Raw genomic sequence first — 453341 nt, 5'->3', positions numbered from 1 at the left:
GCAGGTCGCTCTGCACCTTGGCGGTGGAAACGCCATCCTGCGCCGAAACCATGATCGAGGAAATGGTGGTGGTGCCGCCAATGCGCCGCTGGTGGATTTTGAGCGGCATGATGATCGTGTCGTCCTGATCGTCGCCGAGGCCGGACTGGCCTTTGCGGGCGAGAACGCCAATGACGGGGCAGGAGATGTTGCTGACGCGGATCGTCTGTCCCACAGGGTTTTCCGCACCGAACAGTTCCTGACGCACGGTTTCGCCGATGATGCAGCCGATCTGACCGCCGCGATCTTCGGCGGGCTGGAAGTCACGACCCAGCGCGATCGTCCAGTCCTGGGCGATCAGGTAATCATTGGTGGTGCCGATGACGCTCGTCTGGTGGTTCTTGCCGCCGAAAATGACGGTTGCGGCGGAACTGCGGTTCTGCGGTGCGACGGCGCGTATGCCCGATATCTGGTTGCGGATCGCCTCGACATCGCGGTCATCGAAGCGCTTGGCTTCGGTGCTGGCGCGGCCGGGGCCAAACTGGCCGGGGCGCACGAACAGCATGTTGGTGCCGAGCCGTGACAGTTCCGATTTTACCTGCTCGGTCGTACCGTTGCCGATGGTGACCATGGCAATGACGGCGGCCACACCAATGACGACGCCAAGCACCGTGAGAAAGGAGCGCAACAGGTTGCGGCTGATGGCGCGCAACGCAAGACGCGATGTTTCAAAGAACATCCAATGTCTCCTTATGATCCGCGGCGCTATCGGAGGCGAGGTGGCCGTCGACAAAACGCAGCAGGCGCCCGGCATAGGCGGCGATATCCTCCTCATGGGTTACCATGACGACGGTGATGCCCTTGTCGCGATTGAGCGAGGTTATCAGTTCCATGATTTCGACGCTGGTCTTCGTATCGAGATTGCCGGTCGGCTCGTCGGCCAGAAGCAGCGCGGGGCGGGTGACGATGGCGCGGGCAATGGCCACACGCTGCTGCTGGCCGCCTGAAAGCTCCTGCGTGGTGTGATCTTCGCGACCTTTCAGTCCCACCTGTGCCAGCGCCTCCATGGCGCGCTCACGACGCTCTGAAGCTTTCATGCCCCGATAGATCAGCGGTAGTTCGACATTTTCCACCGCAGAGGTGCGGGAGAGAAGGTTGAAGCCTTGAAACACGAAACCGAGCATGTGCCGGCGCAGCAGCGTCAGATGTTCGTTATCGAAGCCGCTGGTCGGCACGCCCTGGAAGAGATATTCGCCAGCCGATGGGACGTCCAGACAGCCAATGATGTTCATCGAGGTGGATTTGCCCGATCCCGACGGTCCCATGATGGCGACGAATTCCTTCTCGCGGATCGACAGGCTGACGCCGTCGAGCGCGCGGATCGTCGCTTCGCCGCGACCATATTGCTTCACGACATCACGGAACTCGATGAGCGGCGGCTGTTGCATGCGCTTGTCCTCCGTCAGCCGGCGTTACGGGCCGTTGCGTCGGTAATTACCTGGTCATCGGCTTTTAATTTGCCAGATTTCACCACGGTATGCTGGCCGTCGGTGGAGCCAGTTTCGATTGCGACGGAAAGCGGATTGTTGTTGCGCAGCACCCAGACCGTCCTTTTACCTTGGGCGGCCTGGCCGGCATCGCGGTTTTGCGAGCGGCCCATGCGGGGCGGGCGGAACAGGCTCATCAACCCACCCGCACGCGAAGCGGATTCGCGCGGCGGTGTATAACGAAGCGCGGAATTGGGTACCAGCAGGGCGTCCTTGATCTCTTCAACGATGATATTGGCGGTTGCCGTCATCCCGGGGCGAAGCAGCAGTTCTGCATTGTCGACCGTCAATATGCCCTTGTAGGTCACCACGTTGGATACGGTTTCCGAGGCGAAGCGCACGGTCTCGATCTCGGCCGGGAAGCTGCGATCGGGATAGGCATCGACGTTGAATGTGGCCTTCTGCCCGGTTTCCACCTTGCCGACATCAGCCTCATCCACCGAGACCTGCAGCTCCATGTGGCGTAGATCGCCGGCGATGGTGAAGAGAACAGGGGCATTGAGCGAGGAGGCGACCGTGGCGCCGGGATCGACGCTGCGGGTGAGGATAACGCCATCGATGGGCGAAACGATCTTGGCCTTGCCCAGATTGACCTCGGCGAGCCGCAGATCCGCTTCCGCCGACAGCACGGTCGCCTCATTAACCTCAAGCGTTGCGGCCGCCGCATCATGGGTGAACTGCGCGGCGTCCAGATCCTGCTGGCTGGAGACGCGGTTCTGCACCAGGGATCGCAGGCGCTCCATGGATGTCTTTGCCGAGCCAAGGTCGGCGCGGGCCTTCAGCACATTGGCCTTGGCGGAAGCGAGCTTGGCGCGGGCGCTCTGCACGTCGGCTTCCAGCTTGTTGGTATCCAGCTCCGCCAGAACGTCTCCGGCCTTGACCGGGGTGTTGTAGGTGACGTTGACCTTGCGCACCGTGCCGGACAGTTCGCTCGATATATCAACCTGATCCGTCGGCTGAACCGAGCCGGTGGAGGTGACTATGACCGAGAGATCGCCCTGACGCGCTGCTTCCGTGGTGTAGCTATAAGCCACACCGCCTGCGCGTGACTGGTAATAATAACCAAGACCGCCGCCAATCAGCACAATGGCTGCTGCCACATAGAGGAACCGACGCGACTTTTTCTTGCGGCCGTTTCTGGTCGTCCCCAAAATCTCGCGCAGATCGGGCTGGCTGTTTTTGGTATCGCTGCCACTGGTATTGGCGTCATTCATTCTCGTCACCCGCAAAGTTCAAAATACTACAGAGAGTTGCCGCCGCTCTCCGGTTTGTTCGTCCGTCTGTCGCCGTTATATTCCTCTGATTGTGGGAAGTGACATAGCTTGCCCCAAGGGTGAAGTGAAAACTTGGTAATATTTATGATAGTTCTGGTCTGCTAGAGATAGGTATTCGAAAAGCCGATGCCACAGATGCGGCAGAGGTTTCAGCAGCGACATTCAGGACGATGATGAAATGAACGACAATGTGGTGAAGTTCCGCAAACCGGTGCCGCCGAAGAAGCCGCGCGAACCGCTCGGGCCAAAAGCGAAGAGGGCATTGACGATTGCGGCTGTCATATTGTTTTTCGCGGCCGCATGGGGCTATTTCACGCTGATGGGGCAGGGGTAGAGCAAAGTGCTGGCATAGGCGTTCTGCTTGGGAGCAGGATGGAAGTATGCAAGTCGGCTAAAGCGGTGGGCCTCCGCCGCTCATTCTGATCACGGGGATTGGCCAAGGCGGTTGTCGGGCGACTACCGTGTCGCCCGACAAGTTGCCCTTAGCCGACTAGCCGCAAACGGGCATTTTCGAACGGATAACCTTCATCATCAATCGCGCGACGGGAAAGCTCCTGAAAGCCGAGCGATCTATAGAAGCCCATCGCCTGCACGTTTTCAGTATAGGCTTCAAGCGAAAGCTCGCCCTTCAAATTCAGCGCGTGCGAAACGAGTTTACGCCCGATACCGAGGCCTTGATGGCACGGGGAAACAAATAAGCCGCCGATGAAAGTGTCGAGCAGGCTGATAAAGCCCGCAGCTTGGCCGTTTAATGTTGCGACCCACGTTTGGGCGCCAGGCAAATATTGTTCCTCAATAAGTGCCTTTTGCTCCATCAAACGACGCTCGCCGATAAACGGATGAGCAAGCAACGAGGCTTCGAGCCAGATGTTGGAGAGATTTACTGTGTCCGAGGCCTCGAAAGGCCGGATGATAACGTCCTCGAATTTCATGAGAACTCCGCAGAAAAGATATGCAAAAAGGTCCGGCTACCGATACTGGTGCCAGGTGAAGCCGCAAATTGCGGTCGAAATCACAAGCCTCTGCGCATAAATCTCCTCTGCTATTGGTCGGCTTTTAGGGGACAGCAAACAATTAATCAATGACCGCAATTGGCGCTTCTGCGCGATTATGGCCGTCGGCCCTAAGCGGACGGCAAAATTACGCCAGCGCGCGATTTCCATTCCGAAGCAAGAACCGCGTAAATATACTCGTCTCCCCAGACGTCTCGGAAGCGGTCGTTCTGGATCAAATGAGCTTCTCGACGCAGTCCAAGGCGCTCAACAACGCCGACCGAACCCTCATTCGCAGCGTCCAGCCGCGCGAAGATTCGATGAAATCCGATTGACGAGAAGCCTATGCTGACCATCGCGCCAACAGCCTCCGTTGCATACCCGTTCCCCGCGAATTCTGGATTGAAAATATATCCAACCTCTCCCTGCAGTCCATCAACACTAGCCAGCTTCAACAGGACTTCACCGACCAGTGCGTTGTCAGCCTTTCGCTCGACAGCCAGTCGATAGGTGTCGCCGTCCTTCTCAAATGGTGCCGCCAAAATCGTCGAGAACTGCTCTCGCAATGCATCTCCAGTTGGAGGTGCAGCGTAAAGATACCGATAAACCTCCTGCAGAGAATGGTAGGCTGAATAGCCGGGGAAATCGCCTCTTGTGAATTCGCGCAGGACAAGGCGGTCCGTCGAAAGCGGTGCGCCTAATTTTTGAAGTTGCATCAAGTACCTGATTGATTTTTGCCCCTCCGGGAACTCCGGGGCGGCCTCGTTAAACTCGGCCTCTAGGTAGGTCGTCTTCCGCCGCTTACAATGGTACACCCCGGCGCAATCCCGCCCGATCGATAACTTGCCGTGGCGGCTGCAAAAGGCGTTTGCCAACGGCATCATATCCAATACCTATCAACACGGCCAAGGGAGTGGATCGCATGAAAGGCTTTCGCGACAGTGTGTTGTTTCCGATCACCCTCTTGATCGGCGGCGTTATCGCGTTTTTTCTCTTTCTTTACGCGACTGGCCACGATCCGGACGAGCGACCTCTGACTTTGGTGGAATGGGTTATCGGCGGCGCGCTGATCGGACCGGGTTTCGGTTATCTCATGAAATGGAGAAGAGCGAAGGATCGCCGGAGCGCAAATAAGGACTGAAACCGTATCTGCGATCGAACCCAAACCAGTCATTTGTGGGGAATTCAAGAAAGCGGTGGCGACCCCTGCAGGACTCGAACCTGCGACCTACTGCTTAGAAGGCAGTTGCTCTATCCAGTTGAGCTAAGGGGCCGTCATGCCGGGCGATCGATGCTCCGGCAAAAACTTTGGTCGTCGTGTTTCAGTGCGTCCAGGGCTGGGTGCGGTTGAAACGGAAATTGTCGGTGTAGGAAACCACCTTGCGAGTCGCCTCTTTCGGCTGGATCACGCGATATTCGATGCCCTTGCGCTGGGCATAGGCTTCGGCCTGTTCCTGTGTCTCGAATGTCAGCTTGACCTGCTGTTTCATGTCGGAACTGGAGGTGTAGCCCATGATCGGATCGATCTTGCGCGGAACCTCGGCGTCGAATTCCAGAACCCAGACATTGGTCTTCGCCTTGCCGGATTGCATGGCGGTTTTTGCAGGGCGGTAAATCTTCGCAGACATGTCGAAACTGCTCCGGTTGGACAGCGGGGTGAAACCCCGGATTATTCATCACGTACCTGAATAGAATAACCAAATCGTGTCAGGAACGTAGAATTTGAAATGGACCGAGTTCAAGTGAGAGTCAAGACGATTATCCCCTTGCTGTCGGTTCATGCGCTGCCCGCTCGACCTTAGGTTTTGCTCAACTGTGTCGCGGCTGAACAAAGATGAATTTCCCTGTTGCGGACTGCGTATGAACCGTGTATTCCCCAGCCATCGCCTCGGCGGAGTGTAGCGCAGTCTGGTAGCGCATCTGGTTTGGGACCAGAGGGTCGGGAGTTCGAATCTCTCCACTCCGACCATTTTAAGGCAAAGCATCAGCTTTCCGGCGTAACCTCTTCCCATAAATTGTCATTATTCCGCTGGCGGGCCGGCCAAAGTGCTTTCCGCCGTACCGATTGTCATGACATTGCCGCGCCATGCCACTGCGCTGCCAATCCAGCTTCTCGTCCAGATGACGGGCATGATGATGTCCCGTGCGATCATGGCCGGCAGGGTATGGAGCGATATTGGCCACCCGTTGAGGGCGGTCAGGGCCAATTCGGGGCCGTATATGAGGACGAGGACGGCGAGGGCGGTCGCTAAGAGGTTCACGTCCATCATGGCCGCCGCGGTGAGTGCGAACAGAAGCGGGGGAAGTGCGCCCGTCAGGATTTCCGGCGCGAAATATTGCGGGAAGGTCACGCGCCTTAGCCGCGCCCAGCGGGCCTGGCGTGACCAGATCTCGCCGGCGTGACGCTGGCCGAGCGGTTGCTCGAAAGGGGCGGAGACAAGATGCACCCTGCGGCCAGCGTTCCGCACCAGCTTCGTCGAGGCGGCGTCTTCGGCGATTTCGGCGGCGAGGGCGCGGATACCCCCATGGTCTTCGAGAAACGGTTTGTTCCACAACATGGATTTGCCCTGCGCGAAACCCATTCCGATGGCTTCTGCCGCATATTGCCAGCGGCCCTGCGCGCCGTTGAGGAAGGCGCATTCCACATGCGCCCAGAAACCCGTCGGCCGCGAGCCCAGCGGCGGGGAGCACACGAGGCCGCTGTCTTTCCGCCAGGCCGACATCATGCGCGTCACGTAGGATTTCGGCATCAATACGTTCGAATCGGCGAGGATGACCCATTCATGCCGGGCGGCCAGCCAGCCCTTGACGCAATTGTTCAGTTTTGGATTGGCACTGATCCGGTCGTCGCCGATGAGCAATTGCGCTGAAACGGAAGGAACGGCGCTCTGGGCTTTGCGTACTTGCGCAATGACGGGGTCGAATTCATCTGCAACGCAGAAAAGCAGTTCGTAATCCGGCCAATCGAGCTCGAAGGCGCGTGACAGCGTAAGAGGGGTGAAACTTTCCACACCGCGCAGTGGCACAACGATCGAGACAGGCGGTTTTTGCCGCGCAAGGGAATTTTCCGGGTCGCGCCGCTTTAGCCGCCACCCGGCAAGGCAGATACCGAGAAGGTTGAAAGCGACGAGCAGAATTGCGCAAAGGGCAAAGACGGTTTCCATGCTGGCCAGGTCCACTCCCGAGCTTCCGGCGGTTTGTCCGCCCGGTGATTCCACGGAATTTGTCTCTGCCGATTATAACGTTTGCGTGACAGTTACATGTCACCGGCGGCAGGCGGAGTTTTCCACGCGCGACCTCGTGCCTGAAACAGTGAACGCCAAAAGAAAAGCCCTTCGCGGAGAAGGGCCAGTCATCAACGCGGATAATGAACGTCAGTGCATGTTAAGAATATGAGCGTGGCTGCTTGCGATGAGAAACGACTCCCGCGCTTTTTCGATGTCGCATCGTCCGGCGATGGCATCGAGGCAGTTTCTGCGTGCTTCTTCATATTCCGGGCCGTGTTCTTCCGGCCAGCGGTACATCAGCATGTCCAGCGCTACCAGCGGGCTGTAGATTTCCACTGCTGCGGACAAGGGCAGGTGGATCGCCACCGGCTTCATCCACGAGGCGTGGTGACACGGCTCCGTTCTGTTGATCAGCATGTCATTCTCCTCCTGTTTCACGCGCCTTCATGGCGGTTTTCACTCTCTTTTCACTCCCATGCGCGAAATGCCCGCCTCACGAAATGGTTCCCGATCACCTAAAATGTGATCGATTGGGGGGTTCCAATTTTTCAAGATGAATGGAAGATGAACAAATAGATGAACCGGAGATGAACAAAACCGCCACCAAAGGCGTTGTAATGTCCATAAGAAGGAGAACACATATGTTCAATCTGTCAGGTATTCAGGAAAGCTTCTTTGGTGACCGGATGGCAGGCGTATGCCAGGCCATTACCTCGGCACTCGCCTTCGAATCAGGTCTCGAAAAGTCGCGCATTTCCGCCACTGTCGAAAATGACGTGATCTATCTGGAAGGCACGGCTGATTCGGTCGAGGCGATCGACATCGCCATCAACCTTGCCGCTTCCATTTCCAACTGCAGGATTCTGAGTCATATAGAGCCGGTCTACTGAACATTGCGCCAGCCGGGCGAAACATCGTCCGGCTCATTCAGACGCAATAACGCGGCAACGTCACTTCCGGTTGCCAATTTGCGCGCTGCGCACAATATCGCCAGGCTTGATGCCGTAACGTTTCGCAGCGCCGCCATTCAGTTCTAGCACGAATTTCACTGGCCCGCGGGAGCTGATGATGGCTTCCGAATGTGGAACCGCGTTCTCGTGGATGTGGGTGATGCGGCCGTCACGGCCAATGAAAAGCATGTCGAGCGGAATAAGCGTGTTCCGCATCCACATGGCGACATCACGCGGTTCACCGAAATTGAACAACATGCCGTTTTCCGGTGGCATGCTCTTGCGGAACATCAGGCCCTGTTCGCGCTGGGCATTGTTCAGCGCCAGTTCCACAGAGAAATCATGGCTTTTTCCCCCGGCCGTTTCAATCTGCAGCGGTTCGGAGGTGAATGTCTGCTGTTGCTGGGCCTGGGCGGCGCTGGCCAGCGTGAAAAAAAGAAGCGCCATAACGGCGCTCTTCACTATATCGGGCAGGGCGGGCATCAATGCGACATCCCGATCGAAACCGGGTTGTCCGGGTGGATTTCCGCGGCCATCAGGCCTTTGTCGCCATCGCCATAACGCACCAGCACAACCTGCCCGGGGCGAAGTTCGGTCAGGCCGAAACGGCGCAGTGTCTCCATATGCACGAAAATATCTTCCGTTCCTTCGCCACGCGTCAGGAAACCGAAACCCTTGGTGCGGTTGAACCACTTGACGATGGCGCGCTCCAGTCCGCTGGACGGCGTCACCTGCACATGGGTGCGCACCGGCGGCAGCTGCGAGGGGTGAACGGCGGTAGACTGATCCATGGAGAGAATGCGAAATGCCTGAAAGCCACGGTCGCGCCTCTGGATGAGGGCGACAATGCGCGTGCCTTCAAGGATCGTCTGGTAACCGTCGCGGCGCAGGCAGGATACATGCAGCAGCACATCCTGTGTGCCGTTGTCGGGCACGATGAAACCGAAACCCTTGGCGACATCGAACCACTTCACGACGCCGGTGATCTCGGTCAGGTCCACGGCATCGCCCGAAAGGTCCTCGACATCGACTATCGTTTTCGATGACATCCTATCAGCCATATCCTGCCAACCCCTCGATTACGCGCCATACACCGGTCAACTGATTCCTGTGCGCCAGATTAACATCTTGGTAACGGTTTCACGCAAGCCCTAGTTTTTGATTTACGCAGCTGCTTTTATGTCGCCGTCCTTGTCCGGGGCTTGCGATCATGCGTTTAACGGCTTCGGACCCGTGTAATGGAGAGGAATAAAATGCGGTATCTGCACACGATGGTTCGCGTCAAAGACCTTGGCGAATCACTTAAATTCTATGTCGACCTGCTCGGCCTCGCCGAAATACGCCGAATCGAGAACGAAAAAGGCCGCTTCACTCTGGTGTTTCTTGCAGCTCGCGACGACGTTGCTGCGGCGAAGGAAAACAAGGCGCCGTGCCTCGAACTCACCTATAACTGGGATAGCGAAGATTATACCGGCGGCCGCAATTTCGGTCACCTCGCTTATGAGGTCGATAATATCTACGACTTCTGCGCGCATCTGCAGCAGAACGGCATCATCATCAACCGGCCACCGAGAGACGGGCATATGGCCTTCGTACGTTCACCGGATGGTATTTCTTTCGAAATTTTGCAGAAAGGCGAAAGCCTCGCACCAGCCGAACCGTGGATATCTATGCAGAATACCGGTTCCTGGTAGGGATTTTCCGGTGAGCAGCAGCGTTTTCGGGCGCTCTTGCCTTGTCCTGAGGGGATGAGGCATAGTCCGCGAATCGAAACGGCCAGTCCCGTTTTGGGGGAAGCACACGATTCCGTTCCCGTGCTGCTGTTGGAAATAAAAGATACGGAGGCCACCCATGAAAACTGTCGAGGGCGCAAAGGGACGCGTTTCTTGTCGGCGTCTCGTCATCGCGGTTTCGTTGCTGGGGCTTTCCGGATGCGTTTCGGCGGTGACCGACGAGGAGATGGCCGCCACTGCCAAAAAGCCGGAAGTTGCCGGACAGCAGAAGCAGCAGACGGCCGCAACTGCTGCACCGGCGGCCGGTGCGCAGCAGGGGCATTATGTGGATCCCGCCGTGGCGTCAGCGGCTGGCGCGACCACGGCTCCGGCGCAGCATCAGGCAGCGGGCGGTCCGGCACAGGGTTACGGCGCTGCCGCCGATATCGCCGGACGGACGACGCAGCCAACGGGAATTTCCGCTGGAACATCAAGCATCTATTCTACCGCATCCGCAGTGCCTTCCCCGGCCGCCACGGCGCCCGGCGCGGCCGCGGCGGGCGTGCCTTCCCAGAAAATCACACCTGCGCTCAGCAGCGTTTACTCCGCCCCTGTGCAGGCGGCGCAACCGCAGCCGGTATCCGCGCCTGTTGCTGTGCCGTCAGCCGTGCAGGTACCGGAGCAGCACAGCGAGAACCGCCAGCCCGCTGCCGTGCCGGTCCCACAAACCGCATCGGAACAGCTTGCTTCGGTGCAGCCCGCGACCAGTGCCGCCATGGGCGACGAGAAGCAGGAAGGCGAAGGCAAGGGCGTCACGCTTGCAGCATTTTTCGCCGGTGCAGCCAAGAAGCGCCTGCCGAAAATGATCGAAAGCGGTTCGGCAGGTGGCACGCAGGTGGCCGCACTTCCGGGAGCGGCGGACAAGACGATGGGTATTGCGCTCTCCGGTCGCTCGATGATGTCCGACGAATTCGACGACGCTCATCTCGATGAAGAGGACGATGAACCCACCGGGCTGATGAAGCTTGCCTCGCTCTCCGGCCTGACCCGCGTCGCGCCGAACGGGCTTTTCCTGCAGACAGATCGCGTTGAAGTCGGTTGTTTCAAGCCGGAGCTCATCAGCATGATCAAGGATGTGGAGCGACACTATAACAGCCCGGCCATTGTCACCTCGGGCTACCGTCCGCCAAAGGGAATAAGGCAGGGTTCAAAACATTATACCTGCGATGCGGCCGACATACAGATCAAGGGTGTCTCCAAGTGGGAACTCGCAACCTATCTGCGTTCCCTGCCGAACCGCGGGGGTGTCGGCACCTATTGCCATACCGAATCGGTCCATATGGACACCGGTGAACCGAGAGACTGGAACTGGCGCTGCCGCCGTACCGCCGCGCGGAAGTGATGCGACCATTCCTTGCCGGCTTACAGCCACGGCACTCCTGACGATGGACAGTGGAGCGTGACCGTGGACGCAACGTTCCCATTGTTGTAGGACGCGGCGGTTCATTGTTTCCCGGTTATGGTGCCTTGCGAAATGCAGCCTGTGTCCAATTTGCCCGTCTACATTTACCCGACTGAGGCGGCTGCCAGCTTATCTTCCAGCTTCTATGACAATATAGCACGTTACATCTACGCGTACCGCTAGGCGTCCGTGTTGGCGACGCTTTTATTTCCTGTATTGATGTTGGAAACGCTTTGAACACCCGGCGGGATCATTGCCTGCCGATTGAGTAAGTCCATGGAAATAAATACGAAAAATATTGTGAGGTGGTGAGAGCGCAGGGATTCGAACCCTGGACCTACTGATTAAAAGTCAGTTGCTCTACCGGCTGAGCTACGCTCTCCCGTGGCGGGCTTGGCTGCCCTTCGGAAGTGCGCGGAACATATGTAGAGCGATCCGTTCGGTCAACCCAAAAAAAGCGCTTTCGGCGATCAATCCGGTTTTTTTTGTCGCACCCCCGAAAAGGTGATTGGCGAGAGGGGGCGGCCGGGGATAAAACCGGCGTCAAGTGTGTCTGCCTGGCGGCTGAAATCGTTTTGCGGCAATGACATGCGTGAAAATGAAGCGTGAAGCGGTGGCGGCTCTCAAGAATCGCGGCGGCTTTGCGGGATGCGGAGTTTCTCTTGTCGATTGCCGATATTTCCCTGTTCAGCGCGCTTTTGGCTGGCGCTCTTTCGTTTCTGTCGCCCTGCGTTCTGCCGCTGGTGCCGCCTTATCTCTGTTATATGGCGGGTGTGTCGGTCGAGCAGTTCAGGACGGAAGACGCGGCACCACGGCCGGAGATTCGCAGGGCCGTTCTGTTTTCGGCCGTCTTTTTCACACTCGGTTTTGCCACCGTCTTCGTGGCGCTGGGCGCGGGCGCCTCGACGATAGGCACGCTTCTGCGCCAGAATCTCGACATTCTCGCCAAGATCGGCGGTTTCATCATCATCCTGATGGGCCTGAATTTCCTGGGCGTGTTCCGTATCGGCCTGTTTTCGCGCGAGGCCCGGTTTCAGGGCGCGGGCAAGCCGGCGACGCTGTCCGGAGCCTATATCATGGGACTCGCCTTCGCCTTTGGCTGGACGCCCTGCATCGGCCCGGTTCTTGGCGCGATTCTCGGCGTTGCTGCTTCACGCGACACGGTCGGCGACGGCGCAATGTTGCTTGCGGTTTATTCTCTTGGCCTTGCGGTACCGTTCTGGATCGCGGCGGCGTTTTCCGGCTCCTTCATGCGTTTCCTCGTCCGCTTCCGTCGCCATCTCGGCCTCGTGGAAAAGCTGCTCGGCGTGTTGCTGGTGCTCACCGGCCTCGCTTTCATATCCGGTTTTATCACCAATGTGGCGATCTGGTTCCAGGAGACCTTTCCGATCCTGATGCAAATCGGCTAAGCCTCCCGCTGGAGTTGCTTGCGGGGGAGACATAGTGACTGACATCGTGGGATTGCTGTTGCCGTTTTTCGGCCTCATCTTGATCGGCTACGGCGCTGCGCGCATCACGAAACAGCCGGTCGAGGCGATGGGCTGGCTGAACACCTTCATCATCTACGCGGCGCTGCCGGCGCTGTTTTTCAAGCTGGTGTCGAAAACGCCGGTGGAAGAACTGGCGCGGATGGATTTCGTTGCCGCCAGCCTCGTCTGTACCTATGGCATTTTCTTGGTTGTGTTCCTGATCGGTCGTTTTGTCCGGAAAAACAGCCTCGCGGAAACGACGATCCAAAGTTTCGCGGCAAGTTACGGCAATATCGGCTATATGGGCCCGGGCATTGCGCTTCTGGCGCTCGGCGAAAAGGCGGCGGTGCCTGTGGCGCTCATCGTCTGCCTCGAAAACGCCGCGCATTTCATTGTCGCGCCGGCGATGATGGCCGTTGCAGGCGGCGACAAGCGTTCCCCGGCGAAGCTTGCGCTGGATGTGGCTCGCAAGGTCATCACCCATCCCTTCATCGTATCCGTCATCGCCGGTTTCCTGGCCGCTTCGCTGTCATGGCAACCGCCGGAGGCGGTGCAGCGGCTGGTGGATTATCTGGCGCAATCAGCCGCACCCTGTGCGCTGTTTGCAATGGGCGTGACGCTGGCCCTTCGGCCGATGAAGCGGGTGCCGGTGGAGATCAGCTACATCGTGCCGGCAAAACTCATCCTGCATCCGCTCGCCGTTTATCTCGTGTTGTCGTCGCTCGGGCGATTCGAGCCGGTGTGGATCTATTCCGCCGTGCTGCTGGCTGCTTTGCCGACCGCGACGAATGTCTTCGTCATCGGCCAGCAATATCATGTGTGGCAGGAGCGGGCGTCGGCGACGATCCTGATTTCGACGGTGCTGTCGGTTCTCACGCTGACGGGCGTGGTTTATTTCATCCAGCCTTTTTGAAGCTGCCGAACAGCAGTGAGGGCAGGGCCTTCAGGCCCCGGCCGGGTTCGATGCCTTCGCGCATGACAATGCTTCGGAGCGTGCCGACGCCGGAAAGTACGTGCAGGCCGGCTGCGCGCGCCATCTGGATGGGCAGGAAATCCGAAAGCAGCGAGCGGTTCAGGAGATCGACGCTCAGTGTGCGGCTATAGACATCCGCCCGCCGCCTGCGGTCGAAGCTGCTGCCGGCATCGGCCGCAATGGGGCGGGCGGAAACGGCGCTCAGCAATTCCGTCAGTGAGATGATGTCGCGCAGGCTGAGGTTCAGTCCCTGTGCGCCGATGGGCGGAAAACCATGTGCCGCCTCGCCGATCAGGGCGACGCGGCCCTTGCCGAAGCGATGGGCGGTCATGGAAGAGAGCGGCCATGCCTGGACGCTATCCTCGACGGTAACGGCGCCCAGCATGGACTGCATGCGTTCCTCGACCCGAAGGCTCAGCGCTTCCAGTGGCAGGGCAGTCAGTTCTTCCGCCTGTTGCGGGGTGACGACCCAGACGAGGCTGGAGCGGTTGCCGGGAAGGGGAACCTGCGTGAAAGGGCCGGTGGGCGTGTGGAATTCCGTCGAAACATTTCCATGCTGTCGGCTGTGGCCGAAGTTCAAAACGACGGCGGTCTGCGGATAGGACCAGGATTTCACGCCGATGCCGGCTGCATCCCGGACCATTGACTTCCTGCCATCTGCCCCGATGAGGAAATCGGCAGAGAGCGTTTCGCCGTCCGCAAGCGTCACCGTCACGCGGTCGTCGCCGATATCGATCGCCTCGGCGAAGGTGTCGAGGCGGACAATATTGTGTTCCTGCTCCACCGCTTCGCTGAGAACACCGAGCAAGGCCTCGTTGGGGATGTTCCAGCCAAATGCATCCAGGCCGATTTCGGAGGAACGGAACTGCACTGTCGGCGCTCGCAACAGACGGTCGGTTCCGTCTATGATCTGCATGGTGGAAAGGCGGGCGGCCAAAGGCGCGATGCGTGACCACAGGCCGAGACGGTCCAGGAAGCGGATAGACTGGTCCATCAGCGCCGTGGTGCGCCGGTCCTTCCTGTCGGTGGAAGGTGCTACGAGCGCCACGTGGCGACCCGCCCGTGCCAGTGCGATGGCCGCGATCTGACCCGCAAGTCCTGCACCTGTTATGGCGATATCGAAGTGTCTCATGGTCCTGATCCGTTGTTATTTCCAGAGCATCATAAAGGCTTTGCATCGGCAAATCCACTTCCGGCCGGGAACATCCGGTTGTGAAGATTCATTGGGTCTGCCGCCACATTAGTCTTAGGATAAGCCGACTGAGCCGGTTGCAAAGCGTGGTGAATGGCCGCATACCGGAATAAGTAGGGCGGATGAAAAGCGGGGCGCAGACGCTGACCATGAAAATTTTCAACTACAAGCGTGTTCCCTATGCGGAAATCCGCGCCTTTTCCGTTCATATTCTAACGGCGTCCGGTTCCTTTCTTGCCTTCCTTGGCGTCGTCGCTGCTTCCGAGCACCGTTTTGTCGATATGTTCTGGTGGCTTGGTCTTGCGCTGCTGGTGGATGGGATAGACGGCCCTATCGCCCGGAAGGTCCGGGTCAAGGAAGTGCTGCCAAACTGGTCGGGCGATACGCTCGACAACATCATCGATTACGTGACCTATGTGCTTCTGCCTGCCTTCGCGCTCTATCAGAGCGGCATGATTGGAGAGCCATGGTCCTTTGTGGCGGCGGGCATGATCGTGGTGTCCAGTGCTATCTACTATGCCGATATGGGGATGAAGACCGACGAATATTTCTTCTCGGGCTTCCCCGTGGTGTGGAACATGGTGATCTTCACGCTCTTCGTGATGGATGCCAGCGCCACCACCGCCATGACAGTCGTGACTGTTTCGGTGTTCCTGACATTTCTGCCGATCAATTTCCTGCATCCCGTGCGGGTGAAGCGGCTGCGGTCCCTTAATCTTCTTGTCGTGGCCATCTGGTGCGCCCTTGGTGGTTATGCGCTGCTGATGCATTTCCAGACGCCGACATGGGCGGTGGTGGGGTTCGTGGCGAGCGGCATCTACCTGTATTGCATCGGAGGAATTTTACAGTTTTTCCCAACGCTCGGCGCGAAATGATGAAGAGGTAAAGCCGTTTATTGCTTGTGCAAATCGCATTTAAGCAGCTTCTTTTTCAGTTGTGCGCAGCAGCAAAACCGTTATCAATAAGTTCTGATCACGTATCATTGCATACTTTTTGGTGCGGGATTGGGAACAATGACCGCGACCGTCTGAAACGCCTCGAAGAAGGCATGGACGGTTGGTGAGAGAGGGAACTCGTGACTGGAACTTTGGCGCCGGAGGCCGTGCCTCTCCTGTCCGTTCGCAAGCTGACCAAGCTGTTCGGCAATTTCGCCGCCTGCAACGGTATCGATCTCGATATTGCGCCGGGTGAAATCCATGCGCTCCTGGGTGAAAACGGCGCGGGTAAATCCACGCTCGTCAAGATGCTGTTCGGCGTTCTCGCACCGACCGAGGGCGGAATCATCTGGCAGGGTGAGCCGGTTTCGGTGGGTTCGCCAAGCGAAGCCCGCAGGCTCGGCATCGGCATGGTCTTCCAGCATTTTTCGCTGTTCGAGGCGCTGACGGTTGCCGAGAACATTGCCCTGTCGCTCGATCCGAAAATTTCATTGAAGGAAATCGCCAGGGAAGCGGAGACCCTGTCGCGCGCCTATGGCCTGCCGCTCGACCCCAATGCGCATGTGGCCGATCTTTCGGTCGGCGAGCGCCAGCGCATCGAAATTGTCCGTGCTCTGCTGCAGAACCCGCGCCTTATCATTCTTGACGAGCCGACCTCGGTTCTGACGCCGCAGGAGGCCGACAAGCTTTTCGAGACGCTGGAGAAGCTGAAGGCCGAAGGCCGTTCCGTGCTTTATATCAGCCATCGTCTCGAAGAGGTTCAACGCATCTGCGACCGCGCCACGGTTCTGCGCCATGGTAAGGTGACCGGTGCCTGCGATCCGCGCCGGGAGACGCCGGCATCGCTGGCGCGCATGATGGTGGGCAGCGATGTCGCCAGTGTGTCGCGCGCGACGGGCGAAGCGCTGGGTGCGCCGCAGATCGAAGTCATGGGGCTTTCGGTCGCGCCGCGCACGCCGTTCGCCGTGGCATTGAAATCGATTTCGATGACCGTGCGCGCCGGGGAGGTGCTGGCGATCGCCGGGGTCGCGGGAAACGGGCAGGGTGAGCTGTTCGACGCGCTTTCGGGGGAATACCCGGTTTATAATAACGATGCGATCCATCTCCGCGGCAAGCCGGTCGGCCGGATCGGCATCAACGGTCGCCGGCTGATGGGGGCGGGTTTCGTACCGGAAGAGCGCCATGGCCACGCCGCCGTTCCCGGAATGAGCCTCTCCGACAATCTGTTGCTCGCGCGGGCCCGCTCCGATCGCAAGGCGTTCCTGACCGGCGGTTTCCTGCGTATTGTCAGGGGTTCGGCCATCAGGGCAGCGGCGCGGCGCATATCTGAAACCATGGATGTGCGCAAAAGCGGGGCCGATCCGCTGGCAGGGTCGCTCTCAGGCGGCAATCTGCAGAAGTTCATCGTGGGACGCGAGCTCGACCGCCAGCCGGCCGTGCTTGTCGTCAACCAGCCGACGTGGGGCGTGGATGCGGGTGCTGCAAGCCGCATCCGTCAGGCACTTGTCGATCTTGCCAAGTCGGGCTCGGCGGTCATCGTCATCAGTCAGGACCTGGATGAAATCTTTGAAGTCGCCACCAATATCGCGGTCATCTCCGACGGCAAGCTTTCCGAGGCCCATCCGGTGGAGGAAATGACGCTCGAAAAGATCGGCCTGTTGATGGGCGGCATTCACACGACACATTCGGGAGCCGCCCAGCATGCGCATTGAGCTTGAAAAACGCGCAGGGGTTTCCCGGCTTTTTACATTTCTTTCTCCGCTTCTGGCGCTGGTGCTGACCCTGCTGGTCGGTGCTGTCATGTTCGCCATGCTCGGGAAGAACCCGGCCCATGCGCTTTATGCCTTCTTCGTGGAACCATTGCTCGAAGTCTGGTCCCTGCACGAGCTGGCGATCAAGGCCGCGCCGCTGATCCTGATCGGTGTCGGCCTGTCGATCTGTTATCGCTCCAATAACTGGAACATCGGAGCGGAAGGGCAATTCACCATCGGTGCGATTACTGGCTCCATACTGCCGGTTCTTTATCCGGACTGGCATTCGCCGCTGCTTCTGCCGCTCATGCTGGTGATGGGAGCTCTCGGCGGGGCGCTCTATGCGTGTATTCCCGCTCTCCTGAAGACGAAGTTCAATACCAACGAAATCCTCGTCAGCCTGATGCTGGTCTACGTTGCACAGCTTTTCCTCGACTGGCTGACGCGCGGAATCTGGCGTGATCCGGGCGGTTATAATTTCCCGCAGACCAAGCCGTTCAACGATAGCGCCGTGTTGCCGGAGATGCTGGCATCGGGCCGGGCGCACTGGGGCTTCGTTTTCGCCATTGTCGCGGCGATCGCGCTGTGGTTCATGATGCGCTACATGCTGAAGGGCTTCGAAGTCACCGTGCTTGGCCAGTCGGCCCGGGCAGGGCGATTTGCCGGTTTCTCGTCGAGCCGCATGGTGTGGTTTTCGCTGCTGCTATCGGGCGCGCTGGCCGGTCTTGCGGGCATTTCGGAAGCCTCCGGCTCCATCGGCCACCTCCAGCCCAGCATTTCGCCGGGCTATGGTTTTACAGCCATCATCGTCGCGTTTCTCGGCCGTCTTAACCCGCTTGGCATTATCCTGTCGGGGCTGGTGCTGGCGCTGACCTATCTCGGCGGCGAGGCGGCGCAGCTTTCGATCGGTGTATCGGACAAGGTCACGCGCGTGTTCCAGGGGCTGATGCTGTTCTTCGTGCTCTCCTGCGATACGCTCATCTTCTATCGCATCAAGGTCGTTTTTGCCGGCAAGGCGCATCACAAGCAGGGAGCGGCATGATGGACATGCTTCAGGCCATTCTCCTCACCGTCATCACCGCCGCGACGCCGCTCGTCATAGCCGCCTCCGGCGAACTGGTGGTGGAGCGATCCGGTGTGCTCAATCTCGGCGTCGAAGGCATGATGATCATGGGTGCGGTCTGCGCTTTCGCGACCGCCCATATGACGGGCTCGCCCTATCTCGGCATTCTGGCCGGCATTGCTTCGGGTGCGGTTTTTTCGCTGCTGTTCGGTTTTCTGACATTGACGCTGGTCACCAATCAGGTGGCGACGGGTCTTGCGCTCACCATTCTGGGCCTCGGCGTATCCGGTATGCTGGGCGAAAGCTTCGTTGGCCTGCCAGGCGTCAAGCTGCAGCCGATCGTCTTTCCCGTTCTGTCGGACATACCCTTCATCGGCCCGCTGCTCTTCCGGCAGGATCTGATCTTCTACCTTTCCATAGGGCTGGTGGCCGGCATAGGCTGGTTCCTGTTCAAAAGCCGGGCGGGCCTGAAGATACGCGCCATCGGCGATAGTCATGCCTCGGCCCATGCGCTCGGGATCAACGTCATACGCACACGCTATCTGACTGTCATGTTCGGCGGTGCCTGTGCCGGTCTCGCTGGCGCGCAGCTTTCGCTGGTTTATACGCCGCAATGGGTGGAAAACATGTCGGCCGGGCGTGGCTGGATTGCGCTGGCACTTGTTGTCTTCGCGTCCTGGCGTCCATGGCGGGTGCTCGCCGGCGGTTATCTGTTCGGCGCCGTCACCATCGGGCAATTGCACGCGCAGGCCTTCGGCATCGGGGTGCCGTCGCAGCTTTTGTCGGCGCTACCTTACCTTGCAACTATTGTCGTGCTGGTCATCATCTCGCATAATCGCCGCACGACGTTGATCAATACACCGGCATCGCTGGGCAAGTCCTTCGTACCGGACAGGTAAAGCATTCTCACGTCTCCAAACCAACAGGGGTAAAAATGAAAAAACTGGTCATCGCACTTGCCGCTTCCATCGCGGCGCTGGGAGGCGTTGTTTCCTCCGCTGAAGCCGCCGACGCCAAGAAGGTCTGCTTCATCTATGTCGGTAGCCGCACCGATGGCGGCTGGACGCAGGCGCATGATATCGGCCGCGAAGAGCTGCAGAAGCACTTCGGCGACAAGATCGAAACGCCGTTCCTCGAAAGCGTTCCGGAAGGCCCGGATGCTGAACGCGCCATCGAGCGCATGGCCCGCTCCGGCTGCGAACTGGTGTTCACCACCTCCTTCGGCTTCATGGATGCGACCGTGAAGGTTGCCCAGAAATTCCCTAAGGTGAAGTTCGAGCACGCAACCGGCTTCAAGACGGCCGAAAACGTCGCGACCTACAATTCGCGTTTCTATGAAGGCCGTTACATTCAGGGCCAGATCGCCGCGAAAATGTCGAAAAAGGGCGTTGCCGGTTACATCGCGTCCTTCCCGATCCCGGAAGTGGTGATGGGCATCGACGCCTTCGTTCTCGGCGCGCAGTCCGTTAATCCCGAATTCAAGGTCAAGGTCGTCTGGGCCAACACCTGGTTCGACCCCGGCAAGGAAGCCGATGCCGCCAAGGCGCTGATCGACCAGGGCGTCGATATCCTGACGCAGCACACCGACACGACGGCACCGATGCAGGTTGCAGCCGAGCGCGGCATCAAGGCATTCGGCCAGGCCTCCGACATGATCAAGGCCGGTCCTGAGACGCAGCTGACCGCGATCAAGGATACCTGGGGCGCTTATTACATCAAGCGCACGCAGGCTCTTCTCGATGGCACCTGGAAGTCGGAATCGGTCTGGGACGGCCTGAAGGACGGTATCCTGACCATGGCGCCCTACACCAACATGCCTGACGACGTGAAGAAGATGGCCGAGGACACCGAAGCCAAGATCAAGTCCGGCGAACTGCACCCCTTCACCGGCCCGGTGAAGAAGCAGGACGGCTCGGAATGGCTGAAGGCTGGTGAAAAGGCTGAGGATAAGGTCCTGCTCGGCCTCAACTTCTACGTTGCCGGCGTGGACGACAAGCTGCCGCAATAATCTGCGTTGTGGGACAGGGTGTCATCCTCGGCCTTGACCCGGATGATACTCGCCATGTCTATGGATCCTCGCCTGAAGGGCGAGGATGACGTGGGAAATTGCGTTCGCAAAGATCGGGGCTGTACATCGACGCATGTGCAGCCTTGCTTATTTTCATGGGTTTTATTGCGTAGATGAAGTTTGCCTTTGCTTTTCCGGCAACTTGATGTCTTTCACTATATTCTGACTGAAGATACACGTCTGGCGCGATTTTTAAAATCGCCAACCGAACGGAAGGACATGGCACTTGCAGCGCGGAATGCTCGATGCGGCGATCGGTCTACGAAAGCTGCGGACAAATCATGCACAGGTCGTTCACAAGCTCGGTCTCGACATCGTGTCCGGCAACTTCAGGACCGGCGACATCCTGCCAGGCGATGCGGAGCTGATGGAGCGGCTTAAAGTTTCGCGCACCGTGCTGCGCGAAGCGATGAAGACGCTGACGGCCAAGGGCATGATTTCCCCCAAGGCGCGGATTGGTACGCGGGTGACGGAGCGCGAAAGCTGGAACATGTTCGACAGCGAAGTGCTGCTATGGCACTTCGAGGCCGGCGTCAGCGATGAGTTCCTGCTGCATCTCTACGACATCCGCAAAGCCTTCGAACCCTATGGCGCCGGGCTTGCCGCCATCAGGGCAAAGGATGCGGATATCGCAAAGCTTGCCGCCTATGCCAATGAGATGGGCAATACTGCTTATTCGAAAGAAAAGCGCGCGCTCGCGGACATGAATTTCCATGTCCTCATCACCGAAATGTCGGGCAACCCGTTCATGCGCACCGTTGGTTCGCTGATAAAGGCGGCTCTGGCGGGCATTTTCCGGATGAGCAATCCGGACACCGATCCCAATGAAATTTCCGATGTTTCAGCTTCGCACCTGAAGCTCGTGGAAGCCTTTCGTCTGCATGACGAGGCCGCCGCGCGTCGCGAGATGGAAAGATTGATTGAGAACGGTCGCCAGCAGGTACTGGAATTCACTGCCCGCAACTCCCGGCGATAAATCAGACGGTGGGAGCAGGATGTGATCCCGCTCCAATCACGTTTGATGAAAACCGGTGCGGAAATTTGGTGCAGATTTGCATGGTTTCTTAAGCGGGCCGCCGTTATAGCAATCCGGAATGAAATTACCGATGCGCCCGTCCGTTTTGCCGGACGGCGCAAAGTCAAACATGTGCCGCTGTATCGGCTGCCAGGCAGTCGCCGACGGGGTGTTGGAGGTCTTATGGAGCGCAGCTCTCTAGCCGTTATTCTCGCAGCGGGCGACAGCACGCGCATGAAGTCGTCGAAATCCAAGGTGCTGCATCCGGTCGCCGGCCGTCCGATGATTGCGCATGTGGTCGAGGCGGTGGCTGGATCGGGCGTGGGCACGGTGGCGCTCGTCGTCGGACGTCGCCGACAATGTTGCCACGGCAGCGAGGTTGCGGACGTGACGCCGACAATGTTGCCACGGCAGCGAGCCTGCCGGGACTTCAGGTTGAGACTTTTCTTCAGAAGGAACGCAAAGGCACCGGCCATGCCGTGCTTGCCGCACGTGCGGCAATCGAACGCGGCTTCGACGATCTCATCATCGCTTATGGCGACGTGCCGCTCATTACCTCCGCCACGCTCGACCGGGCCCGCGAGGCCATTGCTTCCGGCGCCGATGTCGCGGTGATCGGTTTTCATACCGACCGGCCCACGGGTTATGGCCGGCTGCTGGTCGAGAATGGCGAGCTGGTGGCGATCCGCGAGGAAAAGGATGCGACCGACGAAGAGCGCAGGGTGACCTGGTGCAATAGTGGTCTGATGGCGATCAATGGCCGCAATGCCCTTGATCTGCTCGACCGGATCGGCAACGGCAATGTGAAGGGCGAATATTATCTGACGGACGTGGTCGAAATCGCCCGGTCGCTCGGCCGCCGCGCCGTCGCCATCGATGCACCGGAAACAGAACTGGTCGGCTGCAACAACCGCGCCGAACTGGCCTTTATCGAAAAGCTCTGGCAGGAGCGCCGCCGCCATGAATTGATGGTCGACGGCGTATCGATGATCGCGCCTGAAACCGTCTTCCTCTCCTTCGATACGACGATCGGTCAGGACGCGCTGATCGAGCCCAATGTCGTTTTTGGTCCCGGCGTGACGGTCGAACCGGGTGCCGTGATCCATGCCTTCTCACACCTCGAAGGCGCGCATGTCGCGGAAGGTGCCACTGTTGGTCCCTATGCCCGGCTGCGACCGGGGGCCAACCTGCACGCCAACTCCAAGGTGGGTAATTTCTGCGAGGTCAAGAAGGCCGAGATCGGCGAGGGGGCCAAGGTCAATCATCTCACCTATATCGGCGACGCCTTCGTTGGCGCGGGCAGCAATATCGGTGCCGGCACCATCACCTGCAATTATGACGGTTACAACAAGGCTGAGACGCGGATCGGCGCGAACAGCTTCGTTGGTTCCAACTCGTCGCTGGTTGCTCCCGTGACGATTGGCGAGGGGGCCTACATCGCCTCCGGCAGCGTCATCACCGATGACGTGCCCGATGATGCGCTGGCTTTTGGGCGTGCGCGCCAGGAGGTGAAGCCGGGCCGCGCAACCGCGGTGCGCGAGCGGGCGAAGGCGCTGAAGGAAGCGAAGAAAAAGTCGTCTTGAAGGACGTTACGAAGCGATACCGAAAGTGACCGGCGCCATAATTGCGGATTGCACGGGAAAGATTAGAAGTTTCGGCGAAAAGATCGCCGTCTGGAGATATATATGTGCGGAATTGTCGGAATTGTCGGAACTGAGCCCGTTGCTGAACGGCTTGTCGATGCACTGAAGCGTCTCGAATATCGTGGCTACGATTCAGCCGGCGTTGCAACGATCGACAATGGCGCGATGGATCGCCGCCGTGCCGAGGGCAAGCTCTTCAATCTGGAAAAGCTGGTGTCCGAAAAGCCGCTTCCGGGCGTGGTCGGCATCGCGCATACACGCTGGGCGACTCACGGCGTGCCGAACGAAACCAACGCTCACCCGCACTTCGTCGATGGCGTGGCCGTCGTCCATAACGGCATCATCGAAAACTTCGCCGAACTGCGCGAAGAACTGACCGCCGAGGGCGCGACCTTCACCACCCAGACCGACACCGAGGTGGTGGCGCAGCTTCTGGCGAAATACACCCGCGAGGGTCTTGGTCATCGTGAGGCTATGCTGAAGATGCTGAACCGTGTCACAGGCGCCTATGCGCTGGTGGTGATGTTCAAGGACGATCCCGGTACGCTGCTTTCGGCGCGCTCCGGCCCGCCGCTTGCCGTCGGTTATGGCCGCGGAGAAATGTTCCTGGGTTCCGACGCCATTGCGCTTTCGCCCTTCACCAACGAGATCACCTATCTGGTGGATGGCGACTGCGCCATCGTGACCCGGCAGGGTGCTGAGATCATCGATTTCTCCGGCAAGCCGGTGAAGCGCGAGCGGCAGATATCGCAGGCGACGGCCTATGTCGTCGACAAGGGAAACCATCGCCACTTCATGGAAAAGGAAATCTACGAGCAGCCGGAAGTCATTTCCCATGCGCTCAGCCATTATGTGGATTTCGCCTCCAAGACCGTGAAAGAGGCCGATAAAGCCATTGATTTCGCTAAGCTTTCCGGACTTGCGATCTCCGCCTGCGGCACGGCTTATCTTTCGGGCCTGATCGGCAAATACTGGTTCGAGCGTTATGCGCGCCTGCCGGTGGAGATCGATGTGGCCTCCGAGTTCCGCTATCGTGAAATGCCACTTCAGCCAACGCAGGCGGCGCTCTTCATCTCGCAATCGGGCGAGACAGCCGATACGCTGGCATCGCTGCGCTATTGCAAGGAAAGCGATCTCAAGATCGGCGCCATCGTCAATGTGCGGGAATCGACCATTGCCCGGGAATCGGACGCCATCTTCCCGATCCTTGCCGGACCGGAAATCGGCGTCGCTTCCACCAAGGCCTTCACCTGCCAGCTTGCGGTGCTTGCTTCGCTCGCCATTGCCGCCGGCAAGGCGCGCGGCACGCTGAAGCCTGGTCAGGAAAAGGAACTTGTGCAACATCTGATCGAGATGCCGCGCATCATGAGCCAGGTGCTCAACATCATCCAGCCGCAGATAGAGGGCCTGTCGCGCGATCTGTCGCGCTTCAAGGACGTGCTTTATCTCGGCCGGGGGACCAGCTTCCCGCTGGCGCTGGAAGGCGCGCTGAAGCTCAAGGAAATTTCCTATATTCACGCCGAAGGTTATGCTGCCGGCGAGTTGAAGCACGGCCCCATCGCGCTGATCGACGAGAACATGCCCGTGATCGTGATTGCACCGCATGATCGTTTCTTCGAAAAGACCGTCTCCAACATGCAGGAGGTTGCCGCCCGCGGCGGCCGTATCATCTTCATCACGGATGAGAAGGGAGCTGCCGCTTCCAAGCTCGACACCATGGCGACGATCACGCTGCCGACCGTCGACGAACTGATCGCACCGATGGTCTTCTCGCTGCCCATTCAGCTGCTGGCCTATCACACCGCCGTTTTCATGGGTACGGATGTCGACCAGCCGCGCAACCTTGCAAAATCGGTCACGGTGGAATGATCATCCGGCCGGAGCGCCAGGGTGACGAAGAGGCGATTGCCCGCGTTACGGAAGAAGCCTTCCGTAACGTCGACCATAGCGACAAGACCGAACATCTGATCGTGGCGCGGCTGCGGGAGGCCGGTGCGATCACGGTTTCGCTCGTGGCCGAAGACAGCGAAGGGATCGTCGGCCATATCGGCTTTTCGCCCGTGACACTTTCAAGCGGCGACAGCGGCTGGTTTTGCCTTGCGCCTCTTTCGGTGACGCCGGAACGGCAGGGCGAGGGTATCGGCTCCCGGCTGGTGCGTGAAGGGCTTGGTGCGCTTGATCGGCTGAGCGCATCGGGATGTGTCGTTGCCGGCGATCCCGATTATTATGGACGCTTCGGTTTTCGCGCCGTCGAAGGCCTAAGCGCTATGGGGATTCCTGACGAATATTTCACAGTTCTTCGCTTGCATGGGGGAACGCCATCCGGCATTGTCAGTTTTCATCCGGGTTTCGATAGCGACAGCGCTTAACGCGAACGGTAAATGACCGACATTCCTCCCAAAATTTCCTTTGCGACACGGTTGCGCAACAGCTTCCTGACGGGCGTTCTGATCCTCGCACCCGTCACCATTACCATGTGGCTGGTGTGGAGCTTCCTGCAATGGGCGGATAGCTGGGTGAAGCCCTATATTCCCGCCCGTTACGATCCCGAGCAATATTTCGATGTGGCCATTCCCGGCTTCGGCCTGCTGATCGCTGTCATCGGCATCACCCTCATCGGCTTTCTCGGCAATAACCTGATCGGGAAATGGATTGTCGGCGTCGGTGAATCCATCCTCAACCGCATGCCGTTGGTGCGGCCGATCTATAAAAGCATCAAACAGCTGTTCGAATCCGTCCTGAAGGAGCACTCGAACTCCTTCAAGAAGGTTGGCCTGATCGAGTTCCCGTCGTCAGGCACATGGGCGATGGTGTTTGTGGCTTCCGAGGCAAAGGGCGAACTCGCCCATCGCTTCAACGAGATGGGCCAGCAGATGGTCGCCGTCTTCCTGCCGCCTACACCGGTGCCGACGGCGGGTTTCCTGCTGTTCGTGCCCAAGGACAAGATCGTGATGCTGGACATGACCCCAGAGGATGCGGCGAAGCTGCTGATCTCGGGTGGTCTTGTGGCGCCGGATTTCAAGCCGCCGAAGATGATCGCGCCGGTCTAATCTAGAGAACGCCCGGGATGTCCGTCTGCGAAAAGTCGTTACCGACATAAAGCAAACGGCAACCCTCTGTTTTCGCCAGCTCGTAGGCAAAGCAGTCGCCGAAATTTAGTCCGGCAGGATGAACGCCCTTGCCCCAAATGCGATAAGCTTCCGAAACGCCATGCGTCGATTTGGGGGTGACGGGCTTGATTTCGGCGCCCAGACCTTCGATCAGCATCTCTAGTTCCCGGCTGCGGTCGCGCCGCTGCGCCACGATCATGGCCTCCGCAAGCGTCCCCGCTGAAATGAGCAGAGGTTCATCAGTTTCGAGCGCTGAGGCGCAGGCATCCGCTTTGGGTTCATCGAGCAGGATCGTCATCAGAGCCGACGTATCGATAACGATCATTTCGGAAGGCCGTGCTCGTCATAGAGAAGATCCTGACTATGCGCGGCGTCCGGGCCATTATCGCCTTTGTTGGCGACAGTCGCGCGCACTTTTGCGAGCGCGGCGCTACGGGATGTTTTATCCGCCGCGACGGTGACCGGAACCAGCCGCACGGCTGCGTGGCCATGACGGGTGAGAATGACCTCATCACCGGCTTCGGCGCGGCGCACCAGTTCGGTAAGCTGACTTTTTGCATCAGTCACGGATATCTGCACGGCTAACCTCGGGCGTTAAAGTTAGCGTTATACTAGTCCATTCAATGGACCATATCAATCCTCGTCGTCCAGATCATCCACGTCTGTTCCTGTAGTCGTGGCGTGGAACACCGGCACGAAGAGCCGCATATAGACCAGCCTCACGCTCCAGCCTTCTTCCAGCGCCCGGCTCCATGCCTTTTTGCGGCCGGGCTTCTTGAACGCCTTGCCAATCGCCTTCTTCTCGCTCTTCGCAAATGTTTCGGGCTGGAGGATATTCTGCGGCGAGCAGAGCGCGTAGCCCTTGCGGAAGGCGGGTGGCGGGCGGCGCGGGTCGATCATGTTCATGGGCGTTCACTTTCAGCCGGCGTGCAGGAAACGAATCGCTTCGTCGCGGCGGTGCAGATAGAGCAGGGTGCGTAGCGCATCGCCGCGTGGACCTGTCAGTTCAGGGTCGCGCTCGATGACATAGGCGGCGTCCTTGCGGGCGATTTCCAGGAGGTCGGCATGAGCCTCGAGGCTGGCGATGCGGAAGCCAGGCGTGCCTGATTGACGCGTGCCGAGCAATTCGCCTTCGCCGCGCAGCTTCAAATCTTCCTCGGCGATCAGGAAGCCGTCCTCGCTGTCGCGCAGGATGGAGAGCCGCGCGCGGCCGTTTTCGCTGAGCGGGCCCTTGTAGAGCAGGATACAGGTGGAGGCCTCGTCGCCGCGTCCGACGCGGCCTCGCAGCTGGTGCAGCTGGGCGAGGCCGAAACGTTCGGCGTGTTCGATCACCATGATGGTGGCATCTGGCACATCGACGCCGACCTCGACTACCGTAGTTGCCACCAGCAGGCGGGTTTCGCCGTTCTTGAAGGCGAGCATGGCGGCGTCCTTCTCCGGGCCGCTCATACGCCCGTGAATGAGGCCGATGTTGGCGCCGAGCATCTGCGAGAGAACCGCGTGGCGCTCCTCCGCCGACATCAGGTCGGACTCCTCCGTCTCCTCCACCAGCGGGCAAATCCAGTAGGCTTTTTTGCCGTCCTTCAGCGCTGCGCGCAGCCGCTCAACAATATCGCCGATGCGTTCGGTTGGGATCGTCACGGTCTGGATGGGTTTGCGGCCCGCCGGTTTTTCGGTGAGCTTGGAGACATCCATGTCCCCGAAGGCGGCCAGTACCAGCGTGCGTGGAATGGGCGTGGCGGTCATGACAAGCATATGCGGCGTGATGCCCTTGGCAGTTAGGCGCAGGCGCTGATGCACGCCGAAACGGTGTTGTTCATCCACCACGGCCAGCACAAGGTTCTTATAGGTGACGCTGTCCTGGAACAGCGCATGGGTGCCGATGACGATCTGCGCTTCGCCCGAGGCCACGCGCTCCTCGATCTCGCGGCGCTCCTTGCCCTTGGTGCGGCCGGTCAGCACTTCCACCGTGAGGCCCACGGCCTGGGCGAGTTTGGAAATGGTGGCGTAATGCTGACGGGCGAGAATTTCGGTCGGCGCCATCAGCACCGCCTGTCCGCCGGCCTCCACCACCGTCGCCATGGCCATCAGCGCCACCAGCGTCTTGCCGGCCCCCACATCGCCCTGCAACAGCCGCAACATGCGGTCTTCGCCGGCCATGTCGGTCAGGATATCCTTGACGGCTGCGCTCTGGCTTGCCGTCAGCGAGAAGGGCAGTTGCGCGAGGATTTTGGCGGCGATATCGCCCTTGGCGCGGATCGGCTGGCCCGCCACCTTGCGCAGCCGCTGGCGCACCAGCGCCAGTGACAGCTGTCCGGCGAGGAATTCGTCGTAGGCGAGCCGTAGGCGCGCCGGGGCTTGCGGTTCGATATCGGCACTGTCGCGCGGGTCGTGGAGCTCGCGGAAGCTGGATGCCACGTCACCGAAGCCCTGCCGGGTCTTGAGCGTCTCATCGATCCATTCCGGGAAGACCGGCAGCTTCGAGAGCCCGCCTTCGATCGCCTTGCGCAACACCTTGGCGGAAAGGCCGGCGGTCATGGGATAGACGGCTTCCACAAGGGGCAGATTTTCCGCCTCGGAAAGCTTCACCATGAAATCCGGGTGCACCATGGAGGCTCGACCGTTGAACCAGTCCACCTTGCCGCTGACGAGAACCTCTTCATCGACGGGCAGGGCCTTTGACAGCCAGTCGCCCTTGGCGCGAAAGAAGGTCAGCGCCAGTTCGCCGGTTTCGTCATGCAGGAAGACGCGATAGGGCGCGGAGCGGTTACCCGGCGGTGGCGGCTGATGGCGGTCGACACGTCCCTGAATGGTGACAATGGCGCCGGGTGCTGCAAGCGCGATGCCGGGACGGTTGCGGCGGTCGATGACGTTGGAGGGCGCATGGAACAAAAGGTCGATAACGCGCGTATCGTCCGCATTCTCCCGTCCCAGAAGTTTTGCCAGGAGATCGGCAAGCTTCGGCCCCACGCCGGCAAGCGTGGAGACGGAGGCAAACAGCGGATCGAGAATGGCCGGGCGCATGGGCAGCAAAATCGGGGAAGGGGACGGCTTATGCAAGACTTCGCAGGTCACAAAGCCGGGTTATCACCGGCAGATTTTCGTGGCGGTGGTATTATTTCGATAAAAACCGGTTCCCAAGCGTTCGCCTCCTGTTCTATAGGAGGTCGCAGTCAACACATTGTTGATTAGTCAACCGAAAGGTGAATGCGATGACTGGACTGGTGCGCACGAGTGCCGACCTCGATCCGAGACGCCGGCGGATACTTTACCGCTGCTGGCACCGCGGCATTCGCGAGATGGACCTCGTTCTCGGGCAATTCGCGGAAGACAATATCGCGCTGCTTTCCGATGACCAGCTCGATGAGCTTGAAGTCATCATGGCGGAAGAGGATAACGACCTCGTCAAGATGGTGACGGGGGCGCTTGCAATTCCTGAAAAGTTCCAGACCCCCCTGTTCATGAAGATCGCCTCCTACCGTCCCGATTTCGATCTCGTCACCGCAGACAACGTGAAAGCCTGAAACCATGATAGCCGGATTCGATGCAAAGCTGGTGTCGTCGGCCGATACGCCGCTGACCATCGGAAACGTGCCCGCCGGCATGGAGGCGCTGCTGCTTGCCGAGATGGCGCGCGCAGGCACCTCGGTTGCCTATGTGATGTCGGATGGCCAGCGCATCGCCGATCTCGAACAAATTCTCGGCTTTGTTGCGCCCGATATTCCGGTCATGACGCTGCCGGCCTGGGACTGCCTTCCCTATGACCGCGTGTCACCAAGCGCCGACACGTCGGCGCGTCGCCTGGCCGCGCTTGCCGGTCTCATCAGCCACGCGAAGAAACCGCATCCGGCCATCGTGCTGGTCACCGTCAACGCGATGCTGCAGAAGATGGCCCCGCGCGACATCATCGAAAGCCTTGGTTTCTCTGCCAGACCCGGCAACCAGATCCGCATGGAGGATATTGCCGCGCGGCTGGAGCGCAACGGTTTCGACCGGGTTGCGACGGTGCGTGAGGTGGGCGAGTTCGCCGTGCGCGGCGGTATTCTCGATGTTTTCGTGCCGGGCACCGAGGAGCCTGTGCGGCTCGATTTCTTCGGCGATACGCTGGAGAGCATCCGTACCTTCGATCCGGCCAGCCAGCGGACCATCGGCCAGGCGCGCTCGCTCGATCTGAACCCCATGAGCGAAGTGACGCTGACGCCCGATACGATCAGCCGGTTTCGTAAGAATTACCTCTCGCTGTTCGGTGCGGCGACGCGTGACGATGCGCTTTATCAGGCCGTTTCCGAGGGCCGCCGTTATGCCGGCATGGAGCACTGGCTGCCGCTGTTTTACGAGAAGCTGGAGACCGCCTTCGATTATCTGAAGGGGTTCCGCATCGTCACCGATCACACGGCACGCGAGGCGGCCAAGGAGCGCTCCAAGCTGGTGCTCGATTATTACGAGGCGCGGCGGGCTTCCGGCGAGACGAAGGGATCGACGCAGGGTGCGCCCTACAAGCCCGTGTCTCCCGGTCAGCTTTATCTCAACGGCAAGGATTTCGATACGGCCCTTTCTGCCGTCAATGCGGTGCGTCTGACGCCCTTCAATGAGCAGGATAGCGAGGGAAGACCCGTCGCCACGCTGGACGCGCATGTCGGCCCGCGCTGGGCGCGGCAGCCAACCGAAGGCGAAAGCGAAGAGCGGGTCAATGTCTTTGCCCTGGCTGTGAAACACATAGCCGAGCGCCGCGCCAAGGGCTGGAAGGTGCTGATAACAGGCTGGTCGGAAGGCTCGCTCGACCGGTTGCTGCAGGTGCTGAACGAACACGGGCTTGAGAAGATCAAGCCGGTTACCTCGCTAAAAGAGGTGGAGAAGCTTGGCAAAGGCGAGGCGGCCTCGGCGGTGCTGAGCCTTGAAGCCGGTTTCGAAACCGGAAATCTTGCCGTTATCGGCGAGCAGGACATTCTCGGCGACCGCATGGTGCGGCGCTCCAAGCGCCGCAAACGCGGTGCGGATTTCATTTCGGAAGTGGCCGGTCTGGACGAGGGCTCGCTCGTCGTTCATGCCGAACACGGCATTGGTCGTTTTGTCGGCCTGCAGACCATCGAGGCGGCGGGCGCACCGCGCGCCTGTCTCGAACTGCACTATGCCGATGACGCCAAGCTGTTTCTGCCGGTTGAAAACATCGATCTCCTCTCGCGTTACGGCTCGGACGCGGCGGAGGCGACGCTCGACAAGCTCGGCGGCGGCGCATGGCAGATGCGCAAGGCCAAGCTCAAGAAGCGCCTGCTTGACATGGCCGATGAGCTTATCCGCATCGCAGCGGCGCGTCTCGTGCGCCATGCGCCGGAGCTTGTCGCGCCGGACGGGCTCTATGATGAGTTTGCTGCCCGTTTCCCCTATGATGAAACCGAGGACCAGCTGAACGCCATCGAGGCGGTGCGGGAGGATCTCGCGGCCGGCCGGCCGATGGACCGTCTCATCTGCGGCGACGTTGGCTTCGGCAAGACCGAAGTGGCCCTGCGCGCCGCCTTCCTTGCCGCCATGAATGGCGTGCAGGTGGCTGTCGTGGTGCCGACCACGCTGCTCGCCCGCCAGCATTTCCGGACTTTCTCGGAGCGTTTTCGCGGGTTGCCCATCCGCGTGCAGCAGGCTTCCCGTCTCGTCGGCTCCAAGGAACTGGCGCTGACCAAAAAGGAAGTTGCCGATGGCAAGACCGATATCGTCGTCGGCACGCATGCGCTGCTTGGTGCGGGCATCAGCTTTGCCAATCTCGGCCTGCTCATCATCGATGAAGAGCAGCATTTCGGCGTCAAGCACAAGGAGCGGCTGAAGGAGCTGAAAAGCGACGTGCATGTGCTGACGCTATCGGCAACGCCCATTCCGCGCACCTTGCAGCTCGCCATGACCGGGGTTCGCGAACTGTCGCTCATCACCACGCCGCCTGTCGACCGCATGGCGGTGCGCACTTTCATCTCGCCGTTTGACCCGCTCGTCATTCGTGAGACGCTGATGCGCGAGCATTACCGCGGCGGCCAGAGTTTCTACGTTTGCCCGCGGCTTGCCGATCTCGCCGATATCCATGCCTTCCTGCAATCGGATGTGCCGGAACTGAAGGTGGCGGTGGCGCATGGGCAGATGGCGGCGGGCGAGCTGGAAGACATCATGAACGCCTTCTACGACGGCAAATATGATGTGCTGCTATCGACGACCATCGTTGAATCCGGCCTTGACGTGCCGACCGCCAATACGCTGATCGTGCACCGCGCCGATATGTTCGGTCTTGCCCAGCTTTACCAGCTGCGTGGCCGTGTCGGCCGCTCCAAGGTGCGCGCCTTCGCGCTCTTCACCCTGCCGGTCAACAAGGTGCTGACCACGACTGCCGAGCGCCGGCTGAAGGTGCTGCAATCGCTCGATACGCTCGGCGCCGGTTTCCAGCTGGCGAGCCACGATCTTGATATTCGCGGTGCGGGCAATCTACTCGGGGAAGAACAGTCCGGCCATATCAAGGAAGTCGGTTTCGAGCTTTATCAGCAGATGCTGGAAGAGGCTGTCGCCGAAGTGAAGGGTGACGAGCAGGTGCAGGACAGCGGCTGGTCGCCGCAAATTTCGGTCGGCACATCCGTCATGATCCCGGAAGATTATGTTCCTGATCTGCATCTGCGCATGGGTCTTTACCGCCGGCTTGGCGAGCTCGCCGATATCAGCGAGATCGACGGTTTCGGCGCTGAAATGATCGACCGTTTCGGCCCGCTGCCAAAAGAAGTGCAGCATCTTCTCAAGATCGTCTACATTAAGTCGCTCTGCCGCATTGCCAATGTCGAGAAGCTGGATGCCGGGCCGAAGGGCGTTGTCGTTCAATTCCGCAACAAGGAATTCCCGAACCCGGCGGCGCTTGTCGGTTACATTGGCAAGCAGGGATCGATGGCGAAGATCCGTCCCGATCACAGCCTGTTCCTCAACCGCGATCTGCCGACGCCGGAAAAGCGGCTGACGGGTGCGGCGATGATCATGACGCAGCTGGCGGAGCTGGCTCGGTCGTAGATTTGAGTTTCAGAGGGTGGGCTATTTGGTACCGCAGGTGGGTGGGGTTTACCCCCCTCTGCCCTGCCGGGCATCTCCCCCTCAAGGGGGGAGATCGGCAAGATGCACTGTCACCACTCCATCCTCTAACGTCGAGATAATGCGAGACATCGCCGCAGATCGATCTCCCCCCTTGAGGGGGAGATGCCCGGCAGGGCAGAGGGGGGTAAAGCCACACCCACCTTTGGCCACTCACGAATGCCCCCACGCGGCTCAGCGAAAATTACCGCAATGTAACGAAACGGACATCTACCGGTATTCTTCGCAGGCGTAATCTCATCCTCATACCCGGTGCGGCGGATGAGTGGATGCCGCCGGGTGATGAAGGAGCAGGACGATGTGGACCAATATCAACAGGTTTGCCACCGCTGGTCTGGTTGCCTTGACAATTGCGGGCACCACAATTGCCACCACCAGTCAGGCGGAAGCGCGCGATAATTTCGGCCGCGGCCTTGCCGCCGGTATTGCCGGCACGATCATTGGCGGAGCGCTGATTGCAGGTGCAAGGCACCCGGGCTACGCTTACGGCCCCGCCTATTACGCGCCGGCTTATGGTCCGCCCGTCTATGCTGCGCCGGCTTATGGCCCGCCGGTCGTTTATGAACCCGTCTATCCCCGCTGCCATGTAGCCTGGAGGCAGAACGCCTGGGGCGACATGTATCGGGTCAGGGTTTGCGATTGATTGAACGCCGGACCGGCGGTGCCTGAAGCGCCGCCGGTTTTTTCGCTCTCTGTGGCTAGTGACTGTCTTCCGGCGTAATACCGACAGCCACGTTCTGGTCTGTCGCGGCGATGGAGGCGGGCAATGGCACCTTTCTCTGTTTCTCGCGGAGCAGTGTCAGCAGGCCGGATCCGACGATGAGGGCAATGCCGATCAACATCCAGCCGTCGATACGATCGCCAAAAATCAGATAACCGAACAGGATGGCCCAGAGCATCTGGCTATATTGCGTCGGGCCGATCATGGCGGCGGGCGCATATTGGGCGGCGTACATGACCAGAATGTTGCCAAGCGCGCCGAGCAGGCCGTATCCTGCCAGCAGCAGCCATTGTTCGCCACCCGGCATGACGAAGCTCGGCACCATGGCAACGCCGCTGATGACGAGACAGCCCAGCACGCCCGCACCATAAAGCGAAACATTCTTTTCCGATGGGCCCATGGCGCGGAAGATCACGATGCTGAGCGCGCCGCTGAAGCCGGCGATGATGGCGCCCAGATGGCCTATGCCCAGTTCACGGAATCCGGGCCGCAGGATGATGAGCACACCCAGAAAACCGATGATGACGGCCGACCAGCGGCGAATGCCCACCTGTTCCTTGAGAAACATCACCGACATGATGGTGACGAAGGACGGAAGCAGGAAGATCAGCGCGAAAGCTTCCGCCATGGAAAGATGGGTAAAGGCAGTCACGCTGCCGACAGCGCCGGTGCCGGCCGAAAAAAAGCGGATGATCCAGAGCGGCCGGTTGGTTGTTTTCACCACATCCAGCCAGCTGTCGTTGCGTTTGCGGATGAAGGGCAGGGCGACGAGGCCGAACAGGGCCCCGAAGAAGGCCGATTCTATGGGAGAAATCTGACCTTCAATGAGTTTAACGCTGGCATCGCTCCAGGCATAGGCAGCGAAGGCTGCAAAGGCGAGCAGAATGCCTTTCAGGGTCTGGTCGGACACGGAAACACCGGCAAAATGGAGTTGTTGAAAACCGCCGGTAATTTGACCGTCAGTTCATCGATCTATGCTCGTCCGCCTTGATTTTTGCAATATCCCGCAATGCAGCAATCAGGACATCGGGTGTTTGTGCACCGCTTATGGCGTATTTCTGGTCGATGATGAAAAAGGGCACGCCGGCGACACCCATCTGCTGGGCGGCGTCGATTTCAGCGACGACCGTATCCTTGTCCGCGTCCGAAGCCAGCAGCCGCTCGACGACTTTCGCATCCATGCCGGCCTTTGCGGCAACGTCGACCAGCACGGCATGATCACCGATATTGCGGCCTTCCTCGAAATTGGCCTTGAACAGGCCGGTCACGACGCGTTCCTGGACGTCGCGGCCTTCGGAATGGGCCCAGAGCGACAGGCGATGGGCATCGAGCGTGTTCGGCCCGATCTTGATCGCGTCGAAATCGTAGGTAATGCCGACTTCCCTGCCGAGCTGAACCAACGTGGCATGGGCCTGTTCCAGACGCTCCTTGCCGAGCTTTTCCTCGAGAGCGGCTTTCTGGTCGACTCCTTCCGGCGGATAGTCCGGGTTGAGGCGGTAGGGACGCCAGTTCACGTCGACGCTGATTTCATCCTGCACCTCGGCAATGGCGAGATCGAGCCGGGCCTTGCCGAGATAACACCACGGGCAGACCATGTCCGATACGACGTCAACAACGATGCGTTCCATGGCTGATGTTCCTTATATGATAGACATGACGGTGGCAGGTTATTGCGCCCGCGCGTCCCACCAGGTCTGTTTCTGATTGCCCTGTATTGGAGTGATATCCGGGCGGTCGATATATTTCCAGCGGGCGACCCATTGGGCGCCGATATAATAGAGCGGAATGATATAATGTCCGGCCACAAGCAGGCGGTCATAAGCGCGCACGGCCGCCTGGAAATCTTCCGTCGAGCGGGCCTGCAACAGCGCCTCTATCATCCGGTCTATATCGGGATTGGCAACACCTGCATAGTTGAAGCTGCCCTGCGCATCACGCGAGAGTGAGTTCCAGCGGTTCAGCTGCTCCATGCCGGGCGAAAGCGACGAGGGCAGGGAGCGGATGATCATGTCGTAATCGAAGCTGTTCGAGCGCGACTGGTATTGCCCGTCATCAACCGAGCGGATGCCCATGGCGACGCCGATCAGGTTCAGCGAACGCTGATAGGCGAGCGCGATACGCTCCTGCGCCGGGTTCTGCGTCATGATTTCGAAAGCGAGCTGGCGGCCATTGGCATCGGACATCCTGCCGTTCTTGATGCTGTAGCCAGCCTCTTTCAGCGTGTCGACGGCCATTTTGAGCACCTTGCGGTCGGCGCCCGTGCCGTCCGTGGTCGGCAGCGCATAGGTGCCGGCCAGAAGCTCCGGCGGCATGGACTTTGCCGCGTCACCGAGCAGCGCCAGTTCGCGCGCGTCGGCGGCGTTGCCATAGGCGCCGAGCGGCGAGTTCTGCCAGTAGCTCTGCGTCCGCTTGAAGGAGCCGCCGAGGATGTTTTTGTTCATCCACTCGAAATCGAAGGCATAGGTAAGGCCTTCGCGTACCTTTTCGTCAGCGAAGACGGCACGGCGGGTGTTGAAGACGAGACCGAACATGCCGGTCGGCAGGCGCGGCTGGAACACGTCCTTGACGATATCGCCGCGATGCACGGCGGGGAAATTATAGGCCTGCCCCCAGTGGGAGGTATCGGAGGTGCCATTGATGGCATCGCCTTCCGGGTAGATGTCGATATCGCCCTTCTTGAAGGCCTCGAACATGGTCGTGACCTGGAGGAAATAGGTGATGCTGATCTCGTCGTAATTGTCGAAACCGACTTTGCCGGGAATGTCCTTGCCCCAGTAGTCGGGGTTTCTCTCCCAGATGATTCGTTCACCCGGGCGCAGCGTCTTGATTCGGTAAGGGCCGGAGCCGACAACCGCACCGAGGCCCGCCTGCTCGAATTTTTCCGGATCGGTCGCGTGTTTCGGCAGGATCGGCGTTGAAGAGGCGAGGATGAGAGGCGTTTCGCGATTCGCCTTTTCGTTGAAGTTGAAGCGCACGCTGTGTTCGCCGGTCTTCTCCATCTTGGCTACGCCGTCGAGACGGCTGTTGAATGGCGGGCGGCCCTTTTCCTTCAGGAGATTGAAGGTGAAGATCACGTCATCAGGCGTTACCGGCTCGCCATCCGACCATTTCGCCTTGGGGTTGATGTTGAACTGAACGAAGCTGCGCTCGTCGTCCCACTCCACGGTTTCGGCGAGCAGCCCATAGAGGCTGAAGGGCTCGTCGCTGGAGCGAGACATCAGCGGCTCGTAAAGAAGATTGCCGAATTCCGGATCCCAAACACCACGGGCGGTGGTGCGCATTCCCTTGAGAACGAAGGGGTTCAGGCTGTCGAAGGTGCCGACCACGCCATAAGAAATGCGGCCGCCTTTCTTCACGTCCGGATTGACATAAGGAAGGTGTGAAAAATCTGCGGGAAGCGCTGGCGTGCCATGCATCGAGATGGCGTGCAGCGGTTGCGCTACCGCACTCCCGCCGGGAAGCAGGGATGATCCCAAAAGAAACAATGCGGGGATGAGGGCCGCAAGGTTGCGCATGTCACTGTCCTGTCTCAACTGTCCGTCCGATGTGCGTCAGGACCGTTTATCGTCATGATTCTGGCAGATATGTAGCACACCGACATTGCATGACCCATGCAAGCGCGGGAAATCTTGGCTCCGCTCAAGAAAAAGTTAAAGAAGTGCTGGATATCGCCGCGAACGGCATGTAACAGGGGGACCGGAAGAGACGGGTCACGCATTTGCCTCATTTAAACGACAGTTGAACGGGCAGAAGGATACCGCCATCGACGAACAGGACCTTGAGCGGTTCTGTTCTGGCAGACATTCAGGAGACGGAACTCTTATGATGCACAAGGCAAACACATTCACCCGGACGGCTCTGTCCGCTCTGGTCCTCTCTCTCGGCGCTGTGTCCGCTCCGGCCATCTCGCAGGCGCAGGATGCTGCTCCGGCTGCTCAGGGCGCTGGCGCTCCGCCGCTCGGCTGGTTCAAGACCTGCTCCAAGCAGGAAGACAACGATGTCTGCGTTGTGCAGAACGTGGTTCTCGCCCAGAACGGCCAGATGATCACGGCTGTCGGCCTCATCACCGTTGAAGGCAAGGTCAACCGCAAGCTTCTGCAGGTTTCCGTTCCGACCGCGCGTCTCATTCCTCCGGGTGTGATGATGCAGATCGATGGCGGCAAGGGTCAGAAGCTCGATTACGCCGTTTGCCTTCCCGACAAGTGCACGGCTGAAGTGCCGCTGACGGACGCCATGATCGCTTCGCTGAAGAAGGGTAGCGAGGTGGTCTTCACCTCCATCAACTTCCGCCGCGCGCCGAACCCCATCAAGATCGCGCTTTCCGGTTTCACCGGCGCTTATGACGGCCCGGCAATCACCCAGTCGCAGCTGGCCGAAAGCCAGCGCAGCCTGCAGGAAGGCATGCAGAAGAAGGCGGAAGAAGCTCGCAAGAAGCTCGAAGCTGCTCAGGACGCTGCCAAGGGCGCGCCGAAGCCCTGATTGCCGCGCAAGCTCGAAAAAACAGAAAACCGGTCTGGCGACAGACCGGTTTTTTTATGCGTGTTTGATATCCCCGGGAGGAGGGAGATGCTTGGCGGGCGTCAGTGCGCCGTGGACATTTTTGGGCGCCATTCGCCGTTCGGCGCCTTGTCAAAGATGCGGCCGATATTGGGATTTCGGAGCGGCGTCTCGTTTTCGTCGTGGACGAGGTTCTGTTCGGAAACATAGGCGACATATTCCGTCTCCTCGTTTTCGGCGAGAAGATGATAGAAGGGCTGGTCGCGTTCCGGCCTGATTTCCGCGGGAATAGCGTTCCACCATTCCTCGGTATTGGCATATTCCGGGTCCACGTCGATTACCACACCGCGGAACGGAAACACCTTGTGGCGAACGATCTCGCCAAGCGTGAATTTTGCGTTTCTTTGTTTCATGGCATGTACTTCCTTTCCCAATACTAGTTGGTATCGGAACGCGAAATATCAAGACCTGGCGCTTTGACGCTGCTCTGCCGTTCGTGTTCAGCGCCCTTTGCCGATTGGCGCGGTGGCGATGATGACGCCGCCGGTGACCAATACGATGCCGATGGCATGATAGGTCTCGAAGGATTCGCCGAGAAACACCGTCGCCATGAGGATCGAGACCGGCGGCATCATGTACAGCGTAATTCCCGCCGTGGCGGGACCGAAAACGCGTACCGTGTGGGTAAAGCAATAAAAGGCCAGAAGTGAGGCGAACAGGATGATGCCGCCGATCTTCGCCCATGCAACAGGCGTGGCAGGCAGCATGCCGCCCTGTGCGAGTTCCAGTGCTGCCGGCGGCAGAAGGACAAGCGCGCCGGAAAATGCAATCAGTCCGAAGAGACTGAAGGACACCATCTGCCGCGCCGCCGGATCGCGCAGCAGCACGGAATAGATCGCAAAGGCAATGGCCGCGGTCAAAATTGCAAAGTCGCCGATGTTGAAATTCATGTGCCGGAGAGCGGAGATATCGCCCTTGAGCACGATGGCGGCGACGCCGGCGAAGGCGATAATCATGCCCGCCACTTCAAGCTTCCGGATCGGCCGGCCCTGAAAGATGCGCTGGAACAGGATGATGAACAGCGAGGAGGTGGTGTAGATCAGCGTGCCGTTGGCGGCCGTGGTCATGGTGAGGCCCCAATAGACCACGCCGCCGCAGATGCCCATGCCGAGAATGCCGAGGACGAGCCAGAGCAGCGTCTTGTGCCGCACGAAAGCAAGGCAGTTGCGCCAGTCGGCGATCATGAAGGGCGCGATGATGAGCGTCGAGCCCATCCAGCGGATGAAGGCGGCGATGAAAGGCGAGACCTCACCGACGACGCCGCGGCCGAAAACGACGTTGCTGGCGAAAAAGAAGGGAACGGCCAGAAAGATGAGCCAATCCGTGAGGCGGGTTTGCTGCGTGGCTGGCGTGTTCGGCATTCTTCACGGTCAGGGTTGAACTTCAAAAGAAAACGGCGGCTTTCCGGGGAAAACCGCCGCGATGAATGGAGCGCCCCGGTGGAGCGCCCGCAGGGCCGATCAGGCCGAGTAGTACATGTCGAATTCGACCGGGTGAGGGGTCATTTCGAAACGCATGACTTCCTGCATCTTCAGTTCGATGAAGCTATCGATCTGGTCGTCGTCAAACACGCCGCCTGCGGTCAGGAACTTGCGGTCCTTGTCGAGGCTTTCCAGCGCTTCACGCAGCGAACCGCAGACGGTCGGGATCTTCTTCAGTTCCTTGGCAGGAAGGTCGTAAAGGTCCTTGTCCATCGGCTTGCCGGGATGGATCTTGTTCTTGATGCCGTCGAGGCCGGCCATCAGCATGGCCGCAAAACCGAGATAGGGGTTCTGGGTCGGGTCCGGGAAGCGGACTTCGACGCGCTTTGCCTTCGGGTTGGAGCCGAAGGGGATACGGCAGGAGGCGGAACGGTTGCGCGCGGAGTAGGCGAGCAGAACCGGCGCTTCATAACCCGGCACCAGACGCTTGTAGGAGTTGGTGGTGGGGTTGGTGAAAGCGTTGATCGCCTTGGCATGCTTGATGATGCCGCCGATGTAGTACAGGCAGGTTTCGGAAAGACCGGCATATTCATCGCCTGCGAAGGTCGGCTTGCCGCCCTTCCAGATCGACTGGTGAACGTGCATGCCCGAGCCGTTGTCGCCGAAGATCGGCTTCGGCATGAAGGTTGCCGTCTTGCCATAGGCATTGGCGACCTGGTGCACAACGTACTTGTAGATCTGCATCTTGTCGGCGCTGGAGACCAGCGTGTCGAACTTCACGCCCAGCTCGTGCTGTGCGGCAGCCACTTCGTGGTGATGCTTTTCAACGACGACGCCCATTTCGGCGAGAACCGTCAGCATTTCGGAGCGCATGTCCTGCAGGCTGTCGATCGGCGGAACCGGGAAATAACCGCCCTTGACGCGCGGACGGTGGCCGAGGTTGCCGGTCTCGTAGTCGGTGTCGTCATTGGACGGCAGTTCGGACGAATCGAGCTTGAAGCCAGTGTTGTAGGGGTCTGCCTTGTATTTCACGTCGTCGAAGACGAAGAATTCAGGCTCGGGACCGACGAAAACCGTGTCGCCGATACCTGATGCCTTGAGGTAGGCTTCGGCCTTCTTGGCGGTGCCGCGCGGGTCGCGGTTATAGGCTTCGCCCGAGACCGGGTCGAGAATATCGCAAAGGACGACCAGGGTGGACTGGGCGAAGAACGGGTCGACATGGGCGGTGGCCGGATCTGGCATCAGCACCATGTCGGACTCGTTGATGGCCTTCCAGCCGGCGATCGAGGAGCCGTCGAACATGACGCCATCGGCGAACATGTCTTCGTCGACGCATACCACGTCCATGGTGACGTGCTGCAGCTTGCCCTTGGGGTCGGTAAAGCGCAGGTCCACGAACTTGATGTCGTTATCCTTGATCTGCTTCAAGATATCGTTTGCGGTCGTCATTTAAACTTTTCCTTGAGTGTGATGATGACGAGGTGAAAACCCAAGCCTCCCCGGCTCGGGACTTTTTTAATTATATGGCGTCCACGCCTGTTTCACCGGTACGGATGCGGATGACTTCCTCGACATTGGAAACGAAAATCTTTCCGTCGCCGATGCGTCCGGTCTGCGCCGCATTGCGGATCGCCTCGATGACGGCTTCCGCATTCTCATCCGCCAATACGACTTCGACTTTCACTTTCGGCAAAAAGTCCACGACGTACTCTGCACCGCGGTAGAGTTCCGTGTGGCCTTTCTGACGACCAAAGCCTTTTGCTTCCGTGACCGTGATTCCCTGAAGTCCGACTTCCTGAAGGGCTTCCTTCACTTCGTCGAGCTTGAAAGGCTTAATGATCGCTTCGATCTTTTTCATGAGAAAATATCTCTCCGCTTCTCCCGTTAAAGCAGGTAACTCCCGCTCTGCCACAAGAATGCACGTATTGTGCCAGATCGGAAGCGGGCTTGAAGAAAAAACTTCGCCCCGCGGCCTTTCCCGCACAAAATGCATTCGCTTTTCGCGGTTCTACCGGCAATTCGTCACTAGAATCCGAAAAATCCATCAGCATTTCTGCGGTTTTCTTTAATATTAGAAATTTTTAAAATTCGATTATGCTGTGGTCGCGGGTTGAGCTATTGCACATATTATATGCATTTGAGTATTTTTTGGTCTCCGAATTTTGCTTATTTTTGTATCGATTGCCTTTCCTGCGTTTTGAAGGAATGATGGGGCATGACCTCCATTTCCGAGTTCCTCCTTCTCGACCCGGCTGTGATGGCGCGCATCGATGCGGCAGCCGGCCAATCCGGCATCCCGCTTTACGATTTGATGGAGCGTGCGGGGCAGGCGGTGGCTGCTTCGGCGCTTCGGCATTACCCGCAGGCGCTGCGCTTCGTCGTCCTGTGCGGCAGCGGGAATAACGGCGGTGACGGTTATGTCGCGGCGCGGGCGCTGGCGCAAAGCGGCGCTAAAGTCGAGGTCCATCACCTCGGCGATATCGGCCTTCTTAGTGGGGATGCACGCGTGGCCTTGGAGCGGAGCGGCGTGACGCCGCTGCCGCTCGATGCCTATACGCCTCTTTCCGGCGACGTGGTGATCGACGCCGTGTTCGGAGCCGGGCTGTCCCGCGATGTTCCGCCGGAGCTAGTCCGGCTGATCGAGGCGGTCATGCAGGCGAAGGTGCCGATTCTTGCCGTGGATCTGCCCTCGGGGCTTTGCGGCCGGCGTGGCGTGGCGCTTGGCGCATCGTTCAGGGCGGAGCGCACGATCACCTTCATGGCGCGCAAGCCGGGTCATCTACTGATGCCGGGGCGGGAGCTTTGCGGAGCGCTGGAGGTTTTTGATATCGGCATACCGTTGCGTATCCTCGATGCTCATAAGGGATCGGTGGCGGAAAATAATCCGTTTGTCTGGCGGGATGCCTTGCCGCGCGCCGGTAGGGAGACCCATAAATTCCGCAGGGGGCACCTGACGGTCTTCTCGGGCCCCGCCCATGCGACGGGTGCTAGCCGCATGACCGCGCTTTCAGCGCTGAAGGCGGGGGCGGGGATCGTTACTGTCGCAGCGCCGAAAGCGGCGCTCGACGTGCTGTCTGTCACATTGACGGCCGTGATGAACGTTCCGATGGACAATGCCGACGATCTACGCGTGTGGCTTGACGATGAGCGTCACGGCGCCTTCGTTCTCGGCCCGGGCTTCGGCGATCTCGAAAAGGCGCGGCACTTCGTGTCGCTGCTTGGCGACAAGTCGGTGGTGCTGGATGCCGATGCGATCACGGCCTTCAGGGATGATACGGATGTCCTGTTCGAGCGTATCACTTCCGGTGCGGGCAAATTCGTGCTGACACCGCATGAGGGCGAGTTCGCCCGGCTGTTTGCCGATCTGGCGGCCGATGGGAGGCTGAGCAAGATCGAGAAGGCGCAGGTCGCTGCGGCGCGCAGCGGCGCGGTTCTGGTCTATAAGGGTGCGGACACGGTGATCGCTTCGCCCGATGGCCGGGCGCTGGTCAATACGAACGCCCCGGCGAGCCTTGCGACGGCGGGATCGGGTGACGTTCTGGCCGGTATCATCGGCGCGCTATTGGCGCAGGGCGCACCTGCCTTCGAAGCGGCTGCAGCCGGGGTCTGGCTGCATGGCGAGGCGGGCGACAGAGCGGGCGCCGGCATGACGGCGGAGGACCTCGCCCATGCGGTTCGGCCGTTTGGGTGAATTGGTCTGATTTGCTGGCTGCTCGCTGAACCTGCGCTCTTACCACAGTTCCATCATCCGCACTTCGTCACCCCGGACTGGATACGGGCTCCAGCGCGATCAGGTCCTTGATCGCGAAATACTCTTCTCACGGCGCAGACGCGCGGTGGCTGGATGCCGGATCTAGTCCGGCATGACGGAGGACAGGTTTTTGCTCTGAGACAAGTCCTGTCGCGCTCGGGACCTTCAACTCCGCCTTCAATGGGCGGCCTTGCCTGCCTGGCTCGCCATTGCCATGCGCGAAGCACTGATCAGCAGCTTGCGCTCGGCGCGCTCCTGCTGCGGGGTGCGATTGTAGATTTCGCGATAACACTTCGAGAAATGCGACGCTGACACGAACCCGCAGGCGACGGCGACTTCCACCACCGGCATGGCCGATTGCACCAGCAGGTGACGGGCGCGGTCAAGGCGGATTTCAAGGTAATAGCGGGCGGGCGAGCGGCCCATTTCCTGGCGGAAGAGGCGTTCCACCTGCCGGCGCGACAGATCGGCGGCGTCGGCGATATCGAGCAGCGACAGCGGCTCGGCAAGATTGCCTTCCATCAATTCGATGATCGACAGAACCTTGCTGTTCTGCACGCCAAGGCGGGCGCGCAGCGGCAGGCGCTGACGGTCGTTGGGGCTGCGCACGCGGTCGGTCAATTGCTGTTCGCAGACGCGGTTGACGAGGTTCTCGCCGAAATCCTGGCCGATCAGGCTCAGCATCATGTCGAGCGAGGCCGTGCCGCCAGCGCAGGTATAGATGTTGCTGTCGACTTCGAAGAGATCTGCGTAGACTTCCACCTGCGGGAAGGCTTCGGAAAAGCCGGGCAGGTTTTCCCAGTGGATCGCGCAACGTTTGCCGTTGAGGAGGCCAGCCTGCGCAAGGATATGGGCGGCGGTACAAAGGCTGCCGATGGCGATACCACGATTATAGGCTTCGCGCAGCCAGGCGTTGACCGATTTGTTGATGTGTTGATCCACATCGATGCCCGAACAGATGATTGCCATTTCCGGGCGGTTTTCGCCGCTGACATAACGCCGCTCATCTGCAAGACAGGTATCGGCCTCAAGACAGATGCCGCTCGATGACATGACCTTCTGGCCATCGAGCGAGGCGATGCGCCATTCATAGGCCTGGTAGCCCAACATTCGGTTGGCGATGCGAAGCGTTTCAACCGCTGCGGCGAAGGGCAGCATGGTAAATTGCGGAATGAGAAAAAAGACGATTGAGCGCTTCTTCTGGGAGTTTCTGCTCATTTGCCCGTGCTCCGTTGCGAATACGCAATTCCTCCCTTGGAATTGGTCTTCTGGATGTCCTGTATGCGACATCTTTAACGAAAAATACGCCGTGGAATCGGGGCTGTCAAAAAATAGCTTTTGAAATATGCAAATTTTGCGACAAGCCTTTTTAAAGGGCGTCGCGTCGCATGTAAAACAGGCAGGCCAATTTACGCCCGGGGGCCGCCATTTACCTGCAGAGGGCGATGGCTCGCGGGCGTAAGAAAGGCTGCGAGCCATCGGCCGGCGGTCATTTGCGAATGACGCTTCTGCCGTAGTTGTCGGTTGTGGGCCATCCGATATCCTTCAATGTTTCAGGCGGGAGCGCTTCCAGCGCGCGGAGCATCCTCGCACGGCGCCATGACGCATAATGGGAGGCGATATTGCCTGACAGGCGCTGCAGCCAGCCGGCGGATGACGGGCGATGCGGGGAGCGGTTCGCCGCGGGCAGGTAATGTATCATGGTCATGTCTTCATCCTTTCCTGAACCACGATTGATGTGAGGATGGTGCGCCGTTGTTGACATTCAATCAAACGAAATGATATCCATCTATAAATCAAAATATTTGAAGGTGCGTGCCATGACCGTGACTTTCCGCCAACCGCTGCCGTTGCTGGATAACGACATATTGAGGACCTTCGTCGCCATTGCGGAAACGGGAAACTTCTCGACCGCCGCCGAAGTCGTGTTCAGAACACCATCGGCCGTTTCGATGCAGATCAAGAAGCTAGAAGAGCAGCTGAAAACGACGCTGTTCCTGCGCGATGCGCGTTCGGTGACATTGACGGCGCATGGGGAGACGCTTCTGACTTATGCGCGCCGCATGATTGCCTTGTCCAACGAGGCCGTGTCGCGTTTCGTCATGCCCGAATTGTCCGGTGTGGTGCGTCTTGGCGCACCGGAGGATATTGGCGAGCGCGGGCTGCTGCCGGGCATTCTCAAGCGTTTCGCCGAGGCTTTCCCCGGCATCATGATCGACGTCACAATCGATGCCAGCTCCAATCTCTATAAGCGGATGGACGAGCAGCGTCTTGATCTCGCCCTCGTCAACTGTGCTTCACATCCGCTGAGGGATACCGGCGAGGTGCTGATGCGCGAACGGCTCGTCTGGGCGGGTGCGAAATGCGGCACGGCCTATCTGCGCGATCCGCTGCCGATCTCGATATGGGAAGAGGGCTGCATCTGGCGTTCGGAGGCGATTCATTCGCTGGAAAAACGTGGGCGCAATTTCCGCGTGGCCTATCTCAGCGGCCACACGATGGCACAGCGTGCGGCGATTGCCGCGGATCTCGCCATCGCGCCGCTGCCACGATCTTATGTGCTGAACGACATGGTCATTCTGGGTGAGAAGGAAGGCCTGCCGGAACTCGGCTATTTCGATATCCGGCTGATTATGGGCGACAAGGCGTCGCGGCCGGTGCTCGCAGTGGCGGAAAGCATTCGCAATGCATTCGTCGAGGTCGCGAAGGCGGCATGAGGCGAAGGAACGCGTCACGGCCATCATGCGCCGTCGACGCGCCGCTTAGATCGCCACCGAACCCGTGGCTGCGGCGTGATCCGCGTTTTCGGTCCGCCAGCTGCCACGACTGACCAGCCAGTCTGATGACGCCTGCAGCCCGCCGAAGGGAAAGACATGGATCTGCCGGATCGGTCCTTGCGGATTGTCCCGCCAGTGCCGTTCGATCGGCCCGACGATGCTTTCCGGTGAATGGCCCCTGGCAAGCGTGGTCAGGGAAAGCGCGTTTTTCTTGAGATAGGCAATGGAATTGCCGACACCGCAGAGCGCGGCGTATTTCAGGAGCGTGGTGATCTTGGCCGGGCCGGAAACGCCGATATGCACCGGCAGATCGATACCGGATGCGGCAAGCCCTTCTGCCCAGGCGATGAAGCGGGCGGAATCAAAACCGAACTGGGTGACGATGCGCATGGCGGCGTCGGTTCTTTCGCCAAAATCGCGTTTCAGCCGCAGCGCGGCCGTCGCCGTTTCGTCGTTGAAATCGGGGCTGCCTTCCGGATGACCGGCAATTGCGATATGCCTGATGCCGCAACGGTCGAAAATGCCCGTGGAAAGCATGTCGATGGTAGACGTGAACGGGCCCTCTGGCTTCTCGACGCCACCGCCGACCGCCAGCACGTCGGTCACGCCGGCGTCGCCGGCAAGCCGCTTCACCTGTTCCTCGAAATCGATGCGAGAGGCGATACGGCGCGCCGCAAGGTGCGGAACGGGCTCATAACCGAGATCACGCAGATGCTTTGCGGCATCGACCAGCTTCACCTGCGAGGCGGCTCCGGTATCTGTCAGATAAACGCGCACGCCCTGCGGAAAAAGACCGGCAAGACTTGCCGGGCCAAGCACCTGCGCGGGTGAGGCCTCGATGGAGGCGGGGATGACGGAAGTGGCGGAGATATCGGGCAATGTGTGCATGATCCTTTTGATTATCATGCACCGTTTTTGAGGCCAAGTCTGTGCCTGTTGCGGCAAGACAGCCCTGCATCTGCGACGAAGCTTGAGCCGAGCGCGGTGCCGGCGGCGCTACCAGACCCGTTTCGTCAGACCGTTCCAGAGCCATGTCCAGATTGTTGGTGGAAAGCGGAGCACCGACTTTCCGGGCGAGGGCGGCTGCGGCGCAAGGCTGCCGGACAAGGCGTCTTCGATGGCATTGATGGCGATATCGACCGAGGCTGCTGTCAAGAGAAGGGGATAGGTGGCGATGGTGTCGGACGGTGAGGGTTTCAGCCGTTTTTCGTAAAGTGTGGCGCCGGTATCCACACCCTTGTCAACGAGATGCACGGTTGCGCCGAAATTGCCCCGGTCCTTTTCCACCAGCGCCCAGTATCCACCCATCTGGCCGCGATAGGCCGGGTTGATGCCGGCGTGAAAATTGATGATGGGGCAGTGCAGGTCCCTGAGCGTCGCCGGCGTCAGCAGACGGCAGGAAATGGTGAAGATGACAGCCGGTTTCAGGAGATTGGCGGCCTTGCGACATTCTTCATCGTTCAGCGAGGCGAAATGCGTGACCGGAATGGTGCCGCCCAGATCAGGCAGGAGACCATGCTCCGCAATGATCTCTTTGCTTCTTCGTACCGTGAAGCGTTTGCCGAGCCGCGATGCGACCATCGTCGCCAGCTGGCCCACTGCGACAATCCAGCCGAGGCGTCTTGCCCGGCGCTTGAGGATGGCCGATTTGCTTTCGGGCTGTTCCATGAACACATGGATGTCGGGAAATCGCGCTGCCAGCGCATTGATCATGACGTTAGGGTTCACGCCGCCCGCCGTCATCACCAGAAGCCGATTATTGATGTCAGTCATGTCACCCACTGGATTTCTCAAGCCACGATCCACGCGCAGTTTCCCTCGCGAAGCTCAAAACCATGTTAATTTTCATCGACAGGATTTTTTGAAACGCCGCTGGAACCGAATTTTGGGACTCACGTTATTGTGACGCATATCACATCGGCGCTTGCCTCGGACGGCAAGTCATAGGGGAGTAGTTTCAAATGATCACACGCATTCTTTCGACCGTTTTCGTGGCTCTGCTGACCGTCGTGACGCTCAGTTCCTGCGGCAACACCATTCGCGGCATGGGCCGGGATACGGCGAACGCCGTGGATGCGACCCAGGATGCCGGCCGTAGCGTCGACCGCGCCGCCCGTCGCTGACGACATCTCCCCTTCTGAAAGTCCGGCGTCTCCCTGAAGCCAGGGTGACGCCTTTTCTTTGACCGAATTTCCCTGCGAATGTTCCCCTGAAGAGAATCACGGGGTGGGCATGAACAGATCGATGAAAAGACTGGCGAAGCTGCTGTTGCCGTTGCTGCTGCCATTTTCGGCCGAAGCGGGCGGGCAGGTGGATTTCTGCAGAATCGTGGATCATGCGGGCGGCCGCTATACCGTCTGCAGTTTCGATCCGGCGAAAAGCACCATCCGGATTTACGACCGCGACCATGTCTCAGGACAGGGATATCGTTCTTTCGCCGATCTATCCTCCGCGCTCTGGCGTCAGCACATGTTCAGTGTCTTCGCCATGAATGGCGGCATGTATCATTCCGATTATTCCCCGGTCGGGCTGTTTATCGAAAACGGCGTGGAACGTTCGCCACTCAGCACCCGCGGTGGCTGGGGCAATTTCCATCTTCTTCCGAATGGCGTGTTTTACCTGAAGGATCACAGGGCGGGCGTGCTGGCGACCGAAGCCTATCTGGCGGCCGACCCGAAGCCCGATTTTGCCACCCAGTCCGGGCCGATGCTTGTTATCGACGGCGGACTGCATCCGCGTTTTCTGCCCGACAGCGACAGCTTGAAGCGCCGCAACGGCGTCGGAGTCTCTCGCGATGGCACGGTACATTTTGCCATTTCGGACAATACCGTGCGCTTTTACGATTTCGCCACCCTGTTCAGGGATGTGCTGGATTCACCGAATGCGCTCTATCTCGACGGCACCATTTCCAGCGTCGATATTCCCGAGATGAAGAGGCGAGATTCATTGTTCCCCATGGGGCCGATCATCGCCGTGGTCGACAGGGTGCCGGATTAGTCGAGCGGGTCAGATCGGCGCCTTGGGATAGGCTTTTTCAAGGCCGGCGGAAGCCGTCAGCCCCTTGCGGAAGGCGAGATAAGCAGGATGCTGGCTTGCCTTCGCAATTTCCGCGAAGCGGATTTGCAGACGGGCAGGGGCGTGGCCACCCAGCCATTCACCGGTGGCTTCAAGCTTCAGGCTATTAAGGAAACGGGCGCCGGCCTGCTGGTCGAGATAAAGGTTAAGGCCTGCCAGCAGGTTCTCGTCCTGCAGCGCGTTCTCCATCAGCAACGACACCCAGGCCTTATCCTCACTCGCAAGCGAGGTCAGTTTCGAAGCAACAGTTTCACGGTCGGGGAAAGAGGATGTCTGCATGTGGGACTCGCATCGTTGCTGTTTGACCATGGTCGATAAAGCAGCGGTCGCAGCCATTCAAGATGGGTTTCAGCGGAAGAATTGCGACCGCAACGTGCCCGCGTCCGCCGTTTTCAACAGGTGTTTGTATGAAACCTTTAAAAAACGGTTACACTTTAGCCTAAATTGCGGCGAGGCCAGAAATGGCACTGGTTTCAGGGTCGCGCTAACGCTTTGTTTTTTAACATACCTATGCAAGGCGCGAATGGCAGCCCGTCGAAAACGCCTTCATTTAGCCGCTTTTTGCATTTGCCTTCCGCGCCGGATTTTAATAAATGCTTCCTCCACGGGCCGGGTCTTGAAGATCGCCCGGAGAGTGAATAGCTGGAGTAATCATGGAAGAAACCGCTCAGAAATCCTGCTGGGGCGTCACGTTGCGCGCACTCGCAGGCTTTGCCGCTTTTCTCGCATTGACGTACATTTTTGGCAGCCCATAAGCATCTCTCCTGATTGACGGGTTTTGAAACGGCGCGGTTTTCCTCTGGAAACCGTGCTGTTTTCGTTTGCGGTAGGCCCATGTCGCAGCTGCAAAAGCCGGTGCCGCTCTTTTGTGGCGATAAGTTCCAGCTTTGGATATGATGTGACGGAATCCATTACGCAGGAAAAACTCAATGTTTCTTTCGGTCTTTGACGTCTTCAAGATCGGTATCGGTCCTTCCAGTTCGCATACGATGGGACCGATGACGGCGGCCAACCGCTTTCTGGCGCTGATCCTCAGCGACGAGTGGCCGCGCCCCGCCGGTGCCGCCGTTGCGCGCATGAAGGTCAGCCTGCACGGGTCTCTCGCCTTCACCGGCATTGGTCATGGCACCGGCCGGGCAGTCATTCTCGGCCTGACCGGCGAGCGGCCGGACCTTGTCGATCCCGACGCGATGGACGCCATCATAGAGGCGGTGGAGAAGGCCGGTACGGTTACGCCGCCCGGCCATCCGACCTACGAGTTCAGGACGGCCGAAGATCTCGTCTTCGACAAGAAGAACCCGCTGCCGGGCCATGCGAACGGCATGACCTTCTCCGCTTTCGATAACCAGGGCAGGCTGCTGGTCAAGCGCATCTATTATTCCGTCGGCGGTGGCTTTGTCGTCACCGACACGGAACTGGAGGCGATCAAGCAGCGCGGCAAGACCATCGATAACGGCCCGCGCGTGCCCTATCCTTTCGCCACGGCGAAGGAAATGCTGGAAATGGCCGCGCGGTCCGGCCGCACCATCGCCCAGATGAAACGGGCGAACGAGGAGACGGTTGTTTCGCGCGAAGAGCTGAATGAACGGCTGGACCAGATTTGGGATGCGATGAACGGATGTATCGAGCGCGGGCTGAAGGTGGACGGCATCATGCCCGGCGGCCTCAAGGTGCGTCGCCGTGCCCGTTCGATCTATGAAAAACTGAATGCGGAATGGCGTAGCAACCGGTTGAATCCCGTCATGGCGAATGACTGGTTGAGCGTCTATGCCATGGCCGTGAACGAAGAGAACGCTGCCGGCGGCCGTGTCGTCACCGCGCCCACCAATGGCGCTGCGGGCGTGGTGCCGGCGACAGTGCGGTATTTCCGGCATTTCCATGAGGATGCCACCGTCGACGACGTGCGGGACTTTCTCCTCACGGCGGCAGCGATTGGCGGCATCATCAAGCATAACGCGTCGATTTCCGGCGCGGAGGTGGGCTGTCAGGGGGAAGTGGGATCGGCTGCGGCCATGGCGGCGGCAGGTCTCGCGGCGGTGATGGGCGGATCGCCCGAGCAGATCGAGAATGCGGCGGAAATCGCGCTCGAACATCATCTCGGCATGACCTGCGACCCGATCGCCGGATTGGTGCAGGTGCCCTGCATCGAACGCAACGCACTGGGCGCGGTCAAGGCGGTCACGGCGGCGTCGCTGGCGCTGAAAGGCGACGGTCAGCACTTCGTGCCGCTGGATGCCTGTATCGAAACCATGCGCCAGACCGGCAACGACATGAGCGAGAAATACAAGGAAACCTCAACCGGCGGCCTTGCCGTCAACGTTGTGGAGTGTTGAGCGGGCTGGGCGCCCGGCATGTCCGGCATGCTTGACGCCCGCCGCAAAAAGGCATTGATAGAGACATGCCTCTACATCTCATCAAACTTTGCGTCGGCGCGGATTCACTCCAGGACCTGAGGGATTGGGTCGCGCAGCGCTCGCTCACCGCCATGGCTGCGGGCCTTGAGCCGCACAGCGTCCACACCACCCGCATGATCCCCAAACGGGTAGAGGAACTGCTTGAAGGCGGCTCACTCTACTGGGTCATCAAGGGGCAGGTGCAGGCCCGGCAAAAGCTGCTCGATATCCGTTCTTTCAAGGGAGACGACGGTATTTCACGCTGCGATCTCGTTCTCGGACCCGAGGTGATCGAGACCTCACCTGCGCCGAAGCGGCCGTTTCAGGGCTGGCGCTACCTGAAGGATGACGAGGCGCCGCGCGATCTCGGGGGTGGAGGAGGCGGCGAGGACATGCCTTCCGATCTCAGGCGCGAACTGGCCGAACTTGGTCTGCTCTGACGCATGATGGATGAAAATGAAAAAGCCGGCCCCTTTTGGTGGCCGGCTTTTTTATTTGGGGAGACGGGTTGGTCAGTTGATGCCGCCGACTGCATTGGTGGCGCGGCCATCCTGAATTTTCACCCAGCGACCCGGGTTGGCGGTGTCCTGACGCTTCAGATAGGTATATTCGGTTTCCGACCAGTTCATGACCTTGTTGCGCATGTTGTCGAGAACGAAGTCGCCACGGTCGGTGCGAACGGTCAGGACGGCATGGCCTTCGCCATTCGGCTGCAGAACGACAGTGATCAGCAGGTTGGAGGCGGAGAAACCCTTGTTCATCAGCATCTTGCGCTTCAACAATACGAAATCTTCGCAATCGCCGACGGTGGTAGGATAGGCCCAGCGTTCTTCGACGCCGTAGATTTCCATGTCGGTCATCGGCGTGATCGTGGTGTTGACGGTGTAGTTGACGTCAAGCATCGTCTTCCAGCGCTCTTCCGTCAGCTTCATCGGGCCATTGTCCAGCGAAGTCGGCTGGCACTCGCTCTGATAGGTCTGGCAGAATTCATAATGACCGATCGGTGGATTGGCCTTGCCGATGACGCGCATGACGGCTGCCGGCGATGCGCTGGCCTGTTGTGCGAAGGCGCCGACGATGAACGCGATCAGGATGAAAACGATACGGTTGTTGTTCATTGCTTGTCTCCCCGTGTTGAGGAGACATTCGCAGGTATTTTTTGACCCGGCGGAAATTTGCGTGGCGCAATTTGAGCTTAAATTTCAGCAAATTAGCCGATGTTTTGAACTGTATTTGAAGTGTTTTTTACACGTGTTTGAAGCAAATTTTATTAGAATTTTACGCATTCCGGCTTTAGGTTTTTGGTAGCCATTTATGCCGCTGTATCGACAGCGATTTTTCGTTCACCGGTGTTTTCACATCCATGTTCATGGCCGTAGCGGAAGCAGGCGATGTAGGGGATTTCCCGTTTTGGGATAGGTGTTCCTTGCTGGCACGCGTCGAAAAAGCGCCGAAAAAAACTTCAAAAAAACTGCTTTTTTCTCGAAAAAAGTTCGGACGGCGTGTTGCAGGCTATGTCGGTGCCCCGGTCGTGCCGCAAATTACCAAGGGGAGCGTTCCTGTCGGGACGTTGTTTGGGCGACAGGTCGAAAGCGGCAAACTGCGTCCGCGGACTTGTTTTTGAACGGGAATATCCGCGTCGCGAACACACGCCGACCGGATTTTCGGGCAGGGACGAGGAGGCGATGCTGCGGTAAAGGTGCGTTGAAAAAGCCGCCCGGTCCCGACTGCCCATCACGGTGCGATGGACCGACTGCAGCCTTGTCCGCTGCCTGACTTCACGCTTTGCGGAGGAATGGCGTCGGGCCGTGCGGGGCCTTTTTAAAGAAACTCGATCAATGCGTCGGGTGACTGGACACGATCGAATTCAACGGCGACGCCTTCCATGAAGTGACGCACGATCTTGCCGCTCATGTTTTTGCCGAGCTGGACCCGGCTTCCGAGCGGCGGCCGGTGTTCGATCTCGATTGCTGCGCCCGAGAGCGACAGGTCGATCAGGCGGCAGGCGACGAGCATGCCGTCTTCGAGAACCAGCTGCGCCCTGGCATTGCGCGGCGTCAGGCGGTCGTGGCGACGGTCTTCCGGCAGGCCCAGCAACTGACGCTTGGCGATCCATGCGAGCTGGGCGGCGAGCTTTTCGCGTTTGCGCTCGGGCGCATTAATGGCGATGAGGAAACCGGATGCCGTCAGCGACGTCACCGTGCCTTCGATCCGGCCGATATGCTGGAGATAGGCGATGACGCGATCGCCATTGCGGGCGATACCCGGGCAGGTGAATTGCGCTCTCTCGGCGGTCATCTCGGTGGCGGTGCAATCATATTCTTCGTGATCGGGCAACATGAGGCGGCCGTTGAAGGACACACGCACGGCGTCGTCGAGGCGAACTTCCTCAACCGGGCGCAGAATTTGGGCGGTGTTGACCGAACGGGACGAAAACATGGGCAGCGCAAATTGTAATGAATGATGATCGTCCGTTTCTACCCTGTGCGAGTTAACAGACTGTATTGCCTAATCTCTACAATTTTTCTAATCGACCAAATCGTTACGTTTCGTTGCCCCGCGCTCCGTGCGGCCATGGGCTTTCAGCATCGCTTCGTCGATCCTGGACGCCTCAGCATCTACCCGTTCGTAACGCGGCTGCGGCATTGGCCGAATATCCGGTCGGGACGATGTCCATACGCAGCAGCCGGCTGCTTTTCATCGACAGACAGTGTATCGGCACCATCAATGTGTGGTGCCGTGGCTGCTGTGGAAGCAGCGCGCCGAGGAGCCGCGGGGCGACACCTGCTTCCGTGCGCAGTGGCAGCAGCAGCATTTCAAACGCCAGGGGCGCGTCGCCGTAGCCGTCGTCAGCATCGATGTCGAAGACCACGGGCAATTGATGTTGCAGGATGCCGAGCGCCACGCGACAGGGAAAGGACGCGCCGGCCGCCGGCCAGAGTTCTGAAAACGGGCGGTCCCGCAATTCGCGGCCGAACAGGTCGCAAAGACGGGTGCCGGCAAGACGGAAGAAGGGTGTTTCCTCTCCTTTGTCTGTCAGGATGAAAAGGTCGCCGAGATGAGTCTTGAGCTTCGAGGGTTCAATGTCCTCGCGGCGTGGAGCGGCGCTCTTGCCGCGCAATTCATCCCAATAGGCGTATATCTCCAGTCCGGCCATGCTCTTCATAGCATCTCTCCATGTTCGTTTTTGGGACATCATGTCCGTCCGAACGTCTGTATCTGGAGGTGCAGCGATTTTCGTGCCAACTGGATTTGTTAAGGTTAACAAAGGGTTGATATTGCCTGACGGCATTTGTCGTGGCATCGGTGCGGCCCTGTCGGGGAAAGCTCCTTCAGCACGATTTTTTGGCCCCGCCCGTTCTTTTACGGTGGGCCTGCAAGCCGGACCGTTTTTGGCCTGGCGCCTTTTCCGGTTACGGTTCCGGCGTCGCGCGCTTCGAAGGCGGGACGGCTTTTTTTTCTTTCAGGCTTCCTATATTGCTCGGGAAACGCAAAATTCGACCAAGACAGGGATAAACCATGTCCTACGAGGACGGCGAACAGCCGCCGGTTTCGGAAACGCCGGAGCCGAAAGACGATGCGAACAATCCCGTCTTCAATCTGCCATCGCTGCTGGTGGGCATCCTGGTCGCGCTGATCGTTGCTTATGTCGTTCCCGCCTATCTTCTGTCGGAGGAAGGCAATGGCTGGTTCATCTTCACCTTCGGCTTCATTCCGCTGCGTTATGCGGTGCCGTTTTCCCAGCAGGGGCTGGAATGGCTGTGGACGCCGGTGACCTATTCTTTCCTGCATGGCGGTATCGAGCATATCCTCTTTAACGGATTGTGGCTGATGGCCTTCGGCGCGCCGGTTCTGCGCCGGATCGGAACAGTGCGTTTCGTGCTGTTATGGTGCATTTCCGCCGCCGTTTCGGCCTTTGGTCACGCGGTTCTGAACTGGGGGGACGTGACGGTGCTGATCGGAGCGTCCGGTGTCGTTTCGGCGCTGATGGGAGCGGCCTGCCGGTTCGCCTTTCCGGCGCGGGGCGGATATAGCGCGTCTTTCGGCCATCTGATGCCGCGGCAGAGCATTCTTGCGGCGCTCTCCAACCGTACGGTGCTGATCTTCACGCTGATGTGGCTGTTCGGCAATGTGCTGATTGCGGTCGGCGTGCCGCTGTTCGGCGATGTCGGCGGTCAGATCGCCTGGGATGCCCATGTTTTCGGGTTTCTGCTCGGCTTCCTGTTCTTCGGCCTTTTCGATCGCCCGTTACGCTAGGCCGATCACGCTCCTTGTCGGGCGTGGCGCAAATTTGCTTTCGGGCGTCCCATCCGGGATTGCATTCACGCGGGCCTCAGCGCACCATACCTCATGATTTGCAACCGCCGGGGGAGACTGCGGCACTGCGGATCGCTGCAAAGAGGAGGAAGGCATGCCAACATTCGTAAAGGATCTTCTCGACCGCAAGGGCCGGGACGTCGTGACTGTCAATCCTGAGGTCAGCATCGGTGAGGCGGCGACCACGCTGCACGCACATAAGATCGGTTCCGTCGTCGTGACCGATGGCGATGGTGTCGTTCTCGGCATCTTCACGGAACGCGATCTCGTAAAGGCCGTGGCGGGCCAGGGTGCCGCTTCTCTCCAGCAATCCGTTTCAGTGGCCATGACCAAAAATGTCATCCGCTGTCACCACGATTCCACCACCGATGAGCTGATGGAAATCATGACGGGCGGGCGCTTCAGGCATGTGCCGGTCGAAGAGAATGGCCGTCTTGCCGGCATCATCTCCATCGGCGACGTGGTGAAGGCGCGGATCGGCGAAATCGAGGCCGAAGCGGAGCATATCAAGGCTTATATTGCCGGGTGAATTAGTGTCCTCTCCCTCATTCCTGTGCTCGTCACAGGAATCTAGTCAGCCCAAGTCCTTGGGCTGATGGGAGTTCCTACCGCCACGCAGACGCGCATCAGCTGGATTCCCGTGACAGGCACAGGAATGAGGGAGCTTCTCGCCTCACCGCCGGAACGCCTGCTGCATGCGCTCCAGTTCCGGAATGCGTGCGCGCGTTTCCTGATATCCCCGGTCGATGGCTTCACTGGCGCGATGGAATTCCGACAGTCCGATATCGTTGATGCGGGGATGAAGCATCAGATCGGGCGGATCACCTGCCAGACGCGAGCGCGAAATCCTGTCCTGAATGATGTTGAAGGCCTGCACCATGACGCCCGGCAGGCCGGGGCGCGGCGCGCTGTCGTGCGGTGCGCCGCCGGGCGGTGCAGCGGCGTGCTTGACGACGGCGGAGCGGCCGAAGAGATCGTAATTGAGGTTTACCGCCACGACCAGCGCCTGCTCATAGGCCCGGCAGACCGAAACCGGCACGGGATTGACGAGGGCGCCATCGATGAGGGTGCGGCCGTTGCATTGCACGGGTTCGAAGATGCCGGGCAGCGCATAGGATGAACGCAAGGCGGTCACGAGATCACCCTGATGAATCCAGACTTCATGACCCGTGCGCAACTCCGTCGCGACGGCGATGAAGGGATGATCGAGGCTTTCGACGCGCAGCCCTTCCAGATGCTCCTGCATGCGTTTTGTGAGCCGCATTCCGCCGAAGAGCCCGCCGCCGCCGATCGTGAGATCCAGCAGGCCGGCAATGCGGCGCATCGTTAGCGAACGGGCGAATTCCTCAAGCTCATCGAGCTTGCCGGCGAGATAACATCCGCCAACCAGCGCGCCGATCGAGGTGCCGGCGATCATGCCGATCTTGACGCCCGCTTCATCGAGGGCCCGCAGGACACCGATATGGGCCCAGCCGCGGGCTGCGCCACCGCCAAGCGCGAGCGCTATCCGGTGTTTATCGACGATCTGTGTAACGGGCGGTTCATTGCCGATGACGTCGGTATTACCCGCCGCAAGGTGGTTCTGACGATTTCCCCATCCCAACATGACCGCACTCCCTGCCAGTTCTTCGGGTTCCGCCCTTGGCCCCGGAACCCGCTATATTGGTAGCAAATTGGTGCGGCCGATGGAAGGCGGCGGTTTATGTGCCTGAATAGGTCGTCGCCGGATCGAAATGGCGCGTATCGTCGGTGATTTTCGTCACCGCCTGGCCATCAGCCAGTTCGACCGTGCGGTAGAAGCAGGAGCGGCGGCCGGTGTGGCAGGTGGCGTCGTGGCCGGCGACCGAGACCTTCAGCCACACGGCGTCCTGATCGCAATCGGTGCGGAATTCCTTCACGGTCTGCAGGTTGCCCGACGTTTCGCCCTTCTTCCAGATCTTGTCGCGCGAACGGCTGTAATAGTGGGCGATGCCGGTCTCAAGCGTCAGCGACAGGGCCTGTGCATTCATATGGGCGACCATCAGCAGTTCGCCATCGCGCGCGTCGGTGACTACGGCTGTGACGAGGCCGTGGGCGTCGAATTTCGGCGAAAAGAGACCTGCGTTTTCAAGCGCTTCCTTGTCCGCGGGCGCGGACGGAAAGGGAATGGACATGGCAACCTCGGAAAATCATCTGGCGGAACGATGAGAGGGGCGGATGAAACGGACGAGTGCCCGCCACTCTGAATTTTCTTGCGCATCGGATTTTCCGAAAGCCGCATTACGGCTTTCGGGCCGGTGCTTAACGGTTCCGCACCATAGTCATGAAGCGCACCTGTTCGGCCGGGTCGTTCTTGAACGTGCCGGTAAAGGAGGTGGTGAGGGTGGTCGACCCCTGCTTGTTGACGCCGCGCATGGACATGCACATATGTTCGGCATCGATCATGACGGCCACGCCGCGCGGTTTCAGGGTTTCCTCAATCGATCTTGCGATCTGCGCGGTCATGTTTTCCTGCGTCTGCAGGCGGCGGCCGAAGATTTCGACAACGCGGGCGATCTTCGACAGGCCAAGCACGCGACCGGCCGGAAGATAGGCGACATGCGCCTTGCCGACGATCGGCACCATATGGTGTTCGCAATGGGAGAAGAACGGAATGTCGCGCACCAGCACCACATCGTCATAACCGCCGACTTCCTCGAAGGTCGTGCCGAGCACGTCCTGAACATTCAGCTCGTAACCGGCAAAGAGCTCGCGATAGGCCTTGGCGACGCGCTTCGGCGTATCCAGAAGTCCTTCGCGGGCGGGATTTTCTCCAGCCCAGCGCAAGAGAACGCGCACTGCTTCTTCCGCTTCGGCCTGGCTCGGGCGAGCTTCGGCCACGTCGGGTTTTGCGCCAGCGCCGGGGAAATTCTTCACGATCGCATCCATTCCGTCTCTCCCGATGCGGGTAAAGGCCGCACCTGAATTCGTTTTACATCGCGAACCCATGTTCGCAGTTGCTGCTATCTGGTTGTTTTATAGCATTTTGGCAAGGCCGATGCTGTTTTTTCGGTATCGGAGCCGTTAATTTGATCACGGCTTGATGTCCAGAAAGCTCGTTAGCATATAATGAGAATGAAGGGCAGGAAAGCTTCACTGCGACAAACGCTGTGTTAGAAAAATTTGACCTGTCCTGTTTTGGGCATTCTTGAGCGCGCCGGGCACCAATGATGGACGATATCTACAATAATCGCATTCTGGACTTTGCCGGGAATATCCCGCTCATCGGCGTTCTTGAGGATGCTGACGCCAGCGCCGAGAAACACTCCCGGCTGTGCGGTTCGAAGCTGAAGGTCTATCTGAAAGTCGAAGACGGTATCGTAACGGCGTTTTCGCACGAGGTTCGTGCCTGTGCGCTCGGCCAGGCCTCCGCCTCCATCATGGCACACCACATCGTCGGGGCCTCCAGCGGCGAAGTCCGGCAGGCGCGGGAAGACATGCTTGCCATGTTGAAACAGGATGGCGATGGCCCGACGGGCCGTTTCGAGGACATGCGCGTTCTGTCACCGGTCAGGGATTTCAAGGCCCGCCACGCCTCCACCATGCTGACCTTCGAAGCCGTGGTCGATGCGCTCGACCAGATCGAAGGGCGGCAGGCTCTCGACGCCGCGGGTTAGGCCATGTGCGGCGAACCGGGCTGCCGGCACCAGCAAACCGAGGTGAAATCCGGGCGATCGCGTAACTGGACGGGCAGCTTTGCCAGGACGCCAGGACGGCTTTTCGGTGTCGGCTTTATCAGGCTTTATCAATTGACGCTTTCCGGCTTCATCGGAAACTCCTGCCGCCATATCCCCACCTGTTCGGAATATGGCTACGAGGCGATTGCCCGCCACGGGCTTTGGGCCGGCGGCTGGATGACGCTGTTTCGTGTGGCGCGCTGCGGACCGGGCGGCACAAGCGGTCTGGATCCGGTGCCGGAAGTACTTGATGGAAGCAGGCGCTGGTGGATGCCGTGGCGCTACTGGAGCCGACATCGATGAATGACTATGTGGCCCTGCTGCACAGCATCGTTCTCGGCGTGGGCAAGCGACTTATCATGGCCGATCTCAGGGCCATGGCGGAAGAGCTGGGATTTACCGACTGCAGGACGCTTGTCGCGACCGGAAATCTTGTTTTTCGCGCTGAAGCGACACCTGTTCGCGAGATTGAGGACAGGCTGGAGCGCGCCTTCGAAGATCGCTTCGGCAAACATGTCGATATTCTCGTTCGTTCCGGCGGCGACTGGCTGAAGCTGGCGGCGGACAATCCCTTCGCCAAGGGCAATCCGCCGGATGTCTGCGTGCGGGTGATGCGTGAACCGCTTGGCGAAGGTATCCTTGGATTTCTCGATAAGTATCGCCGACAGGAGACGATCGCCGTGATCGGCGGTGACTTGTGGATCGATTTCAAGGGCAAACCGAGCGAGAGCAGGCTGCTGTCTGCGCTGACCACAAGAAGGCTCGGTATAGGCACGACCCGCAACGCCAACACGGTCAATGGTCTCGCGGAAATGCTTCGCTGAGCGGCCTTCACCTTTGACTGCAATGGCAAAAGCCTTTATCAGCCTGCGTGCCCGCCTGTCGCGGGCAAATCATTATTCCAACACCACCCGCATTCGTTGGCGGGACTGGACAGGAGCACTAAACGATGTCTGAAGCCGTTTCCCTTACATTTCCCGATGGTTCCGTCCGCAGCTACGCCCCCGGCACGACCGGCCGCGAGGTTGCCGAATCCATCTCCAAATCGCTCGCCAAGAAAGCCGTCGCCATAACGCTTGATGGCACCCTGCGCGATTTGTCCGACACCATCACCGATGGCAAGATCGAGATCGTCACGCGCGAAGACAAGCGTGCACTTGAGCTCATCCGCCACGATGCCGCCCACGTCATGGCCGAGGCCGTGCAGGAACTGTGGCCCGGCACGCAGGTGACGATCGGCCCTGTTATCGAGAACGGCTTCTATTACGACTTCGCCAAGAACGAGCCCTTCACGCCGGAAGATCTGCCGAAGATCGAAAAGCGCATGAAGGAAATCATTCAGCGCAACAAGCCGTTTACCCGTGAAGTCTGGTCGCGTGAAAAGGCCAAGGAAGTCTTCGCCGCCAAGGGCGAGAATTACAAGGTCGAGCTGGTCGATGCGATTCCGGAAGGTCAGGACCTGAAGATCTATTATCAGGGCGACTGGTTCGATCTTTGCCGTGGCCCGCATATGGCTTCCACCGGCCAGATCGGCACTGCCTTCAAACTGATGAAGGTGGCCGGCGCCTATTGGCGCGGCGACAGCAACAATGCAATGCTGTCACGCATCTATGGCACCGCCTGGGCGACGCAGGAGGAGCTCGATAATTACCTTCACGTTCTGGCCGAAGCCGAAAAACGCGACCACCGCCGTCTCGGCCGCGAAATGGACCTATTCCATTTCCAGGAAGAAGGTCCGGGCGTCGTGTTCTGGCACGGCAAGGGCTGGCGCATGTTCCAGACGCTGACGGCCTATATGCGCCGGCGGCTCGCCAACACCTATCAGGAAGTCAACGCGCCGCAGGTGCTCGACAAGTCGCTGTGGGAAACCTCCGGTCACTGGGGCTGGTATCAGGAAAACATGTTCGCGGTGAAATCCGCCCATGCCTTTACCCATCCCGATGACGAGGAAGCCGATCAGCGCGTCTTTGCGCTCAAGCCGATGAACTGCCCCGGTCACGTGCAGATTTTCAAGCATGGCTTGAAGTCTTACCGCGAAATGCCGGTTCGTCTTGCTGAATTCGGCAATGTGCACCGTTATGAAGCGTCCGGCGCTTTGCACGGCCTGATGCGTGTTCGTGGCTTCACGCAGGATGATGCGCATGTCTTCTGCACGGAAGAGCAGATGGCGGCGGAATGCCTGCGGATCAACGATCTGATCCTTTCCGTCTACGAAGATTTCGGCTTCAGCGAAATTGTCGTCAAGCTCTCCACGCGCCCGGAAAAGCGCGTTGGTTCCGACGATCTGTGGGATCGCGCCGAAAGCGTGATGATGGAGGTTCTGAAGACCATCGAGGAGCAGTCGGAAGGACGCATCAAGACCGGCATCCTGCCGGGTGAGGGTGCCTTCTACGGACCGAAGTTCGAATATACCCTGAAGGACGCCATCGGCCGCGAATGGCAGTGCGGCACGACGCAGGTGGACTTCAACCTGCCTGAGCGTTTCGGCGCCTTCTATATCGACCAGAACTCGGAAAAGACGCAGCCGGTGATGATCCATCGCGCCATATGCGGCTCGATGGAGCGCTTCCTAGGGATCCTGATCGAGAACTTCGCCGGTCACATGCCGCTGTGGTTCGCACCGCTCCAGGTCGTGGTCGCGACGATCACCTCTGATGCGGATGATTATGGTCGTGAGGTTGCGGAAGCGCTGCGCGAAGCGGGCATGGCGGTCGAGACCGACTTCCGCAACGAAAAGATCAACTACAAGATCCGCGAGCACTCGGTGACCAAGGTTCCTGTCATCATCGTCTGCGGCCGCAAGGAAGCGGAAGAGCGCACCGTCAACATCCGCCGTCTCGGCTCGCAGAACCAGACATCGATGTCGCTTGAGGAGGCAATCACCAGCCTCGTGGACGAAGCGACGCCGCCGGATGTGAAGCGCAAGCTTGCGGCGAAGAAGCAGGTTGCCTAATAACAGTTACGGCCCCTTCGGGGGCCGTTTTGTTTGTGGGGATGTGCGGGTGATTTCACTGCCAAAGGCGACGCATTCACCTCCGTCACCCTGGACTAGATCCGGGGTCCAGCACGATCAAGTCCTTGATCGCGAAAGACTCTCTTCACGACGACAGACGCGTCGTCGCTGGATGCCGGATCAAGTCCGGCATGACGGATGGATGTGGGTGACGCCTACTCGAAATCCCCGGACATCTCTTCCGGCGCCTGATCCTTCATCAGCACTTCCACATCCGAATCCCGGCCGGCGGTTACCTTGAAGTTGCGCTGGTAGACCTTGTCCTTGTTGCGGGCGATGGCGGTATATTCGCCTTCGGCCAGCACCATGGTCGAAAAGGCGCTGACGCTTTCATTGACAACGTCACCGCCGCCGTTCAGCACCGACCAGGCCGTATCGGCAATGGCTTCGCCGCCCGCTTCGGATACCAGCTTGAGGGTGATCTGTGCCGCCCGGTGCTGAAGGGTCGCTTCGGTAAGCTTGCCGGCTTCCACCTGGATATCGGCGCGCACGGAGGCGTTGGCGTTACCGTATTGGGAAACGACGTGATATGTGCCGGCATTGAGGCGCACGATGGTGTTCGGTTTAATGTCTTCCATAACCAGCCCGCGTTCGCCATCCGGACGGGCGTCGGAGGAATAGATAGAGAATTTCAGCTGGTTGGCGGAAATCTGCTTGTCGGACCCTGCAACGGCGTTCAGCACGAAACCACCGGCATCGAGAATCAGCACCTGTTTCTGGACGCTGCCGGAGGCAGGCACGTTGAGCTTCTTGGTGACACCTGCGCGGCCGAAAGCGACGTTGACGAAATATTCGCCCGGCACCAGATGGAATTCCGCCGAGCCGCCCTCTGAGCTTGCCAGCATCGGCAATTTACCGTCGGTGCCGGGGATGGGGCTGAATACGCGCCAGGACAGGCCTTCCTTCACCGCTTCGCCTTCGCCGGTCAGCTTGGCTTCCATGACTATGTCGCGGGCGGTGCTAGTCGGCGCGTTGGGGGCGGAGGGAGCGGTGAAAGCATTGAGTTTCGGCATTTTCGGCGTGCCGCCGAGTTGCTTGAAGTCCTTGAAGGCGTCCTGCGAAAAAGCAGCTTGCGATAACAGGCCAAGCGCGGCACATGCAATGCTCAGACGCGCCGCGATTTTGATTGCCGACATTTTCGATACCGATTGACTTCTTGATTTTCCCGGATCACTTCAAAACCAATGCCGTGGCTATTTCAAGGCCCATGTTTTTGCGATGACAGCAGAATGGAAGATTATTGATCATGACAAGTGATATCAAGCTCCTCGATTACCTCAGGGTTCGCCGTTCCACGCCGGCCCTGCAACTTGCCGAGCCGGGACCTTCGAAGGCGGAAATTGAAGATATCCTGCGGCTCGCCGTGCGCGTGCCTGACCATGGTAAGCTTGCGCCGTGGCGTTTCGTGGTTTTCCGCGGCGAGGAGCGCGTACGTCTCGGTGAAACGGCGCTTCGGATCGCACTCGAAAAGAACCCGGACCTCGACCTGCAGCAGCAGGAAGCCGAGCGCACCCGCTTCACCCGCGCACCCGTCGTCATTGCCGTCATCAGCACTGCAAAGCCGCATTTCAAGATTCCGGAGTGGGAACAGATCATGTCGGCCGGCGCGGTGTGCCTCAATCTCATCTTCGCAGTCAATGCCAGCGGTTTCGCAGCGAACTGGCTGACGGAATGGCTCGCTTTCGATCCGGCCTTTCTCGCGGAAATCGACGTCGATGCGGCGGAGAAGGTCGCCGGGTTCATTCATGTCGGTTCGACGACATTCCCGCCGGTGGAACGGCCTCGGCCGGAGCTTGCCGATGTCGTCACCTGGGTTGGGGACGTCTGATGTTCTACACCACGGACACCAACCAGCACGGCCTGCCGCATGATCCGTTCAAGGCCATCGTCGCGCCGCGCCCGATCGGCTGGATCGGCTCGAAGGGCAGGGAAGGTTCCCTCAACCTCTCGCCCTATTCCTTCTTCAACGCGATTTCGGACCGGCCGAAGCTCGTGATGTTCTCCTCCAGCGGCAGGAAGGACAGTCTGCGCAATGTCGAGGAGACCGGCGTCTTTACCGCCAATCTCGTCAGCCGCCATCTGGTAGACCGGATGAATGCGTCTTCTGCACCCGTCGCTTATGATGTCGATGAATTCGCCCTTGCCGGTCTTACCGCTGTCGATGGCCGCGTGGTGGATGCGCCTTTTGTGGGTGAGGCACTGGCGGTTCTCGAATGCCGGGTAACCCAGATTCAGCAGCTCAGGGACATTGAAGGCGAGCCAGCGGATTCCTGGATGGTCATCGGTCAGGTCATGGCGATCCACATCGACGAAACGATCATTCGCGACGGGCGCATCGACATGGGACTTGCCCGTCCAGTGGCGCGCATGGGCTATATGGATTACTGCGATGGCGGCAGCGATGTATTCCAGCTGCAGCGCCCCTCTACTGCGCCGTAAATATAGGCCTTCTTCGGGGAGGGTTAATTTTTATGGTGAACCAAACGTAAACCATTTGCGCCTAGAGTTTTATACATGGTGGCGGCGATGATGCCGCCATCCATTGTATGAATGTGTTTCGAGGCTCAGGTGATCGTACAGGCATTTCTTCGCTGGTCTGAAAAGGCTGGATCGACCGAGCGGGCGAATGCCGCCAATGCTCTCGGCCGTGCCTATCTGCATTCCGGCATGGCGCGCGAAAACCGCGATGCCGCCTATATGGCGATGACCTATCTTCTCGACGATCCTTCGCCGCGCGTGCGGCTGGCGCTTGCCGAAGCGCTTGCGGACGCCCATGATGCGCCGCGCGCCATTATCGTTTCCCTTGCCGAAGACCAGCCGGAAATCGCCTGCACGATAATCGCCCGTTCGCCGGTTCTGGCCGAGGCCGATCTGGTCGATCTGGCGGGGCGTGGTGAAAGCTTGACCCGCGCGCTCATCGCCGCCAGGCCCGGCCTGCCGCGCGGGGTCTGCGCCGCACTCGCGGAAGTTGGCGACCTGCCCGAAACCACCATCCTGCTAGAAAATGACGAAGCCTTCATCACACCGTTTTCGCTCCGGCGCATCGCCGAACGTCACGGTTGCGACGCCGATATCCGTGATCTCCTGCTCCGCCGCGAGGCCTTGCCTGCCGATGCGCGTCATCTGCTCGTGGGCCGCGTGAGCGAGGCTCTTGCGGATTCCGCGCTGGTTCATGCACTGATCACGCGCAACCGCGCCGACAGTCTTTTCCGCGAAGCGGAAGATTCCGCCACCATCCTGATCGCATCGAGCGTTTCCTCGCCGGAACTGCCGGCACTGGTGGAGCATCTGCGCCAGAGGCTGGAGCTGACGCCCGCGTTGCTCATCCATGCCGTCTGTTTCGGGCCGGCTTGAGTTCTTCACGGCGGCCATGGTCAATCTCTCCGGTCTTGATGACCGCAAGGTGCGCGCCATTCTGGCCACGGGCCGGCCGCATGCGCTGAAGGCGCTGTTCCAGTCCATTGGTCTGTCGGGCGACGTCGTTGACGTCTTCATCGAAGCGACGCTGATGTGGCGCCGTGCCGCCCGCTCGCAGCTTCCTGAGGCGGCCGCCTCCGTCTCCGCCGAACTGCTGTCGCATTTCCGTAACGTGAGCGGTTCCGAAACGCTGTTCGAACTGTTGCACGCGGTGCGCAAGCTGAGCATTGCGGAAGAACGGCAGAAGGCGAGATATTATGCGCAGGCGCTGGCGGTGGAGGCGGCGTGAGGTCGGGTTAATTTTCGGCTGATACAAATCGCATGAGTATCATAATTTTCCCGGAGGGGGCATCCTCTCATCCTCATCCCCGTGCTTGTCACAGGAATCCAGTCAGCCCAAGTCCTTGGGCTGGAAGGACTCTCTCCGCCGCGGAGACGCGCGTCGCTGGATTCCTGTGACAAGCACAGGAATGAGGGAAGATCGATTGCCCGCAATCACTTATCGAACCGTTTGGCAATCCATGAATAGCTGTTTTCGACCATCCTCACAGGCGTTCCAAGGAAGTGCTTTATGCCTTCGGTGGAAGGAAGGACGCGGCTGACGCGGCCGATCGCCTGTTTGGTGAGACTTTCCTCTTCTTTCGGCGTCACTTCCGCCGTGGCCTGCTGGGCATCGGCCGGTGCTGGAGTGCCGGACTGCGTGCCGGCCGTTTGCGGGCTCTGTTCACCCGGTGTCTGGCACACGGCCACGACCACCGGATAGGACGCGTTCGCAAAACGCTCCAGCTCCTTTTCCGACACAGCGTCGCACAGTTCGATGCTCGTCCACCGCTGTTGCGAGGTGGCGAGGTAATGGCAATCGGTGGCGCTGTCGTCGCAACCGAGAAAGGTCATGAGAACGAGGGCTGTTTTCATGGTGTGTGTTGCCTCTGTCGGGAATTATGCTCTAGAAACTCATCTATCCCGATTGCAGTGACATTACGACGAAATACGCATTTTTTTGAGAGAAGGCAGGCATCGCATTGGCCATCGAAATCAAGCTTGAGACACCCCGTCAGGACGCGGTTCTGCGCCTCATCGACCTTTCCAATTCCTATATGGCGTCGCTTTACCCCGCAGAAAGCAATCATCTGGTCGATATCGGCGCGCTTGAGAAGGATAATGTCTCTTTTTTCGTGGTGCGGCAGGGTAGCCGCGTGGTCGGCTGCGGGGCGCTGGTGGAAGCGGGCGATGGCACGGCTGAGGTCAAGCGCATGTTCGTCGATCCGGAGGCGCGGGGTCTGCGCATCGGCAAGCTGATCATGGATACGCTCATCGCGCGTGGTGAGGAGCTTGGCCTTTCTGCCATTCGTCTCGAAACCGGCATCAGCCAGCCGGAGGCGATAGGGCTTTACCGCAAGGCGGGTTTCGTGGAGATCGAGGCTTTTGCGCCCTATAAGCCTGATCCGCTCAGCCTCTTCATGGAGAAGGTGCTTTAAGTCGGCGGTAGAGGTTCGCGGCCGCTTTGCGGTGTCCAAAACGAAGGAATTCACGCGACATGAAACGCAGCGCGAGCGACGGATCGCGCCAAACACCCAACGTCATCCTCGGTGTGTCACGAGGATCTGCATCCGAGTGATTTATCTGACGTGAGGATGACGGCGATGGTGCATTTCCCGCTCTCCATCCGTTTCAGACCTGAATGAAGACTTAGAACTAACAATGATCGCAACGCGCCGAGGATCAGGTCCCGTACCGGAGAAGCGATAGTTGCGGATGCGCAACGAGGCCGAGCATGGGCGGATGCGAGGTTTGCGGATATCTGTCGTTACCGCAGCTGCGGCGTCTGGCGCAGGCTTCAATCAGAAAGCGGCCTTCCGAAACGCCGTCGTTTCCTCGCTATTGTCCTCGAGCACGGCGACCTCGTCCAAGGCGTCACCCTGCGCAGGAGGCGGTGTCGGAGCTTCGGCGGCCGCGGAAAGTTCGACCTCACGCACCCATTCGCGCCAGATCGCGACCAGAAGCGCCATCAGCACCGGGCCGATGAAGAGGCCGAGGAAACCCATGGTCTTGACGCCGCCGACGAGGCCGAAAAACGTCGGCAGGAATGGCAGCTTGATGGGCCCGCCGACGAGTTTCGGGCGGATGGTTTTGTCAACGATGAAGAGTTCCACCGAACCCCAGACAAATAGGGCCAACCCGTGGGCGGGCGAGCCGCTGGCGACCAGATAGATCGACACCAGCGTGAATGACAGAGGCGCACCGCCCGGAATGAGGGCCATGACGCCTGTCAGCACGCCGAGCGTGACGGGCGAGGGGACACCGGCGATCCAGTAGGCGATGCCGAGGATGATGCCTTCGCCGATGGCGATCAGCGTCATGCCGGTGACCGTGGAACTGATCGTGGCGGGCACGACGCGGGAAATGCGCTCCCACCGCGTCGGCAGGATGCGCTCGCCGACCAGATCGACCTGACGGGTGAAACCGGCCCCGTTACGATAGACGAAGAACAGCGCGATCAGCATGAACAGCAACGTCAGCACGAGATGGAACGCGCCATTGCCGGCGGCGAGGATCGCCCTGTAGATATTGCCGATATTGGCGCCGCTGACGAGCTGGATCACTTCACCGATGGCGCCCGGCGTGCCGATATATTTCACCCATTGTTCGCCAAGCCATGGGCCGACGGCGGGAAGGGCGGCGATCCAGTCCGGCACGGGGGCGCCGGTCTTGTTGACATGCACTGCCCAGCCGAACCATTCGCGGATTTCGCTGGCCGTGTAGGAAGCGGCGATGAAGATCGGGACGACAAGGAAGGCGAGGATGAGAATGATGGCGATGGTGGCGCCGAGCGTGGTGTTGCCGCCCACCTGCCGAAGAAGCCGTGTATAGACCGGCCAGCTGGCGAAACCGATGACAAGGGCGGCGAGAACCGGAACCAGGAAGCCGTGGAAGAAGTAGATGCCGGCCAGGGCAACGAGAACGAGCAGCCAGCGCGCAGCCGAAATGGGCGGGATCAGGGCGATCCGCGTCGGGCTGGCCGGACCAAGCCATCTCGGTTCGCCACTCTGCTTACGGCTGTCATTCTTACTCACGGCAGGCTCTTTCTCGCATTCTCCCCGAAGGGTGCATTCACTCTGTCACACCGATACATATAAGTGCAATATAATCGGATCACATTACCGTTGTGTGTTTATTGCTGAACCTATTGAACGATTTTGGTAAAAATAGAACATCGGTCTTGGCGCGCGCATTGAAATATGACAATTGAACTCCGTTTTTCTTGCGGCGTAAGGTTGCCGCGCCCGATCTCCAGGTCACGCCATGCTCCGCCGCTTCTTCGCCTATTATCGCCCCTATCGCGGTCTGTTCATTCTCGATTTTTCCTGCGCTGTCTTGTCGGGCGTACTGGAACTCGGCTTTCCGATGGCGGTGAAGGCCTTTGTCGACGTGCTGCTGCCGGGCGGTGAATGGGCGATCATCCTTGCGGCCTCTGTCGGGCTTCTGCTCATCTATGTGCTGAATACCGGGCTGATGGCGACTGTCACCTACTGGGGACACATGCTTGGGATCAATATCGAAACCGACATGCGCCGTCTGGCCTTCGATCATCTGCAAAAGCTTTCCTTCCGGTATTTCGACAACCAGAAGACCGGCCATCTGGTCGGGCGGCTGACCAAGGATCTGGAAGAGATCGGCGAGGTGGCCCACCATGGGCCCGAAGACCTGTTCATCGCCATCATGACCTTTATCGGCGCGTTCCTGCTGATGCTGTCGGTCAATGTGCCGCTGGCGCTCATCACCGCCGCCGTCGTGCCCGTCACCGCCTGGGTCACCAGCCGGTATGGCGGTCGCATGACGCAGAATTTTCGCGCGCTATACGGCCGTGTGGGGGATTTCAACGCCCGTATCGAGGAAAATGTCGGCGGCATGCGAGTGGTGCAGGCCTTTGCCAATGAGGATCACGAGAGGGCGCTGTTCGAAAAAGACAACCAGAAATACCGCCGCACCAAGCTTGACGCCTACAAGATCATGGCGGCCAGCACCTCGCTGAGCTACATGAGCATGCGGCTGACACAGATGATCGTGATGATCTGCGGCGCCTGGTTCGTTCTGAATGGCGACCTGACAGAAGGTGGCTTCGTCGGCTTCCTGCTGCTGGTCGGCGTGTTTTTCCGCCCGGTGGAAAAAATCAATTCGGTCATCGAGACCTATCCCAAGGGCATTGCCGGTTTCCGCCGGTTCACCGAGCTTCTCGACACCGCGCCCGATATTGTCGATGCGCCCGATGCGGTGGAAGCGCCGCTGCTGCGCGGCGATATCGAATACCGCCATGTGGGCTTCGGTTATGCCGAGGGCAAGCAGGTTCTCAGCAATATCGACCTGAAGATCAGCGCCGGCGAGACCGTGGCTTTCGTTGGCCCGTCGGGTGCGGGCAAGACGACGCTCTGCTCGCTGCTGCCGCGCTTTTACGATGTGACCAGCGGTGCGATCACCATTGATGGCGTGGATATCCGCAAGATGAAGCTCGCCTCGCTGCGCAACCAGATCGGCATCGTGCAGCAGGATGTCTTCCTGTTCGGCGGCACGATCCGTGAGAACATCGAATATGGACGGCTTGGCGCTTCGGATGCGGAGATCATGGATGCCGCTAGGCGCGCGCGGCTGGACGGCGTCATTGAGGCCATGCCGCTCGGGCTCGATACCGTCATTGGCGAACGTGGCGTCAAATTGTCCGGTGGGCAGAAGCAGCGTCTTGCGATTGCCCGCATGTTCCTGAAAAATCCGCCGATCCTCATTCTCGATGAGGCCACCTCGGCGCTCGACACGGAAACCGAGCGGGCCATCCAGCAATCGCTGACCGAGCTTGCCAAAGGCCGCACCACCCTCGTCATCGCCCATCGGCTGGCGACGATCCGCGATGCCTCGCGCATCGTGGTGGTCGACCAGAGCGGCATCGCCGAAACCGGCGCTCATGCCGAACTCCTGGCTGCCAAGGGCCATTACAGCCGTCTGCACGAGGCGCAGTTCAGCGGTCATCTCGCGGGCCTCAGCTGACCGGCCCGCAAGTCGCTCAGCCTTCTGCTGCCTGTTCTTCGACGATGCCGGGGTTTGCCTCCGGCTTGCCGGGATGGCTGCTGACGAGGTAACCCATGGCGACGGCGGCCGCGACGACGAAGAGCAGCAGGACGCCGCTGATCGTCATCAGCCATTCGCGGGGCTTTCTGTGCCCCATGATATAGTTCGGCCACCGGCCTGGATGGTTCACCACGTCGTTATTCCGGTGCTGTCGCATGAACTTCCCCAGATTTAAGCGTTTTGGTGAAAGATCAACGTCAGCGCTACCGCGACTGTTCCGTTTGTGCGGCGAACAGGTGATGACAAGGACGTGAGTCCGGTCATTCTGTCTTGGGAAGGCCGATCAGGCGGATTGAATGGCGATGCGGTTGCCCTCGCTATCGGAAATCTCCGCGACGAAGAGCGCATCATTCACCGCCGTTTTGGGAAATAGGAGCTCGCTTCCACCGGCAAGAGCTCTGGCAATAACATCATCCACATCAGCGACACTGAAATAGACGATCGCTCCATCTCGCGTCGGTACATAGGCCGGGCCTTCGGCAAGCGCGGCACTGGCGCCATTGCTGTTTTCGTCAAAAGGGAAATAGGCCATTCTGCTATCGTGGATCGCGACGATTTCGGCAAAGGGCACATCAAAAACCGCGCGATAGAAGCGGATCGCCCGATCAAGATCGGTCACGGGAATTTCGACATGGGCGACAATATTCATACGCTTCTCCTCAGCTGGACTGACGCACTTTCAAATTTCTGATGGCACCGATCTTTCTAGCGACGGCTGACATGGCGAGGCAATGGCGCGCGGTGTCAAGTAACCACATTGTCAATCGTCCAGCACCCGCGTGACTGGTCGCAGTGCCCGGAGAGGGCGCTAAGCACCACATGCGGCGTCAAAAGTCAGCTTGCGTCCTGCGTCTCTTTATGCGAATGATTTGCAATTGCATTAATCAGATTTCCGCTCAGAAAGCGCATAGTATGGAGAAGCCAGTCTTTGGATGGCGGCGAAACGGCGACGATCTCTCGTTGTCCGACGTTCACAGCTCTATCCGCGTCAAGCCGAATGCCGGCACGTTTCGGCGGGCCATGGCGTTTTTTGGGCCCGGCTATCTCGTTGCCGTCGGTTATATGGATCCCGGAAACTGGGCGACGTCGCTCGCCGGCGGCTCCAGGTTCGGCTATACGCTGCTAACGGTTGCGCTGGTCTCGAATATCATGGCGATCGTGCTGCAATCGCTCTGCGCCCGTCTTGCGATTGCCTCCGGCCGCGATCTCGCCCAAGCCTGCCGTGACGCTTATCCGAAACCGGTGGCCATGCTGCTGTGGCTGCTCGCCGAAATCGCCATCATCGCCACCGATATTGCCGAGGTGATCGGCACGGCCATCGGCCTCAACCTCATCTTCGGCATTCCGCTCGAAATCGGCGTTCTCATCACCGCGCTCGATGTGTTCCTGATCCTTTATCTGCAGAGGCTCGGCTTTCGCTGGGTGGAGGCGCTCGTCATCACGCTGCTTGGCGTCATTGCCGTGTGTTTCGCCATTCAGGTAGCGCTCGCCGACCCTGACTGGGGGCAGGTGATCCTTGCTTTTGCGCCGACGACCGAAATCGTCACCAATCCTGACATGCTCTATCTGGCGCTCGGTATTCTCGGCGCGACCGTCATGCCGCATAATCTCTATCTGCATTCCGGCATCGTGCAGACCCGCGAAATCGGCGAGACAATTGCCGAAAAGCGCGAGGCGCTGAAATTCGCGACCCTCGATTCCACCATCGCCCTGATGTTCGCGCTTCTCATCAACGCATCAATCCTCATTCTGGCGGCGGCGACCTTCAACAAGGCGGGGCAGACTAATGTCGCCGAACTCGGCGAGGCGCATAATCTGCTGGCGCCGCTGCTCGGCCTTGCGATTGCGCCGACGCTGTTCGGCGTGGCGCTTTTGTGCTGCGGCATCAATTCCACTGTCACGGCAACGCTTGCCGGCCAGATCGTGATGGAAGGGTTCCTCAAGATGCGGCTCGCCCCTTGGCTGCGCCGCCTCATCACCCGCGCCATCGCCATTATCCCCGCCGCCGGCGTGACCATCTTCTATGGCGATAGCGGTACGGGCGAACTGCTGATCCTGACGCAGGTGGTGCTCAGCCTGCAACTCTCCTTCGCCGTCTTCCCGCTCGTGATGTTTACCGGTGACAAGACCAAGATGGGCGAGTTGCGCTCACCGCTCTGGCTCTCAGGCTTCGCATGGCTGATCGCGGTGGTGATTGCGGCGTTGAATGTGAAGCTGCTGGTGGATTTTATCGGGTGAGGCGGGTCAGGCCGCGCCTTTACGGAGCGCGGCGGCCGTGCCCTCCGGGTCGACGGCGATGACCTTGAGATAAGCGCGGGCCGGCTGGTCCGGCTCGCTACGTCCCTGTTCCCAATCACGCAGGGTGCCGAGCGGAATATGATAACGCGCGGAAAACTCTTCCTGCGTCAGCTTCAGGGCCCGGCGAATGATCTTGATGCGCGGCATTCTGGGAGCCGCAGCAAGTTGCTCGGCAGAAAGCGGCGGATTGTCGGGGTCGGCAAGCGCATTCGCCTCCGCCTCTTCATCGGTCATGGCGTGAAGGCGGGCCCAGTCTGTTTGATCGATTTTACCAGCCATTGTCGTCGTATTCCTTGCGCTCCGCGCGTGTCGCCTTTCGTGCCGAGATGATGCGGATCACTTCGCTGCGTTCGGTATAGATCACAGTCAGAACCAATCCGTTGCCCAACCCCACTATACGTCGTCGGACTTCGCCGTAATTAGCCGAACGATCCTCGATATCCACGGCAAATGGATCCTCAAAAACCTTGCGGGCCGTTTCAAAGCTTACGCCATGTTTGGCGAGATTGGTTAAAGCCTTTCGATCATTCCACTCGAAAGATAACATTGTGGACTACGGGTTTCCAGTAGTGAAAGGGATAAAATATCAAAAGAAGAAGGGCTCTTTCATATCTGAAAGAGCCCTCAAGACTAGTAGTTTTTTGGTGGTGTCTAAGCTAACGCTCAGCTGCAACCGCTCGTCGCACCACAAGTATCGCACTTCTCGCAAGTGCCGTTCCGCACCATCGTGAAGTTCTGGCATTCCGAGCACATGTTGCCCGTATAGCCCTGTGCGATCGAGCGCATGCGGCGTTCGTTTTCGACCTTCTTGGCTTCCGTCTTGGCCGAAGCAGCGTCTGCGGCGGCCTTGTCGGAGAAGAGGGCGGTTGCCGTCTGCTGGGCTTCCTGGACGACCTCGTCGATCACTTCTTCGGCGATTTCTTCGGCCAGTTCCTTGGCGCGCTCTTCATAGTCCCGCTTGAAGGAGACGATTTCGGAGGTTGCGATGGCGACTGTCGGTTCCAGCTTGCGGGCGGCGGAGCCTGCAAAGGAGGTCACGTTGGCCGAGGCGCGGGCAGGGGCTGCCGTTGCCGATCCCTTGGGCTCGGAAGCGGTGCGTTCGCCGTCATTGCGGGACACGATGGTCGGCTTGTAACCGCGGGTCCAGCCGGTGGAAACGAGGTTGGTCTTGCCTTCCTGGATACCCTTGCCGAGCGCCGTGTTGGAGAAGTCGGACGTATCGACATGGGCGAGATCATGGCGGCCGAGATAAGAGACGGCGAGTTCGCGGAACACGTAGTCGAGGATCGACGTGGCGTTCTTGATCGCGTCGTTGCCCTGCACCATGCCGGCCGGTTCGAACTTGGTGAAGGTGAAGGCCTCCACATATTCTTCCAGCGGCACGCCATATTGCAGGCCAAGCGAAATGGCGATGGCGAAGTTGTTCATCATTGCGCGGAAGGCGGCGCCTTCCTTGTGCATGTCGATGAAGATTTCGCCGATGCGGCCATCACCGAATTCACCGGTGCGCAGATAGACCTTGTGACCGCCGACAGTTGCCTTCTGGGTGTAACCCTGACGGCGGTTCGGCAGCTTTTCACGCTCACGCGAGACACGCTCGATGACGCGCTCGACGATCTTTTCGGTGATCGTCACGGCCTGCTGTGCGGCGGGCTGCTGGATCAGTTCTTCGATCAGGTCTTCGTCGTCCTCATCTTCCACCAGCGACGCATTGAGCGGCTGGGAAAGCTTGGAACCATCGCGGTAAAGGGCGTTTGCCTTCAGCGCCAGCTTCCAGGAGAGCATGTAGGCTGCGCCGCAATCCTCAACCGTCGCATCGTTCGGCATGTTGATCGTCTTGGAGATCGCGCCCGAGATGAAGGGCTGTGCCGCCGCCATCATGCGGATATGCGATTCGACCGAGAGATAACGCTTGCCGATCTTGCCGCAGGGGTTGGCGCAATCGAAGACGGGCAGGTGCTCGTTCTTCAGGAACGGTGCGCCTTCCAGCGTCATCGCGCCGCAGACGTGAACGTTGGCCGCTTCGATGTCCTTCTTGCCGAAGCCGAGGTGCTCGAGCAGGTTGAAGCTCATGTCGGAGAGCTGCTCGTCGGAAACCTTCAGCGTTTCCTTGAGGAAGTCGGCGCCGAGCGTCCACTGGTTGAAGACGAACTTGATGTCGAAGGCGCTCTTCAGCGCGCCGTTGACGGCCTCGATCTTCTCATCGGTGAAGCCCTTGGCCTTCAGCGTCGAGGGGTTGATGCCGGGAGCCTGGTTGAGATTGCCATGGCCGACGGCATAGGCCTCGATCTCGGCGATCTGGCTTTCGGAGTAACCGAGCGACCGCAGCGCATCCGGAACGGCGCGGTTGATGATCTTGAAGTAACCGCCGCCTGCGAGCTTCTTGAACTTCACCAGCGCGAAATCGGGTTCGATACCGGTCGTGTCGCAATCCATCACGAGGCCGATCGTGCCTGTCGGCGCGATAACGGTGGTCTGGGCGTTGCGGTAGCCGTGCTTTTCGCCAAGTTCCAGCGCCTTGTCCCAGGCGGCTGTTGCGTGGGCGATCAGGTCCTGATCCGGGCAGTCGCCATGGACGAGTGCGACCGGGTTGACCGACAGGCCCTCATAACCTTCCGACTGGCCAAGGGCGGCGCGGCGGTGGTTGCGGATGACGCGCAGCATGTTTTCGCGGTTCGGCGCAAAGCCCGGGAAGGGGCCAAGCTCACCGGCCATTTCGGCCGAGGTGGCATAGGACACGCCGGTCATGATGGCGGTGAGCGCACCGGCAATGGCGCGGCCTTCGGCGCTGTCATAGGGAATGCCCGAGGACATCAGGAGGCCGCCGATATTGGCGTAACCGAGGCCAAGCGTGCGGTACTCATAGGAGAGTTCGGCGATCTGGCGCGAGGGGAACTGCGCCATCATGACGGACACTTCGAGCACGACGGTCCAGAGGCGAACGGCGTGTTCATAATCGGCGATATCGATGCGCTTCGTCGCCTGATCCTTGAACTGCAGAAGGTTCAGCGAGGCGAGGTTGCAGGCCGTGTCGTCGAGGAACATGTATTCCGAGCACGGGTTGGAGGCGCGGATCGGGCCGGCCGCCGGCGAGGTGTGCCAGTCGTTCATCGTCGTGTTGAAGTGCAGACCCGGATCGGCAGACGCCCAGGCGGCTTGGGAAATCTTTTCCCAGAGGTCGCGGGCCTTCAGCGTCTTCATGACCTTGCCGTCCTTACGGGCGGTAAGGTTCCAGTCACCGTCATTTTCGACAGCGCGCAGGAAATCGTCCTTCAGCGAGACGGAGTTGTTGGAGTTCTGGCCCGACACCGTGAGGTAGGCTTCCGAATCCCAGTCCGTGTCATAGGTCTTGAACTGGATGTCCTTGTAACCCTGCTCGGCGAACTGGATGACGCGCTTGACGTAGTTTTCCGGCACCATGTCCTTCTTGGCGGCGCGGATTTCGCGCTTCAGGGCAGGGTTCTTGGCCGGGTCGAAGCAATCGCCGTTGTCAGCTTCGCAGTTGACGCAGGCCTTCATGATCGCCTTCAGGTGCTTGGCGACGATCTTGGAACCGGTGACGAGAGCGGCAACCTTCTGCTCCTCGTTCACCTTCCAGTCGATATAGGCTTCGATATCGGGGTGGTCGGCATCAACGACGACCATCTTCGCTGCGCGGCGGGTCGTGCCGCCGGACTTGATGGCGCCGGCTGCGCGGTCACCGATCTTGAGGAAGCTCATCAGGCCTGACGATTTGCCGCCGCCGGAGAGTTTTTCGCCTTCGCCACGCAGATAGGAGAAGTTGGAGCCAGTGCCGGAGCCGTATTTGAACAGGCGCGCTTCACGCACCCACAGGTCCATGATGCCGCCTTCATTAACGAGGTCGTCCTCAACGGACTGGATGAAGCAGGCATGCGGCTGCGGATGTTCGTAAGCGGACTTAGACTTTGTCAGCTTGCCGGTGAAGGGGTCGACATAAAAGTGGCCCTGCCCGGGACCATCAATGCCATAGGCCCAGTGCAGGCCGGTGTTGAACCATTGCGGGGAGTTGGGGGCAACACGCTGGGTGGCGAGCATATAGGCAAGCTCGTCGCGGAAGGCGAGGGCATCTTCTTCGGACGAGAAATATTTGCCCTTCCAGCCCCAATAGGCCCAGGTGCCGGCCAGGCGATCGAAAACCTGGCGTGCATCGGTCTCGGAGCCGTAGCGCTCGGCTTCCGGAACATCCTTCAGCGCCTTTTCATCGGGCACGGAGCGCCAGAGGAAGGAAGGAACGTCATTTTCCTCAACCTTCTTCAGGAACTTCGGCACGCCGGCCTTGCGGAAATATTTCTGCGCCAGAACGTCGGTGGCAACCTGGCTGAACTGCGCGGGAACGTCGATGTCAGCCAGACGGAACACGATGGATCCATCCGGGTTCTTGATTTCACTGACGGCCTTGCGGAAGTCGATCTCCGCATAAGGCGATTGGCCGGGCTTCGTGAAGCGGCGTTCAATGCGCATGGTTTCTGTCCTCGTCCATTGGGCGCCCGGTGAAGGGCGCAAAAATTCGTTCCAGCCGTGCGATGCCTTCGCGCAGCCGGTTGTTGCCGATCTGATGGGATGTTCATCCTTGGATGTCATCCCTGTATCTCGTGTTTAAGATGGCTGCAAGCCTACTATATATAGTATTAACACATTCTTGCTGCCAGTCCCCGCGTAATGTTTTTGGCGGTTCCGAAGGCGCAGAAAAGCCATCGGCGAACCGCCCCCTCATGGCCGGGACGCCGTCTGGACGTGCGCGCTAAAGATGGAGAAGAACCGGCCTCGTTACTTTCCGGTTCGTTGCCGCCGCAACATATTTGTCACTTTCCTCTCGCGGCACAGATTCGTCAAGCCATAGATTGAAACCCATTTTTAACCACAAGATATTGTGTGGAGTGCCTGTGGAAAACGGGGATAGGGAAAGCTCTCAGAAAAATCAGTGACTTGGCGGAAAAATTTGAAGCTTGCGCGAGGCTGGTTTCCGCAACGGAAAGGCAAAACCCCGCATTTCCGGGGTGAGGCATAATGGCGACACTGCGGTTTTTCCGTGTTTTCCGCTGTCGGCAAAAAGGCCTTTTCACACAAAAAAGCCGCCCCGGGTGGGACGGCGAAAGAGTGTATATTGCTTGGGGAAGTCTTGCGCGGTTGGTGCATCCGCACTCCGTCACCCCGGACCAGATCCGGGGTCCATCGCGATCAAGTCCTTGATCGCGAGAGACTCACGGCGCAGACGCGCCGTGGCTGGATGCCGGATCTAGTCCGGCATGACGGAAAGAAAAAGCGCCATTCTTCAGGCACTCAGCCACGCGATCCCTTGGCGATCGGCTCCTGATAGGTGAAGCCCATGTCCCAGGGGAAATAGATCCAGGTGTCCTGGCTCACTTCGGTGACGAAAGTATCAATGGTCGGCACCCCCTTCGGTTTGGCGTAAACGCAGGCAAAATGCGCCTTCGGTAGCATTTCGCGCACTTCGAGCGCCGTCTTGCCGGTATCGGTCAGATCGTCGACGACAAGCACGCCTTCGCCGGCATCAACAGTCAGCTCGGGGGCTACGCCTTTCAAGAGGACCGTATCACCCTGGTTGACGTAGTCATGGCGGGTGGCGATGCAGACCGTATCGATCATGCGGATGTTCAGTTCGCGGGAAATGATCGCCGCCGGAACGAGGCCGCCGCGCGTGATGCAGACGATCGCCCGGAACTCTTTGTCGAGACCGGCAAGACGCCAGGCAAGCGCACGGGCGTCGCGGTGAAACTGGTCCCAGGAAACGGGAAAGGCTTTATCGGGAAGGGACATGTCGTCTACCATCTGGTCAAAATTGTCGATGGCTTTGGCTAATAGCCGCAAGACCGGCAAAAAGGCAAGCTTTGCGCTTATCCGGCGTGATTTTGGCTGAGAGAATGCCGCTTGTTTCTTCCCCCCTAGGTGGAGAAGGTGGTCCGAAGGGACGGATGAGGGGGCTGGCTCTCGGTCTATCTTTTCCCTCGCCCCCTCATCCCGCTGCCGCGGACTTCTCCCCCGGGGGGAGAAGAAACCAGTGGCGGACGCTCCTTTCGAGCGAGATGGCGGGGGCTGGCGGCGCCATTTGCGCCGCATCCATATTCAACGCGACAGCAGCGTCATCGCCGTCATGGAATCGAGCAGCGTGCGTGTAACGCCGCCGAACAGCAGTTCCCACCAGCGGGAATGGCCGTAAGCGCCCATGACCAGAAGGTCGATGCTGTTATCGGAAAGGCGATTTTCGATAGCCGCCTGCGGCGAAAGGCCGGCAATCTTTTCCTGTGAGGTCACCGTCACGTTCACGCCGTGGCGGGCGAGCGTGGCGGCCAGTTCCGTACCGGCAAAACCGGAGGACTGCGTTTCGCTTTCTGCCTGGTCGACGGAGAATATCTCGACGCTGTCCGCGGCTTTCAGAAAGGGCAGGGCGTCGAAAGTGGCGCGCGTCGCCTCGCGAGAGCCATTCCAGGCGATCAGGACGCGTTTGATCGGTTTGGCGACGGTGAGCACATGCGGGACGAGGAGAACGGGACGGCCGCTTTCATAGAGAAAGCTGTCAATATCGGTGCGGCTGTCCGACAAAGCCGAGGAACTGCTTTGGCGGGCGACGACGAGATCGGCGCAACGGGCGCTGTCGATGGCAGAGGCGGAGGCGTAACCCACCGAGGTAACGAAGCTTCGCCATTCATGCGAGATGCCGTTGGCCGATAGCGTACGCTCGAAAAGCGTGCCGACATCGGTGGTTTCCTTGTGTGCCACATCCTGCAGGGCCTGCACGGTGGCGGGATCGGGAATTTCCATCGGCGCGACGAGGGGAACGGCGGCCAGCGTTTCCATGTGCAGGCCGATGACATGCGAGGAAAACTGGTCTGCAAGGCTCACCACGAATTCGCCGAGCTTCTGTGTGTTCGAAACATTGTCGACCACTGCCAATATCGTTTTGTAACCCATTTATCTCTCCTCGGTGACATTTAATTTCTGTGGGGAGAGTGGCCGCCTTTGCAGGCCGCCACCTTGATTTTGGTCAAAGCCCGTTCGTCAAAGGCCCTTTCCCGCTCAAGCCGTTGCGTCGCCCTTGCCTGCCGCCAGTCTTTTCTCCTGTCCAATCGCTTCGATCATGGCCGCGACCGCATCCGCCGCGGCCTTCAGCACGCCTGCATCCCGGGCGCGCACCACGATTTCCGTCGAAAAGCGTTGCCCGTCATATTTCGGATAGGAACCGATGCTGGTTTCGGGATGGGCTTTCTGGATGGCCGTCAGCGGCGTGCCGATATCGCCTTCGCCATACGGTGAGCGTACGGCCTGCGACATCACCTTGGCGCCGGTGCGCAGCGTCGGCATGACGTTGTCGAGCATCGCCTGGAACACCTGCGGCACGCCGGCCATGACATAGACATTGCCGATGATGAAGCCGGGGGCGACGGAAACGGGGTTGGCGATGTGGGCAGCACCTTTCGGCATGCGCGCCATGCGCTTGCGCGCATCGGTGAATTCCATCTCACGGGCACGATACATGTCGCCCAGTATCCGCAAGGCTTCGGCATCGTGCTCGCAGGGAAGGCCAAACGCCACGGAAACCGCATCCGCGGTGATGTCGTCATGGGTAGGGCCTATGCCGCCCGAGGTGAAGACATAATCATAGCGGCTGCGTAGCGCATTCAGCGCTTCGACGATCGCGTCCTCCTCATCGGCAACGATACGCACTTCCTTGAGGTCGATGCCGGACATGGTCAGCACGTCCGCGAGGTGGCCGATATTCTTGTCCTTGGTACGGCCCGAAAGCAACTCGTCGCCAATGGCGAGCATGGCGGCGGTCACGACGGATTGAGCGGAAGAGGGATTGGACATAGGTGTACTCGTCATCTGTTTTATCAGACGTTAGCCCCGTGCCCGATGATTGCAAAGCGGTTTTGAAAAAATGTATTTCGGCAAATAGTTGACGTTTCGCTTTTCCGTTCACTTATGGTGAACAGTGCGTATGCCGATAGGCCGCTGGCGTGGAAGGAGCCTGTGAGCTAGATTTTCATCACATGCTTGTAACGGGTCGCCGCTAATGATCATCACGTTTTTGAAAAGGCTTCTGGCCGGGACGCCGGAAACGATAAACCCAAAGGAAACAAAGAAAATGACGAAAGTTCTGGTGCTCTATTACTCTTCCTACGGTCACATCGAAACGATGGCCTATGCTGTTGCCGAGGGTGCAAAATCGGCGGGCGCAGACGTCGTCGTCAAGCGCGTTCCGGAACTGGTGCCCGAAGCGGTCGCCAAGTCTTCGCATTTCAAGCTCGACCAGGCGGCGCCGATCGCCACCGTGGACGAACTGGCTGAATACGATGCCATCATCGTCGGCGCCGGCACCCGCTTCGGCACGGTCGCTTCACAGATGCGCAATTTCTGGGACCAGACGGGCGGCCTGTGGTTCGGCGGCAAGCTCGTCGGCAAGGTAGGTTCCGCCTTCACCTCTTCCGCCACCCAGCATGGCGGCCAGGAATCGACTATTCTCGGTTTTCTGCCGACCTTCCTGCACCACGGCATGGCCGTCGTCGGTCTGCCCTATGCCTTCCAGGGCCAGATGGGTGTCGATGAAATCAAGGGCGGCTCCCCTTACGGCGCCTCCACCATTACCGATGGCGACGGCTCCCGCCAGCCCTCCGAAGTCGAACTTGAAGGCGCGCGCTTCCAGGGCGCGCATGTGGCGAAAATCGCCGCCAAGCTTTCTGCCTGATCCTGAAAGTCCAGTGAAAAAGAAATGCGGCCCAAAAGGCCGCATTTTCTTTGCCGGTGGCATCATCACCAGCTTTACCGCAATGCTCTCCCGCGAAGCTCGTCCCCCGATCAGATCGGCAGGTTCACCATGAAGAGGCAGCTTGCAACCACGAAGCCGATCATCGAAATTTCAAGAAAACCGTTCAGTCCGTCACGCATTTCAATCCTCCTTGTTCGATCGAAAAGAGAACGGAAAAAGTTTAACGCGGTTCCATAACAGCAGAATGAAATTTAGGGATTCTTAACGCCTGATTTACGGCGTGTCAGCCGGTGACGACGAAAGCCACGACGAGGTGGCCGAGAAGGCCGATCGCCAGGCAGGAGAGAAGAAAGATGAACAGGGCTTTTTTCATATATCCGGACGCTTTTCTCTGTATCGATCCATCGAACCATGAACTTGACGTTAGCGCCCCTGGCGCCTCCGTCGCGACGCCTGACGGGGCCGTTACGCCTTGATGTCGAGCCCCGCTTCGATCGCGGCGGCGATGAAGGCCTTGCGCGCGTCTTCAGGCTTTTTCCTGCCGGCATCCACGGCGGCGCAGACCAGCAGCGCCTTGTCTAGCGCCTCGCCATCCTCCACCGGCCAGTCCTCGATCAGGGCCCAGGAGGCGGCCTGGGTTGTTTCGATGCTCGTATAATCACCCGGCGTTTCGAAGGCGATCAGGACGGGTTTCTGCCAGCGCGTGTTCATCGCTCATCCATGTTGGTTTCGCGCCCGGCTCTAAACGAAGCAGGCGGGATGCGCAATCCGTTTCGGAGCCGACCGGTGCGGTCAGTCGTCGCGTCCGAACAGCCATTCGCGAAGGATGCGCCGGTCAATGAGTTCCAGTGAGCGATCCGGCGCGATGCGATAGGTTTCCACCGCCCTTGTGCTGCTGTCTATGCGGAACTCATGGGTGAAGGTGCTACCGATCGGTGACTTCGTCAGCTTTGTGCGCGGCTGGCCATTATAGATGATGCTCCCGGGAATGGGCTCCACATAGGGTGCCGGACCGGCGGTCGTGCATCCCGCAAGCGCGAGCGAAAGGGCTATTGCGGCCGATGATGCGAGCGTTTTCATCCTGTCCTCCGAGGTCCATCTGCAAAAACGATATGGAGGCGCGGAGGTTCCCGGAAGCGGCGGATGCGGCAGTATTATTCCTTCCGACTACTTGCGCTTTGGGTTCTGAATGTCGCGCGCGACCCAGCGAAAGAAAAAATAGACGAGGAAGCCAAAGATGAAAAGCGGGATGAGGTTCGCAAAACCGGACATATGATTCTCGTTTCTCCCTCCCGTCACGGGGGTCTATCCGGAGAGGCTGAGACGAGGCAAGGGGTAGCACGCATGGTCGTCGGTCACATGTACGTGTGCCGACCTGCCTGCGGCAGGAGTAGGACGGAGCGAGGGAGGGGGCGGGAGAGATCCGGCGCACTGCCAGCGAAGCCGGATCTCTCCGTCTCCCGCCGGTTTCAGGGTACGGGGGACTGTCTTCACTGTGGCGGACAACCGAAAATAGACATAGAGCGAGAAATTACCTCGAATAAATTGCAGCGATCCAGAACTCGCGATGGATGCGACGCGCGAGACTATGCACAATTCCTCATCTTCACTGTCCGGGACATTAATCCGCCAGGCACGGGGGACGGCACGCCCCTTCCGGCCGGACCATCATGTCTGTGCAAAAGCGGTGTAACCTGTTGAAACGGCACGTCTGCCGTCATTCTTTCAGCCTGCTGGAGAGGCCGGAAGAGGGAACTTTTCACACGCTGCGTCATTGAAGCAGTCGGACACATGCCAATAGTGGAGGGTTAAACATGCTCGGCACCATCCTTGTCATCCTGCTCATTCTGTTCCTCATCGGCGCGCTGCCAAGCTGGGGTTATCATAATTACGGTTACGGCCCTTCGGGCGGTCTCGGACTGGTGCTGGTCATCGTGCTGATCCTGGTTCTGATGGGACGGATTTGATCGACCGTTCCTGAAAATGCACGGGTTGCCCGCAGTCGAAAACACTTCGGCTGCGGGCAATTTTTCGTCCGGAGCAGCGGGATGACGCGAAAAGCCATGTCATCTTAGTGACTTAGACAAGGTGGGCGGTTGAACTCCACGTACCCGGCTGAAAAAACACGACATTCGGAACGATCCCTCTTGCGCCCCAAATGGATTCGTTCTAAATGCCCGCCATCGCTCCATTGATGAGCGTGTGAGGCCTCGTGGCGGAGTGGTGACGCAGAGGACTGCAAATCCTTGTACCCCGGTTCAATTCCGGGCGAGGCCTCCAAAATTCTCCCACGGTGCGATGATTTTTCCTGTTCCGCGTCACGATTGGCGACGTCTCGCCGTTTGTTCCGTGAAGAAAACCACTGCCATCCTGCTTTTTACCCCACATCCGTCTTACCGCGCTTGAAAGCGCGCTCTTGGCCAATTATGAGATTATTCAAAGGCGAGGGGAGGCCCGCGCCGTTTTGAGCTTTTGGAGCCGGGACTTCCCGACCGGCATCCGTGAAATTGAGGCGATAACGACATGATGGATTTCGAAACCGCGCGCGCCAATATGGTCGACAGCCAGCTGCGTACGACCGACGTGACTTCGCATTCGGTGCTGAAGGCGTTTTTGAGTGTGCCGCGCGAGGCATTCGTGCCGACGGGTGCACGGCAGATTGCCTATGTGGATGAGGATTTGCAGATCTGTCCCGCCCGGGATGGCCGCCCGGCCCGTTATGTCATGAAGGCCTCGCCGCTCGCGAAGCTGCTGCAGCTCGCGGCCGTTTCGAGGGAGGACGTGGTCCTGGAAGTCGGCGGTGGTTCCGGTTATGCGGCCGCCATCCTGTCCCAGCTTGCCGGCTCCGTCGTTTCGCTCGAATGCGATGAAGCGCTCGCCGCACAGGCGACCGAAACGCTCGCTTCGCTTGGCTATGACAATGTCGCTGTCGTCACCGGCGATCTCGAAAAGGGTTATGCGAGCGAAGCGCCTTACGATCTGATTTTCGTGAACGGCGCTGTCGAGGAAGTGCCGGCGGCACTTACCGAACAGTTGCGTGACGGCGGGCGTCTCGTCGTCGTTGTCGGATACGGCAATGCCGCAAAGGCCACCGTCTATCGCCGCGATGGCGCCAGCACGTCGGCCGCGACCTTCTTCAATGCTTCGGTCAAGCCGCTGCCGGGTTTCGCCAAGGCGGCCGAATTCGTTTTCTGATCACCGTACCATCATTCTGTTCTTGACGCCGGGGTGGAATTTCCACCCCGGCGTTTTTGTGAAGATTGGAAATTCATCCCGTGTGCGTCTTCGAGAACATCGCGCCCACAAAGCTGTGTATCATCACGAAACTTGTCGAATCAGTGATTTAGTTCGTGGCTATGCTACCCTAAACTAAGGTGATTCGGGGTGTGCGTATTTCTGCCCCGCATGACCCCTGCAGCGGGTTGCGAAGATGCGGAGCGTCTTTCTCAGGCCTGTTGCAGAGTGTCGGCGCGGCGGTTGTTTTCGGCTGCCGCTGCCGTGATGTGCAGATTGAACAGGTGCGAAGTGCCCCTGGCATCCGAAGGGATGCGAGGCCGGGTGCTAGAGAGTGGAAACCGGGGATTGATATGGCTCAGCCAAGCGTAGCGCGTGAACCGTCCATGGAAGAGATTCTGGCGTCGATACGCCGGATCATCGAAAGCAACGAGCCAGGGCCCGCCGGCGCATTTTCCGGCCAGTTACCGCCGGTTTATGACGATGAGGACGAGGCGGCAGGCGACGCAACTTACATGACGGAGCCAGCCAGCCCGCCGGCCCGCGTCCCTCCGCCGGCAAACCAGGCCTTTGGCGCGCGGCCTGCACAGGATTTTTCACCGGCTTATGAAAAGTCCCTGGCCGAGCCCCAGGAAATCCCCGTCGAAAAGACGATGTCGCTCGCCGATGTTGCCGCGCGCGTTCGCGCTGCCGCAGACCGCAACGCCGCCATGGGGCCGCAGGCCTTCGCCTCGCAGGGCCAGCGCGCGGCGATGCAGGCTTCTCCAGCTTCCTCTTCTCCCGCCGTGCCGCAGACCGAACGGCCCGCGGCACAGCGTCCGACGGATGTACGGCCGCTGATGGTGGCGGCTGCGGCAACTGCTGCTGAACAGCAGGCGCCCGCCGCTTCCGAGGACCGGGCCGCTGCCGCTGCCATCGAAAGCGCGCCTGTACCGGAAAACCATTTTGATCATATGGCGCTGCGCGGTGCGATTGAAACCGCCGTCGCCGAGGAGGTTTTCGACATCGACGTGCAGGAACCCATTGCCGAGGCGCCGTCACTCGATCTGGTTGCGCCGCAGCCGGAAGACAAAGTGCAGGCCGGTTCCGACCTGTCGCTCAACCTCATCTCGGCCGCCGCGGGCGCGCAGATCGCGCGTTCCTTCAGTGAGCTGGCCGAGGTTTTCGACGGCGTCGAACGTCGTTCGATCGAGGACATGGCGGCCGAGATGCTGCGTCCGATGCTGCAGGAATGGCTGGAAGACAATCTGCCAACCCTGGTGGAGCGTCTCGTGCGCGAAGAAATCGAGCGCGTGGCGCGCGGCTCGCGCCGCTGATTTTACGCTGGCCGCAGGGCCGGGTGCTTCCCGCCCGCCTCGGGAGGCGTGGCATTGGCGTTAAACAGGGGCCGCCCGGCACAGGGGCGGCTTTTTTATTGAAGATGAAAGCGTTATCGGGGCATAGTCGGCCATCGGGTCGCTCACGGAGCGTCCTGAGGGTCGGTTTCTGTTGACTCTCGACTGTCCATCCTTATTTAAAAAATCCACACAAGAACTCTAAAATTCAGGTCAGGAAATGCTCGAAAAGACCTACGATTCCGCCACCGTCGAACCGAAGATCGCCAAAGCCTGGGACGAGGCTAACGCTTTTCGTGCCGGCGCCAACGCCAAGCCGGGCGCGGAAACCTTCACCATCGTCATCCCGCCGCCGAATGTGACGGGGTCCCTGCACATGGGCCATGCGCTCAACAACACGCTGCAGGATATTCTGGTCCGCTTCGAGCGCATGCGCGGCAAGGATGTGCTGTGGCAGCCGGGCATGGACCATGCCGGCATCGCCACGCAGATGGTCGTCGAGCGCAAGCTGATGGAGCAGCAGCTTCCAGGCCGTCGTGATATGGGCCGCGAGGCCTTCGTGGAGAAGGTGTGGGAATGGAAGGCCGAATCCGGCGGCCTGATCTTCAACCAGCTGAAACGTCTCGGCGCGTCCTGCGACTGGTCGCGCGAACGCTTCACCATGGATGAAGGTCTCTCCGAGGCTGTTCTCGAAGTTTTCGTCACGCTCTACAAGCAGGGCCTGATCTACAAGGACAAGCGCCTCGTCAACTGGGATCCCAAGCTGCTGACTGCGATTTCCGACATGGAAGTCGAGCAGATCGAGGTCAAGGGTAATCTCTGGCACCTGCGCTATCCGCTCGAAAAGGGCGTTACCTATCAGTACCCGACCGCATTCGACGAGGAAGGCAAGCCCACCGAGTTCGAGACCCGCGACTATATCGTTGTCGCCACGACGCGTCCGGAAACCATGCTTGGCGATACCGGTATTGCCGTGAACCCGGAAGACGAGCGGTACAAGGGCATCGTCGGCAAACACGTCATCCTGCCCATTGTCGGTCGCAGGATTCCCATCGTCGCCGATGACTACGCCGACCCGACCGCCGGCACGGGTGCGGTCAAGATCACGCCCGCGCATGATTTCAACGACTTCGAAGTCGGCAAGCGCTGTGGCCTGCGCGCCATCAATGTCATGAATATCGATGGTACCATCTCCATCAAGGAGAACGAGGATTTCCTCGAAGGCCTCGACCATCCGGCGGCGCTGCACGGCGCATGGGACCGGCTGGAAGGTCAGGACCGTTTTGCCGCCCGCAAGATCATCGTCGAAATTTTTGAGGAAGCCGGCCTGCTCGACAGGATCGAGCCGCACAAGCATGTGGTGCCGCATGGCGACCGCGGCGGCGTGCCGATCGAGCCGCGCCTGACGGACCAGTGGTGGGTCGACAACAAGACGCTGGCGCAGCCGGCGATTGCCTCGGTTCGCGAAGGCCGCACCAATTTCGTGCCGAAGAACTGGGAAAACACCTATTTCCAATGGATGGAGAACATCCAGCCCTGGTGCATCTCGCGGCAATTGTGGTGGGGACACCAGATTCCGGCATGGTACGGCCCGGACGGGCAGGTGTTCGTCGAGAAGACCGAGGAAGAGGCGCTGCAGGCGGCCATCCAGCATTACATCGCCCATGAAGGCCCGTGGAAGGCCTGGGTCGAGGAAAAGCTTGAGAACTTCGCTCCGGGCGAAATCCTGACGCGCGACGAAGATGTGCTCGACACCTGGTTCTCTTCTGCGCTCTGGCCGTTTTCGACGCTCGGCTGGCCGGAACAGACGCCGGAACTGGCGCGCTATTATCCGACAAACGTGCTTGTCACCGGCTTCGACATCATCCCCTTCTGGGTGGTGCGGATGATGCAGATGGGCCTGCATTTCATGAAGGACGACGCCGGTAACCCGGTCGAGCCGTTCAGCACGGTCTATATTCATGCGCTGGTTCGCGACAAAAACGGCCAGAAGATGTCGAAATCCAAGGGCAACGTCATCGACCCGCTGGAACTGATCGATGAATATGGTGCCGATGCGCTGCGTTTCACGCTTGCCATCATGGCGGCGCAGGGGCGCGACGTGAAACTCGATCCGGCACGTATTGCGGGTTACCGCAATTTCGGCACGAAGCTCTGGAATGCGACGCGCTTTGCCGAGATGAATGGTGTGAAGCGTGACCCGCATTTCCTGCCGGAAACCGCCTCGCTGACGATCAACCGCTGGATCCTGACCGAGCTTGCCAACACGGCCCGCGACGTGACGGCGGCACTTGAGAACTTCCGCTTCAACGATGCGTCAGGCATTCTCTACCGTTTCGTCTGGAACCAGTTCTGCGACTGGTATCTGGAACTGCTGAAGCCGGTCTTCGGCGGCGACGATGAAAAGGCCAAGTCGGAATCGCAGGCCTGCGCGGCTTATGTTCTGGATGAGATCTACAAGCTGCTGCATCCTTTCATGCCGTTCATGACGGAAGAGCTTTGGGCGCATACGGCCGGTGAGGGCAAGGAGCGCGATGATCTTCTTTGCCTTACCGACTGGCCGGAGCCGGAGTTCCGCGACGACGCCGCGGCTGCGGAAATCAACTGGCTGATCGATCTCGTGTCCGGCATTCGTTCGACGCGCGCCGAGATGAACGTGCCGCCGGGTGCCACTGCCTCGCTGGTGGTCGTTGGCGCCAATACCTCCACGGAAGCACGGCTCGATCGCCACGCCGCCGCTATCCGGCGTCTGGCGCGGGCCGATGAAATCCGTGCCGCCGACGTCGCGCCGAAGGGATCGGCCCAGATCATCGTCGGTGAGGCGACCATCTGCCTGCCGCTTGGCAATCTGGTCGATCTTGCGGCCGAAAAGGCTCGTCTCGAGAAGGCGATCGGCAAGGTGGACGCGGAAATGGAACGCATCGACAAGAAGTTGTCGAACGAGAAATTCGTGGCCAATGCCGATCCGGAAGTCGTTGCCGCCGAACGCGAGCGCAAGGCTGAGCTTGAAATTCAGCTCACAAGCCTGAGAACGGCGCTCACGCGGGTAAGCGAAGCGGGGTAACATGCCGCTTGCGGCTTTGCATGAACAAAAACGCCCCGCTAAAAACGGGGCGTTTTTGCTATGGAGCGACAGGGTCGCCGTCTATCGATTGCTGCGTTGCAACGACGAATCATGTTGCTCGCTGGAGGGCGATCATTTCTCGCCATCTCGCGCTCGAAAATCTCCCGATCAGTCAAAAAAGCCAACAAAAACGGCGTGATAAGCGGCTTTCTTCGGGAAACGCGCGTGTGTGGTTATTTGGCGACAATTCCCGTCACGCGTGGGAAATTGTTTCATTTTGTGTCGGATCGCTTCCGTTTAATTAGAAAAATAACCTAAAATGATTATGCAAGGGGATCGACATGAAATTCTTACGTAAAAAATGGAGAAGTGTCGCAGAACTGTGCCAGTGTGCGGCAGATTGTCATTTTCCGCGAAGCGCTTCACTCTTTTGATGATCACATTGCCTTGATTGGGGAGAGAGATGGCAAAAACTGCAATTTTTCGCGGCGCGGTATGTTTCGCAGTCAGCATCGCGGCGGTAACGCCTTCACTGGCCGGCGGTCTCGAGCGCGGCGGTTATAATATCGATCTGTTGTTCGATCCGTCCGATTACGTTCTCGACAGCTCCGCGACCTTCGTCGCACCGCAGCGCAAGGTAGAGAATGCGCGGGACAATCCGCTGAAAAGTGGCCCCTTGCCTGCATCATGGTCCAGGACGGCAGATGATTCCGAAAACTTCTGGTCGACCCGCATCGGGGCCAAGGCATCGATCGGCGATTTCGGCGACTGCATGTTCGACTATTCGCAGCCCTGGGGCGCGCATCTCAATCCCGGTATCTGGCAGGGATCGAGCTACAATATCGAAACCAAGGTCAAGTCGCACAATTACGCGACCACCTGCCGGGTGAAGTTCGATCTTGGCAAGGGTGACTTCTCGATTATCGGCGGCGGCTTCTATCAGGAATTGAGCGGCTATAAGTATCGTCAGGTTCTCGGGCCGGCCGTTCTGGGCCTCAATCCGGCCTGGTCCAGCTTCAGCGGCGTCGGCAAACTTGAGATGGAAGGTGACGGCTGGGGCTGGCGCGCCGGCATGGCCTACGAGATTCCCGAGATCGCGTTCCGCGCCAGCCTTGTTTATAACAGCGCTGTCGATCACGATTTGACCGGCTTCGCCGATGTTAGAGGGATCCCACAGACACCGCCGTCCATATCTCCGACGCTTGCAAAATACGGCGGCAAGCTCGTGCCGATCTATGGCTCTGTTTCCATGCCAGACAGCATCGAACTAAAAGTTCAATCCGGCATAGCGCCAGACTGGCTTGCTTTCGGTTCCGTGAAGTGGACAGACTGGAGCCAGATTCAGGTCATTCCTTTCTGCGCGGTCGGCACATCTCCCTGCGTCCCAAGTGGCGCAGACACGCTGAACACGCTTGACCTGTTCTATCGCGACGGCTGGACGATCTCCGGCGGCGTTGGTCACAAGTTCAACGAACAGTGGAGCGGAGCCGTGAGCCTGACCTGGGATCGCGGTACGTCCACGGTCATCGGCACCCAGACAGATACGTGGACGCTCGGCACGCAGATTGTCTATTCGCCCAACAAGAACATCGAGTTCAAGATTGCCGGCGCTCTCGGCCTCCTGACCTCGGGCAGCTCCTCCATCAATGGCGGACCCTGCGGCGCTGGTTTCACCTGCGGCAACGAGGCAGGCTACGATTTCGGCAACGACCTCGTGGCAGCCATCTCGACGGGTGTGAAGGTCAAGTTCTGATCTGATCCTTTCGCTGATGCTAAAATAAAGGTCCGGTTTACCAACCGGGCCTTTTTTCATGTCCGACTATGATTCCTTCTCGATAAAATTTTCTGGCCCGAAAGTTTTGTGACGATTTGGCAACACTTTTCTGCAAGCGTGGGGTCGCGTTGGAATGTGAGCATATCTGTCCATTTCCCGCCACAAACAGGGTGCTTGGCTTATGTTTAGGGCAGCGGGATCGGAAGAACATGCAGGCGTTTGATGTGGGCCCGCGGGGTTGCAGAAAGTGAAAACAGGTTTGGATTCAGGGTTTAAGCAAGTAATACGGGAATTTCATCCGGATTTCTTGTTTGGCGCTGACCGGTGGATGGCGGAACGCCGTTATATTGCCGGAAATTATGCCTATATCTGTCTAACTGGAAAATTTGGGCAATTGCCGCAGGAGACCACCGGTGGTGCGCTGGAAAGTGCTGCCGGAAAGACGCAGTGTGTTCGAAAAATCGCGACCCGGCGGGGTTCGGCTTTGCAGTATTCCGCAAGTATTGGCTATATGCCGGGAAGAGTGAGAGAAGTTCGCTGAAATGCTGAAATGTGAAGCCAACGTTTTAAAGCCGCTCCTCATGGGCATGTTGCTTGCGTCGCTCGCAATGCCTGCCGCGGCTTTTGACATCAATGCGGGCGTGACCAAGGAATCCGGCCCCTTCGACCTGTTCAAGTTCGGCTTCAAGGCCTACAAGAACGGCAACAAGGGTGAAGCTGTCGAGGCCTATCGCTACGCGGCCGAAAAGGGCCATACAGGCTCGCGCTGGGCGCTTGCCAACATGTATGCCTATGGCGATGGCGTCGCCAAGAACGACTTCGAAGCTTTCAAGATCTACAGCGAAATCGCCAATCAGGGTGTCGAACCGGGATCGGAGGATACCGGCTTTTTCGTCAATGCGCTGCTGTCTCTCGCTGATTATTACCGCCACGGCATTCCCGGAAGCCCCGTCAAAATGGACCTTTCACAGGCCCGGCAGCTTTATTTCCAGGTTGCTTCCACCTTCGGTGTGGCTGAGGCCCAGTTCCGTCTGGCAGAGATGATTCTTGCAGGCGAGGGTGGCCGCGCAGATGTGCAGCAGGCAAAGAAATGGCTCAACCAGGCCCGCAAACACGGCCATGCCGGCGCCATGTCGATTTTCGGCAACCTGATCTTCCAGGAAGGCCAGACGACGCAGGGCCTCGCCTTCATGACGGCGGCGCTGGATAAATGCACGGCGGCGGACTGCACCTGGATTCAGAACCTGCAGGAGCAGGCCTTTTCGCTGGCGGGTGAGAACGATCGCCGCGCGGCAATCGCAATGGCGCAGACCATGCGGATTGACGATCCGGATTGAAAATTGCCGCGCCAGAGCTCGGTAAAGATGGCCTGTCAGCCAGCGGGGCTGAAATCGAAGTAACCGCAGACCGGCACGTGGTCGGATGGTTTTTCCCACGCACGCACATGTTTTTCGATGCTGACCGATTCCAGCCTGTCGGCCGCTTCGGCTGACAGCATCAGATGGTCGATGCGGATGCCGTTATTTTTCGGCCATGCGCCGGCCTGATAATCCCAGAAGGAATATAGTCCTGCTTCATCCGTCGTCGCACGTGCGGCATCGGTAAAGCCAAGGTTCTCCAGCTTGCGGAAGGCTGCGCGGGTCTTCGGCAGAAACAGCGCGTCACCTTCCCACACGCGGGGGTCGTGACAATCGAACGGTTCCGGAATGACGTTGTAGTCCCCCGCGAGGATCAGCGGCTCCTCGAACGCGAGGCGATCTTCGGCAAAGCGCCGCAGCCGCTCCATCCAGGCGAGCTTGTAGGGATATTTGACCGGATCGTCAGGCGGATTGCCATTCGGCAGGTAAAGCGAGCAGACGCGGATGGCGCCGCCGTCGACGGAAAACACGCCTTCGATGAAACGCGCCTGCTCGTCGGCATCATCACCCGGCAGGCCACGATTGACCTCGTCGGGCTTGACTTTGGAAAGCAGGGCAACGCCGTTGAAGCCCTTCTGGCCGTGGGTCTCGACGTGATAACCAAGCGCCTCGATTTCCAGCCGCGGGAAACCCTCGTCGACCGACTTGATCTCCTGAAGGCAGACGATGTCGGGCGAAGAATCCTTCAGCCACTGGCAGAGGTTTTCGATGCGCGCCTTGACGCCGTTGATGTTCCAGGTGGCAATCTTCATCGGAGTTTCCCTTTTGTGAGGGTACTTTTACCCGATGCAAAAGCGATTGCCACCGTTTTTGGAAGGTGGTGGCGAGGATGTGGTGGATAGAGGGGAGGTTGGTAGAGTGAACTGGGCCGCGAAGTCAGCGTCATGTCTCTACCCCCTCATTCCTGTGCTTGTTACAGGAATCCAGCCGACGCGCGTCTGCGCGGCGGGGAGACAGGGATGAGGCAGGAGAGGGACGCGGATCACCTCAAAGCTGAGAGCATTGAGGCAGAGCCGCGGACCGTTTCACTCAGATCGAGAAGCTGGTGCCGCAACCGCAGCTAGCCACGGCATTGGGGTTCTTGATCTGGAAGGACTGGCCGAGCAGATTATCGACGAAGTCGATTTCAGAGCCTGCCATATAGACGACCGAAAGGCTGTCGATCAGCACCTTGGCATCACCGCGCGCAATCACGATGTCGTCATCGGCGGGGTCTTCGGCCAGATCGAACTTGTAAGAGAAGCCCGAGCAGCCGCCGCCTTCGACGGAGACGCGCAGCGCCCGTTTGCCGACGTCGGCGGCGACGATCTGGGCGATTCGCTTTGCCGCTGCTTCCGAAAGGGTAATGTCGCTGTTTTCCATGTCGTTCCTCCTGCCGGGGTCAAGAACCGGAGAGCAATAATCTCGTTGTCACCATTATAAACCGGTCAAATTAACGGTCTATAGCCTGTGTGAGGGCGTCTGCGCGGCGATGATGCTTTGCGCTGACCTCTGCGATAGGTATGAAGGGTGAATGAAAAGGTCAATGGCCGAGACCAAAAGGAAGTCGCGGCCATAAGAAGTCAACAGGTGGATGCATGATCATAGACCAGCGCGCATTGGGTTTCGGAAGTGGGGAGAGGGCGGTTTTCGCCTCGGATCCATGGACGACGCGCGGGCGTCTGTTTCCGGAAGAAGGAAGCCTGACGCGTTCCGAATTCCAGCGTGACCGGGACCGCATCGTCCACACGACAGCCTTTCGCCGCCTGAAGCACAAGACGCAGGTCTTCATCAGCCCCGACGGAGACCATTACCGCACGCGGCTTACCCACACCATCGAGGTGGCGCAGATCGCCCGGGCGCTCGCCCGCGCGCTGAAGCTGGACGAAGATCTGGCCGAAGGTGTTGCCTTGGTACATGATTTCGGCCACACGCCCTTTGGCCACACCGGCGAGGATGCGCTGGATGCGGTGCTGTCGCCCTATGGCGGCTTTGACCACAATGCGCAGTCACTGCGTATCGTCACCAAGCTCGAGCGCCGTTATGCCGAATATGACGGCATCAACCTGACCTGGGAAACGCTGGAAGGTCTCGTCAAGCATAACGGCCCGCTGGTGAACGCGAAGGGTGAGGGGATCAAGGGGCCGGTTCCGCTGCCCATCCTCGAATATTGCGAGTTGCAGGATCTCGAGATCGGCAGCTATGCCAGCCTTGAGGCGCAGGTGGCGGCGATTGCCGATGACATCGCCTACAATACCCACGATATCGATGACGGTCTGCGCGCCGGTTATCTCACCTTCGAGATGCTGGAGGAGGTGCCATTCCTCAGCGGCCTGATGGCGCAGGTGCGGGCGAAATATCCCGTGCTCGACAAGGAACGTTTCGCCAATGAGATCATGCGCCGCCAGATCACTCACATGGTTGAGGATGTGATCGGCGTGGCGCAGCAAAATCTTGGCCCTGCTGAAGCCGCAGCGGGCTGCCGACATCAGGGCCGCCGATTTTACCGTCGCGACGTTCTCGCCCGAGATGGCCGAGACCGACCGGCAGATCAAGAAGCTGCTGTTTGCCCATATCTATCGGCACCCGGACATCATGCGCATCCGCGCCGGCGCGACGCAGATCGTCACCGATCTTTTCCACCGATATATGGAAACGCCGGCGGAAATGCAGAGCCACTACTGGGTAGACAGCATTTCCGGCATGAGCGTGGCCGCAAAAGCCCGGCATGTGGGCGACTATCTGGCCGGCATGACCGATAGTTATGCACTGCGCGCCCACCAGCGGCTGTTTGACCACACCCCCGATTTGAGATAGGGCAGCGGGCGATCGCGAAGCCGACCGGCTAAAATACCGGACATGAACAGAAGCCCTTCGCGCAGGTTGGAACGATGAACATTTTTGCCGATTTCGATACCAGGATCAAAAACGCGCTCGAGACCCTCGACCTCGTGAAAGAGAACCGCGAAAAGGTCGATTTCAGTCGAATTACTGTCGAATCCCCGCGTGATCTCAGCCACGGCGATGTCGCAACCAATGCCGCCATGGTGCTGGCGAAACCGCTCGGCACCAATCCGCGCGCTCTGGCCGAACTCATCGTGCCGGCGCTTCAGGCGGATGGCGATGTCGATAGCGTCAATGTCGCGGGTCCCGGCTTTATCAATCTCAAGGTGTCGGTTGGTTACTGGCAGCGTCTGCTGGCAGATATGATCAACCAGGGTATCGATTTCGGCCGCTCCACCATCGGTGCGGGCCAGAAGATCAACGTCGAATATGTCTCGGCCAACCCGACCGGCCCGATGCATGTCGGCCATTGCCGTGGCGCCGTTGTCGGCGACACGCTGGCGAACCTGCTTGCATTCGCCGGTTACGGCGTCACAAAGGAATATTACATCAACGATGCCGGCTCGCAGATCGATGTGCTGGCACGTTCCGTCTTCCTGCGGTATCGCGAGGCGCTCGGCGAAGATATCGGCACCATCCCGTCCGGTCTCTATCCCGGTGACTACCTCGTTCCCGTCGGCCAGGCGCTGGCCGATGAATATGGCATCAAGCTGCGCGCCATGCCTGAAGAAAAGTGGATGCCTATCGTCAAGGACAAGGCGATCGACGCGATGATGGCGATGATCCGCGAGGATCTGGCGCTTCTCAACGTCCGGCACGACGTGTTCTTCTCGGAGCGCACGCTGCATGAGGGCAATGGCGGGCCGATCCTGTCGGCCATCAACGACCTCACCTTCAAGGGCCATGTCTACAAGGGCACGCTGCCGCCGCCGAAGGGCGAATTGCCTGATGACTGGGAAGACCGCGAACAGACGCTGTTCCGCTCCACCGAAGTGGGCGACGATATGGACCGCGCGCTGATGAAGTCGGACGGTTCCTACACCTATTTCGCCGCCGACGTCGCCTATTTCAAGAACAAGTTCGACCGTGGTTTTTCCGAGATGATCTATGTGCTCGGCGCCGACCATGGCGGTTACGTCAAGCGTCTTGAAGCCGTCGCGCGCGCCGTCTCCGAGGGCAAGTCGAAGCTGACGGTTCTTCTGTGCCAGCTCGTCAAGCTGTTCCGCGATGGTGAGCCGGTGAAGATGTCGAAGCGCTCCGGCGACTTCGTGACCCTGCGCGACGTTGTCGACGAAGTGGGTCGCGATCCGGTGCGATTCATGATGCTTTATCGGAAGAATTCCGAGCCGCTGGACTTCGATTTTGCAAAAGTGACCGAACAATCGAAGGATAATCCGGTCTTTTACGTGCAATATGCGCATGCCCGCTCAATGTCGATCTTCCGGCAGGCGCAGGAAGCGTTTCCGGGGCTTTCTCCTTCGGCTGAGGAGATGGCGGCATCTGTATCTTTGATCAGCGATATCAATGAGTTGCAGCTGGTTGCAAAACTCGCGGAATATCCGCGCCTGATCGAATCCGCGGCCCTTTCGCATGAGCCGCACCGGCTTGCTTTTTACCTCTATGATCTCGCCAGTTCCTTCCATGGACACTGGAACAAGGGTAAAGACCACCAGGAATTACGTTTTATTAACGATAAAAACCGAGAATTGAGCATTGCCAGACTTGGGCTGGTGAATGCTGTCGCGAATGTTCTGAGGTCTGGACTGACGCTTTTAGGAGCGGACGCACCTGACGAAATGCGATAACATCTCACCATTATTTGCTCACAATACGCTGGCAAGAGCTGCAATGCGTAGATGGTGGAACACGTAATGGTCGAAAAAAATGTCGCGTATAACCGGGACGCCCGGTCCGAAGGCTTCGCTGACAACGATCCTCTGGCAGAACTGGCGCGTATCGTCGGCTTCGAAGATCGTCCTTCGCATGCGGGTTCCGAAGCTGCGCCACGCGCTGCCTCACCGGTTGCCCGCCGCGAACCCGAATTTAATCTCGAGGACGAGCTGCTTCGGGAATTCGAGGTTTACGATGCGCCGCATGCCGATCCGGTCGTTCTTGATCCGGCAAACGATGTTCGTGCAGGCATCCATCCAAGCGATTTCATGCAGCGGGTCGAATCCGTTTTCGCTCGCCGCGAGCCCGAACTTGCGCCGGCAGCTGAACCGGAACCCGAGGTGACATTCGCTCCCGAAGCAGCGGAAGAGCTGCTTCCAGAGGTCAATGAGGCCTATATCCACAATTACGTCGAAACCCCCACGCAGGATATCCGGGCGGATTTCCGCGATGATGCCGGCGCGGTGGCTGAAGTTTTCGATGTGCATTCGCGCCAGGCGCGTCCTGCCGAGCCGATGGTCTACGAGCAGGCTGCCTCACAGGTGGCATGGGAGGAGCCGCAGGCCGCGGAACCCGTCCAGCCGGAATGGCACGCCATGCCGGAGCTTCCGGCAGATGTCTCCAGCAATATTGCTGCCGCCGCTTATGCTGCTACACCGGAGTCCCAGAGCCTCGATCTCGCCGATGAAGTGGAAATCGCCGTCGCCGAACAGGCGCCTGCTCCGATTTCCGTTCGTCCGCCATCGCATGGCGGCCGGTCTTCGCTGGAATTTTCGAGCCTGCGGTTGCCGCTTGCCAATTTCGGCGCCCGCCGCGATGTTTCGGCCGCCGACCCGAAGCGGGTTGAGCCGCGCTCCGAACGGCAGCCTGCCGCGGCCCGGGTAGAGCCGCAGGTCGAAGCCGCTCCCGTGCCTGCCGTCGTCCAGGCGGAAGAGACCGCGCCATCCTTCACGCCTTCGGTCGCCGAGGTCTTTACGCCTGCCGCAGAGCCTCTGACGGTTGAGGCTGCCGAGAAGCCCGCGGCGAAACATCTCTCGCCGATGGACGAGTTGATTTACGACGTCGCGAAATATTCCATTCCCGGTCGCGGTGAAGCGCCGCTCGTGCAGGCGGTCCCCGCAGCGCAGGCTGCCAAGGTTGAACCGCCCGTGGTTACTGCCGCTCCGGTGAAGGCAGCGCCGGTTGCCGATGCAGCGCCCGCAGCACCCCCGGAGGAGCTTGATTTCGCCGGCTTCAACGATGATGATTTCGAGCTTGCGCTTGACGATCTCGATCTCGATCTGGATCTGTCCGACATCGCTGAAGCGGAGGTCGCGCCAGCGCCTGCACCGCAGCCGGTCCGCCAGCAGCCGGCCGCGCCGGTGGCCGTTCAGGCACCCGCACCGCAGCCGGTGAAGGTGCAGCCCGCACCGCAGCCCCGGCCTGCGCCCGTTGTCGCACCTGTTGCTGCCGTTGCCGCCGCACCTGTTGCTGCCGCTCCGGTTCAGCCGCGCCCGGCCGCTCCCCAGCCTGTCGCGCCACAGACGCTGGAAAGCCTGCCTTTCGATCCCTCGCAGATCGGTGAGACGGAAGAGCATCCGGAAACCATCGTCGAGATGGATGTACCGGAACTGCCGGTTGGCGTTTTTGAGCCGAAGCCGGCTCCCCGCCGTCATGAGGAAGACCTCGACATCGACACCGAGCTTGCGACGCTGTTCGCTCCTGCTGTTGCCGGTGGTCTCGACCGCCACAAGCACGCGGAAAACCGCGGAGCTGCCCAGGCTCGTCCTGTTCAGGCTCCGGAAGAGGCCGACGAGTTCGAACGGGCGCTGGAAGAGGATTTCCGCCGCTCCATGCAGGAGGCTGCCGCTTCCCGTGGCAATGCGCCTCGCGAGCCCGAAAATACGTACGTCGACCATCAGGCTGCTTATCGTGATGAGGATGAACGCGGCGGTCGCCGCTGGATCATGCCGGTTGCGGCTGCCATCGGCCTGGTGCTGATCGGCGGCGGTGTTTACGCGCTGGTCTCCGGTGGTTCGTCGAGCACCGGTTCCAACGGCGCGCCGGTCATCATCTCCGCCGATAACGACCCGATGAAGGTCGTGCCGGAAAATCCGGGCGGTCGTGTCGTGCCGAACCAGGACAAGGCGGTATATGATCGCGTTGCCGGCGGCAGCGCTGCCGATCCGAAGCAGCCGGCGCTGATTTCCAGCAACGAACAGCCCGTGGACGTGGTTCAGCGGACTCTGATCCCCGAACAATTGCCGCTGGAAGGCGAAAACGACGCCGATATGGAAGCCGCTGGCACGCCGGTTGGCGAGACCGAGGATCCGCGCCTGCTTTCGCCGGAAGAAAAGGCCGCACAGAACGAAGGTTCGGCTGCGACCGGCGTTTCCCCGCGCAAGGTCCGCACTATGATCGTCAAGCCTGACGGCACGCTTGTCGCACAGGAAGTCGAGGTGCCGGCAGCCCAGCCGCCGAAGGCTGACAAGGTCGAGGAACTTGCTGCGCCGCAGACCGTCAAGCCGGGTGAGGGCGCTCCCGCCGTCATCGCCGCATCGCGGGTTCCGGTCGCGCCGGAACAGGCTCAGCCGCAGGCCAACACGCCTGCCGCCACCAAGCCGGCTGCGCAGTCCGCCGCGCCGCTTCCGGCAACACGTCCGTCCTCGCAGCCCGCAAACGTCGTGGCGACGGTGACCAATCAGGGCAATGTTCGTCCGACGACGACTGCGCCTGCTCAGCCGCAGGCCGCGCAGCAGCAGACCGCAGCCGCTACGCCGGCTGCGACCAGCACGCCGTCCGCCGGTGGCTACTATATCCAGATCGCGTCGCTGCCGAGCCAGGCGGAAGCGCAGAAGTCTTACCAGAACATGTCGGCCAAGTTCGGCTCGGTCATCGGTGGACGCGGCGTCGACATCAAGGCTGCCGAAATCGCCGGCAAGGGCACCTTCTACCGCGTCCGTATCCCGGCCGGTGACAAGAACGAAGCCGTGGCGCTGTGCGAAAAGTTCCGTTCGGCCGGTGGCAGCTGCCTGGTGGCGCGGTGATAGAGATGCGCCGGGGGTAGTACCCCGGCGCTGATTGTCTAACGACAGTGACGGAGCAGCCAACCTCCGTCATGCCGGACTTGATCCGGCATCCAGCCACGGCGCGTCTGCGCCGTGAAACGAGTCTTACGCGATCAACGACTTGATCGCGCTGGACCCCGGCTCGGAGGCCGGGGTGACGGACGGTAAACGTCGCTGCCCCGGCATTGGCCGAGGAGCAGGCAAAGTTCTTCCCATCTATTCTGTAACAGGCGTGACACCATGACCGATTGCAAAGCTATGATCCTCGGATGCAGCGGGCTTTCGCTGACTGCCGACGAGATTGCCCTTTACCGCGATGAGCAGCCCTGGGGTTTCATCCTGTTCGGGCGCAATATTGGCGAGCCGCAGCAGATCACCGATCTCGTCGCCGCCATGCGCGATGCCGTCGGGCGGGCAGATGCGCCGGTGCTGATTGATCAGGAGGGCGGACGGGTTCAGCGTATCAAGCCGCCGATCCTGCAGGCTTATCCGAATGCCCGCATTCTCGGTGAAATCTATGAGCGCGACCGGGGTGCCGGTCTGCGTGCCGCCTGGCTGATGTCGCGACTGCACGCGTTTGACCTGATGAAATTCGGCATCAATGTCGATTGCCTGCCGGTGCTCGACGTGCCGGTGGAAGGCGCCAGCAATGTCATCGGCAACCGTGCCTATGGCTATACGCCGACCATGGTGGCCGAGATGGGGCAGGCGGCGGCCGACGGGCTGAAGGCGGGTGGCATGCTGCCTGTCATGAAACATATGCCGGGTCATGGTCGCGGCATGGTGGATTCGCATCATGAACTGCCTGTGGTCGACGTGCCGCTCGATGAGCTGGATGCGCATGACTTCGTGCCCTTCCGGGCACTGAACCGCGAATTGATGGCGATGAGCGCGCATCTTGTGTTCAACGCCGTCGACCGCGAACGGCCGGCGACGACATCACCGAAGGTGATCGAGGAGATTATTCGCGGGCGGATCGGATTTGACGGCCTGCTGATGTCCGACGACAGTTCGATGAACGCGTTGAAGGGCACGCTGGGTGAAAGAGCTGCGAATATTGTTGCTGGCGGCTGCGATATAGTCTTGCATTGCAACGGCGTGATGGGTGAAATGCTCGAGGTTGTGAAAGAGGTTCCCGTTCTTTCCGGCCGGTCGCTGGAGCGGGTGCGGGCAGTTGAAGCGGGTTTCCCGACTGCGGACCCATCCGACGAAGCGGAACTGAGAGCCGAATTCAACGCCATGTGGGCCGTTTCCTGACAGTCGGGCGGCCGCTTACTCGGGATCAAGGCCGGAAGCTCCGGCGGATGGAACGATGGCCGCAGACAAATCTCGCAATTCAACGCCGATGGACAAGCTCTGGCAGGATGTGACGCCGGAGCGGCTGACGGGTGAGGCCGGACTGGTCATCGATGTCGCGGGTTTCGAAGGCCCGCTCGATCTGCTGCTGCATCTTGCCCGCACGCAGAAGGTCGATTTGTCGCGCATTTCGGTGCTGGCGCTTGCCGAGCAATATCTGCAATTCGTGGAAAGCGCGCGGCGCGTGCGCATCGAGTTGGCGGCCGATTATCTGGTCATGGCGGCGTGGCTCGCCTTCCTCAAGTCCAAGCTTCTCATTCCGCAGCAATCCAAGGATGACGGCCCCTCGGGTGAGGAAATGGCCGCAACCCTTGCCTTCCGGCTGAAGCGGCTGGAAGCGATGCGCGAGGCGGCGGAACGCCTCGTCAACCGCGCCCAGCTCGGCCGCGATGTGTTTGCCCGCGGCGCGCCGGAGCATATTCCGCACATCAACCGCTCTGCCTACGAGGCGAGCCTTTATGACCTGCTCAGCGCCTACGCCAATCTGCGGCAGAGACAGGCGATCACCCAGGTCACCATTGAAAAACGGCAGGTCTGGTCGCTGGTGGAGGCGCGGGAGCTTTTAACCGGTCTCCTCGGCGATGTCGGAGAATGGACCGCGCTCGATCAATATCTGCTGCAATATGTCCCCGATCCCGCGATGCGGGTGACGGCGATCGCCAGCGCCTTTGCCGCGTCACTGGAACTTGTGCGCGAGGGCACGCTGCAAATCCGGCAGGAGGGCGCTTTCCAGCCCATCTATATGCGCCGTGGCACGAGGGATGATCGTGCGGCGGTCGCCGAGAGGACTGACAATGACTGATAATGATGAGACAGCCGAGGCGACGATCGCGACGGATGGGGTGGGACTAGAACCCACGGTATTTTCCGAGCGCCAGTTGAAAGAGGCCGAGCGGATCGCCGAGGCTTTGGTTTTCGCCTCGGCCGAGCCGGTCTCTCCGGGTTTCATTGCGGAGCGCCTGCCGCGCGGCATGGATGTCGACGCCGTTCTTCAGCATCTGAAAGCCGCTTATGCGGGCCGGGGCGTCAATCTCGTGCAGGTGGGCGGGCAATGGGCCTTCCGCACTGCCGGCGATCTTTCTTTCGTCATCCGCGCCGAGGAAAAGGAACCGAAGAAGCTCTCTCGCGCGGCGCTGGAAGTCCTGGCGATTATCGCATATCATCAGCCGGTCACACGCGCTGAAATCGAGGAAATCCGCGGTGTTCAGACCTCGCGCGGCACGCTTGACGTCTTGATGGAGGCGGGCTGGGTCCGGTTTCGTGGCCGCCGTCGCACCCCCGGCAGGCCGGTGACGATCGGTACCACGGTTGAGTTTCTCGACCATTTCGGCCTCGAGGAGTTGCGCGACCTGCCGGGGCTCGAGGAGCTGAAGGGAGCAGGGCTGCTTTCCGGCCGCATACCTTCCAATTTCGGCGTGCCCCTGCCGATGATGAGCGACGAATTGCGTGAGGATGAAGACCCGATCACGCAACTTGATCTGGAAGAGCTGGGCCTGCTTGCGCCTGGTGGTGGCGACGGCGACGATTGAGATCGTTATCGCGCGGGCGACACGACGCAAAAACTTTATGCTCACACCCTGTTGAAGCGGCAATTTGTTGTTTGAAAAAGCCTTTCAAACGTCTTACATCGTCTGAAAGCGAAATTCAGGAGTTTCAGTTATGGGTTCTTTTAGTGTGTGGCATTGGCTCATCGTGCTGGTGATCGTTCTCGTCCTTTTCGGACGCGGCAAGATCCCGGAATTGATGGGCGATGTCGCCAAGGGCATCAAGAGCTTCAAGAAGGGCATGGCTGACGAAGACCAGACGCCGCCGCCGGCCGATGCCAACACGAAGACCGTCGACCACAAGGCTGACGAGATCAAGTAAGCGGCCCTGCCGTTTGGTTTGAGACTGACGCGCGTTAGGGTCTCGGGAGCATATTGATGTTTGATATCGGCTGGAGCGAGCTGCTGGTGATTGCGGTCGTACTGATCGTGGTTGTCGGGCCGAAAGACTTGCCGCCCATGATCCGCGCCTTTGGCAAGACCATGGCTGGCCTTCGCAAGATGGCGGGGGATTTCCGTACCCAGTTCGATGAGGCCCTCAAAGAGGCCGACATGGACGATGTGCGCCAGACCATATCGGATGTCCGCAATCTCAACCCGACCAACTCGCTGCGTGATGCGATGAACCCGCTTCGCCAGCTCGGCAACGAGATCAAGTCCGATCTTCAGAAGGCGACCACGCCGCCTGACGGCCTGTCATCCTCGCCTGCTACGTCGACCGCAGCACCGGCGACCAGTGAGCCGGTTGCACCGCTCGTCAGCATTCCCGAGCCTGAGATGAAGCTGCCGGATACCCCGCCCGTGACTGCCAGCGCCCCCGTTGCGGCACCGGTCGTACCGGCGGAAAAGCCGAAGCGTGCCCGGGCTAAATCGGTTGCGACCGTCGAGGCTGAAGCGGTTGCCGCCAAGCCGAAACGCGCCAGCCGCGCCAAAGCGGTCGCGGCGTCCGAACCCGTGGCTGTCAATTCCACGGAGACTTCAGCTGCAAAGCCGACCGTAAAAGCCGTCGCGAGAAAAGCGGCCGCCAGGAAAGTCGTGGCTGAAAAGCCTGTCGTGGCCGCCGATGCCAAGCCGGTGAAGCCGGCGAGAACCAAGGCTGCAAAGCCCAAAAAGGATGAAGCATGAGCGGGGACATCGAGGACAAGCCGCAGCCGCTTATCGAACATCTGATGGAACTGCGCACACGGCTGATTTGGTCGCTGGGTGCGTTCTTCGTTGCCTTCATCGCCTGTTTTGCCGTTGCCAAGCATCTCTTCAACCTGCTTGTCATTCCCTATAAGTGGGCGGTTCTCTGGGCTGGCCTTGATGTGACGAAGTCGTCGCTGATCTATACCGCGCCGCAGGAATTCTTCTTCACGCAGATCAAGGTCGCCATGTTTGGCGCGATGGTCATCTCCTTTCCGGTGATCGCCTCGCAGCTTTATAAATTCGTGGCACCCGGCCTCTACAAGAACGAGCGCGCCGCTTTCCTGCCCTTCCTCGTCGCATCGCCGATCCTGTTCCTCATCGGAGCGGCGCTCGTCTATTTCTTCTTCACGCCCATGGTAATGTGGTTCTTCCTCGCCATGCAGCAATTGCCGGAAGATGGCGAGGTTGCGATTTCGCTGATGCCGAAGGTGTCGGAATATCTGAGCCTCATCATGACGCTGGTGCTGTCCTTCGGTCTGGTGTTCCAGCTGCCCGTGGTTACGACGCTTCTGGCGCGCGTGGGCCTTCTGACCAGCGACTGGCTGCGTGAGAAGCGCAAGTTCGCGATTGTCATGGCCTTTGTGGTCGCCGCCGTGCTGACCCCGCCGGATCCGATGTCCCAGATCGGTCTTGCACTGCCTGCGATCATTCTCTACGAGATTTCCATCTACATGGCTCGACTCGTGGAGAGGAAGCGCGCTGCGGAATCCGCAAGCACGGAGCTGGAGGAGACCTGAGTTTTCGAAGGTCTCGCCGCTCAAGACATCTCCTCGCGCCGGGCTTCTGCCCGGCGTTTTGCTGTAAAACATCGGTGATGCAACAACGGTCTGGAACGACGATGCACGACATTAAATGGATACGTGAAAACCCCGAAGCTTTTGACGCGGCGCTCGCACGCCGTGGCGCGGAGCCTGCGGCCGCAGGTCTGATCGCGCTCGATGAAAAGCGCCGTTCCGTCATCCAGTCCCTGCAGGACATGCAGTCCCGCCGCAATGCCGCCTCCAAGGAAATCGGCGCCGCCATGGCGCAGAAGAACATGGAGCTTGCGGAAAAACTTAAAGCCGAGGTCGCCGACCTCAAGGACAAGATGCCGCGCGCCGAGGAGGAGGACCGTCAGGTCACCGCCGAGTTGAACGACGCCCTGTCGCGCCTGCCGAACATGCCCTTCGACGATGTGCCCGATGGCAAGGACGAGCATGACAATGTGGTGACCCGCGTCGTCGGCCAGAAGCCCGGCTGGAACCATGAGGCCAAGGAACATTTCGAAATCGGCGAAGCGCTTGGTTATATGGATTTCGAGCGGGCCGCCAAACTTTCGGGTTCGCGTTTCACCGTTCTCACCAGCCAGCTCGCGCGGCTGGAGCGGGCGCTCGGCCAGTTCATGATCGACCTGCACACCTCGGAACATGGCTATACCGAAGTTTCCTCGCCGCTGATGGTGCGCGACGAGGCGATGTTCGGCACCGGGCAATTGCCGAAATTCTCCGAGGATCTGTTCAAGACCACCGATGGCCGCTGGCTGATCCCGACGGCGGAGGTGACCCTGACCAACCTCGTGGCCGGCGAAATCCTCGAGCAGGAAAAGCTGCCCCTGCGTTTCACCGCACTCACACCGTCCTTCCGCTCGGAAGCGGGTTCGGCAGGCCGTGACACGCGCGGCATGCTGCGCCAGCACCAGTTCTGGAAGTGCGAGCTCGTCTCCATCACGGATGCGGAAAGCGCTGTCGCCGAGCATGAGCGCATGACGGCATGCGCCGAGGAGGTGCTGAAGCGGCTGGGCCTGCATTTCCGCACCATGACGCTCTGCACCGGTGACATGGGCTTTGGCGCGCGCAAAACCTACGATCTGGAAGTGTGGCTGCCCGGTCAGAATACCTATCGCGAAATCTCGTCCTGCTCGGTCTGCGGCGATTTCCAGGCGCGCCGCATGAATGCGCGTTATCGCGGCAAGGACGGCAAGGCGACGAAGTTCGTGCATACGCTGAACGGTTCCGGCACGGCTGTCGGCCGCTGCCTGATCGCCGTTCTCGAAAATTACCTGAACGACGATGGCTCTGTCACAATTCCTGATGTGCTGCTGCCCTATATGGGCGGTCTGACGCGGATCGAAAAGGCGGCTTGATTTCAAAGATGCCGACATGCCGGACTTGATCCGGCATCCATCCAGCCCAAGTCGTTGGGCTGAAAAGGGCTATTCCCGTGGCGCAGACACGCGTCGACTGGATCCCGGCTCAAGGCCGGGATGACGGTTCGGGGAGTGTTCTGCCTGAGCAAAATGAAGAGCGGGAGGAAAACATGCGGATTTTGCTGACAAACGACGACGGTATCCACGCCGAAGGGCTGGCCGTGCTGGAGCGTATCGCTCGCACGCTCTCCGACGACGTCTGGATCGTCGCGCCGGAGACAGACCAGAGCGGGCTTGCTCACTCCCTGACGCTGTCCGAGCCGTTGCGTCTTCGCAAGGTTTCCGACAAGCATTTCGCTCTGCGCGGCACGCCGACTGATTGCGTTATCATGGGCATTCGCGAGGTTCTGCCGGAAAAGCCAGATCTCGTACTGTCAGGTGTCAATGCCGGCGCCAACATGGCCGATGATGTGACCTATTCCGGTACGATTGCCGGGGCCATTGAAGGCACGCTGCAGGGCGTGCGGTCTTTTGCGCTCAGCCAGGCCTTCAGCCATGCCGAAGGCCGCGTCGTGCCGTGGGAGGTGGCCGAGACCTATGCGCCCGATCTCATTCGCAAGCTCATCGATGTCGATCTGCCTGACGGCACCTTCCTCAATCTCAATTTTCCCAATTGCGCGCCAAAGGATGTGCAGGGCGTGTCCGTCACGGGGCAGGGCAAGCTAGATTTCGGCCTGACGGTGGAAGAACGCCAGGATGGCCGCGGTTTTCCCTATTACTGGCTGCGTTTCGGCGAACGCATGGGCACCTTCCGCGAAGGCACCGATATCCACGCCTTAAAGCATGGCAAGATTTCCGTCACGCCGCTGAAGCTTGACCTGACGGATTACACGGTGAAGGATCGGGTTGCGCAAGCGCTTGGATTCGGAGTCGCCGATTGAAATCTGCCATGGTCGAAAAGGAAGGTTTTGCAGCTCTCGTTCTGCGCTTGCGGGGCGAGGGGATTTCCGATCTCGACCTGCTGACGGCGGTTGAGCAGACGCCACGATCCAAATTCGTGCCGCCGCAATTTGCCGCCGACGCCTATTCCAGCCGCACCATCCCGATAGACTGCGGGTCCTTCATGGAAGGGGCCGACATGGCGGTGAAAATCCTTGCCCGCCTGCAGCTGAAACCCGGCCAGCGCGTGCTGGAAATCGGTACCGGCAGCGGTTTCATGACGGCGATCATTGCCCGCCGGGTGGAGCGTGTCTTTTCGCTGGAACGGTACAAGACGCTGGTGCAGCAGGCGCAGAACTGTCTCGATGATCTTGCAATCCGCAACGTCGTCATCCGCCAGGCGGATGGCAGCAACGGCCTGGTGGGTGAGGGCACTTTTGACCGAATCGTTTCCACGGCGGCCTTCACCACCATGCCCCGTTTCTTTGCCGAGCAGATCGTTTCCGGCGGCATGATGATCGCGCCGATCATCGTTGAAGGTGATCGCTGCGTGATGACGCGCTTTTCCAAGACCGGCAGCCGCTTCGAGAAGGAAGAACTGTTCGAGGCGCCCTACCTGCCGCTCAGCACCCATATTGCGCGTCATTTGTGACAAAATGAAAATTTTGGAGACATTGTATTTTGGTCTCCTAATGTTCGGAATTTCCGCAAGCATCTGATTTTAAGAGATTTTATTGTTTCATCATGGCGCATCCTGTCTTCGTCATGGTTATCGAAGTGTCAAAAAAGCGCCAAACGGCTTAACGTTTTAACGGCGTGGTAACACTAACGCGCTTTAATCATAAACATCGACGCATGGTTTTCCCCATCTCGGGAAATGGGCCTTGCAAGAATTGAAATTTGTGCCGGATCGATCTCGATGCGGCGGGTTGGCGTCAGTGTAGATCGAGTCATGCGTATGAGACATTCGTCTAAAATCGGAAAATCAGTCGCAAAAATGTTCGCAGCGGCATTGCTGGCAAGCGTCGCAACGGGCTGTAGCTCGGATGCAACGCGGTTCAGCGGCCTCTTTTCCAGTGGACCGGATCAGATGACCACGGCGTCAATTCCTGCCCGTCAGGGCGGCGGTGCTTACGGGCAGGCCCCGGTTCCGCAGGGCGACATGAATGGCGGTTACGCCTCTGCCGCGCCACAGGGAGGTTATGCCAACCAGAACATGGCCGGCAATTCCTATCCGCAGCAATCGGGCGGTTACGGCGGCGTTCAGCCGTCCACGGCCCGCGCCTCGGCCTCGCCGGTGCAGCGTTCCGAGCTGTCCGCGCCGACAGCCGTGGCAAGCCGCGATCCGTCGACCCGCAACGAAGCCATGGCCCAGCCTTTCCCGTCCGCCCAGCCCAAGGCCGCGCCGTCTCTGGCAGCGCCCGCACGGCAGGCTGCCGCACCCGCCGCTGACAACCTGACCACCGCGACCGTTCGTTCCGACAAAAACGGCTGGCACACCGATGGCGCCGCCTCCGTGACCCTGCGTCCCGGCGAAAGCATCGCGACCCTCTCCAACCGCTACGGCGTTCCGGAAAAGGAACTGCTGCGGGTCAATGGCCTGAAGACCGCTTCCGCCGCACAGGCCGGCCAGTCGATCCTCATTCCGAAGTTCGGCCAGGTCCGCAACGCCGCCAAGGATGCCGCCGGAGATATTGCGCTCAACCGCAATGGCGACCAGCCGACACCGCTGCGTGCGCCGGATGGAAACGTGGCCGTGCTGCCGTCGCAGGCCGCCGCCCGTGACAAGGTTTCTGCTGAAGCTGGCAAACTGACGCCTCCGGGCGGCAAGCCGCTGCCGCCTTCTGGTGGCTACAAGGTTCAGCCGGGCGACAGCCTCGCCAAGATCGCCCGTGCAAACGGCGTGTCGGTGGCTGCTCTCAAGGCGGCAAACGGTCTCGGCAACGAAAGCATCCGCGTCGGCCAGACGCTCAACATGCCGGGTGCTTCGACGGATGCCATCAAGACCGCTTCCGTTCCCGCCAAGGAAGCCGCAAAGCCCGTCGAAACCGCATCCGTCAAGCCGGAGCCCTATAAGGCGCCGGCCGCCGCCGCCGCTCCGGCTGCGCCCGCAACTCCGGCCACCGCCAGTGTCAGCGATATCGAGAAAAAGGCCGACATGGCGTCGGTCGCACCGGAATCCACCGGCATCGGCAAATATCGCTGGCCGGTGCGCGGCGCGGTCATCAATAATTTCGGTGACAATGTCGAAGGCAGCCGCAACGACGGCATCAACATTTCGGTTCCCGAGGGCACGCCGATCAAGGCCGCTGAAAACGGTGTCGTCATCTATGCCGGCAATGGCCTGAAGCAGCTCGGCAACACGGTTCTTGTCCGCCATGACGACGGCAAGGTCACGGTATATGGCAACGCTGCCAATCTCGACGTGCAGCGTGGCCAGAAGGTTCAGCGCGGCCAGACCATCGCCACCTCGGGCATGACCGGCAGCGCCAAACGTCCGCAGGTTCACTTCGAAGTTCGCAAGGATGCGACGCCGGTGAACCCATCCACTTTCCTTGAATAGGTATTGCGTCTCAAGGAATGATGAAGCCGGGTGATGAGCCCGGCTTTTTCATTTTATGGGGTGATGCGTGCGGAAAAAGTTCTGGAATGGGTGCCTCGGGCTTAGTGGGCATTGGTTTCTCGCGGTTTTCTCCTCCGTCATGCCGGACCCGATCCGGCATCCAGTCGACGCGCGCCTGCGCGGCGGAATGAGTCTCCTCAGCCCAAGGACTTGGGCTGGCTGGATACCGGCTCAAGGCCGGTATGACGGATTTGGGGATGCAGCCCAAGTCAGGTCGAGCCGCTACGTGTCTAACCCCTGACAAGACCCACCGTCGTCTCGATGAAGTCGGCAATCGCGCCGGTATCGTCGAGATCAAAAACCGGAAGCGCCGTGTCCGTCACCGCGTGATCGGCGGCAATGGCGACGATATGCGGATCGAGCGGCGCCAGCGGTTCCGTTTTCGCCGCCTCAACCCGGCGCGCTTCGATTTTCGGCACCGGCTCGTATTTATAACCTTCGATCAGCACCAGGTCGCACGGCGCGAGGCGGGAGAGGATGTCTTCGAAGGAGGGCTCCGGTTCGCCGCGCAATTCATGCATGATGGCAAAGCGGGTGCCGGAAACGATGGTGACCTCGTGCGCGCCGGCCTGCCGGTGACGCCAGCTATCGGCGCCGACCTTATCGATATCGAAATCGTGATGGGCGTGCTTGATGGTGGAGACACGGTAGCCGCGCGCGGTCAGTTCGGTGACGATGCGCACGGCAAGACCAGTTTTGCCCGAGTTCTTCCAGCCGGCGATGCCGAAGACCTTTTGTGCCGTCATGCTTCCATGCTCTCCAGATAGCTGCGCGCCAGTGCAAGCTCATCCGGCGTGTTGATGTTGAAGAACGGATCGAGGCTGCCCTTTGCCGTTTCCAGCGGCGCAAATGCAACCCCAATCGTGACATGCCGGGCAAGATAAGCGCGGATGCGCCGGTTGGCATCGTTCTTCAGCCATGCCTCGAGATCATCGGCGAGAGCGACCGGCCACAACGCAAAGACCGGATGAAGCTGGCCGCTGGAGGCGGCAATGACGATTGCATTGTCCGACAGGTGTTCGCAAAGCCGCATCACAAGATCGTCAGGGAAAAACGGGCTGTCGGCGGGCGCTGTCAGAAAGTGGCTGACCGCGTCGCCGCGGTGCTGGAAATGGCGCATGCCGGCCAGAACGCCCGCGAGCGGACCGGCATGGCCGTTCAGCGTATCGGGCAGCAGCGGCAGGCCGAAACTTTCCGCCCAGCCATTGGCCGCATTGATGGTGACGTCGCAGACCTGCGGCGTGATGCGGCTGATGACACGGGACATGAGAGGCGCATCGCCCAATTGCACCATCGCCTTGTTGCTGCCCATACGCCGCGAAAGCCCGCCGGCGAGTACCAGGCCGGGTATTTCAAAAGGGGCCGTCATTCCCGCTTTTCCTGCAGCCTTACGATATAGGTGGTGAGGAGGGCGACAAGGCCGGTCGCCAGCATCACCAGAAGAAGCGGCCAGGTTCCATCCTCTTTTGAAAGAACCGAGGAGGCGAGAACCGAGAGTGCCGCGCCGCCGCCAATGGTCATGGCGCCGCCGAGACCGGAGGCTGAGCCAGCCAGATGCGGCTGGACGCTGACCATGCCGGCATTGGCGCTGGGCAGCGTCACGCCGTTGCCGACGCCGATCAGGGAGAGCGGCACAAAAAACGCATAGGCGCTTTCCGCCCCGACCGAGATCAGTGCGATGGCGGTGATGATGCCGGCAATGCCGATGACATTGCCCGACAGCATCATGCGGGTGATGCCGATTTCGCTGGCATAACGACCGGAGATGAAGTTGCCGAGCATATAACCGCTGGCCATGAAGAAGAATTGCAGGCCGAGCATGGCCGGCGAAAGCCCATAAAGCACGCTGCCGACAAAAGGTGCGCCGCCGAGAAAGGAGAAGAACATGCCCGATGAGAAGGTCGAGGTCAGGGCGTAACCCCAGAACAGCGGCGAGCGCAGAAGTTCCGGCCAGGCATGGAACTGCTGCGAGAAGCTTGCCGATCTGTTGTGGTTGGTTTCGCCGAGATCGAGCCAGGCGAGCGCCAGGATGCCGAGGCCAAGCAGACAGAGGAGGGCGAAGCTCGATTGCCAGCCCGAGATGTCATTGAGCAGGCCGCCAACCGTTGGTCCCACCATCGGCACCACGGACATGCCCATCGTCACATAGCCGATCATCGAGGCCGCCTGTTCCATGGGCACCATGTCGCGCACGATCGCGCGGGCGAGCACGAAGCCGGAAACGACGGCCGCCTGCGCCACGCGCCCGATCATGAAGACAGTGATATTGGGCGCCAGCATGCACACAAGCGTCGCAACGATCATGACGGCGATGCTGGCGAGCATGACGGGGCGGCGCCCGAAGAGGTCGGAGAGCGGGCCGATGACGAGCTGCAGGCAGGCGGTGGCGGCGAGATAACCCGAGACGGCGAATTGCATCACCGCGTAATCGGTCTCGAAATACACTGCCATCGTCGCAAGCGAGGGCAGGAACACATTCATGCACAGCGCCGCGACACCGGCGATGACGACCAGCGTGATGATGTGGGGTGGGGTGGTTCTGTCCAGAAAACGGCCGCCGTTCATGTCATTCCCCCGCCTCTTCCGTAACGGCAGCTTTCGTTACGGAAGCCGGCCGTACGGTGGTCACGGCAGTGGGGGTGGCGGCCGCGCGCTTGGCCATCTGCGAGCGCTTGCGCAGACTTTCCCGGTAGAAGGTATAAAGGCCCGAACCGATGATGATCATGGCGCCGATGATGGTGTAATTGTCGATCTTCTCGTTGAAGAAGAATATGCCGATCATGAAACCCCAGAGCAGGCCGGTATAACGGAACGGTGCGACGAAGGAAATTTCGCCCGATCTCATCGACAATATGATCGCCTGGTAGCCGACCAGCACCAGAATGGCCGAGGCGGCCAGATGCGAGACGATCGTGACGTTCATAGGCTGCCAGCCGCCGAAGGGCAGGATCAAGAGGCCGCCCACTGCCATGTTGACGAAGGCGGTGATGACGGTGATCGCAAGCGAAGGCACATCGGCGTACATTTTACGCGTCAGCAGATCACGCGCGGCGGTGACGGCCAGCGATGCGACAACCAGCAGCGCGCCCGGCGTAAAGCCTTCCGGGCCGGGCCGGATGATGACGAGCACGCCGATGAAACCGACGATGATCGCCACCCAGCGCCGCCAGCCCACAGGTTCGCGCAGGAACAACGCCGCACCCAGCGTCACCACCAGCGGCAGGGACTGCAATATGGCCGAGGCATTGGAAAATTCGATGAGGCCGAGCGCCGTCAGATAAAGAACGGCGGCGGTCACCTCGCAGAGACAGCGCAGGATGATGATGGGGCGCAAAAGGGTTTTCAGGGGCCGGAGCGCGCCGAAATGCCGGGCCGCGATATAGATCAGCACAACGGTCATGATGCCGCGGACGAACATGATCTGACCGGTGTTGATGTAGGGGGTGACGGACTTCGTCAGCGCGTCGTTGGCCGTGAAGCTTGCCATTGCGAGCGCCATGAAAAGCGCGCCGCGCGTATTGTCCGTCAATGCCATTCCCAAATATCCCAGACCATGCGCGGTTTACTCCGTCCGCCCCTCCGGGCGATCTGGAGCCGCCGTTACGGCGCAACCACGCATTCCTCCATATAAAGAGACGTGGCACGGCAGAGCGGGCAATTCAACCGTTTATATGGGTGGGTGGATGAGAAAGACGTTCAGCCGGCCTCAGCCGCCTGTCACGCTCATATGGCGGGAGACTGCGGGTCGGTTGTGGGTGCGGTCGATGATGAAATCGTGTCCTTTCGGCTTGCGCAGAAGGGCTTCATCGATGGCGCTGGAAAGATAGGCGTCGCTGTCGGAAGCGCGCAGCGCCGTGCGCAGATCGGCAGCGTCGTCCTGGCCGAGACACATATAGAGCGTGCCGGTACAGGTGAGACGGACACGATTGCAGCTTTCGCAGAAATTATGGGTCATGGGCGTGATGAAGCCCAGCCGGCCGCCGGTTTCCTTCACCGTCACGTAACGGGCCGGGCCGCCGGTCTGGTAATCGCTGTCGATGAGCGTGAAGCTCTGCTCGAGATCGCTGCGCAATTTTGAAAGCGGCAGATAACGGTCGGTGCGGTCTTCCTCGATCTCGCCCATCGGCATGGTCTCGATGACCGTCAGGTCCATGCCGCGGCCGTGGGCGAAGCGCATCAGCTCCGGCATTTCGGCATCGTTGAAGTCCTTCAGCGCAACGGCGTTGAGTTTCACCTTGATGCCTGCCGCCTGTGCGGCATCGAGCCCCTCCATCACCCGGTCGATATCCCCCCAGCGGGTGATATGGCGGAATTTATCGCTGTCGAGCGTATCGAGGGAGACATTGATGCGGCGCACGCCGCAATCGGCGAGTTCGGCTGCGAATTTCGCCAGCTGTGAGCCGTTGGTGGTCAGCGTCAATTCCTCGAGCGCACCGCTCTCGACATGCCGCCCGAGGTTCCTCACCAGGGACATGATGTTCTTGCGCACCAGCGGCTCACCGCCGGTCAGCCTCAGCTTGCGGACGCCGCGCGTTATGAAGACGGAACAGAGCCGGTCGAGTTCTTCGAGCGTCAGAAGGTCCTTCTTCGGCAGGAAGGTCATGTGTTCGGACATGCAATAGGTACAGCGAAAATCGCAGCGGTCGGTCACGGAAACGCGCAGATAGGTGATGGCGCGGCCGAAAGGGTCCACCATCGGTGCGTTGTTTTCCGTCAGGAACTGCGCTTTTCCAAGCGATCCGGGGAAACTGTTCACGTCTCCATCCTCATTGCGCGATGCGCCCCTCAAATGATGTAGTGGCTTGCCTATCCTGAGGCAAGTCCGTAATTCTGACGCATGTGATGAGCTTGCGGAAGTGAAAAATGAGTGATGCCTGGCCGACAGAGCTGCTTGTGTCGAAAGACCGGCGCGAATTGACCGTTTCCTTCGACGATGGAAGCGTTTGCCGGCTGAAGGCCGAGATGCTGCGCGTGCTTTCGCCCTCGGCCGAAGTGCAGGGCCACGGGCCGGGGCAGAAGGTCACGGTGCCGGGCAAACGCGATGTCGCCATCCGCTCCATGGTCGCGACAGGCAACTATGCGGTGCGCATCGTTTTTGACGATGGCCATGACAGTGGCATTTACACCTGGAAATACCTGAAGGAACTGGGTGAGACCGGGGACAGGCTGTTTGCGGATTATGAACGGGAGCTTGCCGAAAAAGGCTTGAGCAGGGAGCCACGGTACCGGTAGAGAAAACAGCGAGGGAGGCGCCCTCGTGAGAACTATGGCAAAGGGTTCGAAGAACTGCTGCGTTTGGCAACGTTGTTGCATTCGCGCTTCGTCACCCCGGACTTGATCCGGGGTCCAGCGCGATCAAGTCCTTGATCGCGGGAGAGTCCTTTCACGGCGCAGACGCGCCGTGGCTGGATGCCGGATCTAGTCCGGCATGACGGAGGAAATGTTCTCGCGCGTTGCCGATAATCGGACGAGGGCAAAGCTCTTGTCTCACTATTTAAACGGGGTGGCGTGTGGCTGTAGAAGCAAACGGAAATGATCTGGCCCAGGTGGTCGTATTGCTGGCGGCAGGCGTTGTCGCCGCGCCGATCTTCAAGCGCATCGGCCTCGGCTCTGTGCTGGGTTATCTCGCCGCCGGCCTGGTGATCGGGCCTTACGGTCTTGGTTTCTTTTCCGATTCGCAGGCCATTTTGCACATAGCGGAACTCGGCGTGGTGATGTTCCTGTTCATCATCGGCCTTGAAATGCAGCCGTCGCGGCTGTGGTCCATGCGGCAGGATATTTTCGGGCTCGGCGCATTGCAGGTGCTGGTCTGCATGGGCGGCCTGACGTTGATCGGGGTCGGCCTCGGCTTTCCTGTCATCATGTCCTTCGTCGCTGGCACGGGCTTCGTGCTGACGTCGACGGCGATCGTCATGCAGATGCTGCAGGAGCGCAACAGCATGTCCAGCCTGAAAGGGCAGCGCATCATCGCCATCCTGCTGTTCGAGGATCTGGCCATCGTTCCGCTGCTGGCGCTCGTCGCCTTCCTCGGTTCGGGCGGGGAAGATGTCACGGCGTCGGAGCGCTGGGTTTCCGTCGGCATTGCGCTTGCCGCCGTCGGTGCGCTCATCCTTGCCGGACGTTATCTGCTCAACCCGTTCTTCCGCCTGCTGGCGGCCTCCGGTGCGCGCGAGGTGATGACGGCTGCGGCGCTGCTGGTGGTGCTGGGTTCGGCGCTTCTGATGCAGGTCAGCGGCCTTTCCATGGCGATGGGCGCTTTCCTGGCCGGCGTGCTGCTGTCGGAATCCTCCTTCCGCCATCAGCTGGAGGCGGATATCGAGCCGTTTCGCGGCATTCTGCTCGGCCTGTTCTTCCTCGGCGTCGGCATGGCGATCGATCTTGCCGTCATTGCCTCCAACTGGCAATTGGTGCTGGTCAGTGTCGCCGGATACATGCTGCTCAAGGCCTTCCTCATCTATGGCGTGGCGCGGGCGCTCGGCACCACCAGGCGTGAAAGCCTGGAACGGGCGGTGCTGATGGCGCAGGGCGGCGAATTCGCCTTCGTGCTCTATTCTGCCGCTGTCAGCGCCGGCATTCTCGACCGGGAGGCCAATGCCATCCTGACGGCGACGATCATCATCTCCATGGTCCTGACGCCGCTGATGGTCATCCTGCACGACCGGCTGGTGCCGGCGGCGGTGCCCAATACTGACGATCTCGACGTGCCTGAAAATGTCGAGGGCAGCATTCTCCTGATCGGTTTCGGACGTTTCGGCCAGATCGTCAGCCAGCCGCTTCTGGCGCGCGGTTACACGCTGTCTTTGATCGACAAGGATGCCGACTTCGTGCGCGATGCGGCGGAATTCGGTTTCAAGGTCTATTATGGCGATGGCTCACGCGCGGAAATCCTCCATGCCGCCGGCGCCAGCACGGCGCGTGCTGTTCTCATCTGCGTCGACGACAAGGAAGCAGCCGTCCGGATCGCGGAGATCGTCAAGCATGAATTCCCGCTGGTTCCGGTTCTCGCTCGCGCCTATGACCGTGGCCACGCCATCGATCTGCTGAAGGCCGGCGTGGATTACCAGATTCGCGAGACGCTGGAATCGGCGCTGAATTTCAGCGAGGAGGTTCTGGGCGCCATGGGCGAGGAGCGGGAAGACGCCGCCCGTCTGGTGGAGGAATTCCGCGACCGCGACGAGGAGCGTTTCGCCATGGAGGTCGTCGGCGGCATTTATGCCGGCCGTTCGCTGATCCGCGGCAACGCCCAGCCAGCCGACCTCGTCGCCGCGCGCACGGCGCGTGAGCGGGCGGAGCGGGAAAAGGCGGAAGCGGCGGAAGAGTAAGGGATTGCGCCCGGCGGTGTCGCAGGGTGATTTCGAGGGATAGGAACTGACATGACGATCATTCGCACGGTCGAGGAATTAAAGGCCATCTATGACGGCACGAGCGAGGCATCCATCGCCAAGGTGACAGCCGCGCTGACGGCCGAATACAGGCTGATGATCGAAACGTCACCGTTTCTCGCTCTGGCGACGGTGGGGCCGGAGGGCATGGACTGTTCACCGCGCGGCGACAAGGGCGGTGTGGTGCGCGTGGACGATGACAAGACCGTGCTGCTGCCGGACTGGCGCGGCAATAACCGCGTGGATTCGCTTCTCAACATCGTGCGGGATCCGCGCGTGGCGCTGATGTTCCTGATCCCCGGCTCGAATACGACCATGCGCATCAATGGCCGCGCCGTGGTTTCCGTTGACCCCACGTTGTTGCAGAGCTTCGAGATGGATGGCAAACATCCGCGCACCGTTATCGTGGTCACGATCGACGAAGTCTATTTCCAGTGCGCGCGGGCGCTGATGCGGTCTGAATTGTGGAATCCCGACAATTTCGTCGACCCGTCGTCGCTCCCGACGCCGGGTCTGCTGCTCAAGGCGGCCAAGGCGGAATTCGATCAGGAGACCTATGATCGCGAATGGGCGGCGCGCGCGGCGAAGACGATGTGGTGAGGCTTCCCCCTCTCCCCCCTCATTCCTATGCTTGTCAGGAATGAGGGTGGGGACAGCGCTGTGTTTTTAATGCGCCCAAATCGGCGCAATTTGCCTCAAGTCCGATAAATCAGCCAGTTTTTGCCGGTATAGTTCTTCTGCATACCGTCCTCGTAGAAGACCGAGCGGTTCCGGCCGGTTTCCTTGGCGTGGTAGAGTGCCGTATCCGCATGGGCGTAAAGTTCGGTCGGATTGGTGGCCTGCGCGGCAGCGGCAAAACCGATCGAGATCGTTACCGTGCCGTAATCCGCGCCTGATCTCGAATTGCGGAAGGGTGTGCTCTCCAGCGACAGGCGGATGCGCTCGCACATCACCATGACTTCCTCCGGCGTATTGCCGTCGAGAATGATGGCGAATTCCTCGCCGCCGCTTCTGGCGACGAAGCCGTCCTTGCGGACATTGGCCCGAATGACCGAAGCGACGGTGGCCAGAATCTTGTCGCCGACCGGATGGCCGAACGTGTCGTTGATCCGCTTGAAGTGATCGATATCGAGCAGGACGAGCGACGTATATTGCAGGCCGATGGAGGTGTCATAAACGGTTGCCAGCCGGTCGTCGAAAGCCCGCCGGTTGGAAAGGCGGGTCAGCGAATCGGTATTGGCGATGCGCTTGTATTCATCCAGCTCCAGGCGCACCTGGTGCATTTCCTCGGCATGGCGGTTGACGTCGTTGAACGCCTTTTCGCCGTCGATGATCTTCGAGCCGGTGGCCTCGGCCAGCAACGCAATTGCGTTTCTCAGAATATTGCTGCTGGCGGCATTCTTGTCATCGATACGCTGCCGCGTCTCGCCGAGGATCCTGTTGTAGTTCTCGATGGAGGATTGTTCCCGCCGTAAGGTCCCCAGAAGGGCTTCCAGTTCGCGTCGCAGCTTTTCATGCGCATCGTCGATGAAGCGCGCGGGACCGCCATCACCGTAACGCGCGGACAGCTCGTCCAGATCGTCCTGCGTCACCCGGTTTCCCAGCGCCGCCAGATCCTTGGTCAGCGCAGGGTTCGAACCGATATAGGCTTCGTAGAAAAGGCTGTAGTTGCGCGGGATCGGCGAAACACCCATGCTCCGCATGGCGTGGGCAATCTGCCCGGCAATGTCGGGTCCCGTGGTCTTGGGCGTGGATGCCGTGTTCATCAAGAAACTCCAGTGAGTCTGCTTATAGACTATGATTATTATTATGGAGGCTGTTTTGGAAAGCTTAATTTATGGAGAACTAATTTTTATTGCAGGAAATTCTATTTTGTACGATTTTTAGCTTATTTAATTGATAATTATAAGTAATTCTCATTTTTTGGAATTTCCGGAATTTTTGACCTCTACTATCCGCCTTGGTGACAGTTTCGCATTTATTCTGTCAATCCCGATAACGCTTTGCAGCTGATTTATTTTGGCACAGCAACGCGATTCGTGGAGAGGAAAAAAGCTCAAGGGGCGGGGAATTTCCATTCGCCAAGACATGGTTTTGGGGACGCCGATATTTGTCGGCCGTCTCCAAAGGCGCAACGTTACAGTTTATCTGGCGGGCCGGAGGGGATTGAACGCGGCGCCGTTCCGGGCGATGTCAGCAGGCGGGTGTACAAATGTCTCATCCGAGTGCCGTGAAAGCGTGTTGTCGTCGTTTGGCTGCGGGTTCAGGCCCTGAGTTTGATGACCGGGCATTCGGCCCCGGCGTCAGCCTGCGGCGCATGGGGAGGGCGTATGATCAGGACGTCCGAATGGGCGAGGATGTTCATCATGGATGAATCCTGTCTGGCGTAAGGCTCCGCCACGACCACGTCGCCTTGACCACCGCTAACTAGGCGGGCGCGAAGATAATCCTGGCGGTGGTCGTTGGCCTTCAGCGCCGTCGCGGTTCTTGCGGTCGCGATGCGTTGCGGGGGCAGGTGCCGGCCAATCCGGCTGACCAAGGGTTCAAGGAAAAGCAGACCGCAAACGAGACTGGCCACGGGGTTTCCGGGCAGGCCGAGAACCTGCATGCTGCCGATGGAGCCCACCATCAGCGGTTTTCCCGGGCGCATGGCGATGCGCCAGAAATCGAGCTGCATGCCCTCCGCCTTCAATGCAGCCTGCACCAGATCGTGGTCTCCGACGGAGGCGCCGCCGAGTGTCAACAGCACATCAACCTTCGCCGCAACGGCCTCGCCGATGGCGGCGCGGATCAGCGCGTCATCATCGGGGATAATGCCGAGATCCAGTACCTCTGCACCGGCCTTGCGGGCCAGCGCGGCGACGCCGAAGGTGTTGGAGGCGATGATCTGCGCCGGCTGCGGAACGCTTCCAGGCGGCAGCAACTCGTCGCCGGTGGCAAGGATGGCGATGCGTGGCCTGCGATAGACGGTAAGCGTGGCGTGGTTCGTCGCCGCCGCCAGCGTGAGATCGGCAAAGCCGAGTTCCCTTCCAGCCTCCAGTACCGTTTCGCCTTTGGTAAAATCCTGCCCGCGCGGTCGGATATGTCGCCCGGCGGTGACATCGAAGGCCGTGCGGATTTTTCCGCCTTCCAGGACTTCGGCATCCTCCTGAATGAGGATCGTATCCGCACCCTGCGGCACGGGCGCGCCGGTGAAGATGCGCACCGCCTGTCCTTCACCCACCGTACCGGCAAAAGCATGACCGGCGGCGGCCTGGCCGATGACGGTGAGGACCGAGCCGATGGCCGGTGCATCGGCGCTGCGCAATGCATAACCGTCCATGGCTGAGGCATCGAAGGGGGGCTGGGTGAGGCTTGCGATGAGATCGACCGAGAGAACGCGGCCGTCGCATTCGGCGAGCGGCAGCGTTTCGGTGTCGGTGACCGGAACCGCTGCGTCCAGAAGGCGCGCGATGGCCTCATCCACGGGCAGCAGCGGCTTCATTCAGTTCTCCTGTCGCCCGAAATCGCTGGCTTTGAAATCACCGGATTTGCCGCCGCTCTTTTCAAGCAGGCGGATATTGATGATCTCCATCGCCTTGTCGGCGGCCTTCGCCATGTCATAGATCGTCAGGCAGGCGATGGAGACGGCGGTCAGCGCTTCCATTTCCACGCCGGTCTTGCCTGACAGTTTCACCCTGGCCTCAACGCGGAGGCCGGGCAGGGTGGCATCTTCGGTGATGTCCACCGCCACCTTGGTCAGCATCAGCGGGTGGCAGAGCGGAATGAGATTGGCGGTCTGCTTCGCGGCCATGATGCCGGCCAGCCGTGCGGTGCCGATGACATCGCCCTTCTTGGCGTTGCCATCGTGGATAAGCGCCAGCGTTTCCGGCTTCATTTTCACGAAGCCTTCGGCGACCGCAACACGCACGGTTTCCGCCTTGTCGCCAACATCGACCATATGCGCTTCACCGGCCGCGTCGATATGGGTGAGCTTCGGGGCGTCGCTCATCCGGGTTTATTCCGCTGCCAGAATGCCGGACTGGCCCGTCAGCAGCGCCTTGGTGGCCGCCGTCACATCGTCCTTGCGCATCAGGCTTTCACCGACGAGGAAGGTGCTGATGCCGCTTTTTTTCAGGCGCTGGCAATCCTCGAAGGTGAAGATGCCGCTTTCGCCCACCAGCAGCCTGTCGGAGGGTACCAGTCCCGCCAGCCTTTCGCTGGTTTCGAGGCCAACCTCGAAAGTGCGAAGATTACGATTGTTGATGCCGAAAAGCGGCGAGTCGAGCTTCAGCGCCCGTTCCGTTTCCTCTTCGTCGTGCACTTCGATCAGCACATCCATGCCAAGCGCAAAAGCCTCGTCTTCCAGCCGTTTCGCGTCGTCATCCGACAGCGAGGCCATGATGAGGAGAATGCAGTCCGCGCCCCAGGCGCGGGCTTCGTGCACCTGATAGGTGTCGAACATGAAATCCTTGCGCAGCGCGGGCAGGGCGCAGGCATTGCGGGCGGCGGTCAGGAACTCCGGAGCGCCTTGAAAGCTCGGCCTGTCTGTCAGGACAGAAAGACATGCAGCGCCGCCAGCCTCATAGGCCGCAGCCAGCGCCGGCGGATCGAAATCGGGGCGGATGAGGCCCTTGGAGGGGCTGGCCTTCTTGATTTCGGCGATAAGGCCGAACTTGCCCTCGGCCTGCTTTGTTTTCAGCGCCCTGTAAAAACCGCGGGGCGCGCTCTGGTCGGCTGCCATGGCCTTCAGATCGGCCAGTGAAACCTTCGCCTTGGCGGCGGCGATTTCTTCGAGCTTGTAAGTCTCGATCTTCTTGAGAATGTCGCTCATGATCTCGCTCTCATTCCTCGTTTGATACGGCGACCAGACGCTCCAGCGCGGCGGCGGCCTTGCCGCTGTCGAGGGCATCGCTGGCAATCGTCATGGCCTGGCCAAGCGTTTCCGCCTTGCCGGCGATGACAAGCGCTGCGGCTGCGTTGCAAAGCGATACGTCGCGATAGGCATTGCGCTTGCCTGAAAGAACCTCGCGCAGCGCCGCCGCATTGGCAATGCCGTCGCCGCCCTTGAGGTCGTCCATCCGCGCCGGCTCAACGCCGAAATCTTTCGGGGTCAGCTCGAAGGTGCGGATATTGCCGCCTTCGAGCGCCGCCACATGGGTGACGCCCGTGGTGGTGACTTCATCCATGCCATCGCCATGCACGACCCAGATGCTTTCTGAACCCAGATCACGCAGCACTTCGGCAAGCGGCACCAGCCAGCGTGACGAAAACACGCCGAGCAATTGCCGTTTTGCGCCGGCCGGGTTGGAGAGGGGGCCGAGCAGGTTGAAGATCGTGCGCGTACCGAGTTCGACGCGGCTCGGGCCAACGTGGCGCATGGCGGAATGGTGCATCTGCGCGAACATGAAGCCGAGACCCGCCTCGCTGATGCAGCGGGCGATGAGATCGGGACCGATATCGAGCTTCACGCCGAGTGCGGAAAGCGCATCTGCCGTGCCGGATTTGGAACTCAATGCCCGGTTGCCGTGCTTGGCGACCGGCAGGCCCGTGCCGGCGACGATGATCGAGGCGAGTGTCGAGATGTTGTAGGTGCCGATGCCATCGCCGCCGGTGCCGACGATATCGATGGCATTGGCGGGGGCGGAAACCGGCAACATCCGGGAACGCATGGAGGAGACTGCGCCGACGATTTCGTCGACCGTTTCACCGCGCACGCGCAGCGCCATCAGGAAACCGCCGATCTGCGACGGCGTGGCTTCGCCCGACATCAGAATGTCGAAAGCCGTGCGCGCATCCTCGCGGTTCAGGCTTTCTCCATTCGCGACCCTGGCGATCAGCGGCTTCAGTTCGGCCATCTCGTCGCCTCCCGGGTTAGAAGCCGACCATCGCCTGATCGGCGAGGGCCTGGTTGATCGTCACACCATAGTCATTCTGCAGGCGGTTGACCATCTGGTCCAGCATGTCGTCGCCGGCCGCGCGGGCAATGGCGGCAAACTGCTGGTCGTCATTGGCGAGCGCGTCCGGCGTCGCGTTGGTGTCGACAGAGGTGACCTTGAAGAGGATGCGGCTGGAACCATCGGCATCGGCCGCGGTGCCGACCACGCCTTCGGCGCCCGAGAAGACGGCGGCGATGGTCTGGCGACCGAAAATCGCATCTTCGCTGGTGCGGCGCAGGCCGGATTTCTGTTCGACTGCAAGGCTCAGCTCACCCGTGACAGCCTCCAGCGTCTCGCCCTTTTCAACGCGGGCCTTCAGCTCGTCGGCCTTGGCGGCAAGTGCGGTGCGCTGCTGCTCTGCCGTCCAGTCGGCAACGACATCGTCGCGGACTTCGGCAAGCGTGCGGTCGCGGGCAGGGATGATCTGCTCGACGTCGAACCAGATGTAACCTTCGCGGCCGAGATTGATCGGCAGGGCCTCGGTTCCGGGTTCGGTCTTGAACACGTCCTGGGCGAGCTGCGGGGAGGGCAGGCCTTCGACCGCATCGCCCTTTTCGTCGAGACCGGCTGCGTCGATGGCGGCAATGGTGACCGGTTTCAGGTTCAGCTGCTGTGCGGCGTCCGCAAGCGAAGAACCGCCGGCGCGCAGATCCTCGTAACGGTCGTGCACATTGGTGATTTCTTCCGCGGCGGCAGCGGTGGCGAGATCCTTGCGGATGTCTTCCTTTGCCTCTTCCAGCGTGCGGGTGGTTTCCGGCTTGATGCCCGTGACGCGCAGAAGTACCGGGCCGAACGAACCTTCAACCACTGGCGAAACGCCCCCATCCTTCTGGATCGCAAAAGCGGCATCGGCAATCGACTGGTCGGGGATGGTATCCTTTGTGAATTCGCCAAGCGTGACGTCGGACGGCGTCTTGCCCTGATCCTTCACCACCTGGTCATAGGTGGTGTTGCCGAGCCTGATCTGCTCGGCGGCGGCGGCGGCCATTTCCTTGTCCGGGAAGGTCAGCTGCTCGACCGTGCGGCGGCCGGCGGTGCGGAAGCTGTCCTTGTGGCTGTTATAATAATCGGCGATCTGGGCGTCCGTTACCGAGGCTGGCTCCGCGATGTCGGAAGGTTCCAGCTTCACATAGGTGAATTTGCGGAATTCCGGCGCGCGATATTTAGTCTTGTTCGTCTCGAACCAGGGGGCGAGCACGTCGTCGCCGGGGGCCTTGACCGGCGGGATGACGGCGTTTGAAAGAATGACATAATCAACGGCGCGCTGCTCGTTGCGATATTGCTTCAGGGCATCCACGAGAACCTGCGGTGCGGCAAAACCGTCCGAGACGGCTTCAACGATCTGGCTGCGCACGGCGACCTTGCTGCGTTCCTTGATGTAGTCGTCCTCGCGGAAACCGGAATTGCGCAGGCGCTCCGTAAAGAGGTTGCGGTCGAACTGGCCATTGACCGATTTAAAGGCGGGGTCTTCGGCAATGAGTTTGGCAAGACGGTCTTCCGAAAGACCGAGGTTCATCTTCGAAGCGAGTTCGTCAAGCGATGCCCCGGCTGCAAGCTGGCTGAAGACCTGGCGGTCGATGCCAAAGGCCTTGGCCTGTTCGGTCGTCAGCCTTGTGCCGAACTGGCGGCTGAGATCGGAAATCTGCCGCTGATAGGCGAGGCGGAATTCCTCCGGGCTGACCGTCTGGTCACCCACTGTCATGACGGCGTGGGAATTGGCGGTGACAAGCGATGCGGAAACGCCCCAGATGCCAAAAGAAACAACAAGCAGGAGAAGCAGCAGCTTGGCTGCCATGGTTCGAGAAGCATTTCTCAGGGAATCGAGCATCGTTATGCAAACCTCACAGGAACGTCATCGCGGTCGCCGGCTGTCCGGCCCGCAACGTATCGGCGTTCCTTAAATCAATCCATTCGGAAATTGAAGGGAATTTCCCTTGGAAAAACGGGGTTTTGAAAACGGTTGTGTGATTGGAGGCGCCGAAATGGAGGCAACGGATGGATATCAGCGGCGTCCACACCTTCATTCCTGTGCTTGTGACAGGAATCGAGCCCGCCCAAGTCCTTGGGCTGAAAAGAGTCTTTCCGTCGCACAGACGGTGTTGACTGGATTCCCGTGACAAGCACAGGAACGAGGGCGGCCATCGCAGGCCTTTCAAAACAGAACCGCCCGGAGGCTCCAGGGCGGCAGAGAACAATCATTTTTAAAAGCTGATTTATGCCAGCCTGCCGCACTCAGAAAGCGCGGTCGCGCCGGATCATCGCCTTGAACTCCTCGTCCTCGCGTCGCATCTCGGCGACGACAGAGATCATTGACATCACGAACATTACGCTGATCAGGGCAAGAAGCATCGTCAGAAATGTGAACATGATGTCGTCTCCGGAGTTTCGAGAGTTTCTCCCCGTTATCAGTAATAATTCATATACTGGTAGCGGGCGGTCAGTTGCGGATAGTCAGGTCCAAGCTTTTCAGGCTTTTGTTCATAAAGGCTAAACGTCGTTGCTACCATTGCGATAACCAGAACTGTCCAGGCGGTGCTGATGACGCTGATTTTCGCCGAAGTAGACTGTTTTTCTCTTACAAACATTTGTCTGTTCCTTTGGTTTCTTGTTAACGCACCATGTCCGATCATGTTCCGCGTCAATCATAAAAATCGATTAGCATCGCCCCGGTGAAACTTCCTTGAATGGCTCGTTCATCTGGCGTTCAGGAAACTGGCTGAGGCCGTCATTCGAGGAAAAGATACTCGGCTGCGAATGACGAGATGACCGAAACGACGATCATGAAGGCCAGCATTTTCGATTCTCCGGTTGCTTAACGGGCGAAAGGCGTTTCGGTTTCCCGATGCTGTGCATTTAAACAAAATGGCTCTGAAACCGCACTGAACGGCCCGTTCATCGGGGGTTCACGGCACGGCCGCGCTTGTGAGGGGTGGTTATAAAGTCTTGCGCCGCGTGCTTCTCCATGACAAAAGGCGGCACATATGCTGAAGCGTCGAGACGCGCCCACCATCTGAGAGCGATATGACGATTGCCTTTTATCCAGGATCCTTCGATCCGATGACCAACGGACATCTGGATGTGCTTCTCCAGGCGCTGAACGTGGCGTCAAAGGTCATTGTCGCGGTTGGCATTCATCCCGGAAAAGCGCCGATGTTCAGTTTCGAGGAACGGGCAGGGCTGATAAAGCAGGCGCTTGCGGAGCAGCTGCCGGGCGAAGCGGCGCGCATGGACGTCGTTTCCTTCGATAATCTGGTTGTCGATGCGGCCCGTCAGCATGGCGCGCGACTTCTGCTGCGCGGCCTGCGTGACGGCACCGATCTCGATTATGAAATGCAGATGGCGGGCATGAACCGCCAGATGGCGCCCGATATCCAGACCGTGTTCCTGCCCGCCGGCACCTCGTCGCGACCCATTACAGCCACATTGGTTCGGCAGATCGCCGCCATGGGCGGCAATGTCGAAGCCTTTGTGCCGAAAGCCGTGCTTGAAGCCCTTAACGCCAAGCTGAAGCGCTGACTTCAGCCTTACATTTGGAGCCAATCCGATGAAACTCGTTCGATTTGCCTTTGCCGGCGCCATGTTTGCGGGCGCGCTTGCCGCCAGCACCTTTGCGTCTGCCGCCGAACTTCTCACCGTCCAGCTGAAGGACGGCCCCGTTGTCATCGAGCTTATGCCCGACGTCGCGCCGAAGCACGTGGCGCAGATCGAGGCGCTGGCCAAGAAGGGCGCTTACGACAACGTGGCCTTCCACCGCGTCATCGACGGCTTCATGGCGCAGACCGGCGACGTGCAGTATGGCAACATGGAGAAGGGCTTCAGCGCCCAGCGCGCAGGTACTGGCGGCTCTGACCTGCCGGATATTCCGGCCGAATTCTCCAAGGTTCCGTTCACGCGCGGCGTGGTCGGCATGGCCCGTTCGCAGGATCCGAATTCCGCCAATTCGCAGTTCTTCATCATGTTTGCCGACGGTCCGTTCCTGAACGGCCAGTACACCGTGGTCGGCAAGGTCGTGTCCGGCATGGAAGCCGTGGACAAGATCAAGCGCGGGCAGGGCAGCAACGGCGAAGTTTCCAACCCCGACCGGATGATCAAGGTCACTGTCGGCAAGAAGTAAGACAGGGCAATAGAGCCCGAACAGAGGAGAATAATCATGGCCGAGATCAAGGATCCGGAAAACACCATCATCATGGAAACGACGACCGGCAAGGTCTTGATCCAGCTGCTTCCGGAAGTTGCTCCGGGCCACGTTGCCCGCATCAAGGAACTGGTATCGGAAGGTGCTTATGACGGCGTCGTTTTCCACCGCGTCATCGAAGACTTCATGGCCCAGACCGGCGACGTGAAATTCGGCAAGAAGGGTTCCGAAAGCTTCAACCCGGCCCGCGCCGGCATGGGCGGCTCCGAAAAGCCGGACCTGAAGGCAGAATTCTCCGCCATCCCGCATGTGCGCGGCACCTGCTCCATGGCCCGTTCGCAGAACCCGAACTCCGCCAACTCGCAGTTCTTCATCTGCTTCACGGATTCCCCGTGGCTCAACAAGCAGTACACCGTCTGGGGCCAGGTCATCGAGGGCATGGAAGCCATCGACAAGGTCAAGCGCGGCGAGCCGGTGAAGGACCCCGATTCGATCGTGTCCATGAAGCTCGCTTCGGCGGCTTGAAGGTAGCGTATAACGTGTTTACCCGCTCCGCAGGAAACTGCGGGGCGTTTCACATTGATGACAAGGGTGCCAACCTCTCAGCCGTCATCCTCGGTCCCCGGATCAAGCCCGAGGATGTCCCGAGGATCTAACGATCCCCAACGGCAACGTGGTTGGATCCTCGGGACAAGCCCGAGGATGACGTCTCGTTAGACGAAGCCTTGTCACTACACACCGCCCGCCCCATTGAGGGCGGGTTTTGATATTTTCGAGAGCCCTTGCAATGCGTGTAGACCTGTTCGATTTCGACCTGCCCGAGGAGAATATCGCCCTTCGCCCGGCCAACCCGCGCGACAGCGCGCGCCTGCTGGTGGTCGATCCGAATGAAAATCGCATGGAAGACCATCGCGTTTTCGACCTGCCGTCCTTCCTGCGGGCCGGCGATGCGCTTGTTTTCAACGACACCCGCGTCATTCCCGCCCAGCTTGAAGGTGTCAGGCTGCGCGAAGGCGCGCCGGAGACGGCCGTTTCGGCCACGCTGCACATGCGCGCCGATCAGTCCCGCTGGAAGGCTTTCGCGCGTCCCGGCAAGCGCATCAAGCAGGGCGACCGCATCCGTTTCGGTTATGAGCGCGACAACGCCTGCGGCCTTGCCCATCTGGAGGCCACCGTCGAGCAGAAGGGCGAGGAGGGCGAGATCACGCTGCTGTTCGACGTCTCCGGTCCCGTTCTGGACGAGGCCATTGCCTCCGTCGGCCATATTCCCCTGCCGCCCTATATCGCGGCCAAACGGCCGGAAGATGCGCAGGACCAGACCGACTACCAGACCATCTACGCCCGCGAGAAGGGCGCCGTTGCCGCGCCTACCGCCGGGCTGCATTTCACGCCTGAGCTATTTGCGGCGCTCGACAAGGCCGGTATCGAGCGGCATTTCGTGACGCTTCACGTTGGGGCAGGCACCTTCCTGCCGGTCAAGGCTGATGATACCGACGATCACAAGATGCATTTCGAAATCGGCCACGTCTCGCAGGAAACAGCCGACAGGCTGAATGCGGTCAAGGCGCGGGGCGGGCGCATTGTCTGCGTGGGCACGACGTCGCTGCGCCTGATTGAAAGCGCGGCTGCGGAGGATGGCATCATTCACCCGTGGTCCGATGCGACCGGCATTTTCATCACGCCCGGTTATCGTTTCCGCGCGGTCGATATGCTGATGACCAATTTCCACCTGCCGAAATCGACGCTGTTCATGCTGGTTTCGGCTTTCTGCGGTCTCGAAACGATGCGTGACGCATATAAGCACGCCATCGAAACCGGATACCGTTTCTATTCCTATGGCGATTCCAGCCTGTTGTTCCGGAAAAACTGATGCACGACAAATTCACCTTCACCCTGAAAGCCACGAGCGGCGGCGCGCGCCTAGGCGAAGTCGCCATGCCGCGTGGCGTCATCCGCACGCCCGCCTTCATGCCCGTCGGCACTGTCGGCACCGTCAAGGCCATGTATCTTGATCAGGTGCGCGAGCTGGGGGCGGATATCATTCTCGGCAATACCTATCACCTGATGCTGCGGCCCGGCCCCGAGCGTGTCGCCCGCCTTGGCGGCCTGCATGAGCTGATCCGCTGGCCACACCCGATCCTCACCGATAGCGGCGGTTTTCAGGTGATGTCGCTGTCCGGTCTGCGCAAGCTGGATGAGAAGGGCGTGACCTTCAAGAGCCATGTGGACGGTTCGCTGCATCACATGTCACCGGAACGCTCGATCGAAATTCAGGGACTGCTCGATTCGGACATCCAGATGCAGCTCGATGAGTGCATCGCGCTGCCGGCCGAGCGCAAGGAAATCGAGCGCGCCATGGAAATGTCGCTGCGCTGGGCCGAGCGCTGCCGCGTCGCCTTTGGCGACCAGCCCGGCAAGGCCATGTTCGGCATCGTGCAGGGCGGCGACCAGCCGGACCTGCGCATTCGCTCCGCCGAAGGGCTGAAGCAGCTCGATCTCAAGGGTTATGCGGTCGGCGGCCTTGCCGTCGGCGAGCCGCAGAATGTGATGCTGGGCATGCTCGATATTACCCTGCCGGTGCTGCCCACTGAAAAGCCGCGTTACCTGATGGGCGTCGGCACGCCTGACGATATCCTGAAATCGGTGGCGCGCGGCATCGACATGTTCGACTGCGTGATGCCGACGCGTTCCGGCCGTCATGGTCTGGCCTTCACGCGCCGCGGCAAGGTCAATATCCGCAATGCCCGCCATGCGGAGGATATGCGCCCGCTCGACGAACAGTCCAACTGCCCGGCCTCGCGCGATTACTCCCGCGCCTATCTGCATCACCTCGTACGCGCCAACGAGGCGCTGGGCGGCATGCTCCTTTCCTGGCACAATCTTGCCTATTATCAGGAGCTGATGCAGGGTATCCGCAAGTCGATCGAGGAAGGCCGTTTCGCCGATTTTTATGCGGAAACCATCGAAATGTGGGCGCGGGGCGATATAGACCCGGTTTAATGCCTCGTGACCTGTCTCCACACTCGACGTCATCCTCGGTCTCGTGCCGAGGATCTGCCGAGGTCGCTAAAGTCAACGGGTGGTAGATCCTCGGGACATCCTCGGACTTGATCCGGGAACCGGGGATGACGATGGAAAGGTATCTTTCCGACGCCCTGAAGTCTCCAGATTTACCTTCTACGGATTTTTCCTTGGCACATGCGCCTTACGTTCTTTTCCGGGATGACACGACCGGCACGGTGACAGCCTTCACCGAGCCGGAGGAAATCATCGTCGCGGATGAGCGAGAAGCGTTTTTTGCAGCGCTGAAGCGCATGGAAGAACTGCGACGTGCCGGAAAGTATTTAGCTGGCTATATGTCTTATGAGGCCGGTTTCCTGTTCGAGCCGAAGCTTGCGCCTTTTGCGGAAGAACCGCGCAACGTGCCGTTCCTGAATTTCGGGGTCTTTTCCGGCCCGCAGCCGGATGACGGCCGCTTTGCGCGGCCTGACGAAGTTCCGGGCGCGGATGCGTTTCTTGCCGATCCGGTTCCGGCATGGACACTTCCCGAGTATCGGCGGTGTTTCGAACTGTTGCACGACCATATACGCCGGGGCGACTGTTATCAGGGCAATCTGACCATGCCCGTCCATGCCCGCTGGAGCGGCGATCCGCTGACGGCATTCTGGTCATTGATCGAGCGCCAGCCGGTGAAATATGGCGCGCTGGTCGATCTCGGCGGCCCGGTCATCCTGTCACGCTCGCCGGAACTGTTTTTCTCGGTTGACGGGCAGGGGTTCATCGAAACCCATCCCATGAAGGGAACGACGCCGCGCGGAGCGGATGCGGAGGAGGACAGGGCGATCATCGCGGCGATGCTTGCGGATGAAAAGACGCTCGCCGAAAACCGGATGATCGTTGATCTCTTGCGCAACGATATTTCCCGCATCACCGAGGTCGGCAGCCTCGATGTGCCACGGCTTTTTCGATATCGAGACCTATCCGACCGTGCACCAGATGGTCAGCCATATCAGGGCGAAACTTTTGCCTGGCATGACGGTGGAAGACATTTTCGCCGCCTTGTTTCCCTGCGGATCGGTTACCGGTGCGCCCAAAATGTGGGCGATGAAAATCCTGCGCGAACTGGAAGCGACGCCCCGCGACGCCTATTGCGGCGCCATCGGCCTCATGTCTCCTGGTGGTGAAATGCGCTTTTCGGTGGCGATCCGTACGATGACACTGTTCGATGACGGTCGCGCCGTCTTTAATGTCGGCGGCGGCATCGTCTTCGATTCCGTGGCTGAGGCGGAATATGACGAGTGCCTGCTGAAATCGAAATTCGCTGTGGGGGACAGGCTGCTGCGAGGGTGATTATCGCCCGATCATCTCAAACGCCCCATTTTCCACCAGCACTTCCTTCGCCACCGCGTGGCTTAGAAAACCCCCGGGGCTGGCGCTTGCGCCATAGGCGCCTGACTGCAGGATGGCGATGAGGTCACCGGCCTGGAGCCTCGGCAATGCCGCATTGCGAGCCAGCGTATCGAGTGGCGTGCAGAGCGGGCCGACGACAGTTGCAGTCTCCGCGTGGTCGGCCTGCATCATGGCGGGCGCAACGATGGGGTAGTTGCGCTTGACGATCTGACCAAGATTGCCCGAAGCGGCCAGATGGTGGTGCATGCCGCCATCCGTCACAACGAAGGTGGTTCCGCGCGAGGTCTTCACGGAATTGACTTCGGCCGTATAGATGCCGCCCGGACCGGCGAGGAAGCGGCCGGGCTCGACGATGACATGGGCGTCGGCGATCAGCGGATGCGCTTTCAGCAGTGCCTTCAGATCGGGGACGGCGGCTTTTACCTTCGCGAGATCGAGCGGTGCTTCGCCGGCGAAGTAGGGGATGCCGAGGCCGCCGCCGAGATCGATGGTTTCAAGCGGCTTGCCGAGCATTTCCGCCATGCGGGCGGCAATTGCGATGGCATGTCGCCATTGCGAGACAAGCATGTCCGCATCGAGAATCTGCGTGCCGCCATAGATATGGATGCCGACGAGATCGATAACGCCCGCGCGCTGGAAAAGCGGCAGGATATTTTCCAGTTCTTCCTCATCGAAACCAAAAGCGGTGGCCTTGCCGCCCATGCGCATTGCGCCGGCTTGCGCATCCGGCACCGGATTGATGCGGACAGAGGCCTTGACGGGTTTGCCGATTGCCTCGATGCGGGCAATTTCCTCGGCGCTTTCCACGTGGATTTCGCCGATGCCGCCCGTGATCACTTCGTGCAATTCGGCTCTGCTTTTACCGGGCCCGGCAAAGATGATGTTTTCCGGCGCGACCCCGGCCTTTATAGCGGCGCGATATTCGCCAGCGGAAGCGATTTCCGCGCCGGCGCCTTCCTGCCGGAAGAGCGCGATGATGGCGGGCAGGGGATTGGCCTTCACCGAATAATAGATATCGGCAAAACCGGAGAGCGTCGCCTGGAGATCGCGGTAGGCGCGGCGCATCGCGCCAGCATCATAGAGAAAGCATGGGGTTCCGGTTTCGGCGACGATATCGCGCACGGCAAGCCCGCCGATCACAAGATCGTTTTCACTGATATCGAATGACGCGGCCGCAAGGGCGGGACCGTGGCTCTGGGGTTTATCCGTGGGCGCCATTGTCCGTCCGTTCGCGCACAAGCGCGCGGTAGTCCACCTTGCCATTGGCGGTGACCGGCAACCGGTCGACCAGCTCGATGGCGCGCGGGATCATGAAGGGGGCGAGCATTTCAGCGGCCTTCTTCAGTGCCGCGGAAACATCGATATTTTCATTGGCGGCAGTCGCCACGGCATGCACCTTTTCCCCCGCAAAGGGGTCCGGAAGGCCGATGACGGCGACCTGCTGGAACAAGCCTGTCGACATCAGGCTTTCTTCGACTTCGGTCGGGCTGATGCGATAACCCGAAGACTTGATCATCGCATCGTTACGGGCAACGAAGCTGAAGAACCCGTCTTCGTCTTCCACCGCCAGATCGCCGGAGTAACATACGGTTTCTCCGCCCAGTGCCGCCGGAATGAAGGGATGCGGGCGCAGGACTTTCGCCGTGTCTTCCGGCCGGTTCCAGTAGCCCAGCGAAACGGTCGGGCCTCGATGCACGAGAATGCCGGGTTCGCCGGGCTTTGCCCGCTGTCCCTCGGCGGTGACGATGAATATCTCACATTCGGGAATGGCCTTGCCGATGGAGGTCGGGCGGCGATCGATTTCATCCGGCGGCAGGAAGGTGGAGCGGAAGGCTTCGGTCAGGCCGTACATCAGGTAGATTTTCGTGTCCGGCAGCTTTTCGCGCAGCGCCTTCACAGTTTCCTGCGGCACGCGCCCGCCAGAATTGGTGATGTAACGCAGATGCGGAAGCGGCGTCCTGGCAAGCGACGGCGCCGCCCTCGTCAGGATCGCCCAGACTGTCGGCACCCCGGCAAGCCCGGTCACGGCATGGTCGCGCAGGTCGCGGACGATATCGTCACCGAGCCTAAAGGTGGAGATGATTGTTGTCGCGCCCTGTTCCACTGCCGTCAGCAGCTGGTTGAGGCCATAATCAAAGCTGAAGGGCAGTAGGGAAAGAATGCGATCCTTGCCGGTAATCTCCAGATAGGTGCGCACGATGCGCGCGCCGGCCAGGAGATTGCGATGCGACAGCATCACGCCCTTGGGTGAGCCGGTAGAACCGGATGTATAGAGGATCGCCGCGAGGTCTTCGCCGATTGCCGCCGGGCTTTTGACTGACGTCTTGCTGCCTTCGGCGATATCGTTCGCCAGTAGCACGCGGACACCGGCCAGACCTTCCAGCGCCGCGCTCAGCTCGTCGCGCATGGTCGCATTGCTGATGACAAGTTCTGCGCCGCAATCCACGATGATATGGCGTATCTGCTGCGCCTTCAGCAGCGCATTGACCGGCACGAAGACGCATCCGGCCATGCTGACGCCGAAGATCGCCCAGCATTCTTCCGTGCCTCGCGGCAGAAAAATGACGACCCGGTCGCCGCGTTGCGCCCCAGCCTGCTGCAAGGCAGCCGCGCATCGTTCCGCCGCTTCGGCAAATTGCCGGTAGCTCAGGGATGTGTCTTTATAAACGATCGCCTGCCCGTCGCTTGCCGCGCGCGCGCCCAGCAGGTGGTGCAGCAGGTAAGGAGGTGTCATCTCCTCCGTTCCCTGAGGACGAAGGCGACGAGATCGGCGGGCGTGCCAAGGTTGTCGGGGGTGAAATGTTCGTCGTCGAGAATGATGCCGAAGCCTTCACCAAGAAAGATCATCAGCTCCAGAAAGCCGAGTGAATCGATGACGCCTCCCTCGAGAAGCGGCGTGTCGGCCGAAAAAGGTGCATAGGCAGGGAAACGGTCCGAAAGATAGGAGTGAATGGTATCAGCAATCTCTATTTCGCTCGTTTTTGCTGCAAGCATGTTCATTCCCCGATCTCCCCGTATATTTTCCATGGCTCCCGCCCCGGAACCCCGTTTATCTGTAAAGGCCAGGTTTCGGTCAGGACAACCCTAGCACCACTAAAATACCTAGGGTGGCAATAACACCAACTCTGAGTATGTTTCGTTAATAAATTGTGGGTTCCATGCGCCTTTTACTTGTATCGGCGCAGATTTATGTGCAGCGAAGCCGCCCGCGTTTCGTTCACCCTCGAGTGCAGCCATCGTCATGGCAAATCTGCCGTGGCGAAGGAGATGGCGGGCGACCGCGGAAATGTGTCTTTGTACGACTGCGCGGTCCTCGCAATAGATGAGGCGCGCGGAGGGCGCCCTTTTGGTCGCCGTTTTCAGAAAGACCAGCGGGTAATGACGGCCATCCGCCTGCATGATGGCGACGATGCAGCCGAGGCGCGCGTGATCTTCAAGCATCTCACGCGTCTCGCTGGTCAGCGTACCGGGTTGAGCGGAGGCAAGCGTTATGAGGCGGGCGCTCGAGGGGCGCAACGCCTTCAACGGCAGGGGATAAAAAAGCGTGCAATCCGTCACCGTGTGAAGGCCCAGCCTCTCATTCAGCCTGCAGGCTTCGGCCGAGGGGGTGAGGTCGGTGAAGACCTCATCCTCTGAAGACGACGCCATTTGCAACATGCGCGGCGCGAACCATCTGCAAGCCGGCTCGACATACCAGCTGGACAGATTGACGACGACAGTGCCGGTATCCGGCAGGCGGCTTTTGATTGTCAGCAATACACCGGCGGTGGCGTCACCTTTCATCAGCAATTGCCCGACGGGACCGAGTTGCCGGCGTTCGTGATGTTCGGCGATCAGCGCAAGCCCGCGGGACCAGAAGGCCTCGCTCTTTTCAGGGAAACCTTTCGTCAGAAGACTGATGGCGGCGGCGCGGTTTCCGTTATCGATCGATACGATTTTCAGGGGCGCTCTCCGCTGTCTGGCGTCACTCGGCCTGAGGAAGAGATTTTTCAACCCCACCGCGCGTTATGGGATTACAACGATAGATTTACCGTCCCGTTAATCGCGCTGGCTGCAAGGCCGAAGGAGCGATCACATTTGCATGAATGGGCAGGCGCGCGTGCTGCGCGCCTGCTGACGTTGCCGGCCGATCAGTACACGACGACGCCGCGGATGCTTTCGCCCCTGTGCATCAGGTCGAAGCCCTTGTTGATGTCTTCGAGCGGCATGGTGTGGGTGATCATCGGGTCGATCTGGATCTTGCCTTCCATGTACCAGTCGACGATCTTCGGCACATCCGTGCGGCCGCGCGCGCCGCCGAATGCGGTGCCCATCCAGTTGCGGCCGGTGACGAGCTGGAACGGACGCGTGGAGATTTCCTGGCCAGCACCCGCAACGCCAATGATGACCGACTTGCCCCAGCCGCGATGGGAGGCTTCCAGCGCCTGGCGCATGACCCTGGTATTGCCGGTGCAGTCGAAGGTGTAATCCGCGCCGCCGATCAGGTCGCCGTTGCGCTTCGTCATGTTGACGAGATAGGGCACGATATCGTCGCCGACTTCCTTCGGGTTGACGAAGTGGGTCATGCCGAATTTTTCGCCCCAGGCCTTGCGGTCCGGGTTGATGTCGACACCGATGATCATGTCTGCGCCGGCAAGACGCAGGCCCTGCAGCACGTTGAGGCCGATGCCGCCGAGGCCGAAGACGATGGCCGTGGAGCCGATCTCCACCTTGGCGGTGTTGATGACAGCGCCAATGCCTGTCGTCACGCCGCAGCCGATGTAGCAGACCTTGTCGAAGGGGGCGTCCGGGTTGATCTTGGCGACGGCGATTTCCGGCAGAACCGTGTAGTTCGAGAAGGTCGAGCAGCCCATGTAGTGATGGATCTTGTCCTTGCCGATCGAGAATCGCGAGGTGCCGTCCGGCATCACGCCCTGGCCCTGCGTGGCGCGGATGGAGGTGCAGAGATTGGTCTTGCGCGAGGTGCACGAATAGCACTCGCGGCATTCCGGCGTGTAGAGCGGAATGACATGATCGCCCTTCTTGACGGAGGTAACGCCCGGTCCGACATCCACGACGATGCCGGCGCCTTCATGGCCGAGAATGGCCGGAAACAGGCCTTCCGGATCGGCGCCGGAAAGGGTGAAGTCATCGGTGTGGCAGATGCCGGTCGCCTTGACCTCGATCAGCACTTCGCCGGCCCGGGGACCTTCGAGCTGAACGGTCATGACCTCAAGCGGTTTTCCGGCCTGAATGGCAACTGCGGCGCGAACGTCCATATCTTATCTCCTGGCATTGTCTTGTGATTGAACAGGGCTGTTTTGCCCGAGCTTGGCTGGAGGGACAAGGGGCGAGCCCAAGTTTGTGTTTACGCATGTCACCGTGGATGCAAATCCTATACCGGCGTCACACGCTCATACGCTTCTATCGAAGATAGCTAATTTATTAATGAATAAACTAAGCATATGAATTTGCGTCATATTTTTTAGTTCCGATTGAGCTTTGATTTACGGTTTGCGTGTTAATTGACCCCTGTATTTTCAGTGGTCAGGCGGCGTTGCCCGAAAAGCAGCGCCGCAGGCGGCCAAAGAGCAATTTTCAATCGACCGGCGTTAGCCGGACATATTTAGCGTCGCAGAAAGCCAGGCCAGTCGCTTTTCACAGCGCGCCTTTCCCATGGTGATGAGCGACATGAGACGGTGTTTTGATGACGAGCAGGTGGATAAAAAAAGCAGCACGGGAAAGGGGAGCGTTTTTCTCGCTGCTCAAGGACCGCAAAGGCGCTTTCGCCATTATGACCGCACTGTTGCTGCCCCTCTTCGTCCTTCTGTTAGGGGTGCTTTTCGAAGGCGGCCGGGCGCTGGTCTATTACAACCAGTCAAAGCGCGTCATGGCGCTGGCCTGCGAACGATCGACCAAGCCCACGCGGACCGATACGCCTGAAGATGAGGACCGCCGGGAAGCCGTGCTTACAACCTTCGATTCGATGATCCAGTCTACAAAACAAAAGGTGATCACCCGCGATGTTGTCATTGACTGGCTGCGCACGGATATGAAGGCGGAGTTCGGCTATAATCTGCTGTTTGCCAAGATGTTCAGCCTCGACGAATTCAAGTATCGTTTGAACTACACTTGCCAGGGCATCCCGCCTTATCCCTATGATGGTGAAGTACTGGTCAATAATGATTTTGAGAAAACCTCACTCGATAAAGAGCGCGTTCTAAAAAACGGGGTCACCGCAAGGACCCCCGGCGGTTGCTGGGGGGTCTATCGCTATACCGAGATCCGCTGGGACGGCGGGACAGACCCCGGTATCGAATTGCAGGACTGGAGCAGCCCCTGCTGCCGCAAGAATCACGACTGGGATGGCTATCCGGACGGGTTTGCGCAGAAAGTTGAGAAAGACAAGGAAACCCTCAACGACAAGGCCTGCGATATCAAAGACACAGACAAGGCGGCCAACACGCGCAGGGATATGGTCGACGACTCCACTGGCAATAATGCGTCCTTGCCGACGCGCTACGTGATCGAGCTGGACAGCGACTGGGGCGCGGTGAGGCAAGGGGGGAAAAAGCCCATGAACGCCAACAGCTCCATCTTCAAAAAAGTGGAGCTTCATCCCGGCTACTATGAGATATCCGTGTGGTACAACGGCCGTAAGAGTCATTTCAAGGACCCTTCCAATCCCGGCAAGCTGATTACCGCTGAGCAGACGAACGGCATCGATGTCACCCTGCAGCAGCTTCGGCCACAATTGGGCACTGTAAAACCGGTCTTCAACATGCGGCAGGGACCGGGCATGGAAAATCCCGTCGATCAGGCCATCAAGTGGCGCTATTACCAGAAGAAATTCACGGTCGACACCTACTCCGTATACAAGCTCACCATCGCCGCATCGGGTTTCAGTGACAGCGTCGGCGGCATCATCACCGGGTTCGAACTGAGATATATCGGAAGGTACGGCGATGAGCGCCGGTAACCGCGTCGAAGCTCGACGGCCGAAAAAACGTCCAACGTCCTCTCGTTTCAATAACCGGTGGCTTGGGCATTATCGGCGTTTTGCCGATGACAGGCAGGCGGCAGCAGCGATTGAGGTCGCGATATTGATGCCGTTCTTCCTCATTCTGATCTTCGGGATATTGGAAATCGGTCTGTTGTTCCTTTATCATCTCAACCTGTCGACGGCCACGACTGCAGGCATAGAATATCTTCGTAAAGCGGCGATGCAGCGGGAGCAGGTGACTGCGGACGCGCTTCGGCGTGCGATCGCGGCCAAGTTTATCGGGGCTACGGACACGGAAACCCTGAAGATAACGCTTGTTCCTATAGCCGATGACGACATCGTCGCGACGCCGATCTCCTTCCCCATCGTCAACCGCTTTCAGGCGCCGAACAGTTCTGCCGGCCAATATATACTTGCGATCGGCTACAACTGGAATTTCGTCATGCCGACGACACATCTGCTTGTGCCCAAGTTCGGAGGCGTTCGTCAGCTGCAGAATGTGTCTCTGGCGGTCACGGCCGTACGGGTGACGGAATGATCGGCATGGGTTCACACCGCATCTTCCGGCTCTTTTCCTGCCGATCCGGCGCCGCTGCCGTCGAAATGGGACTTCTGGCGCCGGTCCTCATTCTTTTTCTGGCAGTCATTGTCGAGGTCGGGCGAGGCTGGATCAGTTATGATCGTTTTGTCACCGTGATCGATAATGCGGCCAGATGGTCGGCACGATTTCCGGAGTTCGAGACACGGGTCAGAACCGGTGTGTCCCAATTCGCGATCATCGCGGGCAACGGCATCCTCGCAACGGATAAGCTCAATCTGACTTTGCGAAGCGTTGAGCTGACCGGCGGCACGCCTAAAGAACAATTCAGGCCATATAATTTCTTTGGATCGGCCGAGGACGTGCGATGGCAAAAGGCAGTGACTGACGGTGGATTTGGCCCCAAGGAAGCGATCATCGTTGTCTCCGGGCGCTACAGCTACAAGCCGTTGTTCTCAATCCTCTTTGGAACGACGATCACCTTCGAGCATGTTGCCGCAGTCAATCCCTTCTTCTCAAGGCATTATCCCTATCAGACCGGCAAATCCGATTTTGGCAAATGGAACGTGATGTAACGACGGCGGTCATGCCAGGTTGCCATGTCTCGGCGTCAGTCAGGTCGCCGCGCCGCCTTTGGGCGTCGCGAGCCACGCTGCACAATCCTTCAACGCCCGCGCCGCGATCAGCTGACGTTTCATGATCGTCTTGTCCTTGCCGCGAAAACGCTTGACGCCTTCTGGCTTGACGATCGAGCCCGGCTCCAGTTCGGGGAAGAGGCCGAAATTGATGTTCATCGGCTGGAAGGAGCGTTTGCCCGGTTCATCATCGGAAGACAGGTGGCCGCCGGTGATGTGGTTGAGCAGCGAACCGAGCGCGGTGGTGGCCGGCGGCAGGCTCGGGGTTTCGCCCTTTTGCTCGGCGGCGGCGAAGCGGCCGGCGAGGAGGCCGACGGAGGCGCTTTCCACATAACCCTCACAACCGGTGATCTGGCCGGCGAAACGCAGGTCCGGCCGGGATTTCAGCTTCAGCGAGCGGTCAAGCAGGGTGGGGGAATCGATATAGGTGTTGCGGTGCAGGCCGCCGAGGCGCGCGAATTCCGCATTTTCGAGGCCGGGTATCATGCGGAACACATCCGCCTGAACGCCGTATTTCAGCTTCGTCTGGAAACCGACCATGTTGTAGAGCGTGCCGAGCGCATTGTCCTGGCGCAGCTGGACGACGGCATAGGCCTTGACGGTGGGGTTATGCGCGTTAGTCAGGCCCATCGGCTTCATGGGGCCATGGCGCAGCGTTTCGCGTCCGCGCTCGGCCATGATTTCGATCGGCAGGCAGCCGTCGAAATAGGGCGTGCCTTCCCATTCCTTGAAACCGACCGTGTCGCCGGCGATCAGCGCGTCGATGAAGGCGTTATATTGCTGCTCATCCAGGGGGCAGTTGATGTAGTCCTTGCCCGTGCCGCCGGGGCCGACCTTGTCGTAACGCGACTGGTACCAGCAGATATCCATGTTGATGCTGTCGCGGTGGACGATCGGGGCGATGGCGTCGAAAAAGGCGAGCGCATCCTCACCCGTCTCGGCCTGGATGGCGGCGGCAAGATCCGGCGAGGTAAGAGGCCCGGTCGCGATGATCGTGTTGCCCCACTCCTTCGGCGGCAGGCCGTTCACCTCTTCGCGGACGATCGTCACCAGTGGGTGACCCTCCAGCGTTTTCGTCACGGCCTCGGAAAATCCGTCGCGGTCAACGGCAAGCGCGCCGCCGGCCGGCACCTGGTGTTTATCGGCGCAGGCCATGATCAGCGAGCCGGCAAGCCGCATTTCCGCATGGATGACACCAACCGCATTGGCCGTCGCATCGTCGGAGCGGAAGGAGTTGGAACAGACCAGTTCCGCCAGCGTATCGCCCTTATGCGCATCGGTACCGCGCACACCGCGCATTTCATGCAGGATGACGGGAACGCCGCTCTCCGCAATCTGCCATGCGGCTTCCGAGCCGGCCAGCCCGCCGCCGACGACGTGAATGGGAGAAATGGTCTTGTCTTGCATTTCGGTGTCCATGGGCGGCCGCGGGGCCAAGGCTCCCGTCCGGCGGCCGTCATTCGAGTGAGTGTTCCGCGCGGGTCCTAAAAGGACGCGGCATTGTTTGCCGATGCACTAGCATGCATGGCGGGGGCAGCCAAATGGTTTTGGCGGATGGAGGCTAGTGGGCTACGAAGCTCCCGCCGGGATCGAGGAGCAGGCGCGCATTTTGAAGCGGGCGGATGCTGCCTGCTCCTTCTCCCCGCCGGGGAGAAGGTCGCGGCATCGGGATGAGGGGGCGAGGTTGGAGATATCAGGGGAGCTAGCCCGCTCATCCCACCCTTCGGGCCACCTTCTCCCCGGCGGGGAGAAGAAACAAGCGGCGATCTCGAACCCGATGTCTTTGGCGTAGCGCCCGTATCCGAAATGCCGGCCGGCCCTGTAAAACCGAATGGTGGCGGAAGCCAGGAGTGCATCTTCGAAAAATAGCTGCTTGCAGCGGAAACTCCAGAATCAAAAACGGCGCCAGAGGCGCCGCTTTCTTAACCTGTCGCTCAATCGTCGCGCCCTGGAGGTCGGGCAGCGGGACGATCGTTTACGCCTTAGCGGAACGAACGGGCTGCTACGTTACGGATGTCGTAACGGGTCAGGCCGATGTCGCTCAGAGCCTGGTTGGAGAGGCTGCCGAGTTCGTTGATCGTGCGGCGGTAGGAGATCCAGTTCTTTGCGATGCGGATAGGGTTCATGGTCGTTTCCTCAATCTATCTCTGTTGATTTCGTCTGCCGGCTCAGCGGTTTCTCTGTGCTCTCGGCTGTTGAGGTTTATATATAGACATGAAGCCATGTTGTGCAGTGCAGAATTTAGGCTACTGCCATGCATTTGTGCAGTATGTCGTCTAAATTTGCGGCTTTGGGTATCATATGGGCAAAATATGAGCGGAAATGCCTGCCTTTGAGGCGGCTTTGAAGGATATGGCGGCCTTAGACGGCTTTCGAAGGGGCTCTGCGGCGTGAGAGGGCAATCGGAGCAGGCTCGGACATCATCCTCGCGTACGCCCACACTCGGCATCAATGCATTTATCCGTCGGCCCAGCAGGCGGTACAGAAGAATTGCTTCGAGGTGGGGAGCCGCCCAAAACGAAAAAAGGCCAGAGGCGGAAGCCTCAGGCCTTTTTGGGTAGGTCGTCTCGCATCCGCCGCAGAGCGGCGGGGCGTCCAATTAGAAGCCGACGGCGGTCTTGGCGACGCGGCGGATGTCCTGACGGCCAATGCCGAGGTCATTCAGTTCGCGGTCGGTCATGCGGCCGAGTTCGGTTACGGTCTGACGATACTTGCGCCAGTTGGTGAGCGAGCGTGCAATGTTCATTTTCATCTTCCTCTTCGTGCTGTTCAGTCGCCGCGGCCAGTCTTGGGAGGCTTTGGTCCGGGGCTGAACTCGATCTCTGTATGACCACAAATATAATCGGTTTAATCAAAACAAAAACAGACAAAGCAAGATGCCACCTATGCATTAAACGCAATGCAATCCCGTAAAATGCCCCGATTCCGGCGATTCATGCATAATTTGTGACCAATTTGTGTGCTTTTGATGGAGTCATCCGCCTGCAGCCTTGCGGCGGTGCGTCATGCGGCGGCTGCGTGCGGCGGTACCGGCGCCATCATGTGCCCGCCGTGCCATATTATATATAATGTCAATGCGGCCGCGTGTTAGCGTGAAGCGGCCATATGATAGGGGGGTCGGTAATCGGGGAGGACGATGGCGCGCTACGCCGCTTTCGTCCCTGTATCCTGAAGGCTTGCCGGTCTTTCGTGTTCCGAAAATCCGTTTGCCGGTCGCGAAAGCGGGCCGGGCCTCCTTCTGCCCAGCCCGGCTGGCAAGAAAAGTCCGGGCGAAACGAAAGGCAGCGGAACGGCGTGCTTGACCCTTTCTGAACATTGTGACATACCGCCGCCCAACGTGCGGGTATGGCGGAATTGGTAGACGCATTGGTTTTAGGTACCAACGCTTCGGCGTGGGAGTTCGAGTCTCTCTACCCGCACCACAAGCAAGGCATGGCTGTGCCACGCTTGCGCCAGAGTGCATCCTTACAGGATGCGGGGAGCTTCGGGGTTCATTACTCCCCTTTGGTCTTTATTCTCCGGTGCAGGCGTAACGGTGTCCGGCAGGCGCTTGTGTAAGAAATAAGGGAAGCCACGGCCGGGGAACGATGTTTCCGGCGCAGTGCTCGAAAGTAAACCAACGGCTGTCTGAGCACCGCCGCCATGATGTGAAGGTTAGGAAAATGCAGGTTATCGAAACGCTCGCTGAAGGGCTGAAGCGCGAACTCAAGGTCGTTATTCCGGCTGCCGACATGAAGGCCCGCCTGGACGAGCGCCTGGTCGACGCCAAGGACAAGGTTCGCATCAACGGTTTCCGTCCCGGCAAGGTGCCGGTTGGCCACCTGAAGAAGATGTACGGCAAGTCCATCATGGCCGACCTCGTCAACGAGCTGGTTCGTGAAAAGCCGTCCGAAATCCTCTCCAGCCGCGGCGAGAAGTCTGCAACGCAGCCTGCGATCTCCATGACCGAAGACGAGCAGGAAGCTGAAAAGATCCTGTCGGCCGAATCCGACTTCGAATTCACCGTTGCCTACGAAATCATTCCGGCCATCGAACTGAAGGCCAATGACGGCATCAAGGTTACCCGCGAAGTTGTGGAAGTGACCGAAGACGAAATCAACGAGCAGATCCTCAAGATCGCCGAAAGCGCCCGCACCTACGAGACCAAGAAGGGCAAGGCCGCTGAAGGCGACCGCGTCACCATGAACTACCTCGGCAAGGTTGACGGCGTTGCCTTCGACGGCGGCGCTGCTGAAGACGCTGAACTGGTTCTCGGTTCGGGCCGCTTCATCCCTGGCTTCGAAGACCAGCTGGTTGGCGTCAAGGCCGGCGACGAAAAGACCATCACCGTGACGTTCCCGGCTGATTACCCGGCGGCGAACCTTGCCGGCAAGGAAGCCAACTTCGACATTACCGTCAAGGAAGTTGCTGCCGCCGCTCCGGTTGAAATCAACGACGAACTGGCCGAAAAGCTTGGCCAGGAATCGGCTGAAAAGCTGAAGGAAATCGTCAAGGGTCAGATCGAAAGCCAGTACGGCAACGTCACCCGCCAGAAGGTCAAGCGCCAGATCCTCGACCAGCTTGACGAGATGTACAAGTTCGACACGCCGGCTGGCCTGGTTGACGCCGAGTTCGACAACATCTGGCGCCAGATCAACACCGATCTCGCTCAGTCCGGCAAGACCTTCGCTGACGAAGACACGACCGAAGAAGAAGCCCGCGAAGAATATCGCAAGCTGGCTGAACGCCGCGTCCGTCTTGGCCTCGTTCTCTCCGAAATCGGCGAAAAGGCCGGCGTCGAAGTGACCGAAGAGGAAATGCAGCGCGCGCTGTTCCAGCAGCTGCAGCAGTTCCCGGGTCAGCAGAAGGAAATCCTCGATTTCTTCCGCAACACCCCCGGCGCTTCCGCTTCGCTGCGCGCTCCGATCTTCGAAGAAAAGGTCATCGACAAGCTGCTCACCGAAATCTCGGTAACGGACAAGACCGTTTCCAAGGAAGAGCTGCTGGCTGACGACGGCGAAGAAGCCACGGAAACCAAGAAGAAGGCGCCTGCCAAGAAAAAGGCTGCTGCCAAGGCTGACGACGCCGCTGAAGGCGAAGAAGCCGCTCCGAAGAAGAAGGCTCCGGCCAAGAAGAAGGCCGCTGAAGGCGACGCTGAATAATCTTCTTCAGCGCAAGCTGATTTGAATGGAAGGGCCGTGGCGAAAGCTGCGGCCTTTTTGTTTGGGAAGATGCGAGTGGTTCCGCCCTGAGCGACGTAGCCAGTGGCACAAATCAGCGCCACTGGCAGGTGCAGAATGCTAGAACTGGTTCCGGCTATCGCTTCTAGGATCGTTATCCACCTGGTGAGGTGCATATAGATCGCCACGCGCTTTTTGCCGCCATGGTCGCGCGGGATGTTCTCGATTGATGATGACGTCCGCCACCGCAATGGCCGGTGAACCACTGACCGGGCATTGAGCCGCCCATTGACCATCCGGCGCTGCTATTGCCGATGGGGCGCCGGGACTTTGGGTGGCAAGTGTGGAATAGCTGGCCCAGTAGGTATTGCTCGCTGCATGACCCAATATCTCGGCTGCAAACGCAGGGGCATTTGAAGCGTCTTCGCCTGCGGTAGAAAACAGCATGCAATCAACACTGAGCTTCTCATATTCCATGAATATTTCCGGGTAATGCGCCTCCATACCAAGCGCGCAACCGAAGCGGAACCCATCAACGTCGAACGTCACGGGGAGGTGTCCCGGCGAGTACATGAACGAGATTTTGGTTTTCGACAACAGACGTTCATCATAGCGGGTTATAATCGCGCCACGATCTGAGATGACGTACAGGCTGTTATATGGTCTGTGCGGCGGCGTCAGTCGATGGACGGCACCGAGAACTGTCCAGAGTTTCAGCTTGCGCGCCAGTTTTCTGGTCGCCTCCAGTTCTTTGCGCAGAGTGTCCCATTCAAAGCGTGTCCAGTCGGAAGGGCCTATTTCCCGCGGACCAGTCTCTGACATGATCCGTTTATGCGGCCAGCACGTTGCCCCTTCAGGGAAGTGTATGAGACGTGCGCCAGCAAGATGGGCATCGTTCATAAGACGGCGTATTTCCTGTCCGCAGGTTTTTAGGGCGGAGATATCACGAGGATCGTTGACCAAGGATGTCTGCGCGACCGCCACCCTTATTGAGTTGCTCATAGGAGCGTCCGGTATTCTGCGAATATGCTGGAGAGCAGCTGTATAAGATTCGCCTGTTTTGGCCGCGCGAGCTCTCACCCGACGTTTTAAATTGCTATTTTGCGTCATTGTCAGGCCTTTCACGTCTCAGACGCAGTTCCCCAGCAACCCGCCCGAAACGATCGGACCAAGACAATTGCCTGAGACACTAGTCCCTTTGCCTCCGTGGAAGACCCTGCTGGGGAAGGTCGTGGAGGTTAGGCGCAGGCCACGCGCTCTCGAATATCCGTTGGAAAACGCCGATTCGTCAAGCGGCCGGGATACCTGGCCATGTGAAGCTTCCCGATCACAATGCAGTGCAGCATGATTTTTTGCTGCATATGCTCTTGTTCATCTCCCGTTCATCTGGCACCCTGCGCAGCATGATTTGCCTGGTCGTATCAAGCGGCCGTTCGGGCATTGCGCCGCTTGAATGTGGCTTCATCGCAGCCAAACCATTGGCCTTAGCTTTTACCGTGCTTGCCGGGTTCTCCCGGTGCGCCCTTAATTTGCCAGGGGACAAGTATGTCGCTCCGAACGGGTTCTGCCCTTGTATTATTGTTCTTCACCGCAGCCGCGGCCGCCCATGCCGATGAGGCGGGGCTGATCTGGAAGCCGGTCAAGAATTCCGATCGGTCCTATACGGCGCGCATCGGCGCGAAACTGCCGGTCGATACCCCGATCCGGGCCGGGCTGGAAATGGGCATGAATGCCTCAAAGACGGGGCAGGTGGTGGATACGCCGGTGCGGCTGTGGGGTAATGTCACGCTGCTGGCCGAACAGCTGCCCGGTGTTTCGCTGGCGCGGGATGTCGGCGTCATGTTCAACGCCCTGACGGGTTCGAGCAGCCTTTCCATGACCTCGCAGCAGAAGCGAATCGTCACACCGGAGCTGGATATCGAGGCGAACCGCAATTTCACCGTGCGGTATGATGGCACGGCGCAACAATGGAACGGGCTCGATGTGTCGCAGTCGCTGCGCCTTTCCCGCTCGGAAACTGGCACCGCCTTCGTGCTGACGGGGGCGAGCCGCAACAGTTTCAACGAGTTCAGCAGCGGCGTGGCGGTGGAACAGAAACTGGGCGATCACCTGACGCTGCGCGGGACGCTGGATCAGGGTTATGCGGATCATTTCCGACCGGGGGTGAGTGCGCGGTACAGTATTCGGTGGTGAGGCTAGTCGTGACCTGTCGTCTGAGCAATGCGTGCGACCCGCATCCTCGCTCCCTACGCAGCGTCATCCGTGGGCTTGTCCCACTGCTGTCCGGTTTAATTTCCAGACCGGCTGCAGTCTCCTTGAAGTCGCTGGTGAAGGGTGAACATTCACTCAACGTCATCCTCGGCCCTGTGCCGAGGATCTAACCACCTCGAATAAAATCAATACGTTGCAGATGACAGGGACAGGCCGAGGATGATGTCGGAACAATTGGCCTGACTTTCCTTCCCATTGGACGACGCCCATTTTTCTCGACGGGTTAGCGATCCAATCCTAAGAACAGGCCCGAGCATGACGGCAGGAAAGGTTTTCAAACATTGCAGATGATCGTCTCACCTGCGACAAAGCCTCAATCCTTCTTCATCTCACCCATGCGGTTCCACGCATCGAGCCCTGCAATCTTGTAGGCCTCAGCCAGCGTCGGATAGTTGAACGTATTCTCTACGAAATATTCCACCGTGCCTTTGAGGTTCAGCACCGCCTGGCCGATATGCACCAGTTCGGTGGCGCCTTCGCCGACGATGTGGACGCCGAGCAGGCGGCGGGTTTTCAGCGAGAAGATCATCTTGAGGAGGCCGCTATCGAGACCCATGATGTGGCCGCGGGAGGTCTCGCGGAAATGGGCGATGCCGCATTCATAGGGAATGTTGCGTTCGATCACTTCTTCTTCCGTCAGGCCGCAGGTGGAAATCTCCGGCACGGCATAGATGCCGTAAGGGAAGAATTGCGGCGGTTCGCCGGCCGGTGCGCCAACGGCATGGCGGGCGGCGATGCGGCCCTGTTCCATGGACGTGGAGGCAAGGCTCGGGAAACCGATGATATCGCCGGCGGCATAGATGTTCGGTACGGACGTCTGGAAGGTTTCAGGATCGACTTTCAGGCGGCCGCGACTGTCGGCTTCCAGCCCGCAGGCCGAAAGGTTCAGCGTATCGGTGGCGCCGACACGGCCGGCGGCGAAGAGGACGGTCTCGGCCTTCAGGACGCGGCCATTGCCGAGCGAGACGAGAGCACTTGCCGCTCTCGTCGCGCTGCACCTTTTCCGCCTTCTGCCCGAAGATCAGCTTCATGTTGCGGTCGCGCAGCTGATAGGCGAAATCCTCGACGATTTCCTTGTCGATGAATTCGAGCATGGTTTCGCGCGGCTCAACCACCGTTACCTGTGTGTCGAGCGCACTGAAGATGGTGGCATATTCGATGCCGATGACGCCGGCGCCGACGACGATCATGGAGCGCGGCAGTTCCTTGATTTCGAGAATCTCGTCCGAATCGAGCACCGCTTCGCCATCGAAGGGAATATGCGGCGGCCGGTAGGGACGGGTGCCGATGGTCAGCAGAATGGAAGTGCCGGTGACATTCATGACCTCACCATCATTTTTCACCACCTTCATGGTGTTGGCGTCAACGAAGCTTGCCGTGCCGCGAATGTGCTGCACGCGGTTGCGGGCGAACTGGTGTTCCAGCACTTCCACTTCGTGATCCAGGGTGATGAGAAGGCGGCGGCGCAGGTCTTCGGCGTCGATCTCCTGCTTGACGCGGTAGGAGCGGCCGTAAAAACCGCGCTCGCGCCAGCCGGTGAGGTTAAGCGCCGTTTCGCGCAGGGTCTTGGATGGAATGGTGCCGGTGTGGACCGAAACGCCGCCGACGCGGCTGCCCTTCTCGATTACCAGAACCCTCTTTTCGAGCTTGGCGGCCTGAATGGCGGCCCGTCTACCCGCCGGACCGCTGCCGACAACAATCAGATCGAACTGGTGCATGAAAAACCCCGGAACAGAATGCATTTGGATACCGGATGTCGCATCCGGCATGGCGTCGTCGCGAAATGGTCGTGATGCCATTTTGACGATGGGGAGTGATTCCCCCGTTTGCCTTGCCTGCTAGAGTGCAATGCAACAAACGCCTGCGTCAATCTGTAGCGTAAGAATCTGACGGATTCGTAACTGGGTGGGGATTTTCGGAGGGGTGTCCGTTCGCATCTGTAGTAGGGCGCGTATGGCTTTACCCCCCTCTGCCCTGCCGGGCATCTCCCCCTCAAGGGGGGAGATCGATATGCGGCAAGGTTCCGACTATCTCAACGTCGAGGATGAAGTGGCGAAAGGGCCCCTGGCCGATCTCCCCCCTTGAGGGGGAGATGCCCGGCAGGGCAGAGGGGGGTGAAGCCCAACGCACATTGGGTCCACTTTCCCGTTCCAAAACCCCAACAGCTTCATCCCGCACGGCACTGCCGAACGGGTGATCGCTAGAGAGGTCGGGCGATTGCCCGGCTGCGCCTCGGATGGGTTTGGTGTGGGTCGGATGCGTTGCGCAGCCGGGTCTTTCACCATGCCGTATCTCGCAAGGGCCGTGCACGGCGCGTTGCGAAATGGTCCTTTCCACGAACGTTGCCAGCGTTCCACCACCAGGACCGTCCTTTGGTTTCCGCCACGTCTGGCGTCCACCCGGCAGGACTGCGACCAATATAACAGCCTGTCGCGGAGCGGGGAAAAGCGGGGGTGAATTTTTCCGGTGTCAGTCTTCCCTGCGGGTGACGTGGCGGTGAAGTGCTGCAAGGTCCTGCCGCAGCGCAGCCAGTTCGGCCAGCACTTTCACATCGATCTTTTCATGCAGTGAAAGCACTTCCAGTTCTGCCTTCAGATTCACCTCATAATCCTTGGCGGCCTCGAAGCGGTCGCGGGCGGCCTGACGATTCTGCGACATCATGATGATCGGCGCCTGAATGGCCGCCAGCATGGAGAGCAGCAGGTTGAGGAAGATGAAGGGGTAGGGATCGAAAGCGCGGGTGGTCAGTACGATGGTGTTGATGATAGCCCAGAAAATCAGGAAAAAGCAGAAGCCGAGGATGAAACTCCAGGAACCGCCGACCCTGGCGATCTTGTCTGCCAGCCTGTCGCCGAAACTGGCGCCGGCGGAAAATTCCGCATTAATATCGCTCGAAACCAGCTTTTTCTGGTGCGCCAGCTCGAGAATGCGCTGTTCCACCTCGCCGATTTCACGAGAGGAGCGCTTGAAATGAGAGACGATATAGTCGGAGATATCTGACACGGGCGTGTCTCCGGTTCTGATTGGCGGTGCGGAGCTTTCCCGAGATAAACCCGCATGATGGCGGAATTCAAACGTTTTCCGCCACCATGCGTTCAGGCGTCCCTCGCCGAAATTCATTACACCGACGGCGCGCCCTCGTGCAGCCAATTGAAGCCGGGGAAAAAGCGCTCTTTTCCATATTGCTTGCCGAACATCATGTCGAATTGCAGCAGGCGATAATTGCGCACCACGTCAGGGACCGCGTTCGGCGCGATCGACCAGTCGAGCAGGGCATCGCCACCGGCCGTCACCAGCATGTGCCGGTCGATCACGGAAAAGGCCTGCTGAACTTCACCCAGCGTGCCGGTATAGAAAGGATCGGAAAAGCCTGCGGTCTTCAGCACGTGATAGGGCAAAAGCGCCGGGCTGATGGTGCCGATATTCTTACGCACGCCCTTCTTCGAAGACCACACGACGAGCGGCGTCTCGTGCTCCTTCTTCATCACCTCAAGCGGTGCGCGGCGGCTTGCCACCATGCCCGGCATATAGCCGCTTTCCACGAAGGTCTGGCCGAGCGGCGGCAGATGATCGCCGAAGAGGACGATGATGGTCTCACGATCGCGCTTCTTTGCCCAGCGCATCAGCTTCAGCAGCGCTTCGTCCGCTTCCACCACCCCTTGAGAATAGGTGGCGAGCGCCTGCGAGGCCGAAGCCGAAAGTTCGCCCTCAATGCCGATGGTGTTTTCGGCGTAACGGTTTGTCTCATAGGGGCCATGTCCCTGCAGGGTGACGGCAAAGAGGAAGAGCGGGTTCTGCGTCCGGTCCGCCGTCTCCATGATCTCTTCCATCAGCGCGTCGTCGGAGGCAAAATTGCCGCGTTTTTCCATGGCCGGCAGCGTCTCTTCGGAGCGGAATTCCTCGAAGCCGAAATTTTTATAGACCTGCTTGCGGTTCCAGAACCATTCCTGGAACGGATGAACTGCGATGGCGGAATATCCTTCGCCGCGGAAGAAGCTGGCGAGCGAGGGCACCGGGCGGCGGATATATTGCTGGTAGGGAATGCTGCCATAGGGCAGGAAGGCGTTGGAAAAGCCGGTCAAGGCCTCGAATTCCACATTTGCCGTCATGCCGCCGAACTCGGGCGAAAACACGTTGCCGGACTGTTTGGCGCGGATGGTCGGCATGGGATCGGCCGAGAGATTCACGTTTTCAAGCCGGGTCGGATCCCACAGGGATTCGCTCATCAGCATGATGACGTCAGGGTAATCACCCTTGTTGGCGGCGAAAGATGCCGGTTCCGAGGTGAGATCGGCGATGCTGTTTCCGCCGTAACCCTCCGGCGCCGAGACATTGGCCATGGGAATATTGAAGGCGAAGGCCATCAGGAAGCCGTTGTGGCGGTAGTTTTCCTGCTGATCCCACATCATGGGGATGATGTTGAGGCGATCGCGCACCCAGGAATAATGCGAATAGTCCATCAGCGAGGCGAGGCTGGCGAGAAGCGGCAGCGCCAGCGCAAGGCCGGCGGCGCGCTCACGCCAGCGCAATACCGGCGAATGACGGTGCGCCAGCAGCCAGAGAGCCGCGAGGGAGGCAATTGCGGCGCTGAGGCCGACACCCACCAGCATCGCCGTAAAAGGCTGCGCCTTCAGCATGGTTGGCAAAAGTTCGAGAATCTGCCGCCCGAACAACAGGTCTGAGGGATAAAGCGGATCGGAAAGATAGGTCTGTTTCTGCGCTGAGATCAGCCCCACAAGTGCGCAGAGCGGCGCGACCGCTATCAGCGAAAGATAACGCCGGCCGAGGATCGAATCCAGCGCGACGAGAAGGGCGAGCACGGCGGCAATGGTTGTCATGCCCGGACGCGCGGAGGAGGTGATGAAAGTGCCGACATCCTGAAGCGAGCCGCGGACGACCCATTCCAACGCCACGACCAACACGACGGACGCGACCGTCAGGTTGGCAAGCGTGTAGGCCGTGCCAGAAAGCTTCGAAAGGCTCCTTGTCCATGCAGGCGAAAAGACAAAACCAGCCTTTTCGGAAGCCGTTGTTTTTGGCGCCGAATCTCTCAAACCCATACTCCGGTATTTCAGGCGCCAGCACCGATCCGGGGAGGTGAATCGGGTGTCGCAAAAGTGTCATGTAACTGTCACATAAGCGCGATGAACGCGACATGAACTTTATGGGATGTGCATATAAGCGCGATAACCTTCGCGTGAGGGCGGCTGTGTCGAGAAGCGCACGAATGAATGCAAGTGGGAATTGCTGCGTTGCGGAGCGATCACGGGCGCGGTATTGAAGGGTTATGAGCGACAGACACGATATAGAGAACCATCTCCGGATTGCCGTCGGGCAGTTCAATCCCACCGTTGGCGACGTGGCGGGCAATCTCGCCAAGGCGCGTGAGGCAAGGGCCGATGCGGCAACGCAGGGCGCCGATCTTCTGCTTCTCACCGAACTCTTCATTTCAGGCTATCCGCCAGAGGATCTGGTACTGAAACCTGCTTTTTTGAAAGCATGTCTGAAAGCGGTGGAAGAACTGGCGGCGGAAACCGCCGATGGCGGGCCGGGTATCGTTATCGGTTTTCCGCGACAGGGCGAGACGGGCCGGCACAATTCCGTGGCGCTTCTCGATGGCGGCAAGATCATTGCGCTGCGCGACAAGATCGACTTGCCGAATTACGGCGAGTTCGACGAAAAACGTGTTTTCGCCGAAGGCTCGATTTCCGGTCCCTATAATTTCCGTGGTGTGCGGATCGGCATTCCGATCTGCGAGGAAATCTGGAACGACATGGGTGTTTGCGAGACGCTGGCCGAAAGCGGCGCGGAAATCCTGCTGGTGCCGAACGGGTCGCCCTATTACCGCGGCAAGCTGGACGTGCGCCATCAGGTGGCACTCAGACAGGTGATTGAAAGCGGCCTGCCGCTGGTTTTCGCCAACCAGCTGGGTGGGCAGGACGAGCTGGTGTTCGATGGTGCGAGCTTCGGTTTCAACGCCGACAAGACGCTCGCCTTCCAGATGAGCCAGTTCGAAGCCACGCTTGCTGTAACCGACTGGAAACGCACAGCGGATGGCTGGCGCTGCGAAAGCGGGCCATTTTCCAAGATTCCCGAGGGTGAGGAGGCGGATTACCGCGCCTGCATGCTGGGCTTTCGCGATTACGTCAACAAGAACGGTTTCAAGAGCGTGGTTCTCGGCCTTTCCGGCGGGATCGATTCGGCGATCTGCGCCGCCCTTGCCGTCGATGCGCTGGGTGAGGAGCGGGTACGCTGCATCATGCTGCCTTACCGATATACCTCGGAAGAATCGCTGAAGGACGCCGCCGATTGCGCCAAGGCGCTCGGCTGCCGTTACGATATCGTGCCGATCGTGGAGCCGGTGGAAGGTTTCCTGTCTGCGCTGTCAGAACTTTTCGAGGGCACGGAAGAGGGCATTACCGAAGAAAACCTGCAGAGCCGCACGCGCGGCACCATCCTGATGGCCGTTTCCAACAAGTTCGGCTCAATGGTGGTGACGACGGGCAACAAGTCGGAGATGTCGGTGGGTTACGCGACGCTTTATGGCGACATGAATGGTGGTTTCAACCCCATCAAGGACCTCTACAAGATGCAGGTCTATGCCATTTCCGCCTGGCGCAACGCCCATGTGCCGCCGGGCGCGCTTGGCCCTTCCGGCGAAGTGATCCCCGCCAACATTATCGCCAAGGCTCCATCGGCCGAATTGCGCCCCAACCAGACCGACCAGGATTCGCTGCCGCCGTACCCGGTGCTGGACGATATTCTCGAGTGCCTTGTCGAGAAGGAAATGTCGGTCGAGGAAATTCTGGCCCGCGGCCATGATGTGGCGACCGTGCACCGAGTGGAGCATCTGCTTTACCTCGCCGAATATAAACGCCGGCAATCGGCGCCGGGTGTGAAGATCACCAAGAAGAACTTTGGGCGCGACCGGCGTTATCCGATCACCAACCGGTTCCGGGATCGGTAGGGCGTTTTGGAAAGGCGCGTTTAACGCCGTCCCTGCTTAATGAATTGGGCAAGCGCATTGTGAGACGGCATATTTCTTCTCCCCGCCGGGGAGAAGGTGGCCCAAAGGGTCGGATGAGGGGGCAACCCCTCCGTATATCACGAAGCTTGCTTGCCCCCTCATCCCGCTGCCGCGGACTTCTCCCCCTCGGGGAGAAGAAACAAGTGTCATGCGCTCGATCCACAGCGGAGCGTCTTGATTGGCGCGGAAAACTCCGCGCCGCTCACCTCAAATAACCTGCCCCACATCGATACGATTGCCGTCAGGGTCTTCAAACACAAAGGCCCTCAGACCATAATCCTTGTCCTGCAGCCCTTTGATGATGCGCAGCCCATGGCTTTTGCAAATCGCATGCAGCGCATCGACATCGCTCACCATCATATGCGCCACGTTGAAAGGAGCTGCCCTGTGGGCCGGCTGTAATGTCAGATGCAGCTCGGCATTGCCCTGTTTCAGGATCATGAAGCCGACAGGGTTGCCGTTTTCGAAGGTCTTTTCGAAACCGAGCACGCCGACGTAAAAGTCACGGGCCTTTTCGATATTTCTGACAGGAAGCATTGCGGCGATCCGCCCGAAGCGGATGCCGTGATCGGCGATGGTATTCATCGCGGAACCTCGGATCTGGGACAAACGGGGAGGGCCACGGACGGTGCCGGGGCGCTGGCGTTTTTTCCGGTTTGAATTTGCAGGACGGTGCCTGCCGCCCTAGGATCATAATCAAGGCGACGGTGGATGCAAACGGAATGTCTGCGTCACCAAGCGCTATGAATGAGAACACGGACCCGCCCGGGAGGCAGAATGCGCAGCTCCATCGAAATTTTCAACATCCGCACCCGGCAGATGCGGGTGGTGTGGCAGACGCCCGATCTTTTCGAAGCGCCGAACTGGTCGCCGGATGGACAATATCTGCTGTTGAACAGCGATGGGCTGCTTTATCGCCTGTCCCTTTCCGGTTACGCGTCGCCGGAGAAGGTCGATACCGGCTTTGCCACGCTCTGCAACAATGACCACGGCATTTCGCCTGACGGTTCGCTTTATGCCATTTCCGACAAGGTGGAATTCGGCAAGAGCGCCATCTATCTCCTGTCATCGGCGGGCGGCGCGCCGCGGCTAATGACAAGGAACCTTCCTTCCTACTGGCACGGCTGGTCACCGGATGGGAAAAGCTTCGCCTATTGCGGCATTCGCGATCAGATTTTCGATATCTATTCCATGGACATAGACAGCGGCGTTGAGACACGCCTTACCCATGGTGAGGGCCGCAATGACGGGCCGGATTATTCGCCTGACGGCGCGTGGATCTATTTCAATTCCAGCCGCACCGGACGGATGCAAATCTGGCGGGTGCGGGTGGATGGCTCAGCGGTGGAGCGCATCACCGACAGCTCCTATGGCGACTGGTTTCCGCACCCGTCACCAAGGGGGGACAAGGTTGTCTTCATTTCCTATGACGGCGACGTGTTCGATCATCCCCGCGATCTCGACGTGCGGGTGCGGCTGATGGATATGGATGGCGGCAATGTCGAAACGCTTTTCGAGCTGTTTGGCGGGCAGGGCACGATGAACTCTCCCAACTGGTCACCTGATGGCGACGAGTTCGCTTATGTCAGATATTTCCCGGTGGAGTGATGAAGGTAAGGTGCGGCAGGCCACATTGCCGCACCACCTGCACGGCACTTGTGTTCGCAAGCTTTTTTGCCCATAGCTTCACCCGTCAGGTGCCCGCCCTTCGGCGGGAGAATCGGGAATCCGGTGAAAAACCGGAACGTGCCCAACGCTGTGAGGCGGATGCTCTTTTTCTCATGCCACTGGAGCAATTCGGGAAGGCGAAACGGGGCGGATGAAGCTTAGTCAGAAGACCGGCCTGGCAGGATGGACCGAACCGCGCGGACGGCGGCAGGTCGCTGGAAAAGCGCGTCGTCGCTGCAAACCTCCCATGGTTTCGGCACCGGCCCGCCCCGCATTGTTAGGGATAAACGATGCCGACCGAACCGCCCGTCACCATGCCGCCCGACTCCAACCCGTTCGATCACGCGCTTTCGCCCGCCCGCCCGTTTTCCGGCGAGGAGCGTGAGGCCGTCTATCGTGCCATCGAAACCCGCCGCGATGTGCGCGACCAGTTCCTGCCGGACCCGCTGCCGGATGATCTCATCGAGCGCCTTTTGAGGGCGGCGCATTCGGCGCCCTCGGTCGGTTTCATGCAGCCGTGGAACTTCACCCTCGTCACCGATGGCGCCGTGCGCCAGGCGGCATGGGTGGCCTTCAGCCGCGCCAATGAAGAGGCGGCGGCGATGTTTGCGGGCGAGCAGCAGGCGCTTTATCGCAGCCTGAAGCTCGAAGGCATCCGCAAGGCGCCGCTCAGCATCTGCGTCACCTGCGATCCGACACGGGGTGGCAAGGTGGTGCTGGGTCGCACCCATAATGCACGCACGGATGTCTATTCCACCGTCTGCGCCATCCAGAACCTCTGGCTCGCGGCCCGCGCCGAAGGCGTCGGCGTCGGCTGGGTCAGTATTTTCCATGACAGCGATATCAGGGACATTCTGGATATCCCCGATCATATCGAGATTGTCGCCTGGCTGTGCCTAGGTCGCGTCGACACACTTTATACCGAACCGGAACTGGCGGTGAAGGGCTGGCGGCAGCGCGTGCCGCTGGAGGAGCTTGTGTTTCGTAACCGCTGGGGTGGGGTGTAGACCCGGAGGCCTGCGAACAGGGCGGGACGTTGCCGCGCATTTCTTCTCCTCGCCGGGGAAAAGGTGGCCCGAAGGGTCGGATGAGGGGGTAACGGCGGAGATTTTCGGAGAGCTTGCCCCCTCATCCCGCTGCCGCGGACTTCTCCCCGCCGGGGAGAGGAAACAAGGGGCACGCGCTCGCACCATTCCGCGTGCAGAAGAGACTTCACTGCTGTGGCTGGATACCCTTCAGCGCCGGGTTCTTCAGGTCGATCTTGCCGGTCTGGTCCGGCAGGAATTTGGGCCCGATGACGCGCACTTTTGTGTCGTTCGGGTCATAGTCGCGCTCAGGAACAGGTTGTTCCGGCGGCTTTGCGGCCTGCTGCTCGGCGGGCTTTGGGGCCTTGTCACCTTGCGGCGATGGAATGGTGGTGATGCTGGAATAGGGCTTTTCGGCTTCCGGCCGCGACGCCTGTTCCTGCTTTTGCATCTCCTCGTGATAGGCGGCCATGTTGCAGGCGCAGCCGGGCGCTTTCCTTGAGGCATTGCGATAGGCGAAGGCGGTCGGCAGGTCCTTGTAGGGTTTGCCGGTTTCAGCGGACACCATGTCTGCTGTTTCCTGATCCGTCATGGAGTGGAAATAGAGCTCCGTCTCCGTACCCGGGCACATTTTCTGGCACTGTTCGGCCTGGGCGCGGAAATCGAGTGGCGAGGCGTTGGAGGCGATTGGGAAGAATGAGCCGTCGCAGGTGCGCACGCAGAGTGTGCGAAGCCCGCCCTCCGCGGCGTTGGGGTAAGGGGAAAGGCCCGCCTGTCCCGGCTCACCGCCATTCTGCCTGAAGGCATCGGGATAACGCGTCACATCGGGTGCAGGCGATGCTTGACGGTTCATCTCCTCAGCGGGGGTGCAGCCATTGGCATCGAGGGCGGCAAGAATGCGCTGGCGCCTGGTATCGCCGTCGTCGCTCCTCGCCGCCGCCATGGCGTCGTCGCGATCGCGGATGATCGCGTCGCGTTCGGCCTCGGCATCCACCAGCGCATCGCCGATCTCGGCGCAGAGCCCGGCATTAGGATTGCCATAAACGATGACGCTGCCGGACGAGCAGCCATAGCTGCGCATGTCGTTCCTGATCTTGCGGATGACGATGTTCTGGTGGGCAAGCGCATTGGCGTAGCGCCGCACCTCGGCCGTGTTGCCGATGACACGGGGTGGTTCTCGCAACTGTTGATAAAGCGTATCGCACACCTGATCCGCAAGGGCGGCGGCAGGAGCAATGAAAACAAGGGGAAGCAGAAGGCCGATGATGCGGCTGCGCCGGGTCAATTGTGCGATCCGTTTGATGTCCCTGGCCGGTGGCAGGGGTGTTATGCTTCAGGAAATCCGTGTTTCAGGAAGATAACATAAGCTGTTGACGCATTGCGGCAACAGCATGTTCAAAACTGCGTTAACGCCGACCGCGTGTCGCTTTTCCACCTATTCGGCGGACACGAATTCGACCTTGATCCTGTCAGGGTCTTCAACGAACAGCGCGTAATAATTTTTATCGCCGTTCGCATAGGGGTATCGGTCGTCATAGAGAACCGAAACATGGTTTTGGGCGCAATGCATCTTGAGTTCGTCCACCACGCCGCGAGACGCGACCTGAAACGCGAGATGATTGAGCCCAACGCCGCAACGATGATAATCGCGTTCACGATGCTTTTTCTCCACCTGTACGAAGGTCAGGTAGGCATCCTTGTCATTTGCGATAGTAAAGCCGCTTTCCCAACGGGAGGCTACATCGTAGCCAATCTTTTGCAGAATGCTTGACCAGAACTGAAACGATTTTTCGATATCTGAAACATATATCTCAACGTGATCAAGCATATCTTTCGCTCATAAATAATAAAATAAAATATTAAATCTAAAAATCTGTATTATTTTCTATACTCGCAACTAAAAAGCCGCACGTCAATGCGCGCGGCTTTCTGGATCAATTTAGCGGGGTGTTAGACCGAAGGGTGCGAGGCCTGCACCACGGCAAAGGCCGCCATGTTGACGACGCCGCGCGAGGTGACGCTGGGCGACAGGATATGGGCGGGCAGGGCCGTGCCGAGCAGGATCGGGCCGACATGCAGGCCTTCCGTCAAGGTGCGGGTGACGCCCAGCGTGATGTTGGCCGCATCGAGGTTCGGGAAGACCAGCAGGTTTGCTTCGCCGGTCAGCACGCTGTTGGGCATGGCGCGTTTGCGCAGCGCTTCCGACAGGGCCGAGCCGCCCTGCATTTCGCCGTCCACTTCCAGTTCGGGTGCAGCCTCCTGCACGATCTTCAGCGCGCGGCGCATCTTGCGGGCGCTTTCGGAATCGCGCGAGCCGAAATTGGAATGGCTGGCGAGCGCGATTTTCGGCGTGATGCCGAAGCGGCGGATTTCCTTCGCGGCAAGAATGGCCATTTCGGCCACTTCTTCCGATGTCGGGTCGTTGTTGACGAAGGTATCGGTGAGGAACAGCGCACCCTGCTGGGTGATGAGCAGGCTGAGGCCGGCGAAGGAGCGGACGCCGTCCTGCTTGCCGATGATCTGGTTCACGTCGCGCAGATGGCGGTCGTAACGGCCTTCGAGGCCGCAGATCAGCGCATCGGCTTCGCCACGCTTGACCGACAGCGCACCGATGACAGTCGTGTTGGTGCGCACGATGGTACGTGCCGCTTCCGGGTTGATGCCGGCGCGGCCGACCAGGGCGAAATAATCATCCACATAGTCGCGGTAGCGCGGATCGTCTTCCGGGTTCACCACGGCGAAATCCGTATGCGGGCGGATGCGCAGACCGAAACGCTTGAGGCGCGTTTCGATGATCTGCGGACGGCCGATGAGGATCGGGATGCCGGTGCCTTCTTCCAAGAGCACCTGGGCGGCGCGCAGCACGCGCTCGTCTTCGCCTTCGGCAAAGATGATGCGCTTCTTTTCGGCGGCCTTTGCGGCGTTGAAGACAGGCTTCATGATGAAACCCGAGCGCCAGACGAAGCGGTTCAGCTGGTCGAGATAGGCTTCGAAATCGGTGATCGGCCGGGCGGCAACGCCGCTTGCGGCGGCAGCACGGGCAACGGCCGGGGCAATGCGCAGGATAAGGCGCGGATCGAAGGGCGAGGGGATGAGGTAGGTCGGGCCGAAGATCGGCGTTTCGCCGCTGTAAGCCTTGGCGGCCACTTCGGAAACTTCCTCACGCGCGAGTTCCGCGATGGCCTGCACAGCGGCCATCTTCATTTCCTCGTTGATCGTCGTCGCGCCGCAATCGAGCGCGCCGCGGAAGATATAGGGGAAGCAGAGCACGTTGTTGACCTGGTTCGGGAAATCCGAACGGCCGGTGCAGATCATCGCGTCCGGGCGGGCGGCACGCGCCTCTTCCGGCATGATTTCTGGCTTGGGGTTGGCAAGCGCGAGGATCAGCGGGTTCTCCGCCATGCGCTCCAGCAGTTCCGGCTTCAGAACGCCTGCCGCCGACAGGCCGAGGAAGACATCGGCGCCGTCGATCGTTTCGGCCAGCACGCGCTTGTCGGTCTTCTGGGCGTAAACTTCCTTCCACTCGTCCATCAGCGTATTGCGGCCGTCATAAACGAGGCCCTCGATGTCGTGGACCCAGATGTTTTCTTTCTTCGCGCCCATCGCAACGAGGAGGTTGAGGCAGGCAAGGGCTGCCGCACCGGCGCCCGAGGCAACGATCTTGACGCTGGACAGGGACTTTCCGGCCAGTTCCAGAGCGTTGGTGACAGCAGCGGCGACGATGATCGCGGTGCCGTGCTGGTCGTCGTGGAAGACGGGAATGTTCATCTTCTCGCGCAGCTGGCGCTCCACCTCGAAACACTCCGGCGCCTTGATGTCTTCAAGGTTGATGCCGCCGAAGGTGGGTTCCAGCGCCGCGATGGTGGAAACCATGTCGTTAATGCCGGGCGCGTCGATCTCGATATCGAACACGTCGATACCGGCGAATTTCTTGAAAAGGACGGCCTTGCCTTCCATCACAGGCTTGGAGGCGAGCGGGCCGATATTGCCGAGGCCAAGCACGGCCGTGCCGTTGGAGATGACGGCGACGAGATTGGCGCGGGCGGTGTAATCCGCCGCCATCTCGGGGTTTTCATGGATGGCGAGGCAGGGTGCGGCGACACCCGGCGAATAGGCGAGCGCCAGATCGCGCTGGTTGCCGAGCGGCTTGGTGGCCTGGATCTCCAGCTTGCCGGGGCGCGGATAGCGGTGGAAAAAGAGCGCCTGTTCTTCGATGTCGGCCTTTGCCGTGTTGGCGGGCGTGTTGTTCTTATCGTGAGAGGTCATGTCTTCCACCGTCGTATCTGGTTTTATTTCGGACCCCTGAATACAACAAACTTCCCCGTGGTACAGCCGTTATTTACGGGCGTCTCATGCAAATGCGGCCACGGCTTATTCGCGTTTTCGTGAAGCGTTTCGTCATATTCCCTGCAAAAAACGGCCGCTGTCATGTTGCTGAAACACGAGTCTGGTTCTGAGAGGGAAGAAAGCCGCAGGGACGCAACCGAACAGGGGGATGAAATCCGTGGCCGGTCAAATCGAAACCAGACAGTTCAGAACGCTTTTCATTTCGGATGTTCATCTTGGTTCCAAGGCGGCCAAGACTGACTATCTGCTGGACTTCCTCAGACATCACGAGGCCGAAACGATCATCCTCGTCGGTGACATCGTCGACGGCTGGCGCCTGCGCCGCAGCTGGTACTGGCCGCAGGGTTGCAACGACGTGGTGCAGAAGCTGCTGCGCAAGGCCCGCAAGGGAACCCGCATCGTGTATATTCCCGGCAATCACGATGAATTCCTGCGGGAGTTCCCCGGCATGCATTTCGGCGGCATCGAAGTGGCCGAACGCATGATCCATGAGGCGGCCGACGGCAGGAAATATCTCATCATCCATGGCGACGAGTTCGACGTGGTGGTGCGCAACGCCCGCCTGCTCGCCTATCTCGGCGACTGGGCCTATGACGCAGCAATCGCCATCAATATCGCCATCGCCGCCGTACGCCGCCGCATCGGCCTGCCTTACTGGTCGTTTTCGGCCTGGGCCAAGCTGCAGGTGAAACACGCCGTCAACTTCATCGGTGAATTCCAGCGTGTGGTGGCGGATGAAGCCCGGCGCAACAATGTCGACGGCGTGATCTGTGGCCATATTCACCACGCCGTCATGGAAGACATGGACGGCATACGTTACATCAACACCGGCGACTGGGTGGAAAGCTGCACGGCGATTGCCGAGAACGCCGATGGCAGCTTCGAGCTGATCACCTGGATGCAGACGAGCGAAGTGGTTGCCGAGCAGACATCGGACGAAATGGAGCCGGTGAATATTCCGGGGCTGATTGGCAAGCACGCGGCCTGATTGGAGCGTTTGACGGGCGCTGATGGTAGGCTCACCTGTAAACGAGTGTTGGTTGAAATTGTAGCATCCGCATACCGTCATCCCGGCCCTGAGCCGGGATCCAGTGCGATCAAGTCTTTGATCGCGTAAGACTTATTTCTCACGGCGCAGACGCGCCGTAGCTGGATGCCGGATCAGGTCCGGCATGACGGAGGTGAGGCTTTAGAGGCTTCTCAGTAACCTTCCGGTGACGCACCGGAGAGAGGGTGCGAATGCAGCCTCTAGGCACCAACCCAGTCCGGACCCTTAGCGAGAGCTCTACCCCCACAATTCCGGCCGCGCCGGATAAACAAGCGACCCTTCATAAACCAGCCCAGGCTCCCGATCCTCGGCCAAAAGCAGCGGGCCGTCGAGATCGGCAAAGGCCGTGCCCTGCGCGGCAAGCACGGCGGGCGCCATGCCCAGCGAGGTGCCGAGCATGCAGCCGACCATGATGGTGAAACCGAGCCTTTCGGCCTCCGCCTTCATGACAAGCGCCTCCGTCAGGCCGCCGGTCTTGTCGAGCTTGATGTTGATCGCGTCGTAGCGGTCGCGCAGGCCGTTGAGGTCCTTGGTGGAATGCACGCTTTCATCGGCGCAGATCAGCACCGGATGGTCGATACGGGAGAGAATGGCGTCCTTGCCGGCGGGCAGGGGCTGTTCGATCAGCGATATCTTCAGCTCTGCTGCAAGCCTCAGATAATATTCGATATTGTCGTCGTTCCAGCCTTCGTTGGCATCGATGATGATGCGCGCCTCGGGTGCGGCTGCGCGGACGGCCCGCAGGCGGGCTTCATCGTCGGCTGTGCCGGTCTTGATCTTCAGAAGCGGACGTCCGGCGTTCTCTGCGGTCTTTGCGGCCATGGTCTCCGGGTCTGCAAGCGAAATCGTATAGGCTGTGACGAGCGGCCCTGCCTCCTGTCCGAGGACCTGCTCGGCGACGCTCTGGCCGCTCATCTTCGCCTCGAGATCCCAAAGCGCGCAATCCACCGCATTACGGGCCGCACCCGGTTTCATCGCCTGCTGCAACTCCTGCCGCGTCAGCCCTGCGGCGATCCGCTCCGCCATCGCCTCGATATCGGCAATGACGCCTTCGATGCTTTCACCATATCGCGGATAGGGCACACATTCACCTCTGCCGGTGAAGGAACCATCGCGGATGGTGCACGTTACGACATCCGCATGCGTCCGGGTGCCGCGTGAAATGGTGAAGCTGCCAGCAACGGCGAAACGTTCTGTTGTGGCTTGAAGGTAACGGGGCATGTTTTTTCACTTCCGATTGGGCGTCAAATGACACATGACGCCAAATTTATCACGAATTGTCGGCTGCCACTGTGGCTTGCCGGAGGCCGAAACGTTATGAAACCTTTAAGAATCTCGTGACGGCTGCATTCGCTCGGAGCATTATGCAAGAACAGGACACACGGCAACAGGCGACCCCGGCCGCAATCACCGAAGACGGCACCGTCTCCGGCGGCGGCCTGCGCTATGTCATGAGCGGCTCCTGGCGCAACAGTAATCTCTCCGCCGTTTTACCTGATCTCGATAAGATCGAAAAAAGCAGACCCGCCGGCCCGGTGGAGATCGAGCTTTCCTCCGTCGAGTCCATCGATACGACCGGCGCCTGGATCATCCAGCGCCTGCGCAAGGACCTCGAGGCGAATGGTGCGACCGTCACGCTCAGCGGCAACGACCGTATCGAGCAGGTGATCGGGCAGCTGCCCGACAAGGCGGAGATGGAGGCGGAGCCGGTCGCGCGTGAGGGACTGGTGGAGCGCATCTTTTCTCCGATCGGCAAGGCCGTGGTCCAGAATGGCGCGGATTTCCTGGCGGGCATGTATATTCTGGGTTCGGCAGTGCGCGGTGCGCAGATGAAGCTCGGACGCGGGCGCGGCGTCTCGCCGGCGGCAATCGTCAACCAGATCGACCATATGGGCGTGCGCGCCGTGCCGATCATCATGCTGATGTCGTTCCTGATCGGTGCCATCATCGCCCAGCAAGGCGCGTTCCAGCTCAGATATTTCGGGGCTGAGGTCTTCGTCGTCGATCTGGTCGGCATTCTCCAGCTGCGTGAAATCGGTGTGCTGCTGACTGCGATCATGATCGCCGGCCGCTCCGGCAGCGCCATCACCGCCGAAATCGGCTCCATGAAGATGCGCGAGGAAATCGACGCGCTGAAGGTGATTGGCCTCAATCCCGTGGGCGTGCTGGTGTTCCCGCGGCTGGTGGCGCTCACCATTGCGCTGCCGCTTCTGACCATTCTCGCCAATTTTGCCGCGCTTTTTGGTGCTGCCATCGTGGCGCTGCTTTATTCCGGCATCACTTTTGAGGTGTTCCTCTCGCGTCTGCATGGCGCGGTGGAGGAATCGACCATCGCAGCGGGCATGATCAAGGCGCCGTTCATGGCGCTCATCATCGGCATCGTCGCGGCGGTGGAGGGCATGAAAGTGGGCGGCTCGGCGGAATCGCTCGGCCAGCACGTCACCTCCTCGGTGGTGAAGTCGATCTTCGTCGTCATTCTGGTGGATGGTCTTTTTGCCATCTTCTACGCAGCCATCGATTTCTAGGGAGGGCGCGTTGGAAACACTGGACCAGAAACCGCAGCAGCAGGCAAAGACCGGAAAAGACGGCCGCGAGGTGGTGCTTTCCGTCGAGGGCGTGACAGTCGGCTTTAACGGCCGGAACGTGCTGGAAGATCTCAATCTCGATGTCTATCGCGGCGAAATCCTGGGTTTCATCGGTCCCTCCGGGGCCGGAAAATCCGTGTTGATGCGCACGGTCCTGCGGCTTTTGCCACGGCAGGCGGGCACGATCAGCATTCTCGGCTCTGATTATGACAAGGCGGGCGAGGACGAGCGCATGAGGCTCGACCAGCGGCTTGGGGTGCTGTTCCAGCAGGGCGCGCTGTTTTCCGGTCTGACGGTGAAGGAAAACATCCAGCTGCCGATGCGCGAATATCTCGATCTGCCGAAGAAACTGATGGACGAGCTTGCCTATCTCAAGATCGAGATGGTGGGGCTGAAGCCCGATGCGGGCGACAAATACCCGTCCGAACTGTCAGGCGGCATGATCAAGCGTGCTGCCCTTGCCCGGGCGCTGTCGCTCGATCCCGACCTCGTCTTCCTCGATGAGCCAACATCCGGCCTCGATCCCATCGGGGCGGCGGAATTTGATATGCTGATCGCGCGGCTGCGCGATTCGCTCGGCCTGACCGTTTATATGGTGACGCACGATCTCGACAGCCTGTTCTCCGTCTGTGACCGCATTGCGGTTCTCGGCCAGAAGAAGGTGCTGGTGGAAGGGACGCTGCAGGACATGTTTGCCTGCGACGACCCGTGGGTGCAGTCCTATTTCCGCGGTAAACGGGCGCGCTCTGTCGTTCTTCCGGACGACAGGCAGGAACATCCGGTGGAGTAACGAGAAGCATGGAAACCAAGGCGAACTACACCATAGTCGGAATTTTCACGCTGATCGTGATCGCCGCTGCATTCGGCTTCGTTTACTGGATGGCGGAATTCGGCCGCGGTGGCCCGACAGCACAGCTTGTGGTGCGTATTCCGGGCTCCGCCAATGGCCTTTCGGTAGGCTCTCCGGTGCGCTTCAACGGTATTCCCGTCGGCACGGTGCGCGGGCTTGCAATCGACCGCGACGACCCGGCCTATTCCATCGCCTTTACAGAGGTACAGGCGGATGCGCCGGTTTTCCCTTCCACACGCGCCGTGCTTGAAATTCAGGGCCTGACCGGAGCGGCGTATATCGAGCTTTCCGGCGGCAACAAGGATGGCGAGCGCATTCTGCAGAAAGCCGTCGAAAGCGGTGTTCCGGCCGAGCTGACGGCCGATCTTTCCAGCGTCACCAACCTGCTTGCCACCGCCGACAAGATACTGAAGCGCGCCGATGGCGCCATCGGCGAATTGCAGGGCTTCGTGCAGGATGCGCGCGGCCCACTGACGCAGACGGTTCGCAATGCCGAAAAATTCTCCGATGCGCTGGCGGCAAACTCCGATGGCATCAAGAATTTCATTGCCAGCCTCAGCTCGCTTTCCACCACCGTACAGTCGGTCTCGGTGCGCCTCGACGGCACGCTGAGCGCCATCGAAGATCTGGTGAAGGCAGTGGATGCCGGCAAGATCGATTCCATCCTGTCCAATGTCGACAAGGTGACGAAGGATGTCGCGTCGGCTTCGAGCGATATTCAGGGCATCATGGAAACGGTGCAGAGCACGGCGCGCAATTTCGAGGCGGCAAGCACGGAAGTGCAGACGGTCGTCAAGCGCGCGGATGAGCTTCTCGCCTCCGTCGATCCCGCCAAGGTGGGCACTGTGGTTGACGACGTTTCCTCTGCGACCGCCGATGCGCGCGATGCTGTCGCGAACTTCAAGCGGATCGCCGATGACGTGGGCGCACGGCGCGCCGATATCGATCAGGCGGTTTCCGATTTCACCGAGATGGGCCGCAAGCTGAACCTGGCCTCCAGCCGCGTTGATGGGATTCTCGCCAAGGTGGACGGCATGCTCGGCACTGACGACGCCAATTCGCTGTTTGCCAAGGCGCGTGAGACGCTCACCTCCTTCAAGGCGGTGGCCGACAATCTCAATGCCCGCATCGGGCCGATCGCCGACAATCTGACCCGCTTCTCCAGTTCGGGCCTGAAAGATTTCCAGGCATTGATCGGCAGCACGCGACAGACGGTGGACAATCTCAACAATGCCATCACCAATATCGACCGCGATCCGCAACGGTTGATTTTCGGCGGCGAAACCGTGAAACAATATGACGGCAGAACAAGGCGCTAAGAGGGGTATGGGCCAATGAGACTATCGATGAACGGCCAACGCCGCGCCCTCGTTCTGGCTCCGCTGCTTGCTGCAATGATGGCGGGCTGCGCGGGCGCGCCGAAGAACGATACCTTCGATCTCTCCGTCTCGCCGGCGGCGGTGACGCAGGGGCCGTCGCTGAAAAGCCGTCAGCTGCTGATTGCCGATCCGACCGCCCTGAAGGCGCTGGACAGCGAAAACATCGTGGTGCGGCTTTCGGGCTCGGAAGTGCAATATCTCGGCAATTCGCAGTGGAGCGACCGCCTGCCGCGTATGGTGCAATCCAAGCTCGTGGAAGCGTTCGAGGATACCGGCAAACTCGGCGGCGTCGGCAGGCCGGGGCAGGGGCTGGCGATCGATTATCAGGTCGTGAGCGATATCCGTGCCTTCGAGATCGATACGGCGAAGAACCTCGCCAATATCGAAATCTCGGTGAAGCTCCTCAACGACCGCAACGGCACGGTGAAGGCGCAGGAGGTGTTCCGTTCCAGCGCCCGCGTCAGCGGCTCAGGCAACGCCAATTTCGTGAAAGCACTCGACCAGGCCTTTGCCGCCGCGACGCGCGAGATTGTGGCCTGGACGCTGAAGTCTCTCTGACGCGGGCATTGCCGCCCGTTGATTTTCTCCTATGCTGAGTGCGCCGGATTTATATTCGTCCGGTCACTCTCATGAGCTGGGATTTTGATGCGCTTTTCAGGCTTCTTATTTTCACTTTTTCTTTTTTCAGTCGTTTCCGTTCACTTCTCCGCGGCCGCTGGCTTTCGTCTCATTGACCTGCCGTCCGATGGCGACGCGCTGCCGATCAAGGTCGCGTTATGGTCGCCATGTGCAGATGTGCCTGCCGACGTCCGGGTTGGACCTTTTCTTTTGTCTGCGGCGCGCGATTGCGCGATCCCCGAGGGGACCTATCCACTCGTGGTCATATCGCACGGTTTCGGTGGTAGCGCTTTCAGTCATCGCGATACCGCGACAGCCCTGGCGGATGCGGGCTTCATCGTAGCGGCGATAAATCATGCCGGCGATAGCGCCCTCAATATGAAGCGGGCCGGGGACCTAACGGCGTTGACACAAAGGCCTGCGGATATCTCGCGTTTGCTCGATCATATGCTCGGCAACATGGACGAGGGCCGTTTCATCGATCGCGGAAGGATCGGCGTTTTCGGATTTTCGCGCGGCGGCTACACTGCATTGACGCTTGCCGGCGGCGTTCCCGATTTTGCGAAGGCTGGGCTGCCATGCCCTGACCCACGCGCGCCAATCTGCGCGCAGATACATGAGAAGAGCGCAGGCTCTGTCCCGGAGGCAAGAGACGCGCGGGTAAAAGCTATCGTTGTCGCCGATCCGCTTAACGCTTTTCCATCCCCGTCAGATGTGGCTGAGGTTCGTGTCCCCACCCAGCTCTGGAGTTCGGAGCATGGCGGCGACGGCATCGTGCCTGAGGATATGACACGATTGCGCGATTCTTTGCCGTCGCGACCGGATTTTCGGGTCGTGAAGAGGGCGGGACATTTCTCTTTTATCGCGCCATGCCCGGTAGAGATGAAAAAAGCTGCACCAGAAATCTGCACCGACGCTGCCGGCTTCGACCGCCAGGAATTTCACCGCAGCTTTAACGCCGAGATCGTCCAATTCTTCAACGCCTCGCTGCGCTGAGGTTTTGTAGACAGGGGAGAGCGCCGCCCCTCAGGCGGCGTCCTGCTGCGACTTCCATTCCGGCAGGGGGAAGACGCGGTCGTAGCTCCAGTTGAAGACAAAAGCATAGACCACGTAAAAAAGCGCGAAGGAGATATCCATCACCAGCGCGTGGGCAAGGCTGATATTCAGATACCAGGCGATGAAGGGCATCAGGACGATCAGCAGGCCGAGTTCGAACAGCACCGCGTGCCCGACCCGAATGGCGGGTGTCTTGAGCGTGGTGCCCTTCAGGCGCTGCATGGCGTGGTCGAAACCGAGATTATAGACGTAATTCCAGATGGTCGCGAGCGTGGCGCTGACGAGGCCCACGACGCCGATATCCTCCATGGGCATGCCAAACAGCAATGCGCCGAGTGGAATGACCAGCAGAAGCCCGATGATCTCGAAACTGAGGGCGTGGCGGATACGATCTTGCAGGGAGCGCATTCTATTCTCCGGTTTGTGACCGGGCCGTCCCGCATGCTGTCGCCGATGTGGCCGAGGTCGTCCTCGCGCCTGGTCATATATAGCTTTCGGGCGGATTTTTCAAGCATGGGGGACTTGGGGAGTGCTCCGCCTGCTTCGTCTCGCCGCCGCGGAAGAAAAAACAGGCGGCGACACGTTCATTCTTTCGACTGCGCCAACGAAACCGTGATCGGAACAAGAACAGTGCATTTTCGTTATCGCTTACGGAAGGAGTCGTGCAATGCAGCAGAATTCCCTCGAAGGAAGAACGATCAAGGCCGCCAACCAGGCTAAGGTTTCGACTTACACGCCAAGCCTGATTTCCCTCAAGGGAAGTTACGTGGCGATGATATTTCGCAGACCGCTTTGCAGAAATCCGCTGGATCTGCGGAAGAAATAATAAGGCATGGCCAGTTCTGGCGCACCATTCGCATATCAAAACGACGACTGCCGACGTGAAGTTTATAAGGTGTTTCTAAAGTGTGATTTTCAATCCGGTTCGTCTCCACCTAGACTGGAGATTGCCATAAAAGCGAAGGGAGAATGACATGAAATCAGTTCTCATTATCGCCGCTGTCTTTGGTTTTTCCGCCAGCACAGCGCTTGCGGAATGCGCGGGTCATGAAAAGATCAACGCTTCCGTCCCTGCCGTCGACCGCGAATTCAAAACCGCAAGCATCGTTCCGCCGACGGAACCGGCTGACAAGCCCGTCGTCATCCTGAAAAAGACCGATCGCCTTCCCGCCGCGGCGGTTGCCACGACCGGCGAGCCCGAAGCCGCAATGCAACGCATGCAATAAGACAGAACCATGATCTCTTCATTCTGAAAATCCCGTGCGCGATGTGATCCGCACGGGATTTTTCATTGTCTGGCTGCGTCGCACCGCCGTTTTGCAGCGTTTGAACGGCACCAGAAAAGCAGACAGCCTCAGCTATCGAGCTTCAGCGACAATTGCCGCGGTCCTTCGCTCTTCTTCAGCACGTAAAGCGGCCGGGTAATGATGACCTCGGTGCGTCGCTGCAATTCGCGCCGGCGTTCCAGCGCGCGCTCGCGCATGTCACGGGAACGGGCCACGACGGTGAGGGCATTTTCTATGGTTGCGTCTGCTGTGTTCATCGCTGACCTCCATAATGTTCACTATATGTTCTCATTATTGGCCGCTTGTGTCAACACTAAGGCAGGCTGTCAGCGCCATTCCGACATTGCTGGGTAAACAGGGGCGTATCACGTGGCAGCGGGCGTGGGGCCCGGCACGGCTCCGCAAGGCGCATCATGCGCCTGCGGTGGAGGCGTTTAGCCTACGCCAGCCTGGGGATCGGTGTGTGGGGATGAATATCAGAAGTACCCGGGCGCTGATCCGCCCCGGCGGCAGGATGCATTCAGGAGTGGGGGCGTTGGTCCGGCGCTGCGAGCGTCGATAACATATCGGTGAGATGTTCGCTGGCGAGCGCCACGATGGCGAGTGCGGCCTGCTGGCGGTTCCAGCCGGCATGTTCGGCTTTTTCAATGAGCCCCTGAATGGAGGGTTCCAGTGCGAACTGGCACTCGGCCTGATAGTCCATGGTGTCGATCGAAAGCGACGGGGAATTGATTGCGGCCCGCATCGTTTGGTCTCCCTGTTTTCCGTCATGTCCTTCAAACGCGAAACGCAAATTGGAACATGCACATTCAGAGGCCGGTGATACCGGATATGCCCCGCAGGGCCCGATATCACTGGCAGCGAATCCCCCAGCAGGCGGGAGTTAACGGCAAGTACCTGTCGCTGTCAACGAATGCGCGGTAGCGATGAGGCGGGGATGCGCTTTTTCAGAGGCTTCGGTTGCGGAAGGGTTTTCGTCTCCAGATCAGCAGAGCCATGACATAAAGCGCGAAAAGGACGAACCATGTGACCGGAAGCACCATGAAAAGCGCCGCGAAAGCACAGCTTCCCTCGAAACAGGAGCCGAGGAGGCCGGAATCGGCAAGGGCTGCCGATAATAAAAACGCACATACCCCGCTCCCGACCGCGCCGAGGACGAACAGCAATATGGTGATGAGTAATCTCATAATCTCGATCATAGGGATGATTGAGACAGCTTTGCGGAAGTAACGTCACCGCAACGCCGAGAATCGCGCTTTCGTCCGCTTCATCGCAAGAATTTGAAGAGGCATCCCGGGATCGTTGGGTGCCTCGACGCAGCATGACTGAAAAACCGCCCGGGGATTATGTAAATTTCCTTTCTGGGGTGCGGTTTTAATGTATATATTGATTAAGAGCGGTATATTTTGCAATATATTGCGTAATATAAATATTATTGTGATAGATTTTAGAAGGTTCATGACTATTTTTGCTTCATAATTTTGTATCTAGGTTAGGAAATATATCCGATTTTTATTTCATTGATATTTTAACTATCACTTACTGACAAGCGGCACGGGCTCACCATCCTGCGGCTGTGTCGCGAGCAAAGGATAGCAGATTTGTTCATTCTTTCATTCCCGGCTTGCCCGACCGGCAAGCTCTCGGGCCTTGTGGCCTGCGCCATCGTGCTGACAGGTTTCCTGACGCAGGCTTCCGCTCAGTCGCGCGCCTGCAACGACCCTACGCCTGTCGGCAATCTCAACGAAATGTTCGATGCCATCTTCGCCTGCTGGGTGCCGCCGGAGGACACGGAGGGACTGGTGGTGACGCTGCAGTTCATTTTGCACAAGGACGGAAGGATAAGGGACAAGGTGGTGGTGATTGCCGCGCGCCCGCAGGAGGATAGTCCAAGACGCAGGGCCTTCATCGAATCCGCCATCGAGGCGGTAAGGCGGGCGGCACCTCTTCCCTTTACCGAGCAGTTTGGAAGCCGTATCGCCGGCCGGCCGCTGGCGCCGCGTTTTGTCGGTGTAAAAGAGCCCGTGCCGACGCTGGAACTTTAGAGGAGGCCAGGCGAAAACACGCGCCGCGTCGAGCGCTGGCGTCGTGACTGCCGGCAGCAAATTTACTGCGATCGCGCGGAATGCCCGACCTAAAACGAGGCTTCCGAAGCTCACGCGATGCTTCAATCCGGCATCGCAACGTCTTGTCATTATGGAGAAATTTGGTGGGTGATGTAGGGCTCGAACCTACGACCCGCTGATTAAGAGTCAGCTGCTCTACCAACTGAGCTAATCACCCGACCGGCACCGTGTGGCGGTGTGAGGGGGCGTATAAAGGGGAAGTTTGGGCTTGTCCAGCGCGTAAATGAAATTTCTTCGATTTTTGTGACGAAAAAATTTCGGCCGCGCTGGAAAAGCCTGGAAATCCGGGGTTTTACGGATTTTTTCTTTTCGTCATCCGCGCCTGAACGCCCGCCCGATAAAGATGAGGATGCAAGCGCCGATGAAGCCGGCGATCAAATATCCCAGCCAGCCGGTCAAAACGATTCCGAAGACCGAAAGGATGGCGTTGGCGATGATGGCGCCGACGATTCCGAGAAGGATGTTCATGAAAACACCCATATTGCTTTTCATGAATTGTTCGGCGAGCCACCCCGCGACGCCACCGATGATGATGGCTGCAATCCAGCCAATGCCAGCAGATTCCATGATTTCCTCCCATGTTTGCTGCACGATCAAAGGTGATGATTCGCGCTGGGAAAAGCAAGGTAAACTCCTGAAAACCTCGCTTCATGCGGGTGGTTTTCCGCGCTGCAGGCGCTAAATAGCCTGATGCGGTGCAAGAGATGAAAGGCGTGGATGTGCGGTTGATGTTTGGCGGATGGATGAGCGGCAGGCGAGTGCTTCACAAGCGGGCGGGCCGTGGCCGGCGGAGCGGCGGACTTGCCGCCTTTCTGGTCGCGATTTTTGCGCTTTTCAGCGTCTTGAGCGTTGTGCCTGTCTCGGCGCAGGAGGCGACGACGCCAACGGCGCCGGGCGCCATCCAGCCCTCGACCATCGAGCAGGCAAAAGCCGATCTGGAAAAATGGAAATCGGATCTGGCGTTTATTTCGGGACAGGTGGAGGCAGGCGGACGCGATGACGCCCAGCTTGTCGATCTCAAGGGGCGGGCGGACGGTATCGCCGCCGATGCTGCCGCAACCAACACCAAGCTTCGCGCGCGGCTGGACCAGATCAAGACCCGGCTGGATGCACTGGGTGCCGCGCCCGGCGAAGGGCAGCCTCCGGAAGCCGACATGGTGACGGACGAGCGTAACCGGCTGACGGCGGAACGCGGCGAAGTGAATGCCATGGCCGGCGAGGTGGAGGCCACGGCCAATAATGCCGCACAAATTTCCAACAATATAACAGCCGTCCGCCGGGCGCTGTTTGCCGCAACGCTGTTCAAGCGAACGGAAGTCTCCGCCGAGACGCTCGGTGATGCCTCGTCCGCCTTCCTGACGGAACTCACCAACCTCAACAATGCGTTCAGCAGCTGGGCAGCCTATGTATGGAATTACAAGCGGCTGCCGATGTTCGGGGCGGTGACGCTGTCGATCATGGCCGCATTGCTGTTTCTGGTTGGCGGCTACCGTCTTTTCGGCAGTCGTATGGAGCGGCGCGCCTTTACGGGGGCACCATCCTATTTGAGACGGCTATCGGTGGCCTTCTGGTCCACCATGGTGCAGTCGCTGTCGCTGTTCCTGTTTCTGCTCACGTCGGCGTTTTTCCTTGATAATTTCAACGTGTTGCGGTCCGACATCGCGCCGATCCTGTTCGGCGCCATGGCGGTCACGGGCTTCGTTTATTTCGTGTCGCGGCTGAGCTATGCGATCTTTGCGCCGACGCAGCCGGAATGGCGCCTGCTGAAGGTTTCCAATCGCGGCGCACATCAGCTGTCCTCGGCCGTGCTTTTGATGGCACTGGTGAATGGTCTCGATTATCTGTTCGGCACCATCAGCGAGACGCTTTATTCGCCGCTTATCGTCACCGTCGCTAAGAGTTTCGTCGCCTCGATCATCATCGGTCTCATTCTGCTCGCCGTATCGTTCCTGAGGCCGGTGATCGGCGAGGGGCAGGATTACGAGACCGGCAACCAGCGCCTGCCGCGCTGGCTCGTCATTCTGCTGCGCATCGGCGGCCTCGTTCTCATCGGCGCGTGCCTGACGGGTTATGTCGGTCTTGCGCGCTTCCTCGCCACGCAGATCGTTGCGACAGGCGCGGTGCTGGCCACCATGTATATCGGCATTCTCTCAGGCAAGGCCATTTCCCGGCAGGGCGCCTTCGCCGAATCGCTCGTCGGCCGTTACCTTGCCCGCCGTTATGGCCTTGGACCCGTGCCGCTCGATCAGGCCGGGCTCGTGGCGGGGCTTGGCATCTATGCCGTGGCCTTGACCTTCGGTGTGCCGCTCATCCTGTTTTCCTGGGGCTTCCAGCCCGGCGATATAGAAAGCTGGGCCTATCGCCTGCTGACGGGCATCACCGTCGGCAATGCCTCGATCTCGCTGATCGGCATTTTCGGCGGCATTCTCGTCTTCGCCATCGGTTACATCATCACCCGCTGGTTCCAGAAGTGGCTGGACAGCAACGTCATGGCGCGCGGCCAGGTGGATGCCGGCGTACGCAACTCCGTCAAGACAGGCATCGGATATCTCGGCATTGCGGTTGCGGCCATTTTCGGCGTGTCTTCCGCCGGCCTCAACCTCTCCAGTCTGGCGCTGGTCGCTTCCGCCCTTTCGGTCGGTATCGGTTTCGGCTTGCAGAATATCGTGTCGAACTTCGTCTCCGGCCTCATCCTGCTGGTGGAGCGCCCCTTCAAGGTTGGCGACTGGGTGGTGACCGGCACGACCGAGGGCACGGTCAAGCGGCTTTCGGTGCGCGCCACGGAAATCGAGACCTTCCGCGGCCAATCGATCATCGTGCCTAATTCCGAATTCATCAATTCCTCCGTTGGTAACTGGACGCACCGCAACCGCATCATGCGCGCTGAAATCCCGGTCTCCGTTGCCTATGATTCCGATCCGCAGAGGGTCATGGACATTCTGCTTGAGCTGGTGCGCGCCCAGCCGCCGGTATTGCGCAATCCCGAGCCGCATGTGGAATTCCTCCGTTTCGGCGACTTTTCGCTGGATTTCGAACTGCGCTTCCATCTCGCAGACCTCTCGAATGGGCTTGCCGTGAAGAACTCCCTGAGGATCGCCATTCTCCAGCGCTTCCGCGAGGAGGGCATCGCCATCCCGTTCCCGCAACGCAACCTCAACATCCACGTGGAAGGCGACGCCAATCCGCAGATGCTGGCAGCCCTGCTTTCGGAGGAGGGCGACAAGGCGGTGGTGGCCCATACGGGGGCAGCTGCGCCAGAGAAAGAGGCACCGAAAAACGACAAGGCGACAGAGCCGAAGGAGAAACCCGGCACGAAAGCGTAGATCGCTGTTGATCGCGGACATTGAGTTCCGGCCAAGGGTGCTCGCCGCTTTTCCACTTCTCCTCGCCAGCGAGAAAGGTCGCGGCAGCGGGTTGAGGGGGCGCGCTCTGCGGAGTCCGGCAACGTTGCCCCTCATCCGATCCTTCGGGCCAGCTTCTCTCCGGCGGGAGAAGAAAAGAGCGGCAAAGCTGTGCAACGTTCGTCCGGCACGCTCCGCAATTTCTTCCCTGTCGCAGCACCCTATGGCCATGTCGCAATCAGGCGGCTGAACAACCCGCAAGCGCTTCATATTCCTCCCATCCAAAGCTGGCGGAATAAGGCAAGGCCGGCGCTTTTCAGGGGTTCTGTAAATGAAGACACATGCACGGGCGGTGGTGATCGGTGGCGGCGTCGTCGGCGTCTCGACGCTTTATCATCTGGCCAAGAAGGGCTGGAGCGACAGCGTGCTCATCGAGCGCAAGGAGCTGACCTCCGGTTCCACCTGGCACGCGGCCGGGCTTCTGCCGCTGTTCAACATGAGCTACTCGGTTGGCCAGATCCACAAATATTCCGTGAAGTTCTACGAGGAACTGCAGGAAGAGACCGGCATGAATGTCGGTTTCTCCAAGGTCTCCAACATCCGTCTCGCCCGCACCAAGGATCGCTGGGACGAATATATGTATTATGCCGGCATTGCCGAGACCATCGGCGTGCGCGTCAACATGCTGACGCCGGAGCAGGTGAAGGAGATCTGGCCGCTCTGCGAGACGGACGGCCTGCTCGGCGCCATCCAGCATCCTGATGACGGTTATATTCAGCCCGCCGATCTGACGCAGGCGCTGGCCAAGGGCGCGCGTGACCGCGGCGCGACCATCTATCGCAACACGACCGTCACCGCCATCGAGCAGCTTGAAGACGGTCACTGGAAGGTGACGACAGACAAGGGCGAGATCATCGCCGAACACATCATCTCCTGCACGGGCTCCTTTGCCCGCAAGACCGGCGAGATGGTCGGCATCAACATTCCGGTCATTCCGGTCGAGCATCAGTATATCGTCACCGAGCCGCATCCGGCCATTCAGGAACGCCGCCGCCAGGGCTTGCCGGAAATGGGCGTGCTGCGCGAATCCGACTCGGCCTGGTACATGCGTGAAGAGGCGGGCGGGCTGATCCTCGGTCCTTATGAAGTTGGCGCGCCGGTCTGTTATGTCGACGGTCCATCCGATGACAGCGAATATGAGCTGTTCCAGGAAGAACTCGATCGACTGATGCCGCATATCGAAACAGCCATGGTGCGCGTTCCGGCCTTCGGCGAAGTGGGCATCAAGAAGGTCTATAACGGCGCGATCGCCTATACGCCTGATGGCAATCCGATTGTCGGTCCTGCGCCGGGCCTGAAGAATTTCTGGCTGAACGAAGGCCACTCCTTCGGCATCACCGCCGCTGGTGGTGCTGGCTGGCAGCTGGCCGAATGGATCGTCGATGGCGAGCCGACGCTCGACCTGATGGGTGTCGATCCGCGCCGCTTCGGCCCTTACGCAACGGAAGGTTACCTCATCGCCAAGAACGAGGAAGCCTATGCCAACGTCTTCACCATGCATTACCCGGATGAAGAGCGCTCTGCCGCCCGCCCGCTGAAGACGACGCCGGTTTACGACCGTCTGAAGAAGCTCGGCGGCGTGTTCGGCTCCGTCTATGGCTGGGAGCGCGCCAACTGGTATGCGCCCGAAGGTTACGCGCTGCGTGAGGAAGACCTCGGCGTTGGCGCCGATGTCATCACCAGTCATAACCATGCACCGGCTCTGGATGATGGCCGTATCGTTGAGAAGTGGTCGTTCCGCCGCTCGAACTACTTCGAGCACGTCGGCAACGAAGTGAAGAACGTGCATCAGAATGTCGGCGTGCTCGATATGTCTGCCTTCGCGAAGATGGAGGTTTCCGGCCCCGGCGCGCGTGCCTGGCTCGACAGCATTCTCGCCAATGCGGTGCCGAAGAAGCGAGGCCGCATCGCGCTCACCCATCTTCTGACGCCGAATGGCGGCGTGAAGGCGGAGTTCACGGTCTATGAATGGGCGCCGGGCCGCTTCTACATGGTTTCGGCCGGTGGTCTCGAAGCGCATGACCATGACGTGCTGTTCCGCCTGGCGCCGACCGATGGCTCGGTCGTGCTGCAGCCTATCACCCAGAAATACGGCGTGCTGGTTCTGGCCGGTCCGAAATCGCGTGATCTCCTGAAGAAGCTGACCCGCACTAGCCTTGAGAACAAGGACTTCCCCTGGCTCACCGGCAAGCAGATTTCCGTCGGCGTTGCGACGGCGCATGCGCTGCGCGTCAACTTCGTGGGTGAACTTGGCTGGGAGTTGCATCACCCGATCGAGATGCAGAACTACATCTTCGACCGGTTAATGGAAGCCGGTGCCGAATTCGGCATCAAGCCTTTCGGTATCCGCGCCATGGTTTCCATGTCGCTCGAAAAGTCCTATCGCAATATGGGCCGCGAGCTTTCGGTGGAATACAATGCCTATGAATCGGGTCTCGACCGTTTCCTTCGTCCGGAGAAGAGCTTCATCGGCCGCGACGCACTGGTGGCCTACAAGGAGGCGGGCCTGAAGTCGGTCTTCTCGACGCTCACCGTGTCGGGCAATACGGATGTCGATGCGCGCGGTTCGGAAGCGATCTTCGATGAAAACGGCGCACTTGCAGGGCGCGCGACGAGCGGCGGTTTCGGCTGGCGTCTCGGCAAGTCGATCGCGCTCGCCATGCTCAAGCCGGAATATGCCGCAGTCGGCACCAAGCTGAAGATCCGTATTCTCGGCACCTCCTATGACGCCGAGGTGGTGGAAGAAAGCCCGTTCGATACCGACAACGCGCTTCTGCGCGCATAAGACCAAAATCCCCTCCCAAAGTCGGAATACGGCCCCTCGCGGGCCGTATTTCCGTTTAGGTAAGCATATGCTGAACTGACGTTTCAGGAAAAATGCTATTAATCATTCCGCAAAATGAGCCTGTTATCTTCCGCTGACATTCGATGGGGGTCGGGACAGAATGAATTTCCTGGGCATCACGGGCATGCAATATTCGGGCGTGCCTTTTACCAATAACCGCATTTTACTGGCGGAAGACAGCAACGTGTTTACCCAGATGGTGAGCAGGCGCGCTCAACGAGATGCTGGGCGTTACCGTGGAAGTATGCCGCTCCTTCGAGGAATTGCAGGCCTGCTACGAACATTCTTCCGAGCCGGTGACGCTCGCCATTTCCAACATCAACCTGCCGGGCGCGGAAAAGGGCGAAGCGCTGGAATATCTGATCGATCTATCGATCCCGACCATCGTTTTCACCAGCACCTTTCACGAGGCGACGCGTGAAACGCTGATCGCCAAGGACGTGGTGGATTATATTCTGAAAGACAATATCTTCGCCGTGGATATGCTGACGGAATCCGTCTGCCGCTTCCTCACCAACCACCGCCATCATGTGCTGATCGTTGACGACAGCCCGACGGCGCGGGCGCTGCTTTCGAGCCGTCTCAAGCGTTATAATTTCCGCGTCAGCCTGGCAGACAGCGGTGCGAAGGCGCTCGATATTCTAAGGGCCAATCCCGATATCGGCCTCGTCGTCACCGACTATAACATGCCCGACATTGACGGTTTCGAGCTGACGCGGCGCATCCGCACCGTGCGCGGCTCCCATGAACTGCGCATCATCGGTGTTTCCTCCTCCACCAACCGGCTGCTGTCGGCGCGTTTCCTGAAGGCTGGCGGCAATGATTTCATGCTGCGGCCCTTCATTGATGAAGAGTTCTATTGCCGCGTCAACCAGAACCTCGATACGCTGGTGCAGATACAGCTGGCGAAGTCCGGGGTGCGGCCGGCTGCGTAAGCCGGACGCTCGTCTTCAAAGCTGAGATTCAAGCGGCAGGAAACGCATGATGCCGGCGATGAGGCGGCGGCCGATAGCGGCGTCTGGCTCGCGCCGGTAGGTCTTGGTACGGCCCTGTTCCTCCGTCGTCCAGACGATGCGGTTGCTGCTGTCGATCTCCAGTTCAAAGCTCATCGTGCGGCGGATTTCCTCGGCGAATATTTCGTCCATGCAAGCGACCAGCGGCGGCGATGTGAAGACCACGCCCATCTCCGTATTGAGGGAGGCCGAGCGCGGATCGAAATTCAGCGAGCCGATATAACCTGTCATGCCGTCACGCGTGAATGCCTTGGTGTGCAGGCTCGCCTGTCCGGAACCGCGCAGGGTGAAGTTCGGCTGGTCCACCTGCGAACGCAGCTCGTGCAGGCGTACGCCGCCCGAGAGAAGCGGCTTGCGATAGCGGGCATATCCGGCGTGAACGGCGGCCACATCCGTTGCCGCCAGCGAATTGGTGAGGATGGCCAGCGATACGCCCCGTTCGGCAATATCAAGGAAAATCTCAACGCCCTGTTTGCCGGGAATGAAGTAAGGGGATGTGACGTGCAGGCTGTCGCTTGCCGCCTGCAGCAGGGGCAGCAGGCTTTCCATCAGGAAGTTGTGGCCCTTCCGCCGTTTGCCTGCCGCTTTTTCCGGAGGATCGGCAAGCACATCCACGGAATCCACCCAGTGCATGCGGTCCGACATCAGGAAATGATCTCGGTCATACTGGCTTTCAACGCGCTCCAGATAAGGTTTTGCGGCTTCGCTTTTTGGCAGGGCGTCCAGCTCGCGCCGTAATCTCGCGAGTTTGCTCGGCCTGCGCGCCAGAAGCGAGCGAACGGGGACGGAAACGGCGCTGTTCCAGTAATCATCGAAGATTTCCGTTGCGTCGGCCACGACGTCACCGAAGCCGAGAATATCGAAATCATGGAAATTCGCCCGTTCGGCCGCATCGAAATAGGCGTCGCCGATGTTTCGACCGCCAACGATCACCGCGCGGCCATCGGCAATCCAGGCCTTGTTATGCATGCGGCGATTGACACTGCGAAAGCGCAGCAGAAGTTCCATGCCGCGATGGAGCATGTTCTCCCGCGCCCGGGTGGGGTTGAACAGGCGAAGTTCGATGTTGGGATGGCTGTCGATGGCGTGGAAAATTCGGTCTGACATGGAGACGCCGAGATCATCGAGCAGCAGCCGTACCCGCACGCCGCGATCGGCCGCCGCGATGACCTCGCGCATCATCAGCCGTCCCGTCAGGTCCGCATTCCACATGTAATACATGAGATCGAGGCTACGCCCGGCCGCGCGCGCCGCTGCGACGCGTACCGCAAATGCATCGAGATTGGAATGTAGCAGGCACAGCGCATTCTTTTCGCTCCAGCCGTTCTTTATGGTCTGCCAGTGCCGATCCAGCACAGTTTCGTCCTCAGTGACGGGCAGGGCGGCGGAGCGGCGTTTGGGAATGGATTTTTCCCGCTGTTTACCGATGACGACAAACAGGCTCGGCCCGACGAGCAGCAGAAGAATGATGATGAAGACCGTAAATGCAGTCACTTGTTTTGATCGCTCCCGGCCTGGAGAGTATCAGGCGGGATGGAAACGCGCGAGGGAATAAAGCGTTCATTTCGGTTCGGCGGCAGTACGAAAAACCGGTACAGGCGCGACAACGGGCTTGCCAAACACATAAGTGCGTGCTTATGTGTATTTATGACAGAGAACGATATATTCCGGGCACTGGCCGATCCCACGCGCCGTGCCATTTTCGAAAAGCTGGCGGATGGTGCCATGAATGCCTCTGCCCTGCGCGAAGGGATCGAGATCAGTCAGCCGGCCATGTCGCAGCATCTTTCGGTTCTTCGCGGCGCCGGGCTAGTGGTTGAAAGACGGCAGGGCCGTTTCGTCAATTACGAGGTCGATCCGGAGGGGCTGACATGCATTGCTGCGTGGCTCGGCAAATATCGCGCCTACTGGCCACAGCGCATTGAGGCTCTCAAACTCCTGCTGAAGGATATGGACCAATGAACAGGGATGCAGCGGAAGCGCCGAAAAACGGCATTGAACTTGAATATGATCTGGACGAGCCGCCGCAAAAGGTCTGGCGCGCCATCAGCATTGCAGCGTTCCGTGAAAACTGGCTGCCGAACGAGGCTCTGGCGGAACCTGACGCGATCGACATCAAACCCGGCGAGGAAGTGCGCTACCGGCTGCGTGAAGACATTCCACCATTTCTGGAAAGCACCGTAACCTTCAGGATCGCGGCCAATGCCGAGGGCGGCACGAGCCTTCGCATCATTCATGAACTGCCCACAAATACCGGCCGGACGATGAAGGCCGCCGCAAACCACAACGGCCCGCCGATCAAGCTCGCCGCCTGATCCCACTCGTTTCCCGACATTTTCAAACACAGGAGTTCGCCGATGCGCGAAGTGATGCAACTCGTCCCTATGGTCGTCGAACAATCATCAAGGGGAGAAAGATCTTTCGACATTTATTCGCGCCTGCTGCGGGAAAGGATCATCTTTCTCAATGGCGAGGTCAACGATGCAGTTTCAGCGCTCGTCTGCGCGCAATTGCTGTTTCTCGAAGCGGAAAACCCGAAGAAGCCGATCCATCTTTATATCAATTCTCCGGGTGGCGTCGTGACGAGCGGCCTGGCGATGTATGATACGATGCATTACATCCGCGCCCCGGTTCACACACTCTGTATGGGCACGGCCCGTTCCATGGGATCGTTCCTGCTAATGGCAGGCGAACCGGGCGAGCGCACAGCACTTCCCAATGCCAGCATCCACATTCATCAACCGATGGGCGGTTTCCAGGGACAGGCATCGGACATGCTGATCCACGCCGAGGAGATGCAGCAGACCAAGCACCGCATGACGCGGCTTTACGCCGAACATTGCAAACAGAGTTATGAGAAATTCGAAGCGGCCATGGATAGGGATTTTTTCATGACGGCGGAGCAAGCGTTGGAATGGGGTCTGATCGACCGCGTTCTGGGCGTTCGTGAGGATATCGCGGCGTAGTGCCGGGTACTATCCGCAAGATATCAACACAAAAGGCAGCGCCAATGCGCTACCTTTCAAAGGTCTATCCGGATGATCAAATATCCAGATTATCTGCAAAAGCCGCCCGCTCCTGAATGAAGCGGAAACGGGCATCGGCCTTGGTGCCCATCAGATTGTCGACAGCCTCGCGCGTGCCCTCGAAGTCCACGTCATCGATCTCGACGCGCAGCAGGGTGCGCTTTTCGGGGTCCATGGTGGTTTCCTTGAGCTGGGCGGCCATCATTTCACCGAGGCCTTTAAAGCGGCCCACTTCGACCTTTTTGCCCTTGAAGACGGTTTCCATCAGCTCGGCGCGGTGGGCGTCGTCGCGGGCATAGGCGGATTTCGCGCCCTGACGGATGACGTAGAGCGGCGGCACTGCCAGATAGAGGTGGTTGCCGCGAATGAGTTCCGGCATTTCCTGATAGAAGAAGGTGATGAGCAACGAGGCGATATGGGCGCCGTCGACGTCGGCATCGGTCATGATGATGATGCGCTCATAACGCAGGTCTTCTTCGCGGTACTTGGTGCGGGTGCCGCAGCCGAGCGCCTGGATGAGATCGGCGATCTGCTGGTTGGCGGAAAGCTTTTCGCGGCTGGCACTGCCGACGTTGAGGATTTTACCACGCAGCGGCAGAATGGCTTGATTGGCGCGGTTGCGCGCCTGTTTGGCCGAACCGCCAGCCGAGTCACCCTCGACAATGAAAAGTTCGGCGCCTTCGGCCGTGTTCTGGGAGCAATCCGCCAGTTTGCCGGGCAGGCGCAGCTTGCGCACGGCGGTCTTGCGGTTGACTTCCTTTTCCTTGCGGCGGCGCATACGCTCTTCCGAGCGCTCGATGACCCAGTCGAGCAGCTTTGCCGCCTCGGCCGGGTTGCCGGTCAGATAATGGTCAAATGGATCGCGCAGCGCGTTTTCGACGATGCGCTGGGCTTCGACGGTGGCGAGCTTGTCCTTGGTCTGGCCGACGAATTCCGGCTCGCGGATGAAGACGGAGAGCATGCCGGCCGCCGAAATCATCACGTCATCGGTGGTGATGTCCTTGGCGCGCTTGTTCTGCGTCAGGTCGGCATAGTTCTTCAGACCCTTGGTGAGCGCGATGCGCAGGCCCGCTTCGTGCGTGCCGCCTTCGGGGGTTGGGATGGTGTTGCAATAGGAATGGATCTGCGTGTCGCCGCCATACCAGGTGACTGCCCATTCCAGCGCGCCGTGGCCGCCGGTCTTTTCGGTGCGGCCAGAAAAAATCTCGCGGGTGACGGTAAATTCCTTGCCGAGCGTGGCGGCGAGATAATCCTTCAGGCCGCCCGGGAAATGGAACACGGCCTTTTCGGGGATTTCTCCATCGGCCGGCACCATGCCGGGATCGCAGCTCCAGCGGATTTCGACGCCGCCGAAGAGATAGGCTTTGGAGCGGGCCATGCGGAAGATGCGGGCCGGTTCGAATTTCGCGTGATCGCCGAAGATTTGCGGATCGGGATGGAAACGCACGCGGGTGCCGCGGCGATTATGCACGTCGCCAAGCTCTTCCAGCGGACCGATCGGCAGGCCGCGCGAAAAACGCTGGCGGTAAAGCTTGCGGTTTCGCGCCACTTCCACTTCGAGAAGATCGGAGAGCGCATTCACCACGGAGACGCCGACGCCGTGCAGGCCGCCAGAGGTCTCGTAGGCCTTACCGTCGAACTTGCCGCCGGCATGCAGCTTGGTCATGATGACTTCGAGCGTCGATTTGCCCGGAACCTGCGGGTGGTTCTCCACGGGAATGCCGCGGCCGTTATCGGTGACCGTCAGGAAGCCTTCGGCATCGAGATGAACCTCGATGAAATTGGCGTGACCGGCGACGGCCTCGTCCATGGAGTTGTCGATGACTTCGGCGAAGAGGTGGTGCAGCGCCTTCTCGTCCGTGCCGCCGATATACATGCCGGGACGCATGCGCACCGGCTCGAGGCCCTCAAGCACGCGGATCGATGATGCGCCGTAGTCGTCACCGGCTGGAGACGCGGGCGGCGGAGGGGCAGACGACGCGACGGGGGCCGCGGCTGCAACGGCTGCGGGTTTCTGCTGCACGTTCACATTGGCAGCAGCGGTCGCCGGGGCCTTCACGGGCTTCGCCGCGTCCTCGTTCGTGTCCGTGTCGCTGTTTCGTGCCGCCGGAAGACCGGAGAAGAGATCGTTGCTGTCGTCCATCATGTCCAAAGTTCAAAAGCGTGTGTCAGAATTTCGCCATGCGAATCATTTTGCCATCAGCGTCAATATACCGCCAAACGTGGTTCCCGTCCGATTGAACCGGGGTCCGCCTAGGCAAGCGCGGCGCATCCTATGTCACGATTGTGTCAGGGTTTCGCAACAGGAGGATTGCGCTGCCGGCCTTGCGATGGCAAGTCTCGCAGCCACGAATGAACGGTTAGCCAAGGCATGTCCACAGCTCATTTCACGTTTTGTACTCTTTTCAGCCTGACTGTGGCGGCAATGCCGGTTACGGCCTTTGCGGCTGACGGGCCGCTGCGGCCTTTCAAGGACGAGTTGTTTTCCGCGCAGACGGTGCTTTCCACGGGCGATGGCGGCGCATCCGAAGTCATCGACTACAAGGAGATGCGCGACATCAACGGCCGCGACGAGGTGCCGGAGCGGCGGGTGAAGCGGCAATATGTGGATATGGCGCCGAAGAAGGTGCAGGCACTGGAAACCGTTACGTTCGCGGGCAGGGCGCTTGAGGTCGGCCGCGTCGGCCCGGCCAGCGGGCAGGCGTTCACCGTCATCTTCATCCACGGGCGCGGCGGTGACCGGCGGCTTGGCATGAACGACTATACGTTCGGCGGTAATTTCAACCGGCTGAAGAATCTGGCCGTCGCCAATGGCGGCACCTATTACGTGCCGAGTGTTCGTTCCTTCGATGAGAACGGCGTTGCCGACATTACGGCGCTGATTGCGGATGCGGCCAAAAAATCCGGCGGCAAGCCTGTCATATTGACCTGCGCCTCAATGGGCAGTTTCATCTGCTATGGCATTAGCCGCGACAAGGCAGCCGTTGCCAATCTCAAGGGAATGGCGATCCTGGGTGGCGCGGTCGATCCTGACTTTCCCAAAAGCGCTTTCGCGAAGGCGAAGAAGCCGGTCTGGTTTACCCATGGCAGCGCCGACAAGGTTTATTCGGCCGATCAGCAGGGGACGATTTTCCGCACGTTGTTGAAGGCTGGGGAGCCCGCGCGGTTCACGCGTTACGAGACTGGCAGCCACGGCACGCCGGTGCGAATGACCGACTGGCGGGCGGTTCTGAACTGGATTTTTAGCCGATAAGGGATCGCGGCGGGCTCGGTCAAGACAAATTTTGCCAGATTTGCCGCTGGTTTTAACCCTTGGGCCGCTTTTTTGTACCAATTGCTGCCCGCTGCGGTTAAAGGAATATCCGGGAAATTGCGGCAGAGCTTCTGTCGTGATCAAGGGCCGTCAGCGGCTGAGGGATAGGGCGCCGCTAGGGCTGCGCCCCGAGACAAAGGGAATGGGATACGCATGACGCCGAATGTTCGACCGCTTGTTGCCGGAAACTGGAAGATGAACGGCACGCGTGCCTCGCTCGACCAGATCAAGGCCATGGCAGAGGGTGTCAAGGGCGCGCTGTCCGAGAAGGTGGATGCGCTGATCTGCCCGCCTTCAACGCTGCTTTATGTCGCGACCGCGCTCTGTGACGACAGCCCGCTGATGATCGGCGCGCAGGATTGCCACCAGAACGCCTCCGGTGCCCATACTGGCGATATTTCCGCCGAGATGATTGCCGACTGCTTTGGCACCCACGTCATCGTTGGCCACTCCGAGCGCCGCACCGACCATGCCGAGACTGATCACCTGGTTCGCGCCAAGGCATCTGCCGCCCATGCGGCCGATCTCATCGCCATTGTCTGCATTGGCGAAACGGCCGATGAGCGCAAGGCGGGCCAGACGCTCGATATTCTGAAGCGCCAGCTTGCCGGCTCGCTGCCGGATGAGGCAACGGCGGAAAATACCGTTATCGCTTATGAACCCGTCTGGGCGATTGGCACCGGTCTTACGCCGACGGTGGACGATGTGCGCGAGGCTCATGCCTTCATGCGTGACGAGCTCGTCAAGCGCTTCCGCGATGCCGGAAAGACCATGCGCATCCTTTATGGTGGATCGGTAAAGCCGGCCAATGCGCTGGAACTGATGGGCGTTGAAAACGTCGATGGCGCGCTGATTGGTGGCGCAAGCTTGAAAGCGTCGGACTTCCTGTCCATCTATGCGGCATATGAGCGACTGACGGCCTGAATGAGGCTTTCCTGAAAGAGTATCGGGAAAGGGGCTTGGAATAAGCCTTCGCCTCATGTAAAGAGCCGCAAAACCTTCTTTATGTTGCTCCGCGCGGGGCATGGAATGGATTGTCATGCAGACCGTTTTGATTGTTATTCACCTCATGATCGTGCTGGCGCTTGTCGGCGTGGTCCTGATCCAGCGTTCCGAAGGCGGCGGCCTCGGTATCGGCGGCGGTTCGGGCTTCATGTCCGCGCGCGGAACGGCCAATGCCCTGACGCGCACCACCGCGATCCTTGCGGCGCTGTTCTTCGCAACGTCGCTCGGCCTTGGTCTTCTGACCCGTTACGAATCGCGTCCGACCGATATCCTGAACCGTATTCCGGCCACGCAGGGCCAGGGCAACGGCATTCTCGACACGCTCGGCCCGTCGACGACGCCTTCGACGCCGGCTCCGGCTGAAAATGGTGTTCCGACCAATAACGGCGCTGCTGCTCCCGCACAGACCACACCGGCTCCGGCTGCTTCCGGCACGGCCGCTCCGGCCCCGGCGCAGCCCGCCGATCCGAACGCAGTTCCGACCGGTCAATAAGCCCGGTTCTGATTTAACGCTCCGGCAGGCCAAAAGCCTGCCGGTTTTCTTTTGTTCGCATTCCGGCCAGTTGAATTGTGAATTCGTCAACAGCGAATTTGCAACAGCATGAAATTTGGGCTGGCGGAATCAGAGGTAAAAAGGTATCCGGTGAATCCCATGGCGCGATATGTATTCATCACAGGCGGCGTGGTCTCCTCTCTCGGTAAGGGCATCGCAGCTGCTGCACTCGGAGCTTTGCTGCAATCCCGTGGTTATCGGGTGCGGCTTCGCAAACTCGACCCCTATCTGAACGTCGATCCCGGCACCATGAGCCCGACACAGCACGGCGAAGTGTTCGTGACTGACGACGGTGCCGAGACGGACCTCGACCTTGGCCACTATGAGCGCTTTACCGGGCGTTCGGCCACCAAGACCGACAACATCACCACCGGTCGCATCTACAAGAACATCATCGACAAGGAACGGCGCGGCGATTATCTCGGCGCAACGGTTCAGGTCATTCCGCACGTCACCAACGAGATCAAGGATTTCGTGATCGAAGGCAATGACGATTACGACTTCGTCATCTGCGAGATCGGCGGCACGGTGGGTGACATCGAGGCGATGCCGTTCATGGAAGCGATCCGTCAGCTCGGCAACGATCTGCCGCGCGGCACGGCGATCTATCTTCACCTGACGCTGATGCCCTATATTCCGGCAGCGGGCGAGCTGAAGACCAAGCCGACCCAGCACTCCGTCAAGGAGTTGCAGGCGCTCGGTATTCACCCCGACATCCTTTTGGTGCGCGCCGACCGGGAAATCCCGGAAGCGGAACGACGCAAGCTTTCGCTGTTCTGCAACGTGCGTCCCTCCGCCGTCATCCAGGCGCTGGATGTGGCGAATATCTATGACGTTCCGATTGCCTACCACAAGGAAGGCCTCGATTCGGAAGTGCTGGCCGCTTTCGGCATCGAGCCGGCGCCTAAGCCGCGTCTGGAGCAGTGGGAAGAGGTCTGCAACCGTATCCGCACGCCGGAAGGCGAAGTGACGATTGCGATCGTCGGCAAATATACCGGCCTCAAGGACGCGTATAAGTCGCTCATCGAGGCGCTGCATCACGGCGGCTTTGCCAACCGCGTCAAGGTCAAGCTCGAGTGGATCGAGTCTGAAGTCTTCGAAAAGGAAGATCCAACGCCATACCTTGAAAAGGTCAACGGCATTCTGGTGCCGGGCGGTTTCGGCGAGCGCGGTTCGGAAGGCAAGATCATGGCGGCGCAGTTTGCGCGTGAGCGCAACGTGCCCTATTTCGGCATCTGCTTCGGCATGCAGATGGCGGTCGTGGAAGCGGCCCGTCATCTGGCCGGCATCGAAAATGCCTCTTCGACCGAATTCGGTCCGACGTCCGAGCCGGTTGTCGGCCTCATGACCGAATGGGTGAAGGGTAACGAGCTGGAGAAGCGCTCCTCCAAGGGTGATCTCGGCGGCACGATGCGCCTCGGCGCCTATAAGGCGGCGCTGAAGAAGGATACCAAGATCGCCGAGATTTATGGCTCCACGGATATTTCCGAGCGCCACCGTCACCGCTACGAGGTGAATGTGGACTACAAGGACCGGCTGGAAGAATGCGGCCTCGTCTTCTCCGGCATGTCTCCGGATGGTGTGCTGCCGGAAACGGTGGAATATCCTGATCATCCGTGGTTCATCGGCGTTCAGTATCATCCGGAATTGAAGAGCCGCCCGCTCGACCCGCATCCGCTTTTCGCCAGCTTCATCGAAGCGGCGGTGGAGCAGAGCCGGCTGGTTTGACGGTTTGAAGGATTATGAAGAGGGCCGCGAAAGCGGCCCTTTTTGTTTGCGGTATGCGCACTTTCGGCTGAGCATTCGTCGATGCGTATTGCTCTGTCATCCTCGGGCTTGACTCCCGAGGATCCATCGTTCGGCGGTTACGGATCTTCGGGTCAAGCCCGAGGATGACGGAAGAAGGGCGACCGTCCGAAGATGCACGTTGCTATCGTTCGCTAACGGCCTCACGCGAGAAAATTATGCTTCCGCAACCACACTTCGTACCAGTTTGGCCACTCTTCCGATGGGGTGCCGGCCTTGCCCATGCCAAAGCCGTGACCGCCCGACGCGATCGGATGAAATTCGACATCCACGCCAGCCCTTTCACAGGCGTCTCGCATGAGCCGGCTGTTGGCTGGATTGGAGATCCGGTCGTCATCCGCCTGTGCCAGGAAAATTGGCGGACAATCCTTGCGCACATGGCTTTCCACCGACCATTCGCGTGTGGCCTTATCTGTCGGGTGTCTGCCGACAAGCGATCTGCGGGTCGAGGTATCGTCATAGGGAGCGGCAAGCGTGATGACTGGGTAGATCAGCGCTGCGATATCCGGGCGGGCTGATTGCCCGTCAATGTCGTCGATACGATCATAAGACGTAAAAGCCGAGCGGGCGGCGGCAAGCCCCATGAGGTGGCCGCCCGCTGAAAAACCGAGCGCGCCGACCCTGTGCGGATCGATCTGCCAGTCCGAGGCGTGTGCACGCACCAGACGAAACGCGCGTTGCACATCCTGAAGCGGTGCGAGCGGCCCGGCAGCCCAACCTTCAATCGGCAGGCGGTAGCTGAGGACAAAGGTATGAATGCCTCTGGCCGCGAGCCAGCGGGCGGCGGGATTGGATTCCTTGCCCTCCTCGATGCGTTTATATCCACCGCCTCCAGCGATGATCATTGCGGACCCATTAGGCCTTTCGGGGGCAAATATCTCAAGGCCTGGTATGGTGATGTTGGTGACGGCGCCTTTTTTGCTGATATCCGTAGGGCCGTCTGGACCGCCACCACCGGGCGGGCTGCCGGGCCAAAGAGCAAGACGGCGCGGATTGTCTTTAGCAAGCAGATTTGGGATTTTCACTGATGTGGCGAGGAATGCCCCGGCAAAAAGAAGGCTGCGGCGGCAGATCATGATGTCTTCCTCCATCAGGCACTTGGATCCGGTATTCTCCCGGTAGAGCAGTTTATGAGGCCTATATAAAAACCAACAGGACAATATGGTTGCAACAAGATATTCCGGTTCGGGTCAGCGATGTCGCTGTCTCTCTGCGGCGTGTCAATCAAGCAAACAAAAACGGGCCCGAAGGCCCGTTTTAACTCCAGTGACAAATCCCGACCGGCTTACTTCGGCCCGATCATGTTCTCCGGACGCACATACTGGTCGAATTCTTCGTTGGTGAGGTATCCGCCACCAACGGCTTCTTCGCGCAGGGTCGTGCCGTTCTTGTGGGCGGTCTTGGCGATCTTGGCGCAGATATCGTAGCCGAGCTTGCCGTTCAGCGCCGTCACCAGCATGAGCGAGTTTTCGACGCCCTTCTTGATGTTGTCTTCGCGGGCCTCGATGCCGACGACGCAATTGTCGGTGAAGGAGACGGCCGCGTCGCCCAGAAGCTGGACGGACTGCAGGAAGTTATAGGCCATCATCGGGTTATAGACGTTGAGCTCGAAGTGGCCCTGCGAACCGGCGAAGGAGAGCGCTGCATTGTTGCCGAAGATGTGGGCGCAAACCTGCGTCAGTGCTTCCGACTGGGTAGGGTTGACCTTGCCCGGCATGATGGACGAGCCGGGCTCGTTTTCCGGCAGCGAGAGTTCGCCGAGACCGGCGCGGGGGCCGGAGCCGAGGAAGCGGATGTCGTTGGCGATCTTGAAGAGTGCCGCTGCTGCCGCGTTGATCGCGCCATGCGAGAAGACCATGGAATCATGCGAGGCAAGCGCTTCGAACTTGTTCGGCGCGGTGACGAAGGAAAGGCCGGTAATCTTCGAAATTTCCTCGGCTACCTTTTCGGCAAAACCAACAGGGGCATTGAGGCCCGTGCCGACGGCCGTGCCGCCCTGGGCGAGCTTGGAAAGCGCGGGCAGGGTGGTTTCGATGTTGGCGATGGCGGAGGCAACCTGCGCGGCGTAACCGGAGAATTCCTGGCCGAGCGTCAGCGGCGTTGCATCCTGCGTGTGGGTGCGGCCGATCTTGATGATCTTTTCGAACTGCTTGACCTTGGCTTCCAGCGCCTGGTGCAGGTGCCTCAGGCTCGGCAGCAGGTGGTGAACGATCTGCTCGACGCAGGCGATGTGCATCGCCGTCGGATAGGTATCGTTCGAAGACTGGCTCATATTGACGTGGTCGTTGGGATGAACCGGCTTCTTGCTGCCCATTTCGCCGCCGAGCATCTCGATTGCGCGGTTGGAAATCACCTCATTGGCGTTCATGTTGGACTGGGTGCCGGAGCCGGTCTGCCAGACGACGAGCGGGAAATGCTCGGTCAGCTTGCCGTCGATGACTTCCTGTGCGGCGGCGATGATGGCTTCACCGATCTTCGGGTCGAGGCCGGCAAGCGCCATGTTGGCACGGGCGGCGGCCTGCTTGACGATGCCGAGCGCGCGAACGACAGAGGCGGGCTGCTTTTCCCAGCCGATCTTGAAGTTGCCGAGCGAGCGCTGCGCCTGCGCGCCCCAGTAGCGATCGGCCTGAACTTCAATAGGGCCAAATGTATCGGTTTCCGTCCGTGTGGCTGTCATCAATCTTGCCTTTTTACTCGTGTTCCTCCGCCAAAACGGCGCCTTCGCCCGCCTTGCGCGGCCGATATATAGAATCATCGCGGCGGCAAAGAAAGCCGCTGCAATGCGGCGCGGGAAGATATTTCCCGTCGTTCCGCGGCGATTTGCCTGCAGCGAATGCAGCAAGGCGAAAAACCCGGCCGCGTGGCATTTTTACTACGTCATGAAAAGGCAGGGAAACCGGGCTTGTACCGGGGCGGGCGCTCAAAGCAAAGTGAATGAAATAAATAGAAATTTAACCATTCTCGCCAATTCTGGAAATTACGTTTTTACGGCTTTGGCTGTATTATGAGGTTCATTTCGGCACGATTTTGAGCTTTGGGCGTTTTCTTTTCAACAGGCCGTTGATCGGCTAGACAGGCATGAAACTAATGCCCGCCGTTTTTGCCGGTGGTGCTGGGTGCTACGAGGATCAAATTGCAAGTCACATCTGGAAAATCATCGGCAGCACTGGTGCTGGCTCTCGGTCTTTCCGTTTCCACCGCTCTTCCCGGCAGCGCCGGTGCGGTGACCCTGATGGACCTCCTGCGCGGCGGGCCCGGCAAGATCGCGCGGGATCGCGGCGAGTTGCCGCCGGCCGGCATCGTCACCTCGCCATCCGGCTCCGGATCGGGTGCCGGTCAGAGTGCTGATGCTTCCGATCCCGAGCCTTTGCCCCGCGTTTCCGGCCCACGCTATTATGATTACAAGGCGGATACAGCCCGGGCGGTGAACACCGCGAATTTCGGCGAAGGCCTTGCCAATCTCAAGTTCAGCGCCACGCCCGAGATCGCCAAGGCGCTTGAGGCTTATTACGGCGCTGGCGGCAAGACGTTGTGGGTATCCGGTGGCGAACTGACCGAGCGCGCCAACGCCGCCATCGCTTTCCTGGAGACGGTTGGCGAAAGCGGTCTCGATCCCGCCGATTACAGCATTTCCGCACCGGCCAAGGATGTGACTGCGAGTATCAGCAGCAATGTTGCCGGCACCACATCGAACGGCACACCGGTCGAGACGGCTTCGGCGCCTGTTTCCGATGCCTATCAGCGGGCGCAGATGCAGTTCGAGCTGGCGCTGTCCGCCAAGGTTCTCGCCTATGTGCAGGATACGACCCGTGGCCGCGTCGATCCGAACCGGCTGTCCGGTTACCATGATTTCAAGCGCAAGACGGTGAACCTCGCTCCCGTGCTGAAGCTTGCTGGCCTTAGCCCAGATGTGGCCGCTTATCTGCGCAGCCGCGAGCCCTCCAGCGCCGAGTATCAGGCGCTGAAGGCAGAGCTTGCCCGCCTGCGTGGCGAGGGCGATGCCGCCCATGTCGTTCGTGTTCCCGCCGATCTTGTGCTGAAGCCCGGCAACAGCAGCGCTGACATGGCGAGTGTCGTCAAGGCTATCGAACATCGGGCTTCTCCCGCCTTCAAGGCGGAACATGCCGCAACGATCTCCGCTTACCAGCAGACGCCGGATTACACGCCCGATCTCGTCGATCTGGTGAAGGCGTTCCAGAGCGAAAATGGCCTGAAGGCGGATGGCGTCATCGGTCGTGCGACCGTGCGCGCCATGGTCGGCGAAAGCAACGACGCGAAGATCGCCAAGGTGCAGGTGGCCATGGAGCAGATCCGCTGGCTGCCGGCCGATCTCGGCCAGCGTTACGTCTTCATCAACCAGCCCGCCTTCATGGCCTATTACCACAATGATGGCGTCGAACAGTTCGGCATGAAGGTCGTGGTCGGCTCCAAGGCCAACCAGACCTATTTCTTCCAGGACGAGATTCAGACCGTCGAGTTCAACCCCTATTGGGGCGGTACCGCAGTCGATCATCATCAACGAAATGCTGCCGAAGCTGCGCCGTGACCCATCATACCTCGATCGCCTGGGTTACGAAGTGCAGGTGAATGGGCGCGCCGTGTCGTCCTCCAGCGTCAACTGGTATGGCTCGACCAACGCCGTTTCCGTGCGCCAGCCGCCGAGCAGCGACAATGCGCTGGGCGACCTGAAAATCCTCTTCCCCAACGCACATGCCATCTACATGCATGACACGCCGGCCAAAAGCTTCTTCAACCGCGACATGCGGGCGCTGAGCCATGGCTGTATTCGCCTGGTCGACCCGCGCCGCATGGCGGCTGCCGTTCTTGGCACCAGCGTTGACAAGGTTGGCGAGCAGATTGCGTCAGGCAAGAACCGCGCCGTGCAGGTGCCGGAAAAGATTCCGGTTTATGTGGCCTATTTCACCGCCTGGCCGGATAAGGACGGCAAGGTCCAGTTCTTCGATGATGTCTATGATCGCGACAGCTACGTGCAGAAGGCCTTTGCGGTGACGACGAAGGCAAGGGCTGCTTCGATCTGATAGGTCGCACCTAGAAAAAGCGCCGGAAACGGCGCTTTTTTGTTCCGGCGATTGCGGTTCTGGCTACTGCTTGAAAAGTGCGAATGCGAGGTCGCCATCGTCATCGATCGTTGCAGCGAGGCTAAGCGCGTCTTCAAGCGATGATTTGCCGACTAGCAGTTCGTAAAACAACATATGGACGAAAAGTGGCGTCGCCGCACCGTCCGGGTAACCCGCCGAAGCAATGTAGGCTTTCGCGCCGCCTTCAATAAAGGCCTTCCCGAAAGCATCGTAGCCCGTGCAGCACGCCGTGCTGAAAATTACAGTGCCCGACAGGTGGACTTTTCCCAGAATTGCTTCAACAGGCAGGCTGCCCTCGCGCAATTTCAATTGGGTCACGTCGGGATTGATGTCTCCGATCACGAGGCCATTTTGATCGCCATGGCCGCTGATGATGAGATAGGGCGGCGGGTTATCAGGTTGATTCAGGCACGCCAGAATATCTTCCGGCGTTCCCGGGAGGTGCAGGCGAACCGCGGCTCCCAGGCTCTCCAATATAGCGCGCAAAAGTAGAGCTTCGCCTGTGTCGCCCACCGCGATGATGCTTACAGCCTTGCGCGGGAAAAAGAACTTTTCGTCGACCATCCCGATTTCGTCAGCACGCAGCACTCAAGCCGCAGCAGCGCCTCTTTCAATCAGCTTCGCGAACAAATCAGGTGTCAGGGCTTCGAAATCATCGATGACGACATCTGGCTCGAGCTCGGCCATCGGTATATCCGTGTAACCGAAGGTGACGCCGATGGAGGGGACGTTTGCATTCCGGGCGGCGAGGATATCGTTGATGCTGTCGCCGACCATGACCGTGCGCCTGATATCGCCGCCGGCCTTTTCGATGGTGCCGAGAATATGGCGTGCATCCGGCTTGCGGAATTCGAAAGTGTCACCGCAGGTGATGGCGGCGAAATAGTGGGTCAGGCCGAGTTTTTCGAGCAGCGGTACAGCGAGGACTGCGGTCTTGTTGGTGCAGACGGCAAGCGTTATGCCGGATTGCGAAAGCGCATCCAGCGTTTTGACGATGCCGGGGTAGGGGCGGCTTTCGCCGGGCATTTCAGCGCGATAGTGCGTGATGAAGCGTTCGTAGAGCGGATCGACGTCGGCTTCCGGCAGTTCCGTTTCGCGCAGTGCAAAGGCGCGCTTGATCATGACCCGCGCGCCCTGGCCGACGAGATGCGTCAGGTCGTCATAGGTGACGGGCGCAAGCCCGGCGGCGGCAATGGTATGGTTGAGGCTCGAGACGAGATCAGCGGCGGTATCGACCAGCGTACCGTCTAGATCGAAAATGGCGAGCGGGGAGAGCGGGCGGGATGTCACGGAAACTGCCTCTTGTAGAATGCGGGGCTGAGCTATTCATGCTTTCATTCGCGCCAAGCCTAGGCAAAGCCTCCTGTCTTTGCAACCGCATCACAACGTTCTGTTCGTTGCCTTGAAAAAGGCTTTCGTTTGGCTTTCGACCCGTGTAAACAGCACGGCGACGACAAAGCTACCGGAGTTTCAGGCACATGGATGCCCGCCAGATGAAAATCAAGGCCGCCGAGGCCGCATTGTCCCATGTACAGGATGGGATGCGGCTCGGTATCGGCACGGGTTCGACGGCCGAGGAATTCGTCCGGCTTCTGGCCGAGAAGGTCGCCGCCGGCCTCAAGGTCGAGGGCGTGCCGACATCCGAGCGCACCGCGCGTCTGTGCGTCGAGCTTGGCGTGCCGCTGAAATCTCTCGATGAATTGCCGGAACTGGATCTGACCATTGACGGTGCGGATGAGGTTGACCACGCGTTGCGGCTCGTCAAGGGCGGCGGCGGTGCACTGCTGCGCGAGAAGATCGTCGCGGCGGCATCCGCACGCGTGATCGTCATCGCCGACCAGAGCAAGGTTGTGGAGACGCTGGGCGCCTTTCCTCTGCCCATCGAGATCAATCCGTTTGGCCAGGTTGCGACCCGCATCGCCATCGAAAAGCTGGCATCGCGGTCCGGCCTGTCGGGTGAGTTGAAGCTTCGCTCTTCCGGTGACGGCGTCTTCATGACGGATGGCGGACACCTTATTCTCGACGCATCTTTTGGCCGTATTCCTGATGCAGAAGCGCTAGCACGCGAGCTGAACACGATTCCCGGTGTCGTCGAGCACGGACTTTTCATAAATTTGGCATCGCTTGCCATTATCGCTGGCCCTGAAGGCGCCCGCGTGATGCAGGCAGTATAACAGGAGCGAGATTTTCATGATCAAACTAGCGGGACTGGGCAAAGCTGCCGCTGCTTCGATCCTCATTTCCGGCATCGTGTTCGGTACTGCCGCACGCGCCCAGGAAATTTCCGAAGCGCATGTTGCTGCCGCGCGGCAGGCGATCGCCTCTCTTGGCGTTACCGACCGTTTCGACGACATTCTGCCGGGACTGGCCGAACGTCTGAAGGCAGAACTTATTCAGGCTTCGCCGAATGTTCAGGATGCGATCACCGCGACGGTTGACGCCAAGGCGCTTGAGCTTGCACCGCGCCGCGCCGATCTCGAGCGTGAGGCCGCGCTGACCTATGCACGTGCTTTTTCGGTCGAGGAACTGAACGCCATCTCCACCTTCTACAGCAGCGAAGCTGGCAAGAAGCTGTTGAAGGACGGCCCGATTGCGACCCGCGAACTGATGAAGGCTGCCGATATCTGGGCCGCCGGTATCAACCGCGATCTCAACGCTGCCAGCATGACCGAACTGCAGAAGGTCGCCGGCGCTGATCTGAAGCCGCTTCCGGCGGATCACAATGCCACGGGTGGCGCTCCGGCTGCCAAGCCATAAGGCGCTTTTCCAGGTTCAGAAATATTCAAAGCCCGGCCGCAAGACCGGGCTTTTCATTTGTGCGCCGCAGCACCTATATGTGGGCGTGAATGCACCGCTGCCCGTTTGCGGCTGATGGCGGTTTTGATCAGGGGTTTTGACTATGACAGCTTATGACTACGATCTCTTCGTCATCGGTGGCGGTTCCGGCGGCGTGCGCAGCGGCCGTGTAGCTGCCTCGCTCGGCAAGCGCGTTGCGATCGCCGAGGAATACCGCTATGGCGGCACCTGCGTCATCCGCGGCTGCGTGCCGAAGAAGCTGTTCGTCTACGCCTCGCAGTTCCCCGAGCATTTCGAGGATTCCGAAGGTTTCGGCTGGAGCGTCGGCGAGCGCAGCTTCGACTGGAAAAAGCTGATCGCGGCGAAGGACAAGGAAATCACCCGTCTCGAAGGGCTCTACCGTAAGGGTCTGGAAAACGCCAAGGCCGATATTTTCGACAGCCGGGCGGAGCTCGTGGATGCCCATACCGTCAAGCTGACGAAAACCGGAGAAACCTTCACCGCCGAGCGCATCGTCATCGCTGTCGGCGGCACGCCGAACGAACACAAGGCGCTGCCCGGCCACGAGTTGACGATTTCGTCCAACGAGGCTTTCGATCTCGAGGAGCTGCCGAAATCGATCCTGATTGCCGGCGGCGGTTATATCGCGGTGGAATTCGCCAATATCTTCCACGGGCTCGGCGTTGAAACGACATTGATCTATCGCGGCAAGGAAATCCTGTCGCGCTTCGATCAGGATATGCGCAAGGGCCTGCATGAGGCGATGGAGGCCAAGGGCATCCGCATCATTCTGGAAGACATCATCGAGGAAGTCAGCAAGGACGGCGCCGGCGGTTTCGTGGCCCGCACCAAGCAGGGCGCTTCGCTCCATGTGGGCCTGGTGATGCTGGCGCTTGGCCGCGATCCGAATACCAAGGGGCTCGGTCTCGAAAATGCCGGTGTGGAGGTGGACGCCCGCGGCGCGATCGTCGTTGACGATTATTCGCGCACGAACGTGCCCAGCATCTTCGCACTTGGCGACGTCACCGACCGGGTACAACTGACGCCGGTGGCGATCCACGAGGCGATGTGCTTCATCGAGACGGAATACAAGAACAACCCGACCAAGCCGGATCACGAGCTGATTGCGACGGCGGTATTCTCGCAGCCGGAAATCGGCACTGTCGGCCTTTCGGAAGAGGAAGCCGGCAAGAAATATCCGGAACTGGAAGTCTATCGCGCCCAGTTCCGTCCGATGAAGGCGACGCTATCTGGCCGTCAGGAGAAAACGATCATGAAGCTGATCGTCAATGCCGCTGACCGCAAGGTCGTCGGCGTGCATATCCTCGGCCATGAGGCCGGCGAGATGGCGCAGCTTCTCGGCATCACGCTGAAAGCCGGCTGCACGAAGGATGACTTCGACCGCACCATGGCCGTTCACCCAACGGCGGCAGAGGAACTGGTGACAATGTATTCGCCGAGCTATCGCGTCGTAAACGGCGAGCGGGTCTAGCTCATCTTCCGCTCCGGCTTCCAGCTCGTCTCTGCCTGATAATGGCGGCTGCCATCGAATAACGCCTCGTTGCCCTTCAGGAGAGCGACGAGGCGATCTATGGCGAGCCGCATTTCCGGGGCGTGCCGGTCGTCGTCGTTGACGATGATCCAGAGCGGATGGGACAGTTCCTCGATGATCTCGCCGTCGCGGACGAGGCCGGGGACGTTGTCACCAATAAAGCAGGGCAGGACGCCTTTTCCGGCCCCGCTCTGGATGAGGCTCGGCAAAAGGACAGGGGCATTCGTCCAGGTGTGGATCAGCGGTTCCCGATGCCGGAACACCCATTTTTCGGCCTCGGATTTCGCGACCTCGGTGCCGATCGAAATCCATTGCTCAACATTCTTGCCTGAGCTGTCGCGCGCGCGATAGGCGCAATAGGCAACGTCGACCGATTTCCGGACGGCGAAATTCCCGGCGGCTGGCCTGACGTGCCTGATCGCGATCATGCCGCGCCTATAGGTCAACTCGTCGTCATTCTCACATTGCTTGCAGCACAGGCGGAAAGCGTCCGACGGGCCGCGAATGGCCGCCGCATTGGTGGCTATGAATCCGGCAATCCAGATGTCACTCGACAGAGAAACGATCGGTAGCGAAAAAGCGTCGCTATGCCATTGAGTGATTTCCGCCGCGCTGTTGCGCATGGACCTTACCTTCTCGAACAGGACCTGGCCGTCCGGTGCGAGCCGGTATCCGTTCTGACTCCGAATAAAGAGCGTTCGCCCCATTTTGCGTTCAAGAAGCATCATCTTTCGGCCAATCGTCGGCGCACTGAGCCCGGCTTTACCCGCCGCGCCGGCGAGACCGCCCTCTGTGGCGACAATGTCGAAAAGCCTCAACTCGTCCCAGTCCACTTCTGTCACGGCATCCTCTCCACATCATGGCAGCATCTTAGCCGCATCAGGGCCTGTCTTCTCCGTTCAGATATGAAACGGGTCTTTCAGTCCTGCCTCTATGCTTGCTGCAGGGCGCAACCTAACTCGTCTCCAACAAAGGAGACAGACATGTTACCCGAAACGATGTTCCTTATGGAGAAGATTAGACACATGGAAATCCGCCGCGGAAGAGGCGGGTGTGTTTCCGAATGGGAGAACTGGCCTTGCTCGCCACTGGACCGGCTTGTGGTGTTTCTCTTGCATCTGCCCCATTCCCTGCGCCGATATCTCTGCATCAAGCCCGGAAGTCGGTGACTTCGGAGGGATGGGCAACCATCCACGGAAACTATTTAAATCGTTTGAAATCATTTTTCTCCTTCATGGCGGATCAAAACGGTCCGAAAGAGGGCGGGCGGCGCGCGGATGTCTATGCAAAGCCTGTGCTTGGAGCTATAAGCCGCTCAAATTTCCGAGGCGGTCGCGCGGCGGTTGCGCGGTCGAAAGAAGGGTAAGAACATGGCACAGAATTGGACCCCCGGCAGCTGGCGGCAGAAACCGATCCAGCAGGTTCCCGAATATCCTGATGCGGCAGCGCTTGCGGCAACGGAAGCCACGCTTGCAACCTATCCGCCGCTGGTATTTGCCGGTGAGGCCCGCCGCCTGAAGAAGCAGCTTGCCAATGTGGCGGAAGGCAACGCCTTCCTGCTGCAGGGCGGCGATTGCGCCGAGAGCTTCCTCGAGCACGGCGCGGACAATATCCGTGACTTCTTCCGTGCCTTCCTGCAGATGGCCGTGGTGCTGACCTATGGCGCACAGCTGCCAGTCGTAAAGGTGGGACGTATTGCCGGCCAGTTCGCCAAGCCGCGCTCTTCCAACGTGGAAGTGCAGGATGGCGTGACGCTGCCGTCCTACCGCGGTGACATCATCAACGGCATCGAATTCAACGAAGCCTCGCGCATTCCGAGCCCGGAGCGCCAGCTCGACGCCTATCGCCAGTCGGCGGCGACGCTGAACCTGCTGCGCGCTTTCGCAATGGGCGGTTATGCCAACCTCGAAAACGTTCACCAGTGGATGCTCGGCTTCATCAAGGACAGCCCGCAGGCCGACCGTTACCGCAAGCTGGCCGACCGAATCTCCGAAACCATGGACTTCATGAAGGCCATCGGCATCAGCGCGGACAGCAATCCGAGCCTGCGCGAGACCGACTTCTTCACCAGCCATGAGGCGTTGCTGCTTGGTTACGAAGAAGCCTTGACCCGTATCGATTCCACCTCTGGTGACTGGTACGCCACGTCGGGCCACATGATCTGGATCGGTGACCGCACGCGTCAGCTCGACCATGCGCATGTGGAATATTTCCGCGGCATCAAGAACCCGATCGGCCTGAAATGTGGTCCGTCGCTGACGCCCGACAATCTGATCGAGCTGATCGACGCGCTGAACCCGGCAAACGAGGCCGGCCGTCTGACGCTGATTTGCCGTTTCGGCCATGACAAGGTGGCGGACAGCCTGCCGAAGCTCATCCGTGCTGTCGAGAAGGAAGGCCGCAAGGTCGTCTGGTCCTGTGATCCGATGCATGGCAACACGATCACGCTCAACCACTACAAGACGCGCCCGTTCGAGCGTATCCTGTCGGAGGTCGAAAGCTTCTTCCAGATCCACCGCGCCGAAGGCACGCATCCGGGCGGCATCCATATCGAGATGACCGGCAAGGACGTGACGGAGTGCACGGGTGGCGCGCGCGCCGTGACGGCGGATTCGCTGTCCGACCGTTACCACACCCATTGCGACCCGCGCCTCAATGCCGATCAGGCACTGGAACTGGCGTTCCTGCTGTCAGAGCGCATGAAAAGCGGGCGCGACGAGAAGCGCCTGGCAATCGCCAGCGCTTGATGGAAGAGCTGAAAGTCTCTCTGCGCTTGCGCGAGGTCTGATCGTGCCGGACTGAAGATCTGGTCCGGCTTCGGGAGTGTGAGGCTCCCGCTCGCGGACGCTTCAGCCTCTGGTAATGATAAAGCCGCCGGATTTCCGGCGGCTACTTTTATCTGTGGCTATAGGCTTACTGTACCAGAGCCGGCTGCTGGCAGCGGACATCGGTAACACGAACATCGGCTTCGCCGATCTTGACGCCGAGAACCAGAAGCGTGTTGTAAAGCAGCGTATCGACCGGTGCGGTGACGAGGGACAGCGTGTTGGCGAGCGCCGTCTGGATGACGCCGAGGCCGCCAAGGTTGAGGAAGAGAATCCTGATGTCGAGATCAAGGTTCTTCAGCAGCGAGCTGACGAGCGTCGTGACGGTATCCTTCGTGGAGACGCTCTTGATCTTGCCCTGGGCAATATCCAGCTGCGTGAAGGTCAGCTTGGTCTTCGTCATGTTGGTGGCGTTGATGAGGGCGCTGCCGTTGACGGCAAGCAGGGCAGAATCCACGATTGCCGCCTTTGTCACCCGCGGGTCCCGTCCGAAATTGGCGAAGGCCGTAGTATCGACATTGCCAAGTGCAATTTCTGCAACGCCTGGAACAACTTCGACATCCACGGTTCCCTGTCCGCCGCCCGTGCAGCGAATGTCCGCAAGCCGGGCTTCCGCGTGGGCGACTTCCACATAAAGCGGGACATTGACCTTGAGGCCGGCGATTGCCTGGAGCCCATCCACCACGACATTGACCGCGAGGCGGGTCTGGGCGGTACGGACCACGGTGCCCTGGCCGCCAACGGCGAGCGAAGGCGTTTCGACCGGCGGCTGGCCGATGGCGAGTGTCACCTTGGCCGAGGCGAGGCCGAGAACATTAGCGCCGAGATCAAGCGCCAGCTGGTTGCCGCCATTACCGGCAACGGCTGCGGCATTGAGAAGGTCGAAGACGCTGGCATTGACCTTGAGATTTTCCCCGCTGCCAATGAGCTTTTCGGTGAAGGGGCCGAGATTGACGATTTCTTCTAGCTTGAGCTTGATGTTGCTCTTGCCGGCGGTTTTTTCCAATGTCTTCAGAACGGTGACGACGGCTGGCTGCAGGCCCGTCGTTTTCGTCAGCGCGTTCAGGAACTTGCCGTAGGTAATCTCAGTCTGCAGCACGTCCTTGTAGGTGCCGGCGGTGAGGCCAAGATCGATCGCGAGAGCTTCGACGACATGCAGCGCGTTGACATCGGCATCGACGAGGGCCTGATAGTCCATGAGCTTGAGCGAGACCGTGGTGCCGAGCAGACCGCCGAGCAGGCTGTTCAGGAGGCCGTCATTGAGGCTGGCAAGCCGCGATCCCACCGAGAATGCGGCGACTTTCTGAGACGAGGCGGTTCCGGCGGCCGAAATCCTTGGCGGCGTTGTAAAGGCCGAAGCGAAGAAGATCTGGCCCTTTTCGAAGATGTTTACTTTCACCGCATTGGTCGGCTGGGCGTTTTCGACGAACCGCTGTCCGACCGGGAGGCTGGCATCCGGTTCATAATGGCCTTTGACAACCTCGGCGTAGCCGTGGGTTTTGGCAAACTCATTCCGGGGATCGAAAGGCTGCAGCCCGGTTGGCGTTAGCAGCCCCTGCGCCGTCCTGACGCCGAGGTCCAGGCCGTTGAGTGCAAAATATTGCTGCACCGTCTTTTCGGCGTCGGTGACGTTGGCTGCTGCCGAAATGGCCGCGAGATCGGCGGTCTGCTGCAATTGCCGCTTCTGCAGGGTCAGATAACCGTAATCGACGCCAATCGCCAGGATGCCGATAAAAAGCGGCGCCGTCAGGCCGGCGGAGATGGCGATGTTGCCGGCGCGATCCCTCAGGAAACCGGAGAGCAGGGAATGGATGGTCCTCATGTCATGCTCCTCCGATCCGGATGGTGGAAAAACGCCGGATGACCGGCTCGGGCAGGGTGTAGCTGTAGAGGCTCCAGATCGGCAGATCACGGGCGTCATATTCGACTTTCACGGTGAACTGGTTGGCATTGGCGGGATCAGTGGCGACGTCGACCGTGAAGTGTCTTTTATCCAGGAAGGCGTAACCGAGATCGCTCTTGGCGACGAAATCCCGGGCGAGCTGCTGGCGCTCGGTGGTGTTAAGGCCGGCGACCGCCGTTCTTGCCGCGTCGGCGGCGATCTGCTGCACCGAATAGGCCGCCATCAGATAAATGCCGTAGGCAATCATGGTCAGGAGGACAAGAAAGAAGATTGGCGCGACAATGGCGAACTCGACAGCGTTCGAGCCGGACCGATCGCGAAGGAAACGCACTGCATTACGCATAAAGCACCCCCGTTCCTTAAGGCACCAAGGTTCGATGCCTTGATTTATTATTTTCGGAAATGCTAATTTATAGGTGTTAATTTTGTGTTGACGTGCGCTTATGGGTTGCAGGCCTGTGTAAACCTTCGCGTCTGCTTCAGATCAGGCGCAGGCCCTTGAAGCTGGCGTGGCCATCCTTGCCGATGATGATATGGTCGTGGACGGCGATACCGAGCGGCTTTGCCGTATCGATGATGGTCTTGGTCATCTCGATATTAGCACGCGAAGGTGTCGGGTCGCCGCTCGGGTGATTATGGATCAAAATCAAGGCTGTAGCGGATAGTTCGAGAGCGCGGCGCACCACTTCGCGGGGATAGACCGGTGTATGGTCCACGGTCCCGTGCCCCTGCACTTCGTCGGCGATGAGGACATTGCGCTTATCGAGGAACAGGATGCGGAACTGTTCGCGCGTTTCATGGGCCATGGCGGCGTGGCAATAATCGATGACCGAGGACCAGGAACTCAGAACCTGCTTGTTGCGGATTTCGCTTTTCAGCATGCGCTGGGAAACGGAGGCGACGAGTTTCAGGTCGAACGCCACGGCTTCGCCCACGCCCTTCACCTCCTGCAACAGCGGCAGAGGTGCGCCGAGTACACCGCCCAGCGTGCCGAAACGGGCAAGGAGCGCCTTGGCGATAGGCTTTGTGTCGCGCCGCGGTATCAGCCGGAACAGTAAAAGCTCCAGCAACTCATAATCGGCAAGCGCCGCGTCGCCGCTATCGCGATACCGCGCCCGCAGCCGGTCCCGGTGACCATGATAATGGGCGGCATCCGCCGGCGGCTCGATGACAGGCACCGGCTTCTTCACCGCATTTCGCGGCTCGGCGAAAAAACCGCGCTCGTCCGCCCCTTCGAAGAGATCGCCTTCGCCCGCCTGAAAGCCGGACGTCGTGGAAAGCTCGGCGGGAGGCGGGGCGGGGCGTCTTGCCATGGGCGGTCTGGCCTTATGAAGGGGTAAGCGGCGGCAGGCCCGGACGGTCGAAGCCGCCGGGCGACAGCGTGAAGATTTCGCAGCCGGTGGCCGTGACGCCAACGGCGTGTTCATATTGGGCGGACAGCGAACGGTCGCGCGTCACCGCCGTCCAGCCGTCGGAAAGCACTTTCACATGCGGTTTGCCAAGATTGATCATGGGCTCGATGGTGAAGATCATGCCTTCCCGGATTTCCGGACCTTCGTCCGGACGGCCGTAATGCAGGATGTTTGGCGTATCGTGGAACAGCCGCCCAACGCCGTGCCCGCAGAAATCGCGCACCACCGAGCAACGTTCGGCTTCCGCATAGGTCTGGATCGCCGCGCCGATCGCGCCGGTGCGCACACCGGGCTTTACAGCCGCGATACCACGCAGCAGGCATTCATAGGTCACTTCCATCAGCCGCTCGGCAGCGCGCTTGATCTGGCCGACCGGATACATGCGGCTTGAATCGCCATGCCAGCCATCGAGCACATAGGTAACATCGATGTTGACGATATCGCCTTCCCGCAGCGGCTTCTCATCGGGAATGCCGTGGCAGACCACATGGTTGATCGAAGTGCAGACGGATTTGGTATAACCACGATAATTGAGCGTTGCCGGCAGCGCGCCGTGATCGGCGCCGAATTCGAAGACGAAACGGTCAATGGCGTCCGTTGTCACACCCGGCTTGACGATTGCGGCGAGTTCATCGAGACAACGCGCCGTCAGCTGGCACGCCTTGCGCATGCCGTCGAAATCCTCAGGGGTGTAGAGGCGGATGACGCCTGTATTCTTGAGGGGGGCGGATGCGGCGTCGATATAGGTGACCATCATAGTACTTTCTGTCTCTTTACGTCCCTGTTCATAAAACAGCCGGACGCCACTCGTCCATCTTAACCGTTCCGTTGACTGAAATTTGTGCCGGGGTGACCGCGCATTTCACGGCATAGGCCTCCACGCCCCTCGCCATTGCCCGTTGGAAAGCCAGCGCATAGACCGGATCGAGATCGTCGCAGATGCGCATCCGGTCGCAATCGCCGCGCTGGATGAGATAAAGCATCACCGCCCGGTGACCGGCTTCCGCTGCATCGCCCAGTTCCTCGAGATGCTTTGCGCCGCGTTTGGTGGCGGTATCGGGGAATTCTGCAAGGCCCTTCTCGCGCATGAAATGCACGTTCTTGAGTTCCACATAGGCGTCCGGCCGACCGGGTTCGGATAGCAGGAAATCGATGCGGGAATTGCGCCCGTATTTCTGTTCTCGGCGGATTATCGAATAGCCGGCGAGTTCCGGGATACGGCCGTTCAGGATCGCCTCTTCCGCCAGCCGGTTCGGCATGCCGGTATTGATGCCGACGACGGTGCCATCGGCCTCGACCATTTCCAGCATATGACGGTATTTGCGGGTGGGGCTGTCATGTTGCGACAGCCAGATGCGGGAACCCGGCGTCGTCAGCCCACGCATGGAGCCGGTGTTGGGGCAGGACCCGGTTATCGCCGTGCCGTCTTCCAGAACTGCGTCGAAGAGGAAACGTTTGTAGCGGGAGATCAGCGTTGCGGGAACGAGCGGGGGCGTGAAGAACATGATGCCTTGAGGTAAGCTTGTGTGTTTGCAGGGTCTTTTTATCCCTCATCCCTGTGCTTGTCACAGAGAACCAGCCAGCCCAAGTCCTTGGGCTGAAGCAAGTCTTTCGCCGCGTAGACCGGCGCCTACTGGATTCCTGTGACAAGCACAGGGATGAGGGTGACGGGGAACGCCTGTGGAAGAGGCCTTTCTGCCGTGTACTGGTCATCTTTTTCACAGATATTCTACAAAAGAACATAGGTTCCCGGCGCATCGCCGAGCACCGGGCGCTTGCCGTCCTCCGGTTTCCGCGCCTTTACCTTCTCGGCGTTCTGGCTTTCGATCCAGTTCTGCCAGTGCACCCACCACGAACCCTTGTGAGGTGTGGCGGCGGCCTGCCAGGCGTCGAAGTCTCCGGCTGGTGATGGCCCCGTCCAATATTGGTACTTCTCGAGCCGCGGCGGGTTCACGACGCCGGCAATGTGGCCGGAAGCGCCGAGCACGAATTCCACCGGTCCGCCAAACAGGGCAGCACCCGTGAACACCGATTTCGCGGGCGCGATATGGTCATCGCGGGTGGCGAGATCGTAGACGGGTATGTTGATGTCGCCGAGATTGATGCGCTTGCCGGCAACGCGCATCAGACCGCGGGCGAGATTGTTCTCGAGGTAACAGTTGCGCAGATAGTACGAGTGGCTGGCGGCCGTCACCCGGGTGGAATCGGAGTTCCAGTAGAGCAGGTCGAATGGCAGGGGTTCGGTGCCGCGCAGGTAATTATCGACCACATAGGGCCAGATAAGATCGGAGGCGCGCAGCATGTTGAAGACGGTGGCCATGATCGAACCGTCAAGATAACCGACGGCCTGCATGTGTCTGTCGAGCGCGGCCAGCTGACCTTCGTCCACGAAGACCTTGAGGTCTCCGGCATGGATGAAATCGGTCTGCGCGGCGAGCAGCGTGGCGCTGCGGATGCGCTCATTGTCCTGCTGTGCATGCAGCGCCAGCGCCGAGGCCAAAAGCGTGCCGCCGACACAATAACCGACGGCGTTGATCTCCTTTTCGCCAGTCCGTTCCTCGATGGTATCAAGCGCAAAGTCGATGCCTTCGCTGATATAATCGTCCCAGCCTTTTTCGGCCAGACCGGCATCCGGGTTGATCCAGGATACCATGAAGACGCTGTGGCCCTGTTCGAGGCACCAGCCGACGAAGGATTTCTGCGGGTTGAGATCGAGAATGTAGAACTTGTTGATCCAGGGCGGCACGATCAGCAGCGGCCGTTTGAAGACCTTTTCCGTCGTCGGCTCGTAATGGATGATTTCGCAAAGCGCGCTTTTCGCAACGACCTTGCCTGGTGTGACGGCAATGTTCTGGCCAATGACGAATTTGCTGTAATCGGTCTGGCGAAGCTTCAGATGGCCGTTTCCGGCCGCGACATCCTCCGCCAGCTGCGCCATGCCCTTGACGAGATTGGCGCCGCTGGAGGCTACCGTCTCGCGGAAGACCTGCGGATTGGTGAAGACGAAATTGGCCGGAGAAAGCGCCTCTGTCACCTGCCGCATGTAAAACAGCGCCTTGGTGCGGGTGTGCTCATCCAGCCCCTCCGCCTCCGTCACCATCCGGTCTGCAAAACCGACGGTCGTCTGATAGGCCTTGAGAAGAAAATCGAAGAACGGGTTGGCCTGCCAGTCGGCATCGGCAAAACGTTTGCTTCTGCGCTGTGCGGGGCCGCTTTCGGCCGTTTTCTCCGAGGTCGAATCGGAGGCTCCGGAAAATTGCGCCACCGATTTCGACCACAGATCGTAATAGCTCGACAGCAGATGGGTCTGCGCTTCCAGTGACCGCTTCGGCTCGGCCATCCAATATTCGGCGACATCGGAGAGCGTCTTGACCAGATCGGTCACGGGATCGGCGCTCGTCTGCGGAATTTCGCCGCGTTCGCGTGGCGCCAGCCATTCACCGGCAGCCTTGCCGAGGTTTTCGAGCGCGCGTGCGATGTTGATCGCGAAGGTTTCGGGGTCGCGGATCAGGTAGGCCTCGGCGGAACTGGCGTCGAAGCCGGGCGTTTTGTCACCCTTTTTCGTGCCCCCGCCGTCAACACCTGCCATGCACCATCCTCCACCAAATTTGTGTTTGCACATTCTGCATGAAAACGAATACAAGTTCCACCAGCAAGGGGAGGCCGCAAAGGGCCGAACCGCGGTCGAATTCGATATCGGCAGATATCCTTACAGGCGGAACATGACGATGGGCAAGCACATGGGCAAATGCGGCACATGGGGAACATATTCGGAAAGCGCCGCAAGAATCGCGTTCCTCTCGCTCTCCGGCGCCATGCTCGTCACCACGCTTGCCGCCTGCAAGGCGCCCGAGCCGATTGTCGCGCCCGCCCATATGCGCCGTCCGACGGCTGAAATCGTCGGACCTCGTCCGGTCAGCGACACCGCGGTAAGCCAGAAGCGCGACACCGGGACCTATCCGACGTTCTCGCAGCCGCTGACGGCCGCTGGCACGCAGATGGGCGACGACGAAGCCTCAACCATGGAATCGAGCCTGTCTCGCCTCGGCGCGGCACGGCGCAACGGCCAGATATCGGAAGCCGAATATAAGCGCCGGGTGGCCGAGCTGCGGGCGCTGGCAGAAAATCAGAAGCCGGTTGCAACGCCTGCATCGCAGTGACGAGCTGGGCGAGTGCATGCCACTTGTTTCTTCTCCCATAGGGGAGAAGTCCGCGGCAGCGGGATGAGGGGCGAGCTCTCCGCATATCTCCGCGTTTGCCCCTTCATCCGGCCCGTCGGGCCACCTTCTCCCCGCCGGGGAGAAGAAACAAGCGGGGATGCCGAACATCCTACAGCGACAATCACGGCTGAAGGTCCTGTCGGCCCGGCAATCATAACTCCTTCTTTACCCTGCATTTGAACCTTCCGCTTACCGAAGATGTTAAGCGGATGGATGCGGTTTGCAGCTTATGGTGCAGCCATAACAAACAGGCCGCTGAAAAAGCGGCGCACAGGGTGAAATATCATGAAATGCATCGCCGCTTTGCTGGTCCTTGCCGGTTTTGCGCTCGCACCAGCTCAGGCGCGGGCGCCGCACATCAATTTCGGAACGTCCGCACTTCAGGGGCGATGATCTAGGGGGCGGCTGTCAGTCGTTGCCTGCCGCTTCACTCAGCGCATCGAGATCGGGCACGGTGATGTGACGGTTGTTCTCGATGCGGATAATGCCTTCCTTTCGCAGCTTTGTCATTTGCCGGCTAACGGTCTCGATGGTGAGACCGAGGAAATCGGCAATGTCGGCACGCGAGAGCGGCAGGTCGAAGCATGACTTGTCGTCGTTTTCCGGATCGATATGGGTGGCGATCATATAAAGGAAGCTGGCAACCTTTTCCTGCGCCGATTTGCGCCCCAGTGTCAGCATCCAGTCACGTGCCTCGTCCAGTTCCTTGAGTGACTGGCTGTGCAGCTTGCGTTCCATATCAGGCACTTCGGAGACCATGCGGTCGACGACGCGGCGCGGAAAGAGGCATATTTCCACATCGGTTGCGGCTTCCGCCGTCATCTTGCTTTCCGCCATGAACGGACGGCCAAGAAAATCCGGTGCGAATTGCAGGCCGACGATCTGCTGGCGGCCATCCGACATCATTTTCGACAGCTTTACCACGCCATTCAGGATATTGCCGTAGGAGGTGACGAGCTCGCCCTGGCCGAGAAGCTCATTGCCCGCCTCCAGCTTTTTGCGGCTGGAATGGCGGTTCAGATCGCAAAGCTGCTGCGGTGTCAGCGTGCTGCAAAGACCGCCGTGACGCGCCTCGCAGGAGCGGCAAACAACCGGCTCTTCCGAATTGTGGATGGTCTTCTGCAGCGTGTCCATAAGCCTTTTCCAATGCTGGCTTTGCGGGACGATTGCGACCCTGGATATCAAATCCGGTCTCTTTAAAGGCGTGTGCGCTGTAGCCGTCGTCCCCGCGTCTACTTTAGCAAGAACTTATGGCTCAATTTGATTGAAGTCAAAGTTGCAAACTGTCGCAGCCGCTACTGAAAGAGGGGAAATCGACATTTTCTTGATAAAAGGCAAATCGGGTGATGAATATCGACCTTCTTCACAAATATTCCGGGGCAGTCCCGCGTTACACGAGCTATCCGACCGCGCCGCATTTCCACGAGGGAATCGATAATACGACCTATCGCGGCTGGCTCGGCGCACTCGGTCACAGGAATCGCCTGTCGCTTTACGTGCATATTCCCTATTGCGACCGGCTTTGCTGGTTCTGTGCCTGCCATACCAAGCACACGCTGAAATACGAGCCGATTGCTATTTATCTTGAAGCACTTAAGCAGGAAATTGCTGCGGTCGGCGCACTTGTTTCGCCTGACGCCGTGGTGAGTGCCGTGCATTTCGGCGGCGGCTCGCCGACCATGCTTGACCCGCAGGACATGCAGGACCTGATGGACTGTCTGCGGCGTCACTTCACCTTCGGTCTTGCACCCGAGATCAGCGTCGAGATGGACCCCAACGATCTGGATGACAGCCGCTATGACGCGCTTGCCGCCATCGGCATGTCGCGGGCGAGCCTCGGGGTGCAGGATTTTGATGACAAAGTGCAAAAAACCATCAACCGCATCCAGTCTTTCGAGCAGACGAAATCCGTGGTGGACGCCGTGCGGGCGAGGGGCGTTCACTCAGTCAATTGCGACATTCTTTACGGGCTGCCGTTCCAGACATGCGAGACACTGAAAACAACGGTCGATCAGATCGTATCGCTTGACCCTGATCGCATCGCGCTTTTTGGCTATGCCCATGTTCCCTGGATGAAAAAACACCAGTCGCTGATCCCCGAACATGCGCTGCCCGATGTTACCGAACGCTACCGCCAGATGACGATGGCGGGGGAGATGCTGAGGCAGGCCGGATACAGCCAGATCGGCATCGATCATTTTGCCCGGGCGACCGACACATTATCCCAGGCCGCCCAGGCGGGTGCCCTGCGCCGCAATTTTCAGGGCTACACGACCGATAATGCCGATGCGCTGATCGGGCTTGGCGCATCATCCATCGGCCGGCTGCCGCAGGGCTATGTGCAGAACATGGTGGCAACCGGTGAATATCAGCGCATGGTGGGTGAGGGCGGTCTTGCCGCTGTGAAGGGCATTGAGTTGTCGCAGGACGATCATCTGCGCTCGCATGTGATCGAAAGGTTGATGTGCGATTTCTCTATCGATCTTTCGGACTTGCAGCACCGTTTCGGTAAGGTGAGCCATTCCGTGAGGGACCAGGCGCAGCAGTTTGCCGCAGGCGACAGGGACGGTCTGGTGCGGCTGGATGCCGATATTTTTGCCGTGACGGAGGTGGGAAGGCCGTTTGTACGTAATATTGCGGCAATCTTCGATACCTATCTCGGCAATGGGCGCGGCCGTCATTCGGTTGCTGTTTAGGCAACAGTTTTGGGGCAAATTTCAAAGTTACGTCACGAAACCATTGGCTTTTTTGTGCGACTTGCCTATGTGGTGCGTCAGAAAGAATAATTCATACGAACGACAATAAGGATTATGGGCGTGACAGCTACATTCGACAAGGTTGCCGACATTATCGCCGAAACCAGCGAAATCGACCGCGAAACCATTACGCCGGAGAGCCACACGATCGACGATCTGGGCATCGACAGCCTCGACTTTCTTGATATCGTTTTCGCGATCGACAAGGAATTCGGCATCAAGATTCCACTCGAGCAGTGGACGCAGGAAGTCAATGAAGGCAAGGTTTCCACGGAAGAATACTTCGTGCTGAAGAACCTTTGCGCCAAGATTGACGAATTGCGCGCGGCCAAGGGCTGACGTGACGGTGCCCGCTTCCGGCGGGCATTTTCTTTTGATGCCGCCTGCGGGCAAACCATGACTAACCGACCAGAGACGGGCCGGACGGATGCTGCTTGAATATTTCCAGATGATCGACAAGGTCGAGGCCGTGGACATGACGGCGCGCACGTTGAAGGCGCGGTCCGTTGTTCCCGATAAAAGCCCTGTTTTCGAAGGCCATTTCCCCGGCATGCCGCTGGTTCCGGGTGTGCTTCTGATCGAGACAATGGCGCAGGCCTCCGGCATGCTGGTTCTGGCATTTTCCGATTTCGCGTCCATGCCGTTCCTGATGTCGGTCGATGGCGCCAAGATGCGGACTTTCGTGGAGCCGGGTGCTGTTCTCGACATCGAGGCAGTGCTTGAGCATGACGGTTCGGGCTTTGCGGTTACCAAGGCAAAGATCACCTCCGATGGCAAGAAGGTCTGCGACGCGCAGCTGAAACTGCGCACCATGCCCTTCAGCGAGATCCCGCTTGGGCCTATCGTCAAGAAGCGGGCGGAAGAAGTTGGCCTGATGGCGGCGATTGCCGCCGATGCACGGAAATAAGCTTTTTCATTCGTTTCGGAGAAGACAGTTTTTCCTGTCGGCCCGGTTTTGATGCACGAAAATCGTGGGCTCGCGACGGTGGATCGGGTCTTCGCCATTGCCAATCCGCACCGCGCGCTTTATTCCGCAACGCATGAAGTGGTTGTTCGCAACCGCTGTTGGATAGCCGTGACCGTTTCGGCGGGGCCGGCTGCAAAGGATGACAGACGATGAAATCTGACAATGATGTGGTGATAACAGGGGTCGGCATCGTGACCTGTCACGGCGTTGGCAGCCAGGCGCATGTGGCGCTTCTTTCGGGAACCGCCGCGCCGGCGACGATTGTCGAGACGGAAAAATTCAAGCCATATCCGGTTCATCCCATGCCCGAGATCGACTGGTCGGCACAGATCGCCAAGCGCGGCGACCAGCGCCAGATGGAAAACTGGCAGCGTCTCGGCGTTTTTGCCGCCGGTCTTGCACTTGATGATGCCGGCTTGAAGGAAAATGCCGAAGCCTGCGCCACCATGGATATGATCGTTGCTGCCGGCGGCGGCGAGCGCGACATCAATGTCGATACGCTGATCGTTGACGAGGCTTTGAAGCGCAACGACCGCGAAAAGCTGCTGAATGAAAAGCTGACGACGGAACTGCGCCCGACGCTGTTTCTCGCCCAGCTTTCCAACCTGATGGCCGGCAATATCTCCATCGTGCACAAGGTCACCGGCTCTTCCCGGACCTTCATGGGCGAAGAAGCGGCCGGCATTTCCGCCGTCGAAACCGCGTTCCATCGCATTCGTTCGGGCGAATCGAGCCACGCCCTCGTGGGCGGCGCCTTCTCTGCCGAACGTCCAGACATGATCCTGCTGTTCGAAGCCATCGGCGCGCATGCGCAGGGCGAATGGCAGCCCCTGTGGTCGCGCGAAGGCCAGGAAGGCGGCGGCATGGTTTCCGGCTCGCTCGGAGCCTTCCTCGTGCTGGAATCACGCAAGCATGCCAGCGAGCGCGGCGCGCGCATCTATGCCCGCATCGACGCCATCGAAGGTGATCGCGGCAGCCGCGACGACGGCAAAATGGAAAAGCGCATGGAGCGTCTGCTGGCCCCGGCAACGGACAGCGCCGCGACCGTCGTCTTCTCCGGCGCCAGCGGTTATGACGGCGTTACGGCCCGTGAGAAGGATATTCTCGAAAAGACCTTGCCGAAGGCTGCCATCCGCGGTTTCGGCGGTGTCACGGGCCATGGACTTGAGGCGCAGTTTCCGCTCGGGCTCGCTCTGGCGGCGCTGACGCTTGAAAGCGGTGCCAAGGTTCCTACCTTCGACGCGAATGCGGAAAAGCCAATGGGCGAGGCGGCGACCGAGGCTGTCGTCACCACTGTTGGCCATGTCCGCGGCGAAGGTGTCGCCGTTCTGTCCCGTGACGTGTGAGGAGAAAGACCATGACCAATTTTAAGGATCATCTCGGTCGCCCGATCGTCGCCGTCACCGGCATGGGCATCATTACCTCGCTCGGTCAGGGGCTTGCCGATAACTGGGCGGCGCTGACCTCGGGTAAGTCAGGCATTCACAAAATCACCCGTTTCCCGACTGAAGGGCTTTCGACCCGGATCAGCGGCACGGTGGATTTCATCGATATTCCGGTTCCGAATTCCGTCGAACGTTCCTATGCCTTCGCGCGCGAAACCACCATCGAGGCGCTGGCGCAGGCCGGCATTTCCGGTGACTTTGACGGCCCGCTGTTTCTCGCAGCGCCGCCGATCGAACCGGAATGGAGTGCCCGTTTCGAGCTTGCCGACCGCTCTCCGCCAGCCGCCCAGCCGGGTGATGCCTATGAGCGGTTCCTGACGGCCTTCCGTCAGCGTCCCGATCCGGCATTCCAGGAAGCAGCGCTGTTTGGTGCCATCTCCGAGCGTCTGTCTGACCGTTTCGGTACGCGCGGTCTGCCGGTTACCCTGTCGACCGCCTGTGCATCCGGCGCGACCGCGATCCAGCTGGGCGTCGAGGCCATCCGACAGGGCCGCGCCGAACGGGCTTTGACGGTCGCGACCGATGGTTCTGTCAGTGCCGAGGCGTTGATCCGCTTTTCGCTACTGTCTGCCCTTTCGACCCAGAACGACCCGCCGGAAAAGGCTTCCAAGCCGTTCAGCAAGGACCGCGATGGTTTCGTGATCGCCGAAGGTGCCGCAACGCTGGTGCTGGAATCGCTCGAAGCCGCCGTCGCTCGCGGCGCCAAGGTGCTGGGCATCATCAAGGGTGCAGGGGAAAAGGCTGACAGCTTCCACCGTACACGCTCTTCGCCCGATGGCGGCCCGGCGATTGCGACGATCCGTGCGGCACTGGCCGATGCGGGCGTGGCCGAAAGCGATATCGGTTATATCAACGCCCACGGCACCTCGACGCCTGAGAACGACAAGATGGAATATGGCTCGATGCTTGCGGTCTTCGGTGAAGGCCTGAAGAACATTCCGCTGTCGTCCAACAAGTCGATGATCGGCCATACGCTGACCGCCGCAGGTGCTGTGGAAGCGGTGTTCTCGCTGCAGACCATGCTGACCGGCACGCTGCCACCAACAATCAATTATAACAATCCCGATCCGACCATCACGCTCGACGTGGTGCCGAATGTGAAGCGGGATGCCGAGGTGGGTGCGGTTCTGTCGAATTCCTTCGGGTTCGGCGGGCAGAATGCAAGCCTTGTCATGACGCGGGAACCGGCTTAACCGGTTCGTTACAACAGGGGCGTTTCCGAATGACTTGCGGAAACGCGCCCGTTTCTTTGATTTCGCATTCCAGCCGCAAAACCGTTACAGAGTTTTGCTGGAATGATTTTAGATAACGCCTTCGGGCGAAGGACTGATATATGCGCGCTCTTCAACTCGTCGACGACCGGAAGCTCGAAAAAGTGGATCTGCCCGAACCGGATGCGCCGGCGCCGGGCGAGGTAACGCTGCGCGTCAAGGCCGTGGCGCTCAACCACATCGATGTTTGGGGCTGGCGCGGCATGGCTTTCGCCAAGCGCAAGATGCCGCTCACAATCGGTGCGGAAGCCTCGGGTGTGGTGGAAGCCATCGGTCCGGGCGTATCCAACGTGCTGCCCGGCCAGCTGGTCGCGATCTATGGCGCGCGCACCTGCGGGCTGTGCAAACCCTGCCGCGAAGGCCGTGACAATCTGTGCGAACATGTCCAGGGCGTGCACGGTTTCCATCTCGACGGTTTCGCGCAGGAAAAGATCAACATTCCCGCCCGCCAGCTCGTGCCTGCGCCGCATGGCGTCGACGCCGTCGGTGCTGCTCTTGCGCCGGTGACGTTCGGCACGGTCGAGCACATGCTGTTCGACAATGCCAAGCTGGAGTCCGGCGAAACCATCCTCATTCACGCCGGCGGTTCGGGCATCGGCACGGCGGCAATCCAGCTTGCGAAGAAGATGGGGTGCACCGTCATCACGACAGTCGGTTCCGATGATAAGATCGAACGGGCGAAGGCGCTCGGGGCCGATCATGTGATCAACTATCGCACAGACCGTTTCGAAGGCGTCGTGCGCAAGCTGACGAAAAAGAAGGGCGTCGACGTCGTGTTCGAGCATGTCGGCAAGGATACCTGGGCGGGTTCGATGTTCTCGCTGAAGCGCGGCGGTCGTCTCGTCACCTGCGGTTCCACATCCGGTGTTTCCACCGACATCAACCTGATGATGCTGTTCCAGCAGCAGCTGAAACTGCTCGGCTCCTTCGGCTGCCGTATGGAGAACATGGCCAACGCCATGCAGAAGATGGCGCGTGGCATCGTGCATCCGGTCATCGACACCGAAGTGACCTTTGACGATATCGACCGGGCGCTGGAGCGCATGGAGACGCGTCAGGTGTTCGGCAAGATCGTGCTGCGGATGGACTGAGCATCTTGAAGCTGTTCCTGACACGGATCGTCCTGAAACTGGACCACTTCCGGCAGTGGCTGATTGCGACATTCGCCTTCGGCCTTCTCAACCTGCTGAAGCTCTTTCCCGCCGATGCGGGCATTCGCGCCGCTGACAGACTGGCACGTTTCGTGGGGCCGAAAACCGGCCGCCACAAGCTGATGCTCCATAATCTGGCGCGCGCCTTTCCGGAGAAGTCCGAACAAGAGCGGCTCGAGATCGCCATGGACAGCTGGGCCAATATGGGTCGGCTGGCGGCGGAATATGTCTTTCTCGACCGGCTGTTCGATTTCGATCCGGAAAAGAACGAGCCGGGACGCATCGAGGTCCAGGGCATCCCGACCTTCCTCGAGCTGCGCGACAATCCGCGGCCTTTCATCGTCTTTACCGCCCATAGCGGCAATTTCGAACTGCTGCCGGTTGCCGGCTCGGCTTTCGGTCTCGATGTGACGGTGCTGTTCCGGCCACCGAACAATCCCTTTGTGGCCGAGAAAGTGTTCAGTTTCCGCAAGGAGCGCATGGGCAATCTTGTGCCCTCGCATGCCGGCTCCTCCTTCGCGCTGGCGCGGCAGCTGGAAAAGGGCGGTGGTGTCGGTGTGCTCGTCGACCAGAAATTCGGCAAGGGACTGACGACGAAGTTCTTCGGACTTGAGGTTCGCACCAATCCGCTTCTCGCCAAGCTGGTGCGGCAGTTCAATTGCGATGTCTATCCTGCCCGTTGCGTGCGCCTGCCCGATAATCGCTACCGGCTGGAAATCGAACCAAAGGTTGAGATACCGCGCGATGACAAGGGCAATGTCGACATTCAGGCGACGGCGCAGCTTCTGAACGACAAGGTGGAGAGCTGGGTGCGCGAATATCCCGGCCAATGGCTGTGGTATCACGACCGGTGGGACGTTAAGCACCAGATTTGAGGATGCCGGCTGGCTCGTGCTTTCAGAGCAATTTTCACAAAATCAGGCGCAGGAACTGTGCTTTTCGAAATTTTTCCATAGTAGTGGAACCTCATTTTTCGTTCATGGATTATCGAAATTGAAAAAATAGCAGCGGCTGTGATATTTTGAACAACAGTCCCCGCCGTGTTTTCGTGCTTCGTTACGTCATTTTTAAGCGCGGAGACGCTATTATCAGGGATAATTGGTCTATCCTTTCGGATTAGGATCGGGATGTTTGCCCGTTCAGGGAGAGTTGGGTTGAAAGATTTGATTGAGCTGTTCTGGCTGCGTTATACGGAACTGCAATCTGCTGTTGGTAAAAACGAGGCCGACAAGATCGCAGTGCTGGAGCGTGAACTGGAGCAGCTTCTCGAGCGCGTCGTCGGACGCAAGACCGAAAGCTCCGAAGACATTCGCGAGCAGTTCCGTTTTGCTATCGATCTCCTCAACCACGAGGCGGAAGACCTTGGCTGCGTGCAGCGCAATTCCGAACTTCTGCGAACGCTCGTCGACCGTTACGTCGGCATGCCGCTCAAGGCGAAAGTGATCGGTGACGAAGATGCAGACAGCCTCGAATGGCACCACCGCCATCTGATCCTCGATGAAGATATGCTCAACGATCTCGATGAGCCTGTCGTCATCGTGTCCCCCGGTTACCGCGTGTCCTTTGCCAATGCGCTCGACGCCTTCCAGCGTAATGCGCCGGAAGGGCTCGTCGGCTGCCACATCGCCGAACTCGTCGGTGTCCACCGTTTCCAGAACGCACTCAGGGAAAAGCTCGATAATTGCTTCAAAGGCGATACGTCGAAATATACCTATGCGGAAGACCAGAACGGTCGCACAATCGTCAAGTCGCTCGAAATGTCGCCTTGTTACTCTTCCGCCTACAAGCTCGTGGGTGCCATGGTGGTCATCCGCGAAATTGCCGATCGCAGGCGCCGCGCTGCGGGTTGACCCCAAGCTCCCCCGATATCCGAAGGACGGGCTGAACGCGCCCGATCAGTCCCTCATTTCGGGAAGACGGTTTCCCAGATCGTGGCGATGGACCAGGCGGACGAGGCGTCAATCAGAAGCTTCGTCGCCATGGCCAGACACGACAGAACCAGAAGCGGGCGGATGATCTTCGCGCCGTTTTTCATGGCGAAACGCGACCCGATCTGCGCCCCGATGAATTGGCCGAACCCCATTGCCAGTCCAAGCTTCCACAAAACCGCGCCGCCCATCGCGAAGACGACGAACCCGCCGAAATTGGAGCCCAGATTGAGAAGCTTGGTATGGGCTGTCGCCTTCAGCATGCCAAAACCGGCAAGTGCCACGAAGGCGAGCATGTAAAAGGAACCGGCGCCCGGACCGAAGACGCCGTCATAAAAGCCGATCAGCGGCGCGGCGGTAAATCCGAACACCAGCGGTGTGATGCGGCGATGGCTGTCTACATCGCTGAGCTGTGGCTTGAAGGCGAAATAGATCGCTATGGCGATCAGCAGGAAGGGCATGATGGTGCGCAGAAGATCGGCAGGCACGAAGGCGGCCGTCAGCGCCCCCAGCATTCCGCCGGCCATCGCCATCAACCCCATCGGCAATTGCTCTTTCAGATTGACATGGCCACGTCTTGCGTAAGCGAGAGTAGCGGAGGCCGAACCGAACTGTGCCTGCAGCTTGTTCGTGCCAAGCGTATCGAGTGGCGGTATTCCCATGATCATCATTGCCGGAATGGTGATGAGGCCACCGCCGCCGGCAATGGAATCGATAAAGCCGGCGAAAATGGCGACGCAGAAGAGGACGAGGAAAACGTTGAGGGCGATGTCTTGCACTTGATATGTCCGGGCGGGCGGAAGGAGAGGGCTTCTTCTTTCACCGAAAGGGCCATGGCGCAATCTCTTTCTCTGCATCCCGCAACGGGCAGGGGATTGCGGTGTGGCCGCTTATCGTTATGTTTCCGTGGCGCGTCGCCGGAACGACGGATGGCGCCTGACACATGTGGATGAGGGCATTATGCATAAAGTGATATTCGATACGGACCCCGGTGTGGATGACGCCATGGCGCTTCTGTTCCTGCACCGCCACCCCGATATCGATCTGATCGGCGTCACCACCGTTTTCGGCAATGCGCCCATCGACATCACCACCCGCAATGCGCTTTTCCTCAAGCGGGAATGGCAGATGACCGCGCCGGTCGCGAAAGGGGCGGGCGTGACCTTCGATCCGGCCCGCAAGGAAGGCCACTGGCCGACCTTTATCCATGGTGAAAACGGCCTTGGCGATATCGACATTCCATCGGCCATTGACCTGCCGCTCGACCCGCGGCCCGCGCATCGCTTCATCATCGAGACGGTTAAGGCCAATCCCGGTGAAGTGACGCTTATTGCCGTTGGCCGCATGACCAATCTGGCGCTGGCTTTGCGCGAAGAACCTGATTTCGCGGCGCTGGTGAAGGAAGTCATCGTCATGGGCGGCGCCTTCGACATCAACGGCAATGTCTCGCCGGCGGCCGAGGCCAATATTCATGGCGATCCGGAAGCGGCCGATCTTGTCTTCACCGCGCCGTGGCGCGTGGTTGTTGTCGGTCTCGATGTCACGACAAAAACCGTGATGACCAGCGCCTTCATGGCTGAGATGGCAGAGGCGGGCGGCAAGCCGGTGCAGCTGCTTTCGGACCTGTCGCAATTCTACATCGATTTCTACAAGACCCGCACCGGTGACGGCATGGTGGTGCACGACAGCTGCGCCTGTGTTTATCTCGTCGCGCCGGAACTGTTTACCACCCGCAGCGGCCCGGTGCGCGTCGTCTGCGGCGGCCTTGCCGACGGCCAGACCATCCAGAAGCCGGACGGACGCGCCTTTCCGCCGGGCGACTGGGACGGGCATCCGAGCCAGCTGGTCTGCACGGATATCAAGCCGGAGCGCGTGCTTTCGGTCATCCGCGCGGCAATTGTGAAGGGCGAGCGCGGCTGAACGACAGGAATGGCCGTTCTTGAGCATGGCTTGCCTTGCATTTTCCCAGAATCTGGCGTTATGCAAGTTCCCTGATCATAGTGCGCGATCCGCCTTGCCGGAGGGCTTGAAAAGGCGGTGCCGGTAGGAAGGGCGGATCACCGCTAGGCGGCGTTGGCCCGAGAAAACCCTTGTGGGTTTTCCCGTGCTTTGCGCTACAATGAATAACGCCTGCCGGGTCGGTTCGTGTCGGCGGCGTTTAACAACAAAAACGAACCTTCGTTATGGACCGTAAGAACCGGTCCATTCCCATGAGGAAAGAGATGGAAGAGTTTCACAAGGTCCGGCGTCTGCCGCAATACGTCTTCGAACAGGTCAACCGTTTGAAAGCGAGCGCGCGAGCGGCCGGGGCCGATATCATCGATCTCGGCATGGGCAATCCCGACCTTCCGACCCCGAAGGCCATCGTCGACAAACTTTGCGAGGTCGTTCAGGACCCGCGTACCCATCGTTATTCCTCGTCCAAGGGCATTCCCGGTCTTCGCCGCGCGCAGGCGGCCTATTATGCCCGCCGCTTCGGCGTTAAGCTGAACCCCGACACGCAGGTCGTCGCCACGCTCGGCTCCAAGGAAGGTTTCGCCAACATGGCGCAGGCCATCACCGCGCCGGGTGACGTGATCCTGTGTCCGAACCCCACCTATCCGATCCATGCCTTCGGCTTCCTGATGGCGGGCGGCGTTATCCGCTCGATGAATGTCGAGCCTGACGACAGCTTCTTCGGGCCGCTGGAGCGCGCCGTGCGCCACTCCATTCCGAAGCCGCTGGCGCTGATCGTCAATTATCCTTCGAACCCGACGGCGCATGTCGCGTCGCTCGATTTCTACAAGGACGTCATCGCCTTTGCGAAGAAGCACGAGATCATCGTGCTTTCCGACCTTGCCTATTCGGAAATCTATTTCGACGAAAGCAATCCGCCGCCCTCCGTTCTCGAGGTTCCCGGTGCGATCGACGTTGCGGTGGAATTCACTTCCATGTCGAAGACGTTTTCCATGCCCGGCTGGCGCATGGGCTTTGCCGTTGGCAACGAGCGGCTGATCGCGGCGCTGACCCGCGTGAAGTCCTATCTCGATTACGGCGCCTTCACACCCATCCAGGTTGCTGCGACCCATGCACTGAACGGTGACGGCTCGGACATTGCCGAAGTGCGCAATGTCTATCGCCGCCGTCGCGATGTCATGGTCGACACCTTCGGCAAGGCGGGCTTCGAAGTACCGCCGCCGGCGGCCACCATGTTCGCCTGGGCGAAGATCCCGGAAAAATTCCGCCATCTCGGCAGCCTGGAATTCTCCAAGCTCCTGGTCGAGAAGGCCGATATTGCCGTTGCTCCCGGCATCGGCTTCGGCGAGATGGGCGATGATTACGTCCGTCTCGCGCTCGTGGAAAACGAGCATCGAATTCGTCAGGCAGCGCGCAATCTGAAGCGTTTCCTGTCGACAGCAGACGAGACGATGCACAACGTCGTTTCGCTCAACGCCCACAGATAAGGGCAAACCCAGGGCGGCCGGGTCTCGGCCGCCACCATCACCAGCAATCAGGAACATACCCATGGCAGATTCATTGAGAATCGGCATAGCGGGGCTCGGCACTGTCGGCGCTTCGCTCGTGCGCATCCTCCAGCAGAGAAGCAACGAACTTGCGATTACCTGCGGACGCGCAATTGAGATTATTGCCGTAAGCGCGCGCGATCGTTCGCGTGACCGCGGCATTGATCTCACGGGTATTACCTGGTTCGACACGCCTGAACAGATGGCGAGCGAAGCCGACATCGATGTGTTTGTCGAACTGGTCGGCGGTGCTTCCGGACAGGCCGAAAATGCGGTGCGGGCAGCGCTGTCGCGCGGTCTCCATGTGGTGACAGCCAACAAGGCGCTGCTGGCCAAGCATGGTGTCGAACTGGCGACCATTGCCGAAGACAAGGGCGCGCTTCTGAACTTCGAGGCGGCGGTCGCTGGCGGCATTCCCGTCATCAAGGCCCTGCGTGAATCGCTGACCGGCAATCACGTGACGCGCATCTACGGCATCATGAACGGCACCTGCAACTACATCCTCACAAAGATGGAGAAAGAAGGCCTGTCCTTCGAGGCCTGTCTGAAGGAAGCGCAGCGGCTGGGATATGCAGAGGCTGATCCCGCCTTCGATATCGAAGGTAACGACACCGCGCACAAGCTTTCCATTTTGACCACGCTTGCCTTCGGCAACAAGATCGCTGCCGACGACATTTATCTCGAAGGCATCACCAATATTTCGATCGAGGACATCCAGGCGGCTGCCGATCTAGGCTATCGCATCAAGCTTCTCGGCGTGGCGCAGGTCACCGAATCCGGTATCGAGCAGCGCGTCCATCCCACGATGGTGCCGCTCGATTCCGTCATCGCGCAGGTCGATGGCGTTACCAACGCCGTGGCGATCGAATCCGACATTCTCGGTGAATTGCTGATGGTCGGACCAGGCGCCGGCGGCAACGCCACGGCATCCGCCGTGCTTGGCGATATCGCCGATATCGCCAAGAGCCGTCCCGGTGCACAGCGTGTGCCGGTGCTCGGCCGTCCGGCGAAATCGCTGACGGACTATCGCCGCGCCAAGATGAAGAGCCACGAGGGCGGTTACTTCATCCGCCTGACGGTGAAGGATCAGGCCGGTGTGTTCGCCTCCATCGCCAGCCGCATGGCTGACAATAACATTTCGCTGGAATCCATCGTGCAGCGCCAGCGCGTGCACGTGGAAGGCGCGCCGCAGACAATCATCCTTGTTACGCACGCGACAATGGAAGATGCGATCCGCAAGGCGGTAAAAGCGATCAAGAACGAGAAATATCTCGTCAGCGAGCCCCAGGTCCTCCGCATCGAGCGGACCTGAAGCGCGACGCTACTGTCGTGAGATCAAAAACCGCGTTTCCATCCGGAAACGCGGTTTTTTGTTGCTTGGGGGACCGGCGCCTTCCTGCGGTCTGGCGGCCGCAAAATTTGAGGGGACGGTGCGTGAAGCGCTGGAAAGCAGGGCGATTCGGCCTTATGGTTAATCGTGTTCACCAAGCGAGGGAGGCGTGGCCGTGACATCGATCATCCTGTTCAAGGACAACAAGCGCCAGGGCGCTCCGGCGAGCCATCACAGGGCGCGGCCGCATAATGCCAATGACAATATTCGCAGCATGGAATTCGATATGGCCGAATATGAGCGTAACTGGTGTTCGCTCGCGGTATTTTCGCTGCTGCTGCTTGTCGCGGCCGTCTCGATTGTCAGCCCTTTTTTCTCGGTTTTCTCGACGTGATTTCGTCAAGGCGCGTTTTTGCTTGAAAAACGCAGCATCGCCATTTAGCCCGTTCTAACCATTAGAGCGCCTGTTGGCGCGAATGACAGGACGAATGGATGGTAATGATGGAGCCGGCCGATACCGTGGCCCGCGCATTTTTAAGCGTGGAGCGGTCGGCAACAGAACAGCGGTGGGTGTCTCGGCTGGATCAGGCCGGGCAGAACCGTGCGCTGGCCATGTCACAGGTCCACGGTATTCCGGAACTGATCGCCCGGGTGCTCGCCGGGCGCGGTGTGGGGGTGGATGATGCCCTGGCGTTCCTTGATCCCACCATTCGCTCCCTGATGCCCGACCCGCATGTGCTGACCGATTGCGAGAAGGCCGCCGAGCGGCTTGTGCGCGCCATTGAAGCGGGTGAGAAGGTGGCGATCTTCGGTGATTACGATGTCGATGGCGCTGCTTCCTCCGCGTTGATGTACCGGTTTCTTGCACATTTCGGGCTGACGCCCGAGATCTACATTCCCGACAGAATTTTCGAGGGTTACGGGCCTAACCCGGCGGCGATGCAGCAGCTGGCCGCCAATGGCGCGACGCTGATCGTGACGGTGGACTGCGGATCCACCAGCCATGAATCGCTCGAGGCGGCAAAAGAGGCAGGAACGGACGTTGTGGTCATCGACCACCATCAGGTGGGTACGGAACTGCCACCGGCGGTGGCGCTGGTCAATCCCAACCGGGAGGACGATCTGTCGGGGCAGGGGCATCTCTGTGCCGCTGGCGTGGTGTTCCTCGTGCTCGTCGCCACGCTTCGCGTTCTCAAGGACAGGCGGCACCGCCAGGCCTTCACGCTCGATCTGCTGTCATTGCTCGACATCGTTGCGCTTGCGACGGTCTGCGATGTGGTTCCCCTGAAAGGGCTGAACCGCGCCTATGTGGTGAAGGGCCTGATTGCCGCACGCCACATGAAAAACGCCGGCCTTGCCGCGCTGTTCAAGAAGGCGGGGCTGGGCGGACCTGTGACACCCTATCATTTCGGTTTCCTGATCGGGCCCCGCATCAACGCCGGGGGGCGTATTGGCGACGCTGCGCTCGGCAGCCGATTGTTGACGATCGATGATTCCTCGCAGGCCGAGGTGATTGCCGAGCGGCTGGACGAGCTGAACCGCGAGCGACAGGCGATGGAAGCGGCGATGCTGGCGGAGGCCGAAGCGGAGGCCCTGTTCGAATATGGCGACGGCTCGGGTGCCGGTGTTATCGTCACCGCGCGTGAAAACTGGCATCCCGGCATTGTCGGCTTGTTGGCCTCGCGCCTGAAGGATCGCTTCCGCCGCCCGGCTTTTGCCATTGCCTTCGATCCCTCCGGCAAGGGCACCGGCTCCGGCCGTTCGATCGCCGGCTTCGACATGGGGCGGATGGTGCGCGCTGCCGTGGAGGCCGGCCTGCTGGTCAAGGGCGGCGGTCCACGCCATGGCGGCAGGCCTGACGGTTGAGCGCGCCAATCTCGGCAAGCTCAGGACTTTTTTTGAGGAAGCCGCCGCAAAGACCGTAAACGAGCTGGTAGAGAGCAGCGTATTGAAGATTGATGGCGCCATCGGCGCTTCGGGGGCTACGTTGCAGCTTGTCGACCAGCTGGAACAGGCCGGTCCCTATGGTTCCGGTCATTCTCAGCCGATCTTTGCCGTTCCGGCGCATCGCCTGCGTGATGTGCGGCTGGTGGGCACATCCCACGTCAAGATCACGCTGGAGGCCATGGATGGCTCACGGCTGGACGGAATCGCGTTCCGCGCCGCCGAGGCGCCCCTGGGACAGATGCTCATGAATGCCCGCGGACGGAATATTCACGTCGCGGGTACTGTGGGCGCCGATCTCTGGCAGGGGCAAAGGCGGGTTCAACTGCGTGTTCTGGACGCCGCTTTCGCGCCCTGAGAGGGGCCACCAATCTATCTCGACTGTCACCGGTCAACGGTTGTCGCTGACCTATGCACTACAACAGAATATCTTTACGCGATGCGTGAAGAGTTTCGTTTATGCTGCTGATTTTAAGGAAGAAGCAAGTGGCACGCCCTAGGGGAGTCGAACCCCTCTTTTCAGAATGAAAATCTGACGTCCTAACCGATAGACGAAGGGCGCGTGCGCTTGTGGTGTGGCGCCCTTATAGTCAGGCTCCCGTTGCTCCGCAAGCGGAAAAACTGATTTTTTTCGCTTTGCGGCGAGTTTTTTTGGCAGGGCGGAACGGGCTGTGGAAAACTCGGTCGGACCGGCCCAAATCCTTGAATTACCGCTCCAATCTCGCGCGGCACGAGACGCGACGATGCGGTGCAAGTGGGCAAAGCCCAGCATCTTGGATGTTGAGTTGGCAACGCTCTGCCGAAGCTCGGGACTTCCTGATGATCTGGGAGAGGGGAAAGGCAAGCCGGGTGAATTGCGCGGCGGCATTTCGTCCGGCTTGCCTTCCATCGGGGGGACAGGCATCTAACGTGCCGACGGCAAATCGGTTCCGCAGCAATGATGAGATGCTGGAATTATTGCGATTTTATCGAATGATTTCGTCGTGTGGGAGGTAACCAGGGAAGCAAGTGGCACGCCCTAGGGGAGTCGAACCCCTCTTTTCAGAATGAAAATCTGACGTCCTAACCGATAGACGAAGGGCGCGTGCGCTTGTGGTGTGGCGCCCTTATAGTCAGGCTCCGGTTGCTCCGCAAGCGGAAAAACGCATGATTTGACAAAAAAATGACACGGGTGGCCAGAAGCCCTGAAAAACAAGGATTCTTGTTTCGTAACAAAAGGTTAAAGCGTGCTTGGTCCCGCGGTTTTGCGCTTCTAACGGAAGAGAATGATGTGGGGGAACGCGTTGGTGGGCAGTGATTCACTCAAGTGGCTCCGGGACGTGAGAAGCGCAGCGTCATGAGAAGCTCAACGATCACGCCAGATCTGGAGCTGGGTTGTCGTCATAAAGAAACGGGGCCCAAAGGCCCCGTCCGATGATGCTTGGTCTCAGTGCAGTATCTGGCTGAGGAACAGGCGGGTACGCTCGTGCTGCGGATTGTCGAAGAATTCGGCGGGCGAGTTCTGTTCGACGATCTGGCCCTGGTCCATGAAGATAACGCGGTTTGCGACCTGACGCGCAAAGCCCATTTCGTGGGTCACGCACAGCATGGTCATGCCGTCTTCTGCGAGGCTGACCATGGTATCAAGCACTTCCTTGACCATTTCCGGGTCGAGCGCCGAGGTCGGCTCATCGAAGAGCATGATCTTCGGCTTCATGCAGAGCGAGCGGGCAATCGCCACACGCTGCTGCTGACCGCCGGAGAGCTGGCCCGGATATTTATGCGCCTGCTCGGGAATCTTCACGCGCTTCAGATAGTGCATCGCCACTTCTTCGGCTTCCTTCTTGGGCATCTTGCGAACCCAGATCGGCGCCAGCGTGCAGTTTTCGAGGATCGTCAGATGCGGGAAGAGGTTGAAGTGCTGGAACACCATGCCAACTTCGCGGCGCACCTCGTCGATCTTCTTGAGGTCGTTGGTAAGCTCGATGCCATCAACGACGATGCTGCCCGACTGGTGCTCTTCCAGACGGTTGATGCAGCGGATCATGGTCGATTTGCCCGACCCGGAAGGACCGGCGATGACAATTCGCTCGCCCTTCATGACCTTCAGGTTGATATCACGCAGCACATGGAAATCGCCGTACCATTTGTTCATGCCGGTGATTTCGATTGCGACGTCCGTCGCCGAGACGGTCAGTTTTTTTGCCTGGGTTTCTGCCATTTTGAGCGTCCCTTATCGTTTATGCCCGGTGTCGAGGTGCCGTTCCATGAACAGCGAATATCGCGACATGCCGAAGCAGAATATCCAGAATACGAAGCCTGCGAAAATATAGCCAGTCATGGCGGTGACGGGCGTGGCCCAGTTCGCATCCGATTGGTTGAGTGTGACAATACCGAGCAGGTCGAACATGCCGATGATCGAGACCAGCGACGTGTCCTTGAAAAGCCCGATGAAGGTGTTGACGATGCCCGGAATGACGAGCTTCAGCGCCTGCGGCAGCACGATCAGCCTCGTCTTCTGCCAGTAATTCAGGCCGAGCGAGTCCGCACCTTCATATTGTCCCTTCGGAATGGCCTGCAGGCCGCCGCGGATCACTTCCGCCATATAGGCGGAGGAGAACAGCGACACGCCGACCAGCGCACGCAGGAACTTGTCGAAAGTCCAGCCGTCGGGCAGGAACAGCGGCAGCATGATGCTGGCGAAGAACAGGACGGTGATCAGCGGGATGCCTCTGATGACCTCGATGAAGAGAACGCAGAGCATCTTGATGACCGGCAGGTTCGAGCGTCTGCCGAGCGCCAGAAGAATGCCGAAGGGCAGCGACACCGTTATCCCGAAGAAGGACAGGATGAGCGTGACCATCAGGCCGCCCCAGAGCTGCGTTTCCACCTTTGGCAGGCCGAAGACGCCGCCGATGAGCAGGAAGAACGCAATGAAGGGCAGGATGATGAAGAGCGCCAGTGCATTGAGACGCTTGAACGGCGCCTTCGGTATGAGCATCGGGACCAACAGGATCGCGAACGTCACCATCACGAGGATGGGACGCCAGCGCTCGTCAATGGGGTAACGGCCGAAGACGAATTGTCCGAGCTTGGCCGAGACAAAGGCCCAGCAGGCGCCGGACTGTCCGTCCGGAAGCGCGCCGCCCTGTGAAGCGGTGAGACACGCAATACGGTCGCTGCCGGTCCAAACCGCGTCGATAAACAGCCACTCGATGATCGGCGGCACGATATAGACGAGGAGGGCAATAGCAAGGACGGTGAGCACCGTATCCTTGGGCGTGGCGAAGAGCTTGGTGCGCAGCCAGTGGGTTACGCCCACCGCGCTCGATGGCGCGGGGCGGGCTTCCTCAATGGTCTGGCGCACGAAGGCGTGGTTGCTGATCGTCATCGTCATCTCTCCACCAGAGCCATTTTCGCGTTGAACCAGTTCATGACGACGGCCGTGAGCAGGGACAGCGAGAGATAGATGACCAGCCAGATGGCAACGACTTCAACCGCCTGACCCGTCTGGTTCAGGATCGTACCGCCAACGGAGACGATGTCGGCAAAGCCGACGGCGACCGCAAGCGACGAGTTCTTGGTGAGGTTGAGGAACTGACTTGTCAGCGGCGGAATGATGATGCGCATGGCCTGCGGCACGACGATGAGACGTGTCGTGGTGCTGGAGCGAAGCCCAAGCGCGTCGGCAGCTTCCGTCTGCCCCTTCGCCACGGCCTTGATGCCGCCGCGAACGATCTCGGCGATGAAGGAGGCAGTGTAGAAGGACAGCGCCAGGAACAGCGACATGAATTCAGGCGCGACGACGGCGCCGCCCGAAAGGTTGAAGCGTCCGGCGATGGGGTAATCGAATGTCAGCGGCGCGCCGATTGCGAGGAACGTGGCGAGCGGCAATCCGATGACGAGCAGCGTTATCGTTATTCCGGTGCGGAATTGCTGTCCGGTTTTTTCCTGTCTGGCTTTCGCCCAGCGGTAAACAAGCACGCTGACGACGACGGCGACAAGAAAGGCCAGCGGCACGAGCCAGATTCCGTCACCCCAGAGCGGTTTCGGAAAGAAGAAGCCACGATTGTTAAGGTAGGTGCCGAGCGGCAGCTCGAGCGATTCGCGTGCCTGCGGCAGGACCGAGATAACGCCCTTGTACCAGAAGAAGATCACGAGCAGCGGCGGAATGTTGCGGAAGATTTCCACATAGGCCTGCGCGAGCTTCGAGATCAGCCAGTTGTTGGACAACCGGGCGATACCGACGATGAAGCCGATGATCGAGGCGGCGATGATGCCAAAAAACGCAACCTGGATCGTGTTGAGAATGCCGACGAGCAGCGCCCGGCCATAGGTCGCGTCGCTGGTATAAGCGATCAGCGACTGGCCGATGTCGAAGCCGGCGCGTCCGTTGAGGAACCCGAAGCCGGATGAAATGTTTGAACGTTGAAGATTGGTGATCGTATTCGTCACGATGACCCAGACGAAGGCGGCCAGGATGACGACCGTCAGGACCTGGTAAAAAATGCCGCGTATGCGTGGATCGTAGATAAGTGACGACGCGCTTTGCGCGCGCGATCGTTGCGAACTGACCGCGTTGCCTGCCATAGGCACCTTTCCCTTTTATATGCTCTTTGCGAGCTTATTTATATAATTTGAAGCGGAGGCCGGGTGTTGCCCAGCCTCCTTATGATCTAGCCGATGATGGGGCCGATCAACGGACCGGCGGTGCGTATTGCAGGCCGCCCTTGGTCCAGAGCGCGTTCTGGCCGCGCTCGATCTTCAGCGGCGAGCCGGCGCCGACGTTGCGGTCGAAGACTTCGCCGTAGTTGCCCACCAGCTTGATGATGTTGTAGGCCCAGTCATTGGTCACGCCGAGATCGGTACCGATCTTGGTGCCTTCTTCCGTGCCGAGCAGGCGCTTCACGTCCGGATTTGCGCTGTTCTTCTGCTCGTCGACGTTCTTGGAGGTGATGCCAAGTTCTTCGGCATTGACCATGGCGTAGTGAACCCAGCTGACGATGTCGAACCACTGGTCGTCACCCTGGCGAACGGCCGGACCAAGCGGCTCCTTGGAGATGACTTCAGGCAGAACGATGTTTTCTTCCGGGTTCTTCAGCTTCAGGCGGATCGCGTAAAGGCCCGACTGGTCAGTGGTGTAGACGTCGCAACGGCCGGCATCATAGGCAGAGGTCGCGTCGGCTTCCTTTTCGAAAACCACCGGGTTGTACTGCAGATTGTTGGTCTTGAAGTAGTCGGCGAGGTTGAGCTCCGTGGTCGTGCCGGTCTGTACGCAGACGGCGGCGCCGGAAAGCTCGAGAGCGGACTTCACGTTGAGGCTCTTCTTGGCGATGAAGCCCTGGCCGTCGTAGTAGTTGACGGTACGGAAGTTGAAGCCCAGCGACGTGTCGCGGCTGATCGTCCAGGTGGTGTTACGGGTCAGAACGTCGACTTCACCGGACTGGAGAGCCGGGAATCGGTCCTTGCTCGAAAGTGCGACGAACTTGGCCTTCGAAGGATCGCCGAAAACCGCTGTGGCAATACCACGGCAATAGTCCACGTCGATACCGGACCACTCGCCCTTGTCATCGGGATTGGAGAATCCCGGAATGCCGGCGCTGACGCCGCAGGTGACGAAACCCTTGCCCTTCACATCCTGAAGCGTCGCAGCCGAAGCGACCGAGGCTCCTCCCAAAACTGCTGCGCCGATGGCGGCCGACAGAATTGCCTTTTTCATTTTTCCCAACCTTTGTTTGTTATCATCACTTGGAAGAGGACCGGCATGTTTGTTCTGCCCCAGCTCCCCCTTCAGCGAGATCTTTTCGATCCGCTTTTTCTATCACAATCGCAATTGGCAGCGGGGTCAAGACGTGCGGGCAATAATTGTGCCTATAAAACGGAATTTTCCAAAGTTTGGTCGTGAAGTGTGCAAAGGGTGAAAATATAAGCATATTTTTGCGGAAATTTGCACTTGCACAGTATTTGTATACTTGTTGTATTCTGGCTGGCGATGGATCAATCCCGTCGGTTGTTGCGTCCCGGCGGGACTTGACCTTGCGGTTCGCTCTCAGCATTGTCGCACGCGTCAATGTTCCTTCGAAAGCTGATCTGAAATGACCAAGACAAATGACCTGCTTTCCGCCGCAGGTGTGAATACGCGCCTCACCCATGGCGGCAATGATCCCGCGGACTGTTTCGGTTTCGTCAATCCGCCAATCGTGCGCGGCTCGACGGTGCTTTTTCCCGACGCGGAGACGCTTTCGACCGAAAACCAGAAATATACCTATGGCACCCACGGCACGCCGACGACCGATGCGCTCTGCAATCTCGTCAATGAGCTGGAAGGGTCTGCCGGAACCATACTCGTGCCTTCGGGCCTTGCGGCCATCACGGTCCCGTTCCTTGCCTATCTCGGCGCTGGCGACCATGCGCTGATCGTCGATTCCGTTTATTTTCCGACACGTCGCTTCTGCAATATGATGCTGAAGAAGCTGGGTGTCGAAGTGGAATATTACGATCCGGCCATCGGGGAGGGCATAGAGGCTCTCATCCGGCCGAACACGAAGCTGGTGCATCTGGAAGCGCCGGGTTCCAACACCTTCGAAATTCAGGATGTCAGGCTGATCACCGATATCGCTCATCGGCATGATTGCGTTGTTACGATGGACAATACCTGGGCGACGCCGCTTTATTTCAAACCTTTGGATTTTGGCGTCGATGTTTCCATCCACGCTGCCACCAAATATCCCTCGGGCCATTCGGATGTGCTGATGGGCTTCGTCTCGGCCAATGAAAAGCACTGGAAGGCGCTTTATCAGGCCAATACCAATCTCGGGATCTGCGTCACTTCCGACGATGCCTATCAGATCCTGCGCGGCATGCGCACGATGGGAATCAGGCTGGCGCACCATCAGAAAAGCGCGCTCGACATCGCCACATGGCTGGAGAGCCGGGACGACGTCGTGCGCGTGCTGCATCCGGCGCTGCCGAGCTTTGCAGGGCATGATCTCTGGAAGCGCGATTTCAAGGGAGCAAGCGGCGTCTTCTCCTTCGTACTGAAGGCGGAAGAAGGCAGATACAAGCAGACGGCGGCCGCGTTCCTGAATGCGCTGACCTTTTTCGGGCTCGGTTACTCCTGGGGCGGCTACGAATCGCTTGCCGTTTCGGTCTCGCTTGTCGACAGGACCATCGCCAAGGGTCCCTCGGAGGGACCGGTCATCCGCCTGCAGATCGGGCTTGAGGATGTCGCCGATCTCAAGAAGGACCTCGAGGCCGGCTTTGCAGCCGCGGCCGCGGTTTGATCTCAGCCCTTGGCGCGATAGCCGTAGAGCCAGTCGAAGTCCTTCAGGAAGGCGTCGGTGGGACGCGTGGAAAACACGAAGTCCCGCGCGATACGCACCGGGCCTGTGGCGTGATAGGCAAAACGATTGAGAGAGGCCCGCTTGCGGGCCTTTTCTATGCGCGGCAGGCGCAGGGTCTCGAAGGCGGCAAGAGCCTGCGGCGCGGGAAGGGTGGCTGCAGCATCGCTGCCCACCATGGTTCCCGCGAGTTCAAACGCATCCTCGATCGCCATGGCTGCCCCCTGGGCGGCGAACGGCATCATGGCATGCGCTGCGTCGCCGATCAGCACCGTGTCCCGGCCATTGTGCCAGCGGCCGGGGCCGGCCTGATAAAGCGGCCAAAAGGTCGGGTTTTCGGACGAATCGAGCAACCGGACGATGTCAGGGCTGAAGCCGCGAAACTGTTCAAGAAGCAGGGCTTTCTGCCGCCCGCTCGATTCCGCCCGCCACGTCGCGCCGGGATCGGCGCCCAGCGCGATGGCGACGATGTTGAAACCGCCGACTTCTTTCAGCGGATAGGCGACGATATGGCCACCCGAGCCGAGATAGGCCGTGACGGCGCTTTTGTTGATGGCCGACGGCACGGCATTGGCGGCAACGGTGAAGCGCCAGGCGATATTGCCGGAGAAGGTGGCGGTGGGAGCGGCAGGAACGGCAAAGCGGGCCGCCGACCAGACACCGTCCGCGCCGACAATCAGATCATGGTCGCGGAATGTGGTTGCGGCAATCACATCGGCCGTCGCGTTTTCGATGCGTTTGCCGAGATGCAACCGGCATAGCGGATTATCTGTCACCGTCTGGAGAAGTGCGCTTTGCAGGGTGGAGCGGTGCAGCACGCCATAGGGTGCGCCCCAGCGTGTACGCGCCACCGCGCCCACAGGCAGAGAGAGCAGCGTTGCGAGCGATTTTCCGGAGGCGAGTTCGACACTGACGGGCTCGGTCCAGCGCGCCTCGATGGCAGGCAGCACGCCAAGCGTGGCGAGAATGCGGGCGGCATTGGGCGAAATCTGCAGGCCGGCGCCCACTTCCGTCAGTTCGCCGGCCTGTTCGATGATGTCGCAGTCTATACCGTGCCGGGCAAAAGAAAGGGCAGCGGTGAGACCGGCAATGCCGGCACCGATAATGGCTACGGATTTTATGGGCATGATGCGCCCCGATCAGGAAAAGTGGAGGTCAGGCAGCCTTCACGTGGAAAACGCAGCCCGGAGGATTGGTCTGCTCGGCCTTCAGCGACGGGTTATAGCGATAAAGGGTGGAGCAATAGGAACAGACCTTCTCATTGTCGTCGCCCATATCGATGAAGATATGCGGATGATCGTAAGGAACGGAAGCGCCGGTGCACATGAATTCCTTGACGCCGATCTCGATCATGCGGTGTCCGCCATCGTTCTGGAAGTGGGGAATGGTATGCCCGGCCATGTTCGTCTCCAAATGCAATATCGTTGTAGAGCCGCAATCCGTCTTCGCATGCCGGCTCGTCATTGCGGATATGTAGCCTCAAACGCATTGCATCTCCATAAAAATCGTCAGCAAAACATGTTCAACATTGCTAATTCCTGCCATATGGTCCGGCAAAAAGGATGTCCTTGATGAATCTCAACACGCCGCAGTTTTCCGATTTTTTCCATGACGGCCTTCGCCTCGCTTATTTTGACGAAGGCGATCCGGCGGGAGACCCGGTTTTGCTGATCCATGGCTTTGCATCCAGCGCCAACGTCAACTGGGTCCATCCTGGCTGGCTGAAGACGCTGGGAGATGCCGGCTACCGGGTGATCGCCATCGATAATCGCGGCCATGGCGCAAGCGACAAGCCGCATGATACGGAGGCCTATTATCCGTCCGTCATGGCCGAAGATGCGGTGGCGCTGCTCAACCATCTCGGCATCGCAGAGACGCATGTGATGGGTTACTCCATGGGTGCGCGCATTTCCGCCTTCCTGGCCATGGCGCATCCCGAGCGCGTGCGTTCTCTGGTCTTCGGCGGGCTCGGTATCGGCATGGTCGAAGGTGTGGGCGACTGGGACCCGATCGCAGAGGCGCTTCTCGCGCCTTCGCTCGATGTCGTGACCCATGAGCGCGGCCGCATGTTCCGAGCCTTTGCCGATCAGACGAAAAGCGACCGCCTGGCGCTTGCCGCCTGCATCGAGACATCGCGGGTTCTCGTCACACGCGACCAGGCGGCAAAGATAGATGCGCCGACGCTGATCGCGGTCGGAACGAAGGACGATATTGCCGGCTCCGGTGAAGAGCTCGCTGCCATCATGCCGCACGCGCGGGCGATCGACATTCCCGGCCGCGACCACATGCTGGCCGTCGGCGACCGCGTGTTCAAGGCGGCGGTGCTGGATTTCTACCGTTCGTTCTGAGTTGACGCATTTTCGAGGAAAAACGGGGCAGGCTTTCCGCGCAGAAGCGCGGCAAAGCGCAGTTCGGCAAGAAACGGTTTTTCAAGCTGCATGAAGAAAAACTGAAGCCGTGCCGCCTTTAAAGTCGTCATTCGAATCCCATTTCTAATGCACGTCTTTTTCTGTATAAAGAACGACCACTGCAAACGAGGAGACCGTTCATGGTCGCACGTACCGAGGCCCGTCAGCCTGAACAGCTGGCGATCGTCGACCCGATCTGGGGCAGCCTGCTGCATGAAGCGCGCAGCGCCGCTGCACAGGATCCACTGCTTTCAGCCTTTCTTTATTCGACGATCCTCAACCACCGGTCTCTCGAAGAATGTGTGATCTACCGTATCTGCGAACTTCTCGACCATCCGGACATACAGGCCGTGCTGTTGCGTCAGACCTTCCAGGATATGCTGGATGACTGGCCGGAATGGGGAAGCGTTCTCCGCGTCGACATCCAGGCCGTTTACGATCGCGATCCGGCCTGCACGCGCTTCATGGAACCGCTGCTTTATTTCAAGGGTTTCCAGGCCATCCAGACCCATAGGCTTGCCCACTGGCTGCTGCAGAAAGGCCGCAAGGATTTCGCACTTTATCTGCAGAGCCGGTCTTCGAGCATTTTCCAGACCGATATCAACCCCGCAGCACGCATCGGCAAGGGCATCTTCCTCGACCACGCCACCGGGCTGGTGGTCGGCGAGACGGCAGTCATCGGCGATAACGTCTCCATCCTGCATGGCGTCACTCTCGGCGGCACCGGCAAGGAAGGGGCGGACCGTCACCCGAAGATCGCCAACGGTGTGATGATCGGCGCGGGGGCGAAAATCCTCGGCAATATCGAAATCGGCAGTTGCTCGCGCATCGCCGCAGGATCTGTGGTGCTGAAGCCGGTTCCGCCGAAGACCACGGTTGCCGGAGTGCCGGCGCGGGTGGTGGGAGAAGCAGGGTGTTCTGAACCCTCGCGCCTGATGGACCAGCTCATCGGAGCCGATATCTGAGCGGCACTGTCGCGTTGACAGGTGGCCGGGTTTTTTGCCGTCGTCCGTGTGGAAGACACGGATGACCTGCCGCTTTCACTTTACTTTGGCCTTTGTCCCATGCCAAAAGCGGGCCAACGCGAACCGCACAGGAGAATAGTGGTGAAAGCCGACGAAATCAAAAAACTCGACGCCTACTTCAAGCGTACCTTCAACCCGACGATGGTGGTCAAGGCGCGTCCGCGCAAGGACGATTCCGCCGAAGTGTATCTTGGCGAAGAGTTTCTCGGCGTCGTTTACATCGATGACGAAGACGGCGACCGTTCCTACAATTTCTCGATGGCGATCCTCGACGTCGACCTGTGATCGTCACCGTTCGGTGACCCAGGGGGCCTCCATTCATCGCCCGCGGTGGTTCACGCCGCGGGCGATCTGTTTTTCCGTTGTACGATCCGCATCGTCAGGCGACTTTCCGGCCGCAATGTTACCCGCATCAGCGGTGCCGCAGTTGCCGTTGACCTGTTTTCCAGGTGAAGGCCTTGCAGAAGAACGGCCAGGATCGCGACGGCTTCCATCATCGCAAAAGCATTGCCGATGCAGATGCGGGGTCCCGCCCCGAATGGCATATAGGCATAGCGGTGGCGCGCCTTCGCCTTTTCCGGTTCGAAGCGCGACGGATCGAAGCGCTCGGGCTCGTCCCACAAGGCGGAGTGGCGGTGCACGGCATAGATGGGCACGTAAAGAACGGTGCCCGCCGGAATATCATGCCCGCCGAGCCTGAAGTCTTCAAGCGCCGTGCGTGTAATGACCGGAGCTGGCGGGTAAAGCCGCATCGCTTCCGAGAACACCTGTCGGGTGTAGGTCAGGCCGGCGATATGTTCCGCCGCGACCGGTTCACCGGCGGTGACGGTGTCGATTTCCTCGAGGATTTTTCTCTCCGTCTCCCGGTTCTTCGACAGAAGGTGAAACGTCCATGCGAGACCGAGCGCCGTCGTTTCGTGGCCGGCGGTGATGAATGTCAGGAGATTGTCGACGATTTCCGTGTCGGTCATCATGCGTCCGGTTTCAGGATCCCTGGCCTCCAGCAGCATCGAGACGAGGTCGTTCCTTTCGGATGGATTTTTCCGCCGTCCGGCAATCACCTTCGCAAGGCTTTCGCGCAGATAACCGACGGCGATCCGGGCCTTGCGCCGGCCAGGATGAGGTAGCCATTCCGGCGCCCCCCAGCATGGTGAGCGCGAAGGTCCAGCCTGTTGGTTATCGGTGATGCTCTGTTCGACCCGCGCAACATCAATTCCGTATCCACCGGACATCATCGTTTCGACGATGATGTCGAACGTGGTTCGCATCATTTCGTGGCCCACGTCGATGTCACCAATGGAAGGAGAGCGCCAGCGCGCTTCCGTGCGTCGTGCCGTCTCGATCATGACCGGAAGCAGATCCAACAGCTTTTCGTGGCGGAAAGCGCCCGCGACGGATTGCCGTTGCCATTTCCAATGGTCCCCGTCCGCGGTCAGAAGTCCCTGACCGAGGGCCGGGCCGAGGACGCGCCTCACATCTTCACCCTTGCCAAGCAGATGGGCGTTCTTGACCAGAGCCTCGTGGATCAAAACCGGGTCGGCGAGATGCACGCGCATCGTATCGCCAAGGCGAGTGAAAACCGCAGGTTCATGAAAGATTTCCGGCGGCAACGCCTTCAACGGATTGCGAATAATGGAGAGAGCGAGACGCGCGGTGGCGAGTTTCGATACGGTTTGTGTCCCGATCGCCTCGGGTGAGGGGGTGCGAAGGCCGGTGTCGGTCATCTGCGGGTCCTTTATGCGCGTTGAACAATGGCAACATGCTGTTAAGGTGTTTACCTTATACCGGTAATTTAAGGTGTACGCCTTAATTTTCAATGGTGGGGTGAAATTTCTATGATGAACGGCGCGAAACGGCCGGGGCGATCCCTGACACGTGAAAAAATTCTAGATGTTACGCTCGGTCTCTTCAACGAACGTGGCCCGGACCGTGTGACAACGGCCGAAATCGCCGGCGATGTGAAAATAAACGAGGGCAATCTCTATTATCATTTCCGCACCAAGGAATCGCTGGTCCTTGCCCTGTTCGCCCGCTTCGAAAACGATGCGCTGGCGCTCGTCGCGACTGTTGACGGAGCGGACGAGGCGGCTGCGGCGACTTATGCCGGCTTTTTGCGGCAGTGGTTCTCTCTCGTCTGGAACTACCGCTTCCTTTTTCGCGATCTTGTCGGTCTGGTGGCGTTGGCACCGGGGCTGGTGGAGCCCGTCCGAACCATAAGCGCCGCCATGCGTCTGGCGGTCGGCCACATCGTCACGCGGATGCAGAATGCGGAGCTGGTGGACATTCCCGAAGCGGAGCGCGAGGCGGTTTTGACGAATTTGTGGATCGTCTCGACCTATTGGGCGTCCTATCTTAATCTGCAGGAAGGTGTCAGCGAATTCGGGTCGCAGCAACTGGAGTGGGGGCTGCGGCAGGTATCCAGTCTGTTCAGGCCTTATCTTTCTTCCGAGGCAATGGCCGAGCTGGAGTCACTGGGAGAAGGCGAGAAATAGTGTCTCCGACAGGGGACATTTGCGCCAATGGAAAACCGCCCGTTTATAGCGGGCGGTTTCATTACACCGGTTTTCCGGTGCAGGCGTCAGGCCGCCTTGAGCAGGTCGCCATGCGGATCGAGCACGAACTTGGTGGCTGCGCCCTGATCGAAGCTCTCATAGCCCTGTACGGCATCGTCGAGCGCAATGATCCTGGCGTTGACGATGTCGGCAATCGGCAGGCGGTCGTGCAGGATCGCCTGCATGAGCTGGCGGTTATATTTCAGCACCGGTGTCTGGCCGGTGTGGAAGGATTGCGCCTTCGCCCAACCGAGGCCGAAACGCAGTGACAGGCTGCCCTGTTTGGCAGCATCATCCACCGCGCCCGGATCTTCGGTGACATAAAGGCCGGGAATGCCGATCGAGCCGGCGGCGCGGGTGATTTCCATCATCTGGTTGAGAACGATCGCCGGCTGTTCGCCGCCTGCGTGGCCGCGCGCTTCAAAGCCGACCGCGTCGATCGCGCTGTCCACCTCGTTGGTGCCGACAATCTCGGCGATCATGTCGCCCAGCCGGTCGCCCTTCGAGAGATCGACGGGTTCGAAGCCGACTTTCGCAGCGTGGGCAAGACGATCCTTGTTGAAATCGCCGATCATGACGACCGCAGCACCCCAGAATGCGGGCGGAGGCGGCAGCCGCGAGGCCTACCGGGCCGGCACCGGCGACATAAACAGTGGAGCCGACGCCGACACCGGCCTTCACTGCGCCGTGGAAGCCGGTTGGCAGAATGTCGGAGAGCATGGTGAGGTCGCGGATCTTCGACATCGCCTTGTCACGATCCGGGAATTTCAGCAGGTTGAAATCGGCATAGGGGATGGTGACATATTTCGCCTGACCACCGATCCAGCCGCCCATGTCGACGTAGCCATAAGCGCCGCCGGCGCGGGACGGGTTCACCGTGAGGCACACGCCGGTATCCTGCGACTTGCAGCAGCGGCAGCGGCCGCAGGCGACGTTGAACGGCACGGAGACGATGTCGCCAACCTGCAGCATCTCAACGTCGATGCCCTTCTCGATGACTTCGCCGGTGATTTCATGACCGAGAACGAGGCCCGGCATCGCCGTGGTGCGGCCGCGCACCATGTGCTGGTCGGAGCCGCAGATATTGGTGGAAATCACCTTGAGAATGACACCGTGCTCGATGCGGCGGCCATCCGGCGCCTCAAGCTTCGGGTCGTCGATGTCGCGGACTTCGACCTGACCCGGCCGCATGTAGACGACGCCTCTGTTCCTGCTCATATCCATCTCCTCCATGGTTGAACACCGTACCTGTCCGCTCCTCCGCGGGCAGATGACTTCATGGGTGCAGCAAACCATGAGAGGGGAGATGTGGCGTTCGGGAATACGACACGCGGTGTGGTCGTAACGACACCGCGTTTCGCCCGATGTCACGGTGGTGTTATCTGTCGAGCGGTTTCCTGAGGCGGCCGGCGGCGTCCTGAATATATTGCCAGGCGACACGGCCTGAGCGGCCGCCGCGGGTGGTTGCCCATTCCAACGCCTCGTGATGCAGTGTCTCGCGGTCGAGACCCAGATCGAAATGCGTGGCATAGCTGTCGATCATCGTCAGATAATCTTCCTGACCGCATTTGTGGAAACCGAGCCAGAGGCCGAAGCGATCGGAGAGCGACACCTTTTCCTCAACCGCTTCGGATGGGTTGATGGCAGTGGACTGCTCGTTTTCCATCATGTGACGCGGCAGAAGATGGCGACGGTTGGAGGTCGCATAAAACAGCACATTGTCAGGACGTCCCTCGATGCCGCCGTCGAGCGCTGCCTTCAGCGATTTATAGGCGGTGTCGTCATGGTCGAAGGAGAGGTCGTCGCAGAAAACGATGACGCGCTGGCCGGAGGCCTTGAGGATGTCGAGCAGGGCGGGCAGGGTGTGGATGTCCTCGCGGTGCACTTCCACCAGCTTGAGCGAAACACCGCTTGCAGCACGCACATCTTCGTGAACGGCCTTCACCAGCGATGACTTGCCCATGCCGCGCGCACCCCACAGCAGCACGTTGTTGGCGGCGAAACCTTCCGCGAAACGCAGCGTGTTTTCGTGGAGAATGTCGCGGACATGATCGACGCCGCGGATGAGTTTCAACGCGATGCGGTTGGGGCGGGCAACAGGCTGCAGGAAAGAGTTCAGCGGCGCCCAGACAAAACAATCTGCCGCATTCCAGTCGTTTACGGCGGGCGCCGGTCCCGCCAGCCGTTCGACGGCATCGGTGAGCCGGCGCAGTTCTGAAAGAAGCAGGGAGGCCGTTTCTTCTCGAATCATGGTGTTTCTTCCGCTTGTCTGATGTTCAAAAGTCTGTTTTGCGCCCGGCCTAGCATGGTGTTTGGCGCCCATAAAGGTTAAGAGGTCCGGAATCGGTACGGCGAGGGCCCTGCATCTGTTGCAATCCCGGCGTTCCCCACTATATTCCGGCGGCTTGAAAGCTGGGGCGGCATACGAGGTCGTGCCGTAATCGTTGAGGAGTTTTATATGTTCATTAGTCAAGCTTTTGCCCAGGATGCAGCGGGCGGCACGTCGGCGCTGGGTTCCGGCCTTGAAATGCTTTTCCTGTTTGCGCCGCTCATGGTGGTCTGGTATTTTTTCCTTATCCGTCCGCAGCGCGCACAGATGAAGAAGCGCCAGGAAACGCTGACCAATATTCGCCGCGGTGATCAGGTCGTTCTCGGCGGCGGCATCGTCGGCAAGGTGACCAAGGTCATCGATGACAGTGAACTCGAAGTCGAAATCGCCGAAGGCGTGAAAATCCGCGCTGCCCGTGCTTACATTGCCGAAGTGCGCGTGAAGGGCGAAGTGGTCAAGACGGAAGCCGCTTCCTGATCCTGCCGGACAACCGAATGCCCGATTGCGAATTTTGACGGGTTGCGCAGAGCGCGACCCCAACCCTGACCGAGATCGAAATGCTTCATTTTTCCCGTTGGAAAACAGTCTTCATCTGGCTGCTTGTGCTGGCAAGCGTCGTCATCGCCTCTCCCAATCTGTTTACGGACAAACAGCTGGAGGGCATGCCCGCCTGGTACAAGGACAACAAGGTAACGCTCGGTCTCGACCTTCAGGGCGGTTCCCACATCATGCTCAAGATCGAGCGTTCCGACATCGTCAAGGAACGGCTCGAAACCATCGTGGGTGATGTGCGAACGCAGCTTCGCGATGCCAACATCCGTTATTCGGGCTTGACCGGCAACGGCCAGCAGATTCAGGTCCGCATCAGCGATCCGGCGCAGCTGGAAGCCGCCAAGAACGCACTTCGCGACCTGACGCAGCCGGTATCCGCCGGTACGCTGGTCGGCGGCTCCATTACCGAAGTGACGATGAATGATGGTGGCGACAATCTGCTGCGTCTCAATCTCACGGATGAGGGCATCGATTACCGCCTGTCATCAGCCGTTTCGCAGTCCATCGAAGTCGTGCGCCGCCGCGTTGACGAAGTCGGTACGACCGAGCCGCTCATCCAGCGTCAGGGTTCCGACCGCATCATCGTGCAGGTGCCTGGTCTTCAGGATCCGCAGCGCCTGAAGTCACTTCTCAACCAGACGGCAAAGCTCTCCTTCCGCATGGTTGACACCACCATGCCGGTGCAGGAAGCCATGAACGGCCGTCCGCCAGCGACGTCCGAGGTTCTCTATTCGCAGGACGATCCGCCGGTTCCCTATCTTGTGGAGCGCCGTGCGCTCGTTTCCGGCGACAATCTCGTCGACGCGCAGGCAAGCTTCAACCAGCAGACCAATGAACCCGTCGTCACCTTCCGCTTCGACAGCCGCGGCGCGCAGCGGTTTGCGCAGGCGACGCAGCAGAATGTCGGCAAGCCTTTCGCCATCGTGCTCGATAATCAGGTCATTTCCGCGCCTGTCATCCGTGAGCCGATCATTGGCGGTTCGGGCCAGATTTCAGGTAATTTCTCGGTGCAGGGCGCGAACGACCTTGCTGTGCTGCTGCGCGCCGGTGCGCTGCCGGCGACGCTGACGGTGGTTGAAGAGCGTACCGTCGGTCCGAGCCTCGGTAACGACTCCATTACCGCCGGTCTGACGGCAAGCGCCATTGGCGCCGTGGGCGTCCTCATCTTCATGTTCGTGTTCTATGGCTTCTTCGGCCTGCTGGCGAATATCGCTCTTGTGGTCAACGTCATCATGCTGCTGGCCGTCCTCAGCGTGATCGGATCGACGCTGACACTACCGGGTATCGCCGGTATCGTCCTGACCATCGGCATGGCTGTCGATTCCAACGTTCTGATCTACGAGCGAATACGCGAAGAGGTGAAAAGCGGCAAACCACTGATCCAGTCACTGGATAATGGCTTTACCCGCGCCTTTGCGACCATCATCGACGCCAACCTGACGACGCTGATCGTGGCGAGCGTGCTGTTCTACATGGGCACGGGTCCGGTCAAGGGCTTTGCGGTTACGCTGGCCGTCGGTATCATCACGACCGTCTTCACGGCCTATACACTGACGGCGTGGATGTTCGGTTACTGGGTTCGCCGCAGCCGTCCGAAGCATCTGCCGAAGGGCGTTCGTACCGCCATGTTCGATGGTCGCGACATCCCGTTCATGCGCTACCGTCGCGTGGTGTTCATGATCACCGGCGTCATCATGCTTGCCTGCGTTGGCGGTTTCATCGCCAAGGGCCTGAACCTCGGTATCGACTTCCAGGGCGGCTCCGTCATCGAAGTCCGTGCCAAGCAGGGTGAAGCCGATCTGGCCGATATCCGCGATCGTCTGAACCAGCTCAACCTGGGTGAAATCCAGGCTCAGAATTTCGGTACGCCGCAGGATGTTCTCATCCGCATTCAGGCGCAGGAAGGCGGCGAAAATGCCGAGCAATCCGCCATCACCATGGTGCGCGGCGAGCTTGAGGACAAATACGACTTCCGCCGCGTTGAAGTTGTCGGCCCCGCCGTTTCCGGTGACCTCACCTTCACCTCCACGATCGGCATCCTGCTCGCCATGACGGCGATCATGATTTACATCTGGGTTCGCTTCGAATGGCAGTTTGCGCTCGGCGCCGTCATTTCGATGGTGCACGACGTGGTCTTCACAATCGGCCTCTTCGTGTTCCTGGGGATAGAGTTCAACCTTACCAGTATCGCGGCGATCCTGACGATTATCGGTTATTCGCTGAATGACACCGTCGTCATCTATGACCGTATCCGCGAAAACCTGAGGCGCTATAAGAAGATGCCGCTGTCGATGATTATCGACGTGTCGCTGAACCAGACGCTGTCGCGCACCATCCTCACCGGCTTGACCGTGCTTCTGGCGCTGCTCGCGCTCTACCTCTTCGGTGGCGAGGTCATCCGCTCCTTCACCTTCGCCATGCTCTTCGGTGTCGGTATCGGCGTGTTCTCGTCGCTCTACATTGCCGCTCCGGTGCTGATCGCCTTCAAGCTTCGTCCTGATAGCAAGGACGCGGAAGACGAGAAGGATGAAAAGTCCGGCAACGCCATCGGCGGCAAGCCTGCCGTCTGATGGCCGGCGGGATCGAAATACGCCCGGCCCATTTTCCCGGCCGGGCGCCCATAGATGCTTATGGCAATGGCGGCTTCCGCTTTGCCGACATGTCGCATCGAGGCTCGCTTCTGCTCCTGCCTTCGGGCATTTACGGGTGGGAGCCCGTTGATGCCAAACAACTGAGCGTCGGGCATTTCGAAAAGGTTCTTGCGGAAGCGCAGGATATCGAAGTGCTGCTGATCGGCACGGGAGATGGTATGCGGGTTCTGCCGAAGGAGCTGCGCGCGGCTTTCAAGGAGGCGGGCATTTCCATTGATCCGATGAGCACGGGTGCCGCCGTACGCACCTACAATATCATGCTTTCGGAATCGCGCGCCGTGGCTGCGGCGTTGATTGCCGTCGAAGGCTGACGTAACGCTCCGCGCGGGGAACCATGGCACCCACAGAAAATCTCGACGTCTGCCTTGCGACGCTGCGCGATACGGATCGTGACCGCTATCTCGCGTGTCTTCTGTCTCCCGCGGACAGGCGCAATGCTCTTGCAGCGCTTTATGCCTTTAACGCCGAGATTGCGCGTATTCGCGATTCCGTGCGTGAAGCGCTGCCAGGTGAGGTGCGTATGCAATGGTGGCGCGATCTGCTCGAGGGAAGTCCCCATGGGGACAGCCAGTCGCACCCCGTTGCGTCGGCGCTTCTGGAAACGATCGAGCGTTACAGGCTGCCACGATCGGTGCTTTCCAACATGATCGAGGCGCGCATCTTCGATCTCTACGACGATCCTTTCGAGGATCGCAACGCGCTTGAAGGCTATGCAGGGGAAACCGCTTCGGCGCTGATCCAGCTTGCCAGCCTCGTTCTGTCTCCGGAAGAGGCCGCGGCAAGCGCGGAAGCGGCCGGACATGCGGGTGTGGCGCAAGCCATGGCCGGCATGCTGCTGCTCATGCCACTGCACCGTCGCCGTGGTCAGGTGTATATTCCAGCCGACATGCTCTCGGCCGCCGGGCTTGACCGGGAGACGTTCCTGGAAGGCACGGACCGACAGCGGATCGGCATAGCCATCGAACTGTTCGCGGCCCATGCACTGGATCATATCGAGAAGGCAAGACGCGCTCGCATTTCGGGCAACGTCTTTGCGGCCTATCTGCCCGTCGCCATTTCCGGACCGGTCATAACGGCCGCGCGAAAGGCTGGCGCGGGCGTGTTTGAAGGCGAAGTGCAATTATCGCAGCTTCGTCGGCAATGGCTGTTGGCAAAAGCCTCTTTCCTCAAGCGCTTCTGATCGTCGCTCCTGGCGCCGATGCGGGGAGCCATACTTCGCGCAAGCCTCGTTTCCTATCAAAGCGAACCGGGTTCGCTTCGTTTCGATTCGCGACCCATGATGTTTGGTTGCTGAGGGAGCGTTCCGGATGAATATGGCGATCTGGATTATCGTTTTCGTGCTGCTTTTGGTCTTTGCCGTTTATGCCTGGCGCATGTCGCGGGCGACGGATGAGGACAACAGCCATGATGTCGGGCAGGCGATCATGGATTTCGCCCGCGCCTTTCCCAATGAGGCGATCAGAAGCCTGCACATGACGGCAGATGGAGGCGCTGCCTTCGTGCGGCTGCACGACAACAAGGCCGGTTTCATGCGCAACATGGGTTCTCATTACGTTTGCGTGATGATCGATCCCGAGCGGATCCGGGTGGAGAGCCTGGAAAGCGGAGACGGTTTCGTCGTTACCTTCTTCGACATGCCGAAATATAGCGGTTCATACCGCTTCAAATCGGCAGGAGAGGCGGCCGAAGTCTCTCTCTGGCTGCTCGGCAGTCTCGTCGAGGCGCAGGATCATCACGATGAAGGGCCGCTGCCTTCCGGCACCTGATGGCTATCGCATGGCCCGTCACTGCCCGTCGAGCGGCGGCCGATTGGCCCCCGCCTGCTGGCGTTCGCGCCAGATGATGAACAGGCCGGATGCGACGATGATGAAAATACCGAGCCATTTCGACGGCGTCGGAAAATCCGAGAACAGCGCATAACCGAGGATCGTCGCCGAGATGATCTCGAAATACTGGAACGGCGCCAGCAGCGAGAGCGGGGCCAGCCTGAAAGCCCTGACGATCAGCAGATGCATGTAGCCGGATATCGATCCTAGCAACACGAGCAGAGCCAGGGCCAATCCCGATTGCGGCAGCGAGACGGCGAAATCCTTGTCGCCGAGCGCATCGCCGGCAAGAAGGGCCGCTCCCATGAATACCGTGCCGGCAATGCCCGACATGGTCTGCATCACAAGCGGGCTGTCGGCGTCGCCGATGGCTCGGTTCAGGAAGAGATAGAGCGTGTAGAGGAATGCGCAGGCCACCGGCAGCAGCGACGTCCAGCCGAAGATTTCGAAGCTCGGCTGAATGACGATCATCGCGCCGCCGAAGCCGACCACGATCGCCGTCCACCGCTTCCAGCCGACCCTGTCGCCGAGAAACAGAGCCGACATCATCGTCAGCATGAACGGTTCTACGAAATAGATCGCGAACACATCGGCAAGCGGCATGTATTTGACTGCGGCGAAGAACATCAGGCTGGCGGAAGCGTGCAATACGCCGCGCAGGCAGTTCATCCACGGACGCTTCGCGCTGAAAAGCGCGCTGGGTGAGACCATGAGCAGCAGCGGCAGGGTGCAGACCACCTGGAAGAAGAAGCGATAGAAGGTTACCTGCGCCGGTGACATGCCGCCAACCACGGCCATGTATTTGGCTATTGCGTCCATGACGGGCAGCACGAACATGCAGGTCGCCATGATCGTCATGCCCTTGGCGACATCGCTGAAACCGGTCTGGCTGGTCATGGTTCGAATAGCGCTTTCGACCGGAAGGTCCATTGAGAGAAGGGGGCGCTAAAGGCTGCCCCCTTCGCAGGTCAGGCGGCCTTCTGGCGCGGCAGGCTCTTCATATCAATGACGAAACGATAACGCACATCGCTTTTTATCATGCGTTCATAAGCATCGTTGATCTGATCGATATCGATCATCTCGATTTCGGCGGCGATGCCTTTTTCGGCGCAGAAATCCAGCATTTCCTGGGTCTCGGGAATGCCGCCGATCATCGAGCCGGCAAAGGTCTTGCGGCCCGGAATGAGACTGAACGCCATTACCGACAGCGGCTTTTCCGGCGCACCCACCTGTACCAGCGCGCCGTCTCGCTTCAGCAGGGCAAGATAAGCGTTGATGTCATGGTCGGCGGCGACGGCATCGATGATGAGGTCGAGGCTCGAAGCGGCCTTTTTCATCTGATCCGCATCGCGCGAGACGATCACCTCATGGGCGCCGAGTTTTTTTGCGTCTTCAGCCTTGCCGGGCGACGTCGTGATCATCACCACCGTCGCGCCCATGGCATTGGCGAGCTTCACCGCCATATGACCAAGGCCACCGAGACCGACAACGCCGACCCGCTTGCCAGGGCCTGCATTCCAGTGGCGCAGCGGGGAGTAGGTGGTAATGCCCGCGCAGAGCAGGGGTGCGGCAGCGGCCGGATCGAGACCTTCGGGTATGTTGAGAACGTAACGGTCATCGACCACCACATGAGCGGAGTAACCGCCAAGCGTATGGGCGTCGCCGCCCATCGCCTTGTCAGGCGAATTATAGGTGCCGGTCATGCCGTTTTCGCAATATTGCTCCAGCCCCTCGGCGCAGCTTGCGCATTGCCGGCAGCTATCCACGATGCAGCCGACGCCGACGCGGTCACCCGTCTTGAACCTGGTGACATCCGAACCCACGCGGCCGACACGGCCGATGATTTCGTGGCCGGGAACGCAGGGGTAAAGAGAGCCCGGCCATTCGCTGCGGGCCGTGTGGATATCGGAGTGGCAGACGCCACAGAATTCGATTTCGATTTCGACATCGCGCGGGCCGGGATCGCGACGCTTGATGGTCGCAAGCTTCATCGGTGAAGAACCGTCGTCGCAGGCGTAAGCGGATGTTGTGAACATGATCGTTCCTCCTCTTGTGTTGATCGATGCATCAAACACCGGCCTGCGGCAAGGGTTGCGGCGGTCAGCCGCCAGCGCCGGTTTCGGGGACTGCCGGGCCAAAAACCTCCTCGAAGGCCTCGCGCAGCAGGACGTCGACATCACCGATCATAACCGGCAATCCAAGATCGACAAGGCTGGTGACGCCATAGGCGCTGATGCCGCAGGGAACGATGCCGGTGAAGTGCGAGAGATCGGGATCGACATTGATCGCGAGCCCGTGAAAACTCACCCATTTGCGCAGACGGATACCCAGTGCGGCAATCTTGTCTTCTGCCATGCCGCCATCCGGCAGGAGAGGTTTTTCGGGGCGCCTGACCCAGACGCCGACACGATCTTCCCGCCGCTCGCCACGCACGTTCATCTTATCAAGCGTGCGGATGATGACGTCCTCGAGTGCCGCAACATAGGCGCGGACATCCTGGCGACGGCGTTTGAGATCAAGCATGACGTAAGCGACCCGCTGGCCAGGGCCGTGATAGGTATATTCGCCGCCGCGCCCCGTGGCGAAGACCGGGAAACGATCCGGTTCGATCAGATCGGCCACATCGGCGCTGGTGCCGGCCGTATAAAGCGGCGGATGCTCCAGAAGCCAGACGAGTTCGTCTGCCTCGCCAGCTGCGATGGCGCTAACCTCGCGCTCCATTTCCTCTACCGCCTGCTCGTAAGGCACGAGGCCATCGGAGATTCGCCAGCGAACGGGCGGCGAACCGGCGGCGGGGAGCATTTTTGTCTCGATATCCGTGCGTGTAAGCATGAAAAAGTCCTTTCCACAGCCTTCTCGCAAAATGGCGTCACGGCCGCAACCCCAGCATTTCCGGGCTTCCTGCATATAGGATGGTGCAGTGCGATTTTTAATTTCAAAAAACTGTCACGACGCTCTTGTGCACCCAAAATCCTTTTGCTACATGCACCCCCGTCGGCGCAAGTCGACGCCTACCACGATGCGGTCGTGGCGGAATTGGTAGACGCGCAGCGTTGAGGTCGCTGTGGGGCAACCCGTGGAAGTTCGAGTCTTCTCGACCGCACCAAAGAAACCCGCTTCGGCGGGTTTTTTCTTTTTTAGCCAATCGGTTAGCCCTGACCCCACAAGACGCCGGGCTGCCTCTGAGCCAATTCGGCTACTGTGTTTTATCTTGCCGTCAGCATTATAAAAATTACGGGCGGCAAATCATTGACCCAACGCCGCCCGAATTGAATGGCCGGACTGAACTAGCGTCGGTAACGCTGTCCGTCCCCGACACGGTAGGGGTCCCCATCCATTACCTGATCCATTCGCCACTCGTTTCCACGATATGGGCTATGCCACGTCTGGCATCCGGCCAGAAAGACGGTTGCGGTCAGCAATCCGAAAGTAAGGGCGGCTCGCATCATCTTGAACTCCTCGAAATGTCATCCCAGCCATGTAGGCGCCCGCCCGCATGTTTGCGATACCTCGTCGGAATTTGTCGTCCGTTTTAGAACGGCGCAACAATTTGGATTGCCGGAAAATTCCGGTGGATATTGATGCACGCTTTGGTAGCTCGTCTGCTCCCCCCACAAAACGAGGGGTGGAATATGAGAGGTCTGATGTTAGCTTTTGTCAGGAAATAATATCCGGGGGTTTTCGTGCAGGGGGACAAGACGGATTCAGACAATGCGCTCGGTTATTACATGTGGAGCATTTCCGACAACAGGCTGATCATGGATGCGATTACCGCGGAATGCCATGGATTTTCCGAACCGGTTGCATCACGCGGGGTAACGATCGAGGAGATTCTGGAAAGGATCGATATTGAGATGCGCGATCGGGTGGCACAGGCCATTTTCGACAGCATCACCACGGGCGTCTTTTTCGATCAGCGTTACAAGGTCAACCTGCCTGACGGCTCTAGCCGATGGATCGCGGCAAAGGGCAGGGCGATCTTCGATCCGGAGGGCACGCCTTTTCTCGGTATAGGCAGCGTCCGGGATATCACGCTGAAAAAACCTTACCAGTTTGAACCACGCCAGTAACGACAACAAAAAAGAGGCGGCTTTCGCCGCCTTTTTTCGTCTGCGCCTTGCCGGGACATCAGAACACGGCGAGATATTTCAACAACGAAATAATGCCGATAATAATGACGATCACCTGTGCGATCTGTTTGGCGCCGCCGCCAACGGGCAGTCGCGCGATGAGCCACAAGACAAGCACAATCACCAGGAAGGTGATCAGAATGCTGACGAGCGTAGATGTAACCATATGTCCCAGCTCCCTATTGAAATTCGATATTCAACGATGGTTCACCGTTGCGTGAGTAAAAAGGCGCCAGCCAGTATTTTGTTCCATGTGATCGATTGCGCGCGATTAAATTAGGATTTTCTGAATGACCGAGAGCGTGAGGATGAAATCGAGGCCGGTCGGCGCTTCCGTCAGCGTGGGGCGGCTTGGCCGTCCTCATGTGTCGTCGGTCACCGGTGGCGCTCTGGACATCGTCACGGGGATTTCGGAGCCAGGGTTTAACCCAATCGATCTTTTATACTCCTCGCTGGCCGCGTGCCTGGCGCTCAGCGTCCGCATCGCAGCCAGCGGCTTGGGACTGCTCGATCTGTTCGAGGGTGTTCGTGTTGATGTCTCCGGCGAGAAATCGGCTGATGAACCCTATCGCATCATCCGCTTCGACATTCGGATGGAGATCGCCGGAAGCTTCAACGCGGCGGAGCGACTGGCGCTTGCGCACAGGGCGGAGGATATCTGCACCGTCAGCAACACGCTGAAGGGCGATGCGGAATTTGTGCTGTCGATTACCAGCTGACGGTTACGGCTTCCTCGACTTTTCCCATTTCTTCACCAGCCGGTCGCGTTTCAGCTTCGAAAGCCGCTTCACCCAGAAAATGCCGTCAAGCTGGTCAATCTCGTGCTGAATGCAGATGGCGTGAAATCCCTCGACGGCCTGACGGTGCTCCGTGCCGTCGATGTCCTGAAACCTCACTTCGATCTTGGATGGCCGCTCCACTTCGTCCGTGAAGCCCGGCATCGAGACGCTGCCCTCCACATGTCGCATGGTCTGCGTGGCGCGGCCGATGATTTCGGGATTGACGTAGGTAAGGACGGTCCCCGGCGTCAGTTCCAACACAAAAACACGCTGCTTCACGCCGATATGGGCGGCGGTGATGCCGACACCCGGGGCGGCGCGCATCGTGTCGATCAGGTCGCTGACAAGATCCTGCAATTGCCCGTCAAACACCGTGACCGGCTCGCAGATTTCCGACAAGCCGGGATGCGGATAGGGCAGGATAGGCCTGGTTGCCAAGGAAATGCTCCGTTCGTTTCAAATCCGGGCGGCGGCGGCGAGCGCCTTTCCCTCCGCTGTCGCTTCCAGGAAGCTGCGCTGGGTGCGGGCATGGCGTCTCGTTATCTGCACGAAGCGCGGTGACAGACCGGCGATTTCGCGCAGAACGAGGGCATGTGCAAGACCCAGCCTGTTGGCAATGCCGCGGCTGTCGGTGGCTATATTGAGGTCGACCGCAATCAGTATCGCCGCGCCGGTGGATGTGAGCAAGGGCTGCGATCGCTCTTGAACCCGTGCCACCGCGGCCATGAAGGCATCAGCGGACTGTTCCTCATTCATCAGGAGGCATCCGGGCGCAGGCGGACGGACACGAGCACGGATTTAGACGTCGGTGTAAAACTGTCTTTGCCATAGCTCGACAGCGGCACCAGCACATTCAGTTCCGGATAATAACCGCCGATGCTGCCCCGCGGAATATTGTAGGGCACCAGCCGGAAATTCTGTGCGATGCGTTCGACCCCATCGCCATATTCGCCAACGACATCGACACGCTGGCGGGAATGGGCGCCGAGCGCTTGCATATCCGCCGGGTTCATGAAGATGACGTGGCGTTCGCCATAAACGCCACGATAGCGGTCGTCCATGCCGTAGATCGTGGTGTTGTATTGATCGTGGCTGCGGAAGGTCTGCAGGACGAAAAGGTTCTCGCGCGTGAGCGCCTGCTGGTGTTCGGTCTGCTCGGGCAGGGGGCCGCTGAAAAAGATCGCCTTTTTCGCCGGTGTGTTCCATTGCCGTTCCGCAGCCCTATTGGGCAGACGGAAGCCGCGCGGCACGCGAACGCGTTCGTTGAAATTCTCGAAGCCGGGAATGACCCGCTCGATCATGTCGCGGATAAGATCGTAATCATCAGCGAGCGCTTTCCAGTTCACAGGCCCGCTGCCCAGCGTCGCTTCTGCGATGCCGGCGATGATGGCGACTTCCGAGCGCAGCTCGTCCGACGCCGGGGGATTGATGCCGCCGGAGCCGTGCACCATGCTCATGGAATCCTCGACCGTGACGATCTGCGCCCGGCCTGCCGAATTGCGGTCGATCTCGGTTCGCCCCAGGCAAGGCAGCACGAACGAGGTTTCGCCCGGCACGAGATGCGAATGATTGAGCTTGGTGGCGATGTTGACGGTGAGCTTCTGATTTTCGAATGCCTTGATAATAAGCGGGCTATCGGGCGTGGCGCGCAGGAAATTACCCCCGAGCGCAATGAAGGCTTGCGCCTTGCCCTCAAGCATGGCCGCCACAGCCTCCACCGTATTGTGGCCGGGCTTGCGCGGCATGGTAACGCCGAGTTCCTTTTCCAGCGCATCGAGAAGTGCGGGCGGTGCTTTTTCATCGATGCCGACGGTGCGGTCGCCCTGAACGTTGGAATGACCGCGCACGGGGCAAAGGCCCGCACCGGGACGACCGACATTGCCGCGCAGCAACATGAAATTGGTGATCTCGCGCACGATGACGACCGAGTGACGATGCTGAGTGACGCCCATGGCCCATGTCGCGATGACGGAGCCGGCCTTCATGTAGATGTGGGCGGCTTCTTCGATCTCCTCGCGGGTGAGGCCGGACTGGTCGAGAATGGTCTCCCAGCTCGTCGCTTCGACGGCGGCACGGTAGGCCTCGAACTCCGCTGCATGTTCGGCGATGAAGTCGTAGTCGATGATGGCGGGTTCGCCCGCCGCCCTTGCGGCGTCGTCAGCGGCGAAGACCGCCTTGCTCATGCCGCGCACCGCCGCCATGTCGCCGCCCTGGCGCGGCTGGTAATAATTGGTGGCAATCTTCGTGCTGCCGCCACTGATCATCTCGATCTTGTCCTGCGGGTCTGCAAAGCGCTCCAGCCCCTTTTCGCGAATGGGATTGAAGACGGCGATCCGGGCGCCGCGCAGGGCAGCGCGGCGCAGGTCGCCCAGCATGCGCGGATGATTGGTGCCAGGGTTTTGCCCGATCACGAAAATCGCGTCGGCCTTTTCAAAGTCCTCGAGCAGCACCGTTCCTTTGCCGACACCGATCGATGCGTTCAATCCGACACCGCTTGCCTCGTGGCACATGTTGGAGCAGTCGGGGAAATTATTGGTGCCGTAAAGCCGCACCATTAGCTGATAAAGGAAAGCCGCCTCGTTGGAAGCGCGGCCGGACGTATAGAATTCAGCCCGGTTCGGGTTGTCGAGACCGTTGAGGATGCTGCCGATTTCGGTAAAGGCCTCGTCCCACGATACGGGCAGGTATTTGTCGCTCATCCGGTCATAGCGCATGGGATGGGTGAGACGCCCCTGTTTTTCCAACTCGTAATCGGACCAGCCGCGCAGTTCGGAGACGGTGTGGCTGGCGAAGAACGCCGGCGGCACGCGGGCTTCGGTCGCTTCCCAGGATACCGCCTTGACGCCGTTTTCACAGAACTCGAAAGAGGAGCCGTGTTCCGGATCGCCCCAGGCGCAACCGGGACAGTCAAAACCATCCGGCTGATTGGTCTTCAACAGGGTGCGGACGCCCGAGATCGGTGCCCCGGATTCCAGAAGGCGCTTGCCGACGCTTTTAAGTGCGCCCCAACCGCCTGCGGCGGACGATGCCTTGCCGATGAAACCCGTCTTGCTCATGGTTTGCCACCCCGAAACTGACTTTCCGCGTCCGGTCGGCGCGGTTTGTCCTTTGTCAAAAATATCTTCAGAAGCGCCCATCCGCATCGGCTGTCAACGCCTTTGTTGTGCGTTGCGGTAAAACCAGCGTCATGGCTCTCAACCTTGGCTGCGGAACGGCGTAAAGGGTGCGGGCGTTGTCGTAAAACAAGCGGCACGGATCGGCTATTCATGCTTATAAGCCGCACTCCGCCCGATCCTGCCGGAGAGGCGAAGAGGAATGACGAATGGAATTTTCGCGACACGCGCGAAGCTTAGGTATTTGCAGCTATCCGGTTGTTGACAATATGCTTTTTAACGCCATTCTGCCTTCGAATCCGAGCATTGCGGCATTTGAATACAAGGGGACGCCTGATGACAGACCGTGACGACGACGCTGTCGCGCCCGATGAATTGAAGCCGTCGGATGCCCCGTCGGATATTTATGCCGAAGATGGCTCGGTGCGTTCCGATTTTCTGACGATGGTGGGTGCGGCAATCGCCGATCGCGACCTCTTGTTCCTGCGCAAGAATGTGGCGCGACTGCATGAATCCGAACTCGGAGACCTGCTTGAATCCATTCTCCCGGAACAGCGCCACGCGCTTGTGCGGCTGCTCGGTTCCGATTTTGATATGACGGCGCTGACCGAGGTGGATGAAGGTATCCGCCTCGATATCGTCGATCAGATGTCGAACGAGCAGATCGCTGCCGGTATCGGCGAACTCGATTCGGACGACGCCGTCTACATTCTTGAAGACCTCGACGACGAGGATCGTAAGGACATTCTCTCGCAGCTGCCCTTCACCGAGCGCGTGCGGTTGATGCGGGCGCTGGACTATCCTGAGAGCTCGGCCGGTCGGCGCATGCAGACGGAATTCGTCGCCGTGCCGCCATTCTGGACTGTCGGGCAGACTATTGATTATCTGCGAGAGGAGGAGGAACTCCCGGATTCCTTCACCCAGATTTTTGTCATCGATCCCACTTTCAAGCTGGTCGGCGCGCTCGATCTCGACAAGGTGCTGCGGGCCAAGCGCCAGGTGAAGATCGAAACGATCATGCATGAGACAAACCATTCCATTCCAGCCGAAATGGACCAGGAAGAGGCAGCGCAGCTCTTCGAGCAATACGACCTTCTGTCCGCCGCCGTGGTGGACAATAACGGCCGGCTGGTCGGCGTGCTGACCATCGATGACGTGGTCGACGTCATCCAGGAGGAGGCCGAGGAAGACCTTCTGCGTCTCGGCGGTGTGGGTGACGAAGAGTTGTCGGACTCCATCGCCAGCACGTCGCGTTCCCGCGTTCCGTGGCTCGCCGTCAATCTCATCACTGCCTTTCTGTCCGCTTCCGTCATCAGCCTGTTCGATGCGACGATCCAGCAGATCGTCGCGCTGGCGATCCTGATGCCTGCGGTTGCCGGCATGGGCGGCAACGCCGGATCGCAGACCATGACGGTATCGGTGCGCGCGCTCGCCACCAAAAGCCTCGATATCAACAATGCCGCCCGCATCATCCGGCGCGAGGCGGGGGTGGGCATTCTGAACGGCATGCTGTTCGGCTGCGCCATCGGCGTTGTCGCGGCGCTATGGTTTCAGGACATCCATATTGGGGGCATCATCGCCACGGCCATGTGTCTCAACATGCTCGCGGCGGCCCTGGCGGGAATTCTCATTCCGCTCGTCCTCGACAAGTTCGGAGCTGACCCTGCCGTCTCATCCGCCGTCTTCGTAACGGCGGTGACGGACATTGTCGGGTTTTTTGCCTTCCTGGGAATAGCGACCTGGTGGTACGGAATTTCGGGATAGGCGAGGGCTGCCATAAAATTGACTTTTACGTGAAGGTCAAATAATAATGATCCGGTTAGGAATCGGATAGGCCCGTGAACAAATATTATAGCATAACCGAACTGACCCGAGAATTCGGTGTTTCCACCCGCACACTCAGATTTTATGAGGATGAAGGGTTGATCCATCCTGAGCGGCGCGGGCGCACCAGGCTTTTCCGTGCAGCGGACCGCCGCCTCATTCAGGAAATCCTGCGCGGTCGCCGTATCGGTTTCACGATAGCCGAAATCCGCGAGATCATTCAGGTCTACAAGGAGCCGCCGGGGGAATCGGGCCAGCTTGTGCTCCTGATGAAGAAGGTCGATGAAAAGCGCGCCGATCTTCGGCAGAAGCGCAAGGATATCGAGGAGACGCTGGCGGAGCTCGACAATGTCGAAGAAGCCTGTCTGACGCGTCTTGCCGAAATCGGCGTTGGGACCTGAGCACTGCTTTTTAGTGGTATCGGATATTCCGTTGACGTAACTGTCGTGAACGGCTCCAAGACTCTCCGCTTTACTTCATATGAAACGAGCGGGTTCGGCTTGCCCCGCCGACGAGAATGTCGCGGCAGCGGGATGTGGGACATGATCTCGATTTATCACCGACGTTCGCCCCCTGATCCGACCCTTCGGGCCACCTTCTCCCCGGAAAGGGGGAGGAAAGACGGCGACCGCTGACGCTCTGGCTGCCTGCGCTACTGCGCCTCAACAGTGCACTGCTGTGCCACTTCGCTGACCTTCGTCTGCTGATCCGCGGTCAGCTTGCCTTCCATCATGATGTCAAAAAGGCTTTCCGCCTGGAGCTTCTCCAGCGTGCAGCCGCAGAAGCGCTGGCACAGCTCCAGCCCGTTCGCCTGTTCGACGCAGCTTTTTTCGCAGCTTGATTTGTATAGTTCGACCTGATCGACAGGCGGGGGTGGGGCGACGAGCGACAGGGTGTAAACAAGCCCGATTAATACTGGCTGGTGGATGAGATAGAAGGCAAGGCTGTGACGGCCGGCGCTTGCAAGAAGGTTGCGAGGTGAACTCGGGCTTCGAAAGCGGTCGAGCCAGCCGCGCGGCGTGACGAATTGCGAGACCGCAAGCCCGGCGAGGAACGGCGCAAGCCAGGGCAGCAGCGGGACATAATCATTCGAACGGGGTGGCTGGGTGGAAAAGCCGATCCAGGCCAGCCATTTTGCATTGAACAGTTCGGATTGCAGATATTGCGGCAGTATAAAAGCAATCACAGCGAAAAGCAGTGTCACGGCTGCGGGTGCCCTGAGGAACAACAGTCCCACGAGGCTTGCGGCGGCAATATTATGCAGTATGCCGAAGAAGATGAAGCTGTCCGGAAAGGCAAAATAGGTGGCGATGGTGATGAGCAGCGCCGAACCGGCCACCATGGCGAAACGCTTGCCGAAGGATGGCCAGTTCACGCCCTTTCCGTGGGCGAGAAACAGGCTGAAACCCGCAAGGAACAGAAATGACGTGGCGATGCCGCGTGCGTAAAGCTTCCAGAGGCCCGTGGTTGCCGTGCCTGGCTCGAGATAACCGAAATATTCCAGATTCCACGTGAAGTGGTAGGACGCCATGGCGATGAGGGCCAGCCCGCGGAGCGTGTCGAGGCCGCCTATGCGGCCTTTACGGCGGTTTTCGTCGGCAACTGTGTTTGTGTCCATGGTTTCCGTTTTTCAGCTTTCGGTAAGGCCGGTGTCTTGCTCGGCTTGGCCCTTGAAGTGCGGCTATTTCAAGGCCTGTTTTCTTCCATGATGGCGCGTCGCGCCTCGGAAAAGAACTGGCGGCGCAAGAGCGCGACAATGATGATGACCGTGCTGGCGATGAAGACATAGGGGCTGATGAACCAGCCGAGATAACCGATGGACAGAAAGATGGTCCGCAGGCCGTCATTGAAGTTCTTGGCGGCGATGATGTTCATCTTGATGACGTTCTCGGCCGCGCGTTCCGCCGCCTCGCGGTCGGCGCCGACGTCGTGCACCATGGGAATGGCGCCGAAGAGGATGGTGCAGTAGTTGAACAGCCGGTAGGACCAGCCGAATTTGAAGAAGGAGTAACCGAAGAGACAGGTGAGCCCGATGACCTTCAGTTCAAAAGCCGTGCGACCGGCATAATGCACGAAAGGCATGTCGCGAAACACCGACTCGACCTGCTCGGTCGCCCCCAGAAGGGCAAAACATCCGCCGATGGCGAAGATGGAGGTGGAAGCGAAAAAGGCGGTTCCGTTCTGCAGGCCGGCCATGATCTGCGTGTCGATCATCTTCAGGTCGCGCTTCAGCGAATTCATGATCCAGTCGCGACGGCGCTCGGCCATGGCCTGGTTGAGGCTGGCGCGCGAAAACAGCCTCGTTCCCGTCGTCACATGGGTGTAGGCGGCCCATAGAAGGATGAAAACGACAATCGCGATATAGTCGATGACGGTCATTACGGGCAGGCCACCTTGCTGTTTGCGAATCTTCGAAACCATATTGATTTGAAGGCCATGGCAAGGCAATGGCGGCGGCTGACGTCGCTCCCATATTCTCTTTTGGCGTTGCGGTTTCATCATTCGGTTTAACGCTAACTTTCCGGTAACCAAGTCGCTTTATCAGTCCTGTCGCGGACGACAGGTCTGCCGGTTCCGGGTTAAGGTTTTGCGTACCGGTTCCGCCTGGTTTTTCACCAACGGCAGGGACGGATTGACAGGATGGACGTTCGCACCTAGCTTTTCTTCCGGACCGGTGTTTCCGGTATCCGGAGCATCAAGACTGATATGCCCTGCATCCTGCAGGCAGGTCTTGTTTTTTCCGGCCCGGTATCAGCGGCAGTCCGGCGTGAGCAACCGGGGGACGCCTTTTCTACGAATCGTTCCCTTCATGTCCGCCTGTCACTGGCTCGCGACCCGGCGAAGATGCCGGTCCGTTTATTCTCTCCCTTCAGGTTTCCCATGACAGATAATAACCGCTCCGTTTTCATTCTTGGCGGCGCGCGCTCCGGCAAATCGCGTTTTGCGGAAGAACTTGCCATAAAGGCGGGCGGAAACCTGCATTATCTGGCCACCGGCCGGGCTTGGGATGACGAGATGCGTGACCGGATCGCCCATCATCAGGCGCGGCGTGGCGGCGAATGGACCACCCATGAAGCGCCCGTCGATATCGTCGCCATGCTGGAGCGGCTGGACCGGCCGGACAATGTCGTTCTCGTCGATTGCCTCACTTTGTGGCTTACCAATCTGATGATGGAAAATGCGGATTTCGATGCTGCCTTCGCGGCACTTGAGGCGGCGATCCTGTCGGCTCGGGCGAAGCTGATTTTCGTTTCCAATGAAGTCGGTCTCGGCATCGTGCCGGAAAATCGCATGGCGCGGGAATTCCGGGATCATGCGGGGCGGCTGCATCAGCGAATCGCCGCCATTGCCGGTGAGGTCTTTTTCGTCGCCGCCGGGTTGCCCCTGAAAATGAAGGGCTGAAGCGGCACCCGCGAAAGTGCGGTCGACATCGCCGTATCCTTGTTTATAGGCAAATTTCCCCTGCAAATGCGAGCCGCATTTTGGCGAGGCTGCGGCAGCTTTGCTTTCTTGATCTGGATCAAGGTCGCTTCCCATTCCCGGTGGCAATGCTCCAACCGACGCAAAGGCGCACGTCCGCTCTCCCAGGCGCATGCAGTGCCTTTCGTCGGTCGGCTTGCACGTTGGGGGAAACCAACAATGAACTACACACTGGAAACCGCGATCGTGGCCCTTGGGGCCTTTCTCGCGTTGCTCGGGGCGGCATTCGCCCATGACAGTCTTTTCGCCGCCCATATGTGGGTGCTGTTCTTTACGCTGCTGGTCAGCACGGTGCTTCTGTTGCGCCGTGTCTCCTTTGCGCCCGTCGATCCGGCCGCGCGGGCCCGGCGCAAGTCGGAATATTTCGACGGAGTCGTACGATACGGTGTCATCGCCACCGTCTTCTGGGGCGTCGTCGGCTTCCTGGTCGGCGTCGTGGTGGCGCTGCAGCTTGCTTTTCCGGATCTCAACATCGCACCCTATTTCAATTTCGGCCGTGTAAGGCCGCTGCACACGTCGGCGGTGATCTTCGCTTTCGGGGGAAATGCGCTGATTGCCACCTCATTCTACGTGGTGCAGAGAACCTGTCGGGCGCGCCTGTTCGGCGGCGATCTCGGCTGGTTCGTGTTCTGGGGCTACAACCTCTTCATCGTCATGGCCGCCACCGGCTATCTGCTCGGCATAACGCAGGGACGCGAATATGCGGAGCCGGAATGGTATGTCGATATCTGGCTGACGATCGTCTGGGTTGCCTATCTCATCACGTTCCTCGGCACGATCCTGACACGCAAGGAGCCACATATCTATGTGGCGAACTGGTTCTACCTGAGCTTCATCGTGACGATTGCCATGCTGCACATCGTCAACAACCTCGCCATTCCCGTCTCTTTTCTCGGCGTCAAGAGCTACTCCGCCTTTTCGGGCGTACAGGACGCGTTGACGCAATGGTGGTATGGCCATAACGCCGTCGGCTTCTTCCTGACGGCCGGCTTCCTCGGCATGATGTATTACTTCATTCCGAAGCAGGTGAACCGCCCGGTCTATTCCTACCGCCTGTCGATCATCCACTTCTGGGCGCTGATCTTCATGTATATCTGGGCAGGCCCGCACCACCTGCATTACACGGCACTTCCGGACTGGGCGCAGACGCTTGGCATGGTGTTCTCGATCATGCTGTGGATGCCATCTTGGGGCGGCATGATCAACGGCCTGATGACGCTTTCGGGCGCCTGGGACAAGATCCGTACCGATCCCATCGTGCGCATGATGGTGATGGCGGTTGCCTTCTATGGCATGGCCACCTTCGAAGGCCCGATGATGTCGATCAAGGCCGTCAACTCGCTCAGCCACTATACCGACTGGACCATCGGCCATGTGCATTCGGGCGCGCTCGGCTGGAACGGCATGATCACCTTCGGCGCGATCTATTATCTGACGCCCAAGCTGTGGGGCAGGGACCGTCTTTACAGCCTGCAACTCGTGAACTGGCACTTCTGGCTCGCCACGCTCGGCATCGTCATCTACGCCGCCGTCATGTGGGTGGCCGGCATCCAGCAGGCGCTGATGTGGCGCGAATATGATAGCCAGGGCTTCCTTGTCTATTCCTTCGCGGAATCGGTGGCAGCGCTGTTCCCCTATTATGTGATGCGTGCACTGGGCGGCCTGATGTTCCTCAGCGGCGCGCTGATCATGGCCTACAACGTCACCATGACCATCCTCGGTCATCAACGCGAGGAGGGCGCCAGCAAAGGCGCGGCTCCTTCGCTGCAGCCTGCTGAATAGGAGGGGCCGATGTCCATACTCGACAAACACGGCGTCATCGAACGTAACGCCACCCTGCTTCTGGTCGGCTCGCTGCTGGTGGTCTCGATCGGCGGTATCGTGGAAATCGCACCGCTCTTCTACCTCGAAAACACCATCGAGAAGGTGGAAGGCATGCGGCCCTACACGCCGCTGGAGCTGGCCGGGCGCAACATCTACATTCGCGAGGGATGTTATGTCTGCCACAGCCAGATGATCCGTCCGTTCCGCGACGAGGTGGAACGTTACGGGCATTACAGCCTGGCGGCGGAATCCATGTACGACCATCCTTTTCAGTGGGGTTCCAAGCGCACCGGGCCGGACCTGGCGCGCGTGGGTGACCGTTACTCGAACGAATGGCATGTGCAGCATCTGGCCGATCCACGCTCGGTGGTGCCGGAATCGATCATGCCGTCCTACGCTTTCCTCAAGACGACGGCACTCAAGGTGACGGATGTCGACATGGAACTGAAGGCAAACCGGGCGGTCGGCGTTCCCTATAGCGACGAGATGATCGAAAAGGCCAGTGCGGACATGAAGGCGCAGGCTGACCCGAATGCCGATACGAGCGAGCTTTTGGCGCGCTATCCCAAGGCCAAGGTCGGCGACTTCGATGGCGATCCGGCGAAGCTTACCGAAATGGATGCGCTGGTCGCTTATCTCCAGATGCTCGGCACGCTGGTCGATTTCTCGACCTATGACGATGCCGCCGGTTACCGGTGAGGAGGCGGAACGATGGAAACCTACACGGCCATGCGCCACTTCGCCGATAGCTGGGGCCTGCTTGCCATGACCCTGTTCTTCGCCGGCGTCGTCATCTTCACGCTTCGCCCAGGCTCGAAAAGGGCCGCGGACGATGCGGCCAGCATTCCGCTCAGGGAGGACTGAACATGTCCGAAAAACACATCGATAAAATCAGTGGCGTCGAAACCACCGGCCACGAGTGGGACGGTATTCGCGAATTGAACAACCCCATGCCTCGCTGGTGGGTGTGGACATTCTACGCCACGATTGTCTGGGCCATCGGCTACACCATCGCTTTTCCGGCATGGCCGCTGATTTCAGGTGCAACCCAGGGCGTCCTCGGCTGGAACAGCCGTGCCGAAATCGCCGCGGACCTGGCCGATGCCAGACAGTCTCAGAGCATCTATGTCGACAAGATCGCCAATTCGTCGCTTGCCGACATCCAGGCGGACCCGACGCTGATGCAATTTGCCCTTTCGGGCGGTGCTGCCGCTTTCAAGGTCAATTGCATTCAGTGTCACGGTTCTGGCGCGGAGGGCGGGCAGGGTTATCCCAACCTCAATGACGACGACTGGATGTGGGGCGGCAGCGTCGATGACATCTATACGACGGTGAAGCACGGCATCCGCTTTCAGGATGATCCAGACACACGTGCTTCGGAAATGCCGGCCTTTGGCGATATACTGCAGCCGGATGAAATTCGTCAGGTTGCCGCTTATGTGTTCAGCCTCACGGGAACGCCTTCCAACCCGGTGCTGGTGGAACCCGGAAGGCAGCTGTTTGCCGACAATTGTGCCTCTTGCCATGGGGAAGATGCCAAGGGCAACCGCGAATTCGGTGCACCCAATCTTGCCGACGCCATCTGGCTGAAATCTCATGGCGAGGAGGGGATCGTTTCGCAGATACGCTCTCCCAAGCATGGCGTCATGCCCGCCTGGGGTGAGCGCCTCGGTGACACGACGGTCAAGCAGCTTGCGATCTTCGTGCACTCGCTGGGCGGCGGCGAATAAGAGCGTCTGAGCAAAAGCAGGGGCCGCATCATGCGGCCCTCGACTGTTTCCATTCTTCTTCGATGATGCAGCTCGGCTGCGGGCAGAGAAAACCGGCGCTCGAGCCGCGAGGCGTCCTGCCGCTCAGGACGTGACCTTATCGAGCGAGCGTTCGATGCGCTTTGCCGCTTGCCAGAGGTCTTCCATCCTCTCGAGGCTTGCTTCCTCCAGCGTCTCGCCATTTTCGCCGAGCGACTTTTCGATGTGGTTGAAGCGCCTGCGAAATTTCGTGTTGGTGCCGCGCAGCGCGTTTTCCGGATCGGCCTTGACGTGACGGCCGATATTGACGAGGGCGAAGATCAGGTCGCCCAGTTCGTCTGAGACCTTTTCAGGCCTTCCTTCCTCCAGCGCTTCGCGCAGTTCGGCGATTTCTTCTTCGATCTTGTCGAGAATGGAGGCGGGGTCCGACCAGTCGAAACCGACACGCGCCGCCTGTTCCTGCAGTTTGAGCGCTTCGGTCAGCGCCGGCTGGCTGCGTTGCACTCCGCCGAGAAAGCCGGCCTTGAAGTCCTCCGTGATGCCCCGGCGCGCACGGCGCGCTGCGCGCTCGCGTTTTTCCTCGGCCTTGATCCGGTCCCACTGCAGCTTGACGCTGTCGGGCGTATCGGCCTCGGAGGCGGCAAAGACATGCGGGTGTCGGCGGATCATTTTCGAGGTGACGGCATGCACCACATCGCCGAAGGCAAACTCACCGCGCTCTTCGGCGATACGTGCATGAAAGACGACCTGCAACAGAAGATCGCCCAGTTCTTCGCAAAGATCGTCCATGTCCCTGCGCTCGATGGCGTCGGCGACTTCATAAGCCTCTTCAATCGTATAGGGCTTGATCGTCTCGAAGGTCTGGACGACATCCCACGGGCAACCGGTTTCCGGCTGGCGCAGGGCTTCCATGATCTCGATCAGGCGGGAAATGTCCTTCGAGGCTTCCATATGCTCAAACCTTCGCTTGTGTTTATGCCGGTCCGGCCGTCCAGCTCCGCGCTTAATTCAGAGGAATATCGTTGCCGCCCTTCGACGACTGATAGCTGGTGGACAGATCGTCATAGGCCGCCTTGATGCGGGCGGTCTGCGCCTTCAACGTGCTTTTCAGCGGATCCTCCTCGACTTCCACCAGATCGGTGATGAAATACGAGTTCCAGAAAGCGTTGTTGCGGCGATAGCCGCCCGGCTCCAACCCGAAGACTTCCTTCAGGATTTTCAGATCATGCGGGATAGCGAAAGCGTCGCGCGAATCCTCGTGGCTGAAGAAGGAGTAGAAATTGTCGAAACCGGCCCAGGTGATGGCGGACATGCACATGGTGCAGGGTTCGTGGGTGGAGAGGAAAATCAGGTCCTTCGTATTTGGCTTTTCGCCCAGTTCGTAAAACCGCTTCAGCGTATGCACCTCGCCGTGCCAGAGCGGATTTTCCAGCTCGTTGTTGGTTTCCGCAACCACCAGCGACAGGTCGGACTTACGCAGGATTGCCGCGCCAAAAACCTTGTTGCCAAGGCTGACACCGCGGGCTGTCAACGGCAGGATATCGTGTTCGATGACATCAAGAAGGCGGGCGGAAAGTGGCTGGCTGGTCAAGGGGGCGGTCCTTCTTGCCGCTTGTATAAAGCGGTCTTCGCATGGAAAACAGATGGCAAATTGTCTTCCCTTGTTCGGCGCGGGGGCCGGGTTTGTCAAGGGATTCGCGCTGCGCTTGGAAGCCTCCAGGCGTGCGGGAAACAGAGTCCGGTTTGTTTTCCTCCAAAACCGGGGTGTTCGAGAAATAAAAATCCAGGTGCCGGAAAGGCTTGAATTTCTGTTTCTTCAATCTTGCGCCGCGATGCGGGATATATGTCCAATGCACAACGAACATGATTTTTCCGCTGCCAGCGATCGCCTTTCAACCTTCCCCGCATTCTTCCGGGTCGAGGGCAGGCAGGTTGCCGTCTTCGGAAATGGCGATGAGGCCTTCGCAAAGGTTAGGCTTCTTGCCAATACCAATGCGCATATCATTGCCTATGCCGACGAGCCGGAGGCTGATTACGCAGTTTATCTCCACGAACACGGCATCGATCATCGGCCTCATGCTTTTGCCAGCCATCTGGTCGATGGTGCGACCCTGGTTTTTGCTGCAACTGGTGAGGCTGTTCTGGACAGGGACATCGTTGCAGCCGCGCGTTCCCGGAAAATCCCCGCCAATGCGGTGGACCAGCCGGAATTCTGCGATTTCTTCACGCCGGCGCTCGTGTCCCGGGCACCCGTCGCGGTGGCTATTGGCACCGAAGGGGCAGGGCCGGTGCTCGCGCAGATGATCCGCGCGCGCATAGACCAGATGCTGCCGCCGTCACTTGGCAAGCTGGCACATCTCGCCGTGCAGTACCGCGGTGCAGCGGAACAAACCGTACCGAAGGGCGCGTTGCGGCGCAATTTCTGGCGGCGATTTTTCTCCGGTGCAGTTGCGGATGCCGTCGCCGTCGGCGACGCCCCGGCCGCCCATCAGGCTGTCGACCGTCTTCTGCGGTCGCCCGAACGCAGCGAAGGCCGCGTATGGCTTGTCGGCGCCGGACCCGGTGCGGAAGATCTTCTGACGCTGCGCGCGCAGCGCGTGCTGATGGAAGCCGACGTCATCGTTTACGATGCGCTAGTGCCGCAGGCGATCATCGATATGGGCCGTCGCGACGCCGAGAGGCTATCGGTCGGCAAGCGAAAGGGCTGCCATAGCAAGTCGCAGGACGAGATCAACCGCCTGCTGGTGCGTCTCGGCAAGGACGGCAAGCGCGTCGTACGCCTCAAATCCGGCGATCCCCTGGTTTATGGCCGTGCGGGCGAGGAGATGGCAGCGCTGCGCGATGCTGGCATCGCTTACGAGATCGTGCCTGGCATCACGTCGGCCTTCGCCGCCGCTGCGGATTTCGAACTGCCGCTGACGCTGCGTGGTGTCGCCTCGTCGCTGATTTTCACCACCGGTCACGATCTGACAGGCGATGTTCTGCCCGACTGGGCCCGGCTTGCCGTTTCCGGTGCGACCATTGCCGTCTATATGGGCCGCAGCGTCGCTGCCTCGGTGGCCACAAGGCTTATCGAAGCGGGGCTCGGTGTGGAAACCACCGTCGCCGTTATCGAAAACGCCAGCCGCGCGGATCGCCGCCTGCTGCACGGAACATTAAACGATCTGCCCGACCTTGAACATCGCGATGAACTGACCGGTCCTGTCATGGTCATCATCGGCGATGCGGTGGCGGGCGCCAATTTCGACAGGTCCGAGGCGCTTGCGCTTGCCGGAAGGCCGGCGGACCTCAAACGGGAGTATGTAAATGGCTGACAAGGTTTTGACCGCCAACCGCCTGAGCGATGGCATTGCCGTCTGGCTCGACGCCAACGGCGAATGGACGGAAAACCTGCAGGGCGCAATCGTCGCCCGCCATGCGGAAGCGGTCGCCTCGTTCGAGGAGATCGGCAAACGGGATTTTTCCGCCAACAAGGTCGTTGACGTTAATATCGTTGACGTTGTGGAAGAGAACGGCAAGCTCTGGCCGACGCGCCTGCGCGAGCGCATTCGCGCCGCCGGCCCGACCGTGCACTATGCGACCGGCTACAAGCCGGCCGATGCAGCATTTATCGCAGTCTGAGGAAGAATATGTACCGTTACGACGAGTTCGATCACGCATTTGTTGAAGGCCGCGTGGCGCAGTTTCGCGATCAGGTTGAGCGCCGGCTATCCGGTGAGCTGGCCGAGGACGCATTCAAGCCATTGCGCCTGATGAATGGTGTCTATCTTCAGCTGCACGCCTATATGCTGCGCGTCGCCATTCCCTACGGTACACTGAATTCCAAGCAGATGCGGATGCTGGCGCATATTGCCCGTAAATACGACCGGGGTTACGGCCATTTCACCACCCGTCAGAACATCCAGTATAACTGGCCGCGCCTCTCTGACACCCCGGATATCCTCTCCGAACTGGCAAGCGTGGAAATGCACGCGCTGCAGACCTCTGGCAACTGCATTCGCAACGTCACGGCGGATCATTTCGCTGGCGCTGCGGCCGACGAGGTTGCTGATCCGCGTCCTTATGCCGAGATCCTGCGCCAATGGTCTTCCGTGCATCCGGAATTTTCGTTCCTGCCGCGCAAGTTCAAGATTGCAGTGACGGGTGCCGAACGCGATCGTGCGGCCATTCAGGTTCACGATATTGGCCTGCATCTGAAAAAGAACGACAAGGGCGAGATTGGCTTTGCCGTTTATGTCGGTGGTGGACAGGGGCGCACGCCGATGATCGCCAAGAAGATCCGCGACTTCCTGCCGGAAGAAGATCTCCTGTCCTATACCACGGCCGTGATGCGGGGTTTATAACCTGCATGGCCGTCGCGACAACAAATACAAGGCGCGCATCAAGATCCTCGTGCATGAGACGGGTGCGGAAGAACTGGCCCGTCAGGTCGAGGTCGAATTTGCGGAACTCAAGAACTCCGAATTGAAGCTGCCGGATGCCGATATCGCCGCCATCACCGCCTATTTCGCGCCGCCGGCGCTGAAGGACCGGCCGGAAGGCTGGGAAAGCCTGGCGCGCTGGAAGCGGGCCGACGAGGGCTTTGCCCGTTTTGTCGAGCAGAACGTCGCCCCGCACAAGCATCCGGACTACGGCATGGTAACGATCTCGCTGAAGCCGATCGGTGGCATTCCGGGCGACGCGACGGATGAGCAGATGGAGCTGGTCGCCGATATTGCCGCGGAATATGCCTTCGACGAAATCCGCATCAGCCATGAGCAGAACATCATCCTGCCGCATGTGGCGCTGGCTGACCTCGAGCCGGTTTATCGTGCACTTGCAGGCGCGGGTCTTGCGACCGCCAATGCCGGGCTCATCACCGATATCATTGCCTGTCCCGGGCTGGATTATTGCGCGCTTGCCAATGCGCGCTCCATTCCGGTGGCGCAGGAAATTTCCACCCGCTTCGGTTCGCCGGAGCGTCAGGCGGAAATTGGTGAGCTGAAGATCAAGATTTCCGGCTGTATCAACGCCTGCGGCCACCACCATGTCGGTCATATCGGGCTGCTGGGCGTGGAAAAGAAGGGTGCGGAACTCTACCAGATCACGCTTGGCGGATCGGGTGACGAAAACACCTCGATCGGTGAGATCATCGGTCGCGGCTTCGAACCGGAAAAGGTGACCGACGCGGTTGAGACCATCGTCGACACCTATCTCGGGCTTCGTCTTTCAAAGGAAGAAAATTTCCTTGAAGCCTATCGCCGCGTCGGGCCGCAACCGTTCAAGGATGCGCTCTACGGTTCCGCCGCCGAAGCCGCCTGAGGAGAATGTCATGACGAAAATCTGGACCCGCGACGGCTTCGTGGAGAACGATCCCTGGGTGATCGAAACGGAAGAATTAAAAGCGGTGGCTGAGCAGAAGCCCGTGCTGCCGCTTGCCGATTTTCTGGTTCGTGCGGCCGAAAGCAACGATATCGGTCTCGGGGTGCTGATTGCGCCGGCCGATGATGTGACCCGGCTGGAACCTTATCTCGACCGTATCGAGCTTGTCGCCGTGAGTTTCCCGGCCTTCAATGACGGCCGTGGTTTCAGCCACGCGTCGCTGCTGCGCAGCCGCCTCGGTTTCACAGGCGAGGTGAGGGCGATTGGCGACGTGCTGATCGATCAGGTGCCGCTCATGCTGCGTACCGGCTTCACAAGCTTTGCGGTGACGAATGGTACGGCGATCCGCCGCCTGTCCGAAAATCGCCTGCCGGAAATTCCGGTCTATTACCAGCCGACGGCCAGGCCTGCGAGCGACGGCGAGGCTTATAGCTGGCGTCGGCGTGCGTCTCTGTGACACGTTGCACGGAAATATGAGTTTCTGATACATATTTCCTACGCACATGGCAGTATTGACATTCTCATGCCTTCAAACCGGAGCAGAAATGGTATAATTGCCCGGTCGGAGAATGTCGCTCATCGAATAGAATGGACGGAACCTAAATGAACGCGCCAGCCAAGACGGAAGATTTCGCGATCAAGATACCCGATGGTGTTTATGCCGAGACGGTTTTGTCGGTGGAACATTATACGGATCATCTGTTCCGTTTCCGCATGACGCGTCCGGCCGGCTTCCGTTTTCGTTCCGGCGAATTCGCCATGATCGGCCTGATGGTCGGCGACAAGCCGATCTATCGCGCCTATTCCATCGCCAGCCCCGCCTGGGACGAGGAGTTGGAATTTTTCTCGATCAAGGTCCCGGATGGTCCGCTGACCTCCCATCTTCAGGCGATAAAGCCTGGCGATACCGTTTTGATGCGCAAGAAGCCGACAGGCACGCTGGTTCTCGATGCGCTAACGCCCGGCAGACGGCTTTACATGTTCTCCACCGGCACCGGCATTGCGCCTTTCGCGAGCCTGATCCGCGATCCCGAGACCTATGAGAAGTTCGAAGAGGTCATCCTCACCCATACCTGCCGCGATGTGGCCGAGCTGAAATACGGTTTCGATCTGGTCGAAGAAATCAAGAACCACGAGTTCCTCAGCGAGATTGTCGGCGACAAGCTAAAGCATTATGCGACGGTGACCCGCGAAGATTATCCTTTCAAGGGCCGCATCACCACGCTGATCGAAAACGGCAAGCTGTTTTCCGATCTCGGCGTACCCGCGCTCGATCCGGCCATTGACCGCGGCATGATCTGCGGTTCCTCGGCGATGCTCAAGGATACCAAGGAACTGCTTGAGAATGCCGGTCTTACCGAAGGCGCCAACAACAAGCCTGCCGAATTCGTGATCGAACGCGCTTTCGTCGGCTGACGGAACACGGTCTACGACATGTAAGGAGGCCAGATGGCCTCCTTTTCTTTGCGCCGTTACTGCCTTCCTTGAGACAGGCCATCATTATTCTGTTTAGGCGCTATCTCGTTACGATAGAGCAGGAAAAGCCCGATGGCGATTGCCGCAATGCCGCCGCCGACAAGGTGCGACAGTGAATAACCGCCCTTCGTCACCAGCCAACCTGCGACGACATTGCTGAATGACGCGCCGATGCCTTGAACCATCATGACGCTGGCAAGACCGACATTAAAGCGGCCCGTGCCCTTCAAAATTCTCTCCACCGCAACCGGCGTGACTATACCGAGCAGCCCCGCTCCGACACCGTCCAGAAACTGGACGGGGAAAATGACCCAGAAGTCCGTAAAGGCGGAAGCGAGAACGCCGCGGATCGGCAGTGCGACGAGCGCGATGATAAAGACGGTTGAGAGACCGAAACGTCGTATCAGCCAAGGGGCCATGGCGGCGACGAAAATCATTGCAAATTGCGCGACGCCGGTAATGATCGCAGTGGTGCGGAAGGGTGTCTGAAGTTCGATGGCGAAATCCTGCGCGATCAACCGGCCCATCGGCGCGTTGCCGAAGTGGAAGACGAGCAGGATGATGGCCAGAAAGATAAGTCCGCGTTCCTGCAGCAAGACCGCGATGCCGGATGGACCGGGTTCGCCCCTGTCTTCGCCAAGGCCGCGCGCCACCTTGTGGTCGATGCGTTCGGGGTCGATGGCCGCCGTCGCGACCAGAGCACCCGCAGCGGTCAGCAGCATCAGGCCGATGATGCCGTCCATGCCGAAGAAAGTGACGACGACATAAGTCGCGAAGAGCGATGCGAAATTGCCGCCGTGGTTCCAGAACTCGTTGCGCGAAATCTGATGGGAAAACAGGCGCTCGCCGACAAGGCCGAGCGTGAGGCCGGCAAGCGCCGGGCCGACCACGGCGCCGACGACGGCCGTCATGATCTGGCCGGTCCAGACGATCCAAACATCGGGAAAGATCAAGGTGATCAGCGCGCCGATGGTCACGAGGACGACGGGTATGGCAATCAGCGTCCTTTTCCACGTCGTTCCATCTACCAGGGCGCCACAAAGCGGCGTGGCGAGCAGACCCACAAGGCCGCCGACCGTGGCGATCATGCCCAGCGAGATCGAAGACCAGCCCCGTGTCGCCAGAAATGCATCCAGAAACGGCCCGAGACCGTCGCGGGCGTCGGCGAGAAAGAAATTCAGTGCAGCGAGGGCAAAAAGCGTGCGATCCGAGATGCCACCGCTATGCGGCAGGCCGCCGGAAGGAAGGCGGCCGTGTGGTGCCGCAACGCCTACAGTCGTCATGAAAATACTCCGAGAAATATGCAGGGAATCGAAAAATTGATCGAGGCTGGCGAGAAACATCTGTGCCCGCATTTGGTTGCATTGGCACGACATCAGCAGGGTTGTTCCGATATTTTTGCCCGTTGCGGGATTCGCTGGAGGAACGTTTAACGGCATTTGTGAGTTAGGCTTCGTGGAAAAACGGATAATCGCCATGAAGATCAAGGCTCTTGCAGTTTTATTTTCGGTCGGATTGCTCGCGACCCAGCCTGCTTACGCGGACGAGGGCGCTTTTCTCTCCTCGCTGAAGGGCACGTGGGCGGGAAAGGGAACCGTAATTACCCGGATCGGCACACCGCCCATTAACGTCAGCTGCACGCTGAATTCCAACGCGGGATCATCGTCACTCAACATGTCCGGCACTTGCCGCGGTCTTCTGGTGGTAAGGCGCGCGATCGCAGCCGATCTCTCGGAGAAGGGCGGGCGCTATAGCGGCGCCTATACGGGCCCTTCCGGTCGGCCGTCCGCACTATCGGGCACAAGAAAAGGAAACGCCATCAATCTGACGGTGCGATGGAACCGCGATATCAACGGCGACCGCGTTGCCGCCATGACCATCGAAAAGGTCGGTGCCAACGGCTTGCGGCTGCGCACGACCGATAAGGACGGCAGGACCGGCAAGACAGTGGTGACGAGCGACATCCAGTTGGTGCGTTGAAGAGCTTAGGCATAGCATCTCCACTTCTTCAGCTGAATTCAAGCAGCAACGGGCAATGATCCGAGACTTCGGGCTGCATAACGACGTCGAAATGATCAACTTTCACAGCCGGATTGACCAGCAGGTAGTCGGCATATCTGTTCTGCTTGGCGTAATGTGAGGTTCTGGTATCTGTGAAACCGCGGGTCGTGACGAGCTCGACAAGATTGAGTTCATTCAACACGGTAAAGGTTTCGCTGTCGGGCAGGACATTAAAATCGCCGCAAACGATGACCCGGTCGCCATCCTCCGCAATGTTCTTGACGAGGTTCACAAGTCGTTTTGCCTGCGCCAGGCGGGCGGCGGTATCGTGTTTGCCGTCGAGGTCGCGTAACCCGTGCATATGGGCAATGACAGCCGGCTGTCCGGTGGCAAAGTCGAAAACCCTGATGGCATGGCCGGTGCGTGACCGTGGATGATCGCCATATCCGTCCGCAGAAAAGGTCCCATGGACGAAGCCCTGCGCCTGGGCAACGATGGCGATGGACTTGCGAACGAATGTGGCCAGTCCCCATTGGGAAAAATATCTAGTCGTACCGTGCCAGAGATCACCCTGCGCCGCGGGGCAGAATATCGCGACATGATCCGGCAGGGCATCGGCGACATCGCGGAGGAAATTCGCTCTCTGCGGAAGCTCGATGCCGTGATCACGATAGGTCAACCAATCCTCTTGGGCAGCGGGCGTATGCACCACTTCCTGCAGGCACAAGATATCCGGGTCGGACAGGGAGATATAAGGTAAGAGTTCGTCGTGGAGCTTTCCGCCCCAACCGTTCAGGCAGATAAGGCGCATGCACACTCCATCGCTTGATTGTGTGATCCGATTTAGCATGGAAGCGATGAAGATCAATCACACCCCGTTCTTTTTCACGGTCGGGATTACGCCCACCTGAATGAGGAAGGCCCGAATTGCTTCGGGCCTTAGTCGTTCGAGCCCAGATTGGCGCTGCGGCGCTGCCTTACATTTTCGGCAGCAGCACCTTGTCTATGACATGTATGACGCCGTTGGATTGTTTAACATCAGCGATGGTGACATGGGCGACCGTGCCATTCTCATCGGTAAGTGTGATTTTTCCCATGCTTTCTTTTGCCTTGAGTACGCAGCCGCCGACCGTCTTCACGTCGTGCTCGCCCTTGTCATCCTTGATCATTTTTTCGATGGCGGATGACAGTGCATTGGCTGCAACGACGTGGCAGGTGAGAACCTTGACCAGCTTCTGCTTGTTCTCTGGCTTCAGAAGATCGTCGACCGCGCCTTTCGGAAGGGCCGCGAAAGCCTCGTCGGTGGGTGCAAAAACCGTAAACGGTCCTTTGCCCTGAAGTGTTTCCACAAGTCCGGCGGCCTTTACCGCGGCGACGAGGGTCGTGTGGTCTTTCGAGTTCACCGCATTTTCAACGATGTTCTTGTCCTCGAACATCGCCGCGCCGCCCACCTTGGGGTTCGCGGCATAGGCCGAAACCGTGCCGATGGAAAGAGCTGCAGCCAGCGTCAGGGCGCGAACGGAAAGCTTGTACATCATTATTCCTCCTTGTGACATCCAAGGCCCCGAAAGGTGGCTCTTCCAGCGGCCGCTATCGGTTATCCGTAGCGACACAAGAGACGGAAGCCGGTCTCGCAAAGTTTCAGGCGAGCCGGAAAAAAAGATAAATGGCTGATTTAAAACATGGTCCCGGCGCGCAAACGCCGAGGGTTCGTCCTGCGACGGGACGGAAAACGAAAAAGCCCGGATCGCTCCGGGCTTTCTGGCTCGAACGAAGGACAGCTTATTCGGCCGCCTCGGCATAGGCCTCCATCGGCGGGCAGGTGCAGATGAGGTTGCGGTCGCCATAGACATTGTCGATGCGGTTGACCGGCGACCAGTATTTGTCGATGCGGAATGCGCCGGGCGGGAAGCATCCCTTTTCGCGGCTATAAGGACGGTCCCAATCGCCGACGAGGTCCTCGACCGTATGGGGCGCGTTCTTGAGCGGATTGTTCGTCTTGTCCGCGCGGCCTTCCTCGATGTCGCGGGCTTCCTCGCGGATGGCCAGCATGGCATCGCAGAACCGGTCGAGTTCCGCCTTGGTCTCGGATTCCGTCGGCTCGATCATCAGCGTGCCGGCAACCGGCCAGCTCATGGTCGGCGCGTGGAAACCGCAGTCGATCAGGCGCTTGGCCACGTCATCGACAGTCACGCCGCAGCTGTCTGCCAGCGGGCGGGTGTCGATAATGCATTCATGTGCCACGCGTCCCGTTTCGGATTTGTAGAGCACGTCATAAGCACCCTTCAGCCGCTCGGCGATGTAGTTGGCGTTGAGGATCGCAACCTTGGTTGCCTGCGTCAGCCCTTCGCCGCCCATCATCAGGCAGTAGCTCCAGGAAATGGGCAGGATGGACGGCGAACCGAACGGGGCGGCAGACACCGCACCCTCGCGGCCATCGGTCGCCGGATGGCCGGGCAGGTAAGGGGCAAGATGCGCCTTGACGCCGATCGGCCCCATGCCCGGACCACCGCCACCGTGCGGAATGCAGAAGGTCTTGTGCAGGTTAAGGTGCGAAACGTCGGAGCCGATATCGCCGGGACGGGCAAGGCCCACCATGGCGTTCATGTTCGCGCCATCAAGATACACCTGACCGCCATGCTTGTGGGTGATCTCGCAGATCTCGCGAACCGTCTCCTCGAACACGCCGTGAGTGGACGGATAGGTGATCATGCAGCATGAGAGGTTTTCGGCGTACTGCTCTGCTTTCGCACGGAAATCATCAATATCGATATCACCGTTGTCCCGCACTTTCACCGGCACCACCTTCATGCCCACCATCTGCGCCGAGGCAGGATTGGTGCCATGCGCCGAGGTCGGAATGAGGCAGACATCACGGTGTGTCCCGCCATTGGCGAGGTGATAATTGCGGATGGTCAAAAGCCCAGCATACTCGCCTTGCGCACCGGAATTCGGCTGCATGGAGAAGGCGTCGTAACCTGTGACCGAGCACAGCTTTTCGGAGAGATCGTCGATCATCTCCTTGTAACCGAGTGCCTGATTGGCCGGTACGAAGGGATGGATGTCGGAAAATTCCGGCCAGGTGATCGGCAGCATCTCTGCCGTTGCATTGAGTTTCATGGTGCAGGAACCGAGCGGGATCATCGAGCGGTCGAGCGCCAGATCGCGGTCCGAAAGACGGCGGATGTAGCGCGTCATCTCGCTTTCGGCACGGTTCATGTGGAAGATCGGATGCGTCATGTACTGGCTGGTACGCAGCAGCTCCTTCGGCAGGCGATAGTCCGGCGTGAAATCCGAGACCGAGAAATTGCCGCCGAAAGCGCGCCAGACGGCTTCCAGCGTTGCCGGGCGCGTACGCTCGTCAAGGCTCATGCCGATCTTGGTGGCGCCGACCTTGCGCAGGTTCACCCCTTCCGCGACGGCCGAACGCAGGATAACGCCCTGCATATGGCCGACTTCGACGGTGATCGTGTCGAAGAAGGTCTCCGGCTCGATGGTGTAACCGAGCTTTTCCAGTCCCTTGGCCATCAGCACGGCCTTCTGGTGGGTCTGCTGGGCAATCGCCTTGATGCCCTGCGGGCCATGGAAGACGCCGTACATCGAAGCCATGACTGCCAGCAGCACCTGCGCCGTGCAGATGTTGGAGGTGGCCTTCTCACGGCGAATATGCTGCTCGCGGGTCTGCAGCGACAGGCGATAGGCGCGGTTGCCGCGCGCATCGACCGAGACGCCGACGAGACGGCCCGGCATGGAGCGCTTATGCGCATCCTTGACGGCCATGTAAGCGGCATGCGGACCGCCGTAGCCGACCGGAACGCCAAAGCGCTGCGAGGTGCCGATGGCGATGTCAGCGCCCATTTCGCCGGGAGATTTCAGCAGCGTCAGGGCCAGAAGATCGGCGGCGACGGCGGCAATCGCGCCCGTCTGATGCAGGCGGGAAATCAGGCCGGAGAAATCGCTGACATGTCCGTGCGTGCCGGGATACTGGAAGATCGCGCCAAACACGTCGACCGGATCGAGATCGGTGAAGGGGTTGCCGACAATCACCTTCCAGCCGAGCGGGGCCGCACGGGTCTCGATCAGCGCGATGGTCTGCGGATGGCAATTGGCATCCACGAAGAAGGCGGTCGCCTTGGATTTCGCGACGCGCTGGCACATGGCCATGGCTTCGGCGGCCGCAGTCGCTTCATCGAGCAGCGAGGCGTTGGCGACGTCAAGGCCGGTCAGATCGCAGACCATGGTCTGGTAGTTCAGCAGCGCCTCAAGTCGGCCCTGGCTGATTTCCGGCTGGTATGGCGTATAGGCCGTGTACCAGGCCGGGTTTTCCAGAATGTTGCGCTGGATGACCGGCGGCGTGATGGTGCCGTAATAGCCCTGACCTATCAGCGAGGTCAGGACCTGGTTCTTGTTGGCCGTCTCGCGAAGACGATCCAGCGCCTCACGTTCGGTCAAGGCCGCACCCCAGGTGAGAGGCACTTTTTGACGGATGGAGGAGGGAACGGTGGCGTCGATGAGCGCGTCGAGGCTCTTATAGCCGACGACCTTCAGCATCTCGGCCATTTCCGACGGCGACGGCCCGATGTGACGCCGGTTGGCGAAGTCATAGGGCTGATAGTCGGTGAAATGGAATTCGGTGGGCGTCGTCATTACGCGATCAGCTCCTTGTAGGCTGCCTCGTCGAGCAGCGTATCGGCATCTGCAACGTTGGAAAGCTTGAGCTTGAAGAACCAGCCGGCGCCTTGAGGATCGGAATTGACCAGCGAGGGGTCGTCGACGATGGCCTGGTTGATCTCGACCACTTCGCCATCCAGCGGACAATAGACATCGGAAGCCGCCTTGACGGATTCAACGGTTGCGGCTTCTCCATCCTTGGAGAAGGTGGCACCCACTTCCGGCAATTCGACGAAAACGAGATCGCCGAGCTGTTCAGCGGCGTGGCTGGTAATGCCAACGGTGGCGACATCGCCTTCGAACTTCAGCCATTCGTGTTCTGCAGTAAATTTCAGCATCGTGTTCTCTCCGGAGATGGGATGAAATTATCGTTTGTAGGTGGGCTTGATGAAGGGCAGGGCGGCGACGGTGACGGGCAGATATTTGCCGCGCACTTCCGCGAAGATCGCAGTGCCGGGAGCGGCGTAAGAAACAGGCACGTAACCCATGGCGACGGGGCCTTCGACCGAAGGACCGAAACCACCCGAGGTGACTTCGCCGATTTCCGTCTTGCCTTCAGCATCCGCAAAAAGCTTCGAATGGCCACGAACCGGTGCCTTGCCCTCGGGCTTCAGGCCGACGCGGCGGCGCGATGTACCGTCCTTCAGTTCACCAAGAATGCGTTCCGCGCCCGGGAAACCGCCTTCGCGATCACCGCCGGCACGGCGCGCCTTCTGGATCGCCCATTCCAGCGATGCTTCGATGGGGGAGGTCGTGGTGTCGATGTCATTACCGTAAAGGCAAAGGCCTGCTTCCAGGCGCAGGCTGTCACGCGCGCCAAGTCCGATGGCTTCGCAATCGGGATGTTCGAGCAAGGCCCTGGCGATCTCTTCTGCCTTGTCTGCCGGCACGGAAATTTCAAAGCCGTCTTCACCGGAGTAACCGGAGCGGGAGACGATGCAGGCAACATCGTGCAGCGGCACCTCCTGCACGTCCATGAATTTCATCTCGGAAACGCTCGTCCAGAGTTCGGCCAGTACCTCCTCGGCGCGGGGGCCCTGCAGCGCGATCAAGGCGCGGTCCTCGAGAAGGGTGATTTCGCAGCTGTCTGAAAGATGCGCCTTCATATGGGCGACGTCGGCATCCTTGCAGGCCGCGTTGACGACGACGAAAAGGTGATCGCCGCGATTGGTGATCATCAGATCATCAAGAATGCAGCCCTTGTCGTCGGTGAAGAAACCGTAGCGCTGGCGGCCTTCCTTGAGGCCGAGAATATCCACCGGCACCAGCTTTTCCAGTGCCTGTGCGGCATCTGAGTTGTTGCCGGACTTTGCCTTCACAATCACCTGACCCATATGGGAGACGTCAAAGAGGCCGGCTGAGGTGCGGGTTTGAAGATGCTCCTTTAAAACGCCGGCCGGATATTGCACGGGCATGTCGTAACCGGCGAATGGCACCATGCGGGCGCCAAGCGACAGGTGCAGGGAATGAAGCGGCGTGGTTTTCAGCGCGGCGGTATCGTCCAAGGACGCCTCCAGGGTTGCGCGAGCAATCGCGCGGGCTCAGGTCGTGGCGCAGATGCGCCGGTTCAAGAGCCCCCTCTGTCCTTGTCGCCTGAGATTGTTATCCCTTCGGCGAGCCGTCCTTATGAAAGGTGGCTTCTCTCCAGAGTTCCGTCGTCATCGCTGGTCCTTTTGCCTGAGAGTTTCCGGGGCGGTTGCTCCTTCGGCACCGCATTGAAGCGGTTTCTCCCAACGATGATGCGACGCTCATTATCTTCGAAGACCCGCTATTGGCAAGGACCAAATGACGCATCTGAACAGATTCTTGCTCCATCTGCGCCATCATCCCTCATCTCTCTCGCAACGACGTTTTGATATTGTCGTTCCGTCATCATTCCAACGAATGGGAATGGCGGTGGAAAGACGCCGTCATTCCGATTTTTTTGCCGGCAGACCCTTGCGTTTCGTTGAGGCAAAATCCTCAAGTTCCTTTTCCGTCATGGACTTCTCCATGCTTTTTGAAGCACCTTTTAAACTGGATTTCTTCGTTTCGCCCCTTTTGGCGGCGAGTGCTGCACCCGCAGCTTTCTGCTGGGCTTTCGATTTGGCAGGCATGTCATGTCTCCCTTAAACGATCCGTGTTGCAGGAAAATGCCGCCTTGCGGCGATTGTTCCTCATACACGTCAAGCCTGCGGCAAAATTCCCCTTTGAAATCGAAGGGAAGCGCTATATCGCATGAGATCATGGGCGCACATCGAAAAAGACGGCTGACGGGGATCGAGAAAATGCTTCGCATTTTCTGTGCAACCCTGATGCTGTCGCTCGGTTTTGCCCACAGGCCGGCGCTTGCCGCAGCCCCCGCAGTCGCGCTCGATGAGAGCTACCGGCTGCCTGATGGCACCTTTGCGGAGATCTGCCTCGGGCATGGCGGCGGGGTGAATGCCTCGCATGCCAAGGAGGGGCCCGCCCATTCGGGCGACGCGATCCTGTTTTGCGAGGCCTGCCTGCTGGCCTCGTCCATTCTTCTGCCGGTCCCCGACACGGAAAGCTGGCTGAAGACCGAATTTGCCTGGCTTGAGAACCGCCCGTCCACCGATTGGCGTTTCCATCCCGTCCCGACGATCCGCAAACCGGTCGCACGCGGCCCGCCAGCCTTGTCCGCCTGATTTTTCATCTTACAGGATCATCGCCGCCGAACCGGTGGCAAGAAACGGCTGCTTGAACCCGAAAGGCTGGCAGTCGCAGGGACAGACAAATGAAAACCACCAAGATCATCACATCGACCCTTTTTATCGCCGCGGTTTCCACCGCGCAGGCTTTTGCCCACGCCACCTTCGTTGACGGCTCGGCCGAACAGGAAAGCACTGTCGTCGCCGCTCTTCAGGTGCCGCACGGTTGCGAAGGCGGGCTTGCCACGACGGAAGTGCAGATCAAGCTGCCGGAGGGCTTCATTTCCGCCAAGCCGCAGCCGAAGGCCGGCTGGGAGCTGGAGGTCATCAAGGGCGATTACCGGAAGGCCTATAAAAATCACGGCAAGGAGATCAAAAGCGGGCCAGTCGAAATTCGCTGGAAGGGCGGCAATCTTCCGGACGAATTCTACGATACCTTTGCCGTGCAGGGGAAGGTTTCCGGCGTCGAGGTGGGGCAGGAACTACCCTTCAAGGTGACACAGCTTTGCGGCGACAAGGGCAAGGTTTCCTGGGATGAAGTGGCTGCAGCTGGTGTCGATCCCCACTCGCTGAAAAATCCGGCGCCGACCATCAAGGTCACCGCCAAAGCCCATGCGGGCGGCCACGATCACGCGGGTATGAGCATGGATATGGATGTCGTGAAGGCTGGCAATCTCGAAGTGTCTGGCGGCGCGACGAAGGCCATGTTGCCGGGCCAGCCCGTCGGTGGCGGTTATGTGACGATCAAGAATGGCGGCGATAGCGACGACAAGCTGATCGGAGTCGAATCGTCTGCCGCCGGACGCGCTGAAATCCATGAAATGGCCATGGTCAATGACGTGATGAAGATGCGCAAGCTGGATGAGGGCATCGTCATCCCCGCCGGTCAGACCGTGGAATTGAAACCCGGCGGCCTGCACATGATGTTCTTCGACGTGAAGAAGCCCTTTGCCGAAGGAGACAAAGTGCCGGTAACGCTGATCTTCGAAAAAGCCGGGAAGGTCGACGTCATACTGTCTGCGGGAGCTGCCAAGGGCGGCGGCGACCATCAACATAATTGACCAATGAAAAGCGGCTACCGGAACGCGTGACAGGTCCGGTAGCCGCAAGATTTCTCATTTGTCCGGTCTATTGTTTCGGCGCCGCGGCGGAAAACGGATGACGCTCGCTTTTGGTGATTTCCGGAAGCCGGGTGTAGATATCTAGAAACTCAACCTGACACCAAGCTGAATGCCACTCCCGCAACGACAGGGTTGAAATCTAACAAGCGACATCAGGATGTCTGTCTATCATCCTGATTCAAAAGAATATCATCTGCTTTTTGGGGGAGGTTGTTTTCCTCGTATGCCTCCACGGCCTGCTCAAGCGTCGCCTGCGGTTCCTGATGCTGGCTGGCGACGGTCAGGAAATAGAGGGTGAGGGCTGGTGGCTTGATCACAGTCATCATGCCGCGAAGCTGGAAGTCGTCGCTGTTCTCGGCCTTGCGCGCGAGTTCGTGAATGGCCTCTTCGACCTCGCTCCGGCGCGGCACGCGCTGTGACGGTTTTACAGCCTCCAGCGCATAGGCTGCCGTGTTCGCAGAAACGGAAAGAACCTGTGTCATCCAACCTCCGGCCATCGTTGCCGACCTTCAAAAACCGCAGGTTAGCATCTGCGTGTTGTTGGAAGGCTAAATCGCGGAGGCGCAATTTAATCGTATTTTAACAGCTGGCAGTGCCCGGCCAAGGGTTTCGCAGGCGGTTTACGTGGTCTAGAAATCTAAGCGGACCGTGAGGTCCGGCCGTTCCCTCCGGAGATAAATGCATGATCAATATAGTCCTCGTCGCAGCGGGCGGCGCAATCGGTTCCGTCTTCCGTTATCTGGTCGGCGTCTGGAGCGTCCGGCTGGCGGGGGTGAATTTCCCCTGGGGAACGCTTACGGTCAACGTGGTGGGTTCTTTTCTGATCGGTCTCCTGGTGGAGCTCGTGGCGCGACGTCTGAATGCCTCGATGGAAATGCGTCTTTTTCTCGTGACCGGCGTGCTCGGCGGTTTCACGACGTTTTCATCTTTTTCGCTCGATGCTGTCTCGCTTTTTGAACGCGGCGCGCTCGGCCTTTCTGCCGTTTACGTTCTTGCGAGCCTTTCGGTTTCCATCGCTGCGGTTTTCGCCGGGCTGGCCTTGGGCCGCAACTTGTTCTAAAGGCTTGATCCAAACGGCGCGCCGAAGAAACGGCTGCGCGATCAGGACAGAGAGACTGGAAAATTTATGGCAGGTATCGAGCATATCAAGGTCGAGGCCGACGAGGCCGGTATGCGCCTCGATCGCTGGTTCAAGATTCACTATCCGGGGCTTGGGTTCGGGCAGTTGCAGAAGCTGCTGCGATCCGGCCAGGTGCGTGTGGATGGCGGCCGGGTGAAGACGGACGCGCGGGTGCAGCCGGGACAGATGGTGCGCGTGCCGCCGGTCGATTCCGATATGAAGACCAAGAGCGGTCCGATCGGCTCGAAGGACCTCAAACATTCCGCCGATGGCGAGCTGTTGGCACGAATGCTGCTGCATGAAGACGACAAGGTGTTCGTTTTCAATAAGCCTGCTGGCATCGCCGTTCAGGGCGGTTCGGGGGTGACCCGGCACATTGACGGCTTGCTGGAAGCCTGGACCAACCAGAAGGGCGAAAAGCCGCGTCTCGTGCACCGGCTGGATCGTGATACGTCGGGTGTGCTGGTGGTTGCCCGTACCAGAGGTGCCGCGCAAAAACTGACCGCCGCCTTCCGCGAACGCGACACCAAGAAAACCTATTGGGCGCTCGTCAAAGGCGTGCCGCGGAAGCACCAGGACAAGATTTCCACCTGGCTGGTCAAGGAACAGACGATCGACGGAGACCGCATGCGCATCGCCAAGCATGGCGAGGAGGGCGCCGATCACGCCGTGTCCTATTACCGCGTCATCGATACCGCCGCGCAGAACCTCGCCTGGCTGGAAATGGAGCCCTATACCGGCCGCACCCATCAGCTTCGCGTGCACGCGCTGCATATGGGGCACCCGATCATCGGCGATCCCAAATATTACATCGACGATCCAAACTGGGATTTTCCCGGCGGCATCCAGAAGCGCCTGCATCTGCATGCGCGCCATATCGACATTCCGCATCCGAATGGCGGCCGGCTTCGGGTCAGCGCACCCCTGCCGCCACATATGGTACAGACCTGGAACCTGCTCGGTCTCGACGTGGCCGATGGCGATAGGGAAGACTGACGGCAGATGAAACTGGTTCTTTTCGATTGCGACGGAACGCTGGTGGACAGCGCGGGCCTGATCCATGCGGTCATGGCCGATACGTTCGCCGATTTTGGCAAGCCGCGCCCCGATATCTCCGAAACCAAGGCGATCATCGGTCTGACGCTGGATATCGCCATCGCCCGCATGCTCGGCAAGGCGCATGTGGATGACGAGGTTCAGGCGATGACCCAGCGTTATAAGGAAATCTACCATCCGATCCGTGCACGTCCGGGGATGATCGAGCCGCTTTTCGAGGGCATCGCCCCGCTGATCGACACCCTTTCAAGGCGAGATGACGTGCTGATCGGTGCGGTGACGGGCAAGGGGAGGCGCGGGCTGACCCACATTCTCGAAACCCATGGATTTGCCAGGCACTTCATTGTCTCGCGCACGGCGGATGATTGCCCTTCCAAGCCGCATCCGGCCATGGTGAGGGAATGCTGCCATGAAACCGGCATGGTTCCGGCCGATACTGTCGTTATCGGCGACGCGGTCTATGATATGCAGATGGCAAAAGCTGCGGGCGCAAAAGCGATCGGCGTCGCCTGGGGTTATGCGTCCGTCGACGAACTCTGGACGGCGGGCGCCGATGCGGTCGTCAGCCACCCGCGTGAAATCCCGGTCTATGTTCCGACCGATAATCCTTAATTATCCTTTCTACCGACCGATGAGGATGTGCCATGCGTGATCTCCTGAACGACCTTTCGGAAGGCCTGAGCCACCCCGATCCGATCTTGCGCGCGCAGATCCAGATGCAGAAACCGCTGCCCAAGCGGTTCTACAAGGATGTGACGGTCGGCGAGGCGGCGGAGGAAGGCTTCACCATCCTTCTCGACGGTAAGCCGTTGCGCACCCCCGCCAAGAAGCCGTTGGTCGTGCCGTCGAGGTCGCTCGCGGAATTGCTTCGCGATGAATGGGACGCCCAGACCGAGGTCGTCAATCCGGTTGTCATGCCGGTGTCGCGCCACGTGAACACGGCCATCGACGGCGTCGCCATTGATACGCAGGCGGTTTTCGAGGATATATTGCGGTTTTCCTCCTCCGATCTCCTCTGCTACCGCGCTGGTGAACCGGAAGCGTTGGTCGCGCGCCAGACGGACCATTGGGATCCCGTGCTCGACTGGGCGGCCAATGTACTTGGCGCGCGCTTCATTCTGGTGGAGGGCGTCATGCATCGCGACCAGCCGCGGGAGGCCATCGCCGCCTTTGCAGTGACGCTGAAAAAATACGATACATCGATCGCGCTCGCGGCACTCCATACCATGACGTCGCTGACAGGGTCTGCCATTCTGGCGCTGGCGCTGGCGGAAGGAGAGCTGAGGCTTGAGGAAGCCTGGGCGCTTGCCCATCTGGATGAAGACTGGACTGCGGAACAATGGGGTGAGGATGAGGAGGCGCTGGAGCGCCGGGCCGTCCGTCTCATCGACATGCGTGCCGCGGTCAATGTTCTGGAGTCTCTGACGAGCGCATCTTAACGCTTTTCTAACCCTGATCGACGATCATCAGGCTACCTCACGTAAGGGGAGCCACAGATCATGACAACCATGCTGAAACGCCTTGGCATCATTGTGCTGGCGTGTTTCATGCTCATGTCTTTCAGGCTTGAACCGGAAGCGACCAGTGCGGATCGGCTGCTTTACGACGTGCGCGGCGCGTTTGTTGCAGCACGACCGGATGTGGCGCCGGCGCTGATGCAGTCCATTCATGCGCAGGTTCAGAATGCGATTAAGACCACAGCACGGGGAGAGACCCGACCGCGCGTGGTGCTGACCATCCGCCTTGCATCCGTCACACGCGGTCCCTTCCTTTTCGGTGAAAAGGCCTCCGCCAAGGTCATCGTGCGGGCCGCCGCCGTGGCCACGGGCGAGGTGATCGCCGAAGCCAAATTCACCGCCACCGTCGTAAGCTTCGATGACGAGGCTTTAGAACAGGAGCTTGCTTATGGCGTTGCCGAGCGGGTGATCCGCGAATTCAGATTGAACCGGCCGGGTCCGACCACGCTGGCGACGGCGCTGTTTCCATAGATTGGACCAAAGGCGTGAGCGGGACTGCGGCAGTCATCCGCGCGCCATCGCCGGAAACCATCTTCTGCTTTGACAAAGTGCGTCTCGATATTGACATACGTCACGTATCTCAATTGACATGCGTCGTGTAGGTTACTATCTCACATACGCAACGTATGTGAATTGGGCGTCCGGAGTTCTTCTTCCGACGCCACTCAGCCAAAAAGAGAGATGCAAGATGAGCAAACGCGAGGCAATTTTTCCCGCAGACAGGCACGCGCTTTACGAACAGCACGGTTACTCCGCGGCAATTCGGTCGGGTGACCTTCTTTTCGTTTCCGGTCAGGTCGGCAGCCGTGCCGACGGAACGCCCGAACCCGACTTTGAGCGTCAGGTTCGGCTTGCTTTCGAAAATCTCGCGGCCACGCTCAAGGCCGCGGGATGCACGTTCGACGACATTGTCGACGTGACGACGTTCCATACCGACCCGCAGAACCAGTTCGGAACGATCATGGCCGTTAAGCAGGAGATTTTCAGCAAACAGCCTTATCCGAACTGGACCGCCGTCGGCGTCAACTGGCTTGCGGGCTTCGATTTCGAGATCAAGGTGATCGCCCGCATCCCGTAAGGTGCGGTCGGCCTAAAGGGGCGGCGTTCGCAGGCGCCGCCCGCTTTGTATTCGCGGCTTATCCGAGCCGTTCGGCATGCCATTTCAGATGATCGTCCATGAAGGTGGAGATGAAATAATAGGAGTGATCGTAGCGGTCGTGCAGGCGCAGCGTCAGGCCGATATCCGTGCCTCTGATTGCCTCTTCGAACAGCCATGGCCGCAGGCCCTTTTCCAGGAAACTATCGGCCTTGCCCTGATCGATCAGGAATTCGGGAAAACGCGCACCGTCCTCCACCAGTGAGCAGGCGTCGTATTGACGCCATGCCGCCCGGTCCGGTCCCAGATATTTTTCCAGCGCCGGTTCCGACCAGTCAGCGGAAGAGGGAGCCACGATCGGCGCGAAAGCGGAGCAGCTTTTGAACCGTTCGGGGTTTTTCAGGGCGATGGTCATCGCGCCGTGGCCGCCCATGGAGTGGCCGAAAATGCCCTGACGGCTCATATCGGCGCGGAAATGCTGGCCTACCAGTGCAGGCAACTCCTCCGTCACGTAGCTGTACATCCGGTAGTGCTCCGACCAAGGTTCCTCGGTCGCGTCGATGTAAAATCCCGCGCCTTTGCCCATCTGCCAGTTGGTCAGTTCATCCGGTACGTCATTGCCGCGCGGACTGGTGTCGGGGCACACGACGATAAGACCAAGTTCGGAAGCCATGCGGCGATATTCGCCCTTCTCCATGACATTGGCGTGGGTGCAGGTGAGGCCGGAGAGATACCACAGGACGGGGCATGGCTCGTGGATTGCCTTCGGCGGTACGTAAACCGCAAAGGTCATCTCGCATTTCAGGGTCTCGGATACATGGGAAAATACGCCCTGCATGCCACCAAAGGCCGTATTTTGCGAAATAATGTTCATGAAGCCATTCCTTTGAAAAAATCCCGGTTCAACCGGCAAGCGAGACTGCGGCATTGACGGCTGCCGCTACCAGAACCGTGTTGAAGAAGAAAGAGACGATGGAGTGCAGCAACGTGACCTTGCGCATGGCGGTCGTGGTCACACCCACGTCCGAGGTCTGCGCCGTCATGCCGATCACCACGGCGAAATAGAGAAAGTCGTAACCGCAGGGCTCTTTGGTCGCGGGGAAGTCCATGCCGCCGCGATGCTGGCGCTTGCCGTCGACCGTGTGCGGACGCCAGTAAAGATGCGCGTAGTGCAGGGCCGTCATGGTGTGGATGGTCAACCAGCCGAAAATCACCGAGGCGAAAGCGATGACCAGCGTCCAGACGGTTTCACCGGTATGGTTTAGCGCCTGAAAAAGGGACGCCACGGCGACGGTCACTGCCAGCAGCGTCACGGCGATGATGGCAATTGCGGGGAGATCGTCGCTGTCGGCATGGGCTTTCAGATGCTGCGCCGTCAATTTGGAAAGACGAAAGGCAACCAGCGTCAGATAGGTCAGGAAGAAAGAAACTGCCGCGATTTCTATTGCCACGGAAGGCGCGAGAGCCAATGCAATACCGAGGCCGGAAGCCCCGACAAGAACGGCGATGAAAAAAGGTTGATGGCGGCGATAGGTATTGCTGTTGGAGCTGGCCGGGGTCATGGGTTGGGCCTTTCTGCTTGCGGCATCACTTTTTGACACGGCGGCAGAAACGGTCAAGGGTCTCCAGAAAAGCGGATCGATCGCGTGGCGAAAAAGCGGCATTATAGCCCTTGCTTTCACCGGTTTCGCGCAGATGTGCACCAAGGTCTCGCATCGCCGTTGCCATGCCGATATTCGACTGGTCGAAAACGCGGCCCGTCGGACCCGTCACCAGTGCGCCTTTGGCGACACAGCGTCCGGCCAGCGGCACATCGGCGGTAACGACGATATCGTTCTCGCCGGCATGATCGGCAATCCAGTCGTCCGCCGCGTCGAAACCGGCGGAAACAATGACATTTCTGACCATGGGGTCGCGGGACGGGCGCAGACCGGAATTGGCAACAAAGGTTACCTCCAGCCCATGCCGCTCCGCGACCCTGAGGATTTCCGGCTTCACTGGACAGGCATCGGCATCGACGTAAATTTGCGGATTTTGCTGCATGGACACTCTTTTGGATCGTTCTGCCACGCTTCTAAGCGCAAATGCTGCGATTACCAAGCCCGCGATTGGTAAATTGCGGGCGAGGCAAGGGCAGGGCGTGGCGCTTGCGAAGGATCCGGAAATGAATTATGTTCCCTTTATGTTCTTTCCCAAGAGGGTTCCATGCTGGAAGAGTTCATAGTGAGGGCCAAGTCCGCCACATATGTTGGCGGGGGCAACAAATCCGCCACGCCCACTCGCACGGGATCGCATGATCTTGGCTATCGCGACGGAGACTGGCACTATATCGACAGCTATTTCGGCGGAACCGATTTCATCGGTCAAGAGGTCGTCTGGCACCGGGGGACAGCCATGTGGGCGATGAACTATCACGGCCGCATCCTACGGCCCGATATGATCGACGCCACAACGGCCGGCATGGTCATTCAACGTTCGCTTTCCACGCTCTATCGGGAAGGGCGGTTTCTGGGCGGCTTCACGCACCCGGTGGAGAATTTGGTCTATGTCGACACGAATGCAGGCGAATTCCAGTCGTTCACCGGCGTCGAGCGCATTTATCTCGGACATTTCGAGGCGTACCGGCTCGACTATCATGGCGGGATCATAAAGCCATGAAAATTGCGATGATGGGGCGATGATGTTTCGCCGCCCCATCAGGCTTCAAATTAGCCCGGCTGCTTCGTCTTGCGCAGATAGGGAAGAACCGTGTCATAGGAACCAAAACGCGCAATCGCATCCTCATTGGAGACGGCGGCGGTAATGATGACGTCTTCGCCTTGCTTCCAGTTGGCTGGCGTCGCCACCTGGTGTTTCGAGGTCAGCTGGATGGAATCGATGGCGCGGAGAATCTCCTCGAAGTTGCGGCCGGTGGTCATGGGGTAGGTGAGGACCAGCTTGATCTTCTTGTCAGGACCGATGACGAAGACCGAGCGTACGGTGGCGTTATCGGCCGGTGTGCGGCCTTCCGAGCTGTCGCCGGCGCCGGCCGGCAGCATGTCGTAAAGCTTCGCGACCTTCAGGTCCTTGTCGCCGATCAGTGGATAATCGACATTGAAGCCAGTGGCGGTGCGGATGTCGTTCTTCCATTTTTCATGGCTTTCGACGGGATCGACCGAGATACCGATGATCTTCACACCGCGCTTTTCGAATTCCGGCTGCAGGCCGCCCATGGCGCCGAGTTCGGTGGTGCAGACCGGCGTAAAATTCTTCGGATGCGAAAACAGGACCGCCCAGCCGTCGCCGATCCAGTCGTGAAAGCTTATCGGACCATGGGTGGTCTCGGCGGTGAAGTCGGGCGCTATATCGTTGATACGCAGGCTCATCTGGTGCTTTCTCCCTAATCATTTGAACTGAAAACTGATGGTGCGGCAATCCGTCTCCAGCGCAGGAGCTTAGAGTTTTTGCGTGAAATGGCCAGCCCTTTAGGGTGTGCCGACAACACGATGCGTTGTTTTCGCTCATTCCGGCGCCTATTGTGACACCACGCCGGGCGACAGAATTGCGGGGGCAATTTTGCATGGGGGAGTGATGGAGAACAGCAATGACAATCACCATTACCGCCTTTGAACGCTCGCCCGATGGCGGCAAGGGTCTTGCCCGCGACATGCGTGTCCGCTGGGCACTGGAGGAAGTGGGGCAACCGTACGAGGTTCGCCTTCTTTCCTTCAAGGCGATGCGGGAGCAAGGGCATCTTGCACTTCAGCCCTTCGGGCAGATCCCGACCTATGAGGAGGGCGATCTCGTCCTGTTCGAATCCGGTGCGATAATATTCCACATAGCCGAGCGCCACGCCGGCCTGTTGCCGCGGGAAGCGAACGCGCGGGCGCGCGCGATCATGTGGATGTTTGCGGCGCTCAGCACCGTGGAACCGCCGATAGTCGAGCATTTTGTCGCCGGTTTTGTCGAAAGGGACAAGAGCTGGCATCGTGAACGCCTGGAGATCGTCGATGGACGTATTCGCAAGCGACTTGGCGAACTGTCCCAGCGACTGGGTGAGGGCGAGTGGCTCGACGGCGCGTTCAGCGCCGGCGACCTGTTGATGATATCGGTGCTGCAACGGATAAAAAGCTCTGGCATTCTCGATGAATATGCGAAGCTTGCAGCTTATGTGCGAGAGGCGAGGCGCGTCCCGCCTACCGACGCGCATTTGCCGATCAGCTGGCGGTTTTCAAAGCCGCATCGAACTGATTGATGCGCATCGCGAGGGCCCGAACTTCAGGCCCTCGCTGTGCGCTAGCACTCCGCCGTGACAGATTTCCACAAACATGCCGGATCGAGGCCATCGCACCGCTCGATCACGATCCGCGTGCCGTTTTTCACCTGGCGTCGCCATGGATCGGAGGCGTCGCCGTGCGTGCGAATCCGGCCGCCGCGTTGAAGCCTTTGTAGAAGCGACCGCGAGAGCCCGAACTCAGACGCCAGCAGGCGGTCGAGGCGTATACCGGTCTGGAACGGAACGATGAGATCAATTTCCGCCACGGCCCAATCGGGAGGTTCATCCCGTATCTGTTTCACGATATCGAATTCGGGAAACTCGTCGACGCGCGGCGATCTGCGTCTCAACGCCTCGAGATTGAACGTTTCCAACCTTATCCATTGCGGGTCATTGTTCTGCAGCGCCTCGAGAACAGAGGGGCTGATGTCGCGAATAGTCCGCCGCTCAAAGATCGGCCGGTTCCAGCTCCTGTCGCATATCCGGCATCTGTATATGAGCCAGGCATCCAGCTTGCGGCCATTGGCATTGAGGCGGATCTTGCCGCTCGGCTGAAATGGCCTCGCTTCTCCGCATCCGCTGCAGGCAATCCAGGGCTGCGGCGCGGTTCTGGGTGTAACGGTCCACTGGACCCGAAATATATTGCACATAGTCGGTTGGTCTTCCATTCGGAAGTCCACCAAGATGGTGCAGGAGAAAACCCATGCGGGAACGGCGTGGCGGTGTTCTGGAGTGGTGAAGAGCTGAAACAGCATAGCTGCGCAGGGCACATTGTAACGATGCCAGACCGGTCTCTTGCCACCACCCGATGAACATGATCATGCGGCGACAGCCGGTGGCTATCCGCACAGGGTGAAACTGGATTGAGACCGGTATTTACTTAGGCAAAGTCTACCTCGATGCGCCAATGCTCTTCTCTAGGAGCAATAACAGATAAACGGCGGCAGATGGAGTCCCTCATAGAAAAGACGACCAAGTTCTTATCTTTGAAAGATTTATAATAAATACAATGGCTTGTCTGCTAATATTAAACTCATACAAGAATTGCATTTTACGGGGAGAGGGGAAGGTCTGGCTCAAGCCCAATCTGGACATCGACAGACAGCTGTGCGCATCGTGGATCATGTCACTGATGCAAGACCTCGAGAAAATTCTGGACACTGTCCTGCCAGTCGATCCCAGCTTTCGGCGCATCGAACCGGCGATGATAGATCGCTGCATTTATGATACCCGACGATACGCTTTGGAGGGCTCCAAAGAGGCCTTTCTGTTTTCCGCGATGCGCCTGCTTGCGCTTCCCGACAACGGACACACACGGTTGATCCCGAACGATTCCATTTCGGTGCTCCCGCTGAGGTTTGTAAGCGTTGGAACGGCGGTGCAGTTAACTGACACGGCACTGGAAACAACTGTGCCAAGAGGGGAGCTGATAGCAGTCAACGGCACACCCCTTAGCCAGATTGAAGCCGCCGCAGGGAAATTTCTGGCGGGAACGCGCCAGCGGAAACGGGTGATCGGACCGATTCTCCTCGCATGGCCATATGCATTGGCCCATCTCGGGTTTTCTTCAAAAGAGAGTAGCACTGAATATCGCCTGAAAGGCCAGAATGGGCAGATCACCGACCTGAAAGTGGAGAACCGGCTTACCGTTCCGGCATCGATGCTCTACCCGAGAAACGAGCATGGCAAGGCTGACCCGGCCTGGAAACCTCGGACATTTGTGGAGATTGAGGACCGGCAGGAGTTTGGGCTTTCAATATTATTGCCGAGTTTCTTCGACCCAAGCGAAAGTGCGCTGCCGAAAGCCATCTCCGCTGCGGCGGAGCGCGTGAGAACCTGCGGGAACAACAAACTCTTGATTGATGTTCGCGGAAACACCGGTGGCGATTTTCTTCAAACTATGCCCTTGATCGACGCCATCTCCGAAAACGCAGGCAGGCAGGTTGTTGTGCTTGTCGATAAGTTTACGTTTTCTGCAGCGATAGTATTTGTGGCCATTCTTAAACATCGTCTGGGACGTAGGCTCAAGCTCGTCGGGGAAGAAATGGGCGACGGCTTGACGTTTTTTTGCCGAGGGAGGGTTGCTCGATTTGCCGACCAGTGGAGCGGTCGTTCGATACTCATCAGCCTTTCACGACTGGGAGAACGGAACCAGCGACGAAACCACACCGGCTGAGATCGCACAGCAAATGGTTCCTGCAGGAAAACTGCATCTCGATTTGGAATGGATCGAAGGGCCTGCCGCTGAGGTTTCACAAGAAGCGTTCCATCAGCGAGTTTTAAAGGTTCTGTGTGATTAGACGAGGGGCCATTTATGCCAGCGAGCGATCTGGCTTCTCTCATCCATGCCGATATTGGGACAGGCGTGTTTCACTGAATGTGCCTTGCAGGACAACCCATAGGAACATTTGCAGGTTGACGTCATTCCCGAACCCGCCAGCACGCATACAATGTGGCAGCAGAGTTGAATTGTCGCGGATTGCGCAAAGTTAAAATGTCATCTGTCGCTCTACCGGCCGGTTAGAAATGCGACACTGACCGCCTCCTTGCTCTGACGGTCAGCCCCCGACCGGACCGGCTGGGCCGGGTTGCAAGGGTAGGGAGGGGGCGGGTGATAACGCTCCCTTTTGGCTTTAGCTTCCTTCGATCGTCACCCCAGAGGGAGACAATAGAGGAAGTAACCACGCTGCCGTATAAGGCATAGACTTGCGCGATCTTTTTGACAAACCGTGCTTTTCTATCTGAGAACTCGCACCGCCATTTAACGGTCCACGACCGCTCGGAACGTGATCTCAACGAGCTGTTGGGGAAAGGCGAGGCGCGTCACACCAATGATGTTGCTAGCCAGCTGAGGGAGTTCGGAACCGTAGACTTTTTTCCGGATTTCAGAGGCGGGGCCGAAGGCTGCATCGACGTCCAGTACGTAAAGTGTCTCTTCAACGACGTCATCGAAAGTTGCGCCGAATTGTTGTAGGAGGACGCGGGCATTCTCATAAGTTTGGCGAATCTGAGCTTCCATGGTGTCGAACGAAACTGGCTTTCCAGTGGCATCGATTTCGGCAGGTGCGACCAAATTCCCTTGGCTATCGTGGCTCAGCTGACCGGAAACATAGATCGTATCCTTAACCTTGACCGCTTGTGCGTAGCCAAATGCTTTTTCCCAGGCAACACCGTGGTTTGCAGATTCAACGCGTGGTGTGTTTGCTTTGTTCGTCATCGTTGGCTCCTTCGAGAAATGTTTAGAACCCGAAACTGAACGAGTTTGACCGTCTCGTAAATTGCAATAAATCTGACGAGTGTATTGCGTTTGACGCAATGAACGGAGCCGTCTTTGTTGACCACACGATATGGTGGGCGATGCGCTATTCCTGCGGATTGCTCGTCCGGCCACATATGATGGTCTCTCCAACAATCTTGATTACGACGTCTTATGACAGCAATGGGCCAGCTGCAGTCGTCCGCTTTTGGCCGGAAGTGGATCATTCAGCCGCATCTATTTGAGCAAGAGCCTTTTGCCGTCTCGCAATGACGTCCGGATCATTCATGAAATCCGTGCGCGGACCGGGTTTGCGGCCTCTCGGCTTGTAGCCGATCTTCTCACTGTTGGTCTTTGGCGCAGGTGCGTGGTCTCGATCTTGCTGCTCTTTGATATAGGCCAGCACTTCGCCGAGACGCTTGTTCTCGACCACAGCCGCATGGGTCACGCGCTGGTCCTTATCGAATATCTTGTAAGGCAACGAGTGACCTTTCCATCGAATATCCAGTCGACCATCAGCGTAAGCGTATGTCTCGACATACTTTCCAACTAGGCCGCGCGTGACGTCGTTCTCCTCAAGCATGATGCGTTTGCGCTCATAGGAGAATGAAAGCTGTGCGCCGACGTGTCTTTGCTCGCGTTTGCAAAGCACGTCATTCAGCCTGCTTGGCGCCAGATTGACAGGCCGATGGAGGTTGTCGGGGCGGGTAGGGGTCACCGCAAAGCGGTCATTGTATCGCTCGATGAAGGCTGGCAGAAACGCATTGCCGGTCTCCATGTCACTGATATTGGCAAGCCTCAATTCCTTGACCAGCCGATCCTGCAATGTCCTGTTCATACGCTCGACGCGTCCCTTGGCCTGGCTGGAATTGGCACAAAGGATCTCGATGTGCAGCTCCGATAGCGCGCGACCAAACTGCGTCATGCCTTGCCCGCCCTTGGCGTCTTTCTTTGCCACCCGAAAGACCGAATGCTTGTCGGAATAGAAGGCAATCGGTGCGCCATGCTCTTTGAGGTAAAGCGCCAATGCCTCGAAGTAGGTAAAGGCGCTCTCAGATCGAACAAACCGAAGCTGCATCAGCTTACCGGTAGCGTCGTCAACGAATACCAGTAGAGAGCAGGCCGGACCACGATCCTCGAACCAGCGATGCTCCGACCCGTCGATCTGCACCAACTCGCCATAGGCCTCACGCCGCAACCGCGGCTGATGAAACGTTCGCCGCTGCTTTCTCGAAAGCCATATGCCGGCATCCTGCATCCATTTGCGCAGCGTCTCACGCGAGACTGTGACGCCATGCTCTTCCTGAAGCTTCTCGGCCGCGAACGTAGGTCCGAAATCAAGGTAGCGTTCACGCACCAGCATCAAAACGTAATCACGGACGCCGCTGGCAATTTTATTGTTGGACGGTCGACCGATCGCTTTATGTCTGATCGAGCCAGCGCCGGTATGCTCAATTCGATCGACCAACCTTTGGACGTGGCGCGTGCTGATCGCCAGTACATGGGCTGCTGCAACAATGCTCATGCGGCCATCCACGACTTTGGACAGCACCTCGATTCTTTGCAGGTCGCGCTCGCTCATCGTAATCAATCCCATCCGCAATCTCCCAGATGCCAATCAGACCTGGGGAGTGTGACATTCCAACTTTGCAGAAACAGGACACTTTAACTTTGCGGTGGAGAATCTAACCGAAGTGCATCATGCCTGTTTTTGAGGGTAGGGGATCAGGTCTCTCCTTGCAAATGTTCCATGAACGCTTCGGTTGGCGTCTTGTAGCCTAGGCACTTTCTGGGTTGGTTGTTGAGTATGCGTGTGATCTGGTTCAGCATCGCTTGTGACATCTGGCTGAGGTCCGTGTTCGATGGCAAGAATCGGCGGATGCGCTTGTTAGCGTTTTCCACCGCACCTTTTTGCCAGGGCGCGCTTGGATCACAGAACCAGCTTCGTGCGCCGATCCCATCTTCCAAAGCCCGAAATGCTGCAAACTCTGTGCCGCGATCGAACGTAAAGCTCTGACGTGCGAAAGCGGGCAAGGAGGAGAAGGCACGCACGATCTTGTCCATGATCGGTCGCGAATGTCGGCTCGGGTTTTTGATTAACACCGTGTAGCGGCTCTTGCGCTCAACAAGTGACGTTACATTGGCATGCCCAAACGGACGCTCGAAGATGATGAGGTCACCCTCCCAGTGCCCAAACCGCGATCTGTTTCCAATAAAATCAGGCCTTTGCGAGATGCGATGGCTCGCCGGGAATACACCGTCGCGAGGCTTCCTTGAACCCAATGGGCGACGTTTGCGGCGCGCTTCCGGCAGGTATCTATAGAGGCCGAGTTCGTAATCTTCCTTGCTGTAGATGAACCGGTAGATCGTTTCGGCAGACACGCGAACGGGGCTTATTCTTTCCGACAGTAGACGTCCGGCGATCTGCTCTGGAGACCACCGAGCCTCCAGTTGACTGATAACTTCAGCACGAAGATCTGGATGGCGTCGTAGCTTTCGCAGACGCCGCCGACGTTCGCGAGTAATCTCATCAGCAATGGTCGGAAAGTAGCCGCTGTATTCAGGAAGTTCCTGATCGCGGAACGTGTTTCGACGGATCTCCCGATAGATCGTCGATCGGTGGCGTCCTAGCCGACGGGCCATTTCGTTGACAGCAAGTTTCTGCTCTACGAAGCGATGAAGAAGACGACGATCGGCGAGGGTCAGTTGCTGATAACATTCAGACATGCCAAAATCTCCAAGTGAAGCCATTGAAATTATTGGCATGTCGCACTTGGAAATAGAATGTACCCGGCTACATACAATGTGGCAGCAGAGTTGAATTGTCGCGGATTGCGCAAAGTTAAAATGTCATCTGTCGCTCTACCGGCCGGTTAGAAATGCGACACTGACCGCCTCCTTGCTCTGACGGTCAGCCCCCGACCGGACCGGCTGGGCCGGGTTGCAAGGGTAGGGAGGGGGCGGGTGATAACGCTCCCTTTTGGCTTTAGCTTCCTTCGATCGTCACCCCAGAGGGAGACAATAGAGGAAGTAACCACGCTGCCGTATAAGGCATAGACTTGCGCGATCTTTTTGACAAACCGTGCTTTTCTATCTGAGAACTCGCACCGCCATTTAACGGTCCACGACCGCTCGGAACGTGATCTCAACGAGCTGTTGGGGAAAGGCGAGGCGCGTCACACCAATGATGTTGCTAGCCAGCTGAGGGAGTTCGGAACCGTAGACTTTTTTCCGGATTTCAGAGGCGGGGCCGAAGGCTGCATCGACGTCCAGTACGTAAAGTGTCTCTTCAACGACGTCATCGAAAGTTGCGCCGAATTGTTGTAGGAGGACGCGGGCATTCTCATAAGTTTGGCGAATCTGAGCTTCCATGGTGTCGAACGAAACTGGCTTTCCAGTGGCATCGATTTCGGCAGGTGCGACCAAATTCCCTTGGCTATCGTGGCTCAGCTGACCGGAAACATAGATCGTATCCTTAACCTTGACCGCTTGTGCGTAGCCAAATGCTTTTTCCCAGGCAACACCGTGGTTTGCAGATTCAACGCGTGGTGTGTTTGCTTTGTTCGTCATCGTTGGCTCCTTCGAGAAATGTTTAGAACCCGAAACTGAACGAGTTTGACCGTCTCGTAAATTGCAATAAATCTGACGAGTGTATTGCGTTTGACGCAATGAACGGAGCCGTCTTTGTTGACCACACGATATGGTGGGCGATGCGCTATTCCTGCGGATTGCTCGTCCGGCCACATATGATGGTCTCTCCAACAATCTTGATTACGACGTCTTATGACAGCAATGGGCCAGCTGCAGTCGTCCGCTTTTGGCCGGAAGTGGATCATTCAGCCGCATCTATTTGAGCAAGAGCCTTTTGCCGTCTCGCAATGACGTCCGGATCATTCATGAAATCCGTGCGCGGACCGGGTTTGCGGCCTCTCGGCTTGTAGCCGATCTTCTCACTGTTGGTCTTTGGCGCAGGTGCGTGGTCTCGATCTTGCTGCTCTTTGATATAGGCCAGCACTTCGCCGAGACGCTTGTTCTCGACCACAGCCGCATGGGTCACGCGCTGGTCCTTATCGAATATCTTGTAAGGCAACGAGTGACCTTTCCATCGAATATCCAGTCGACCATCAGCGTAAGCGTATGTCTCGACATACTTTCCAACTAGGCCGCGCGTGACGTCGTTCTCCTCAAGCATGATGCGTTTGCGCTCATAGGAGAATGAAAGCTGTGCGCCGACGTGTCTTTGCTCGCGTTTGCAAAGCACGTCATTCAGCCTGCTTGGCGCCAGATTGACAGGCCGATGGAGGTTGTCGGGGCGGGTAGGGGTCACCGCAAAGCGGTCATTGTATCGCTCGATGAAGGCTGGCAGAAACGCATTGCCGGTCTCCATGTCACTGATATTGGCAAGCCTCAATTCCTTGACCAGCCGATCCTGCAATGTCCTGTTCATACGCTCGACGCGTCCCTTGGCCTGGCTGGAATTGGCACAAAGGATCTCGATGTGCAGCTCCGATAGCGCGCGACCAAACTGCGTCATGCCTTGCCCGCCCTTGGCGTCTTTCTTTGCCACCCGAAAGACCGAATGCTTGTCGGAATAGAAGGCAATCGGTGCGCCATGCTCTTTGAGGTAAAGCGCCAATGCCTCGAAGTAGGTAAAGGCGCTCTCAGATCGAACAAACCGAAGCTGCATCAGCTTACCGGTAGCGTCGTCAACGAATACCAGTAGAGAGCAGGCCGGACCACGATCCTCGAACCAGCGATGCTCCGACCCGTCGATCTGCACCAACTCGCCATAGGCCTCACGCCGCAACCGCGGCTGATGAAACGTTCGCCGCTGCTTTCTCGAAAGCCATATGCCGGCATCCTGCATCCATTTGCGCAGCGTCTCACGCGAGACTGTGACGCCATGCTCTTCCTGAAGCTTCTCGGCCGCGAACGTAGGTCCGAAATCAAGGTAGCGTTCACGCACCAGCATCAAAACGTAATCACGGACGCCGCTGGCAATTTTATTGTTGGACGGTCGACCGATCGCTTTATGTCTGATCGAGCCAGCGCCGGTATGCTCAATTCGATCGACCAACCTTTGGACGTGGCGCGTGCTGATCGCCAGTACATGGGCTGCTGCAACAATGCTCATGCGGCCATCCACGACTTTGGACAGCACCTCGATTCTTTGCAGGTCGCGCTCGCTCATCGTAATCAATCCCATCCGCAATCTCCCAGATGCCAATCAGACCTGGGGAGTGTGACATTCCAACTTTGCAGAAACAGGACACTTTAACTTTGCGGCTACATACAACAATCGCATAAGATAGATTATGGAACTTTTCGTGCTTAGTTACCGGGAAAACCGTAAGCTGTCAGATCGCAGCGCCGTCGCTGTCATAATTGAAAAGCGCCGCTTGTCGCATTGAAAGATCCATATCCAGGTCGATCATAATTCTCCTGATGCCTCTCGGCGTCGCAGATCGAGCTCTTCACTGTAGCGTCTCAGCGTGTGACTTTCGGTAAGCAGGCCAACGGGACGATTTTCGATCTTGTCGTTGACGACGACGAGTGCTTCGCTTTCCGCCGCGTCAAAGGCTGCCGCCGCTTGCCGTGCATTCATGGTCGGCAGCAATACGTCGTTCTTGTAGTGCAGATAGGTCTCGAGGCTGATCTTGCTTGGGTCGCGATCCATCGGATCGGCATAGATTTCCGGCACGAGAACGATCCCGGCATAACGCCCGTCATCGTGGGTCATGATGACCCGCTGCGTCGAACCGAGCGGGAACTTCTCCTTGAAGGCCGGAAGCCCCATGCTGACATTGGCCTTGCGGATGTCAGCGCGCATCATCTTGCCCACCGTCAGGTCGCGGATCCAGCCGATGTCATGGGCGCTGCGAATGCTCTCACCGCGCAGGTGAAAACGCCAGGTGGCGAAGGAGTAGCCGAAGGTGGTGCGCACCACCAGCGATGTGGTGATGACGGCGGCAAGCACGAGCGCCGTAATCTGGAAGTCGCCGGTCAGTTCCAGCGCCAGAAATGTCATTGTCAGCGGACCACCGATGATGGCGGCGGCAAAGGCGCTCATGCCGATCACGGCGTAGACGATCGGGGCCGTCGAGCCATAGCCGATATAGGGCGCGCAGAGTACGAAAATCTTGCCGAGCAGCGATCCCATGAACAGCGAGGCGAAAAACAGGCCGCCGCGGAAATTCGAACCTATCGAGATCGCGCTGGCCGCCGCCTTCAACAGGAACAATCCTGCAAGCCCGTAGATCGTCAGGTCGGCATCGATGTTGAGATGCAATGCTCCATGGCCGCTCGAGAGAACCTGCGGTGAAATCAACGCCAGCCCACCGACAACGATGCCACCAAGCGTAGGACGCAGCCAGCCAGGAATAGCGCTTTTGCGCGCCGTCTCCTCAATGAAGGACACCGCCTGCATGAGCACGATACCGATTGCCGCGCACACAACCCCAAGGAAAATAGCCGGCACGTAATCGGCGGGGGTCACGCGGCTGGCATCGACGATATCGATGGAAAGGCCATGGCCGCCAATCAGGCCGATAACGGTTGTCGCCACCAGCGCCGAAACGATCAGCGGGGCGAGCGTGACGACTGTATAGGTGCCGATGATGAGTTCGATGGCGTAAAATGCGCCAGTCAGAGGCGCGTTGAAGGCGGCCGCGATGGCGCCCGCGGCGCCGCAGCCAACGAGGATGCGCATGTCCCCTCGCCTCAGTTTCAGCTTGATGCCGATCTTCGATGCGACGCCGCTGGCAATCTGCGTGTAGCCCGCCTCAAGCCCGACAGATGCGCCAAAACCGTTGGAAACGATGTTCTGCACGCAGACAATGATGCTGTCCGTGAGCGACAGGCGGCCACCATGCAGCGCATTTGCCTCGATGGGGTCGACCATCGGCTTTTTGCGGGTTTTGGAGAGGATGAAGATGATCAACCCGAGCAGGACACCGCCCATGATCGGCCCCACCAGCACGATCTGTCCGGAAAGATCGCTGCTGCTCAGACGTTCGACGCCAAAGACGAGCACATGCAATGCCGTGCTCAAAGCGCCGATCAACGCCACAAGCAGGCCGGCTGCGATGCCGATGAGCACGGCAAGCGCGACGAGGCTGAGTTCGCCGCGTCGGAACATGGCGCGCAGGCGGCTGGCGCGCAGATTGTCGAAGAAGCTCGCCATACTCGGTGCACGGAAAGGCTTAGTCGACATGCTGTTCCTTTTCAGGCGGCGTCAGGCGGCTTCGAGATCGATCTCAATTTCGAAACGCATCTGATCATAAGCCGGTTCAACATGATCAGGCGTTTCCTGCATCACCGTCTCATAATCGAGCGGAATATGCATGTGGGTCAAGATCGCCCTTTTGGGTGCCAGTGTTTCGATCCACCCGAGCGCCTGTTCGAGTGATAGATGGCTGGGGTGATAGCGATATTGCAGGGCGTCGATGATGAGCACCTCAAGTCCGGCGAGTTTCGGCAGGCTTTCGGCCGGAAAATCGCTGACATCGGTGCAATAGGCCACGTCACCAATGCGGAAACCCAAAGAATGGACGTCCCCATGCTGTTGCATATGCACCCCAAAGGCGATTGGTCCTCCTGCTCCATCAATAACAACCGGCGCGTTGATATCGGCAATCAGATAAGGCCGGACAATCGGTGGATAATTGCTGCCCGCCGGCGTCTCGAGACAATAGGCAAAACCATCGCGGATGCGCGCCATGGTAATGGGATCGGCATAGATCGGAACTCGGCTTTTCTGAAGTGCGAAATAGATGCGCAGATCGTCAATGCCATGCAGATGGTCGGCATGAGCATGGGTGTAGAGAACGGCATCGATAGCCTCCACCTTCGCGGCGATCATCTGCTCGCGAAAATCAGGGCCAGTATCGATCACAACGGTCGTTTTGCCGCCATCCGGACCGATCTGTTCCACCATGAAGGCCGCACGCGTGCGCCGGTTCTTCGGATTATCGGGGTCGCAGGCGCCCCAGTCGCCGTTAATGCGCGGCACGCCGGGTGACGAGGCGCATCCGAGAACCGTGAAGCGGCGACGGTAGATTGCCACGCCTACACCCTTGTCATCTTGGAAAAGCAGCGGAAGGCGTTTTCGGTGGTGATCTCGGCCATCCGCTCGAAGGAGATGCCATGCACCTCGGCCAGAACCTCCGCGGTATTGACGACGTAGGAAGGCTCGTTGCGTTTGCCACGCCAGCGCTTCGGCGCAAGATAGGGTGCGTCCGTTTCTACAAGCAGCCGGTCAAGAGGCACGGTTGCAGCGATATCGCGAATATCCTGCGACTTTGGGAAGGTCAGAATGCCCGAGAAAGACACATATCCGCCAAGCTCGACACCCGTTTTTGCGAGCTCGGGACCAGCGGAAAAGCAGTGCAGAATGAACGGAAATGCGCCCTTCCCGCTTTCGGAGCGCAGGATGGCGGCCATGTCGTCATCGGCACTGCGGCTGTGAATGACAAGCGGCAGCTTCGTTCGTCTCGCCGCCTCGATATGGCGAAGAAGGCCGGTCTTCTGGTCTTCGGGCTTCTGCGTGTCGTAGAAGTAATCCAGACCCGCCTCTCCGATCGCTACGATCTTCTCATGACTTTCGGCAAGCTGCACCAGCTCATCGGCGGAGATATCCAGTTCCTCATCGGCATTGTTCGGATGGGTGCCGACCGAGCAAAAGACTGACGGATATTTTTCCGTGATCTTCAACAGCTCCGGCAGACGACGCACCCGGGTCGAGATCGTCACCATCTGGCTCACGCCGGAGGCATGGGCGCGAGCGATGATGTCGTCGCGCTCCGCCTCAAAATCAGGAAAATCCAGATGGCAATGGGTATCGATCAGCATCGTGGTCGCCTTCACGCTTCCGGCGCGACATAACGCGGAAAGACTGGCTTCGGAGCTTCCAGTGGTGTCCCCGGCACCAGACGACCGGCTTCGCCCAACGCCGCGAAGTCGCGCTTGTCGGCTGGCGCCGCAACGAGATCGAGCAGCTTTTCGCAGGAACCCGGCATGATGGGCTGCAGGAGAATGCCGATCTGGCGCACGACTTCCGCCGTGACGTAAAGCACGGTGCCCATCCGCTCAGGGTCGGTCTTTTTCAGCGCCCAAGGCTCCTGAGAGGCGAAATAGCGGTCGGTCTCGGAAACGACGGCAATGATGGCGGCTACCGCGCGGTGGATGAGTTGCTTGCCCATCTCCTCGCGGCAAATGGCAAGCAGACCGTCTGCAGACGCCAGCATCGCCTTGTCTTCGTCGGTGAACGGACCAGGCGTCGGGATCTTGCCGTCGCAATTCTTGACGATCATCGACAGCGAACGGCTGGCGAGATTGCCGATGCCATTGGCAAGATCGGCATTGATGCGGGTGGCAATGCCCTCTTCGCTATAGCTGCCGTCCTGGCCGAAGGAGACTTCGCGCATGAAGAAATAGCGGACCTGATCAAGGCCGAAATGGTTCACCAGATTGGCGGGATCAACGACATTGCCGAGCGACTTCGACATCTTCTCGCCCTTGTTGAGCAGGAAGCCATGTGCATAAACGCGCTTCGGCAGCGGCAGCTTTGCGCTCATCAGGAAGGCTGGCCAGTAGACGGCGTGAAAACGAATGATGTCCTTGCCGATGATATGCACGTCGGCCGGCCAATACTTCGCCCGCGGACCGTTCCTGTCTTCGAGGTAACCCGTTGCGGTGATGTAGTTGGTCAGTGCATCGACCCAGACATACATCACGTGCTTCGGATCATTGGGAACCTTGATGCCCCAGTCGAAGGTGGTGCGGGAAATCGACAGGTCCTTCAGACCGGATTTCACGAAGGAGATGATTTCGTTACGGCGTTCTGCCGGACCGATGAAGTCGGGGTTTTCTTCATAGAGCTTCAGTAGCTTGTCCTGGTACTCGGAGAGCTTGAAGAAATAGCTTTCCTCCTCCACCCATTCCACCGGCGTGCCCTGCGGGCCGTAACGGACGCCATCGGCGCGCACTTCCGTCTCGTCCTCGGCGTAATAGGCCTCGTCACGAACGGAATACCAGCCGGCATAGCTATCCTTGTAGATGTCGCCGCTCTCGGCCATCAGGTTCCAGATATTGCGCGAGGTCTCGTGATGACGTTCTTCCGTCGTGCGGATGAAATCGTCGTTCGAGGCGTTGAGCAGCTTGCCCATCTCGAGAAACTGATTGGAATTTCGCTCCGCGAGTTCTTCCGGCGAAACGCCTTCCGCACGTGCCGTCTGCTGCATCTTCTGGCCGTGTTCGTCGGTGCCCGTCAGGAAGAACACATCCATTCCGTCCAGGCGCTGAAAGCGTGCCATGGCGTCCGTTGCGATCAGTTCATAGGCATGGCCGATATGCGGCTTGCCGTTGGGATAGGAGATCGCGGTGGTGATGTAGAATGGTGTCTTGTCTGTCATGACGGTCTATCGACTTTACGCGCTGTTTTTTGGATAGACCGCTCTTAAACCATTGTTCGCAGCAGCGAAAGAAAAAGCTACCGAATTGGTACACTGATATCAATATTGCCGACTATTCGTCATCCTCGGGCTCGAGCCGAGTATCCATTAATTTCAGCGGGTTGTGGATTCCCGTGTCAATCCCGGGGGTAATGCGGCTTAGAGTGGGCCAATCCGAAAAGGCAACTTCGGTCCTTACGATTTTTCGGCATTAGACGCCCCGGATATCCTCAAGAATGGAAATTACCATCTGTTTCTTGTCGAGATTATAGGCCTGCGCCACGGTGATGCGTTCGGAGAGCGCCGAAGAAAGCCGTGCCAGCCTTTCCGCAGCCGTGATATCGCCCGTCATGGCCGCCGCGCGCGCGCGCGCCATCAGATCTTCCGTCACATGTTCCATGAAAAAACCGAGGACGATGTCGCCATCCTTCTGGGCCAGGATCTCGGCGAGCTTGTGCATCTGTTTGCGGGCGCCCGGCCCGTCGGCATTCATGACTGCGGCAAGGGCCTCGACAATATCGGAGCCGCCGTAGTTCATCAGCTTCAGCGCCTGCGCAACGCTACCCTTGGAGGCGGCAAGCAGGGCATCGCGCTTTTCCTCCGAAAGACTTATGCCGAGATGATCGAGCGCCTGCACCATGGCCGAATCCGAAAGCGGTAGCAGCCTGAGCGGCATGCAGCGTGAGCGGATTGTCGGCAGCAATTTTCCCGGTGCGTGGGAGAGCACGAGAAACATCGCCCTTTTGGGCGGCTCTTCCAGTATTTTCAGGATCGCGTTCGCGGCATTGCGGTTGAGATCGTCGGCGGGATCGATGATGACGATGCGCCAGTTGCCGGTGCCCGAGGTCTGCGAGAAAAAATGCCCTGCCCGTCGCACCTCGTCCACCGTGATGGCAGATTTCACGCGGCCGGTCTTTTCATCCACGGGCCGGGTGAGATGCAGCAGGTTATGCGAGGCGCCGGCGGTGATCTGCCGGCTGACCAGCGACTGCGGATCGGGGTCTGGCAGAAACTCCGGCGCCGACAAAGGATCGGGATGGTTCAGCACATGATTGGCGAAACGGAAAGCGAGCGTCGCCTTGCCGATGCCCTCCGGCCCTTCGATGAGAATGGCATGATGGCCTTTGCCAGAGCGATAGGACTGCGCGAGAAACGCCTCCGCCTCCTCATGGCCAAAAAGCCTCGTGTTCTGCTGCGGCGCGATTGCACCGTCGAGAACGCCCTGGACCTCACTCATGGGCCCTGCCCGCCTCGGTCCCCAGCTGTTCGAGCAAGGGCCCGACGAAGGACATGACATCCTCCGCAACTTTTTCTTCCGGCTGATCGGCATTGACGATGCGGCAGCGACGCGGCTCGGCAAGCGCGATATCGAGATAGGCTTCCCGCCGCTTCTCGTGGGTTTCGATCTCCTCTTTCTCGAAGCGATCGGGCTTCGCGCCTTCATCCGCACGCTTTCTGGCGCGGGCAAGTCCTTTTTCGGCAGCGATATCGAAAATCAGTGTCAGCTCCGGAACGACGCCATCAATCGCGATGCGCTGCAGCGTCTCGATGAAATCCGGCTCCAGATTGCCGGTCGTGCCCTGATAGACGCGGGATGAATCGAGAAACCGGTCGCAGAGCACGATCTCGCCGCGCTCCAGCGCAGGGCGAATGACCTCTTCTACGTGATCGTTGCGCGCTGCGGCGAACAGGATGGCTTCCATCCGGACGCCAAAGGGCTCCGCCGCACCCGAAAGGAGAACATGTCTTACGGCCTCCGCACCCGGCGAACCGCCGGGCTCACGCGTTACGACCACCTTGAAGCCACGATCGCGAAGCGCCTCGGCAAGCGTGCGAATCTGCGTCGATTTGCCGGCGCCTTCGCCGCCTTCGAAGCTGATGAACAATCCGGTCTTTTCGGCCAATGTCACGTCCTGCAAGGAATTCACGTCAATGTTGAAATGCCTGTTTACAGCATCGGACCGAAATGTGTGAAGCGCTTTTCAGAAAAACCGGTGCCTGAACAAAAGCATAGGAGAAATGGCGCGTGCTGAACCGCACTTCACAGCCAGAACAGCAGAAGTTCTTTCAATGCTCCTGCGGCATTCTGGGTGAGCGAACCCTTGTTCACCCGGCTCTTCGTATAGAGCGGCACTTCGCGCAATAGACGCTCGCCCGAGAATATCTTCAGCGTTCCGGCATTCGCCCCGACATCGAGCGGCGCGTTCAGCGGCCAGCGATAGACGATACGTCCGGAGAGGCGTTCCGGATTGTTGACGGGCACCAGGACGCTGACATCGTCCTTCGGAGAAAGGTCGACATAGGAGGCATCGCCGCCATACACGCTGACGGAGCCAACCACTTCATCCTTGCTGAACAGGCGGCGTTTTTCGAAGGCGGTCAGGCCCCAGTCCACCACTCTGCGCGCTTCCTCCTGCCGCGTCTTGTCGTCTGCGATGCCGGCAAGCGCCAGATAGATGCGGCGCCCTTCCCGCTCCGCCGAAACCACGGCGGCAAAACCGCTGCCTTCTGCAAAACCGAGGCCAAGACCGTCTATACCGCTTCCCGGCATCAGCAACGTGTTCTTGTTGCGCTGGAAAATCCGGTTCCATTCGAAGTCCGGCTTCGTAAACAACGAGTAGCGGTCGGGATAGGTGTCATGCAGATGTTGGGCAAGGCGCACCATGTCCTTGGCAGTCGTCTGGTTTCCGGAATCGGGAAGTCCGGTGGAATTGGCAAACGTGCTGCGGTTCATGCCAAGTTCGCCGGCCCTTGCCGTCATGCGCTTGGCAAAGGCAGCGTCCGATCCCGCCATACCTTCGGCGATGATGATGCAGCCGTCATTGGCGTTCTGCACGATGATTCCGGTCAAAAGGTCATTGATGCCAACGGAGGATTTCAGGGCGGCGAACATGGTTGACGTTCGCGATGGGGCCCCGCCCGTGCGCCAGGCATATTCCGAAACGGGATAGACCGTTTCCGACGCCAGCTGTCCTTTCGACAGCGCATCCAGCACCACCTCCACCGTCATCAGCTTGGCAAGTGATGCGGGCGGAAAGGACTGATCCTCATTTTGGGCAAGAAGCACCGTACCGGTTTCGGCATCGATCATATAGGCCTGCTCGGCCTTGGCGATGAAGGGCGCTGTCTGCGATTGCGCCGCGCCTGCGCTCAAAAATGCAAAAGCGGCCGCCGCGACGGCCGACAGATAGGAGCGATGAAAGGTCTTGCGCATGAAACCGCCCAGTGCTGTCTGCCACAACCGGCCACCCGCCATGAGAACGGTGCGGCGGTGTCCTTAATCCGTCAGCGTGACTTCGCCTGCTGACGCTTCACATGGGCGAGGATCGACTCTTCGCTCAAGCCGTCACGATTGACGAGCACGGTGTCGAACACCTTTGCGGTTTTGGATACGGCGGCGGATTCTTCGGAATAGGCCGCTGCATATTTGGAAGACGGCGTGGGCACACGCAGATAATTGCCGCCTGGAGCCGCTGGTTCCCGCAGGAAGTTACCTTCGGGGCGCTCCGCCAGGATCGGGCCGATTTCCGGCAGGATCGCGAATTGTTCGAATGCGGGCTGTACACCGTTGACGAGTGGCATGGCCTGAAGCGCCGCATTCTTCTTGGAACCGACGAGCGCGGTCTGAGCCGAGCCGGCATAATTCGGGTTCGATGTCGGCGCCGGCACGAAATTCGGCGAGGCCGAAGCAACCATCACGCCGGTCGCGATCTGCCCTTCAGGCGCCACGCCCGGCGAACGCGATCCCTTCGGAATATAGGAAGCCATCAGGTAAGGCATGTCGTGGCCATCGAGCGGCGCACGGCCCGCATATTGAACCCGTACATTTGCCGTCCCCGTCGCCTTCATGTCCAGAAGATCTGCCGTCTTGCTGGAAACGTCGATCAGACGGCCCTCGTGGAACGGACCACGGTCGTTGACACGGACGAGCACCGACGCGCCATTATCCATATTGGTGATGCGCGCGTAGCTCGGCAGCGGAAATGTCGGATGTGCGGCAGAAAGATGTTCCTTGTCGTAAACCTCGCCATTGGCCGTGAGGCGTCCATGGAAGGCGGAGCCATACCAGGAAGCAAGGCCAACCTTGTTATAGCCCGGCTCTTCTTTCGGGAAGTAACGGCGGCCCTTGACGGTATAGGCGTTACCCAGCAGCTCGCGTCCGCCACCCTTCGGGATGTTCTTTCCATCGGCAACGCGCGGGCTGGCCTTCACGCCATATTCGGATTCGGAGAAATATTCCTTGCTGCGCTTGGGCTTAGGCTTTGTCTCGGAGGTGGTGGAACACGACGCCGTTGCAGCGCAAAGCACGGAAATTGCAAGCCACTTCACGCCCGACCTGGCGCTGATGCCTGTTTTCTTGACCGTAGAATTCAAATCGTCTGCCCCACGCTGCTATTGGCTCGGAGAACCGCACCCTCACTTGCCTCGATATTGCCCCTGCCATCGAAGCACCTAACAGTCGCTTAATCTTGTGCATAACGTGGCGAAAATGCGAACGACTTTTGCAAATTCGATAAAATTGTAACGAACGTGGTTAATGATTTCTATCTTTTCAGCGCGCCCGCCACGGCGGAATCCGCCCGCCGTCAGTCCTCCCCTCGCAGCCTCGCAAGGAACAAAGCAGCGGTAACCGCGTTTTCTCCGCGCAAACAAACGAGCTTCCGCCGGTTTCGGCTGAGGGAGGAAACATGATAAATTTTATGAAAACCACAGGTCTGGCGATTGGCATCGCCCTGGTATCCTTCGCCGCACCTATGCCAGCCGGCGCTCAGGATATGGAGCTCAGAATCGGCCCGGATGGCGTCCGTCCCGTCATCCGCGACCGTGATCGGGACATGGACCGCCGGGGTCCTCCACGCATGCGTGGCTGCAGCGAACGCGAAGCCCGCGCTGCGGCCCGTGAAGCAGGCCTTCGTGATCCCAAAGTCGTGCGCGTCACTCCGGGCCGCGTTGTTGTCGAAGGCTTCACGCGCCGGGGACCGGACCGGATCACCTTCGCAAATGAACGAGGCTGTCCGGAAATCTGATCCACAACCGCTGCCTGGAACCCGCCGAAAGGCGGGTTTCTTATTCGTACGGAATTTACGCGATGCCCAAACGCTGCGGGAACACGCCTCGTCGCGACATTGCAGGAATGATGTTGCGCTTGATGGCAGATGGGGTGGGATTCGAACCCACGGTACGCTCTCACGCACGCCGGTTTTCAAGACCGGTTCCTTAAACCACTCGGACACCCATCCATGGTGGTGAGGCTTTATAGCGGTTTGAAAAAGGGCGTCAATCCCGCTCCGACAAGCATCGTCTTCCTTCTCTCACAGTGGGCGGATCATTGCCCCGGGGTCGCTGCGGGCGGCAGCAGGGAGCCGTCACCTGAAGGTATCGAAGGGACCTGCTGAGCTGTATCGAACAGCGTAAGGCTCAAAACGATTGCAACAAGCACCAACAAAAGCGCCACAAAGAGGATTCCGGATTTATCCATGCGTCTGCTCATGTCACGTTACGTTAAAGGAGAATATGTGCAATTCGAGGCAAGCAAAGAATAAAGCGAAAGCCTGTCAAGTTGTCTTACAGATCCGTCAAATTCATCGTTCAAAAATCTGCGGATTAAGTGAAATTTGTGCATTGGCGTACTGTTTGGGACGGAAGTGGCCTATCGCGTCCGCACCATTGTCTCTTATATCCCACTCATCGCTCCCGGGCATTGCCCAACTTTCCCCGAGCGATCAACCTGCCCCGCCTCTTTGCGGGGCTTTTTTCTTTTATGGTCATGACATGATGTGCGGCCGGAGGATGGGCGACCTTACGGCGGGCGTCTCGCTCAAACGCCGATGCTGGGCCCGCCATGGCCGTGCCGGCCTTCCCCCCGGAGAATGTCCTCGAAGAGGTTCAGCAGCGCCGGCGGCAAGGTATCGGACAACTCGGCGATGATTTCGTTGGCGCGGTTATAGGAATAGATCGCGCAGAGCGTGAGCACCAGCAGAACGATCCAGGGCCAGATTGGTTTGCGCCTTTGCGGCGCTCCGTTGGGCTGTTGCGGTAAAGTCATGCCGGCACCTTCCGTTCAGGCCTTGACGCGCGGCTCGCCTCCCGGCGCATAGGCGGTTTTCTGCAGGAAGCGGAATATGTTGCCGCATTGGGCGCAGCGGATCATGAAGTCGGTTGGGTCGCCCGAAGGGCGTTCTGCGCGAAATCCCCGGGGCATTTCGTCAATGCGGAAATCAACGTCCCGGCGGGTTTTGTCATCCGACTCGGACGCCTCGGCAAAACCCTGATGGCCACATTTGGAACATTCGAGTTTCCGGGAATATCTGTCACGCGCTGCCATATGCCGTCCTTTGCTTGCGCTTATCAGGTAGCAGCGGCAAAACATCATTTCAATGGCGATCGCCGCGGGTTAAAGCTTTGCCTATTATTTCCGCGCCGAAAACCCGGCGGACAGAACGAGTTTGAAAGCTCATGCATAGCGACACAGGCTTCCTTTCCTCTTCTCTCATAAGACGCGTCATCGTCATATGCGGAGCCCTTGCCGCCCTTCTCACTGCGCTCAATTTCGGCATGAAATGGTATGGCGACAGAATTATTCAGGCGGGACACACCACGTCGACCGACGAAGTGGAGATCACCATCGGCAACGACCGGCTGAAACTCGCAAAAAACACCCTTCGGAATCCGTCTGATCGTGACAGTGGTGCACATGAGCGCGCCGACCTCTACCTCACCTGGCCCGACCTTGCGGGGTATCGAGATTCGAATCGTGCCCTTTTCGACGATCCGAAAAATGCAGTCGGGCTGATTTTCGTTCAGCTGTCGCAAAGCACCATGTCGCAGGACATGTCAGGACGTTTCGAGCCGATTTATACCAGACTTATAGAAGGTGAGCCGACGCCCCTGAAGCACGGTCTGCTGCTCCATCGGCTGCGCGCTGATTCCGGTTATGGCAAGGAAGTCATATTGACCGGCCGACGCGACGGCGAAAGCGTCTATGTGGTGCGCTGCCTGCTGCCGCAGACGCCTCAGGAAACAACGGGTAGCGATTGTCAGAGAGATATCCACGTCGGCCAGGACCTGAGCCTGTTCTACCGATTCTCGGCCAACCTGCTGCCGCAATGGCAGGCGCTAGACGCAGCCGTGACGCGCTATGTCGAGAAACGCCTCGTAAAAGACGAAAACCCGTGACACGGCACGAGACAGATCGCGTGTGAAAAGTCGCATTTTATGGAAGGCGGATACCTTTCATAAACCACTTGGTAACGCCATCCCGATAAAGTTTCTACCCGGAGCATTCGGGCGGGGCGTGTCCGAGCGGAACATAAATATGCGATTGAAGAGTTCAGCAGTGTTGAAAAGTCTATCTTGGGCACATTCGCGCAAAGCGGGTACAGGGTCTTTTGTAAGGTTTGTGGCGTTGACACTTGCGGCGGCGTTCATAACCGCAACATCCGTCCAGACCGCAAAGGCCGATCCGAAATATGCGGGCATCGTCATCGATGCGAAGACCGGCAAGGTGCTTTACGGCGAGGATCCCGACGGGCTGCGTTACCCGGCTTCGCTCACAAAGATGATGACGCTTTATCTGACGTTCGAAGCCCTCAGTGCCGGACGTATCTCTCTTGATTCCAAGGTGCCGGTTTCGGCGAATGCAGCCAAGGAGCCGCCGTCCAAACTCGGTGTGCGCGCTGGCGGCAGCATTACGGTCGAGCAGGCGATCCTTGCTCTCGTTACCCGGTCGGCCAACGACATGGCGACGGCGCTCGGCGAATATCTCGGCGGCTCAGAAGACCGTTTCGCCAGAATGATGACCGCAAAGGCCCGTGCCCTGGGCATGACGCGCACGACCTACCGCAATGCCAACGGGCTGCCCAATACAGCCCAGATGACCACGGCGCGCGACCAAGCCCGCCTCGGCATCGCGCTTCGCCAGCATTTTCCGCAATATTACGGTTACTTCTCCACCCGCACCTTTAATTTCGGCAAGCAGGTAATCGGCAATCACAATCGCCTCGTCGGAACCGTGAAGGGCGTCGACGGTATCAAGACCGGTTACACGCGTGCAGCCGGCAGCAATCTTGCCACCTCCGCGCAGCTCGACGGGCGCTCCATTGTCGCCGTCGTCCTCGGCGGTCGCTCCAGCGCCGCCCGTGACGCCACCATGCGCAAACTGGTTGCAACCTATCTGCCGCAGGCGTCGCGTGGCGGCAACAGCAACCTGATTGCACAGACGCGTTCCGCCCCGGTCGAAGAGCCGGTCGCTGTGGCCGCCGCCGTTCCCTCTGTCGCCGTCGCCGCGACGGATGCCGGCCTGCCCAATGCCGGACCCGTTCCGCAGACGCGTTACGAGGAAGCGCCGGTTACCGCCTTTGCTGGATCTTCTTCCAATGCAGCCGTCAAGGCAATGGAAGCGGCTACCTGGCAGAAGGGTAAAGACCCCATCCGTCAGGCGCCCTCCGCGCCCGATCGCAAGCTGATAACCAATTCCACCAAGGTCGATAATATCGTCACGGCTTCCACCTCGGCTTCCGCAGCCTCCGCACCTTCCGTTGCGGCAAGGTCTGACGCGCCGCAGGGCGGCTGGGTCATCCAGATTGGCGCATCGCCGGACGAAAATTCCGCGCGCGGCCTGCTGCAGAGCGCCCAGGAAAAAGGTGGTGCGGCGCTTCGTTCAGCCAAGCCCTTCACAGTGGCCTACAGCAAGGATGGCTCCCAGATATACCGCGCCCGTTTCGGCGGCTTCGATGGCCAGAACGCCGCGGTGAATGCATGCAATGCATTGAAAAAGAAAGGCGTCAGCTGCTGGGCATCCCTTCAGTGAAGACGTTCCCGCAGGCGGTGCTCTCTGTTTCGAACATCGCCTGTCTCCTCGAATTGTGTAATGAGTAGCGAGGCTTTCCAAGATGGCAGTCAACGAGAATTATTCGGACATTGCGTCTGGCAACGGGCATGGCAGCCTGTCGGTTCTGCATCCCATTCATGAGGCGGCGATGCGTATCGCCGATCTTGGTCTCAACCGTTCCAAGGCAAAAACGCGTGATCTCGTGGCGTTGCTGCTCTCGCATGGCGCCCGTGCCTGGCGCGCCAACCAGCCGGAAGCCAGCATTCACCTGCACGTCGCCCGTCGGTCGGGGCGCTCACCGGTTCATATACGTATTCGCTGAGAGACCGCACGAGACGGAAACCCAAAGAAAAACCCCGCGGCGCACAGGCACCGCGGGTTTTTTGTTGATCCTGATGTGAAAAACGAGGCGGCTTACGCCTCGCTTTCCGGTGCCTCCGGCGTGGTTGGCAGATTGTCATCCGCCTCCTCGCCATTGCCATTTTCAGTCTCGTCGTCGCCTTCAGGCTCGTTGATGCGCTCCACGGAAACCACCTTCTCATCCTTCGCGGTCGAGAAGATTGTCACACCCTTGGTCGCGCGGCTGGCGATGCGGATGCCGTTGACAGGCACACGGATGAGCTGTCCGCCATCGGAAACCAGCATGATCTGGTCGCCTTCTTCCACCGGGAAGGCCGCGACAAGTTCACCGATCTCCGACGTCTTCGCGGTATCGGTGGCGCGGATGCCCTTGCCGCCGCGGCCTGAAGTGCGGAAATCGTAAGAGGATGAACGCTTGCCGAAGCCCTTCACGGAAACCGTCAGCACGAATTCTTCGCGCGCCTTCAGTTCCTGGTAGCGCTCCTCACTGAGTTCGCCCTCTTCCGTTACTTCCTCACCGACGAGCGCGATATCGTCCTCATCCACGCCTGCGGCACGCCGTTCGGCAGCCGAGCGCTTGAGGTAAGCCGCACGCTCCCACGGCTCCGCTTCCACATGGCCCACAATGGTCATGGAGATGATGCGGTCGCCTTCGGCCAGGTTGATGCCGCGCACGCCGACGGAATTGCGGCCGGCAAAGACGCGTACATCGTCCACGGGGAAGCGGATGCACTGGCCGAGCGCGGTCGTCAGCAGCACATCGTCGCGGTCCGTACAGGTTTCGACGGAGAGGATTTCATCGCCCTCCTCGTCCAGCTTCATGGCGATCTTGCCGTTGCGGTTGACCTGTACGAAATCGCCGAGCTTGTTGCGGCGAACCGTGCCGCGCGTCGTCGAGAACATCACGTCAAGCGTTTCCCAGGTCGTTTCGTCCTCGGGCAACGGCATGATGGTGGTGATGCGCTCGCCGGGTTCCAGCGGCAACATGTTGATAAGGGCCTTGCCCTTGGACTGCGGCGTGCCGATCGGCAGACGCCAGACCTTTTCCTTGTAGACGATGCCACGCGAGGAGAAGAACAGGACCGGCGTGTGGGTGTTGGCGACGAACAGACGGTTGACGAAATCCTCATCGCGCGTTGCCATGCCGGAGCGACCCTTGCCGCCGCGACGCTGTGCACGATACGTCGTCAGCGGCACGCGCTTGATGTAACCGAGATGCGAAACGGTCACGACCATGTCTTCGCGGGCGATGAGGTCTTCATCGTCCATATCGGGACCGCCCTCGACAATCTCGGAGCGACGCGGCGTACCGAATTCGTCGCGGACGGCGGAAAGCTCGTCCTTGACGATCTGCATGATGCGCAGGCGCGATGACAGGATTTCCAGATATTCGCTGATCTCAGCGCCGATCTTGTTCAGCTCGTCGCCAATTTCATCCCGGCCGAGCGCCGTAAGGCGCGCAAGACGCAATTCGAGAATGGCGCGGGCCTGTTCCTCGGAAAGGTTGTAAGTCCCGTCTTCGTTGATGCGGTGGCGCGGATCATCGATGAGGCGGATCAGGCTTTCCACATCCTGTGCAGGCCAGCGACGCGTCATCAGTTCTTCTCGGGCCGAAGCCGGATCGGGAGCATGCCGAATGACGCGGATGACCTCATCGATATTGGCGACGGAAATCGCCAGACCGACCAACACATGCGCCCGCTCGCGCGCCTTGCGCAGCAGATATTTCGTGCGACGGCTGACGACATCTTCGCGGAAGGACACGAAAGCACGCAACATGTCGAGCAGCGTCATCTGCTCGGGCTTGCCGCCGTTCAGCGCCACCATGTTGCAGCCAAACGAGGTCTGCAGCGGTGTGTAGCGGTAAAGCTGGTTCAGGATGACGTCTGCATTGGCGTCGCGCTTCAATTCGATGACGACGCGATAACCTTGGCGGTCGGATTCGTCGCGCAGGTCGGAAATGCCCTCGATGCGCTTTTCCTTGACCAGTTCAGCCATTTTTTCGATCATCGACGCCTTGTTCACCTGATAGGGAACTTCGGTGATGATGATCTGCTCGCGGTCGCCACGCATCGGCTCGATTGTCGCGCGGCCACGCATGATGACCGATCCGCGGCCCGTTTCGTAAGCCGAGCGGATGCCGGAACGGCCCATGATCAGCGCACCGGTCGGGAAATCAGGGCCCGGAATGATCTGCATCAGTTCCGGCAGCTCGATCGCCGGATTGTCGATCAGGGCGATACAGCCATCGATAACCTCTGACAGGTTATGCGGCGGGATGTTCGTGGCCATGCCGACCGCGATGCCGCCTGCCCCGTTGACCAGCAGGTTCGGGAACTTGGCCGGAATGACGACCGGCTCCTGCAAGGTGCCGTCATAGTTGTCACGGAAGTCGACCGTTTCCTTGTCGAGATCGTCAAGCAGCGAATGCGCGGCCTTATCCAGACGGCATTCGGTATAACGTTCAGCGGCCGGCGGATCACCGTCGATGGAGCCGAAGTTGCCCTGGCCGTCGATCAGCGGCAGGCGGAGCGACCAGTCCTGCGCCATACGCGCCAGCGCGTCATAGATTGCCGAGTTGCCGTGCGGATGGAATTTACCCATCACGTCCCCGGTTACGCGGGCGCATTTGACGTATTTCTTGTTCCAGTCGATGCCGAGTTCGGACATGCCGTACAGAATACGGCGATGAACCGGCTTCAGGCCGTCTCGCACATCGGGAAGCGCGCGGGACACGATAACGCTCATGGCGTAATCGAGATACGACCGCTGCATTTCCTCCATGATGGAAATCGGTTCAATGCCTGGCGGAAGCTTTCCGCCGCCGGGGGGGCTCTGGTCAGTCAAAACGGATCACATTCTCTGTTAAGAATCGGATGGATTTTTATAGCGGAAACAGCCACGTTAAGCCAATTTCCCGGCGAGTTTTGAACAGGCTTTTGCGTCATTTGCAAGACGAACGCCGCTTTTCACGATTTAGCCGCCCAAATGCGTGGCGCTCTCTTTCAAAGTGCCCGCGACTTGCGTAGGCTCCGGCCTAAAAACAAAACCAACGGGGAAAGAATGGCCAGCAGCGAAACGCTCATCAATGCGCTTACCACACTTCTGGTCACACTCGATCCGCCTGGGCTTGCGCCCGTCTTTCTGGCGCTGACTGCCGGAATGACCCGTGACCAGCGCAGCCAGGTGGCGTTGCGCGGCTCCATCATCGCTTTCGGTATCCTTGCCGTCTTTGCCCTCTTCGGCCTCGCAATCCTCAATCTGCTCGGTATTTCGCTGGGCGCCTTCCGCATCGCCGGCGGCCTTCTGCTGTTCTGGATCGCCTTTGAAATGATTTTCGAAAAGCGCCAGGAGCGCAAGGAAAAGACCTCGGAAATCGCCATTACCAAGGACCATCTCCACAATCTCGCGGTCTTCCCGCTGGCCCTGCCGTTGATTGCCGGGCCGGGTGCTATTTCCGCCACCGTTCTGCTTGCCGGCTCAATGAAGACCACGGTCGAGATGGTGGTGCTCATCCTTATCCTCGCTTTCGCGATGGCTCTCGTTTACGCGGCCTTGATCGTCTCGGAACGGATGGACCGCTTTCTCGGCAATACCGGCCGCGCCATCCTTACCCGGCTTCTCGGCGTGCTGCTGGCTGCACTGTCGGTGCAATTCGTGGTCGACGGGATCAAATCCGCATTCGCTTTCTGAGCCGTCCCTGCGCGACACCAACGCAATAAATTCCTGCCACCGCTGAAATGCCGGAAAATCCTCCCTTAAATTCAGCTGGCGCTTCGGCTAAAAGACGCGTGTCATTTCGGATTCGAAAGTTATCTCCATGCGTTCCACGCTGCGCCGCATGATTCCCGATGCCGCACCCGTCAGCAACAGGGAAAGGCTCCGCTCCGCCACAGGCGCCTTCGTCGGCATACTGCTGACTGGCATTCTCGCCAGTTTCGCTCTTCGTTTCGATCCCACGCTGCCCGCCATGATCGCGCCGATGGGGGCTTCGGCCGTCCTGTTGTTCGCCGTACCCTCCAGCCCGCTGGCGCAGCCCTGGTCGATCCTGTGCGGGAATTTCGTCTCGGCTTTTGTCGGGGTGACGGTGGCGCTGCTGGTTCCGGATCCGTTCCTCGCAAGCGCGCTCGCCATCAGCCTGGCCATCGCCGCCATGATGGCGCTGCGCTGCCTGCATCCGCCGAGCGGTGCGGTGGCACTGACGGCCGTTCTGGGCGGCCCTGCCATACATGGCCTCGGCTATGGTTTCCTGTTGTGGCCGGTCGCCGGAAATTCGCTGATCCTTCTTGCCCTGGCCGTCGCTTACAACAATGCCACCGGCCGCGCCTATCCACACGGTCTGAAGCTTGGCAAGGCCGCGCACGGGACAGCCGATCCGACACCCATCCAGAAAATCGGCTTTTCCTCCACCGATCTCGACGACGTGCTGAAGGAATATGACGAGTTCATCGATATCGACCGCGACGCGCTGGAAACCATCCTGCGGAAGACAGAGTTGCGCTCCTACCGGCGTCGCGCGCTGCATCTCGATTGCGAAAGTGTCATGTCGCGGGATGTGGTCGGCGTCGCCCCTGATGACAGCCTGCGCCACGCGCATGCCCTGATGCAAAGCCATCATTTCAAGGCGTTGCCCGTCACCAATGACAGCGCCGAAATCGTCGGCATCGTCACCCAGACAGACTTTCTGGAAAAGGCGAGCTGGAGAAACGGTCGTCCCTCGATCGGTTTCCTGCAGCGGCTTCGCCTCATCCTGTCAGGCGCAAGTGCCCCCAACGATACGGTCAAGGACATCATGACATCGCCCGTTAAAACCGTGCGGCCGGAAACACCAATCGAGGAAGCAATCATCCGCTTTGCGGAGGAAGGATTGCATTATCTGCCTGTCATCGACGCCAGGGGTAAGATGGTCGGCATCGTGTCGCAATCCGATGTCATGGTGGCGATGCTGGCCGATAAAGTCGCGGCATAGACTGCCCCGGGCGTCGAAGTGTTCTTCTCTTAAAAAAAACGGCAAAGCCCGATGTCAGCGTCTCGCCTTCAAAAGGCGCTGCCACAGTGTGCCACCGAAGAACCGCCCGAGCACGACAAAATAGGCAATGATCAGCACAAAGGCGATAAAGGCGGGCGCACCGTTGAGGGCAAAACCTCCGGGCGTCCGCCCTCCCGCTACCGTCGCGACCAGAAATCCGGCGGCGAAAAACGCCGTCCAGAAGTCGAGAAAAAAAGCGAGGATGATGCGCCAGGTGGCGGGCTGTTTTGGCTGCAGGGTTTCGTCAGTCAAGCTCACCTCCTGTCACACGTTTCTTCGTCCCCGGTTCGATCAGAACGGGATATCGTCATCCATGTCGTTGGAGAATCCGCCCGAAGGCTGGTTGCCACCACGGGAAGAACCGCCGCGCGAGGAGGACTGCTGGTCGTAACCGCCGCCATAGCTGGAGCCGCCGCCGCTGCCATAATCATTACCGCCGCCGAAGTCGCCGCCGCCGCTACGGCCGCCGCCCTCACCGCGACCATCGAGCATGGTCAGCGTGGAGTTGAAGCCCTGCAGCACGATTTCGGTGGAGTAACGGTCGTTACCGGTCTGGTCCTGCCATTTGCGGGTCTGCAACTGGCCTTCGATATAGAGCTTGGCGCCCTTCTTCACATATTGCTCGACGACCTTGCACAGGCCTTCGTTAAACACGACGACCGTGTGCCACTCGGTCTTTTCCTTGCGCTCGCCGCTGTTGCGGTCCCGCCAGGTCTCCGAGGTGGCGATGCGCAGGTTGGCAATGGGTCGGCCATCCTGCGTCCGGCGGATTTCGGGATCAGCGCCCACGTTTCCGATCAGAATTACCTTGTTTACGCTACCAGCCATCTCGTCATCCTGTCCGCCGGCCATCATGACCGGCAATTGCATTTCAAAAAATTCGGCACACAATAGCTGCCGCCGCCCGCAAAGGGCACCGCAAGCATGGAACTATCCACAAAGAATAATCTTAAGCTGTGGGGGGCAGACATTCGCGCTTGCAATTCGTTCCTTTTTTGTTCTATTGAATTGCAGATTTCGAGTCAAGCATCGTGAAAAGCTGCGACCGATAGGGAATAGACCTCGACACGTCCGGCTGCGTCACTACATAAGGACGCGCCGCCATCCAGCCTGTTATTTTTGTCCGAGCCTTGTCATGAGTGAACTGAAGACGATTTCCATCCGTGGTGCCCGTGAACACAATCTCAAGGGTATCGATCTCGATCTGCCACGCAACAAGCTGATCGTCATGACCGGGCTTTCCGGTTCAGGCAAGTCGTCGCTCGCCTTCGATACGATCTACGCCGAAGGCCAACGCCGTTATGTCGAAAGCCTCTCGGCCTATGCGCGCCAGTTCCTGGAAATGATGCAGAAGCCGGATGTCGACCAGATCGAGGGCCTGTCGCCGGCAATCTCCATCGAACAGAAGACCACCTCGCGCAACCCGCGCTCCACGGTCGGCACGGTCACCGAGATCTACGACTATATGCGCCTGCTCTTCGCGCGTGTCGGTGTCCCCTATTCGCCGGCCACGGGCCTGCCGATTGAAAGCCAGACGGTCAGCCAGATGGTCGACCGCATCCTCGCTTTCGAGGAAGGCACGCGTCTTTACATCCTCGCGCCGATCGTGCGCGGCCGCAAAGGCGAGTACAAGAAAGAACTTGCCGAGCTGATGAAGAAGGGCTTCCAGCGCGTCAAGGTGGACGGCCAGTTCTACGAGATCGCCGACGTTCCTGCTCTCGACAAGAAGTACAAACACGACATTGACGTGGTGGTTGACCGCGCCGTCGTGCGCCCGGATATGGCCGCGCGTCTTGCCGACAGCCTTGAGACCTGCCTCAAGCTCGCGGACGGCCTGGCGATCGCGGAATTCGCCGACAAACCGCTGCCCGCAGAAGAAACGGCGGCCGGTGGTTCCGCCAACAAGTCTCTCAACGAGACCCATGAGCGGGTGCTGTTTTCGGAAAAATTCGCCTGCCCCGTTTCCGGTTTCACCATTCCGGAAATCGAACCGCGTCTGTTCTCCTTCAACAACCCCTTCGGCGCCTGCCCCAGCTGCGATGGCCTTGGCTCGCAGCAGAAGGTGGATGAGAACCTGATCGTACCGGAGCCGGCCCGTACCCTGCGTGACGGGGCCATTGCTCCCTGGGCAAAATCATCGTCGCCCTATTACAACCAGACGCTGGAAGCGCTCGGCAAAGCCTTCGGATTCAAGCTTTCGAGCAAGTGGTCCGATCTTTCGAAGGAGGCGCAGCACGCCATTCTTCAGGGCACTGACGACAAGATCGAGTTCAACTACCAGGACGGTGCCCGCTCCTACAAGACGGTCAAGAATTTCGAAGGCATCGTGCCCAATCTGGAGCGGCGCTGGAAAGAGACAGACAGCGCCTGGGCGCGCGAGGAAATCGAGCGCTATATGTCGGCAGCCCCCTGCCCAGCCTGCGCCGGTTACCGCCTGAAGCCGGAAGCGCTGGCGGTCAAGATCAACAAGCTGCATATCGGTGAAGTCACCGAAATGTCGATCCGCACGGCGCGCGACTGGTTCGAGGTGCTGCCGGAAAGCCTGAACGCGAAGCAGAATGAAATTGCCGTCCGTATCCTCAAGGAAATCCGCGAACGCCTGCGATTCCTCAACGATGTAGGGCTGGACTATCTCAGCCTGTCGCGCAATTCGGGCACCCTGTCGGGCGGGGAGAGCCAGCGTATCCGTCTGGCCTCGCAGATAGGCTCTGGCCTCACCGGCGTTCTCTACGTTCTCGATGAGCCCTCAATCGGCCTGCACCAGCGCGACAATGCGCGCCTGCTGGATACGCTGAAACATCTGCGCGATATCGGCAACACCGTCATCGTGGTAGAACATGATGAGGACGCCATTCTGACGGCGGATTATGTTGTCGATATCGGCCCGGCGGCCGGTATTCACGGCGGCCAGGTGATTGCCGAAGGATCCCCGCAGGAAGTGATGGCCAATCCGAAATCGCTGACCGGCAAATATCTCTCCGGTGAACTCGGTGTTGCCGTGCCGGCTGAGCGCCGCAAACCCAAGAAGGGCCGCGAGATCAAGGTTTTTGGCGCACGCGGCAACAACCTGAAGAATGTCACGGCCGCTGTGCCGCTCGGTGTTTTCACGGCCGTAACCGGGGTTTCGGGTGGCGGCAAATCCACCTTCCTGATCGAGACGCTCTATAAATCGGCGGCGCGCAGGGTCATGGGCGCGCGTGAAATCCCGGCCGAACACGACCGCATCGATGGTTTCGAATTCATCGACAAGGTGATCGATATCGACCAGTCGCCGATCGGACGCACGCCGCGTTCCAACCCGGCCACCTATACCGGCGCCTTTACGCCGATCCGTGACTGGTTCGCCGGCCTGCCGGAAGCCAAGGCTCGTGGTTACGCGCCCGGCCGCTTCTCCTTCAACGTCAAGGGTGGCCGCTGCGAGGCCTGCCAGGGCGACGGGGTGATCAAGATCGAGATGCACTTCCTGCCTGACGTCTACGTCACCTGCGATGTCTGCCACGGCAAGCGTTATAACCGCGAGACGCTGGACGTCACCTTCAAGGGCAAATCCATCGCCGACGTGCTGGATATGACGGTTGAGGAAGGCGTCGAATTTTTCGCCGCCGTTCCCGCCGTGCGCGACAAGCTGCAATCGCTCTTCGATGTCGGCCTCGGTTACATCAAGGTCGGACAGCAGGCCAATACGCTTTCAGGCGGCGAGGCGCAGCGCGTCAAGCTCGCCAAGGAACTGTCGAAGCGCTCGACGGGCCGCACGCTCTATATTCTCGACGAGCCGACGACGGGCCTGCATTTCCACGACGTCAACAAGCTGCTCGAGATGCTGCATGCGCTGGTGGAACAGGGCAATTCCGTGGTGGTGATCGAGCATAATCTCGAAGTCATCAAGACGGCGGACTGGATCATCGATATCGGGCCTGAAGGCGGTACGGGCGGCGGCGAAGTGGTGGCCACGGGCACGCCGGAAGACATCGTCAAGGTGGAGCGTTCCTATACCGGCCACTTCCTGAAGGAGCTTCTGGAGCGCCGGCCGGCCGGAAAACGGGAGGCTGCGGAGTAAGCCGCAGCTTTCGTCGCAAAGGTTCGAAAGGCCGAAGGCCGGAGGAGGAACTAGATATGTCGACATCAGGCACGATCCGCACCGGTATCGGCGGCTGGACCTTCGAGCCCTGGGAAGGCACTTTTTATCCCGAAAAACTGCCGAAAAAACGCCAGCTGGAACACGCCAGCCGGCAGCTCACGGCAATCGAGGTGAACGGCACCTATTACAGCAGCCAGAAACCGGAGACCTTTGCGAAATGGGCATCCGAAGTGCCCGAGGATTTCGTGTTTTCCCTAAAGGCAAGCCGCTTTGTCACCAACCGCAGGGTTCTGGCCGAGGCAGGTGAGTCGATCACGAAGTTCCTGACGCAGGGGTTGACGGAACTCGGGTCCCATCTCGGTCCCATCCTCTGGCAGTTTGCGCCCACGAAAAAATTCGACGCGGAGGATTTCGGTGCATTTCTGGCGCTGCTGCCCGAAAAGCAGGACGGGCTCACTCTTCGCCATGTCGTGGAGGTGCGCAACCCGACATTTCAGGTTCCGGAATTCATCGAACTTCTTGCCAGGCACAAGGTCGCCGTCGTCTGCGCTGACCATCACGATTATCCGATGCTGCCTGACGTAACGGCCGATTTCGTTTATTGCCGCCTGCAGAAGGGCGAGGACGACATCGAGACCTGCTATCCGAAAAAAGAGATCACGCACTGGGCTGAGCGGGTAAAGACCTATGCGAGGGGAGGTGTGCCGGACGATCTGCCGCTGATCGCGCCGGATCGGAAGGTTGAGAAGACCCCGCGCGATGTTTTCGCTTTCTTCATTACCGGCGGCAAGGTCAATGCGCCTAATGGTGCGCAGGAACTGCAAAAGGCGGTCTGAGCGCTTTCAGCCCGCCATGTCTTTCGTGGTGCTGACATCGATGCTGGCGAAAGCGGCCTCGATGACCTCCGGCCCTGCCCCGGGCCTCGTGGCATCGCTGGAGAGGATTTGCCGGAAACGGCGCGCGCCGGGCATGCCCTGAAACAGTCCGACCATATGGCGGGTGACGTGGTTGAGACGTCCGCCCGCGGCGATATAATCGGCGGCATAGGCCATCATCGCGTCACGCAGCGCCATCCAGTCCGGGTGGCGGGCTTCCTCGCCATAGATTCGATGGTCGACGTCGGCAAGGATGGAGGTGTTGTGATAGGCGGCCCGGCCGAGCATCACGCCATCCATATGCTGGAGATGTCCGCTCGCCTGATCGAGATCGGCGATGCCGCCGTTGATGCCGATAAAGACGTCAGGATTTTCCCGCTTCATGCGATAGACGAGGTCATAATCGAGCGGCGGCACTTCGCGGTTTTCCTTTGGCGAAAGCCCCTGCAGCCAGGCTTTGCGCGCGTGAACCCAGACCGCGTCCGCACCCGCCGCAACAACCCTCTTCAGAAAATCAGGAAGAACCGCTTCCGGCTCCTGCTCATCCACCCCGATCCGGCATTTCACGGTAACCGGCCCACTGGCGGCAGCCTTCATTGCGGCCACACATTGCGCCACCACATCAGGCTCGCGCATCAGGCAAGCGCCGAAGGTGCCGGATTGCACCCGATCCGAGGGACAGCCAACATTCAGATTGATTTCATCATAACCGTAGTCCCCGGCGATCCGCACCGCTTCGGCAAGCTTGGCCGGATCAGACCCGCCGAGCTGCAACGCGACGGGGTGTTCCTGAGGGTGATAACCGAGCAGCCTGTCACGCTGGCCATGGATGATGGCGTCGGCAACGATCATTTCGGTGTAAAGCAGCGCACGCTTCGACAATTGCCGGTGCAGAAACCTGCACCTCGTATCGGTCCAGTCGATCATGGGGGCCACGGCGAAGATTTTTTCGCCGCTTGCAAGCGCTTGTCTGTACATGGATTAACCTCTTTGCGCCGGCTTCTACAGCAAAGGACCGTAAAAAGCCAGTTTTGCAGGCGAGGCAATTTTGAACTGGAAATCGCGCCGGAATCGCGGGACAAGAATTGCACCCTATAAGACGACAGGAAATCCACATGGCCGCTACCGTCATCCCCGCCCCGAAGCCCGTTCTCCTGCCCGTCGAAGGCACGAGCGATCTGTTCCCTGTACGGCGGGTCTATTGTGTCGGCCGCAATTATGCCGATCACGCCATTGAGATGGGCCACGACCCCTCGCGCGAGCCGCCCTTCTATTTTCAGAAGAACCCGGACAACCTGCTGCCCGCAGGACAGGATTTTCCCTATCCGTCGCTCTCATCGAATGTGCATTACGAAGTTGAGTGCGTTGTGGTGCTGAAAAGCGGCGGAGCGGATATTCCGACGTCGGAAGCGCTGAACCATGTCTGGGGTTACGCCGTCGGTATCGACATGACACGCCGCGACCTGCAGGACGGGCTGAAGAAGATGGGACGTTCCTGGGAGGGCGCGAAGGCCTTCGAATATTCCGCGCCGGTGTCCCCCATCGTCCCAGCGGACAGGATCGGGCATCCCGCAACCGGCGCGATCTGGCTCGACGTCAATGGCGAACGCAAGCAGACGGGCGATCTCGCGCAGATGATCTGGAAGGTGCCGGAAGTGATTGCAGAGCTTTCCAAGCTGTTCACCCTTGCCGCTGGCGACATCATCATGACCGGCACGCCGGCTGGCGTTGGTCCAATCGTTCGCGGTGACCGCATAGAATGCGGCGTCGAGGGTGTCGGCACACTGTCGGTGACGGTCGTCTGACGCACGAACATAAGGGAGGACATCGACATGCCGCTTTACCGCCTTGCCGACCGTGTGCCGCAAACGCCTGCAGCGGATCGCTACTGGATCGCTCCCGACGCCAATGTCATTGGCTCAGTCACGCTCGGCGAAGACGTCGGCATCTGGTTCGGTGCAACGCTGCGTGGAGACAATGAGCCGATCATCGTCGGGCGCGGCACCAATATTCAGGAAGGCGTGATGGTTCACAGCGATCCCGGCTTTGCCGCAACGATCGGCGAAATGTGCACCATTGGCCACCACGCTATCGTGCATGGCTGTACCATCGGCGATAATTCGTTGATCGGCATGGGCGCGACGATCCTGAACGGCGCAAAGATCGGCCGAAACTGCCTCGTCGGCGCCAATGCTCTGGTGACGGAGGGGAAGGAATTTCCGGATAATTCCCTGATCGTCGGCTCGCCCGCGCGCGCTATCCGCACGCTTGATGACGACGCCGTGGCGGGGATTCGTCGCTCAGCGGAAAAATACGTCGAAAACTGGAAGCGTTTCTCGCAGGATCTGGCGATCATCGAAAGGTGATCGGGAGCGGGCAACAATACCCATTCCATCCATCGTCCGTCAGGCCGAGCAGGCGGCGCAAAGACCACGGATTTCGATGGTGGTCTTTTCCGCTTTGAACTTGCTGTCCTTCACCCAGCGCTCCAGCCGGTGATCGATCTCGTGATCGTGGAATTCCGTGACCTGCCCGCAGGACTCGCAGATGGCGAAGGCGACGGTGCCATGGTGACTGGAGCAGCACTCCGCCTGGGTATGGGTGCAGGCGACGAAGGCGTTAAGGCTCTCCAGCCGGTGCACAAGGCCATATTCCACCAGTTTTTCCAGCGCCCGATAGACCTGCAGCGGCGCGCGGAAACCATCATCGCGCAACTTGTCGAGGATCATATAGGCGCTGAGCGGCTGATGCGCGTTTGAAAGGGCGTTCATGACCAGCGACTGGTTCTTGGTGAGGTTCTGCTGGGTCTGCGCATTCATGACTTGCCTCCTTCATCCGCGGAGCGGGACAAACCCGGCGCCGGCAACAGGCTTACAACGAAGAGGATCACCGCGGCAACCACGATGGATGGACCGGATGGTGTATCGTAGGTGAGCGATCCGAAGAGGCCGCCAACAACGGCAACCGCACCGATCAGCGAGGCCACCACCGCCATTACCTCCGGTGTAGCGGAGAAACGTCTGGCGGTCGCAGCCGGTATGATGAGCAGCGATGTGATGAGCATGATACCGACCACCTTCATCGCGATGGCGATCACCAGCGCCATCAGCAAGGTGAAGATCAATTTCGCCCGTTCCGGTTTCAGCCCCTCGGCTTCCGCCAGCTCCGTATTGACGGTGGAGGCAAGCAGCGATCGCCACAGGAACACCATGGAGACGATGACAACCAGTCCGCCGCCCCAGATCAGTGCAATATCGCTGCGGGTGACGGCGAGAATGTCGCCGAACAGGAACGAGACGAGATCGATGCGGACCCAGCTCATGAAGGCAACGATGACAAGGCCGATCGCCAATGCGGAGTGGGACAGGATGCCCAGCAGCGCATCGGCGGACAGCGCCTGCCGCCGTTGCAGGAAAATCAAAAGGAGCGACACGGCCGACGCGACCAGAAACACGCTGACAATGAGGTTCAGCTGCAGCAGCAGAGACAGGGCAACACCCAGAAGCGCCGAATGGGCCATGGTATCGCCAAAATAGGCCATGCGCCGCCAGACGACAAAGCAGCCAAGCGGACCGGCTGTCAATGCAACCCCAATGCCGGCGACCATGGCGCGGACGAAGAAATCGTCAAACATGGCGTTCTCCCTGCCGCTGGTTAAGGTGGGCGTCGTCGTCACGTTCATGGCCGCAGCCGCATTCTCCATGATCATCGTGGCGGTGGCCGTGGTCATGATGGTCATGCCCGTGGTCATGATGAAGATCATGCCCGTGATGGTGACCATCCTCGGGGTGGCAATGGTCCGTCACCGTGCCATCCGCATGTTGCACCCGGCCGTCCGGCAAATGGGTGTGATCATGATGGTGACTGTAGACGGCCAGCCCCTTCGCCGCCGCGCCGCCGAACAGGCGCATATATTCCGGACTCTGGCTCACCGCCTGCGGTGTGCCGCGGCAGCAGACATGGCCGTTGAGGCATATCACCGTATCGGTTTCCGCCATCACTACATGCAGATCATGCGAGATTAACAGAATTCCGCAATTATTTGAATTCCTGATATTTTTTATCAGATCATAAAGCGCGATCTCGCCGGAGAAGTCCACCCCCTGCACGGGTTCGTCAAGAACCAGAAGGTCGGGCTTGCGGGCAATGGCGCGGGCAAGAAGCGCGCGTTGGAACTCGCCACCGGACAGATGCTGCACCTCGGCATTGGCAAGATGCGCGATACCGGTCGCATTCAGAGCGGCGTCTATTTCGCGGGCAGCGAGCGGTCCTGTCAGTGTCATCAGTCGGCGCACCGAAAGCGGCATTGTCCAGTCGACCGAAAGCTTCTGCGGCACATAGCCCACTTTCAGACCAGCCTTGCGGGTAACCACCCCCTCGGTTGGTTTGACGACACCAATCGCCATTTTCGCGCTCGTGGACTTGCCTGATCCGTTCGGCCCGATCAGTGTGACGATCTCGCCCTTGCTGACGGAAAACTCCACGCCGCGCACCAGCCAGCGGCCGTTGCGCTGGACGCCGGCATTGGCAAGGGAGACCAGTATCTCGTTACCCGAATGGGCGGAATGAAGCATGGGATTGTCCGTTTGGCGATGTTGCTTACCGCTATCGCATACGTTATAGAGTTACGCAATAAATGTAATAACATAACTAACGTTCTTCAAGTGGAGTGCATTTCATGAAATCGATCCTGATCCCGCTCGCGGCCTCCATGGCAATCGCGGTCGCCGCTTCCGGCGCCACCGCTGCACCCGAGGTCGTGGTGTCGATCAAGCCCGTCCACTCCCTCGTTGCGGCCATCATGCAAGGTGTCGGGGAACCACAGCTCATCGTCGATGGCGCGGCCTCGCCGCATACCTATAATCTCCGTCCGTCGAATGCACGCAAGCTCGAAACGGCGGATGTGGTTTTCTGGGTGGGTCCCGGACTGGAAGCATTTCTGGAGAAGCCGCTGGAAGCGCTGGCCGCCAAGGCGACTGTTGTGGAACTGGAAGATGCCAAGGGGCTAGAAAAGCTGCCCTTCCGTGAAGGGGGGCCCTTTGAAGCGCATGATCATGGCGAAGAAGGCCATGAGGCGAATGACGGTCATACCGAAAAGCCGGACGCGCACGAGCATGGTCACGAGCATGACGGAGGCGGTCACGCCGGTCACGACGGTGAGAGCCACGATGCCCATGAGCATGGCACCTATGACACACATCTCTGGCTTGACCCCGCCAATGCCAAGGCCATGGCCCAGGCAATCGAAACCGCGCTGATCGCGGCCGATCCCGGCAATGCCGCGATCTATCAGTCCAACACAAAGAAGCTGATCGATGATCTCGATACACTTGACGCCGAACTGGCCAAAACGGTTCAGCCGGTGAAGGACAAGCCGTTCATTGTCTTCCACGACGCCTACCAATATTTCGAACATCGCTATGGCGTGAAGACGGCGGGGTCGATCACCGTCAGCCCCGAAACCCTGCCGGGCGCGGATCGCGTCAAACAGATGCAAGAAAAGGTTCGCCAGCTCGGCGCGACCTGCGTTTTTGCCGAACCGCAATTCGAGCCTAAGCTGGTCTCGGTCATCACCGAAGGTACGGCAGCGAAATCGGCTACGCTTGATCCGGAAGCGGCAACGCTGGAGCCAGGCCCGGAGCTTTACTTCAAGCTGATGCGCGGTATCGCCGGGTCGCTGAAGAATTGTTTGTCCTGATGGGCACCTCATCAAGCCTGGCATGGCCAATGCGCCATGCCGGCTCGTTCTTGCGTGTGCCTTAAGGCTTCGGCGCCATGGAGGACCAGACCGGGCGGCTGATGCTCTGCAGAGTTTCCGCGGGCGCGCCGTTGATGCGGGCCAAAAGGGCTTTCGCAAGCTCCCTGCCCGCCAGTTTGATATCTTCATTGACGGTATGGATCTGCGGCTTGATCCAGTTCAGGAATTCGGCGGACTGTTTCGAGACGATGTCGATGTCCTTTCCGATTTTCACGCCCGCGGCCTCGAACCCGGCCACCAGCGCGATGGTGCTACTGCCACTGATCGAAACGATGCCATCGGGACGATCATCGGACTGCATGAGCCTCTGACCGAAATCGCGGATTTTTTCCAGCGGCGTTTCGATTGTAACGGTGTCCAACGGAAATTCGGTAAGGCCGAAATCCCTGATTGCCCGATTAAACCCCTTGCGAGCGTGGTCGTGAAACGAAAAACGTGACGGCGGCACGATGACGGCGATCTTCCTGCGTCCGCATTGAGCCAATCGCTCGACCGCTTCGTAGGCATAGGCCTCATTGTCAAAATCATGAAAGGCATGGTCGATGCCCATGTCCGAACGTCCATGGGTGACGAAGGGCATCTTGCGCTCCGTCATGAAACGGACTCGCGGGTCGTTAGGTTCGATCTTCGAAATGATGACGCCATCCGCCGATCCCGTTTCGAGAATGTAGCGGATCGGCACCATGGAATCCTTGGCGTGGATATGGGGCGTTACGACCAGATGATATTGGGTCGAGGACAGAACCTCGGTGATGCCGAACACCATCTGGCTGGTAAAACCCATCAACTCTTCATCGACGCTGAGAACGAGGGCAATCACATTGGTCTTGCCGGTGCGAAGGCGCACGCCGGCGCGGTTTGGCTGATAGCCGATCTGGCGGGCAATCAGCCGCACGCGCTCCTTTGTCTCCGCGCCGATATCAGGCGCATCCTTGAGCGCGCGCGAAACGGTGGTGATGCCGAGGCCCGTCATGTAAGCGATGGTCTTTAGGGTCGGGCGCTCGCCCGTCGTCACGGGCGCTTCGCTCCCGCCGGATTTACCAGTATCGTTCATGTCATTTCGCCATGCTTGACCGAACGGTGATCATAGATAGCTTTTACGTCGTTGCAAAGGCAAAGGTCCTCAACCGGGATCCGCTTTCCGCGCGGGAGCCCCTGTTTGGGCTATAACGATGTAGCTCGAAAAAATGTCCGGTTCTTACTGCGCTTTTCTCTCGCCCGCCCGTGATGGCTGCGTAGCCAATATATGATTTAATCATAAACATTTAAAAATAATAATAAATTATTGATATAAAATAGAAAAATACAATAACATTTAGAACGATCCATCCGGCCGCAATTGATGCGCCGTTCCAGAAATTTTTCCTGACATATGTTGTACCTGAAAGACATGACGGAATGGAGGTTTTACGGTAACGTTGCCGAAGGGAGGGTATCATGAGACCGAGCAAGCGGGCGTTTAGCCACTTGCGGCGTCCATCCTCCCCAGATTCTGACACAAGCCTGCATCACAATGCCGGCTTCCTATTTGAATTCATAAATGCAGGGTCCCGTCATGATTTCTTCCTCCACGCCCGAAACCGTCATCGATCTGGCAGGGCTCTGGCGCCTGACATCAGTGGACAGAGATCATACGACCAAGCTTACCGTCCCTGGGGATATCCATACGGCACTCAAAGATGCGGGCATCATTCCAGATCCCTACCACGGAGCCAATGAAAAGGCCGTGCAATGGGTGGCCCAGCAGGACTGGGTTGTTGAGCGAACGTTCATCCTCGATGAGGCGGACGCAAGCTGGTATCTCGACATCGACTATCTCGACACCGTCGCGATTGTCTTCGTGAACGACGTTCCGGTGCTCAGCGCGGACAATTGCTTCCGTCGCTACCGCCCTGATGTTTCCCGTGCAGTGCGCCCCGGTGAAAACACCATTCGCATCCATTTTCACTCCAATATAACCGCCGGGGCGGAGCGGCAGGCGCGCCAGCCGTTTTATATACCCTATCACCCGGGGAATTCGCCTATCGCCAATGGCAATATGCTGCGCAAGCCGCAATGCCATTTCGGCTGGGACTGGAACATCGCGATTGCGCCACTCGGGCTTTACGGCAAAATCCTGCTGAAACGGCTCGATACGGCCCGGATCGAGCATGTCGTTACCTCACAGCGCCATATCGACGGCGGCGTCGAGCTGCATGTGGCCGTCACCCTCTTTGCCGAGGGACCGGCAAGCCTCCCGGTTTATCTGTCTCTCAACGATGAAAGGCTGAGGCTCGATTGCGGCGTCGGCGCAGGCGAAACCGTGGTGCGTCACGTCTTCTTCGTGGAAAATCCGGAGCTCTGGTGGCCTGCCGGCAGTGGCGAGCAGACGCTCTACACGCTGATGGTGGAGCTGCCCGATGAGACTGTGACCCGGCAGATCGGCTTCAGGACCATCGAGCTTCTGACCGATAAGGATGAGGCTGGCAGCCGCTTCGCGTTCCGCATCAACGGCCGGGAAATCTTCTGCCGCGGTGCCAACTGGATTCCCGCAGATGCGCTCCATTCGCTCACCAGCCGGGAAAAAACCGAAGACCTCCTCTGCTCCGCGGTCGAGGCTAACATGAACATGATCCGGGTCTGGGGCGGCGGATTTTACGAGGAAGACTGGTTCTACGATCTCTGCGACCGTCTTGGCCTGCTGGTGTGGCAGGACTTCATGTTCGCCTGCAATCTTTATCCCTGCAGCGAGGATTTTCTCGATAATGTCGAACATGAGGTTGATTATCAGGTGAAACGCCTCTCCTCGCATCCTTCCATCGCGCTATGGTGCGGCGATAACGAGCTGGTGGGTGCACTGACCTGGTTCGATGAGTCCCGCAACAATCGCGACCGATATCTTGTGGCTTATGACCGACTGAACCGCACCATTGAAAAGGCCCTGAAAAAGGCCGCTCCCGAAGCGCTGTGGTGGCCATCAAGCCCCGCCTCCGGTTATCTCGATTATGGCGATGCCTGGCACGCGGATGGTTCCGGCGACATGCATTACTGGTCCGTGTGGCACGAGAACAAGTCATTCGACAATTACCGTTCGGTGAAGCCGCGTTTCTGCTCGGAATTCGGTTTCCAGTCCTACACCTCCATGCCGGTCATCCGCACCTATGCGGAAGACAGGGATATGAACATCGCCTCCCCCGTCATCGAACTGCACCAGAAAAATGCTGGCGGCAACGAGCGGATCGCCGGTACGATGTTCCGCTACTTCCGCTTCCCAAAGGACTTCGAGAATTTCGTTTATCTGAGCCAGGTCCAGCAGGCATTGGCTATCCGCACGGCCGTCGATTACTGGCGCTCGCTGAAGCCGCATTGCATGGGAACGCTATACTGGCAGCTGAACGACACTTGGCCGGTCGCCTCGTGGTCAAGCCTCGATTATGGCGGCGGCTGGAAGGCGCTGCATTATGCCGCCCGCCGCTTCTTCCAGCCTGTCACGGTTTCGGCTATCCCTGCGGAGGATGGACGCCGAATAAACTTCTCCATGGTGAATGACACGGCGGAAGACGTCGAGATCGACATGAATATCGTTGCCCTGACCATGGACGGCAACCGAGTGCCGTTGAAATCCGCCAACGGCACCTGCACGACCGACAAGGCGGCTACGCTGACCGACATCGACATGAGCAGCCTGCCTGACGGCGCCATCCTTGCCTGGAGCTTCATCGCCTCCAACGGCATGACCGGCGAAGGCCACCATGTGCGCGACACCTATAAAGCGCTGGAACTTCTGCCCGCCGGTCTGACACTCACCACCAGCTCACTGAAAAACGGGCAGTTCGAAATAGATGTCACCGCAAGCGGGCTTGCGCTCTTCGTCATGCTGGAGGCAGATCAGCCCGGGCGTTATTCCGACAACCTTTTCGATCTCGCCGCCGGCGAAACGCGGCGTATCATCTTCACCCCGAAAGCGGGCGGCGGACAGCCGCACTTCCGTGTCTTCGATCTTCATGGCTGCCAGTCCCCGCATTGAAACGACGCGGAGAAAGGCATAACCATCCTGTTCGGGAAGACAGGCTTCGCGGCCTGCCCTCATCAGTTCAAATGGTTGCCGGGTTCTTCGGCAGCCGATCATCAGCAAGTGGAGGAAGACCCATGGTTTGGCAACCGGCCGAAAACCGTTACACGTCCATGAAATATAATCATTGCGGAAAGACCGGACTGAAACTGCCGGCGATCTCGCTTGGACTCTGGCATAATTTCGGCAACGATACGCCGCATCAGACGAAACAGGCCATCTGCCGCCGTGCCTTCGATCTCGGCATTACCCATTTCGATCTCGCCAACAATTATGGCCCGCCGCCCGGCAGCGCCGAGACCGCCTTCGGCGAAATCCTGAGGACGGATTTCCGGGGTTATCGTGACGAGATGATCATCTCCTCCAAGGCGGGTTACAACATGTGGCCAGGCCCTTACGGCGAATGGGGCAGCCGCAAATATCTTATCGCCTCCTGCGACCAGAGCCTGAAACGCATGGGGCTGGATTACGTCGACATCTTTTATTCTCACCGTTTCGATCCCAACACGCCGCTTGAGGAAACCTGTGGTGCGCTCGATCAGATCGTGCGTTCGGGCAAGGCGCTTTATGTCGGCATCTCTTCCTACAATTCGAAGCGCACCCGCGAGGCCGCCGCGATCCTGAAGCACCTCGGTACGCCCTGCATCATCCACCAGCCGAGCTATTCGATGATCAACCGCTGGATTGAAGAAGATGGTCTCGTTGATACGCTGGAGGAACTAGGCATTGGCTCCATCGTCTTCTCGCCGCTGGCGCAGGGCATGCTGACGACGAAATATCTCGGCGGCGTGCCTGATGGCAGCCGCGCATCGCAGAGCAAGTCGCTCAACCCGGCTTTCCTCAACGAACGTAATGTCGAGAATATCCGGGCGCTGAACGGCATCGCCGAGCGGCGTGGCCAGACACTGGCGCAGATGGCCATCGCCTGGGTGCTGCGCGGCGGTCGCATCACCTCGGCGCTGATCGGCGCCAGCCGCGTCGAGCAGGTTGAAGACTGTGTGAAAGCGCTGGACAAACCGGATTTCACGACCGAAGAACTCGCTGAAATCGACCGCTACGCCAAGGACGCTGATATCAACCTCTGGGCAAAATCTGCCCAACGCGTCTGACCGAGGAGAGACCGCCCGGTTATTCCGGGCGGTCCCACCGCGTCAAGAAACTTCAAAACAAAAGATTAACTCCTGCCTCTAAGCCTTAACAACCATTACATAATTGTAATTTTAAATTCAGTTTCCGTTCATTCGTTTGTTCGTAAGTTCTTCTCATTGAAACACGAGAGGAAACTTCCATGAAAAAGTTCGTCACCATTCTTCTGGCTGCAACCGTTCTCGCGGCCCCGATGGCTCAGGCGCAGGGCCGTCACGATGATCGCCACCGCGGCGTCACCGTCGAGCGTCATGTCACGAAAAAGGTCATCGTCAAGAAGCACCGTTGGGATCGTGGTCAGCGCCTCTCGCCAGCAGAGCGTCGTCATTTCGTCGATCGTCGCGATTATCGCCGTTACCGCCTGGCCGAACCGCGCCGCGACCAGCGCTGGGTGCGCGTCGACAACCAGTTCCTGCTCATCAACGCCGTCAGCGGCCTGATCGTCGGCCTTGCCGCCGCTCGCTAATTTCAAGCACCGGTGAAATGAAAAAGGCCCGCTTGCGCGGGCCTTTATCTTTATCCAATGGCCGATCAGAAAATATCGGCGCCGCTGCCCCACGGGCCATGCGGCTTGTCCACGCCGTCGGTGCGTTCGAAACCATGCGCGCCGAAGAAGTCGCGCTGCGCCTGGATGAGGTTGGCGCTGCCGCGGCCGCGACGATAGGCGTCGAAATAGCCGAGGGCGGAAGCCAGGGCCGAAACCGGCAGGCCCGACAGCGCAGCGTAAGAAACGACGCGGCGTAGCGGCGCATCGGTTTCCTTGACGATGGCGGAGAAAGCCGGCGTCACGATGAGGTTGGCCACATGCGGATCCTTGGTAAAGGCCGAGGTGATCTCATCGAGGAACTCCGAGCGGATGATGCACCCGGCGCGCCAGATGCGGGCAATCGTCGGCATCGGCAGGTTCCAATTGAACTCCTTCGAAGCGGCCGACATGATGGCGAAGCCCTGCGCATAGGCACCGACCTTGGCGGCCAGAAGCGCGCTTTCCAGATCGGCGATGAAGGCCTTCCTGTCGGCCGGTGCGGCTGCAAGGGCCGGAAGGCCGAAGATCTTCTCGGCAGCTTCGCGCTCATCCTTCTGCGAGGAGAGAATACGGGCAGCCACGGCCGCTTCGATGGCGGTTGCGGCGACGCCCATGTTCTGCGCCTCGATGACGGACCACTTGCCCGTGCCCTTCTGGCCGGCCTTGTCGAGGATCAGATCGACCATCGGTTTGCCGGTGATCGGATCGGCGGCGCGCAGAACCTTTTCGGTGATTTCGATCAGGTAGGAATTAAGACGGCCCTTGTTCCATTCACCGAACACATCGGCGATTTCGGCAGCGCTCATCTTCAGACCGTCACGCAGGATGCCGTAGATTTCCGCGATCATCTGCATGTCGGCATATTCGATGCCATTATGGATGGTCTTGACGAAGTGGCCAGCACCATCATTGCCGAGCCATGCCACGCACGGATCGTCATTATATTTGGCGGAGATGGAGGTGAGCACTTTCTCGACGCGCTTCCAGCTGTCCTCGGTGCCGCCAACCATGATGGACGGTCCATGACGCGCGCCCTCTTCGCCACCCGAAACGCCCATGCCGATAAAGGTGAGGCCGCTGTCCTTCAGATTGTCGAAACGGCGGATCGTGTCGCGGAAATTCGCATTGCCCGCGTCGATCATGATGTCGCCGTTCGAAAGATGCGGCTTCAGGATTTCCATCTGCTGGTCGACCGGATCGCCAGCCTTGATCATGATGATGATCGGGCGCGGAGGACGAATGGCGGCAACGAATTCCTCGATGGTTTCGCAAGGGATCAATTGTCCCTGCAACTCGCCGGCTTCAGCGTAGAATTTTCTCGTCGCTTCAGGGGTTCGGTTGAATACGGCGATCTTGTTGCCCTTTTCGGCGATGTTGAGCGCCAGGTTAGAGCCCATGACGCCGAGACCGATCAAACCGATTTCTGCCTGTTCCACGGATGTGCCTCCATCTTGCTTTTTGGTGGTCGTGTTGTGGCACTGTAATCACCAAACGGCAAGGCTGGGCGTGACTGAAACGATTAAATTTTGATGACGCAAATCAGCTTTGCATATTTGCGGCAGGTCATGGCCCATTCGAAATCGAGGATCGCGGCCGGTTATCACCATCGTCCAGCGCCCGCCAGGCGGCCCCATCCATGTCCTCATACTGGCCCGAACGCACGGACCAGAGGAAGGCAAAAAGTCCAAGTGCGCCTAATAGCAGCGCAACGGGAATGAGATAGATCAGCATGTTCATGCCAGTTGCGCCCCCTCGCCCGCAAACCCGGTCTCTGGTTCATTCCGACGACCGACGGATTCAACCGATCCGGCGAGGCGCAATGCGTTGGCGACGACGATCAGCGAGGATGTCGACATGGCGATGGCCGCGATCATCGGCGTCGCATAACCAGCAATCGCGATCGGCACGGCAATGATATTATAGCCGATGGCAAGCGCGAAGTTCTGCCGGATGAGCTTTCCGGCCTGCTGCGATGTCTCGATCGCGAAAGGCACGGCATCGAGGTCCTCCTGCATGAAAACAAAATCGGCGGCCTGCCGACCGATATCGGCCGCGGTGGCGGGCGCCATCGAAACATGTGCGGCGGCGAGCGCCGGCGCATCGTTGATACCGTCTCCCACCATCAGGACTTTGTGCCCTTCCCCGGTAAGCGAGGCGCAACGCGCCGCCTTGTCCTTCGGCGACAGGTCCGCGCTCCAGTTGGCGATCCCCAGCCGGTCGGCCATGGCGCTGACAGCTGCTGCCCGGTCACCCGAAACGATTTCCTGAGCCAAACCCCGCACCGACAGGCTGCGCAATGCCGCAGCCGCACCTGCGCGCGGATTGTCATCGAAACCGAAGCTCGCCAGAAGGCGGCCATCGAGTGACAACACCACCTCCGACCGCGCATTGCCGTTGTCGGCACCCTCATCATCCGGGCACGCGAAACGGCGGTTACCGAGCCGATAGGTTCCCACACCAGTCTTCGCCTCGACGCCCGAACCCGGGATTTCATGCACCGTCTCATACGCCGGCAAAGGGCCGCTGTAGGCGGCATGCAGAGCTTTTGAGAGGGGGTGGCGGGAATGGGCAGCAAGTCCTGCCGCAATTGCCATGGTGGCGGGCTTTACCTCGCCCGTCTCGACCAGTCGCGGCCTGCCGATGGTCAATGTGCCGGTCTTGTCGAACAGTACGGTATCGATCTCCGCCAGTCGCTCCATGGCCGACCCTTCCTTGACCATGATCCCGTGCCGGAAAAGCCTTCCCGCGGCCACCACCTGCACGACGGGAACGGCAAGGCCGAGCGCGCAGGGGCAGGTGATGATGAGAACCGCGATGGCGATCAGCATCGCCTGCTTCCAGTCGCCACCGAAGAAACCCCATCCGAGAAACGACACAAGCGCCAGAAGATGGACGACGGGCGAATAATAGCTTGCGGCCCGGTCGGCAATACGGCGGTAACGCGCTCGCCCACCTTCGGCCGCCTCCATCAGACTGATGACCTCCGACAGGAATGAATCCCTGGCCGAGGCGGTCACCCGGGCCACCAGCGAACCGGTAAGGTTCAGCGTACCCGCCTGCAGGCTGTCACCCGCCGCAACACGCCGTGGCGCGCTTTCACCATTGACGATCGACATGTCGAGATCGCTGCTGCCACTCTCGACCACCGCGTCCACCGCCACACGGTCTCCTGCCGCTATCGCAATCGACATTCCCGGCTCGATATCAGCAAGCGGGCGGTATTCGCGTGTTCCGTTCTCACCGAGGACGGTCGCGCCCCGTGGCGAAAGCCGGGCGAGCCCGGCAATCGCCGAACGAGCCTTGTCGCGCATGATATGATCGAGCGTGCGGCCGATCAGCAGGAAGAACAGCAGCGACACCGTCGCATCGAACCAGGCATGTTCACCGTGGTGGATCGTCTCCCACAGCGAAACGGCATAGGACAGCGTGATGGCCAGTGCGATCGGCACGTCCATGTTTGTGCGGCCGTGTTTCAGCGCGCTCCAGGCCGACTGATAAAAGAAACGCCCACCGTAGATCAGCGCCGGGGCGGCGATCATCGCCGAAATCCAGTGAAACATGTCGCGCGTCGCCGCATCCGCGCCGGACCAGACGGAAACGGACAACAGCATGATATTGGCCGAGGCAAAGCCGCATAGCGCAACCGCCCTGATCAGCTGCGAACGCAACGCGTCGGAAGCGTCCTGACCACTGGCGAAAAGATGCGTGCGGTATCCCGTCGCCAGAATGGTGCGGGCAAGGTCGGCGGGATCGGTCCTGACACCCTCGACCTCTTCTCTCCAGACAATCGCAATACGCTTGGACGAAAGGTTCAACCGCGCCCGCTCCACCTGCGGCAAGCGGCCGAGCGCGCTCTCCACGGTGGTGATGCAGGCGCCGCAATAAACATCCGGCACGCTGAGATCGGTCTGGCGGAGACCCTGCCCGAGATCACGGCTTGCCAGCATCAGCTCCTCTGACGACGGTGGATTGACCGGATCGGCAAGTTGCAGCGATCCTTCTGTCCCCGGTGCACAACAGCTCATTGGCGCCCCCTGACAACGGCGATCCGCGTGCCCTCGTGCACGATGATCCGGCCGTTCTTGACGGCTGTAATTTCTACGATCCACTGACCCGGCAGCATGTCATGCGGGCCGGTAAAGACCCCTTTGGCAACCGGGGTCAGCTCCATGTCGAAATTCTGGCGCTCCCCGACGGGCCGGCGAAAATGCGCGATCACCTGATCGGTATCGACCGGGCCGGTATCGGGATGAAAGACCTCGTAGCGGACCGTCCTTTCGTCCACCGCAAGTTTACCCTTGATGCCGGTCGCCGCCCTCGCCTTGGCTGCTTCCGCCTTCGCGTTGAACTGCTGGCTGGCTACATAGGTATTCGGCACGACAAGCCCGCTCCAGCTGTTGACCGCGTTCCAGGCCATCACCATGTTGACGGTGATGACGGTGCCGAAAAACAGCAGCATGACGCCCAGCATATGCCAGCCGGTAAAAGTGAAACCGGACGTGTGACGATTGTTCACGGTCATTTTGTCGCTCCCGGAGCGTTGAAAACAGCGTCATAGCGGGCCGTCTCATGGCCGCCCGTATCGCTGACGATAAACTCGAAATTTTCCGCGGCCCGAGCGACGCGCCCGCCCGGCCGGGTGACGAAGACCTTCAGCGTCGTCGCTTCATCCGGCTCCACCGTCACCTCAAGGGCACGCGCGGCCGCATCGGGCATACCGTTTATCTTCATCACTGCATCAGGAAGGCCATTGATGGTCAGGCTCATTGTGCGCGGCTGCGGCACCATGTTGAGGATGCGCACGGTGTAGCCGTTGCGGATGGATCCGTTCGATTCCAGCACATATTGCGGATTGCGGTCGTGAAGAACATTGAGAGCCAGCCGCTCGCGCGTCACCAGCGCAAACAGCATGCCAATGCCGACAGCCGCCCAGATGGCAGTATAAAGCAGTGTGCGCGGACGGAAGATAATGCGCCAGTTGAAGTGGCGCACGCGCTTGCTGAACTTGCCGTCTTCCTCACGCACGTTGGCTGGGCGGATTGCGTGCTGACCGTTGCCGGTCGCGAGCGCCATGTTGGATTGATACTCGGCAAGCGTGGCATAGGCGATCAGGCCACGCGGCTTGCCGATCTTGTCCATCACCCCGTCGCAGGCATCGATGCAGAGCGCGCAGGTGATGCATTCCAGCTGCTGCCCGTCCCTGATGTCGATGCCCATGGGACAGACCGCGACGCAAGCGTTGCAATCGACGCAATCGCCGACGCTCTCCCCCGCTGCGGCGGCCTTTTTGGCGTGCCGCGAGCGTGGCTCGCCGCGCCAGTCGTTATAGGTGACGACAAGCGAATTCTCATCCAGCATCGCCGCCTGAATGCGTGGCCAAGGGCACATGTAGGTGCAGACCTGTTCCCGCATCAACCCGCCAAAGACATAGGTCGTGGCGGTGAGGATGGCGACGGTCGAATAGGCAATCATGGGCGCCTGGCCGGTGACGAATTCCCGCGCCAGCGTCGGCGCATCGGCGAAGTAGAAAATCCAGGCGCCGCCGGTCAGGGCGCCAATCACCAGCCAGATCGCGTGCTTCAACACTCGCTTGCGGAGTTTGCCGACTGTAAGGGGCGCGGCGTCCAGCTTCATGCGTGCATTTCTGTCACCCTCGATCGCCCGTTCGACGACGAGAAACAGGTCCACCCACACTGTCTGGGGACAGGTGTAACCGCACCACGCACGTCCCACGGCGGACGTGACGAGAAACAGCCCCAACCCCGCCATGACCAGCAATCCCGCGACGAAGAAAAATTCCTGCGGCCAGATTTCGATGAAAAAGAAATAAAAGCGTCGATTGGCGATATCGATCAATACCGCCTGATCGGGCGCATAGGGGCCACGGTCCCAACGCAGGAACGGCGTGAGATAATAAATGCCGAGCGTGACGAGCATGACAAGCCATTTGAACCGCCGGAACCGACCTTCCGCGCGCTTGGGAAAAATCTTCCTGCGTGCTTCGTAAAGCGGTTTGCGCGTTTTTGCGGAATTGACGGCCTCCGCGTCCAGCCTTTCAACGGGCTGCTGCTGGCGTTCCTGTCCGGCGCGATAGATGTTCATGATAGGAGTCCGGTTTTTATCTCCTTGCTTTCTCCCATCTCTGCGGTGAAACATCCTTGACTTGCATCAAGTGACGACAAAGTGGCGCAGCAAGAGGAGCGTGCCGCAAGAGGAGGATGAAATGTCTGTCATGCAGTCGAGAATCATTCATCTGCCTATCGAGAAGCCGTGGAGTCACGTCTATGACTTCGTTTCCGATCCGAACAACATGGCTCGCTGGGCTGCCGGACTGGCAGGTGGCCTCAGGCCGGATGGCGAAGACTGGATCGCCGAAGGCGGACCACTCGGCGAGGTCAGGGTGAATTTTGCGCCAGCAAACGAATTCGGGGTCGTGGATCACGTCGTCACCTTGCCCGATGGCCTGAAGGTCTATAACGCGCTCAGGGTGACCCCGAACGGCAGTGGCGCCGAGGTCAGTTTCACGCTGCTTCGTCTTGAGGGGATGACGGACGAGGATTTCAACGGGGATGCGAGGGCTGTCACAGCCGATCTCGAAGCCTTGAAGGCGCTGCTCGAAGAGACGTGATGGAGTAAATGATGACGGAAAATGGCAACGACCGGCGAATCGACTATGTCGAATTCAACGTGAGCGATATTGAGCGCAGCAAAGCCTTTTACGGCGGCGCTTTCGGCTGGTCTTTCAAGGATTACGGTCCGCAATATTGCGAATTTTCCGACGGCCGTCTGACCGGCGGTTTTACCACCACGGCGCCGGTTTCCGCGAAGGGTGGACCGCTGGTTATTCTCTATGCGGCCGATATCGACGATGCCCAGCGGCAGGTGGTGGCGGCGGGTGGCGAGATAAGCGTCGCAATCTTCGCCTTTCCCGGCGGACGCCGGTTCCATTTTACCGATCCCGATGGATATGAACTGGCGGTCTGGTCTGCGGCGTAAGACGTTTCGGCAAACGTCAATTCTCGGCTTTGCGCGGAAGAATGACTTGGAATAAGGGGCGGCCGGGAGCGCTCAGCGTTCCCAGTCCTCCCGCTCGCGTGTGGTCGTCTTCCCGAGCTTGCGTTCCAGCTCTGCGGCCTGCGCTTCGGAAAGGCGAACATCGAGGGCAACCGAACCATCCTCGTGATCTTCCCGCCCGTCGACGATGGAATTGCTGTAGACCCAGGAAATCAGCGGCAATTGTTCAACGGACAGGACCACGGTCGTCTCCGTCAGAACACCGGAGAGGCGTTTCGAAATCTCGTCCATCAGGGCATCGACGCCCTCGCCGGTGATCGCAGAGACAGCACGAATATTGGCGCTGCCTTCGGCTCTTTGCATGATGGCGTCGTGGGCTTCCGGATCGAGGCGGTCAACCTTGTTCCAGACCTCGATGATACGGTGCTCGGCTTCCTTTTCGTCAATTCCGAGATCGCCGAGAATACGCAGCACATCCGCCGACTGCGCGGCATTGTCCGGATCGGACATATCGCGGACATGCAGGATGAGATCGGCTTCCAGCACTTCTTCCAGCGTCGCACGGAAAGCCGCGACCAGATGTGTCGGCAGATCCGAAATGAAGCCGACCGTATCGGACAGGATCACCGTGCGGCCGTGCGGCAGTTTCATGCGCCGCAATGTCGGATCGAGTGTGGCGAACAGCATGTCCTCGGCCAGAACGCCCGCACCGGTAATGCGGTTGAACAGCGTCGACTTGCCGGCATTTGTATACCCGACCAGCGCCACGATCGGATGCGGCACCTTGCGGCGCTTGGCGCGATGAAGCTGGCGGGTTCGCACCACCTGCTCCAGTTCCCGCTCGAGCTTGACGATGCGTTCCTGAAGCAGGCGCCGGTCAGCCTCGATCTGCGTTTCACCGGGGCCGCCCATGAAGCCTGCGCCACCGCGCTGGCGTTCAAGGTGGGTCCAGCTTCGAACGAGGCGACCCTTCTGATAGTTCAGATGCGCAAGATCGACCTGCAGCGTACCCTCCTTGGTGGAGGCTCGGCGCCCGAAGATTTCCAGGATCAGGCCCGTTCGGTCGATAACCTTGGCATTCCAATGCTTTTCGAGATTGCGCTGCTGTACCGGCGTCAGCGGATGGTCGACAATGACCAGGCCGGAATTGGTTTCATCCAGAAGATGACCGATTTCCTCGATCTTGCCGGTGCCGAACAATGTCGCCGGGCGTGGCTGGTTGACCGCGACGATGAGCCCCTGGGTCACCTCGAGATCGATGGCGAGCGCCAGCCCCTTCGCTTCCTCAAGCTTCGCCTCGACCGAGCGGCCAGCAGCGGCGGGCGTAGCAGCCGTGTCGCGGGTGTCGCGCTGCTTCAGGACCGGCACAAGAACCACGGCGCGCATGTCGTCGCGGTGTCTTTCCTGCTCGGGAATGATCGATTCGTTCGAGGTGTCGCGGGTCGAAATGGCAGTCCTCATCGGGAAAGGCGGTTGGAATTCGTCCGCGCCGGCGCGGACGTCAATAGGAAGCAACCGCCCAGCGGCAAATAAGTTCCCGGTGCGGTTGGTTCCATTAAGACGAGAAGGTCAGGACGCCTCGCGTGCAGCGCCTTCTTCGTTTTCGAACATCTGCATCGGCTGACCCGGCATGATGGTCGAAATAGCGTGCTTGTAGACAAGCTGTGCGTGATCGTCGCGACGCAGAAGCTCGCAGAAATTGTCGAAAGCCGTGACCACGCCCGTGAGCTTGACACCGTTGATCAGGAAGATCGTCAGCGCAATGTTCTTCTTGCGAACCGTGCTGAGGAACAGGTCCTGAAGGTTCTGCGAGCGGTCCGGACCTTCTTCGATTTCGAGTTCCAGCGGCTGTCCGGGCATGATGGTCGAGATCGCATGCTTGTAAACCAGCTGCGAATGACCGTCCCGGCGCAGCAGAACGCAGAAATTATCGAAGGACGTTATCACGCCCGTGAGCTTCACACCGTTGATCAGGAAGATCGTCAGTGAAATCTTTTTCTTGCGTACGGTGTTGAGGAAAAGATCTTGAAGGTTTTGAGAACGTTCCGCCATGGCGCCGCTTCTTTCTTTTTTGCCGGCAGGGATACCGGAAAATAATCAATCAATAATAAGCCGGCCAAATCTCGTCCCCCGTTTGGCCGACCTCAAACTCTGGTATCAAATCGTGTCTTGTTCGGCAACGGCGAAAACAGTCGAATGGGTACGAGTATTGACCCGTTTTCTGCCGTCGAAACAGTCAGAAATATTGTATCGAAACGCGGAAAAGCTGTTCCACGTCCCGCACCGCGTCGGCGGAGGCGAACAGTACGACACGGTCTTTCGCCTTGATCTTGGTGCTCCCGTCCGGCCGGATGACCACGCCATCGCGATATATCGCGCCGATACGGACGCCTTCGGGCATTTCAACGTCACGAAAGGACTGACCGACGAGCGGTGACGTTTCCAGCGCCTCCGCCTCGATCACCTCTGCCGAACCGCGCTGCACGGCATAGACGGAGCGAATACGACCCTTGCGCACATGCTGGAGAACGCGGGAGATGGTGACCGCCCTCGGATTGATATAGGCGTCAAGTCCGAGCGAGTCGGCAACCTCGTGAAAGGAGGAACTGTTCAAAAGCGCGAGGTTCGACTTGCAGCCGAGTTGCTTGGCCATGACCGCAGCCAGGATATTGGTCTGGTCGTTATTGGTAAGTGTGACGATCAGGTCCGCGTCCTGAATGTCGGCCTGCATGAGAATTTTCTGGTCCAGCGCTGAACCATGCATGACGATGGTGTGGCTGAGCTGTTCCGATGCGGCAACCGCCCTGTCGCGATCCGCTTCGATAATCTTCACCCGCGTCTTTGGCTGCAACTCCTCGATCTTGCTGGCAACGAAGTGGCCGATATTGCCCGCGCCCGCAATAACGATGCGCTGCGCCTCCTGCTCTTCGTGACCGAACAGGCTGAGCGTGCGGCGGGCGTGTTGCCGCTGGCAGATGACGTAGGCAAGGTCGCCGACCCGCAATTGTTCGGAAGAATGCGCCACCTTGAGGAAACCATCCCGGTAGACACCCACAACCGTCGCGATAAGGTCTGGAAAGAGGCTGGAGAGTTGCTGCAACGGCGTGTTGATGACCGGGCAGTCCTCCATACATTCGATGGCCAGCATGTAGACCGTGTCGTCCGCGAAACGCACCACGTCGGTCGCGCCCGGAAAGGCGATGCGCCGCAACACCATCTTGCCGACTTCAACTTCCGGCGAGATCGTCACGTCGATGGACATGTTTTCGCGGCTGAAGAGATCGGCATATTCAGGCTTAAGATAGCTCTGGTCGCGGATGCGGGCGATCTTGGTCGGCACGCTGAACAAGGCATGCGCAACCTCGCAGGCGACGATGTTGATTTCGTCATGCAGCGTCACGGCGATGATCATGTCCGCCTGGTCCGCTCCGGCCTTGGCCAGCATGTCCGGATGCGCGCCATGGCCGACGTAACCGCGGACATCAAGCGTCTCTGTGATGGCGGTTATCAAGGACGCGGCAGTATCGATGACGGATACTTCGTTGTCCTCGCGCGACAATTGTTCGGCGATGCCGTAACCCACCTGCCCTGCGCCGCAAATGATGACTCTCATGCTGTCTCTCTGACGGATAATCGGTTACGGCGACCTGGCCCTGGCCCCTTATACGCCGAGAGATTTCAGTTTGCGATGCAGTGCAGAGCGTTCCATGCCGACAAATTCCGCCGTTCGCGAAATATTGCCCCCGAATCGGTTGATCTGCGCCACCAGATAGTCTCGCTCGAACATTTCGCGAGCTTCGCGCAACGGCAGCGTCATGATGTGCTGATCGCCCTGAGCCGATATCTTCGGCAGCATGTCGCCGATATCGGACGGCAGCATGTCAGCAGAGATCGGGGCTTCACCGCCTTCGGGACGCGCCAGTATCATCAACCGCTCGATATTGTTGCGAAGCTGTCGGATGTTGCCCGGCCAGTCATGGGTCTGAAGAACGGCCATTGCGTCGTCGCCGATCTTGCGCGGGCGGATGCCAGCCTGTTCGGAAATCTGCCGCATGAACATGTCGACGAGGAAGGGAATATCCTCGCGTCGCTCGGAAAGCGCCGGTACCTTCACCGGCACGACGGCGAGACGGTGGTAGAGATCCTCGCGGAACTGGCCCTCAGCGATCAGGCTTTCGAGGTGATGAGCCGTCGACGAAATGATGCGCACATCCACCTTCACCCGCTTGCCGCCGCCCACACGCTCGAATTGCTGGTCGACAAGCACGCGGAGGATCTTGTTCTGGGTCTCGCGGGGCATCTCGCCCACTTCGTCGAGATAAAGAACGCCACGATGGGCTTCTTCCAGTGCGCCCACCTTCCGGGGCTGTCCAGGCAGGCCTTCGGTGCCGAAGAGTGCAATCTCCATGCGATCCGGCGTGATCGTCGCGGCGTTAAGGGCAACAAAGGGACCTGTCGCCCGAGACGACTTTTTGTGGATCATCCGCGCCACGAGTTCCTTGCCGGAACCTGACGGGCCGAGAATCATGATTCGGCTGTTGGTGGGCGCGACCCGGTCGATGGTCTGGCGCAGCTGCGATACCGCAAGTGACGCACCGACAAGTTCAACCGCATCCCCCGTGCGCTTCTTGAGCTCCTGAACCTCGCGCTTCAGCTTGGAGTTTTCCAGCGCGCGTTCGGCAATGAGAATCAGACGGTCCGCCTTGAACGGCTTTTCGATGAAGTCGAAGGCGCCGCGCTTGATGGCGTTGACGGCGGTTTCGATATTACCGTGACCCGAGATCATCACGACCGGAATTTCGGGATGGCGGCTCTTGATCTCATCGAGCAGCGCCAGACCGTCGAGCTTCGAACCCTGCATCCAGATGTCGAGAAAGATCAGGCGCGGCACGCGTTCCGAAATGGCGGCCAGCGCGCTGTCGCTGTCGAACGCCATACGCGTTTCATGCCCCTCATCGGAGAGAATGCCCGCCACGATTTCGCGAATGTCCGCCTCGTCATCCACGACCAGAATATCAGACGCCATATGCTGCTTCCTTGTTATTTTCGCCGCCGACCGCCTCGATATAGGGCAGCAGCACTCTGATCATGGCGCCGTGGCCATGATCGAACTCCGGCGGGGCATCATGGAGTTCCAGATACCCGCCATGCTCTTCGATGATCTTCTTGACGATGGCGAGGCCAAGGCCCGTGCCCTTATCCCTCATCGTCATATAGGGTTCGAGAATGCGGTGGCGATTTTCCACCGGCAGACCGCGGCCATTGTCAATGATGTCGGCCACAAAACGCGAGTTGGTCTCGTCGAAGGACGCGCGAACGAGGATTTTGCCCGGCCGCTTTTCGCCTTCCACCGCTTCGATGGCTTCCGTCGCATTCTTGATGAGGTTGCCAAAGGCCTGCCCCAGCATGCGGGCATCGAACATGCCCTCCAGCGGGGTGTCGCCCAGCTCCGTCGTGAACTTGGTGTCAGCGGCGCTGATTTCCCGGAGAAACGCTGCGTCCTTCAGGATCGCCCTCAGGTCCGACTTTTCCTTCGTTGGCTTCGGCATACGCGCAAAAGCGGAGAATTCATCTACCATGCGGCCGATATCGCCGACCTGCCGGACGATGGTGTCCGTACACTGGTCGAAGACGGCGCGGTCGCTTTCGTCGATCTGCTTGCCGAAACGGCGCTTGATGCGCTCGGCGGAAAGCTGGATCGGCGTCAGCGGGTTCTTGATTTCGTGCGCGATACGCCGCGCGACATCCGACCACGCCGTCGAGCGTTGCGCGATGACGAGATCGGTGATGTCGTCGAGCGTGATGACGTAGCTGTCACGGCTGTCGCGGGCGTCTTCGCGCGTTACCTGTACATTCAGCGTTCGTTCCTTGCCACGCCGCATAATGTTGATCTGCTTGCGGAAGTTGCCGCGCGACCAGCTGTTGGCCTCGTTGACGACCTGTTCGATCTCAGGCGCGATCTCGGAGAGTTGTGCGCCAATGAGCTGTTCCGACGTTTGTGCGAGGAACTCTTCGCCCGACGGATTGACGATGGTTATCCTGCGGTTTTCGTCAACGCCGATAACCGCGGCGGTCACGCCTGACAGCACGGCCTCGATGAAACGGCGGCGATCATCGATGTCGTCCTTGGCCTCGATGATCTGCTCCTGCTGGCTGCGCAGTTCCGACACCATCTTGTTGAAGGTGCGGGACAGGCGCCCGACGTCGCCATCGACAGCGCGAACTGGAACGAGGACATGCATGTTGCCGGTGGCAACGCTGTCTGCGGCGCTGATGAGAAGGCGGATCGGCCGCACGATACGGTCGGCCACCGCAATGGCCGTCCAGATTGCCGCGAGCAGCACGATCAGCGCAAAACCGAGATAGAGAATTGCGAAGGCGATCTGCAGCGGGGCGCGGCCCGCCTCCATGGCCTTGTATTCGGCGCGGTTCTCTTCCATCAACCGCATCGCGCCCATCACCTTGGGATCGACCGCACGCACCGTATAAAGGAATGTGCCGCTGATGCCTTCGAGCTTGATGATGGCGCCTACGAGGTTGGTAATACCGGGCGGGATCAGCGTCGGCTGGCCGGCGGCCGCCTTTTCGAGCGCGTCATGCGGTATCGCGGGAAGCGGCTTTTCCGTCTTGATGTCGGCCTGGGCGACGGCGTCGCCATCCTCCTGCACGAGAAACGCACCAAGAAGGCCGCGCCCTTTCGCCTGGCGGGTCATAAGATCAACGAATCCGGTGCGGTCGAGATAAAAAAGAGCGCGGTTGCGGTCGAGGTCGGTCGCCATCGACAGGGTCTGCCCCTGGAGGTAACCGGCATTCTCCATCATGTATGCCTGGGCGATATTACTTGATGAATCGACGATCGACTGGGTGCGCAGCGAAAACCAGCGATCGAGACCGACATTCAGCGTCAGGCTGGCGAAGATGGCGACGAGCACTGCGGGCGTGATCGCCACGATGGAGAAAAGGACGACAATGCGCACGTGCAGACGCGCCGCCGCCCTGCCCTTTTTGCGCGCTTTCAGCAGCCGGTTGATTTCGCGACCGATCAGGAAGATCAGGCCGATCACGAAGATCGAGTTGATGACGACGGAAGCGATGACCACATTCGATGTCGGCGCGATTGGCGTAACGCCCAGCAGAACGAAAAGCGTGATGATGGCGCACACGAGGGCCACGCCGGCGAGCACCAGCCCCGGCAGAGCGAAAGACATCCTGCGATCGGCGACCACCATGCCCGCTGCTTCGTCGGCAACGGCGTTTTCGGCGGCGGGTTTCCGCATGCACTACTCCCAATCGCTGGCCAGCCAGCGCCACAGTCATGAAGTCAGGCGAGGTTCGCACATGTGGGGCGAATCCCTGTCCTTCCTAGTGTTTTCCAAGCAACACAATGTGGCGAAAATGCAACGACAAATGCGGCCTTGTCAACATTCTCAGCTGGGGCGGGAGCTGCGATAGACGGAAACACCCAGCTCGCGGATTTTCTTGCGCAGGGTATTTCGGTTCAGACCGAGAAGATCGGCAGCCTTGATCTGGTTGCCGCGCGTGGCAGTCAACGCAGCCAGAATCAGCGGATACTCCAGTTCGCGCAGCACGCGGTCATAAAGGCCGGGCGGCGGAAGGCCATCGCCGAAGCTGGCGAAATAGTCCCGCATGTTCTCCTCGACCGCCTGCGAGATGGTGAGTGAACCGGTGCGGACCGCCATCTTGTCAAGCGGGCTGTCGGGAACATCCGATTGCAGTTCCTGCTCGATGATCTCGCGGGTGATGACTTCCTGCGGATAAAGCGCCATCAGGCGGCGGATCAGGTTTTCCAGTTCGCGCACGTTGCCCGGCCAGGCATAGGCCTTCATGACTTCAAGAGCTTCGGTCTCGAAACGCTTGCCTTCCAGGCCTTCCTTCTCGCCCGTCTGGATGAAATGGCGAACCAGATCGGGAATATCCTCGGCGCGGTCCCGCAGAGGTGGCAGGCGCAACGGCACCACGTTCAGGCGATAATAGAGGTCCTCGCGGAACAGGCCCTGATTGATCGACTGCTTCAGATCCTTGTTGGTTGCCGCGACGATACGGACATCGGTACGGATCGGCGTGCGTCCGCCGACCGTCGTATATTCACCCTGCTGCAATACGCGCAGCAGGCGCGTCTGGGCGTCCATCGGCATGTCGCCGATTTCATCGAGGAAGAGCGTGCCGCCCTCGGCCTGTTCGAAACGCCCGGTGGAGCGGTTCTGAGCGCCGGTAAAGGCACCCTTTTCATGGCCGAAGAGTTCGGATTCGATGAGATCGCGCGGGATGGCCGCCATATTGATGGCAACGAACGGACCGTTGCGGCGTTTGCCGTAATCATGCAGCGCGCGGGCCACCAGTTCCTTACCCGTACCGGATTCACCCGTGATCATCAGCGTCAGGTCGGTCTGCATCAGGCGGGCGAGAACCCGGTAGATTTCCTGCATTGCGGCGGAGCGACCGACGAGCGGCATGCCGTCCTGCATGTCGTCGTCCAGCTTCGCCGGCTTGCGCTTGGGCTCCGATAAAGCCCGGCCAATGATGGCGATCAGTTCTGTCAGGTCGAAGGGCTTGGGCAGGTAATCGTAGGCACCCTTTTCCGAGGCCTTGATGGCGGTCATGAAGGTGTTCTGAGCGCTCATGACAAGAACGGGAAGGTCCGGACGGGCTTTCTTGATGCGCGGCAGAAGGTCGAAGGCGTTTTCATCGGGCATGACGACATCGGTGACGACAAGGTCGCCCTCACCTGCCGAAACCCAGCGCCAGAGCGTTGCAGCATTGGAGGTGATGCGCACGTCATAACCGGCGCGGCTCAGCGCCTGGTTGAGCACCGTGCGGATTGCGGCATCATCATCGGCGACGAGGATCGTAGCTGTCATTGGTCATTCCCTGTCGTGTTCGGCAAAGTGCTGTCGTCGAGCGCCACTTCCGGCGAGACGGGCATCAATACGCGGAAAGTCGTGCGGTGGTTCTGGCTGTCGCATTCGACAATGCCGCCATGGGCGCCGATCAGCTTGGCGACAAGCGCCAGACCGAGGCCCGAACCATTCGTCTTGGTGGTGATGAACGGATCGAAAAGATGCGGCAAGAGATCGGCGGGTACGCCCGGGCCATTGTCATGCACGCAGAATTCCAGCGGAAGCGAGATGCGCTCCCGGCTGCCGGCAACCGATAGTCGGATCCCGGGACGATAGGCGGTCGTCAGCACGATCTCGCCATCCGACTGATTGGCCACCGCTTCGGCCGCATTCTTGACCAGGTTGAGGAAGACCTGCACCAGCTGGTCGCGGTTTGCGTAGACCGGCGGCAGCGACGGGTCGTAATTCTCCGATATCTTGATGTTACGGGCGAAACCGGCCTTGGCGATCGCCTTTACATGATCGAGAACCGAATGGATGTTGACCGGCACGCGATCCACCGGCCGCTCGTCGGAAAACACCTCCATGCGGTCGACCAGCGAAACGATGCGATCCGTCTCGTCACAGATCAGCCGGGTCAGCGCCCGGTCCTCATCCGCGACCGAGGTCTCCAGAAGCTGGGCCGCGCCGCGAATGCCCGAGAGAGGGTTCTTGATCTCATGCGCGAGCATGGAGGCAAGGCCGGTGACGGAGCGGGCAGCAGCGCGATGGGTCAGCTGCCGGTCGATCTTGTCGGCCATAGACCGTTCCTGAAAGACGACGACGACCGATCCAGGCTCGCTGACGACGGGCGCGACATAAAGATCGACCAGCTTGTCCTGGCCGAGACGCGGCGAGCTCAGATCAACGCGATATTCATTGACCGGCGCGCGGCGCTCCCGCACCTGATCGATCAGGGCAAGCAGCGGGCTGCCGAAGGGGATGAAAGTGGAAACCCTATAGCGCGCGAGGTGGGAGGCGCTGGCGCCGAAAAAGGCTTCGGCTTCCCAGTTGGCGAAGGCGATAAAACCTTCGGCATCCACCAGAATGACGGGATTCTGCACCGCGTTCAGAACCGCCATGGCGAGCGGGTTCGCATCTGCGGGGCTGTGTTTATCAGCGCTCATGCGGCCTTCCTTGCGGCATCTTCGCCCGCATTTTCGCAAAGGGCGGAACGCAGCAGGTCTGCCACCTCCCCCGTCTCGCGCGATGTCATGATTTTTGCCTTGTCAGTCGTGGCGATACCTGGCGCGAAACGGTCGAGATACCAGCCGAGATGTTTGCGGGCATGCCGGAGGCCGGCTTCCCTTCCGTAAAATTCCAGCATCATCTCATAATGTTCGACGGCGATGGCGGGGATATCCTCTCGATGCGGCGCTGCATGTCCCGCGAGCACCGCCGGCAACCACGGCTGCCCCTGCGCGCCGCGACCGACCATGACGGCGTCCGCACCCGACCGCCGCAGGATTTCGCGAGCATCTTCCGCCGTCTCGATGTCACCATTGGCGATCAGCGGCACGGAAATCACCTCACGCACGGCGCGGATGGCATCCCAATCCGCCCGCCCCTCGTAAAACTGCATGCGGGTGCGACCGTGAATGGTAATAAGGCGAACGCCTGCTGCTTCGGCGCGCCGAGCTATATCAGGTGCGTTAATGCTGTTTTCATCCCAGCCGAGCCGCATCTTCAAGGTCACCGGCACATCGACCGCTTTGACAGTCGCCTCGATCAGCGAAAGCGCGTGATCGGGATCGCGCATCAGCGCCGAGCCTGAATAACCGCCCGTCACCTTCTTGGCAGGACAGCCCATATTGATATCGATGATACCGGCGCCATTGCCAGCGGCGATCTTCGCCGCCTCGGCCATGAAATGCGCCTCGCGCCCCGCAAGCTGCACCATGTGCGGAACCATGCCTGCATTTTTCAGCCGCGCCCAGGATTCCCCGCGATTGGCGACAAGCTCCCGGCTTGCCACCATTTCTGTCACCACGAGGCCCGCTCCGTAACGCCAGGCGAGCTGTCGGAAAGGCAGATCCGTCACGCCCGACATGGGCGCCAGCACAGCCCGATTACGGATCGTAACTGACCCGATGCTGAACGGTTCTGACAACTCCGGAAGGGCCAAATGATGATCTTTCATGCAGAAGGGTTATTTGCATTATTTTTAGACAGTGTTTGCGCAGTTGCCAAGCACTTTTAGAAGGTTGCACCTTTTATTTGCTGAGCGGCTGCCTGCCTGTTTTGCTGTCGGCGGCAAATTGTGCAGCTTCGAAGGCGCAGCAACGTCATGTCCTGCGCTTTGCGGGGCTGATGCCCGCCTTATCGGGCTGGCCATCCGGGTTTTGAAACGCTAGAGCATGACTGTCAACCACGAAGGGTTGCACGCAAAGCATACGACCAATGCAGGAACGTACTATGAAACTCGGCATCGTCATCGTGGCCGCGGGACGCGGGGAAAGAGCCGGCTCTCCCGAGGAGGGTCCGAAACAATATCGTCCGATCGGCGGCAAGGCGGTGATCGAGCACACTCTGTCGACGTTCCTCCAGTGGAAGAACGCTTCCCATATCGTCGTCGTGCACCATGCGGACGATACGGCGCTGCTCACTCCGGTTCTCCAGCGACTTGATGCCGGGGAGCGCGTCACCACGGTTATTGGCGGCGTGACACGGCAGCAGTCTGTTCTGGCAGGGCTGGAGGCGCTTTCCCGCCATGGCCTGAGCCACGTAATGATCCACGACGCGGTGCGGCCTTTCGTTTCCGTCGATATGCTTGAACGTATTGTCACCCTGCACCGGGAGGGTGCGGGCGGTGTTCTACCCGCCCTGCCCGTCACTGACACGCTGAAACGCGGCGCGGGCAATCGTGTCACCGACACGGTTTCGAGACAGGGCCTTTATGCCGCACAGACCCCACAGAGTTTCGACTATGACGACATCCTCGCCGCGCATCGCGCTGCTGCCGCCTCGGGAAAATCGGATTTTACCGATGACGCGTCGATTGCCGAATGGGCGGGTCTGGCAGTAACATTGACCGAAGGTTCGGTCGATAATGTGAAACTCACTCTCAAGCGGGATATCGCCATGGCCGATGAAAAGCTCTCTCATGCAATGCCGGACGTGCGCACCGGGAACGGCTACGACGTACACCAGCTGGAGGCCGGCGAAGGCGTGACGCTGTGCGGCATATTCATCGAGCATGATCAGAAGCTCAAAGGTCATTCGGATGCGGACGTTGCGCTGCATGCGCTGACGGATGCCTTGCTGGCGACCTGCGGCGCCGGCGACATCGGTGACCATTTCCCTCCTTCCGATCCGCAATGGAAAGGAGCTCCTTCCCGCATATTTCTGGAGCACGCGGCGAAAGTGGTGCGCGACAATGGCGGCACGATCATGAATGCCGATGTCTCGCTGATCGCCGAAGCGCCGCGCATCGGGCCGCATCGGCAGGCCATGCGGGAAGCGCTCTCCGACATGCTCGGCATCTCGCTGGAGCGTTGCTCGGTGAAGGCGACGACCAATGAAACCATCGGCTTCGTTGGTCGCAGGGAGGGGATTGCAGCAATCGCCACCGCCACGGTCGTTTACAGGGGCAGACCGCTATGAGCCTGTTTCCAGCGGATATTGAAGGGCTCGCACGGCAGATCATTGCTGATTTTGCAGCAGACGGTCTCATGGTCTCGACCGCGGAAAGCTGCACGGGCGGCCTGATCGCGGGTGCGTTGACGGAGATTTCGGGCTCCTCGGCGGTGGTCGACCGCGGTTTTGTCACCTATACGAACGAGGCCAAGATGGACATGCTTGGCGTTGGCGCTGAAACGCTGACGGGCTTTGGCGCGGTCTCGCGGCAAACCGCACTGCAGATGGCGCACGGCGCCCTGTTCCGGTCACGCGCCGATTTCGCGGTTGCCGTTACCGGCATTGCCGGTCCGGGGGGTGGATCCGCTGAAAAGCCGGTGGGTCTCGTTCATCTGGCCGCCAAGGCCCGTCACGGCCGGAGCCTGCATCAGGAAATGCATTATGGCGAGATCGGCCGCACGGACATCCGTCTTGCAACGGTCAGGACGGCGCTCGAGATGCTGATCGCCCTCCGTCAGGCGGGATTGGTGTAGATCTTGTCGGCGCGGGTCTCGAAAGCTTCTGCGAACATGCGGAAGGCACGGTCGAACATGGACCCCATGACTGCGCCCAAGAGGCGGTTCTTGAACTCGTATTCGATGAAGAAATGCACGTTGGAGCCGCCCTCGGCAGCATCGAAACGCCAGCGATTGTCGAGATATTTGAACGGCCCGTCGATATATTTGACGTCGATGGCCCGTTCCGCGGGATTGAGCAGAACCTGCGTGGTGAAGGTCTCGCGAATGGCCTTGTAACCCACGGTCATATCCGCCACCAGCAGCGTCTTGCCATCGCGCTCCTTGCGGGAGCGCACGGTAAGTGCTTCGCATAAGGGCAGGAACTGCGGATACTTCTCCACATCGGCGACGAGGTCGTACATGCGGTCCGGCGAGTGTTTTACAAAACGATGCGTTTCGAACTTGGGCATGAGCGGCAGTTAATCCTCGATGTGCAGAAGATCAAGAAGGCGGCGGAGTTGTTTTCGGCTTTTCAGCTGCCATACCGGCACATCCGGCCCATAGAGATCGAAATTCTGCTCGAAAAGTGGTGCGTGTCGCCGCTCGAAATTCCAGATGTAGCACAGGAATTCGCGGTCCAGTCGCTCAGGGCAGCCCTGCGCCATTTCCGGTCGCGCCTTGCCGTAGCCTTTCACGATTCGGCTGGTGGCACCCCAGAGACAGAGCCAGCGCGGCATGCGAACCCAGATCACGATATCGGTTCTCGGCAGACGCAGATCAAACGACGAGGGATTGCTGCCATCCATCAACCACCGCTCGCCCGCAACGAAGTCCGCGATCCTTTCACGCTGTTCCGCACGCGGGCGCAGTTGCCAGCCCGGCAGCCAGAAAATCTCCCGGTCCATCGAGATATATTCCAGTCCAAAGCGCCGCACGAGCTTGCGCGAGAGCGTGGACTTGCCACCGCCGGAACAGCCGACGATCATGATGCGTTGCGCGCCAGCGATGATGGCGGCCGCATCATCCGCCTTTTCGAGGTAGTTCGGCATATTCTGAGCCCCATTCGAGCGCTGCGCGCCCCTCTCCCATCTGGCGATTGCTTTCAATCGATATCCGGGTGGCGCATGGCAGTTACGGAAAATTGACTATTGCAACCCCTTGCGGGGGATTGCTATTTATTTGCGACTAATATTACACCCATTGGATGCAACGGCGCTGGAAGCTCCCTATTTCGCCCAGCCTATTCATCCTTGGGTTCAGACCCGATACATAACCGCTTTGAGCCACTGAGTGAGCCGATGGACGATTTTTCCAACATCATCAACCTTCTCGAATCCGCCAAACAGCTTGCATCGATGAACGGCATGCCTGTGCTCGCCTATCTGATCGACGTCGCCAAATGCGAGGCGAGAGAAAACAAGCCGGTTCTGCGCAAGCGCAAGCGCGGCGAATCGACCGCCAAGGAAGACTGTTAATTGCCGGCGCCTGGCCGACCGATAAAGCCGGCTGGCCCAATCTTCAAGACAATGTCATAATCACCAATGAAACCGGCCGCTTTTCCAGGCGGCCGTTTCTTTGCCCAATGGAAACGACAGCGTCATGACAGCCGCATCAGCCGACATCAGAACCTACAGACAGGAAAGACCGAAGGAGCGACATGCATTCGTTCAGATCGTTCTGCCGGTCTCGGGCTGCCTGCGTATCGATGTGGCAGGACGGCAAGATGAGTTGTCCATCGGGCGCGGCGTCTTTATCCACCGCGATCTTCCGCATACCCAGGAAGCCACGGCCATCAATCATTCGCTGGTGGTGGATATCGATGAATGCGTGATTCCCGAACAGACGCTTGAAAAATTCGCTCACGCGCCCTTTCTCGATATTGCGCCTGAGACACGTCAATTGATCGCCTATATGCACAGCGTGTTTGGAACGGATGGACGCCGCGACGATATTGCCGCCATTTGGGCGCCGCTGCTGGTTGACAGTCTTGCCAACAAGAAGGGCGATGTGCGCCAGCGCCTGCGAAAGCTGAGCGGGGTCGTGAGGGCCGAGCCCTTCTTTCCGTGGACGATCGAGATGCTGGCCTCTTGCATGACGCTCAGCGACAGCCGCCTGCATGCGCTGTTTCTTGAAGAATTCGGTCTTCCGCCGCATCGGTGGCTTTCCGGGTTGCGCATGGAGAAGGTATGCGCCCTGCTCAGCAACTCCGTCATGCCGATTTCCGAAATCGCGCTCAGCGCCGGTTTTTCCGACCAGACGGCGCTGACACGGGCCATGCGCCTTGCGGTGGGAGAGACCCCCGCCGCGTATCGCCGCCGCCACGGCATTCATTAGAACCGCTCACATTCGTCAGGAGTTTTTGTCAAGACAGCCGCAACCGCCTGTGGCACATCGCTGACAAATGTGAATGCGGATGTGATGGACATGAACAGGACTGGTCTCGGTGTTTTTTACGGCATAATGGCGGGTGCGCTCTGGGGCGGGATATTTCTCGCTCCGAAACTCGTGCCGGATTTTTCCGCCCTGCAGCTTTCCACGGCGCGCTACCTGACCTATGGGCTGATTTCGCTGGTCATCATCGGGCCACGCCTCAAACAAGTGTCGGCGCGGTTTGGCGCGCGCGAATGGTTGGCGCTCGGCTGGCTGAGCATGATCGGCAACATCGCCTACTATGTTTTCATCTCGACCGCGGTGAAATTGAGCGGCGTCGCCTTCACCTCAATCATCATCGGCTTCCTGCCTGTTGCCGTTACCATCATCGGCAGTCGCGACCACGGTGCCGTATCGCTGAAGCGGCTGTGGCCGTCGCTTGCCTTCGGCGCGATAGGCATTCTCGGCATCTCATGGCAGTCGCTGACGGAAAACGATGCGGGTCTGGATATTTCTCGTGTCATCGGCCTCGCCTGCGCGCTCGGGGCGCTGGCTTCATGGACGGCTTTCGCCGTAGGCAATGCCCGCTGGCTGTCGCGCCTTCACGATGTGAGCGCCGATGACTGGAACATGATGACGGGTGTAGTGACCGGCGGGCTTGCGCTGGCGCTCGCCATCCCCGCCTTCGCACTGGGTGGAGAAAGCCACAGCACGGGCGACTGGCTGTATTTCGCCGCCATCGCCGCCGGGCTCGGCTTCACCGCGTCCATCCTCGGCAATGCCTTCTGGAACCGTATGAGCCGCATGCTGCCGCTTACCATGGTTGGGCAGATGATCCTGTTTGAAACGCTGTTTGCGCTGCTTTACGGCTTTCTCTGGGAAGGGCGTGGCCCGACGCTGGTCGAGGTCCTGGCGATCTGCTCGGTCGTGCTGAGCGTCGTGCTCTGCATGCGGGCGCACAGGCCTGAAAAGGTTGCGGCGTGATCGGCCTGAAGGCCAAAAACAGACGATTGCATTGATCCACGGCGCCGCGTCTCACGCACCGTCATCCTCGGGAATATCCCAAGGATCTAATCACCCATTGTCATTTCCATAGGTTGCAGATGCTCGGGGCAGGCCCGAGCATGACGATGGTGAGAACATGAAGACTTCAAATCTCAATGCCGTATTGGCGAACCTTTGCGTCGCTTACTCCGCAGCCGCCAGCAACTTCTTTTCGCGTGCCGCACGCAGGCGTTCGAAATCGTCACCGGCATGGTGAGAAGAACGGGTCAGCGGGCTTGACGAAACCATCAGGAAGCCCTTGGTGTAAGCAACCGTCTCGTAAGACTTGAATTCCTCCGGCGTCACGAAAGCCTCGACCTTGTGGTGCTTGCGGGTGGGCTGCAGGTACTGGCCGATGGTCAGGAAGTCGACGTCAGCGCTGCGCAGATCGTCCATCAGCTGCAGCACTTCATTGCGCTCTTCACCGAGGCCAACCATGATGCCCGACTTGGTGAACATGGTGGGATCGAGTTCCTTCACCCGTTGCAGAAGGCGCACCGAGTGGAAATAGCGCGCACCCGGGCGGACCGTGAGGTAGTTGCCCGGAACCGTTTCCAGATTATGGTTGAAGACGTCGGGCTTTGCGGCAACGACACGTTCCAGCGCGCCGGGCTTCTTCAGGAAGTCGGGCGTGAGGATTTCGATTGTGGTCGTGGGAGAGGCTGCGCGGATTGCCCAGATCACCTTTTCGAAATGTTCAGCACCGCCATCGGCGAGATCGTCACGGTCGACGGAGGTGATGACGACGTGGGAAAGTCCCATCTGCTTGACGGCCTTGGCGACATTTTCCGGCTCATTCATGTCGAGCGGATTGGGCTTGCCGGTCGCGACGTTGCAGAAGGCGCAGGCACGGGTGCATATTTCACCCATGATCATGAAGGTCGCGTGCTTCTTGTCCCAGCACTCGCCGATATTTGGACAGCCGGCTTCCTCGCACACGGTCACCAGCTTGTGGCTGCGCACCAGTTCGCGCGTCTCGTGGTAACCCTTGGAGGTCGGCGCCTTGACGCGGATCCATTCGGGCTTGCGCATCACCTCGGTATCAGGCTTGTGCGCCTTTTCCGGGTGGCGGATACGCTTTTCGTCAGACGACGTCCTGTCGAGAATAGTGACCATAAAAACCTGCTTCCATCGCCCTTGGCGATCCAGACATCTTTGGTGCGATGCTTTAGAACAATTCCAGAAAAAGCGTAAGCCCCTTCCGGTCACGACGCCTTGTCAGCGCCGCACGAGCTTAGCCACGAACAGCAACAGGCTTGCGCCGATGAAGGCGGTAACGAAATAACCGAGCCTGCTATCCTGCACGAAAACATCGAAGGTTCGCAGTACCGCAACAGCGACCACCGAACCGACAATGCCAAGGACAATGTTCATGAAAATGCCGAAACGCATGTCCATGAGCTTGCCGGCGAGCCAGCCGGCGAGACCGCCGATGATGATTGCTGCAATCCAGCCTACACTTTCCATTCCCACGCTCCCTGAAATAACAGCCCGCCTTAAGGCTGTATCGAGACATATGGGACACCCGGCATGGTTAGACAATGCCGGGCATCACGCGGCACTTATGCGTTAAGCACACGTCCATAGGCATCGAGCACGCTTTCCTTCATCGATTCCGAAATGGTCGGATGCGGGAAGATCGTGTGCATCAAATCTTCTTCTGTCGTCTCCAGATTCATAGCGACGACGAAGCCCTGGATGAGTTCGGTCACTTCCGCCCCGACCATATGCGCGCCGAGCAGCTCGCCGGTCTTCTTGTCGAAGATGGTCTTGACCATGCCCTGATCTTCACCCAGCGCGACAGCCTTGCCGTTCGCCGCAAAGGAGAAGCGGCCGACGCGGATATCGCGGCCCTGTTCCTTGGCCTTGGCTTCGGTGAGACCGACAGAAGCGACCTGCGGGTTGCAATAGGTGCAGCCGGGAATCTTCAGCTTGTCCATCGGGTGGACATTCGGCAGACCGGCGATCTTTTCGACGCAGATGACGGCCTCGTGCTCAGCCTTGTGGGCAAGCAGCGGCGGACCTGCGACATCGCCGATGGCGTAGATGCCGGGAACGTTGGTCTTGCCGTAGCCGTCGATGACGATAAAGCCGCGATCGGTCTTCACGCCGGCAGCTTCGAGGCCGATGCCTTCGATATTGGCAACGACCCCAACGGCAGAGATCATGCGATCAGCCGTGATCTTTTCGGAAGAACCGTCCTTCTTCTCCAGCGTCGCGGTGATGGAGTTTGCGCCCTTTTCCACCTTGGAAACCTTGGTTTCCAGATGGATCTTCATGCCCTGCTTTTCGAGTTGCTTCTTGGCGAAGGTGGAGATTTCCGCATCTTCGACAGGCATAACCTGGCTCATGATTTCGACAACGGTCACGTCCACGCCCATGGTGCGGTAGAAGCTGGCGAATTCGATGCCAATCGCGCCGGAGCCCATGACGAGCAGCGACTTCGGCATTTCTTCCGGCTTCATTGCCTCGAAATAGGTCCAGATCAGCTTGCCATCGGGCTCAATGCCGGGCAGCGCGCGCGGGCGGGCGCCCGTGGCGACGATGATGTGCTTGGCTGTATAAGTACCCTCGCCCAGCGTGTTCTTCGGAACCGGACCCTGCGGCTGCACCACCGGCTTGGTGGACTTGCCGACCACGATTTCGCCCGGCTTGGTGATCTTGGCTTCACCCCAGATGATATCGACCTTGTTCTTCTTGAACAGGAAACCGACGCCATTGTTCATGCGGGCTGCAATGCCGCGCGAGCGCGCCACGATTGCCTTGACGTCAGGCTTGATCGAGCCTTCCAGCGTCAGGCCGTAATCCTTGGCGTGGGTGGCGGTGTGCATGACATCGGCGGTGCGCAGCAGCGCCTTGGTGGGAATGCAGCCCCAGTTGGAGCAGATGCCGGCCAGATGCTCACGCTCCACGACGGCAACCTTCATGCCGAGCTGGGCTGCGCGGATCGCGGCAATGTAACCGCCCGGTCCCGAACCGATGATGATGACGTCATATGATTGAGCCATTGGAAATCCTGCCTTGTCCTATCGGGTCGCGAGCAGCGCCACGACCGGGAATTGTTCTTAAAGTCCGAGCATCATGCGGACGACGGGCTCCAGCCCCCGCCCGATGGCCCGCGTATTTTCAGCATCGAGATGAACGCCATCCACCGGCGTCGTTCGGGCGACGGAACCCGCATCGAAAAAGCCGCAATCAAGCTCGTCGGCAAGGTCCCGGTAAACGGACGCCAGCATCGCCGATTCATCGATCGCATCACGAAAGATCGCGCCCATGAACGGATTGGCCGTTTCACACAGCTGCGGCGGTGCGACGATCAGCACGTCAGGCGCTTCCCAGTCCGGCACCTGCCAGATGTGGTTGCGCGTGAGCTTCACCAGCCGTTCGACACCCTTCATGGCAACGATCGCCGATCCGTGGATTGACGGCTTCAGGTCGTTGGTGCCGAGCATGACAATCACCAGATCCAGCGGCGCATGGCTGTGCAACAACGTCGGAAGAACCCGCGCGCCGTTGCGGTCGCAATCGGCGGTGTTGTCGTCATAGGCGGTGGTGCGACCACCCAGACCTTCGTGAATCACATGCACGTCAGGACCGAGCGCCTTCTGCAAGACGCTCGGCCAAAGATCGTCATGGCTATGCCGGCCACCCGTTTCCGCATTTGATCCCCAGGTGAGGGAATCGCCAAAGCAGAGGACCGACTTCACCATCTTACTCTCCGATCAAACCAGCATGCCCATCGGGTTTTCGATGTAGCGCTTGAAGGCGCCGATCAGTTCGGCTCCGAGCGCGCCATCGACGCAACGGTGGTCGGTGGAGAGCGTAACCGTCATGACGTTGGCGATCTTGATCTCGCCATTCTTGACGACAGCGCGTTCTTCACCCGCGCCGACCGCAAGGATGGTGGCATGCGGCGGGTTGATGACGGCGGAGAAGCTCTTGACGCCCATCATGCCCATGTTGGACACGGCGGTCGTGCCGCCCTGATACTCCTCAGGCTTCAGCTTGCGCTCTTTTGCGCGCTTGCCGTAGTCCTTCATCTCGTTGGAGATGGTGGAGAGCGACTTCTGCTCGGCCTTGCGGATGATCGGCGTTATCAGGCCACCCGGAATGGAAACGGCAACGCCGACATCCGAATGCTTGTGCTTGACCATGGCGCTTTCCGTCCAGGAGACGTTGGCGTCAGGCACGTCACGAAGCGCCAGCGCCAGCGCCTTGATGACCATGTCGTTGACCGACAGCTTGTAGGCCGGCTTGCCGTCCTTTTCAGGGGCAGCGGCGTTGAGCTGGGCGCGTAGCGCCAGAAGCGTATCCAGTTCGCAATCGACCGAAACGTAGAAATGCGGAACGGTCTGCTTGGATTCGACCAGACGCTTGGCAATGACCTTGCGCATGCCGTCATGCGGCACGAGCTCATAGGAGCCTTCTTCGAACAGCTTGAGAACGGCTTCGTCCGACTGGCCCTTGGCAAGCGCCGGAGCTGGTGTGCCTGCGGATGCAGCAGCGGCGGGAGCAGCCTTTGCACCGCCGGAAGCCGCAGCTTTTTCGACGTCGGTCTTGACGATACGGCCATGCGGGCCGGAACCGGAAACGGCCGAAAGGTCGAGACCGGCTTCCTTGGCGAGACGACGTGCCAACGGCGAAGCGAAGATACGCTCGCCGGACTTTGCGACCGGCGCTGGCGTGGACGAGGCAGCGGGCTGGTCGGCAACCGGCTTTTCAGCCTTCGCCGGGGCAGCCTCTTCCTTCGGCGCTTCCGCCTTGACGGCGTCCTGCTTGGGGGCCTCCGTCTTTGCCTCAGCCTTGGCGGGAGCGGCATCGCCGCCCTTTGCCGCCTCGGCCACATCCTCGCCATCGGCGGCGAGGATTGCGATGAGGGCGTTGACCTTTACGGCTTCCGTGCCGGCCGGAACGACAAGCTTGGCGACGGTGCCTTCGTCGACGGCTTCCACTTCCATGGTCGCCTTATCGGTCTCGATCTCGGCGATCACGTCACCGGGTGCGACCTTGTCGCCTTCCTTGACCAGCCACTTGGCCAGATTGCCCTCTTCCATCGTCGGAGAAAGGGCAGGCATGGTGATGTTGATAGGCATCGAAACGCCTCCCCTTACTTGTAGCAGACGGTTTTGACGGCCTGGACGACTTCATCGACATTCGGAAGCGCCAGCTTCTCCAGATTGGCCGCATAAGGCATCGGAACGTCCTTGCCGGCAATCGTCAGGATCGGCGCGTCGAGATAATCGAAAGCAGCGCGCTGGACCTGGTTGGAGATGAAGTCACCGACCGATGACTGCGGGAAGCCTTCTTCGACAGTGACGAGACGGCCTGTCTTTTTCACCGATTCGATAACGGTCGGCAGGTCCATCGGGCGGATGGTCCGCAGGTCGATCAGTTCGACGTCGATGCCGAGCTTTTCGAGTTCCGCAACAGCCTTCACCGCATAGGTCATGCCGATGCCGAAGGAAACGATGGTTGCGTCCTTGCCCTTGCGATGAATGCGCGCCTTGCCGATCGGCAGCACGAAATCATCGAGCTTCGGCACTTCGAAGCTCTGGCCGTAGAGAATTTCGTTCTCGAGGAAGATGACCGGGTTCGGATCGCGGATGGCGGCCTTCAAAAGACCCTTCGCATCGGCAGCCGTATAGGGCATGACGACCTTGAGGCCCGGAATATGGCTGTACCATGCGGCGTAACATTGCGAGTGCTGGGCCGCAACGCGGGCAGCAGCACCCGAAGGACCACGGAACACCATCGGCGCGCCCATCTGGCCGCCCGACATGTACAGGGTCTTCGCTGCCGAGTTGACGATCTGGTCGATCGCCTGCATGGCGAAGTTGAAGGTCATGAATTCGACGATCGGCTTCAGGCCGGTCATGGCTGCGCCGACGCCGATGCCGGCAAAGCCGTGTTCGGTGATCGGGGTGTCGATGACGCGGCGCTCGCCGAATTCCTGCAGCAGGCCCTGGGTAATCTTGTAGGCGCCCTGATATTCGGCGACTTCTTCACCCATGATGAAGACTTTTTCATCGGCGCGCATTTCTTCGGCCATGGCGTCACGCAGCGCTTCACGCACCGTCGTCATCACCATTTCGGTGCCTTCCGGAATGTCCGGGTCAGCGGCAACGTCGATCTTGGGCGCTGCCGGAACCTTCGCGGCTTCCTTGGAAGCGCTCGGCTCTTCGGTCGCTTCGCGGGTTTTGCCGCCAGCGGCATCAGAACCGGAATTGGCAGCTTCGGCCTTCGGCTCTTCCTTCTTGGCAGAGGAAGAGATGTCGTCGGCGCTTTCGCCTTCCTGGATGAGCACGGCGATCGGGGTGTTGACCTTGACGCCTTCGGTGCCTGCATCGATCAGCAGCTTGCCGATGACGCCTTCATCCACGGCTTCCACTTCCATGGTCGCCTTGTCGGTTTCGATTTCCGCGATCACGTCGCCGGAGGTGACCTTGTCGCCTTCCTTTTTAAGCCATTTGGAAAGCGTGCCTTCCTCCATGGTCGGGGAAAGGGCGGGCATAAGAATTTCTACAGGCATGGGTTTCCCTTTCCCGATCAGAGCAGAATGTCGGTGTAGAGCTCGGACGCATCCGGCTCGGGGTCGTTCTGGGCGAAGTCGGCGCTGTCGGCAACGATATCACGGACATCCTTGTCGATGGCCTTGAGTTCGTCTTCGCTGGCCCAGCCCTGCTCCAGAAGACGTGCTTTCACCTGCTCGATCGGATCGTGTTCCGAACGCATCTTTTGCACTTCGTCCTTGGAACGGTATTTCGCCGGGTCGGACATGGAGTGACCGCGGTAGCGGTAGGTCAGCATTTCCAGAATGATCGGACCCTTGCCGGAACGGCAATGTTCAAGCGCCTGATCGGCTGCTGCCTTGACGGCGCGCACATCCATGCCATCCACCTGAATGCCGGGAATGCCGAAGGACTGGCCACGCAGCGAATAGTTCGACTGGGCGGTGGCGCGGGCGGTCGAGGTGCCCATGGCATAACGGTTGTTTTCAACGATGTAGATGATCGGCAGTTTCCAGAGAGCAGCCATGTTGAAGCTCTCATAGACCTGGCCCTGGTTGGCCGCGCCATCACCGAAATAGGTCACGGAGACGTTGTCGTTACCGCGATAGCGGTTTGCGAATGCGAGGCCGGTGCCGAGCGACACCTGGGCACCGACGATGCCGTGACCACCATAAAAATGCTTCTCTTTCGAGAACATGTGCATGGAGCCGCCCTTGCCTTTAGACAGACCGCCCTTGCGGCCGGTCAGTTCGGCCATGACGCCACGGGCGCTCATGCCGCAGGCGAGCATGTGACCATGGTCGCGATAGGCGGTGATGACCTGGTCGCCCTCTTTCTGAGCCATCTGCATGCCAACGACGACAGCTTCCTGGCCGATATAGAGGTGACAGAAACCACCGATGAAGCCCATGCCATAGAGCTGGCCGGCCTTTTCTTCAAAACGGCGGATCAGAAGCATTTCACGATAGGCGTGAAGCTCTTCTTCCTTCGAGAAGTCGGGGCTGTTCTTGCCGGTGAATTCGGTTGCGGACTTTGCCGTTGTCTTGCGGCCGGATACGGTCGCTGATTTTCGCGGCGCCATTCATCCCTCCCTGAGTTGCCGTTTGAATGGATAGAGTGGCGCGTACCATATGCAAGAAAGCGCCATGCAGCAATGCTTTAAACGCATGGCACATATTCACGCTAAGATGCTGTGAATAAATCAAAAATGTTGAATTAACTTAATTTCGGTTAATCAGAAATATGTGTTCATGATGACAATTTCGTCCGTTCGGGACATGTTCAGCTGGTACCGGGAAATCTCGTCGATCATGTCCCGTTCAAGCGAACCGTCACTCAACAGTTCCACCTGACGCTCCAGCGCCACGCGCGCCTGTGTCAGCTTTGCAAGCTCCGCCGTCCGGGTAATACGCTGCCGTTCCAGCCGCTCCGTTGCCTGAAGGCCGAAATCGCCATGGATCGAATGATAACCGAAGTAGGAAAGAAAAGCGATGGTAATGGCTGGAACGATCAGCCGACCGAATCGTCTCTTTTTATGATGCCTGGTCCACATGCCGGAGAGATGCCTCAAAACGCGTAACGTGAGTCTGAGACTAGAGCGGATTGTTTAACTATCCGTTGACCTTAAAATATGAGCGGCAATTGGGCATGAAAAAGCCCGCCGGAGGGCGGGCTGGATTGGCGGGAGACCCGCCCTCCCCATCGTCATCCTCGCCCTTGAGGCGAGGATCCAAAAACGTACCGTGGTGGATCCTCGGGTCAAGCCCGAGGATGACATCTCATATGTAGATGCGTTTTTCACCACCTATGCCCGCAAGACAGCGGGCCCAGAAACCCGAACGCAAATTAACCGCGCAGGATTGAACGGCCGGCGTAAGCAGCCTGAGGGCCGAGCATTTCCTCGATACGGATCAGCTGGTTGTACTTTGCGAGCCGGTCGGAACGGGCAAGCGAGCCGGTCTTGATCTGACCGCAGTTCGTGGCAACTGCGAGATCGGCGATGGTCGAATCTTCGGTCTCGCCCGAACGGTGCGACATGACGGCGGTGTAGCCTGCCTTGTGGGCGGTTTCGACCGCGTCCAGCGTCTCGGAAAGCGAACCGATCTGGTTGACCTTGACGAGGATGGAGTTCGCGACGCCCATCTTGATGCCGTCGCGAAGACGCGCGGAGTTGGTGACGAAGAGATCGTCGCCGACCAGCTGGCACTTATTGCCGATGAGATCGGTCAGCGCCTTCCAGCCATCCCAGTCGTCTTCAGCCATGCCGTCTTCGATGGAAATGATCGGGTACTTGGCAACGAGGTCAGCAAGGTATTCAGCCATGGCGCCCGATTCCAGCGTGCGGCCTTCGCCCTCGAAAACGTATTTGCCGTTTTTGAAGAATTCGGTCGATGCACAGTCGAGGCCGACATACATGTCTTCGCCCGGACGGTAACCGGCCTTTTCGATCGACTTCATGATGAAATCGAGCGCGGCAGGCGCGCTTTCGAGGCCGGGGGCGAAACCGCCTTCATCGCCGACATTGGTGTTGTGGCCCTGCGCGGAGAGCTCTTTTTTCAGCGTGTGGAACACTTCCGAACCCATGCGCACGGCTTCGCGGATGTTTTCTGCGCCAACCGGCAGGATCATGAATTCCTGGAAGTCGATCGGGTTGTCGGCGTGGGCGCCGCCGTTGATGATGTTCATCATCGGAACCGGCAGCAGATGCGCGTTCGGGCCGCCGACATAACGATAGAGCGGCAGGCCGGAGGCTTCGGCAGCAGCCTTGGCGATGGCGAGCGACACGCCGAGAATGGCGTTGGCGCCAATGCGCGACTTGTTCGGCGTGCCGTCCAGCGCGATCATCATCTGGTCGATCTGGATCTGGTTTTCAGCATCGAAGCCGCCGATGGCGTCGAAGATTTCGGTGTTGACGGCTTCAACGGCCTTTTCCACGCCCTTGCCGAGATAACGCTTGCCGCCATCACGCAGCTCAACCGCCTCATGCGCGCCGGTGGAGGCGCCCGAAGGAACGGCGGCACGGCCCATGGAGCCGTCTTCGAGGTACACATCGACTTCAACGGTCGGGTTGCCGCGGCTGTCGAGGATTTCGCGCGCGATGATATCGGTAATGGCAGTCATGGTCTCTCCCTTGGGAATGGAACAGATATTTTCCGTCGCCTGTCTTAGACGATGGCGAAGAAATTACAATGACGGCAGGCCGTAGAAAGGGAACCACCGCCATTTAAAATCGATTGGCACGCGCCGCGCCCGCCGCTCAGGCTTTCGCGATGGCGTCGAAGGCCAGCAGCTTTTCGAGCAGTTTCGGCATATCCTTCAGGTGAACCATGTTCGGGCCGTCAGAAGGCGCATTGTCCGGGTCCTCATGGGTCTCGATGAAGAGGCCTGCGACACCAACGGCGACAGCTGCGCGAGACAGCGTTTCGACAAATTCCCGCTGACCGCCGGTGGAACCGCCCTGCCCGCCCGGCTGCTGCACCGAGTGGGTGGCGTCGAAGACAACAGGTGCGCCGAGGGATGCCATGATCGGTAGAGAACGCATGTCGGCGATCAGCGTATTGTAGCCGAAGGACGCGCCGCGTTCGCACAGCAGCACATTGGGGTTGCCGCTTTCATTCAGTTTGGCGAGCACGTTCTTCATGTCCCATGGCGCCAGGAACTGGCCTTTCTTGACATTGATGACACGGCCGGTTTTTGCGGCGGCAATGAGAAGATCGGTCTGACGGCTGAGGAAGGCCGGGATCTGCAGCACATCCACCACTTCGGAAACGATGGCGCACTGTTCTTCGGTGTGAATGTCGGTCAGGACCGGAAAGCCGAATTCCCTCTTGAGATCGGCAAATATCTGCATGGCACTGTCCAGACCGATGCCACGCTTGCCGGAAAGCGAGGTGCGGTTCGCCTTGTCGAAGGATGATTTGTAAACGAGGCCGATTCCGAGCCCGTCACAAAGCTCCTTCAAGACACCCGCAATCATGAAGGCGTGCTCCCGGCTTTCCATCTGGCAGGGGCCGGCGATCAGTGAAAAACGCTCGCTATTGCAAAAGGAAACCTTGCTGGCGCCCTGACCGGCGGTGACTTTGAGATTGTTCGTGACGCTCATCTTTTTTCCTCGAAGGCGAAATCGACGCCCTGTCCGGGTGCTGCGGGCACCACCAGACGGCCGCCCGCTTCTGCGCTGGACACGCCATTAGCAGCAAGTAGCGTCGCTGTCACGGCAAGATCGTCAACGGAAAAGACGACGCCCATGCCGCGCAGGCCCTCACCGTTTTTTCCCGTGGCCTTCGGGTCGACGCCAGAAAGGGCGGGTCTTTCACTCAGCCTCACCCTTGCATTGCCGGTTTCGAAAACGACATCACCATCCGGAGACACAACGCCGTTGCAGCCGAAAACCGTTTCTATCAAGTGGGTGTCACTCCGCGTACCGGAACACAGCACGATCTCGCGAAGGCCCAGAACTCCGTTCTGGTGACGTTCCAGTGCAGCACGCTCCCCCGGCAGTGCCTGCAGGCGTTGACAACTGAAGAGGAAGAAATCCGCAGCCGATCCGCTTGCCGCGAAAGCAAGCCGGAACGCCGCCTCGCCTGACGATCCGTCCGGCATTTGCATGGGCCGCGAAAATTCGAAGACCTCGCCAGCCGATACGCCGGACGCCACGAATCTCCGGTGATCGGCACGAGCGTCAGCAGTGGAGGCCACAAGGGCAGAAAAACCTTCCTGTCCGTACGATCGCCGGAATGCCTGATCCCTGCCGGTGAAAACATCGCCTCTCTCGACCGACGCGATATAGCTGACCCGGTCAGCAATTGTCAGAGGCTCCAGATAGGTGCCATCCCTGAAGAACACACAGGCATTCTCCGTGCCGAACGGATGGAGAGCCTGTGGCGCGACCGTAAAGCCAAGGACCTTGAGCCGCGCGGCCGCTACCGCAAGGTCCCGAGCGGGCAGAACGAGATGATCGACGCGATGCCTGTCAGCCATAAATCTTGCCTTTTTGACGCGCCCGGCGCAGATGCCGGGTATTGAAGCTGACAAAAGCACGAAGAGCGCCGGGAATGCAAATGACCGGCCTGCGCGTCGATTCCGGTATCGGCAGTGGGCTGAGGTTACCGGGTTTCACCAGTCCTCCGGCTTCACCTGAATGCGGACGGTTTACCAGTTTTCATCCTCCTGCGGATTGTTGGCGAGATCGGCCGCGACCGTTTTTGGATGGCCAGTGACTTCAGGTGTGTAGCGCCGGTTAAAGGCGGAAAACGCAAGGTCGGCTGTTGGCCACTGTGCATCTGACCGATATCAGGCGTTTGTATTTTCGCGCGCCACCACACTTCACTATATTTACGACTTCAGCGGCAACATCATCGCGGAATATGACGGCAACGGCGCGCTGGGACGGGAGTGTATCTGGCTTGACGAGAGACCAGGTTCATACCGATCATCTCGAACGTCCCATCATGATGACCGACAGCGCAAGAAATGTGGTCTGGCGCGCGACCTACCTGCCTTATGGGGAGGCATATACGATCCTTGGATCCGCCACGTTCGACCAACGCCTTTCCGGGGCAATGGTTCCAACTGGAATCCGGTTTGCACTACAATTGGCATCGCCACTACGATCCGACGACCGGCCGCTATCTCCAGGCCGATCCTCTTGGGATGCCCGATGGACCAAATAGGTGGACCTATGTAACTAATTCACTTTAGATGGGCGTAGATCCGGACGGGCGCTAAAAAAAATCGAAACGTGGGGACCGATCCTATATTGCCCCGGTGTCTATGGCTATGAATGTGGAGCACGAGATCCTCCGGATATAAATCCAGAATATCCTAATGCCTGCTATCAATGCCTCTGCCGAATCGTAGAATGGCCACCTTCCAGATTAGCACCAACAATTCCTAATTGATTGAAATTAAAATGAAAGAGATCATTGGTCATGAATTGAGACTAATGCGAGAGGGGAAAAAACCCCTCTCAATGTTCTACTATATTGAGTCGGTAGGCGATAAGGACCTAATCCCCGTCGATAACTTCCAGCCATACGTTGATGAGGGATCGATCCTAATGGAAGAATTTACACTTCTAAATCCCGAGCACCCTCGCTTTAGCGTGACTTACATTTTCTACAGTCTTCCCGACGAAGCTTGGCGCATTCCTGCTTTAAAGACAGCCTTGGTTGCCCAACAGGACAATATTCAACGCCCTGATGAGGGTATTGATCGAATTATAGGATTACTACTTGGATACTCTAAAGAAGAAATTGACCAATGGGTAAGAAAAGGACTGGACTCTGCAACGTCATCGAACCACAATCTTTGAAAAAATTCGCTCAACCAGCTATTTCCGGGTAATATTTCCAAATAGAATCTGATTGCACTATAATTGGCATCGCCGCTACGATCCAAGGACAGGCCGCTATCTCCGGGCCGATCCTCTTGGGATGCCCGATGGGCCAAATAGATGGGCTTATGTTAAAGACAATCCTTTGATGTATACTGATCCGATGGGATTAGGTGCAGCGAGTAAAGGGCCTGTTTCGCCATGGCGTGGCCAGCCCGAACAATCGCCTCAACTATGCGCTTCGCTACCGGGCTGGGAAGACTGCCATCAGAAATGCCTAGCGGAAACACAAGGGAGTATACCCATCTTATGAGCGACCAGGACTTTACAGGAGATGTGTTCGCCAATGTTTGGGAATCGTTGGTGAAAACTACTAAATATCATAAAAAAAGGAGAATTTGATGGAAAAAGACACAGCAAAAAAGATAATAGAATTAGCAGTGTCTATTGATCATATCTTGGGTGACATGTTTTTATGTGTAAATCAAATACACGATGAAGATACAAAAAATGAATTTGATAAATCAGTCGGCGATCTTATGGGATATATTTCTAGAGATTTGATATTACCACTAGTAAATAGATATCCGGATTTAAATCCGGATATCTAATCAATCGGACCTAACAGCATCTTAGTCGCGGACTTCTGCAACTTGAGCAGCTGAGCTTGGTGCTTTGACGCGTAGAATGTCAACATTTTCTAGCGTTGAGCAAGGCAGTGAATAAAGATGGTGTCGCATCGATGATGCCAATCGCAATGTGAATACTGTTCATCCGAAATCTGACGACACAGCTGATATTATAGGACTTGCCTGGTGGGTGTCCTATTCACCCTTTGGGCCCAGGCGAGGTCCGCTGCATGGAAATGGGACAACGGATTGGCGCTCATATGATGATGATAAACAGATATGCTGGCAAGATCGTCTACGCTATCGGTATGGCTGTATCGACGCGATTCGCTTGCAGCACCTGCGCCATCAACGGCAGCTTCGGCCGCAACATGTTCGCCGTCATACAGGGCTCCTGAACGATGTTTCCGTTCCGCTGGCATCCTGTCGTCGTTCCCATACCCGACGACCCAGCGCATCGTAGCCATAGCTCACCGTCAACTCAGCTGTCGCCCCGGTTGAGGCCGAGGCCTGTCGACTTACCAGAACAAGCTCGTCGTAAGCGGAATAGCCATAACGCCAGGTCAATCCGCTCGCCCTGACGGTTTTGCGGATCAGGTTGCCGTTGACGTCATATTCGAACTCGTGCCGCAAACAAGTCAAACAACACCAGACAAACTTTCGACTATTTTAGAATAGTATTTCAATTCTTTTTTATGCGAGAGAAAATATCCGAAATGATTGTCAAGGGGGAACCGATGTCCAGGGTGAAAGTCGACGAATAATGTCCGCAAATCGATCCATCGTTCAAACAACAGGATTGTGCCAGCGTCTTTTCGCATGAATATCTCATTGAATATTTCCATTGCATGCACAAGAAGTAGTGGATCGCGCCGCCCACGTAAAAATTCCATCAAGTTCGTCAATTTCGACATTTCATATTCTGCTGCCGACGGAAACGTATCTTTAAGCTGAGAGAACACCATTAGAAAATCCTCTGAGCTGCAAATTCTCTCATGGACCAAAATCTTATCGATTTCGCGAGAAATATAAATTTCTAGTTTTTCCATTTTTTCGTTCATATTCGAAATGTCCAATACTGGCATGAGCGCTTCCTACCTTCGACCGAAACAGCCCCGGCCAAATATATCCATTTCGACGGCAGAATTGCTCACAGTATATGCACCTGCTTTGCCCCCATACACTCCCTTTTTGATCCACTAGCGATGTCATCATCGCATTGTTTCATCTGGGCGGCACACGGATAATCCCACGACTGGGGACGATCAGGTGATTTATCATACGGCGGATCATTTGGCGGGATCGATCGCGTTAAAACACAACAATTCTGATCTCAACATCTGCTTATCCGGTTGCATCGCTGTATTCAGCGCATCAGCAAGGAATAAAGGTACATACTATCGTTGCGCCAATCGTGCTCCCCCATCAGTCCGGCTGGGACAGCATATTTTCCTGCCGCCGCCATTCCACGATGACTTTGCCGATAGACGTTACGGACGTTTCGACACGCATGGAAAGAAGTTAGGCCGGTTGCCTCCCCAGCACTGGTTTTTCCTTTAGATTTCAGATCAGCCTTCGGTCACAATGGAAATTAGCCGCAGACTGGCCCATCACACACTTCAATATCTTATTGATTGACATACAAAATGCTCAACTTCTCCCGCTACCCGTATCAGAGCAAGGTCAGATTTTTCCCACTCAAATACCGGCAACTAGCCTTCATCCAACAAGTATTGAAGCTCGTTTATTTGTGATGGCAACCCTTTGAATAATAAGTTTCTCTGTCGACAAAACGAACTCCCAGTGCGATGGGTATTTTTTTCACCTTTCGCCGACCCCCTGCCCGGCACCCGATGTATAGCTTGCATGGGATGTTGCCGTGGCTAAGATTCTAACTATTATTTATTTTTCATCTTTATGTTTTAGTCGTCGATATATGGCGCCTCATGCCATACACCATCACCCTGCCGCTCGTACTGGTATCCAGCTCTAATTTTACCGACCGCCCGAACCGTAGGGGCAAAAATCAGTAGAGACTGGATACTAACGCCGCGAAATGATTGTTCATCATGGTCAATTTCACCACATAGATAACAAATATCACCACCCATGGTGAAGGTAATTAATTTAACCTCCCTTTGATTTTCCATAACGTGGTCGCAGCAAAATACTAGTCGATCCGGTTTCACATTGTCCTCACGAAGCCCTTTCCACCCTTCCCACGATTGCAGGCGCGGCATGATCCGGCGATATTGCCTGGCTCGTTGCCACCTCCAGCGTGATACGGATTCATATGATCGAGTTCCAGCGAGCAAACATAGCCAGATTTTTCAACCACAGAAGTTCCGCAATACTCACATCTCATGACTCCATCACGACCGGTAATTCGTTTGCGCGTTAAATCTCGAACCTTCGTCGGGATATATCTGCCATTATGGACCCATGCCTGAGCATCCCCAACGAAGTAGTTATTCGTGATTTCCCCTGCTCTGGACTCAACCTCGAGATTGTAGACGCGAGCGGTGCGATTTCCGCGGACAATTTCAGCAACCGTCAGCGAGCCGTTGTCATTGGCCGCTTTGAGCGTTTCACCACCCTTGACCACCGCGGTTTTTACCATTGAAGTAGACGTCGAGACAGAATCACCCTGCTTCAGGGCACCAGCCTTCACCCATTCCCCAAACGGCGTCTTGCCGCTGGATGGGAACAGACGGGCCGGCACGACCGTGGCCGCCGGAGCATCGCCATCCAGCGCAGCGACCAGCGTCTCGACCTTACCGTCCCAGCCCTGCGTATGGAACGGATGCTCCGGCGTCGTTTCGATGACCTCGCAACTACCCGCTGCGTCTTCCAGTGTCAGCGAAAGCGTTCCCGGCGCCTGACGGTTAAAGGTCGAAACAACCTTGCGGTAAACCTCCCCACCTGTCTTTTCATCGACCGATGCTACCAGATCGCCAACCCGAACGGCCTCGATCGGCCTGTAGCCTTCCTTGGTCAGAACCTTCGTTCCTTCAACGAACGAGTTCATGAAGCGTAGATTTGCCGGTGTGCCGCCGCTCGTTATGAACATGCTTGCGGCATCCTGGAGCTTGCAGCTCTTGGGAGCCTTCTTCGCCTTAACCTTTGCACCGCACTCCAGCGCCCATAATCCTGCCTCCACGGTATACATGGCGACATTCTCGACGGTGAAACCATCCTGTTGCGCGGTGTTAATCGCATCCAGCACCCCCCGGCGATACCGAAGAAGATACAGCTCACACGGTTGCCGACCAGCGCCATCGACGTCATCGACCGAGTTGCGATGCTCGCGGTCGCACCATACTCGGCCGAGGCACTCATTCCATTCGGATCGGTCCAGTTGGCGGGCGAGTTCCAGACATAGCGATAGACGTTAAGGTCACCGGCTTCGAACCAGATCGGATCTTCCTGAAGGAAGCGCCCGGGCCAGCACGATCGGGTCGCCGAAGCATTGATATCGGGCTCGGCGATCAGCGCGTCATAATTCGGCCGCGCTGAAATAAAGTATCAACTCATCATCCATTACATTCACATAATATGAATTAATATTGCGATATAAATATTCTTCAAATGAAATCGAGACTTCATCAAATACCTCATGGATTCCAATAAACAGTGTCGAAGAATTTTCTCTCATAAAATCAACGTTTTTAAATGTAACACCTTTGTGAAAAAATTCGACACCGTCATTGTTCATATAGAAGCCACCTAAGGAACCAGCGATGTTCGGTGTTTCAGCGCCGATCTTCCAGTTGGAGACCATTATATATTCATTCTTGGATGTTAATTTCTCAAAGAAAAACTCTCTTATCGAATCGTAAACGGAGTTCGACACCGGATAAATTTGCGGATACGAATATTCCGTAAGTTCCAAATTTGCCATCTTATCGTTCATGAAGGCAACACAATCAAACGATCGAAGACGAGTTACACTTACAACTGCGTCATAAACGATCCCCCAACCCTCTAGATACGATAGCGCGGCGTCTACTTCATTACGGGACAGTGATCGAAGGACATCTTGAGATGGTTGCTGTGTATCTCTCTGACTGTTCATTAATCACCGCTTTTTTTGGCAACCATTTATCGCCATAATTTTCCCAATGCGCCCCGTCAGGGTCAACCTAGCCAATATGGCGTCCTTTCCCTATAGGGTGATCTCTATGGTCGCGCCAATACTCGCCAGCTTCAGACCGATCACGCAGCCCAAGCCTTTATTTTGAAGTGTTACCTCCTTCACAACCTGCTGGAGAACGTATCGGGTGCCGCTCCAACGGCGAACCCATACCGCAACCTGAACCGAGCGATTGATCGTAAGCCCTTGCTGCACCCCAATGGCGATCGCCCCAAGACCGACGCGCTCGCTTGCTGCACTCATGCCAGACAGATCGGTCCAATTGGCGGGCGAGTTCCAGACATAGCGATAGACGTTGAGGTCACCGGCTTCGAACCAGATCGGATCTTCCTGAAGGAAGCGCCCGGTCGAGGGATCGTAGGCGCGTGAACGATAGTGGGATAGGCCCGTCTCGGGCTCGCACTCCCGCCCGGCGAGACCGACAAGAAAAGCTTGGGTTGCTATCGGTGTTCCAATAAGGTTCCTAATCACGACATCGCAGAGCATTCAATCGTAAGACGGGGCTCAATATATTCTGAGTAATCGGCTACTTAGCTGCTGCGCGAGAACGACGCATTATGGAGGTTTGCCAATACAGCGACTGGCGACGCCTAATTTTCGGAAAAAAGCCAATAAAAACAATGAAATCTTATGATTTTCATTCCAGCTTACCTACCGGGGTTCTTAACGTGCCATTCCCGTTTTGTTTTCTCGCCCCAAGTTCACGAAATTTTAGGGGATTGCGGAACACATATGGAACATATAGTGTTCGTTCTGTATTTGTTTCGCGACTTCAACGACGATTCTTAAGGGTGTTTTCCTCATGCTCACGCGCAAACAGCAGGAATTGCTTCTCTTCATTCATGAAAGAATGAAAGAGTCCGGCGTGCCGCCCTCCTTCGATGAAATGAAGGACGCACTCGATCTTGCCTCCAAATCCGGCATCCACCGGCTGATCACCGCTCTGGAAGAGCGAGGGTTCATTCGCCGGCTACCTAACAGGGCGCGAGCGCTTGAAGTGATCAAGCTGCCGGAGGCCTATGTGCCCGGCTCGAGGCCGCAACGGGGCTTCTCGCCGAGCGTTATTGAAGGCAGCCTCGGCAAGCCCAAGATGCCTGAGCCCGCCCCTGCTCCCAAGGCGCCCGCGAACGACATAGCAGGCGCGGCAACCGTGCCCGTCATGGGCCGGATCGCTGCCGGTGTGCCGATCTCAGCCATTCAGAACAATACGCATGACGTGGCGGTTCCGGTGGACATGCTTGGCTCGGGCGAACATTACGCGCTCGAGGTCAAGGGCGATTCCATGATCGAGGCCGGCATCTTCGATGGCGATACCGTCATCATTCGCAACGGTAACACCGCCAATCCCGGCGATATCATCGTGGCGCTGGTCGATGACGAGGAAGCGACGCTGAAGCGCTTCCGTCGCAAAGGCGCCTCGATCGCACTTGAAGCCGCAAACCCTGCCTATGAAACCCGCATTTTCGGACCTGATCGGGTTAAAATCCAGGGCAAGCTGGTAGGGCTGATCCGCCGGTATCATTGATGCTGCTGCCGCTCCGGATAAGGCCGGAGCGGTCGATGAGCGATAAATCAGGCCTTCAAGATGAACGGCGCGTCATTCCACTCGAGTGATGCGCCTTTTCCTTTTATGGCGGCGAAGGCGGCTTTGCCAGAGGACGTCGGCAGGGATGGCGCCCCACCCATCAATTGGCGTTATGGGAGCGATGGATTCTTTGCGATATTCCGGGCCGGGCCGCTGGTATAAAAACCCGCTTCACAATCAGGAGACCCGCAATGTACGATCTTTATATCGCCAACAAGAATTACTCCTCCTGGTCGCTGAGGCCATGGGTCCTGATGCGCACGCTCGGTATCGCCTTCGAGGAGAAACTCGTCCCGTTTGGTGAAGGCGTATCATTCTCCACCTTTTCCCCAACTGGCAAGGTGCCTTGCCTCGTCGATGATGGCGTGACGATTTGGGAGTCACTCTCGATTGCCGAATATCTTGCCGAACGTCATCAAGGGGTATGGGCAAGCGACAAGCATGCGAGAGCCTGGTCGCGGTCGGCAGCAAGCGAAATGCATGCGGGATTTTCGTCCCTTCGCAATCTCTACCCCATGTCCGTTGGCGTTCGTGTCAGACCGAACGTCAGCGATGCCGGGCTTGCGGCGGATATAAAGCGTGTCGATGCGTTGTGGAGCGAGGGCCTGTCGAATTTCGGCGGTCCCTATCTCGCCGGTCAGAAGTTCACGGCGGTGGATGCCTTCTACTGCCCTGTGGCATTCCGTTTCCAGACGTATGGCACAGACCTTTCTCCTGCGGCAAAAGCCTATTGTGAGCGACTGCTCGCTCTGCCTTCCATGCGCGAATGGTATGAGGCGGGACTGAAGGAGACCTGGCGTGACGCGGCACATGAAGAGGAGATCGCCGGAATCGGCGAATTGACGACGGATCTACGCGCAAAGGCCTGACGATCCTTGCTGGTGGCGATCATTGCGACGCCGCCAGCAGACGGGTGATCGTTTCAGGCAATTCCCGGTCGAAACGTCCGGTTTTCCAGTCATAATATCGATGTTCACTCCACGGGCGGTTTGCGCCCGCGGTCGACGCCCGTAGCCGACCGACAACGCCGGGCTGATCGCTCCTCGCGAAGTCTATCTCCACGGAACCGATGCGCCGCAATATGTCGCGGTTGAGGAGTAACGCGCCCGAGCGACACTGTGCAAACGACGTTCTGCGGGAAACAATGACGATGTCGGCAATGTCACATGCCTTTCCGGCGAGGCGGCCGTCTTCCAGTACGATGATCCATTCGCCGCTTTCCGCACGCGCCACGCACCAGCGACCTGACTTGCATGTAAAAATTCCAGGCGCTGCATCCTTCAACGCAGCCGCCATGTCTCGTCCCACAGCCTTTATTTCGTCCCGCGTGAGCTTTGATTTCTTGGTGAGTGCGATGCCGGACGCGGTTGGAACGTCTTTTCTGAGGATAACGGGCGCGAGCGGTTTCTCCGGAAGCAGCAGCGCCCTTTGCCACTGGTCATAGATGAAGCCATGCGGCCGGGTTTTTGTGGCGTAAACCGTGTTCTCGTCCAGAAGCGCGACCAGAGAACCGTCTTCATGAACGAGGAGATCGGGCAGATCGCGCTGAGATGTCGCTGCCGAGAGGCCGAAGGCAAGCAGCAGAGGCGGGATGCCCAAAAGCGCAAGGCGGCTGCGCAGCAGGGTTAGCAGCAGGAATCCAGCCGAGGCGATGCCGATGAACCAGCCATGCGGACGTCCGGTCGCGGCGCTGCCACCCCAGGAGGCGACTTCGTCCGCGACCTCTATGACCAGCGCCATGCCATGGCCCATGACCTTCAGGAATGGCGCGTCGAGCCCGAACGGCATGAGCAGCATGGCAATCAGACCGAAGGGCATGACGATCAGCGACATGAGCGGCGTGGCGGCGAGATTGGCAAAAAGTCCATAGGTGGTGACACGCTGGAAATGTTCGGCAGAATAGATTGCTGTCGAAAGCCCACCGATCAGCGACGTTGTGATAACGCCGCCGATCACGGCACCCGCCGTTTGCGCTACCGTCACCCAAGCCGGTTTTCGCCCCCTAAAAAGACGCTCGCGGTCAATGCGCCATCGGCTCCAGGCCGCATAGGCAGAAACAAGCGCGATCGTTGCGGCAAATGACATCTGAAAGCTTGGCCCCATCACTTCGGACGGGGACAGCGCCAGTATCACGAGGGCGGAGAGCGCAACATTTCTCAGGCTGAGCGAGGGCTGATCGAAGAGTACCGCAATCAGCATCACCGACATCATCAGCCAGGCCCGCTCGGCGGAAACTGCGAAACCGGAAATCAGATAGTAGCAAAGTGTCATCAGGAGCGCTGCGAAGGCGGATATCTTCTTGACCGGCCATCGTTGGGCAAAGGCAGGGAACAGGCTGAATGCGAGCCTCATGCCGACAAAGAAGATGCCTGATGCCAAGGCCATGTTGAGCCCGGATATGGCAACGATATGAGCCAGCCCCGAGACCCGCAGCGCCTCCATGGTTTCCGGCGATATGGCTTGTCTCTCATCGGTGACGATGGATGCGGCGAAGGCACCCGCATCGCCGCCGATCGTCGTGCGAATGCGCTCGGCGATGGCGGCACGCAGGCGATAAAGCCACATGTCGGCCATCTCCAGCCAACCCTCGGCCCCAAGGTCCGCCGTCGCCACCGCCTGGGGCGGCTGATAAAAAAAGCCTGTCGCGCCGATGCCCCGGAAATAGGATGAAAAGGCAAAGTCGTTCAATCCCGGCAAAGCCGGTCCGGACGGTGGAGAGAGCCGTGCCTTGCCGCGTATGGTCGCGCCGATGGGCATGGCGTCGCCGCCACCGCGCGCAAGGAGCGACACCCTCCCCGGCAGACGCGTTAGTGACGGCGCTTCAGTGGAGTGGAGCTGCACCAGATACCGCCAGTCGCCCCGCGCATCCACCTCCCGGCGCACCACCTTGCCGGTGAGGGTGGTGGTGACCGGCGTGTCCAGAAGGATGGTCGCCGCACGGCGGGTTTCCAGTTCGGCAAAAAGCATGCCGAGCAACAAGAGGGCGACAAGGCTGCACGCCCTTCCCACCGTATCAAGGCGGTATCGGTTGAGAAGCGCCAGTGGGGCCGCGACTAAAAATGCGACGATCAGAAGGGGCAAGGAAGGCGCGGTGTCGAGAGAAAACCAGAGGATCGCTCCGCAACCGATGACAACGGGTACGAAAAGAAAATCGTGCCCGAATGCGCGTTCTTCCGTCAGCCAGACGGCAACTTTTCGAGAAACGGAAACGCCGGGTTCGGGCCTGTCGACCAGAGGCGGCAGAACAGGGATCGCGACGGCGCCGGTCCGCTGCAGCGGAAACAGGATATCCACCGTGCCGGGGGCGTTTCCCTGCATCGTTTCGGCATATCCGAAATGCTGTTTTTCCCCTTGACCAAGCATTCTGCGCCGCGCCCCTGCCGCACTGTAAACAGGTTTGCAGAGGGACGCCCGAGATTGCAATGCTTTCCTTTAACCGCGCGTTGACCGAGATTGAATTGCTTCGATCGACGAGGCCAAAAGCAACGCATTTGCGTTTGCCGCAATGCACAATTTGACCTTTGGATAGCTTGGCATCTGCGACAGGATCATATAGCTAATCGGTAGACGCTTAACCGCGGGGCGTGTCTCAACGCCCCCACCCGCATGTTTTCGGAGGATCAGTATGACGGAAAAAAGCGCTACAGTGACACTTGGCGACAAACAGGTCGAACTCCCTGTCAGGGAAGGCACGATCGGGCCGAGCGTCGTCGATATCGGCACGCTGTACAAACACACGGGCTCCTTCACTTACGACCCGGGTTTCACGTCGACGGCCTCCTGCGAATCCAAGATCACCTATATCGACGGTGACGAAGGTGTTCTCCTGCACCGTGGCTTCCCCATCGAACAGCTCGCCGAACAGGGCGACTTCCTGGAAACCTGCTATCTGCTGCTTTACGGCGAACTGCCGACGGCGGCACAGAAGAAAGATTTCGATACCCGCGTCACGCGCCACACCATGGTGCACGAGCAGATGAGCCGCTTCTTTACCGGCTACCGTCGCGACGCACATCCGATGGCCGTCATGTGCGGCACGGTCGGCGCTCTCTCGGCCTTTTACCACGACTCGACCGACATCACCGATCCGCATCAGCGCATGGTCGCATCGCTTCGCATGATCGCCAAGATGCCGACGATCGCCGCGATGGCCTACAAGTACCATATCGGCCAGCCCTTCGTTTACCCGAAGAACGATCTGGATTACGCCTCCAACTTCCTGCACATGTGCTTTGCCGTGCCGTGCGAGGAATACAAGGTCGATCCGGTTCTGGCCCGCGCCATGGACCGCATCTTCATTCTGCATGCCGATCACGAGCAGAATGCCTCCACCTCCACGGTGCGTCTTGCCGGTTCGTCGGGCGCCAACCCGTTCGCCTGTATTGCGGCCGGCATTGCCTGCCTCTGGGGTCCGGCACACGGCGGCGCCAACGAAGCGGCGCTCAACATGCTCAATGAAATCGGCTCGGTTGATCGCATTCCGGAATACATCGCCCGCGCCAAGGACAAGAACGACCCGTTCCGCCTGATGGGCTTTGGTCACCGCGTCTACAAGAACTACGACCCGCGCGCCAAGATCATGCAGAAGACGATGTATGAAGTGCTGGAAGCCACTGGCAATTCCGACGATCCGATCATGCAGGTCGCGCTGGAACTGGAAAAGATCGCCCTTTCCGACCCGTATTTTGTCGAAAAGAAGCTTTACCCGAATGTCGACTTCTATTCGGGCATCACGCTGAAGGCGCTCGGCTTCCCCACGACCATGTTTACCGTTCTCTTCGCTCTCGCCCGTACCGTTGGCTGGATCGCACAGTGGAACGAAATGATCGAAGATCCGCAGCAGCGCATCGGCCGTCCGCGCCAGCTTTACACGGGTGCCGGCAAACGCGACTACGTTCCGGTTTCCAAGCGTTAATCGGCAAACCACATCAAAGGCCGGCGGGTTTTACTCGCCGGCCTTTTTGCTTGCCATTGTGGATTGGGATACACGCGATGGGACCGGCAGCAACACAGACCCTGACACAGCCGGGGCTTCAACTTCACTGTCTGCGGGCGTTCACGACCTCAAGGAGAATAGCCGCGCCGGTTTCGCCGGGCGGGACATCCGTGCGCAGACGTTGCTGCACCAGAGCATAACCTTCGAGCATGGCCTTCCGCTCAATTGTATCGGATGACAGGCGTTCCGCCCAACGCAGCATCGATCCGGCCCTGACCACCTCGTTGAAATACTCCGGGACGACAGCATAATCGGCAATGAGATTGGGTAGCGCACCCGTCCAGGTCTTCACCCGCTTGCTCAGCATGGTGAAAATCCAGTCGGTCTTGTAGACAGATATGGTCGGCACGCCGGCAAGAGCCAACTCAAGAATGACCGTGCCTGACGCTGCGATAGCCGCATCGGCTTCCGCAAAGGAGTTCCACTTGAAAGCAGGATCGATGCCGATTTCGGGTCTGATTTCCTGCGGCCAAGACGCCGCCAGTTCGCGGATGCGATGTTCCTGACGTGGAACGGTGGGCAGCAGAAACCGCGTCGGACCATTCCGTTCCACGAAAGCCTTCGCCGCGTGCTGGAACGGCTCCATCAGCCTGGTGGTCTCGGTGGAACGCGACCCGGGCAGAAGAAGAATCGTCTTCGGCCGCCCCTCCGCTGGAAGTGGCCGTTCTGCCCGCTTCCGACGCACCGCGAGGACGTCCGGATCGACGCTGAGGCGATGGCCGACGAATGTGGTCGGCGGGCCTCCGAGACTGCGCATCGCCTCCGGCTCAAATGGCAGGAGAGCCAGGACATGGTCCACATAGGATAACATCGCCGTGGCGCGATGTTCTTTCCAGGCCCAGACGCTCGGGCAAACATAATTGACGACCGGCAGATGCGGCAGTTCCTTGCGGACTTTTTTTGCCACTCGATGGGTGAAATCCGGGCTGTCGATGATCAAAAGAACATCCGGTTTTTCCCGTATCACCGCCTCAGCCGCCCGGTTGATCAGGCCGATCAGTTTGGGCAGTTTCTTGAGGACCTGAGTGAACCCCATGATCGAGAGTTCGGAATAATCGAAAAGAGAAGTGAGCCCCTGCCCCTCGAGCGCCTCGCCGCCGACGCCGACAAGTTCGATCGAACCGGGATATCGGGCCTTGAGGGCCCGGATCAGATCCGCGCCGAGAAGATCGCCCGACACTTCGCCGGCGATGACCGCCACCTTCAATCTTTCCGTCATTCCATCATGTCTCCACGAAGTGACGTATCGATGCCACAGACGAATATGCCCGCCTGATCGGCAGCTTTCAACATCGCGTCACGATCAAGCACCAGTGCGCGTCCGGCTTCGACGGCAATGCCCGCAAGCCCGGCCTTTTGAGCATTTTCGACAGTTTCGATCCCGATTGTCGGCAGATCGGCGCGTATATCCTGCTGCGGTTTGCAGAGCTTGACCAGCACGCCCCGGCGGCGGGGCGAGATGCGTCCCTCCGCGCGCAATGCCGCGACGCGCAGTAACATTGCGTCCGTCCCTTCAACGCCCTCGAGCGCCACGATGCGGCCGCCGACGGAGACCGCACCCTGCCCGACATCAAGTTTGCCGAGCGCAAGCGCCGCCTCAGCTGCCTTGCGTATGTCCTTCAAATCGTCTTCGGCCGGTTTTTGCGTGCCGAAAGCGCCAGTCGTGGCCAAGAGGCCTGGAGCGATCTCATGCGCGCCGATGACTTTCGCACCGAGCGTGCCGATGATCTTTATGACCATCTGCAGAACGGCGTCATCGCCGCCCGACAACAGCGTTTTGACGATGGATGGAAGTTTTAGCAGGATGGCGACGGTGGGGCGGATTTCACGCCATTCCGGCCGTCGCGCCACGGCCCCGGAAAGCACGACACGATCCACCCGATTGTCACGCAGCAGCCGGCCAAGCCCGGCGACGTCACCAACCGAGATGACGGCGTTGTCGAAACCGCTCCAGTCGAAGCGGGAATCATCGCGCAGCCGCACGATGAAAGGATCCTCTCCCATCTCACGGGCGGCGTTCGCCACGTAAAGCGGCAACTGGCCGCTGCCGGCCACAATGGCGAGACGCCCGCAGCCTGTCACGGCTCACTTGCCCCGGTTGGGCGAAGAGATCGCGCGGTCGCTGTCCACTCCAATGAAATCGATGATTTCTAGCGCCTGCGGGCAATCCAGATATTCGCTGCGGTCGATCGCTGCCGCATTGCCGCGGATAGTGCCTTCTGCCTCGAAAATCTGCTTGAAGACGCGCCGGACCTTGTGGATATCTGCGCGCTCAATGCCGGCACGCGTCATGCCAACGACATTAAGGCCGCCGAGAATGCCGGGATTGCCATTCAGCATGCCATAGGGAATGACATCGTAATTGACCGCGGACAGCCCGCCGATGAAGGCCTGACGGCCAATGCGGGTGAACTGGTGAACAGCACAGCCGCCGCCGAGAATGGCGCGGTCCTCGATCGTCACATGGCCGGCCAGCATCACATTGTTGGACAGGATGATGTGGTCGCCAAGGCGGCAATCATGCGCCACATGTGAGTTGGCAAGGAACAGATTGTCGTTACCGACGATCGTCTTGCCGCTGCCATCAGAGCTGCCGGCGTTCATGGTGACGCCTTCGCGCATGATGCAGCGCTCGCCAATTTCGAGCGTGGTTTCAGAACCGTCGTGGCGAACCGCCTGCGGCGTTCCGCCGATGACCGCCATGGGGTGGACGACCGATCCACGGCCGATGACCGTCAGGCCGGATACAACGGCATGATTGTGCAGCCGGACATCATCATGCAGCGTGACTTTCGCGCCGACGTAGCTCAGCGCACCGATGACGACGTTTTCACCGATCACCGCGCCATCTTCGATCACGGCGGTGGGGTGAATTCTGGCCGAGGCGGCAATCGTGCTCATTGCTGGTCCTCGGGGATCATCATGGCGCCGACATCAGCCTCCGCCACCAGCGCACCATCCACCTTCGCCTCGCAATGGAATTTGAAGACATTGCCGCGCTGGCGCTGCTTGACGACGTGGATTTCCAGACGATCGCCGGGGATCACGGGTTTGCGGAAACGGGCGTTGTCGATTGTCATGAAGTAGACCAGATGGCCGCCCTCACCTTGACTGCGGGCGCATATTGCACCTGCCGTCTGGGCCATGGCTTCGACGATCAGAACACCCGGCATGATCGGCCGGTCCGGGAAGTGGCCGGTGAAATGCGGTTCGTTGACCGTCACGTTCTTGATGCCGGTCGCCGAATTGTTACCGTCAATATCGATGATCTTGTCGATCAGCAAGAATGGGTAACGATGCGGCAGAAGCTTCATGACTTCCAGAATGTCAGCCGCGCCGAGCGTCGTCTTCGTTTCTTCAGTCATTGTTTTTCTCTCCTGTTTTTTTATCACGCCCTTCAGCGCGTGCCAGAATTTCGGCCATGTCGCGCAGGAAATATTTCATCGGTCGCGCAGGCGTTCCGCCATAACGGGCGCCTGCCGGCACGTCCGCCACAACACCGCTCATGGCAGCGATCTGCACGCCGTCGCCAATGTTGATATGGCCATTGATGCCTGCCGCACCACCAATCATCACACCGTCGCCGATACGGGTGCTGCCCGCAATGCCGACCTTGCTGACGATGCCGCAATGGCGGCCGATGCGAACGTTGTGGCCAATCTGGACTTGATTGTCGATCTTGGTGCCTTCGCCGATCACCGTGTCATCCATGGTGCCGCGATCGATCGTGGTGTTCGCGCCGATCTCGACATTGTCCTGGATGATGACACGGCCAATCTGGACGATCTTCAGCATGCCGCGTGGACCGGGGGCATAACCGAAACCGTCTTGCCCGATGCGCGCACCATTGTGGATAATCACATTATTACCGATGAGCGCGGCAAGAACGCTTGCGCCGCCTGCAATGGTGCAATCGCGTCCGATCTGTACATCCTGCCCGATGACGACACCGGGCCCGATCCGCGTACCAGCACCGATATGAGCGCCGGCGCCGATCACTGCGAGCGCCTCGACAATGACGCCCGCTTCCAGCTTCGCGGAAGGATCGACATGCGCAGCATGAGAAATTTCGCTTTCCATCCGCGCGATCGGACCCGGACGCATCGCCGAGGGGTGCAGCAAAGCACCAACCTGGGCAAACAGCGTGTGTGGATTTTTCGATATCAGCGCGGGGATGTCGGACGGAAGCATGTCCACGAGGGCAGCGTCACAAATGACGGCGGCGGCTTCGCAGGTCTGCAGCTCATCGCGGTTCTTGCGCGAAAGGATATAGCAGAGCTGATCGGGTTTTGCCCGATAGACCGGAGAAACGGACCTGATAATCCGCTCTCCCGCCGCCTCATCAGACAGTTCCGCCCCAAAGCGGTCTGCGATGTCTTTCAATCGCAGTCCCTCGTGGGGCGGAAAAAACGCGTTGTATTCCATTAGCCGGAAACTCCAGAACGTTCAAAGTTGCAGTTCTGGACTGCCGATATCAGAAAGTGTTGGACATGCCAAACCGGAAACGCTGTTCCTCGTCGTAGTCTTCCTTGGCGATCGGAACCGCGTAGTCTACACGGATCGGACCGAAGGGCGACGCCCACATCACGCCAATACCGGCGGATGCGCGGATGGAATTGTCATCCTTTACACCGGCGCTGTTGGCGACCTTATTGCCGTAAAGCGTACCGGCATCGACGAAACCAGCAAGACGCAGACCGAAATCCTCGGGAACGCCAGGCATCGGAGCCGTGACTTCAGCAGAGGCGGCGAAATAGGTCGTGCCGCCGATGGAGTCGGAACCGATGCGCGGACCGATACCATCGTTCTTGAAGCCGCGCACCTGACGTCCGCCGAACTTGAACTGATCGAATACCAGCAGATTGTCGCCCGTCGGCATCACGTGACCGGCCTGACCGGTGAGCGAGCCGATGACGTCGTACTCATCCGACAGGGTATAGAAGAAGCGCGCCTTGGCGTAGATCTTGTAATATTCGGAATCGCCACCCAGACCGGCAAATTCGTTCGTCAAAGCAGCCTGCCAGCCTTCACGCGGCATGTTGCGGTCGTCGAGCGTATTGTAGTTCAGCGTGTTGGAGATGATGGACTGCGTCCAATCGCCACCGCGGATCAGGTCCTTATAAGGTGCAGCAAGGTTGCTACCGGTCTCCCAGTCGCCCTCACCATCATAGTTGAGCTGCTTGTAGGTATACTTGAACGTCGTCGAGAGGTCCTCGGTGATTGGCGCGGTCACGCGCAGCGAGAAGCCCTGCTCGTCGTAGTCGTAATAATCTTCGCTGCGGCTCTGGCTCTTGAACAGGTCGAAACCCGCAGCAAGGCGGTAGCCGAGGAAATAAGGCTCGGTAAAGGACAGCGTGTAGCTACGCGCATCGTCTTCACCCGCACCGGCAGCGAGACGGATATACTGACCGCGGCCGAGGAAGTTCTTTTCTTCGATGGAGGCTTCGAGCAGAACACCGTCGTTCTGCGAATAACCGGCGCCGATACCGAACGAACCGGTCGACTGATCTTCAACGTCAACCACGATCACGACGCGGTCAGGCGCGCTGCCGCCGGCGGTCGAGATATTGACCTTCGAGAAGTAACCCAGCGCTTCCAGACGACGCTTGGCAGCGGTGATAACCGTCTGGTTGAACGCATCGCCTTCAGAAATATCGAATTCGCGACGAATGACATAGTCACGCGTGCGGGTGTTGCCACGGATTTCGATACGCTCGACGTAAGCGCGCTCGCCCTGATCAACGATGTAGGTCACGCCAATGGTGTTGCCGGACATGTCGCGGTCGCCGCGCGGCGTTACACGGGCGAAAGGATAACCTTCACCGGCGACGCGCTTGGAAATCGCCTCCATGCTCTGCTGAACTTCCTTGGCGCTGTAGCTTGCGCCCTGGCGGGTCTCAACGAGGCCCTGAAGCTCCGAACCCTCAACACCCGGAACGGTCGATTCGACCGCGACGTTGCCGAAGTTGTAACGCTGACCTTCATCGACCGTGATGGTGATGTTGTATTCGTTTTTGGACTCATCAAGCACAGCCTCGGAACCAACGACCCGGAAGTCGGCGTAACCGCGGTTGTAATAGAACTGGCGCAGCGCCTCTTCGTCGGCGCGCAGCTTGTCCTCGTTGTAGACGTCCTTACGCGTCAGGAATGACAGCATGTTGGACTTCTTGGTATTGATGACAGCAGCCAGACGACCATCGCTGTAGGCATTGTTGCCCACGAAGTCGATGCGGCCGATCTTGGTACGCTCACCTTCATTGATGACGAAAGCGATGTTCACGCGACCCTGACCGACGGAAACCGTCTGGGTGGTGACTTCGACATCGCTGCGGCCGATAGCGGCATAGGCTTCCTTGATGCGGGCAATATCCGCCGTCACGATGGCCTGATTGAACGGGCCGAGCGACTGCGTCTGCACGATGCCGGCGAGCTTGTCGTCCTTGATCTTGCGGTTGCCGTTGAAGACTACCTGGTTAACGAGCTGGTTCTCGTTGACGGTCACGACAAGCGTGCTGCCCGAAACGCGCATGGAAACATTCGAGAAGTAACCGGTGGCGTAAAGACGCTTCACCGATTCATCGATGTCCGAATTGGAAAAGTTCTTGCCGGGCGCAATGGTGATGTTGGAACGAACCGAATCCGCACCCGATCTTTCGGCGCCGCGAACGTCGATTCTGCTGATGACGGCTGCGTGTGCAACGCCAGCAGAGGCAAGCACACCAAGGCCCGCAACCGAAGAAACACCGGCAGACAGAGCAACCGCCGACACAGCGTTCAAAAATCTTGAACCAGCCTTCATTTCAATTCTTACCTTTTTACGTTGTCCCTCAGCGGGCGGAACCCGACTCCGGCCATGTGCGTCGTTTTACCTGCTTTTCCCCTACAAGCAAGCGCGAACGTTAAATTCTGTTTACTTCGTGCTCCAGAGTGGCTCATTCGCCACTTTGGCATAAAAACAAGGTAAACAACCGACTAACAAAACCGTTAAAACACAATCCTCAGCCAATCAAGCTGCTGATATCATTCCATGTTGCAAAAACCATAAGACCCAAAATCATCGCCATGCCGATGCGGAAGGCAACCTCCTGCGCGCCCGCTCCCAGCGGCCTGCCGCGGATGGCCTCGATGGCGTAGAACACGAGATGTCCGCCGTCCAGAACCGGGACGGGCATCAGATTGAGGAGCCCGATCGATACCGACAAAACGGCTGCAAGTTGAATCACGGCGGAAATGCCAAGCGTCGCCATCTGGCCAGAAGCCTGCGCGACCCGCACCGGGCCGCCGAGCTGATCGGCATTCATGCGGCCGGTAACGAGATTGCCGATATAATTGAATGTGCCGGTGATGACGTGGCCTGTCTCGCGCACACCTTCCAGAAGCGCCTGCGACGGTGAATATTCGATGTGACGGAAATTACCGCTGGTCTGGTCGGTGACAATGCCGATGATACCCATTTCCAGCTTGTTGCCAAACTGGTCGGTGGTTTCGGTACGGGTCGGCACCATCGGCAGTTTGAGCTCCTCGCCTCCCCGCTCGACGGTGACCGTGATAGGCGTGCCGGGCCGGATGCCGACATAACGGCGGACATCTTCGAAGGTCACCACTTTTTCGCCGTCAATCGCCACCAGACGGTCGCCGGGGCGCACGCCCGCAGCGGCGGCGGCACTGTTTTCACGCACCTCTGCAACAACGGGATCGGCGATCATCCGGCCGTAAATGCCGAAGAGTACTGCGAAGATGAGAATCGCGAGGATGAAGTTTGCGATCGGGCCCGCAGCGACGGTCGCCGCCCTTTTCCACAGTTTTGCACCGGAAAGCGTCTGCGCCCTCTCCTCCAGCGTCATATGGGACAGGCCCGAGCTGTCTGGCTTGCTCGCTGCGTCTTCATCACCAAAGAATTTCACGTAGCCGCCCAGTGGTATGGCTGAGATCTTCCATCTCGTCCCGCGCTTATCGGTGAAACCGAGCAGCTCGGGGCCGAATCCGACGGAGAATGCCGTGGAACGGATGCCGCACCAGCGACCGACGAGATAATGCCCCATCTCGTGGACGAAAACGAGAAGGGAAAGCACCAGGATGAAGGGCACGATATAGCCGGTCAAAAAGCCGGTCGCCGCCATTACTGTGTTCATGACAATCTGCCCTTCATGTCGTGACCTTTCGTGCCGCTTAGAAACCCGGCAGCAGACCGCCGCCCGACCCGGGTACATCACCGGTTGCCGCCGCGTGCACGAAAGCTATGAGGAATACCGTAAAGCAGGCGAAAACAAGACCGTCAACACGGTCCATGAAGCCGCCATGGCCAGGAATGAGATGGCTTGAATCCTTGACCTGGAAACGCCGTTTCACGAAGGATTCGAAGAGATCGCCGATCTGGCTGAACACGGAAAGAAGGAGCGCAAGCCCCAGCACCAGAAAGCTGATGCGTCCGTGATAGGCCATGGAGACTGCCGCGCCGCCGATCACGGCCGCCGCCGCCCCGCCAATCGCGCCGGACCACGTCTTGCCGGGCGAAATAGAAGGCGCCAGCTTCGGCCCGCCGATGGCGCGACCGACGAAATAGGCAAGAATATCCGTTGACCAGACAACGGCGAAAATGAAAAGGATGGATACAAAGCCCGTCAGTTCGTCACCGCGGATGGCCGCCAGTGATATACCGCTGAGACCCGCATAAAAAATGCCGCCCACCAGCCACCAGTTTTTGCCGCGCAATACCGGAAACAGCGCCGCTGTCAGCGTGAAGCCTGACAAAAGCGGCAGGTCGAGCGAGGATTCGCCGAAAATCGTGTTGCCGGCAATGACGGCGACGGAAAACCAGCCCCAGGCGTTGCCGGTCGGATTGCTCTCCGACATCCGGGTAATCGTCGACCACTCATAATAGATGAGAATCGCCAGAAGGCCCGCAACGATGCGGAACAGAATGCCGCCATACCAGGTTGCGGCCAGAATGACCGCGGCCATGACGATCGCGGAAACAATCCGCAGTCTGAGTTCTCGGCTCATCAGGCGCCTGCCACGGCAACCTGCTCGGTGAGTGCACCGAAGCGGCGGTCACGCGTTGCATATTGCTCGATTGCGGAGAAGAAGAGCTGCCGGTCGAAGTCCGGCCAATATTCCGGAATGAACAGGAACTCGGAATAGGCCGCCTGCCAGAGCAGGAAGTTAGACAGGCGTTCCTCGCCGCTGGTGCGGATGATCAGGTCAGGATCAGGAATGCCCGAGGTGTCGAGCCGGGCCGAAATCATCTCGGGGGTGATGGAAGCGGCGTCTAGCCTGCCTGCGGCAACATCAAGGGCGATCGACGCCGTCGCGCGAGCGATCTCGTCACGGCTGCCGTAGTTGAAGGCGATCACCAGCGTCAGCTTGGTGTTGTCGGCCGTCATCTGCTCAGCCTCTTCCAGAAGCGAGCGAATATCGTTCTTCAGCCCCTGCCGGTCACCGATGATCCGCACGCGGACGTTCTCGCGGTGCAGTTCGGCAAGGTCGCGGCGGATGAAAGCCTTCAAAAGCCCCATCAGGTCGCTTACCTCGGATTCGGGCCTGCGCCAGTTTTCCGACGAGAAGGCGAAGAGAGTGAGATAGCGTATGCCGCAGTCACCGGCCGCGCGCACGGTCTCGCGCACGGCCTCCACACCGCGGCGATGCCCCATCACGCGCGGGAGGCCGCGCTGCTTTGCCCAGCGACCGTTGCCATCCATGATGATGGCGACGTGCTCGGGTATGGAGGAACGTGTCGTCGTCGGCATATCGATCCAGTAACAGGGCAGCGCGGAATTAAACGGAAAAGACAGGTCTATCGCAGGCGATATCAGACCTGCATGATTTCCTTTTCCTTCTCGGCAAGCAAGCGGTCAATTTCCGAAATCGTGTCGTCGGTCATTTTCTGCACCTTTTCCGACTGGCCACGGCTTTCGTCCTGACCGATGTCGCCATCCTTTTCGGCTTTTTTCAGACCGTCCATGCCATCACGACGGACATGGCGAATCGCCACCTTGGATTTTTCGGCATAGTCATGGGCGACCTTGACGAGCGACTTGCGGCGCTCTTCATTGAGTTCAGGCAACGGAATTCTGAGGTTCTGGCCGTCAACGATCGGGTTGAGGCCGAGGTTGGATTCGCGGATGGCGCGGTCGACAGCGTTGACCATCGACTTGTCCCAGATGTTGACGCCGAGCATGCGCGGCTCGGGAACGGTGATGTTGGCCACCTGGTTGAGCGGCACACGCGAACCGTAGGCGTCGACGGTCACTGGGTCCAGAATGTTGGCCGACGCGCGGCCGGTGCGCAGCGACGCGATATCGCTCTTGAACGCATTGATGGCGCCATCCATACGGCGCTTGATATCGTTGAGGTCAACACCACTCATCTTGATACTCCATCTTGTCGGCCAGCGGCCGTATTCGCCCCAGGGGCGGCATCGTTTTGGATTATTTGTCGTGCACGATGGTCTTGCGGCCGCCGCCGGTCAATATCTGTGCAAAACCACCCTTCTCATGGATCGAGAAAACAATGATCGGGATGTGGTTTTCGCGGGCAAGGGCGACAGCGGCGATATCCATGACCGCGAGCCCCTTGCCGAGCACTTCGCTATGGGTCAGCTCGTCAAAGCGGGTTGCCGTCGGGTCCTTCTTTGGGTCAGCGGAATAGATGCCGTCCACCTGGGTTCCCTTGAAGATCGCCTCTGCGCCCATTTCGGCGGCGCGCAGTGCAGCAGCGGAATCGGTGGTAAAGAACGGGTTGCCCGTACCGCCGGCGAAAATCACCACGCGGCCCTGGGCCAGATGATGAAGGGCGGCACGCTGGGAGAAGCTCTCACAGATCTCGGGCATGGCGATTGCCGAAAGAACGACAGTGTCGATGCTGAGCTTGCGGAGCGAGGTGGCAAGGGCCAGCGCGTTGATGACGGTTGCCAGCATGCCCATATGGTCGCCGGTGACGCGGTCGCCGCCCTTGGATGCCACGGCCACGCCGCGAAAGATATTGCCGCCGCCGACGACAACGCCGACTTCAACGCCCATCGCCCTTGCCTCGGCGATATCGGAGGCAATGCGGTCGGCCACCGCCACATCGATACCGAAACCCTGATCACCCATGAGGGCTTCGCCGGAAGCCTTGAGAAGAACGCGTTTGTAGATCGGCTTGGAAGACATCATGACTCCTCGGAAATGTAACCGAAACGCGGATACACGAAGGGCACCGCGTTGTCACGCGATGCCCTCCGGTTTTCCCAAGATTGGGTAAATATAATCAGCCCTTGGCGACGGCTGCGACTTCAGCTGCGAAATCGCTTTCTTCCTTTTCGACGCCTTCGCCGAGCAGCAGGCGAACCATGCCGGTAACTTCGATGGAAGCGCCAGCTTCCTTCTCGGCTTCCTTGACGGCAGCGCCGACGGTCAGGTCGGGGTTGATGACGAAAGCCTGCGACAGAAGGGCGACTTCTTCGAAGAACTTGCGCATGCGGCCATCAACCATCTTTTCGATGATGGCTTCAGGCTTGCCGGATTCGCGGGCCTGTTCGATGAAGACGTTGCGCTCGCGCTCAGCAACGGCAGCGTCTACTTCTTCAGCACGGATGGCGAGCGGGTTGGTTGCGGCGATGTGCATGGCAACCTGGCGGCCGATGGAGTTGAGAACTGCCTTGTCGCCTTCCGACTTCAGCGCAACGAGAACGCCGAGCTTGCCGATGCCGTCGCCGGCAGCGTTGTGGATGTAGGTCGCGACAACGCCGTGCGGCACTTCCAGCGCAGCGGAACGACGCAGCGTCATGTTCTCGCCGATCGTTGCGATCGCGTCCTTGATGCTGTCGGAAACGGACTTGCCGGTTGCCGGATAGGTGGCAGCGGAAACAGCGTCAACGGTGCCATCGGTGGAGAGGGCAACCTGGGCGATGCCGCGGATGAGGTCCTGGAAAGCGTCGTTACGGGCAACGAAGTCGGTTTCCGAGTTCAGCTCGACAACGACAGCCTTGTGACCCATGGTGGCAACGCCGACCAGACCTTCGGCAGCCGTGCGGCCGGACTTCTTGTCGGCCTTCGCGATGCCCTTGGCGCGCAGCCAGTCGATCGCCGCTTCCATGTCGCCATTGGTTTCAGCAAGAGCCTTCTTGCAGTCCATCATGCCTGCGCCAGACTTTTCGCGCAGTTCCTTCACCATTGCGGCTGTGATTTCGGTCATTGTGTGCCTCTTATCGGTTCGATCGGTCAGCCGGCGGAATTTGCCGTGCCGAAGTTCTGGGTGATGACTGTACCCGGCCGCACACCCTTTGAAACCCTGAGGTTCCGACAAGGGGCATGCGCATTCCCAAGTGCTGCGGCGTCGCCAAACATCGAAATGATGGGTGCCGCTCTAGTGTGACAGCGTTATGAAGACTGCCTGCCGTTCCAACCACCTCGGACGCCCGTGGTTTCCAGAAACCGTGGCGGAGCGGTTAGAAACGAACAAGGCCGTCAACCCATTGAAGGTCTTTGACGGCCTTGTCATATCCTGGTCGAGGAGACGGCGATACGGGATCGCCGCCAGACAGGGCCTATATCAGGCGCCAGCCTCGTCTTCGAGAGCGGGCTCGATCGGAGCTTCTTCAGAAGCGCCGATGTCGCGGCCGGAAGCGCCCTGCTGACGGGCAATACCGTCGATGGCAGCGCGGGCGATCAGGTCGCAGTAAAGCGAGATGGCGCGCGAAGCATCGTCGTTACCCGGGATCGGGTAGTCGATGTGATCCGGATCGCAGTTGCTGTCGATGATCGCAACGACCGGAATGCCAAGACGCTTGGCTTCTTCGATCGCGATCTTTTCCTTGTTGGTGTCGATGATGAACATCAGGTCCGGAACGCCGCCCATATCGCGGATACCGCCGAGAGCCTTTTCAAGCTTTTCGCGTTCGCGCTCAAGGTTCAGGCGTTCCTTCTTGGAGTAGCCGGAGCCTTCCGAGTTCAGGATCTCGTCAACCTTGCGCAGGCGCTGGATCGAGTTCGAGATGGTCTTCCAGTTGGTCATCATGCCGCCGAGCCAGCGGGAGTTGACGTAGTACTGGGCCGAACGCTTTGCGCTGTCGGCGATGATTTCGGACGCCTGGCGCTTGGTGCCAACGAACAGAACGCGGCCGCCACGGGCAACGGTGTCGGACACGACCTGAAGGGCGCGCGACAGCATCGGAACGGTCTGAGCCAGGTCGATGATGTGGATGTTGTTACGGTCGCCGAAGATGTACGGCTTCATCTTCGGGTTCCAGCGGTGCGTCTGGTGGCCGAAGTGAACACCAGCTTCCAGAAGCTGGCGCATAGAAAAATCGGGCAATGCCATGCCTTGTTACTCCTTTTCCGGTTTAACCCCCGCGAAGCGAACAGCGCCGATTTTCATCGACACCACCGGGCGGAACGGACCGGATTTCTCCCGGAACATCCCAAGCTTCGCGTGTGGAATGGTGAGCCGCATACAGTCGCCCGCTTAAAAATGCAAGCGATTATGCGAAAAAACCGCGCAAATGGCCCCGTTTCAGCGCACGGGCTTGTTTTCGCAGGTTTCGGGCTTGAGAATATCAAGCTTCGCAAGCTTTCCCGTCAGAACGAAATCGCCGTAATCCATGGTGAGATCGCGGGTGATTCCGTTTTCATAAAGCTTGAACGACATGCGGTAGATCGGCAAAGCGTCGGTGCCGGTCTTGTCGTTGTAATAGGCGATGGTCACCGGCCAGAAGGCGGCCTTGGCGAAATCGCCCGCCTTGCCGGCATCCGCGTCCCCGTCCTTCGGTGTCTGCGCCTTGCCGACCAGCGTCGAGGTGATCAGGCTTTCATCACCATCATCCGACCCATCGAAAATACGGGATTCGAAAATGCGCTTTCCCTGCTTCGCGTGCTCGATGACCTGAAACATGTGTTGTGTCGGGAATTCACTTGCGACCAGACTGACCTGGCGGGCATCCGGACGGGTCAGGTCGACCTTCACGCCATCGCTGCTGTCGGTTGCCGCCCCCTGCACTTCCTTGTCCAGCTTGTCATCGGTGTAGGACTTGGTCTCGAAGGTGAATTTCTTGGCGGCAATGTCTTCGAACGTCGTCGTCTGCTGATCCGTCATCCGCACGGCATCGCCCGTGTTGATCTGCGTTACGAAACGGAAATCCGTCTTGTAACCCTGGCAGGCGGAGCCGGTGAACTCATAGACCATGCGACCAGTCATGCCTTCGATGCCGGAGCGATCGGACGCATCCTTGAGTTCGAGGTCGTAGACGGCGCGATGTGCAATGAGATCGGGAACCGCGACGGGCAAGGCGCTGGCGGCGTTCGACAGGCCGGTCATAAGCCCTGTTGCGGCAACGAAACCAAGCGTCCTGACAAACATGCAATATCTCCTGTTGGACTCGCCGCTCATATTGTACAAGCAACCGCCCGGCTTTTGGATCAACATCTTCTGAATGCCGGATTCTTGAAGGATTTACAACAAAACCGGAGACGAAAATGTCGGACGTCATCGAAGGCCGCCTCAAGGAACTAGGCTTTACGCTTCCTGTTGCGGCAGCACCAGCCGCAAACTACGTTCCGTTCACCATCAGCGGCAATCTGCTTTATGTATCGGGTCAACTGCCGATGGAATCGGGCAAGATTGCGGTGACGGGCCTCGTTGGCCGCGATGTCGACGTGGCAGGCGCCCAGCGCGCAGCCGAACTTTGCGCCGTGAACATCCTCGCACAGGTCAAGGCCGCCTTGAATGGCGATCTGTCGAAAGTCCGCCGCGTCATCAAGCTGAACGGCTTTGTGGCTTCCGTTCCCGAGTTCGTTGAGCAACATCTCGTCATCAACGGTGCATCGAACCTCATCGCCAATGTTCTGGGCGAAGCCGGCAAACATGCCCGCGCCGCCGTCGGCATGGCCGCCCTGCCCTTCAATGCATCGGTCGAAATCGACGCCATCGTGGAAATCGACGTATGACACTGAAACTCTCCTGGCTGACGGCCCAGCCCGTCGCCCATCGCGGTTATCATGATCTCAACAAGACGGTCTGGGAAAACACGCTCTCCGCCTTTTCCCGCGCCGTCGAGGCCGGTTTTGCGATCGAATGCGACGTTCAGCTGGCGGCCGACAGTGTGCCGGTGGTTTTCCATGATCACGATCTGGAAAGGCTGACCGGCATCAAGGGCGATGTGCGTGAACGCACCTCGGCGGAGCTGGCAATGCTTTCCGTCGGCCAAACCAAGGATCGCGTTCCGAGCCTCAAGCAGCTTCTGGCTCTCGTGGCCGGCAAGGTGCCGCTGGTTATTGAGCTGAAGGGCCGCGAGGGCGAAGGCGTCGATGACGGCTTTGCCGAAGCGGTGCTGGAAGACCTCGAGGGCTATAACGGCCACGTGGCGCTGATGAGCTTCGACCACCATCTGCTCAAGGACCTGAAGGCTGCGGGCTCGCCCTGGCCGCTCGGGCTGACGGCCGAAGGCGATAGGCCGGAGGACTTCTTCAGACATGACGACGCCATGCAGCTGGGGCTCGATTTCATCTCCTATCATTGGGGTCACCTGCCCAACAGCTTCATCGAAGCGCAAAGAAAACTCGGGCTTCCGGTGATTACCTGGACGGTCAGGGATGAAAATGCGCGCGAGACGACCTATAAATATGCGGACCAGATGACATTCGAAGGTTTCGACCCGAGAGAGAACCCGTCCACCACGGCATGACAGAAGATTATTCCATCAGCATTGCGCAGTCCTTCGCGGACATCGATCCGGAGAGCTGGAAACGGCTTTCCGGAACATCGCGCGATGCATCAGGAAAATCTTACAACCCCTTCATATCGCATGAATTCCTGTCTTCCATGGAAGACTCCGGCTCGGCCACCGCCAAGACTGGCTGGCTGGGGCACCACCTGCTGCTGGAAAACGCTGCAGGCACCCTCATTGGCGCCGTACCTGCCTACCTGAAAAACCACAGCAAGGGCGAATACGTCTTCGATCACGGCTGGGCAGATGCCTTCGAGCGGGCTGGCGGGCATTATTATCCGAAATTGCAATGCTCAGTGCCCTTTACCCCGGCGACGGGCCCGCGGCTGCTGGTTGCCAACGGCGAAGATGTCGGACGATTCAAGCCGCTCCTTGCCTCCGGTCTTGCACAAGTGACCGAGAAGATCGGCGTTTCCTCGGCTCACGTCACGTTTCTGGAAGAGGATGACCTATCCGCTCTTCTGCCTGGCGATTTCCTGCATCGTACGGACCAGCAATTCCATTTCATCAATGACGGTTATCGCGATCACAACGATTTCCTCGATGCGCTGTCATCACGCAAGCGCAAGGGGCTCAAGAAGGAGCGCCGGTCAGCGCTGGAACCCGGCATCGAGATCGACTGGCTGACGGGGTCCGACCTGACGGAGGACATATGGGACCAGTTTTTCGCCTTCTACATGGATACCGGCAGCCGTAAATGGGGCCGGCCCTATCTGACCCGGGAATTTTATTCGCTGATCGGCGAGCGAATGGCCGATGACGTGCTGCTGGTCATGGCGAAACGCGAGGGGCGCTATATTGCCGGTGCGATCAACTTTATCGGCTCGGACGCGCTTTACGGCCGGCACTGGGGCTGCATCGAGGATCATCCTTTTCTGCATTTCGAGGTCTGCTACCATCAGGCGATCGATTTTGCGCTGTCCAAGGGTTTGAAACGGGTGGAAGCCGGTGCGCAGGGCGAACACAAGCTGGCGCGCGGCTACGTGCCCGTCACCACCCATTCGGCGCATTTCATCGTCCACCCGGGCCTGCGCCGCGCCATTGCCGATTATCTTCAGCGGGAGCGCGAAGAGGTCGAGCATATCGGCGATTACCTTGATGAACACACGCCTTTCCGCAAGGGCGAAAGACAGGAACCGGACGCATAGTCCGACATACGGAGAGAGCAGAATGACGGCCAGCGCCTATGACGACAACAATATCTTCGCAAAAATCCTGCGCGGCGAAATTCCGAGCCATAAGCTTTACGAGGACGAGCATACTCTGGCCTTCATGGATGTGATGCCGCAGGCCCCGGGCCATCTGCTCGTCGTTCCCAAGACCGGCTCCCGCAACCTGCTCGACGCCGATCCCGAAGTGCTGGCGAAAACCATTCCGGTGGTGCAAAAACTCGCAGTCGCGGCAAAGGAAGCCTTCGATGCGGACGGCGTTTTCATCGCCCAGTTCAACGAACCGGCCGCTGGCCAGACCGTTTTCCACCTGCACTTCCACGTCATTCCACGCAAGGAAGGCGAGCCGCTGAAGCAGCACTCGGGCGTGATGGCCGATGGTGACGTGCTGAAGGCTCACGCAGAGAAGATAAAGGCGGCGCTCGCCTCGTGACGGGCGCCAAGACATCTGCGCGTTTGTCGCGGCCTCCGCACGCCGTTGTGACAGACCCGATCCCTCCGGCTGGCGCGATCAAGTTCTCGATCGCGCTAGCTTTAAGGCGCAGAAGCGCCCTGGCTGCACGCGGCATCATCCTCTGGCCCGTTCGGGAACGCACACGGTGGCAATATTGTTTGCAGTCACGCCGGAGGGCGATAGGCATTTCTCTCCGGCCATGGCCAGCCTTCAAGCATCGTCGGATCCGGCCGGTAAATCTCTACCTGCAGCGGATAACAGGCCGCCGTATCGCTGGAATGCGTGGCGCTGCAATCGCCTCCCGGGCAGGCGGACAGCGCGCCGATGAGATCAATTTCCGCAAAGAACTCAAGATAATCGCCCGGGCGCACCGGACTTGCCTTCATGAAATACTGGTGGGTGTCGCGGGTGAACCCCGTGCACATGAAGACGTTCAACACATCATGAACATGCGGCTCCGCCTGCCGGAGCGAAAGGCCTTTGGCGGAAGCAAGCGCGTTCGTGAGGTTGGAATGGCAACAATGATGATAATCGCCGCCGCTGAGCAGCCTGTTCGTGTAGGGATCGCAGCGCGTGCCGATCACGTCATGCACACCGCCGCCGTCCTCGTCCCAGCCATACCATGACAGCGTGTCATGGGTGATGGTCGCCATCGGCCGAAGGGATGGCAGGTTGCTCCACAACCGGTTGCCGACAGAAACATGGGTGGCATGCAGCGCGCGGGTCTTGCCGCTGAAAAACCGTTCATTCAGATCATGCGCATTCCAGAGGTTCAAATCCCCCACCTGCGGGCCTTCGATACTGACGATGCGGAAAAAATGGCCCTTAGGAACGTTGAAGGTTCGGCCGTCACGCGGCGGCACGATAACCTCATCGATCTTTTCCATGCTCCCGCGTGCATTTTCCAAAAGCGCAAGGTCGGGAGTCTCAAGTGTGCCGTTCGGGTAAACGACGACAGGCGAAATGGCGCGGCGCGCGGCGGCGTCATCGGGTTCGGCAACAGGCGTTCGGGGCATGAAATCCTCTGAGCAATGTAATGTCGGAGGGAAATTGCGGTACGAATGCCCGGCTGACAAGATGGCTTCTTCTTGCGCTCAGACCAAGTTTTACTTACCCTTGTTTCTCATGATGTTGCCTCCGCTCGCCACTCTCCGCGCCTTCGAGGCGGCCGCCAGGAAAGGCAGTTTTGCCCTGGCCGCCCTTGAACTCGGCATGACGGCGACCGCCGTCAGCCAGCATATACGCAATCTCGAGGCATGGCTTGGTGTTGCACTCTTCGAACGGCATGCCAGGGGCGTAACGCTGACGCCGGCCGGGAAGGATTTCGGGGGCACGGTTTCCTCAAGCCTCAGGCAGATCGCTTCCGGCGCAGAACGCATACGCGGCCGTCGCGATCGCATCACGGTCCGCCTCGCCAGCCTGCCTTCAGTCATTGCGCATTTTCTGACGCCGCGGCTTCCGCGTTTCCGGGCGATGCATCCCGATATTCAAGTGTCCATCAGCTATCTCGGCGCCAGGCAGGCCGTGCCGGCCGATCTCACCATAGAGCATGGCGTGTCTGCCGGGCCAAATGCCGTGGCGCTTCTCAGCGCCGAGACACGCCCCACCTGCGCTCCCGGTTACGCCGACCAATTCGGTCCGTTCAGCGAGGTTGCCAGCCTGTTGCAGGCGGAATTGCTGCATGACGATAACGAAATGGCCTGGCGGGCCTGGTTCGCCGCCGCCGGCACGGTCCCGCCGAATAGCACCGGCCCGATTTTCGCGGATTTCAATCTTCTCGTAACAGCGCTGAAGGCCGGCCAGGGCGTCGGTCTCTGTCCGACAGCACTTCTGCGTGACGAGATTGCGAAAGGCGAACTGACCGTTCTCTTCGAGCGCGCCGCCGACAAGGACAAATATTACTGGCTGGTGGAAACGGCGGAAATGAGTACACCGGCGAGGCTTCTGGCGAACTGGCTGTTGGCAGAAGCACGCGAAGCCGGGACTATTCCGCCACCATGACCTGCCCGGCCGCCTCGGCCGTCCTTTCCATGCGCTCTTTTGCCGACAACCATTGGAGCAACCGACCCGAGACGGCGCAGATGATGGCAAAAGCGACGAGACCGCCAAAAACATCCGAGAGGTGGTGCCCGCCCTGCACGAGGACGGCAGGCAGCATCAACAGGTTAAGCGGCAGTATGACGAGCATCGCCCACCAGTGCCTTGGTGCGAACCAGACAGACATTGCCGCCATGAAGATGTGGAACGACGGAAAACCGATAAGTCCCAGGACGCTTTTAGGGGAAAGGTAGCCAACTCCCTGCGTCGCAAGACGGTTCAGTTCCTGCCCATACTCATTGCCCACCGCCAGAGGAATTGCCTGGGAGACCCATTGGGGCAGCTCCATATAGGCAGATGGTCCGAATGTCGGGAAAAATATCCAGAAAACAATGCTCGCAAAAGCGCCCAGCACCCCGGTAACGAGGAAATGATGCAGCACCCGGTTCTTGCCCGTAAAGCCCAGAGTGAGGACAATCAATAGAAGCTGGGGAAGTGATGTCGCATAAACGAAGAACAGGATTGTCCCGATCCACGGATGCGTTGCCGCCCAGATGACAATGTCCTTCCAACTATAGCCAAATGCCGCGTCCACAGCGAAGAGCACATGATCGATCGTCGGGAACGCAATTGGCAGGAACATATAGTTGAAGATGGAGGCCGCGAGCGTGAAGAGGATAAAGAGCCCTCCCGACATGAGGGCGGCGGCGATACGGTCATCGCGCCCGCTTCTGCGATAGAATTGACCGAGAAGAAAGACGCCGGCACCCGCGAATACACACAGGAAGTACCCGGCATAATCCACGCTGATGCCCCTTGCTGCAATCAAGGCTGCATCAACGACAAATAATAAAGCGATAAAGCCAACGACGAAACGTTCCGCTGCAAATAATCGCATGGCGCTGGATCCCTGTTTTGATCGCGCAGTCTAAACAGGGAGTTTTAATACCAGGTTAGAAACCCAGCGCGAAAAGTCCGCCTGCCAGGAGCACGATCGGCACCGCGACGCCGACGATGACGCGTTGGCCGGCGGCCAGAAAGGCAATAAAGCCGAGTGCAGCCGCGCCGATGCGCAGCCATAGGGGCGTGGTTTCCAGCGTTCCGGTCGGAAACACGATCAGCTTGGCGGTGACCGCCATGACGAGTGACGTGGCAACCGCCCTCACCCAATAAAGCGCCTCGGAATCCTCTTTCAACCGGTTACCGGCGAGAACACCGAGCCAGCGCCAGAGATCGGTCGCCAGCCAGCCTGCGATTGCGATGAAGAGATAGGGTGCCCACCAATGGTCGTTCATCATGGTTCACTCTCCGGTGAGGCCGGTTTCACCCTGCGGCGGAATATGAGGCGATCGATTGCATAAGCCACCGTGCCTCCACCGATACCGGCATAAAGGATGTCGAATTCGGGTGCGAGGACCGCAAAGGCCGGACCGGCGATGACGCCGATGACAAAGGCGACCTTGACGACGGAGTGGCGCGCCGAAGCCCAGATGGACGCGACGAAATAAACCGGCGTCAGGAAGAACAGGACACCAGCAACCAGCGGCGGAAACGCGGCGACGACACCGTAACACAAGCCAACGATGATGGCATTGACGACGGTGAGCGTGATGCCAAACCCGGCAAACCAGGCGGCGCGGGCCTCCCGCGGCACCTTTGAAAGGTTCTGTGTTGCAAAGACCCACGCCGTAATCGCAACGAAATGCGAAAGGAACAGCAAAATCCAGGTCGGCGTCTTCGCGCCGCGCATTTCGGGAACGATGGAGGCCACCATCGGCATCATACGTACCGATGACAATGTCACCGCCAGAAAACAGGCGGCAAGATTGGCGCCGCCGACCATGGAGCCGATCAGGATCATCTTGGCGGGCAATGCCCAGATGAACAGCGTCATGAACACGGCTTCACCGCGGGCTACGCCCGATTCCAGTGCAAAAGCGCTGAAACCGACGAAGGATGTCATGAGAATAAGGGACGGCAGCGAGAATATGCCCCGCATTCCCCTGAAAAACCAGCCGCGCAATGGGATGGTGTCGCTATCGGCATTTTGCATTGCGAACCCACTCGTGCATGTCGTCTGAAATGCCGTGGCATCGCGGCAACGTCATACAGACGGAGAAATGAAGACTTGCCGCCGATTCCATTAAAGAGCGGCACGCTTCATGCATAAAAATGCCGGGCTTTCGCCCGGCATCTGTTTATCGATCAAAGACCGCGGTCACTTCTTCTTCGGTACCTTCGGTACGGCGTTGGCCTTGCGCCGCGGCTTTTCGGCATCGTCGGACTTGTCAGCTTCGGCGACGAGGACATCCGCCTCTTCCTTCGCTTTAGCAGCCTTGGAAGATGTTTTCGCCTTTGCCTTGCCGGGGGACTTCGCCGCCTTGAGTTCGGCTTCCGGCTGCGGTTTGACGGGTGCGGTCTCCGGCAGAACCTCGAGTATGAGGCCATCGGCACCGTCATCCTTCTTGCCGACGGTGACGCTGACGACGCCGCCCTTTTTCAGCTTGCCAAAGAGAATTTCATTGGCGAGCGGCTTCTTGATGTTCTCCTGAATCACACGAGACAGAGGCCGAGCGCCCATCTTCTCGTCGTAACCCTTCTCCGCCAGCCAGGAGATCGCATCTTCATGCAGATCGAAGGTGACGTTGCGCTCCGAGAGCTGGGTTTCCAGCTGCATGACGAACTTCTGCACGACCTTGTGGATAACGGCGGTCGGCAGCGGCGAGAACGGAATGATCGCATCCAGACGGTTGCGGAACTCCGGCGTGAACAGGCGGTTGATCGCCTCTTCATCTTCACCCGTGCGGCGCGAAGAACCGAAACCGATGGCGGATTTCGCCATTTCGGAAGCGCCCGCATTCGTCGTCATGATGAGGATGACGTTGCGGAAGTCGATTTTCTTGCCGTTATGGTCGGTCAGCGAGCCGTGGTCCATCACCTGCAACAGGATGTTGTAGATGTCAGGATGCGCCTTTTCGATTTCGTCCAGCAGCACCACGGAATGCGGATGCTGATCGACGCCATCGGTCAGGAGACCTCCCTGGTCGAAGCCGACATAACCGGGAGGCGCACCAAGCAGGCGCGACACGGTATGACGTTCCATGTACTCCGACATATCGAAGCGCAGCATCTCGACGCCGAGCGAGGCGGCAAGCTGCTTGGCCACTTCCGTCTTGCCCACGCCTGTCGGGCCGGAGAAGACATAGGAGCCAATCGGCTTGTTCGGTTCGCGCAGACCGGCACGGGCCAGCTTGATGGCCGTGGCAAGCGCCTCAATGGCGATGTCCTGACCATAAACGACGGAGCGCAGTTCCTTTTCGAGGTTGGCGAGAACCATCTCGTCATCCTTGGAAACCGTCTTCGCGGGAATACGGGCCATCGTTGCGATGGTCGCCTCAATTTCCCGTTCGGTGATCAGCTTGCGACGCTTGGAAACGGGCAGCAGCATCTGCGCTGCACCGGTTTCGTCAATCACGTCGATCGCCTTGTCCGGCAACTTGCGGTCCGAGATATAGCGGGCCGACAGTTCAACGGCAGCCTTGATCGCCTCATTGGAATATCTGAGGTGATGGTAATCCTCGAAATAGGGCTTCAGGCCCTTCATGATCGCGATGGCGTCATCAATCGACGGCTCATTGACATCGATTTTCTGGAAACGACGCACGAGCGCACGATCTTTCTCGAAGAACTGGCGATATTCCTTGTAGGTGGTCGAACCGATGCAGCGTATCGCGCCAGAAGACAGCGCAGGCTTCAAGAGGTTAGACGCATCCATCGCGCCGCCGGAGGTCGCGCCCGCACCGATGACGGTGTGGATTTCATCGATGAACAGGACCGCGCCCGGGTACTCTTCGAGTTCCTTGACGACCTGCTTCAGACGCTCTTCGAAATCACCGCGATAACGGGTGCCGGCAAGCAGCGTGCCCATGTCGAGCGAGAAGATCGTGTCATTGGCGAGCGCCTCCGGCACCTTGCCTTCGACGATACGCTTGGCCAAGCCTTCGGCGATTGCCGTCTTGCCGACGCCCGGATCACCCACGTAAAGCGGATTGTTCTTGGAGCGGCGGCAGAGGATCTGGATGGTGCGGTTGACCTCGTCGTGACGGCCGATCAACGGGTCGATCTTACCGTTTTTCGCCTTTTCATTGAGGTTGACGCAATAGGCCTTCAACGCATCCTGCTGCTTCTTGGCGGACGATCCGTCCTCTTCGGGATTGCTGCGGTTCGGCTTGTTTTCGCTTTCCGGTTCGTCAGCGCCACGCGGCGTGCGCGTCTGGGACGTGCCGGGGCGCTTGCCGATACCGTGAGAGATATAGTTGACCGCATCGTAACGGGTCATTTCCTGTTCCTGCAGGAAATAGGCAGCATGGCTCTCGCGCTCGGCGAAAATCGCCACAAGCACGTTTGCGCCGGTCACTTCCTCGCGGCCGGATGACTGAACATGGATCACGGCGCGCTGAATGACGCGCTGGAAGCCGGATGTGGGTTTGGAATCCTCGTCGTAACCGGTGACGAGGTTGGTCAGTTCATTGTCGACGTAATCGCTGACAGTCTTGCGAAGGGCATCGAGATCGACGTTGCAGGCGCCCATGACGGCTGCGGCATCCGCGTCGTCGATCAGCGCCAGAAGGAGATGTTCGAGCGTCGCATATTCGTGGTGACGCTCATTTGCAAAGGTCAGTGCCTGGTGCAGCGCCTTCTCGAGACTCGGGGAAAAAGTTGGCACGTTGCGATCCTCATTTCTTTTCCATGACGCACTGCAGCGGATGCTGGTGCTGTCGGGCGAAATCCATGACCTGGCTTACTTTCGTCTCTGCGACCTCATATGTAAACACCCCGCATTCGCCTACGCCGTGCTGGTGCACGTGCAGCATGATGCGGGTTGCCGCTTCACGATCTTTCTGGAAAAACCGTTCCAGAATGTGAATGACGAATTCCATGGGAGTGTAGTCGTCATTCAGTAAAAGAACACGGTACAAATTCGGTCTTTTCGTCTTCGGCTTAACGCGGGTGATAACAGACGTTCCACGGTTGGTACCGCCCCCGTCTTCCCCTTCGCCCTCGCCCTGCATGTAGATCGGCTTAGCGATCATCTTTCATCATTCTCCAAACTGTTCTCAAACCGACAGCTGATTGCCAGGAGGGAGAACTTCGCCTCTCCATATTTAGGTCGTTAAGAAGCGATTTTAAGCCCCTTGCGCGACGGTGCAATCACTATTGCGTTTGCGAAGAGGCAAACCTCGCGAAAAGTGCGGGATATGACAGGTAACCGAAGTCCGAGAAGACATGCCTCGCCCGCATGGGCGCGCCTTCGCGCCAAATGCGGACGGCTGCGACAGGCGACGGCACCGCCGAGTTCGGTTCGACGGCGCCGGTCTCACTCCTTGTCGTCGAGCATTTCGCGCACGGCGATGGCAAGCTGCTTCAATGAGAAGGGTTTGGGCAGGAAACCGAACTTGGCATCAGCCGGCAGGTTTTTCGCGAAGGCATCCTCGGCATAACCTGAAACGAAGATGAATTTAAGGTCTGGATAGGACTTGCGCAGCTCTCTCAGCAGCGACGGGCCGTCCATCTCAGGCATCACGACGTCGGAAACGACGATATCCACTTTGCCTTCCAGTTCCTCCATCACCTCCAGCGCCTCTGTGCCGGAGCCTGCCTCGTGCACGGTGTAGCCGCGCGTTTCCAGCATGCGCTTGCCGCCACGCCGCACCGCCTCTTCGTCTTCCACCAGCAGCACGACGGCGGATTTGCCTGTCAGGTCCAGCGGCTCCTCCTTCACCGGCTCGGCCGCGGCGACCGGCGCAAGCGCCGCCTCGCCTGGCTGCTGTCCAGTGCCGGGAACCGCCTCCACCACGTGGCGCGGAAGGTAGATGCGGAAAGCCGTTCCCCTGCCCACTTCCGATTCGGGATAAATATAGCCGCCGGACTGTTTGACGATGCCGTAGACCATCGACAGCCCGAGGCCCGTGCCCTTGCCCACTTCCTTGGTGGTGAAGAACGGTTCGAAAATCTTGTCCATGATCTCCGGCGGGATGCCCGTGCCGTTATCGGCAACTTCCACCATCACCATGTCTTCGGCCGGGAATTCGGGACGGCCGAGCGCGGCGATCTCTTCTGCGTCGACGTTGCGTGTCCTGATGGTGATCTTGCCGCCATCGGGCATGGCGTCGCGTGCATTCACGCAGAGATTGATGAGCACCTGCTCGAACTGCGACAGGTCTGTTTTCACCGGCCACAGGTCCCGGCCATAATCGACCTCCAGCTTGACATTGGTGCCGGAAATCAGCCTGTCCACCAGCATGCGCAGATCGCCGATCACATCCGTCAGGTTGAGGATTGCCGGGCGCATCGTCTGCTTGCGCGAGAATGCCAGAAGCTGGCGCACCAGTACGGCGGCGCGGTTGGCGTTTCGCTTGATCTCCATCAGATCGGCGAAGCTAGGATCGGCCGGACGCGCCTGCAAGAGCAGATGGTCGGACGACAGCAGGATGGCGGTCAACACGTTGTTGAAATCGTGGGCGATGCCGCCTGCGAGCGTGCCCACCGCGTTCATCTTCTGCGTCTGCGCCATCTGGGTTTCGAGCGCCTTCTGCTCTGTCACCTCTATGGCATAGACGATTGCCACCTCCTCCGGCGCCTCGTCGTCCTGGTCGATGACGGCATTGACGTAGAAACGGAAATGCCTGGTCTCGTCGCTCGGATGGCGGGAATCGAAGGGCGCGATATCGCCCTGACGGTCCTTGGCCTCGGCGAGCGCCTGTTCAAGGCGCGGCTTTTCATTGTCGTGAAGGACTGTCTCGAGTGCCACGCCGCGATCAATATCGTCGCGCCCGACAACGCCGGAGAACAGCTTGAGGAAAGGCGCATTGATGCGCAGGATGCGTCCATCGCCGTCAAGCGAGGCAATCGCCATCGGCGTATTGTTGAAAAAGCGCGTGAAGCGCATGGCGGAGGAAGATTCGGTATCCTCCTGCCCCTTGGGCCGCATCAGGACGATGGTACGGCTCTCACCCGGCGCGCCGTCCTTTGCCGTGACCTGGTGGACGAGGCGGGCCGGCATGCTCTGGCCATTCACCCGGCGCATGTCGAGATCGAGGATTTCGGTGCGCTTTGCTGAACCCTGGGGCTGGACGGATTCGATCAGCGCCATACCCTCGCCGGCGACGATGTCCGAGACCGTCATCGAGCCTGGCGAAAACTGTGCGAGATCGATGCCGAGCCATTCCGACAGAGTGGCGTTCAGATAAACGATCTCACCCTTGCGACCGGCGGAAAAGAAACCGGCCGGCGCGTGGTCGAGGTAATCGATGGCATTCTGCAATTCGCGGAAAAAGCGCTCCTGATCTTCGCGCTCTGGCGTGATATCGGCAATCTGGAAGACATGCAGCCCCTCGCCGCCCGAATCCTTCAGCACCCTGCCCTTCAGCCTGTACCAGTGTGGCCCCGCATTGGAATCCTCGCCCAGCGGTTTCAGCAGGCGAAATTCTTCGTAGCCGTCGCGGCCTTCGCGCAGCATGTTGATGAGACGGTAAAGAGCCTCCGTCGCTTCCCGGCTGCGCGACAGCAATGTTTCAAGACTCTGGATATCGCTCGCCTTGGTGGTGCCGCTCATCCTGCAATAGGTGGCGTTGGCATAAACCATATGCCCCTTGGCATCTGTTATCAGCGTACCATCGGGGTGGGCAGAGAGAAACCGGCGTGCAAGCCCATCCGATTGCGATTGCGGCATCACCTCAATGAAACCGATGATCGACGACACCAGAAAGAAAATGCCCATCATGGCCAGCACACCAAGAATGCCGAGCACGATTTCGTTTTCGAGAGAATCCTTGAAATAGACAAAGGCGGCGGCAGCGGCGATCAGCACCAGCGCCAGCAGCAGAATGCGCAACACCGTGCCGGAACGGGCACGCCTGTCCACCAGCGGAAGGTCGTTGTCGCTTGTCTCGCGCACCCGTGTCATCTTGGCCTCGCAGTCGTGCAGGTCGTCATTCGAACAGTCCCGCACTCCGGACGGAATCGGGCAGCAGAATTTCTTGTAGCAACTCGCTCGACCCTCAAAAAGCTCCGCAGCGACACAAAGGCTTAAAACGCACAGCGAAAACGGCTTCAAAACCGCATATCAGCCTCAAAAGACTAATGGCGCGTGCAGGTGAGTTCCCTCACCTGGCATTGGATCCGCGGCGCGGAGCACTCAATCCTGCCGTCACTGACGGTGCAGACCGAACATCCATCGGTAAAGTCCACACACGATGGGTTGTCCCGAACGAACTCATCCATCGTGAAAACCTTGCCTGGCGCCTTATCATCCGCCGCTGCCGAACAGGAAATCAACAGGGCGGTAGTGCAGCGCCTCAGTACGGGTCCGAGGAGACGGGATCGAAACATGGCAAGCGCTCCCTTCTATTGGAAGAATTGCAACTTTCGCTCTCGCCCAGCATTGAAGGACGAGATGTAGCGCTTTGGTGGCGCCGTTGCCATCGATAAGGCGATGCCCGTGCTGAAATGAATAAACCTTGTGTTGCGCCTAAAAAAATCGTCTTTTCGTGCTTGATGTTCACATTATAAGAACCACGGCAATATTAATTGCCCAAGAAATTAAAAAGCCAAAAATCTGAAGGGATGATCTCCATGATGGAAGATTTTATCGGCACCTATGGAAACCGTCTCATCGTCGCCGTCGTCGGCGTGGGTGTGGCCCTCCTCGTTCTGGCGATTGCTCTGTGGATCCTGCGCAGACGAAGCGGTTCGGCGCCCTTTATCCGCGGCGGCCGCAACCGGCAGCCACGTTTGCAGGTGCTTGACGCCACAGCCGTCGATGCGCGGCGTCGGCTCGTGCTGGTGCGGCGCGACAATGTCGAGCATCTGGTCATGATCGGCGGCCCAACCGATATCGTCATCGAGAGCGGCATAGGCGCGATCCCGATCGTCAGGGACGTGCAGGAGCCGGAACTCAAGGCGCTCCCGCGTCAGGAAAGCGAGCCGAAAAGGACCGAGCCTTCCATCTCACCGGAACGCCGCGCCGTGCTGCCGCAGCAGCAACCGTCTCAAGCCCCTGCGCCCGCTTCGATAGCGGAGGAGCCGGTGAAGCAGCCGCAACGGCCGGAACCGCCCGCTCAAGCCCAACGTCCCGCGCCGACAGCAGCGGCAGCATCACCGTCGCCGCGCCCGGCAACGCCACCACCGCCTGCGTCCCCGCCTCCGACGGCGCGTGAATCCGCCGCGCCGGCAAGACCTGCACCTTCCGAGCGGGAGGCGGCCCGTCCTGCCCCGCCGCCAATACCGGTGACCGTAGCCGCCACGGGCGCGACCGTTCTGCCCGTCGCCGCCGCGTCACTCCCCATCACCCCGGAGCGGCCGGAGTTTAAGCGGGCCGAACCCTCGGCACCCGCCCCCGCACCGGTTGCGCCGCCGATCCCGGCCCAGGGACCTATAGAGGCAAAGACGGCAGAGGACGGGCCTGCGGACGTTGCGCCGCCCGTTTTCGCTGCGCGCGAGCCGGTGATCAATCAATCCATCGCAGCCGATTTTCTCGACGCTGCGCGGGAGCGGGTTCTTCCCGGTATGAGCCCGGCGGCGAGCGCACCGTCTGTCCCGTTCCCACCCAAGCCTGAGAATCCGGCTGTCGCCGCCAATGATACCGAGCCGAAATTCTCAGACGAGCTGGCCAGCGATTTCGAGAGCTTCCTCGAAGCTGAGATCGCCAAAAGCAAGGAAGGCGATAGTGACCCGGACGCTCTCCCCGTAGCGGAAAAGCAGGCAAAACCGCAGCCGGCCACGCCACCAGTCACCGGCGCATCGCCGGATGGTGACGTCCAGAAGGAGATGGCACGCATCTTCGGTGAGCTTTCGGTGACCCGCGACCGCTGAAGGGACGAATTTACCCGGCCGAGGTCATTGCATAAAAAAGGGCACGGAAGCGTTTCCGTGCCCTTGTTCTTTTATAGTGTCACCGGTCTGACGCGGCTTAGCCTTATTCGTCGCGGTAGACTTTTTCGCGACGCTCGTGGCGCTCCTGCGCTTCGATGGAGAGGGTCGCAATCGGGCGCGCGTCCAGACGCTTGAGGCCGATGGGCTCGCCTGTTTCCTCGCAATAACCGTAAGTGCCGTCTTCGATCCGCTGAAGGGCTGCATCGATCTTCGATATCAGCTTGCGCTGACGGTCGCGGGCGCGAAGCTCGATCGCCCGGTCTGTTTCGGAAGAGGCCCGATCCGCAAGATCGGGGTGGTTGGCGCTTTCTTCGGCGAGATGTCCGAGCGTCTCGCGCGCTTCTCTCAGGATATCGTTTTTCCAGGCTATGAGCTTCGCGCGAAAGTAGGCGCGCTGGCTGGCATTCATGAACTCATCGTCTTCCGAGAGCACATATTTGCTAAGATCGATCTTCTCACTCAACGCGATTCTCCTCGAAGAACATCTCAATGCGGCGGTGTATACTCCAATGATAGTGGCCGGTTCAAGTCTACAGATCAGTTTTCGGGCATTTTTAAAACTGACACAAAAATCATCTAAATGACTAATTTTTATTCTTTATTCGTATTGAAGCGATCTCTTCTTCAATCACTTCAATGCGACTTACCAACAGGAAAGAGGACTTGCGGTCCTGCAACCCAATCCTGTAGCATTCCGCCCGTGCCCTGACATTCGAACGCCGGTCCCCGCCCTTGACAGCATCTTCCCCGAGCCGAGTTTATCTTCTGCGCCACGCCAAGGCCGCCTGGGCGGCGCCGGGAGAACGGGATTTCGACCGGGGATTGAACGAGGCCGGCTTTGCCGAGGCGGAGGTCATTGCCGACCTCGCCGCCGACCGCCGCTACCGGCCCGAAGTTCTCCTGTCTTCCACGGCCGTGCGTTGCCGGCAGACAACGGAGGCCTGGCAACGGGCCTTCAATGAAGGCATAGACATCTTCTATGTCGATGAGATGTATAATGCGCGCAGCGAAACCTATCTCTCCCTTGTCGCCGCTCAGACGGAGGCGCAGTCAGTGATGCTGGTGGGCCATAACCCCACCATGGAGGCAACGCTGGAAGCGATGATAGGCGAGGACCTGCTGCATGCCGCCCTGCCCTCGGGTTTTCCGACATCGGGCCTCGCGGTTCTGGATCGCGACGGCGGTGCTGCCAACGGCAGAGACCGCTGGCGGCTGGTCGATTTCCTCGCACCGGGCAAATAATCGCTTCGGCGTGCATGAATTGTCGAAAGAAGGCGCGCTGAAAATCCGATGGCGCGCTTCTTTTTTGGGCAACCGTATCTTCCTATATTGCAGCCGTGACCGTTTAACGCAGCCGGGAAATTGCCATTGCCGCCTTCTCTTACGTCCCTGACAGACAGTGCGCTCATTGCGTTCGATAATCTGGCCGACCGCGCGAGTAACCTCACTCACCCCACATTGCGGCTTGGTGTCACCGGCCTTTCGCGGGCGGGCAAGACGGTTTTCATCTCTTCGCTGGTCCACAATCTTCTCAACGGCGGGCGGCTGCCGCTGTTTGAGGCCATGCGCTCCGGACGCGTCTCTAACGTGCGGCTGGAGCCGCAGCCGGACGACGCCATTCCCCGCTTTCAATATGAAGATCACATCCAGGCACTGGTGCGCGACCGGCTTTGGCCGGATTCGACGCGGGCGATCTCGGAACTCAGGATCACGCTGGATTACCAGAGCGCCAGCGGCTGGGGCCGCTGGTTCTCGGCCGGCAAGCTCTCCATCGATATCGTCGATTACCCCGGCGAATGGCTGCTCGACCTGCCGCTTCTGTCGCAGGATTACAGGCAATTCAGCGATACCACAGTCTCGCTGGCCGGAAGCGGGGTCCGCGCCGAGCTGGCACAGGAATGGCTGGCCATCGCCTCTTCGCTCGATATCAACGCGCCCGCCGACGAAATGACGGCCCGACGCTTGGCTGAAAGCTTCGCGGCCTATCTCAAGGCCTGCAAGTCCGACGAGAGATCGCTGTCCACCCTGCCGCCCGGCCGCTTCCTGATGCCCGGCGATCTGGAAGGGTCGCCCGCGCTGACCTTTGCGCCGCTTCCCGGCCTGACGGACGAAAAAGCGCCGAAAGGCTCCCTGCGCGCCATGATGGAGCGGCGCTACGACGCCTACAAGTCGATTGTCGTCAAACCCTTCTTCCGCGAGCATTTCGCCCGCCTCGACCGGCAGATCGTCCTGATCGACACGCTGCAGGCCGTCAATCGCGGTCCGGAAGCCGTTCAGGATCTGGAGCGGGCGCTGGGCGATGTTCTCGCCTGTTTCCGCCCCGGCACCAACAGCCTGCTGTCGTCGCTGATCGGCCGTCGCATCGACAAGGTGCTGATTGCGGCCACGAAGGCCGATCATCTCCATCACGAAAGCCATGACCGGCTGGAGCGCCTGACCCGGCGTCTGGTCGACCGCGCCATCACCACCATCGGCATGAATGGCGCCGGTATCGAAGTCATGGCGCTGGCTTCGGTTCGCGCCACGAGAGAGGCAAGCGTTCGACAGGATGGCCACGAACTGCCCGTCATCGTGGGCACGCCGATGGCCGGCGAAACCATCAATGGCGAGACATTTGACGGCAATCGCAAGACAGCGATCTTTCCGGGCGACCTGCCTGACGATCCGGAGCCATTGTTCCGCAGCATAGACCGGGATGGCGACAAGGCGACACTACCTGATGTCAATGTCGTGCGTTTTCGACCGCCCAACATTGACGAGCCGGGCAGCGGCGGCATTCGGCTTTCCGTTCCACATATCAGGCTCGACCGCGCCATGCAGTTCCTGTTCGGAGACAAGCTCGCATGAAAGCTCCCACACAAAACGATCCGCAGACGCGCCGCCCCGCCGCTTTCACGCTCGAAACGGAAGAGACGGCACGACCGTCCGCCACGCAGAAGCGAGCGCCGCGCAGTTTCGATGCGGAGATATCTTTGACGCCAGATGAAGACGATCCGTTTCTGGCACCTGAGGACATCGACGCTGCCGCTCTGCCCGTGGCGATACCGAAGAAAAGCCGCTTCTCCTTCGGCAAGCTGGCGCTTGGTGCCTTGGGTGTGCTGTTCTCGCTTGCCTTCGGGCTCTGGGCGGATCAGCTCATCCGCAATCTGTTTTCCCGCTCCGACTGGCTGGGCTACACGGCAACGATCGCCCTCATCGTGGCGCTTTTTGCGGTTCTCGCCCTCGTCGGCCGCGAAGTCTTCGGCATCATGCGGCTGAATGCCGTACAATCTCTCAAGGCGGATGCCGAGACGGCAAGCCTTCACAAGAGCTCGAAACCCGCCCGCGCCATCGTCACCCGCCTGAATGCCGTCCTTTCCCATCGGGCGGAAACGGCCAAGGGGCGCGCGGCGCTGAAGGAAACGGAAAGCGATGTCATCGACGGCCCGCATCTGATCGAGCTTGCCGAACGTGAACTGCTGGTGCCGCTCGACCGACAGGCGCGGGCGCTGATTCTCAATTCATCAAAACGGGTCTCGGTTGTCACCGCCGTCAGCCCACGCGCCGTCGTCGATCTCGCTTATGTGCTGTTCGAAGTGACGCGGCTGGTGCGCGCAATGGCAGAGCTTTACGGCGGCCGTCCCGGCACGCTCGGCATGCTGAAACTCCTGCGCGATGTTGTCGCCCATCTCGCCGTCACGGGCTCGATCGCCGTCGGTGACGGGCTCGCTCAACAGGTTCTCGGACACGGCCTTGCTTCGAAACTCTCCGCACGTCTCGGCGAAGGCGTCATCAACGGCCTGATGACGGCGCGAATCGGCATTGCCGCAATGGATCTTTGCCGCCCGCTGCCGTTCAGGGCTGTGAAACGGCCGGGAATCGGCGATTTCATGTCCGACCTGACGCCCGATTTAAGCAGTGGAAAAAGCGGCGAGAAAGCCTGATTGCTCGGCTTTGAGCGGTTCAAAAGGTTACGGATGACGCCGCAAATGAGAGTGAAATAAACCAAGCATTAACCATTCCGCCGGTAGATTGCAGCCTATCGAACAGGCTTCTTCGCCGGGGAAAGTATCATGTATTCGCGCTTCTTTTCGCTTGTGGGCGGACTTGCCGCCATATTGTCCGTCAGCGGCGGTTTCGGCATGTCTGACGTGCATGCCGCATCACGCGATCGCGACGACGTGTTTTTCCGCTCCGTTGCCGGCGTCTGGAAGGGTCCGGGCGAAATCGTCGCCGGCAAATACAAGGGCACGAAATTCACCTGCGACCTGACGGGCGAACCGCTTGACGACAAGCAGACCGGCATAAAGCTCGGCGGCACCTGCCGCGTCGGCGTCTTCAGCCAGCCTATGTCCGCCGTCATCAGCCAGAAGGGTAACAGCTACGAAGGCAGGTTCCTTGATGGCGCGGCCGGCAAGGGTCTGGACATCACCTCCGGACAGGTCAGCGGCGACAAGGTCGTCGTCGGCATCAACCGCGCCAAACTCAACGGTGCAATGGTTGCCCGCGTCTCCAACGACAATTCGATGAACATCACCATCTCGGTGAAGGTCGCCGATCAGATGATACCAGTCATCGGCGTCACGCTGGCGCGCGATATCGACCAGCTGGCTGTCGGCTCGATCAAGCCGTAAAGACTACAGTTTTTCAGCCATTGCCAGGCGGGAGTGTCCACCACTCCCGCTTTTCGTTTGCGCTGACAATGCCGCTCTTGTCCGCCTGCTGAAGCCATTCCCGGACGGACTTTCCCCTGACCTGGAGATCAGGCGCTATATCAGCAAGCGGCATCAGCACGAATGCGCGCTCCGTCATGCGCGGATGCGGCACTTCAATGCTTTCCGTAACGATAGACTGGTTCCCGAAGGTCAGCACATCGATATCGATGGTGCGCGGGCCCCAGCGTTCCGTCCGCACCCGTTTCATGCCTTTTTCGATATCGAGGCACAGTTCCAGCAGCGCGGGCGCCGAAAGCGCGGTCTCGACCAAAGCGCAGCAATTGAAAAAATCGGCCTGATCCGTCTTGCCCCAGGGAGGTGTGCGGTAAAGGTTGGAGACGGCCATCAGGCGGCAATCGCCATGCGCATCGAGTTCGCGCAGTGCCCTGGCCATGGCGGCGGCCGCATCGCCGATATTGCCGCCGAGACCCAAGGTAGCGACGGTCATCGTTTCAGGCTCGGTGTTCAACGCTCACCTGTGCATAATCCAGAATACCGGGAACCGGCGCCGAGGGCTTGCGCACCGTGATGCGCAGCCAGACGATTTGCGGATAACGGGCACGCAGCGCCTTGGCGATGTCGTTCGCAAGCGCCTCTATGAGATACCGGCGCTGGCCGACGACGATCTTTTCGATGACCGCGAAAGCCACGCCATAATCGACGGTGTTCTCAATATCGTCGGTTTCCAGCGCGTCGCCCGCCTCGACCTCCATCTCGGCGTCGACGAAAAAGCGCTGCCCCAACACCTCTTCCTGTTCAAGAAGACCATGACGGGCAAAGAAGGAACAGTTTTTCAGGATGATGGTATAGCGGCTCATCGCATCGCCTCCATGGCAGGACTGTTTCGCCGGAAAGCCGCACCCTCCTCGGGACATGACATTCCGGCACTCATTGATCTAGGCATCGGCCTTTGCCGACGCTTTGGCAAGAACCGCATCGGCGATTGCCAACGCATCACGCGTCGCGGCGACATTGTGCACACGAAAAATCGAAGCGCCGGCAAGCCTCAGGATCGCCGTCGTCGCAGCCGTTCCGATATCGCGTTCATCGGCCGCATCCCGGCCCGTCAGCGACCCGATAAAACGCTTGCGCGACGTGCCGGCAAGAACCGGCAGGCCAAAGGCGGCAAGCTCGCTGAAACGGGCCATCAACTCAACGTTTTCCCGTTCGTCCTTGGCAAAACCAAAACCGGGATCCAGCACGACGGCATCGCGGGCAACACCCGCGTCCTGGGCGATCTCGAGCGAATGATTGAGGAATTCGAACTGGTCGGCGATGACATCGGCGAGCTTCTGCCGGTCGCGGCCGGTATGCATGATGCAGACGCCCGCGCGGGTGGCGGCGACCACGCCCGCCATTTCGGCGTCTTTCTGCAAACCGAAAACGTCATTGACGATATGCGCCCCTGCCGCGATGGCGAGCCGAGCCGTCGAAGCGCGGTAGGTATCGACGGAAATCAATACATCCGTCTCGCGGCGCAATTTCTCGATGACGGGCAGCACCCGATCCTGCTCCTCGGTTTCCGTTACCGCGGCAGCCCCGGGCCTGGTGGACTCGCCGCCGATATCGATGATGTCGGCTCCTTCTTCCACGCAGGTCAGCGCATGGGAAAAAGCCGCATCGACGGCGAGATAACGACCGCCATCCGAAAAGGAATCGGGCGTTGCGTTGACGATGGCCATAATACGGCCACGCCCATCAAGTTTCAGGGAGCGGCCATGGGCCGCTTGCCACGCGTTGCTGCCGGCTGTTATCACGTAACACGTGCCTTTCGGAATAACGGAGTGTTATGCCAATTCTTATAAGTTCCGCTCCGCCTATGCAGCAAACGTTTTTCAAGTTCAACCGGAAGGCCGGGTCATGACCAAATCATCACGTGCTCTTTGCGCCGCTTTGGCGGTCGCAGTCGCACTTTCCATCCCCGGACCGGCTTTTTCCGAAACCATCGTCCGCAAGACCTATTCCTATTTTTCGATCAGCGGCAAAACCGCCGCCGACCTCGACCAGCAGCTTTCCAGGCACGGCCCGCTGACCCGCAATACCGGCGCGCGCCATCCGGGCGCGACCGAAATCAAATTCGGTGGCGAACTCACCTATGTCGAGAAAAACGGCCTTTGCAGCGTCGGAACCGCCAAAGTGGTGCTGAATACCCGGATTCTCCTGCCGCAATGGAAAAACCGCCGCCGCACCACGGCGGAACTGGCCTTCATCTGGGATACGCTGCTTGCCGATATCAAGCGCCACGAGGAACGGCACGCCGAAATCGCCCGCACTCACGCCCGTTCGCTCGAAAGGCAGTTGACCGCGCTTCGCCCCCAGAAAAACTGTGAAACACTGCAGGAAATGGTTGGCAAGATCACCCAGACGGTGATGGACGAGCACGACAGGGACCAGATGCGGTTCGACGTGGTGGAATCGCGAAATTTCGATGCCCGCATGACACGGCTCCTGAAAAACCGGCTCGAACAGGGACAGAGCCGCCGCTGAGAGATCCGCGCCTTTCTTCCGACAAAGCTGAATGATTGGCCGACATGACGTAACGTGATGTCCGATCTCACCCGTGACTTCTGGTGATGGTGCGTCCGGTGAGACTCATTGTACGTTCTACGTACGGTTTCGGACCATACTGTCTCAAAAGCTTTGATGGTCGCAGCCGCCTCCGGTTCTCCCGGTGCGCACTTGAGGGCTCGCAGGTGTTTCCTCCCTCGCCTGCATGCTGCGTACCCGCCTCGCCCCGCTCCCCGCTACCTTGGTGAGCGGGGCTTTTTCTGCCGCAAAGCCGTTTCGTCTCAGCCCTGGCGCTCAGGAACGTGAACGACGAGACCGTCAAGGTCGTCGCTCATCTTGATCTGACAGGAAAGACGCGAAGTCGGCCGCACATCGAAAGCGAAATCCAGCATGTCTTCTTCCATCGGCTCCGGCCCGCCAACGCGCTCCGACCAGGCGTCGTCGACATAGACATGACAGGTAGCGCAGGCGCAGGCACCGCCACATTCCGCGTCGATGCCGGGGATGGAGTTGCGCACGGCATTCTCCATCACGGTGGAACCGTTGCTCACGTCGAGTTCATGGGGCGTGCCGTCAAAGGCAACGATTGTCAGTTTTGTCATGCCGAAATCCAGAATGTGATCTAAGAACTGTTCTAAACACATAGAAAGGCCGGTTCGCCTTGGCAACCCGCTTGGAGGGCGCCCAGGGCCTCAACCGGCCTTGCGAAACCGCAATTTTGATGAATTACGCCTCAGCGGCAAAGTTTCAGGATGAAATTTTCCGCCTCGACAATGGCGGCCGCAAGCTTTGCAATCGCGACGCTGTCATTGCCACCAGCCTCCACGGCGGCGGCAGCCACAGAAACATCAAAGGCACCGACAGCCTGTGCTGCGCCCTTCAGACGATGCGCGGTCGCCTTCACGTCCGTGTCGCCGGCGCCCGCCATTTCGTGCAGCGCGGCGCGCGCATTGCGGCTGAACAGTTGCAGCACCTCGATCTCAAGATCCTTGTCGCCCATCGTCTGACGGGCCAGATGATCGAAATCGATAGGCTTTTTTCCAGTGACCGGCGCGCCGCCGCAATTATCGGGCGCTTCGAAAGCGATACTGACTGCTGCCATGTCTCAAATTCCTGTCTTGCCGTTTCCTGTTTCGTGTCACATCTGTGTCGTATTCAGGCATCCTAACCGGTGCTATCGGCTTAAATTACGGCGTGACGCGGCTGAAAATCTTCTGCTATGGTTAATTTATGTTAAACTTATGCGAAACAAGGCGTTCAGCGTGAAACTCAGGTTTAAAAACTGTTAAAAAGCCGACACTTCGCCACCACCGCAAATCCGCATTAATTGTTTCGAACACCTAAATGTGTCACTACGGTACTGCTGTTGCTGCGAGGCCTAGGCACGAGCTTTGTTATTGCGGCACAGTGTTGTAATTTCGCCCGAAAGCTGGATCACCAGCATTCGGGATTTGGTAAGTGGCGGGATTGTTCTCTCATGGAGGGATATGTTCCGCTGGCATGATGGCGGCAGTCCGCCTGCATAGGCAGGCGGTCCAACGGCATGAAGCCGGGCGTATGTGTAACGAGGCGTAACCGCATGGCGAATAACAAGATCAGCGACTCTGTCGACGAGACTGCTTTCCAGGCATTGGAAGATGCCCTGCAGCTTGGCGCTTTCGAAGAAAAGCCGGAGACGCGGAAGACTGCAGCGCCGAAGCAGCCGGAGGCCAGAGTGAAGGAAGCCAGCAGACCGACCCCTGCTCCCGAAGTCGCGCGCACGCCTGTCGAACCGGCGCCGAAATCGCCCAATCTCGAAGCGGCCAATGACGGGTCCAAGCGCAGCCCGGCCATGATCCTCAAATCGCTGGAAGGCGGGTCCATCGGCGGCGCGCTTCGCAACGCCACGATCATGTCGGTTATATGGGCGCTCGGCGGCCTTGGCATCGCGCATCTTCTTTACGGCAATGCGCTCTGGAATATCGGTTCGCTTTCCGACCTCGCCGCGATCCCCGGCCTGATGGCGATCGTCGTCGGCATTCTGGTGCCGGTCATGTTATTCTTCGCCTTCGCCATCATGATGGCGCGTGCCCGCGATCTGCGCAACGCCGCCCGCTCCATGGCGGAAGTCGCGCTTCGTCTTGCCGAACCCGAAACCGTTGCCTCTGACCGCATCATGTCCGTTGGCCAGGCGGTTCGCCGTGAAGTCTCGGCCATGAATGACGGTATCGAGCGCACCATTGCGCGTGCGACCGAACTCGAAACCCTCGTCCATTCCGAAGTCAATGCGCTTGAGCGCAGCTATGCGGACAATGAGCTGCGCGTGCGCAGCCTCGTGCAGGAACTGACCGCCGAACGCGACGCCATCGTCAACCATGCCGAGCGCATCCGCTCCTCCATCGTCGGCGCGCAGGAACAGATCAAGGAAGAACTCTCCATCGTCGGCGAAGAGCTTTCGATGCGGATCGCCACGACCGGCGAGGCCTTTGCGTCGATGATCGACACACGTTCGGCGGCTCTCCTGGAAAAATCGCGCGCTTCGACGGAAGCAATGGGCAGCCTGATCGCTGCCAAGACCGAAAACCTGCTTCAGGCGCTGAACTCCTCCGGCACGACGATTTCCAACGAATTCGACATGCGGCTGCATAATCTCACCTCGACGCTGGACGAACGCGGTGAAGTGCTGCTCGAACGTTTCGCGATCCATGCCTCGACGCTCGACAGCGGCGTGGAAAGCCTCAACAGCGCACTTGAGGAACGCACCCGCCAACTCAACGAGACGCTTTCCAGCCGCACGCTCGAGCTCAACCGCAATATCGAACGCGGCCAGCAGATCATCGGCGGTTCGCTGGATACCGTGCTCGACAAGCTCTCCACGACGCTCGAGGAAAAAGGACTCTCCTTCCGCCAGAGCCTGCAGAGCACGGCCGACGACGCCATCATGGATCTCGATCTCCGCTCCGGCCTCTATGAGGAACGGATGCAGGCGACGGTGGGTCAGGTCAACTCGGCCTTCGATGAACACGTGGCGCAATTCGCCAGCGCCTTCGACCAGCGCGCCGGCAGCCTCGATAGCAAGCTGATGGAAAGCCTTGCCCGGATCAACGAAACCGTGGCGGGCGGTTCTGAAGCGCTAGACACCATGTTGAGCGCCGGTCTGGAACGCATCGGCACCACCATGACCGATCAGTCGCTGGCGCTCGCCACCGCGCTCGGCACGGGTCAGGAAATGCTGGAAAGCGCGCTTGAGGCCCGGACTCAGGCCTTCAGCGACGCGATCGGCCAGCGCACCGCCGAAATCACAGACGTCTTCGCCAATTCGCACGAGAAGATCGACGCCGTGCTGTCGGAACGCAGCAACGCCCTGTTCGGCGCGCTTTCGGCCAGCCAGAACCGTTTCGACGAAGCGCTCGCCAGCCGTTCCATGGCTATTACCGGCTCCGTCTCCGGCACGGCAGAACGCCTCGCTGCCATGCTCGACGAACGTGCAGCTGCGATCAACAACGTCGTCGCCGACGTGGAGCGTCGCCTTGCCGAAACGCTCGAAACGCGGGCCGCAGCCATTACCGGCGCAGTCTCCGGCATCGAGGACCGCATCTCCGACACGCTGGAAAGCCGCACGGCTGCCCTGCACGACGTCGTCTCCGGAGCCGAGAGCCGTATCGCCGAAACGCTTGATGGCCGCACGGCTGCGCTTTCCAGCACCATTTCCGGCGTCGAGGAACGCATCGCCGACACCATGGACAGCCGCACCCTGTCTCTCGACATGACCTTCGCCAATGTGGAGGAACGGCTTTCCGAGACGCTCGACAACCGCACCTCCGCCCTCACCGGCATCGTGGCGAGCGCCGAAGAGAAAATTGCCGGCGCGCTGGACAGCCGTACAGCCGCGCTCGGCGATGTGGTGGCGGGCGCCGAAACCCGGATTGCAGAAACGCTGGACGGCCGCACCGCAGCCCTCAACGCCGTGGTTTCGGGTGCGGAAGAACGCATCACGGATGCACTCGACAGCCGCACGATGGCGCTGGATATGGCCTTCTCCGGAGTCGAGGAAAAAATCACCGAAACGCTCGATACACGCACCGCGGCCCTCGGCGAGTTGGTGGCCAGCGCCGAAACCCGCATCGCCGGCGCGCTCGACAGCCGGACGGATTCGCTGAAGTCAGTCGTTTCCGGCGCGGAAGAGCGCATCACTGACGTCCTCGACAGCCGCACGATGGCGCTCGACATGAGCTTCTCGGGCGTGGAGGAAAAGATCGCGGATATTCTCGACGGCCGCACCGCCGCCCTGCACAGCGCCGTTTCCGGCGTGGAAGACCGCATTGCCAGCGCGCTGGACACCCGCACGGTGGCTCTTTCCGGTATCGTATCGGGTGCGGAAGAGCGCATCGCCGATGCGCTCGACAGCCGCACCATGGCGCTCGACATGACCATTTCGGGTGTCGAAGAACGGATCGCCGAAGCCATGGACGCCAGGGCGTCATCGCTTTCGCTTGCGGCGGCCGGCGTCGGCCAACGCCTGGAAGCCACTGCTTTCACGCTTGAAAATGCGCTTGCCAGCGGCCATGAGCGGCTCGAAACCATGCTCGGCTCGCAGGCCGAGCGTATTGCCGGATCGCTGGAACGCAACAGCGGTCTGATCGAGCAGAGCGTTTCGGGCGCGGCCAACCGCATTGAAAGCGTCGTTGAGGACGGCAGCACCCGGTTTGCGCAGACCGTCGAAGAAGGCGTCTCGCGCCTCGAAAGCAATCTTTCGCAATCGCACGAGGACATCCGCAGCACGCTTGAGCAGCGTCAGGCAGAAATTGCAGCCACGCTCAGCTCCGCCACGACCCAGATGGGTGACATGCTCTCCGAGCAGGCGATGATGATCGGCACCACGGTCGCCTCCAGCGCCAGCATGCTTGAACTGTCGCTCGAAACCCAGCAGGAAACGCTGCAGAAGGCGATTGACGGTAGTGCGGCAACGCTGGAAGAGCGTCTTCGCAACAGCGCCGGCGATATCGCCGTCAAGATCGGCGAAGCCGCACGCGAAATCGGCGGCGCGACGGACGCCCTCTCCTCGAAAATCGAGACCTCTATCGGCAACGTCACCACCCGTCTCGACGAAACCGGCACCCGCATCGAGACCTCTCTCGATACGCTTCAGGCACGCGTCGGCGGCGATCTCGCCAATGTGAACACGTCGATCGAGGATGCCGGCCGCCGCTTCGCCGAGGCGCTGGAAGACAAGACAGCCGTCTTTGCGCGCACCAGCGATGAGGCCGCCGAGCGGATCACCGGCATCCTGGACGAGCAGACGACCCGCGTTGCCGACACCTTCGAAAGCCGCACCAGCCGCCTGGCCGAAACCTTCGATACCGGCACGGCCCGCATCGATGAGCGCCTCGGCACGATGGACCGCGCACTGACGATCGGTCTCGAAAACGTCAATCGCACCATCGAAGGCAAGGCCACCGATCTTGCTGTCAGCCTGCGTGGCGCGGTTACCTCTGCCACGCAAAGCATCGGCGACGAAGCTGCCCGTTCCTCCGCCCTGCTCGCGAAGTCCGGCGCGGAGTTCGCCGAACAGGTGCAGGCACAGAACGAGGCCTTTACCAAGGCCATCGAGGAACGCTCGGGTGAAATCGTCAACCGTATTTCGGATGCACAGACGCGCCTCTCCGGCCAGGCTGCCGCCGTGGCGCAGACCTTCTCCGAGGCGGGCAACATCATCGTCAACAAGGTTGCCGAGGCTGAAGCCGTTGTCCGCTCACAGGTTGGTGTCATTTCCGAGACTTTGACGGGTGTTGAATCCGCCCTCGACGCGCGCGGCGAATCGATCCGTTCGGCACTGGACAACCGCACCCGCGAACTCAACTCGATGCTGGCCAGCCGCTCCGCGGAGCTGTCGCGTCTTATCGAGGAAAAGGCAAAGCCTGTCGTCGACGAATATGCCACCATTGGCCGCGAAGCCGCCGAAAAGATCGTGTCCGCTGCCCAGCAGAGCGCCGAGCTTCTGTCGCAGAGCAATAGCGGCATGGTCGGCATGGTGGAGCAGGCAATCAGCGATTATGCCGCCGCCGGAACGGATGCGGCAAGCAAGCTGGTTGCAGCCACTCGCCAGAGCACCGACATGTTGTCGGAAACCCATACTGCAATGGCGGACGCCGTCGAACAGGGTATCGACAAATATGCCCGCGCCGGCAGCGAAGCAGCCAACAAGCTGGTTGCCGCCACTCGTCAGAGCACGGATATGCTGTCGCAGACCCATAACAGCATGGCCGAAATCGTCGAACAGTCGGCAACCAACTTCAATTCGGCCGTTGAGCGCGCCGCTCAGGGCTTCGGTGCAGCGGATGAAGCGCTGAATGCGTCTGCAGCCCGTTTCTCGGAGTCCGCGTCGCAGGCCGCCGACATGGTGTCCAGTTCCAGCCGTCTGCTGGAAGGAAAGATCGACCGTCTGTCGAATATTTCCGGCCAGACGCTGGCGCAGGTCGCTGGCATCGTCAGCCGCTTCGAAGAACATTCCAAGGTGCTGAGCCAGGCATCCGAGCTGCTGAATGCCGCCCAGTCGAGCCTCGTCGGCACGCTGGAAGAACGCCAGGATGCGTTGCGCAGCCTGTCTGTTGGCCTCGTCAAGCGTTCCGAGGAAATCGAAAGCGCCATGCGCAATGTCATTGGTGTGGTGGAAACCACACTTAACGAGGCTGAAGAGCGTTCGCAGAACGTCGCCGGCAACCTGCGTGAAAATCTGCAGGCTTCCTTCTCCGATATCGGCCGCTCGCTTGATGAAACCGAACAGCGCGCCCGTTCGGCGGCACAGACCATGCGGGGCGCCCTGCTCGCCGCCGGTCAGGATGCCAGCCGCTCGATCGAGAGCACGCTCTCCGACGCGCAGAAATACTCCGACGAGCTGGTCAACCGCCTGCGCGGCGGTGTCGAATCCTCTCTCTCGGAAGTCGACAACCTTCTCGGCAGTGCTTCCGAAAAATCCAATGCGGCCGCAGCCAACCTCAAGGAAACGCTGCGCCAGGCTGTCGAGGAAGCGGTGAGCCGCTTCGCCGGCGCGACCGATGAAATCCGTCGCTCAAGCCACGATATCCGCCGCGAACTTGACGCGACCCGCGCCGAACTGAAGCGTGGTGCCTTCGACCTGCCGGAAGAAGCCAAGGAAAGTGCGGCCGCAATGCGCCGCGCCGTATCCGAGCAGATCAAGGCGCTGCAGGATATTTCCCAGCTCGTCGGCCGCTCGACGCAGCAGATGGAAGTGTCCGAGCCGGTTGCCCGCGCCATCGCCGCAACCCAGCCGGCTGTCGAGCGCCGCGTAGAGCCGCGCCCGCAGCCCGCAGCCCCCGCGCCGGTTCAACAGCAGCGCCCGGCGCAGCAGCAGCCAGCACCTGCCCTGCGCGGCACGTTGCCGCTCGAAAATCGCCAGGTCGAAAACCGGCAAGTCGAGAATCGTCAGGCACCCGCTCCGGCGCAGCCGGTCGCACCAAGCCAGGCGGGACGTCGCGAAGAAGGCGGCGGCTGGATCAGCGATCTGTTGCGCGGCGCCTCCCAGGAGACGCCCGCAGCCCCCGCACCGCGCGCCAGCACCGAGCAACAGCCGACCCGTGCAGCCGACACCCGTAATCCCCGCCACATGGTGGAATCGCTGAACTCGCTCTCCGTTGACATCGCCCGCGCCATCGATCACGATGCGTCGGTGGAACTGTGGCGCCGTTACCAGCGTGGCGAACGCGACGTCTTTACCCGTCGTCTCTACACGCTGAAAGGCCAGACGACCTTCGACGAGATCAAGCGCAAATATGAGCGTGAAGCGGAGTTCCGCACCGCCGTTGACCGCTATATCAACGATTTCGAGAAGCTGCTTGCCGATGTGGCCCGGACCGACCGCGACCGGACCGTGACACAATCCTACCTCACCTCCGATACCGGCAAGGTCTATACGATGCTTGCCCATGCGGCGGGTCGGTTTAATTAACGATATCAACGCAGATACAAGTACACCCCGGTCGGAAGACCGGGGTGTACTTTTGCAACCGCTTTGCTTTATCGTTTCTCAACGAGCTGATTTCAGTGACTGATGACCCCAATCTCAAAAAAAGCCACAGCTACGGCTTGATGACTGGCTCTCCGCGTTCCTGTTCGGACGAGGTTACCTTCACAAACAACGCGACGCGGATCATACATTTCGGCCAACACGCAGCAGATAATCTCGCTCGTTAAACGGATCAGGACCGGAGCGCCGACGCTGCGGCGGGGGATGGCGAGTTCGGGCATAGTGATCGAACGATGTTTCCATCATACCCATGCCGCCGGTTAGTCCCGGCACCTGCTGTTGAACGCTCTGGACAGCCGCTGACGCCAGTGTGCCTTCAAGGCTAACCACATTACCTGAAATCAATGAGTTACTTGTCGCTGCTCCTACTCTGGCTAATAAAGCAACCAGTCTCGGCATGGCGGTGGTGGGTGCCTCGATATGAAAGCGGTCAACAGGCTCGCAAACGAAGGTTTGCGCTTCTTTGAGTGCGCTCGCCAGCACCCACGGGGTCAGGTGCCGGAAGTCCGCCGCATTGGTGGATGGAGACGTGTGGCGCGCAGCCGTCACTGCGACGTGACAATCCTCCACCCGCCAGCCGAAGATTCCCTGTTTCAGCGTTTCGAACACGGTTTCCTCCACCGCACGATAGAAGCTCGCAGGCATCTGACCCAGCTCCACCTCCAGCGCAAAGCTGTTGCCGGTACCGTCTGGCCGTGAGTCGACACGGAGGCCCAACGTGGCGAGAAATGGATTGGGCTCCTTGAAAAGGAGTTGCAGCCCCTGCCCGCTGCCGCAAAGCCTTTCCACGCAAATAACGATGCTGTCTTCAAAATCGGCAGCGATACCGTAACCGGTAGACAACTCAGACTGGATGACCTCCTTTTGGACCTCGCCGTAGAGCGATACGAAAACGTCATTCGTCTCTTCGTTTCGCCGCAAGCTTATCAAAGGATCCTGTTCAGCCAACTGGTTGAGCGCAAGCCACAGGTTTGCATGTTCGGACGGTCGCCGGGAGATAATACGCGTTTCAAGCGTGGGCGGCGCAAAATGAAATTCGCCGCGCGCGATGGCGGTCGCGCCTACCAGATCGCCAACTCGGGCATCGGCGAGACCGTTAACACGTCCGATCTGACCGGCGCAAAGACGTGTCGCACTCTTAATCCGGCCGTCCTCAAACACCTGTATCCCCGTCACTTTCCCCGAGCCCCGAGGTAGAGGCAGATACTGGCGAAGCTGGATCGTTCCCGATGCAAGATACAGATAGGACAGCTTTTCGCCGCCCCATCCGCGTTCGATCTTGAAGATTTTTCCAACGACATCGCCAGCTGGGTCGGGGTTACGAGCAGGGAGCATGGCGGGAATTGCCGAGATCAGGTCCGATAGCCCAACACCCGTCATTGCAGCACCGGCAAAAACGGGATGCACCAGTCCACAGGCAGTCTGCTGCCTCAGGGAATGTGATAGCCTCTCGGAATCCACCAAATCGGGCCTTGCAAGATAGTCATGAAGCAGATTTTCATCATTTTCCGCGAGGATTTCGCTCAGGCTCGTAAAAAATGGATTGCTCACCGTCATATTTGTTGCCGCCACTCGTACTAGCTTTCCACCCTCATCAGTGACAGTCGACATTGCAATCGGGCACACCCGCAACTGATTGACGAGGTCGTTCACGACCCCGTCATAACGTGCCCCAACTCTGTCGACCTTATTGATGAAAAACAAGAAGGGTACGCCAAGGCGTTGCAGCGCTCGTACCAGTACGCGCGTCTGGGCCTGCACGCCCTCCACAGCGGAAACGACGACCACTGCGGCATCAAGCACACCCAGTACCCGCTCCACCTCCGCGATAAAATCCGGATGACCTGGCGTATCGATTAGATTGACGACGGTATCGCAGATTTTGAATGAAACGACAGCGGCTCTGATAGTAATACCGCGTTGCCGTTCGAGTTCGAGACTATCCGTCTGCGTGCTGCCGGCATCTACGCTGCCAAGCTTGTCGATCACACCGACATCGAAAAGAAGACGCTCCGTAAGACTAGTCTTGCCTGCGTCCACATGGGCGAGGATGCCCAGATTCAAAGTGCGCATGAACCCTCAACTTCTCAGAAACTCCAAGATGATTTTCTTGAGAAGGGACTCGGCGCAGGGACCTCTATGAGCTGAAACGACAAGTTATCGAGCAGATCTCCGCCAATTGCGGAAATACCTAATAATTTAGAACCCGTGTCGCGAAATATGTCAAGCCGGGTTCGATCGGCCCGGACACCATCGCGCACAGGATGGCTTCTTGATGAAACTTCATAATCTTGCTGGTGGTGCGCTGTCTTGTTGAGTTCAAATCTCGAACGTGCCTGATGCAACCCGCACCGCGTGGCCGCCGATGCGGGCGCGGCCGATTTCGCCGTCCTTGATGTCCATGCGCAGGTGGATGTGAGATGGTCTTTCCATCTCCACCCCCTGCTCGATCAAAAGTGGATAATGTCCGTCAGTCAGCCCGTCGAAATGGTGGATGGCGCCCGAAAGCGCGGCGGCGGCCGAGCCGGTTGCGGGGTCTTCGGCAATGCCCATATCCGGGGAGAACATACGGGCATGGAACTTTGCGGCGTGATTGACACCGCCGCGACAGTAAATATAGGCCGCCGTCAGCAGCCCCTCAACCAGCGGTGCGGTGCGCAGCCACAGACCGGCGTCGAAATCCATATCACGCACTGCGGCGATATTATGCATCGGCACCAGCAGGAAAGGCACGCCGGCCGTCCAGATCGATGGCACATGATTTTCAAAACCGAGATGGCCTTCGCTGACACCCAGCGCATCCGCCAGGGCGGCATGATCGAGGGGCAGGTCCACCCTTGAAGATCTGCGCGGCAGATCGAATTCCGCAAAGCTGACGGCGCCGGCGCGCATTTTCACCGCGCAGCGCACGGGCCCCACCTTCTCCTCGAGTACGCAGACCATATCGATGTCGTCATCGCCATCCCCTCGATTGCGCTCGGCAATCGCTACTGCGGCGCCGACGGTCGGATGTCCGGCGAAAGGTAATTCACCCGAGGGTGTGAATATGCGCAGGGAAGCCGCGTGCGCAGGGTTGCTGGAGCGATTGATGAAAACGGTCTCGGAGAGATTCATCTCCCGGGCGATGGCCTGCATCGTCCCCTGATCGAGGTCATCGGCATCATACATCACCGCCAGCGGGTTTCCCGCCATTTTCGTCTCGGTAAATACGTCATAGATATTGTAGTGCAGCGCCACACCCGTCTCCTGCCATTCGCCACCTCGTCTGCCTTGCGCAAACTGCATCAGGCCGCCTTACACCGCAACCCTTGTTGCGACAGGAAATCAAGAAGCTGTGGAACGGCGCGGTTCAATGGCATGGCCGGGAGAACGTCTCCCCGCCCGAAAGGCCTTGTCGCCGGCAGTCGTCTTCATGTACCAAGGGTGCGTCTTGCGGCTTGCGACCGGAGGTCTTGAACGACTTTCGAAGATTGCGAACCGCTTCAACAGGTTACATTGCGGTCGCAGGCCGGGTCCCGGTCTTCGCCGTTGTCGAGGGAAGCGGATGTCGCATTCTACCTATTCACTATCCTTCGTAGCCTCCGCGACTGCGGAGGCGCAGGCGGCGCTGGAAGAGCTGAAAAGCGCTTATGGCAATACGCCGTTTGACGAAGCGGACGTCATCGTGGCTCTCGGCGGTGACGGATTCATGCTGCAGATTCTCAACGAGACGATGAATTCCGGCAAGCGTGTCTACGGCATGAACCGGGGCTCGGTCGGCTTCCTGATGAACGATTACCGGGTGGAAGGCCTCATCGAACGCATTGCGGTGGCAAGCGGCAACGATTTCCACCCCCTGCGCATGACGACGACGGATTCCGATGGCGACGAGTTTACGGCGCTCGCCATGAACGAAGTCAGCCTGTTCCGCCAATCGCATCAGGCTGCCAAGCTTCGGGTCGAGGTGGACGGCAAGGTTCGACTGGAAGAGCTGATCTGCGACGGCATGATGGTGGCGACGCCAGCAGGGTCTACGGCGTATAATTTTTCCGCCCATGGACCGATTCTGCCGCTGGAATCGCCGCTGCTTGCACTGACGCCGGTCAGCGCTTTCCGTCCGCGGCGCTGGCGCGGCGCGCTTTTGCCGAATAAGGTCACGGTCGATATTCATGTTCTCGAACGCGACAAGCGCCCGGTGAACGCGGTGGCCGACCACACCGAGGTGAAATCCGTTCGTCATGTACGGATCGCACAATCGCAGGACAGGACGGCCAGAATTCTCTCCGATCCGGACCGTTCGTGGTCGGACCGGGTCCTCGCCGAACAGTTCAACAATTGAAGCCAACGATCGACAATGCCATGCAACTGACAACAACCATCATCGCAGCCTGCCTTTTCGCCGCCGCCGTGCTTCCGGCGCGGGCGCAGACGGAAGCGATTGACGCGCTGCCGGTTTCGGCGATCTTTGTCACCAGCAGCGGCATGTGGGAAGATCGCAATCTTGAGCCGGTGAAGGGGCCTGACGGGCAGCTGCGGCCCCCACCTGCCTCACCAACGCGCGGCTATTACAAGGTCATCGCCATACGCCAGGGCGATGGTACGGCGAAAATTTATCTGCAGCGCATCGCCTTTACCGCCGAGGGGCCGAATCTTCTCGAAAATATCGAGCTCGAGGAATTCAGTCAGATGAAGTCCTATGTCACGGATATTCGTCCCGAAAGCTCGAATGGAGCGCCCGCCTCGCCTGGCCTTTTCGTGACGGTTTATCTCAAGACCGATCCGATGAGCAAGGAAGCGGAAAACTGGACGATCCTGATCGACGAGCTGGGTGAGATGAAGGTCGAGAAGGCTTCGAACTAGCCCGTGATTGGCCGGTAGGCATTCGTCATGCGATAGTCTGGGTGTTCAACTCATGAGGGCCATCCAGAACTGCACCGAAATGATGCTTCCACAAGCGCGCGCCCAGTTCGCCGCTGCGGTCGAGACTCGAGCCGACCGTCAGCCACGGCAGAAGCGTGGGATGAAGTCCCGCATCGAAGAGCGCAAAACCGGCAGCCAGAACGCAGGTATCGGCCTGTATGCCGCAGACCAGCACGCGGTCGAGCTTCAGCGACAGAAGATAGTCGATGGCCTCCCGTGGCGGCGCATAGCCATGTTTAATGAAGATGCGATCGGCAACCACCAGCGACTCATCATCCCTGCCCGGCTTCCAGCCCAGTTGCCGTTCAAATGGCGTCACGCTTTCGTCATGGCGTTCGACAGTGGCGAGGCTGGGCATGGTCTGCGCGAGACTGGATATCTCGGCAACCAGCGTTGCCGGAGGATTGAAGCTCGGCTGGACGTCGACGATATAGAGCGCCTGTTTCATGCATCTCCTCCAATGAAAAACCCCTCGCAATGGGTTCGCGAGGGGTGATCTTTTTCAATCGACGCGCCTGGGACCTCAGTCGATATCCGCCACGTCTACATCCGCACCGCCGCTGATGCGGTGGGCGAGAGCGGCTTCCATGAATTCGTTCAGGTCGCCATCCAGCACGTTGCCTGGCGCCGTGCTTTCCACGCCGGTACGCAGATCCTTCACCAGCTGGTAAGGCTGCAGGACGTAGGAGCGAATCTGGTGGCCCCAGCCGATATCGGTCTTGGATGCCGCCTGCGCATTGGCCGCTTCTTCCCGCTTCTGCAGCTCCACCTCATAAAGGCGGGCGCGCAGCATGTCCCACGCCTTGGCGCGGTTCTTGTGCTGGGAGCGTTCCTGCTGGCAGGCGACGGCAATACCGGTTGGAATATGCGTGATACGCACGGCCGAGTCCGTGGTGTTGACGTGCTGACCACCCGCACCGGACGAACGATAGGTATCGATGCGGCAATCGCTTTCATTGATATCGATCTGGATCGAATCGTCGACGACGGGGTAAACCCAGACGGAAGAGAACGACGTGTGGCGACGCGCGTTGCTGTCATACGGCGAAATGCGGACGAGGCGATGCACGCCCGATTCCGTCTTCAGCCAGCCAAAGGCATTATGTCCCTTGACGAGGATCGTCGCGGACTTGATGCCGGCTTCTTCGCCATCGTGGACTTCCAGAACCTCGACCTTGAAACCTTCACGGTCGGCCCAGCGGGTATACATGCGCAGCAGCATGTTCGCCCAGTCCTGGCTTTCGGTGCCGCCAGCGCCGGAGTGCACTTCGAGATAGGTATCATTGCCGTCGGCCTCGCCTGAGAGCATGGCTTCCACCTGACGGCGGTTTGCCTCGCTCTTCAACGCCTTCAGCGCGTCTTCGGCGTCCTTGACGATTTCATCATCGCCCTCCATCTCGCCGAGTTCGATCAGCTCGATATTGTCCCGGAGCTGCTGCTCCAGCGCCTTGACGCCATTGATGCTGTCATCGAGCTGCTGGCGCTCGCGCATCAACTTCTGCGCCTCTGCTGCATCGTTCCAGAGGGTCGGATCCTCTGCCTTGTTGTTCAACCAGTCCAGTCGTCTTATCGCCTGGTCCCAGTCAAAGATGCCTCCTCAGCAGGCTTATGGCCTGCTTGATTTCGTCGACTACGTTCACGATTTCATTGCGCATTTCGCTGGTTCTTCACCTTCATTGAAACTCGTTGCTCAAATAAATGCGGGGGGCGCGGATGTAAAGACCCGCGCCCCCGCCAAACGTCATGGCTGATGTCAATAAAGGCCGCCGCCACCGCCGGTGATGGCCTGCTGCGCCTGTGGCGAGGTCTTCAGAATATCTTCCTGCGACATGTAGCCTTCAGCACCGATGACCGAGAAGCTATCGGCCGGGCCTGTGCCGGGCTTAAAGGCTTCCATGATCGTGTCCGGTTCGCCTTCCGCTGCCGCCATGCCGGTCTTGCGGTTGACGGCAACGAAGTTCATGCCTGCAGGCACGATGAACTTGCTCGGCTGGAGATGCTTGGCCGCATCGGCGATGAATTCACCGAAAATCGGCGCAGACAGCGAGCCGCCGGTACCACCGCGACCGAGCGGTGCGGGCGAGTCGAAACCAATGTACAGGCCGGCGACCATGTCCGGCGTGTAACCGACGAACCAGGCATCCTTTTCATCATTGGTGGTGCCCGTCTTGCCGGCAACCGGCAGATCGACCTTGATCTTGCCTGCGGCCGTACCGCGCTGCACGACACCTTCCAGCATGGAGGTGGTCTGATAAGCGGTCATCGGGTCCAGAACCTGTTCGCGGTTGTCGACGATCACAGGCTCATCCTGGTTCTGCCAGCTGGTAGCGTTGCAACCTTCGCAGGCGCGCTCCTCATGGCGGAATATCGTCTTGCCGTAACGGTCCTGAATGCGGTCAATCAGCGTCGGCTTGATCTGCTTGCCACCATTGGCGATGACCGAATAGGCCGAAACCATACGCATCACGGTGGTTTCACCCGAACCGAGCGACATGGAGAGAAGCGGCGGCATCTTGTCGTAGATGCCGAAGCGTTCGGCATATTCCGCCACCAGATTCATGCCCATGTCCTGCGCCAGACGCACGGTCATGAGGTTACGGGACTTTTCGATGCCGAGGCGCAGGGTCGAGGGACCTGCAGAACCGCCGCCGTAATTCTGCGGTTTCCAGACCTGGCCGCCCGACACCACCTCAATGGGCGCATCGAGAATAACCGATGCGGGCGTATAGCCATTGTCGAGCGCCGCTGCATAGATGAACGGCTTGAACGAGGAACCGGGCTGACGCATCGCCTGCGTCGAGCGGTTGAACTCCGATTGCGCATAGGAGAAACCGCCGACCATGGCCAGAACGCGGCCGGTATGCGGGTCCATCACCACCATGCCACCCTGCACCTTGGGCGGCTGCCGCAGGCGATATTCATTTCCGGAGCTGGAAAGCGGTTGTGCATAGATGACGTCACCGACTGTCAGGACGCCAACTGGAGACTTGGCGGTGGCTTTCTTGCCTGCCGCGTCACGATAGGCCCAGCGCATGTTCTCCGCAGAGATGTGACCGCGCGTGCGCTTGTCGCCATCTTCCGCATCGGGGTCGGCCTGGATGCCGATATCGACACCATCTGCGGCAACCGCAAGCACGACCGCGACCTTCCATTCCGGAACGTCTCTCAAGCCCTTGACCTTGGCAAGCGCAGCCGTCCAGTCGCCGGCCGTCTCGATCTTTTCGATGGGCCCACGGAAACCGCGACGCTCATCATACTGCACCAGACCATCCTGAAGCGCCTTGCGGGCCTCCATCTGAATCTGGGGATCGAAGGAAGTGCGAACGGAAAGGCCGCCTTCGAGAAGTGCTTCCTCGCCGTATTTCTCGACGATCTGGCGGCGGACTTCTTCGGCAAAGTAGTCGGACGCGAAGATATGCGCGCCACCGCGGCGCAGGTTCACTCCAAGCGGCTGTTTCTTGGCGTCTGCAGCATCGGAGGCCGTGATATAGCCGTTTTCGGCCATGCGGTCGATCACCCAGTCGCGACGCTCGAGAGCCGCCTTTTCGCGGCGGATCGGGTGGTAATTGGCCGGACCTTTCGGCAGCGATGCCAGATAGGCGGTTTCCGCAATGGTCAGTTCCGTCACCGACTTGTTGAAATAGGTGAGCGCCGCGCCGGCGATGCCGTAGGAATTCAGGCCGAAGAAGATCTCATTGAGATAAAGCTCAAGAATCTTGTCCTTGGAATAGGTCTGCTCTATGCGGAAGGAAAGAATGGCTTCCTTGAGCTTGCGATCGATGGTCTGGTCGTTTGTCAGCAGGAAGTTCTTCGCGACCTGCTGGGTGATGGTGGATGCGCCCACCGGACGGCGGCCGGAGCCAAAATTCTGGATATTGACGAGAATGGCACGGCCGAGGCCCCATACATCGACGCCGGGGTGATTGTAAAAATTCTTGTCTTCCGCGGACAGGAAGGCCGCCTTCACCCGGTCGGGAATCGCCTGGATCGGCAGGAACAGGCGCTTCTCATGGGCATATTCCGCCATAAGCGCCCCGTTGCCCGCATGCACGCGGGTCGTGACCGGCGGTTCATAGGTGCTCAGAACTGCGTAATCCGGCAGGTCCTTCGTCACGCCGTGCAAATAAATCGCACCGGCGGCGGCGGCGCACAGGAAGAGCACGCTGGCCAAGCCGAAAAAATATCCAATCAGTCTGATCATACCAAGCTACCGATAATTCGAATCGTAACCATCCACGCCCGAGGAAACGGGCGCATCTTTGCATATCGCGTGCCGTTTTGCACACCATACCTTCGATGACAAGCCGGATACGGCAGCATTCGCTGATATGTTACCGGGCCACCAGCCCGCAACTCCGCGCCAACGCTTTGCGAACCGCCACCGAATCCGAGTTCCGAGTAACGCGGCGAATGTGAGTAAAATAGGGCTCGGCCCCGTTATTCATCCGCAAGGTCCCGAATTGAACAGCATTTTTAGCGATCAATGGCAACGCGGCAACAGCTCGGCCGACGCAGCGCATTTCCCTTCAGCCACCGTTCGCCAGAGCCTTCGAACGGTACCGCCCGACGGCCGTTGCCAGCGTATCGGCCACCTTCTTGCGCCATTCCGCATCGAGAAGCAGCTTCTCGTCGTCAGGATTGGAAAGGAAACCAAGCTCGAGAAGCACCGATGGCACGTCATGGGCGCGCAACACCATGAAACCGGCGTAACGATGTGGATTGTTGATGAGGCCAACCTGCCCCTCGAAGGAAGAAACGATGTTTTCGGCGAGTGTCACCGAGAACGCCTGGGTTTCCCGGCGCGTGAAATCGAGGAGAATATCGGCGACTTCCGGCGGCTCGCTGGAAACGGCGACACCGGCGATCTGGTCGGACTTGTTTTCACGCTCCGCCAATTCCTGCGCCATACGGTCCGACGCGCGATCGGACAATGTATAGACGGTCGCGCCGCGTATGCCTTTCTGTTTCAGTGTATCGGCATGCAGGGAGATGAAAAGATTGGCGTTGTTCTGCCGCGCGATCGTCACGCGTTCGGACAAGGCAAGAAATGTATCGGAATCGCGCGTCAGGAAGGCCTTTATGCCGGGCTCGCGGTTCAGGCGCTCCGCGAGCTCCTTCGCGAACATCAAGGTGATGACCTTTTCCTCGGTGCCCGTCGTGCCACCTGAGGCGCCGGCATCGATGCCTCCATGACCGGCGTCGACCGCGATGACGAATTCCGCCGGGCGGGAAGTCTTGTCCGCGGGAGAAATCGCGGCGGTGGTAACGGGCGCAGGCGCCTGCCACTGCTGCTCCTTCACAAGTTCGGCGAACTTGCCCTTGGTGGTGATCTCCGTATCGAGGACGAAACGGAAGGATTGCCCGTCATCGGCCTTTTTCGTTTCAGCGACCGCCACCCGCACCGGCTTCTTCGCCGTCAGCACGATACGGGCGCTGTTTTCCCCCATTCCGCCGAAGCGAATATCGGAAAAAAGGCCGGTCGGCCTGAGATCGGATGCGGGAAAGCTGAAGTTCACCGCCGGGAAGTCCACGACGATGCGGGCGGGCGAATCGAGATAGTGAACGTCGAACTCCGGCTCCTCGGCGAAATCGAGAACGATGCGCGTGCGCGCCTCATCACCGATGATGCGGGCCTGATGCGCGACGAGCGGCTCCGTGGCCTGCACGGCCGGGCCGACGGAAACCGAGGCGACGGCAGACAATGTCACGACAGCCGCAAGCCGCGCGATTCGCGCGCCAATCCACCCTGCCCCACCTGATTTCGTTGCGCTGCGCGTGAAATTCATGGCCTTCAAGAAATTCCGTATTTCAGTCATTTTCGATAACCGGCGCGGTAAAACACCCGGAACGGTGCCGTTTCAACCACGCCGGACGACAATTTGCGCGTTTGCGCCTCACCATCGCAGGCCTTGGTGAACCAATTGTTAACCCGGAAATTCCACCAACAATATGGCATATTTAGCCAGCCTATTGCTATTATGACAGAGAAAACATACAACATGGATGAGGGTTAAAAGTGTTGACGGGATAGATGCCCGCCGGCTGCCAATCGAAAAAGACGCTGGCGCTGCAAATCGGGCAATCATCTGCCGTCGTTACATTTATCCTGAAACTCGATCAATTCCGGCCGTGGCCGGAGACCTACCCGGTGGCGCTGCCACCGCCGCTCTGAGGAGAGCAAATTCATCGGACCCCAAGGGGTCTATATATTATTGTCGTTCCGCCTGGCCAATGATGTCGCAGCAGTTTTCACATGAACCGGATACCAGGAGCAGGCCAAGCGCCTCGCCGTCGGTCCGGATGCTGCCAGTTTACAGACGCCCGGCAGGAGACTTCATTTCCGGCACATCCTTGCACTCATATGAAAGGCTCGTCCGTGTGGCGGGCCTGTTCTCGTATAAAACAAGGCTGCGCCGAGGAGCACAGCTTACATGGCAGACAAAATGCTTATCGACGCCTCCCACGAAGAGGAGACACGCGTAGTCGTTGTCCGTGGGAACCGGATCGAAGAATTCGATTTTGAATCGGAACACAAAAAACAGATCCGCGGCAATATCTACCTTGCCAAGGTCACCCGCGTTGAGCCCTCCCTCCAGGCGGCCTTCGTGGATTACGGTGGAAACCGTCACGGCTTTCTCGCTTTCGCGGAAATCCATCCGGATTATTACCAGATCCCGCTCGCTGATCGTCAGGCCCTGCTGAAAGCGGAAGCCGAGGATCATCGCCGCAGCGACGATTTCGAATCGGCCGATGCGCCTGAGCCCGCCGCCCCGATGATCGACCTTTCGCAGGTGGATCAGCCGGATGTCGGCATTGTTTCCGCAAGCGAAACCACTGAGACCGTTGTGACGGAAGAACCTGCACCCGTCGTGGAAGCGGTTTCCGAAGAAGCGGCCGTCGAAGTCGTCGCGGAAGAAGCGCCGGCTGAGGAAGAAAAGCCGAAGAAGCGCGTTCGCCGCCCCCGCGCTAAGAAGAAGACAGCCGAAGAAATCGCAGCCGAGGCGGCAGACGCGTCTTCCGAAGACGATGGCAGCACCGGCGGTGAAATGGCCGCGATGGTCGATACCGACACGATTTCCGAGGAAGTCGAAGGTCTTCGCCGCGGCAATGACGATGATGACGACGACGATGACGATCATCACGAAAAGGAAGTGATCGAATCCGTCGGCGCCGAAGACGCCATGGAAGAAGTTCCGGATCGCGTTGCCCGCAAGCCGCGCAAACAATACCGCATCCAGGAAGTCATCAAGCGCCGCCAGATCCTTCTCGTGCAGGTGGCCAAGGAAGAGCGCGGCAACAAGGGTGCTGCACTCACCACCTATCTGTCGCTGGCCGGCCGTTACTCCGTGCTGATGCCGAATACGGCGCGTGGCGGCGGTATTTCCCGCAAGATCACCCAGCCGACCGACCGCAAGCGCCTGAAAGAAATCGCGCGCGATCTGGAAGTGCCGCAGGGTATGGGCGTCATTCTGCGCACCGCAGGCGCCAACCGCACCCGCGTCGAAATCAAGCGCGACTTCGAATATCTGATGCGTCTTTGGGAAAACGTCCGCACGCTGACGCTGAATTCCACGGCTCCCTGCCTCGTTTACGAGGAAGGCTCGCTGATCAAGCGTTCGATCCGCGATCTCTATAACAAGGATATCAGCGAGATCATCGTTTCCGGCGAAGAAGGCTATCGTGAAGCGAAAGACTTCATGAAGATGCTGATGCCGAGCCACGCCAAGGTTGTTCAGCCTTACCGCGACATTCACCCGATCTTCTCGCGCTCCGGCATCGAAGCGCAGCTCGACCGCATGCTGCAGCCCCAGGTGACGCTGAAGTCCGGTGGCTACCTCATCATCAACCAGACCGAAGCGCTGGTCTCCATCGACGTCAACTCCGGCCGTTCGACACGCGAGCATTCCATCGAGGAAACCGCGCTGACGACCAACCTGGAAGCTGCGGAAGAAGTGGCACGCCAGCTGCGTCTGCGCGACCTTGCCGGTCTTGTCGTCATCGACTTCATCGACATGGAAGAAAAGCGCAACAACCGCGCCGTAGAGAAGAAGCTCAAGGACTGCCTGAAGAACGACCGTGCGCGCATCCAGGTCGGCCGCATCTCGCATTTCGGTCTTCTGGAAATGTCGCGCCAACGCATTCGCGCTTCGGTGCTGGAATCGACCACTCAGGTCTGCCAGCATTGCGGCGGCACGGGTCATGTGCGTTCGGAATCCTCCATCGCGCTGCATGTGCTGCGTGGCGTCGAGGAATATCTGCTGCGCAACACCACCCACAACATCACCGTGCGTTGCACGCCGGAAACGGCGCTCTATCTGCTCAACCACAAGCGCGGCACGATTGTCGATTATGAAGGCCGCTTTGGCGTGTCGATCATCATTGCCGCCGACTCCGGCGTCGGCGCCCAGCATTTCGCCATCGATCGCGGTGAAGCCGTCGAAAATCCCGTGAAGATCGAAAGCCTCATCCAGATGCTGCCGAACTTCGTGGAAGAAGAAGACGATTTTGTCGCCGAGGTGGAAGAGGACGAAGACGAGGAAGAAATCGTCAAGACCGAAAGCGCCCAGCCCCGCCAGCAGCAGCAGGGCGACAATGGCGAAGAAGGCAAGCGCAAGCGCAAGCGCCGTCGCCGCCGTCGTGGCAAGGGCGGTCAGAACGACCAGAACGGCTCGCTTGAGGCCGGTTCCGGCAACGACGCTGACGGCGACGATGCCGAGGGTGATGACGACGGGATCGACACCGATGACAATGGCGTTGAGACCGAAAACGGCACTGCGGAAGCTGTAACCTCCGAAGAGGAAAGCAAGCGCAAGCGCCGTCGCCGCGGGAAGCGTGGCGGTCGCCGCAATCGTGCAGAGGACGAAGCTCTCGACGCTTCCGGCGCTGAGGACGAAGGCGAAAGCGAAAGCGACGAAGCGCCTGTAACTGAGGCACCGGTAACCGAAGAGGCGACCGCAGCCGAAGTGGTGGAAGGTGTCGTTGCCGACGTCGTGGAAGAGGAAGCACCGAAGAAGCCACGCCGTACCCGCAAGGCGAAGGCCAAGACGGAAACCGAAGAAGCGCCGAAGGCCGAAGCGGTTGAAACGGTGGAGCCGGTGATAGTTGAGGAAACCGTCGTGGATGTCGCTGTTGAAGAAGCAGGCGAAGCGTCGGCCGATGTCGCTCCGCAGGCGGATGCACCGGCGAGCGAAGAAAAGGTCCGCGCGAACCGGGGCAGCAATGTTTCGACTTCGGAGCCGGTGGTTACGTCGTCGTCTCCCAATCCCGATGGCGATGAGCCGAAGCCGCGCAAGGGCGGCTGGTGGCAGCGCCGCGGCTTCTTCTGAGAGAAGCTACGTTCTGGATAAAAGACGCCCGCAACGATGTTGCGGGCGTTTTCTTTTATCGGTGCAAAGAACGGGCCCTTTTAGGGCCACTGACATTTCCTCATTCCATGCTTGTCACAGGAACGCAGTCAACGCATGCCCGCGGCGGGAGCGTCCTTTCAGCCCAAAGACCTGGGCTGGATCCCTTTAACAGGCACGGGATGAGGAGTGGGAGAGGCCAACCGTCAGACAGACCTCGTGAGACCACCATCCACGCGGATATTCTGGCCGGTAATATACCCTGCCCCCTCAGATGCGAGAAATGCCACTGTGGCGGCGATCTCTTCGCTCTTGCCGTAACGTTGCATCGGAACGCTTTCGCGGCGTTCTTCCGTCGCCGGCAGGCTGTCGATCCAGCCGGGAAGGACATTGTTCATGCGGACATTATCGGCTGCGTAGGTATCGGCAAAAATCTTGGTGTAGGAGGCAAGGCCGGCGCGGAACACGGCGGATGTGGGGAACATGCTGCTCGGTTCGAAAGCCCAGGCAGTCGAGATGTTGACGATCGCGCCCGCCCTCTGCCTTACCATGACCGGGGCGATGATGCGCGTCGGGCGAATGACGTTCATGAGGTAGACATCGAGCCCGGTATGCCATTGTTCGTCGGTAATATCGAGGATGGCGGCGCGCGGGCCATGGCCGGCGCTGTTCACCAGCACGTCGATACGGCCGAATCTCTCAAGCGCCAGATCCGTCAGCCGTTGCAGGTCTTCATTGGACTGGTTGGAACCGGTAACGCCGATGCCGCCCAACTCTTTCGCCAGCGCCTCTCCCTTGCCAGAAGACGACAGGATAGCGAGCTTGTAACCATCCGCGGCCAGGCGTTTCGCAACGGCAGCTCCCATGCCGCTACCGCCTGCCGTCACCACCGCCACTTTTTCTGCCGACATCGCTTTTCTCCCATTCCAAGTCTGACGGACAGCCCGTATGGCGGTCCTTCTTCAGCTTGAACTGTCTCATCTTTAACGGGTTTCCAAGACGAGTTCGAACCAGAAAGGCTTGTCGAGGCATGCAGAAAAATTGATGCTGATGCGTCAGCCCGGGCCGACACCCGTTGGGTGAGCAGACCGGCTATCCGCCGGTGCTTCCTCCCTCTCCTGCAAACCATAGTCACGCATCACATGCGCGATACGCAACCTGTAATCGGAGAAGACGCCAGTCCGGCCGAGCGACTGGGCGGCGCGATGAGGCAGGGTGTTACGCCACGCCTTCACCGCCTCCTCATCACGGAAGAACGACAAGGAGAGCATCTTGTCCGGATTGCCGATGCTCTGAAACCGCTCGACGGAGAGGAAACCGTCGATGGTTTCAAGTTCTGCCCGCAGGCCGGCGGCTATATCCAGATAATGTTGCTTCTCGCCTGCAGCTGGCCAGACCTCAAAAATCACGGCGATCATCGTCCGGCTCCCGCGTGGGGGGCGGATGCGAGGCGCAGAAACAGTCGGTCCTCGCGACGGATGAATTGTTCGCGGCGCGCGAATTCGTAATTTTCCTGCCCGGCCGGATCGGCGGCGAGCTGCGCCCTATAGGCTTCGTAAGCGGCGAGGTTTTCGATGTTGTAGACACCGTAGGCAATGGTGCTCGATCCCTCCTTGGGCGCGTAATAACCGATCAGATCAGCCCCGCAACGCGGGATCGCCTCTCCCCAGTTGCGGGCATAGCGCTCGAAGGCATCGACCTTGAAAGGATCGATCTCGTAGCGGATGAAACAGGTTAGCATCGTTTGTCTCCTCATGTTCTGCCTCTCCCTTCTACGCCATTGCCATGCCTCGATGCTTCGGTTACCATCGAAGCATGAAAGACGGACCCGTGATTGCCAATGTTGCCGCCCTTATCGGCGATCCTGCCCGCGCCAACATCTTGACGGCGCTGATGGACGGGCGCGCGCTGACCGCGAGCGAGCTCGCGGAAGCCGCGGGTGTGACCCTGCAAACTGCCAGCGGGCACCTGTCAAAGCTCTCGGACGCACAATTGCTGAAAGCGGAAAAACAGGGGCGACATCGATATTTCCGCCTCTCCGATGAGGATGTGGCGCAGGTTCTGGAAGCGTTGATGGGGCTTGCCCAACGCACTGGCGCGGTACGTGTGCGCACCGGGCCGAAGGACAAGGCGCTGCGTGAGGCGCGCATCTGCTACGATCATCTGGCCGGGGAAAGCGGCGTGGCACTGCTTGCCGCCATTACGGCAAAGGGGCTCGTGACGTTAGGTGATGATCCTGCCTTAACGGAGAGCGGACGCGACTTCTTCTCGAACTTCGGCATAGACCTTTCGCCGCTCGAAAAGGCCCGCCGCCCGGTCTGCCTGCATTGCCTGGACTGGAGCGAACGCCGGCATCACCTCGGCGGCGGGCTTGGCGCATCGCTTCTTGAAGCGATGCAGCAGCGCGACTGGTTGCGGCGCGGAAATGGCCGTGTACTGACCTTTACTGCCAAGGGTGAAAAGGCGTTCAACAGCACCTTTGGCTGCACGCCCGCCTGATCTCCCCAGTGTATGATACCCGGTTATTTCAGCCAGCCGGCTATACGCCCAACGGCCTCGGCAATGTCAGACACGGAACCCGCATAAGAAATGCGCAGCGCCCTGTGGCCTTCCTCCGGGTCGAAATCCATGCCTGGTGTCGCTGCCACGTCGATTTCTGCCAGCATACGCTTTGCGAAATCCATGCTGTCATTGGAAAAACGGCTGGTATCGACATAGGCATAAAACGCGCCATCCATGGGGGATGCCAGCGGCAGGCCTATTTCCGGCAGTCGCGCCATCAGGAAATCGCGATTGGTGCGATAGCTCTCCCGATAGACATCCAGCTCCTCTGCCGCCGAAAAGGCTGCGGTCGCCGCAAGCTGCGACAGTTCAGGCGGGGAAATATAAAGGCTCTGGGCCAGACACTCGACCGGACGGACGAGGTTTTCCGGCAAGACCATCCAACCGATGCGCCAACCCGTCATGCAATAATATTTGGAGAAGGAGTTGATGACCACCGCATTGTCGGTGATTTCGAGTGCGCTCGTCTCTTCGCCGACGAAGGTAAGGCCGTGGTAAATCTCATCGGAAATGAAGGCCATGTCGCGGCTTTCGCAATAGGTCGCAAGCCGCTTCAGCGCCTCGCGGCCTGTGACGGTGCCGGTCGGATTGGCCGGGCTTGCCAGCAGAACGCCCTTCAGCTTGCAGCCCGCTTTCGTTTCCGCACGCTCCAGGCTTGCCGGCGTCAGCGTGTAGCCGGTTTCAGCCGTGACCGGCACTTCCACGACGTTGAGGCCGAGAGCCTTCAGGATATTGCGATAGGCCGGATAACCGGGCCTCGCGATCGCGACATGATCGCCCGCGTCGAAAAGGCTGAGAAAGGCAAGATTGAAGGCCGCTGACGAGCCCGTTGTCACGGCGATGCGAGCCGGATCGATCGCGACCTGGTGACGCAACCGGTAATGGCCGGCAATCGCCTCCCGCAGTTCGCGCAGGCCGAGCGCATCGGTATAACCGATCCGCCCATGTTTCAGCGCCTCTTGAGCCGCTGCCAGCGACGCCTTCGGTGCGGGATGGGAGGGCTGGCCGACCGCCATGGAAATGACGGGGCGGCCCGCCTGCCTGCGCCTGTTCGCCTCCGCCAGAATATCCATGGCGTGAAAGGGTTCGACTGCGCTCCGCTTCGACATCGTAATCAAGGGCATGCTCTTTCCTGAACCGTATTTCAGAGACTTGCCGCAGAATCACAATCTTCACAATCATGCGACCATAATGCGGACAAGTATTTTTGCCGTATGGCATTTGGCTTAAAGTAAGGTAATTGCCTTCATAAGATTTCAAGAGGCTCCGGCCGCACAGAATGAGGACCGATATGGCGCATTTTCTCCGTTCCACCCTTCTTGCCAGCGTGACGGCCCTTTCAGCGGTATTCGCCTCCCTGCCCGCGCATGCGCTCGATGAGCAGCAGAAGAAGGAAATGGGCGAGTTCATCAAGCAGTATCTGATCGAGAACCCGGAGATCATGCTTGAGGTTCAGGATGCGCTTGAGCGCAAGCAATATGCGGCGCGCAACGCCAAGGCGGCAGAGGCGGTCGCCGACAACAAAAAGGCGATCTTCGAATCGAAATTCGATCTGGCACTCGGCAATCCCGATGGCGACGTCACACTCGTTGAGTTCTTCGATTACAACTGCGGTTATTGCAAACGCGCCATGGGAGACATGGACAACATCCTGAAGAGCGACAAGAAAATACGCGTCGTGCTCAAGGAATTCCCGATCCTCGGACCGGAATCGGTCGCCGCACATCGGGTCTCCAATGCCGTGAAGCTGCTGGCGCCGGCCAAATATCCGGAGTTCCAGCGCACGCTCCTCGGCGGCCGCGGACGGGCGAATGAGGACAGCGCCATGGAAGTCGCCACCTCGCTAGGCCTCAAGGAAGCCGATATCCGCAAGTCGATGGCGGAAAACCCCAATGATGCGCAGGTGCAGGAAACCTACAAGCTGGCAAACAGCCTCGGCATCACGGGAACGCCGTCTTATATCGTCGGCGACGAGGCGGTTTTCGGCGCCGTCGGTGCCGACCCGCTGAAGGAGAAAATCGCCAATATGCGCAGCTGCGGTAAAGCCACCTGCTCCTGATTGCTAAAAAAGCAAGTGCATTCCCTGTGAGATGCCGGCCTGGCGGCCGGTTTACGGCTTGCAGGGGCTTTTCCTTGGCGGCTGCGCAGTCTATAGGTGTCGCTGATTTTCGTATGGAAACGTGAATGAGCAACATCATCATCGTCATCAACGGCCCCAATCTCAACATGCTGGGAAAAAGGGAACCGGGTATCTATGGTGGCAAGACGCTGAAGGACATCGAGAATGATTGTCTTCAAGCCGGTGCCGATCTCGGTTTCGCAGTGGAATTCCGCCAGTCCAACCACGAAGGCGTGCTCGTGGACTGGTTGCATGAGGCGGGAGAAAGGGCGGCGGGTGTCGTCATCAATCCCGGCGCTTACAGCCACACCTCTATCGCGTTGCACGACGCCATTCGCGCGATTTCCACGCCCGTCGTGGAAGTGCACATTTCCAACATCCACGCCCGGGAAGAGTTCCGCCACAAATCGATGGTCTCACCGGCAGCGAAGGGCATGGTCTGTGGTTTCGGACCATATGGATACGTCATGGCGCTTCACGCGCTGAAAAACATCACGGCATAAAAAGAAACAAAGAATAGGGTTTGTCATGTCTGAAAAGAAACAGGGTATCGACAAGGAACTGATCCGCGAACTCGCGAATATCCTCAACGATACCGACCTTTCGGAAATCGAAGTGGAGCAGGATGACCTGCGCATCCGCGTTTCGCGCGCCGCTCCCGCAGCCACGGTTTATGCCGCAGCACCGCCCGCTTATGCACCGGCGCCCGCAGCAGCGCCCGCCGCGCCGGCAATCGCGGCCCCTGCTGCACCGGCAGCAGCCGCTGCACCGGCACGCAACCCGGCAAACACCGTGTCTTCGCCCATGGTTGGCACAGTCTATCTCTCGCCAGCCCCTGGCGCCCGCCCCTTCATCGAAGTCGGCGCAACCGTCAAGGAAGGCCAGACACTTCTCATCGTCGAGGCCATGAAGACCATGAACCAGATCCCGGCTCCGAAGTCCGGCAAGGTCGTGGAAATCATCGTCAACGACGCACAGCCCGTGGAGTATGGCGAAGCCCTCGTGGTCATCGAATAAAGGCGGTTCAGCATGGTTTCGAAGATCCTCATAGCCAACCGCGGCGAAATTGCGCTGCGCGTCCTGCGCGCCGCCAAGGAGCTTGGCATTCCCACCGTCGCCGTGCATTCCACGGCGGACGCGGACGCCATGCATGTGCGCCTCGCCGACGAAAGCGTATGCATCGGCCCGCCGCCTTCGCGTGACAGCTACCTCAATATCCACCAGATCGTTGCGGCCTGCGAAATAACAGGTGCGGACGCCGTTCACCCCGGCTACGGCTTCCTGTCGGAAAACGCCAAATTTGCCGATATCCTTGACGCGCACGGTATCACCTTCATCGGGCCGACCGCCGAGCATATCCGCATCATGGGCGACAAGATCACCGCCAAGCAGACGGCGCAGGAACTTGGCATTCCCGTGGTTCCCGGCTCCGATGGCGAAGTGAAGCCTGAGAACGCGCTGGAAATCGCACGCACGATCGGCTTTCCGGTCCTCATCAAGGCAACCGCCGGCGGCGGTGGTCGCGGCATGAAGGTGGCGAAGACCGAGGCCGATCTGGAAGAGGCGGTTGCGACTGCCCGCTCCGAAGCGGCAGCAGCATTTGGCAACGACGCCGTCTACATGGAAAAGTACCTCGGCAAGCCACGCCATATCGAAGTGCAGGTGTTCGGCGACGGTGAAGGCAACGCCATTCATCTCGGAGAGCGCGATTGCTCGTTGCAGCGTCGCCACCAGAAGGTGCTGGAAGAAGCCAACTCTCCGGCTCTGACGGTTGAACAGCGCATGAAGATCGGCGAGATTTGCGCGAGCGCCATGCGCAAGCTGAAATATCGCGGTGCCGGCACCATCGAGTTCCTTTATGAAAACGGCGAGTTCTATTTCATCGAAATGAACACGCGTCTGCAGGTGGAGCATCCGGTCACGGAAGCGATTACCGGCATGGATCTCGTGCAGGAACAGATCCGCGTCGCATCGGGTCAGGGCCTCTCGGTCACGCAGGCCGATATCGAATTCCATGGCCACGCCATCGAATGCCGTATCAATGCCGAGGACCCGCGCACCTTCGTTCCCTCGCCTGGCACGCTGACCTATTTCCACACGCCGGGCGGCCTTGGTGTGCGCGTCGATTCGGGCGCCTATCAGGGCTACAAGATCCCGCCCTATTACGACAGCATGATCGGCAAGCTCATAGTTCACGGCCGCGACCGTGACGAATGCATTCGCCGCCTGCGTCGGGCGCTCGACGAATTCGTCGTCGACGGCATCAAGACCACGCTGCCGCTTTTCCAGGATCTTCTTCAGAATGAGGATATCCTGAAGGGCGATTATGATATTCACTGGCTGGAAAAATATCTGGCCGGTGACGCGTCTCACTAAGACGATATGGCTGGGCGGCGCAGCAGAAATAACGACATAACGGTCGATATCCTGCTGCGCGCCTATTCCGCCGGCCTGTTCCCGATGGCCGATTCGGCTGACGATCCCGAGCTTTTCTGGGTCGAGCCGGAAGTGCGCGGTATCATTCCGCTCAATTCCTTCCACATTTCCAAAAGCCTCGCCAAAGCGATGCGCAAGAAGCCATTCGACATACGCTTCAACACCGCTTTCGAGGCTGTCATGGCGGGCTGCGCCGCAGAGGCCCCGGACAGGCCAAGTACCTGGATCAACGCCACCATTCGCAGGCTTTATAGCGAACTGCATCAGATCGGCCATGCCCATAGCGTCGAGGCCTGGGAAGGCAAGGAGCTTGTCGGCGGACTCTACGGCGTTTCGCTGGGAGCGGCATTCTTCGGCGAAAGCATGTTCTCCCGTCGCACCAATGCATCGAAGATTTGCCTCGTGCATCTGGTGGAGAGATTAAAAGCAAGCGGCTTCGTGCTGCTCGACACTCAATTCACGACGGAGCATTTGAAAACGTTCGGCGCCATCGATGTGCCGAAGCTTGAATATGCGAAAATGCTCGACGTCGCCGTCAATCGGCCGAGTCTGCAATTCTAGCCGTTACCTTGGGTTATTTGCTTGCCGTAGAGGGAGCAGGCACTTCCGAGTCCTGTTTGCAACCCGTCAGCCATACGTCATAGATCGGGTGTTCCACGGCGTTGAGGCCGGGGCTGTCGGCGAACATCCAGCCGGTGAAGATGCGACGGATTTTACGGTCGAGGGTGATTTCATCCACTTCGACAAATGCGTCGATCTTCTGCGCTTCCGTCTGGTCGCGCGAATAACAGACCTTCGGCGTGACCTGAAGCGCGCCGAACTGCACCGTCTCATCGATATAGACATCGAAGGACGTGATGCGGCCCGTGATCTTGTCGATGCCGGAAAAGACCGCTACGCGGTTTTCAAGCCGGGCGGCGGAGACGGGCGAGATGAGGAAGGCAGCAGAAACCGCCGCGAACAGCGTCACCGTCAGCGCACGCAAAGAACGGTCCCGCGTGATTTTCCTCATACGATGTGTCTCCAAAATTTGCCTGTGTCGGGACGCCGACCGGATCAACGCCTAAGGGCGGAATGTGGCAAAAACCGGTGAGGCCGGATGCATGCGCGGCGTTTTGCACAACACCGCGCATCGCGATAGCTCAGTTGCCGGGTGTCCAGGCGTCGTAGTCGCCGGTCACACGCGGGCGCTCCCCGGCCACAGCCAGCGAGCCCTGAGGGCGATAGGCCTTGTACGAGCCTGTGAGGTTTGGCTGATGCGGCTTCTGCCACTCGCGCGCAACGTAGCTTTCCTGGCTCGGCGGAACGTCGGTGCGATAGTGCATCCAGCCATGCCAGCCGGGCGGAATGGCAGAGGCCTCAGCGTAGCCGTTATAGATCACCCAGCGGCGCGGCATGCCCCAGGAGGTGGTGCCGCCTTCGTAATAGGTGTTGCCCAGCTCGTCCTGTCCTACCTTCTTGCCGAAACGCCAGGTGTGAAACCGCGTTCCGATCGTCTGGCCATTCCACCAGGTGAAGATTTGCGTCAGGAGAGTCTTCATTCTACGTTCCTCAGGCTTGAATGCGCCGCAGCGATTTTCCGTGCACGGCACAAGACATGCTTATGCCGCCCCTCACGCCAATTGTCCAGCATTTCAAGATATATCCGTGCTATTTCAGCTTCATCCTGAAGCCCAGATGCCGCTTCTCGAAACCCAGCCGCTCGTAGAAGCGGTGGGCGTCCAGCCGGGCCATGTTGGAGGTGAGCTGCGCGGCTTTCAGGCCCTGACAGCGGGCTTCATCAAGACAATAATTGATCATTACCGCGCCGATGCCGCGACCGCGCATGTCGGCCCGTGTCTGCACCGCTTCGATGACCATAGACCTGGCCCCTCGCCCGACGAGCTTGGTGAGGATCGCCGTCTGAAAGGTGCCGACCACCTCGCCATCCAGTTCGGCGACGTAAAGCGTTTCGCTCGGCGACGCCTCGATTGCCCGGAAGGCGGCAAGATAATCGGGCTGTGCCGATTCGTCCGCCGTATCGCCGTGGCCGCCGATCTCGTCAGCGGCAAAAATGGCGGCGAGCGCCGGCAGATCGTCTTCACGGGCCGTTCGAATTATCAGATTTTCCAGGGTCGCGTTCATCGGGTCAGGCTCTTTTCCATCACGATGCCGGGCAGCCCCTCGATACCCGCCATGCGCTCGATTCGGTCCACCTCGACAAATCCGACGCCTTCATAGAAGTTGATTGCGACAGTATTTTTGGGCTCGACCTCAAGCCGCATGATTTCCGCGTCGGGAAAGCAGGTTTCTAGCTCTGCGAAGAGATCGCGGCCAACGCCCTGCCGCTGAAGATCGGGCGCCACGTAGAGCTGATGCAGCAGCGCCGTCTTCGCCATCTTGGTCGACATGGAGCCGTAAGCCATGCCGCCGATCCGCTTGCCGTCATCGGCGACAAGGAACTCGCCGCCCTTCTTTTCGACGCGGTCTTTCATGGCCTGCGGCGAATGCCAGGCTGCGATCAGCTCGTTGACCTTATCCGCGCCGTAGATTGCGTCATAGGTCGCGTGCCATGTCGTCGCGAGCAGCGCCCGGACTGGCTCGATGTCACGCAGGCTGGCTGTGCGGATGAAAAACATGATCTGGCTCCGTCTTGATACAGAAATGCCGGGCGTTGATCCCGGCAGAAGTGATGTCAGTCGCCCTTGCTGGACGTCATCCTCTGGTTTGCCCCACCGTGTGGCTTAATCGGAATAATCCGGACTAAAACCATTACTTCCGTCATGCCGGTCCCTGGAACAAGCCCGAGGATGATCCGGCATCCAGCCGACGCGCGTCTGCGCGGTGAAAAGACCCTTCACCCAAGGACTTGGGCTGGCTGGATCCCGGCTCAAGGCCGGGATGACGGAGACCCTCTGCCGTTACTCGAGCGGGAGGCAGCCGTCGCTTACTCTTCCTCGATTCCGAGCTTCGCTTTCACCAGCGCCTGAACCGCCTGCGGGTTGGCCTTGCCGCCCGTCGCCTTCATGACCTGGCCGACAAACCAGCCGGCGAGCGTTGGCTTCGCCTTGACCTTCTCGACCTGATCCGGGTTGGCGGCGATGATCTCGTCGACAGCCTTTTCGATGGCGCCGGTATCGGTTACCTGCTTCATGCCGCGGGCTTCAACGATCTCGGCCGGATTGCCGCCCTCGTTCCAGACGATTTCAAACAGATCCTTGGCGATCTTGCCAGAGATGGTCTCGGCCTTGATCAGATCGATGATGCCGCCGAGCTGTTCGGGCGACACCGGCGTCGTCTCGATGTCCTTGCCCGACTTGTTCAGCGCGCCGAGCAGGTCGTTGATGACCCAGTTGGCGGCAGCCTTTGGATCGCGTCCGGCGGCGACGGCTTCGTAATAATCGGCAATCGCTTTTTCTGAGACCAGAATCGAGGCGTCATAGACCGACAGGCCGAGATCGGCGACGAAACGGGCCTTTTTGTCATCAGGCAGTTCCGGCAGATCGACCTTCAGTGCCTCGACGAAAGCATCATCGAATTCGAGCGGCAGCAGGTCCGGATCGGGGAAATAGCGATAATCATGCGCATCTTCCTTGGAGCGCATGGAGCGCGTCTCGCCCTTGCCGGGATCGAACAGGCGGGTTTCCTGATCGATGACGCCGCCATCTTCCAGAATGGCGATCTGGCGACGCGCCTCATATTCGATGGCCTGACCGACGAAGCGGATGGAGTTGACGTTCTTGATCTCGCAGCGCGTGCCGAAGCCTTCGCCCGGACGGCGCACGGAGACGTTGACGTCGGCGCGCATGGAGCCTTCGTCCATATTGCCGTCGCAGGTGCCAAGGTAACGCACGATGGAGCGCAGCTTGGTGAGATAGGCCTTCGCCTCATCCGACGAACGCATGTCCGGCTTGGAGACGATTTCCATCAGCGCCACGCCCGAACGGTTCAGGTCCACGAAGGACATGGTCGGGTGCTGGTCGTGCATCGACTTGCCGGCGTCCTGCTCCAGATGCAGGCGCTCGATGCCAATCTCGATATCCTCGAAATTGCCCTGACGGTCGGGACCAAGCGAAATGGTGATGGTGCCTTCGCCTACGATCGGATCCTTGAACTGCGAAATCTGATAGCCCTGCGGCAAATCGGGATAGAAGTAGTTCTTGCGGTCGAAGATCGAGCGATTGTTGATCTTGGCCTTGAGGCCGAGACCGGTGCGCACCGCCTGCTTCACGCATTCCTCGTTGATAACAGGCAGCATGCCGGGCATGGCCGCATCCACCAGCGACACGTTGGAATTCGGCGCGTTGCCGAAGGTGGTGGAGGCGCCGGAGAACAGCTTGGAATTGGAGAGAACCTGCGCATGCACCTCCATGCCGATCACGATTTCCCAATCGCCGGTGGCGCCGGGAATGAAGCGTTTCGGGTCGGGGGTGCGCACGTCTACAAGGGTCATCTGAAGCTCACGATATACGGGTTCTTTGGCCTTGGTGGGTAGAACAAATGAAGCGCTGGCGCAAGACATCTTGCACCCCGTCGCGCGACGGCCGGAATTTTCGAAGACATCGGATACGCGTTTTTTACCCTTATAGGTTTCAATTCACGCCATGCAAACGATCGCTCTCTGCTTTCTGGCTTATATCGCCTTCAATCTCTTCGTCTTTCTTGTCTATTGGTGGGACAAGGAAGCGGCGAGGAATGGAGGATGGCGTATCCGGGAAAGCACGCTGCTTTTGCTCGCGCTCGTGGGTGGCAGTGCGGGCGCGATCTCGGCGCAAAGGTTGCTGCGGCACAAAACCCGCAAAGAACCGTTTCGCAGCAAGCTGATATCGATCGTCATCTTGCAGGCGGGCCTCGTCGCATCGCTCCTCATCACGCCGGACTGGCCGATGCGGCTGATGGCCACTCTACAAACCCTGTTTCAGAACGCCGGCCCGTAAAGACCACTCTCGACCTCAGCCAGTTGCTTCTGCAGGCCCACCGATTGCACCTCGCGGTCCAGCTT

The 453341-nt window shown here is 59.3% G+C and carries 422 protein-coding genes, 10 tRNA genes, 13 pseudogenes and 2 riboswitches (2 of these 447 only partly in view); of the genes and pseudogenes, 208 read left to right on the top strand and 237 right to left on the bottom strand.

The window, feature by feature from the left end; all coding sequences use genetic code 11:
• The 3 genes in view from QE453_RS17655 to QE453_RS17645 are tightly spaced (at most 14 nt apart) and all read right to left on the bottom strand, a layout consistent with a single transcriptional unit that may run on beyond the window.
• Positions 1-718 carry the 5' portion of an ABC transporter permease gene (locus QE453_RS17655; protein WP_004442376.1) on the bottom strand. The gene continues 491 nt to the left of window position 1, outside the view, so only the first 718 of its 1209 coding nucleotides appear in the window; its start codon is at positions 716-718; the stop codon falls past the left edge of the window.
• Entirely contained in the window at positions 708-1427 is a 720-nt protein-coding gene (locus QE453_RS17650) for an ABC transporter ATP-binding protein (RefSeq protein WP_004442374.1), read from the bottom strand. Before QE453_RS17650 ends, QE453_RS17655 begins: the two co-directional genes overlap by 11 nt.
• Before the next feature lie 14 nt (positions 1428-1441).
• A complete protein-coding gene (locus QE453_RS17645) occupies positions 1442-2740 on the bottom strand; it encodes an efflux RND transporter periplasmic adaptor subunit (RefSeq protein WP_309777597.1) in 1299 nt (432 codons plus the stop codon).
• Between the two features lie 238 nt (positions 2741-2978).
• Here QE453_RS17645 and QE453_RS17640 point away from each other — a divergent pair, with 238 nt between their 5' ends.
• Positions 2979-3134 (top strand): hypothetical protein, encoded by a 156-nt coding sequence (locus tag QE453_RS17640; protein ID WP_006698800.1) that lies wholly within the window; start codon positions 2979-2981, stop codon positions 3132-3134.
• Between the two features lie 148 nt (positions 3135-3282).
• On the opposite strand, the gene QE453_RS17635 is transcribed toward QE453_RS17640, so the two are convergent.
• Together QE453_RS17635 and QE453_RS17630 are read right to left on the bottom strand one after the other, a co-directional pair.
• Entirely contained in the window at positions 3283-3732 is a 450-nt protein-coding gene (locus tag QE453_RS17635; protein WP_004442365.1) for a GNAT family N-acetyltransferase, read from the bottom strand.
• Positions 3733-3923: 191 nt separating this feature from the next.
• Positions 3924-4508 (bottom strand): GNAT family N-acetyltransferase, encoded by a 585-nt coding sequence (locus QE453_RS17630; RefSeq protein WP_309778182.1) that lies wholly within the window; start codon positions 4506-4508, stop codon positions 3924-3926.
• A gap of 206 nt (positions 4509-4714) precedes the next feature.
• On the opposite strand from QE453_RS17630, the gene QE453_RS17625 reads away from it, so the two are divergent.
• Positions 4715-4933 (top strand): hypothetical protein, encoded by a 219-nt coding sequence (locus tag QE453_RS17625; protein WP_244404890.1) that lies wholly within the window; start codon positions 4715-4717, stop codon positions 4931-4933.
• A gap of 56 nt (positions 4934-4989) precedes the next feature.
• On the opposite strand, the gene QE453_RS17620 is transcribed toward QE453_RS17625, so the two are convergent.
• Positions 4990-5066 (bottom strand) — tRNA-Arg (locus QE453_RS17620).
• A 48-nt stretch (positions 5067-5114) separates the two neighbouring features.
• Entirely contained in the window at positions 5115-5420 is a 306-nt protein-coding gene (locus QE453_RS17615) for an ETC complex I subunit (RefSeq protein WP_004442361.1), read from the bottom strand.
• A 264-nt stretch (positions 5421-5684) separates the two neighbouring features.
• Between QE453_RS17615 and QE453_RS17610 the strand changes: the two genes are divergently transcribed.
• Positions 5685-5761, top strand: a tRNA-Pro gene (locus QE453_RS17610).
• 52 nt (positions 5762-5813) lie between these two features.
• Here QE453_RS17610 and QE453_RS17605 read toward each other — a convergent pair.
• Both QE453_RS17605 and QE453_RS17600 read right to left on the bottom strand, forming a co-directional pair.
• Positions 5814-6956 carry a ceramide glucosyltransferase gene (locus tag QE453_RS17605; protein ID WP_045533862.1) on the bottom strand — a complete coding sequence of 381 codons (1143 nt, stop codon included), beginning with the start codon at positions 6954-6956 and terminating at the stop codon, positions 5814-5816.
• Positions 6957-7166: 210 nt separating this feature from the next.
• Positions 7167-7436 (bottom strand): DUF982 domain-containing protein, encoded by a 270-nt coding sequence (locus tag QE453_RS17600; RefSeq protein WP_004442357.1) that lies wholly within the window; start codon positions 7434-7436, stop codon positions 7167-7169.
• Between the two features lie 224 nt (positions 7437-7660).
• Here QE453_RS17600 and QE453_RS17595 point away from each other — a divergent pair, with 224 nt between their 5' ends.
• A complete protein-coding gene (locus tag QE453_RS17595) occupies positions 7661-7909 on the top strand; it encodes a BON domain-containing protein (protein WP_003522642.1) in 249 nt (82 codons plus the stop codon).
• 60 nt (positions 7910-7969) lie between these two features.
• Here the strand turns inward: QE453_RS17595 and QE453_RS17590 are convergent, their stop codons facing one another.
• A complete protein-coding gene (locus tag QE453_RS17590) occupies positions 7970-8452 on the bottom strand; it encodes a DUF192 domain-containing protein (protein WP_244404891.1) in 483 nt (160 codons plus the stop codon).
• The gene (locus tag QE453_RS17585; protein ID WP_004442353.1) at positions 8452-9030 is read right to left on the bottom strand and encodes a cold-shock protein; all 579 of its coding nucleotides are present in this window, start codon (positions 9028-9030) and stop codon (positions 8452-8454) included. The genes QE453_RS17590 and QE453_RS17585 overlap by 1 nt, the downstream gene beginning before the upstream one ends.
• A 192-nt stretch (positions 9031-9222) precedes the next feature.
• On the opposite strand from QE453_RS17585, the gene QE453_RS17580 reads away from it, so the two are divergent.
• Both QE453_RS17580 and QE453_RS17575 read left to right on the top strand, forming a co-directional pair.
• Positions 9223-9663: a VOC family protein gene (locus QE453_RS17580; protein WP_045533768.1), complete on the top strand. Its 441-nt coding sequence runs from the start codon at positions 9223-9225 to the stop codon at positions 9661-9663.
• 157 nt (positions 9664-9820) lie between these two features.
• Positions 9821-11083: a D-Ala-D-Ala carboxypeptidase family metallohydrolase gene (locus QE453_RS17575; protein ID WP_309777596.1), complete on the top strand. Its 1263-nt coding sequence runs from the start codon at positions 9821-9823 to the stop codon at positions 11081-11083.
• 366 nt (positions 11084-11449) lie between these two features.
• On the opposite strand, the gene QE453_RS17570 is transcribed toward QE453_RS17575, so the two are convergent.
• Positions 11450-11525 (bottom strand) — tRNA-Lys (locus tag QE453_RS17570).
• Positions 11526-11805: 280 nt separating this feature from the next.
• Here QE453_RS17570 and QE453_RS17565 point away from each other — a divergent pair.
• The gene (locus tag QE453_RS17565; protein ID WP_004442349.1) at positions 11806-12552 is read left to right on the top strand and encodes a cytochrome c biogenesis CcdA family protein; all 747 of its coding nucleotides are present in this window, start codon (positions 11806-11808) and stop codon (positions 12550-12552) included.
• A gap of 34 nt (positions 12553-12586) precedes the next feature.
• Entirely contained in the window at positions 12587-13525 is a 939-nt protein-coding gene (locus tag QE453_RS17560; protein ID WP_004442347.1) for an AEC family transporter, read from the top strand.
• Here QE453_RS17560 and QE453_RS17555 read toward each other — a convergent pair.
• Positions 13509-14717, bottom strand: a complete 1209-nt coding sequence (locus tag QE453_RS17555) for a UbiH/UbiF family hydroxylase (RefSeq protein ID WP_309777595.1) — start codon at positions 14715-14717, stop codon at positions 13509-13511. The genes QE453_RS17560 and QE453_RS17555 overlap by 17 nt on opposite strands.
• Before the next feature lie 209 nt (positions 14718-14926).
• On the opposite strand from QE453_RS17555, the gene pcsA reads away from it, so the two are divergent.
• The 10 genes and pseudogenes from pcsA (at position 14927) to QE453_RS17505 (ending at position 26302) form a co-directional block, all read left to right on the top strand.
• Positions 14927-15652 carry a phosphatidylcholine synthase gene (gene pcsA / locus QE453_RS17550; protein WP_006698811.1) on the top strand — a complete coding sequence of 242 codons (726 nt, stop codon included), beginning with the start codon at positions 14927-14929 and terminating at the stop codon, positions 15650-15652.
• Between the two features lie 212 nt (positions 15653-15864).
• A complete protein-coding gene (locus tag QE453_RS17545; RefSeq protein ID WP_309778180.1) occupies positions 15865-17424 on the top strand; it encodes an ABC transporter ATP-binding protein in 1560 nt (519 codons plus the stop codon).
• A complete protein-coding gene (locus tag QE453_RS17540) occupies positions 17414-18505 on the top strand; it encodes an ABC transporter permease (RefSeq protein ID WP_309777594.1) in 1092 nt (363 codons plus the stop codon). Before QE453_RS17545 ends, QE453_RS17540 begins: the two co-directional genes overlap by 11 nt.
• A complete protein-coding gene (locus QE453_RS17535) occupies positions 18505-19425 on the top strand; it encodes an ABC transporter permease (protein WP_004442337.1) in 921 nt (306 codons plus the stop codon). The genes QE453_RS17540 and QE453_RS17535 overlap by 1 nt, the downstream gene beginning before the upstream one ends.
• A 35-nt stretch (positions 19426-19460) precedes the next feature.
• Positions 19461-20534 (top strand): BMP family ABC transporter substrate-binding protein, encoded by a 1074-nt coding sequence (locus tag QE453_RS17530; protein ID WP_004442334.1) that lies wholly within the window; start codon positions 19461-19463, stop codon positions 20532-20534.
• Between the two features lie 298 nt (positions 20535-20832).
• Positions 20833-21570: a FadR/GntR family transcriptional regulator gene (locus QE453_RS17525; protein ID WP_006698813.1), complete on the top strand. Its 738-nt coding sequence runs from the start codon at positions 20833-20835 to the stop codon at positions 21568-21570.
• Positions 21571-21792: 222 nt separating this feature from the next.
• Positions 21793-23192: pseudogene (glmU, locus tag QE453_RS17520) on the top strand (bifunctional UDP-N-acetylglucosamine diphosphorylase/glucosamine-1-phosphate N-acetyltransferase GlmU).
• A gap of 102 nt (positions 23193-23294) precedes the next feature.
• Complete coding sequence (gene glmS / locus QE453_RS17515) at positions 23295-25121, top strand: glutamine--fructose-6-phosphate transaminase (isomerizing) (protein WP_004442330.1); 1827 nt, start codon at positions 23295-23297, stop codon at positions 25119-25121.
• On the top strand, positions 25118-25621 hold the full coding sequence (locus QE453_RS17510; RefSeq protein ID WP_184285591.1) for a GNAT family N-acetyltransferase: 504 nt from the start codon (positions 25118-25120) through the stop codon (positions 25619-25621). The genes glmS and QE453_RS17510 overlap by 4 nt, the downstream gene beginning before the upstream one ends.
• A 12-nt stretch (positions 25622-25633) precedes the next feature.
• Positions 25634-26302, top strand: a complete 669-nt coding sequence (locus tag QE453_RS17505; RefSeq protein WP_004442327.1) for a DUF502 domain-containing protein — start codon at positions 25634-25636, stop codon at positions 26300-26302.
• Between the two features lies 1 nt (position 26303).
• Here QE453_RS17505 and QE453_RS17500 read toward each other — a convergent pair whose 3' ends face one another.
• From QE453_RS17500 to recG, 4 genes are read right to left on the bottom strand one after another with little or no spacing between them, the layout of a single operon-like run.
• Complete coding sequence (locus QE453_RS17500) at positions 26304-26687, bottom strand: type II toxin-antitoxin system VapC family toxin (protein ID WP_309777593.1); 384 nt, start codon at positions 26685-26687, stop codon at positions 26304-26306.
• Positions 26684-26941: a type II toxin-antitoxin system Phd/YefM family antitoxin gene (locus tag QE453_RS17495; RefSeq protein WP_045533761.1), complete on the bottom strand. Its 258-nt coding sequence runs from the start codon at positions 26939-26941 to the stop codon at positions 26684-26686. Before QE453_RS17495 ends, QE453_RS17500 begins: the two co-directional genes overlap by 4 nt.
• A gap of 54 nt (positions 26942-26995) precedes the next feature.
• The gene (locus QE453_RS17490; RefSeq protein ID WP_004442322.1) at positions 26996-27268 is read right to left on the bottom strand and encodes a hypothetical protein; all 273 of its coding nucleotides are present in this window, start codon (positions 27266-27268) and stop codon (positions 26996-26998) included.
• A gap of 12 nt (positions 27269-27280) precedes the next feature.
• Positions 27281-29386, bottom strand: coding sequence for an ATP-dependent DNA helicase RecG (gene recG / locus QE453_RS17485; RefSeq protein ID WP_309777590.1), 2106 nt, complete (start codon positions 29384-29386; stop codon positions 27281-27283).
• Between the two features lie 188 nt (positions 29387-29574).
• On the opposite strand from recG, the gene QE453_RS17480 reads away from it, so the two are divergent.
• The 3 genes from QE453_RS17480 (at position 29575) to QE453_RS17470 (ending at position 34109) form a co-directional block, all read left to right on the top strand.
• Positions 29575-29886 (top strand): succinate dehydrogenase assembly factor 2, encoded by a 312-nt coding sequence (locus tag QE453_RS17480; RefSeq protein ID WP_037092537.1) that lies wholly within the window; start codon positions 29575-29577, stop codon positions 29884-29886.
• 4 nt (positions 29887-29890) lie between these two features.
• A complete protein-coding gene (gene mfd / locus QE453_RS17475) occupies positions 29891-33388 on the top strand; it encodes a transcription-repair coupling factor (RefSeq protein WP_112554530.1) in 3498 nt (1165 codons plus the stop codon).
• A 376-nt stretch (positions 33389-33764) separates the two neighbouring features.
• Positions 33765-34109, top strand: coding sequence for a hypothetical protein (locus QE453_RS17470; protein ID WP_309777587.1), 345 nt, complete (start codon positions 33765-33767; stop codon positions 34107-34109).
• 55 nt (positions 34110-34164) lie between these two features.
• Here QE453_RS17470 and QE453_RS17465 read toward each other — a convergent pair whose 3' ends face one another.
• The 3 genes from QE453_RS17465 to QE453_RS17455 are packed head-to-tail and all read right to left on the bottom strand — an operon-like array spanning position 34165 to position 37702.
• Positions 34165-35097, bottom strand: coding sequence for a DMT family transporter (locus tag QE453_RS17465; protein ID WP_004442314.1), 933 nt, complete (start codon positions 35095-35097; stop codon positions 34165-34167).
• 49 nt (positions 35098-35146) lie between these two features.
• A complete protein-coding gene (locus tag QE453_RS17460) occupies positions 35147-35815 on the bottom strand; it encodes a DsbA family oxidoreductase (RefSeq protein WP_113380544.1) in 669 nt (222 codons plus the stop codon).
• A gap of 39 nt (positions 35816-35854) precedes the next feature.
• A complete protein-coding gene (locus QE453_RS17455; RefSeq protein ID WP_309777585.1) occupies positions 35855-37702 on the bottom strand; it encodes an extracellular solute-binding protein in 1848 nt (615 codons plus the stop codon).
• A gap of 307 nt (positions 37703-38009) precedes the next feature.
• On the opposite strand from QE453_RS17455, the gene QE453_RS17450 reads away from it, so the two are divergent.
• Complete coding sequence (locus QE453_RS17450; RefSeq protein ID WP_004442311.1) at positions 38010-38666, top strand: invasion associated locus B family protein; 657 nt, start codon at positions 38010-38012, stop codon at positions 38664-38666.
• A gap of 101 nt (positions 38667-38767) precedes the next feature.
• Here QE453_RS17450 and hspQ read toward each other — a convergent pair whose 3' ends face one another.
• The 4 genes from hspQ to QE453_RS17430 form a co-directional block, all read right to left on the bottom strand.
• Positions 38768-39097 (bottom strand): heat shock protein HspQ, encoded by a 330-nt coding sequence (gene hspQ, locus QE453_RS17445; protein WP_004442310.1) that lies wholly within the window; start codon positions 39095-39097, stop codon positions 38768-38770.
• Between the two features lie 87 nt (positions 39098-39184).
• The gene (locus tag QE453_RS17440; protein ID WP_006698824.1) at positions 39185-40105 is read right to left on the bottom strand and encodes a DMT family transporter; all 921 of its coding nucleotides are present in this window, start codon (positions 40103-40105) and stop codon (positions 39185-39187) included.
• A 99-nt stretch (positions 40106-40204) separates the two neighbouring features.
• Positions 40205-41614 (bottom strand): type I glutamate--ammonia ligase, encoded by a 1410-nt coding sequence (gene glnA / locus QE453_RS17435; RefSeq protein WP_004442307.1) that lies wholly within the window; start codon positions 41612-41614, stop codon positions 40205-40207.
• Positions 41615-41684: 70 nt separating this feature from the next.
• The gene (locus QE453_RS17430; protein ID WP_003515720.1) at positions 41685-42023 is read right to left on the bottom strand and encodes a P-II family nitrogen regulator; all 339 of its coding nucleotides are present in this window, start codon (positions 42021-42023) and stop codon (positions 41685-41687) included.
• A gap of 357 nt (positions 42024-42380) precedes the next feature.
• Between QE453_RS17430 and QE453_RS17425 the strand changes: the two genes are divergently transcribed.
• Positions 42381-43856: an NAD(P)H-hydrate dehydratase gene (locus QE453_RS17425; RefSeq protein ID WP_142185304.1), complete on the top strand. Its 1476-nt coding sequence runs from the start codon at positions 42381-42383 to the stop codon at positions 43854-43856.
• 237 nt (positions 43857-44093) lie between these two features.
• On the opposite strand, the gene QE453_RS17420 is transcribed toward QE453_RS17425, so the two are convergent.
• Both QE453_RS17420 and QE453_RS17415 read right to left on the bottom strand, forming a co-directional pair.
• Positions 44094-45134 (bottom strand): GlxA family transcriptional regulator, encoded by a 1041-nt coding sequence (locus QE453_RS17420; RefSeq protein ID WP_004442297.1) that lies wholly within the window; start codon positions 45132-45134, stop codon positions 44094-44096.
• A 271-nt stretch (positions 45135-45405) separates the two neighbouring features.
• On the bottom strand, positions 45406-45624 hold the full coding sequence (locus QE453_RS17415) for a DUF1127 domain-containing protein (RefSeq protein ID WP_004442294.1): 219 nt from the start codon (positions 45622-45624) through the stop codon (positions 45406-45408).
• A gap of 70 nt (positions 45625-45694) precedes the next feature.
• Between QE453_RS17415 and QE453_RS17410 the strand changes: the two genes are divergently transcribed.
• Positions 45695-46633, top strand: a complete 939-nt coding sequence (locus QE453_RS17410) for a LysR family transcriptional regulator (protein WP_169692031.1) — start codon at positions 45695-45697, stop codon at positions 46631-46633.
• Between the two features lie 45 nt (positions 46634-46678).
• Here QE453_RS17410 and QE453_RS17405 read toward each other — a convergent pair whose 3' ends face one another.
• Both QE453_RS17405 and QE453_RS17400 read right to left on the bottom strand, forming a co-directional pair.
• Entirely contained in the window at positions 46679-47599 is a 921-nt protein-coding gene (locus QE453_RS17405) for a methylenetetrahydrofolate reductase (protein WP_034498988.1), read from the bottom strand.
• 90 nt (positions 47600-47689) lie between these two features.
• The gene (locus QE453_RS17400; RefSeq protein WP_034498985.1) at positions 47690-48466 is read right to left on the bottom strand and encodes a formyl transferase; all 777 of its coding nucleotides are present in this window, start codon (positions 48464-48466) and stop codon (positions 47690-47692) included.
• 188 nt (positions 48467-48654) lie between these two features.
• Here QE453_RS17400 and QE453_RS17395 point away from each other — a divergent pair, with 188 nt between their 5' ends.
• Positions 48655-48816, top strand: a complete 162-nt coding sequence (locus QE453_RS17395) for an entericidin A/B family lipoprotein (RefSeq protein WP_004442283.1) — start codon at positions 48655-48657, stop codon at positions 48814-48816.
• Positions 48817-48937: 121 nt separating this feature from the next.
• Positions 48938-49690, top strand: a complete 753-nt coding sequence (locus QE453_RS17390; RefSeq protein WP_404977896.1) for a phosphodiester glycosidase family protein — start codon at positions 48938-48940, stop codon at positions 49688-49690.
• A gap of 9 nt (positions 49691-49699) precedes the next feature.
• Here QE453_RS17390 and QE453_RS17385 read toward each other — a convergent pair whose 3' ends face one another.
• The gene (locus QE453_RS17385) at positions 49700-50047 is read right to left on the bottom strand and encodes a hypothetical protein (RefSeq protein WP_045533750.1); all 348 of its coding nucleotides are present in this window, start codon (positions 50045-50047) and stop codon (positions 49700-49702) included.
• 650 nt (positions 50048-50697) lie between these two features.
• Between QE453_RS17385 and QE453_RS17380 the strand changes: the two genes are divergently transcribed.
• Positions 50698-52101, top strand: coding sequence for an L-serine ammonia-lyase (locus QE453_RS17380; protein WP_004442275.1), 1404 nt, complete (start codon positions 50698-50700; stop codon positions 52099-52101).
• A 65-nt stretch (positions 52102-52166) separates the two neighbouring features.
• Positions 52167-52601: a DUF1489 family protein gene (locus QE453_RS17375; protein WP_004442274.1), complete on the top strand. Its 435-nt coding sequence runs from the start codon at positions 52167-52169 to the stop codon at positions 52599-52601.
• A 72-nt stretch (positions 52602-52673) separates the two neighbouring features.
• Here QE453_RS17375 and QE453_RS17370 read toward each other — a convergent pair whose 3' ends face one another.
• Entirely contained in the window at positions 52674-53279 is a 606-nt protein-coding gene (locus tag QE453_RS17370; RefSeq protein WP_004442271.1) for a transglutaminase-like cysteine peptidase, read from the bottom strand.
• Positions 53280-53587: 308 nt separating this feature from the next.
• On the opposite strand from QE453_RS17370, the gene QE453_RS17365 reads away from it, so the two are divergent.
• Positions 53588-53785, top strand: coding sequence for a hypothetical protein (locus QE453_RS17365; protein ID WP_309777577.1), 198 nt, complete (start codon positions 53588-53590; stop codon positions 53783-53785).
• Between the two features lie 197 nt (positions 53786-53982).
• On the opposite strand, the gene QE453_RS17360 is transcribed toward QE453_RS17365, so the two are convergent.
• Together QE453_RS17360 and QE453_RS17355 are read right to left on the bottom strand one after the other, a co-directional pair.
• A complete protein-coding gene (locus tag QE453_RS17360; protein ID WP_004442270.1) occupies positions 53983-54600 on the bottom strand; it encodes a PilZ domain-containing protein in 618 nt (205 codons plus the stop codon).
• 172 nt (positions 54601-54772) lie between these two features.
• The gene (locus tag QE453_RS17355) at positions 54773-55327 is read right to left on the bottom strand and encodes a PAS domain-containing protein (protein WP_309777576.1); all 555 of its coding nucleotides are present in this window, start codon (positions 55325-55327) and stop codon (positions 54773-54775) included.
• Between the two features lie 353 nt (positions 55328-55680).
• On the opposite strand from QE453_RS17355, the gene QE453_RS17350 reads away from it, so the two are divergent.
• A complete protein-coding gene (locus QE453_RS17350) occupies positions 55681-56418 on the top strand; it encodes a rhomboid family intramembrane serine protease (protein WP_004442265.1) in 738 nt (245 codons plus the stop codon).
• 154 nt (positions 56419-56572) lie between these two features.
• The gene (locus QE453_RS17345; RefSeq protein WP_004442263.1) at positions 56573-57007 is read left to right on the top strand and encodes a CBS domain-containing protein; all 435 of its coding nucleotides are present in this window, start codon (positions 56573-56575) and stop codon (positions 57005-57007) included.
• 144 nt (positions 57008-57151) lie between these two features.
• On the opposite strand, the gene QE453_RS17340 is transcribed toward QE453_RS17345, so the two are convergent.
• The 3 genes from QE453_RS17340 to folE form a co-directional block, all read right to left on the bottom strand.
• Positions 57152-58084, bottom strand: coding sequence for a patatin-like phospholipase family protein (locus QE453_RS17340; protein WP_004442259.1), 933 nt, complete (start codon positions 58082-58084; stop codon positions 57152-57154).
• 94 nt (positions 58085-58178) lie between these two features.
• Positions 58179-58631 (bottom strand): phosphoribosyl-AMP cyclohydrolase, encoded by a 453-nt coding sequence (gene hisI, locus QE453_RS17335; protein ID WP_006698834.1) that lies wholly within the window; start codon positions 58629-58631, stop codon positions 58179-58181.
• Positions 58632-58758: 127 nt separating this feature from the next.
• Positions 58759-59385 (bottom strand): GTP cyclohydrolase I FolE, encoded by a 627-nt coding sequence (gene folE, locus QE453_RS17330; protein ID WP_003495569.1) that lies wholly within the window; start codon positions 59383-59385, stop codon positions 58759-58761.
• Between the two features lie 281 nt (positions 59386-59666).
• Here folE and QE453_RS17325 point away from each other — a divergent pair, with 281 nt between their 5' ends.
• The 4 genes from QE453_RS17325 to thrS all read left to right on the top strand — a co-directional run bounded on the left by QE453_RS17325 (position 59667) and on the right by thrS (position 63126).
• Complete coding sequence (locus tag QE453_RS17325; protein WP_278067461.1) at positions 59667-60113, top strand: iron-sulfur cluster assembly scaffold protein; 447 nt, start codon at positions 59667-59669, stop codon at positions 60111-60113.
• A gap of 3 nt (positions 60114-60116) precedes the next feature.
• On the top strand, positions 60117-60476 hold the full coding sequence (yidD, locus tag QE453_RS17320) for a membrane protein insertion efficiency factor YidD (protein ID WP_004442241.1): 360 nt from the start codon (positions 60117-60119) through the stop codon (positions 60474-60476).
• Complete coding sequence (locus QE453_RS17315; protein WP_037092531.1) at positions 60473-60997, top strand: DUF1697 domain-containing protein; 525 nt, start codon at positions 60473-60475, stop codon at positions 60995-60997. The genes yidD and QE453_RS17315 overlap by 4 nt, the downstream gene beginning before the upstream one ends.
• Before the next feature lie 125 nt (positions 60998-61122).
• Complete coding sequence (gene thrS / locus QE453_RS17310) at positions 61123-63126, top strand: threonine--tRNA ligase (RefSeq protein ID WP_004442234.1); 2004 nt, start codon at positions 61123-61125, stop codon at positions 63124-63126.
• Between the two features lie 215 nt (positions 63127-63341).
• On the opposite strand, the gene QE453_RS17305 is transcribed toward thrS, so the two are convergent.
• Complete coding sequence (locus tag QE453_RS17305) at positions 63342-64322, bottom strand: hypothetical protein (RefSeq protein ID WP_077986312.1); 981 nt, start codon at positions 64320-64322, stop codon at positions 63342-63344.
• A gap of 110 nt (positions 64323-64432) precedes the next feature.
• Between QE453_RS17305 and QE453_RS17300 the strand changes: the two genes are divergently transcribed.
• The 3 genes and pseudogenes from QE453_RS17300 (at position 64433) to QE453_RS17290 (ending at position 66892) form a co-directional block, all read left to right on the top strand.
• Positions 64433-65014, top strand: coding sequence for a nitroreductase (locus tag QE453_RS17300; protein ID WP_309777572.1), 582 nt, complete (start codon positions 64433-64435; stop codon positions 65012-65014).
• The gene (locus tag QE453_RS17295; RefSeq protein ID WP_006698839.1) at positions 65014-65625 is read left to right on the top strand and encodes a flavin reductase family protein; all 612 of its coding nucleotides are present in this window, start codon (positions 65014-65016) and stop codon (positions 65623-65625) included. The genes QE453_RS17300 and QE453_RS17295 overlap by 1 nt, the downstream gene beginning before the upstream one ends.
• Positions 65626-65736: 111 nt before the next feature.
• Positions 65737-66892, top strand: a pseudogene (locus tag QE453_RS17290) (DUF2336 domain-containing protein).
• 206 nt (positions 66893-67098) lie between these two features.
• Here the strand turns inward: QE453_RS17290 and QE453_RS17285 are convergent.
• The gene (locus QE453_RS17285) at positions 67099-67518 is read right to left on the bottom strand and encodes a hypothetical protein (protein WP_004442223.1); all 420 of its coding nucleotides are present in this window, start codon (positions 67516-67518) and stop codon (positions 67099-67101) included.
• Between the two features lie 107 nt (positions 67519-67625).
• On the opposite strand from QE453_RS17285, the gene QE453_RS17280 reads away from it, so the two are divergent.
• Positions 67626-68081 (top strand): GNAT family N-acetyltransferase, encoded by a 456-nt coding sequence (locus QE453_RS17280; RefSeq protein WP_035210724.1) that lies wholly within the window; start codon positions 67626-67628, stop codon positions 68079-68081.
• Between the two features lie 363 nt (positions 68082-68444).
• Here QE453_RS17280 and QE453_RS17275 read toward each other — a convergent pair whose 3' ends face one another.
• Complete coding sequence (locus QE453_RS17275; RefSeq protein WP_006698841.1) at positions 68445-69677, bottom strand: AI-2E family transporter; 1233 nt, start codon at positions 69675-69677, stop codon at positions 68445-68447.
• 229 nt (positions 69678-69906) lie between these two features.
• On the opposite strand from QE453_RS17275, the gene QE453_RS17270 reads away from it, so the two are divergent.
• Positions 69907-71640 carry an ABC transporter ATP-binding protein gene (locus QE453_RS17270; RefSeq protein WP_107327925.1) on the top strand — a complete coding sequence of 578 codons (1734 nt, stop codon included), beginning with the start codon at positions 69907-69909 and terminating at the stop codon, positions 71638-71640.
• A gap of 16 nt (positions 71641-71656) precedes the next feature.
• Here the strand turns inward: QE453_RS17270 and QE453_RS17265 are convergent, their stop codons facing one another.
• Entirely contained in the window at positions 71657-71878 is a 222-nt protein-coding gene (locus tag QE453_RS17265; RefSeq protein ID WP_022556285.1) for a hypothetical protein, read from the bottom strand.
• A 126-nt stretch (positions 71879-72004) separates the two neighbouring features.
• Positions 72005-72370: a VOC family protein gene (locus QE453_RS17260; protein WP_004442206.1), complete on the bottom strand. Its 366-nt coding sequence runs from the start codon at positions 72368-72370 to the stop codon at positions 72005-72007.
• Positions 72371-72633: 263 nt separating this feature from the next.
• On the opposite strand from QE453_RS17260, the gene QE453_RS17255 reads away from it, so the two are divergent.
• Positions 72634-73959 (top strand): Nramp family divalent metal transporter, encoded by a 1326-nt coding sequence (locus QE453_RS17255; protein ID WP_244404906.1) that lies wholly within the window; start codon positions 72634-72636, stop codon positions 73957-73959.
• 6 nt (positions 73960-73965) lie between these two features.
• Here the strand turns inward: QE453_RS17255 and QE453_RS17250 are convergent, their stop codons facing one another.
• The 6 genes from QE453_RS17250 to QE453_RS17225 all read right to left on the bottom strand — a co-directional run bounded on the left by QE453_RS17250 (position 73966) and on the right by QE453_RS17225 (position 81867).
• Entirely contained in the window at positions 73966-74298 is a 333-nt protein-coding gene (locus QE453_RS17250; protein WP_006698844.1) for a DNA-binding transcriptional regulator, read from the bottom strand.
• Positions 74288-74566 carry a BrnT family toxin gene (locus QE453_RS17245; RefSeq protein ID WP_004442197.1) on the bottom strand — a complete coding sequence of 93 codons (279 nt, stop codon included), beginning with the start codon at positions 74564-74566 and terminating at the stop codon, positions 74288-74290. Before QE453_RS17245 ends, QE453_RS17250 begins: the two co-directional genes overlap by 11 nt.
• A 116-nt stretch (positions 74567-74682) precedes the next feature.
• Positions 74683-78501, bottom strand: a complete 3819-nt coding sequence (locus QE453_RS17240) for a vitamin B12-dependent ribonucleotide reductase (RefSeq protein WP_244404908.1) — start codon at positions 78499-78501, stop codon at positions 74683-74685.
• 819 nt (positions 78502-79320) lie between these two features.
• On the bottom strand, positions 79321-79818 hold the full coding sequence (gene gpt, locus QE453_RS17235) for a xanthine phosphoribosyltransferase (RefSeq protein ID WP_006698845.1): 498 nt from the start codon (positions 79816-79818) through the stop codon (positions 79321-79323).
• Between the two features lie 306 nt (positions 79819-80124).
• Positions 80125-80970: a universal stress protein gene (locus QE453_RS17230; protein WP_004442189.1), complete on the bottom strand. Its 846-nt coding sequence runs from the start codon at positions 80968-80970 to the stop codon at positions 80125-80127.
• 105 nt (positions 80971-81075) lie between these two features.
• Complete coding sequence (locus QE453_RS17225; protein ID WP_006698846.1) at positions 81076-81867, bottom strand: competence/damage-inducible protein A; 792 nt, start codon at positions 81865-81867, stop codon at positions 81076-81078.
• A gap of 277 nt (positions 81868-82144) precedes the next feature.
• Between QE453_RS17225 and wrbA the strand changes: the two genes are divergently transcribed.
• Positions 82145-82744 carry an NAD(P)H:quinone oxidoreductase type IV gene (wrbA, locus tag QE453_RS17220; RefSeq protein WP_004442185.1) on the top strand — a complete coding sequence of 200 codons (600 nt, stop codon included), beginning with the start codon at positions 82145-82147 and terminating at the stop codon, positions 82742-82744.
• A gap of 486 nt (positions 82745-83230) precedes the next feature.
• Here wrbA and QE453_RS17215 read toward each other — a convergent pair whose 3' ends face one another.
• On the bottom strand, positions 83231-83476 hold the full coding sequence (locus tag QE453_RS17215; RefSeq protein ID WP_004442183.1) for a DUF982 domain-containing protein: 246 nt from the start codon (positions 83474-83476) through the stop codon (positions 83231-83233).
• An 81-nt stretch (positions 83477-83557) separates the two neighbouring features.
• The gene (locus QE453_RS17210; protein ID WP_309777565.1) at positions 83558-83845 is read right to left on the bottom strand and encodes a hypothetical protein; all 288 of its coding nucleotides are present in this window, start codon (positions 83843-83845) and stop codon (positions 83558-83560) included.
• A gap of 734 nt (positions 83846-84579) precedes the next feature.
• Between QE453_RS17210 and QE453_RS17205 the strand changes: the two genes are divergently transcribed.
• The 8 genes from QE453_RS17205 (at position 84580) to exoR (ending at position 93508) form a co-directional block, all read left to right on the top strand.
• On the top strand, positions 84580-84732 hold the full coding sequence (locus QE453_RS17205) for a DUF3309 family protein (protein WP_004442177.1): 153 nt from the start codon (positions 84580-84582) through the stop codon (positions 84730-84732).
• A gap of 239 nt (positions 84733-84971) precedes the next feature.
• Positions 84972-85045: transfer RNA gene (locus QE453_RS17200), tRNA-Cys, on the top strand.
• A 243-nt stretch (positions 85046-85288) separates the two neighbouring features.
• Positions 85289-85960: a protein-L-isoaspartate O-methyltransferase gene (locus QE453_RS17195; protein WP_022556281.1), complete on the top strand. Its 672-nt coding sequence runs from the start codon at positions 85289-85291 to the stop codon at positions 85958-85960.
• Positions 85961-86352: 392 nt separating this feature from the next.
• A complete protein-coding gene (gene popZ, locus QE453_RS17190) occupies positions 86353-87315 on the top strand; it encodes a cell division protein PopZ (protein WP_309777562.1) in 963 nt (320 codons plus the stop codon).
• Positions 87316-87553: 238 nt separating this feature from the next.
• Positions 87554-90397: a valine--tRNA ligase gene (locus QE453_RS17185; RefSeq protein ID WP_004442169.1), complete on the top strand. Its 2844-nt coding sequence runs from the start codon at positions 87554-87556 to the stop codon at positions 90395-90397.
• 463 nt (positions 90398-90860) lie between these two features.
• The gene (locus tag QE453_RS17180; RefSeq protein ID WP_004442167.1) at positions 90861-92150 is read left to right on the top strand and encodes an outer membrane protein transport protein; all 1290 of its coding nucleotides are present in this window, start codon (positions 90861-90863) and stop codon (positions 92148-92150) included.
• 268 nt (positions 92151-92418) lie between these two features.
• Positions 92419-92712, top strand: a complete 294-nt coding sequence (locus QE453_RS17175; RefSeq protein ID WP_234704062.1) for a hypothetical protein — start codon at positions 92419-92421, stop codon at positions 92710-92712.
• A 1-nt stretch (position 92713) separates the two neighbouring features.
• Positions 92714-93508: an exopolysaccharide production regulator ExoR gene (gene exoR / locus QE453_RS17170; RefSeq protein ID WP_004442165.1), complete on the top strand. Its 795-nt coding sequence runs from the start codon at positions 92714-92716 to the stop codon at positions 93506-93508.
• Positions 93509-93543: 35 nt separating this feature from the next.
• On the opposite strand, the gene xth is transcribed toward exoR, so the two are convergent.
• Together xth and erpA are read right to left on the bottom strand one after the other, a co-directional pair.
• Positions 93544-94341, bottom strand: a complete 798-nt coding sequence (gene xth, locus QE453_RS17165) for an exodeoxyribonuclease III (RefSeq protein ID WP_004442163.1) — start codon at positions 94339-94341, stop codon at positions 93544-93546.
• Positions 94342-94618: 277 nt separating this feature from the next.
• Positions 94619-94951 (bottom strand): iron-sulfur cluster insertion protein ErpA, encoded by a 333-nt coding sequence (gene erpA / locus QE453_RS17160; RefSeq protein WP_309777559.1) that lies wholly within the window; start codon positions 94949-94951, stop codon positions 94619-94621.
• A 215-nt stretch (positions 94952-95166) separates the two neighbouring features.
• On the opposite strand from erpA, the pseudogene QE453_RS17155 reads away from it, so the two are divergent.
• From QE453_RS17155 to QE453_RS17095, 13 genes and pseudogenes are all read left to right on the top strand, one after another.
• Positions 95167-96385 (top strand): annotated as a pseudogene (locus QE453_RS17155) (deoxyguanosinetriphosphate triphosphohydrolase).
• A gap of 74 nt (positions 96386-96459) precedes the next feature.
• The gene (argS, locus tag QE453_RS17150) at positions 96460-98217 is read left to right on the top strand and encodes an arginine--tRNA ligase (RefSeq protein WP_004442158.1); all 1758 of its coding nucleotides are present in this window, start codon (positions 96460-96462) and stop codon (positions 98215-98217) included.
• A gap of 66 nt (positions 98218-98283) precedes the next feature.
• Positions 98284-101328 carry an SPOR domain-containing protein gene (locus QE453_RS17145; RefSeq protein ID WP_309777557.1) on the top strand — a complete coding sequence of 1015 codons (3045 nt, stop codon included), beginning with the start codon at positions 98284-98286 and terminating at the stop codon, positions 101326-101328.
• A gap of 261 nt (positions 101329-101589) precedes the next feature.
• The gene (gene nagZ / locus QE453_RS17140) at positions 101590-102606 is read left to right on the top strand and encodes a beta-N-acetylhexosaminidase (RefSeq protein ID WP_022556274.1); all 1017 of its coding nucleotides are present in this window, start codon (positions 101590-101592) and stop codon (positions 102604-102606) included.
• Between the two features lie 55 nt (positions 102607-102661).
• On the top strand, positions 102662-103507 hold the full coding sequence (locus QE453_RS17135) for a ScpA family protein (protein WP_034498970.1): 846 nt from the start codon (positions 102662-102664) through the stop codon (positions 103505-103507).
• Positions 103500-104234, top strand: a complete 735-nt coding sequence (gene scpB, locus QE453_RS17130) for an SMC-Scp complex subunit ScpB (RefSeq protein WP_004442146.1) — start codon at positions 103500-103502, stop codon at positions 104232-104234. Before QE453_RS17135 ends, scpB begins: the two co-directional genes overlap by 8 nt.
• A gap of 130 nt (positions 104235-104364) precedes the next feature.
• Entirely contained in the window at positions 104365-104571 is a 207-nt protein-coding gene (locus tag QE453_RS17125; RefSeq protein WP_003509722.1) for a twin-arginine translocase TatA/TatE family subunit, read from the top strand.
• Positions 104572-104627: 56 nt separating this feature from the next.
• On the top strand, positions 104628-105374 hold the full coding sequence (tatB, locus tag QE453_RS17120) for a Sec-independent protein translocase protein TatB (RefSeq protein WP_309777545.1): 747 nt from the start codon (positions 104628-104630) through the stop codon (positions 105372-105374).
• Complete coding sequence (tatC, locus tag QE453_RS17115) at positions 105371-106174, top strand: twin-arginine translocase subunit TatC (protein ID WP_022556270.1); 804 nt, start codon at positions 105371-105373, stop codon at positions 106172-106174. Before tatB ends, tatC begins: the two co-directional genes overlap by 4 nt.
• A 101-nt stretch (positions 106175-106275) precedes the next feature.
• Complete coding sequence (gene serS / locus QE453_RS17110) at positions 106276-107559, top strand: serine--tRNA ligase (protein ID WP_309777543.1); 1284 nt, start codon at positions 106276-106278, stop codon at positions 107557-107559.
• A 173-nt stretch (positions 107560-107732) separates the two neighbouring features.
• On the top strand, positions 107733-108503 hold the full coding sequence (gene surE / locus QE453_RS17105) for a 5'/3'-nucleotidase SurE (protein WP_004442133.1): 771 nt from the start codon (positions 107733-107735) through the stop codon (positions 108501-108503).
• Complete coding sequence (locus QE453_RS17100) at positions 108500-109153, top strand: protein-L-isoaspartate(D-aspartate) O-methyltransferase (RefSeq protein WP_022556269.1); 654 nt, start codon at positions 108500-108502, stop codon at positions 109151-109153. The genes surE and QE453_RS17100 overlap by 4 nt, the downstream gene beginning before the upstream one ends.
• A gap of 345 nt (positions 109154-109498) precedes the next feature.
• On the top strand, positions 109499-111064 hold the full coding sequence (locus QE453_RS17095) for a peptidoglycan DD-metalloendopeptidase family protein (protein ID WP_037093448.1): 1566 nt from the start codon (positions 109499-109501) through the stop codon (positions 111062-111064).
• Positions 111065-111354: 290 nt separating this feature from the next.
• Here the strand turns inward: QE453_RS17095 and mobB are convergent, their stop codons facing one another.
• The 5 genes from mobB to moaA form a co-directional block, all read right to left on the bottom strand.
• Positions 111355-111870 carry a molybdopterin-guanine dinucleotide biosynthesis protein B gene (gene mobB / locus QE453_RS17090; protein WP_035211513.1) on the bottom strand — a complete coding sequence of 172 codons (516 nt, stop codon included), beginning with the start codon at positions 111868-111870 and terminating at the stop codon, positions 111355-111357.
• The gene (gene mobA / locus QE453_RS17085; protein WP_309760657.1) at positions 111867-112493 is read right to left on the bottom strand and encodes a molybdenum cofactor guanylyltransferase MobA; all 627 of its coding nucleotides are present in this window, start codon (positions 112491-112493) and stop codon (positions 111867-111869) included. The genes mobB and mobA overlap by 4 nt, the downstream gene beginning before the upstream one ends.
• Positions 112490-113689: a multidrug effflux MFS transporter gene (locus QE453_RS17080; protein WP_309777541.1), complete on the bottom strand. Its 1200-nt coding sequence runs from the start codon at positions 113687-113689 to the stop codon at positions 112490-112492. The genes mobA and QE453_RS17080 overlap by 4 nt, the downstream gene beginning before the upstream one ends.
• A gap of 1 nt (position 113690) precedes the next feature.
• Positions 113691-114659 carry a DMT family transporter gene (locus QE453_RS17075; protein WP_045533712.1) on the bottom strand — a complete coding sequence of 323 codons (969 nt, stop codon included), beginning with the start codon at positions 114657-114659 and terminating at the stop codon, positions 113691-113693.
• Positions 114660-114830: 171 nt separating this feature from the next.
• Positions 114831-115880: a GTP 3',8-cyclase MoaA gene (moaA, locus tag QE453_RS17070; protein ID WP_044460021.1), complete on the bottom strand. Its 1050-nt coding sequence runs from the start codon at positions 115878-115880 to the stop codon at positions 114831-114833.
• Between the two features lie 107 nt (positions 115881-115987).
• Between moaA and QE453_RS17065 the strand changes: the two genes are divergently transcribed.
• From QE453_RS17065 to QE453_RS17055, 3 genes are all read left to right on the top strand, one after another.
• Positions 115988-116356, top strand: coding sequence for a DUF971 domain-containing protein (locus tag QE453_RS17065; RefSeq protein ID WP_309777539.1), 369 nt, complete (start codon positions 115988-115990; stop codon positions 116354-116356).
• A 278-nt stretch (positions 116357-116634) separates the two neighbouring features.
• Positions 116635-118446 (top strand): monovalent cation:proton antiporter-2 (CPA2) family protein, encoded by a 1812-nt coding sequence (locus tag QE453_RS17060; RefSeq protein WP_022556261.1) that lies wholly within the window; start codon positions 116635-116637, stop codon positions 118444-118446.
• 51 nt (positions 118447-118497) lie between these two features.
• Entirely contained in the window at positions 118498-119106 is a 609-nt protein-coding gene (locus QE453_RS17055; RefSeq protein WP_278066798.1) for a pyridoxamine 5'-phosphate oxidase family protein, read from the top strand.
• Positions 119107-119201: 95 nt separating this feature from the next.
• Here the strand turns inward: QE453_RS17055 and QE453_RS17050 are convergent, their stop codons facing one another.
• The 8 genes from QE453_RS17050 to QE453_RS17015 all read right to left on the bottom strand — a co-directional run bounded on the left by QE453_RS17050 (position 119202) and on the right by QE453_RS17015 (position 127009).
• The gene (locus QE453_RS17050) at positions 119202-120272 is read right to left on the bottom strand and encodes a GGDEF domain-containing protein (protein ID WP_004442120.1); all 1071 of its coding nucleotides are present in this window, start codon (positions 120270-120272) and stop codon (positions 119202-119204) included.
• Between the two features lie 497 nt (positions 120273-120769).
• A complete protein-coding gene (glp, locus tag QE453_RS17045; protein ID WP_309777537.1) occupies positions 120770-121990 on the bottom strand; it encodes a gephyrin-like molybdotransferase Glp in 1221 nt (406 codons plus the stop codon).
• On the bottom strand, positions 121991-122497 hold the full coding sequence (gene moaC, locus QE453_RS17040) for a cyclic pyranopterin monophosphate synthase MoaC (protein ID WP_072494431.1): 507 nt from the start codon (positions 122495-122497) through the stop codon (positions 121991-121993).
• A 6-nt stretch (positions 122498-122503) separates the two neighbouring features.
• Positions 122504-123319, bottom strand: coding sequence for an indole-3-glycerol phosphate synthase TrpC (gene trpC / locus QE453_RS17035; RefSeq protein ID WP_072494430.1), 816 nt, complete (start codon positions 123317-123319; stop codon positions 122504-122506).
• Positions 123320-123329: 10 nt separating this feature from the next.
• Entirely contained in the window at positions 123330-124343 is a 1014-nt protein-coding gene (gene trpD / locus QE453_RS17030) for an anthranilate phosphoribosyltransferase (RefSeq protein ID WP_309777535.1), read from the bottom strand.
• Between the two features lie 16 nt (positions 124344-124359).
• A complete protein-coding gene (locus QE453_RS17025; protein ID WP_309777533.1) occupies positions 124360-126252 on the bottom strand; it encodes a peptidyl-prolyl cis-trans isomerase in 1893 nt (630 codons plus the stop codon).
• A 404-nt stretch (positions 126253-126656) separates the two neighbouring features.
• Positions 126657-126791 carry a hypothetical protein gene (locus QE453_RS17020; RefSeq protein WP_004442104.1) on the bottom strand — a complete coding sequence of 45 codons (135 nt, stop codon included), beginning with the start codon at positions 126789-126791 and terminating at the stop codon, positions 126657-126659.
• Positions 126792-126829: 38 nt separating this feature from the next.
• Positions 126830-127009, bottom strand: a complete 180-nt coding sequence (locus QE453_RS17015) for a hypothetical protein (RefSeq protein WP_004442101.1) — start codon at positions 127007-127009, stop codon at positions 126830-126832.
• 436 nt (positions 127010-127445) lie between these two features.
• Here QE453_RS17015 and coaD point away from each other — a divergent pair, with 436 nt between their 5' ends.
• From coaD to QE453_RS16985, 6 genes and pseudogenes are all read left to right on the top strand, one after another.
• Positions 127446-127940: a pantetheine-phosphate adenylyltransferase gene (gene coaD, locus QE453_RS17010; RefSeq protein ID WP_004442098.1), complete on the top strand. Its 495-nt coding sequence runs from the start codon at positions 127446-127448 to the stop codon at positions 127938-127940.
• Between the two features lie 28 nt (positions 127941-127968).
• Entirely contained in the window at positions 127969-128538 is a 570-nt protein-coding gene (locus tag QE453_RS17005; RefSeq protein ID WP_004442095.1) for a peptidylprolyl isomerase, read from the top strand.
• Between the two features lie 36 nt (positions 128539-128574).
• The gene (locus QE453_RS17000; RefSeq protein WP_037093468.1) at positions 128575-129084 is read left to right on the top strand and encodes a peptidylprolyl isomerase; all 510 of its coding nucleotides are present in this window, start codon (positions 128575-128577) and stop codon (positions 129082-129084) included.
• 262 nt (positions 129085-129346) lie between these two features.
• The gene (gene queA / locus QE453_RS16995; RefSeq protein ID WP_244404921.1) at positions 129347-130429 is read left to right on the top strand and encodes a tRNA preQ1(34) S-adenosylmethionine ribosyltransferase-isomerase QueA; all 1083 of its coding nucleotides are present in this window, start codon (positions 129347-129349) and stop codon (positions 130427-130429) included.
• A complete protein-coding gene (gene tgt, locus QE453_RS16990) occupies positions 130429-131559 on the top strand; it encodes a tRNA guanosine(34) transglycosylase Tgt (RefSeq protein ID WP_269842131.1) in 1131 nt (376 codons plus the stop codon). Before queA ends, tgt begins: the two co-directional genes overlap by 1 nt.
• Before the next feature lie 191 nt (positions 131560-131750).
• Positions 131751-132909 (top strand): annotated as a pseudogene (locus QE453_RS16985) (aminodeoxychorismate synthase component I).
• Here QE453_RS16985 and QE453_RS16980 read toward each other — a convergent pair.
• The 5 genes from QE453_RS16980 to QE453_RS16960 all read right to left on the bottom strand — a co-directional run bounded on the left by QE453_RS16980 (position 132910) and on the right by QE453_RS16960 (position 138227).
• The gene (locus QE453_RS16980; RefSeq protein WP_309777529.1) at positions 132910-134187 is read right to left on the bottom strand and encodes a type III PLP-dependent enzyme; all 1278 of its coding nucleotides are present in this window, start codon (positions 134185-134187) and stop codon (positions 132910-132912) included.
• A complete protein-coding gene (locus tag QE453_RS16975) occupies positions 134171-135703 on the bottom strand; it encodes an AMP-binding protein (RefSeq protein ID WP_112554473.1) in 1533 nt (510 codons plus the stop codon). The genes QE453_RS16980 and QE453_RS16975 overlap by 17 nt, the downstream gene beginning before the upstream one ends.
• On the bottom strand, positions 135700-135963 hold the full coding sequence (locus tag QE453_RS16970; RefSeq protein WP_034499138.1) for an acyl carrier protein: 264 nt from the start codon (positions 135961-135963) through the stop codon (positions 135700-135702). Before QE453_RS16970 ends, QE453_RS16975 begins: the two co-directional genes overlap by 4 nt.
• Positions 135964-136071: 108 nt before the next feature.
• A complete protein-coding gene (locus tag QE453_RS16965) occupies positions 136072-136962 on the bottom strand; it encodes a hypothetical protein (protein ID WP_309777527.1) in 891 nt (296 codons plus the stop codon).
• A gap of 137 nt (positions 136963-137099) precedes the next feature.
• On the bottom strand, positions 137100-138227 hold the full coding sequence (locus tag QE453_RS16960; RefSeq protein WP_022556250.1) for an S-(hydroxymethyl)glutathione dehydrogenase/class III alcohol dehydrogenase: 1128 nt from the start codon (positions 138225-138227) through the stop codon (positions 137100-137102).
• A 428-nt stretch (positions 138228-138655) separates the two neighbouring features.
• On the opposite strand from QE453_RS16960, the gene QE453_RS16955 reads away from it, so the two are divergent.
• The 3 genes from QE453_RS16955 to QE453_RS16945 are packed head-to-tail and all read left to right on the top strand — an operon-like array spanning position 138656 to position 141064.
• Positions 138656-139927: a pilus assembly protein gene (locus tag QE453_RS16955; protein ID WP_309777525.1), complete on the top strand. Its 1272-nt coding sequence runs from the start codon at positions 138656-138658 to the stop codon at positions 139925-139927.
• Positions 139914-140489 carry a TadE/TadG family type IV pilus assembly protein gene (locus QE453_RS16950; protein WP_004442067.1) on the top strand — a complete coding sequence of 192 codons (576 nt, stop codon included), beginning with the start codon at positions 139914-139916 and terminating at the stop codon, positions 140487-140489. The genes QE453_RS16955 and QE453_RS16950 overlap by 14 nt, the downstream gene beginning before the upstream one ends.
• A 5-nt stretch (positions 140490-140494) precedes the next feature.
• Positions 140495-141064: a TadE family protein gene (locus QE453_RS16945; RefSeq protein ID WP_112765927.1), complete on the top strand. Its 570-nt coding sequence runs from the start codon at positions 140495-140497 to the stop codon at positions 141062-141064.
• Positions 141065-141103: 39 nt separating this feature from the next.
• Here the strand turns inward: QE453_RS16945 and trmFO are convergent, their stop codons facing one another.
• The 3 genes from trmFO to QE453_RS16930 form a co-directional block, all read right to left on the bottom strand.
• On the bottom strand, positions 141104-142543 hold the full coding sequence (gene trmFO, locus QE453_RS16940; RefSeq protein ID WP_184285542.1) for a methylenetetrahydrofolate--tRNA-(uracil(54)-C(5))-methyltransferase (FADH(2)-oxidizing) TrmFO: 1440 nt from the start codon (positions 142541-142543) through the stop codon (positions 141104-141106).
• A 563-nt stretch (positions 142544-143106) separates the two neighbouring features.
• Positions 143107-143250: a DUF1127 domain-containing protein gene (locus QE453_RS16935; RefSeq protein WP_003495735.1), complete on the bottom strand. Its 144-nt coding sequence runs from the start codon at positions 143248-143250 to the stop codon at positions 143107-143109.
• A 473-nt stretch (positions 143251-143723) separates the two neighbouring features.
• Entirely contained in the window at positions 143724-143870 is a 147-nt protein-coding gene (locus QE453_RS16930; RefSeq protein ID WP_004442060.1) for a DUF1127 domain-containing protein, read from the bottom strand.
• 593 nt (positions 143871-144463) lie between these two features.
• On the opposite strand from QE453_RS16930, the gene QE453_RS16925 reads away from it, so the two are divergent.
• Both QE453_RS16925 and tig read left to right on the top strand, forming a co-directional pair.
• Positions 144464-144546, top strand: a tRNA-Leu gene (locus tag QE453_RS16925).
• Positions 144547-144786: 240 nt separating this feature from the next.
• Complete coding sequence (tig, locus tag QE453_RS16920) at positions 144787-146265, top strand: trigger factor (protein ID WP_309777523.1); 1479 nt, start codon at positions 144787-144789, stop codon at positions 146263-146265.
• Positions 146266-146403: 138 nt separating this feature from the next.
• Here tig and QE453_RS16915 read toward each other — a convergent pair whose 3' ends face one another.
• Complete coding sequence (locus tag QE453_RS16915) at positions 146404-147393, bottom strand: carbon-nitrogen hydrolase family protein (protein ID WP_244404927.1); 990 nt, start codon at positions 147391-147393, stop codon at positions 146404-146406.
• Positions 147394-147828: 435 nt separating this feature from the next.
• Between QE453_RS16915 and QE453_RS16910 the strand changes: the two genes are divergently transcribed.
• Positions 147829-148476 carry a hypothetical protein gene (locus tag QE453_RS16910; RefSeq protein WP_244404928.1) on the top strand — a complete coding sequence of 216 codons (648 nt, stop codon included), beginning with the start codon at positions 147829-147831 and terminating at the stop codon, positions 148474-148476.
• A gap of 391 nt (positions 148477-148867) precedes the next feature.
• Here QE453_RS16910 and sthA read toward each other — a convergent pair.
• The 3 genes and pseudogenes from sthA to QE453_RS16895 all read right to left on the bottom strand — a co-directional run bounded on the left by sthA (position 148868) and on the right by QE453_RS16895 (position 153614).
• Positions 148868-150272 (bottom strand): annotated as a pseudogene (sthA, locus tag QE453_RS16905) (Si-specific NAD(P)(+) transhydrogenase).
• A gap of 751 nt (positions 150273-151023) precedes the next feature.
• Positions 151024-151557, bottom strand: coding sequence for a DUF1003 domain-containing protein (locus tag QE453_RS16900; RefSeq protein WP_309777521.1), 534 nt, complete (start codon positions 151555-151557; stop codon positions 151024-151026).
• 116 nt (positions 151558-151673) lie between these two features.
• Positions 151674-153614: an LTA synthase family protein gene (locus QE453_RS16895; protein ID WP_309777519.1), complete on the bottom strand. Its 1941-nt coding sequence runs from the start codon at positions 153612-153614 to the stop codon at positions 151674-151676.
• A gap of 227 nt (positions 153615-153841) precedes the next feature.
• Between QE453_RS16895 and QE453_RS16890 the strand changes: the two genes are divergently transcribed.
• Positions 153842-155521, top strand: a complete 1680-nt coding sequence (locus QE453_RS16890) for an NAD+ synthase (protein WP_309777518.1) — start codon at positions 153842-153844, stop codon at positions 155519-155521.
• Positions 155522-155788: 267 nt separating this feature from the next.
• Here QE453_RS16890 and QE453_RS16885 read toward each other — a convergent pair whose 3' ends face one another.
• The gene (locus QE453_RS16885) at positions 155789-156166 is read right to left on the bottom strand and encodes a VOC family protein (protein WP_022556238.1); all 378 of its coding nucleotides are present in this window, start codon (positions 156164-156166) and stop codon (positions 155789-155791) included.
• Positions 156167-156358: 192 nt separating this feature from the next.
• Between QE453_RS16885 and QE453_RS16880 the strand changes: the two genes are divergently transcribed.
• Positions 156359-157189 carry a TolB family protein gene (locus QE453_RS16880; protein ID WP_107341218.1) on the top strand — a complete coding sequence of 277 codons (831 nt, stop codon included), beginning with the start codon at positions 156359-156361 and terminating at the stop codon, positions 157187-157189.
• Positions 157190-157259: 70 nt separating this feature from the next.
• Positions 157260-157443: riboswitch (cobalamin riboswitch) on the top strand.
• Between the two features lie 120 nt (positions 157444-157563).
• Positions 157564-158256, top strand: coding sequence for a 5,6-dimethylbenzimidazole synthase (bluB, locus tag QE453_RS16875; RefSeq protein ID WP_404977901.1), 693 nt, complete (start codon positions 157564-157566; stop codon positions 158254-158256).
• A 205-nt stretch (positions 158257-158461) separates the two neighbouring features.
• Here the strand turns inward: bluB and QE453_RS16870 are convergent, their stop codons facing one another.
• From QE453_RS16870 to QE453_RS16860, 3 genes are all read right to left on the bottom strand, one after another.
• Positions 158462-159559, bottom strand: coding sequence for a DUF2865 domain-containing protein (locus QE453_RS16870; protein WP_309777514.1), 1098 nt, complete (start codon positions 159557-159559; stop codon positions 158462-158464).
• Positions 159560-159709: 150 nt separating this feature from the next.
• The gene (locus QE453_RS16865; protein WP_004442037.1) at positions 159710-160102 is read right to left on the bottom strand and encodes a VOC family protein; all 393 of its coding nucleotides are present in this window, start codon (positions 160100-160102) and stop codon (positions 159710-159712) included.
• 122 nt (positions 160103-160224) lie between these two features.
• Positions 160225-162540 carry an NADP-dependent malic enzyme gene (locus QE453_RS16860; RefSeq protein WP_004442036.1) on the bottom strand — a complete coding sequence of 772 codons (2316 nt, stop codon included), beginning with the start codon at positions 162538-162540 and terminating at the stop codon, positions 160225-160227.
• 229 nt (positions 162541-162769) lie between these two features.
• Here QE453_RS16860 and QE453_RS16855 point away from each other — a divergent pair, with 229 nt between their 5' ends.
• The gene (locus QE453_RS16855) at positions 162770-163609 is read left to right on the top strand and encodes a UDP-2,3-diacylglucosamine diphosphatase (protein WP_006697377.1); all 840 of its coding nucleotides are present in this window, start codon (positions 162770-162772) and stop codon (positions 163607-163609) included.
• Between the two features lie 297 nt (positions 163610-163906).
• Here QE453_RS16855 and dgcA read toward each other — a convergent pair whose 3' ends face one another.
• On the bottom strand, positions 163907-164890 hold the full coding sequence (gene dgcA / locus QE453_RS16850; protein WP_309777511.1) for an N-acetyl-D-Glu racemase DgcA: 984 nt from the start codon (positions 164888-164890) through the stop codon (positions 163907-163909).
• Between the two features lie 143 nt (positions 164891-165033).
• On the opposite strand from dgcA, the gene QE453_RS16845 reads away from it, so the two are divergent.
• The 5 genes from QE453_RS16845 to QE453_RS16825 all read left to right on the top strand — a co-directional run bounded on the left by QE453_RS16845 (position 165034) and on the right by QE453_RS16825 (position 170097).
• Positions 165034-166194, top strand: a complete 1161-nt coding sequence (locus tag QE453_RS16845; RefSeq protein WP_004442030.1) for an ABC transporter permease — start codon at positions 165034-165036, stop codon at positions 166192-166194.
• A 10-nt stretch (positions 166195-166204) separates the two neighbouring features.
• Positions 166205-167044: an ABC transporter ATP-binding protein gene (locus QE453_RS16840; RefSeq protein WP_006697380.1), complete on the top strand. Its 840-nt coding sequence runs from the start codon at positions 166205-166207 to the stop codon at positions 167042-167044.
• A gap of 8 nt (positions 167045-167052) precedes the next feature.
• Complete coding sequence (locus tag QE453_RS16835; RefSeq protein WP_004442026.1) at positions 167053-168423, top strand: MlaD family protein; 1371 nt, start codon at positions 167053-167055, stop codon at positions 168421-168423.
• Between the two features lie 15 nt (positions 168424-168438).
• Positions 168439-169041: an ABC-type transport auxiliary lipoprotein family protein gene (locus tag QE453_RS16830; RefSeq protein ID WP_034498940.1), complete on the top strand. Its 603-nt coding sequence runs from the start codon at positions 168439-168441 to the stop codon at positions 169039-169041.
• A gap of 87 nt (positions 169042-169128) precedes the next feature.
• Positions 169129-170097: a serine aminopeptidase domain-containing protein gene (locus tag QE453_RS16825; RefSeq protein WP_309777508.1), complete on the top strand. Its 969-nt coding sequence runs from the start codon at positions 169129-169131 to the stop codon at positions 170095-170097.
• 30 nt (positions 170098-170127) lie between these two features.
• Here QE453_RS16825 and QE453_RS16820 read toward each other — a convergent pair whose 3' ends face one another.
• Positions 170128-170565 carry a PACE efflux transporter gene (locus QE453_RS16820; protein ID WP_004442023.1) on the bottom strand — a complete coding sequence of 146 codons (438 nt, stop codon included), beginning with the start codon at positions 170563-170565 and terminating at the stop codon, positions 170128-170130.
• Between the two features lie 259 nt (positions 170566-170824).
• On the opposite strand from QE453_RS16820, the gene QE453_RS16815 reads away from it, so the two are divergent.
• Entirely contained in the window at positions 170825-170983 is a 159-nt protein-coding gene (locus tag QE453_RS16815; RefSeq protein ID WP_167378188.1) for a hypothetical protein, read from the top strand.
• A 148-nt stretch (positions 170984-171131) separates the two neighbouring features.
• Positions 171132-171383 carry a hypothetical protein gene (locus tag QE453_RS16810; protein WP_244404933.1) on the top strand — a complete coding sequence of 84 codons (252 nt, stop codon included), beginning with the start codon at positions 171132-171134 and terminating at the stop codon, positions 171381-171383.
• Positions 171384-171511: 128 nt separating this feature from the next.
• Here the strand turns inward: QE453_RS16810 and QE453_RS16805 are convergent, their stop codons facing one another.
• The 3 genes from QE453_RS16805 to QE453_RS16795 all read right to left on the bottom strand — a co-directional run bounded on the left by QE453_RS16805 (position 171512) and on the right by QE453_RS16795 (position 172642).
• Positions 171512-171700: a hypothetical protein gene (locus QE453_RS16805; RefSeq protein ID WP_004442020.1), complete on the bottom strand. Its 189-nt coding sequence runs from the start codon at positions 171698-171700 to the stop codon at positions 171512-171514.
• A gap of 263 nt (positions 171701-171963) precedes the next feature.
• Positions 171964-172188 carry a hypothetical protein gene (locus tag QE453_RS16800; RefSeq protein ID WP_004442019.1) on the bottom strand — a complete coding sequence of 75 codons (225 nt, stop codon included), beginning with the start codon at positions 172186-172188 and terminating at the stop codon, positions 171964-171966.
• A gap of 202 nt (positions 172189-172390) precedes the next feature.
• A complete protein-coding gene (locus QE453_RS16795) occupies positions 172391-172642 on the bottom strand; it encodes a hypothetical protein (protein WP_004442017.1) in 252 nt (83 codons plus the stop codon).
• 402 nt (positions 172643-173044) lie between these two features.
• On the opposite strand from QE453_RS16795, the gene QE453_RS16790 reads away from it, so the two are divergent.
• Positions 173045-173488, top strand: coding sequence for an energy transducer TonB (locus QE453_RS16790; RefSeq protein WP_234823782.1), 444 nt, complete (start codon positions 173045-173047; stop codon positions 173486-173488).
• A 162-nt stretch (positions 173489-173650) separates the two neighbouring features.
• Here the strand turns inward: QE453_RS16790 and QE453_RS16785 are convergent.
• Both QE453_RS16785 and QE453_RS16780 read right to left on the bottom strand, forming a co-directional pair.
• A tRNA-Lys gene (locus QE453_RS16785) sits at positions 173651-173726 on the bottom strand.
• A 155-nt stretch (positions 173727-173881) separates the two neighbouring features.
• Positions 173882-174136, bottom strand: coding sequence for a GlsB/YeaQ/YmgE family stress response membrane protein (locus QE453_RS16780; protein WP_004442014.1), 255 nt, complete (start codon positions 174134-174136; stop codon positions 173882-173884).
• Between the two features lie 137 nt (positions 174137-174273).
• Between QE453_RS16780 and QE453_RS16775 the strand changes: the two genes are divergently transcribed.
• The 3 genes and pseudogenes from QE453_RS16775 to QE453_RS16765 all read left to right on the top strand — a co-directional run bounded on the left by QE453_RS16775 (position 174274) and on the right by QE453_RS16765 (position 180750).
• Entirely contained in the window at positions 174274-176892 is a 2619-nt protein-coding gene (locus QE453_RS16775; RefSeq protein ID WP_244404934.1) for a mechanosensitive ion channel family protein, read from the top strand.
• A gap of 349 nt (positions 176893-177241) precedes the next feature.
• On the top strand, positions 177242-179755 hold the full coding sequence (locus QE453_RS16770; protein WP_060942363.1) for an FAD-dependent oxidoreductase: 2514 nt from the start codon (positions 177242-177244) through the stop codon (positions 179753-179755).
• Between the two features lie 160 nt (positions 179756-179915).
• Positions 179916-180750 (top strand): annotated as a pseudogene (locus QE453_RS16765) (response regulator).
• 15 nt (positions 180751-180765) lie between these two features.
• Here the strand turns inward: QE453_RS16765 and QE453_RS16760 are convergent.
• A complete protein-coding gene (locus QE453_RS16760) occupies positions 180766-182322 on the bottom strand; it encodes a phospholipase D family protein (RefSeq protein WP_309777505.1) in 1557 nt (518 codons plus the stop codon).
• 153 nt (positions 182323-182475) lie between these two features.
• Here QE453_RS16760 and QE453_RS16755 point away from each other — a divergent pair, with 153 nt between their 5' ends.
• The 3 genes from QE453_RS16755 to QE453_RS16745 are packed head-to-tail and all read left to right on the top strand — an operon-like array spanning position 182476 to position 183794.
• The gene (locus tag QE453_RS16755; RefSeq protein ID WP_309777503.1) at positions 182476-182790 is read left to right on the top strand and encodes a metalloregulator ArsR/SmtB family transcription factor; all 315 of its coding nucleotides are present in this window, start codon (positions 182476-182478) and stop codon (positions 182788-182790) included.
• Positions 182787-183143 (top strand): SRPBCC domain-containing protein, encoded by a 357-nt coding sequence (locus QE453_RS16750; RefSeq protein ID WP_006697388.1) that lies wholly within the window; start codon positions 182787-182789, stop codon positions 183141-183143. The genes QE453_RS16755 and QE453_RS16750 overlap by 4 nt, the downstream gene beginning before the upstream one ends.
• A 42-nt stretch (positions 183144-183185) precedes the next feature.
• Positions 183186-183794, top strand: coding sequence for an ATP-dependent Clp protease proteolytic subunit (locus tag QE453_RS16745; protein WP_006697389.1), 609 nt, complete (start codon positions 183186-183188; stop codon positions 183792-183794).
• 76 nt (positions 183795-183870) lie between these two features.
• On the opposite strand, the gene parE is transcribed toward QE453_RS16745, so the two are convergent.
• Positions 183871-186000 (bottom strand): DNA topoisomerase IV subunit B, encoded by a 2130-nt coding sequence (parE, locus tag QE453_RS16740; protein WP_077986281.1) that lies wholly within the window; start codon positions 185998-186000, stop codon positions 183871-183873.
• Positions 186001-186225: 225 nt separating this feature from the next.
• Between parE and QE453_RS16735 the strand changes: the two genes are divergently transcribed.
• The 4 genes from QE453_RS16735 to QE453_RS16720 all read left to right on the top strand — a co-directional run bounded on the left by QE453_RS16735 (position 186226) and on the right by QE453_RS16720 (position 190453).
• Positions 186226-187107: an alpha/beta hydrolase gene (locus tag QE453_RS16735; protein ID WP_309777501.1), complete on the top strand. Its 882-nt coding sequence runs from the start codon at positions 186226-186228 to the stop codon at positions 187105-187107.
• A 213-nt stretch (positions 187108-187320) separates the two neighbouring features.
• Positions 187321-188091, top strand: coding sequence for a triose-phosphate isomerase (tpiA, locus tag QE453_RS16730; RefSeq protein WP_022556222.1), 771 nt, complete (start codon positions 187321-187323; stop codon positions 188089-188091).
• A gap of 115 nt (positions 188092-188206) precedes the next feature.
• Complete coding sequence (gene secG, locus QE453_RS16725; protein ID WP_004442000.1) at positions 188207-188665, top strand: preprotein translocase subunit SecG; 459 nt, start codon at positions 188207-188209, stop codon at positions 188663-188665.
• A gap of 159 nt (positions 188666-188824) precedes the next feature.
• On the top strand, positions 188825-190453 hold the full coding sequence (locus QE453_RS16720; protein WP_006697393.1) for a CTP synthase: 1629 nt from the start codon (positions 188825-188827) through the stop codon (positions 190451-190453).
• Between the two features lie 221 nt (positions 190454-190674).
• Here the strand turns inward: QE453_RS16720 and QE453_RS16715 are convergent, their stop codons facing one another.
• Positions 190675-191607: an alpha/beta hydrolase gene (locus QE453_RS16715; protein ID WP_112554656.1), complete on the bottom strand. Its 933-nt coding sequence runs from the start codon at positions 191605-191607 to the stop codon at positions 190675-190677.
• Positions 191608-191816: 209 nt separating this feature from the next.
• Entirely contained in the window at positions 191817-193208 is a 1392-nt protein-coding gene (fumC, locus tag QE453_RS16710; RefSeq protein WP_060942550.1) for a class II fumarate hydratase, read from the bottom strand.
• Here fumC and QE453_RS16705 point away from each other — a divergent pair.
• The gene (locus QE453_RS16705) at positions 193198-193539 is read left to right on the top strand and encodes a hypothetical protein (protein ID WP_144115311.1); all 342 of its coding nucleotides are present in this window, start codon (positions 193198-193200) and stop codon (positions 193537-193539) included. The two genes, fumC and QE453_RS16705, sit on opposite strands and share 11 nt — an antisense overlap.
• 161 nt (positions 193540-193700) lie before the next feature.
• A pseudogene (locus QE453_RS16700) lies at positions 193701-195570 on the top strand (murein L,D-transpeptidase).
• 63 nt (positions 195571-195633) lie between these two features.
• On the opposite strand, the gene QE453_RS16695 reads toward QE453_RS16700, so the two are convergent.
• Both QE453_RS16695 and QE453_RS16690 read right to left on the bottom strand, forming a co-directional pair.
• Entirely contained in the window at positions 195634-196194 is a 561-nt protein-coding gene (locus QE453_RS16695; protein ID WP_048902820.1) for a hypothetical protein, read from the bottom strand.
• A gap of 24 nt (positions 196195-196218) precedes the next feature.
• Positions 196219-196920 (bottom strand): HAD family hydrolase, encoded by a 702-nt coding sequence (locus tag QE453_RS16690; RefSeq protein ID WP_309777499.1) that lies wholly within the window; start codon positions 196918-196920, stop codon positions 196219-196221.
• 188 nt (positions 196921-197108) lie between these two features.
• Here QE453_RS16690 and rpiA point away from each other — a divergent pair, with 188 nt between their 5' ends.
• The 3 genes from rpiA (at position 197109) to gor (ending at position 199918) form a co-directional block, all read left to right on the top strand.
• Positions 197109-197804 carry a ribose-5-phosphate isomerase RpiA gene (gene rpiA / locus QE453_RS16685; protein WP_006697397.1) on the top strand — a complete coding sequence of 232 codons (696 nt, stop codon included), beginning with the start codon at positions 197109-197111 and terminating at the stop codon, positions 197802-197804.
• A 16-nt stretch (positions 197805-197820) separates the two neighbouring features.
• Positions 197821-198387 (top strand): DUF2059 domain-containing protein, encoded by a 567-nt coding sequence (locus tag QE453_RS16680; protein WP_004441989.1) that lies wholly within the window; start codon positions 197821-197823, stop codon positions 198385-198387.
• A gap of 142 nt (positions 198388-198529) precedes the next feature.
• Positions 198530-199918: a glutathione-disulfide reductase gene (gor, locus tag QE453_RS16675; protein ID WP_037093218.1), complete on the top strand. Its 1389-nt coding sequence runs from the start codon at positions 198530-198532 to the stop codon at positions 199916-199918.
• On the opposite strand, the gene QE453_RS16670 is transcribed toward gor, so the two are convergent.
• The gene (locus QE453_RS16670; protein WP_045533646.1) at positions 199915-200820 is read right to left on the bottom strand and encodes a LysR family transcriptional regulator; all 906 of its coding nucleotides are present in this window, start codon (positions 200818-200820) and stop codon (positions 199915-199917) included. The two genes, gor and QE453_RS16670, sit on opposite strands and share 4 nt — an antisense overlap.
• Before the next feature lie 528 nt (positions 200821-201348).
• Between QE453_RS16670 and QE453_RS16665 the strand changes: the two genes are divergently transcribed.
• On the top strand, positions 201349-202725 hold the full coding sequence (locus QE453_RS16665) for a class II 3-deoxy-7-phosphoheptulonate synthase (RefSeq protein ID WP_004441981.1): 1377 nt from the start codon (positions 201349-201351) through the stop codon (positions 202723-202725).
• Between the two features lie 166 nt (positions 202726-202891).
• Here QE453_RS16665 and QE453_RS16660 read toward each other — a convergent pair whose 3' ends face one another.
• From QE453_RS16660 to QE453_RS16635, 6 genes are all read right to left on the bottom strand, one after another.
• Complete coding sequence (locus QE453_RS16660) at positions 202892-204625, bottom strand: TadG family pilus assembly protein (protein ID WP_034498925.1); 1734 nt, start codon at positions 204623-204625, stop codon at positions 202892-202894.
• Position 204626: 1 nt separating this feature from the next.
• Positions 204627-205049: a TadE/TadG family type IV pilus assembly protein gene (locus QE453_RS16655; protein WP_004441978.1), complete on the bottom strand. Its 423-nt coding sequence runs from the start codon at positions 205047-205049 to the stop codon at positions 204627-204629.
• Between the two features lie 136 nt (positions 205050-205185).
• Positions 205186-206019 carry a DNA repair protein RadC gene (gene radC / locus QE453_RS16650; protein WP_309777498.1) on the bottom strand — a complete coding sequence of 278 codons (834 nt, stop codon included), beginning with the start codon at positions 206017-206019 and terminating at the stop codon, positions 205186-205188.
• 13 nt (positions 206020-206032) lie between these two features.
• Entirely contained in the window at positions 206033-206872 is an 840-nt protein-coding gene (map, locus tag QE453_RS16645) for a type I methionyl aminopeptidase (protein WP_006697403.1), read from the bottom strand.
• Between the two features lie 31 nt (positions 206873-206903).
• Positions 206904-207623 carry a DNA/RNA nuclease SfsA gene (sfsA, locus tag QE453_RS16640; RefSeq protein WP_309777496.1) on the bottom strand — a complete coding sequence of 240 codons (720 nt, stop codon included), beginning with the start codon at positions 207621-207623 and terminating at the stop codon, positions 206904-206906.
• Between the two features lie 224 nt (positions 207624-207847).
• Positions 207848-209707 carry an alpha/beta hydrolase gene (locus QE453_RS16635; RefSeq protein ID WP_060942360.1) on the bottom strand — a complete coding sequence of 620 codons (1860 nt, stop codon included), beginning with the start codon at positions 209705-209707 and terminating at the stop codon, positions 207848-207850.
• Positions 209708-209846: 139 nt separating this feature from the next.
• On the opposite strand from QE453_RS16635, the gene QE453_RS16630 reads away from it, so the two are divergent.
• Positions 209847-210278 (top strand): hypothetical protein, encoded by a 432-nt coding sequence (locus tag QE453_RS16630; protein ID WP_234882047.1) that lies wholly within the window; start codon positions 209847-209849, stop codon positions 210276-210278.
• Between the two features lie 468 nt (positions 210279-210746).
• On the opposite strand, the gene fnrN is transcribed toward QE453_RS16630, so the two are convergent.
• Entirely contained in the window at positions 210747-211472 is a 726-nt protein-coding gene (fnrN, locus tag QE453_RS16625; protein WP_004441967.1) for a transcriptional regulator FnrN, read from the bottom strand.
• Positions 211473-211684: 212 nt separating this feature from the next.
• Between fnrN and hemN the strand changes: the two genes are divergently transcribed.
• From hemN to QE453_RS16585, 8 genes are all read left to right on the top strand, one after another.
• Entirely contained in the window at positions 211685-213034 is a 1350-nt protein-coding gene (gene hemN, locus QE453_RS16620) for an oxygen-independent coproporphyrinogen III oxidase (protein WP_174150942.1), read from the top strand.
• A 114-nt stretch (positions 213035-213148) separates the two neighbouring features.
• Positions 213149-213433, top strand: coding sequence for an acyl carrier protein (locus QE453_RS16615; RefSeq protein ID WP_003495848.1), 285 nt, complete (start codon positions 213149-213151; stop codon positions 213431-213433).
• A gap of 88 nt (positions 213434-213521) precedes the next feature.
• Positions 213522-214001, top strand: a complete 480-nt coding sequence (locus QE453_RS16610) for a 3-hydroxyacyl-ACP dehydratase FabZ family protein (protein WP_004441960.1) — start codon at positions 213522-213524, stop codon at positions 213999-214001.
• A gap of 209 nt (positions 214002-214210) precedes the next feature.
• On the top strand, positions 214211-215407 hold the full coding sequence (locus QE453_RS16605) for a beta-ketoacyl-ACP synthase (protein WP_112765828.1): 1197 nt from the start codon (positions 214211-214213) through the stop codon (positions 215405-215407).
• An 11-nt stretch (positions 215408-215418) separates the two neighbouring features.
• On the top strand, positions 215419-216699 hold the full coding sequence (locus tag QE453_RS16600; protein ID WP_022556203.1) for a beta-ketoacyl-ACP synthase: 1281 nt from the start codon (positions 215419-215421) through the stop codon (positions 216697-216699).
• A 140-nt stretch (positions 216700-216839) separates the two neighbouring features.
• Positions 216840-217868, top strand: coding sequence for a zinc-binding dehydrogenase (locus tag QE453_RS16595; protein WP_004441953.1), 1029 nt, complete (start codon positions 216840-216842; stop codon positions 217866-217868).
• Between the two features lie 5 nt (positions 217869-217873).
• Entirely contained in the window at positions 217874-218803 is a 930-nt protein-coding gene (locus tag QE453_RS16590) for a lipid A biosynthesis lauroyl acyltransferase (protein WP_004441952.1), read from the top strand.
• Between the two features lie 279 nt (positions 218804-219082).
• The gene (locus QE453_RS16585; RefSeq protein ID WP_006697409.1) at positions 219083-219778 is read left to right on the top strand and encodes a hypothetical protein; all 696 of its coding nucleotides are present in this window, start codon (positions 219083-219085) and stop codon (positions 219776-219778) included.
• A gap of 53 nt (positions 219779-219831) precedes the next feature.
• Here the strand turns inward: QE453_RS16585 and QE453_RS16580 are convergent, their stop codons facing one another.
• Positions 219832-220635: a TSUP family transporter gene (locus QE453_RS16580; RefSeq protein WP_004441947.1), complete on the bottom strand. Its 804-nt coding sequence runs from the start codon at positions 220633-220635 to the stop codon at positions 219832-219834.
• A 181-nt stretch (positions 220636-220816) separates the two neighbouring features.
• On the opposite strand from QE453_RS16580, the gene QE453_RS16575 reads away from it, so the two are divergent.
• From QE453_RS16575 to recJ, 5 genes and pseudogenes are all read left to right on the top strand, one after another.
• On the top strand, positions 220817-221776 hold the full coding sequence (locus QE453_RS16575) for a nucleoside hydrolase (RefSeq protein ID WP_006697411.1): 960 nt from the start codon (positions 220817-220819) through the stop codon (positions 221774-221776).
• A gap of 302 nt (positions 221777-222078) precedes the next feature.
• On the top strand, positions 222079-223299 hold the full coding sequence (locus tag QE453_RS16570) for an LL-diaminopimelate aminotransferase (RefSeq protein WP_004441943.1): 1221 nt from the start codon (positions 222079-222081) through the stop codon (positions 223297-223299).
• A 61-nt stretch (positions 223300-223360) separates the two neighbouring features.
• The gene (locus QE453_RS16565; RefSeq protein ID WP_309777491.1) at positions 223361-224671 is read left to right on the top strand and encodes a homoserine dehydrogenase; all 1311 of its coding nucleotides are present in this window, start codon (positions 223361-223363) and stop codon (positions 224669-224671) included.
• 187 nt (positions 224672-224858) lie between these two features.
• Positions 224859-225083 (top strand): hypothetical protein, encoded by a 225-nt coding sequence (locus tag QE453_RS16560; RefSeq protein WP_309777490.1) that lies wholly within the window; start codon positions 224859-224861, stop codon positions 225081-225083.
• Between the two features lie 104 nt (positions 225084-225187).
• Positions 225188-226991 (top strand): annotated as a pseudogene (gene recJ, locus QE453_RS16555) (single-stranded-DNA-specific exonuclease RecJ).
• Positions 226992-227120: 129 nt separating this feature from the next.
• On the opposite strand, the gene QE453_RS16550 reads toward recJ, so the two are convergent.
• The 6 genes from QE453_RS16550 to QE453_RS16525 all read right to left on the bottom strand — a co-directional run bounded on the left by QE453_RS16550 (position 227121) and on the right by QE453_RS16525 (position 232331).
• Positions 227121-227195 (bottom strand) — tRNA-Glu (locus QE453_RS16550).
• A gap of 447 nt (positions 227196-227642) precedes the next feature.
• Positions 227643-227717, bottom strand: a tRNA-Glu gene (locus QE453_RS16545).
• Positions 227718-228059: 342 nt separating this feature from the next.
• Entirely contained in the window at positions 228060-228833 is a 774-nt protein-coding gene (locus QE453_RS16540) for an amino acid ABC transporter ATP-binding protein (RefSeq protein ID WP_004441935.1), read from the bottom strand.
• A 12-nt stretch (positions 228834-228845) separates the two neighbouring features.
• Positions 228846-230003: an amino acid ABC transporter permease gene (locus QE453_RS16535; RefSeq protein WP_004441933.1), complete on the bottom strand. Its 1158-nt coding sequence runs from the start codon at positions 230001-230003 to the stop codon at positions 228846-228848.
• Positions 230004-230005: 2 nt separating this feature from the next.
• Positions 230006-231202: an amino acid ABC transporter permease gene (locus tag QE453_RS16530; protein ID WP_004441931.1), complete on the bottom strand. Its 1197-nt coding sequence runs from the start codon at positions 231200-231202 to the stop codon at positions 230006-230008.
• A gap of 106 nt (positions 231203-231308) precedes the next feature.
• Positions 231309-232331: an amino acid ABC transporter substrate-binding protein gene (locus QE453_RS16525; RefSeq protein WP_004441929.1), complete on the bottom strand. Its 1023-nt coding sequence runs from the start codon at positions 232329-232331 to the stop codon at positions 231309-231311.
• 376 nt (positions 232332-232707) lie between these two features.
• On the opposite strand from QE453_RS16525, the gene QE453_RS16520 reads away from it, so the two are divergent.
• Complete coding sequence (locus QE453_RS16520) at positions 232708-233895, top strand: cystathionine beta-lyase (protein ID WP_045534980.1); 1188 nt, start codon at positions 232708-232710, stop codon at positions 233893-233895.
• Between the two features lie 2 nt (positions 233896-233897).
• Here the strand turns inward: QE453_RS16520 and QE453_RS16515 are convergent, their stop codons facing one another.
• Positions 233898-235079 carry an FAD-dependent monooxygenase gene (locus QE453_RS16515; RefSeq protein ID WP_309777489.1) on the bottom strand — a complete coding sequence of 394 codons (1182 nt, stop codon included), beginning with the start codon at positions 235077-235079 and terminating at the stop codon, positions 233898-233900.
• 28 nt (positions 235080-235107) lie between these two features.
• The gene (locus QE453_RS16510; RefSeq protein ID WP_004441925.1) at positions 235108-235353 is read right to left on the bottom strand and encodes a zinc-finger domain-containing protein; all 246 of its coding nucleotides are present in this window, start codon (positions 235351-235353) and stop codon (positions 235108-235110) included.
• 170 nt (positions 235354-235523) lie between these two features.
• Here QE453_RS16510 and QE453_RS16505 point away from each other — a divergent pair, with 170 nt between their 5' ends.
• On the top strand, positions 235524-236300 hold the full coding sequence (locus QE453_RS16505) for an alpha/beta fold hydrolase (RefSeq protein WP_004441923.1): 777 nt from the start codon (positions 235524-235526) through the stop codon (positions 236298-236300).
• Here the strand turns inward: QE453_RS16505 and QE453_RS16500 are convergent.
• Positions 236285-236431, bottom strand: a complete 147-nt coding sequence (locus tag QE453_RS16500) for a hypothetical protein (protein ID WP_004441921.1) — start codon at positions 236429-236431, stop codon at positions 236285-236287. The genes QE453_RS16505 and QE453_RS16500 overlap by 16 nt on opposite strands.
• 69 nt (positions 236432-236500) lie before the next feature.
• Here QE453_RS16500 and cysE point away from each other — a divergent pair, with 69 nt between their 5' ends.
• Together cysE and QE453_RS16490 are read left to right on the top strand one after the other, a co-directional pair.
• Positions 236501-237325 carry a serine O-acetyltransferase gene (gene cysE, locus QE453_RS16495; RefSeq protein WP_004441918.1) on the top strand — a complete coding sequence of 275 codons (825 nt, stop codon included), beginning with the start codon at positions 236501-236503 and terminating at the stop codon, positions 237323-237325.
• A gap of 141 nt (positions 237326-237466) precedes the next feature.
• Positions 237467-237670, top strand: a complete 204-nt coding sequence (locus QE453_RS16490) for a DUF3126 family protein (RefSeq protein ID WP_003524869.1) — start codon at positions 237467-237469, stop codon at positions 237668-237670.
• A 50-nt stretch (positions 237671-237720) separates the two neighbouring features.
• Here the strand turns inward: QE453_RS16490 and QE453_RS16485 are convergent, their stop codons facing one another.
• A complete protein-coding gene (locus tag QE453_RS16485) occupies positions 237721-239109 on the bottom strand; it encodes a cytochrome P450 (RefSeq protein WP_309777487.1) in 1389 nt (462 codons plus the stop codon).
• Between the two features lie 111 nt (positions 239110-239220).
• Here QE453_RS16485 and QE453_RS16480 point away from each other — a divergent pair, with 111 nt between their 5' ends.
• On the top strand, positions 239221-239877 hold the full coding sequence (locus tag QE453_RS16480) for a TetR/AcrR family transcriptional regulator (RefSeq protein WP_278066772.1): 657 nt from the start codon (positions 239221-239223) through the stop codon (positions 239875-239877).
• 86 nt (positions 239878-239963) lie between these two features.
• On the opposite strand, the pseudogene fdhA reads toward QE453_RS16480, so the two are convergent.
• Both fdhA and QE453_RS16470 read right to left on the bottom strand, forming a co-directional pair.
• Positions 239964-241155 (bottom strand): annotated as a pseudogene (gene fdhA / locus QE453_RS16475) (formaldehyde dehydrogenase, glutathione-independent).
• A 160-nt stretch (positions 241156-241315) separates the two neighbouring features.
• Positions 241316-242188 (bottom strand): ATP-binding protein, encoded by an 873-nt coding sequence (locus QE453_RS16470; protein WP_045534977.1) that lies wholly within the window; start codon positions 242186-242188, stop codon positions 241316-241318.
• A gap of 207 nt (positions 242189-242395) precedes the next feature.
• Between QE453_RS16470 and yajC the strand changes: the two genes are divergently transcribed.
• The 5 genes from yajC to QE453_RS16445 all read left to right on the top strand — a co-directional run bounded on the left by yajC (position 242396) and on the right by QE453_RS16445 (position 247235).
• Entirely contained in the window at positions 242396-242743 is a 348-nt protein-coding gene (yajC, locus tag QE453_RS16465; protein ID WP_004441911.1) for a preprotein translocase subunit YajC, read from the top strand.
• Positions 242744-242823: 80 nt separating this feature from the next.
• Entirely contained in the window at positions 242824-245388 is a 2565-nt protein-coding gene (gene secDF / locus QE453_RS16460) for a protein translocase subunit SecDF (protein ID WP_004441909.1), read from the top strand.
• Positions 245388-245780: an Mth938-like domain-containing protein gene (locus tag QE453_RS16455; RefSeq protein ID WP_004441908.1), complete on the top strand. Its 393-nt coding sequence runs from the start codon at positions 245388-245390 to the stop codon at positions 245778-245780. Before secDF ends, QE453_RS16455 begins: the two co-directional genes overlap by 1 nt.
• A gap of 23 nt (positions 245781-245803) precedes the next feature.
• Entirely contained in the window at positions 245804-246649 is an 846-nt protein-coding gene (locus QE453_RS16450) for a phytoene/squalene synthase family protein (RefSeq protein ID WP_077986263.1), read from the top strand.
• Positions 246650-246776: 127 nt separating this feature from the next.
• Positions 246777-247235 carry a hypothetical protein gene (locus QE453_RS16445; RefSeq protein ID WP_004441904.1) on the top strand — a complete coding sequence of 153 codons (459 nt, stop codon included), beginning with the start codon at positions 246777-246779 and terminating at the stop codon, positions 247233-247235.
• Between the two features lie 18 nt (positions 247236-247253).
• On the opposite strand, the gene QE453_RS16440 is transcribed toward QE453_RS16445, so the two are convergent.
• From QE453_RS16440 to lipB, 3 genes are all read right to left on the bottom strand, one after another.
• Positions 247254-248192 carry a DMT family transporter gene (locus QE453_RS16440; protein ID WP_004441900.1) on the bottom strand — a complete coding sequence of 313 codons (939 nt, stop codon included), beginning with the start codon at positions 248190-248192 and terminating at the stop codon, positions 247254-247256.
• Positions 248193-248263: 71 nt separating this feature from the next.
• On the bottom strand, positions 248264-249331 hold the full coding sequence (locus tag QE453_RS16435; protein WP_035208785.1) for an NAD(P)-dependent alcohol dehydrogenase: 1068 nt from the start codon (positions 249329-249331) through the stop codon (positions 248264-248266).
• 64 nt (positions 249332-249395) lie between these two features.
• Positions 249396-250127 (bottom strand): lipoyl(octanoyl) transferase LipB, encoded by a 732-nt coding sequence (gene lipB / locus QE453_RS16430; RefSeq protein ID WP_006697422.1) that lies wholly within the window; start codon positions 250125-250127, stop codon positions 249396-249398.
• A 189-nt stretch (positions 250128-250316) separates the two neighbouring features.
• On the opposite strand from lipB, the gene QE453_RS16425 reads away from it, so the two are divergent.
• Both QE453_RS16425 and QE453_RS16420 read left to right on the top strand, forming a co-directional pair.
• Positions 250317-250401, top strand: a tRNA-Leu gene (locus tag QE453_RS16425).
• A gap of 577 nt (positions 250402-250978) precedes the next feature.
• Entirely contained in the window at positions 250979-251365 is a 387-nt protein-coding gene (locus QE453_RS16420) for a PAS domain-containing protein (protein ID WP_022556187.1), read from the top strand.
• Positions 251366-251423: 58 nt separating this feature from the next.
• Here QE453_RS16420 and QE453_RS16415 read toward each other — a convergent pair whose 3' ends face one another.
• On the bottom strand, positions 251424-251591 hold the full coding sequence (locus QE453_RS16415) for a Thivi_2564 family membrane protein (RefSeq protein WP_003502827.1): 168 nt from the start codon (positions 251589-251591) through the stop codon (positions 251424-251426).
• 124 nt (positions 251592-251715) lie between these two features.
• Here QE453_RS16415 and QE453_RS16410 point away from each other — a divergent pair, with 124 nt between their 5' ends.
• Positions 251716-252144 (top strand): OsmC family protein, encoded by a 429-nt coding sequence (locus tag QE453_RS16410; protein WP_309777482.1) that lies wholly within the window; start codon positions 251716-251718, stop codon positions 252142-252144.
• 3 nt (positions 252145-252147) lie between these two features.
• On the opposite strand, the gene QE453_RS16405 is transcribed toward QE453_RS16410, so the two are convergent.
• Genes QE453_RS16405 through QE453_RS16395 form a run of 3 tightly spaced genes read right to left on the bottom strand, consistent with a single transcriptional unit; the run spans position 252148 to position 255260 of the window.
• Complete coding sequence (locus QE453_RS16405) at positions 252148-252642, bottom strand: peptide deformylase (protein ID WP_037092801.1); 495 nt, start codon at positions 252640-252642, stop codon at positions 252148-252150.
• A gap of 18 nt (positions 252643-252660) precedes the next feature.
• Complete coding sequence (locus QE453_RS16400) at positions 252661-252960, bottom strand: hypothetical protein (protein ID WP_309777481.1); 300 nt, start codon at positions 252958-252960, stop codon at positions 252661-252663.
• Entirely contained in the window at positions 252960-255260 is a 2301-nt protein-coding gene (locus QE453_RS16395; RefSeq protein ID WP_309777479.1) for an FdhF/YdeP family oxidoreductase, read from the bottom strand. Before QE453_RS16395 ends, QE453_RS16400 begins: the two co-directional genes overlap by 1 nt.
• Before the next feature lie 393 nt (positions 255261-255653).
• On the opposite strand from QE453_RS16395, the gene mgtE reads away from it, so the two are divergent.
• Entirely contained in the window at positions 255654-257081 is a 1428-nt protein-coding gene (mgtE, locus tag QE453_RS16390) for a magnesium transporter (protein WP_022556183.1), read from the top strand.
• Positions 257082-257155: 74 nt separating this feature from the next.
• Positions 257156-257542 carry a MerR family DNA-binding transcriptional regulator gene (locus QE453_RS16385; protein ID WP_004441868.1) on the top strand — a complete coding sequence of 129 codons (387 nt, stop codon included), beginning with the start codon at positions 257156-257158 and terminating at the stop codon, positions 257540-257542.
• 251 nt (positions 257543-257793) lie between these two features.
• Here the strand turns inward: QE453_RS16385 and QE453_RS16380 are convergent, their stop codons facing one another.
• Both QE453_RS16380 and QE453_RS16375 read right to left on the bottom strand, forming a co-directional pair.
• Positions 257794-258759: a DUF1624 domain-containing protein gene (locus QE453_RS16380; protein ID WP_035208795.1), complete on the bottom strand. Its 966-nt coding sequence runs from the start codon at positions 258757-258759 to the stop codon at positions 257794-257796.
• Between the two features lie 68 nt (positions 258760-258827).
• Positions 258828-259520 carry a DUF599 domain-containing protein gene (locus QE453_RS16375; RefSeq protein ID WP_006697428.1) on the bottom strand — a complete coding sequence of 231 codons (693 nt, stop codon included), beginning with the start codon at positions 259518-259520 and terminating at the stop codon, positions 258828-258830.
• Positions 259521-260021: 501 nt separating this feature from the next.
• Here QE453_RS16375 and cobU point away from each other — a divergent pair.
• From cobU to ccoP, 5 genes are all read left to right on the top strand, one after another.
• Positions 260022-260543 carry a bifunctional adenosylcobinamide kinase/adenosylcobinamide-phosphate guanylyltransferase gene (gene cobU / locus QE453_RS16370; protein WP_309777476.1) on the top strand — a complete coding sequence of 174 codons (522 nt, stop codon included), beginning with the start codon at positions 260022-260024 and terminating at the stop codon, positions 260541-260543.
• A 237-nt stretch (positions 260544-260780) separates the two neighbouring features.
• Complete coding sequence (gene ccoN, locus QE453_RS16365; RefSeq protein WP_035208797.1) at positions 260781-262403, top strand: cytochrome-c oxidase, cbb3-type subunit I; 1623 nt, start codon at positions 260781-260783, stop codon at positions 262401-262403.
• A gap of 9 nt (positions 262404-262412) precedes the next feature.
• On the top strand, positions 262413-263144 hold the full coding sequence (ccoO, locus tag QE453_RS16360; protein ID WP_309777475.1) for a cytochrome-c oxidase, cbb3-type subunit II: 732 nt from the start codon (positions 262413-262415) through the stop codon (positions 263142-263144).
• A gap of 12 nt (positions 263145-263156) precedes the next feature.
• Positions 263157-263309, top strand: coding sequence for a CcoQ/FixQ family Cbb3-type cytochrome c oxidase assembly chaperone (locus QE453_RS16355; protein ID WP_004441852.1), 153 nt, complete (start codon positions 263157-263159; stop codon positions 263307-263309).
• Positions 263310-263311: 2 nt separating this feature from the next.
• Positions 263312-264175 (top strand): cytochrome-c oxidase, cbb3-type subunit III, encoded by an 864-nt coding sequence (gene ccoP, locus QE453_RS16350; RefSeq protein WP_006697432.1) that lies wholly within the window; start codon positions 263312-263314, stop codon positions 264173-264175.
• 123 nt (positions 264176-264298) lie between these two features.
• Here ccoP and mazG read toward each other — a convergent pair whose 3' ends face one another.
• The 3 genes from mazG to QE453_RS16335 are packed head-to-tail and all read right to left on the bottom strand — an operon-like array spanning position 264299 to position 266058.
• A complete protein-coding gene (gene mazG, locus QE453_RS16345; RefSeq protein WP_309777474.1) occupies positions 264299-265144 on the bottom strand; it encodes a nucleoside triphosphate pyrophosphohydrolase in 846 nt (281 codons plus the stop codon).
• 52 nt (positions 265145-265196) lie between these two features.
• Positions 265197-265784, bottom strand: a complete 588-nt coding sequence (locus QE453_RS16340; protein ID WP_037092792.1) for a deaminase — start codon at positions 265782-265784, stop codon at positions 265197-265199.
• Positions 265750-266058 carry a hypothetical protein gene (locus QE453_RS16335; protein ID WP_244404974.1) on the bottom strand — a complete coding sequence of 103 codons (309 nt, stop codon included), beginning with the start codon at positions 266056-266058 and terminating at the stop codon, positions 265750-265752. Before QE453_RS16335 ends, QE453_RS16340 begins: the two co-directional genes overlap by 35 nt.
• On the opposite strand from QE453_RS16335, the gene cysG reads away from it, so the two are divergent.
• From cysG to QE453_RS16310, 5 genes and pseudogenes are all read left to right on the top strand, one after another.
• Positions 266044-267507 carry a siroheme synthase CysG gene (gene cysG / locus QE453_RS16330; protein WP_244404975.1) on the top strand — a complete coding sequence of 488 codons (1464 nt, stop codon included), beginning with the start codon at positions 266044-266046 and terminating at the stop codon, positions 267505-267507. The genes QE453_RS16335 and cysG overlap by 15 nt on opposite strands.
• Positions 267500-267814 carry a DUF2849 domain-containing protein gene (locus QE453_RS16325; RefSeq protein ID WP_004441838.1) on the top strand — a complete coding sequence of 105 codons (315 nt, stop codon included), beginning with the start codon at positions 267500-267502 and terminating at the stop codon, positions 267812-267814. Before cysG ends, QE453_RS16325 begins: the two co-directional genes overlap by 8 nt.
• An 8-nt stretch (positions 267815-267822) precedes the next feature.
• Positions 267823-269494 (top strand): annotated as a pseudogene (locus QE453_RS16320) (nitrite/sulfite reductase).
• Positions 269495-269504: 10 nt separating this feature from the next.
• On the top strand, positions 269505-270011 hold the full coding sequence (locus QE453_RS16315) for a DUF934 domain-containing protein (protein ID WP_006697437.1): 507 nt from the start codon (positions 269505-269507) through the stop codon (positions 270009-270011).
• Between the two features lie 146 nt (positions 270012-270157).
• Positions 270158-270970 (top strand): ferredoxin--NADP reductase, encoded by an 813-nt coding sequence (locus tag QE453_RS16310; RefSeq protein ID WP_022556175.1) that lies wholly within the window; start codon positions 270158-270160, stop codon positions 270968-270970.
• Positions 270971-271026: 56 nt separating this feature from the next.
• Here QE453_RS16310 and QE453_RS16305 read toward each other — a convergent pair whose 3' ends face one another.
• Positions 271027-272313: an MFS transporter gene (locus tag QE453_RS16305; RefSeq protein WP_004441829.1), complete on the bottom strand. Its 1287-nt coding sequence runs from the start codon at positions 272311-272313 to the stop codon at positions 271027-271029.
• A gap of 193 nt (positions 272314-272506) precedes the next feature.
• Between QE453_RS16305 and QE453_RS16300 the strand changes: the two genes are divergently transcribed.
• Complete coding sequence (locus QE453_RS16300) at positions 272507-273010, top strand: hypothetical protein (protein WP_004441826.1); 504 nt, start codon at positions 272507-272509, stop codon at positions 273008-273010.
• A gap of 28 nt (positions 273011-273038) precedes the next feature.
• Here QE453_RS16300 and QE453_RS16295 read toward each other — a convergent pair whose 3' ends face one another.
• From QE453_RS16295 to QE453_RS16270, 6 genes are all read right to left on the bottom strand, one after another.
• Entirely contained in the window at positions 273039-273842 is an 804-nt protein-coding gene (locus QE453_RS16295) for an endonuclease/exonuclease/phosphatase family protein (protein WP_244404977.1), read from the bottom strand.
• Positions 273843-274008: 166 nt separating this feature from the next.
• Positions 274009-274566, bottom strand: a complete 558-nt coding sequence (locus tag QE453_RS16290) for a fasciclin domain-containing protein (RefSeq protein WP_034498907.1) — start codon at positions 274564-274566, stop codon at positions 274009-274011.
• Positions 274567-274813: 247 nt separating this feature from the next.
• Complete coding sequence (gene gcvP, locus QE453_RS16285) at positions 274814-277678, bottom strand: aminomethyl-transferring glycine dehydrogenase (RefSeq protein ID WP_113380608.1); 2865 nt, start codon at positions 277676-277678, stop codon at positions 274814-274816.
• Positions 277678-278040, bottom strand: a complete 363-nt coding sequence (gene gcvH, locus QE453_RS16280; protein WP_004441817.1) for a glycine cleavage system protein GcvH — start codon at positions 278038-278040, stop codon at positions 277678-277680. Before gcvH ends, gcvP begins: the two co-directional genes overlap by 1 nt.
• Positions 278041-278067: 27 nt before the next feature.
• Positions 278068-279207, bottom strand: a complete 1140-nt coding sequence (gene gcvT, locus QE453_RS16275; protein WP_309777467.1) for a glycine cleavage system aminomethyltransferase GcvT — start codon at positions 279205-279207, stop codon at positions 278068-278070.
• Positions 279208-279357: 150 nt separating this feature from the next.
• Positions 279358-279445: riboswitch (glycine riboswitch) on the bottom strand.
• Between the two features lie 167 nt (positions 279446-279612).
• Complete coding sequence (locus tag QE453_RS16270) at positions 279613-279798, bottom strand: DUF3008 family protein (protein ID WP_006697443.1); 186 nt, start codon at positions 279796-279798, stop codon at positions 279613-279615.
• A gap of 171 nt (positions 279799-279969) precedes the next feature.
• Between QE453_RS16270 and QE453_RS16265 the strand changes: the two genes are divergently transcribed.
• Both QE453_RS16265 and QE453_RS16260 read left to right on the top strand, forming a co-directional pair.
• Positions 279970-280350 carry a hypothetical protein gene (locus QE453_RS16265; protein WP_309777466.1) on the top strand — a complete coding sequence of 127 codons (381 nt, stop codon included), beginning with the start codon at positions 279970-279972 and terminating at the stop codon, positions 280348-280350.
• Between the two features lie 89 nt (positions 280351-280439).
• The gene (locus QE453_RS16260) at positions 280440-281414 is read left to right on the top strand and encodes a copper chaperone PCu(A)C (protein ID WP_112765806.1); all 975 of its coding nucleotides are present in this window, start codon (positions 280440-280442) and stop codon (positions 281412-281414) included.
• 212 nt (positions 281415-281626) lie between these two features.
• On the opposite strand, the gene QE453_RS16255 is transcribed toward QE453_RS16260, so the two are convergent.
• Positions 281627-281956: a hypothetical protein gene (locus QE453_RS16255; RefSeq protein WP_022556168.1), complete on the bottom strand. Its 330-nt coding sequence runs from the start codon at positions 281954-281956 to the stop codon at positions 281627-281629.
• Between the two features lie 200 nt (positions 281957-282156).
• Here QE453_RS16255 and crcB point away from each other — a divergent pair, with 200 nt between their 5' ends.
• From crcB to QE453_RS16225, 6 genes are all read left to right on the top strand, one after another.
• Complete coding sequence (gene crcB / locus QE453_RS16250; protein ID WP_006697447.1) at positions 282157-282534, top strand: fluoride efflux transporter CrcB; 378 nt, start codon at positions 282157-282159, stop codon at positions 282532-282534.
• Positions 282535-282600: 66 nt separating this feature from the next.
• Positions 282601-283590 carry an RluA family pseudouridine synthase gene (locus QE453_RS16245; RefSeq protein ID WP_022556167.1) on the top strand — a complete coding sequence of 330 codons (990 nt, stop codon included), beginning with the start codon at positions 282601-282603 and terminating at the stop codon, positions 283588-283590.
• Positions 283591-283596: 6 nt separating this feature from the next.
• Entirely contained in the window at positions 283597-284262 is a 666-nt protein-coding gene (locus QE453_RS16240; RefSeq protein ID WP_112765804.1) for an HAD family hydrolase, read from the top strand.
• Between the two features lie 32 nt (positions 284263-284294).
• Positions 284295-285089, top strand: a complete 795-nt coding sequence (locus QE453_RS16235) for an ATP12 family chaperone protein (RefSeq protein WP_309777463.1) — start codon at positions 284295-284297, stop codon at positions 285087-285089.
• Between the two features lie 60 nt (positions 285090-285149).
• Entirely contained in the window at positions 285150-285638 is a 489-nt protein-coding gene (locus QE453_RS16230; RefSeq protein WP_035208812.1) for a hypothetical protein, read from the top strand.
• 217 nt (positions 285639-285855) lie between these two features.
• Positions 285856-286245 carry a RidA family protein gene (locus QE453_RS16225; RefSeq protein WP_004441786.1) on the top strand — a complete coding sequence of 130 codons (390 nt, stop codon included), beginning with the start codon at positions 285856-285858 and terminating at the stop codon, positions 286243-286245.
• 58 nt (positions 286246-286303) lie between these two features.
• Here QE453_RS16225 and fghA read toward each other — a convergent pair whose 3' ends face one another.
• Genes fghA through QE453_RS16210 form a run of 3 tightly spaced genes read right to left on the bottom strand, consistent with a single transcriptional unit; the run spans position 286304 to position 288306 of the window.
• The gene (fghA, locus tag QE453_RS16220) at positions 286304-287137 is read right to left on the bottom strand and encodes an S-formylglutathione hydrolase (RefSeq protein WP_309777462.1); all 834 of its coding nucleotides are present in this window, start codon (positions 287135-287137) and stop codon (positions 286304-286306) included.
• A 28-nt stretch (positions 287138-287165) separates the two neighbouring features.
• On the bottom strand, positions 287166-287825 hold the full coding sequence (locus QE453_RS16215) for a DUF1345 domain-containing protein (RefSeq protein ID WP_309777460.1): 660 nt from the start codon (positions 287823-287825) through the stop codon (positions 287166-287168).
• A gap of 25 nt (positions 287826-287850) precedes the next feature.
• On the bottom strand, positions 287851-288306 hold the full coding sequence (locus QE453_RS16210) for a YaiI/YqxD family protein (protein WP_004441780.1): 456 nt from the start codon (positions 288304-288306) through the stop codon (positions 287851-287853).
• Between the two features lie 162 nt (positions 288307-288468).
• Here QE453_RS16210 and QE453_RS16205 point away from each other — a divergent pair, with 162 nt between their 5' ends.
• Complete coding sequence (locus tag QE453_RS16205) at positions 288469-288921, top strand: DUF5680 domain-containing protein (protein WP_113380611.1); 453 nt, start codon at positions 288469-288471, stop codon at positions 288919-288921.
• A gap of 50 nt (positions 288922-288971) precedes the next feature.
• Here QE453_RS16205 and QE453_RS16200 read toward each other — a convergent pair whose 3' ends face one another.
• Positions 288972-289628 (bottom strand): peroxiredoxin, encoded by a 657-nt coding sequence (locus QE453_RS16200; protein WP_037092776.1) that lies wholly within the window; start codon positions 289626-289628, stop codon positions 288972-288974.
• Between the two features lie 218 nt (positions 289629-289846).
• Between QE453_RS16200 and QE453_RS16195 the strand changes: the two are divergent.
• Positions 289847-290493 (top strand): annotated as a pseudogene (locus QE453_RS16195) (glutathione S-transferase family protein).
• 45 nt (positions 290494-290538) lie between these two features.
• Here the strand turns inward: QE453_RS16195 and QE453_RS16190 are convergent.
• The gene (locus QE453_RS16190; RefSeq protein WP_404977900.1) at positions 290539-291168 is read right to left on the bottom strand and encodes a DUF1062 domain-containing protein; all 630 of its coding nucleotides are present in this window, start codon (positions 291166-291168) and stop codon (positions 290539-290541) included.
• A gap of 482 nt (positions 291169-291650) precedes the next feature.
• Here QE453_RS16190 and QE453_RS16185 point away from each other — a divergent pair, with 482 nt between their 5' ends.
• Positions 291651-292694 carry a peptidase S41 gene (locus tag QE453_RS16185; RefSeq protein WP_309777456.1) on the top strand — a complete coding sequence of 348 codons (1044 nt, stop codon included), beginning with the start codon at positions 291651-291653 and terminating at the stop codon, positions 292692-292694.
• Between the two features lie 585 nt (positions 292695-293279).
• On the opposite strand, the gene QE453_RS16180 is transcribed toward QE453_RS16185, so the two are convergent.
• The 13 genes from QE453_RS16180 to QE453_RS16120 all read right to left on the bottom strand — a co-directional run bounded on the left by QE453_RS16180 (position 293280) and on the right by QE453_RS16120 (position 308599).
• The gene (locus tag QE453_RS16180; protein ID WP_112540347.1) at positions 293280-293735 is read right to left on the bottom strand and encodes a Rid family hydrolase; all 456 of its coding nucleotides are present in this window, start codon (positions 293733-293735) and stop codon (positions 293280-293282) included.
• Positions 293736-293997: 262 nt separating this feature from the next.
• Positions 293998-295371, bottom strand: a complete 1374-nt coding sequence (locus tag QE453_RS16175; RefSeq protein WP_182590814.1) for an ISNCY family transposase — start codon at positions 295369-295371, stop codon at positions 293998-294000.
• A gap of 128 nt (positions 295372-295499) precedes the next feature.
• On the bottom strand, positions 295500-296501 hold the full coding sequence (locus QE453_RS16170; protein WP_309777454.1) for an IS30 family transposase: 1002 nt from the start codon (positions 296499-296501) through the stop codon (positions 295500-295502).
• Positions 296502-296888: 387 nt separating this feature from the next.
• Positions 296889-297344, bottom strand: a complete 456-nt coding sequence (locus QE453_RS16165) for a Rid family hydrolase (RefSeq protein WP_112540347.1) — start codon at positions 297342-297344, stop codon at positions 296889-296891.
• Between the two features lie 262 nt (positions 297345-297606).
• Positions 297607-298980 (bottom strand): ISNCY family transposase, encoded by a 1374-nt coding sequence (locus QE453_RS16160; RefSeq protein ID WP_182590814.1) that lies wholly within the window; start codon positions 298978-298980, stop codon positions 297607-297609.
• Between the two features lie 225 nt (positions 298981-299205).
• Complete coding sequence (locus QE453_RS16155) at positions 299206-300987, bottom strand: chloride channel protein (RefSeq protein ID WP_309777449.1); 1782 nt, start codon at positions 300985-300987, stop codon at positions 299206-299208.
• Positions 300988-301008: 21 nt separating this feature from the next.
• Entirely contained in the window at positions 301009-301839 is an 831-nt protein-coding gene (locus tag QE453_RS16150) for an MBL fold metallo-hydrolase (RefSeq protein ID WP_309777447.1), read from the bottom strand.
• A gap of 2 nt (positions 301840-301841) precedes the next feature.
• Entirely contained in the window at positions 301842-302624 is a 783-nt protein-coding gene (locus QE453_RS16145) for a TatD family hydrolase (RefSeq protein ID WP_006697457.1), read from the bottom strand.
• Positions 302625-302635: 11 nt separating this feature from the next.
• The gene (metG, locus tag QE453_RS16140) at positions 302636-304186 is read right to left on the bottom strand and encodes a methionine--tRNA ligase (protein WP_006697458.1); all 1551 of its coding nucleotides are present in this window, start codon (positions 304184-304186) and stop codon (positions 302636-302638) included.
• Positions 304187-304436: 250 nt separating this feature from the next.
• On the bottom strand, positions 304437-305462 hold the full coding sequence (locus tag QE453_RS16135; RefSeq protein ID WP_107339683.1) for a DNA polymerase III subunit delta': 1026 nt from the start codon (positions 305460-305462) through the stop codon (positions 304437-304439).
• Entirely contained in the window at positions 305455-306129 is a 675-nt protein-coding gene (gene tmk, locus QE453_RS16130; RefSeq protein ID WP_244404986.1) for a dTMP kinase, read from the bottom strand. Before tmk ends, QE453_RS16135 begins: the two co-directional genes overlap by 8 nt.
• 137 nt (positions 306130-306266) lie before the next feature.
• Positions 306267-307439, bottom strand: coding sequence for a D-alanyl-D-alanine carboxypeptidase family protein (locus QE453_RS16125; protein WP_309760354.1), 1173 nt, complete (start codon positions 307437-307439; stop codon positions 306267-306269).
• A gap of 71 nt (positions 307440-307510) precedes the next feature.
• A complete protein-coding gene (locus tag QE453_RS16120) occupies positions 307511-308599 on the bottom strand; it encodes a septal ring lytic transglycosylase RlpA family protein (protein ID WP_006697463.1) in 1089 nt (362 codons plus the stop codon).
• 314 nt (positions 308600-308913) lie between these two features.
• Here QE453_RS16120 and QE453_RS16115 point away from each other — a divergent pair, with 314 nt between their 5' ends.
• The gene (locus tag QE453_RS16115; protein WP_309777441.1) at positions 308914-309252 is read left to right on the top strand and encodes a hypothetical protein; all 339 of its coding nucleotides are present in this window, start codon (positions 308914-308916) and stop codon (positions 309250-309252) included.
• Between the two features lie 123 nt (positions 309253-309375).
• Here QE453_RS16115 and QE453_RS16110 read toward each other — a convergent pair.
• The 3 genes from QE453_RS16110 to QE453_RS16100 form a co-directional block, all read right to left on the bottom strand.
• Positions 309376-309465, bottom strand: a tRNA-Ser gene (locus QE453_RS16110).
• Positions 309466-310043: 578 nt separating this feature from the next.
• The gene (locus tag QE453_RS16105) at positions 310044-310271 is read right to left on the bottom strand and encodes a hypothetical protein (RefSeq protein ID WP_037089202.1); all 228 of its coding nucleotides are present in this window, start codon (positions 310269-310271) and stop codon (positions 310044-310046) included.
• Positions 310272-310286: 15 nt separating this feature from the next.
• On the bottom strand, positions 310287-310550 hold the full coding sequence (locus QE453_RS16100; protein WP_004441746.1) for a hypothetical protein: 264 nt from the start codon (positions 310548-310550) through the stop codon (positions 310287-310289).
• Positions 310551-310681: 131 nt separating this feature from the next.
• Here QE453_RS16100 and QE453_RS16095 point away from each other — a divergent pair, with 131 nt between their 5' ends.
• The 3 genes from QE453_RS16095 (at position 310682) to QE453_RS16085 (ending at position 313377) form a co-directional block, all read left to right on the top strand.
• Positions 310682-311401 (top strand): hypothetical protein, encoded by a 720-nt coding sequence (locus QE453_RS16095; RefSeq protein WP_004441745.1) that lies wholly within the window; start codon positions 310682-310684, stop codon positions 311399-311401.
• A gap of 139 nt (positions 311402-311540) precedes the next feature.
• On the top strand, positions 311541-313034 hold the full coding sequence (locus tag QE453_RS16090; protein WP_081093392.1) for a D-alanyl-D-alanine carboxypeptidase: 1494 nt from the start codon (positions 311541-311543) through the stop codon (positions 313032-313034).
• Positions 313035-313116: 82 nt separating this feature from the next.
• Positions 313117-313377: a hypothetical protein gene (locus QE453_RS16085; protein WP_004441743.1), complete on the top strand. Its 261-nt coding sequence runs from the start codon at positions 313117-313119 to the stop codon at positions 313375-313377.
• A 92-nt stretch (positions 313378-313469) separates the two neighbouring features.
• On the opposite strand, the gene gyrA is transcribed toward QE453_RS16085, so the two are convergent.
• Positions 313470-316262 (bottom strand): DNA gyrase subunit A, encoded by a 2793-nt coding sequence (gene gyrA / locus QE453_RS16080; protein WP_137068675.1) that lies wholly within the window; start codon positions 316260-316262, stop codon positions 313470-313472.
• Positions 316263-316478: 216 nt separating this feature from the next.
• On the opposite strand from gyrA, the gene QE453_RS16075 reads away from it, so the two are divergent.
• Both QE453_RS16075 and QE453_RS16070 read left to right on the top strand, forming a co-directional pair.
• On the top strand, positions 316479-317108 hold the full coding sequence (locus QE453_RS16075) for a MarC family protein (protein WP_035208833.1): 630 nt from the start codon (positions 316479-316481) through the stop codon (positions 317106-317108).
• 127 nt (positions 317109-317235) lie between these two features.
• Positions 317236-318384: an HPP family protein gene (locus tag QE453_RS16070; protein ID WP_309777438.1), complete on the top strand. Its 1149-nt coding sequence runs from the start codon at positions 317236-317238 to the stop codon at positions 318382-318384.
• 54 nt (positions 318385-318438) lie between these two features.
• On the opposite strand, the gene QE453_RS16065 is transcribed toward QE453_RS16070, so the two are convergent.
• Together QE453_RS16065 and QE453_RS16060 are read right to left on the bottom strand one after the other, a co-directional pair.
• Complete coding sequence (locus QE453_RS16065) at positions 318439-318702, bottom strand: hypothetical protein (RefSeq protein ID WP_234823715.1); 264 nt, start codon at positions 318700-318702, stop codon at positions 318439-318441.
• A gap of 33 nt (positions 318703-318735) precedes the next feature.
• A complete protein-coding gene (locus QE453_RS16060; protein WP_048902810.1) occupies positions 318736-319314 on the bottom strand; it encodes a single-stranded DNA-binding protein in 579 nt (192 codons plus the stop codon).
• Between the two features lie 265 nt (positions 319315-319579).
• Here QE453_RS16060 and uvrA point away from each other — a divergent pair, with 265 nt between their 5' ends.
• Both uvrA and QE453_RS16050 read left to right on the top strand, forming a co-directional pair.
• Positions 319580-322501, top strand: a complete 2922-nt coding sequence (uvrA, locus tag QE453_RS16055; protein WP_077987108.1) for an excinuclease ABC subunit UvrA — start codon at positions 319580-319582, stop codon at positions 322499-322501.
• Positions 322502-322557: 56 nt separating this feature from the next.
• Positions 322558-323358 (top strand): DUF72 domain-containing protein, encoded by an 801-nt coding sequence (locus tag QE453_RS16050; protein ID WP_244404991.1) that lies wholly within the window; start codon positions 322558-322560, stop codon positions 323356-323358.
• A gap of 6 nt (positions 323359-323364) precedes the next feature.
• Here QE453_RS16050 and dusA read toward each other — a convergent pair whose 3' ends face one another.
• Entirely contained in the window at positions 323365-324375 is a 1011-nt protein-coding gene (gene dusA / locus QE453_RS16045; RefSeq protein ID WP_004441712.1) for a tRNA dihydrouridine(20/20a) synthase DusA, read from the bottom strand.
• Positions 324376-324512: 137 nt separating this feature from the next.
• Here dusA and QE453_RS16040 point away from each other — a divergent pair, with 137 nt between their 5' ends.
• Together QE453_RS16040 and QE453_RS16035 are read left to right on the top strand one after the other, a co-directional pair.
• Entirely contained in the window at positions 324513-325202 is a 690-nt protein-coding gene (locus tag QE453_RS16040; RefSeq protein ID WP_309777434.1) for a fumarylacetoacetate hydrolase family protein, read from the top strand.
• A 27-nt stretch (positions 325203-325229) separates the two neighbouring features.
• Positions 325230-325763, top strand: coding sequence for a gamma carbonic anhydrase family protein (locus QE453_RS16035; protein WP_045534843.1), 534 nt, complete (start codon positions 325230-325232; stop codon positions 325761-325763).
• Positions 325764-325802: 39 nt separating this feature from the next.
• Here QE453_RS16035 and zur read toward each other — a convergent pair whose 3' ends face one another.
• Genes zur through znuC form a run of 3 tightly spaced genes read right to left on the bottom strand, consistent with a single transcriptional unit; the run spans position 325803 to position 327971 of the window.
• Positions 325803-326216: a zinc uptake transcriptional repressor Zur gene (gene zur / locus QE453_RS16030; RefSeq protein WP_004441705.1), complete on the bottom strand. Its 414-nt coding sequence runs from the start codon at positions 326214-326216 to the stop codon at positions 325803-325805.
• Positions 326213-327031: a zinc ABC transporter permease subunit ZnuB gene (gene znuB, locus QE453_RS16025; protein ID WP_309777433.1), complete on the bottom strand. Its 819-nt coding sequence runs from the start codon at positions 327029-327031 to the stop codon at positions 326213-326215. The genes zur and znuB overlap by 4 nt, the downstream gene beginning before the upstream one ends.
• Positions 327024-327971, bottom strand: a complete 948-nt coding sequence (gene znuC, locus QE453_RS16020; protein WP_113380625.1) for a zinc ABC transporter ATP-binding protein ZnuC — start codon at positions 327969-327971, stop codon at positions 327024-327026. Before znuC ends, znuB begins: the two co-directional genes overlap by 8 nt.
• A gap of 104 nt (positions 327972-328075) precedes the next feature.
• Here znuC and znuA point away from each other — a divergent pair, with 104 nt between their 5' ends.
• Positions 328076-329095 carry a zinc ABC transporter substrate-binding protein ZnuA gene (gene znuA / locus QE453_RS16015; protein ID WP_107339691.1) on the top strand — a complete coding sequence of 340 codons (1020 nt, stop codon included), beginning with the start codon at positions 328076-328078 and terminating at the stop codon, positions 329093-329095.
• Positions 329096-329156: 61 nt separating this feature from the next.
• On the opposite strand, the gene QE453_RS16010 is transcribed toward znuA, so the two are convergent.
• Positions 329157-330209: a LacI family transcriptional regulator gene (locus tag QE453_RS16010; RefSeq protein ID WP_034495714.1), complete on the bottom strand. Its 1053-nt coding sequence runs from the start codon at positions 330207-330209 to the stop codon at positions 329157-329159.
• Between the two features lie 486 nt (positions 330210-330695).
• Between QE453_RS16010 and QE453_RS16005 the strand changes: the two genes are divergently transcribed.
• The 3 genes from QE453_RS16005 to QE453_RS15995 all read left to right on the top strand — a co-directional run bounded on the left by QE453_RS16005 (position 330696) and on the right by QE453_RS15995 (position 334818).
• A complete protein-coding gene (locus tag QE453_RS16005; protein ID WP_309777430.1) occupies positions 330696-333161 on the top strand; it encodes a glycoside hydrolase family 2 protein in 2466 nt (821 codons plus the stop codon).
• Positions 333162-333283: 122 nt separating this feature from the next.
• Positions 333284-334315, top strand: coding sequence for an L-glyceraldehyde 3-phosphate reductase (gene mgrA, locus QE453_RS16000; RefSeq protein ID WP_309777428.1), 1032 nt, complete (start codon positions 333284-333286; stop codon positions 334313-334315).
• A 179-nt stretch (positions 334316-334494) separates the two neighbouring features.
• Positions 334495-334818: an RcnB family protein gene (locus QE453_RS15995; RefSeq protein ID WP_004441687.1), complete on the top strand. Its 324-nt coding sequence runs from the start codon at positions 334495-334497 to the stop codon at positions 334816-334818.
• A gap of 65 nt (positions 334819-334883) precedes the next feature.
• Here QE453_RS15995 and gndA read toward each other — a convergent pair whose 3' ends face one another.
• From gndA to ccoG, 5 genes are all read right to left on the bottom strand, one after another.
• The gene (gndA, locus tag QE453_RS15990) at positions 334884-336314 is read right to left on the bottom strand and encodes an NADP-dependent phosphogluconate dehydrogenase (RefSeq protein ID WP_006697538.1); all 1431 of its coding nucleotides are present in this window, start codon (positions 336312-336314) and stop codon (positions 334884-334886) included.
• 127 nt (positions 336315-336441) lie between these two features.
• Positions 336442-336615 carry a cbb3-type cytochrome oxidase assembly protein CcoS gene (gene ccoS / locus QE453_RS15985; RefSeq protein WP_004441684.1) on the bottom strand — a complete coding sequence of 58 codons (174 nt, stop codon included), beginning with the start codon at positions 336613-336615 and terminating at the stop codon, positions 336442-336444.
• Positions 336612-338903 (bottom strand): copper-translocating P-type ATPase, encoded by a 2292-nt coding sequence (locus tag QE453_RS15980; RefSeq protein WP_309777426.1) that lies wholly within the window; start codon positions 338901-338903, stop codon positions 336612-336614. Before QE453_RS15980 ends, ccoS begins: the two co-directional genes overlap by 4 nt.
• Positions 338900-339400 (bottom strand): FixH family protein, encoded by a 501-nt coding sequence (locus QE453_RS15975; protein ID WP_004441680.1) that lies wholly within the window; start codon positions 339398-339400, stop codon positions 338900-338902. Before QE453_RS15975 ends, QE453_RS15980 begins: the two co-directional genes overlap by 4 nt.
• Complete coding sequence (ccoG, locus tag QE453_RS15970; protein WP_309777423.1) at positions 339397-340980, bottom strand: cytochrome c oxidase accessory protein CcoG; 1584 nt, start codon at positions 340978-340980, stop codon at positions 339397-339399. The genes QE453_RS15975 and ccoG overlap by 4 nt, the downstream gene beginning before the upstream one ends.
• A gap of 121 nt (positions 340981-341101) precedes the next feature.
• Between ccoG and QE453_RS15965 the strand changes: the two genes are divergently transcribed.
• A complete protein-coding gene (locus QE453_RS15965) occupies positions 341102-341506 on the top strand; it encodes an SRPBCC family protein (RefSeq protein WP_309777421.1) in 405 nt (134 codons plus the stop codon).
• 11 nt (positions 341507-341517) lie between these two features.
• Positions 341518-341874 carry a VOC family protein gene (locus QE453_RS15960; RefSeq protein WP_037089260.1) on the top strand — a complete coding sequence of 119 codons (357 nt, stop codon included), beginning with the start codon at positions 341518-341520 and terminating at the stop codon, positions 341872-341874.
• Positions 341875-341946: 72 nt separating this feature from the next.
• Here QE453_RS15960 and hflX read toward each other — a convergent pair whose 3' ends face one another.
• The 8 genes from hflX to dusB form a co-directional block, all read right to left on the bottom strand.
• A complete protein-coding gene (gene hflX, locus QE453_RS15955; protein ID WP_309777418.1) occupies positions 341947-343353 on the bottom strand; it encodes a GTPase HflX in 1407 nt (468 codons plus the stop codon).
• A gap of 108 nt (positions 343354-343461) precedes the next feature.
• Complete coding sequence (gene hfq, locus QE453_RS25290) at positions 343462-343944, bottom strand: RNA chaperone Hfq (protein WP_004441666.1); 483 nt, start codon at positions 343942-343944, stop codon at positions 343462-343464.
• A gap of 184 nt (positions 343945-344128) precedes the next feature.
• Positions 344129-345505 carry a Trk system potassium transporter TrkA gene (gene trkA, locus QE453_RS15940; RefSeq protein ID WP_004441664.1) on the bottom strand — a complete coding sequence of 459 codons (1377 nt, stop codon included), beginning with the start codon at positions 345503-345505 and terminating at the stop codon, positions 344129-344131.
• Between the two features lie 48 nt (positions 345506-345553).
• Entirely contained in the window at positions 345554-346918 is a 1365-nt protein-coding gene (locus QE453_RS15935; protein ID WP_004441661.1) for a sigma-54 dependent transcriptional regulator, read from the bottom strand.
• Positions 346908-349169, bottom strand: a complete 2262-nt coding sequence (locus tag QE453_RS15930; protein ID WP_035208859.1) for a PAS domain-containing sensor histidine kinase — start codon at positions 349167-349169, stop codon at positions 346908-346910. Before QE453_RS15930 ends, QE453_RS15935 begins: the two co-directional genes overlap by 11 nt.
• Before the next feature lie 150 nt (positions 349170-349319).
• A complete protein-coding gene (gene ntrC / locus QE453_RS15925) occupies positions 349320-350771 on the bottom strand; it encodes a nitrogen regulation protein NR(I) (protein WP_004441656.1) in 1452 nt (483 codons plus the stop codon).
• Positions 350768-351916: a nitrogen regulation protein NR(II) gene (locus QE453_RS15920; protein WP_004441645.1), complete on the bottom strand. Its 1149-nt coding sequence runs from the start codon at positions 351914-351916 to the stop codon at positions 350768-350770. Before QE453_RS15920 ends, ntrC begins: the two co-directional genes overlap by 4 nt.
• Positions 351913-352929 (bottom strand): tRNA dihydrouridine synthase DusB, encoded by a 1017-nt coding sequence (gene dusB / locus QE453_RS15915; RefSeq protein WP_207589169.1) that lies wholly within the window; start codon positions 352927-352929, stop codon positions 351913-351915. Before dusB ends, QE453_RS15920 begins: the two co-directional genes overlap by 4 nt.
• Before the next feature lie 275 nt (positions 352930-353204).
• On the opposite strand from dusB, the gene QE453_RS15910 reads away from it, so the two are divergent.
• Together QE453_RS15910 and QE453_RS15905 are read left to right on the top strand one after the other, a co-directional pair.
• Positions 353205-354392, top strand: a complete 1188-nt coding sequence (locus QE453_RS15910) for a bifunctional 2-C-methyl-D-erythritol 4-phosphate cytidylyltransferase/2-C-methyl-D-erythritol 2,4-cyclodiphosphate synthase (RefSeq protein ID WP_309778178.1) — start codon at positions 353205-353207, stop codon at positions 354390-354392.
• On the top strand, positions 354389-354898 hold the full coding sequence (locus QE453_RS15905) for a CinA family protein (protein ID WP_004441636.1): 510 nt from the start codon (positions 354389-354391) through the stop codon (positions 354896-354898). Before QE453_RS15910 ends, QE453_RS15905 begins: the two co-directional genes overlap by 4 nt.
• Here the strand turns inward: QE453_RS15905 and QE453_RS15900 are convergent.
• Together QE453_RS15900 and QE453_RS15895 are read right to left on the bottom strand one after the other, a co-directional pair.
• A complete protein-coding gene (locus tag QE453_RS15900) occupies positions 354880-355332 on the bottom strand; it encodes a type II toxin-antitoxin system RatA family toxin (RefSeq protein ID WP_004441633.1) in 453 nt (150 codons plus the stop codon). The two genes, QE453_RS15905 and QE453_RS15900, sit on opposite strands and share 19 nt — an antisense overlap.
• Before the next feature lie 9 nt (positions 355333-355341).
• A complete protein-coding gene (locus QE453_RS15895; protein ID WP_107339701.1) occupies positions 355342-355911 on the bottom strand; it encodes an AAA family ATPase in 570 nt (189 codons plus the stop codon).
• Positions 355912-356160: 249 nt separating this feature from the next.
• Between QE453_RS15895 and QE453_RS15890 the strand changes: the two genes are divergently transcribed.
• From QE453_RS15890 to QE453_RS15880, 3 genes are all read left to right on the top strand, one after another.
• Positions 356161-356337 (top strand): hypothetical protein, encoded by a 177-nt coding sequence (locus QE453_RS15890; RefSeq protein ID WP_003496171.1) that lies wholly within the window; start codon positions 356161-356163, stop codon positions 356335-356337.
• A gap of 124 nt (positions 356338-356461) precedes the next feature.
• Positions 356462-357196: an AraC family transcriptional regulator gene (locus QE453_RS15885; protein ID WP_309777414.1), complete on the top strand. Its 735-nt coding sequence runs from the start codon at positions 356462-356464 to the stop codon at positions 357194-357196.
• 90 nt (positions 357197-357286) lie between these two features.
• The gene (locus tag QE453_RS15880; protein WP_022556104.1) at positions 357287-358216 is read left to right on the top strand and encodes a DMT family transporter; all 930 of its coding nucleotides are present in this window, start codon (positions 357287-357289) and stop codon (positions 358214-358216) included.
• 204 nt (positions 358217-358420) lie between these two features.
• On the opposite strand, the gene lipA is transcribed toward QE453_RS15880, so the two are convergent.
• The 11 genes from lipA to QE453_RS15825 form a co-directional block, all read right to left on the bottom strand.
• The gene (gene lipA, locus QE453_RS15875; RefSeq protein ID WP_004441621.1) at positions 358421-359392 is read right to left on the bottom strand and encodes a lipoyl synthase; all 972 of its coding nucleotides are present in this window, start codon (positions 359390-359392) and stop codon (positions 358421-358423) included.
• 102 nt (positions 359393-359494) lie between these two features.
• Positions 359495-359743, bottom strand: coding sequence for a GlsB/YeaQ/YmgE family stress response membrane protein (locus QE453_RS15870; RefSeq protein ID WP_004441618.1), 249 nt, complete (start codon positions 359741-359743; stop codon positions 359495-359497).
• A gap of 95 nt (positions 359744-359838) precedes the next feature.
• Positions 359839-361284, bottom strand: coding sequence for a dihydrolipoyl dehydrogenase (lpdA, locus tag QE453_RS15865; protein ID WP_004441615.1), 1446 nt, complete (start codon positions 361282-361284; stop codon positions 359839-359841).
• Between the two features lie 57 nt (positions 361285-361341).
• A complete protein-coding gene (locus QE453_RS15860; protein ID WP_004441612.1) occupies positions 361342-361986 on the bottom strand; it encodes an SGNH/GDSL hydrolase family protein in 645 nt (214 codons plus the stop codon).
• A 12-nt stretch (positions 361987-361998) separates the two neighbouring features.
• Positions 361999-363369 (bottom strand): pyruvate dehydrogenase complex dihydrolipoamide acetyltransferase, encoded by a 1371-nt coding sequence (locus tag QE453_RS15855; RefSeq protein ID WP_045534817.1) that lies wholly within the window; start codon positions 363367-363369, stop codon positions 361999-362001.
• A gap of 14 nt (positions 363370-363383) precedes the next feature.
• Positions 363384-364805: a pyruvate dehydrogenase complex E1 component subunit beta gene (locus tag QE453_RS15850; RefSeq protein ID WP_035208868.1), complete on the bottom strand. Its 1422-nt coding sequence runs from the start codon at positions 364803-364805 to the stop codon at positions 363384-363386.
• A gap of 17 nt (positions 364806-364822) precedes the next feature.
• Positions 364823-365866, bottom strand: a complete 1044-nt coding sequence (gene pdhA / locus QE453_RS15845; protein ID WP_004441604.1) for a pyruvate dehydrogenase (acetyl-transferring) E1 component subunit alpha — start codon at positions 365864-365866, stop codon at positions 364823-364825.
• Between the two features lie 153 nt (positions 365867-366019).
• Positions 366020-366337 (bottom strand): septum formation initiator family protein, encoded by a 318-nt coding sequence (locus QE453_RS15840; protein ID WP_004441601.1) that lies wholly within the window; start codon positions 366335-366337, stop codon positions 366020-366022.
• 293 nt (positions 366338-366630) lie between these two features.
• A complete protein-coding gene (gene eno, locus QE453_RS15835; RefSeq protein WP_309777412.1) occupies positions 366631-367905 on the bottom strand; it encodes a phosphopyruvate hydratase in 1275 nt (424 codons plus the stop codon).
• Positions 367906-368041: 136 nt separating this feature from the next.
• Positions 368042-368887 carry a 3-deoxy-8-phosphooctulonate synthase gene (kdsA, locus tag QE453_RS15830; RefSeq protein WP_309777411.1) on the bottom strand — a complete coding sequence of 282 codons (846 nt, stop codon included), beginning with the start codon at positions 368885-368887 and terminating at the stop codon, positions 368042-368044.
• Positions 368884-369765, bottom strand: coding sequence for a VOC family protein (locus tag QE453_RS15825; protein ID WP_244405006.1), 882 nt, complete (start codon positions 369763-369765; stop codon positions 368884-368886). The genes kdsA and QE453_RS15825 overlap by 4 nt, the downstream gene beginning before the upstream one ends.
• Positions 369766-370151: 386 nt before the next feature.
• Between QE453_RS15825 and QE453_RS25285 the strand changes: the two are divergent.
• From QE453_RS25285 to QE453_RS15815, 5 genes and pseudogenes are all read left to right on the top strand, one after another.
• A pseudogene (locus QE453_RS25285) lies at positions 370152-370286 on the top strand (RHS domain-containing protein); the annotation flags it as partial.
• Positions 370258-370485 (top strand): RHS repeat-associated core domain-containing protein, encoded by a 228-nt coding sequence (locus QE453_RS25280; RefSeq protein WP_184285458.1) that lies wholly within the window; start codon positions 370258-370260, stop codon positions 370483-370485. The pseudogene QE453_RS25285 and the gene QE453_RS25280, both read left to right, overlap by 29 nt.
• A 211-nt stretch (positions 370486-370696) precedes the next feature.
• The gene (locus tag QE453_RS15820) at positions 370697-371098 is read left to right on the top strand and encodes a hypothetical protein (protein WP_045534810.1); all 402 of its coding nucleotides are present in this window, start codon (positions 370697-370699) and stop codon (positions 371096-371098) included.
• A gap of 52 nt (positions 371099-371150) precedes the next feature.
• A complete protein-coding gene (locus QE453_RS25275; protein ID WP_072494349.1) occupies positions 371151-371432 on the top strand; it encodes an RHS repeat-associated core domain-containing protein in 282 nt (93 codons plus the stop codon).
• An 88-nt stretch (positions 371433-371520) separates the two neighbouring features.
• Positions 371521-371730, top strand: coding sequence for a hypothetical protein (locus QE453_RS15815; protein WP_139786353.1), 210 nt, complete (start codon positions 371521-371523; stop codon positions 371728-371730).
• A 656-nt stretch (positions 371731-372386) separates the two neighbouring features.
• Here QE453_RS15815 and QE453_RS15810 read toward each other — a convergent pair.
• From QE453_RS15810 to QE453_RS15795, 5 genes and pseudogenes are all read right to left on the bottom strand, one after another.
• A complete protein-coding gene (locus QE453_RS15810) occupies positions 372387-372833 on the bottom strand; it encodes a hypothetical protein (RefSeq protein WP_045535667.1) in 447 nt (148 codons plus the stop codon).
• Positions 372834-373933: 1100 nt separating this feature from the next.
• The gene (locus QE453_RS15805; RefSeq protein WP_309777409.1) at positions 373934-374974 is read right to left on the bottom strand and encodes a polymorphic toxin-type HINT domain-containing protein; all 1041 of its coding nucleotides are present in this window, start codon (positions 374972-374974) and stop codon (positions 373934-373936) included.
• Positions 374975-375096: 122 nt separating this feature from the next.
• A pseudogene (locus tag QE453_RS25270) lies at positions 375097-375222 on the bottom strand (RHS repeat-associated core domain-containing protein); the annotation flags it as partial.
• Positions 375223-375244: 22 nt separating this feature from the next.
• A complete protein-coding gene (locus tag QE453_RS15800) occupies positions 375245-375823 on the bottom strand; it encodes a hypothetical protein (protein ID WP_146175666.1) in 579 nt (192 codons plus the stop codon).
• A 90-nt stretch (positions 375824-375913) separates the two neighbouring features.
• Positions 375914-376387 carry an RHS repeat-associated core domain-containing protein gene (locus QE453_RS15795; protein ID WP_045534121.1) on the bottom strand — a complete coding sequence of 158 codons (474 nt, stop codon included), beginning with the start codon at positions 376385-376387 and terminating at the stop codon, positions 375914-375916.
• Between the two features lie 316 nt (positions 376388-376703).
• Between QE453_RS15795 and lexA the strand changes: the two genes are divergently transcribed.
• Both lexA and QE453_RS15785 read left to right on the top strand, forming a co-directional pair.
• Entirely contained in the window at positions 376704-377426 is a 723-nt protein-coding gene (gene lexA, locus QE453_RS15790) for a transcriptional repressor LexA (protein ID WP_045534120.1), read from the top strand.
• Positions 377427-377677: 251 nt separating this feature from the next.
• Positions 377678-378355, top strand: coding sequence for a glutathione S-transferase family protein (locus tag QE453_RS15785; protein WP_045534119.1), 678 nt, complete (start codon positions 377678-377680; stop codon positions 378353-378355).
• A gap of 19 nt (positions 378356-378374) precedes the next feature.
• Here QE453_RS15785 and QE453_RS15780 read toward each other — a convergent pair whose 3' ends face one another.
• Positions 378375-380849 (bottom strand): ComEC/Rec2 family competence protein, encoded by a 2475-nt coding sequence (locus QE453_RS15780; RefSeq protein WP_309777406.1) that lies wholly within the window; start codon positions 380847-380849, stop codon positions 378375-378377.
• A 262-nt stretch (positions 380850-381111) separates the two neighbouring features.
• Here QE453_RS15780 and gltA point away from each other — a divergent pair, with 262 nt between their 5' ends.
• A complete protein-coding gene (gltA, locus tag QE453_RS15775; protein WP_006697561.1) occupies positions 381112-382401 on the top strand; it encodes a citrate synthase in 1290 nt (429 codons plus the stop codon).
• 124 nt (positions 382402-382525) lie between these two features.
• On the opposite strand, the gene lpxB is transcribed toward gltA, so the two are convergent.
• The 14 genes from lpxB to QE453_RS15705 form a co-directional block, all read right to left on the bottom strand.
• Positions 382526-383701: a lipid-A-disaccharide synthase gene (lpxB, locus tag QE453_RS15770; protein ID WP_045534118.1), complete on the bottom strand. Its 1176-nt coding sequence runs from the start codon at positions 383699-383701 to the stop codon at positions 382526-382528.
• The gene (locus QE453_RS15765; RefSeq protein WP_045534117.1) at positions 383698-384564 is read right to left on the bottom strand and encodes an LpxI family protein; all 867 of its coding nucleotides are present in this window, start codon (positions 384562-384564) and stop codon (positions 383698-383700) included. Before QE453_RS15765 ends, lpxB begins: the two co-directional genes overlap by 4 nt.
• A gap of 3 nt (positions 384565-384567) precedes the next feature.
• Positions 384568-385383 (bottom strand): acyl-ACP--UDP-N-acetylglucosamine O-acyltransferase, encoded by an 816-nt coding sequence (gene lpxA / locus QE453_RS15760; protein ID WP_006697564.1) that lies wholly within the window; start codon positions 385381-385383, stop codon positions 384568-384570.
• A complete protein-coding gene (fabZ, locus tag QE453_RS15755) occupies positions 385380-385847 on the bottom strand; it encodes a 3-hydroxyacyl-ACP dehydratase FabZ (protein ID WP_004441570.1) in 468 nt (155 codons plus the stop codon). Before fabZ ends, lpxA begins: the two co-directional genes overlap by 4 nt.
• Positions 385840-386907: a UDP-3-O-(3-hydroxymyristoyl)glucosamine N-acyltransferase gene (lpxD, locus tag QE453_RS15750; protein ID WP_045534116.1), complete on the bottom strand. Its 1068-nt coding sequence runs from the start codon at positions 386905-386907 to the stop codon at positions 385840-385842. The genes fabZ and lpxD overlap by 8 nt, the downstream gene beginning before the upstream one ends.
• 49 nt (positions 386908-386956) lie before the next feature.
• Entirely contained in the window at positions 386957-389281 is a 2325-nt protein-coding gene (gene bamA / locus QE453_RS15745) for an outer membrane protein assembly factor BamA (protein ID WP_045534115.1), read from the bottom strand.
• A gap of 199 nt (positions 389282-389480) precedes the next feature.
• The gene (rseP, locus tag QE453_RS15740; RefSeq protein WP_169692052.1) at positions 389481-390602 is read right to left on the bottom strand and encodes an RIP metalloprotease RseP; all 1122 of its coding nucleotides are present in this window, start codon (positions 390600-390602) and stop codon (positions 389481-389483) included.
• Between the two features lie 49 nt (positions 390603-390651).
• Positions 390652-391485, bottom strand: coding sequence for a phosphatidate cytidylyltransferase (locus tag QE453_RS15735; protein ID WP_004441563.1), 834 nt, complete (start codon positions 391483-391485; stop codon positions 390652-390654).
• Complete coding sequence (locus QE453_RS15730; RefSeq protein ID WP_004441561.1) at positions 391485-392228, bottom strand: isoprenyl transferase; 744 nt, start codon at positions 392226-392228, stop codon at positions 391485-391487. The genes QE453_RS15735 and QE453_RS15730 overlap by 1 nt, the downstream gene beginning before the upstream one ends.
• A gap of 62 nt (positions 392229-392290) precedes the next feature.
• Entirely contained in the window at positions 392291-392848 is a 558-nt protein-coding gene (frr, locus tag QE453_RS15725; RefSeq protein ID WP_004441558.1) for a ribosome recycling factor, read from the bottom strand.
• A gap of 61 nt (positions 392849-392909) precedes the next feature.
• Positions 392910-393632 carry a UMP kinase gene (pyrH, locus tag QE453_RS15720; protein ID WP_003502561.1) on the bottom strand — a complete coding sequence of 241 codons (723 nt, stop codon included), beginning with the start codon at positions 393630-393632 and terminating at the stop codon, positions 392910-392912.
• A gap of 97 nt (positions 393633-393729) precedes the next feature.
• Entirely contained in the window at positions 393730-394656 is a 927-nt protein-coding gene (tsf, locus tag QE453_RS15715; protein ID WP_004441554.1) for a translation elongation factor Ts, read from the bottom strand.
• 357 nt (positions 394657-395013) lie between these two features.
• Positions 395014-395781, bottom strand: a complete 768-nt coding sequence (rpsB, locus tag QE453_RS15710) for a 30S ribosomal protein S2 (protein WP_003502558.1) — start codon at positions 395779-395781, stop codon at positions 395014-395016.
• 192 nt (positions 395782-395973) lie between these two features.
• Positions 395974-396816: a cell envelope integrity EipB family protein gene (locus QE453_RS15705; protein WP_004441545.1), complete on the bottom strand. Its 843-nt coding sequence runs from the start codon at positions 396814-396816 to the stop codon at positions 395974-395976.
• Between the two features lie 116 nt (positions 396817-396932).
• Here QE453_RS15705 and QE453_RS15700 point away from each other — a divergent pair, with 116 nt between their 5' ends.
• Genes QE453_RS15700 through QE453_RS15685 form a run of 4 tightly spaced genes read left to right on the top strand, consistent with a single transcriptional unit; the run spans position 396933 to position 399784 of the window.
• A complete protein-coding gene (locus QE453_RS15700; protein WP_004441543.1) occupies positions 396933-397403 on the top strand; it encodes a RidA family protein in 471 nt (156 codons plus the stop codon).
• Positions 397400-398140: a glycerophosphodiester phosphodiesterase gene (locus QE453_RS15695; RefSeq protein WP_309777404.1), complete on the top strand. Its 741-nt coding sequence runs from the start codon at positions 397400-397402 to the stop codon at positions 398138-398140. Before QE453_RS15700 ends, QE453_RS15695 begins: the two co-directional genes overlap by 4 nt.
• The gene (locus QE453_RS15690; RefSeq protein WP_309777403.1) at positions 398137-399330 is read left to right on the top strand and encodes a GNAT family N-acetyltransferase; all 1194 of its coding nucleotides are present in this window, start codon (positions 398137-398139) and stop codon (positions 399328-399330) included. The genes QE453_RS15695 and QE453_RS15690 overlap by 4 nt, the downstream gene beginning before the upstream one ends.
• A gap of 22 nt (positions 399331-399352) precedes the next feature.
• On the top strand, positions 399353-399784 hold the full coding sequence (locus QE453_RS15685) for an HIT family protein (protein WP_309777401.1): 432 nt from the start codon (positions 399353-399355) through the stop codon (positions 399782-399784).
• Between the two features lie 185 nt (positions 399785-399969).
• Here QE453_RS15685 and QE453_RS15680 read toward each other — a convergent pair whose 3' ends face one another.
• Positions 399970-400821, bottom strand: coding sequence for a DUF1989 domain-containing protein (locus tag QE453_RS15680; RefSeq protein WP_244405010.1), 852 nt, complete (start codon positions 400819-400821; stop codon positions 399970-399972).
• A gap of 109 nt (positions 400822-400930) precedes the next feature.
• Here QE453_RS15680 and QE453_RS15675 point away from each other — a divergent pair, with 109 nt between their 5' ends.
• Positions 400931-401806 (top strand): LysR family transcriptional regulator, encoded by an 876-nt coding sequence (locus QE453_RS15675; RefSeq protein ID WP_244405011.1) that lies wholly within the window; start codon positions 400931-400933, stop codon positions 401804-401806.
• On the opposite strand, the gene QE453_RS15670 is transcribed toward QE453_RS15675, so the two are convergent.
• From QE453_RS15670 to cckA, 6 genes are all read right to left on the bottom strand, one after another.
• Entirely contained in the window at positions 401790-402740 is a 951-nt protein-coding gene (locus QE453_RS15670; RefSeq protein WP_022556082.1) for a phosphatase PAP2 family protein, read from the bottom strand. The genes QE453_RS15675 and QE453_RS15670 overlap by 17 nt on opposite strands.
• Positions 402741-402795: 55 nt before the next feature.
• Positions 402796-403140: an AzlD domain-containing protein gene (locus tag QE453_RS15665; protein ID WP_167497135.1), complete on the bottom strand. Its 345-nt coding sequence runs from the start codon at positions 403138-403140 to the stop codon at positions 402796-402798.
• Positions 403137-403895 (bottom strand): AzlC family ABC transporter permease, encoded by a 759-nt coding sequence (locus tag QE453_RS15660; protein WP_309777398.1) that lies wholly within the window; start codon positions 403893-403895, stop codon positions 403137-403139. The genes QE453_RS15665 and QE453_RS15660 overlap by 4 nt, the downstream gene beginning before the upstream one ends.
• Before the next feature lie 165 nt (positions 403896-404060).
• Positions 404061-406568: an ATP-dependent Clp protease ATP-binding subunit ClpA gene (clpA, locus tag QE453_RS15655; RefSeq protein WP_004441518.1), complete on the bottom strand. Its 2508-nt coding sequence runs from the start codon at positions 406566-406568 to the stop codon at positions 404061-404063.
• Between the two features lie 10 nt (positions 406569-406578).
• The gene (gene clpS, locus QE453_RS15650; RefSeq protein WP_003502541.1) at positions 406579-406935 is read right to left on the bottom strand and encodes an ATP-dependent Clp protease adapter ClpS; all 357 of its coding nucleotides are present in this window, start codon (positions 406933-406935) and stop codon (positions 406579-406581) included.
• 284 nt (positions 406936-407219) lie between these two features.
• The gene (cckA, locus tag QE453_RS15645) at positions 407220-409808 is read right to left on the bottom strand and encodes a cell cycle histidine kinase CckA (protein WP_004441511.1); all 2589 of its coding nucleotides are present in this window, start codon (positions 409806-409808) and stop codon (positions 407220-407222) included.
• A 659-nt stretch (positions 409809-410467) separates the two neighbouring features.
• Here cckA and QE453_RS15640 point away from each other — a divergent pair.
• Positions 410468-411715 carry a flagellar biosynthetic protein FliO gene (locus QE453_RS15640; protein ID WP_244405013.1) on the top strand — a complete coding sequence of 416 codons (1248 nt, stop codon included), beginning with the start codon at positions 410468-410470 and terminating at the stop codon, positions 411713-411715.
• A gap of 103 nt (positions 411716-411818) precedes the next feature.
• Here QE453_RS15640 and dksA read toward each other — a convergent pair whose 3' ends face one another.
• Positions 411819-412238, bottom strand: a complete 420-nt coding sequence (gene dksA, locus QE453_RS15635) for an RNA polymerase-binding protein DksA (RefSeq protein ID WP_004441503.1) — start codon at positions 412236-412238, stop codon at positions 411819-411821.
• Between the two features lie 302 nt (positions 412239-412540).
• Here dksA and QE453_RS15630 point away from each other — a divergent pair, with 302 nt between their 5' ends.
• The 4 genes from QE453_RS15630 to QE453_RS15615 all read left to right on the top strand — a co-directional run bounded on the left by QE453_RS15630 (position 412541) and on the right by QE453_RS15615 (position 416388).
• Positions 412541-413017 (top strand): histidine phosphatase family protein, encoded by a 477-nt coding sequence (locus tag QE453_RS15630; protein ID WP_244405477.1) that lies wholly within the window; start codon positions 412541-412543, stop codon positions 413015-413017.
• 126 nt (positions 413018-413143) lie between these two features.
• On the top strand, positions 413144-414622 hold the full coding sequence (locus tag QE453_RS15625) for a YcjX family protein (RefSeq protein WP_072494328.1): 1479 nt from the start codon (positions 413144-413146) through the stop codon (positions 414620-414622).
• The gene (locus QE453_RS15620) at positions 414619-415698 is read left to right on the top strand and encodes a YcjF family protein (RefSeq protein WP_309777396.1); all 1080 of its coding nucleotides are present in this window, start codon (positions 414619-414621) and stop codon (positions 415696-415698) included. Before QE453_RS15625 ends, QE453_RS15620 begins: the two co-directional genes overlap by 4 nt.
• Before the next feature lie 129 nt (positions 415699-415827).
• Positions 415828-416388, top strand: a complete 561-nt coding sequence (locus QE453_RS15615; protein ID WP_004441493.1) for a hypothetical protein — start codon at positions 415828-415830, stop codon at positions 416386-416388.
• A 13-nt stretch (positions 416389-416401) separates the two neighbouring features.
• Here the strand turns inward: QE453_RS15615 and folK are convergent, their stop codons facing one another.
• From folK to folP, 3 genes are all read right to left on the bottom strand, one after another.
• Positions 416402-416917 carry a 2-amino-4-hydroxy-6-hydroxymethyldihydropteridine diphosphokinase gene (folK, locus tag QE453_RS15610; RefSeq protein WP_309777394.1) on the bottom strand — a complete coding sequence of 172 codons (516 nt, stop codon included), beginning with the start codon at positions 416915-416917 and terminating at the stop codon, positions 416402-416404.
• Positions 416918-416921: 4 nt separating this feature from the next.
• Entirely contained in the window at positions 416922-417287 is a 366-nt protein-coding gene (gene folB / locus QE453_RS15605) for a dihydroneopterin aldolase (RefSeq protein WP_003502532.1), read from the bottom strand.
• 78 nt (positions 417288-417365) lie between these two features.
• Complete coding sequence (gene folP / locus QE453_RS15600; RefSeq protein WP_309778176.1) at positions 417366-418151, bottom strand: dihydropteroate synthase; 786 nt, start codon at positions 418149-418151, stop codon at positions 417366-417368.
• Positions 418152-418329: 178 nt separating this feature from the next.
• Here folP and QE453_RS15595 point away from each other — a divergent pair, with 178 nt between their 5' ends.
• On the top strand, positions 418330-418956 hold the full coding sequence (locus QE453_RS15595) for a DUF922 domain-containing Zn-dependent protease (RefSeq protein ID WP_004441483.1): 627 nt from the start codon (positions 418330-418332) through the stop codon (positions 418954-418956).
• A gap of 302 nt (positions 418957-419258) precedes the next feature.
• Here QE453_RS15595 and QE453_RS15590 read toward each other — a convergent pair whose 3' ends face one another.
• Together QE453_RS15590 and QE453_RS15585 are read right to left on the bottom strand one after the other, a co-directional pair.
• Entirely contained in the window at positions 419259-419579 is a 321-nt protein-coding gene (locus QE453_RS15590) for a 2Fe-2S iron-sulfur cluster-binding protein (RefSeq protein ID WP_006697584.1), read from the bottom strand.
• A gap of 131 nt (positions 419580-419710) precedes the next feature.
• Positions 419711-420079: an Hpt domain-containing protein gene (locus QE453_RS15585; protein WP_107339724.1), complete on the bottom strand. Its 369-nt coding sequence runs from the start codon at positions 420077-420079 to the stop codon at positions 419711-419713.
• A 477-nt stretch (positions 420080-420556) separates the two neighbouring features.
• Here QE453_RS15585 and QE453_RS15580 point away from each other — a divergent pair, with 477 nt between their 5' ends.
• The gene (locus QE453_RS15580) at positions 420557-426922 is read left to right on the top strand and encodes a hypothetical protein (RefSeq protein ID WP_309777392.1); all 6366 of its coding nucleotides are present in this window, start codon (positions 420557-420559) and stop codon (positions 426920-426922) included.
• 201 nt (positions 426923-427123) lie between these two features.
• On the opposite strand, the gene QE453_RS15575 is transcribed toward QE453_RS15580, so the two are convergent.
• Together QE453_RS15575 and QE453_RS15570 are read right to left on the bottom strand one after the other, a co-directional pair.
• Entirely contained in the window at positions 427124-429073 is a 1950-nt protein-coding gene (locus QE453_RS15575; RefSeq protein ID WP_244405017.1) for a translation factor GTPase family protein, read from the bottom strand.
• Positions 429074-429319: 246 nt separating this feature from the next.
• Positions 429320-430237 (bottom strand): PhzF family phenazine biosynthesis protein, encoded by a 918-nt coding sequence (locus QE453_RS15570; protein ID WP_006698029.1) that lies wholly within the window; start codon positions 430235-430237, stop codon positions 429320-429322.
• Positions 430238-430544: 307 nt separating this feature from the next.
• Here QE453_RS15570 and QE453_RS15565 point away from each other — a divergent pair, with 307 nt between their 5' ends.
• Both QE453_RS15565 and QE453_RS15560 read left to right on the top strand, forming a co-directional pair.
• Complete coding sequence (locus tag QE453_RS15565; protein ID WP_004441471.1) at positions 430545-431318, top strand: NAD kinase; 774 nt, start codon at positions 430545-430547, stop codon at positions 431316-431318.
• 20 nt (positions 431319-431338) lie between these two features.
• Positions 431339-431839, top strand: coding sequence for a hypothetical protein (locus QE453_RS15560; protein WP_309777390.1), 501 nt, complete (start codon positions 431339-431341; stop codon positions 431837-431839).
• 25 nt (positions 431840-431864) lie between these two features.
• Here the strand turns inward: QE453_RS15560 and QE453_RS15555 are convergent, their stop codons facing one another.
• The 4 genes from QE453_RS15555 to QE453_RS15540 all read right to left on the bottom strand — a co-directional run bounded on the left by QE453_RS15555 (position 431865) and on the right by QE453_RS15540 (position 437685).
• The gene (locus QE453_RS15555; RefSeq protein ID WP_113381066.1) at positions 431865-432347 is read right to left on the bottom strand and encodes a cysteine hydrolase family protein; all 483 of its coding nucleotides are present in this window, start codon (positions 432345-432347) and stop codon (positions 431865-431867) included.
• Between the two features lie 75 nt (positions 432348-432422).
• Positions 432423-433554, bottom strand: a protein-coding gene (gene prfB / locus QE453_RS15550) for a peptide chain release factor 2 (RefSeq protein ID WP_004441463.1) whose coding sequence is annotated in 2 segments (ribosomal slippage) — positions 432423-433484 and positions 433486-433554 — 1131 coding nt in all. Because the reading frame shifts where the segments join, the coding sequence is not laid out codon by codon here.
• A 98-nt stretch (positions 433555-433652) separates the two neighbouring features.
• Entirely contained in the window at positions 433653-436100 is a 2448-nt protein-coding gene (locus tag QE453_RS15545; RefSeq protein ID WP_004441461.1) for a penicillin-binding protein 1A, read from the bottom strand.
• Positions 436101-436425: 325 nt separating this feature from the next.
• Positions 436426-437685 (bottom strand): N-acetylmuramoyl-L-alanine amidase, encoded by a 1260-nt coding sequence (locus QE453_RS15540; RefSeq protein ID WP_309778174.1) that lies wholly within the window; start codon positions 437683-437685, stop codon positions 436426-436428.
• A gap of 645 nt (positions 437686-438330) precedes the next feature.
• On the opposite strand from QE453_RS15540, the gene QE453_RS15535 reads away from it, so the two are divergent.
• Positions 438331-441225, top strand: a complete 2895-nt coding sequence (locus QE453_RS15535; RefSeq protein ID WP_309777387.1) for an Rne/Rng family ribonuclease — start codon at positions 438331-438333, stop codon at positions 441223-441225.
• 224 nt (positions 441226-441449) lie between these two features.
• On the opposite strand, the gene QE453_RS15530 is transcribed toward QE453_RS15535, so the two are convergent.
• The 3 genes from QE453_RS15530 to QE453_RS15520 all read right to left on the bottom strand — a co-directional run bounded on the left by QE453_RS15530 (position 441450) and on the right by QE453_RS15520 (position 442984).
• Positions 441450-442154: an SDR family oxidoreductase gene (locus tag QE453_RS15530; protein WP_004441449.1), complete on the bottom strand. Its 705-nt coding sequence runs from the start codon at positions 442152-442154 to the stop codon at positions 441450-441452.
• A 144-nt stretch (positions 442155-442298) separates the two neighbouring features.
• Positions 442299-442661, bottom strand: coding sequence for an antibiotic biosynthesis monooxygenase (locus tag QE453_RS15525; protein ID WP_113381064.1), 363 nt, complete (start codon positions 442659-442661; stop codon positions 442299-442301).
• Entirely contained in the window at positions 442658-442984 is a 327-nt protein-coding gene (locus QE453_RS15520) for an NIPSNAP family protein (RefSeq protein ID WP_113381063.1), read from the bottom strand. The genes QE453_RS15525 and QE453_RS15520 overlap by 4 nt, the downstream gene beginning before the upstream one ends.
• 74 nt (positions 442985-443058) lie before the next feature.
• Here QE453_RS15520 and QE453_RS15515 point away from each other — a divergent pair, with 74 nt between their 5' ends.
• Positions 443059-443742: a helix-turn-helix transcriptional regulator gene (locus QE453_RS15515; protein WP_022556057.1), complete on the top strand. Its 684-nt coding sequence runs from the start codon at positions 443059-443061 to the stop codon at positions 443740-443742.
• Between the two features lie 23 nt (positions 443743-443765).
• Here QE453_RS15515 and QE453_RS15510 read toward each other — a convergent pair whose 3' ends face one another.
• Positions 443766-444923, bottom strand: a complete 1158-nt coding sequence (locus QE453_RS15510; RefSeq protein ID WP_006698022.1) for a pyridoxal phosphate-dependent aminotransferase — start codon at positions 444921-444923, stop codon at positions 443766-443768.
• Between the two features lie 173 nt (positions 444924-445096).
• On the opposite strand from QE453_RS15510, the gene QE453_RS15505 reads away from it, so the two are divergent.
• The 5 genes from QE453_RS15505 to aat all read left to right on the top strand — a co-directional run bounded on the left by QE453_RS15505 (position 445097) and on the right by aat (position 448921).
• Positions 445097-445864 carry a DsbA family protein gene (locus tag QE453_RS15505; RefSeq protein WP_004441433.1) on the top strand — a complete coding sequence of 256 codons (768 nt, stop codon included), beginning with the start codon at positions 445097-445099 and terminating at the stop codon, positions 445862-445864.
• A 125-nt stretch (positions 445865-445989) separates the two neighbouring features.
• Positions 445990-446427, top strand: a complete 438-nt coding sequence (gene aroQ, locus QE453_RS15500; RefSeq protein ID WP_004441429.1) for a type II 3-dehydroquinate dehydratase — start codon at positions 445990-445992, stop codon at positions 446425-446427.
• 25 nt (positions 446428-446452) lie between these two features.
• Positions 446453-446941 carry an acetyl-CoA carboxylase biotin carboxyl carrier protein gene (accB, locus tag QE453_RS15495; protein ID WP_004441427.1) on the top strand — a complete coding sequence of 163 codons (489 nt, stop codon included), beginning with the start codon at positions 446453-446455 and terminating at the stop codon, positions 446939-446941.
• 12 nt (positions 446942-446953) lie between these two features.
• Positions 446954-448300, top strand: coding sequence for an acetyl-CoA carboxylase biotin carboxylase subunit (gene accC, locus QE453_RS15490; protein ID WP_004441425.1), 1347 nt, complete (start codon positions 446954-446956; stop codon positions 448298-448300).
• Between the two features lie 6 nt (positions 448301-448306).
• Complete coding sequence (gene aat / locus QE453_RS15485; protein ID WP_022556056.1) at positions 448307-448921, top strand: leucyl/phenylalanyl-tRNA--protein transferase; 615 nt, start codon at positions 448307-448309, stop codon at positions 448919-448921.
• Between the two features lie 13 nt (positions 448922-448934).
• Here aat and QE453_RS15480 read toward each other — a convergent pair whose 3' ends face one another.
• The 5 genes from QE453_RS15480 to gatB all read right to left on the bottom strand — a co-directional run bounded on the left by QE453_RS15480 (position 448935) and on the right by gatB (position 452792).
• Positions 448935-449372 (bottom strand): DUF2155 domain-containing protein, encoded by a 438-nt coding sequence (locus QE453_RS15480; protein ID WP_004441417.1) that lies wholly within the window; start codon positions 449370-449372, stop codon positions 448935-448937.
• A gap of 130 nt (positions 449373-449502) precedes the next feature.
• A complete protein-coding gene (locus tag QE453_RS15475; RefSeq protein ID WP_112554923.1) occupies positions 449503-449901 on the bottom strand; it encodes an NADH:ubiquinone oxidoreductase subunit NDUFA12 in 399 nt (132 codons plus the stop codon).
• A gap of 109 nt (positions 449902-450010) precedes the next feature.
• Positions 450011-450484 (bottom strand): GNAT family N-acetyltransferase, encoded by a 474-nt coding sequence (locus QE453_RS15470; protein WP_045534090.1) that lies wholly within the window; start codon positions 450482-450484, stop codon positions 450011-450013.
• Positions 450481-450978, bottom strand: a complete 498-nt coding sequence (locus QE453_RS15465; protein ID WP_006698018.1) for a GNAT family N-acetyltransferase — start codon at positions 450976-450978, stop codon at positions 450481-450483. The genes QE453_RS15470 and QE453_RS15465 overlap by 4 nt, the downstream gene beginning before the upstream one ends.
• Before the next feature lie 308 nt (positions 450979-451286).
• Positions 451287-452792 carry an Asp-tRNA(Asn)/Glu-tRNA(Gln) amidotransferase subunit GatB gene (gene gatB, locus QE453_RS15460; protein WP_006698017.1) on the bottom strand — a complete coding sequence of 502 codons (1506 nt, stop codon included), beginning with the start codon at positions 452790-452792 and terminating at the stop codon, positions 451287-451289.
• A gap of 151 nt (positions 452793-452943) precedes the next feature.
• On the opposite strand from gatB, the gene QE453_RS15455 reads away from it, so the two are divergent.
• On the top strand, positions 452944-453276 hold the full coding sequence (locus tag QE453_RS15455) for a DUF1294 domain-containing protein (protein WP_034496217.1): 333 nt from the start codon (positions 452944-452946) through the stop codon (positions 453274-453276).
• Here the strand turns inward: QE453_RS15455 and QE453_RS15450 are convergent.
• Positions 453258-453341: the end of a GNAT family N-acetyltransferase gene (locus QE453_RS15450; protein WP_035207864.1), read on the bottom strand. Its footprint extends 426 nt past the window's final position; the window shows 84 of its 510 coding nt (coding positions 427-510); its start codon lies beyond the right edge, outside the window; it ends in the stop codon at positions 453258-453260. The genes QE453_RS15455 and QE453_RS15450 overlap by 19 nt on opposite strands.

The organism is Agrobacterium sp. SORGH_AS_0440, from assembly GCF_031453135.1.
Classification (GTDB): Bacteria; Pseudomonadota; Alphaproteobacteria; order Rhizobiales; family Rhizobiaceae; genus Agrobacterium; species Agrobacterium pusense.
This window is presented reverse-complemented; position numbering and strand designations above follow the sequence as displayed.

Bases quoted from the DNA above. Each gene is read 5' to 3' on its own strand.
- QE453_RS17650 (WP_004442374.1), bottom strand. From the start codon at position 1,427: ATGCAACAGCCGCCGCTCATCGAGTTCCGTGATGTCGTGAAGCAATAT.
- QE453_RS17645 (WP_309777597.1), bottom strand. From the start codon at position 2,740: ATGAATGACGCCAATACCAGTGGCAGCGATACCAAAAACAGCCAGCCC.
- QE453_RS17640 (WP_006698800.1), top strand. From the start codon at position 2,979: ATGAACGACAATGTGGTGAAGTTCCGCAAACCGGTGCCGCCGAAGAAG.
- QE453_RS17635 (WP_004442365.1), bottom strand. From the start codon at position 3,732: ATGAAATTCGAGGACGTTATCATCCGGCCTTTCGAGGCCTCGGACACA.
- QE453_RS17630 (WP_309778182.1), bottom strand. From the start codon at position 4,508: ATGCAACTTCAAAAATTAGGCGCACCGCTTTCGACGGACCGCCTTGTC.
- QE453_RS17625 (WP_244404890.1), top strand. From the start codon at position 4,715: ATGAAAGGCTTTCGCGACAGTGTGTTGTTTCCGATCACCCTCTTGATC.
- QE453_RS17615 (WP_004442361.1), bottom strand. From the start codon at position 5,420: ATGTCTGCGAAGATTTACCGCCCTGCAAAAACCGCCATGCAATCCGGC.
- QE453_RS17605 (WP_045533862.1), bottom strand. From the start codon at position 6,956: ATGGAAACCGTCTTTGCCCTTTGCGCAATTCTGCTCGTCGCTTTCAAC.
- QE453_RS17600 (WP_004442357.1), bottom strand. From the start codon at position 7,436: ATGCTGATCAACAGAACGGAGCCGTGTCACCACGCCTCGTGGATGAAG.
- QE453_RS17595 (WP_003522642.1), top strand. From the start codon at position 7,661: ATGTTCAATCTGTCAGGTATTCAGGAAAGCTTCTTTGGTGACCGGATG.
- QE453_RS17590 (WP_244404891.1), bottom strand. From the start codon at position 8,452: ATGCCCGCCCTGCCCGATATAGTGAAGAGCGCCGTTATGGCGCTTCTT.
- QE453_RS17585 (WP_004442353.1), bottom strand. From the start codon at position 9,030: ATGGCTGATAGGATGTCATCGAAAACGATAGTCGATGTCGAGGACCTT.
- QE453_RS17580 (WP_045533768.1), top strand. From the start codon at position 9,223: ATGCGGTATCTGCACACGATGGTTCGCGTCAAAGACCTTGGCGAATCA.
- QE453_RS17575 (WP_309777596.1), top strand. From the start codon at position 9,821: ATGAAAACTGTCGAGGGCGCAAAGGGACGCGTTTCTTGTCGGCGTCTC.
- QE453_RS17555 (WP_309777595.1), bottom strand. From the start codon at position 14,717: ATGAGACACTTCGATATCGCCATAACAGGTGCAGGACTTGCGGGTCAG.
- pcsA (WP_006698811.1), top strand. From the start codon at position 14,927: ATGAAAATTTTCAACTACAAGCGTGTTCCCTATGCGGAAATCCGCGCC.
- QE453_RS17540 (WP_309777594.1), top strand. From the start codon at position 17,414: ATGCGCATTGAGCTTGAAAAACGCGCAGGGGTTTCCCGGCTTTTTACA.
- QE453_RS17535 (WP_004442337.1), top strand. From the start codon at position 18,505: ATGGACATGCTTCAGGCCATTCTCCTCACCGTCATCACCGCCGCGACG.
- QE453_RS17530 (WP_004442334.1), top strand. From the start codon at position 19,461: ATGAAAAAACTGGTCATCGCACTTGCCGCTTCCATCGCGGCGCTGGGA.
- QE453_RS17525 (WP_006698813.1), top strand. From the start codon at position 20,833: ATGCTCGATGCGGCGATCGGTCTACGAAAGCTGCGGACAAATCATGCA.
- glmS (WP_004442330.1), top strand. From the start codon at position 23,295: ATGTGCGGAATTGTCGGAATTGTCGGAACTGAGCCCGTTGCTGAACGG.
- QE453_RS17510 (WP_184285591.1), top strand. From the start codon at position 25,118: ATGATCATCCGGCCGGAGCGCCAGGGTGACGAAGAGGCGATTGCCCGC.
- QE453_RS17505 (WP_004442327.1), top strand. From the start codon at position 25,634: ATGACCGACATTCCTCCCAAAATTTCCTTTGCGACACGGTTGCGCAAC.
- QE453_RS17500 (WP_309777593.1), bottom strand. From the start codon at position 26,687: ATGATCGTTATCGATACGTCGGCTCTGATGACGATCCTGCTCGATGAA.
- QE453_RS17490 (WP_004442322.1), bottom strand. From the start codon at position 27,268: ATGAACATGATCGACCCGCGCCGCCCGCCACCCGCCTTCCGCAAGGGC.
- recG (WP_309777590.1), bottom strand. From the start codon at position 29,386: ATGCGCCCGGCCATTCTCGATCCGCTGTTTGCCTCCGTCTCCACGCTT.
- QE453_RS17480 (WP_037092537.1), top strand. From the start codon at position 29,575: ATGACTGGACTGGTGCGCACGAGTGCCGACCTCGATCCGAGACGCCGG.
- mfd (WP_112554530.1), top strand. From the start codon at position 29,891: ATGATAGCCGGATTCGATGCAAAGCTGGTGTCGTCGGCCGATACGCCG.
- QE453_RS17470 (WP_309777587.1), top strand. From the start codon at position 33,765: ATGTGGACCAATATCAACAGGTTTGCCACCGCTGGTCTGGTTGCCTTG.
- QE453_RS17460 (WP_113380544.1), bottom strand. From the start codon at position 35,815: ATGGAACGCATCGTTGTTGACGTCGTATCGGACATGGTCTGCCCGTGG.
- QE453_RS17455 (WP_309777585.1), bottom strand. From the start codon at position 37,702: ATGCGCAACCTTGCGGCCCTCATCCCCGCATTGTTTCTTTTGGGATCA.
- QE453_RS17450 (WP_004442311.1), top strand. From the start codon at position 38,010: ATGATGCACAAGGCAAACACATTCACCCGGACGGCTCTGTCCGCTCTG.
- hspQ (WP_004442310.1), bottom strand. From the start codon at position 39,097: ATGAAACAAAGAAACGCAAAATTCACGCTTGGCGAGATCGTTCGCCAC.
- QE453_RS17440 (WP_006698824.1), bottom strand. From the start codon at position 40,105: ATGCCGAACACGCCAGCCACGCAGCAAACCCGCCTCACGGATTGGCTC.
- glnA (WP_004442307.1), bottom strand. From the start codon at position 41,614: ATGACGACCGCAAACGATATCTTGAAGCAGATCAAGGATAACGACATC.
- QE453_RS17430 (WP_003515720.1), bottom strand. From the start codon at position 42,023: ATGAAAAAGATCGAAGCGATCATTAAGCCTTTCAAGCTCGACGAAGTG.
- QE453_RS17425 (WP_142185304.1), top strand. From the start codon at position 42,381: ATGACCTCCATTTCCGAGTTCCTCCTTCTCGACCCGGCTGTGATGGCG.
- QE453_RS17420 (WP_004442297.1), bottom strand. From the start codon at position 45,134: ATGAGCAGAAACTCCCAGAAGAAGCGCTCAATCGTCTTTTTTCTCATT.
- QE453_RS17415 (WP_004442294.1), bottom strand. From the start codon at position 45,624: ATGACCATGATACATTACCTGCCCGCGGCGAACCGCTCCCCGCATCGC.
- QE453_RS17410 (WP_169692031.1), top strand. From the start codon at position 45,695: ATGATATCCATCTATAAATCAAAATATTTGAAGGTGCGTGCCATGACC.
- QE453_RS17405 (WP_034498988.1), bottom strand. From the start codon at position 47,599: ATGATAATCAAAAGGATCATGCACACATTGCCCGATATCTCCGCCACT.
- QE453_RS17400 (WP_034498985.1), bottom strand. From the start codon at position 48,466: ATGACTGACATCAATAATCGGCTTCTGGTGATGACGGCGGGCGGCGTG.
- QE453_RS17395 (WP_004442283.1), top strand. From the start codon at position 48,655: ATGATCACACGCATTCTTTCGACCGTTTTCGTGGCTCTGCTGACCGTC.
- QE453_RS17390 (WP_404977896.1), top strand. From the start codon at position 48,938: ATGAAAAGACTGGCGAAGCTGCTGTTGCCGTTGCTGCTGCCATTTTCG.
- QE453_RS17385 (WP_045533750.1), bottom strand. From the start codon at position 50,047: ATGCAGACATCCTCTTTCCCCGACCGTGAAACTGTTGCTTCGAAACTG.
- QE453_RS17380 (WP_004442275.1), top strand. From the start codon at position 50,698: ATGTTTCTTTCGGTCTTTGACGTCTTCAAGATCGGTATCGGTCCTTCC.
- QE453_RS17375 (WP_004442274.1), top strand. From the start codon at position 52,167: ATGCCTCTACATCTCATCAAACTTTGCGTCGGCGCGGATTCACTCCAG.
- QE453_RS17370 (WP_004442271.1), bottom strand. From the start codon at position 53,279: ATGAACAACAACCGTATCGTTTTCATCCTGATCGCGTTCATCGTCGGC.
- QE453_RS17360 (WP_004442270.1), bottom strand. From the start codon at position 54,600: ATGTTTTCGTCCCGTTCGGTCAACACCGCCCAAATTCTGCGCCCGGTT.
- QE453_RS17355 (WP_309777576.1), bottom strand. From the start codon at position 55,327: ATGAAGAGCATGGCCGGACTGGAGATATACGCCTATTGGGATGAATTG.
- QE453_RS17350 (WP_004442265.1), top strand. From the start codon at position 55,681: ATGTCCTACGAGGACGGCGAACAGCCGCCGGTTTCGGAAACGCCGGAG.
- QE453_RS17345 (WP_004442263.1), top strand. From the start codon at position 56,573: ATGCCAACATTCGTAAAGGATCTTCTCGACCGCAAGGGCCGGGACGTC.
- QE453_RS17340 (WP_004442259.1), bottom strand. From the start codon at position 58,084: ATGTTGGGATGGGGAAATCGTCAGAACCACCTTGCGGCGGGTAATACC.
- hisI (WP_006698834.1), bottom strand. From the start codon at position 58,631: ATGTCCATTCCCTTTCCGTCCGCGCCCGCGGACAAGGAAGCGCTTGAA.
- folE (WP_003495569.1), bottom strand. From the start codon at position 59,385: ATGGATGCGATCGTGAAGAATTTCCCCGGCGCTGGCGCAAAACCCGAC.
- QE453_RS17325 (WP_278067461.1), top strand. From the start codon at position 59,667: ATGGACGATATCTACAATAATCGCATTCTGGACTTTGCCGGGAATATC.
- yidD (WP_004442241.1), top strand. From the start codon at position 60,117: ATGTGCGGCGAACCGGGCTGCCGGCACCAGCAAACCGAGGTGAAATCC.
- QE453_RS17315 (WP_037092531.1), top strand. From the start codon at position 60,473: ATGAATGACTATGTGGCCCTGCTGCACAGCATCGTTCTCGGCGTGGGC.
- thrS (WP_004442234.1), top strand. From the start codon at position 61,123: ATGTCTGAAGCCGTTTCCCTTACATTTCCCGATGGTTCCGTCCGCAGC.
- QE453_RS17305 (WP_077986312.1), bottom strand. From the start codon at position 64,322: ATGTCGGCAATCAAAATCGCGGCGCGTCTGAGCATTGCATGTGCCGCG.
- QE453_RS17300 (WP_309777572.1), top strand. From the start codon at position 64,433: ATGACAAGTGATATCAAGCTCCTCGATTACCTCAGGGTTCGCCGTTCC.
- QE453_RS17295 (WP_006698839.1), top strand. From the start codon at position 65,014: ATGTTCTACACCACGGACACCAACCAGCACGGCCTGCCGCATGATCCG.
- QE453_RS17285 (WP_004442223.1), bottom strand. From the start codon at position 67,518: ATGAAAACAGCCCTCGTTCTCATGACCTTTCTCGGTTGCGACGACAGC.
- QE453_RS17270 (WP_107327925.1), top strand. From the start codon at position 69,907: ATGCTCCGCCGCTTCTTCGCCTATTATCGCCCCTATCGCGGTCTGTTC.
- QE453_RS17265 (WP_022556285.1), bottom strand. From the start codon at position 71,878: ATGCGACAGCACCGGAATAACGACGTGGTGAACCATCCAGGCCGGTGG.
- QE453_RS17260 (WP_004442206.1), bottom strand. From the start codon at position 72,370: ATGAATATTGTCGCCCATGTCGAAATTCCCGTGACCGATCTTGATCGG.
- QE453_RS17255 (WP_244404906.1), top strand. From the start codon at position 72,634: ATGGAGAAGCCAGTCTTTGGATGGCGGCGAAACGGCGACGATCTCTCG.
- QE453_RS17250 (WP_006698844.1), bottom strand. From the start codon at position 74,298: ATGGCTGGTAAAATCGATCAAACAGACTGGGCCCGCCTTCACGCCATG.
- QE453_RS17245 (WP_004442197.1), bottom strand. From the start codon at position 74,566: ATGTTATCTTTCGAGTGGAATGATCGAAAGGCTTTAACCAATCTCGCC.
- QE453_RS17240 (WP_244404908.1), bottom strand. From the start codon at position 78,501: ATGCGCATTGAACGCCGCTTCACGAAGCCCGGCCAATCGCCTTATGCG.
- gpt (WP_006698845.1), bottom strand. From the start codon at position 79,818: ATGTCCCTTCCCGATAAAGCCTTTCCCGTTTCCTGGGACCAGTTTCAC.
- QE453_RS17230 (WP_004442189.1), bottom strand. From the start codon at position 80,970: ATGGGTTACAAAACGATATTGGCAGTGGTCGACAATGTTTCGAACACA.
- QE453_RS17225 (WP_006698846.1), bottom strand. From the start codon at position 81,867: ATGTCCAATCCCTCTTCCGCTCAATCCGTCGTGACCGCCGCCATGCTC.
- wrbA (WP_004442185.1), top strand. From the start codon at position 82,145: ATGACGAAAGTTCTGGTGCTCTATTACTCTTCCTACGGTCACATCGAA.
- QE453_RS17215 (WP_004442183.1), bottom strand. From the start codon at position 83,476: ATGAACACGCGCTGGCAGAAACCCGTCCTGATCGCCTTCGAAACGCCG.
- QE453_RS17210 (WP_309777565.1), bottom strand. From the start codon at position 83,845: ATGAAAACGCTCGCATCATCGGCCGCAATAGCCCTTTCGCTCGCGCTT.
- QE453_RS17205 (WP_004442177.1), top strand. From the start codon at position 84,580: ATGCTCGGCACCATCCTTGTCATCCTGCTCATTCTGTTCCTCATCGGC.
- QE453_RS17195 (WP_022556281.1), top strand. From the start codon at position 85,289: ATGATGGATTTCGAAACCGCGCGCGCCAATATGGTCGACAGCCAGCTG.
- popZ (WP_309777562.1), top strand. From the start codon at position 86,353: ATGGCTCAGCCAAGCGTAGCGCGTGAACCGTCCATGGAAGAGATTCTG.
- QE453_RS17185 (WP_004442169.1), top strand. From the start codon at position 87,554: ATGCTCGAAAAGACCTACGATTCCGCCACCGTCGAACCGAAGATCGCC.
- QE453_RS17180 (WP_004442167.1), top strand. From the start codon at position 90,861: ATGGCAAAAACTGCAATTTTTCGCGGCGCGGTATGTTTCGCAGTCAGC.
- exoR (WP_004442165.1), top strand. From the start codon at position 92,714: ATGCTGAAATGTGAAGCCAACGTTTTAAAGCCGCTCCTCATGGGCATG.
- xth (WP_004442163.1), bottom strand. From the start codon at position 94,341: ATGAAGATTGCCACCTGGAACATCAACGGCGTCAAGGCGCGCATCGAA.
- erpA (WP_309777559.1), bottom strand. From the start codon at position 94,951: ATGGAAAACAGCGACATTACCCTTTCGGAAGCAGCGGCAAAGCGAATC.
- argS (WP_004442158.1), top strand. From the start codon at position 96,460: ATGAACATTTTTGCCGATTTCGATACCAGGATCAAAAACGCGCTCGAG.
- QE453_RS17145 (WP_309777557.1), top strand. From the start codon at position 98,284: ATGGTCGAAAAAAATGTCGCGTATAACCGGGACGCCCGGTCCGAAGGC.
- nagZ (WP_022556274.1), top strand. From the start codon at position 101,590: ATGACCGATTGCAAAGCTATGATCCTCGGATGCAGCGGGCTTTCGCTG.
- QE453_RS17135 (WP_034498970.1), top strand. From the start codon at position 102,662: ATGGCCGCAGACAAATCTCGCAATTCAACGCCGATGGACAAGCTCTGG.
- scpB (WP_004442146.1), top strand. From the start codon at position 103,500: ATGACTGATAATGATGAGACAGCCGAGGCGACGATCGCGACGGATGGG.
- QE453_RS17125 (WP_003509722.1), top strand. From the start codon at position 104,365: ATGGGTTCTTTTAGTGTGTGGCATTGGCTCATCGTGCTGGTGATCGTT.
- tatB (WP_309777545.1), top strand. From the start codon at position 104,628: ATGTTTGATATCGGCTGGAGCGAGCTGCTGGTGATTGCGGTCGTACTG.
- tatC (WP_022556270.1), top strand. From the start codon at position 105,371: ATGAGCGGGGACATCGAGGACAAGCCGCAGCCGCTTATCGAACATCTG.
- serS (WP_309777543.1), top strand. From the start codon at position 106,276: ATGCACGACATTAAATGGATACGTGAAAACCCCGAAGCTTTTGACGCG.
- surE (WP_004442133.1), top strand. From the start codon at position 107,733: ATGCGGATTTTGCTGACAAACGACGACGGTATCCACGCCGAAGGGCTG.
- QE453_RS17095 (WP_037093448.1), top strand. From the start codon at position 109,499: ATGTTCGCAGCGGCATTGCTGGCAAGCGTCGCAACGGGCTGTAGCTCG.
- mobB (WP_035211513.1), bottom strand. From the start codon at position 111,870: ATGACGGCACAAAAGGTCTTCGGCATCGCCGGCTGGAAGAACTCGGGC.
- mobA (WP_309760657.1), bottom strand. From the start codon at position 112,493: ATGACGGCCCCTTTTGAAATACCCGGCCTGGTACTCGCCGGCGGGCTT.
- QE453_RS17080 (WP_309777541.1), bottom strand. From the start codon at position 113,689: ATGAACGGCGGCCGTTTTCTGGACAGAACCACCCCACCCCACATCATC.
- QE453_RS17075 (WP_045533712.1), bottom strand. From the start codon at position 114,659: ATGGCATTGACGGACAATACGCGCGGCGCGCTTTTCATGGCGCTCGCA.
- QE453_RS17065 (WP_309777539.1), top strand. From the start codon at position 115,988: ATGAGTGATGCCTGGCCGACAGAGCTGCTTGTGTCGAAAGACCGGCGC.
- QE453_RS17055 (WP_278066798.1), top strand. From the start codon at position 118,498: ATGACGATCATTCGCACGGTCGAGGAATTAAAGGCCATCTATGACGGC.
- QE453_RS17050 (WP_004442120.1), bottom strand. From the start codon at position 120,272: ATGAACACGGCATCCACGCCCAAGACCACGGGACCCGACATTGCCGGG.
- glp (WP_309777537.1), bottom strand. From the start codon at position 121,990: ATGAAGCCGCTGCTGCCCGTGGATGAGGCCATCGCGCGCCTTCTGGAC.
- moaC (WP_072494431.1), bottom strand. From the start codon at position 122,497: ATGAGCGACGCCCCGAAGCTCACCCATATCGACGCGGCCGGTGAAGCG.
- trpC (WP_072494430.1), bottom strand. From the start codon at position 123,319: ATGAGCGACATTCTCAAGAAGATCGAGACTTACAAGCTCGAAGAAATC.
- trpD (WP_309777535.1), bottom strand. From the start codon at position 124,343: ATGGCCGAACTGAAGCCGCTGATCGCCAGGGTCGCGAATGGAGAAAGC.
- QE453_RS17025 (WP_309777533.1), bottom strand. From the start codon at position 126,252: ATGCTCGATTCCCTGAGAAATGCTTCTCGAACCATGGCAGCCAAGCTG.
- QE453_RS17020 (WP_004442104.1), bottom strand. From the start codon at position 126,791: ATGTTCACATTTCTGACGATGCTTCTTGCCCTGATCAGCGTAATGTTC.
- QE453_RS17015 (WP_004442101.1), bottom strand. From the start codon at position 127,009: ATGTTTGTAAGAGAAAAACAGTCTACTTCGGCGAAAATCAGCGTCATC.
- coaD (WP_004442098.1), top strand. From the start codon at position 127,446: ATGACGATTGCCTTTTATCCAGGATCCTTCGATCCGATGACCAACGGA.
- QE453_RS17005 (WP_004442095.1), top strand. From the start codon at position 127,969: ATGAAACTCGTTCGATTTGCCTTTGCCGGCGCCATGTTTGCGGGCGCG.
- QE453_RS17000 (WP_037093468.1), top strand. From the start codon at position 128,575: ATGGCCGAGATCAAGGATCCGGAAAACACCATCATCATGGAAACGACG.
- queA (WP_244404921.1), top strand. From the start codon at position 129,347: ATGCGTGTAGACCTGTTCGATTTCGACCTGCCCGAGGAGAATATCGCC.
- tgt (WP_269842131.1), top strand. From the start codon at position 130,429: ATGCACGACAAATTCACCTTCACCCTGAAAGCCACGAGCGGCGGCGCG.
- QE453_RS16980 (WP_309777529.1), bottom strand. From the start codon at position 134,187: ATGGCGCCCACGGATAAACCCCAGAGCCACGGTCCCGCCCTTGCGGCC.
- QE453_RS16975 (WP_112554473.1), bottom strand. From the start codon at position 135,703: ATGACACCTCCTTACCTGCTGCACCACCTGCTGGGCGCGCGCGCGGCA.
- QE453_RS16970 (WP_034499138.1), bottom strand. From the start codon at position 135,963: ATGCTTGCAGCAAAAACGAGCGAAATAGAGATTGCTGATACCATTCAC.
- QE453_RS16960 (WP_022556250.1), bottom strand. From the start codon at position 138,227: ATGGACGTTCGCGCCGCAGTTGCCATTCAGGCCGGAAAACCGCTTGAG.
- QE453_RS16955 (WP_309777525.1), top strand. From the start codon at position 138,656: ATGACGAGCAGGTGGATAAAAAAAGCAGCACGGGAAAGGGGAGCGTTT.
- QE453_RS16950 (WP_004442067.1), top strand. From the start codon at position 139,914: ATGAGCGCCGGTAACCGCGTCGAAGCTCGACGGCCGAAAAAACGTCCA.
- QE453_RS16945 (WP_112765927.1), top strand. From the start codon at position 140,495: ATGGGTTCACACCGCATCTTCCGGCTCTTTTCCTGCCGATCCGGCGCC.
- trmFO (WP_184285542.1), bottom strand. From the start codon at position 142,543: ATGGACACCGAAATGCAAGACAAGACCATTTCTCCCATTCACGTCGTC.
- QE453_RS16935 (WP_003495735.1), bottom strand. From the start codon at position 143,250: ATGAACCCTATCCGCATCGCAAAGAACTGGATCTCCTACCGCCGCACG.
- QE453_RS16930 (WP_004442060.1), bottom strand. From the start codon at position 143,870: ATGAACATTGCACGCTCGCTCACCAACTGGCGCAAGTATCGTCAGACC.
- tig (WP_309777523.1), top strand. From the start codon at position 144,787: ATGCAGGTTATCGAAACGCTCGCTGAAGGGCTGAAGCGCGAACTCAAG.
- QE453_RS16915 (WP_244404927.1), bottom strand. From the start codon at position 147,393: ATGACGCAAAATAGCAATTTAAAACGTCGGGTGAGAGCTCGCGCGGCC.
- QE453_RS16910 (WP_244404928.1), top strand. From the start codon at position 147,829: ATGTCGCTCCGAACGGGTTCTGCCCTTGTATTATTGTTCTTCACCGCA.
- QE453_RS16895 (WP_309777519.1), bottom strand. From the start codon at position 153,614: ATGGGTTTGAGAGATTCGGCGCCAAAAACAACGGCTTCCGAAAAGGCT.
- QE453_RS16890 (WP_309777518.1), top strand. From the start codon at position 153,842: ATGAGCGACAGACACGATATAGAGAACCATCTCCGGATTGCCGTCGGG.
- QE453_RS16885 (WP_022556238.1), bottom strand. From the start codon at position 156,166: ATGAATACCATCGCCGATCACGGCATCCGCTTCGGGCGGATCGCCGCA.
- QE453_RS16880 (WP_107341218.1), top strand. From the start codon at position 156,359: ATGCGCAGCTCCATCGAAATTTTCAACATCCGCACCCGGCAGATGCGG.
- bluB (WP_404977901.1), top strand. From the start codon at position 157,564: ATGCCGCCCGACTCCAACCCGTTCGATCACGCGCTTTCGCCCGCCCGC.
- QE453_RS16865 (WP_004442037.1), bottom strand. From the start codon at position 160,102: ATGCTTGATCACGTTGAGATATATGTTTCAGATATCGAAAAATCGTTT.
- QE453_RS16860 (WP_004442036.1), bottom strand. From the start codon at position 162,540: ATGACCTCTCACGATAAGAACAACACGCCCGCCAACACGGCAAAGGCC.
- QE453_RS16855 (WP_006697377.1), top strand. From the start codon at position 162,770: ATGAAATCCGTGGCCGGTCAAATCGAAACCAGACAGTTCAGAACGCTT.
- dgcA (WP_309777511.1), bottom strand. From the start codon at position 164,890: ATGCCCCGTTACCTTCAAGCCACAACAGAACGTTTCGCCGTTGCTGGC.
- QE453_RS16845 (WP_004442030.1), top strand. From the start codon at position 165,034: ATGCAAGAACAGGACACACGGCAACAGGCGACCCCGGCCGCAATCACC.
- QE453_RS16835 (WP_004442026.1), top strand. From the start codon at position 167,053: ATGGAAACCAAGGCGAACTACACCATAGTCGGAATTTTCACGCTGATC.
- QE453_RS16830 (WP_034498940.1), top strand. From the start codon at position 168,439: ATGAGACTATCGATGAACGGCCAACGCCGCGCCCTCGTTCTGGCTCCG.
- QE453_RS16825 (WP_309777508.1), top strand. From the start codon at position 169,129: ATGCGCTTTTCAGGCTTCTTATTTTCACTTTTTCTTTTTTCAGTCGTT.
- QE453_RS16820 (WP_004442023.1), bottom strand. From the start codon at position 170,565: ATGCGCTCCCTGCAAGATCGTATCCGCCACGCCCTCAGTTTCGAGATC.
- QE453_RS16815 (WP_167378188.1), top strand. From the start codon at position 170,825: ATGCAGCAGAATTCCCTCGAAGGAAGAACGATCAAGGCCGCCAACCAG.
- QE453_RS16810 (WP_244404933.1), top strand. From the start codon at position 171,132: ATGAAATCAGTTCTCATTATCGCCGCTGTCTTTGGTTTTTCCGCCAGC.
- QE453_RS16805 (WP_004442020.1), bottom strand. From the start codon at position 171,700: ATGAACACAGCAGACGCAACCATAGAAAATGCCCTCACCGTCGTGGCC.
- QE453_RS16800 (WP_004442019.1), bottom strand. From the start codon at position 172,188: ATGCGGGCCGCAATCAATTCCCCGTCGCTTTCGATCGACACCATGGAC.
- QE453_RS16795 (WP_004442017.1), bottom strand. From the start codon at position 172,642: ATGATCGAGATTATGAGATTACTCATCACCATATTGCTGTTCGTCCTC.
- QE453_RS16780 (WP_004442014.1), bottom strand. From the start codon at position 174,136: ATGGAATCTGCTGGCATTGGCTGGATTGCAGCCATCATCATCGGTGGC.
- QE453_RS16775 (WP_244404934.1), top strand. From the start codon at position 174,274: ATGAAAGGCGTGGATGTGCGGTTGATGTTTGGCGGATGGATGAGCGGC.
- QE453_RS16770 (WP_060942363.1), top strand. From the start codon at position 177,242: ATGAAGACACATGCACGGGCGGTGGTGATCGGTGGCGGCGTCGTCGGC.
- QE453_RS16755 (WP_309777503.1), top strand. From the start codon at position 182,476: ATGACAGAGAACGATATATTCCGGGCACTGGCCGATCCCACGCGCCGT.
- QE453_RS16750 (WP_006697388.1), top strand. From the start codon at position 182,787: ATGAACAGGGATGCAGCGGAAGCGCCGAAAAACGGCATTGAACTTGAA.
- QE453_RS16745 (WP_006697389.1), top strand. From the start codon at position 183,186: ATGCGCGAAGTGATGCAACTCGTCCCTATGGTCGTCGAACAATCATCA.
- parE (WP_077986281.1), bottom strand. From the start codon at position 186,000: ATGATGGACGACAGCAACGATCTCTTCTCCGGTCTTCCGGCGGCACGA.
- QE453_RS16735 (WP_309777501.1), top strand. From the start codon at position 186,226: ATGTCCACAGCTCATTTCACGTTTTGTACTCTTTTCAGCCTGACTGTG.
- tpiA (WP_022556222.1), top strand. From the start codon at position 187,321: ATGACGCCGAATGTTCGACCGCTTGTTGCCGGAAACTGGAAGATGAAC.
- secG (WP_004442000.1), top strand. From the start codon at position 188,207: ATGCAGACCGTTTTGATTGTTATTCACCTCATGATCGTGCTGGCGCTT.
- QE453_RS16720 (WP_006697393.1), top strand. From the start codon at position 188,825: ATGGCGCGATATGTATTCATCACAGGCGGCGTGGTCTCCTCTCTCGGT.
- QE453_RS16715 (WP_112554656.1), bottom strand. From the start codon at position 191,607: ATGATCTGCCGCCGCAGCCTTCTTTTTGCCGGGGCATTCCTCGCCACA.
- fumC (WP_060942550.1), bottom strand. From the start codon at position 193,208: ATGACAGCCACACGGACGGAAACCGATACATTTGGCCCTATTGAAGTT.
- QE453_RS16695 (WP_048902820.1), bottom strand. From the start codon at position 196,194: ATGGTCGACGAAAAGTTCTTTTTCCCGCGCAAGGCTGTAAGCATCATC.
- rpiA (WP_006697397.1), top strand. From the start codon at position 197,109: ATGGATGCCCGCCAGATGAAAATCAAGGCCGCCGAGGCCGCATTGTCC.
- QE453_RS16680 (WP_004441989.1), top strand. From the start codon at position 197,821: ATGATCAAACTAGCGGGACTGGGCAAAGCTGCCGCTGCTTCGATCCTC.
- gor (WP_037093218.1), top strand. From the start codon at position 198,530: ATGACAGCTTATGACTACGATCTCTTCGTCATCGGTGGCGGTTCCGGC.
- QE453_RS16665 (WP_004441981.1), top strand. From the start codon at position 201,349: ATGGCACAGAATTGGACCCCCGGCAGCTGGCGGCAGAAACCGATCCAG.
- QE453_RS16660 (WP_034498925.1), bottom strand. From the start codon at position 204,625: ATGAGGACCATCCATTCCCTGCTCTCCGGTTTCCTGAGGGATCGCGCC.
- QE453_RS16655 (WP_004441978.1), bottom strand. From the start codon at position 205,049: ATGCGTAATGCAGTGCGTTTCCTTCGCGATCGGTCCGGCTCGAACGCT.
- radC (WP_309777498.1), bottom strand. From the start codon at position 206,019: ATGGCAAGACGCCCCGCCCCGCCTCCCGCCGAGCTTTCCACGACGTCC.
- map (WP_006697403.1), bottom strand. From the start codon at position 206,872: ATGGTCACCTATATCGACGCCGCATCCGCCCCCCTCAAGAATACAGGC.
- sfsA (WP_309777496.1), bottom strand. From the start codon at position 207,623: ATGTTCTTCACGCCCCCGCTCGTTCCCGCAACGCTGATCTCCCGCTAC.
- QE453_RS16635 (WP_060942360.1), bottom strand. From the start codon at position 209,707: ATGGCAGGTGTTGACGGCGGGGGCACGAAAAAGGGTGACAAAACGCCC.
- QE453_RS16630 (WP_234882047.1), top strand. From the start codon at position 209,847: ATGGGCAAGCACATGGGCAAATGCGGCACATGGGGAACATATTCGGAA.
- fnrN (WP_004441967.1), bottom strand. From the start codon at position 211,472: ATGGACACGCTGCAGAAGACCATCCACAATTCGGAAGAGCCGGTTGTT.
- hemN (WP_174150942.1), top strand. From the start codon at position 211,685: ATGAATATCGACCTTCTTCACAAATATTCCGGGGCAGTCCCGCGTTAC.
- QE453_RS16615 (WP_003495848.1), top strand. From the start codon at position 213,149: ATGGGCGTGACAGCTACATTCGACAAGGTTGCCGACATTATCGCCGAA.
- QE453_RS16610 (WP_004441960.1), top strand. From the start codon at position 213,522: ATGCTGCTTGAATATTTCCAGATGATCGACAAGGTCGAGGCCGTGGAC.
- QE453_RS16605 (WP_112765828.1), top strand. From the start codon at position 214,211: ATGAAATCTGACAATGATGTGGTGATAACAGGGGTCGGCATCGTGACC.
- QE453_RS16600 (WP_022556203.1), top strand. From the start codon at position 215,419: ATGACCAATTTTAAGGATCATCTCGGTCGCCCGATCGTCGCCGTCACC.
- QE453_RS16595 (WP_004441953.1), top strand. From the start codon at position 216,840: ATGCGCGCTCTTCAACTCGTCGACGACCGGAAGCTCGAAAAAGTGGAT.
- QE453_RS16575 (WP_006697411.1), top strand. From the start codon at position 220,817: ATGCATAAAGTGATATTCGATACGGACCCCGGTGTGGATGACGCCATG.
- QE453_RS16570 (WP_004441943.1), top strand. From the start codon at position 222,079: ATGGAAGAGTTTCACAAGGTCCGGCGTCTGCCGCAATACGTCTTCGAA.
- QE453_RS16565 (WP_309777491.1), top strand. From the start codon at position 223,361: ATGGCAGATTCATTGAGAATCGGCATAGCGGGGCTCGGCACTGTCGGC.
- QE453_RS16540 (WP_004441935.1), bottom strand. From the start codon at position 228,833: ATGGCAGAAACCCAGGCAAAAAAACTGACCGTCTCGGCGACGGACGTC.
- QE453_RS16535 (WP_004441933.1), bottom strand. From the start codon at position 230,003: ATGACGATCAGCAACCACGCCTTCGTGCGCCAGACCATTGAGGAAGCC.
- QE453_RS16530 (WP_004441931.1), bottom strand. From the start codon at position 231,202: ATGGCAGGCAACGCGGTCAGTTCGCAACGATCGCGCGCGCAAAGCGCG.
- QE453_RS16525 (WP_004441929.1), bottom strand. From the start codon at position 232,331: ATGAAAAAGGCAATTCTGTCGGCCGCCATCGGCGCAGCAGTTTTGGGA.
- QE453_RS16520 (WP_045534980.1), top strand. From the start codon at position 232,708: ATGACCAAGACAAATGACCTGCTTTCCGCCGCAGGTGTGAATACGCGC.
- QE453_RS16515 (WP_309777489.1), bottom strand. From the start codon at position 235,079: ATGCCCATAAAATCCGTAGCCATTATCGGTGCCGGCATTGCCGGTCTC.
- QE453_RS16510 (WP_004441925.1), bottom strand. From the start codon at position 235,353: ATGGCCGGGCATACCATTCCCCACTTCCAGAACGATGGCGGACACCGC.
- QE453_RS16505 (WP_004441923.1), top strand. From the start codon at position 235,524: ATGAATCTCAACACGCCGCAGTTTTCCGATTTTTTCCATGACGGCCTT.
- QE453_RS16500 (WP_004441921.1), bottom strand. From the start codon at position 236,431: ATGACGACTTTAAAGGCGGCACGGCTTCAGTTTTTCTTCATGCAGCTT.
- cysE (WP_004441918.1), top strand. From the start codon at position 236,501: ATGGTCGCACGTACCGAGGCCCGTCAGCCTGAACAGCTGGCGATCGTC.
- QE453_RS16485 (WP_309777487.1), bottom strand. From the start codon at position 239,109: ATGACCGACACCGGCCTTCGCACCCCCTCACCCGAGGCGATCGGGACA.
- QE453_RS16480 (WP_278066772.1), top strand. From the start codon at position 239,221: ATGATGAACGGCGCGAAACGGCCGGGGCGATCCCTGACACGTGAAAAA.
- QE453_RS16470 (WP_045534977.1), bottom strand. From the start codon at position 242,188: ATGATTCGAGAAGAAACGGCCTCCCTGCTTCTTTCAGAACTGCGCCGG.
- yajC (WP_004441911.1), top strand. From the start codon at position 242,396: ATGTTCATTAGTCAAGCTTTTGCCCAGGATGCAGCGGGCGGCACGTCG.
- secDF (WP_004441909.1), top strand. From the start codon at position 242,824: ATGCTTCATTTTTCCCGTTGGAAAACAGTCTTCATCTGGCTGCTTGTG.
- QE453_RS16455 (WP_004441908.1), top strand. From the start codon at position 245,388: ATGGCCGGCGGGATCGAAATACGCCCGGCCCATTTTCCCGGCCGGGCG.
- QE453_RS16450 (WP_077986263.1), top strand. From the start codon at position 245,804: ATGGCACCCACAGAAAATCTCGACGTCTGCCTTGCGACGCTGCGCGAT.
- QE453_RS16445 (WP_004441904.1), top strand. From the start codon at position 246,777: ATGAATATGGCGATCTGGATTATCGTTTTCGTGCTGCTTTTGGTCTTT.
- QE453_RS16440 (WP_004441900.1), bottom strand. From the start codon at position 248,192: ATGACCAGCCAGACCGGTTTCAGCGATGTCGCCAAGGGCATGACGATC.
- QE453_RS16435 (WP_035208785.1), bottom strand. From the start codon at position 249,331: ATGTTCACAACATCCGCTTACGCCTGCGACGACGGTTCTTCACCGATG.
- lipB (WP_006697422.1), bottom strand. From the start codon at position 250,127: ATGCTTACACGCACGGATATCGAGACAAAAATGCTCCCCGCCGCCGGT.
- QE453_RS16415 (WP_003502827.1), bottom strand. From the start codon at position 251,591: ATGGTTACATCTACGCTCGTCAGCATTCTGATCACCTTCCTGGTGATT.
- QE453_RS16410 (WP_309777482.1), top strand. From the start codon at position 251,716: ATGACCGAGAGCGTGAGGATGAAATCGAGGCCGGTCGGCGCTTCCGTC.
- QE453_RS16400 (WP_309777481.1), bottom strand. From the start codon at position 252,960: ATGAATGAGGAACAGTCCGCTGATGCCTTCATGGCCGCGGTGGCACGG.
- QE453_RS16395 (WP_309777479.1), bottom strand. From the start codon at position 255,260: ATGAGCAAGACGGGTTTCATCGGCAAGGCATCGTCCGCCGCAGGCGGT.
- mgtE (WP_022556183.1), top strand. From the start codon at position 255,654: ATGACAGACCGTGACGACGACGCTGTCGCGCCCGATGAATTGAAGCCG.
- QE453_RS16380 (WP_035208795.1), bottom strand. From the start codon at position 258,759: ATGGACACAAACACAGTTGCCGACGAAAACCGCCGTAAAGGCCGCATA.
- QE453_RS16375 (WP_006697428.1), bottom strand. From the start codon at position 259,520: ATGACCGTCATCGACTATATCGCGATTGTCGTTTTCATCCTTCTATGG.
- cobU (WP_309777476.1), top strand. From the start codon at position 260,022: ATGACAGATAATAACCGCTCCGTTTTCATTCTTGGCGGCGCGCGCTCC.
- ccoN (WP_035208797.1), top strand. From the start codon at position 260,781: ATGAACTACACACTGGAAACCGCGATCGTGGCCCTTGGGGCCTTTCTC.
- ccoO (WP_309777475.1), top strand. From the start codon at position 262,413: ATGTCCATACTCGACAAACACGGCGTCATCGAACGTAACGCCACCCTG.
- QE453_RS16355 (WP_004441852.1), top strand. From the start codon at position 263,157: ATGGAAACCTACACGGCCATGCGCCACTTCGCCGATAGCTGGGGCCTG.
- ccoP (WP_006697432.1), top strand. From the start codon at position 263,312: ATGTCCGAAAAACACATCGATAAAATCAGTGGCGTCGAAACCACCGGC.
- mazG (WP_309777474.1), bottom strand. From the start codon at position 265,144: ATGGAAGCCTCGAAGGACATTTCCCGCCTGATCGAGATCATGGAAGCC.
- cysG (WP_244404975.1), top strand. From the start codon at position 266,044: ATGCACAACGAACATGATTTTTCCGCTGCCAGCGATCGCCTTTCAACC.
- QE453_RS16335 (WP_244404974.1), bottom strand. From the start codon at position 266,058: ATGTTCGTTGTGCATTGGACATATATCCCGCATCGCGGCGCAAGATTG.
- QE453_RS16325 (WP_004441838.1), top strand. From the start codon at position 267,500: ATGGCTGACAAGGTTTTGACCGCCAACCGCCTGAGCGATGGCATTGCC.
- QE453_RS16315 (WP_006697437.1), top strand. From the start codon at position 269,505: ATGACGAAAATCTGGACCCGCGACGGCTTCGTGGAGAACGATCCCTGG.
- QE453_RS16310 (WP_022556175.1), top strand. From the start codon at position 270,158: ATGAACGCGCCAGCCAAGACGGAAGATTTCGCGATCAAGATACCCGAT.
- QE453_RS16305 (WP_004441829.1), bottom strand. From the start codon at position 272,313: ATGACGACTGTAGGCGTTGCGGCACCACACGGCCGCCTTCCTTCCGGC.
- QE453_RS16300 (WP_004441826.1), top strand. From the start codon at position 272,507: ATGAAGATCAAGGCTCTTGCAGTTTTATTTTCGGTCGGATTGCTCGCG.
- QE453_RS16295 (WP_244404977.1), bottom strand. From the start codon at position 273,842: ATGCGCCTTATCTGCCTGAACGGTTGGGGCGGAAAGCTCCACGACGAA.
- QE453_RS16290 (WP_034498907.1), bottom strand. From the start codon at position 274,566: ATGTACAAGCTTTCCGTTCGCGCCCTGACGCTGGCTGCAGCTCTTTCC.
- gcvP (WP_113380608.1), bottom strand. From the start codon at position 277,678: ATGACGACGCCCACCGAATTCCATTTCACCGACTATCAGCCCTATGAC.
- gcvH (WP_004441817.1), bottom strand. From the start codon at position 278,040: ATGCTGAAATTTACTGCAGAACACGAATGGCTGAAGTTCGAAGGCGAT.
- QE453_RS16270 (WP_006697443.1), bottom strand. From the start codon at position 279,798: ATGCCTGCCAAATCGAAAGCCCAGCAGAAAGCTGCGGGTGCAGCACTC.
- QE453_RS16265 (WP_309777466.1), top strand. From the start codon at position 279,970: ATGCTTCGCATTTTCTGTGCAACCCTGATGCTGTCGCTCGGTTTTGCC.
- QE453_RS16260 (WP_112765806.1), top strand. From the start codon at position 280,440: ATGAAAACCACCAAGATCATCACATCGACCCTTTTTATCGCCGCGGTT.
- QE453_RS16255 (WP_022556168.1), bottom strand. From the start codon at position 281,956: ATGACACAGGTTCTTTCCGTTTCTGCGAACACGGCAGCCTATGCGCTG.
- crcB (WP_006697447.1), top strand. From the start codon at position 282,157: ATGATCAATATAGTCCTCGTCGCAGCGGGCGGCGCAATCGGTTCCGTC.
- QE453_RS16245 (WP_022556167.1), top strand. From the start codon at position 282,601: ATGGCAGGTATCGAGCATATCAAGGTCGAGGCCGACGAGGCCGGTATG.
- QE453_RS16240 (WP_112765804.1), top strand. From the start codon at position 283,597: ATGAAACTGGTTCTTTTCGATTGCGACGGAACGCTGGTGGACAGCGCG.
- QE453_RS16235 (WP_309777463.1), top strand. From the start codon at position 284,295: ATGCGTGATCTCCTGAACGACCTTTCGGAAGGCCTGAGCCACCCCGAT.
- QE453_RS16230 (WP_035208812.1), top strand. From the start codon at position 285,150: ATGACAACCATGCTGAAACGCCTTGGCATCATTGTGCTGGCGTGTTTC.
- QE453_RS16225 (WP_004441786.1), top strand. From the start codon at position 285,856: ATGAGCAAACGCGAGGCAATTTTTCCCGCAGACAGGCACGCGCTTTAC.
- fghA (WP_309777462.1), bottom strand. From the start codon at position 287,137: ATGAACATTATTTCGCAAAATACGGCCTTTGGTGGCATGCAGGGCGTA.
- QE453_RS16215 (WP_309777460.1), bottom strand. From the start codon at position 287,825: ATGACCCCGGCCAGCTCCAACAGCAATACCTATCGCCGCCATCAACCT.
- QE453_RS16210 (WP_004441780.1), bottom strand. From the start codon at position 288,306: ATGCAGCAAAATCCGCAAATTTACGTCGATGCCGATGCCTGTCCAGTG.
- QE453_RS16205 (WP_113380611.1), top strand. From the start codon at position 288,469: ATGCTGGAAGAGTTCATAGTGAGGGCCAAGTCCGCCACATATGTTGGC.
- QE453_RS16200 (WP_037092776.1), bottom strand. From the start codon at position 289,628: ATGAGCCTGCGTATCAACGATATAGCGCCCGACTTCACCGCCGAGACC.
- QE453_RS16190 (WP_404977900.1), bottom strand. From the start codon at position 291,168: ATGTGCAATATATTTCGGGTCCAGTGGACCGTTACACCCAGAACCGCG.
- QE453_RS16185 (WP_309777456.1), top strand. From the start codon at position 291,651: ATGCAAGACCTCGAGAAAATTCTGGACACTGTCCTGCCAGTCGATCCC.
- QE453_RS16180 (WP_112540347.1), bottom strand. From the start codon at position 293,735: ATGACGAACAAAGCAAACACACCACGCGTTGAATCTGCAAACCACGGT.
- QE453_RS16175 (WP_182590814.1), bottom strand. From the start codon at position 295,371: ATGGGATTGATTACGATGAGCGAGCGCGACCTGCAAAGAATCGAGGTG.
- QE453_RS16170 (WP_309777454.1), bottom strand. From the start codon at position 296,501: ATGTCTGAATGTTATCAGCAACTGACCCTCGCCGATCGTCGTCTTCTT.
- QE453_RS16165 (WP_112540347.1), bottom strand. From the start codon at position 297,344: ATGACGAACAAAGCAAACACACCACGCGTTGAATCTGCAAACCACGGT.
- QE453_RS16160 (WP_182590814.1), bottom strand. From the start codon at position 298,980: ATGGGATTGATTACGATGAGCGAGCGCGACCTGCAAAGAATCGAGGTG.
- QE453_RS16155 (WP_309777449.1), bottom strand. From the start codon at position 300,987: ATGTCGACTAAGCCTTTCCGTGCACCGAGTATGGCGAGCTTCTTCGAC.
- QE453_RS16145 (WP_006697457.1), bottom strand. From the start codon at position 302,624: ATGCTGATCGATACCCATTGCCATCTGGATTTTCCTGATTTTGAGGCG.
- metG (WP_006697458.1), bottom strand. From the start codon at position 304,186: ATGACAGACAAGACACCATTCTACATCACCACCGCGATCTCCTATCCC.
- QE453_RS16135 (WP_107339683.1), bottom strand. From the start codon at position 305,462: ATGAGTGAGGTCCAGGGCGTTCTCGACGGTGCAATCGCGCCGCAGCAG.
- QE453_RS16125 (WP_309760354.1), bottom strand. From the start codon at position 307,439: ATGCGCAAGACCTTTCATCGCTCCTATCTGTCGGCCGTCGCGGCGGCC.
- QE453_RS16115 (WP_309777441.1), top strand. From the start codon at position 308,914: ATGATAAATTTTATGAAAACCACAGGTCTGGCGATTGGCATCGCCCTG.
- QE453_RS16105 (WP_037089202.1), bottom strand. From the start codon at position 310,271: ATGACTTTACCGCAACAGCCCAACGGAGCGCCGCAAAGGCGCAAACCA.
- QE453_RS16100 (WP_004441746.1), bottom strand. From the start codon at position 310,550: ATGGCAGCGCGTGACAGATATTCCCGGAAACTCGAATGTTCCAAATGT.
- QE453_RS16095 (WP_004441745.1), top strand. From the start codon at position 310,682: ATGCATAGCGACACAGGCTTCCTTTCCTCTTCTCTCATAAGACGCGTC.
- QE453_RS16090 (WP_081093392.1), top strand. From the start codon at position 311,541: ATGCGATTGAAGAGTTCAGCAGTGTTGAAAAGTCTATCTTGGGCACAT.
- QE453_RS16085 (WP_004441743.1), top strand. From the start codon at position 313,117: ATGGCAGTCAACGAGAATTATTCGGACATTGCGTCTGGCAACGGGCAT.
- QE453_RS16075 (WP_035208833.1), top strand. From the start codon at position 316,479: ATGGCCAGCAGCGAAACGCTCATCAATGCGCTTACCACACTTCTGGTC.
- QE453_RS16070 (WP_309777438.1), top strand. From the start codon at position 317,236: ATGCGTTCCACGCTGCGCCGCATGATTCCCGATGCCGCACCCGTCAGC.
- QE453_RS16060 (WP_048902810.1), bottom strand. From the start codon at position 319,314: ATGCAATTGCCGGTCATGATGGCCGGCGGACAGGATGACGAGATGGCT.
- uvrA (WP_077987108.1), top strand. From the start codon at position 319,580: ATGAGTGAACTGAAGACGATTTCCATCCGTGGTGCCCGTGAACACAAT.
- QE453_RS16050 (WP_244404991.1), top strand. From the start codon at position 322,558: ATGTCGACATCAGGCACGATCCGCACCGGTATCGGCGGCTGGACCTTC.
- dusA (WP_004441712.1), bottom strand. From the start codon at position 324,375: ATGTACAGACAAGCGCTTGCAAGCGGCGAAAAAATCTTCGCCGTGGCC.
- QE453_RS16040 (WP_309777434.1), top strand. From the start codon at position 324,513: ATGGCCGCTACCGTCATCCCCGCCCCGAAGCCCGTTCTCCTGCCCGTC.
- QE453_RS16035 (WP_045534843.1), top strand. From the start codon at position 325,230: ATGCCGCTTTACCGCCTTGCCGACCGTGTGCCGCAAACGCCTGCAGCG.
- zur (WP_004441705.1), bottom strand. From the start codon at position 326,216: ATGAATGCGCAGACCCAGCAGAACCTCACCAAGAACCAGTCGCTGGTC.
- znuB (WP_309777433.1), bottom strand. From the start codon at position 327,031: ATGTTTGACGATTTCTTCGTCCGCGCCATGGTCGCCGGCATTGGGGTT.
- znuC (WP_113380625.1), bottom strand. From the start codon at position 327,971: ATGCTTCATTCCGCCCATTCGGGTAACGAGATACTGGTCTCCCTTGCC.
- znuA (WP_107339691.1), top strand. From the start codon at position 328,076: ATGAAATCGATCCTGATCCCGCTCGCGGCCTCCATGGCAATCGCGGTC.
- QE453_RS16010 (WP_034495714.1), bottom strand. From the start codon at position 330,209: ATGAACGATACTGGTAAATCCGGCGGGAGCGAAGCGCCCGTGACGACG.
- QE453_RS16005 (WP_309777430.1), top strand. From the start codon at position 330,696: ATGCAGGGTCCCGTCATGATTTCTTCCTCCACGCCCGAAACCGTCATC.
- mgrA (WP_309777428.1), top strand. From the start codon at position 333,284: ATGGTTTGGCAACCGGCCGAAAACCGTTACACGTCCATGAAATATAAT.
- QE453_RS15995 (WP_004441687.1), top strand. From the start codon at position 334,495: ATGAAAAAGTTCGTCACCATTCTTCTGGCTGCAACCGTTCTCGCGGCC.
- ccoS (WP_004441684.1), bottom strand. From the start codon at position 336,615: ATGAACATGCTGATCTATCTCATTCCCGTTGCGCTGCTATTAGGCGCA.
- QE453_RS15980 (WP_309777426.1), bottom strand. From the start codon at position 338,903: ATGAGCTGTTGTGCACCGGGGACAGAAGGATCGCTGCAACTTGCCGAT.
- QE453_RS15975 (WP_004441680.1), bottom strand. From the start codon at position 339,400: ATGACCGTGAACAATCGTCACACGTCCGGTTTCACTTTTACCGGCTGG.
- ccoG (WP_309777423.1), bottom strand. From the start codon at position 340,980: ATGAACATCTATCGCGCCGGACAGGAACGCCAGCAGCAGCCCGTTGAA.
- QE453_RS15965 (WP_309777421.1), top strand. From the start codon at position 341,102: ATGTCTGTCATGCAGTCGAGAATCATTCATCTGCCTATCGAGAAGCCG.
- QE453_RS15960 (WP_037089260.1), top strand. From the start codon at position 341,518: ATGACGGAAAATGGCAACGACCGGCGAATCGACTATGTCGAATTCAAC.
- hflX (WP_309777418.1), bottom strand. From the start codon at position 343,353: ATGAGGACTGCCATTTCGACCCGCGACACCTCGAACGAATCGATCATT.
- hfq (WP_004441666.1), bottom strand. From the start codon at position 343,944: ATGGCGGAACGTTCTCAAAACCTTCAAGATCTTTTCCTCAACACCGTA.
- trkA (WP_004441664.1), bottom strand. From the start codon at position 345,505: ATGAGAGTCATCATTTGCGGCGCAGGGCAGGTGGGTTACGGCATCGCC.
- QE453_RS15935 (WP_004441661.1), bottom strand. From the start codon at position 346,918: ATGGCGTCTGATATTCTGGTCGTGGATGACGAGGCGGACATTCGCGAA.
- QE453_RS15930 (WP_035208859.1), bottom strand. From the start codon at position 349,169: ATGCGGAAACCCGCCGCCGAAAACGCCGTTGCCGACGAAGCAGCGGGC.
- ntrC (WP_004441656.1), bottom strand. From the start codon at position 350,771: ATGACAGCTACGATCCTCGTCGCCGATGATGATGCCGCAATCCGCACG.
- QE453_RS15920 (WP_004441645.1), bottom strand. From the start codon at position 351,916: ATGAGCGCTGATAAACACAGCCCCGCAGATGCGAACCCGCTCGCCATG.
- dusB (WP_207589169.1), bottom strand. From the start codon at position 352,929: ATGAAAGATCATCATTTGGCCCTTCCGGAGTTGTCAGAACCGTTCAGC.
- QE453_RS15910 (WP_309778178.1), top strand. From the start codon at position 353,205: ATGAAACTCGGCATCGTCATCGTGGCCGCGGGACGCGGGGAAAGAGCC.
- QE453_RS15905 (WP_004441636.1), top strand. From the start codon at position 354,389: ATGAGCCTGTTTCCAGCGGATATTGAAGGGCTCGCACGGCAGATCATT.
- QE453_RS15900 (WP_004441633.1), bottom strand. From the start codon at position 355,332: ATGCCCAAGTTCGAAACGCATCGTTTTGTAAAACACTCGCCGGACCGC.
- QE453_RS15895 (WP_107339701.1), bottom strand. From the start codon at position 355,911: ATGCCGAACTACCTCGAAAAGGCGGATGATGCGGCCGCCATCATCGCT.
- QE453_RS15890 (WP_003496171.1), top strand. From the start codon at position 356,161: ATGGACGATTTTTCCAACATCATCAACCTTCTCGAATCCGCCAAACAG.
- QE453_RS15885 (WP_309777414.1), top strand. From the start codon at position 356,462: ATGACAGCCGCATCAGCCGACATCAGAACCTACAGACAGGAAAGACCG.
- QE453_RS15880 (WP_022556104.1), top strand. From the start codon at position 357,287: ATGAACAGGACTGGTCTCGGTGTTTTTTACGGCATAATGGCGGGTGCG.
- lipA (WP_004441621.1), bottom strand. From the start codon at position 359,392: ATGGTCACTATTCTCGACAGGACGTCGTCTGACGAAAAGCGTATCCGC.
- QE453_RS15870 (WP_004441618.1), bottom strand. From the start codon at position 359,743: ATGGAAAGTGTAGGCTGGATTGCAGCAATCATCATCGGCGGTCTCGCC.
- lpdA (WP_004441615.1), bottom strand. From the start codon at position 361,284: ATGGCTCAATCATATGACGTCATCATCATCGGTTCGGGACCGGGCGGT.
- QE453_RS15860 (WP_004441612.1), bottom strand. From the start codon at position 361,986: ATGGTGAAGTCGGTCCTCTGCTTTGGCGATTCCCTCACCTGGGGATCA.
- QE453_RS15855 (WP_045534817.1), bottom strand. From the start codon at position 363,369: ATGCCTATCAACATCACCATGCCTGCCCTTTCTCCGACGATGGAAGAG.
- QE453_RS15850 (WP_035208868.1), bottom strand. From the start codon at position 364,805: ATGCCTGTAGAAATTCTTATGCCCGCCCTTTCCCCGACCATGGAGGAA.
- pdhA (WP_004441604.1), bottom strand. From the start codon at position 365,866: ATGGCGCCGCGAAAATCAGCGACCGTATCCGGCCGCAAGACAACGGCA.
- QE453_RS15840 (WP_004441601.1), bottom strand. From the start codon at position 366,337: ATGTGGACCAGGCATCATAAAAAGAGACGATTCGGTCGGCTGATCGTT.
- eno (WP_309777412.1), bottom strand. From the start codon at position 367,905: ATGACTGCCATTACCGATATCATCGCGCGCGAAATCCTCGACAGCCGC.
- kdsA (WP_309777411.1), bottom strand. From the start codon at position 368,887: ATGAGCGTCACGAACAATCTCAAAGTCACCGCCGGTCAGGGCGCCAGC.
- QE453_RS15825 (WP_244405006.1), bottom strand. From the start codon at position 369,765: ATGGCTGACAGGCATCGCGTCGATCATCTCGTTCTGCCCGCTCGGGAC.
- QE453_RS25280 (WP_184285458.1), top strand. From the start codon at position 370,258: ATGTGGTCTGGCGCGCGACCTACCTGCCTTATGGGGAGGCATATACGA.
- QE453_RS15820 (WP_045534810.1), top strand. From the start codon at position 370,697: ATGAAAGAGATCATTGGTCATGAATTGAGACTAATGCGAGAGGGGAAA.
- QE453_RS15815 (WP_139786353.1), top strand. From the start codon at position 371,521: ATGGAAAAAGACACAGCAAAAAAGATAATAGAATTAGCAGTGTCTATT.
- QE453_RS15810 (WP_045535667.1), bottom strand. From the start codon at position 372,833: ATGCCAGTATTGGACATTTCGAATATGAACGAAAAAATGGAAAAACTA.
- QE453_RS15800 (WP_146175666.1), bottom strand. From the start codon at position 375,823: ATGAACAGTCAGAGAGATACACAGCAACCATCTCAAGATGTCCTTCGA.
- QE453_RS15795 (WP_045534121.1), bottom strand. From the start codon at position 376,387: ATGCTCTGCGATGTCGTGATTAGGAACCTTATTGGAACACCGATAGCA.
- lexA (WP_045534120.1), top strand. From the start codon at position 376,704: ATGCTCACGCGCAAACAGCAGGAATTGCTTCTCTTCATTCATGAAAGA.
- QE453_RS15785 (WP_045534119.1), top strand. From the start codon at position 377,678: ATGTACGATCTTTATATCGCCAACAAGAATTACTCCTCCTGGTCGCTG.
- QE453_RS15780 (WP_309777406.1), bottom strand. From the start codon at position 380,849: ATGCTTGGTCAAGGGGAAAAACAGCATTTCGGATATGCCGAAACGATG.
- gltA (WP_006697561.1), top strand. From the start codon at position 381,112: ATGACGGAAAAAAGCGCTACAGTGACACTTGGCGACAAACAGGTCGAA.
- lpxB (WP_045534118.1), bottom strand. From the start codon at position 383,701: ATGACGGAAAGATTGAAGGTGGCGGTCATCGCCGGCGAAGTGTCGGGC.
- lpxA (WP_006697564.1), bottom strand. From the start codon at position 385,383: ATGAGCACGATTGCCGCCTCGGCCAGAATTCACCCCACCGCCGTGATC.
- fabZ (WP_004441570.1), bottom strand. From the start codon at position 385,847: ATGACTGAAGAAACGAAGACGACGCTCGGCGCGGCTGACATTCTGGAA.
- lpxD (WP_045534116.1), bottom strand. From the start codon at position 386,907: ATGGAATACAACGCGTTTTTTCCGCCCCACGAGGGACTGCGATTGAAA.
- bamA (WP_045534115.1), bottom strand. From the start codon at position 389,281: ATGAAGGCTGGTTCAAGATTTTTGAACGCTGTGTCGGCGGTTGCTCTG.
- rseP (WP_169692052.1), bottom strand. From the start codon at position 390,602: ATGGCGGCGACCGGCTTTTTGACCGGCTATATCGTGCCCTTCATCCTG.
- QE453_RS15735 (WP_004441563.1), bottom strand. From the start codon at position 391,485: ATGAGCCGAGAACTCAGACTGCGGATTGTTTCCGCGATCGTCATGGCC.
- QE453_RS15730 (WP_004441561.1), bottom strand. From the start codon at position 392,228: ATGCCGACGACGACACGTTCCTCCATACCCGAGCACGTCGCCATCATC.
- frr (WP_004441558.1), bottom strand. From the start codon at position 392,848: ATGAGTGGTGTTGACCTCAACGATATCAAGCGCCGTATGGATGGCGCC.
- pyrH (WP_003502561.1), bottom strand. From the start codon at position 393,632: ATGTCTTCCAAGCCGATCTACAAACGCGTTCTTCTCAAGGCTTCCGGC.
- tsf (WP_004441554.1), bottom strand. From the start codon at position 394,656: ATGACCGAAATCACAGCCGCAATGGTGAAGGAACTGCGCGAAAAGTCT.
- rpsB (WP_003502558.1), bottom strand. From the start codon at position 395,781: ATGGCATTGCCCGATTTTTCTATGCGCCAGCTTCTGGAAGCTGGTGTT.
- QE453_RS15705 (WP_004441545.1), bottom strand. From the start codon at position 396,816: ATGTTTGTCAGGACGCTTGGTTTCGTTGCCGCAACAGGGCTTATGACC.
- QE453_RS15700 (WP_004441543.1), top strand. From the start codon at position 396,933: ATGTCGGACGTCATCGAAGGCCGCCTCAAGGAACTAGGCTTTACGCTT.
- QE453_RS15695 (WP_309777404.1), top strand. From the start codon at position 397,400: ATGACACTGAAACTCTCCTGGCTGACGGCCCAGCCCGTCGCCCATCGC.
- QE453_RS15690 (WP_309777403.1), top strand. From the start codon at position 398,137: ATGACAGAAGATTATTCCATCAGCATTGCGCAGTCCTTCGCGGACATC.
- QE453_RS15685 (WP_309777401.1), top strand. From the start codon at position 399,353: ATGACGGCCAGCGCCTATGACGACAACAATATCTTCGCAAAAATCCTG.
- QE453_RS15680 (WP_244405010.1), bottom strand. From the start codon at position 400,821: ATGCCCCGAACGCCTGTTGCCGAACCCGATGACGCCGCCGCGCGCCGC.
- QE453_RS15675 (WP_244405011.1), top strand. From the start codon at position 400,931: ATGATGTTGCCTCCGCTCGCCACTCTCCGCGCCTTCGAGGCGGCCGCC.
- QE453_RS15670 (WP_022556082.1), bottom strand. From the start codon at position 402,740: ATGCGATTATTTGCAGCGGAACGTTTCGTCGTTGGCTTTATCGCTTTA.
- QE453_RS15665 (WP_167497135.1), bottom strand. From the start codon at position 403,140: ATGATGAACGACCATTGGTGGGCACCCTATCTCTTCATCGCAATCGCA.
- QE453_RS15660 (WP_309777398.1), bottom strand. From the start codon at position 403,895: ATGCAAAATGCCGATAGCGACACCATCCCATTGCGCGGCTGGTTTTTC.
- clpS (WP_003502541.1), bottom strand. From the start codon at position 406,935: ATGATCGCTAAGCCGATCTACATGCAGGGCGAGGGCGAAGGGGAAGAC.
- cckA (WP_004441511.1), bottom strand. From the start codon at position 409,808: ATGACACGGGTGCGCGAGACAAGCGACAACGACCTTCCGCTGGTGGAC.
- QE453_RS15640 (WP_244405013.1), top strand. From the start codon at position 410,468: ATGATCTCCATGATGGAAGATTTTATCGGCACCTATGGAAACCGTCTC.
- QE453_RS15620 (WP_309777396.1), top strand. From the start codon at position 414,619: ATGAAAGCTCCCACACAAAACGATCCGCAGACGCGCCGCCCCGCCGCT.
- QE453_RS15615 (WP_004441493.1), top strand. From the start codon at position 415,828: ATGTATTCGCGCTTCTTTTCGCTTGTGGGCGGACTTGCCGCCATATTG.
- folK (WP_309777394.1), bottom strand. From the start codon at position 416,917: ATGACCGTCGCTACCTTGGGTCTCGGCGGCAATATCGGCGATGCGGCC.
- folB (WP_003502532.1), bottom strand. From the start codon at position 417,287: ATGAGCCGCTATACCATCATCCTGAAAAACTGTTCCTTCTTTGCCCGT.
- folP (WP_309778176.1), bottom strand. From the start codon at position 418,151: ATGGCCATCGTCAACGCAACGCCCGATTCCTTTTCGGATGGCGGTCGT.
- QE453_RS15595 (WP_004441483.1), top strand. From the start codon at position 418,330: ATGACCAAATCATCACGTGCTCTTTGCGCCGCTTTGGCGGTCGCAGTC.
- QE453_RS15590 (WP_006697584.1), bottom strand. From the start codon at position 419,579: ATGACAAAACTGACAATCGTTGCCTTTGACGGCACGCCCCATGAACTC.
- QE453_RS15585 (WP_107339724.1), bottom strand. From the start codon at position 420,079: ATGGCAGCAGTCAGTATCGCTTTCGAAGCGCCCGATAATTGCGGCGGC.
- QE453_RS15580 (WP_309777392.1), top strand. From the start codon at position 420,557: ATGGCGAATAACAAGATCAGCGACTCTGTCGACGAGACTGCTTTCCAG.
- QE453_RS15575 (WP_244405017.1), bottom strand. From the start codon at position 429,073: ATGCGCACTTTGAATCTGGGCATCCTCGCCCATGTGGACGCAGGCAAG.
- QE453_RS15565 (WP_004441471.1), top strand. From the start codon at position 430,545: ATGTCGCATTCTACCTATTCACTATCCTTCGTAGCCTCCGCGACTGCG.
- QE453_RS15560 (WP_309777390.1), top strand. From the start codon at position 431,339: ATGCAACTGACAACAACCATCATCGCAGCCTGCCTTTTCGCCGCCGCC.
- QE453_RS15555 (WP_113381066.1), bottom strand. From the start codon at position 432,347: ATGAAACAGGCGCTCTATATCGTCGACGTCCAGCCGAGCTTCAATCCT.
- QE453_RS15545 (WP_004441461.1), bottom strand. From the start codon at position 436,100: ATGATCAGACTGATTGGATATTTTTTCGGCTTGGCCAGCGTGCTCTTC.
- QE453_RS15540 (WP_309778174.1), bottom strand. From the start codon at position 437,685: ATGAATTTCACGCGCAGCGCAACGAAATCAGGTGGGGCAGGGTGGATT.
- QE453_RS15535 (WP_309777387.1), top strand. From the start codon at position 438,331: ATGGCAGACAAAATGCTTATCGACGCCTCCCACGAAGAGGAGACACGC.
- QE453_RS15530 (WP_004441449.1), bottom strand. From the start codon at position 442,154: ATGTCGGCAGAAAAAGTGGCGGTGGTGACGGCAGGCGGTAGCGGCATG.
- QE453_RS15525 (WP_113381064.1), bottom strand. From the start codon at position 442,661: ATGATCGCCGTGATTTTTGAGGTCTGGCCAGCTGCAGGCGAGAAGCAA.
- QE453_RS15520 (WP_113381063.1), bottom strand. From the start codon at position 442,984: ATGCTAACCTGTTTCATCCGCTACGAGATCGATCCTTTCAAGGTCGAT.
- QE453_RS15515 (WP_022556057.1), top strand. From the start codon at position 443,059: ATGAAAGACGGACCCGTGATTGCCAATGTTGCCGCCCTTATCGGCGAT.
- QE453_RS15505 (WP_004441433.1), top strand. From the start codon at position 445,097: ATGGCGCATTTTCTCCGTTCCACCCTTCTTGCCAGCGTGACGGCCCTT.
- aroQ (WP_004441429.1), top strand. From the start codon at position 445,990: ATGAGCAACATCATCATCGTCATCAACGGCCCCAATCTCAACATGCTG.
- accB (WP_004441427.1), top strand. From the start codon at position 446,453: ATGTCTGAAAAGAAACAGGGTATCGACAAGGAACTGATCCGCGAACTC.
- accC (WP_004441425.1), top strand. From the start codon at position 446,954: ATGGTTTCGAAGATCCTCATAGCCAACCGCGGCGAAATTGCGCTGCGC.
- aat (WP_022556056.1), top strand. From the start codon at position 448,307: ATGGCTGGGCGGCGCAGCAGAAATAACGACATAACGGTCGATATCCTG.
- QE453_RS15480 (WP_004441417.1), bottom strand. From the start codon at position 449,372: ATGAGGAAAATCACGCGGGACCGTTCTTTGCGTGCGCTGACGGTGACG.
- QE453_RS15475 (WP_112554923.1), bottom strand. From the start codon at position 449,901: ATGAAGACTCTCCTGACGCAAATCTTCACCTGGTGGAATGGCCAGACG.
- QE453_RS15470 (WP_045534090.1), bottom strand. From the start codon at position 450,484: ATGAACGCGACCCTGGAAAATCTGATAATTCGAACGGCCCGTGAAGAC.
- QE453_RS15465 (WP_006698018.1), bottom strand. From the start codon at position 450,978: ATGTTTTTCATCCGCACAGCCAGCCTGCGTGACATCGAGCCAGTCCGG.
- gatB (WP_006698017.1), bottom strand. From the start codon at position 452,792: ATGACCCTTGTAGACGTGCGCACCCCCGACCCGAAACGCTTCATTCCC.
- QE453_RS15455 (WP_034496217.1), top strand. From the start codon at position 452,944: ATGCAAACGATCGCTCTCTGCTTTCTGGCTTATATCGCCTTCAATCTC.